This is a genomic window from Pelagibius sp. CAU 1746, assembly GCF_039839785.1.
GTDB lineage: Bacteria > Pseudomonadota > Alphaproteobacteria > Kiloniellales > Kiloniellaceae > Pelagibius.
On sequence record NZ_JBDOQT010000002.1, the window covers coordinates 1 to 453,320 of the forward strand.

A 453,320-nucleotide genomic window follows, 5' to 3' on the forward strand; every position below is an offset into this window, starting at 1 on the left:
CTGCTTGCCGATCTCGTCGTTGGTGCCCTCCAGCGCCGCCAGCGCAGAACCCTTCACAATCGGAATGTCGTCGCCCGGGAAGTCGTAGGACGACAAAAGCTCGCGGATCTCCAGCTCAACCAGCTCCAGAAGCTCCTCGTCGTCGACCTGGTCCACCTTGTTCATGTAGACCACAATCGCCGGAACGCCAACCTGGCGCGCCAGCAGAATGTGCTCGCGCGTCTGCGGCATCGGGCCGTCGGCCGCCGAAACCACCAGGATCGCACCGTCCATCTGCGCCGCGCCCGTGATCATGTTCTTCACGTAGTCGGCGTGACCCGGGCAGTCCACGTGCGCGTAGTGGCGCTTCTCCGTCTCGTACTCAACGTGCGCCGTCGAGATCGTGATCCCCCGCGCCTTCTCTTCAGGCGCCTTGTCGATCTGGTCGTAGGCCGAGAACGTCGCTCCGCCCGACTCCGCCAAGACCTTCGTAATCGCCGCCGTCAGCGTCGTCTTACCGTGGTCGACGTGCCCAATCGTCCCAATGTTGCAGTGCGGCTTCGTCCGCTCAAACTTTTCCTTGGCCATTACCTTATCGTTCCTGTCGTCAGTCTCAGGCGCGCTCTAATCCTGCGTTGCGACCCCAAACGGGCCGGGTTCGGCGCCGGACCCGCTCGCGAATGGAGCGGGTGGCGGGAATCGAACCCGCGTAGCCAGCTTGGAAGGCTGGAGCTCTACCACTGAGCTACACCCGCACGCTCCCATCCCCTCCGCCGATTGGCGATGACCGCGCCCCGGCGAGGGGCGGATGGTGGAGGGGGTTGGATTCGAACCAACGTAGGCATAGCCAACGGGTTTACAGCCCGTCCCCTTTAGCCACTCGGGCACCCCTCCAGCCGACGCAACCGGCGGTGCGATGGAGTTGCGAAATATGTTGATTTAATTCAGCCTGTCAACTTCTAAACATGCCGACGGCGCCCCATTCGACCGAATCACCCCGGCGGCCGAGAGGAACGCAGATGGAACCCTTTCGCTCTGACCCCGCATACTAGGTCCCGATATGACGAAACGCAAGGATAAGTCAGGCCGCCGCCCGGCCAGAGGTGGCGGAAAGCCTGGCTTCCCGCCGTCCGGCGGCGACGGCCGGCCCGGCAAGGGCGCCCGCCGCACACCCCGCGGAACCGGCCGCGCCCCCGCCCGCCCCGGCGGCGCCCAACCGCTTTGGCTGTTCGGCGTCCACGCCGTCCTGGCCGCCCTGGGCAACCCGAATCGGCGTCCGGAGCGCCTGCTCATGACCGCGGAAGCCGCCCAAACCTGGGGCGCGCGGCTGCGCGAGGTGCGCGCCCCCCGGCACGCCGGCCTCGCCAGCGAGACCCTGGCCCGCCGCGAGATCGACGATCTGCTGCCCGAGGGCGCCGTCCACCAGGGCCTCGCCCTGCGCACGGCGCCGCTGGACCAGCCGGCCCTGGAGGACGTGCTGGCCCCGGGCTTCCCGCCTGGGGCCGAAAACGGCGCAAATCCGCCCCCCCGCCGTGTCATCGTGCTGCTGGACCAGGTCACCGACCCCCATAACGTAGGGGCGGTCCTGCGCTCGGCCGCCGCCTTCGGCGCTTTGGCGGTGGTCTCCTTGGACAAGGGCGCACCGGAGGAGAGCGGCACCCTCGCCAAATCCGCCTCCGGGGCACTCGAGGCGGTCCCCTACATAAGCGTGGTCAACCTGGCGCGCAGCCTGGATCTGCTGAAGGCCGCCGGCTTCTGGTGCCTGGGCTTGGCCGGCGAGGCCGGGCAGACCCTCGCCGAAAGCCGTCCCGGCGAGGCCATCGCCCTGGTTCTCGGCGCCGAGGGCCCCGGCCTCCGGCGGTTGACGCGGGAGCGCTGCGACCTGCTGGTCAAGCTGCCGACCCGCCCGCCCATCGACTCCTTGAACGTCTCCAACGCCGCCGCTGTGGCGCTCTACGAGCTGCTGGGGCGCGGCTGAATTCCCCTTTATCCGCGGATTTCACCGCATCACGCCAGCTTGCCAGCCGCTCGCGGACCATGCTAGCGGTTGGCGCTGGATATCTCACCATCTTGCGGATCGCTTGGGTATCGAGCGCAACATGATGAGATATCCGGCCCCGACAATCGGCGCGGCGGGGATGCCGGACCCGGCCCCCGCGCACCCAATCCGCAGGAAAACATGCAATCCATTGAAGACTTTATCAAAGAACGCCGGATCGACGAGGTCGAGTGCCTGGTGCCGGACATGGCAGGCGTGGCCCGCGGCAAGATCCTGCCGGCCCACAAATTCCTCGCCGGTATGCGCAACGAAGGCCTGCGCATTCCCGAAGACGTCTTCATCCAGACGGTCAACGGCGATTACCCCGATGATTCCGCGGGCGTGACCAGCGCCTCGACCCGCGACGTCTACATGGTCCCGGACCCCGAAACCATCCGCATCGTACCCTGGTACGACGAGCCGACGGCGCAGGTCATCTGCGACGCGCACCATTTCAGCGACAGCGGCGAGGTGGAAATCGCCGCACGCCACATTCTGAAGCGCGTCCTGGCGCTCTACGAGGAAGAGGGTTGGAAACCCATCGTCGCGCCGGAGCTGGAGTTCTTCCTGGTCGACGTGAACACCGATCCGGATTACCCCCTGATACCGCCGATCGGCCGTTCGGGCCGCCGCGAGACCAGCCGTCAGGCCTATGGCGTCGACGCGGTCAACGAATTCGACCCGATCTTCGAGGAGGTTTACGACTTCTGCGAGGCCCAGGGCATCGACATCGACACCCTAACCCACGAGGGCGGTGCGGCGCAGATGGAGATGAACTTCAACCACGGCGACCCGCTGCTGCTGGCAGACCAGGCCTTCCTTTTCAAGCGCACGGTGCGCGAGGCGGCCATGCGCCACAAGGTCTACGCCACCTTCATGGCCAAACCCATGCAGGGCCAGCCGGGCAGTTCCATGCACGTGCACCAGAGCATCCTGGACGCCAAGACCGGCCGGAACCTCTTTGCCACCCGCACCGGCAAGGACACCGCCCTGTTCCGCGCCCACATCGCCGGCCTGCAGCGCTACCTGCCGACAGTCATGCCGCTGCTGGCCCCCAACGTGAACAGCTACCGCCGCCTGATGCCGGACTACGACGCTCCCATCAACACCCATTGGGGCTACGACAACCGCACCGTCGGCCTGCGCGTACCCTATTCGGAACCCGCCGCCCGCCGCGTCGAGAACCGTCTGGCCGGCGCCGACGCCAATCCCTACCTGGCCATCGCCGGCTCGCTGGCCTGCGGCTACCTGGGCATGAAGGAGAAGCTGAAGCCGCGCAAACCGATCGAGGGCAGCGCCTACCGCCTGGCCCGCACCCTGCCGCGCACGCTCTACGACGCCTTGGAGCGCTTCAACGGCACCCGCGCCCTGAAGCCGGTCTTCGGATCCATCTTCATCGATGCGGTGACCATGGTGAAAGGCGAGGAGCTGGACGCCTACCAGCAGGTCATCTCGTCTTGGGAGCGCGAGCATCTTCTGCTAAACGTATAGCCGTGATGCTGCGTATTCTTTCAGATACCGCCTTTGCCGCCGCCCGGCGCGGCGACGTGTCGCTGCGTTCGCGCCGCATGGAGCTCATGCTGAACTGCGCTCGGATCGGCTACAATCCCTAGAGCCGGGAAGGAACGTCTTCCCTTTCCGGTTTCCCCAAGACAAGGATTGTCGTCATGAACAGCGCCCCTCTGAAGGATCAGGCCCGCAATTCCACCACCGTGTGGCGCGCCGCCGATACCGCCCACCATCTGCACCCTTTCACCGACTTCCGCGGTCTGGCGGAAGAAGGCGGCAGCCGCATCATCACCAAGGCCGAGGGCGTCTGGCTGGAGGATTCCGAAGGTGAGAAGATCATCGACGGCATGGCCGGCCTGTGGTGCGTCAACGTCGGCTACGGGCGCGAGCGCCTGGCGAAGGCCGCCTACGACCAGATGGTCGAGCTGCCGTACTACAACACCTTCTTCAAGACCGCGACGCCGGCCTCCATCGAGCTGTCCGAAAAGCTGGCGGCGCTGACGCCGGCCGGGCTCGACAAGATCTTCTACGCCTCCTCCGGTTCCGAGGCCAACGACACCATCGCCCGCATCGTGCGACGCTTCTGGCGCCTGCAAGGCCAGCCGGAGCGCACCAACATCATCAGCCGCGTCAACGGCTACCACGGCTCGACCATGGCCTCGGCCAGCCTGGGCGGCATGAAGCCGATGCACCAGCTCGACGGCCTGCCGCTGCCGGGTTTCCACCACGTGCGCCAGCCCTACTACTACGGCGAGGGCGGCAAGATGAGCGAGGAGGAGTTCGGCAAGGTCGCCGCCCTGGCGATCGAGGAGAAGATCCTGGAGCTGGGCCCCGAGACCGTGGCCGCCTTCATCGGCGAACCCGTCCAGGGCGCCGGCGGCGTCATCATTCCGCCGGCCAGCTATTGGCCGGAAGTACAGAAGATCTGCAGGCAGTACGACATCCTGCTGATCGCCGACGAAGTTATCTGCGGCTTTGGGCGCACCGGCCAGTGGTTCGGCAGCGACACTTTCGACATCAAGCCGGATATCATGCCGATGGCCAAGGGGCTGACGTCCGGCTACCTGCCACTCTCCGCCATCGCGCTCGGCGAGCGTGTGGTCGACGTGTTGTGGGAAAAGGGCGGCGAGTTCGCGCACGGCTTCACCTACTCCGGTCACCCCGTGGCCTGCGCGGTGGCGCTGGAGAACATCGCGATCATCGAGGAAGAGAACCTGGTTCAGAAGGTGCGTGAGGATAGCGGTCCCTACCTGCAGCAGCGCCTCGCCACCCTGGCCGACCATCCCTTGGTCGGCGAGGTCCGCGGCATCGGCCTGCTGGGCGCCGTCGAGCTGGCCTCCGACAAGCAGACCCGCGGGCGCTTCTCGCCGGAAGGCCGCGCCGGCACCATCTGCCGCGATCACTGCGTGAAGCAGAACGTGGTCAGCCGCGCGGTGCGCGACACCATGGTGGTCTCACCGCCGCTGATCATCACCCACGCGGAGATCGACGAACTGGTCAGCCGGCTGGGCAAGGCCATCGATCTCGCCGCCAAGGACTTGGGTGTGAATTGAGGGCGCTATCGACCTCGTGGTTCGAGATGCTCGCTACTGCTCGCTCCTCGGCATGAGGTCAATTAGTCTGACTCTCCCCTCACCCTGAGTAGCACCGCAGAGCGGCGCATCTCGAAGGGCGGGGCGAGACGGCACAGAAGAAAGGGCGTTTCGATGCGCGAGGTCACCGTTGCCGCCACGCAAATGGCCTGTAGCTGGGACCGCGAGGCCAACCTCGCCGGGGCCGAGGCCCTGGTGCGGGAAGCCGCCGGCCAGGGCGCGCAGGTGGTGTTGATCCAGGAACTCTTCGAAACGCCCTACTTCTGCCAGGACCAGAAGCGCGAGTACTTCGCCCTCGCCCAACCGGTTGCGGGCAATCCGCTCCTGGCGCGCATGTCGGCCCTGGCCGCGGAGTTGGACGTCGTCTTGCCGGTCAGCTTCTTCGAGCGCGCCAACAGCGCGCACTACAACTCGCTGGCCATGATCGACGCCGACGGCAAGATGCTGGGCGTCTACCGCAAGTCGCACATTCCCGACGGGCCGGGCTATCAGGAGAAGTTCTACTTCAATCCTGGCGACACCGGGTTCCGGGTCTGGAAGACGCGCTACGGCACCCTGGGCAGCGGCATCTGCTGGGACCAGTGGTTTCCCGAGTGTGCGCGCGCTATGGCGCTGATGGGGGCCGAAATCCTGTTCTATCCCACGGCCATCGGCAGCGAGCCGCAGGACGCGACCCTGAATTCCCGCGAACACTGGCAGCGCACCATGCAGGGCCATGCCGCGGCCAACATGGTGCCGCTGGTCGCCTCGAACCGCATCGGGCGCGAGGAGGGCGAACACGCCTCCCTCACCTTCTACGGCAGCTCCTTCATCGCCGGGCCCACGGGCGCCAAGGTGGCCGAGGCCAACCGGACCGACCGCGCGGTGATCACCGCCAGCTTCGATCTCGACGCCGTCGCCGAGCAGCGCGCCTCCTGGGGCCTGTTCCGCGACCGCCGCCCCGACCTCTACGGCCCGCTGCTGACGGCCGACGGCGGCAGGCCCGGGCAATGACGCCGAAAGGGATCCGCCCGGCCGTCCCCGCCGACACGGCGCGCGTCACCGCAATCGTCGACGCCGCCTACCGCCCTTACCTGCAGCGCATGAGCCGCAACCCGGCACCGCTGGACGATGACTACGGCGCCCGCATCGCCGAGGGGCTGACCTATGTGCTGGAAGAGGACGGCGAAATTCTCGGCGTCCTGGTCCTGGAAACTCACGCCGGCCACCTGCTGCTCGACAACATCGCCGTCGACCCGGCCCATCACGGCCGCGGCCTCGGCAAGCGGCTGCTGGCCTTCACCGAGGCGGAGGCGCGCCGGCGCGGCTACGGCACCGTGGAACTCTTCACCAATGAAGTGATGGTCGAGAACATCGCGCTGTACCGGCGCCTCGGCTACCAGGAGACCGGGCGCAGGCACGACCGCGGCTACGACCGCGTCTACTTCCGCAAGGCGCTGTAGCGCCCCGGGCGCAAGGCGCTGTAGCGCCCCGGGCGCAAGGCGCTGTAGCGCCCCGGGACGAGAGTGCCTCAGTCGAAGTCGCGGCCCTCGACGAGGACCAGGCGGCCGCTCGGATCGACGTCGAGGCCCAGGTCGTCGCCGCCGCGCGACAGCAGGTCGTCGACCTTGAGAAAGCGGTCGCGAGAGAGCCCCGAAGAGCCGCTCGGACCCAAGCCGAAAAGCGCGCTGAGTTCGGAAGGTGTCATGCCCATCTGCCCATCACTATCTCAGGCAACCTTTTGCCTATGGTTGAACTATCCTCCCTTGTTCAATCTAGATTAGCGCGAACCTACCTTTGCGCGAAAGTGGTATTGCTGGGGCATCAGCGGGGCAGAAGATGGGCAATCCCTTGTATTTCTTGGGTATTTCTTCCTTCAGCGGCGGCGCCCAGCCCAGAAAGCGAGACGGCGGGGCCTCCTTCGAGACCCCGCCGTCCTCCGGCGTTCAATGAGGTGCGGGTCTAGCTGAGATCGATCCACACGGTCTTCAGTTCGGTGTACTTCTCCATCGCGTGCAGCGACTTGTCGCGGCCGAAGCCGGACTGCTTGAAGCCGCCGAAGGGCGTGGTGATGTCGCCGGCGTCGAAGCAGTTGATCCACACGCTGCCGGCGCGCAACGCCTTGGCCGCCCGGTGCGCCTTTTTGATGTCGCTGGTCCACACCGCCGCGGCCAGGCCGTAGATGGTGTCGTTGCCGATCTTGATGGCCTCCTCGGCGTCGCCGAAGGTGATGGTCGAGAGCACCGGACCGAAGATCTCCTCCTGCGCGATGGTCATGTCGTTCTTCACGCCGTCGAAGACCGTCGGCTCGATGTAGTAGCCGCCGCTGTCCGACAGGATGCGCTTGCCGCCCAGCTTCACCTCGGCGCCTTCCGCCTGGCCCTTCTCGATGTAGCCGAGAACGCGCTCCATTTGAGTGGAGTCGACCATGGCGCCCATCTGCGTTGCCGGGTCCAGGGGATCGCCGACGCGCAGGGTCTTGGCGACCTGCATCACCTTCTCAACGACCTGATCCTTGATCTTGTCCTCGACCAGCAAGCGGGAGCCGGCGTTGCAGACCTCGCCCTGGTTGAAGAAGATGCCCCAGGCGGCGGCGGTGGCCGCAGCGTCCAGGTCCGGCGCGTCGGCCATGATGATGTTCGGGGTCTTGCCGCCGCATTCCAGCGACACCCGCTTCATGTTGGACTCGCCGGCGTACTTCAGGAACAGCTTGCCGACCTCGCCGGAGCCGGTGAAAGCGACGGCGTCGACATCCATATGCCGGCCCAGCGCCTGGCCGGCGGTCTCGCCGAAGCCGGGCACCACGTTGAGGACGCCGTCGGGCAGGCCCGCCTCGCTGGCCAGCTCGGCGGCGCGGATCATCGTCAGCGGCGACTGCTCGGCCGGCTTGACGACCATGGAGTTGCCGGTGGCCAGCGCCGGGCCCAGCTTCCAGGCCGCCATCAGCAGCGGGAAGTTCCAGGGCACCACGGCGCCGATAACGCCCAGCGGCTCACGCACCAGCATGGCCACGGCATCGTCGCCGGTCGGCGCGATCTCGTCATAGACCTTGTCGGCGGCCTCGGCGTACCAGCGGATGCAGTTGATGACCGCGGGGATGTCGATGCGGCTGGAATCGCCGATCGGCTTGCCCATGTCGAGGGTCTCCAGCAGCGCCAGCTCGGTGGCGTGCTGCTCCAGCAGCCCGGCCCAGCGCAGCATTACCTTCTTGCGCCTGGCCGGCGCCAGGCGCGACCAGCGGCCGTCCTCGAAGGCGGCACGCGCCGCCTTGACGGCGCGGTCGACGTCTTCCCGGTCGCCGGCGGCGACCTGGGTCAGCACCTTGCCGTCGATCGGCGAGACGCAGTCGAAGGTCTTGCCGGAGGCCGCGTTGGCGAACCTGCCGTCGATGAAGCACTGGTTGCGGTAGGCCAGGCCCTGAGCCTGGGATTTCACGGATTCGATGGAAAGCGCGGCAGACATGTCGCTGATGCTCCCTGGAACGTCTGAGGTCTTGAGCTGCCGGCCTGTGACCGGCCTTTAGCTTGGACCTTAAGCCCGCCCCTCGTGGCATGGCAAGCATAGCAGGCGGCGCGCATGGCCGCCCCGCGAGCCAAGCATGGAGACGCTGTAGCGACCACAGCGGCGCGCTTGCGGGGGACGGCAAGCCGCCCTATCTTGAGCCCGCTCCTCACGGGCCGGCTTAGCTCAGTTGGTAGAGCACCTGATTTGTAATCAGGGGGTCGCGGGTTCGAATCCTGCAGCCGGCACCATTCCCCACGGCAAATGACCCGCCACCGGACGGCCGCACCCGGGCTGCCCTGGACTGGAGGGAATCCTCTCGGCCGGGGCGGATCGCCGGTTGCGAAGCCTTCCGAAGCGCCGGGGAAAGGCGTGTTTCGACGGCGCGGCCGGTCGGGGCCTGGCGGCGGAAGGGACTCAGGCCAGACTTTGCGACATGAGCGAAAGCGCCGAGAGGGTGCCGATGGCGTCGCCGTAGCTGGCAGCGGTGAACGTCGCCTCCAACGCCGACTTGCGCGAAACGGCTGGCAGGAGGCTGGCGGCGTCGGCGAAGATCTGGCGCGCGAACGTCACCGTCGTCTCGAGCGGCGGCCGGCAGGGAAGCAGCGGGACCTGCTGACCGGCTTCGGCCACCGCCGCCCGCACCTCGCGTTCGATCAGATCGCAGGCGGCGCTCGGCGCCAAAGTCTCGCAGGCATAGGCGTTGATGGCCTTCTTGACCTCGATCCGGCGCGCCTTGGGAAACTGCTCTTCGATCTCGCCCATGAGGCGGTCGTCACCGCTGACCGCCAGAAGCGGCACCCCGATCTCGGCGGCGTAACCCGCATAGAGCGTCGGCTCTCCGATCTGGAGGCCGTTCATTTCAATCCGGCTGAAAGCGAGTGAGCTGATGGTATGCGCCAAGACGCCCCGGTTGCCGGCCGCGGCGTGATAGCCGATCAGCACGACCCCCGCGTGATCTTCCCGCACGCCCTGGATCATCGCGAGCGGCCGTACCCGGCCCGCCACCGACCTTGCCCGGGAATCCAGCTCCGCGGCGATCATGTTGCGCATCGGACCATGCGAGTCGGCCACGGTCACTTCCGTCGCACCGCCGGCGAAGGCTCCCCGGATCGCCGCATTGGCCTCCTCGGTCATCAGCCTCCGCGCGGTCTCGTACTCCGGATTGCCGCGCTGTCCCTGCAAGGACTCGCACACACCGGCGACGCCCTCGATATCCACCGAAATCATGATCTTCATTGCACATCCTCTGGCTCGCAACGCTACCGCCCCGCCGGCCGGCAAGAGTCGGGCCGCGCCGGCGGGCTATCCTTTGACCATCATTTCCCGGCGGCTGACAAGCGCGCAAGTCCTTCGGCGATGTCTTCCTTCAGGTCTTCGGCGTCTTCCAGGCCCGCATGGATCCGCAGCAGCGGCCCCTCTTCATGCCAGGCCGTCGCAGTCCGGTAGTCCTTTGGATAGGCCGGAATCATGAGACTCTCGTATCCGCCCCAGCTGGCGCCGATGCCGAAGAAGCGCATACCTTCCACCATCGCCGCGACGGCGGCGGCGGAGGCCGGTTTCAACAGCACGCCGAAGAGACCGGAAGCCCCCGTGAAGTCGCGCTTCCACAGGGCATGCCCGGGATCCTCCGGCCAGGCCGGATAGAGAAGGCGGTCGACCTCCGGCCGCTCCGAGAGCCACGACACCAGCTCCTTTGCGGTCTTTTCATGCTGGCGCAGGCGCACGCCCATGGTGCGAAGGCCGCGCAAGGCCATGTAGCAGTCGTCGGGACTGACGCAGTTGCCGAACTGGCCAACGGTATCCTTGATTCGACGGAACAGACTCTCGTCCTTCACCGCCAGGTACCCCAGCATGATATCGGAATGGCCGGACACGTACTTGGTGGCAGCCTGAATCGAAACATCCACGCCGTGGTCGAGCGGCTTGAAGAACAGCGGAGAGGCCCAGGTGTTGTCGATGCCCGTGATCACGCCCCGGCGCGCGGCAACCGCCGCGATCGCCGGAACATCCTGGATCTCAAAGGTGTAGGACCCCGGCGACTCCAGGAAAATCAGCCTCGTCTTCGGGCCGATCAGCGCTTCGATTCCGGCCCCGACATGCGGGTCGTAGTAAGTCACGCCGATCCCGAACTCGGCCAGCAGCTGATCGCAGAAGGAGCGTGTCGTCTTGTAGATGCTGTCCGGCACCAGGACATGCTCGCCCGGCCGGACAAAGGTCATGAAGCACAGCGTGATCGCGGCCATGCCCGAGGAAACGACCACGGCGCGGCTTCCGTTCTCGATCTCTGCCAGCGCCTCCTCGAGCGCACGCGTGGTCGGGGTGCCGTAAGTGCCGTAGGAAAAGCCGTCGTAGCGCAGATCCTTGCGCCGGTCGAAGGCCTCCACCCGGTCGAACAACACCGTCGACGCCCGCCAAACCGGCGGATTGACGGCCTTGAAGCCGTCTGCGGACTCGCGCCCCCCTCGGGCAAGCTTGGTATCGTCACGCATATACTGTTGCCTCGTAAATGATATCGCTAGTGTTTGATCTGACTCAGGAATCTCTTGGTGCGCTCGCTGCGGGGCGCCGAGAAGAAGAGGTCCGGAGCGCTTTCTTCGACGATCTCCCCTTCATCCATGAAGATCATCCTGTCGGCCACCGAGCGGGCGAAGCCCATCTCGTGCGTCACGCAGAGCATGGTCATGCCTTCCTCCGCGAGTTCGGTCATCACTTCGAGCACTTCGTTGACCATCTCGGGATCGAGTGCGGAGGTCGGTTCGTCGAACAGCATGACCCGGGGGCTCATGCAGAGACTGCGGGCGATCGCGACCCTTTGCTGCTGACCACCGGAAAGCTGGCCCGGATACTTCTGCGCCTGTTCGGGAATCCGCACCCGCTCCAGGTAGTAGGCCGCGAGCTTCTCGGCATCCGCCCGCGGCATGCCCCGGACCCGCATGGGCGCGATGGTGCAGTTCTCCAGCACCGTCAGATGCGGGAAGAGATTAAACTGCTGAAAGACCATCCCGACTTCACGCCGCACCTGGTCAATGCTCTTGAGGTCCTCGCTGATCTCGATCCCGTCGACGACGATGCGGCCTTCCTGGTGCTTTTCCAATGCGTTGATGCAGCGGATCAGGGTCGACTTGCCGGAGCCCGAGGGCCCGCAGATGACGATCCGCTCTCCGCGATCCACGGACAGATCGATGTTCTTGAGGACGTTGAAGGTCCCAAACCACTTGTTCACGCCGGAAAGCTGGACGATCGGTTCCTCACCGTGCGGCATTCTATTGCTCAAGGTCTCGATTCCGTTTCATTGCCTGCCGCTTTAGCGGCGGAACTCTCTTTCAAGGTACTGGCTGTACTTCGACAGGAAGAAGCAGATGCAGAAGAAGATGAAGCCGCTGAAGAGATAGGCTTCCACGTAGAACGGCCGCCACGGAAGGTCGGTCAGCGCCGCTTTCGCCGCGTGCAGCAGATCGAAGAGGCCGATGATCAGGACCAGGGTCGTGTTCTTCACCTCGCTGATGAAGGTGTTGACCATCGCCGGAATGGTGATCCGCAGCACCTGCGGCAGAATGATGAACAGCGTCGTCTGCCAATACCCCATGCCGAGGCTTCGCGCGGCTTCGTACTGGCCGCGCGGGATGCTCTGCAAGCCGCCGCGAAGGACCTCGGCCATATAGGCGGCCGCGAAGAGGGTCAGCCCGACCTGCGCACGCAGGAGGTTGTCGATGGTCAGGGAGGGCGGCAGGAACAGCGGCAGCATGATCGCCGCCATGAAGAGGATGCTGATCAGCGGCACGCCACGGATAAGCTCGATATAGGCGATACAGAAGGCCTTGACGACCGGCAGCTCCGACCTTCTGCCCAGGGCGAGAAGGATGGACAGGGGAAAAGCGCAGACAATGGCGATGCTCGCCAGAAGCAGCGTGATGGGAAGCCCGCCCCAGAAGGAATTTTCGACGTAGCTGAGCCCCAGGACACCGCCCCACATGAGAACGCCGATGGCGGCCAGAACGGCGGCCCAAAAAGGAACCAGCCACTTGCTCCAGAACCGCCGGAGACAGGACAGGCCGATGGCGCAGCAGAAAAGGAGCACCGCGAGGAACGGGCGCCACTGTTCTTCGAAGGGATAGGTCCCGAAAAGGATGAAGCGGTGCTTCTCGACCACAAAGGCCCAGCACGCGCCCTCGGCCGCGCGGCAATCTTCCGGCCCGCCGACAACGACGCTGGAAAGGACCGCCCAATCGATCAGCGGAACGGCACAGAACACGACCAGCGCCGCGCCGAACACGGTCAGGAGGCTGTTGTACCAAGTGGAGAAGAGATTCGCGCGCGACCACGCGAGCAGGCCGCCGGGCGACAACAGATCGAAGGTTTCGGGCACCGGGAGGCTGCCGCCGGGATCGCTCTGGCTCAGTCCCTGCAGCGCGATCCGCTTGTTGTACCAGTTCATGAGCGCCGAAATGCCGAGGCTGAGGCTCAGATAGACGGACATGATGATGGCGATGCCTTCAATGGCCTGACCGGTCTGGTTGATCGCCGTGTTCGTAACGGACACCAGGTCGGGATAACCGATCGCCACGGCCAGCGAACTGTTCTTGACCGTGTTCAGGTACCAGCTCGTGGTCGGCGGCACGATGACCCGCAAGGCCTGCGGAAGAATGATCTGCGCCAGGATGCCAGGCGGCTTCATGCCGAGACTGGCGGCGGCTTCCCTTTGACCGCGCGGCACCGACTGAATCCCGGATCGGACGATCTCGGCGATATAGCCCGCCGTATAGACCGAGAGACCGAGCAGCAGCGCCAGGAACTCCGGCGTCACCTCCGCGCCGCCACGGTAGTTGAGCCCCTTGAGCACCGGGACCTCCAGGGCGGTCGGTGCGCCGCCGAGCAGCCAGCCGAGGAAGGCGATGAGGGCGAAGACCAGGCACCCCGACCAGAAGGCCGGAAAGCCGCGGCCCGTCCGCTCGCGGTGCGCCTTCAGACGACGGGCGGTGACGATCCCCGCAAGGCCGCCCAGCAGGACGCCCAGCATCACCCCCATATAGCCGGCGCTCCAGACCGGCACGGCGAAAAAAAGGCCGCGGTTGCTGATAAAGACGCCGGAAAGCGGGCTCCAGGCGTCCCTGTTCGTCGGGAGGGCCTCGGTGAGCAGCGCGTACCAAACGAAGAGCTGCAGAAGCAGCGGAACGTTGCGCACGCCTTCCACGTAGATGGAGGCCAGGCGCGCGACGATCCAGTTGCCCGAGAGCCTCGCGATTCCGATGAGGGTGCCCAGCACCGTGGAAATGACGATCGCCAGAACGGCGACCTTGCAGGTGTTCAGCAGACCGACAAGGATCGCCCGGATGTAGGGATCGCTCGCGGCGAACTCTATGACCGCTTCGCCGATGCTGAAGCCGGCCTGGTAGGAAAGAAAATCGAAACCGGTGTTGATGTTGCGGTTGCTGAGGTTGGTCAGCGTGTTGGAAAGCAGGTACCAGGCAACCGCGATGACCCCGGCGATAAGCAGGCTTTGAAAGAAGACCGCGCGGTAGCGTTCGCTGCGCCAGAGGCCGGAAAGACTGAGGTGCTTGGAGTCTTGACGGGGCGCGGCGCGCCTACCCGTCGGTGCCTTGGACAGCATCGTCACTCGCGGGAGTCATTGACATGTGGTTTCGGGAAGGGAGCGTCCGTCCGCCGGACGGCGAACGGACGCTCGGTCTTCGGCAGGCAGGTCAGCGGATCGGGAGGCCGTACATGAGCCCGCCGTCGCTCCAAAGGCGGTTCTGACCGCGCTCCAGGCCGATCGGCGTGAGGTGCCTGTCATACATCTCGCCGTAATTGCCGACGGCCGTAAGGACGCGCACGGCCCAGCCTTCGTCGAGGCCCAAGGCCTTGCCCGACCCGGGAATGGCTCCAAGCAGGCGCTTGACACTCGGGTTCTGGGACTCCTTCGCCATCTTCTCGGCGTTGGCCGCCGTGATGCCCATTTCTTCCGCGTTGATCAGCACGTTCAAGACCCACTTGCTGATGTCGAACCACTGGTCGTCGTCCGCCCGCACGGTCGGCCCCAGGGGCTCCTTGGCGATGCGGTCGGCCAGCACGACATAGTCGTCGGGATTGGGCGCATTGGAGACCCGCACCGAGGTCAGGGCCGAGGCATCGGTGGTGAGCGCATCGCAGCGCCCGGAGAAGAAGGCCGTATTGGCCTCGTCGGAGCCTTCGAAGACCACCGGCTTGAAGCTGAGACCGTTCATGCCGAAGTAGTCCGCGGTGTTCTGTTCCGCCGTCGTGCCGGTTTTCACGCAGATCGTGCCGCCATCCAGGCCCTTGGCAGAGTCGATGCCCAGATCCTTGCGCACCAGGAAGCTCTGGCCGTCGTAAAACATGACCCCGACGAAGTTGAGGCCCAAGGCCGAATCCCGCGACAGGGTCCAGGTGGTCGTGCGCGACAGAAGGTCCACCTCACCCGACTGCAGCACGGCAAAGCGCTGCTGGGAACTGACGGGCACGTACTTCACCTTGTCCGGATCCCCGAGGGTCGCCGCGGCAATCGCGCGGCAATAGTCGACGAAGAGCCCCTTCCATTTGCCCTGACTGTCCGGCACCGACATACCGGTAAGACCGGTGTGCACGGCACAACGGAGCTCGCCGCGCTCGCGGACGATATCCAATGTGGATTTCGCCATTGCGGATGTCATCGACACGGCAATAAAAGTTGTCGTCAGCGCGATTATTTTAAGTTTGCTCATGGGGCGTAGTTTTCCTCTTCTGATGAGACGACACATCGACGGATTTATTGAAACCCGGAGGCTCCATTTATTGTTTTGGCTTGCACTGATTGAGCCAGAGCGAAGTGAAGTCCATCTTAACATATTCTGTCTAATATAATTATCGCCGGAAGTGATCCATAAAAGTTATAACCGGCGGCGAAACCCGAAGCCACGCCGCGGACGAACCGAGAGCGAGCCATGAACCTGCGCCAGATCGATGCCTTCAGAGCCGTCATGATTGCCGGCAGCGTGACCCATGCCGCCGAGCGGCTGAACGTCTCCCAACCGGCGATCAGCCGGCTGATCGCCGAGCTCGAAAGGTCGACGGATCTGACCCTCTTCGTCCGGCGCCGCGGCGGCCGGCTTCAGCCCACGGCCGAGGCGGAAACTTTCTTCAGGGAGGTCGAGCACTCCTTTACCGGTCTCGAGAAGCTCCGGCAGAGTGCGCGCGACATTCGCAACTTCGGCAGCGGCTATATCCGCATTGCCTGCCTTCCGGCGCTGGCCATGGGCTTCATTCCGAAGGTCATCAAGAGATTTCGCGCGGACTACCCGAAAGTCTCCGTGTCGTTGCAGACGCGCAGTTCCTCGACGGTGCGCCATTGGGTCGGCGCGCAGAGGATTGATTTCGGCCTGGCGTCTCCGGGGCCGGAAGCGCCTGGCGCACGCAGCGAACTCTTCGCGCGGGTCCCGGGGGTCTGCGTCATGCCCGAAGGCCATGCCTTGGCGCGCAAGGCGGTCATTCGACCCGAGGACCTGGAGGATCTTCCTTTCATTTCCCTCGCCCTGGAAGACCGGACGCGCGTCCTCATCGACCAGTTGTTCGAAGAGGCCGGCGTAAAACGGCAATCCTTCATCGACACCCAGTACGCGGCCACGATCTGCGGGCTGGTTCTGGAAGGTGCGGGCATTTCGATCATCAGCCGCTTCACGGCCCGCGACTTCGAAGACCGGGGAATCGTCGCCCGGCCGTTCTCGCCCTCGATCCATATCGACTACAATCTCTATGTGCCGCAGCACCGCCCCCTGTCGCAGATCGCGACGAGCTTCATCGAAGTGATGAACCTTTGCCGCGACGATTTCCTCGCCGCCGAACAGACGGTAAAGGCCTAGACCCTTTTCCGCAGAAGCGCCGCGATTGCCTGGCGCGGCGGGGCCATTCGCGGCGGCGCCCCCTAACCGACGCGGATCGCCTCGCGCCGGAACGGCGTTACGTCGGGATCGATGGCCTCGCCGAACTCGCGGGCGTAGCGGTGGCCGGCATAGACGGCGGCGGCAATGGTCGCCGGCGCGTGGCAGTCGCCGATGGTCCGAAGGCTTTCAATCCCCGACTCGCCCCACTGCGCTTCACGGACCTTCAAATCCAGATAGATTTCGTCCCGAGGCCGGCGCGAGGTCACCAGCACCAGCGCCGCGCAGTCGAGGCGCGCCGGCGCGCCGGTATAGGCGCAGGCGAGATCGACGGCGTCGCCGTCACGCGCGGTCAGCAGCGTGCTGAGACGCAGGGTCACGCCGGCCTGCACCAGGCGCTTGTGCACGAAGGGCTGCTCCATCGTCTTATCCGTCCAGGGCGAGACCACGGCCGCCGGCGTCACCAGGGTCACCGCGCGCCCGGTCTTGGCCAACAACTCGGCCAACACCCCGCCCATGACGTAACCCTCGTCGTCGTAGACCACCAGCGGTCCTTCGGGCAGGCGGTCGAGGCCGTCGCCCTCGCCGAGAAAGTCGTCCGGCGTGAAGACGGCCGTACCGTCCAGGCCCGGCAGCGGCCGGAAGCCGTTGCGCCCGATGCCGTCGCGCCGCCAGGCCGCGCCGGTGGCGATGACGACATGGGGAATGCCATAGCCCAGGATGTCCTCGGCGGTCAGTCGGCTGGCCAGATACATCTCCACGTTGGCGAGCTTGTGGAGCTGGCCCAGCCGCCAGTCCTTCACCCGGCCCCAGGAGGAAAGCCCGGGCAGGCGCGATTCATGGAGCGAGCGCCCGCCCCAGGCTCCGGAAGCTTCGGCCAGCACCACCTCCAGGCCGCGCTGGCCGCAGGCGCGCGCCGCCTCCAGCCCGGCCGGACCGCCGCCGACCACGAGCACCCGCTCGCGGTTCCTCGCGGGAGGGATCGCCTCCGGATGCCAGCCACGCCGCCACTCCTCACCCATGGTCGGGTTCTGGGTGCAGCGGATCGGCGCCGAGACCTCGTCGCCGGAGACGCAGATATTGCAGCCGATGCACTCGCGGATGTCCTCGATGCGGCCTTCCTCGATCTTCTTCGGCAGAAAGGGGTCGGCGATGGAGGGCCGCGCCGCGCCGATCATGTCCATAATGCCCTGCTTGACCACCCGCACCATGGCATCCGGCGAGGTGTAGCGCCCGACCCCGACCACCGGCTTGGTGGTCAGCGACTTCACGAAACCGATGTAGCGCTCCTGATAGCCTTCCTCGGCGAAGCGCGCGGTCTGGCTGTCGTTCTGCCAGGTGGAGACGTTGACATCCCAGAGGTCGGGAAGCTCGGCCAGACGCTCCACCACCTCACGCCCCTCGCCCTCGGCGGAGATGCCGTCTTCGCCCAGCAGTTCGTCGACGGCGAAGCGGAAGGCCACGGCGCAGCGGTCGCCGACGGCCTCCTTGGTGTCGATAAGGATTTCCCTGGTCAGGCGCAAACGGTTCTCCAGGCTGCCGCCGTATTCGTCCGTCCGTTCGTTGTGGCGGCGCGAGAGAAAGTGCTGCAGCACCGTCATGTCGTGGCCGGCATAGACATAGACGATGTCGAAGCCGGCCTCCCGCGCGCGCAAGGCCGCCTGGCGGTGCCAGCGCCGCAGGTTCGCGATGTCGGTCTTGTCCATGGCGCGGGCCTGAAGCGGCGCGCCGTTGTCGATCACGCGGTGCGAGGGGGCCAGCGGCACCTCGCGGCTGTAATGGTTGGCGGCATGCTGTCCGTTGTGGACCAGCTCGATGCCTGCCAGGCCCCCCTGGGCATGGACCGCCTCCGTCAGAGCCCGCAGGTGCGGCAGATCCTGATCGTCCCAGATGCGGTTCTCCAGATAGGGCGTCACCTCGGCCGAGTGATGAATCTCCGCTTCCTCGGTGCAGACCACGGCCCAGCCGCCCTCGGCCTTGACCCCACGCATGGCCGCGCTGGAACTGGGGTAGCGGTAGCCCATGCCGCAGCAGTGCGGCACCTGATAGAAGCGGTTGCGAGCGGTAACCGGGCCGATCCGCACCGGCTCGAAGAGAATGTCGTAACGAGGATCGCGCATGGAGGCACCCGGGGACTGAGAAGAATGGCTTCCCTGGTAATAGCCGCCGCAGCAGGCCCGGCGCCACCGCAAAAACGCCGCGGGGCGGCGCGGCGTTGATCCTCGCCTCCAGGAGCGATAGACAGGGGCCACAGACCGCAACGGCCGGAGCAGGACACCATCATGCGCAGCGACCGCAACGCCCCGCGGGGTGTAATTCACATTCTGGAATTGGACTCCGCCCTGTTGCGCGGCAACCTGCTGGGCGACCCGACGGAACGCCAGGTTCCGGTCTACCTGCCGGCCGGTCACGACGGCGCGGGCCTGCCTTTGCTGGTCGATCTGGTGGGCTTCACGTCCGGAGGACCGGCTCACCTCAACTGGAAGAACTTCGGCGAGAACCTGCCCGAGCGCCTGGACCGGCTGATTGCAGCGGGCGAACTGCCGCCGGTGGCCGTCGCCTTCCCCGACTGTTTCACCCGCCTGGGCGGCAACCAGTACGTCAACTCCGCCGCCCTCGGCCCTTGGGAGGACATCCTGATCCGGGAGGTCGTGCCTCTGATCGAAGACCGCTTCGCTTGCGGCGGGCCCGGCCGGCGCGGCCTCTTCGGCAAATCCTCCGGCGGCTACGGCGCGCTGGTCAACGCAATGCGTCACGCCGACTTCTGGGCCGCCGCCGCCTGCCATTCCGGCGACATGGCTTTCGAGCTCTGCTATCTGCCGGACATGCCGGCAACGCTGAGAGCGCTGGCCAAGAAGGACGGCTCCGTCGAGACCTTCATCACCGACTTCGAGGCCGGGCCGAAGTGGTCCGGCGGCGACCTTCACATCCTCATGTCACTGGCCATGTGCGCCAGCTACGACCCGGACCCCGCGGCCTTCTGCGGCGTGCGCCTGCCGGTCGATACGGAGACCTGCGAGGTGATCGCCAAGCGCTGGGCCAACTGGCTGCAGTGGGACCCGGTGATCATGGCCGAGAGCCGGGGGGCGGAGTTGAAGAAGCTGAAGGCGTTGTGGATCGACTGCGGCACCCAGGACCAGTACAACCTGGTCTATGGCGCCCGCCGGCTGCATCGCGGCCTGACCGGCCTAGGGGTGGACCACGTCTACGAAGAGTTCCCCGACAATCACTCCTCCATCGACTATCGCCTCGACCGCAGCCTGCCCTTCCTCGCCAGGGCGCTGGCCTAGCGACGCCCCGCCGGCCTCTCGCCGCGGGGAAAAGGCCGCCGCACAGGGTGCCTCAGGTCTAGGAAGGAACCGCCCTGCCGGCGTCGAAGCCGCTTGCCGAGGATCAGCGGGCGGCAGTCCCGGCATCGGCCCCCGGCGCGGGCCCCATCACCAGGCTTTCCGGAATTTCGCCAGCCTGCAGGGCATCGAACTGCCGCGCCAGAGCGAGCGCCGCTTCCAGGTCGTGGCGCTGCAACTGCTGCCAGACAACGTCCATGTTGGCGCGCACCTGGCGCTCTCCCGCCAGATAGGCGAGCCCATACCAGCGGTAGGCCTCCGCGTAGTCACGCTCCACGGAGACACCCTCGGCGTAGAGGAAACCGAGGATCTCCATGGCCTGCGGATCCCGGCGCCGAATGGCGCGCAGGCGGATGGTCGCGACATCTTCCTGCGACAGGTTCGTGGGCTCGGCGCCTTCCAGAAACGTCAGCCAGCGCGCATCCTCCTCGATCAGCGGCGGCCCCTGCATCGATGGCAGTTCCGCGTTTGCCGGCAACTCCTGCGGCTCGCCGCACCAACTGGGCGGACGGCGGGCATGGTCGCAAAGATAGATGCGCATCATGGTGGTGGCGTTGGCCCACAAGGGGTGCTCCCAGGGCGAAGCGCCCGCATCGCCGTTACCGGCGCCCGAAGCTCCGGAAAGGGCACCGGCAGCCTGCGCGTCCCCGGCCTTGGCCCCGGTGTCGTGTCCCTCGGCCGCCTCGGCCCGCGGCAGGTCGAGCCCGGCCCAAAGCGGGACCGACAGCATGACCGTCAGAACTGTTGCGGAAATCGGGCGTCGCATGATCATTCGGAAATTCCTGCCGCGCGCCGCCCGGGCCGCGCCGCGGTCGTCCCTCAGCAGGCGTTGGCGGCTGCGGGGCGGTGCGCCTCGAGCGCGCCCGGCAGGATCGAGAGGACATCCTCGATCAACCGGCCCTGGGCCAGGGGCTGCCAGGCCGCGTCCAGCGCGTAGTACCAGCCCTGGGACTTGCCGATGGCGCAGATCAGGCATTGATGGTCATAGTCGAGCAGGGCGATAACCAGCTCGCCGGCTTCGGTCTCGACGGGCACGCAGGCACCGGCCAGGCCGCGATCCACCAGTTCGCTTCCGCGGTTCAGCAGGACATGGATGTCCGCCCGCGTAAAATCAGGATAACCAAGGGGCAATACCGACATGGACTACTCCACCGTTGGCGGCTTTGCCCTTTACATTCCTCCCCAAACGTAACGATGTGGTAAATGCGCGGCGGCAATCGCTCGGATTGGCCGGGCTGCTGAATTGTTTTCGTTAACAAGAGGTTACCAGCCAGCTTCCAGCCGCCGTTCCCGGTCCGGAAATCAGCCCGGCGGGCTGGGCCGCCGCTCCCTGCGCGAGGCTCAGTCGCGGAAGTTTTCGTACTGCAGCGGCTGCTCGATCTTCATGTCTTTCACAAAGGCGATGGCCTCCTGCAGGTCGTCGCGCTTCTTGCCCGTGACCCGCAAGGTATCTCCCTGAATGGCGACCTGGACCTTCAGCTTGCTGCCTTTCAGTTCCTTGACGATCTTTTTCGCCAGATCCTGCGCGATCCCTTGCTTGATGGTGACCTCCTGGCGGATGGAATTGCCGGACGCCTTTTCCGGCTTGCCCAGATCGCAGACGCCGGGGTCGATCTTCCGGCGGGTCAGATAGGTGCTCAGCAGGTCGTGCATTTGCCGCAGCTTCAGATCGTCGTCGGCCAGGATCGTCAGTACCGCCTCCTTACGTTCGATCGAACAGTTCGCGCCCTTGAAGTCGTAGCGGGTCCCGATCTCCCGCATCATGCCACTGACGGCATTGTCGACCTCGTTCAGATCGGTTTCCGAGACAATATCGAACGACGGCATTGCAAGTATCCCCCAACTTCTGAATAGGAACTGGCCGGCCCCTGCCGCCCGAACCGTACCGGGCCGAGTCGCCGGGCCGCCAGTTTCGCCCAGATCGCCCTCCGCGAGAAGCACCCAGGCCCGAATTGCCGCGGCCTGCGGTGCCGCCGGCCGCCCCGCGGCAAGACTCCACAAGTATTCGGTCAAGAACACCGTTGGTCAGAAGCGCGGAAGATCTTCACGCAAACTGCAGAGACCTGGGGTTTTCCGCCGCCGGGGGTGACGGATCGGGCCGATGCCGCCGCCGCCCCACCGCATACAAGCAAATTACCACCAAATCGAAGAGCTGCAATTACACGAGAAGTCGTGGATTTTCTGGCCGTGACTTTTTTGTGGTCTTGGCCGATTGAAAAAGAACGAAGACGATTAGTAACTTGTTAACCTATCTCGCCAATGCTCTACCTGGGCCTGAGTAGACCGAGAACGGAGTTCCGATGACTTCGAAGATTGGACCAGAGCACCTGCGAGATTTCGAGCGCCGCCGATCGCTGCGCTTCGTGCTGCCGCATCAGGAGGACGTCGTCCTGACCGCGGCAGGGCGAGAGTATCGCGGTAAGCTCGAGGACGTCTCCGTCGGCGGAGCCAAGCTGCGTCTCACCGGCGGGCCGCCGGCGCCCTCGGACGTCTCCCTGAGCCACGAAAGCGCGGGCGTCATCGACGGCGTCTGCATGTGGCACGACGGCGAAAGCCTGGGCATTTCCTTCGAACTCACCGACCCGGCGCTGCGTCTGATCTCGCTCTGCCTGCGCCAGGGCGTGCCCAACGGCAATATCCACGCCGCCTAGCCCGGTCTTGCCGGGGTCACGGTCCTGAGTTTCCGTTTCACGAGTGAAGTTGGACGAGACCCGCCATCGGGCCGCGGGCGGCGGCGTCAGCTGCCTTCGCGCTTGACGATCTCGGTGATCTCGATGGCGATGCGGTCCTCCACCACAACCACCTCGCCCTTGGCGACGAGTTGATCGTTGATGCGCATTTCGATTTCGTCACCCAGGCTGGTCTCCAGCTCCACGACGGCGCCGCGCCCCATACGCAGCAGCTGGCTGACCGGCATCGAGGCCGTGCCCAGAATTGCGTAAGCTTCCAGCGAAACCTCGTGGATGGCAGGGATCTTTACGAGCGGCACCTCGCCGGCGCCCTCGGCGGAGGTGGGTTCGGGCGCCGCGTCGCCGCCGCCTTCCTCCGCTTCGCCTTCCGCCGCCATGGCTTCCCATTCCGCCATCATGGCGTCCTGGTCGACATCGCCCTCTTCCGCGGACTCTTCGGCCGTGGATTCTTCGGCCGGCGTCTCGGCCTTTTTCTCGTCTTCGTCCGGCATGTCTGACCTGCCCGCTGTTCGGCGTCCCCATCGCCCGCCCCGGAGCGTCCCGCCCCTCCTAAGGGGAGAGCGAATCGGCTGCCAGATAATAGGAGAGCGGCAGCCCCTCCGCAAAGCGATCCTGCGACGCCTTACCTTGCGGCGGCGCTTGTGGCAAGTTCGCCGGATGCTACCACACCGCACCACCGCCGGCGGGCACGCCCTGCGCCTCGCTCTCGCCGTCCTGCTGTCTCTCGGCCTCGTTGCCCCGGTCCCTGCCCAGATGGGCAAGGCGGACATCCGCGGCCAGGCGCCCCAGGCAATCGATTCGGGCCTGCTCGATTTTGGCGGCAAGCCCGTTTATCTCTACGGCCTGCGCGGCGCGCGTCCCGATCAGAGCTGCACCATGCGCAGCGGCCAGACTTGGCCCTGCGGGCGCGAAGCACGCTGGGCGGCCCGCAACCGCATCGCAAACCACTGGGTCGAATGCGTCGAGCGGGCCCGCGGCCCCGGCGGCGAAGTCTTCGCCCTCTGCTATCTCGGTGGAGTCGGCGGGCCTGAGTTGAATGCCTGGCTCGTCGAGCAGGGCTGGGCTCTGGCCGCCCGCGACTATGCCCAGGACTACGCGGCCGCCGAAGACGCCGCCCGGGCGGCAGGCCGGGGCCTGTGGCGCGGTCAACAACCTTAACCAATCCCGATCACACCAGTACCCGCCAGGTCAGAGAGCCGTGAAAGTCTGTGAAAATCTGCGGAAGTTAACTATTAACAGAAAAAATTAAATAAAAATCGAAACGATATCTTGGTTATTTATTACATTATATAGTTAATTATTTGCATTTCGATTGATTTTTGAGAAGCCGCTGGCTACCATAATACTACTGCTATGCCAGTATTAAGCCATACGGTGTCCAAGCGACAACACTGTGTGACCTACCTAAAGCCACGAATATTCCTCTCGGCCCCGGAATTCCCCCTCCGGGGCCTTTTTTCTGAGGCTCTCCGCCGCAAGCCGGAGAAGTGGCGGGGAAAAGGCGCCCTCGGGCTAACGCCCGCAGCCGATGGGCGAACCGGTGACCACCGGAGCGGCCCCCAGGGGCGGCGGGATCAGGAAGCCCCGCGAATTGCCGCTGATGGTGACGGTATCGTCCGGCAGAAAGGGCATCAGGAATTCGAAGTTGTAGCTGACTTCGACGGAGATGGTGCGGGTGTTGTCCGCCGGATTGACGGGACCGGTGACCACGATGGCGTTGATGCGGGACCGCTTGACGCCCAGGAGGCAGTCTTCCGTCAGGTCGCGCACCTCCTCCTCGCTGATGCTGTAGTTCACCACCGCATAGCGCGTCGCCTCCTCCGCGGCGAAGGTCACCACGCCCTGAGTGTAGGCAGCCCGCCCCAGTTCGATCACCCCGAAGAACAGCGTCAGGAAGACCGGCGCCATGAGGGCGAACTCGACGGCCGTGATGCCCGCACAGTCGCTGCACAGGCGGCGCCAAGCGCCCGGGAAGTGCCGGCGCTGGACCTCCGGGTTTTCGATCGGCAAGACCGCTGAAAACTGCATCGGCGTCATCCTCAATTCAGCCGCACCGAGCCCTCGGCGGCCAGATCCACGCTCGTCCCAACGCCGGGATAGGCGAAGAGCAGATCAAAATCCTGGCTGAGCCGCACTCGCACGAAAGCGGAGCGTTCGATGCCGCCGCTGCAGAGCGCCACGCCGCCGGGCGCCGAACACTGGGATGGGGAACCGTCCGGGCATTCGCAATAGAATTCCACATCCAATGCGGTACCCGGCGCGCCCTCGTAGAAGGGCGCCGTCTCCCATACCGCCGTGCGGATCGGATTGACATCGCCCTGCTGGGGACGCCGCACCAGGGCATACTGCGTGCCCGCGCGCACGGCATTCTCCAGCTCGGCATGGCGCTTGTAGGCCAAGCCGAAATCGATGACGCCGATCATCAGGAGCCCCAGGACCGTTGCCACGAAGGCGCCCTCGATGGTCACGACGCCTCTGCGACAGGCACCGAGCTTCCGCCAGTGGCGGACGGCGGCGGTACCCCAGCGTGCCAGATTCTTTCCCAGCATGACCTGCCTCCCCCTATTCAACCAGCTGCACGCGCAACTGGTTCACCTCCTGCAAGCCGAAAGCGGCGCAGGTGGCGGGGTCGTTGGTGATGTTCGCTTCACCGGTAAACTCGACGGTCCTGGCGACAATGTGCAGGCAACTGGCGCCGGACGCCGAAGCACTGCCGCCGTACTCCACCTGGCGCTGAGGGAAATACAGGGCGCCGGTCAGGTTGACCTGGGCTTCACCGTTGAACTTGCTCTCGATGATGCTGCTGGTACCGGAACTGGCCATGGGATCCTGGTAGAACAGAATCCCCGCCATCTCGCCGGTGGTGGTCGGCGTCAGGGTGATCTCGGCGCCGCCGTTGATCTTCACGTTGCCGACGGACCCCGGCGTCGCACCGGTCAGCACGATGGTCACTTCGTCACCGGTCAGCACCGCCTGGGCCCCGACCTCGAAGTCGCCGTCGGCCACGATATAGATGCCCGGCGCAAGGTCGGCGGTTCCATCGATCCGCAGGCCACCGCAATACCGTCCAGGCTGAAGCGGCGGAGAAAGGTAGGTATCGGTGGTCTGCGCCCAGAAATTCGTCTCGCTGCAGGTCGTCGGATCGACCGGCATGATCACGTCGGCGTAAGGGTCGTCGACGCGCTGCGAATAAGGCTGCACCGGACTCTGGGTAATCAGTGTCGCGGTGTTGCCGACATAGATGTCGCCATAGGCCTGGGCCGGATTGGCTTCCAGGATGGCCGACCCGGCAATATAGATCGAGCGGTTGCTGCTGGAGTTCGACGCGATGCCGCAGCCCAGTCTCACATTGGCGTCGCCGGTAAAGGTGATGGCGCGGTCGGCCTCGTGGTCCAGCGCGATGACGCACTGCGGCCCGTTGTCGACGCCGGCGCCGGTGGCGCGGGCGCTGACCTCGACCGGGCCCACGCCGATCGCGCCGAGGAAGTAGAGCGGCACGTTGCGCGTGACGCGGACCTCGGCCGCCCGGTTCAGGCCCGGATAGAGGCCGCCCTGTGGCGGCGCAAAGCTCTGCAGCCCATAGCCGTCGGCCGCGTTCCAGCCGTTGCGGGCGGCGCCTTCGACGGCCGCGCTCTGCACCGACGCCGAATTGCCGCCCGCCATGACCGCATGCGTCGCGGCAATGGCCGCGCCGTCGGCCATGTTCTGCATGGCGCGGCGTTGCGAATACCAGTGAGTCAGATCGACGCTGAGACCGGCAAAGCCGATGATCGTCGGCAAGAGGACCGCGGTCACCGCCAGGGCACCGCCGTCGCGGTCCCGGACCAGCGCGAGGGGTTTTCGAAGCATCACCGCAAAGCGGCGCTTCACCTGTGTAAGCGTCACCGAAGGTACTCCTGTTGCATCGCCTCTGAGGTCAATCTCAACAGCAGCCGGTTAACGCCTGACTAAATCGGGTAATTTAAGTAATTGTTTTTTCTAGATAATTCATCCGATGATTGTATTTCCAAAAGAATCTCGATCAAAGAGGCGTATTTTTATACGGCCAGTTGACCGAGGCTCGGCTTGTACGCCTTTGTCGTTTCATCCGCGGCAAAGGCCGCTTCCAGGGCGAGCCCCAGGCGCAGCAGATCGGCCTCCCCGCCGCGGCGCCCCACGACCTGCAGCCCGAAAGGCAGGCCGTCCTCGTCCTTCCCGCAGGGCAGCACCAGGACCGGGTGCGCGGCCAGGGTCAAAGCATAGGTGATGGCGATCCAGGAAATGTAGGTTTCGAGCGGCTGCCCGTCGATCTCCCGTGGGAAGAGTTGGGTCTTGTCGAAAGGCTGGATCGAGGCCACCGGGCAGATGAGCGCGTCGTAACCCGCCATGAAGTCGATGAAGCGATGATAGAGCCGGGTCTGCGCGGCCATGGCCTCGGCCACGTCTGCCGCACTGAAGGTCAGGCCCAGCTTGACGTTGGCGGCGACGTTGGGCCCGGCTTGTTCCGGCGTGCGCTCGACCAGCTTGCGCAGGCGGCCGAGAAAGCCCACCGCGCGCAGAACCTCGAAGCAGCGGTCGGCGCCGGCCAGCGGCGGTGCGGCTTCCTCGCAGTCCGTCAGCCGGGCAACCCGCTCGACCCTGTCGCGGAACAGCCCGCGCACCTGCCGGCTCACCGGCGCCACCCCCAGGTCTTCGGAAACGGCGATGCGCAGGCCGTCGAGCGAGAGCGGGCGCAACTCCTCGAAGTCCTTGCCGTCGGCGAAGCCGGTCAGCGGGTCGCGGGGATCGCTGCCGGCCATGGCCCGCAGAAAGAGGGCGATGTCGCCGACGTCGCGCGCCATCGGCCCTTCCGTCCAGAGCGGCGACCAGGCCATCTCCTTGCGCACCATGGGCACCACTCCCGGTGTCGGGCGCAGGCCGACGACGCCGCAATAGGCCGCCGGCGTGCGCAGCGAACCGCCGAGATCGGAACCACTGGCCAGCGGCAGCATGCCGGTCGCCAGCGCCACTGCGGACCCTCCGGAGGACCCGGCACAGGTCCGCCGCACATCGAAGGGATTGGCCGTGGTGCCGTAGACCTCGTTGGTGGTGTTGGCGCCGGCGCCGAACTCCGGGGTATTGGTCTTCGCGGCGACGATCCCGCCGGCCGCGCGCAAGCTCGCCACCAAGGGGTCGTCCTTCTGCGGCACGTGCCGGGCATAGCGCGGCGAGCCGAAGGTGGTGGTGAGGCCCTCGGTCTCGTTCAAGTCCTTGATGCCGAGCGGCAGACCGTGCAGGGGGCCGAGTTCGTCTCCGGCCGCCACTGCCGCCTCGGCCGCCCGCGCCGCCGTCAGCGCCGCCTCGCGGTCTTCGGCCACTATGGCGTTCAGCACCGGGTTCACGGCATCGATGCGCCGGTGGCAATCGGTCAGCAGCTCGACCGGCGAGATCTCCCGCCCGCCAATCAGGCGGCGCAGCTCGACGGCGGAAAGATCACAGAGGCTTTCGTCTTGGCTCATAACGTCTCTTGGGTCGCTGGGGGATCAGGCGAGTTCGGGATAGCCGGCCGCCACGGCGGCGGCCTCGAGCTCCAGGATACGGTCATAGTCGCTCAGCGGCTTGATCACCACATCCTTGATCAGCAGGGCCGCGCGTACTTCGGCCAGGGCCGGGTCGGCGACGGCGGCGGCAAGACCGTCGCGCAGGCGCTGCAGCTCCGCCGCGCCGAGGCCGCACCGGGCGATGAAGGGCAAGGCCGGCGCTTGCGCGCTGGGGGCGAGGACGCGCAGGCGGGCGGTCAGGCCTGGATCGGTCGACTTCAGCAGATGATAGGTGACGCAGTCGATGGCGCAGACATCGGCCTCCCCCGCGGCCACCAGGGTCATGGACGCCAGGTGGCTGCCGCTCACTTTCACCTCGCTGAAGAAACGGCCGCCTTCGGCCAGCGGCGCGACGGCATGGCGCAGGGCGCTGTAGCCGCTCTGCGAGTCACGCGCGTTGGCCGCCGCCCGGCGGCCGCGCAGGGCGGCGAGGTCGGGCGCCGCGTCACCGGCGCGCACGAGAATCTCGCTGCGATAGTGCCCTCCTGCACAGCCAGGCACGTCATAGACCGGCGTCGCCACCAGCGTCACCTTGCCGGCAAGGGCGTGGGTCAGAGGATAGCCGCAGGTCTGGCTGAACAGCAGCTCCGGCGCCGTCCACAGCTCCGCGGGATCGGCGCTGCGCGTCAAGCGCTGCGGGACCTCCTCCAGACCCACGGCACGCAGCGCCGCGGCCAGGCTCGCCCACCAGGCATCGGTGGCCGCCTCAAGCCCGGGCAACTCATACATCGGCAGGCTGGCCCGCATCGCTCAGTCACCGTCCTCCGGCCATTGGTCGTCGCCATGGTCCTGCGGGAACGTCTCCAGCCCGTCGCTGAGCTCATAGAAATCGGCCTTGTCCTCGACGTAGATGTGACGCACTTGCCGGAGGCCGGACGGCTGGTCGACGCTGCCCGCGGCGACGGAAATGAAATCGTTGCCGGTGCGGTCCCAGAACAGGGCGCCGCCGCAGCGGCGGCAGAAGCCGCGCCGCACGCCCGGAGAGGACTCGAACCAGGTGACTCCCTCGGCATTCTCGATCTGCAGATCGCCGCGCCGGGCGGCGGAGAAGGCGCTGTAGTTGGTGAGGGTCTTGCGGCACTGGCCGCAGTGGCAAGCGATGACCGGGCGCATGGCCCCCTCGACGCGATAGCGTACCGCGCCGCAGGTACAGCCGCCGGTACGGACTTCCGTCTCTGCGCTCACTGCTCCGACTCCTCAAGCTCCCTCAACAGCCGGTTCAGCACCCGCGGCACCTCCGGAGGCTGCACGATAGCGCCCCGGATCAGATTGTCGAAGTGCTGCGTCAGAGCGCGGATGTGTTCGGTGGAGTTGAAGACGAAGTACATGTTGCCGATGTAGACCGCCGCGCGCGACGGCCCGAAGATGGTGACCGGCGCCGAATAGTGCTCCAGCCCGTCGAAGAGAAACCAGCGAAACGTCGGGTAGAGCTCGTCGACCAGGGCAATCATCCAAGAGAGCTGCTGCTTGCGGCTGGCGGTCGGCAATTGCTCCCATATCCCCTGGCCGCGGGCGAAGCCTTCCAGCGCCTGGATGGAGGAGCAGGCCTCCAGGTCCGTCTCCGGCCTCCGGCTGTAGGCCAGGCGCGCCTCGGCCTGCTCCAGGCGGATGGCGGGCATCGCGCTGCCCTGCTGGGTGTATTCGTAGCGGATGACCTCCTCGCCCTTCAGCAGGTCCGGCAGGGTCGAGGGCACGTAGCGGATCTTGTAGCCCACCGCCTCGGCACGCCAGCGCGCCAGGCGCTCGTCGGAATAGGAGGAAGCACCACGGGCGATCTCCGGCGCCTCGCTGAGGATGTTGGTGCCGATTTTCTCTTCCTGCACCAGCCCCAGCAGCCAGTCGGTGGAGACCTGCTCCTGCTCGGCGATGGCGGCAATGGTCTCGGCGCGCGGCAGGCGGTCGTTGGCGCCGGAGAGGAGCTGCGACAAGGTCGAACGGTCGAGCCCGGCCTTGGCCGCGAAACCGGAGCGGCTGAGGCCGGAACGCTCGATCACCTGGGCGAGGCGCTCACGGAAAGTCTCGACGGTAAGACGGCGGTCCATGGATGATGCGATGATTTAATACAACATTTGATGATTTCTCACACATATTAGAAGAAAAACGCTTCATATGTAAACAATGATGATAAGAAACTGCGAATTGTGCGCAGTCCCGCGTTGCTGCCTCGGCGCCCCTTCTGACACCTTCCTGACACAAGGCCGTTCGGGTCTTTGTTTCAGTTCAGTTCTTGGAAGGTTGTCGTATCAGGTGTTGGAAGAAGGCAGCGTCGCCAGAGAATTCGTCCGAAAACCGGTTTCGTCCCTGAAGGTCTCCAGCGAAAGGCCGCCGGCCACGGCCGCGCGGCACCTGCCGCGGCGGCTCGAGGCGCCGACTCTGCTGGTCGCCCTGGCGATCTATGGCGGCTTCGGCGCCCTCACCTGGTTCCACGCCGCCCTGCCCTGGTGGGTCCTGCTGCCCTTGGGCGCCTACCTGGTCGCCTGGCACGGCTCCCTGCAGCACGAGGTGACCCACGGCCACCCCACGCCCAGCGCCCTGGCCAACGAACTGCTGGTGCTGCCGAGCCTTTGGCTGTGGGTGCCCTTCCGGCGCTATCGCGACAGCCACCTCGCCCACCACGACGACGCGCATCTGACCGACCCGCTTGAAGATCCGGAATCCTATTACCTGGACGCCGCGAACTGGGCGGCCGCCGGGCCGCTGACCCGCACCTTCCTCCGGGTCCACAACACCCTGGCCGGGCGCCTGCTTTTCGGGCCGCTGCGCTGCGTCGTCCTGTTCTGGAAGGGTGAGATCGCCCGTGCCCTCGGCGGTGACTTCGGCCACGCCAAGGCCTGGGCGATCCATGCCGCCGGCGTGGCGCTGGTGCTGGCCTGGGTGGTCGGCGTCTGCGGCCTGCCGCTGTGGCAATACCTGCTGTTCTTCGTCTATCCGGGCATTTCACTGTCGCTGCTGCGCTCCTTCCTGGAGCACCAGGCACGCCCGGAAGTGACCGAACGCTCGGTGATCATCGAAGCGGGGCCGTTGATGAGCCTGCTGTTTCTCAACAACAACCTGCACCTCGTCCATCACGACAAGCCGGGCCTCGCCTGGTACCGCATCCCGGCGCTCTACCGCCAGCGCCGCGCCCTCTTCCTCGCCTCCAACGGCGGCTACTTCTTCAAGGGCTACGGCGAGGTCTTCCGGCGCTACTTCCTGCGCGCCAAGGAACAGCCGCTGCATCCGGCGGCGGCCTGAGGTTCCTCTGTTGGCAAGTTGACCAGGTTGGGCTATCTCACGGGGGGGATCGGCGGCTTTACCGCCGGACTGATTCTCGATCCACTATCGGTCCCTGTCAGACTCGCCCGGAGCACCCCTTTTTATGATCACCGAGAAACCCGGCCTGATGGAGGAAATCCGCGGCCGCTTCGCCCACGTCGATACCTGCCCCGTCACCGGCCCGCGCATCTTCTTCGAGAACGCCGGCGGCGCGCTGACCTTGAAGTCGGTGGTCGAGACCTCCGCCACCTTCGCGGCCATCCCGGACAACCAGGGGCGCGACAACCCGGCCTCCAAGGAGCTGATGCGGGTCATCGACCAGGCCAAGGCCGACATGCGGACCTTCTTCAACGTGGCCGGCGGCCAGCTCTTCGTCGGCGAAAGCGGCACCGAGGTCCTGTTCCGCCTCATCCGCAGCGCGATCAATGCCGCCCCCGAGGGCGGCAAGCTGCTGGGCAGCACGCTGGAGCATCCCGCCACGCGCAGCGCCATGGGCTACTGGGCGGAGAAGACCGGGCGCGAGCACGTTCTCGTCGCCCACGACGACGCCAGCGGCACCGTCACGGTGGAAGCCTACAAGAAGGCACTGTCGCCCGACCTGCGCGTCGCGACCATCCTGCACACCTCCCCCGTCACCGGCATGGCCGTCGACGTCCCGGCCATCGCCGCGGCGATCCGCGCGGCAGCACCGGGCTGCCTTATCATCGTCGACGGCATTCAGCACGCGAGCCACGGCCACATCGACATCGACAGCTACGGCATCGACGGCTACGCCATCTCGCCCTACAAGGTCTTCTCGCGGCACGGCTACGGCATCGGCTGGGCCTCCGACCGGCTGACCGCCCTGCCCAAGGAGCAGCTGCGCGGCGGGCCGGCGGAGAACTGGGAGCTGGGCACCCGCGACACCGGGGCCTACGCCACCTTCTCCGACGTCGTCGACTACTTCGCCTGGCTGGGCGGCCAGTTCACCGACTCCGGCGACAAGCGCGCCCGCATCGAGGCGGCCGCCGAGGCGATCCACGCCCACGAAAAGACCCTCACCGACGCGATGCTCTACGGCACCGGCAACCTGAAGGGCCTGAGTGAGATGGCGGGCGTCGGGATCATCGGCGGCGTCGAGAACCCGGCCCGCGAGGGCCTGGTCTCCCTTACCGTCGAGGGCGTCGACGCTCCGGATGTGGTCGCCGCGCTCAACGACCAGAGCATCCGCACCCACACCCGCAAGGCCGACCACTACTCCGGCAATGTTCTGGAGCCGCTCGGCCTGCCGTCGGCGGTGCGCGTCTCCCTCTGCCACTACAACACCCTGGAAGAGGTCGCGCAGTTCCTCGCGGCCATGGCGGAAATCGCCGGCGAGACGGGCGCGCCGTAACTCTTCGGTCCGGCACGTCGCCTCAGTGCCGGGCGCTGCGCGGCCCGGCGGAAACGCCCTCGGCGGTCTGGACCGCCGAGGCGGCGATGTCATGGGCGGCGGCGCGCTGCATCAGCCGGTGTTCGCGGTAGAAGGTGTACATGCCCATGCCGACCACGATGGCCGCGCCGGTCAGGGTCCAGGCGTCGGGAATCTCGCCAAAGACGACGATACCGAGAACGATGGCCCAGACCATGATGGTGTAACGGAAGGGCGAGACGACGGCCACCTCGCCGATCCGCATGGCCTTGATCGAAAAGAGGTAGCCGAAGAAGAGAAAGCCGGCGGCGGCGCAAAGCAGGCCGAAGCTGTCCAGGTCCACGGGCTGCCAGTCGCGGGTCAGGGCCACGGCGCCGGCGAAGATCGCCGTCCCCAGCGCGGTGATGAAGGCGGCAAAGAGCGAAGGCAGCCCCGGTGAGAAGCGCCGTGTCGAGAGGTCGCGCAACACCATGAAGCCGACCGCCGCCACCGCCCAAAGCGAATAGGCCGAAAAGCCCTCGGCGCCCGGCCGCACGATGATCATCACCCCGGCGAAGCCGACGGCGATGGCGCTGTAGCGCCGCCAGCCGACCTTCTCGCCCAGGATCAGCGCGGCCGCCAGGGTCAGGGCCAGGGGAATGGCCTGGATAATCGCTGTCGCGTTGGCGAGCGGCATGTGATAGATCGCCGAGAGGAAGCAGACCGCGCTGCCGATCTCCCCGATGACCCGCAGCCCCAGGAAGAAGCAATCCTGCCGCGAGGGCCGGTAGAGCAGCTGATTGCGCCGGATCGACAGAACCACGATGAGCGCCGAAAGCAAGAGGCCGCGCAGTCCGATCGCCTGAAACAGCCCCAGGTCGGCGAAGACAAGCTTCATCATCGTGTCGTTCAGACAGAAGCCCGCCATGGCGATCGCCATGAAAAAGGCGCCGCGCAGATTGTCCGAGGATACCAAGAACGTCTTCCCGAGTTGAGCGTCAGGGCATTGCTATAACCCAATCACGCCGCCTCGGCACCTCCTTCCGACGTGCGGCGCGCCACAAAGTCGTCCACCGCCTCGCGGATCGCCGGGTCCAGCGGCGGCTGTGTGTAATCCGCCAGAACCTGCTTGTAGAGCCGGTTGGCGCGCTGCGTCGCGGTCTCGCAACCGGCCTCCTGCCAAGTCTCGAAGTTGCGCCAGTCGGAGAGGATTGGGCTGTAGAAGGCGCTCTCGTAACGTTCCAGCGTGTGCGCCGCGCCGAAGAAATGGCCGCCGGGGCCGACCTCGCGGATGGCCTCCAGACCGATGGCCTCCTCGCTCACCTCCAGCGGCGTCATGACCTCGCCCATCATCTGCAGCATCTCGGCATCCAGAACGAACTTCTCGAAGGACGCACAGAGCCCGCCCTCAAGCCAGCCGGCGCCGTGCATGATGAAGTTGGCCTGGCCCATCAGCGCGCCCCAGATCGACATCTGCGATTCGTAAGCCGCCTGCGCGTCGACGCAGTTGGCAGCGTTGACGTTGGAGGAGCGGTAAGGCATGCCGATGTGGCGCGCGAGCTGCCCGCCGGCGATAGCCGCGCGGGTGTATTCCGGCGTCCCGAACGCGGGCGCGCCGGACTTCATGTCGACGTTGGAGGTGAAACCGCCGTAGATCACCGGCGCACCGGGGTTGACCATCTGCGCGAAAGCGAGCCCGGCCATGGCCTCGGCATGCTGCTGGGCCAGCGCCCCCGCCAAGGTCGCCGGGCTCATGGCGCCGGACAGCGTGAAGGGCGTGATCGCCACCACCTGGTTGCGCCGCGCCATCTCGATCACCCCCTCGATCATCGGTCCGTCGAGGCGCAGCGGCGAGGAGGTGTTGACGATGGTGAAGAGACGCGGCGCTTCGGCCAGTTCGCTCTCCGACAGGCCGAACCCCAGGCGCACGATCTCCAGGGCATCCAGAATACGCGTGCGGCCCAGGGAGTATGCGTGAAAAGCCTTGTCGGTCAGGACGATACAATCCCGGATGGCATCCAGGTGACGGGTCGCCGGATGCAGGTCCACGGGTTCGACGGGATAGCCGGCAATGAAGTGAACGATATTGAAAGCCTGGGTCAGGCGCAGGAAATTCCGGTAGTCGTGCTGGTTTCCGGGACGGCGGCCAGCGTCCAGGTCCGAGGCGTTGGGCGCCGAGGCGACGGAACCAAAGGCAACGTGCCGTCCGCCGATAGCAAGATCGTGTTCGGGGTTGCGGGCATGCAGGGTGAACTGTGCGGGGGCATGGGCGAGGACCTCTTTCACCAGGCCGCGGTCGAAGCGCACCCGCTCGCTGCCGGGCTCCACCTCGGCGCCGGCCTTGGAGAGAATCTCCAGCGCCTCGGGGTGCAGAAAGTCCATGCCGACGTCTTCCAGGATGCGAAAGGCCGCATCGCCGATCATCTCGATCTGCTCGGGAGAAAGCACCTCGAGCGGCTGGTAGGGGTTCTCCAGCGACCGCCAGGGCGGCTGCCGCAACCCAGTCTGGCCGCGCCCCCCGCCTCTGGCTCCTGCCCCTTGCCGCGCCCGCCGGCGTCCCGCTTCCCTCGCCATCCTGTCTCCTTCCACGGCCGTTTTCGGCTGTATTTTCCGGTTCAGGCTGAAGGATAGGAGCAAGAGAGTCTCTTGCATATACGACAGCGTGTGTCGCTGCTGTCTTAGTCGCGCGGCGGCGGAAAGCTAAGCCGCCAGCAGTTCGGCGAGCCGGTCATAACTCTCCGCCGCGCCGTGCTCCATGCCGGAAGCGAGCACCGCGTCACGCGTTTCTCGCGAGGCGTAGCGGATCTTGGCAAAGAAGACCGTCTTGCCGCCCCGCTCGCTCAGCTCGGTCGTGATCACGGACTCCATCGTCGGCCAGTCATCGAAGGATTCGGTGTGGACAAGATGCCGAGGCGCATCGATCTCGCGGTATACGCCGCCCCAGCCCATTTCCCCGCCGTCGGGCGTGCTCATGACGTAGCGGTAGGCACCGCCCACCGTAAGATCGATGTCGCACACTACGAGGCGGCAGCCGCGCGGCCCCATCCAGGCTTTCACCTTGTCCGCCTGTGTGAGGGCAGCGAAGACGGCCTCACGCGGCGCCTCGAAGACGCGCTCGAAGTGGACATCGCGCGCGCCAACAGCGGTCACCTTCAGTGTTCCGGCGTTCTTCATCCGAGACTGCCTTACAGCGTCGCCGCCAGCGCCGCGAGCTGATCGGCGCACTGGCCCCAGCCTTCGTGGAAGCCCATCTTCTCGTGCGCTTCGCAGTCCTCCAGGGTCCAGTGGCGCGCCCGTGCGGTGTAACGTGTCTTGCCGCCATCCTCCTCGAAGGTGACGATCGCGGTGAAAAACGGCTTCTCCGATGGCTCCCAGGCAGACGTATAGGCATCGGTGGTGACGATACGCTCGTTCTCCACGACCTCCAGATAGACGCCGTCCAGCGGTATGTCCTGTCCTTCCGGACTGCGCATGATGAGAAACGTTGAGCCGCCCGGACGCACGTCCAGTTCGGCAGCAGTGATCTTATAGGGCAGCGGCGCGAACCACTGCTTCAGCAGTTCGGGCTCCGTCCAGCAGCGGAACAGCTTCTCGCGCGGCACATCGATGAGCCGGGTCAGCACCAGTTCCCGCTTCGGCGGGAAGTCTGTTTCGGCAACAGAAAGCATCAGGCGGTTCCCCCTTTCATGCCGGCGATGGGCCGACTGCGGCCCGCCCCCTCAACGTATTGACTGTTTGCTTGTTCGCTGCCGGGCATCAGGCCGCGGCGTTCTCCCGGAACGGCTTCATCTGAGCGTCCAGTGCCCGGACAAAGGCCGGTCGTTGCGTACACCTTTCCACATAGGCGGCAAGGGCCGGATAACCCGCCAGCGTGCCGAAGTGAGCAAGCTCGCGCAGCGCGGTGCTCATGATGATGTCAGCAGCGGAGAAATCCTTCTCGAGATAGTCCTGTGCGGCAAGACGCTGCTGCAAGGGGGAGAGCTTGCGGTCCAGAGTCTCCTCCAGCTCCTTGCGATGCTTCTTCGCCCATTCCTCGCCGGCACCTTCGCCATCGAAGAAGATGATGTTCCAGGCGAAGGGCTCGACGGAGTTCAGCGCGGCGATCACCCAGGTCATCACCCGCGCGCGCCCGGCTGCATCGCGCGGGCAGAGGATTTCCGATTTTTCCGCGATGTGCAGCACGATGGCGCCAGACTCGAACATCTCGACCTCGCCATCCCGATAGGCCGGCACCTGTCCGAACGGCTGCCAGGTGCGATACTCCTCCGAATCCTTGTCCTCCATTCCAAGCAATACGGCCTCATAGGGCAGACCAGCCTCCTCCAACGCCCAGCGCACGCGAAGATCCCGGACGAAACCCTGTGCGAACTCGGGCGCCCAGCGAAAGGCGGAAACTTGATTGGTCATGAGATGTCTCCCGATCATGAGCCGGCGCAATGGGCGCGGCGCTCCGCGCCCGCCGGGCCGATTGAAAACCTGGCGGCGGCAACGTTCTCCCTTGGCCTCAATCCGCCGCCGAATGACAACAGGAGGCCCCCGCGTCGTCATAGTTGTCGTGCAGCTTCACCCACTCCATGATGGCGTTGGGTTCGTTGCGGCCCTTGGGCACCATATCCAGAAACCCAAACGCGCCAAGCAACTGCTCGCAGCCGCGGGCATAGGACGAGTAGGTATGGAACACTTCGCCGGCTTCGTTCTTTGCGAAGACGCTGCACCCCGGAAGCTCGTCGATACCCGGATCGATGGTGCGATAGTTGTAGACCGCCTCGCCCTTCTTCAACTCCTCGTCGGTGAAAGAAACGTTGAAATCGTAGTTGAAGCTGTTCCGGTTCGAGGAGACCCATTGAAACCGCCATCCCATGCGATCCTTGAAGGCCTCGATCTCGCCGATGGGTGCGCGCGACACGGCTGCGAAGGAAAGGTCCGCGTGCTCGAAGTGCTGACGCGCGGAGTCGACATGGTCGGCCATGAAGGCGCAGCCGGAGCAGCCCTCGGCCCAACCCGGGCCGAGCATGAAGTGCTGCACCAAGAGCTGACTGCGTCCCTGGAACAGATCGGCCAGCGCGACAGGCCCCTTCGGACCATCGAAAACGTAGTCCGTCTTGACCGCGACCCAAGGCAGGGCACGGCGCTGTTCCATGAGCCTGTCGCGTTGCCGGCTCAATTCCTTCTCGGCCTCGAGGTGCGCCTTGCGCGCGGTCAGCCATTCTTCGCGGGAAACGACTGCGTGTTCCATCTTTCATTCTCCCTCGGTTAAGTATTGCGGGCGCATTCCGGCAGGTAGGCCGCGAGATGTTCGAAGGTCTCGCTCCAGCCCTTCTCCACTCCGATCTCAATGAGAGCGTCGCGGTGCGCCACCGTCTCGCAGAGCGTATGAATAGTCACGGTGGTCTCGGCGCCATCCTCTTCGAAGGTGACGGTCACCCGCGAGATCGTCTCGGGCTGGCCGAGACACCCGAAGAACTGATCGAAAACCAGTCGCGCCGGCGGCGAGACTTCCAGATAAGTGCCCTCTGTCGGGTAGGTCTTCCCGTCGGGTCCCGTCATTTCGATGAGATAGCGGCCGGCCGGTCTGAGATCGATCTCACAGCGCGTCGTGCGAAAACCGTCGGGCCCCCACCAACGCACCACATGACGGGGTTCCGTCCAGGCCTTGAAGACCAGGGCCCGCGGCGCCGTGAAGCGGCGCGTGATGACGACCTCCAGGTCGGAAGGCGTCGTCAGTATCACGGCGCCGCCGTCCCCTCGCGGCACGGTCGGTTCCTCGGCGGATTTGCGGCCTGCGGTCACGCCGAGTCCCTCTCCAACGTGTGGGCGAAACTCCAGGCGTGGCCATAGGGATCGGCCACCACCGCGAAGCGGTCTCCCCAGAAGGCGTCCTCCGGCGGCATGACCACGACCGCGCCGGCGCCGGCCGCGCGCTCCACCGCGGCGTCGCAATCGGCGACCCGCAGGTGCAGCGTCACCGCCGTCCCCCCAAAGGTCTTCGGCGAGCCGTCCTTGCCGCCGGACCCGCAATGCTCCGGAAAGGCGTCGCGGACGAAGACCCGGCTCCCGCCGAGCTTCATCTCCGAATGCAGCAGGCGCTTGCCATCATCGGCGGGAACCCGCATCACCTCTTCGGCGCCCAGGGCCTTCCGGTAGAACTCCAGGGCCGCGGCGGCGTCGTCCACCACGATATGCGGGATCACCGCCTCGATATCCGTGCTCATCTCATGCTCCCTATTGCGAATAGATTGCGTCCACGGTCTCGGCCAGGCGATTCAAGCTCTGGCTCCAACCTTGCTCCATGCCGCTCAGGGCGCCGGAAACAGACGGATCGGCCTTCACCACCCGCGCCTCCAGTTGAACGATGGTGCGGTCGCCGTCGTCCACGAAGCTCACGGTGTTGAGAACCTTCAGGCCGGGAACGCCTTCGGCGTTTTCGAAAGCGGTGGAAAAGAACACCAGGCGCGCAGGCGGATCTACTTCCAGAACCTCGCCGCCCATGGGGTAGACCGCGCCGTCGGGCCCGGTCATGTCGATGTGGATACGCCCGCCCGGCCTGGCTTCGAACTCGCAGACCGGGTTCGTGAATCCGGCGGGGCCCCACCAGCGGGCGAGGTGCAGCGGATCGGTCCAGGCCCGGAAGACCAGCTCACGCGGGGCGTCGAGCTCGCGGTTGAGGGTCAGTGTGTAGCCGACCCCGAGTTGCGTCATTGACAGTGCATCCATGATTCTCTCCTAAAGACCTGCCACGTAGGCGGCGAGGCGCTCCATGCATTCGCTCCAGCCGCCGTTGTGGGCGTCGCGCGCGCTTTCCGATTCAAAGACCGCGTGATGCAACGTGAGCTTCGTCTGGGCGCCATCCGCGCCGGCTTCTTCCAGCAGCACCGTCACCAGCGTCTCGTGACCGGCGTGGCCTTCCTCGTCGACCCAGGCCCAGGTGAAGGAAACCTTCTCCGGTTCCACGATCTCGCGGAAGGCACCGTGCATGCGATGATCGGTTCCTTCCGGTGAACGCATAAGGCAACGGAAAGCGCCGCCGGGGCGCAGCTCGACCGTGCAGTCCGGCAGGGTGAAGCCCTTCGGACCCCACCAGCGCACCAGGTGCTCCGGCTGGGTCCAGACCTTGAACACCAGGGCACGCGGCGCATCCAGCACCCGGGTGATGACCAGGACGCGGTCTTCGGGCTCGCGGGCGAGGTCAGGACTTGCGGCCACGGGGCTTTCCTTTCATCTGCAACTCGTCAAGGTAACTCTCCAGGCGGTCGAGGCTCTGCTCCCAGAACTGGCGATAGCGCTCCAGCCAGCCGCTCGCGTCCTTCAGGGGACCCGCCTCCAGATGACAGGGCCGCCACTGGGCCTCGCGGCCGCGGCTGATCAGCCCGGCGCGCTCCAGCACCTTCAGGTGTTTGGAGACGGCGGGCAGGCTCATGTCGAAGGGCTCGGCCAACTCGCTCACCGTGGCCTCACCGGAACAGAGCCGCGCCAGGATCGCCCGGCGGGTCGGGTCGGCAAGCGCCGCGAAGGTCTGGCTGAGAGGGTCGGTCTGCATTGCTCAATAACCATCTGGTTAAATAACTGATGAGTTAAATATAGGAGCCGCCCGCAGGAGTCAAGTGGATCGCTGACGGCTCAGGCCAGCAGGGTTCTCACGGTTGTCAGATAGGCCGTCTGCACCCGCTCCTCGGCCCGGTGCCTTCCCTCCTGCACCACCCAGCGGCCGCCGACCATGACGTCGCGGACGGGGTTGCAGTTGCCGGCGAAGACCACGGCGTCGAGCAGGCGCTTCCTCGGCATCGAGCCCACCTCCGGATGCTCGGGGTCGAGCACCAGCAGGTCGGCGCGCTTGCCCGCCGCCAGGGCGCCGATGGGCTGGCCCAGCGCCTGGGCGCCGCCGGCCAGGGCCTCGCCGTAGAGACGCTGGCCCAGCGACGCCTTCGCCCCCTCCCCCGCCAGCACGTTGCGGCGGCGCCAGGCGAGGCGCTGGCCGTACTCGAACCAGCGCAGCTCCTCCAGGGGGCTGACGGAGATGTGGCTGTCGGAGCCGATGCCCCAGCGCCCGCCGTGGGCGAGATAGTTCTCCGCCGGAAAAAGGCCGTCGCCGAGGTTGGCCTCGGTCGTCGGGCAGAGGCCGACCACCGCGCCGGAGGCCGCGACCGCCGCCGTCTCCACCGCGTTCATGTGGGTGGCGTGGACCAGGCACCAGCGCTGATCCGGCGGCGCGGTCTCCATCAGGTGCTCGACCGGGCGCTGACCGCACCAGGCCTCGCAATCCTCCACCTCCTTCATTTGCTCGGCGATGTGGAGGTGGACCGGCGCCGTGGGATCCAGGGCGGTCATGCCCTTCACCACCTCATCCAATGTCTCAGGCGTGACCGCGCGCAAAGAGTGCGGCGCGACGCCGACCCGCACCTGCGGGTCTTGCCGAGAGGCCACCGTAAGGGTCTCGACGATGCGCAGCAAGGTATCGGGATCATTGAAGAAGCGCCGCTGCCCCTCCCCCGCCTTCTGAGCCCCGAAACCGCCGTAGCCGTAGAGCACCGGCAACTGGGTGATGCCGATGCCCGCGGTCTCCGCTGCGGCCAGGGTGCGCCGCGACATCTCCGCGATGTCGTCGTAGGGTCGGCCATCTGGCCCGTGGTGCAGGTAGTGGAACTCGCCCACCGCCGTATAACCGGCCTTCAACATCTCGACGTAGAGCTGGGTGGCGATGGCCTCGAGCTGCTCCGGGGTGATCGACGCGACGAAGCGGTACATGACCTCGCGCCAGGTCCAGAAGGAATCTTCTTTCCCGCCACCCGGTCGCACGTGCTCGGCCAGGCCGGCCATGGCGCGTTGGAAGGCATGGCTGTGCAGGTTGGGCATGCCGGGAAGCACCGGACCCTTGGCGATTTCGGCGCCCGCCGGCGCGGCCTCTCCCGGCGTCACGCTCAGGAGGCTGCCAGAATCGTCCAGCTCGAAGAGGACGGACTCGGCCCAGCCCTGCGGAAGGAAAGCCTGCGCGGCAAAAAACTTAGGGTTCGCCATCGAGTCCTGCTATGAAAATGCGGGTTAGCGGTCTTGCCACATGGGATCCTCGAGGGTAAGGCAACAAAGTTGTCTATACAACTCGGGGAGTGAGAGGACCGCATATGACGGTAGGGCAATAGGTATGTGGGACGATCTCTGGACGGGGGCGAACCTGGCCACCATGGCGGCTGCCGGGGCGGAGAACGCCGCCTCAGCCCCGCCCTATGGAGCTATCGCCGAGGCCGCCCTGGCGGTGGACGGCGGGCGCATCGCCTTCGCCGGGCCCGCCGCCGATCTGCCCGGTGCGCCGGCCAGCCTGGCCCGCCGGGTCCACGAGGCCGGCGGCGCCTGGATCACCCCCGGCCTCGTCGACTGCCACACCCACCTGGTCTACGGCGGCGACAGGGCACGCGAGTTCGAGCTGCGCCTCAACGGCGCCTCCTATGAAGAGGTCGCCAAAGCCGGCGGCGGCATCCGCTACACGGTGGAACAGACCCGCGCGGCCAGCGAGGACGAGCTTTACGCCCAGGCCCTGCCGCGTCTCAACGACCTGCTGGCCGAGGGCGTGACCACCCTGGAGATCAAGTCCGGCTACGGCCTGTCGCTGGAGCACGAGCTGAAGATGCTGCGCGTCGCCCGGCGCCTGGGCGAAAGCGCGCCGGTGACGGTCAAGACCACCTTCCTGGGCGCCCACGCCCTGCCGCCGGAGTTCGACCGCCGGCCGGAGGACTACGTCGATGCGGTCATCGCCATGCTGCCGGAGATCGCGGGCTCGGGCCTGGCCGACGCCGTCGACGGCTTCTGCGAGCGGATCGCCTTCTATCCCGAGCAGATCGCCCGCGTCTTCTCCGCCGCCGAGGCAGCCGGGCTGCCGGTGAAGCTGCACGCCGACCAGCTCTCCGACCTGAAGGGCGCGGCGCTGGCGGCCCGCTTCAACGCGCTCTCCGCCGACCACCTGGAATACACCGGCGAAGACGGCGTGCGGGCCATGGCCCTCATGGGCACCGTCGCCGTGCTGCTGCCCGGCGCGTTCTATGTGCTGCACGAGACCAAGATGCCGCCGGTAGAGGCCTTCCGCAGGGCCGGGGTGCCCATCGCACTGGCCACCGACAGCAACCCCGGCTCCTCGCCGGTCACCTCGCTGCTGCTGATCCTGAACATGGGCTGCACCCTCTTCCGCCTGACCCCGGAAGAGGCCTTGGCCGGCGTCACCCGCAACGGCGCCCGGGCACTGGGAATGCAGGAAACCCACGGCACCCTGGAGGCCGGCAAGGCCGCCGACTTCGTGCTCTGGGACATCTCCCACCCGGCCGAGCTGGCCTACCGCATCGGCCACAACCCTTGCCGCCAGGTCGTCAAAGACGGAATGATCGTACGCGGCGGCTGACGGGAGTCCCGTTCGATCGCCTGAATTTGTAAGCGGCTTGAAGCGGCAAGGGTGTCACCCCCACCCTAACCCTCCCCCATCGAAGGGGGAGGGAATGGTTTTCGAGGTGACTAACAACTTCCCCTCCCCCCTTGATGGGGGGAGGTTGGGAGGGGGGTGGAGACCGCAAATCTCTGTCTCAAAAGGCGCCTACCCCTGCTGTTCCATTTCCGCCCAGGCGAGCAGGGTGTGTATGAGGCCCGAAAGCACCGGGCGGACCTTCTCCGCCAGGTCGTCGCGGAAGGCGAAGGGCGGGTCCTCGTCCATGTAGGTGATCTCGGAGAGTTCCAACTGCACCGCGTGAACGCCGTTGTCCGGGTCCCCGTAGCGGCGCGTGATGTAGCCGCCCTTGAAGCGCCCGTTGGCGGCATGCGTATAACCGAGGTGGCCGGCGTCGCGGGCCACGGCGGTCAGGATGTCCAGCAGGCTGGCGGCCGCCGCGCCGCCGTCGCCGGTGCCCAGGTTCAGATCCGGCAGGCGCCCCTCGAAGAAGCGCGGCACCTCGCTGCGGATCGAATGGGCGTCCCACAGCAGGGCCAGGCCGTGCGTCGCCTTGATCGCCGCCAGGGTCTCGGCCAGGCGGTCGTGATAGGGCTGCCAGTAAGCCTCGCGGCGCGCGGCGACTTCGTTCTCGTCCGGGGCTTCGCCGGGCAGATAGATGTCTTCCATGGCGAAGGTCTGCAGGGGACAGAGCTCGGTGTTGCTCGCCCCGGCGTAGAGCGCGCGGTTGTCGGGCGCGCGGTTCAGGTCGATGACGTAGCGCGAGTGGGTCGCCTGGATCACCGAGACGTCCAGCTCCGCCAGGAAGTCATAGAGCTGCGGAATGTGCCAGTCGGTGTCCGGCACCGTCTTCGCCACCCCGGTCATGCGCGCGGCGATCTCCGGCGGCACGTAGGTGCCGGGATGGGGCATGGAAACCAGCAGCGGCAGACTGCCCTCGGTGACGCGGAAGAGCTCCATGAAATAATCCTTCATTGCGCGCCGCCGCTGCGAACTGGTCAGGGGGCCCGCTGTTGTATATACAAGTTGGTATAGATCAACGGGCCGCCGCCGCCAACCTCTCGGGATTTGCGGAGGCCCCTGCCAGAGAGCGCTCGCCTTTCTCCATGAGCCTGACCGCCAGCACCGACACGCCGCTCTATCAGCAGGTCAAGGACTACATCGTCGGGCGCATCGCCGCCGGCGACTGGCCCGAGGAAACGAAGGTGCCTTCGGAAAACGAGCTGACGCGCGAGCTGCGGGTCAGCCGCATGACGGTGCACCGCGCCCTGCGCGAGCTCACCGCCGAGGGTTGGCTGGAACGCATCCAGGGCGCCGGCACCTTCGTCGCCCCGCCCAAGCCGCAGTCGGAAATCCTCGCCGTGCGCAACATCGCCGAGGAGATCCGCGCCCGCGGGCACGAGCACAGCACTGAGATACTCTTCGTGCGGCGCGAGCGCGCCCGCGCCCTGGAAGCCAAGCACCTCGGGCTGGCACGCGGCGAGACGCTGTTCCATTCGCTCATCGTCCACCGCGAGAACGGCCGGCCGGTGCAGTTGGAGGACCGCTACGTCAATCCGAAGATGGCGCCCGATTACCTGGATCAGGACTTCCGCTTGCTCACGCCGCACAAGTACCTCACCCAGGCGGCCCCGATCAGCGAGGCCGAGCACTTGGTCATGGCGGTCATGCCGACGCCCGAGGAGCGTAAGCTGCTGGAGATGAAAGCGGGCGAGCCCTGCCTGCTGCTGCGCCGCCAGACCTGGTCCGGCAAGCGGCCGGTCACCTGGGCCCGCCTGCTGCACCCCGGCGACCGCTACCGCCTCGGCGGGCGCTTCGCCGGGGACGGCGCACCGCGGCCATAGCGCCCGGCCGCGGCCATCGGATCAATCATTTCAGGCGGTTGTCGAAGGCCGCGAAGCCGACGCCCGGGCTATAGACGTAGCGCTCGTTGTAGATCACGTTGCCCCGCTCGTCGCTCATGATCCAGTCATAGCGCAAAGAGTGCGGGACGTCGCGGAAGGTGAAATCCAGGCGGCGGATCTTGATGGTGATGCTGCGGGCCTGCGGGCCGTCTTCGGTGTACTCCACGGCCTCGAAGGTCCGGCTCTCGCCACGCCCCCAGGTGCCCAGCGGAAAGAAGGCATCGTCCACGAAGTAGCGGTCGGCCCGGCCCGGCCGGGAATCGTAAACACGGCCCAGCGCCTGCCCGTCGGGGCGGCGCGTGAAGTACTGGGTCTTCACGCCGTCGGCTTCCGGGTTGCTGCGTTCGTAAACCTGTATCGTCTGGCCGCTCTTGGGATCGGCCCAAACCTTCGGCCCGCTGATGGTGCGGCTACCGTGCGTGACCTGCACCTGCGGCAGGGTCACGCCGGCCGCGGCGGGCTCGCCGGTCCAGAGGTCGAGCCCGATGTCGCGGGTGTCGGGCCCGCGATCCATGGCACAGGCACCCAGAGCCGCAACCAGCGGCACGGCCAGGGCCAAACGCGCCAGGCGACGCGAGCTGAATCTTGAAAACCAACGCATAGAATCTCTCCTCACTACTTCACTTTTCCATGGCAGGCGCAGGCAGCGCCCGCGTCGCCGGGACGGTCCGCTGGCGGCACCGCCGCTATCGCTGAAGCCAATGATTGACGAAGCCGGCCAGACCGCCCACCGCCACGCAGTCGTCGAAGGCATGGCCGCAGCCGGGCAGCATCGCGAACTGCACCCGGGGCGCGACGCCCAGGCGCAACGCGGTCTGCAGAACGGCGCAGCTCCACCGGCCTCCGCGTTCGACCCGGTTGAGTCCTTGCTTGATGTCCACATCGGGAGTCTGGCGCAAGGCGGCGTCGCGCTGACAATCCCGGCTGCCCACCAAAACCAGTGTCGGGATGGCGAGGAATTGCGCCAAGTTCGCCGCGGCGCGGCGTCCGCGTCCGCCGCTGGGCATCACTCCGTAGGGAAAGCGATCGGTCTCGCTCGGAAAGGTGTACCAGCCCGCCGCCACAAGAATGAGGGAGGCGACCCGTTGGGGATGCAGCATGGCATAGCGGTGAGCGAACTGCGCGCCGCCGGAAAAGCCCAGCATGTCGACACGATCCAGCGCGCGCCCTGTAACACGCTCGACGTCCCGCCACAGCGAGTCGACAGCCGCCTCGGTGCCGCGCGCAACGCGCTGAAAGCCGTCGAAGCGCCGTTCGTCGAAATGCGGCGCGATGAGCAGCCGCCGCTGGGCCACGGCGACCTCGGCAAAGGCTTTAACGTGTGCCTCGGCATTTCGGGAGATACCGTGGACGGCCACCAGCGGCGGCCGCGCGAGATCGGCGTCCTCCGGCTGGAAGAGGAAGTAATCGGGCCGCCCGCCCGCTTCCATCTCCCTGCCCTCGGCGGGCCGCATGACCAGGCGGCCCGGCAGGGCCGAGATGGCGCAGGCACTCAGACTGTCCGCCTGCATGGCGGATGGTATCGAAAGCCGGGTCGTCATTGAACCTCTCTCAGGCGGACCAGCGGCCGGTCGGCCGCGGACAGGATCTCGGCCGGCCTGCCGGCGCGGAGCGTAATCACACGATGGGCGAGCCGGGCCCAATCCGGGCGATGGGTGATGAAGACAACCGGGCCGTCGAAGGTTGCGATGATCCGCTCCAGATCCCTCCCGCCCTCGGCGTCGAGATGCGCGTCCATCTCGTCAAGCAGCAGGACCTGCGGTCCGCAAAGCAGCCCTCGCGCCAATGCAATGCGCAGGCGTTCCCCTGCGGAAAAACGGCCCTGCTGTTCCTTGAGCGGAGTATCCAGCCCCTGCGGCAGGCGGGCGACCAGGGCGGAAAGCCCACAACGCTCGATCACTTCCGCCAGAGCCTCGTCGGAAGCCTCGGGCCGGCCGTAGCGCAAGTTGAAGCGCAGGGAGCCGCGCAGCAGCGGCAGGTCGCAGGACACCAGGCCGACCGCCCGGCGCAGTTGGCGGGCGTCGGTGACTGCGAGGTCCTGGCCGTTCAACTCGACCCGCCCGGCGTCCGGGCGCCGCAGGCCGGCCATGACCTGAAGCAGGGAGGACTTGCCGCTACCGTTGTCGCCCAGGATGCAGATTCGCTCGCCGGGCGAGACTTTCAGGTCGAGCGGCGGCAACAGACCTTTCAAGGCAACGCCGTGCAGCGCCACCTCGCCCGCGCCCTCGGCCAGCCGGCGGCCGCCGCCGGCCTTGGCGCCGCCGCGCGGAATGCGCAGGCGCAGCAGGCGCTCCTGCTTTTCCCGGGCAATGGATGCTGCGGTCCAGTACTCGTAGATGCGGCCCAATTCCTGAAGGCGCGGCGCCAACAGGCCGGCCACCAGCATGGCGGCCACCACCGCGCCGGGACTGGCCGCGCCCAGGGAAACCATCTGCGCACCGACCAGCAGCGCACAGAGACCGGCCGCCGCCGCTCCGGCATCGGCAAGGGCGCGCAGCAGGCCGATGGACTTGGCGCGCCCGATGAAGGCCGCCTTGAGGCGGCGGCTCAGGTTCTTGAAGCGCTCGGCCTCGCGCCGTTCCTGCCCGAAGGCCTGGATCAGGTGTAGATGGGCGACGCGGTCGGTCAGCAGCGCCGCCAGATGCCCGCGCCGGCGCCGGACGTCGCGGGTCGTCGCCTGCAGACGGTTGCCCAGACCCAGTCCGAGCAGCCCCGCCATCGCCACGCCGGCGGCCACCGCCAGCGCGATCACCGGCTCGATCGCCGCCAGTGCCGCCAGCGCCAGGACCACCACCACACTGCCCACCAGCAGTCGCGCCAGACCAAGACTGACCCAGCGGCGCAGCGCCGTGAGATCGCCGACGAAGCGCAGTGTCACCGCACCGCGGCTAATCTTTCCGGTGATCCCCGGGCCGACACGCAGAAGGTGGCGGTAGAGCCGCAGCCGCAGCGCATGAACGTAGGACTGGCCGACCCGCTCGGCATCCAGGTGTTCGCGGTAGCGCAGCCCCGCGTTGGCGACGGCAATGCCGATCAGAATGGCGACGACCGACAGTCCCTGCGCCGCTTCGCTATCGCTTCCGGCCAGCAGCCCGTCGAACCCTTGCTGCACCACCAGCGCGGTGGCCACCGCGCCGGCCGCTTGCAGAATGCCGTTGAGCACCAGCAGGGCGAAGTCCGTGCGGCGCGAACCGGCAAAGAGGCTTGGCAGTTTCATCACTGTGACAATCGAACTGTGCGTTGCGAATCAGGCCGCGTCGCGCTTGCCGTCATAGGCGACCCGCTGCGTCCAGGCGCCGGACTCGAATTCTTCGAGCGCGACCACCGGAATATCGCAGGCGGCCTCCGCCTCGCGCACCATCAACGGGCTGGATGTCAACTTGCCGGCCAAGGCCAACAGCGGCAGCTTGCGGCTGGCCAGCCAGTGCGCTCCGTATCCGGCGCTCATGGAATCCCCGGCGGCCAGGATCATGCCGCTGATCAGACGGGTGAAGCTGGAGTTCTCCACCAGTTCGGCGGTCTCGGGGAACAGCAGCCCGTCGGCGAGTTCGACCACGACAACGTCGCAGCCCTCGCGCCCCAATGCGGCGACAGCAGCTTCGAGGATCGACGCGGTCTCCGCCACCGGCACCAGGTAGGTGGAGGCATGACCGAAGTCGGTGAAGTCCAGCACCGCCGCGGCGCCGGCATCGACCATGGCCCAGCGGTCGCAGCCCGCACCCGTGCCGGTGATCTTGGCGGCGCCGACCTTGAGGCCGTTCCTGGCCAGCCCGCGTATCATGGCGGCTACGGTGGTGGTCTTGCCGGCGTTCATCGCGGTCCCAACCACCGCCAGCGCGAAGGGGCGCTGGACGCCGGGCTTGGAGCGCGTCTCGGCGACCCGGCTCAGATTCAGCACCCGGCCTTGCGCGTCGGCGACCAGCCCCAGGGGCTCTATCTCCGTTGGCTTGCGCGCGCCGGAATGCTTGCCGGTGCAGATCGCGGCGATGCCTCCGGCGGCCACCAGATTGCAGCTCTCCAGACTATCGGGCAGCAGCGCTTCGAACTGGTCGCTGGCATAGCGGGCGCCATAGCAAAGCAGAATGAGATCGTCGACGAAGAGGGCCTGGCGGCGCCCCTCCGGGCTCTCCAGCTTGCGGTGATGGCCGATGCGAGCGACACGGGCAAGCATCAGGTCGCCGGCCTTGGGCGTGGCCGCGCCTGTCAAAAGGCAAGCCGCCCGGCCGAGATCGAAGCGTCCGGTCACATAGGAGCGTTTGGCCTGCCGCAATTCGTCACCGGTCAGGGCGCGGCAGCCCGTTTCCTCAGAGGACGGCTGAACCTCTCGGAGCGTCTCCTGAGCGGCGCCGATCATGCCGTGTATCCGCTGCATCTTACCTGTAACTCCTTGTTATATCGTTTGCGGCACCCTAGGGACCGCCACTTAACCGCCAGTTAATACGTCTGACCGCTCGCTCTCGTTCTACGTTTCGGAGGACTGGAGCCGCCGAAACCGGCGTCCCCGGTCAACAGCAGCGGTGCGGAAAGATGTCCGGACCGCGGCGTCTGAGGGTCCGGAGCAGGGTCGCGAAGGGAAAGCACATCCAACCGGCACCTGGTCGTAGATCCTCGTCGTCGTGACTTGTCGTTGCCGGCGGCAAACCCTCACCGATGCCGGACTTCGATTGACAACACGCCGGGATCGCAATCCTTCCCAAAAAAATGACGCCCGGGCCGAATTCGGCCCCGGCGCCCGCGTCCACTGAGGTTCACCCTAGGCGCGCAGACTGACAGAAACCTGAAGCCCCGAATTAGCGTCAAATGCCAGCTATAAGCCGGCCGGCCCCGCTGTCGCCACCAGACTCCCCCATCGACTCTGGCCGTGAAGTTGTATATACAACTTTGGTCAGCTTTTCGGAGGATCGCCGCCATGCCAGATTCCAGCGCCCCGCCGCGGCGGGACAACGCCCGCGTGATCCGCAGCCCGCAAGGGCCCGAGCTCTCGGCCAAGTCCTGGCTGACCGAGGCCCCGCTTCGTATGCTCATGAACAATCTCGACCCGGAGGTCGCTGAGAAGCCGGAAGAACTGGTGGTCTACGGCGGCATCGGCCGCGCCGCGCGCGACTGGAAGTGCTTCGACAAGATCGTTTCCTGCCTGCGCGACCTCGGGGAGGACGAGACTCTGCTGGTGCAGTCCGGCAAGCCGGTCGGCGTGTTCCGCACCCATGCCGACGCGCCGCGCGTGCTGATCGCCAACTCCAACCTGGTGCCGCACTGGGCGACCTGGGAGCACTTCAACAAGCTCGATAAGGCCGGCCTGATGATGTACGGCCAGATGACTGCCGGCTCGTGGATCTACATCGGCAGCCAGGGCATCGTGCAGGGCACCTACGAGACCTTCGTGGAGATGGGCCGCCAGCACTACGGCGGCGACCTGAAAGGGCGCTGGATCCTGACCGGCGGCCTGGGCGGCATGGGCGGCGCGCAGCCGCTGGCCGCGACCATGGCCGGCGCCTCCATGCTGGCCATCGAGTGTCAGCCCTCGCGCATCGACATGCGCCTGCGCACCGGCTACCTCGACAAGAAGAGCGAGTCGCTCGACGAGGCCCTGGCGCTGATCGACGACGCCACCGCGAAGGACGAGGCGATCTCCGTCGGCCTGCTCGGCAACTGTGCCGAGGTGCTGCCGGAACTGGTGAAGCGCGGCGTGAAGCCCGACGCCGTCACCGACCAGACCTCGGCGCACGACCCGCTGCACGGCTACCTGCCCGCCGGCTGGACCCTGGAGCAGTGGGAACGCGAACAGACCGCCAGCCCCGACAAGGTGGTGAAGGCCGCCAGCGAGTCCATGGCCGTCCACGTGCGCGCCATGCTGGACTTCCAGGCCCAAGGCATTCCGACCTTCGATTACGGCAACAACATCCGCCAAGTGGCCGCGGATCAAGGCGTCGACAACGCCTTCGGCTTCCCCGGCTTCGTGCCGGCCTACATCCGTCCCCTCTTCTGCCGCGGCGTCGGCCCCTTCCGCTGGGCCGCCCTCTCCGGCGACCCGGAGGACATCTACAAGACCGACGCCAAGGTGAAGGAGTTGATCCCCGACGACCCGCACCTGCACAACTGGCTCGACATGGCGCGCGAGCGCATCCACTTCCAGGGCCTGCCGGCGCGCATCTGCTGGGTCGGCCTGGGCCAGCGCGACAAACTGGGCCTCGCCTTCAACGAGATGGTCGCCAAGGGCGAGCTGAAAGCGCCGCTCGTCATCGGCCGCGACCACCTGGACTCCGGCTCCGTCGCCAGCCCGAACCGCGAAACCGAAGCCATGCAGGACGGCACCGATGCCGTCTCCGACTGGCCGCTGCTCAACGCCCTCTTGAACACCGCCAGCGGCGCCACTTGGGTGTCGCTGCACCACGGCGGCGGCGTCGGCATGGGCTATTCCCAGCACGCCGGCATGGTAATCTGCTGTGACGGCACCGAAGCCGCGAGGCAGCGCATTGCCCGCGTGCTGTGGAACGATCCGGCGACCGGCGTCATGCGCCATGCCGATGCCGGCTACAAGATCGCCATCGATTGCGCCAGAGAGCAGGGTCTCAACCTGCCGATGGTGGAGTGAGGCAAGCATCCCAAACGATATGGTTTGTTGGGGCATTCAACAGGGAGAGCAAGTGATGAAAAGACGTGAGTTCCTGAAAGCCGGCGGCGGGGCCGCCGCCGGTGCCGTTGCCGCGAGCGGCCTGGCTGCGCCGGCCATCGCCCAGGGCAAGATGCAATGGAAGATGGTCACCGCCTGGCCGAAGAACCTGCCCGGGCCGGGCGTCGCCGCGCAGCTTCTGGCCGACCGCATCACTGCGCTGTCGGGTGGGCGCATCGAGGTCAAGCTCTACGCTGCCGGCGAGCTGGTCCCCGGCCGCGGCGTCTTCGACGCCGTCTCCGAAGGCACCGCGGAGCTGTATCACGCAGTACCGGCCTACTGGGGCTCCAAGTCCAAGGGCATCCTCATGTTCGGCTCGCAGCCCTTCGGCCTGCGCGCCGACGAGCAGGTCGGCTGGCTCGTCCATGGCGGCGGCCAGGCGCTCTACGACGAGATCTATGGCCGCTTCGGCCTCAAGCCCTTCCTCTGCGGCAACTCCGGCCCGCAGTGGCAGGGCTGGTTCCGCAACGAGATCAAGTCGGTGGACGACCTCAAGGGGCTGCGCTTCCGCACCACAGGCCTGGCCTCCGAGATGTGCGCCAAGCTGGGCATGGCCGTGCAGGCCATGGGCGGACGCGACATGTTCCAGGCCCTGCAGTCCGGCGCCCTGGACGCCGGCGAGTTCATCGGCCCCTGGACGGACTCGGCCCTCGGCTTCTACCAGGTCGCCAAGAACTACTACTGGCCGGGCGTCGGCGAACCCTCCTCCGCCGAAGAGTGCGCGGTCAATGCCAAGGCCTATGCGGACCTGCCCGACGACCTGAAGCAGGCCGTCGGCTACGCCTGCTCCTCGCTCTACAACGACGTCTGGACCGAGTACACCACCAAGCACGCCCAGGCGCTGCAGAAGCTGGTGGCCGAGCAGGGCGTCCAGGTGAAGAAGCTGCCCGACGACGTCATGGTCGCCATGGGCAACGCCGCCGGCGAGGTCATCGCCGAGCTGCGCGAGGACAGCGACGAGCTGGTCAAGCGGATCGCCGAGAGCTTCCTCGCCTATCGCAACTCCATCGCCGGCTACATGGTCTATGCCGACAACGGGCAGATGAACGCCCGCGCGCTGGACTACACCTACGGCTAAGGGCTTGGTCTTGACGGCCCACGGTCGACGGCCCACGGGTGACGGCCCACGGGTGACGGCCCACGAGTGACGGCGGTCGAGCCGCCGTCACCGCCCCTCCACCGTCATGCTCGGGCTTGACCCGGGCATCCATGGATCAAACACTCAAGCTGCGGTCCCATGGACCCTCGGGTCAAGCCCGAGGGTGACGGAAGGAGTTGGCGGATGTCATAGTGCCCAGCCGGCATTGCGGAGGAACGAGAGATTGCAGCAGTGGATTGCCCGGCTGGAAACCGTGAACCAAGCGGTTGGCGCGACGGTGCGCTGGCTGGCGCTGTTCATGGTGCTGCTGCAGTTCGCCGTGGTCGTGCTGCGCTATGTCTTCGGCGTCAGCTTCATCTTCCTGAATGAAGGCGTGCTCTATATGCATGCCGCCCTCTTCATGCTGGGGGCCGGCTATACCCTGCTGATCGACGGTCACGTGCGCGTCGACATCTTCTACAGCAAGCTGACGCGGCGCGGCCAGGCCGCCATCGACCTGGCGGGGGCGCTGGGCTTTCTGCTGCCCTCCATGGCCGTCGTCGCCTGGTTCACCTGGCCGTCGGTGCGCAACTCCTGGGCGGTCCTCGAGGGGCCGATCTCGGTGGGCGGCATCCCCGCTTCCTTTCTGCTGAAGTCGTTCATCCCGGCCTTCTGCCTGCTGCTCGCGGTGCAGGGCCTGGCCTGCGGCCTGCGCGACCTGCTGCGCCTCAAGCAAGGCAAGCCCGCCGCATGATCGAATACCTCGACCTCCTGATGTTCGCGGTGCTGATCGGCGCCATCCTGCTCGGCTATCCGGTGTCCTTCACCCTGACCGGAGTGGCGGTGATCTTTGCCGGCCTGGGCTGGGCGCTGGGCATCTTCGACGTGAGCCTGCTGGGCGCATTGGGCCAGCGCATTTTCGGCATCATGACCAACGACGTCCTGATCGCCATCCCGCTCTTCGTCTTTATGGGCGTGGTCCTGCAGCAGAGCAAGATTGCCGAGGAACTGCTGGAGACCATGGGCCGCCTCTTCGGCAGCCTGCGCGGCGGGCTGGGCGTTTCCGTCATCCTGGTCGGCGCCCTGCTGGCCGCCTCCACCGGCATTGTCGGCGCCACCGTGGTCGCCATGGGCATGATCGCCCTGCCCACCATGCTGCGCAACGGCTACAGCCCGACCTTGGCCTCCGGGGTGGTCTGTACCGCCGGCACCCTGGGCCAGATCATCCCGCCCTCGACCCTGCTGATCATCCTCTCCGACGTCATGTCCAACGCCTACCAGCAGGCGCAGTTCCGCCAGGGCCTCTTCACAATCGACACCATCTCCGTGGGCCAGACCTTCGCCGCCGCGCTGGTGCCGGGCCTGACACTGGTCGCCATCTACGTCGTCTACATGCTGGTGAAGGCCTGGACTTCCCCCAAGGCCGCACCGGCCCTGGCGCGGCCGGAGGTACGCCCGGCCACGGGCGACGTGCTGCACGCGCTGGTGCCGCCGCTGCTGCTCATCGTTGCCGTGCTGGGATCGATCCTGGGCGGCGTGGCGACCCCCAGCGAGGCCGCCTCGGTGGGGGCCATCGGGGCGCTGCTGCTGGCGGCGACGCGCAGTGGGGGATCGCCCAGACCGGTCTACATCGGCGGGGCCGCATTGTTGGCGCTGGCGATTCTCGTCCACCTCGCGCCGGTGCGCCTGCAACGCGGCGATACCGGCCCGGCCGAGTGGATCGTCGGCGGGGTGGCCATCGTCCTCTTCGCCGTCGCGGCGGTCGTCATCGCCATCGCTCTCCGGCGCGCCTGGCGGACCGGCCTGCTGAAACCGGTGATGACCTCGACACTGACCATCACCGCGATGATTTTCGCCACCATCCTGACCGCCAGCGTCTTCTCCCTGGTGTTCCGCGGCCTGGGCGGCGACGAGCATGTGGAGGCCATCATCGGCGCCATGCCCGGCGGCCCGGACGGTGCGCTGCTGTTCGTCATGGCGCTGATCTTCGTGCTCGGCTTCTTCCTCGATTTCGTCGAGATCTCCGTGATCCTGCTGCCGCTGGTCGCGCCGGTCCTGATCCTCATGGGCCACGACCCGGTGTGGCTGTCGATCCTCATCGCCATCAACCTGCAGACCAGCTTTCTCACCCCGCCCTTCGGCTTTTCGCTGTTCTACCTGCGCGGGGCGGCGCCCAAGGAAATCTCCACCGGGCAGATCTACGCCGGCGTGATCCCCTTCATCGCCCTGCAGATTCTCGGCATGGCGGTGCTCTGGCTGTGGCAGCCGCTGGCGACCGCAGTGCCGGACTGGCTGTTCTGAGATCCGTCGAGGCCTCGGGCCATGCCATTCCGGGGATCACCGCCCTGCCCTTGCAGTGCGGGGGGAATTTTTCTATGCCGGCACGGTCTAAGAGATGAGTACGGCAGCCGAATCACCTGAAGCCGTAACGTCCGGACAGCAAGAAAGTAGGGCTTATGCTTCGCGCCATTGCCACCGTCTCAGTACTGGGAGTCCTGGCCGCCGTCCTGGCGCTCAGCTTCAGCGATACCGGCAACGGCTTCTTCCAGATCTTCGGCGGCAAGCCGCGGACACTGGTCGATGCGACGACCGGTGAGCCCCTGACCCTCGAATCGGTGCAGCAGGGCGTCGAATGGCGCCGTGAGACGGCGGACAAGCTGCGCAATCTTAAGTAAACGGGACTCTGCCCGGGCGAACGGCCGATGACGCTTGGGGATGGCGGCGCGCGCGGCGCCGTAAAGCATATAACCGATTCAAAAAACTCAAAGTTGCCTGGAAGTTCAGCGCCTAGGTTGTTCGGGCCTTGATTGCAGATCAATCCGACAGCAATACCGATGATTGTGCGCGTTAATCTTTTGTTAAGAAAATCCTTAAGAGTCAAGGTGTTAGGTCACAGAAATGACTCACCGAGCGAACCGCACCACCCCTATTGTGAACTTGACGCTGGCGTTTTTCCGTACTGCGGGATCGTCGCAGCGCGAAAAGACCACCTGCTTAGGGAGACGCCATTTGCGCCCAACCAAAGCGATTGCGACCTGCGCCGTGACCACCATGGCTATGGTCTTTTCCGTACAGCAGGGCGAACACGGCCCTCTCGTCACCTACAAGCTGGAAGTTCCCAGGACCGTCGAAACCGCCGGCCCGACCACATCGCCCACGTCACCGGTGCCGCTTTCCGCGGTAACGCGCGACATGGACGCCGCTGCCCCGTCAGCATATACGCTGCCGGCGGACGTAGCGCCGTTGCAGGCCATCGCCCCGGCCGCACCGAAAATGAGCCCGCTCGAGCCGACCACTCTCGGCACCGTGGTCCTGCCGGTGCAGCGGACGGCGGCCCCGCAGCAAATCCCTGCGGCAAGCGGCGAGGCACAGCGAATCGCCGTCGACTACCAGCGTCTTTTCCGCTCCGTGACCGACCAGCCTTCCGGAGAGGCGCTCACCCACGCCTACCGCGGTGACGCGATCACTCTGGAGCAGGTCAATCACGATCTCTCGTGGCGGCGCGAAACGGCGCAGCGGCTGCGCAACTACCCCTTCGCACCGCGGTTCTGACGCGCCCCCGGCTTCACGCACCACCGTCTTCACGCGCCCTCGGCGCCGACCTCCTCCATGAGGAAGTCGCGGAAGACCCGGATCTTCTGCTCTTCCAGGGCGCCCGGCAGATAGACCAGGTGATAGCCCAGGTCGGTCAGCACCGTGATGTCGAAGGGCTTCACCAGAGTCCCGGCCTCCAGATCCCGCGCCACCATCGACAGGCGGCCCAGAGCGACGCCGTGGCCGTCGACGGCGCTCTGCAGCAGGCTGGTAATGTCGTTCATCACCGGCCCGCGGCGCGGATTGACGTCACTCACTCCGGCGACGGCGAGCCACTGCGTCCAGCCGTCGTAATCGTCTTCGTGCAACAGCGTGTGATGGCGCAGGTCGCCAGGGCAAGTCAGCGGGTTCTCGCCCTCCAAGAGGCGCGGACTGCACACCGGCGTATAGTCCACCCGTAGCATGAATTCGCTTTCGATCCCGGCCCAACGGCCGGCGCCGAAACGCACGGCGACATCGACATCGTCATGGCGCAGGTCGCAGACCTGGATGGTGTGGTGGACCCGCAGGTCGATTTCCGGGTGCTTCTCCCAGAACCTGGGTAGACGGTAGACCAGCCACTTGGCCCCGAAGGACGGAGTCACCGAGACCGTCAGAGTGTTCGAATCCCCGCTGCCGCGCAGATCGTCGGCGGTCTCCGCAATGCGCGTGAAGGCTTCGCTGACCACGGGGAACAGCACCCGCCCCTGCTCGGTCAGCGCAAGCTTGCGGGTCATGCGCTTGAACAGCGGATAGCCTAGATGCTCCTCCAGGGCCTTTACCTGATGGCTGACCGCCGCCGGGGTGACGTGCAGTTCCTCGGCGGCCTTGGTGAAGCTGAGATGGCGGGCGCCGGCCTCGAAGGCCCGCAACGCGTTCAATGGCGGAAGCTTCACCGGCATCTCGTATACCTTAGATAAACTAATTCATAGAATGAGAAAGCATCGTTTGTCCGGTATTCGGATATCCGTATCTTAAGGACAGAAACGGCGCATTCAAGAGCGCCTAGACAGTCCACCCTCAAACGAATGAGAATTATTATGTCATATATTCTCTATAGCTCCATCGCCCGCGCCGGGGGCATCGACCTGCTGCTGGGCACCGAAGCGGTCTCCCACGCCCCCCTGGACCCTGGCCTGCGCCGCCGGCGCGCCAACCGGGTCCGCCGCCTGCGCCGGCGCAGCGGCCAAGCCCTCATCCGCCTGGGCGCCGCGATGACCGGCTTGGGCAAAAGGCTTGCCCCGGCAGGCTGCCCGGTGGCGCCCCCTCCTCTCAAGCTGGTGACGGACTGAGTCCCGTCGCCGCGCGAAGGGTCGGCTTGATCTCCCTGAGGCCGCCCCTTCGCCTCCATTCCTGGTGAGGACTGAAGTCGATGTCGATCTGCGTTCCGGAAACCGCCTCTGCGCTCGGCAGCCCCCATCCCGTGATGGCGCGCTGGCGTGCTGCCGCCGACGCCGCGCTGCACCATACCCTCGGACGGCTTCGGGCCCTGCTGCTCTCCTGGCACCAGCGGCGGCGTGACCGCAGCGACCTGCGCCGCCTGCCCGGCTATCTGTTGCGGGACATCGGCCTCGACCTCGAAGACGCACGGCAGGAGATGTGCAAGCCTTTCTGGCAAGCCTAGGCAGCTTGCAATGCAATCCCGGCCGGGCCGCCGAGACTGATCCGCCCGCTGGTTTACGAAATTCTTAGCTGCGCCCTGAAAGGGCCGGTCGACTCCGCCCCCCGGATGAGACCGGCCCTCTTTTTTTGCCGCCGCCCGGTTCCACTGTCGTCAGGAAAGCCAGCCGGCCAGGAAGCGGCGCAGCCACGCCTCCATGGGCGCGTCGAAGCGCTCGCTGTCGGCGAGCTGGACCTCGCTGGGATGCGCGCCCGGCTCCTCCAGCATATGGCCAGCCTCATGCATCCAGCGCTGCATCACCGGACGCGAGACTTCCGGGTGGAACTGGATCCCATAAGCCTTTTCACCGTAGCGGAAGGCCTGGTTCGGGAACACCGGCCCGGAGGCCAGCAGTTCCGCACAGGCCGGCACGTCGAAGCCTTCGTTGTGCCAGTGATAGACGTGCATGGCCTCGTCCATGAAGTCTTCCGCCACCGGCGTCGGCTCGACCTTGACGTAACCGATCTCGTGCAGGCCGTCCCGATGACGGTTGACCGGCGCGCCCAGCGACCGCGCCAGCATCTGCGCGCCCAGGCAGATGCCCAGAAAAGGGCGGCCGCTCTCCGCCCAGCGGCCGATCCAGTCGATCTCCTCCCGGATATAGGGCTTGCTCTCGGCCTCGTTGACGCTCTCGGCGCCGCCGTAGACCACCACCGCGCCATGGCCGTTATCCACCGGCGGCAGGGTGTCGCCCTTGCCCGGCGAACACCATTCGATACCGTAGCCCATCTCGCGCAGGATCGCCGAGGCGCGGTCGTCGCGCCGGCCGACGGGATGGTCGATCAACAGGATAGACGGCTTCATTGCAACTCCGAAAGGCAAGCAACTCAGTTCAAGGGCGGCGGGCGCTGATGAAGGCCTCCATATGGAAGCGCATCTGAGCGTCGGTATAGCGATAGCTTCGCCCCACCGGGCAGGCTCGCCGCGCTTGGCAGCCGCGGCTCAGACAATCGATTCCGGCCGGCGCGGCGACATGCTCCGCACAAGCCGTAACCTCATAGCCGGCGGCTGTAAAGGCGCCGACCGGACAGGCCGTCAGGCAAGGCCGTTCGGCGCAGCTCTCGCAGGGGCGGGGTCGTTCATCGCGGGCCGGCAGCTCCAACGCCTCGGGCAGCGCCACGGCTCCGCGGTAGGCGTGCCAGAGGCCGTAGTCAGGATGAATCAGCATGCCCAGGGGCGACGGCGCCACCGCCTCGGCACGCTGCGCCCAGCGCAGAAACGGCAGATATGGCGGCCCGCCGAACGGAAACAACGCCTGCCCCCCGGCCTCCCGCGCCAGCGCGCCGATCACTCTTTCGCTCCAGCGGTTCAGCGGGTCCGGCCGGCCGTCCCGCGCCTCCGCCGCCGCCTGGAACTGCGCCCAGAGCCCGCCGCCGTGGTTGCCGAGCAGGACCAAGGTGCGGCTCTCCCGCCCATCCGCCAAAGGCGGCACCTCGTCATCCGCATCGCAATGGAAGGCGCCGCGCAGAATCAAGCCCTGCGGCCCCGCCGCTGCCTCGATCCGCGCCACGGCCCCGGCGGCGATGCTCAAGCGCCCGCCTCGTCCGCCGGCTCTGCGTCGGCCAGGACGTCCTCCTCCAGGGAGGCGGCATCGACACAGGCTTCCTCGGAGGTCGGCCAGTCGACGATGTGATCCTCCAACTCCGCATCGGGCACGGTGTTCTCGCAGACCGCGCGCCCGCGCACCGAGATCCCCGACCAGTGGACGCTCTCCGGATCGCCAGTCACCAGCGGATGCCACCAGGGCAGCCCCCGCCCCTCCGCCAGGCGGCGATAGGCACAGGTCGGCGGCATGAAACCGAGCTCGCCGACATTCTCAGCCGAGAGCTGCACGCAGTCCGGCACCGCCTTGCTGCGGTTGGCATAGTCGCCGCAGCGGCAGGTCTGCCGGTCCAGCAGGTGGCAGGCGACGTCGGTGTGATGGAAGGAGCCGTCGTCCGGATCCTCCAGCTTGATGAGGCAGCAGCGCCCGCAGCCGTCGCAGAGGGACTCCCACTCGGCGGCGGTCATTTCGGACAGGGACTTGGCTTCCCAGAAGGGAAGGGCTTCGGCACGGCGTCGGGTCATGCCCGTGAGTCTAGCGGCCGGGAGGGGTGCTTCCAAGCGCTCTGACGTTAACCTCCCGACAGCGGCCTCAAGCCGCCGGACGCATGGCGTTGCGCGGCAGCAGGATATCGAAGCGGCGGCGGATTTCCGCGTCCAGGTCCTCGGGGATGACCTCCGGCCAGTGCTCGGCCAAGACCTTGCGGGCGCGGTCGCGCGCCGCCTCGCGAATGTCGCGGGCGCCCTTCATCTCCCAGTCGTCGCGGCTGTCCCGGTTCAGCAGGCTGGGATAGAGGTACTCGCTGTTCATGAGGGACAAGGTCTGCGGGTGGCCGAGGAAGTGGCCCGGCCCCTTGCAGACCTCGTCGATCACGTCCAGAGAGAGGGAGTCCTCCGTCACCTCGATGCCTTTCAGCATCCGCATGATCTCGCCGTTAACGTCGTTGTCGATGACATACTGCTCGTAGGCGACGGTCAGCAGGCTTTCCAGGAAGCCGGCGGAGTGATGGATGTAGTTGGAGCCGGCCAGCGCCGCGGCCAGCCCGGTGATGCCCTTCTCCGCCCCGGCCTGGGCATCGGGCACCTTGGAATCGGAGATGCCGGAGGAGTTGTAGACCGGCACCTCCAGGTGCTGCGCGATCTGGGCGCAAGCGGCGTTCAAGAGGGCGAACTCCGCCGAGCCGCCGACGAAGGCGCCGCTGCGCAGATCGGCCTGGGCGGGCACGCAGCCCATGATCAGCGGATGGCCGGGGTTCAACAGGTTCACATAGACGAAGCCGGACAGCTGCTCGGCGGTGATCTGCACCAGGGTGCCGGCCAGGGCCGCCGGTGAAGTGGCGCCGGCCTGGGGCGCCGAGGAAATCACCACCGGGAGGTTGTGTGCGACGATCCGGTCCAGGATCTCCACCGTCTCGGTGGCGTAGCGCAGCGGGCTGACGGTCCAGCAGGCGGAATAGGAGATCAGCGGGCGGGCGTCGAAGGACTCCTTGCCGCCGGCCAGCATCTCGCCCAGCGCGCGCTGCTCGGCCACCTTCTCCGGCAGATAGGCGTTGGCCATGACGTGCTTCTCGGTCGCGGCCAGGCAGGCGTAGAACTGATTGATGTCGATCTGCTCGTTGGCCAGATCCCGGGGCACCACCGGGCGCATGTAGAAATGAATGTGCTCCAGCGTGTCGCAGAGGCGGCCGATGTCGTAGTTGTCGGAGAGCCGCGTCTCGCGGACCTTGCCGTCCAGGTCGAGGATCTTCACGGCCTGGCCGCCGGTTCCCATGTAGACCCGTTGGCCGCCCAGGTGCAGGTCGTGCTGCGGAGCGCGCCCGGCCAGCAGCACCTCGCGTGCCGCCGTCTTCAGCGCCGCTTCCACCAGCTCGTGGGGAATGTGAACGCGGTTGTTGTCGTCGTCGACACGGCAGCCGGCGGCGCGGAAGGTTTCGCGGCAGGGGCTCGCCGCCACCTCGATGCCGGTCCGCTCCAGAACCTCCATCGCAGCCGCGACGATACGCGCCAGGTCGCGCTCCTTGAGCGGTCTGTAGCTGCCTCCGGAAAGGCCGGCCGGAGCCACTGAAGTCCTGGGTCGTTCCGCGCCGCGTCCGCGCCGGTTGCGTGCCATGCTGGCGTGCCCTTCCTCAAGCATCTGGGCGCCCTTCCAAGGGCGCGCTGCAGGGCCAAGGTTGCTCTCCGGACGACATCAGGCTGTTCCGCATCCGACAGAAACTATCCCAGAGCGCAGGCTGCAATCGCCCTGGGGCGCAGGCCACGCCGGCAAAGAGAAAGGGCCCCGCCCCCGGCCGCCACGTCAGCCGGGAACGGGACCCCTCTATGCGATGCTGCGGGAGCGCCGGGGCGCCCGCTGCTGTTACTAAGCCGTGCGGATCTGGGCGATGAACTGGTCGACCTCATTGCGCAGGTTTTCCGACTGCTCGGCGAGGTGCCCCGCAGCGTCCAGAACCTGGCCGGCCGATCCGCCGGTTTCCGCCGCGGTCTTGGAAACCGAGGCCACGTTGCTCGCCACCTTCTGCGTGCCGGCGGAGGCTTCCTGGACGTTGCGCGCGATTTCCTGCGTCGCCGCGCCCTGCTCCTCCACCGCCGCGGAAATGCTACTGGCGATGTCGTTGATCTCCTCGACCGTCTCGCCAATCGACTTGATCGCGGAAGCCGCGTCGGTGGTCGAAGACTGGATCTCGCCGATCTGCTGCGAGATCTCCTCGGTCGCCTTGGCCGTCTGCGTGGCCAGGGACTTCACCTCGTTGGCCACCACCGCGAAGCCCTTGCCGGCCTCGCCGGCCCGCGCCGCCTCGATAGTGGCGTTGAGGGCCAGCAGGTTGGTCTGCTCGGCGATATCTTGGATCAGTTTCACCACGTCGCCGATCTTCTGCGCCGCCTCGACCAGGCCTTCGACCTTGGCGTTGGTCGCGCGGGCGTTCTCCACGGCCGAATTGGCGGTCTGCGCCGAGCGGTTGACCTGACGGCCGATTTCCTCGATGGACGACGACAGCTCCTCGGCCGCGGTGGCGACCGTCTGCACGTTGCCGGAAGCATCTTCCGAGGCCTTGGCAGCGGAGCCTGCCTGCTCTTCCGTCTGGCCCGCGGCTGCGGACATCGACTTGGCCGTCGCCTGCATCTCCGTCGCGGTGTGGGACAGCGATTCGACCACCGACTTCACGCTGGCCTCGAAGTCGTCGGCCACCTTCCGCATGGCCTGGCGCTTCTCCTGCTCGGCGCGCTGGGAGGCGAGCTTGCTCTCCTCCTCCAGCCGCTTCTGCTCGATGGCGTTGTTCTTGAACACTTCGACGGCGCCAGCCATCTCACCGATCTCGTCATGGCGGCCAACACCCGGAATACCGACCTCGAGATCACCCGTGGCCAGGGCGCGCATGGCGCCGCTCATGCCGTTGATCGGCTGGGTGATGCTGCGCGCGATGAAAAAGGAGATGACGCCCATGACCAGCAGCATCGCGGCGATGATGCCGGACTCGAACCTCGCCTGCTGCCAGAAGATCGCGTCGAGGTCGTCGATGTAGACGCCGCTGCCGATGATCCAGCCCCAAGGCGCGAAACCCTTCACGAAGGACTCCTTCGGTACGGGCTGCTCGGCGCCCGGCTTCGGCCAGTAGTATCCGACGTAGCCGGCTTCCTGATCTCTCACGACCTTTACGAACTCGCGGAAGATGTACAGCCCGTTGGGGTCCTGCAATCCGGTGAGATCCTTGCCGTTCAGCGCCGGCTTGATGGGATGCATGATCACGACGGCGTCGTAGTCGTTCACCCAGAAATAGTCCGAGCCGTTGTAGCGCATCGCCTCGATGGCGGCGAGGGTGGCGCTTTGCGCTTCCTCCAGAGACATCTCACCGGCCCCGACGCGCTGCTGGTAGCCGTCGGCAACCGATATCGCACTCTCCACAAGCTGGCGCAGTTCGGTGCGCTTCTGCTCGACCAGACCGACGTCGAGCTGATAGAGCCGAAACCCGGTGAGCGCGATCATGCCCAGCGCCGCCAAGGCGATGAGCAGGAAAACGCGGCGCGAAATTCCAAATGACTTCAAAGAGTTGATCGACATCTCCAGGTCTCTTCTTCTACCGCTAAGATCAGGTTTTCCAAGAAGTTACTTTGAAGCGCTTAAATATCCGTTTCCGGAATACTGAAAATGTGCACTCTTACAATCTAATTGGTTGCATCTATACTTTGCGCTCGCCTTAAGGTCGGATCGCGCCTTTCCTGCCACCACCCGCCCAGGCGATCGCCGCAGTTCCGCGTGCTTGCCCGAAGACCGGCGCCAAGCCCTGCCGCCGCCCTTCCGGCCGGCCCGAAAGGGTGATACACAATAGGCTGAAGTTGTATATACAACTTTGCATTGGAGGTCCGTGTGACAGGGGAAAGCTTCACTTTGCAGCCTGGCCGGCTGACGTTGGCTGAGATTTACCGCTTCTGGCGCCGCCCGGAGAAGATGTCCCTGGACCCGGACGGCTACGCAGCGCTCGACCGCTCGGCGGCGACCGTGGCGGCGGTAGTGGCCGAGGGACGCCGGGTTTACGGCATCACCACTGGCTTCGGCAGCCTGGCCCGGCAGACGATCTCCGCCGACCAGGTCGCCGAGCTGCAGACCCGTCTCGTCCTTTCGCATAGCTGCGGCACCGGCGCGCCGCTGGACGAGCGTGTCGTGCGCCTCGTCCTGCTGCTGAAAATCAATGCCCTCTCCCGCGGCCACTCGGGCATTCGCAGCGCGGTCATCGACCGCCTGATCCGGCTGCTCAACGACGAACTCTATCCCGTGATCCCGTCCCAGGGGTCGGTCGGCGCCTCGGGCGACCTGGCGCCCCTGGCGCACCTTTCCGCGGTGCTGCTGGGGCACGGCGAAATCAGCCACGCGGGCAACCGGCGCCCGGCCGCGGAGGTGCTGGCCGAGCACGGCATCGAGCCCATCGAGCTGGCCGCCAAGGAAGGCCTGGCGCTGCTGAACGGCACTCAGGTTTCCACGGCGCTGGCGCTGCACGGCCTGTTCTGCGCCGGCGACGCCTTCGGCGCGGCGCTGACCGCCGGCGCGCTCTCCACCGACGCGGCACTGGGCAGCGACACCCCCTTCGACCCGCGCATTCACGAACTGCGCGGCCACCCCGGGCAGATCGCGGTGGCCGGCTGGCTGCGCGCTTTGCTGGAGGGTAGCGAGATCCGCCGGTCCCATCTGGACTGCGACCGGGTGCAGGACCCCTACTCCCTGCGCTGCCAGCCGCAAGTCATGGGCGCCGCGCTGGACCTGCTGCGCAACGCCGCCGCCACCTTGCTGCGCGAGGCCAACGCCGTCTCCGACAACCCCCTGGTTTTCCCGGACAGCGGCGATGTTCTTTCCGGTGGCAACTTCCACGCCGAACCGGTGGCTTTCGCCGCCGACACCATCGCCCTGGCGCTGGCCGAGATCGGCGCTCTTTCGGAGCGGCGCATCGCCATGCTGACCGACGCCACCATGAGCGCCCTGCCGCCCTTCCTGGTGGCCGAGCCCGGCCTCAACTCAGGCTTCATGATCGCCCACGTGACGGCCGCCGCCCTGGCCGCCGAGAACAAGCAGCTCAGCCATCCCGCCAGCGTCGACAGCCTGCCCACCTCGGCCAACCAGGAAGATCACGTCTCCATGGCCACCCACGGCGCCCGGCGCCTGACCCAGATGGCGGCGAACAGCGCGCGCATCGTCGCCATCGAACTGCTGGCCGCCGGCCAAGGCATCGACCTGCGGCGCCCTCTGGCCACCTCACCCGGGTTGAGCCGGGCGATGACGGCAATCCGCGGCTGCGCCGCCTTCCTGGACCAGGATCGCGCCCTTTCCGGAGACATCGAGAAGGTTGCTCAGATCATCGAAGATGGCCGGTTTTCGGGAACCTTCCACGACCTAGCGGAAGACTCGGCCTGGCTTACCGCCGACTTGTGAGCGGGTGCAGCATAGCGGCTGGACGCCAGGATTGAGACTGCTGTATATTCGCACACGGCAGAGGACTTGTTGGCCCTCAAAGGCCCCGCGTGAACGACGGGCCGGGGCCTGCTTCCATAGCGACCCAGACCACCGCGAGGGTGACCAACTTGTCCTGCACTCCTGAGAAAACTCCCGCTTTTCCCCTGTCCGCCAGCCTGCCCGAGGCCGCCGAGCCTGAAGTCGGGGACTTCGTCCTCGACGAGCAGGTCGCGCACCTGCTGCGGCGGGCCCACCAGCGGGCCTCCGCCTTGTTCCTGACGGTCCTTGCCGACGCACAACTGACGCCGACCCAGTTCTTCGCCATGGCCCGGCTTCACGAGATGGGCAAGCTGTCTCAGAACCGGCTGGGCCGCCTCGCCGCCATGGACCCGGCTACCATCCAGGGCGTCATCCGCCGCCTGCACGAGCGCGGCTATATCGAGCGTCTGGCCGACCCGACCGACCGCCGGCGGATGGTTCTGAGCCTTTCCCCCTTCGGCCAGGAAACCGTGATGCGCCTGCTCGCCGACGCCAACCGGATCGGCGACGAAATTCTCGCGCCGCTCGCCCCGGATGAGCAGAGGATGTTCGTCCGCCTGCTCAAGCGGCTGGTCTGATCGGGCGGCGGCGCAGGGCCCTTCTGAATCCGGCCCCTTAGAGCAGATTCACATGACTTGACGGAATCACAGAGCGGTTCCGTCAAATCATGATCCGATCTAGGACACAGTCCAGGTGTGCCCCTTGTGCAGCAGCTCGGCCAGACTGGCGGGATGCGACTTCTGCGCCGCCGCCACTTCGTCCGTGACGCTGGTTTCATAGCTGCGCGCCGGATTGCAGTAGAGGACGCCAAGAGCCACCGGCATGTGCGGCGGCTGCAGTGCCGCCAGCATGCCGGCCATCACCTTGTCGGTCTCGTCGTGCACCAGGATGTCGGCCTCGGTCACGCCGTTCTCGCCCAGCGTGACAACCTCCAAAGCCAACTTTCCGGCGACGAGGCGCAGCCCCTTTTCGTTCTGCTTGCCGAAGAGCATGGGCTTGCCGTGCTCAAGCAGCACCTGCATGTCGGCAGCTACCGTGCGCTCGGTGAATCCGTCGAAAGCCCCGTCGTTGTAGACGATGCAGTTCTGGAATATCTCCACCAGGGAGGTGCCCTTGTGCGCCTTGGCGCGCTTCAGGATCTCCGGCAGGTGCTTCTGCTGGGTATCCACCGAGCGCGCGAAGAAGTGCGCGCCGGCACCCAGCGCGAAAGCCCCGGCGGAGACCGGCGTGTCGATGGAGCCGCCCGGCGTCGAGGGCGAGCGGGTGCCGACGCGCGAAGTCGGCGAGTACTGGCCCTTGGTCAGGCCGTAGATCTCGTTGTTGAACAACAGGATCTGCAAGTCGACATTGCGGCGCAAGGCGTGCAGCAGATGATTGCCGCCGATGGACAGCGCGTCGCCGTCGCCGGAGACCACCCAGACGTCGAGTTCCGGATTGGTCAACTTCACGCCGGTCGCGATGGCCGGGGCGCGGCCATGGATCGTGTGGAATCCATAGGTCGACATGTAATAGGGAAAGCGCGCCGCGCAGCCGATACCGGAAATGAAGACCGTCTTCGCGGTATCGGCCTGCTGCTCGGCCAGTGTTTTCTGGACCGCTTTCAGGATGGCGTAGTCGCCACAGCCCGGGCACCAGCGCACTTCCTGGTCGGAGGCGTAGTCCTTGGCTGTCAGAACCGGGGGTGTCGCAACATTCATCTCAGGCCTCCCCTATTCGGCCGCGAGACGGGCGCGAATTGCCGCCTCGATCTCGGAAATCTTGAATGGCTTTCCGGTCACCTTGCTCAGGCTCTCGGCGGGCACCAGATACTCGCCGCGCAGCAAGGTGACCAGCTGACCGTCGTTCATCTCGGGCACCAGGATCTTGTCGAAGCCGCGCAGCAGGGCCTCGAGGTTCTGCGGCAGCGGCCAGATGTAGCGCAAGTGCAGATGGGCGACCGGCAGCCCCTCGCCGCGCAGGTTGTCGACGGCGCGGCTGATCGGCCCGTAGGTCGACCCCCAGCCGACCACCACCAGCTTGTCGTCCGGGCCGCCGGCTTCGAAAGCCTGCGGCGGCACGTCCTTGGCGACCCCCAGCACCTTGTCGCGGCGCAGGTCGGTCATATGCTGATGGTTTGCCGGATCGTAAGAGATGTTGCCGCTGTCACTGGCCTTCTCGATGCCGCCGATGCGGTGTTCCAGGCCCGGGGTGCCGGGCACTGCCCAGGCACGCGCCAGGCTTTCCGGATCGCGCTTGAAGGGATGGAAGCCTTCCGGATCCGTCTCGAAGGCGACCGGGAAGCGCGGCAGGCTTTCGGCTTCGGGCAGCCGCCAGGGCTCGGCGGCATTGGCGATGTAGCCGTCGCTCAGCAGGATCACCGGCGTCATGTACTTGGTGGCGATGCGCACGGCCTCGATGGCCACGTCGAAGCAGTCGGCGGGCGAGCGCGCGGCCAGCACCACCAGCGGCGCGTCGCCGTTGCGCCCGAAGACCGATTGGTAGAGGTCGGACTGCTCGGTCTTGGTCGGCATGCCGGTCGAGGGCCCGGCGCGCTGCGAATTCACGATGACCAGCGGCAGCTCGGCGGAAATGGCCAGCCCGACGGCTTCCATCTTCAGCGCCACGCCGGGACCGGAACTGGAGGTGACGCCGACACCGCCGGCATAGGAGGCGCCGATGGCCGCGCAGACCGCGGCGATCTCGTCTTCGGCCTGGAACGTCACCACGCCGTGGTCCTTGAGGTCGGCCAGGGCGTGCAGCACCGAGGACGCCGGCGTGATCGGATAGGAGCAGAACACCAGCTTCAGCTCCGCCCCCTTGGCGCCGGCAACCAGTCCCCAGGACAACGCCTCCGCGCCGGTGATGTTGCGATATAGTCCCGGCGGAATCTCTGCCGGCGGAACGGAAAAGGCGGCCAGGTTCTCACCCACCTCGGCGGTCTCGCCGAAGGCGTGGCCGGCATTCAGGGCGGCGATGTTGGCATTGGCGATTTCCGTGCGGCGCCGGAATTTCTCGTTCAGCCAGTCGACCGTCGCCTGGCGGTCGCGGCCGAACATCCAATAGACCAGGCCCAGCGCCCACAGGTTCTTGCAGCGCAGCGCCTCTTTCTTAGTCAGGCCGCTGTCCTTCAGGGCATCCTGGGTCAGCTGCGACATGTCGACCTCGAAGACACGGTAATCCTTGAGGCTGCCGTCGCTGCGCGGATCGTTCTCGTAACCCGCCTTGGTGAAATTGCGTTCGTTGAAGGCGCCGGAATCGAGGATCAGCAGACCGTGCGGTTTCACGTCGACGAGATTGACCTTGAGCGCCGCGGGATTCATGGCGACCAGAACGTCCAGCTCGTCGCCGGAGGTCTTGATCACTCGGGCACCGAAGTTGATCTGGAAGGCGGAGACGCCGAAGGTGGTGCCGACGGGGGCGCGGATCTCCGCCGGAAAATCCGGAAAAGTCGCCAGGTCGTTGCCCGCCAGAGCGGTTGAGAGGGTGAACTGGCTGCCGGTGAGCTGCATGCCATCGCCGGAATCGCCGGCGAATCGCACGACAGCGGAATCGAGGACCCGGCGGCCGGAGGAGTCGGCCACAAGCGCCGTCGAACCTTCCATACCTCAAGAACCTTTCGCTGAAATACTGGCCAAACGGCCCTCTGCCCGCCGCGGAAAACCGCGGAAAGCCGACTCAATGGCCGTGAATATGGCCCTCCCGGCGCCGCTTGCCAATGCGCCAGATCAAAAACACCGTATTTCTACGTATAATAAATTACAATCACAATTTTATTATGTGTATTTGACTGTCCGCCATCGATTGCCGCGAGATTAACAAATACGAAGGCCCAGGGGCGCAAGCTGATGGGAACGGTCCCGGCGCGCCCGGCGCTTCGGTCGGAAAACGACCGTTCCGGGCCCGGCGCCGACATCAAGCGGAGGGGCGCAAAGGCTTGAGTTCCCACCCGTTTCGGCTTTGTCGCGTTTCAGACACGATCAGTCGCCGCGGGCGTAGCCGCCGCCCCCCCGCTCAAGAGAAATGTTCGCGGGGACCAACAGCGCCGGGTTTGGTCGCATCGCTGTCCTGGCCCGGACCGTTCTTGCCGTGAGGAATGATGATGGCGGACGACGACGATCTCGATCTCAGCACGCTCGATGACGACGAACTCGTCAAGCAGATGCACGACGATCTTTACGACGGACTCAAGGAAGAGATCGAGGAGGCCGTCCATATCCTGCTAGGGCGCGGCTGGGAACCTTACCGGGTCCTGACCGAGGCGCTGGTCGAGGGCATGCGCATCGTCGGCATCGACTTCCGCGACGGCATCCTCTTCGTGCCCGAGGTGCTGCTCGCGGCCAACGCCATGAAGGGCGGCATGTTCATCCTGCGCCCCCTGCTGGCGGAGACCGGCGCGCCGAAGCTCGGCACCATGGTCATCGGCACGGTGAAGGGCGACATCCACGACATCGGCAAGAACCTCGTCTCCATGATGATGGAAGGCGCCGGCTTCGAGGTCATCGACCTGGGCATCAACAACCCGGTGGAGAACTACCTGGAGGCCCTGGAGGAGCACAAGCCCGACATCCTCGGCATGTCGGCCCTGCTGACCACCACCATGCCCTACATGAAGGTCGTCATCGACACCATGAAGGAAAAGGGCATCCGCGACGACTACGTGGTCCTGGTCGGCGGCGCGCCGCTGAACGAAGCCTTCGCCGACGCCGTGGGCGCCGACGCCTATTGCCGCGACGCCGCCGTGGCGGTGGAAACGGCCAAGGACTTCATGAAGCGCCGGCACAACCGGCAAGGCGCCGCCTAGGGCGCCGCAGCGGGAAGGCAGGAGCAAGAGCGCCATGACGGTCCTCCAACCTTCGCCCGGCAGCGCGGCCACGAGCCCGCAGGAACGCACGCTGCTCATCGCCTGCGGGGCGCTGGCGCGCGAGATCGTCACCCTGATCCGCGTCAACGCCTGGCGCCACTTGACGGTGAGCTGCCTTCCGGCGTCCTGGCACAACACGCCCGGCAAGATTCCCGAGGGCGTGCGCCGGCGCATCCGCGACGCCCGCGGGCGCTACGACCACATCCTGGTGCTCTACGGCGACTGCGGGACCGGCGGAAAGCTGGACGAGGTACTGGCCGAGGAAGGCGTCGAGCGCATCCAGGGGCCGCACTGCTATTCCTTCTACGCCGGCAACGAGACCTTCGATGCGATGCACGAGGAGGAGCCCGCGGCCTTCTACCTGACCGACTACCTGGTCCGCCATTTCGAGCGCCTGATCATCCAGGGCCTGGGCATTGACCGTCACCCGGAACTGCTGGAGCTGTACTTCGGCAACTACAAGAAGCTGGTCTACCTCGCGCAGACCGAGGATGCCGGACTGGTCGCCCAGGCCAAGGCCGCGGCGGAGCGCCTGGGCCTGGACTACGACTACCGCTTCACCGGCTACGGCGGGCTGGGCCGCTTCATCGACCGCCGGCTCGACCTGGAGGAAATCCGCGAGATGGCCGAGGGCGAGGCCCCGGGGGCAGCGGGATGGCTCGGCTGACGGTCCTCTATTGGCGCGACATCCCCGCCCAGGTCGTCGTCAAGGCCGGGCGCAGGAACGCCAAGGTACAACTCAGCGAGCGCTTCGAGAAAGCGATCGACCGCGCGGCCATGCGCGCCAAGCTGCACGGCAGCGATGCCTACTTGGAGCAGTGGCGCCGCGGCGCCGCCCTCGACTGCGGCGACGACCTGGAAGCGGAGGCCGAAGCCGCCGCCCGGCGCCTGGAAACCGACTACGACGACACCCGCCTGGCACAGCTCGTCGCCGCCGGCGGCGAAGACACTCTTCAACAGTCCGCGCCGTGACGCCCGCAGAAGGAAGACTGGAATGTACGCCGTGAGCAAGGCCATGCCGCTGGACCTGAGTGCCGAGCAGACCAAGCAGCAGATCCTGGATCTGATGCAGGGCTTCACCGTGGAGACCACGCCGGGCTCGGCGGCCAAGACCCCGGACTATCGCGACTACCTGCGCCCCGGTACCCGTGTCGCGGTGACCTTCCTGCCCGGCTCCGACTTCGCGGACACGGTCGCCACGGCCCGGCGCCTGCAGGAAGAGGGCTTCCAGCCCATGCCGCACTTCGCCGCGCGCTCCATCCCCAGTCGCCAGGCGCTGGAGGATTATCTGAAGGCGCTCGCCGACGTGACCGAACTGCGCCATGTGGTGATTCTGGCAGGCGCCGTCGACCAGCCGCTGGGCCCCTTCGACAGTTCCATGGCGATCCTGGAGACCGGCCTCTTCGATGCCTACGGCGTCGAGACCATCGGCGTGGCCGGCCATCCCGAAGGCAGCCCCGACATCGCGCCGCCGGCGCTGAACGAGGCCCTGGCCTGGAAGAATGCCTTTGCCGCGCGCAGCGACGCGGATTTCTACATCGCCACCCAGTTCTGCTTCGAGGCAGCGCCGATCATCGCCTGGGACAAGGCCATGCGGGCCGAGGGCAACCGCCTGCCGATCCACATCGGCGTGCCCGGCCTGGCGACCCTCAAGACGCTGATCAACCACGCCAAGGCCTGCGGCGTCGGCCCCTCCATGCGCTTCCTGACGCGCCAGGCGCGCAACGTGGCCAAGTTGATGACGGTGAACGCCCCCGACAAGCTGCTGCTGGATCTGGCCCGCTACAAGGCCCTGGATCCGGACTGCGGCATCGCGCGCCTGCACATCTATCCCCTGGGCGGCCTCAAGCGCTCGGCGGCCTGGAGCTATGCGGTGGCCGACGGCGACTTCGAGATCAAAGCCAAGGGCGACGGCTTCAAGGTGACGCGAGAAATCGACTGACCCGCGCGCGATAGCGCGAATGAGCCACTGCTGGTCGTCCCTGCGCCAGCCCAAGGGCGGGGAAAGAGGACAAATGCCGCTCATCGCACTGGGGCGCTCCGCCGCGGCCGACATGGCCGCGCAGCGGGCCGGAAAGGAGTAAACCAACATGGCACGCACGGTTGTCAGCTCGCACTCCCGGGAATTGGTGATCGGCTTCGATCAACCCTTCTGCATCATCGGCGAGCGCATCAACCCGACGGGGCGCAAGCTGCTGGCCGCCGAGATGGCCGCCGGCGACTTCAGCCGGGTCGAGGCCGACTGCCTGGCCCAGGTCGCCGCCGGCGCCCACATGCTGGACGTGAACGCCGGCATCCCGCTGGCCGACGAACCGGCGATCCTGGCCAAGACGGTGCAGTTGGTGCAGTCGCTGACCGACCTGCCGCTGTCCATCGACTCTTCCATCGTCGATGCCTTGGAGGCCGGCCTCTCCGTCTACCAGGGCAAGGCCCTGGTCAACTCGGTGACCGGCGAGGACGAGCAGATGGAGCGCGTGCTGCCGCTGGTGAAGAAGCACGGCGCCGCCGTGGTCGCCATCTCCAACGACGAAACCGGCATCTCCGAAGACCCCGAGGTGCGCTATGCCGTCGCCAAGAAGATCGTCGAGCGCGCCGCCGACCACGGCATCCCCAAGGAGGACGTGGTGGTCGATCCGCTGGTCATGCCGATCGGCGCCATGGGCACCGCCGGCCGCCAGGCCTTCTCCATCATCCGCAAGCTGCGCGAGGAACTGGGCGTCAACACCACCTGCGGCGCCTCCAACATCTCCTTCGGCCTGCCCAACCGCCACGCCATGAACTCCTTCTTCCTGGCCATGGCCGCGGGCGCCGGCATGACCTCGGCCATCATGAATCCGCTGCACGAGGAGGAGCTGACCGGCATCATGGCCGCCGACGTGTTGCTCAACGCCGACAAGGACTGCCGCGCCTGGATCCGCAAGTTCCGCGAACCCGTTGCCGCCGGTGCCGAGGGTGAAGGCGGACGCCGTGAGCGCCGCCGGCGCCGCGGATAGCCGAAGGGAGATAGCCTGCTCTTGCCTGGCAACGCCCCGAAAGACGCCCTGATCGTCTTCACGCCCTCCGGCAGGCGCGGGCGCTTTCCCGTCGGCACGCCCATCCTGAAGGCGGCGCGCAGCCTGGGTGTCGATATCGATTCCGTCTGCGGCGGCCGCGGGCTCTGCGGGCGCTGCCAGGTCGAGATCGGCAGCGGCGAATTCGCCAAGCATGGCATCACCAGCCGTCCCGGCCACGTCTCCGAGTGGAACCAGATCGAGGCGCGCTATCAGGAAAAGCGCGGCATGGCCGAAGGGCGCCGCCTCTCCTGCCAGGCCCTGCTGGTCAAAGACGTCGTCATCGACGTGCCGGAGGAGAGTCAGGTCCACAAGCAGGTGGTGCGCAAGCGCGCCGAGGCGCGGGACATCGAGCTCGACCCCGCGATCCGGCTGCATTACGTCGTGGTCCAGGAACCCGACATGCATAACCCTACCGGCGACCTGGAACGCCTGCTGGCGGCACTGGAGGACCAGTGGGGGCTGACCGGCCTGGAAACCGACCTGCGAATCCTGCAAAGCCTGCAGAAGACCCTGCGGGACGGCCAATGGCAGGTTACCGTCGCGATCCACCGCGGCCAGGTGATCACCGCCACCTGGCCCGGCTTCCATGACCGCAGCTACGGCCTGGCGGTCGATGTCGGCTCCACCACGATTGCCGCCCACCTCTGCGATTTGGCGAGCGGCGAGGTGATCGCGTCTTCCGGCACCATGAACCCGCAGATCCGCTTCGGCGAGGACCTCATGAGCCGCGTCTCCTACGTCATGATGAACCCCGGGGGCGACGTGGAGATGACCAATGCGGTGCGCCGCGCCATCAACGAGCTGACCCTCGCGGTCTGCGCGGAGGGCGGCATCGACCGCGAGGAGATCCTCAACGCCACCTTCGTCGGCAACCCGGTGATGCATCACCTGCTGCTGGGGATCGACCCGACCGAACTGGGCGGGGCGCCTTTCGCCCTGGCGGCCAATTCCGGCATCACCCTATGGGCCAGCCAGCTCGACCTGCATTTCCATCCCAACGCCCGGGTCTACGTGCTGCCCTGCATCGCCGGCCACGTCGGCGCCGACACGGCGGGGGTCATTCTGTCCGAATCGCCCCACAAGACGGACAAGATCACCCTGGTGGTCGACGTCGGCACCAACGCAGAGATCGTGCTGGGCAACAGCGACCGCCTGCTGGCCTGCTCCTCGCCCACCGGCCCGGCCTTCGAAGGTGCGCAAATCTCCTGCGGCCAGCGCGCCGCCCCCGGCGCCATCGAGCGGGTGCGCATCGACCCGGCGACCTTGGAGCCCCGCTTCAAGGTCATCGGCTGCGAGATCTGGTCGGACGAGGAGGGATTCGCAGAGGAGACCGAGAAGACCGGCGTCACCGGCATCTGCGGCTCCGGCATCATCGAGGTTCTGGCGGAGATGTACCTGGCCGGCATCCTGGCGACCGACGGCACCATCGACGGCGCCCTCGCCGCCCGCAGCCCGCGCATCCGCCCCGACGGACGCACCTTCTCCTACCTGCTGCACGACGGCACGGAGAGGGGCGGGCAGGAGATCAGCATCGTCCAGAACGACGTGCGCGCCATCCAGCTCGGCAAGGCCGCACTCTACGCCGGCATCCGCCTGCTGATGGATCGCCTGGGCGTGGAGCGGCTCGACCAGATCATGCTCGCCGGGGCTTTCGGCAGCCACATCGACACCAAACACGCCATGGTGCTGGGCATGATCCCCGACTGCCCGCTGGAGCACGTCTACTCGGCCGGCAACGCCGCCGGCACCGGCGCGCGCATCGCCCTGCTGAACCAGGGCGCGCGCGACGAAATCGAGGGGGTCATCCGTCAGGTCGAGAAGATCGAGACCGCGGTCGAACCGAAGTTCCAGGCCCACTTCGTCGAGGCCATGGGCATCCCCCACGCCACCGCCGCCTTCCCCAACCTGGCCAAGGCGGTCGCCCTGCCGGCGGCCCGGCCACGGACCGCGGCCAACGACGGCGGCGACAACGGTGGCCGGCGCCGCCGCCGGCGCGACAGGGCCTGACCTTCCGGCCGGGTTGTCACCCCTAAACGGCCTTAGCTCCGACCGTGACCCTCGGGCTTGCCCCGAGGGTCCAGGGCGCCCCTTCCATCGCTCACCCCTGGATCCCGGCTCGCGCTCGCTGACGCTCGCTTGACCGGGATGACCGCCGGAGACGTGGCAGGCTTCGAAGATGGAGTCAGATGCCCTGCCCTTGCGGGAAGCGCTCGATGGTGAGGCCGTCGAGCGGGATCTCCGTCTGGGTGCCGGACAGCAGGTCGGCCAGGAGTTTTCCGGAGCCGGGACCCATGGTCCAGCCGAGGGTGCCGTGCCCGGTGTTGAGGTAGAGATTGGCCAGGCGGGTCGGGCCGATGAGCGGCCCGCCGTCGGGGATCATCGGCCGGAGGCCGGTCCAGAACTTCACGTCGCTCAGATCGCCGCCCTTCGGGAAGAGGTCGCGGACGATGTGGAACAGCATGGCGCAGCGGCCGTGCGAGAGATCCAGGTTGTATCCGGTGAGCTCCGCAGTGCCCGCCGCGCGGATGCGGTCGCCCAGGCGGGTGATAGCGACCTTGGATTTCTCGTCCATCATGGTGGAGACCGGCGCGCCGTCTTCGTCGACGATCGGCACCGTGACCGAGTAGCCCTTCACCGGATAGACCTGGGTGCGGATGCCGTGCGGGCGCAGCAGCAGCGGCGTGTAGCTGCCCAACGCCGCCACGTAGGCGTCGCCCGTCTCCCAGCCCCGGCTGGTCTCGACGTGCGTAACCTTGCCGCCCTCCACGGCAAGCCGCTGGATGGTGGTCTCGGGCTTGAACCTGACGCCCAGCGCGGCGGCGCGCTCGGCCAGGCTTTGGGTGAAGAGGAAGCAGTCGCCGGTCTCGTCCCCGGGCAGCAGCAGGCCGCCGGCGACCTTCTCCGCCACGTGCTTGAGGGCCGGCTCCTGCCCGATGCAGCCGTCGCGGTCGAGCAGGGAGTGCCCGATGCCGAACTCCTTCAGGATTTCGACGTCCTTGGCCGCGTCGTCCAGGCCCTTCTGGTCGCGGAACATCTGCAAGGTGCCGCGACAGCGCTCGTCGTAGGAAATCCCGGTCTCCCGGCGCAGCTCCTCCAGGCAGTCGCGGCTGTAGGCGGCGACCCGCAGCATACGCGCCTTGTTAATCCGGTAGGCCTGCAGATTGCAGTTCCTCAGCATGCGGTAGAGCCAGCGGATCATGTAGATGTCGGGGCGTGGACGGATGACCAGCGGCGAATGCTTGTGCAGCATCCACTTGATCGCCTTGAGCGGCATGCCGGGGCCGGCCCAGGGGGCGGAATAGCCGGGAGAGACCTCGCCGGCATTGGCGAAGCTGGTCTCCATGGCGGCCGCCGGCTGACGGTCGACCACCACCACCTCATGGCCGGCCTTGGCCAGGTAGTAGGCCGTGGAAACGCCGATGATCCCACTGCCAAGCACCACGACTTTCATATCCGGATCCGCCCTCCCCGCGGCCTTGCCCCGGCGAGCGGGCCTAGTGCAACGCCTCGATGTCCTCTTCGCCCGGCTCCGGCTCGCCCTTCAGCGGCAGGCCCCGCTCCTTGCGCGGGGTGCGCCCGAAGAAATCGCGGTAGCACTTGGAGAAGTGCGAGGCGGACACGAAGCCGCAGGCCAGCGCCACGTCGATCACCGACATGTTGGTCTGCAACAGCAGCAGCCGCGCCTTGTTGAGCCGCAGCTCCAGGTAATAGCGCGCGGGCGAGCGGTTCAGGTACTTGCGGAACAGGCGCTCGAGCTGCCGGGTCGAGAGGTCCGCCCCCTTGGCCAACTCGCTGCGGCTCAGCGGCTCCTCCAGGTTCTGCTCCATGGTGCCGATGACGGCCAGCAGCTTGGGGTGCCGCACGCCCAGGCGCGCCGGCAGGGAGATGCGCTGGCGGTCGTGCTGATCGCGGATTCTCTCGTGCATGAACTGATCGGCCACCGCGGCGGCCAGTTCGTGGCCGTGCTGGCGGGCGATGACGTTGAGCATCATGTCGATGGCCGCGGTGCCGCCGGAGCAGGTGAAGCGGTTGCGGTCGATCTCGAAAAGCTCGGTGGTCACCTCGATCTCGGGGAAATCCTCGCAGAAGCCGGCCAGGTTCTCCCAGTGGATGGTGCAGCGATGACCCTCCAGCAATCCGGCCTTGGCCAGGACGTAGCTGCCGGTGCAGATCGCGCCGATGTCCGCGCCCCGCCGGTCCGCCTTGCGCAGCCAGCCGTCCAGCCCCTTGTCCTTGATCAGGTGGACGTCGATACCGCCGCAAATGATGACCGTGCCGCAGGTCTCAGCCACCGAGAGATCCCCGGCCACCACCAACTCCAGCCCGTTGGAGGCGGCCACCGGCTGGCCGTCCGTCGAAACCAGTTTCCAGCGATAGAGTTCCTGGCCGCTCAGCCGGTTGGCCAACCGGAAGGACTCGATCAGGCCGGTGAAGGGCAGAAAGGAAAAGCGCGGCAGCAGAACGAGAGCAATCTGCTGGGGCAGCTCTCTGGGGACGTTTCCGAACATAGGCCGACGGCGGCTCGCAAGCTGACTCAAGAAATACCGGTTCCGCGACTTTGGCATAACTCGCAGTGTCGCGAACAGAGAATTTTCCGCCGGGGAAACGCGAGCCCGGAAGCCCCCGATCGAGTGCCCTGGCGACCTGCGAAAGGCGGCGCGGAACGGCCCCGAACCGGGGCCGTTGCCAAGCCGGAGAGCGGATGCCAGCATGGCTTCGGCAGAGACCGCAGAGGCCCGCCCGGCCCGGATGCCGGCGACCGCCTCAACCAGGGGAACAGGAACGGGCATGACGCCGCGCTATTCAGTCTTCAGCCTTCTGCGCAATGCCCTCAGCTACCACGAGAACTGGCAGCAGGCCTGGCGCAGCCCGGAGCCCAAAAGCCGCTACGACGTGGTCATCGTCGGCGGCGGCGGCCACGGCCTGGCCACCGCCTATTACCTGGCCAAGCTGCACGGCATCAAATCCATCGCCGTGGTTGAGCGGGGCTGGCTGGGCGGCGGCAACACCGGACGCAACACCACCATCGTGCGCTCCAACTACCTCTGGGACCAGTCGGCGGCCCTCTACGAGCACGCCCTGAAGCTCTGGGAAGGCCTGTCCCAGGACCTGAACTACAACGTCATGTTCTCCCAGCGCGGCGTCCTCAACCTGGCCCACAATCAGCACGACCTGCGCGAGACCCTGCGGCGGGTGAACGCCAACCGCCTCAACGGCATCGACTCCGAGTTCCTGAGCGCCCAGCAGGTGAAGGAGATGGTGCCCATCATCGACCTGCGCGAGGGCGGGCGCTATCCGGTGCTCGGCGCCAGCCTGCAGCGCCGCGGCGGCACCGCCCGCCACGACGCCGTCGCCTGGGGCTACGCCCGCGGCGCCGATGCCCTGGGCGTCGACATCATCCAGGAATGCGCGGTCAACGGCTTCCGCATCGAGAACGGCAAGGTCACGGGCGTAGAGACCAGCAAGGGCCTGATCGAGGCCGGCAAGGTCGGCATCGTCACCGCCGGCCACTCCAGCGTCATGGCCAACCTGGCCGGCTTCCGCCTGCCCGTGCAGTCGGTGCCGCTGCAGGCCCTGGTGTCCGAGCCGGTGAAGCCGATCATCGACACCGTGGTCATGTCCGGCGCCGTGCACGCCTACATCAGCCAATCCGACAAGGGGGAGCTGGTCATCGGCGCCGGGGTCGACGGCTATATCGGCTACGGCCAGCGCGGCAGCCTGCAGGTCACCGAGGAGACCCTGGCCGCCATCTGCGAGCTGTTCCCCCTGTTCCGGCGCATGCGCATGCTGCGCCAGTGGGGCGGTATCGTCGACGTCTGCCCCGACGCCAGCCCGATCCTCTCCAAGACGCCGGTGCAGAACCTCTACCTCAACTGCGGCTGGGGCACCGGCGGCTTCAAGGCGACCCCCGGCTCCGGCTGGGCCTTCGCCCACACCATCGCCAAGGACGAGCCGCACGAACTGAATGCGGCCTTCTCCCTCGACCGCTTCCGCAGCGGCTTCCTGATCGACGAACACGGCGCGGCGGCCGTGGCTCACTAGGGGCTCGATAGAAAATGCTGTTGATCACCTGCCCTCACTGCGGCCCGCGCGCGGAAAGCGAGTTCCACAACGGCGGCGAGGCGCACATCGAACGGCCGAAGGACCCGGCGAGCCTCTCCGACGCCGAGTGGGCGGAGTTCGTCTTCCTGCGCGACAATCCCAAGGGCCTGCTGCTGGAGCGCTGGAACCACACCCAGGGCTGCCGGCGCTGGTTCAACGTGGCGCGCGACACCGTGACCTACGAGATCCTGGCGGTCTATCCCATGGGATCGCAGCCGCCCGCGCTCGACCCGCGGCGCTACGTCTGAGGAGAGAACGGACGTGGCTGGACACATGCGTTTGCCCCAGGGAGGTCTCGTCGACCGCAACGCACCCCTGACCTTCACTTTCGACGGCCGGACCTACCTGGGCCTGGCCGGCGACACCCTGGCCTCCGCCCTGCTCGCCAACGGGGTGCACATGGTCGGCCGCGGCTTCAAGTACCACCGCCCACGCGGCATCGTCAGCGCCGGCGCCGAGGAGCCCAATGCCCTGATGCAGGTCGGCGAAGACCCGCGCACCGAACCGAACCTGAAAGCCACCCAGGTGGAGCTGGTCGACGGCCTGACGGCCCGTTCGCAGAACGCTTGGCCGTCGCTGGAGTTCGACGTCGGCGCGGTCAACGGCCTGGCTGCGCGCTTCCTGCCGTCGGGCTTCTACTACAAGACCTTCATGTGGCCGGCCAGCGCCTGGAAGACCTACGAGCATTTCATCCGCCGCGCCGCCGGCCTGGGCCGCTCACCGAGCCAGCGCGACCCGGACCGCTACGACAAGACCTTTGCGCACTGCGACGTGCTGGTGGTCGGCGGCGGCCCCGCCGGACTGGCCGCGGCCCTGGCAGCCGGACGCGCCGGGGCGCGGGTGGTGCTGGCCGAGCAGGATCCCCTGCTGGGCGGCGCGCTGCTCAATCAGCAGGGCGAGACCATCGGCGGCCGGCCGGCCCTCGACTGGGTCGCTGCCGCCGAGGCGGAACTCGCCGGCATGCCGGAAGTGCGTATCCTGAAACGCACCATCGCCTATGCCGCCTTCGACCATAACTTCTTCGGGCTCGTGGAAAGCCTCACCGACCACCTGCCGGCGGCGCCGGAGCACCTGCCGCGCAAACGCCTGTGGAAGCTGCGCGCCAAACAGGCGGTGTTCTGTGGCGGCGCCATCGAGCGCCCGATGGTTTTCGCCGACAACGACCGCCCCGGCATCCTGACCGCCTCGGCGGTGCAGACCTACCTGAACCGCTACGCGGTGAAGCCCGGCCGCCGCGCCGTGGTCTTCACCAACAACGACAGCGGCTACGGCGCGGCCCTGGACATGACCGCCGCGGGCATCGAGGTCGCCGCCGTGGTCGACACCCGCCCGACCCCCGCCGGGCCGCTGACCGAGCGCGCCGAGGCGCAGGGCCTGCGCATCCTCGCCGAGTCCGCCATCGTCGGCGTCGAAGGCAAGAAGCGGGTGAAGGGCGTGCGGGTGGCCGAGCTGGCTGCCGACGGCAAGACCATGGTCGGAGAAGTCGAGGCCATCGCCTGCGATCTCGTCGCCAACTCCGGCGGCTGGAACCCGACGGTGCATCTGTTCTGCCAGGCCAAGGGCAAGCTGCGCTGGGACGACGGCCACGCCTGCTTCGTGCCCGACGAGGCCATGCAGCCGGGCCAGCGCTCGGCCGGAGCCGGCAACGGCGCCTTCGGCCTGCGGAGCTGCCTCACGCAGGGCGCGGAGGCCGGCGCGGCGGCGGCCGCCGACTGCGGCTTCGACGCCGCCACCGGCGATGTGCCGCAGGCGGACGCCCCGGATGCGGACGCTCCGGATGCGGACGCCCCAGATGCGGACGACAGGGACTTCCTGCCGGGACGCTGGCTATGGCTGATCCCCGGCGAACGCCCGCTGGGCCAGAAGGCCAAGCACTTCGTCGACCAGCAGAACGACGTCACCGCCGCCGATCTGAAGCTGGCGCTGCGCGAGGGCTACAGCTCCATCGAGCATGTGAAGCGCTACACCACCACCGGCATGGCCACCGACCAGGGCAAGATGGGCAACGTCAACGCCATCGGCATCGTCGCCGAGACGGTGGAGAAGCACCTGCCCGACGTCGGCGTCACCACCTTCCGCCCGCCCTATACGCCGGTGACCTTTGGCGCCTTCGCCGGGCGCGACGTCGACGACCTGCTGGACCCGGTCCGCCGCACGCCGATGCATGCCTGGCACGAGCGCAACGGCGCCCTCTTCGAGGACGTCGGCCAGTGGCGCCGCGCCTGGTACTACCCGCAGGACGGCGAAGACATCCACGCTGCGGTGAACCGCGAGGTCAAGGCCGTGCGCAGCTCGCTCGGCATCCTCGACGCCACCACGCTCGGCAAGATCGACATCCAGGGGCCCGACGCCGCCGAGTTCCTGAACCGCGTCTACACCAACGCCTGGCTGAAGCTTGCCGTGGGGCGCTGCCGCTACGGCCTGATGCTGAAGGAAGACGGCATGGTGATGGACGACGGCGTCACCACCCGCCTGGGCGAGCAGCACTACCTGATGACCACGACGACCGGCAACGCCGCCGCCGTGCTCGCCCACCTGGAAGACTATCTGCAGACCGAGTGGCCGGACCTGAAGGTCTATCTAACCTCGGTCACCGAACAGTTCGCCACCATGACCATCTCCGGGCCCAACGCGCGCGCGCTGCTGGGCGAGCTGAGCGACGCCGACCTCTCGCCCGAGGCGCTGCCGCACATGGGCTATACACCGGGCAGGGTGGCGGGCGTGCCGGCGCGCATCTTCCGCATCTCCTTCACCGGCGAGTGCTCCTTCGAGATCAACGTGCCGGCCTCCTTCGGCATGGCGGTCTGGCAGACCCTGATGACCGCGGGCGAGCGCTATGGCATCACGCCCTACGGCACGGAAGCCATGCACGTGCTGCGCGCCGAGAAAGGCTACATCATCGTCGGACAGGAAACCGACGGCTCGGTGACGCCGCTGGACCTCGACATGGACTGGATCGTCTCCAAGACCAAGGACTTCGTCGGCAAGCGCTCCCTCACCCGCGAAGACATGGCCAAGCCCGACCGCAAGCAGCTCGTCGGCCTGCTGACCAAGGACCCGCAGGAAGTGCTGCCCGAAGGCGCGCAGCTGGTCGACCAGGTGCTGCCCAACCCACCCATGCCGATGCTGGGCCACGTGACTTCCAGCTACTATTCGCCGAACTGCGGGCGCTCCATCGCTATGGCGCTGGTCAAGGGCGGCCTGGCCCGGAAGGGCGAGACCATCTTCGCGCCCCTGGCCGACGGCAAGGTGGTGCCCTGCGTGATCGCCGAGAACCCCGTGTTCTTCGACCCTGAAGGGGAGCGCCTGAAATGATCGAATCCTATCTGCGGCAGAGCGCCCTCGATCATCTGGCGCTGGCCGGCCGCACCAGCGAGGCGCCGCAAAGTGTGGGCGTGCGCCTGGGTGAGAAGCTGCTGCCCGCCGCGGTGAACCTGCGCGGCGACGCCGCCGATCCGGCTTTCGTCGCGGCGGTCCGCGAGGCCCTGGGCGTCGAGCCGCCGACGGCCCCCAATACCGCCGCCAGCAGCGGCGAACTCGTCCTGCTGTGGCTGGGGCCGGACGAGTGGCTGGCGGTGCGGCACGACGCCACGCCGGAGGGCGAAGCCCTCTTGGCCGCGAAGCTGCGCGAGGCCCTGGGCGACCTCCACGCTGCCGTGGCCGAGGTCGGCGAGCAGTACGCCTGCATCCACCTCGCCGGCCCCAAGGCCCGCGAGGCGATCGAGAAGGGCTGCCCCCTGGACCTGCACCCCCGCGCCTTCGGCGGCGTGGATCACTGCGCCCAGAGCCACCTCTCCAAGGCCTCGATCATCCTGCATCAGGTGGATGAAGGACCGGGTTTCGATCTCTATACCCGGCGTTCTTTCGCCGATTATCTCTGGCGCTGGCTGGAGGACGCCTCGCAAGAGTACGGCATGACTATCGTCGCCCCCTGAAGAGAGGACCCGCCCGCCGTCTTTGCTCGCTTATTCCCGGCTCTCAGGAAAAGGCGTCCGGCATGGACTCCTTGCGTTCCTGGATGAAGGCCTTGAGCTCCTCGTCGACGCCGGGGTCGATGGCCGGCGCCTCGTAGCTGGCCAGCATCTTCTTCCACAGGCCGTTGGCGCGCTGATAGGCGTCGTGGCCGCCTTCCGCCTCCCACTGCTCGAAGGAGTTGTTGTCGGCGATGGAGGAGCGGTAGAAGGCCGTCTCGAAGTTGGCGCGGGTGTGGGCGCAGCCCAGGAAGTGGCTGCCCGGCCCGACCTCGCGCAGGGCGTCCATGGCCTGGCCGTTCTCGCTGAGATCATAGCCGCCGCAGAAGGTCTGCATCATGCCGAGCTGATCGGCGTCGATAACGAACTTCTCATAGGACGAAACCAGCCCGCCTTCCAGCCAGCCGGCCGCGTGGAGCACGAAGTTGACACCGCCCAGCACCGTGGGCAGCAGGGTCTGACTGCTTTCGTGCGCCGCCTGGGCATCCGGCAGCTTGGACCCGCAAAGCGAGCCGCCGGAGCGGAAAGGCACGCCCAGGCGCCGCGCCAGGGCCGCCATGCCGTAGAGCACCAGCGCCGGCTCCGGCGTGCCGAAGGTCGGCGCGCCCGACTGCATGGACATGGACGACGCGAAGCTGCCCAGCACCGCCGGCGCGCCGGGACGCACGAGCTGAGTCAGCGCCAAACCGGCCAGAGCCTCGGCCAGCGTCTGGGTCATCACGCCCACTGCCGTCACCGGCGCCATGGCGCCGGCCAGGATGAAGGGGGTGACGATGCAGGCCTGGTTGTGGCGCGCGTAGACCTTGAGGGCGCCCAGCATGGTGGCGTCGAAGGTCATGGGCGAGTTGGCATTGATCAGGTTGATCATCACCGTATTGTTCTCGACGAAGTCGTCGCCGAAGACCAGCTTGGCCATGGCCACGGAATCCTCGGCCCGCTCCGGCGCGGTCACCGAGCCCATGAAGGGCATATCGGAGTAGCGCAGGTGCGCGTAGACCATGTCGAGATGGCGCTTGTTCACGGCGATATCGACCGGCTCGCAGACCGTGCCGCCGGAGTGGTGCATGGCCGGCGCCATGTAGGCCAGCTTCACGAAGTTCCGGAAGTCTTCGATCGTCGCATAGCGCCGCCCGCCTTCCAGGTCGCGCACGAAGGGCGGACCGTAGACCGGGGCGAAGACCGTGGTGTTGCCGCCGACGACCACCGAGCGTTCGGGGTTGCGGGCGTGCTGGGTAAACTGCGCCGGAATGGTCTCGCAGAGCTTACGGCAGAGGCCGCGCGGGAAGCGCACCCGCTCGCCTTCGACCTCGGCCCCGGCCTGCTTCCACAGCTCCAGCGCCTCGGGGTCCTCACGGAACTCGATGCCGATCTCCTCCAGCACCGTCTCGGCATTGCGCTCGATCAGCGCCAGCCCCTCCTCGGAGAGCAGCTCGTAGGGTGGGACCTGGCGCTCGATGTAGCGGTTCTTCACCGCCGTACCGCCGCTGCGCAGGGCGCGGCGGGCACCCGCGCCGCCGCTGCCGCGCCGCCCGCGACGCGCCTCCGCTCCGCCACCGGCTTCCGCTGTATTGGGCATGTCCTCGTCCCACCATCAAGGCATAGAAAATCGATGGCGAATTATCCGGCTCGGCCCGGCCGCGGCGCTGTCGCAACGGCGACGGCGACCGGTGAATTTGCGGCGCGTCCGCCGGTCCGGCCGCGTCGCCGGCAAGCGAGGATTTGGGGGGCCTGGCCGTGCCGCGCCGAGGGTTCCGCCGAGGCGTCTGCCGGGTGTCGGAGATTCGACAAATGCAGTCGCCGGGGCTGGGAGCGCCGAACGCCGCTTCGGGAAAGAATAGGCGCCTTGCCGGGGCGGCCGAGCCGCCCCGGCTGTAGCTTGTGAGTGGGGAGGCCCTGCCACCCCGAAGGGGCGTGTTCAACCCAGCCGAGCGAGGCCAGCCCCGCGGTCCGCTAGACTTTCGGCAAGGGTCCTTAAACGGAGACGATAGGTATGGCGCAGTTTCACAAAAGCGCGAGCGTCGTGATCATCGGACAGGGCGGCATCGTCGGGGCCTCCGTTGCCCATCACCTGATCGAGCGGGGCTGGGACAACATCATCGGGGTCGACAAGTCGGGCATCCCGACCGACATCGGCTCGACCGGTCATGCCTCGGACTTCTGCTTCAACACGATGCACGACCAGATCACGATCTTCACGACCAAGTACAGCATCGACTTCTTCGAGAAGCGCGGCCGCTACGCGCGCATCGGCGGCATCGAGGTCGCCCGCAAGGGCGACGACGAGCGGATGCGCGAACTGGAACGCCGGGTCAGCTCCGGCCGCGCCTTCGGCAACCGGGTCGAGATGATCACGGCGCAGAAGGTGAAGGAACTGATGCCGCTGGTGGAAGAAGACATGATCCAGGGCGGACTGTGGGATCCGGACGCGGGCCTGGTGATCCCGCGCTCCCAGGTCGTCGCCGGGGAGATGATCCGCGATGCCGAGGAGACCGGCAAGCTGGAGACCATCGCCAACAATCCCTGCACCGGCCTGGATATCGAGAACGGCCGCATCAAGGGTGTCCATACCAAGCGCGGCTACATCGAGACGCCCTGCGTCGTCGTCTGCGCCGGCCTCTGGGGCCGCCTCATCGCCGAAATGGCGGGCGAGGACCTGCCGGTCATGCCGGTCGACCATCCGCTGACCTTCTTCGGGCCCTTCAACGAGTTCGAAGGCACGGGCAAGGAAATCGGCTATCCGCTGCTGCGGGACCAGGGCAACTCCGCCTATCTGCGCGACACCGGCGACCCCAAGTCGACCGAGGGCGGCCAGATCGAATGGGGTTACTACGAAGAGAAGGAGCCCCGCCTCTGCCATCCGCGCGACCTGCTGGAGAAGGAGGAGGCCCGCCTCTCCCCCTCCCAGCGCGATCTCGACATGGAGCAGGTCATCGAGCCGATGGAGCGCGCCATGGAGCTGACCCCGATCCTCGGGGAGCTCGGCTACAACGAGAAGCACTCCTTCAACGGGCTGCTGCAGGTGACCGCCGACGGCGGGCCCTCCATCGGCGAGTCGCCGGACGTGCGCGGCCTTTGGTATGGCGTCTCCGTCTGGATCAAGGACGGCCCGGGCACGGGCAAACTGATCGCCGACTGGATGACCGACGGACGGACCGGGATCGATCACCACGCCATCGACTACGCGCGCTACTATCCGATCCAGAAGTCGGAGAAGTTCATCTACGACCGCTGCTACGAGACGGCGTTCAAGATCTACAACCCGCCGGTCCACAACCGCGAGCCCTACTCCAAGGGCCGGAACCTGCGCTGCGCCCCCTTCTATCTGCGTGAGAAGGAGCTGGGCGGCTATTTCATGGAAATCGCCGGCTGGGAGCGCGCGCACGGCTACGCCGCCAACGAGGAAACCCTGCTGGCCAAGTACGCAGATCGCGTGCCGGAGCGGCTGAACGAGTGGGACAACCGCCACTTCTGGCGCGTCTCCAACGCCGAGCACCTGGAGCTTTCCGAGAACGTCGGCATGGTCAACCTGTCGCACTTCGCGATCTACGACGTCTCGGGCCGCGACGCGGAACGGCTGATGGAATACGTCTCCTCCTCCAAGGTCGCGGGCGACACGCCGCTCGGCAAGGGCGTCTACACCAACTTCCTCGACTCCACCGGCGGCGTGCAGGCGGACCTGACGGTCCTGCGCCTGGCCGAGGACCGCTTCCGCGTCATCGACGGCGGCGACGCCGGCAACCGGGATGCCACTTATCTGCGCCGCATGAGCCAGGACAAGGAGTGGTCGGTCTTCGTCGAGGACCGCACCGATCACTACGGCTGCATCGGCGTCTGGGGCCCGAACGCGCGCACGAACCTGAAGAAGCTGGCCGACGACCCGGCCGCCCTCGACCCGGAGAACTTCCCCTTCGCGGCCAGCAAGGACTTTACCCTGCGCGGCATTCCGGTGAAGGGCTTCCGCATCTCCTATGTCGGCGAGCAGGGCTGGGAGCTTCACTTCCCGCTCAGCTACGGCCTGGCGCTCTACGACATGTTCCTGGAGATCGGCATTCCCCCGGTCGGTGTCGAGACCTACGCCAACAGCCGCCGCCTGGAAAAGAGCCTGCGCCTGCAGAACGCGGACCTGCTGACCGACTACAACCTGCTCGAGGCGGGTCTCGCCCGCCCGAAGGTCAAGGCCGCCGACTTCCACGGCAAGGCCGCCTACCTGGAGCAGCGCGAGCGCCCGCATCAGCCGGCGACACTCTGCACGCTGACCGTGACGGACAATACCGACAAGGACGGCGTGGCGCGCTTTCCAATGGGCAACTGCCCCATCGTCGATCCCAAGACCAACGAGGTGCTGATCGACTCGCTGGGCCGCCGTTCCTTCACCACCAGCCTGGCCTACGGCCCGTCGGTCGGGAAGAACATCGCCCTCGGCTACCTACCGCAGGACTGGTGCGAGGAGGGCCGCAAGCTGGAGATCGAGTACTTCAATCAGAAGTTCCCGGTCGAGGTCGCCGCCGTCGGCATGAAGGCGCTCTACGATCCTGCCAATGAGCGGATGAAGTCGTAACGGCAGTCACCCCCTCCCCATCCCTCCCCCATCAAGGGGGAGGGGGATTTGAAGCGGCTTTCGCCAAGGCTATCCCCTCCCCCCTTGCGGGGGAGGGTTAGGGTGGGGGGGCTTCTTGCCCTCCCCGCGCCCAGGACCTATCGTTCACTCGCACTGAGGACCAATTTCCGCCTATGCCCGACCGCCTGACCGACCTGCTCGAAACCCGCCCCTGGCTGCTGGCCGACGGGGCCACCGGGACCAATTTCTTCGCCATGGGCCTGCAGCACGGCGACGCGCCGGAGCTGTGGAACCTGGAGCGCCCGGACGACGTGGTGAAGCACTACCGCAGCTTCATCGATGCGGGCTCGGACATCGTCCTGACCAACACCTTCGGCGGCACCGCCAACCGGCTGAAACTGCACAAGGCCGAGGACAAGGTCTTCGGGATCAACAAGGCCGCCGCCGAGCTCGCCCACCGCGCCGCGAAGGAAGCCGGGCGCGACGACATCATCGTCGCCGGCTCCATGGGGCCGACCGGCGACCTCTTCGAGCCGCTGGGCCCGCTGACCATCGAGGCCGGCGCCAAGGCCTTCGAAGAGCAGGCCAAGGGCCTGGCCGCCGGTGGCGCCGACGTGGCCTGGATCGAGACCATGTCTTCCGTCGACGAGGTGAAGGCCGCCGTCCAGGGCGCCACCGCCGCCGGGCTGCCCTACGTCGTCACCCTCTCCTTCGACACCAACGGGCGCACCATGATGGGCGTGACGCCGGCGCAGCTCGCCCAGCTCGCCCATGAGCTTGAGCCGCGCCCCCTCGCCTTCGGCGGCAACTGCGGCACCGGCGCCTCGGAGCTCATGGCCGCGCTGCTGAACCTGGAGAGCGCCAAGGAGGAGGGCGACGTGCTGGTCGCCAAGAGTAACTGCGGCATCCCGCAGTACGTCGACGGCGAGATCGAGTACTCCGGCACGCCGGAACTGATGGCCGACTACGCCCGCCTGGCGCTCGACGCCGGGGTACGCATCATCGGCGGCTGCTGCGGCACCTCGCCGACCCACATCAAGGCCATGCGCGCGGCCCTGGAAGCCCACGAGAAGGGCGACGCCCCCACCATGGAGCAGGTCGTCGTCAAGCTGGGCGAGATCTCCAAGGGCGCCGAGCAGCAACAGGCCGGTCCGCTGGGCGACCTGCCCGCCGCGCCCGAAGGCCGGCGTGGAAGGCGCGAAGGCCGCCGCCGTCGGGCGGAAAGCTGAGCCGATGACCGCCTCCCTGCCCGTCATCGACATGGCGCCGCTGTTGCGGCGCGACGATGCGGCGGGGCGGGAAAGCGTCGCGCGGGAAATCGAGAACGCCTGCCGGCGCTTCGGCTTCTTCTACGTCACCGGCCACGGCGTCACAGACGACATCCTGGCGCGGCTCGACGCGGCGGCGCGCAAGTTCTTCGAGCTGCCCGAAGAGGTGAAGCTGCGCATCCCCATGAGCAAAGGCGGGCGCGCCTGGCGTGGCTTCTTCCCCTTGGGCGGCGAGCTGACCTCCGGGCGCCCCGACGGCAAGGAAGGGCTCTACTTCGGCAGCGAGCTGCCGGCCGAGCATCCGCGGGTGAAAACCGGCTGGCCGCTGCACGGCGCCAACCTCTGGCCCGAGGAAGTGCCGGACCTGAAGCCCGCCGTCCTGGACTACATGGCGGCGACGACGCGGGCGGCGCATCACCTGCTGGAGGGCGTGGCGCTGTCGCTCGGCCTCGCGGCCGATTACTTCGCGAAGCACTACACCGCCGATCCCACGGTGTTGTTCCGCATCTTCCACTATCCGCCGACACCCCCCGCAAGCGACGGTGGCGAAAACTGGGGCGTCGGCGAGCACACCGACTACGGCCTGCTGACTCTGCTGGCGCAGGACCGCCACGGCGGCCTGCAGGTGAAGACGCCGGAGGGCTGGATCGCCGCGCCGCCCCTGGCCGGCACCCTGGTCTGCAACATCGGCGACATGCTGGACCGCCTGACCGGCGGCTGGTACCTCTCGACGCCGCACCGGGTGCGCAACGACAGCGGCGAGGAGCGCCTCTCCTTCCCGCTCTTCTTCGATCCCGACTTCGCCGCCGAGATGGTGCCGCTGCCGCCCGAGGCAGCCAAAGGCCAGGGAACGCGGGTGCCGCGCTGGGACGACGCCGACCTGCAGGCCTTCACCGGCACCTACGGCGACTACCTGCTGGGCAAGGTGTCCAAGGTGTTTCCTGAACTGGGTGGGGACGTGCTGTAACCCAGCCACAAACCAAAATCGTCATGCTCGGACTTGATCCGAGCATCCATGTCGATCGCGGGCCAGGTTGCACCATGGACCCTCGGGTCAAGCCCGAGGGTGACAATTGATGCTCTACGCCCGCTTCCTGCCCGCCAATTCGTCCAGCAGCGCTTCCAGCTCCGCGATGCTGTCTAGTACGTGGTGGGCGTGAGGCGCCAGGTCGTCCCGACCACCGGTTCCCGTCAGAACGCCGACCAAGAGCCCGGCGCCGGCTGAGCGGCCCATTTCCATGTCGTGGTGACTGTCGCCGACCACGGCGACGGCGCCGGGGGCCAGACCCGTCGCCTCGCAGAAGCCCGCCACCATGCCCGGGCCCGGCTTGCTGCCATGGCCGCTGTCGAAGCCGGCGACGTAGGTGAAATGCTCGACGACGCCGAAGGGCGCCAGGCTGGCGTAGGCGCTGTCCTCGCTATCGTTGGTGGCGACGCCCAGGGCGAGGCCCCGGCCTTTCAGGGCTGCCAGCGCCGCTTCCATGCCGGGCACGGCGACCGCCGTCTGGGCGCTGCTGGCCTCGAAGACCGCGGTGATGCGTTCGGTCAGATGCGCCGGGTCGGCGCCCAGCATCTCGGCCCAGGAGCCGGCGATGACATCGTTGCTGGCGCTGACCAGCAGCGAGTTGGGGACATGGGAGTCCGTGGCCGGGTCGTAGCCGCCGGCCTGCAGCAGGCGCTCGGCCACCACCGGATCGCCGCCCGCCGCCTCCAGCGCCGCCAGCTTGTTCAGCGGCGCCCAGGTAGCGTCGTAGTCCAGCAGCGTGCCGTCCTTGTCGAAGAGGATGCCTTGAATAGAGGTAGGGGCGATCTTCACAGAACGGTCTCCGGCGCTTTGTCGGCGACACTGCTCTGGCGCAGGATGCCGGCATAGATTTCCTCGTCGCCGCAGACGCCGACCAGCTTGCCGTCCTCCACCAGAGCCACCGGATGGCCGGTGGCCTGGCGCAGTTCGATGGCGACGCGCATGGACATGTCGCAGGGCGCGGTGATGAGCGCCGTGGCGGGCAGCGCGGCGATGTCCATGCCGGACTCGTAGGGCATGAGGCGGCCGAGGTAGCCGTCGAGGGAGACCGACTGCGGGACGCCGCCGCCGTTCAGCTTCACCCGCACACGCCCGGCGCGATCCAGCAGAACCTCGTCGTCCTCCCGCTTCAACTGCTCCAGCGGCGTCATGAGCGAGCCGCCGCGCAGCACGTTCAGCGGGTTCATGTGGGCGACGAACTCGGCCACGTACTCGTTGGCCGGGTTCAGCACGATGGCCTCCGGCTCGCCGTACTGCACGATGCGCCCGCTTTCCATGATGGCGATGTGGTTGCCCAGCTTCAGAGCCTCGTCCAGGTCGTGACTGACGAAGATTATAGTTTTCTTCAGGCGCCGCTGCAGCTCCAGCAGTTCGTCCTGCAGGTGGTCGCGGATCAGCGGGTCGAGCGCCGAGAAGGGCTCGTCCATCAGCAGGATATCGGCGTCGGTGGCGAAGGCGCGCGCCAGGCCGACGCGCTGCTGCATGCCGCCGGAAAGCTCGTGCGCGAACTTGTCCTTCCACTGGGAGAGGCCGACCAGTTCCAGCTTCTCCTCGACGATGGCGGCGCGTTCCTTCTTGTCCATGCCGCGCAGCTCCAGGCCCAAGCCGACATTTTCGGCGACCGTGCGCCAGGGCAGCAGGGCGAACTGCTGGAACACCATGGCGACGCGGTTCATGCGCAGGCGCCGCAGGGTCCTGGCGTCACAGGAGGCGACGTCCACCAGGTTGTCGGTGTCGCGCACCAGGACCTTGCCGCGCGTCACCTTGTTGAGGCCATTGACGGCGCGCAGCAGGGTCGACTTGCCGGAGCCGGAGAGTCCCATGAGGACGCAGATCTCGCCCTCGTCGATGGTGAGGGAGGCGTCGGCCACGCCGATCACGTTGTCGGTCTTCTCCAGGATCTCGTCGCGCTCCGCGCCCTGGTCCAGCAGGGTCAACGCCTTCTGCGGCTCCCTGCCGAAGATGATGTCGACGTTCTGGAAGTCGACCGCCTTCATTCCCTTTCCAGTCATCGATCAGCGCTCCTTCTGCTTCAGGCCGCGCTGCTTGCAGATGCGGTCCAGCAGGATAGCGACGATGACGATGGCCAGGCCCGCCTCGAAGCCGCGGGCGATATTCACCGTGTTGAGGGCGCGCACCACCGGCTTGCCCAAGCCGTCGGCGCCGACCAGGGCGGCGATGACCACCATGGAAAGCGACAGCATGATGCACTGGGTTAGCCCCGCCATGATGGTCGGCAGGGCGTGCGGCAGTTCCACCTTCCACAGCAGTTGTCTCTTGGTGGCACCGAAGGACTCCCCGGCCTCATAGAGGTTCTTGGGCACCGAAGATATGCCGAGGTAGGTCAGGCGGATCGGCGCGGGAATGGCGAAGATCACCGTCGAGATGAGCCCCGGCACCACGCCGAGACCGAAGAGGATCAGCGTCGGGATCAGGTAGACGAAGGTGGGAATGGTCTGCATCAGGTCCAGCACGGGGCGGATGGCGGTGTAGAGCCAGGGCCGGTGCGCCGCGGCGATGCCGACGGGCACGCCGACCAGCATGCAGGTAAAGGTGGCGAAGATCACCAGCGCCAGGGTCTCGATGGTCTCTTCCCAATAGCCGATGTTCACGATCAGCAGCAGTGACAGCACGATGCCGATCACCAGCCAGATCGAGCGGTGCAGCCAATAGGCGAAGGCGGCGATGATGGCGATCAGCAGCAGCCCCGGCACCGCCTGCAGGACATCGATCAGCCCCTCGATCAGGAAGCCCAGGACGTCGGAGATGAAGTTAAAAAACCAGGCGGCATGGTCATTCAGGAAATCGACGAAGTCGCTGATCCAGTTCCCGAGCGGAATCTTATAGTCTTCTATGAAGTCCATGACTGGGCCCCTTGTCCCCTAAGTCCCCCAGAAAGCGGAACGGCCAGGCCGCGTGGCCTGACCGTTCCAAGCTTACACCCTTGCCGGCCAAAGATTACAGGCCGAGATGGGCCTTCACCGCGGCCAGGCCGTCCTTGCCGTCGATGGTCTGGACACCGGCCAGCCAGCCGTCCAGCACGCCCGGATTGGCCTTCAACCAGGCCGTCGCCGCGTCGTTCGGCTCCTGGCCGTCATCCAGGATCGCGCCCATGATGGCGCCTTCCATCGGCAGGCTGAACTTCAGGTTGCTCAGCAGCTTGCCGACATTGGGGCACTCGCTGGTGTAGCCCTTGCGCACGTTGGTGTAGACCGTGGCGCCGCCGTAGTCCGGGCCGAAGTAGTCGTCACCGCCCGAGAGGTAGACCAGGTCGAAGTTGTTGTTCATCGGGTGCGGCGCCCAACCCAGGAAGACGATGTCCTCCTTGCGCTTCGCGGCGCGGGCGACCTGAGCCAGCATGCCCTGCTCGGAGGATTCGACAACCTCGAAGCCCTTCAGGCCGAAGGCATCGCCGTCGATCATGTCGAGGATCAGGCGGTTGCCGTCGTTGCCGGGCTCGATGCCGTAGATCTTGCCGTCCAGATCGTCCTTGAACTTGGCGATGTCGGCGAAGTCCTTGATGCCTTTCTCGGCGGTGTACTTCGGCACCGCCAGGGTGTACTTGGCGCCTTCCAGGTTCACGCCCAGCACCTCGACCGAGCCCTCGTCGCGGTACTTGGCGAGATCGCCTTCCATGGTCGGCATCCAGTTGCCGAGGAAGACGTCGATGTCGCCGTTCTTCAGGCTGGCGTAGGTCACCGGCACGGAGAGCACCTCCGCTTCCGGTTCGTAGCCCAGGCCCTGCAACACCACAGAGGTGGCCGCAGTAGTGGCGGTGATGTCGGTCCAGCCGACGTCGGCGAAATTCACTTCCTTACAGGCTGCCGGGTCGACGGCCTGCGCCGTGCCGACCGCCGCAACGAAACCCAGCGCCGCCACGGCGGTGCCCAGGGCGCCCCGCGCGAAGATGGTCTTGGTCATGTAGTGCCTCCTCTTTCCCCAATGTCCCTGTCTGTTCGACGCCGCCCCGGCTTTGCACCGGGGGAGCCGGCCCGGCCTGCCGGTGGAAACCGGTGCCGGGCTCGATCATTGGCATAGGCAGCATCGGTGGCTGCCATGGAACCGAAGGGGCGAGCGTAGTTTTTTTTGATTGAACGTTCAATCAAAATAAAATACCTCTCATGGGACAGGCTCGGCACCGGCGCGCCCGGAGTCCGTCCCTAAGCCCGTCCCCTATCGCAAACGGAGGCCGCGAAAACGCATGCCCAAGGTCGGAATGGAAGATCTGCGGCGGCGGCAGTTGATCGCGGCAACCATCACCTCGATCCACGAGCAGGGCTTCGCCAACGCCACCATCTCGCGTATCTCCAAGACCGCGGGACTGTCCGGCGGCATCGTCGCTCACTATTTCGACGACAAGGCGGGGCTGCTGGCGGCCACCATGCGCTCGCTGGCGCAGGATCTGCTGGCGGAGAACCTGAAACGCCTGAGGTCCGCTGAGACGCCGGAACAGCGCATCGACGCCATCATCCAGGCCAACTTCGCACCGGAACAGAACGAGCCGGAATCGGTCTCGGCCTGGCTCGCCTTCTGGTCGGAGGCGCGCACCTCCCCCGCCCTGTGGCGTATCCAGAAGATCAACGAGCGGCGCCTGCTGAGCAACCTGCGCCACGCCTTCAAGCAACTGTTGCCGAAGGAGGACGCGCAGATCGCCGCCGCCGGCCTGGCGGCCATGATCGAAGGCCTGTGGCTGCGCTGCGCGCTGTCCAACGGCCCGCTCACCGTCGACCAGGCGCGCCTCATCGCCCGCGACTACGTCGCGCGCATTCTGCACAAGGACTGACGCACCCATCGTGACCCTGCCCGAACAACAGCTCTATATCCATGGGCGTTACCGCGCCGCGATCAGCGCCCAAAGCTTCGAGACCGTGAACCCGGCAACCGGCGAGGTGATCTGCCGCGTGCAGCAGGCCGAGGCCGAAGACGTGGAAGCCGCCGTCGCTTCGGCGCGCGAGGGCTTTGCCGTCTGGTCGGCCATGAGCGGGACGGCGCGCGGGCGTATCCTGCACGAGGCGCAGCGCATCCTGCGCGCGCGCAACCGCGAGCTGGCGGAGCTGGAGGTGCTGGACACCGGCAAGCCGATCCAGGAAGCCGAGGCGGTGGACGTGATCTCCGGAGCCGACTGCATCGAATACTACGCCGGCCTCGCCGCCTCCCTGCACGGCGAGCACACGGACCTGGGCGGCGATTTCTTCTACACGCGCAGGGAACCGCTCGGCATTTGCGCGGGCATCGGCGCCTGGAACTACCCTATCCAGATCGCCTGCTGGAAGTCGGCCCCGGCGCTGGCCTGCGGCAACGCGATGATCTATAAGCCGGCGGAGCTGACGCCGCTGACCGCGCTGAAGCTGGCCGAGATCTACACCGAGGCCGGGCTGCCCGACGGCGTCTTCAACGTGGTGCAGGGTTTCGCCGCCACCGGCCAGGCGCTGACCCGCCATCCCGGCATCGCCAAGGTCTCGCTGACCGGCGAGGTGGGCACCGGCAAGAAGGTCATGGCCGACGCGGCGCAGTCGCTGAAGCATGTCACCCTGGAGCTGGGCGGCAAGTCGCCGCTGCTGGTCTTCGACGACGCCGAGGTGGAGAACGCGGTCAACGGCGCCCTGCTGGCCAACTTCTATACCCAGGGCGAGATCTGCTCCAACGGCACCCGCGTCTTCGTGCAGGAGGGCATCTACGAGGCCTTCCTGAAGCGCCTGGTGGAGAAGACCAAGGCCCTGAAGATCGGCGATCCCATGGACCCGGCGACCCAGGTCGGCGCGCTCATTTCCGCCGAGCACTGCGAGAAGGTGCTGAGCTACATCGACCTCGGCAAGAAGGAAGGCGCCCAGGTTGCCGTCGGCGGCGGCCGTCCCGACGATCCCGTTCTTGCCAAGGGAAACTTCGTCGAGCCGACCGTCTTCACCGCCTGCCACGACGACATGGCGGTGGTGCGCGAGGAGATTTTCGGCCCGGTCATGACCGTACTGGCCTTCAAGGAGGAAGACGAAGCGGTCACAAGGGCCAACGCCACGCCCTACGGCCTCGCCGCCGGCGTCTTCACCAGGGACCTGGCCCGCGGTCACCGCGTCGTCGCGCGTCTGGAGGCCGGCACCTGCTGGATCAATACTTACAACATCACGCCCATCGAGATGCCCTTCGGCGGCGTGAAGCTCTCCGGCATCGGCCGCGAGAACGGCCGCGCCGCCATCGAGCACTATACCCAGGTCAAGAGCGTCTACGTCGCCATGAACGGCGTCGACTCGCCCTACTAGAGTTCCGTCTGCCATGACTGAGACCCAAAGCTTCGACTACGTCATCGTCGGCGCCGGCTCCGCCGGCTGCGTGCTGGCCAGCCGCCTGACCGAGGACGCCGACGTCTCCGTGCTGCTGCTGGAAGCCGGCGGGCGCGACAACTCGATCTTCATCCACATGCCAGCCGCCCTGGCCAAGCCGCTGGCCAACGACAAGTACAACTGGTTCTACAGTTCCGAGCCGGAGCCGCATCTCAACGACCGGCGCATGTACTGCCCGCGCGGGCGCGTCATCGGCGGCTCCTCCTCCATCAACGGCATGGCCTACGTGCGCGGCCACGCCCGCGACTACGACCGCTGGGCGCAGGGCGGCCTTCAGGGCTGGGACTACAGCCACGTGCTGCCCTACTTCCGCAAGGCCGAAACCTACGAGCGCGGGCCCGACGACTACCGCGGCGGCGACGGCCCGCTGAACGTCTCGGCGGGGCCCTGCAGGAACCCCCTGTTCCAGGCCTGGATCGAGGCGGGCCGCCAGGCCGGCTATCCGGTGACCCAGGACATGAACGGCTTCCAGCAGGAAGGCTTCGCCCACATGGACATGACCGTCCACCGGGGCCGGCGCTGGAGCGCCGCCGTCGCCTACCTGAAGCCGGCGATGCACCGCCCCAACCTCACCGTCTGGACCCGGGCTCTCACGACCCGCGTGCTGCTCGAGAACCGCCGCGCCGTCGGCGTGGAGCTGGCCAAGGGCAGCGAGCGCGTGGAGGTGCGCGCCGAGCGCGAAGTGATCCTCTCCGGCGGCGCCATCAACTCGCCGCAGGTGCTGCTGCTCTCCGGCGTCGGCCCCGCCGACGAGCTGAAGGCGCTCGGCATCGATGTGGTCCACGACCTGCCGGGCGTCGGCAAGAACCTGCAGGACCATTTGGAAATCTACGTGCAGCACGCCTGCACCCAGCCGATCACCCTCTACTCGGCCCTGAAGCCCTGGAACCAGGCGAAGATCGGCTTCGACTGGCTGTTCTTCAAGAAGGGCATCGGCGCCTCCAGCCAGTTCGAGGCCGGCGGCTTCATCCGGTCGCGGGCCGGCGTCGAGCACCCGGACCTGCAGTACCACTTCCTGCCCATCGCCATGAACTACGACGGCACCAACCCGGCGGGCACCCACGGCTTCCAGGCCCACGTCGGCCCCATGCGCTCGCAAAGCCGCGGCGAGATCACCCTGAAGTCGACGGACCCGAAGGACGCGCCGCGCATCCTCTTCAACTACATGAGCCAGGAAGCCGACCGTCAGGAGTTCCGCGCCGCCGTGCGCCTGACCCGCGAGGTCTTCGCCCAGAAGGCCTTCGACCCCTTCCGCGGCCCCGAGCTGGCGCCGGGCCCGGACGTTCAGAGCGACGAAGAGATCGACGCCTTCGTGCGCGAACACGTGGAGAGCGCCTACCACCCCTCGTGCAGTTGCAGGATGGGCAACGACGCCATGGCGGTGGTCGACGGCGCCGGCAAGGTGCACGGACTGGAGGCGCTGCGTGTCGTCGACGCCTCCGTCATGCCCTCCATCGTCAGCGGCAACCTGAACGCCCCGACCATCATGCTGGCGGAAAAGCTGGCCGACACCATCCGCGGCCGCGAGCCCCTGCCCGCCTCCGAGGCCCCGGTGTGGATCGCCCCGCATTGGGATACACAGCAGCGGTAGCTCAGGAGCTGATGACATGGGAAGCCATCTGCAGATGTTGAGGGCAGCCGCCGTCACCGAAGTAGTCGAGCTCCATGACTACATCCAGTTGGCCTTTTCGAACGACTACGGGCTCAGCATCTATAACGATTTTGCGATCAAGCCAGAGGGCCGCAGACTTCACGATCTGCAGTCCAAGACAGTCGACCGCATCGTAGAAGCTGAAGATGAAGTAGTTTTGTGCTTCGGGGGTGACCTGGAACTCTCTGTTTGCCTCAGGGACGAATGTTGGCATGGTCCCGAAGCCATGCAACTCAATTCCCCGACTGGACAGGTTGTCATCTGGAATTGACGGTTATTGTCTCTGTCATGCTCGGGCTTGACCCGAGCATCCATGGAAATCCTTGGTTGGGACCGTGCTGCGGAGAAATGGACCCTCGGGTCAAGCCCGAGGGTGACCTCGTTTTACTTTGAGGAGCATCCCCATGGCCTACGGCTTCAATCCCGAGAACGTCTGGTCGCCGGGCGCGCGCGCCTTCTCGCAAGGTGTCATCGCCGGCGAGGGCGTGACGCTCTACATCACCGGGCAGGTCGCCTGGGATGCCGATAGCAAGGTGGTCGGCGAAGGCGACATCGAGGCGCAGACGCACCAGACCTTCCGTAATATCCAGACCATCGTGGAGGCCGCCGGCGGCACCCTGGAGGACCTGGTCGCGCTGACCATCTACTTCCTGGACCGCGCCCACCTGCCGGCGATCCAGGAGGTGCGCCGCCACTACATCGAGACGCCGGGCGCGCCGGCCAGCACCGCGGTCCAGGTTTCCGGCCTGGTGATCCCGGAACTGCTGGTGGAGATCACGCCGGTGGCGCTCATCCCGCACAAGCGCTTCAAGCGGCCGGAGGGGTAAAGCCCCCTCACCCTCCCTCTCCCACGAGGGGAGAGGGCACGGCAAAGCAAACCCTCTCCCCTGGTGGGAGAGGGTTGCGCAGTCTTAGCGAGCTCCAGCGAACTCAGAAGAAGCTGGGTGAGGGGGAAGTCCCGTACATCAGCCGGCGGAACGTCAGTCCACAAAGGCCTTTTCGACCACGAAGTCGCCGGGGCTGGCGTTGGAGCCTTCGGTGAAGCCGAGGTCTTCGACGATTTTCTTGGTGTCCTGCAGCATCGCCATGGAGCCGCAGATCATCACGCGGTCTTCCTCGGGATTCAGCGGCGCGATGCCGAGATCGGCGAAGATGCGGCCGTTCTCGATGAGGTCGGTGATGCGGCCCTTGGTAGGGAAGTCCTCGCGGGTGGTGGTCGCGTAGTAGGTCAGCTTGCCACCGACCAGCTCGCCGACCAGCGGATCCTGCTCGACCGAGTCGACGAGCTGCCTGCCGTAGCCAAGGTCGGCCACCTGGCGGCAGGTGTGGGTCAGGATGATCTGGTCGAACTTCTCGTAGGCCTCCGGCTCGCGGATCAGGCTGGCGAAGGGCGCGATGCCGGTGCCGGTCGACAGCATGTAGAGGCGCTTGCCCGGCTTCAGCGCATCGAGCACCAGGGTGCCCGTCGGCTTCTTGCCGAGCAGGATGGTGTCGCCTTCCTTCAGGTGCTGCAGCCGCGAGGTCAGCGGCCCGTCGGGCACCTTGATGGAGAAGAAGTCGAGGCCGTCGTCCCAGGACGGACTGGCGATGGAATAGGCGCGCAGCAGCGGCTTGCCCTCGCCCATGAGGCCCAGCATGACGAACTCGCCGGAGCGGAAGCGGAAACTGGCCGGGCGGGTCAGGCGGAAGGAAAAGAGCTTGTCCGTCCAATGACGCACGTCCAGCACCGTCTCCGCGGTGACCGTCTTCGGCAGAACGGGAGAATCGCCGTCTGGCACCATCAACCATACTCCTTTCACGCTTTGCTTCCGCCGGTCCAGGCAGCAAAAAGAGCCCTTGCGGGGGCCAGATCTCCTGGACGATCGCAGGTGCTCGTTTTTGCCGCCAAGGCGGCAGATAAGGCTATGTAATCGGTTTTTTCTCAAGGGCAAGTGTATCTTTGTGCACCGCAAAAAATAATTTGCTCCGGGAGGCCTCCCGACCCACCCGCCGGTGGCTCGCCAGGGCTGCCGCGCTCGGTTACCTTGGCCGGGCCGATACCGCCGTTTCATATTCGGAGACAACCGAAGCGTGAATCATAGCTTTGATCTACACGAACGCCTGGCAGCCGACTGCGTCAATCTGGCCGACTGGCCGCTGTGCCGAGTGCTGCTGATGAACGACGCCAGCTATCCCTGGTTGATCCTCGTGCCGCGCCGCCCGGGACTGAGGGAGTTTCACCAAGTCGACTCCCGCGACATGCCGCAGCTCGTCGGTGAGATATGCGATGCCTCGCGGGCCCTGGAGACCCTCTTCCGCCCCGACAAAATCAACGTCGGCGCCTTGGGAAACATGGTGCCGCAGCTACACATCCACCTCATTGCCCGTTTCAAGAGCGACGCGGCCTGGCCCGGCCCCGTCTGGGGGGCGCAACCAGCAGTTCCTTACGAGAAAGAAGGCTTGCGGGCGCGGCTGGACGCCCTGACGGCCGCCTTGGGCGCGGCCTGAGCCGCACTGCGCCTTCCGTAGCGCCGAAGTCTATGGAACAATGATGCAAAAGGCGTGGAACGGACGAGGTTCGTCACAGGAAGGAAGTTCAATGCGAGGGACTTGGAAGGCGGCGGCCGGTGCCGCCGCGCTGTTGCTGATTACCACATCGTCGGCTGTTCAGACCGCGGCCGCCCAGACGGACGGGGAGAAGCTCAAGAGCCTGCTCGAAGAGCTCGACACCCTGATCGGCAAGGGCGAAGCCCAGAACCTGGCCGACCCCTGGTTCCTGCAGGATCTGCGCGCGCTTTCCAACCGCTACGGCCAGACCTGGCCCGTGGTGCTGCTCGACCACCGTTTCGATTCCAAGTCGTCGCTGCCCAAGGCGCCTTGGGAGGTCCGCAAAGGTGAAATGAAGATGGACTGGTCGCGCGGCCTGCGTTCGCGCGTCGAAGCGAAGGCCGGCCAGAACAAGAAGATGAGCGACGAGGAACTGGTCGGAGAAATCGTTGGCGGCCTGCTGGGCAAGGCCCTTGGCGGCAAGGATTCGCGCAACGGCGGGAAGACCGCCGCAGATCCTTCGACACCGGCGCTGGCAATCGCGGAACTGCCGGTCAGCAACGCCTTCGAGATGAAGACAGAGATCACCGCCCGCGCCATGGCCGGCGACACCGAAGGCGCACTGGAGCTGGGCGTCCTGCAGACCGGCAACGCCGGCTACCGGCTGATCTTCACGCCCAAGGCCGACAGAAGCGCCCTGGTCACGCTCTACGCGATCTCCCAGCGCGGAACCGAACGGGTGATCGAGAGCGCCGACTACAAGGGGACCATCCCCGACGACCAGCCGCTGGAGATCACCCTGGCCCGCCGGCCCGGCGGCCAGATGTTCGCGGCCATCGGCGACGAAGAGCTGTTCTCGGCCAGCGACCGCAGCTTCAACGACCCCTTCACCGCCGTCCTGATCGCCAACCGCGGCGGCGACTATGCGGTCCGGCGGATGACCCTGCGCGGCACCAAATAGGCCCAGGCGGCACAGCCCGCGGGAGATAAAGAAAGCCTTCATCGCCGGCGGCTAGTCTCGGGCCGAGTTTCTCCGAGAGATCCGTCGCAATGGACAGCGCCTCGAGGCCCGACGCGGAGGGCCGCCCTTATCGCAATCGCCTGAAGGCGACCTGGGCCCGCTTTTTCCAGCGGCTGGGCTGGCATGTCGACCGCGATCCCGCAGGCCTGAACGGCTGGATTCCCAGTTTCGCCATCCGCGGCGCGGGCGTCACCACCCTGGCCGACGTGCGGCCGATGCGGGACCTCTCCCCCATCGCCGCCGGCAACCTGCTGAGCGCCTCCTTCTGGGAGCCGATCCACCCTCAGGACCCGCTTTCCCCCAAGGCGATCCGCCACAGCCTGCTGCTGCTCGGCGAGTCGCCCCTGGCCCCGCTGGGAGCCGCACCCCGGCTGCACGGCAAGGACCACGCCTCGCTCGGCTGGATCCACGACGGCGCCGACGCCATCGGCGTTTACGAGGGCGGCAGCAGCGACTGGCAGATCGCCTATCTGTTGCGCCTGCCCGAGGTTTCGCCGCGCCTCGGCTTCTCGGGCCTTTCAGGCAACTGGATGGACCGCGTCACCGGCAGGCACTTCAACATGATGACCGACAACGTCGGTTTCGCTGGCCGCGGCGAGGTTGCCGCTCTGTGGCGCGACTGCGAAGCGGAGACGGCGGGCGTCTTCGGTTCTTTCGGCTGACCGCGCAGCCCGCCCGATGGGCGCGTCAGGCGCTGCCGCCGATATAACCCTGGAGCTGCTGGATGGTGAACTTTTGCTCGTCGATGATCGTCTTCACCAGGTCGCCGATGGAGACGATGCCGGCCAGCTTGCCCCCCTGCATGACCGGCAGGTGGCGGAAGCGCTTCTCCGACATGATCGCCATGCACTCGTCCACCGTCTGCTCCGGTTTCACGAAGATGACGTCGGGGACCATGATGTCGCGGATCGGGGTGTTGGAGGAAGACCGCCCCTTCAGAATGACGTTCCGCGCGTAGTCGCGCTCGGTGAAGATGCCGACCGGCGCGTCGTTCTCCGTCACGATCACGGCGCCGACGTTCTTGCTCGCCATCAGCTCGAGGGCCTGCAGCACGGTGTCGTCCGGCCGGACCGTCAGGACATCGTGCCCCTTGCTGTCGAGTATCTGCTTTATCGTCGTCATGGCGCATTTCCCCGCAAGTCGCTGACCTGACTATACCCCCGCCCCCCTGTCGGATGCCCCACCCGGCAGATGAAAACGCTAGCACGAACGGTCGCTGACCGGAAGGACCGCGGTTTAACGCCTCTTCCCCGCAGCCGCCAGGCAATCTACGGGCTGACATGGCCAGAGCGCTAAAAGTTGGACAACCGCCGTGCGTGCTTCGAGACGCCCGCTAACGCAGGCTCCTCAGCATGAGGGACTTTTTTGAGGCCATCCAAGACTCGTCCTTATCCCGCCTCTCGAAGGCAGCACAACACCTGTGCGGCCCCAACGCTTCAGAACCGCCCGTCGTAGCCCTGGCGGCCGATCATCGCGGCGATGACGGTGAAGGTCTCGGCGTTCAGCGCATCGTCCAGGGCCTCTTCCAGCTCGGCGCGGCTGGTGACGGTATGGCCCAGGCCGCCGAAGGCGCGGCCGATGGCGGCGAAGTCGTGGCTGCCGAAGTCGACCCCGGCGTTGGCCATCTGTCGCTGGCGCTGTTTTAGCTCGATGAGCGCCAGGCTGGAATCGACGAAGACCACCACCACGACGCGCGAGGCGAGTTCCGCCGCCGTCGACAGCTCGCCCGCCACCATGAGCAACCCGGCGTCGCCGGTGAAGGCGATCACCGGGCGCTCCGGCTCGGCAAGCTGCGCGCCGATCGCCAGCGGCAGGGCGCAGCCCATGGTGCAGAGGCCCGTCGACTGCAGCAGCGTCTTGGGCTCGTAGGTCTCCCACATCTGCGCCAGCAGGATGCGGTGGGCGCCGGTGTCGCAGGTCGCCACGGTCTCCTTGGGCAGCACCCGGCGGCAGGTGTCGATGACGGCGGCCGGCCCCCAGGCCTCGTCGCGCGGGAAGGCCTCGGCGAGCGCGCCCTTCAGCACCTCGACCTCGCCCAGCTCCCAGGTCGCCTGCGGCGCCGCGCCATGGCCCAGCGCCTCCAGGGCCTTGCCGCAATGGGTGACGAAGTTGATCCCCGCCTGGTGGACGTAGTGGCGGTTCGGCTCGGCGGCGATGTCGATGACGTGCACCGCCTCCGGGTCCCAGGGCTCGCACCAGCCGGCGCGCATCTCGATGGGATCGTAGCCGAGGCAAAGGATGAGGTCGGCTTGGCTCACGAAGGGCAGCAGCAGGGCGTCGGCCTTGGGCGACAGCCCCGCCGCGCCGAGACAGAGCGGATGCTCTTCCGAGACGATGCCCTTGGCCTTGTAGGTGGTGACGAAGGGGATAGAGAAGATTTCGCAGAAGGCGAGGATCTCCTCGCCCGCGTCGTCGGCCAGCGCGTCGAGGCCGACGATCATCACCGGGCGCTTGGCGTCCTCCAACCAGAGCCGCGCCCGGTCCAGCTCGTGGCCCGGCGCCGGGGCGGCGGGCGCGGCGGGCGGGCGGCGGCGCAGGCGCGCCGGCGCCACCGCCTGCTCGGCCACCGCAATGGGCACGTCGATGTGCACCGGCCCGGCGCGGGGGTCGGTGGCGATGGCGAGCGCCTTGTCGGCGATGACGTCCGCCCCCTCAGCGGTCAGGCGGAAGGACGCCTTGGTGACGGGTCGTAGCACCTGCTGATGGTCGAGAACCTGGTGGGTGTAGGTCAGCGCCGCGGTCTCGTCGACGCAGCCGGTCAGCACGATGAACGGCACCCGGTCCTGCTCGGCGTTGGCGACCACGTTCACGCCGTTGACCACCCCCGGCCCCACGGTCGCCACCAGGATGCCCGGCGCCCCCGTGCGCTGCCACACCCCCTCGGCCATGAAGCCGGCGGCGTTCTCGTGCTTGGCCAGGATGAACGTGATCCCCGCCGCCTCCAGCGCGTCCACCAGGGTCAGCACCTCGCCCCCCGGGATGCCGAAGGCATAGCGGCAGCCCGCCTCGTAGAGACGCCGCGCCACCAAGTCGGCGGCGCGGAGTTTGTGGTCCGTCATCGAAAACCCCTTGCACCAAAACTCGGCCCTATTCGTACCAGACTTGGCACCGATCCCGCAGCCTCTCCCATCGTCACCCTCGGGCTTGACCCGAGGGTCCATTCCGCCGCAGCGCGTCGGCTGATCCATGGATGCTCGGGTCAAGCCCCAGCATAACGACCGAGGTGGGGCAAAAGAGAACAAAACGGCATCATCGCCCTTCACCCGCCCCGGCCGCCGGTCTATCTTTGCTGCCGTGAGCCAGCCCGCCCTTCTGCCCGAGACGAACCTGGATGCCCTGCCGCCGATCTTCGCGGCGTGGTTCCGGGCGCGCGGCTGGGCGCCGCACCCGCACCAGCTGGAGATGCTGCGCGCGGCGGAGGCCGGGCAGTCGGCGCTGCTGATCGCGCCGACCGGCGGCGGCAAGACCCTGGCGGGCTTCCTGCCCTCCCTGGTCGACCTGGCCGCTGAGCCCCATGACGGGCTGCACACGCTCTACATCTCGCCCTTGAAGGCCCTGGCGGTGGACATCCACCGCAACCTCACCCAGCCGATCGAGGAGATGGGCCTGGAGATCGCCTGCGAGACCCGCACCGGCGACACCCCGCAGTCCAAGCGCCAGCGTCAGCGCCGCCGCCCGCCGGGCATCCTCATGACCACGCCGGAGTCCCTGGCCCTGCTGCTGTCGTACTACGACGCGCCCCAGGTCTTCGCCGGGCTGAAGTGCGTGGTGATCGACGAGTTGCACGCCTTTGCCGGGACCAAGCGCGGCGACCTGCTGGCGCTCGGCCTCGCCCGCCTGCAGAGCCTCTCCCCCGGCCTGCGCCGGGTCGGCCTCTCGGCCACGGTGCACGACCCGGACTGGCTGGCCGCCTGGCTGGCGCCCGATGCCTCCCCGGCAGGGGTGCGACGGGTCATCGGCCGCGACGGCGCCGAGGCGGAGGTGGAGATCCTGACCACCCGGGAGTACCTGCCCTGGTCCGGCCACATGGCGGTCCACGCCCTGGAAGAGGTCTACCAGCGCATCCGCCAGGCGGGCACCACCCTGGTCTTCGTCAACACCCGCGCCCAGGCGGAGATTGTGTTCCAGGAGCTGTGGCACCTGAACGACGACGGCCTGCCCATCGCACTGCACCACGGCAGTCTGGCCGTCGAGCAGCGCCGCAAGGTGGAAGCCGCCATGGCGGCGGGCAAGCTGCGCGCGGTGGTCGCCACCTCCTCCCTCGACCTCGGCATCGACTGGGCCGCCGTCGACCTGGTGGTGCAGGTCGGCGCGCCCAAGGGCTCGGCCCGGCTGCTGCAGAGGATCGGCCGCGCCAACCACCGGCTCGACCAGCCGAGCCGCGCCCTGCTGGTCCCCGCCAATCGCTTCGAGGTCTTGGAGTGCCGCGCCGCCCTGGAGGCCGTGCGTGCCCGCTCCCTGGACGGCGACCCGCCGCGCCCCGGCGGACTTGATGTGTTGTCTCAACACATCCTCGGCACGGCCTGCGCCGGGCCCTTCGACGCCGATCGGCTTTACCGGGAAATCACTTCAGCTTTTCCATATAAACAATTGAATAAAAATACTTTTACCCGCACACTTGAGTTTGTGGCGACAGGCGGCTACGCACTGAAGAGCTATCAGCGCTACCGCCGCTTAAGCCTTGATAAGGAAGGCTTTTACCGGGTTACCAACAACGACCATGTACGGCGCTACCGCATGAACGTCGGCACCATCGTTGAGACGCCGCTTTTAAAGGTGCGTCTGAGGAACGGGCGCGTACTGGGCGAGGTAGAAGAGCATTTCGTCAACGGCCTGCTGCCGGGCGACAGCTTCATCTTCGCCGGCCAGCTGCTCTGCTTCGAGGGCCTGCGCGAGAACACCGCGGTGGCGAGCCGCGCCACCGGCGGCGAGCCCAAGGTGCCCGCCTACGCCGGCGGCCGCCTGCCGCTTTCCACCCACCTGGCCGAGCGGGTGCGCGGCATCCTGGAAGACCCGGAGGCCGGTCACGACCTGCCCCCTGCCGTCGGCGAGTGGCTGCGCATCCAGCGTTGGCGCTCCCAGCTTCCCCCCGCCGACGGCCTGCTGGTGGAGTGCTTCCCGCGCGCCGACAAGGAGTTCCTCGTCGCCTACTGCTTCGAGGGCAGGAACGCCCACCAGACCCTCGGCATGCTGCTGACCCGGCGCATGGAGCGGGCCGGGCTCTCCCCCCTCGGCTTCGTCGCCACCGACTACGTCATCGCCGTGTGGAGCCTGAAGCCGGCGGACGACATCGACGCCCTCTTCGACGAGGACATGCTGGGCGACGACCTGGAGGAATGGATGGCCGAGTCCTCCATGCTGCGCCGGACCTTCCGCAACGTGGCAGTCATCGCCGGGCTCATCGAGGCGCGCGCGCCCGGCCAGGAGAAGTCGGGCCGCCAGGTGACCTTCAACGCGGACCTCATCTACGACGTTCTCAGGAAGCACGAGCCCGACCACATCCTGCTGCAGGCGACCCGCGCCGACGCCGCGGGGGGCTTGACCGACATCGGCCGCCTGGCCGCCATGCTGAAGCGGGTGAAGGGCCGCATCCGCAGCCGCCGCCTGGACAAGATCTCGCCCCTGGCGGTGCCGGTGCTGCTGGAGATCGGCAAGGAGCAGGTCTACGGCGCGGGACTGGACGAGCTGCTGGACGAGGGCGCCCAGGCCCTCATCGACGAGGCCACCGGCGGCATGGAGACCGGCATCGGCCAGGCGGAGCTTCCGCTATGAGTGAAACCCTTCATAAGGCGGGCCGGCTCGTGGTCAACGGCGTCGAGCTGCAGGCCGATCTCTCCGGCGCGCTGATCTGGCCGGCCCGGCGGCTCGCCGTGGTCGCCGACCTGCACTTCGAGAAGAGCACCGCCTTCGCCGCGCGCGGCCAGTTCCTGCCGCCCTACGACACGGCGGCGACCCTGGACAAGCTGGAGGCGGTCATCGCCCGCCACCGGGTCGAGCGCCTCATCTGCCTGGGCGACTCCTTCCATGACGGCGAGGCCGCCGGGCGTCTCGACCCGACCCAGGGCGAGCGCCTCAAAGGGCTGACCGCCCGCCTGGAATGGACCTGGGTCGCCGGCAACCACGACCCGGCGCCGCCGGCGGACCTGGGCGGCGGCAGCGCCGAGGACATCACCGAAGGCGCCCTCACCTTCCGCCACGAGGCGGCACCGGGCGCCCGCGGCGGAGAAGTCTCCGGCCACTACCACCCCAAGGCGGCCGTCAGGGTGCGCGGCAAGCGGGTTACGGCCCCTTGCTTCGTCACCGACGGCCGGCGCCTCATCCTGCCCGCCTTCGGCGCCTTCACCGGGGGTCTGAACGTCCTCGACCCGGCGATCTCGGGACTGTTCAGGAAGGGCTTCCAAGCGACGCTCCTGGGCCGCAGCGGCCTCTTTGCCTTCCCCAAGCAGGCGCTGGTGTGACCATGCCCGGCCCCAGCCTCGTCTGGTTCCGCCAGGATCTGCGGCTTGCCGACAACCCGGCGCTCGCCGCCGCGGCCGAACGGGGCGCGCCGATCCTGCCGCTCTTTATCCTGGACGAAGAGGCCGCCGGCGCTTGGCCACCGGGCGGGGCCGCACGCTGGTGGCTGCACCACTCCCTCGCGGCGCTTTCGGAGGATCTTAAAAGGCTCGGCGCGCCGCTCTGCCTGCGCCGCGGCAAGGCCGCCGAGGTGCTGCCGAAGCTGGTGAAGGAGACCGGGGCCGGCGCGGTGTTCTGGAACCGCTGCTACGAGCCCTTCGCCGTCGAACGAGACAAGGCCTTGAAGGCCGATCTGGGCGCCGCCGGGGTCGAGGCCAGAAGCTTCAACGGCAACCTGCTGGTGGAACCCTGGGAGCTGAAAACCGGCCAAGGCGAGCCCTACAAGGTCTTCACGCCGTTCTGGAAGGCGCTGCTCGCCGCCGGCGCGCCCGCCGCCGCCCTGCCGCGCCCGAAGACGCTGGAAAGCCTGGCCGATGTCCGGAGCGACGCCCTGAACGACTGGGGCCTGCTGCCGGTGAAGCCGGACTGGGCGGGCGGCCTCAAGGAAACCTGGACGCCCGGCGAGAAAGGTGCCGCCGGACGGCTGAGAGGCTTCCTGGATGACGCCGCCGCCGACTACCCGGCGGGACGCGACCGCCCCGACCTGCCCGGCACCTCCCGTCTCTCCCCGCATCTACACTGGGGCGAGATCTCGCCGTGCCAGGTCTGGCAGGCGACGCGCCACGCGGTCGACGCGGGCAGGCTGAACGACGGCGCCGCCATGGCCTTCCTGCGCCAGCTCGGCTGGCGCGACTTCTCCCATAACCTGCTGTTCCACTGGCCGGATTTCCCGGAGCGGCCCTGGCGTGAGGCCTTCAGCGCCTTCCCCTGGCTGGACGACGACGCGGCGTTCCGGGCGTGGTGCCGAGGGCGCACCGGCTATCCCATCGTCGATGCGGGCCTGCGCGAGCTGTGGGCGACCGGCTGGATGCACAACCGGGTGCGCATGATCGCCGCCTCCTTCCTGATCAAGGACCTGCTGATCCCCTGGCAGCGTGGCGAAGCCTGGTTCTGGGACACCCTGGTGGACGCCGACCTCGCCAACAACGCCGCCGGCTGGCAGTGGGTCGCCGGCTGCGGGGCCGACGCCGCCCCCTACTTCCGCATCTTCAATCCGGTCACCCAGGGAGAGAAGTTCGACCCCAAAGGCACCTATATCCGCCGCTGGGTGCCGGAAATTTCAGGACTGCCCGACAACTTGCTGCACAAGCCCTGGGAAGCCTCGAAGGAAGAATTGAAGAAGGCCGGGATCGCGCTGGGCGAGACCTACCCGCAACCTCTCGTCGACCACAAGGCAGCCCGCGCCCGCGCGCTGGCCGGCTACGAAGAGGTGAAGAAGGCGAACTAGCCTGCGTCCGGTTTGGGCCAGTCGCCCCACAGTTCCGCCTCACTCCAGCCCTGCGTGGCCCCACCCAGCGCCTCTAGGTCGCCGCGCCGCATCCCGGCATCCTGATCCAGGAAGAACTCGTCGAGCTGCGGCGGCGCGACCGAGGTGCCGGACAGCATGGCGTGCGCCTGGCCGCGGTGGTGAATCTGATGCTCGAAGAGGTGCAGCAGCACCCGGTCGCAACGCTCGAAGCGGTCGCCGTCCCGGCGGATCAGGCGCACCGTCGCGCCAAGCGCCGACTCGTTCAGCCCTTCGCAGAGCCTGATCAGCCTCCGGTCCACGGACTCCTGCTCGCGGCACAGGTCGGAGGGGGTCTTGCAGGGCACCTCGTCGATGAAGGCCGCCAACCCCAGGGTGCCGCCCTCCAACGCATCGACGTAGTACCAGTCGACGATGAGGATATGGTTGAGGGTGGCCAGCAGCGACGGGAAGAATCCCGTGCGCGGTGCCTCCAGCTCCGGCTGCGGCAGGCTGGCGCAGGCTCGAAGAAGGCGGCAGTTGGCCCAGGCGTTGTTGCGCGCTTGCGCCAGCAGGTAGCTTTCAGGCTCCATGCCCCGAACGCTAGAGCCGCGGGCCCGGGATGTCGAGAGCGTAGGAGGTGAGCTGATCGGTGATGAAGTCGAAGGCCTCGTCCACCGAGTCGGTACGGAAGAAGAGCTCCAGGTCCTCGGCGTTGATGGTGCCGTAGCGCTCCAGGGCTTCCAGGTTGATGACCTCCGACCAGTACTGGCTGCCGAACAGCACCACCGGCATGTGCTTGCGGATCTTGCCGGTCTGCACCAGTGTCAGCAGCTCGAAGAACTCGTCCAGGGTGCCGAAACCGCCGGGCATCACCACCACGGCCTTTGCGAGATAGGCGAACCAGAACTTCCGCATGAAGAAGTAGTGGAACTCGAAGTTCAGCTCGCGGCTGATGTAGGGGTTGTCGATCTGCTCCATGGGCAGGGAGATGTTGAGGCCGATGTTGAGACCTTTGGCTTCCGAGGCGCCGCGGTTGGCCGCCTCCATGATGCCCGGCCCGCCGCCGGAGCAGACGACGAAGCGGCGGTCGTCCTGCTGCAGGCTCTTCGACCACTCGGTCAGGCGACGCGCCAGCTCGCGCGTATCCTCGTAGTAGCGCGACATCTCCAGGTTCCGCTGCGCCACGGTCAGGTCGTCACCCTTGGAGCGCGCCTCTTCCAAGCGGCGCTCAGCCTCCTCGCGCGGCAGGATGCGCGCCGAACCGAAGAAGATGATGGTGTCGTCGATCTTGTAGTGCTTGAAGCGCGCGTCCGGCTCGACGTACTCGGAGAGGATGCGCAGCGAGCGCGCAGGGGAACTCTCCAGGAAATCTGGGTTGCGGTAGGCCTTTTGCGGGGCCCCTTGCGCAGAGGCTTCCTCGGGCTTGTCTTTGTCGCTTCGCTGCATCGCTCATTACCTTGGGGACTGTGCTTTCAGGAACCGGGCACAAACCGCTTATACCTGAAGTCTTGTTAACAAAGCCAATGTCCCCTGGCCGGCAACGGCGGGGACGGCAGCATGGCCACGGCGGATCCGGCCGGAAAAGGGAACAGGAAATGCCCCCGCCGGGGAGGTCGCGGCGGGGGCTCGTTGAGTTGGTTTATCTGTGCTGATGCGGCCCCCGAAGACGACGCCGGGCACCGCGCATACTTAGTTCGTATACCTATAATCGATTCGATGCAAGAGCCTGGATGGCCCTCGCCGCCGGGCCCCGCTTATTGATCGAGCGACCACTTGCGCACGAAGCTGCGCGCCAGGTCCCGCCAGCCGATGTTGGTGGTGACGCCATGATTGGCGAGGCTGGTGACGAAGAGACCGCTGTCGCTCCACAACAATACCCTGCCGCTGCGATCCGTTTCCGTCTTGCGGTCGAAATAGCGGGTATTCTGGATCGCCCGCGCCTCGATGTAGCTGATGCAGACATCGCCTTCATAGCGCAGGCTCGTCGCCTGGAGCTGGATCCAGACATGTGCCGCCCGCTGCACCGTGATGCCTTTTTCCGCCAAGGGCTGCTGAAAGGAATCGACGATCAGGTTCTCGTCAAATCCGCAGGCGAGGCTTTGCGGACTGAGCGGCGCGACGGACATCTGCACCACGTTGACGTTCGCCAGCGGCCCCCCGATCACCCGGGGCTGCGCCGGCGCATCGGTTCCGCTCTGCGCCCAACCCCCTGTCACCATGGCGGGGGTCAAGACCGCGGACAACAGGAACGCGGCGGCGAGACGGCTGAGCGTCGGCATCATTGGATTACTCCTTCACGGTGTTGGCAAGCGACCGGCGCAGGATAGGCCATGTGACCGCCCCAGTTGAATTCAAAAAGGGGCTGCGGGCCCTTTCCTCCCCCGATCGCTTACCTTGATACTAGGATTCGCAACAGGGAAGCGGCTAGTCTGCTATAGCAGCACGACAGCACCGCCGCATCGGCGGCCGGCGCCTCACGCCCGATGTCATGCTGATGACACAAAGGAGACGCAGATGCCCGGCAGCGATAGGCAGAATCGACTCCACACCGGAGTTACGTCCTTGACCGGACGCGGCGCCGGAAAGTTCGCGCGCGCCGCAGCGCTGCTGCTCCTCCTCCAGGCCTGCGCGGTGCCTCCGCCGGCGCCCCCGCCCGAACCGGAGCCCGGCCGCGTGGTGCCGCCCCCCTCGCCCCCGGCCGCCGGCACCCCGATCGCCCTTGACGGCCGGCTCCAGGTCGATGCGCAGGAGTATCCCTGGAGTGCCATCGGCCGTCTCAACGTTGCCGGGCGCACCTTCTGCAACGGCATCCTCATCGGACGGCAGCAGGTTTTGACGCAGGCGCGCTGCCTCTACGACGCCCGCAACGGCCGCTGGTACCGCCCGCTGGAACTGCACTTCATCGCCGCCTACCAGTCGGACAATTTCCTCGCCAACTCCCCGGTCGCCGGTTTCACCACAGCGCCGGGCTTCAGCCCCACGGGCGGCACCAACCTGATCAACCTGACCAACAACTGGGCGGTGGTGTCTCTCGAACAGCCGATCGGCAACGTCACGGGCTGGCTGGGCATGGAGTGGGACAGCAGCCGCCTCAAGTCCGCCGCCGAAAGCGGCCGCGCCGCCTACCTGCGCGCCGGCTACCGTTCCGACTGGCCCCATGCCGTGTCCACCTACTTCGGCTGCGGCGAGGATTCAGGCGGTCTCGGCAGCGTCTGCGGCGCCACGCCCAGCGAGTTGGCCCTGCCCGCCTTCGTATTGACCGGCGGCGAGTTGCGCGTGCTGGGCAACTACTACCTGCGCTCCACCGCCCAGAGCGCCGCCTTCACCCAGGCCGCCGCCGCGGCGATCGTCGACAACCGGCTGGGCCGCGCCACCCTGCCCTCGGCGGGCGGGCCGGTAGGGCGGCGACCGACCGCCACGGTCGCCCGGCTGCTCGAAGCCCTGGGGTACCCCGCGACCGGCGGCGATCTCGATGCCGCCATCGCCGCCTACCTGAAGGACCGGGGGCAGGCCGCGCGCCGCGGCGCCTCCATCGACCTCCTGACTTCCCTGATCAACAGCGCTCAGCGCCAAGGCGGATCATGAGATCCAAAAAAAGAGGGCGGCCCGAGATGGACCGCCCCATGAGTATACTCTGGAGGAAAATGCAGCTTGGATACAAGAAGAAGCCTTGAACCAAGCGGCGGGGCGGGGCATCGCTGCCTGCCCCATCAGCCGTAGCTGACCTGCGATACCGGCCCTGCGCGAATGCGCCCGAGGCCGGCTGACTTGGGGGCGCCGGGACCCCGAAGGCTCCCGGCGCGACACTTCAAGCCCGGCTTACTGCCAGCGCTTGATGATTTCTTCATAGGCGATGGTCTCGCCCTTCGGCTTCTCGTTGGCGAGCTTGGCCTTGGGCCCGTTGGGCTTGCCCAGCCAGGCCGAGGCGTCCTGCTCGTCGTTGAGACGAGGCCCGCAACCGCCGTAGACGTTGGCCGCCTTGTCGGCCGCTTCCATGCGGGCCATGACCTGGTCCATCTCGCCGGCGAGACGGTCCATGGCCTCCTGCGGGGTGAAGGCGCCGGAGTTCACGTCACCGATCTGCTGCCACCAGAGCTGGGCCAGCTTCGGATAGTCGGGCACGTTCACGCCGGTCGGCGACCACAGCACGCGGTCCGGCGAGCGGTAGAACTCGACGAGGCCGCCGAGGTTCGGCGCCCGCTCGGTGAAGCTCGCATGACGTACGGAAGAGTCGCGGATGAAGGTCAGGCCGACGTGGCTCTTCTTCACGTCCACGGTCTTGGAGACGACGAACTGGGCATAGAGCCAGGCCGCCTTGGCGCGGTCCGTCGGGGTCGACTTCAGGATGGTCCAGGAACCGGCGTCCTGGTAACCGAGCTTCTGGCCCTCTTCCCAGTAGGGGCCGTGCGGGCTCGGCGCCATGCGCCACAGCGGCTTGCCGGCGTCGTCGACCGTGTTGTTGCCTTCCGACTTCGGCGCCACCATGGAGGCGGTGAAGGCGGTGTACCAGAAGATCTGCTGGGCCACGTTGCCCTGGCTCAACGCCGGCAGCGACTGATAGAAGTCGTAGCTGGCCGCACCCGGAGGCGCGTACTGACGCAGCCACTCATCCCACTTGCGGATGGCGTAGACGGCCGCCGGACCGTTGGTGCCGCCGCCGCGAGAGACGGAAGCGCCCTGCGGATTGCAGGAACCTTCCTCCATGCGGATGCCCCACTCGTCGATCGGCACGCCGTTCGGCAGCCCCTTGGAGCCGGCGCCGGCCATGGAGAGCCAGGCGTCGGTCATGCGCCAGCCGAGGTCCGGCGCGCGCTTGCCATAATCCATGTGGCCGTAGACGCGCACACCGTCGATTTCCTTCACGTGGACGCTGAAGAACTCGGCGATGTCCTCATAGGCCGACCAGTTGACCGGCACACCCAGGTCGTAACCGTAAATTTCTTTGAACTTGGCCTGCAGGTCTTCACGATCGAACCAGTCCTTGCGGAACCAGTAGAGGTTCGCGAACTGCTGGTCGGGCAACTGGTAGAGCTTGCCGTCCGGGCCGGTGGTGAAGGACTTCCCCATGAAGTCGTCGATGTCGAGACCCGGGTTGGTGACGTCCTTGCCCTCGCCTTCCATCCAGTCGGAAAGGTTGACCGCGAGCTGGAGGCGCGAGTGCGTGCCGATCAGGTCGGAGTCGTTGATGTAGGCATCGTAGAGATTGCGCTGCGTCTGCATCTGCGTCTGCACCGCCTGCACCACCTCGCCCTCGCCGAGAAGCTGGTGGTTCACCTTGATGCCGGTGATCTCCTCGAAGGCCTTGGTCAGGACCTCGGACTCATAGCTGTGTGTCGGGATGGTCTCCGACAGCACATTGATCTCCATGCCCCGGAAAGGCTCGGCGGCCTTGATGAACCACTCCATCTCGGCCTTTTGCTCTGCCTTGGAGAGCACCGAGGGCTGGAACTCGTTGTCGATCCATTTCTCGGCCGCCGCCATGTCGGCCCTGGCGGCGCCCGCGCTTGCCATCATGGCAAGAACCGTCGCCGTCGTTAGTAGATACCTTCGCATGCGATATCCTCCCTTGTGTTTTGTTGACGACACCTGGATGCGGCGCGCAGCGCCGCACCTACCGAAAATTTCTAAACGTAACGAAAAACCAAAACCGCATAGACCGCGGACAACACCAATGCCCACCACAGCGGCCAGGGAACCAAGGCCAACCAGGCGAGATGGATGTAGGCGCTGCCGAGCAGCGAGATGAACAGCCGGTCGCCCCGCGTCGTGTCGAGGCCCAGCACACCGTGGCGCGGCGCGCCGCCGGGGCGCTTCAGCTCCCAGACTGTCATGCCCGCCAGGAAGAACGCGATGACGCCGAAGAACAGCCCCGTCTGCCAGGTCCAGGCCATCCATGAAAGGCCCATAGTCACACCCTCCCCATCGCGAAGCCCTTCGCGATGTAGTTGCGCACGAAGTAGATAACGATCGCGCCCGGAATGATGGTCAGCACGCCGGCCGCTGCCAGCAGGCCCAGTTCGTAGCCCGAGGTACTGGCCGTGCGGGTCATCACTGCGGCGATGGGCTTGGCCTCCACCGAGGTGAGCGACTTGGCCAGCAGCATCTCGACCCAGGAGAACATGAAGCAGAAGAAAGCGGTGACGCCGATGCCGCTGCCGATCAGTGGCATGAAAATTTTGACGAAGAAGCGCGGGAAGGAATAGCCATCCAGATAAGCAGTCTCGTCGATCTCACGCGGCACGCCGGAGATGAAGCCCTCCAGGATCCACACAGCCAGCGGAATGTTGAAGAGGCAGTGCGCCAGCGCCACGGCGATGTGAGTGTCGAACAGTCCCATGGCCGAGTAGAGCTGCAGGAAGGGCAGCGCGAAGACCGCCGGCGGGGCCATGCGGTTGGTCAACAGCCAGAAAAAGAGGTGCTTGTCGCCCAGAAAGCGGTAGCGCGAAAAGGCATAGGCCGCCGGCAGGGCGAAAGAAACCGAGATGACCGTGTTCAGGACCACGTAGATGATCGAGTTCACATAGCCCATGTACCAGGTCGGATCGGTGAAAATCTTTACATAGCTGTCGACGGTGAACTCGGCCGGGAACCAGGAGAAGCCGCCCAGGATCTCGTTGGTGGTCTTGAACGACATGTTCAGCAGCCAGTAGATCGGCAGCATCAGGAAGAGGATGTAGAGCGTCGGCACGAGCCAGCGGCGGTGCTTCATTTCTTCTCTCCCTGGGTGATGAGCGTATAGAAGAGCCAGCAGACCAGCAGCGTCATCAGGAAGTAAATGATGCTCATCGCGGCAGCGACACCCAGATTGAACTCGCCCAGCGCGGCCTTCACCAAGTCGATGGACAGCACCGTCGTCGTATTGCCGGGACCGCCGCCCGTCAGCACGAAGGGTTCGGTGTAGATCATGAAGCTGTCCATGAAGCGCAGCAATATGGCAATGGTCAGCACATGCTTCATCTTCGGGAGCTGGATGTAGCGGAAGACGGCCCAGCGCGAGGCGCCATCGATCTGCGCCGCGCGGTAGTAATTGTCGTCGATGGAGCGCAGCCCGGCATAGGCCAGCAGCACCACCAGCGAGGTCCAGTGCCAGACATCCATCAGGATGACCGTGAACCAGGCGGAGACCGGTTGCTGGGTGTAGTCGAAGGGAATGCCCAGCCAGTTGAGGCCATAGCCCAGCAGGCCGATGTCGGGCAGCGCATAGATGTTCCACATGGCGCCGACCACGTTCCAGGGGATCAGCAGCGGCAGCGCCATGAGCACCAGGCAGACCGAGGCCCAGAAGCCGCGGCGCGGCATGGTCAGCGCAATGCCGACGCCCAGCGGCACCTCGATCGCCAGGATGGTGAAGGTGAAGAAGAACTGGCGCAGCAGCGAGTCGTGGAAACGCTCCGAGGCCAGCACCTCGCGGAACCAGCGGGTGCCCTCGAAAAAGAAGAGATTGTTGCCGAAGGTGTCTTGAACCGAGTAGTTCACCACCGTCATCAGCGGGACGATGGCGTTCAGCGCCACGATGAACAGCACCGGCAGCACCATGAACCAGGCCTTGTTGTTGAGGGTCTTCTGCATGGCTCAGTTGCCCCCCTGCGCCTGGGCACGCACCAGGTGCGAGTCCTGATAGATGTTGATCCGGGCGGGATCGATGACGGCGCTGGCGCCTTCCGGCACTTCCCTGCCCTCCGGCAGCACGGCGTCGAAGCGCTGCCCGTCCAAAAGGGCGCGCACGATCTTGAAGCGGCCGATATCCTCGACCCGGGTGATGGCGATCGGCAGGCCCTGGCCCGGCGGGGCCATACGCACGAATTCGGGGCGGATACCCGCTTCGGTCTTGCCGGCGAGCTGCGGATAGCTGCAGCCCAGATCAACTTCGCGGCCGCCGAGCTGCAGCTTGCTGCCCGCTACCTGGCAAGGCAGCACATTCATGCCCGGCGAGCCGATGAAGTAGCCGACAAAGGTGTGCGCCGGCTGGTCGAAGAGCTCCTCCGGCGTGCCGATCTGCACCACCTCGCCCTCGTACATCACCACCACCTTGTCGGCAAAGGTCAGCGCTTCGGTCTGGTCGTGGGTCACGTAGATCATGGTGTGACCGAAACGGCGGTGCAGCTCCTTCAGCTTGGTGCGGAGCTGCCATTTCATGTGCGGGTCGATAACGGTCAGTGGCTCGTCGAAGAGGATGGCGTTGACGTCGTAACGCACCAGGCCGCGGCCCAGCGAGATCTTCTGTTTCTCGTCGGCGGTCAGGTTCTGCGCCCTGCGGTGCGCCTTGCCGGTGAGGTCGAGCGTTTCCAGGGCCTCGGCCACGCGCTTTTGGATCTCGTCCTTCGGCACGTGGCGGTTGGCCAACGGAAAGGCCAGGTTCTCGGCCACCGTCATGGTGTCGTAGACCACCGGGAACTGAAACACCTGGGCGATGTTGCGCTGCTCGGGGGCCAGGTGGGTGATATCCTCCCGGTCGAAAAGGATGCTGCCGCGCGAGGGCACCAGCAGGCCGGAGATGATGTTCAGCAGCGTGGTCTTGCCGCAGCCCGAGGGCCCGAGCAGCGCATAGGCCCCGCCATCGTCCCAGACGTGGTCGATTTCCTTTAGGGCGAAGTCGGCTTCGCTCTTGGGGTTGGGCAAATAGGAGTGCGCCAGCTTGTCGAGGGTGATCTGTGCCATGGCTCAAGCCCCCATCGCGTTACGCGGCGGCGCGACATAGCTGCTCGGCGCCGCCACCAGCCGCTCGTCTGCGTCGAAGACCAGGAAGCCGGCTGGATCCAGATAGACGGGGACGTGGTCGCCGATCTCCACCCGGTGGACACCGTGGGTCAACGCCACCCAGCGCGAGCCGTCGTGTTCGACGTGGACAAAGCTCTCCGAGCCGGTGATCTCCGTGGTCGAGACCGAGGCCTCCACCTGGATTGCCTCCCCCGCCGGCGGGTGCAGCAGCAGATGGTGGGGCCGGATCGCGACCTTATAGGCGCCGTCGGGCAAGCCCTCGGTGCCGGCCGGCGCCGCAATCGGCTTGCCGTCGTAACTCAGTTGGCGCCCGCGTTTTTCCATGGGCACCACGTTTAGCGGCGGGTCGGAGAAGGTCTGTGCGGTGATCAGGTCCGCCGGGCGGCTGTAGACATCGATAGTCGCGCCGAACTGGGTCACCCGCCCCTCGGCAAGGGTTGCGGTCTTGCCGCCCAGCAGCAGCGCCTCGTGCGGCTCGGTCGTCGCGTAAACGAAGATGGCGCCGCTCTCCCCGAACAACCGGGGCAGTTCGACCCGCAGTTCCTCGCGCAGCTTGTAATCCAGGTTGGCGAGGGGCTCGTCCAGCAGCACCAGTCCGGCGTCCTTCACCAGGGCGCGGGCGATGGCCGTGCGCTGCTGCTGGCCGCCGGAAAGGTGCAGCGGCACACGGTCCAGGAAGGGGGTCAGCTTCAGCAACTCCGCAGCGGCGCGCACCTTCTTGTCGATGGTTGCGGCGTCGATGCGGGCGACCCGCATCGGCGAGGCGATGTTCTCGTAGACGCTCAAGGTCGGGTAGTTGATGAACTGCTGATAGACCATGGCGACCTTGCGCTTCTGCACCGGCAGGCCGACGACGCTCTCGCCGTCGACCAGAATATCGCCGGCAGTCGGCCGGTCGAGCCCGGCCATGAGGCGCATCAGCGAGGTCTTGCCCGAAAGAGTTGGGCCCAGCAGCACGTTCAGCGAGCCCCTCTCCAGGGTCAGGCAGACATCACGGATGTGCTCTTCCACACCGACGCTCTTGCTGACGTTGCGAAGCTCCAGCGACATCAGGCCGTCTCCTGCCGCGCCGCGGGGCGGGCTTGCCGGTCGAGCCAGGCCGCGAGGTTCCTCTTGGTGTCTTCGGAGACGTGCAGCCCCAGTTTCGAGCGCCGCCACAACAGGTCGTCGGCCGTCTCGACCCATTCGTTGTGCATAAGGTAGGTCAGCTCCGCGACGTAGAGCCCGTCGCCCAGGTGTTCGCCCAGGCCTTCCATCCCGGTGGCGCCATCCAGCAGGCGCTCCGTGCGGGTGCCATAGCTGCGCAGATAGCGGCGCGCCAGGTCCTCCGGCAGCCAGACATGGTTCGCGCGGAAACGTTTACTGTAGGCGTCGAAGTCGGCATCGGGAATATCCCCGCCGGGCAACGGCATCGTGGCGGTCCAGGGTTGACCCAACGGGCCCAGCGCCTCCTCCAACCTGGCCAGGGCGTGCTCGGCCAGCTTGCGGAAGGTGGTGATCTTGCCGCCGAAGACGCTCAGCAGGGGTGCGCGCCCGGTGCCGTAGTCCATCTCCAGCACGTAGTCGCGGGTCGCCGAGGAAGCGCTCTTGGCGTCGTCGTCGTAGAGCGGGCGCACGCCGGAATAGGTCCAGACCACGTCGGAGGGGGCGACCTTGCGCTTGAAGTAGGCGTTCACCGCGTCGCAGAGATAGGCGACCTCGGCCTCCGAGATGCTCACCTGGCCGGGATCGCCCTCGAAGTCCACGTCGGTGGTGCCGATGAGCGTGAAGTCGTCCTCGTAGGGAATGGCGAAGACGATGCGCCCGTCGGGGTTCTGGAAGATGTAGGGGAAGTGGTGGTCGAAGAGCTTCGGCACCACGATGTGCGAGCCCTTCACCAGGCGCAGCGACTGCGCCTTGTTGAGCCCGGCGCGCTGCTCGATGAACTCGGCCGTCCAGGGGCCGGCGGCGTTCACCAGCGCGCGGGCCGTGACCTCACGTTCATGGCCGCTGTGCAGGTCGCGCAGCAGGACGCGCCAGCGCTCGCCTTCCCGGCGCGCCGAGACGCACTCGACGCGGGTCAATACCTCGGCGCCGCGTTCGCGCGCGTCCAGCGCGTTCAGCACCACCAGCCTCGAATCCTGTACCCAGCAGTCGGAGTAGACGAAGGCCTTGCGCAGGCCCGCCTCCAGCGGCGCGCCGGCCGGATGCCGGCCCAGGTCGATGCCTTCGCAGCCCGGCAGCAGTTTGCGCCCGCCCAGGTGATCGTAAAGGAAAAGGCCGAGACGGATCATCCAGGCCGGACGCAGCCCCTTGATGTGGGGCAGCACAAAGCGCAGCGGCCAGATGATGTGGGGAGCGGCGCGCAGCAGCACCTCGCGCTCGATCAGCGCCTCGCGCACCAGGCGGAACTCGTAGTACTCGAGATACCGCAGGCCGCCGTGGATCAGCTTGGTGCTGGCCGAGGACGTGGCGCTGGCCAGATCGTTCTTTTCGCAAAGCAACACCGACAGGCCGCGGCCGGCCGCATCGCGGGCGATGCCGGCACCGTTGATGCCGCCGCCAACCACGACGATGTCGAGAACGTCGCCCATAGAGGAAACCCGCCTCCCCAATCTGCGCCCGGTTTTCGGGTCTTGCCGGCCGCCGTCAGCCCGTTCCGGTCCCTTGGCGGGCCGTTCAGGGGCGGAGACCGGGCGTCTCCTTGCGTGGGAAGCATAGGTCGGCCCTGCGCGTTTCCGCAATCAGAAATTTTCGTTTATGAACATATTTGAACAATACGTTGGAATCTGAAGGCATTTCGGAGCGAGGAATGGCGATTTTCCTGTGGTCGCGATCAGCCACAACGTCAGAAAACGAAAATTTCCGAAGATTTCAACCGCGCCCGGAGAGCGCCATCTCAGGCCTCGGGTGCGACATGCAGGTCGACCTCGGCCGCGGCGAGAATGTCCAGCATGGGCTGGGCTGGCGCGCGGTCGGTGAAGATGGCGTCGATCTGGTCGACATGGCCCAGGCGCACCATGGCGTTGCGGCCGAACTTGGTGTGGTCGGTGGCCAGGAAGACCCGGCGGGAGTTCTTGATGATGGCCTGGGCGGCGCGCACTTCCCGGTAGTCGAAATCCAACAAGGTACCGTCGTCATCGATGCCGGAGATACCGATGATGCCGAAATCCACCTTGAACTGCTGAATGGTGTCGATGCTGGCTTCGCCGACGATGCCCCGGTCGCGGCTGCGCACGACACCGCCGGTGACGATGACCTCGAAGTCCAGCTTCCCGCCCAACATATTGGCGACATTGAGGTTATTGGTAATAATCCGGAGCCCGCGATGGTCGACCAGGGCCTTGGCCACCTCTTCGGTCGTGGTACCGATGTTGATGAAGAGAGAGGCGTTGTCGGGGATCTCCGCGGCCAGGATGCGCGCGATGCGCTCCTTCTCCCCCTGGTGCAGCACCTGGCGGGTCTGATAGGCCAGGTTCTCGACGCTGGAGGGCAGCCCCGCGCCGCCGTGGTAGCGCCGCAGGAAACCTTGCGAGCAGAGCTGGTTGATATCGCGCCGGATGGTCTGCGGGGTGACGTTGAAATGCTCGGCCAGGGCCTCGATGGCCACGAAGCCGCGCTCACGCACCAGGGCGATGATCTGCTCCTGGCGCTGATTGAGTTCGCTGCGCCCCTCGGCGCCGCCGTCCGGGGCCTCGGCGGGCCTGGGAAATGCTGGCATTTCGTCCTCCGCTGGGCGGCGAGTATAGAAAGAACCGAAGATTTTCGGAACCGAAAATGCCGAAAATCTCCGCAGTTTCTGCAAGGGCCTAATTTGGCGGTTGGTTTCAGGGGTGAAAATCACCCGCCCCGGCCCATATTGAAATGGCGCCCTCGGCGCAGCTTTCCCCCAAACCAGCACCGTCCCCGCGCGGGCCGGGCCGATGATAGGATTCGGACATGGCAGAGGTCGTTCCCCTCGCCCCAAAGCAGCCGGAGACCCTGGTCCCGGGCGACTACAGCATGTCCATCGAACCCGCTGGCAAGCGGGTCAAGGTGGTGTTCAACGGCCAAGTCATCGCCGACAGCCGCCGGGCCCTGGTCCTGAAGGAAACCCGCCTGCCGCCGGTCTACTACCTGCCGCGCGACGACGTCTCGATGGATTTCCTGCAGTCCACGGACCACAACACCTACTGCCCTTTCAAAGGCACCGCCAGCTACTGGTCGGTGGCGGTGGGCGACAAGACGGCCGATAACGCCGCCTGGAGCTATGAAGACCCGATCGAGGACGGCCTGGGCGTTCGCGGCTACATCGCCTTCTATTGGAACAAAGTGGATGCCTGGTTCGAGGGCAGCCCGCAGGTCGAGATCGATGCCCCCGAAACCGGGATCGAGACCGCCAACCCGCTGGCCGGCTGGCTGCTGCGGGAAGCCTGGGAAGCGACGTCTTCGGCCGAACTGGTCGACCGCTTCGCGCGCCAACTGGTCGAGGCCGGCTTCGCCATCTCGCGCCTTTCCGTCATCATCCCCACCCTGCACCCGCAACTCGCCAGCAACGCCTTCGTCTGGCGGCACGGGCAGAGCGTCGTGGACGAGCGCGACCTGCCGCACTACGGCCTCAAATCCGAGGCCTACCTGAAGAGCCCCATCATCCGTATCTTCAACGGCGAGGGCGGGATCCGGCGGCGCCTGGAAGGCCCGAGCCCGCCGCGCGACTTCCCGATTCTGGAGGACCTGCTGGAAGAGGGCGCGACGGATTACGTCGCCATGCCGATGCACTTCTCCAACGGCAAGATCAACGTGATGACCCTGACCAGCGACCGGCCGGGAGGCTTCACCACGCGAGAGCTGGGCCACATCTACGAGATTCTGCCGATCCTCAGCCGTCTGCTGGAGGTGCACGCCCTGCACCGGACCTCGCGCTCTCTGCTCGACACCTACCTGGGCGCCCACACCGGCCAGCGGGTGCTGAACGGCCTCATCAAGCGCGGCGACGGAGAGGATATCCCCGCGGTGATCTGGTACTGCGACCTGCGCGGCTCCACCGCCTTGGCCGACAGCCTGCCGCGTACGGAGTACCTGGACCTGCTGAACCGTTACTTCGAGGCGGTGGCCGGCGCGGTGCTGGATCACGGCGGCGAAGTGCTGAAGTTCATCGGCGACGGCCTGCTCGCCATCTTCCCCATGCAGACTTCCGACGGAACCACCGTCCAGGAACCGACGTTCTGCCCGGAAGGAGGCGACAAGCAGCTCTGCTGCAAGAACTCCTGCCACCTGGCGATCAAGGCCGCCCGCGAGGCGCTGAAGCGCATGGCGGCGCTGAACGAAGAACTTTCCGAAGCGGGCAGCGCCCCGCTGGCCTGCGGCATCTCCTTGCACCTGGGCAACGTCACCTACGGCAACATCGGCGCGGCCAGCCGCCTGGACTTCACGGTGATCGGCGCGGCAGCCAACGAAGCGGCCCGCATGGACGGCCTGACCAAGGAACTGGGCCTCGGCGTACTCATCTCGGAAGACTTCGAGCGCTTCGTTCCCGGCAGCCTGGTCTCTGTCGGCCGCCACGCCCTGCGCGGCGTTGCCCAGGAACGCGAGATTTTCACCCTGCCGGAATTGCTGGACACCACCGTCCGCTAAGGCTTCGCCGGACCCCTCCGCAGAACTTCCGGGCCCGGCAAGCTGCGCCGGGCCCTTTCGCAGCGAAGAATATTCAACCGAAAGGTTGACGATCCCCGCTTGGCACTCTATATTCAACCACATGGTTGAGCATAAGACAGATAGCCTGGACGCGATCTTCCATGCCCTCGCCGACCCGACGCGGCGCGCCATGCTGGAAAGCCTGTCCCGGGACGCACGCAGCGTCGGCGAGCTGGCGGCTCCGTTCGACATCTCGCTGGCCGCCGCCTCCAAACACATCAAGGTGCTGGAGCGCGCCGGCCTGGTCGACCGCAGCGTCCAGGGCCGGACCCACCTTTGCCGCCTCAACGCAGGGCCCATGCACGCCGGCATGGAGTGGATGCGGCATTACGAGAAGCTGTGGAGCGCCCGGCTGGACGTGCTGGAGGATCTGCTGAAGGCCGAAGATGCCGCAGCGCGCGCGGCCCGCCGTTCCACCCCCAAGAAACCTTCCCCCAGGAGCTGACCATGGAAGAATTCGGCACCGCGACAGCCGTCGATACCCTGCGCATAGAGCGCCTGCTGCCCGGCCCCATCGAGCGCGTCTGGAGCTACCTGACGGAATCCGAGAAGCGCAAACTCTGGCTGGCGGCCGGCGAAGCCGACCTGCGCAGCGGCGGCAAGATCGTGCACGTCTTCCGCAACTCCGACCTCTGCGAGGACGGCGACCTCCCGCCCGAGAAGTACGCCGGCCTGAACCAGGAGTTCGTGCTGAACTGCACCGTCACCGCTTGCGATCCCCCGCGACTCTTGAGCTACCTTTGGGGTGACGCGGAGGATGCCTCGGAAGTCCGCTTCGAGCTGACCGAGGAGGGGGAGAAAGTCCGGCTGGTGGTGACCCACCGCCGCCTGCGCGACCGCGACATAATGCTCTCCGTTTCGGCGGGCTGGCACGCCCATCTGGGAATTCTCATCGACCTTCTGGAGGGCCGCCGGCCACAGAGCTTCTGGTCCACCCAGAGCCGCCTGGAAAAGGAGTACGATCGCCGGCTGCCGGGCCGCTGAACGGGCCGTCCCGGACGCAGCGGCTGAAGGACGTTCCCGGCCGCGGCTCGATCCGCAGCGAAAGCGTCAAACGAAGAATTTGCCGATGAAGGCGGCAAACTTTACGGCGCCCTCGAGCAACTGCTGCCGGTCGGCCGCCTGGTCCATCTCCGCCTTGATGCGCCGCATCTCGGCAACGTCATCATCGGTCGCCAGAACGCCTTCCTCCAGGAGTTTCAAGCGCGCCCGGCCAAGGGCGTCGACCGCCGCGTCGAGATCCTTCTTTATCGCCGTCGCCGCGTTCAGGTCACGCTTGACCAGCGCCCGCCGGAACTCCTTCTCCAGGAGAAAAAGTGCGTCCTTGGCATCTTCGAGGACGATAATGTCGTTGTCAGCCATTCCCAATGCCCCTCCCGCGGCCCTGGTTCCAGTTGCGGCCTGCCGGGCCGGCCGCGCCCCGGCACGCCGAGGATCAACCCGACCTGGCCGCGCCGATCTTGCCGACCGCCGTGTTCAGGAAACCCTTGAGCTGCTCGTCGCTCTCGATCTCGCCGATCAGCTTCTCGGTCTCCCCTTTCAGGGTCGACAGATCGAGGCCCGGAAGCACGCTGGCCACGTCGAAGGCATGCGCGATGCCGTCCGCCAGATCGTCGATGGAGAGCTTGTCGAAGTTCTCCAGCAAGAGTCTCAACTCCTTACCGAGCCGGGCCGCCTGCAGGCACTGGGCGATGGCCTCTTCGGTGACGCGCTTCTCATCGGCCGCCACGTCCACGAGGCGCAGACGAAGCCGGACGAGTTCCTTGCGCTTCTGCGGCGCGGTCAGGGTGCCGTCATCCCGCACCGTTTCCAACTGCACGGCGATGTCCGCGCGTTCCCGCGCGAACTCCGCCGGGTTTCTGCTGATGGAATCGGCAAAGGCCGCCATCTGGCCGATCAGAGGGTCGATCAGCGGCACCGCCTCGCGCACCGACGGCGCGGCGAAGAGACTGCCCTTGTCCAGAGAGTCGAAGATCGAAGCGAAGGTGCGGTACTGCAATCTGAGGTCGGCAAGCAAAGTCTGCCACGCGGCTTCACTGGTGCCGGCGCCGGGGCCCGGCGCGCCCGGATCCTGCAGGAGGCGCAGCTCCTCACGGCCGATCGAACCGCTGCTTCCCTCGACGAAGCCGACGAAGGTATCCACGGCCTGATCCGGCTGGACCGCCGGAGCCGCCGTCTCCTTGCGGCGCAGTTCGTCGATGCGCTCGATGGCGGCGAGGGACTCGTTTTCGAATTGAGCCGCTCCGGCCTGGATCACCTTCGCCTTGTTCGCGCAGCCGCCTAGCGCCGCCACCACGAAAATACACAGCAGCAGCCGTGCGACCGCGGCGGCTGGTCCGTTGCGTTGCCCCATCTCGGCCTCCTTCACAGCGGCTTTCGGTGCCGCACTGCTTCATCGCACCGCTCGACGAACCTCATGCGGCGATGCGCACGCCGGACAGCGAGGAAAGCCGCAAGGAAGTGGAGATCGAGCATCGCCTGCAAGAAGCGCCGATGCACGCTCCCCTATCGCGCGCCCCGCCCGTCCTGGGCATTACACGCCCCGAGGCCCCGCTCCGCAAGGGACTCCCCGACAATGAGCCCGACGCCTACCCCTCAATTGCCGTTCTTGGGGTCCTTGAGGTCAGCTCCTGTAGCGCTCTTCCTCTTGGTAGTAGGCGTTGAAGCCGACCACGTCGCGCAGGCTGTCCCAATCCAGCAGATCTTTCGGATGCTCGCCGGCCTTGAAAGCGGCCAGCGCGTCCTGCATGGCCTTCATCGCCGCGGCCAGCAGCGTCAGGGGATAGGCCGCCAGGCCGTAGCCGATCTCCTCCAGCACCTTCGGCGGCAGCACCGGCGTCTCGCCCTGCTCCACCATGTTGGCCAGCGTCGGCTTGTCGGTCGCCTGGCAGAAGGCGCGCATTTCCTCCTCCGACTTCGGCGCCTCCAGGAAGAGAATATCGGCGCCGGCCGCAGCGAAGGCCTCCATCCGGCGCAGCCCTTCGTCCAGGCCGTCGGTCCCCCGGGCGTCGCTGCGCGCCAGGATCAGGATGTCGCCGCCGGCGTCGCGCAGTTCGTCGCGGGCATCGGCGGCGGCCTGGATGCGGGCCACCGCCTCTGCGCGCTCCACCACCGCCTTGCCGCGGGTGTGCCCGCAGCGCTTCGGCCAGAGCTGGTCCTCGATCATCACCGAGGCAAAGCCGGCCTGGGCGTAGCCCTTCACCGTGCGCTTCACGTTCACCGCGTTGCCGTAGCCGGTATCGCCGTCGCCGATCACCGGAATGCCGGTCGCCGCGCAGATGTTGCGCCCGGTGTCGACGATCTCGCCATAGGAAATGAGGCCCGTATCGGGCAGGCCGAGGCGCGCGGCGGAGACGGCGAAGCCGCTCATGAAGGTGGCCGGAAAACCCGCCTGCTCGATGAGCTTGGCCGAGAGGGCGTCGAAACAGCAGGGCATTACCGCCATCTCCGGCTTGGCGAGAAGGTCGCGCAGGGCGGCGGCACGGCTGGCGCTCAGGGTCATGGCGGCATCTCCGGTTTCGGCACGGTCTTTACAGGCCGTAGGATATAGGCAATGAAAGCGGCAAAGACCAGCAACGCGCTTTCACACCGCCTTGGCTTTCCCCGGCGCCTTACCTATCGTGGTGGAGAAGTTCATCACTACCGCGAAGCCTATGCTGCTTTCCGCCAAACGCTCCCTTCTACTGCTGCCGCCCGAGGCCCCACCCGGCAAGGCGGGCGAGCACCTGACCCTGCTGAAGGCAGCCGCCGATCGCCTCGGGGTTCCGATGGTAAGCCCGCAGAGCGCCAACTGGCGGGTCGGCCTCGCCATGGGCCGCAACCAGTTGGTCATTGCCGGTCTGCCCGAAGGACCGGTGATGCAGGGCCTGCCGCCCGGCACGGCCGTCTTTCAGGTCGTCGACTGCCTGCCCGAGGCTGAATATCCGCCGGAAAGCGACTGGCCGTCGAGCGCGGCGACACCCGTGGCCGCCGAGATGGTAGTCTTCGAGTGGCTGGAGCGCGGGGCGACGGAAGAGTTCCGCGAGCTTATCAAGCTGATCAAATAGGCCCGCCGACACCCAGGTCTCTTGCCGATGGCGGAGTTCCCCTTGATCCTCCAGGGCGAGACCAAACATAGGGAAGGCCGAACAACAGGAGCGCCATCATGATCGTCGAGCAGATCTGGACCGCCAACGCCTACCGCAACTTCAACTACCTCATCGCCTGCCCGGAGACCGGGGAGGCCCTGGCGATCGACCCGCTCGACCACAAGAAGTGCCTGGCGCTGGCCAAGGAGCGCGGCTGGGAGATCACCCAGATCCTCAATACCCACGAGCACGGCGACCACACCGGGGGCAACAAGGCCATGGTGGCGGCCACCGGGGCCAGGATCCTGGCGCACAAGAACGCGAAGGACCGTATTCCGGGCATGGACCGGGGCCTGAGCGCGGGTGACGTGGTGACTATCGGCAGATCCGTCGACCTGGAGGTGCTGGACACGCCGGGCCACACCATGAGCCACGTCTGCATGTTGTCGCGCACGGACCAGCCGGGCCTGTTCTGCGGCGATACCCTGTTCAACGCGGGAGCCGGCAACTGCCACAACGGCGGCCACCCCAACGAGCTCTACCACACCTTCGCCGAGCAGCTCTCAAAGCTGCCCGATGCGACACAGATCTATCCCGGGCACGACTACATCGCCAACAACCTGCGCTTCACCCTGGACCGCGAGCCCGACAACGCCGAGGCGGAGGCTCTGCTGTCCGAGGTGGACCACCAGGATACCGATCACGCGATGATTACGTCCCTGGCCGAGGAAAAGAAGATCAACACCTTCTTCCGCCTGCACAGCCCGACGGTCATCGCGCGGCTGCGCGAGGCCTTCCCGGACCTGCCGGAGCAGCCGAGCCCGAAGGAGGTCTTCCTGAAGCTGCGCGAGCTGCGCAACAACTGGTAGGGCGGAGCCGGTTAGCCGACCTGCTCCGTGGCATAGGCGCAGATCGCGGCGACCAGCTTGTCGATGTTGGCCCGCAACTCGTCGAAGCCGGCGCTCTTCTCGACCCGTTGTTCATCCATGTAGAGCTTGCGGTTGATTTCCAGCTGCAAGCTGTGGCGGCCGTTTGCCGGATCGGAATAGCGGCGCACCAGCTCCACGCCCTTGTAAGGCTCGTTGATCTTCACGTCATAGCCCATGTCGCGAAGCTGTCCGGCGACGAAAGCGGTGAAACCCGGCTCGCAGGTAGTGCCGTCCCGGTCGCCGAGAACGAACTCGGCGCGGGCCACAGGGCCGTCCTCGCTGGCGGCGTTGCCCATCGCCGGCATGGAGTGGCAGTTCACATGCCAGACCTTGCCGAAACGCCGATGGGTCTCCTCGATCGCCGAGGCCACGGCCTCGTGATAGGGCTTCCAGCAGCGTTCGATGCGCCCGCGCACCTCCTCGACGCTCAACATGCGGTCGTACAAGGCGGTGTCCGGCGGCATGATGCGCCAGATCAAGCCGACACCCAGTTCCGTCTTGCGGCTGGGCACCAGCGGGTCCGGCCAGGCCCCATCCAGCATCGCCGGGTCGAGATCGATGAGATCACGGTTGGGGTCGATGTAGATGCGCGGGAACTCCGCCGCGATCAAGGGGGCTCCATTGTCCGGCGCGGAGCCGAAGATCTCGTCGATGAAGGCGTCCTCCGAACGGCGGATGACCGCCAGCGGAGCGATGGTGCCGAAATCGGCGGGATAGTTGGTACCGCTGTGCGGGCTGTCGAAGACCACGGGAACGGCCGGCGCACGCGGCGCCAAATGTCTCAAAAGACGGTCAGATGCGATGGTGCTCATGGCCCATGGGTGTAAGCCAGTTCCGCGCGGGCGTCCAGCGTCATGATGTCACCCCGGCTGCCCGCGTGGCGCATGGAAGGCCTGCGGGAATGTGGGTGTATCGCCGGACCGCGGCTGTCTAGCATAGAGGCCTGAGTGCGAGCCTCCCCCGTCTCTCCCCGGACATCAACCCGCCGCGAGCCCTTCCCCCATTATGCCGTCGCGCCCCTATACCGTAGAGCCGCAGGCCAACGAGCCGTTGCGGGGCATCCTGCTGATCGTGGCTGCCTTCTCCACCTTCGCCCTGCTGGACACCACGGCCAAGTACCTGGTGCAGATCTACCCCACGACCCAGGTGGTTTGGGCCCGCTATGTCGGCCATGTGGTGCTGGCCGCCGCCCTCCTGCTCCCCATCCACGGGACCGGCCTGCTGCACAGCCGGCGGCCGGGGCTGCAAGTCGTGCGCTCGCTGCTGCTGTTCACCTCCACCTGCACCAACTTCGCCGCCCTGCAGTTCCTGCAACTGGCGCAGACATCGTCAATCCAATTCTCCACGCCGCTGCTGGTGGCGGTGCTCGCCATCCCGCTGCTGGGCGAGCACATCGGGCCCCGGCGCTGGCTGGCCATCTTCATCGGGTTCGTCGGGGTCCTCATCGTCATTCGTCCCGGCCTCGGCCTGGTGCACTGGGCCGCCGGGCTTTCGATGATAACGGCGGTCGCCGGCGCGCTCTATAACATCACCACCCGCAAGCTGGCCGGCGTCGACCGGGCGGTGACCACGCAGTTCTACAGCGCCCTCATCGGCGCCATCGTCATCACGCCGCTGGTGCCCTTCGTCTGGCAGGCTCCCGATCTTACGGGCATTCTGCTGATGCTCCTGCTGGGCGCCCTGGGCGGCCTGGGACACTGGATGCTGATCCTGGCGCACCGCTTGGCGCCGGCGCCCATCCTGGCGCCCTTCCTCTATATCCAGCTCCTGCCGATGATCCTGCTGGGCTATATGGTCTTCGGCGATTTCCCGGACGAATGGACCCTGGTCGGCGCCGGCGTGGTGGTGTTCAGCGGTCTCTACCTGCTCTACCGCGAGCGCCGGGTGAAGGCCGTGCGCCCGCCGGTCCTGCCCCAGGACTGAACCCGGCATCCCCGCTGGCCGCCGCTTTTCGGTAGCGGGGCGCGGCGGCGCCCGCTAAGAAGGTTGGCGGACCCGCCGGGCCACTGCCCGGCCCATTACCGGTACGCCTTTCGATGCCCTACGCCACATTGAAGAAACGCCTCGGCAGCGGCGACATCGTGATCCTGGACGGCGCCACGGGCACCGAACTGCAGCGCCGCGGGGTCGCCATGGATCCCGCCGCCTGGTGCGGCGTGGCCAGCCTCGACAATCAGAAGACCTTGAGCGAAATCCACGCCGACTACATCGCCGTCGGCGCCGAGGTGATAACCGCCAACACCTTCGCCACCTCCCGCGTGGTCCTGGCCCAGGCCGGCTACGGCGACCGGGTGGAGGAGATCAACCGCGCCGCCGTCGAAGCCGCCCTGCGCGCCCGCGAGGTCTCCGGCAGCCCGGAGGTCGTGGTGGCGGCTTCCCTCTCGCACATGGTCTACCTGGCCAGCGACAGGGAACCGGACCCCATGCCGAGCGAGGAAGAAGCCGCCGAGGCGTTCCACGAGCAGGCCGGGATCCTGAAGGCCGCCGGGGCGGAGCTGATCCTGCTGGAAATGATGTACCACCCGGCGCGCGTTCCGGAGGTGCTTGCGGCGGCTCTGGCGACGGGCCTGCCCGTGTGGTTCGGCCTCTCGGCGCGAAGCGGCGCCGGCGGCCGCCTGCTGAGCTACTACGACCAGGCAGAGGTACCGCTGGCGGAGATCATGAAGCTGATCCCCGGATCGGGGATCGACGCCGCCGGCTGCATGCACAGCGGCGCCGAGATCTCCGGCGCGGTCCTTAGCCAGATCCGCAAGCGCTTCAAGGGTCCGCTGCTGGCCTATCCGGACAGCGGCTACTTCGAGATGCCGGAGTGGCACTTCCACGACGTCATTGCCCCGGCCCGACTGGAGGGATTTTACCTCGACTGGCTGGAGAACGGCGCGCAGATCATCGGCGGCTGCTGCGGCCTGACCGTCGAGCACGTGAAAGCCGCGGTGCGCGCCCGCGACCGCCACCAGAACGCGATGTAGATCCCCGGCGACCGGCAATCATAGAACGCGGCGGTCTCCTCCGTCCCTGCCGAACGGTTCCCGCTAGTGAGAATGCCGGGGCAGTTTCCGGGCGACCTGGCGATAATGCGTCGCCAGTTCCAGGCAGCCGCCGCCGGCAAGCTGACCCACGGCGCCGCGATAGATTTCCTGCCAGGGCGTCTGGTTCTCCAGCTCCACCGGCTTCAAGGCTTTGCGCCGCGCGGCCATCTCCTCCTCGCCGATCAGCAGGTCGACGCGCCGCGCGTTGAGGTCGATGCGCACGCTGTCGCCGGTCTGCAGGATGGCGAGGCCCGAGCCCACCGCCGACTCAGGCGAGGCGTTGAGGATCGAGGGGCTGCCCGAGGTCCCGCTCTGGCGGCCGTCACCGATGGTCGGCAGCTCGATCACTCCGGCCTTGATGAGGGAGTCCGGCGGCTGCATGTTCACCACCTCCGCCGAACCGGGATAGCCGACCGGCCCGCAGCCGCGCACGAAGAGCAGGCAGTTCTCGTCAATGTTCAGCGCCGGATCGTTGATGCGGTCGTGGTAGTCCTCAGGTCCCTCGAAGACGATGGCGCGGCCTTCGAAGACGTTCTCCTGGCCCGGCCGGGAAAGGTAACGCTCGCGGAAATGATCGGAGATAACCGACGTTTTCATGATCGCCGAGTCGAAGAGGTTGCCGCTCAGCACCACGAAACCGGCTTCCTCCAACAGCGGGTTGTCGTAAGCACGTATGACATCGCGGTCGCTGGCCACCGTGTCGCCGTGCAGCTCGCCCATGGTCTTGCCGGCCACGGTCATGGCGTCGGTGTTGATCTTGCCGGCGCGGATCAGTTCGCCCATCACCGCCGGCAGGCCGCCGGCACGGTGGTAGCCCTCGGCCAGATACTCGCCGGCGGGCTGGACGTTCACGAGCAGCGGGATGTCGTGCCCGAAGGTCTGCCAGTCCTCGATCGCCAGCTCGACTCCCATGTGGCGGGCGATGGCGTTGACGTGGATCGGACAGTTGGTGGAGCCGCCGATGGCGGAGTTCACCACGATGGCGTTTTCGAAGGCCGCGCGGGTCATGATCTTCGAGGGCGTCAGCTCCTCCCACACCATATCGACGATGCGCCGGCCGGTCTCGTAGGCCATCTGGCCGCGCTCGCGGTAGGGTGCGGGGATTGCCGCGGCGCCCGGCAGCATCATGCCCAGCGCCTCGGCCAGGGCGTTCATGGAAGACGCGGTGCCCATGGTGTTGCAGTGACCGGCGCTGGGCGCCGAGGCCGCCACCATGCCGATGAACTCGTCGTAGTCGATCTCGCCGGCGGCGTGAAGGCGCCGCGCCTCCCATATCACGGTGCCGGAGCCGACCAGCCTGCCGTTCCAGTAACCATCCAGCATGGGGCCGCCGTTCATCGCGATGGCCGGCATGTCGACCGTCGCCGCCGCCATGAGACAGGCCGGCGTGGTCTTATCGCAGCCGGTGGTCAGGATGACGCCGTCGAGAGGATAGCCGTGCAGAATCTCGACAAGGCCGAGGTAGGCAAGATTACGGTCCAGCGCCGCGGTCGGGCGGCGTCCGGTCTCTTGGATCGGATGGACGGGAAACTCGAAGGCGATGCCGCCGGCATCGCGGATGCCGTCGCGCAGACGCGCTGCGAGATCCAGATGAACGCGGTTGCAGGGCGACAGGTCGCTGCCGGTCTGGGCGATACCGATGATCGGCTTGCCGGAGGTCAGCTCATCCTTGGTCAGGCCGTAGTTCAGGTAGCGCTCCAGGTAGAGCGCCGTCATGCCGGGATTGTCCCTGTCGTTGAACCAGCTTTGGCTGCGCAGCCGCCGGTCCATCTTGGCGATCTTCACGGGGATACTTCCTCCAATCTTGGTTTTCTCTGCGACGCAGGCCGGAACGCCCACATGACCCGAAGACCCGCAGGGTCCGGCTGCGGCTTCGGCCTCGGGAGCGGTCCGCCGAATTCGAGTCCCCCACCCGCCGGAGTCACGCCTCGCCTTCCAGATCCCGCGGCCCGATGAAGGTCAGCAACTCGGCGGGCGCCTCGCCCAGAGTTTCCCAGGCCGCAATCCGGAGCCGCGCCAGCGCCGCGGTTGGAAACTTCTCGGCCAATCGCCGCCGCGCCGCGCCATGACCCCGGCCCGCTGCGCCGCGCGCCAGTTCCAGCGCCAGCCTCTGCAGGCCCGGATTGTGGGCAATCAGCAGAATACGGCCGGTCTCCGGCTTCTGGCGGCGAAGCACCGCGATCATCCGGCTCGGCGGCGCCAGGTAGAGCGACTTCAGGTAGCTGATTTCCGGCGCAGATGCCAGCGCTGCCGACACCAGCTCCAGGGTTTCCCGGGCGCGCCGCGCCGACGAACAAAGCACCAGGTTGGGCTCAAGCTTCTCGGCGCGCAGGTATTTTCCCATGAGTGGCGCCGCCCGGCGGCCGCGCTTGGCCAAAGGGCGCTCGAAGTCGTCCTCGGCCGCGGCCTTCCAGTCCGATTTCGCATGGCGCAGCAGCAGCAGTTCCGGCATATCGCTCCTTGAGTCCGCGGGTCCCGAAAGAAATGCGGCGGCCGCAACAAAACTGTCATGTTTCCGGGCTTGCCGCGCACGGGCCGGAGACGCAATGCTAGCCCGACTAGGCTTAACGGTCTCCGCCGGCGGCCATTCTAAGTGCCTCGGCGGGGCGAATACAGGGGCCTGACCGGCGAAGGCCGGCCCCGGGGCAAGGGGCCGCCGGACCGGAAGGCCGCCGGGAAAGGCCCGGCCCCAGGCGAGAGGCGGACGTCAGATGGCCAAGCCGAACCCAGGCGGATCTTCGGCGCCCTTGGAAACCGAGTTGAAGCTGCGGGGCGCCCCGGAGACGCTTCTGCGTCTGTGGCGGGCCTTGCCGCAAGCCGGCAGCGCTGGCGCGCCCAGAATCAAGGACCTGGAGAGCACCTACTACGACACCGCCGACTTGCGCCTGCGCAAGCGGGGGCTCGCCCTTCGCATCCGCCGCGATGGCGCCCGCTTTCTCCAGACGGTGAAGACCGGCGATACCGCCGCTTCCGCCGTGTTGATCCGCGGCGAGTGGGAGGGCGAGGTGCCATCCCCGGAGCCGCGGCCGGAGATCGTCGACGACCCGGCCATCCGCGCCGAACTGGACCTGATCTCCCCCGGCGACTTGCGCCCCGTCTTCACCACCCGCGTTCACCGCGAGGTGATGCAGGTGAACGGCACCGATTCCCTGGGCCGTCCGAGAACCATCGAGGCCGCCTTCGACCGCGGAGAAATCGAAGCCTCCGGCATCCGCGAGCCCCTGGCCGAGATCGAGCTGGAACTGCTGCAAGGGCCGCCGCGCGCGCTCTTCGATCTCGCCCTCACCCTGCAGGACATTGCCCCCACAAGGATCGAGACGCGCAGCAAGTCGGCGCGCGGTTATGCCCTGGCGACCGGGCGCAAGCCGACCTGGCAGCGCGCCGAAGCGCTGAAACTGACGGCCCGGATGCGGGCCGACGACGCCCTGGCGGCGATCCTTGGGGCCTGCCTCAGACACTGGACCGCCAATGAAGCGGCTGTCCTGGAGAGCGGAGATCCGGAAGGCGTTCATCAGCTCCGGATCGGCCTCCGGCGCTTCCGTTCCGCCCTGTCGGTCTTCGGCGATCTGCTGCCGCAGGAGACGCTTCAATGGCTGAAGACGGAAGCGAAGTGGACGCTGAACGCTCTGGGCGCGGCCCGCGACTGGGACGTCTTCCAGGCGGATCTCCTGGCGCCCTTGGAAGCGCATTACCCAGGCGACCCCGGCATGGCGGCGCTGCGCGCGGCGGCGCAGGACCGGCGGGCAGAGGCCTACCGGCAGGCCTGCGAGGCTCTCTCGGCCCCACGCTACACCCGCTTCCTGCTGCGGCTCGGCGCCTGGCTGGAAGATCGCGGCTGGCACTGCGCCGAGCTCGCCCCCGAACAGGCCAAGGCTCTGAAACGGCCGCTTCCGGACCTGGCCGCGGCGCTGCAGACCCGGCGGCACCGCAAGACCTTGAAACTCGGCAAGGGGTTCAAGACCCTGTCCGCCGCCGAGCGCCACCGGCTGCGCATCGCCGTGAAGCAGTTGCGCTATACCACCGAGTTTCTCCGCGGCCTCTACCCGGCCAAACGAGCCCGACGCTATCTGGCGGCGCTGCACGACCTGCAGGACAGCCTGGGGCATCTGAACGACGTGACGATAGCGGAACATCTGCTGGCCGAGCTGACGCGGAACGCCGGCCGGGGCAAGGCCGCCGGCCAGCTGCATCAGGCCGCCGGACGAATGGTCGGCTGGTACGGCCGCGCCCTGCTGGACTTCGAGCCGGACATGCGCCGCACCTGGAAGTCCTTCGCCGCCAGCGACCCGTTCTGGAAGAAGCCGCGGAAACCCGGAAGGAAGCAGAAGGCCTGAAACGACCGCCGCCGCGCCTCAGGCCCCAGCCCGCGCCTTTGCGACCGCGTCGCGGAAGGGCGCGACGCGCGGGGCCACCTCCGCCGGACCGTCGCCGGGCTTGTAGAGGCTGCCGCCCAGGCCGAAACCCCGCACCCCCGCCTGCCAATAGGGCAGGATCTTCTCCGGCGTGATGGAGCCGACCGCGAGGACCGGCAGCACCGGCGGCAGCACCGCCATCATCGCCATGACCACCGCCGGCGGGATTCCCTCGGCCGGAAAGAGCTTCAGGGCGTCGGCCCCGGCGCGGGCGGCGCGCAGCCCTTCGGTCGGCGTGGCGAAGCCCGGCACCACGATCAGCTCGTCGGCCGCGCAGGCGGCGATCACGGCGGGGTCGCTGTTGGGGGCGACCACCAGACGGCCTCCGACCTCGACCACACGGCTGACGTCCGCCGTATCGAGCACGGTGCCGGCGCCGACAAGAACCTCCTCGCCGAAGGCCTGCGCCAAGGCCGCGATACTCTTGAAGGGCTGCGGCGAGTTCAACGGCACCTCGATCATGGTGATCCCGGCCGCGACCAGCGCTTCACCGATGGCCACCACTTCCTCGGGCTTCACGCCACGCAGAATAGCCACCAGCGGCAGGCCTTCGAGCCAGGGTTTCAACCCCTCCATGATCAGCCCTCCGACCTTCTCAGATGCTGTGCCAGGGCGTAGAGGCCGGCCGCCACGGCATCCGTCTCCAGGGTGACGGCCGTTCTGCCGAGCTTGCCCAGCGCCGCCTCGTAGAGCGCGGTCAGAGCCGGCGCGCCGAGCAGGAAAACCTCCGCCTCCTCCTCGCCCAACGCCGAGAACAGCTCGTCGCCGATCAGTAGGCCGGAGAGATAGCTGCGCACCTCCGTTTCGGGCAAGCTGCCGGCCAGCACGCGGCTGCGCGCCGTGAAGAGGCGGTTCAACAGACCGCCTTCCCGCGCCAGCGCCACGCCGTCCAGGAACCAGCGGTCGGCGTTCACGGCACCCTTGGTCATCAGGCGGCCGAGAATGGAATGCCCCTGCAGCAGGTCGTAGACCTCTCCGGTCATGTAGGTGGCGAAGCCCTGGACAACGCCGTCCACCACCCGCACCCATTTGCTGTGCGTGCCGGGCAGGCAGACCACACCTCCGCCCGGCGGCATCTGCGCCAGGGCACCCAGGACCTGGGCCTCCTCGCCGCGCATGACGTCCGGGCGTCCGGGGCGCGATTCGTCCAGCAAGCCGGGCACAATCCAGGCTTCGCCCTCGCCCCAATCGACACGCTCCAGTCCACCGGCAACCTCCGCCGGGCCCGCCGGACAATCCACATAGGGGATTTCGCGCCAGCCCTGGCGGCTGCCTATCATGCCGCTCATGACGACGAGCGAGTCCGGTGCCTGCTTCAGCCAGTCGCCGACCTCGGCCAGCAAGGCGGCGGCGAAATCGCCGCCGCGTACCCTGAGAACGCCGCCCGCCGCCTCACGCCGCTCCAGGATCTCTCCGTCAGGACCCAGAAGATAGGCGCGGAAGGACGAACTGCCCCAATCGACACCAATGATACAATCCTTCACAGCCAGTCCCCGCTGTTGCTCCCAACGAGGCCGCCAGGGTTCGCGTCTTTCCGCAAGACCGGCATCATTTGTTGACCAATGAAGCAGGCTCTTCCGGCAACGACGACCTTCACGGCCGGCCTCCGCAGTTCCTCGGCGCCACCGGTCTGGAAAGTTCTCCGCTTGCGGATCGCTCCACCTGCCAGCTTGGCGCTCGGGCACTTGTTTGCTATTGATGGATAGCGCTATCCGAAGAAACTTCATAGCGCCGAAATCGACAAGCACCCGCGGCCGCTCGGTGGCAACCAAGGCGGCTGGCGTGTGACTTCTGCCCGGGCGCTCAAGCAACTGGAGAACAGCGTGAAGCCGGAACTGGTAATGGTCGGCCCGATGATGCCGCATGTCATGGAGGCACTCGACCGCGACTTCACGGTCCACCGCTTGTGGGAAGCCGAAGACAGGAAGGCGCTGCTCGCCGAGGTTGCCGGCCGGGTGCGCGCCATCGCGACCAGCGGCAATCTGGGCGCCGACGCCGCCACCATCGACGCCCTGCCGAAGCTGGAAATCATCGCCTGCTATGGCGTCGGGGTGGACGCCATCGACCTGGCCCACGCCGCCAAGCGCAAGGTGATCGTCACCAACACGCCCGACGTGCTGAACGACGACGTCGCCAACATGGCCATCGCCCTGCTGCTCGCCACCTCGCGCGAGATCGTCAACGGCGACCGCTACGTGCGCGCCGGCAAGTGGCTGAAGGGCGCCATGCACCTGACCCGTGCCCTCCGCGGGCGCAAGCTCGGCGTCCTGGGCCTGGGACGCATCGGCAAGGACATCGCCCGCAAGGCCGAAGTCTTCGGCTTGGAAATCGCCTACCACGGGCGCCGGCGGCAGGACGGTATCAGCTACCGATACTACGGCGACCTGGTGGAGATGGCGCGCGACTGCGATATCCTGGTCGCCATCTGCCCGGGCGGACCGGCAACCGACAAGATCGTCGACCGTGCGGTGCTCGACGCGCTGGGACCCGAGGGAACCTTCATCAACGTGGCCCGCGGCTCAGTCGTCGACGAACCGGCGCTGGTCGCGGCCCTGCAGGAAGGCACGCTGGGCGCCGCCGGCCTGGACGTCTTCGCCGAGGAGCCGAAGGTGCCCGAAGCCCTCCTCGACATGGACCAAGTCGTGCTGCAACCCCATGCCGCGAGCGCCACCACGGAGACCCGCCGCGCCATGGGCGACCTGGTGGTCGACAATCTGCGCGCGCACTTTACCGGAAAACCGGTGCTGACGCCGGTCTAGGCCGGCCAGCCCCTTCCCCGACCCGCTACCCCCGAGAGGAAAGAGCCATGAAGCTGCTGCGCTATGGAGCCATGGGCCAGGAAAAACCCGGAGCACTCGACCGCAAAGGCACGCTGCGCGACCTGTCCGGCCATATCGACGACCTGACCGGCGCGGCGTTGCTGCCGGAGGCCCTGGAGAAGCTGAAAGCCCTGGACCTGGAGAGCCTGCCCGCCGTCGACGGCTCGCCGCGCCTCGGCCCTTGCGTCGGCGGCGTCGGCAAGTTCGTCGCCATCGGCCTCAACTACGCAGACCACGCCGCCGAGGCCGGCGTCGACGTGCCCAAGGAGCCGGTGATCTTCATGAAGGCGACCAGCTCGATCTGCGGGCCCAACGACAACGTCGTCATTCCGCGCGGCTCCCAGAAGTGCGACTGGGAGGTGGAGTTGGCCTGCGTCATCGGCAAACCGGGCAGGTACATCGACGAGGCCGATGCCCTCGGGCACGTCGCCGGCTACTGCGTGGTCAACGACGTCTCCGAGCGCGCCTTCCAGTTGGAAGGCACCGGACAGTGGGTAAAAGGCAAGAGCGCCGACACCTTCGGCCCGGTCGGTCCCTGGCTGGTCACCCGCGACGAGATTGCCGACCCGCAGAACCTGCGTCTCTGGCTGGAAGTCAACGGCCACCGCTACCAGGACGGCAGCACCCGCACCATGGTCTTCAAGATGGCTCACCTGATCAGCTACGTCAGCAGGTTCATGAGCCTGCAGAGCGGCGACATCATCACCACCGGCACACCGCCGGGGGTCGGCATGGGTCAGACCCCGCCGACCTATCTGAAGCCGGGCGACAGCATCACCCTCAGCGTGGAAGGCCTGGGCGAGCAGCGCCAGCACGTCGTCGCCGCCGACTGAGGGCACGGCGGCGGCGCGGGGTTGTCGGACCGGAAGCTTCGCCGGGGCCGGAAGCTTCGCCGGGGCCGGGAGTTTCGCCGGACTCTGCAAGGCAGTCCGGCGGCGCCCTGCGGACTCAGCCGCCGAACTGCCCGGCCGGCAGGCCCTTCACCCCGGGATCGATCTCGAATAGGGCGCCGGCGAGCGGCTGCTCTTCCAATTCCTTCTCGGACAGCCCGGTCGCAGCCGAGGTCACGAACAGCCGGTCCATCCCTGCGCCGCCGAAGGCGAGGCTGGTCACCTGGGAGACCGGCATCTCGATGACCCTGTCGACCCGGCCCGAAGCTGCGAAGCGGGTGATGCGCCAACCGCCCCAATGAGCGACCCAGAGACATCCCTCGGCATCGCAGGTCATGCCGTCGGGATAGCCGTCGCCTTCGGGGATCGTCACGAAGACTCTCTTGTTCGTCAGCTTGCCGCCCTTGGCCACGTCGAAGGCGTAGATTTTTCCTTCGAAAGTATCGGTGTGGTACAGCGTCGCCCCGTCGGGACTGAATGCCGGACCGTTGGCCACGACGTAGCCCTTGTCGACGCGATGCCAGTCGAGGTCAGGGTCCAGGCGGTAGAGACTGCCGTGGGCTTCGCGCTCGTTCTCGTCCATGGTGCCGGCCCAGATGCGCCCTTGGGCATCGGCCTTGGCGTCGTTGAAGCGGTTATTCGGATAGTCCGGCTCGGGCTGGCCGATGACCTCGGGCATCATGGTGCCCGGTGTCAGAAAAGCGAAACCGCGCTCCTTGAAACCCGCCACCAAGCCCTCGCCGTTGGCGCGCTCGATCACCCAGCCGATCGGCTCCGGCATCATCCAGGAGGTCTTGTCCCCGTCTTCCGGACGATAGCGGTGCAGCGCGGGCGCCTTGATGTCGACCCAATAGAGTGCTGCCTCGCGTGGCGACCACAGCGGCCCTTCTCCCAGGGCCGCCCCCGCCTGCCAAAGGCATTGCGCGTCCGGCATCCGCGTTCTCCCTGCGCCGTTCTTCTTGGAGGCGCAGATTAAGGGTTTTGGCCGGACATCAAAACAACCAAATGCCGGACCGCATAGCGCCAGAAGCCTGCTATCGCCCAGCTATTGCAGGTAGCGCAACTTGTAGTACCGGTCGAAGCGCGCCGCATCGCCGCCGTCGACCTTCAGATACTGCAACACGTCTGCCGCCGCGCGCAGGCCGCTGATGTAGGCGCCGTGAACCGCCAGGGGTTGATACCTCGGGTCATAGGCCGAGGCCACGGCCTCTCCCGCCCAGAACAGCGGCAGCGTCTCGCGCGGGTCCTTCAGGGCCTCGCGGGCCTCCTTGGCCAGCATTCTGCCGGGACGCCGGGGCCTGTGGGCGAGATAGGAATTGCCGCCCTTGGCGAAAGCATCCTTCGACCAATCCTGGCGCAGGAAGTTCGGCCTGAACCTGCCGCCGCGGTCGGTGAAGCCGGCCAGCAGATTTTTCTGGGTCCAGCGCCGCCCGCGTCCGTAGATCTTGCCCAGTTCCGCAAAGACGTGAGCCACGGCCTCGTCATCGCTCATCTCCGCGATCTGGTCGTGATCCTCGTTCATCAACAGCCCCGTCAGCACGTGCGGGCCCAGGTGCTCCTTGGGAAAGGAAGAGAAGAACGTCCGCGCCTTGCCGCGGGGATTGCTCAGCACCGTCATGTGGCCGGCGGACTCGCCGCCGTCGTCGACCCAGACCCGTTCCTTGAATTCCAGGCTGAACTTGGTGATCGCCCCCATGCGCACCAGGCCCAAGGCCTCGCGCTTGCGGTCGGTCAGCAGCGGCCCGAGAATGCTGTCTCCCTCGCCGCTCACGGGATTGAGCATCCCGGCGGAGAAGGTGCAGACGGCGCTGCGCCCGGTATAGGTCTGACCGCCCTGCGTGGTCACCACGATCCGGTCGGCCGCTGGCCGCGCGATCTTCACCACCTTCCTGGCGGTCGAGCCGGCCCGGCTCTTCTCCAGCCGGCCACCCGCCTTCTTGAACTCCTCGGCGATCTTCGCCGGCAGGCTGTCGAAACCGCAGAGGCCGAAGGGCTTCACGGCATCGTGCTCCATGCGCAGTTCCTTGCGCTCCATGAGCTGGTCGACGATGGCGTCTGTCTTCAGCCCGGCGATGGAGATCTCGTTCAAGGGACCCGGCGTGTGGGCCGAAAGCGTGTAGCGCAGCAAGGCCAGGCCGCGCGCCGAGAGATCGTTCTTACCGGCATAGCGCTGGATGAAGGTTTCCGCCGTAATGTCGGCGCTGGCTTCAGCGTCGAACTCCTGGATCTGCTGGAGCGCATCGGGCAAGTCCCAGAACTCCGGCTGGACGATCACCTCCGCCAACATCTTCGTGCGCTTCCAGGGGCTGAAGTACATGCGGTTGCGGGGAATCTTGAGGATTCCCATGCCGCATTTGTGCAGCGGCGAAGCGGAAAAGCCGTGCTTGCGCACTTCGCGCCAGAATTCCAGATAGCGGTCCTGCTCTGCGACATGGATGTACTCCGCCCCGCCTTCCACGGGCACCGGCTTGCCGTTCTTCTTCACGAAGTTCCGGATCGACTTCATGCGTCCGCCGATGCGATCCGAACCTTCCAGCAGCAGCACCTTGAGTCCGGCCTGCTGCAGGTCGCGCGCGGCGGTAACGCCGCTGATTCCCGCACCGAGCACAATGCAATCGAAAAGCGTATCCGGTCCTGGTGTCGGCATCTCGCAGTCCCCTTCCCAGGGGCCCGTGACGCGCCAAGAGGCCGGCCCCCGACAGTCTCGGGTTGGATCGGACCTACCTGAGGACAAAGCCCTGCCCTGACCTGGCGGGGGGAGGAAGCACCGCGACAGCACCCCTGCATGTCGCAGAATGAGCCTAGGCCGGGCACGGACGGATTGCCATGCCCAGGCTGTGACCATTGCGGAACCAGTCATAACAGGCTTTGCCGCCAATGGCCCCGGCAACCCGGCGCTACCTCTAAAGGGGGTGAGCTCTGCAAGACCGTCACGCGCAATGGTCGGTGGCATTCATGGCGGCGAACCTCCTAAGATGAAACGGGAAGAATCGGCCGGCAGGCCGCCGCGGAAAGGGACGAGCCGCGACATGCCCAACGGCATGGAAAACCGCCTGGCGCTGCCGGCGAGGCTTTCGCCGAGTCTCAGCGCTTCATCACACGATTGGATTCTGTCCGGTGACGACGAGAAACGAAAAGGCGACGGCGACGCCCAGCACCGGCCTGGGCCGCCATACAAGCCAGCCCAGCGTTCTGCTCGGCCCCTGGCTGGTCGCGCTCATGGGCTGCGAACTGCTGACGCTTTTCAGCGACAGCCTGGTGGCCGGACGCATCACCGAGATACTGCTGCTGGGCGTGCCGCTGATCGGCTGGCGCCGCCTGCGCCTGCGCGAGGCCTATCTGTTGGGTCTTTGCGGCGTACTGCTGCTGCTCGCCCTGATCTATCATGCGCAGCCCTGGGAGTTGGCCTTGCGCGGCTTGGACCGCGCGGGATTTCTCGCAGCCTTCATCCTGCTCATGGGACTGCTGCGCGAAGGCGGCATCACGTCGCCCGCCGTCCTTCAATGCGGCACCTACGTGACCCAGCAGCCGCCGCAATGGCGCTTCCTCGCCGTCTTCCTCGGCAGCCATTTCTTTTCGGTCCTGATCAATCTGGGTGCGCTCAGCCTCCTGGCGCCGATCATCCAGCGCGGCGTGCGCGGCGACGACAAGCGGCGCGAGGATCTGGACGAGATATCTCTGGTGCGCGAACGCCGTCAGCTCTCGGCCCTGCTGCGCGGCTTCGCCTGGTTCCTGCTGTGGGCCCCGACAGCGGTGACGCAGGCGATCCTGCCGACCCTCATTCCCGGCGTCGATCCAGGCAGGGTCCTGCTTCTCGGCGGGCTGCTTTCCCTTGTCATGCTTGCCGTCAGTTGGGGCGAGGATGCTCTGCGCTGGTATCCACTGCGCCGCCGGCTGCGCGCCAGCGGCAAGCTGCCGCAGCGTCAGGATCTGCCGCTGCCGCGCGGCGCCCTGCTGCGTCTCGGCGCGGTCAGCGCTCTGCTGTTCGGTCTGACGCTGCTGTTCACGCGCTGGGGTGACGTACTTCTGGTCGGCGGCGTCATGCTGGCGGCGCCGGTCGTCCTTCTGGTCTGGGTTTTCCTGCAGCGGGCGGAACGCGGCCTGCGGCTACGCCTCGCCGGAACGCTCCAGCGCCTGGGCGATGTGACCGGTACCGGCCTGCCGTCGTTCCTGCGCGAGGCCGTCTCGCTTGCCTGCGCGGGTTTCATCGGGACGGTGGCCGCGGCGCTGGTCCCCTCGGAACAGGTGGCCGGCGCCCTTTCGGTCCAAGACCTGCCGGGCTGGGTCTTCCTCTCGCTGCTGTCGCTCTTCGTCTGGCTCTGCGGCCAGATCGCCCTCAGCCCGATCACCACCGCCGTGTTCCTGGGCAGCCTGGTGACAGAGCTCGGCGCAGTGCCGGCCGATCCCACCATGATCGTACTGGCCATCGCCGCCGGTTGCGCCATTTGCACCTTGGGCGCCCCCTTCGCGTCGGGAACGCTGATGCTGGCACGTGCTTCCGGCTACAGCGGCGTCGAGCTGTCGTGGAAGTGGAATTCGGCCTATACGCTGGGCTCCATGGCCGTCCTGGCCGTCTTCTACGCCCTCTTCACCTGAGACATTTTCATCTACTGAGAATTTTCATATAGAATGCGGGAGGGGAGCGGCGCGACGCGGCTTCCGGAAGGCGCAATCATCCGTGCCACATCCTTCCTCAAGGGGCGCTATGCAAGGGAACCACATTCCGCTTCGCGTGACGGCAAGGGGCTGCGGCGGCCCCGGCGGGCTTCCCGTGTCGAGGATCCGCCGCCGTGGTTCGAGATACCCGGGCTAGACCGCGTCCATGATGGCCCCGGACCTCATCGCGCCCTTCCAAATGGGCGTTCTCTTCCTGCTGATCGTCGCAGCCCTGACGATCTATGCGACCGAGTCCCTGTCCATCGAACTGACCTCGCTGGCCGTGATCGCGGTGCTGCTGGTCTTCTTCCACTTCTTCCCGGTCATCGGGCCGGGCGGCGAGGACAGGCTGGACTTGCGCCACCTGCTGTCGGGCTTCGCCAATCCGGCCCTGATCGCCGTCCTGGCCCTTCTGGTCCTGGGCGAAGGGCTGACGCGGACCGGCGTCCTGGACGAAGCGGCCAATATCGTCATGCAGTTCACCAAGCAGAACCGCGCGGCCGCCGTCGCCCTGATGCTGGTGGTCGTCATGGTCTTCAGCGCGGTCTTGAACAACATCCCGGTGGTGGTGCTCTTCGTCCCCATCATGCAGGTTCTGACGCGACGCTTCCGGCAGTCGCCCAGCCGCTACATGATGCTGCTCAGCTACGCCTCGGTGCTGGGCGGCATGACCACCCTGATCGGGTCTTCCACCAACCTGCTGGTGTCGCTGGAACTGGACAATCTCGGCGAGCGGCCTTTCGGCTTCTTCGATTTCACCGTCCCGGGGCTGGTGTTGGCCGGCTGCGGCTTAATCTACCTGTTCTTCGTCGCGCCGCGCCTGCTGCCCGACCGGGCGCCGTTGGGGGCCGCGATCGAGGAGCACAGCCGGCACTTCATGGCGCAGATCTCGATCACCCAGGGATCCCGCCTGGTCGGCCTGACGCCGGTCGGCGGCATCTTCCCGGACCTGAAGGACGTGACCGTGCTGATGATCCAGCGCGGCGAACGCGCCATGGTCCCGCCCTTCGAGGATCTGACGTTGGAGGTCGGGGACCTGGTCATCCTGGCCGCGACCCGCCAGGCGCTCAGCGCCCTGGCCAAGGGCGAACCGCAACTGCTGCACCCGGAACTCATGGCCGACGCCTTCCGCGGGCCGGAGGAAAGCCAGGATGACGAAGCGCAGCCGCACCGCCCGCCTTGGACCATCAGCGGTCAGGTCCAGGCCGAAGTCATGGTGCGTCCGGAATCGGAATTGGTCGGCCGGACCCTGGAAGAGGTCGGCTTCCGCTACAAACATCACTGCGTGGTGCTGGGCATCGAACGCCGCAGCCGAATGCTGCGCGACCGCATCACGCGGATTCCCCTGAAGGACGGCGACGTCCTGCTGATTCAGGGCCGGCCCGAAGATGTCGACCATCTGCGCGGAGAACGCAGCGTGGTATTGATGGAATGGTCGCGCCAGCCCCTAGTGACGCCGCAGTACCAGCGGATCGCCGCGGTCATTTTCCTGGCGGTCATCGCCGCCTCGGCAACCGGCGTGGTGCCCATCGCCCTCGCGGCCTTCTGCGGCGCCGCCGCCATGATCGCCTCGGGGATCCTTTCCGTCGACGACGCGATCCGGGTGCTGGACCGCAAGATCGTCCTGACCATCGCCATGGCCCTGGCGCTGGGCTCGGCCATGCAGGAAACCGGAGGAGCGACCTTCCTGGCCGAAATGCTAATAAGCCTGCTGGCCGGCGCTTCGCCCGGCCAAGTGCTCTCCGCCTTTTTCCTCTTGCTGGCGCTGCTGTCGAACGTGCTCAGCACCAAGGCGACGGCGGTGCTCTTCACGCCGATCGCCGTCGACCTGGCCCGGGTGATGGGCTTGCCGGTCGAGCCCTTCGCGGTGGCGGTGATCTTCGCCTCCAACTGCTCCTTCGCCTCACCCATCGGCTACCAGACCAACTTGGTGGTGATGACTCCCGGCAACTACCGCTTCATGGATTTCGTGCGGGTCGGCCTGCCGCTGATCCTGCTGGTGTGGATCGCCTTCAGCCTGTTTGCGCCCTGGTACTACGGCCTGCCGCTGTAGTCACGGCGCCGGTCAGAGCGCCGGCCTATCGGCACGCGGGTTCCGGGACGGCGCAGCGAGGTCAAAGGCGCCGCGCGCAGCGGTATCCTCAGCCCAAGGGCGCCGACGGAGGCGTGCAGTCGCTCCCGCCACGGAACACACAGAGACGATAACGGATCAGCACGGCGTAGGCCTCGAGGTAGCGGTTGACCTCGGCCCAGCTCTTGAAGGAGGTGCCGTCGAAACTCTTCTGACCGAAGTGGCGGTCGACAGTGGCGCCCAGGACCTCGCCGGTCACGGCATCCGTCCATTCGGCCTCGACCAACAGATCGGCGCCGGGCGAGACGGGGCTGGCCAGGGCATCGACGACCACCTGCTTTTCCGGATCGTCACGGGCCACCAGCGCGACGGTGTCCATGGCCACCGGTTCCTGGGTGACGGGCAACACGGCGAACTGCACCCGCACGGCCCCCCGCTGCGGCTCCACCGCCAACAGGAAGTCCTTGCCCAATTCCCGGCCCATGAGGATGTGGAAGTTGTTCGCCAAGGTCTGGCGGTCGCCGGGCGAAACCGAGCGCATCGCCTCAAGCGGCGCGAAGTACATGACCGGGTCGAGCATGATCTTGTCGTATCCGCCATCGCGGGCGCGCTCGCTGACGTAGACCAAGTCCGGTGCGAAGTCGCCCTCGCCGGGCTTCAGTTCGGCCTGGATTTCTGCCGGCAGGATGGCTGAGCTATTGCGCTGAGGTCCGCCTTCCGGCGCGGCGCAGGCAGCCAGCAGACCCATCAGTCCGATCGACAACACGAAGCGCGGCATTCAATCCTCCTCGGTTCAGCAGCACCGCAAGATGCGATGCCGGGCCCGCGCCTGGCAACGAAAAAGCGCCGGGAAGCCCGGCCCGCAGGCCGGTTCCGCCAAGCGCAGGTCAACCCTCTCTAAAGAAAACCTTGGTATCCTGGGCAAGCTGGCCTATTTCGTTAGCCAGCATTCCGGGCCCGCCCCGGACGCCAGAAGTCGATCGAGGCCGCAAGTCAGCATGACCAGCCGCAGCGCCACTGAGGACACCCGCGACATCAACGCCCGCCGTCGCCTCGCCTGGGCGTGGACGGCCGCCGGCTACGCCTTTTTCGGCATCGGTCTGGTGGGAACCCTGCTGCCGGTGCTGCCGACCACGATCTTCTGGATCGCCGCCGCCGGCTGTTTTGCCAAGGGCTGCCCGGCCATGGCCCGCAGGATCTTCGCCTGGCCCGGCATCGGACCCGCCGTCGAGGCTTTTCTCAGCCACGGCGTCATCGCCCGCAAAGCGAAGGTCAGTGCGCTGCTCGGCATGACCGGGGGCAGCGGGATCGTGCTGCTGACGTCGTTGTCGCTGCCCGCCAAGCTGGTGACCATCGCCGTCATCGCCCTGGCGGCGCTCTATGTCGTGAGCCGGCCCGAGCGCCTGCCCGAGGGTGCCGTCTCCGAAGCCGACTGAATCGCTTCAGACCGTGAAGGCGGTGAAGTCGCCCCAGTCGACGGTTTCGTAACCCAGGTCCGACAGCGAGGCGACGGTCACGCTCGACATCTCGTTGGAACCGTCGATGTAGCCGGTCATGATCTCGTTGTCGAAGGTCTCCTCGTCCCAATGCGATTCCACCGTGCCGGGCCCGCCGTCCTGCTCCAAGGGCACGGCAACCGGATCGGACGATGACAGGAGATCGGCGTAGGCAAGCGACGCCTGCGCCCCCGAGAAGGTCGGGCTGTCGCTTCCCGAACCGTCGACCAGCCCGAGAAAGTCCCAGATGGTTCCGAAGCCGATGGTGTGCAGCATTTCGTGCACTACGATGTCGTCCCACAGCCCGGCGTCGTAGTAACTCTGCGCATCGGCGCTGTCGAATTCCATGACGCCGACCGCCGGAAGGTAGCCACTGGTCCGCACCGCCGTCGGCCCCGCCTGACCGAGGATGAAGCCCTCGCCGTCGATGTAGGTCAGCGTGGCGGAGATCAATATGTCGTCGATGATGTCGCCGCGATAGAAGACGTCCGGAATATCGCCGAGGATCGTGTCGCTGATCCAATCAGCCGCCCAAATGAAGGCGCCCTGCAAGTCGGCGGTCCAGGTGCCGTCGAACTCGATCAGGATATTGTAGCCGCCCGGATCGCCGCTGAGATATTGGGAAACGACATCCGGGTCGGGGACGACCGGATCTTCGCCGCCCTTGCCGCCGCCCTTGCCGCCACCGTTGCCACCGCCACCGCCGCCGCCGCCCGGGTTGTCCGGCTTGGCGAGGGACGTGAAATCGAGAAAGGTCAGTTGCCCCGCCGCCGCGCTCTCTCCCGGCGCGGGCTCGCTTCGCGCAAGCAAGGAGAGGAAACCATCGTCGCGAGCCTCTTCCGGCAGTGCGAAAGGCGCCAGTGTTTCGATAGCCCCCAGGGCTTCGCTGCCGCTCAGCAACTCGATCACCGCACCCGGCTCGCTCAGTGGCGGCGGCGCTGCGTGGCTATGCGCCTCGGCCGCGGCATTGGCCGCCACCTCGGGCGCGTCATCCCAGACCCCGATCATCGGAAACGGAGGCTCCGCGATCAGCACCACCGCGTCGTCGAGGGTGAGTTCCGAAGGAAGCTCGCCATCGGGTTCGATCACCACGGCCGTGTCTGCATCGAGGATTCGCTGCAACTGCCCCTCGGCAAGCACGGCAGAGAACAAATGATCTTGCAGAACCACGGACGCAAGGGTGGAAGCGCCCTCTCCGGAAAACTCCGTGCCATCCGCAGCAACGGCGCCTTCCAAAGTTCCGATTGTCGTTTCGTTATCGGGAGTCGGGGTCGGTCGGATCGCCATGGTCGCGCCCTCGGCTGAGCGTTGGAGGGGAGCGGCGCTCCCCCGGTTTCCATTGACCCCAACTGAATAATATCAGCAATTCGTCTTACATTGTAGTTAATGAGTCGCGTCATCAGAAGAGGACGCCAGCAAGACAATAAGAAATCAGAAATAAAGCAACCGCCGGGCGCAACAAGACCATCGGCTCGCCGCATCCTAAGCGCAAAACCCGCGGGCCGCGCCTCGCGGCGCCCGGTCGCCGCACACCGCTATGCCTGCAGCCCAGTGGTATGACGAACGATCCACTCATGCTTTTTGTTGAACACTTTCCCTCTACCTGAGGCTGCGCAAAGCCGCTACGCTCAAGCGATAACGACAAGACAACGGGAGGATAGTTCAGATGCGTATGGTCCTACCTGCTGTATCGCTCGCCGCCCTGGTACTGACGACGCCGGCCCTGGCGCAAAGCAACCTGGAAAAACTCGGCCAGTTCAAGACCACGGGCGTCACCGAGTTCGAAGTCATCGAACAGAGCGGCCCCTATGCCCAGGGCATCCGCGAAACCCTGAAGCGGATCAAGCTGCCCAGCGGCTTCAAGATCGAACTCTACGCCGTGGTGCCCGACGCCCGTCACATGGCGGTCGGCCCGCAAGGTATCGTGACCTTCGTCGGCACCCGCAAGACCCAGGCCTGGGCGGTCACCGACCGCAACAAGGACCGCGTCGCGGACGAGGTGAAGAGCTTCGCGCCCTCGATCGGATTCAAGATTCCGAACGGCCCCTGCTTCTCCGAAGACGGTTTCCTCTACATCGCGGAGCAGAACCGGGTCCTGGTCTACCCGGCGGCGGAATTCTTCTATGAGAGTCCCGACGTCGCGGCTTTCGAAGTGGTGCCGCAAGGCAAGTTGGTCCCGACGGATGAGGAAAGCTACAACCACACCGCACGCGTCTGCGCCATCGGTCCGGACGACAAGCTCTATATCGCGCTGGGTCAGCCCTTCAACGTGCCGCCCCCCGAGAAGCTGGACCTCTACACCCGAACCGGTATCGGCGGGATCATCCGCATGAACCGCGACGGATCCGACCGCGAAGTCTACACCTACGGCGTCCGCAACTCGGTCGGCCTCGACTTCAACCCCGCCAACGGCGAGTTGTGGTTCACCGACAATCAGGTCGACGGCATGGGTGACGACATCCCGCCGGGCGAATTGAACCGCCAGACCGCCAAGGGCCAGCACTTCGGCTTCCCCTGGTACGGCGGCGGCGATACCCGCACCAACGAGTATGCCGATTCCGAGCCGCCGGCCGACACGGTCTTCCCGGCGGTCAATATGGTGGCCCACGCCGCCGACCTGGGCATGCATTTCTACCGGGGCAGCCAGTTCCCGGCGAAATACAGGAACGGCATCTTCTCGGCCCAGCACGGCTCGTGGAACCGCACCACGCCGGTCGGCGCGCGGGTGATGTTCACCGCGGTCAACGAGGACGGCACGGCCGGCGAGACGGAGGTCTTCGCCGATGGCTGGATCGATGAAAACGGCGAGTATCTGGGACGGCCGGTCGACGTCGTCGAACTGCGTGACGGGTCGATCCTGGTCTCCGACGATCTGGCCGGCGCCGTCTATCGTATCTCCTACGGAGAGTAAGCCGGAAACTTGCTTTCGCGGCGGCCGGTCCGGTCCCGGCCGCCGTTCCGGCCTTTACGGGAAGAGTTCCGAACGTATGACTGCGAAGAACACACCCCTGTTGCTGCTCGTAACCGCGGCCCTGGCCGCTGCCCTCTGCGCGCCGGCCCTGGCCGCCGATCCCGCCGCCGGCCGCAAGAAAGCACGGCAGTGCCAGACCTGCCACGGCATCGACGGCGTCGCCCGGATCCCCATCGCCCCGCATATCGCCGGCGAGAGCCAGATTTATCTGGAGAACCAGCTCAAGGCCTTCCGCTCCGGCAAGCGGGAACACGAGATCATGTCGGTGGTGGCCAAGGGCCTGAGCGACGAGGACATCTCCGATCTCGCGGCGTGGTACGCCTCGATCAAATTCACCGTAACCCTGCCGAAGTAAGGACCCAAGCGGCCCGAACCGGAGGCCGGAAAGGAAAACGGCATGCGATGCCGGAGGAACATCGCATGCCGTGGAGCGGCCGAAATCCCGGGGGCGTAGGCCGGCCGCAAGTTACCCTGGAACCAGACGCTTGGGGTGCTACTGGGCGCCCAGGGTGACACCCGCCGGCGGGGAAGCCTCCAGGCGGGAATCGGCGACGTGACGGATCAGCGGCCAGTTGTTCTCGGCGCCCCTCAGGAAGCCGGGAACGTTCTCCTTCCACTTGGCCTGAACGTCCTTGTTGAGGTTCAGGTAGAGCTTGTCGTCGACGACGGCCCAGGCCTGGGGATCGCCGTCGAACTTGCGGCCCATGGCCGTGCCGAAGGCGCAGAAACCGCCGTACTGCGGGGCGTACTTGCCGGGATTGGCGGCGAAGAGGTCACGGTGCTCGGCGCTGGCGAAGCGGTAGGTCGCCCCGTCGTGCTCGGCCGAGTAGCGGCTGTCGCCGGCGACCGGCTTGCCCTCGGTGAAGTAGGCGACCACGTCATAGCCATGGACGGCGTAGCCATCGACGATGTTGATTTCCTCCGCCGCGGACACGACCTGTGTCATGCTCGGCACGGTCGCCCCGGCCATGACCAGCGTCAGCAGGGCGCCACGGAGGGCTTTGTTGATGTTCGGCATAACTGTTCACTCCGAATTGGTTTTTCAGCACTCACTTTCGGGGCCATCGCCCCTTGACCAGAAGCTAGTCATACGGATTTGATCTTTTGTCCGAAGAAACACGCCAATCGTCCGAAGTCCCCACGCCCGAAGCCACCGCGCCCGAAATCACCGCGTCCGGAGCCAGCGAGGCCTTCCCCTGGCTGACCCGGCGCAGTCTCAGCGCCAGCGTCTTCTTTTCCGGTCCGCTGTGCGGCGCCGCCGACTATCCCGACGACGGCCCTCAGGGCCATCTCCACCTGGTCCAGCGCGGGCCGGTAACCCTGCATGCCGCCGGCAGCGCGCCGCAGCGCATCGAGAGTCCGAGCCTCATCCTCTTTGCCCGCCCCTGCCGCCACCGCCTGGAGACCGAAGAACAGGCCGGAGCCGATCTGGTCTGCGCCCGCCTGACCTTCGAGGGCCCGGAGGCCGACCTGCTGCTGCTCGGCTTTCCCGAGCGCCTGGTCATCGCGCTGGACGACCTGGAAGGTTTGGAGCCGGTGCTGAACCGGCTCTTCGACGAGGCCTTCAACCGGACCTTCGGCCAGGAGGCGGCAGTGGATCTACTGATCGAACTGCTTATGGTCATGCTGCTGCGCCACTGCGTCACCCGCGGCCTGACGCAGAGCGGCCTGCTGGCCGGGCTGGCGGACCCCAAGCTGGCGCGCGCACTGGCCGCCATGCATCAGGCGCCGGAAGACGACCTGCCCCTGGAGCGCCTGGCCGCGATCGCCGGCATGTCGCGCTCCACCTTCGCCGCCGCCTTCAAGGCGCGGGTCGGGCTCTCGCCGGGTGACTATCTGACCACCCTGCGGATGACCGTGGCCCGCCAGGAACTGCTCGCCGGCCGCCCACTGAAAGCCGTGGCGGCGGAGGCCGGCTACAGGAGCCCCACTGCCCTGGCACGCGCCTTCCAGCGCCAGTTCGGCTGCGGCCCGCGCGAATGGCTGGCGCAGCAGCGCTGAGACCGGCCGGGACCCGAAAATACGGCTGTTTTCCGCGGTTCCCCGGCTCCCTCGTAAGAGTTTCGATTCCTCATCCCGTGGCGGTAAAATACCGCCCATGTCCTGGTCCTGGCGATATCACCTGACCGCCGCCCTGGGGACGGCGGCCTTTCTGGCCGCCGGCGCCGCCGCGGCACTGGAGCCGCCGGCGCTGGAGGAGTTGGAGACCCTGCTGCGCGACCTCGGCTTCGACCCGGGCGAGGTGGACGGCGTGGTCGACGAAGACACCGTCGCCGCGATCCGCCGCTACCAGGAGTTCGCCCTTCTGCCCGGCGATCCGGAACCCAGCGAAAAACTGCTGAACGAACTGCGCGGCGTCACCGCCGCCTTTGCCGCCCTGAACGCGGGCAAGGAGAAGCCGCCGGCCACCGCCCCGGCGCCCGAGGTCCCCGACCTGGGGGCAGGCGCGCCGAGGAACGGCGGGGCGCAGAACCTGCCCACCCCGGTGGCCGAGAAAGTCATCGTGCCGCCGCCCCCGCCGCCACCCAAGCTGAAGCCCCTCGAAGCAGCCCGGACCGAGGCGAGCGGGGCGGCAACGGAAGAGCAGGAGCAACTGGCCGAATTGCCCCCGGAGGAGATCCGGCAAGCGACGCCGCCGCAGGAGAGCTTGGCGCCGGAAGCCGCCTTGGCGGCACCGGCGGCGGAAGCACCGGCAGCCGAAGCCGCGGCGGAGGAAGCTCTCGATCCCGCCGCCGCGCTGGCCGCCCGCGTCGAGGCCGAGTTGGCGCCCTATCGCGCGGACCTGGCGGCCGGCCGGGTGACCCCTCAAGCCCTCGCCCAGCGCTTCAACGATTTCGGCCGCCAGGCGTTGCAGGCGTCCCAGTACGACGAAGCGATCTTGAAGTTTTCGGTAGCCATCCATCTCTTTCCCGAATTCGCCGGCGCCTATTCCAACCGCGGCACCGCCTACCAGCGCCGCGAGCAGCCCGAGCTCGCGGCAAAAGACTTCGAGAGCGCCGGCCGCCTAGGGTTTGGCGGCGTCCGTCTCAAGAACCAGAAAATGCCTATGAACTAGGTCCCCGCGGGACCAAGGACGCGCACTGGCCGGAAACCACGAAGCGGCACCTTTGGCCCCGCGCGGAGCGCCCTCCATTCACCGGTCTGTCCCACAGCGACGACCGGCCTTCCGGCGGTACGGCGGAGGCAGTGTCAGCGAAAGCGTGGCGAAAAATCGCTGCGGTTGATTTTTCCTGGCTACACGATCAACCATATTGGGATCGCCTTCTCCGGCCCTGGCGGCGGCGCATCAATCACTTTCCCGCGAGAGCGCCAATTCGAGCGAAATTTCAGGCTCGCAGGCCCTCGCATTAACCAAGGCTGAAGCATCTGCCACTAAAAGGGGAAAAAGTCGAACCGATCACAGGCACACGGAATGATCTTCGGCCTTTCCTCTCTGCCTCAAGCCCGGGAACTGCTGAACTGCCGCTTGTGCCGGCGGATCGCCCTGCTCGTCTGCCTGGCCATCCTGGCGGTGGAGCTGGCCTTCCTGCCGCCCACCTATGTGAAGCGCAGGGATGAGCTGCGCAGCCATCAGGAAATGGAAGTGCTTCTAACCTCCAGAGCCTCGCTCGGCTGGTATGAAGAGCATTCACCGGCGGAGATCCTGAAGCTCACCTGGCCTACCTTCGAGTTCATCTCGGTCATAGGCCTCGCCCTCTACGACGAGGAAGGCGCCCTTCTGGGCAGCCGCGGAAGGATGCCGGATCTGCGGCCCGTTGGAGGTGCGCGCGCCGCCGCGCCGGCCCAGGGCGAAGGCCCGGTCTTACGGCGGTTCCCCGACGAAGGCGCGGCCTATGAAGTCCTTTGGACGCCGCAGGCCAGTGGCCTGCCCTTCACCGTGGTGGCGCGCCTCGGCACATCGAGGATCGACGCCGAGCTCGACGGCTACATGTTCCGCGTCGGGGTGCTGATCCTGATCCTGTCCCTGGCCGTCTCCGTCGCCACTGTCGCGGTTCTCGGCCGCAGCGTGCTCACGCCCCTTCTGGCAATTCACAAGAACCTGAGGGCGGCGCACGGCGACCCGATCAATGCCGAGCGATACCGGCTCGACATCAAGGCCGACAACGAGATCGGCGAAACCGTGACCGCGCTGAACGCACTGCTGACCCGCTTGTCCGCCATCCGCCGCAGCCATATCTACGAACGGGAAAAGCGCTTTCAGGACTTCGCCGCCTCCAGTTCCGACTGGTTCTGGGAAATGGACGAGCACTTGCGGTTCAGCTTCTTCTCCGGTCGCTATACCGGCGTCACCGGCGTGCCCGAAACGGTGCTGCTGGGCAAGACCCGCGAGGAAACCGGCATTCCCGGCGTCGATCCGCAATCCTGGCGGCAGCATCTCGACGACCTGAAGAACCGCCGCCCCTTCCGCAACTTCGTGCATCCGCGCCAGCGGCCGAACGGCGATACCGTATGGCTGTCGATCAACGGTACGCCCTGGCACGACGCCGACGGCAACTTCCGCGGCTACCGCGGCACCGGGCGCGACATCACCGAGCAGATTGCGACCCAGGAAGCCCTGCGCACGGCCAAGGAAGAAGCCGAGGCCGCCAACCGCACCAAGTCGGAGTTCCTGGCCAATATCAGCCACGAACTGCGCACACCGCTGAACGCCATCATCGGCTTCTCCGAGATCATGCTGGCCGGCGAACTGCCATCCGGCACTACCCCGCGCCACCGCGGCTATCTGGAGGATATCCACAACTCCGGCCTTCACCTGCTGTCGCTGATCAACGACATCCTGGATCTATCCAAGATCGAGGCGGGGGCCGACGAGCTGGACGAGGAACCGGTCGACGCCGACGGGCTGACGCGCGCGGTGCTGCGCGTGGTGGGCCAGCGCGCGGAAACCTCCGGCGTCGCCATCGAGTGGCGCGGCGCCGCTCACCTGCCGCTGCTCTTCGCCGACGAACGCAAGCTGAAGCAGGCGCTGCTGAACCTCATGACCAACGCCATCAAGTTCACCCCGTCAGGCGGCCGGGTGTGGCTGAGCATCCGCTGCAGTCCCGGAGAGGGGTTCGTCTTCGAGGTCGCCGACAACGGCATCGGCATGGCACCGGAGGACATCCCCACCGCCCTGCGCCAGTTCGGCCAGATCGACGGCGCCTTGAACCGTAGGTACGAAGGCACCGGACTGGGCCTGCCGCTGACCAGCGCGCTGGTCGAACTGCACGGCGGGCGGCTGGAGGTCGAAAGCCGACTCGGCGAGGGCACCAAGGTCTCCATCCACCTTCCGACCAGCCGCATCCTCGAAGGCGACGGCCGGCGCCGGAAAGGCGCGTCCGGCCGATGAATCCCGCCGCGGTTTGAGAGAGGCGGGCTAGGGAAACACGCCGATGAAGCGGCCCCAGAGGTAGTGCAGCGGCGAAACGACCGCCAGCCCCAGCACCGCGAAACACAGCATGACCTTCATAGCCTTGCGCAAGGGCACGCCGAGAAAGGTCAGCCCCACCAGCACCGGCGGCGCCTGATAGGGAAAGGCGAAGATCACGAAGGCGGGAACCTGCGCCAGAATAACCGCGTCCAGCGGCCAGCCCAGGCTCTCAGCCATGGACCCGGCCAGCGGCGTGAAGACCGCCGGAATGGCCGGCAAAGTGGTCACCGTCGCCAGCGCCATGGCGCTCAGTTGCAGGACCGCGTACTTGGCGGCGTCGGGCAGGCCGGCGAAGGGAACAGCCGCGGCGGCCTGACTCCACAGGAGATCGCCCAGCCCACTGTGACTGACCACGCCACCGAGCCCGATCGTGCCGGCGGCAAAGAACCAGGGCCCGAAGTTCAGCTTGCCGATGGCCTGGGGAGGCAACAGGCCGACGCCGGGCAGCAGGCTGGCGACGGCCGCCGCGAGGCCGATCCAGGCCGAGGAGATGCCGTGCAGGCTGTCGGTGGTCCAGAACGCCAAGGTGACGGCCAGCAGGAAAGCGATCTTCACCTGGTCACGGGTCCAGGGCTCCGGCACGGCAGGCGGCAGGGCGATCCGCCGCTCGCCCGGAAAGAGGCGCAGCACCAGCAGCGGGATCAGAATGAAGGCGCCGAGGCCCAGCACCGGAAAATTCACCAGCAGGTACTCGCCGTAGGTCAGCGTGCGCCCGTAGATCGCTTCGGCCGCGCCCATCAGCACCAGGTTGGGCACGTTTGAGGTGAGGATGGTGAAGGCCGGGATCACCGCGCCGAGCACCGCAGCGATGAAGAGACCGTGGCGGCGCGGATCGTCTTCGGCGAGCCCCAGGCGGTCGGTCAGGGCGCGCACCAGCGGCGCAAAGATCAGAACCCGGCCCATGGCCGAAGGGATGAAGAAGGCGAGCAGCAGGCCGGTCGCGGAAATCAACCAGACCAGCGCCGGGTAGGACTTGAGACGCCCCAGCAGGCGATCGAACAGCGCATGGCCCATGTCGTGGCGGCCGATGACCTCGCTCAATACCATGCCGGCGAAGACCAGCCACACCGCCTTGGACTCGAAGCCGGCCAGCGCCACGTGGTCCGGGGCCAGCCCGGTCAACAACAGGGCGGCGAAGAAGATCAGCGCGGTCAGCTCCGCCGGAATTGCGAGGGTCGCCCAGAGGAAGGCCGTCAGCACCGCCAGCGCGCCAAGCGATACCAGCGACGATGCCCCCGCCATCAGGGTGCCGACGAAAACGGCGGCAAGGCCCAACGCAACGATCCTGCTGACTGTCTTCTCCACCGCCGCCCCCGGCCTCTGACCTTTCACGCCAATAACCTCACGCCGCGCGGCACGGGCCCGCCTCCTTCCGGAGGAGACTGTCGTGGACGAAAACTGTCGCGGGATGGCACCACTGACACGCGGCCGGCAGCATAGCCAATCCGCCACAGCGCGCCTAGCCGTGTGAATCCGATCTATTTCCAAGACACAGAGCAGATTCACAGGGACGGAGGATCGCCTTCGGCGATTCCAGCCAGCCCTGATCTGTTCTCGCGGCGAGACGGGCCCGGCAGCGCCTGGATTGCGGCCGCCCGCCGGGCTATGATGGCGCAAAATCCACGTGGCCAAAGCCACCTCAAATCTCCGTGGCCAACGCCACCTCAAATCTCCGTGGCCAACGCCACCTCAAATCTCCGTGGCCAACGCCACCTCAAATCTCCGTGGCCAACGCCACCTCGGAGGCTCAGCTTAAAGATTGAGGGGACGGACATGATCAAGGGACTTCACCACAACGCATACCGTTGTCGGGACTCCGAAGAGACCCGCGCCTTCTACGAGGATTTCCTCGGGCTGCCGCTGGCCAAGACGCTGGAGATCGGCACCACCAAGACCGGACGCGAGACTCAGGCGCTGCACACCTTCTACGGCCTGGACGACGGTTCCTACCTGGCTTTCTTCGAGGTGCCGGGCCAAGCCTTCGAATTCAAGCCGCAGCACGACTACGACCTGCACATCGCGCTGGAGGTGGCGCCCGAGGCGCTGGACGAGATGCTGGCGCGCGGCAAGGCCGCCGGCATCGAGACCCGCGGGCCGGCGGACCACACCTTCATCGACTCCATCTATTTTCGCGACCCCAACGGCTACGTCATCGAACTGACCGCCAAACGCCCCGAGCACGCGGCCATGATGGACCCGACAACCAACGGCGCCCGCGAGAAGCTCGACGCCTGGCAGAAGGCGAAGGCCAAAGCGGCCGAATAGGCCGCGGCGGCGAGGTTAGGCCCTTTCAATACACCAATAGTGCGATTATCATCCTCATAATTGACACTAATGATTGAGGATGTCGTCATGCTGCCTTTCGCACGCCGCAGACAGCCGCTTTCTGTGGTTCCGAGCCTGCTGTCCGCCGCTGCCTTACTCGGACTTTCGGCCTGCGCATCCTCGGATGTGGCCAGTATCAAGGCCGCCAGCAAAGACCAGATTCACGATATCCGGGTCTCGGAGGTCACCGTCTCCGTCGAAACCCCTAAGCCTCATCCCGATCTGCAGGCAGCGCTGAAGAAAGAGCTGGAAGCGGCCATGCCGGTCTGCGCCAAAGGCAATGCCGACCACAGCCTCAACGTGGTCATCACTGATTTCGAGGACCAGGATGTCGGCAAAGCGATTTTCCTGGGCGACGAGATCGAACTGAAGGGGCGCGCCGAGTTCAACTCCGTGGCCAGCGGCGAGCAGACAGGCGCCTACTTCTTGGAAAACAGCTTTGCCTGGGGCGGCTTCCTCGGAGCGGCCATGATGTCCGATGCCGAAATCTCCCTCAGCAAGGGTTTCGCCGAGAACCTCTGCAAGGAAGTCTTCGACGTCGACCTGGCACAGATCCGGAAGAACCAGAACTGAGTGGACCACCAATCCCCCCGCCGTCTTCTGTGCTGGGAGGGATTTGCGCTGTATGTGCGTTTGGCCACGATCCACCCCGGCCTCTCACGCTAGACTGGCGCTTCTCCCGAAACTCAGGCATGGAGGATGGAGCCATGGCGGACGACGGCGGCAAGAGTTACGTTCTGGGACGCCTCATCCTCGACTACATCAAGGCCTTCATGTGGCCGCTGGTGGCGGTCATCGTGGTACTGATCTATCAGGACGACGTGCGCCAAATCCTGTCCGAACGCCAAGTCGACATCTTCGGCCTGCGCATCGGCGAGAAAGTCGAGCAGATCGAATCCCAGGCCATGGCGGAAATCGAGGACATCCGCTTGCTGCTGGAAGCCCAGCAAGCCGCCCAGCAGGCCGGCGCCGAGGCGGCGCCGCAGCTCAACGAGGACATCAACGCCAAGTTGAGGAGCCTGGAGACCAACCTGTCGCGTGAGATTTCCCGGGTCCAGGTGGAACAGCAAAGTCTGCGCAGCGCGCCGCCCGCGGAGCGCCAGGCGACGGTCGAGGCGGACAGCAGCCGTGCCGGTAAGGCCGCCGCCGCCGAGCGGCGCGGCTTCGAGGCTCTGATCGACCGCGACGTCGAGGCCGCCATTGCCGCCTTCGACGAGGCGCGCCGCATCTGGCCGGAGTACCACAACGTAGCGGAGATCGGCCGCGCGCTGCGCCGCCTGGAAGACGCCCTCGCGACCGCGGAAAGCGACGTCTGGCCGCGCCTCTACCGCGAGATCCTCACCCGCTATTCCTGGGGCATTCCCGACGACCTGCGCAAGGAAATCCGCGCCGGTGCGGCGGCCGCCTATTGAGACCGCACGGATGCGGGGCGCTCGTCGATGGAGTCCCCCTTCCGCACCGCCGGCGCAGGCCACGGCGCCGTCCCCACCGGGGCCAAGCCGCAGAATTGTCATTTGCGGCCGTTCCCAATTCAATGTTCACTCACCGGCAGGGGACCTAGCGAACGCAGCTTTGCAAACCATAGGGGGTAGCTGCTCTATACCGTTGTGCCGCGACCGCTATGCCATAGAGGCAGGCGGACCTCCTGACTCGCAACGGCTGGCGTGTTAGTCTTTGACGCTGTACGTGCTGCGCAACTCGGGTTTGGAGGATGTGGTATGGCTGAAGTCAAACATCGTACAACCAATAGCGTCCGCGTATCCATTCCGATGTCCGTTGCATCGGACATCGGGCAGTTCAAGAAATCGCTGGGCAGTATCCTCGAAAGGCTCGGTTGCCCGGCCTGTTGTTCGGCGCATGACATCTATTTCGAGATGCAGCGCGACTTCCGCTTCGACGGAGATCTGGACATCGCTCAAGCGGCCTTCGCACCCAAGCGCTTGGCTGCGGCCTCTGCCCCGGTCGTGTCGGCCAGCCTTTCGCCGAAGCTGTCCGGCAACATCAAGGAAGTCTTCAAAGCGCTCGACCGCATCGTCGATCTCAGCGCGCATCCGGCCTGCACCTCGGGGGACGACCTCTTCTTGAGGATCGAGTCCAACTTTCTGATCAACGCGGCCGGACAACTCGACGAGCAGGCTCTCGTCATTGGCCGGTGAAGCCGGGTTCCGGCCCCCGCGATTGGGGGCCGGAATGGTATACACCCCCGCGCTTCGCTCGTTTTTGCAGGGGCATATCGACCGGTTGGGCGTGCTCGAGATCGAGCCGCAGACGATGTGGCTGGCGGATGACGCGATCGAAGGACCGTTTCGCGAAAACCCCAGCTTCATCGAGGCGATCTCAGCTCTGCCGGTCGCCAAGCTGATCCACAGCGTCGGCATGCCGCTCGGCGGCACGCGGCGGCCGCACCCGGACCAGATCGCCCTCACCCGCGCCACCGCGGAGCGGCTGGACAGTCCCTGGGTGAGCGAGCACCTCAGTGTTGCCGGCACACCGCACCGCTCCGCGGGGTTCCTGCTGCCGCCGCTGCAAACCGCGGAAGGCGTCGAGACGGCGGCGGCCAACATCAGGGCCTTCGCGGCAGGTATCGGTCGTCCCGTCGCGATCGAGACCGGCGTTTCCTATATCGGCCGGAAGCCGTTCGAGATGCCGGATGGCGAATTCGTTGCCGCGGTAGCGGAGGCCGCCGACTGCGGCATCCTGCTGGACCTGCACAACGTCTACTGCAACGAGCGAAACGGCCGCACGACCCTCGATACCTTCATCGCCGCGCTCCCTCTAGAACGGGTCTGGGAAGTTCATCTGGCCGGGGGAGATGAGGCGGACGGGGTCTGGCTCGACGCCCATTGCGGGCGGATGCCGCCGGATCTCGCCGCCCGCGCCCGCGACATCGTCCGGGCTCTGCCCAACCTGGGCGCCATCAACTACGAGATCTACGAGACCTTTCTCGAGAACATGGCGGAGAGCACTCTGGAAGCGATGCTCGACGAACTGGAAGCCCTTTGGAGCGAGGCCGGGCGCGCGAGCCCGACGGCGCCATGCAGCCGCGCCGCTCAGCGCTGCGGGCCGCCCGAGACGGAAGCGCGCCCTTCCCCCCGTGCATGGGAGGACGGCATGACCCGGGCCGTCTGGCAGGCGGCGACCGGCCACCACCCCTTCCCCGACGACAGCGGGGCGATGCGGCTCTACGCACGCTTGGCGCGCAGCTTCCGCGGCTCGATGATGCTGCGGGTGCTTGGCCGCTCCTTGAGGTATCTGATCCTCCGCGAAGCCGATCGCGGCGATAGCATACTGGAGCGCTACTTCAAGGCGGTGCCGCCGCAGCTCTACGCACACCTCGAGGCAAAGGCATTTCGCGGCTGGTCAGTCCAGGCCGGCATCTCCGACCCGCTGCTCGAAGCGCTTATGGACTACGACATCGTGATGGTCGACATGCTGGCGGATCCTCGCCCCCGCGAGGTCACCTTCCCCGGCGACCCCCGCCCGGTCTTCGAAGCGCTTGCGAGGTCCCAACTGCCCGACATGCCCGAGCCGCCCCTATGGGAAATTGAGATCCTGCCCGATCCGGGACAGTCATCCGCCTTCAGGGGGATCGAGGCAGGGAGCTGAGGCAGCCGTGGTGCTGCCCGTCAGTCGTGCAGGCTGCGCCATGGGGGAAAGTCCAAGAGGGCCGTCGTTCCGACGTCGGGCGTGCTTCTCAAAGAGAGTTCGGCGCCATGGAGTGCCGCCAACTTCTGCACCAGCGGCAGGCCCAGCCCAGTGCCGTCATCGGCCTGATTGCCTTCCTTGTGCACCTGGCCGAAGAGCTCCATCGCGGTCTCCAGTTCCTTATCGGTCATGCCGATTCCAGTGTCGGACACCGCGAACCTTATGCCGCCGTCGTCCCGCCTGCTGGCGGCCAACCGAACCTCCCCCCCGGGCGGGGTAAACTTCACCGCGTTGTTCGATAGATTGGTCAGCATCTGGACGACCATCCGGCGGTCGCCGCGGAAGGCCAGCCCCATTGCGGGAATATCGCCGCGCAAGGTAACGCCGCGCCGTTGAGCCAGGCCGGCGACGAAGGATAGAGCCTGGCCGCCAACCACCTCCGCGAGGACCGGGTCGTCGGCGATCTCCCAGTCTTCCGATTCCGCTTTGGAGATATCGAGAACGTCCTCGATAAGGTCGAGCAGGTGTTTTCCCGACCTGCGGATATCCGCGATGTAGCCCCTCTGCCTGTCGCCGAGCGGTCCGATATAGCCGCGCTCCAGCGCTTCGGCGAAGCCGATCACAGCATTGAGCGGCGTCCGGAGCTCATGGCTGACATTGGCGAGGAACCGCGACTTGGCGTGATTGGCACTCTCCGCCTCCTCCTTGGCCTTACGCAGCTCCACCTCGATGCGGCGGCGCGTATGCACCTCTTCCTCAAGATGGCGCCGCTCGATCATGGTTTCCCTGAAGGCCAGGATGGCCTGGGTCATAATGCCGATCTCGTCCCGGTGCGCCGACGCCGGAATCTCGATGTCTCCGTCTCCGGCGGCAAGGCGGTCGAAGGCCAGGGTCACTCTCTCAATCGGGCGGACGACGCGATAGGTAACGAACATCAGACCAGCCGCGCCGAGAAGGGTCGCGGCGATCAGCATTAGGAACTCCATCTGCGCGCCGACAAGCGATTGAGCTGAGAGTCGGCTGGCCTGTTTCTGGCTGACCAGGGAAGCGACGCGCTGGAGTTCGACCGCCTCGGCGATAACCGCCGTCGTGGCGTCGAACCACGGCCTCGCAGCGGCCGGGCGAACGCTTCTATCGACAAGCAGTGACTGGAGTTCCCTTCTCTGCCGTGCCAGTTCGTCGCGATAGGCTTTCTGCACCCGCCGCAAGGCATCCACGAACTCCGGATCGAGGCCCTGTGCCTCACCGATCCTGTCGACAACGAGCAGCACGCTCTCGATCCTGCCGCGGTAGTGCCCGATTTGCTCGAGTTCCTCGGCAGTAGCGGGCCGTCCCGCGGCGATGATGCCGCTGATCAATCCGCGCTCTCGCCCGGCAAATTCGCTCAGGTCCCAAGCGGCCGCGCGGGCTCGCATGGCGCGGACCAGATCGCTGTCTCGGTCGACCTTGTCGCGCAAGGCGAAGCTCAACTGACGCGCAGCCATGATAAGCTCCGTCATCGACGCGAACCAAACCTCGGCCTTCGCCGCCGCCTTGTCGGGGGAACGGTCGATATGCCCTGCGGCCTCGCGGCGCAACTCCTCGACCGCGGCATAGGCCGACAGCATTCGGTCGACAAACCCGGCGGCATCGCTTCGCAGCAGGTCCGAACCTGCGTGCTCGCGAAAATGAGCGATGACCTGGCTTCCCTCGCGCCGCCGTATGCCGATCTGTCTTTCCTCTTCTGAAGTCGGCGCCCGACCGGATTGCAGCGCCGTAAAGACGAGCCCGCGCTCGAAGGCCCAGTTCACCGACGCCTTCATCAGAAGATCGGTACAGTCCGTGATGGTCGCCGCCGTGCTCGCGTCCTTGAACCGGCCCAAGGCGTCGCTGAAGCGCTGAACGGTGGCGATAACCAGCAAGGAGGCAAGCAGACCGATGCCCGCGAAGAGCGCCAGGCGGATGGTGATGCACCTCTTGCTTCCATCGAGCGGTGGCAATGCGATCGTCATCGGCGGACCCCGTCTGAAGAGGGAACAGGCGGCTCATCAAACCCCCGGGAGAGAGCGGGAGATGGAACAGCCCGCCGATAATGTCCCCAGCGGTTGCCCCATCTTTCCTCTCCGGCCCTAGGCCGATGGCCTACCTCCCGTTAGGCCGAACGCACCTCCGTCAGGAAATCGTCGACCTTGCCGCGCAGCGCATCGGCTTGGCTCGACAGGTTCCGCACCGCCGACAGCATCTGCTCCGAGGCCGCACCAGTCTGCTGAGCCCCCTGGCTGACGCCGGAGATGTTCTGCGTGACCTCCTGCGTACCATTGGCCGCTTCCTGGACGTTGCGCGAAATCTCGCTGGTGGCGGCGATCTGCTCCTCAACCGCGGAGGCGATGGATGCCGCGACCTCGTCGATCCTGCGGATCGTCGAGCCGATAATGTCGATGGCGCCGACGGCCTCCTTGGTTTCCGACTGGACCCGGGCGATATGCTCGCCGATCTCGCCCGTCGCCTTGGCGGTCTGATTGGCCAAGGACTTGACTTCCTGGGCGACCACGGCGAAACCCTTCCCGGCCTCACCCGCACGCGCCGCCTCGATCGTGGCATTGAGCGCGAGCAGGTTGGTCTGCTCGGCGATATCCTGGATCAGATCGATTACCGTGCCGATCTTCTCCGCAGCCTCGGCGAGCCCCTGAACCTGCTGGTTGGCGCGCGCCACTTCGTCGACGGCAGAGCGCGCCATCTTGGTGGACTCCGAAACCTGGGAACCGATCTCCTGGCTGGAACTGCTCAGTTCTTCGGTCGCCGAGGAAACGGTCTGGACGTTGGCCGCCGACTGCTGCGCCGCAGACGCGACGGCACCCGACTGCTGACTGGTTTCTTCGGCCACCGCGCTCATGGACTGGGCGGTGCTCTCCAGTTCCGTGCTGGCGGAGGTCACCGCCTCCACCACCGCACCAACATCCGCACTGAACTTGTCGGCCAGTTCGTTCATGGTGCGGCGCTTGTCTTCCTCGGCACGCTTTTCGGCTTCCTGCTGCTCCTCGCGCAGGCGCTCCGTCTCCAAGGCGTTGTCCTTAAAGACCTGCACCGATTGCGCCATCTCGCCGATCTCGTCCTTGCGCGAGGTCCCGGGGATCTCCGCCCTCAGGTCGCCGCCGGCAAGCTGAGTCATAGCCGACGTCATCGCCTGGATCGGCTTTGCCACGCGCCAGACCGCCACCCAGATGGCCGAAGCTCCGATAGCCAGGCAGGCGAGCAGCAGAGCGATGTCGAACAGGAAGGATTGTTGACCGTCACTGGCGGAACGGGCGGCGAAATCCGCAGCGACATCGCTGGCGGTCTTGCCGAGGGCGCTCAACTGGTCGATCGCCGCCGTCGCTTCGGCGATCCAGGCGGCGCCGTCCACGGGGTAGTCGCTGCCGGCGAGCCCGGCTTGATAGACCCCCTGCCGCACGGCCTCGTAGGATTGAAAGAACTTACGGTCGACCTGCGCGGCATCCCCCTTGATGAGGGGCGAAGCATGCTCCGAAGCCAGGTAAGTCTGAACCTGGCTCCAGGCCTGCTCGAGGCGTCCGCGGAAGTTGGCCAGACGCTCCAAGGATTCCAGCGTGATCGTCGAGTTGGAGTCGATGATACCGCCGATCACAGCACGCTCACGCCCGGCGTACTCGCTCATGACCCACAACGCCTGTTTCAGGTCGCGCAGCATCTGGATCTGTGAGGCGATTGTCTGCGGACGGAACTGACTGACCTGGCGCAGGTGCTGCGAGGACATGATCAGGCTCGTGATCGTCGGCACCCAGTTCCCGCTCACTGCTTCGTCGCGCGCCGTCCTCGGCTGGCGCAAGGCCTCATCCACATCCTTGCGGAAGCGGACGACCTGCTGGTAGGCGCTGTTCACCTGACCGATCAAGTCAGCCTTGCCCGGAAAGTCCGGTTCGGCCTGCAGTTCTTCCAGGGCAGCGGTAAAGGCCTGTTCGGCCGCCCGGCGGCGCTGGTCGATGGCGGTGCGGCGCTCGGAGGTGAGCGGCTGCGGCGAAGCCAGGGCGGCGTTGGTGATACCGCGCTCGACGGCCCAATTGCTGGCGCTTTCCAGGAACAGATCCGCGGTGCGGTTGTTCGACTCGACCAGTTGAGACTCGCTCATCTGACGCCAGGCGTCCAAAGCGCTGCCACTCGTCAGAGCGACCACGATGCATACCAGCAACGCACTGACGGCAATCAGGCTGCCGCGAATTGTGAAACGAAACTTGGGCATAACTCACTCTCCATCCCGAAAACCAGAGTGCTGCGGCGTTTCACCGGAACACGTCCATAGGTCGTGGCAATGGAGACGATTAAGCCTTAACAAAAGTTGTAGAAATCTCGAATACTGCATTGTTTGCAATGCCTTAGGTGTTTTCACCTAGTGAGAAAATAGCCGTTCCGATCACGACTGTAGTCAAAGGCGCGCGGAAAGCCTCTGCCGCGCAACACGGCCCCGCTCGCCCGCGGTCATTCCACCAGGCGAAAGGGCCTTGCGCCCTGCCGGGATGCGGCGGAACTAAAGCTGCGTGTGCTCGACGATCGACATGGCCAGAACCTCGGCCAGCAACTTCGTCGTCGTTCCGACCTCCAGCTTCTTCAACAGGTTGGCGCGATGAATGTCCACGGTGCGGTGACTCAAGCCCAGACGAGAGGCGATCTCCTTCACCGAAAAGCCGTCGATGGTCAGTTGCAGAACGTCGTACTCGCGCGGCGACAGCCGGCGCAGATGCTTGCCGAAGCGGCGAGTCGCCGGGGCGCTGAGATCGGTTACCAGCGAAACGGCGACCTGGGCGCCGCCGAGATCTCTCACCGGAGTGACGAGATGCTCACTGGCGAAGCGGGAACCGTCCTTGCGCTGCAGCCAGAAGCGGTGACGAAACACCTTATCGTGCGTAACGAAGGGGCGGGCCCGCTTGCCGAACTCCTCATAGCTCCGCTGGTCGACGTGCAAAATTCGCGTCGAGCGTCCGAGAAGCTCCCCCACTTCATATCCGAAGAGCTGGCAAGCGGTGGGATTGGCCCAAAGGATGGTCCGATGTTGCAGGGTAACGACAAAGGCGGGCCGATCCACCGAGTTGAGGAGCGTGCACAGGAGATCGAAGCTGCAGGGAGGAATACCGCCGCCGGCCCCGGCAGCGGCCCTTCCGCCCACCTCTGGAGCGGCGTGCGAAAGTCCACCGGCCTTGGCCCGCCCTGGGTCGCCGTCTTGGATGATCTTGCGCAGCCATGACGAAACGGTGCCGATCAGCTCCGCGAGGTCATCGTCGCGGCTGCACGGCTTTGCCATCATGAAGACCAGAACCGCTATGGTTCTTCCTGCATGTGTAATCGGCTGGGCGAAGGTCGCCCTCAGCCCGGCCTCTTCGGCCGCAGCGGCGCGCGCGTATTCAGTGAGCGGCATCACGGAAGCATCGCTGAACCAACACGCCGACTGCGTGCTCGCCACTCTTTCGATGAGCGGCGGAGTGCCGGCCTCGGCCGCCGCGAAGGTGCGCGACCTGAAGCCTTGGTAGGCTTGGCGGTTCCCGAACCAGAACGGATGTGGCCGCCAGGCGCGGGAAGGTCCGCCGGGTATCCAGATTTCGGCGTAGTCCCAACCCGAAAACTGACAGATCTCGGCGATAGCCGCCTGAAGCGCCAGTTCCTGGGGGCCGGCCCGCAAGATGGCCTGGATCGCTTGAAGCAGGTTGCCGCCGAACCAACGCGGGTGCTGCTTGCCGGGACAGCCGCAGGCGAAGCGGTCTGCCTTCGACATATGGGTACAACGTCGGCACGCAGCCTCGTCAGGCCCGCAGCCCGCAGCGCCTCTCTCGCCAAGGAGCCGTTCAGGCGATCGACCGGCCGTCGCTTCGCCCCTCGAATAGCTGCCTCTTTCAGGTCGGCTGAGGCGTATGCCCAGCCACGAGCGGTCCTGCCCGTCGAGCCGAAAGAACTCGCTCTGCCAAGAAGTCGCCCCCCCTTTGCCGTCCTCAATTCTGAAGAGAGGAACGGGCAACTCCGGCGACCGCAGGAACTGTTCGATGAAGTCGCGATCCCGCTCTTCGGTATCGATGAAATCCGACAGCTTCATCTGTTGGGCCGCCTGACGGGAGATTCCTGTCAGTTCCACGCCCTCATCGTTGATGGCTTCCAGACGTCCCGATGTGGAAAAGGCAAACACCGGGCCAGGCAGGCGCGCAACGACCTCCTCGATGAAGCCTGCGGTCATCTGACAACCTTCATGGCGACGGATGGCGGAACGGCTGTGACATGATACCGCAATCGGCACGGTATCCCGGTTCATGTGCCAACTTGCATTTCAGCCGCATCGGGAGAACCTGCAAGAGACCTGAATCGATGACGCTACCGCAGGAACAGCCGCCAAGCGGAGCCTGGCGGATCGTTTGGCACTGAACCTCGGCGAAGCGCCGGGGTCCGAACGCAACTCCGCATCAAGTTGTCACAAATCGATCACGGAAATCCACAGCGAATTCACCAGCATGCAATGCGCCGGGGTTTTCCTCTCAATGCGAGCATGCCGTTCGGCGGGGACTGCGCACTGCGGCAGCCGCCGTCAATTCTCTAGACGCCATCATCCCGTCGAGGCGGCAAAACAAAAGGCCCCGGCGCAGCTGCGCCGGGGCCTCGGCCTCGGATATGGAAGGGCTTCAGGCCGGGTTCTGCGGACGCATGTCCTTGGGGTCGATGCCGGCCACGGCGACAGGCTTCTTCATGGCGTCGCGGCGGAAGGGTTCGCCCAGTTCCTGGTTCAAGATCACCTCGATGAAGGTGGTAACGCCGTCGTCCTGGGCCTTGCAGGCCGTCGCCAGGGCTTCGGTCAGCTCCGCCTGGGTCTTCACGGTGACGCCCTTCAGGCCGCAGCCCTCGGCAACGCGCGCGTAGCTGAGGTGCGGATCCAGCTCGGTGCCGACGAAGTTGTCGTCGTACCAAAGCGTCGTGTTGCGCTTCTCCGCGCCCCACTGATAGTTGCGGAACACCACCATGGTGATGGCCGGCCATTCCTCGCGGCCGACGGAAGACATCTCGTTCATGGAGATGCCGAAGGCGCCGTCGCCGGCGAAGCCCACCACCGGCACGTCGGGGCAGCCGATCTTGGCGCCGATGATCGAGGGAAAGCCGTAGCCGCAGGGGCCGAAGAGGCCCGGAGCCAGGTACTTGCGGCCTTCCTCGAAGGTCGGATAGGCGTTGCCGATGGCGCAGTTGTTGCCGATGTCGGAGGAGATGATGGCGTTCTTCGGCAGGCCCGCCTGGATCGCCCGCCAGGCCTGGCGCGGCGACATGCGGTCGGCGTCGCGGCTGCGCGCGCGCTCGTTCCAGGTGGTGCCGGGATCGTCGTCCTCGTGGTCCATGGAGGACAGCGCCTGCAGCCAGGCCGACTTGGTCTGATGGATGAGGGCCTTGCGCTCCTCGCGGCCGGCGTTGCCGGCCTCGGGGGAAAGCTGCTCCAGGATCTGCTCGGCGACCAGCCTGGCGTCGCCCTGAATGCCGACGGAGACCTTCTTGGTCAGGCCGATGCGGTCGGCGTTGATGTCGACCTGGATGATGGCGGCATCCTTGGGCCAGTAGTCGATGCCGTAGCCGGGCAGCGTCGAGAAGGGATTGAGCCGCGTGCCGAGGGCCAGCACCACGTCGGCCTTGGCGATCAATTCCATAGCCGCCTTGGAGCCGTTGTACCCCAGCGGGCCGGCGAAGAGCGGGTGCGAGCCCGGGAAGGCGTCGTTGTGCTGATAGCCGCAGCAGACCGGCGCGTCGAGCCGTTCGGCCAGCGCCTGGGAAGCCGGGATGGCGCCGCCGATGACCACGCCGGCGCCGTTCAGGATGACCGGGAATTTGGCCCCGGAAAGCAGCTTGGCGGCCTCGGCGATGGCGCGCTTGCCGCCGGCCGGGCGCTCGATGCGCACGATCTGCGGCAGCTCGATGTCGATGACCTGGGTCCAGTAGTCGCGCGGCACGTTGATCTGCGCCGGCGCCGAACCGCGCCAGGCCTTCTCGATCACCCGGTTCAGCACCTCGGCGATGCGCGAGGCGTCGCGCACCTCTTCCTGATAGCAGACCATCTCGCGGAACATCGGCATCTGGTCGACTTCCTGGAAGCCGCCCTGGCCGATGGTCTTGTTGGCGGCCTGCGGGGTGACCAGCAGCATCGGCGTGTGGTTCCAGTAGGCGGTCTTGACGGCGGTGACGAAGCCGGTGACGCCGGGCCCGTTCTGGGCGATGGCCATGGCCATCTTGCCGGTCGAGCGGGTGTAGCCGTCGCAGATCAGGCCGCCATTGGTCTCGTGGGCCACGTCCCAGAAGGTGATCCCGGCCTTGGGGAAGAGGTCGGAGATCGGCATGAAGGCGGAGCCGATGATCCCGAAGCCATGTTCGATGCCGTGCATCTGCAGGACCTTCACAAAGGCTTCCTCGGTCGTCATTTTCATTGGTTGAGATTCCTCATTCCTTGGGATTGGGGCGCGCGGGGCCCCGCCAAGCCCCGCGGCAATCGCTGCCCCTGATATAGGGCAAGGGCTGGCCCCATCCCAAGAGCCAGATGGGCCGGCCCTATGGAGCCAAGGCCGCACCGCCAAGAATACCGGGAATGCGGAACGCGCCGCGGGCCGGACCGGGGTTCCGGCGCAGGCCGGCGCTACCAGGAGCGGCAGGCCGCGCGGGTACGGCGGTAGCTCTCGGGCGTGTCCAGCGCCGCGTTGCGCCGGTCCCGCTCCCGCTCGGCCTCGGTGAGGGCCTTCCTGTAGGGCACCTCGAAATACCTCCGGAGCCTGGCCGCGACCAGCTCGCCGTCCTGCCCCGTGTAGGGGAAGAAGCCCTTCTCCAAGGCTTGCTGCAGCGCCGCCCGCAGGCGCCGCCGGTAGTCTTCAAGCGTTTCGCGGAGCACCTCGACGTGCTTCATTTCATGAGCCAGCACCGCTTTGTACTGGCAGCTTCCGGGGCGGTATTCGCGGGCCACGTAGACCTTGATCGGTTCGTCGTAAGCCAGCTCCGCGACCAAGCGCGACGGCCAGACGCAACGCTGTCCGCTCCGGCGCGTCTCGGTCAGGGTATGCACGAAGAGTTGGGACCTGATGCGCCCCGCCGTCAGGCCGAAGACGGACCTGCCTTCAGCGTGCTCATAACCGTATTCCTCGGCGGCGTGCCATTGCAGTTCCTTGCGCGAATAGCCGTGATCGACTTCGACTTGCGGCGCCGTGGCCCCGACCTCCACCGCGGCAGCCTGCGGAGGCTCCGTACAAAAACTCGCGGCCCCCGCCTCCCCGGCGAGGAGAAACGCCAGGAGGGCCGCGGCGGTAGCCTGTCCCACGGCCGCCAGACGGCTTTGCCAAGGCATGACGCGCCCTTTTCCTCACGGGCACCGGGGAGGCGCGAAGTCCTCCGCCCGGCGCCGCCGATCCGACCCCGGTAAGATCGTAAGCACGCCGGAAAGCGAATTCAAACGCCTCTGCGCGCTGCCGGTGTTCGGGAGCGCCGGCGGAAAGAAGCGCCGCGGCAGCCGCCGCGGCGCCCCGTCCTGTCAGTGATGCGCCGAGACTGCCTCGGCCAGCTCGCCGGTCAACTCCCGGCCGGCGGCGTGGCTGAGGTCGCCCAGACTCAGCATCCCGGTCATCCGCTTCTTGTCGTTGATCACCGGCATGCGGCGGATCTGCTTGTTCTCCATAAGGTGGATGGCGTCTTCCAGCGACGCTTCTTCCATGCAGTAGACGATGCCCTCGGTCATCACGTCGCGCGCGGTGAGCGAGTTCGGGTCGCGCCCGTTGGCAAAGCCGCGGCAGACGATGTCGCGGTCCGTCACCATGCCGATGAGACGGTCGTTCTCGCCGATGGGAACGGCGCCGATGTCGTCGTCGCGCATGATCCTGGCGATCTCTGAGAGGGGTGTATCGGGTGCGCACCAGTCCACGCCGGCATGCATGGCTTGCCTGACCTTCATGACCTGTTCCTCCTGTGTCCGAAAAACAGGAGGGGGCGCCGCTGCGGGAGCGCCCGCAGGGCCACCCCCTTCTTGGCGGGGAGTGTAGCACTCCGGCGGCGCCGAGGCGATGCCCGGCTGCGGCGTCCGCCCCGCCGGTTGAGTATCGCTTGGTTCCTGCAGCCTGCTCGGGCAAAATCACCCCAAGCCGGCGCGGCGGCCAGCGCCGCGGGCCACAACGGAGAGCGAAATGGGAACATCATTCAGCGAACGCCCCCTCGGCGGGCTTTGCCTGGTGCTGGCCGGTTGCCTCTGGGCAGTCACCGCACAGGCCCAGGAGATGGCCGGCAAGCCAGCCGCGAACGACGGCACCAATGCCACCTACTGGATGCAGAACTCGGTCGAATACAAGGCCAACACCGAGGCGCTCTACGCCCTGGCCAGGATCCGCCTGAACCAGGCCATCGCCGACCAGAGCTGGACCGCGGCCATGGAGCAGGGTCCGGGCTACGAGAAGAAGCCGGTGGCTGTGATCCTGGATGTCGACGAGACGGTGCTGGACAACTCCCTCTACCAGGCCTGGATCGTGGAGAACGGCCAGCACTACAGCTCCAAGACCTGGGCGCCCTTCGTCCACACCGAAACCTCGCGGGCCATTCCCGGCAGCCTGGACTTCATCAACTACGCCCATGCCCGCGGCGTCGCGGTGTTCTACGTCTCCAACCGCAAGGCGCCGGAAGAGGCGCCGACGCGCAACAACCTGACCAAGCTCGGCTACCCCATCGGCGACCAGGACGACCGGGTGCTGCTGCGCGGGGAGAAGGAGGACTGGGGCTCCGACAAGGGCACGCGCCGCGCCGTGGTGGCCGAGAACTACCGCATCGCGCTTTTGATCGGCGACAACCTCGGCGACTTCCTCGACGGCGTCGACGTCTCCCCGGCCGAGCGCCAGAAGCTGTTCCAGGACAACGCCGCCCACTGGGGCCGCGACTGGATCATGCTGCCCAACCCCAGCTACGGCTCCTGGGAGGGCGCCTCCTTCGGCTTCAACTGGGGCGCCCCGGGCGAAGAAAAGCGCCAGATGAAGTTCGACAAGATGGACGACTGGAAACCGGCGAACTGAGGGCGGGGACGGCTGGATCACGATTTCCTAGGTGCTACACTGACCCGGCCCGGCGGCCTGACCTGCCTGGTGTTGCGGCTGGATCACGATTTCCTAGGTGCTACACTTAAAATCGACAAGATCAATGCCGGCATCAAGTTGCGGCTGGATCACGATTTCCTAGGTGCTACACTATGCGGCCCCGGCTCATGAGGCGATCCTGTGTTGCGGCTGGATCACGATTTCCTAGGTGCTACACTTCTTCGTCATGAGGGGTCCTCCTCGAAGTAGTTGCGGCTGGATCACGATTTCCTAGGTGCTACACTGCTACGCTGTGTTTGCACAACAATTCGGACGTTGCGGCTGGATCACGATTTCCTAGGTGCTACACTGTGGGGCGCAAAACCCCAAGGTTCACCAAAGTTGCGGCTGGATCACGATTTCCTAGGTGCTACACTCCAGCAGGCCGCGCCCCAGCCGCGATAGATGTTGCGGCTGGATCACGATTTCCTAGGTGCTACACTTGTGTGTCGGTCATTTGCTCTTGGCCTTTAGTTGCGGCTGGATCACGATTTCCTAGGTGCTACACTCGGACGGCTGGCCGCCCCTCGTATCGCTGCGTTGCGGCTGGATCACGATTTCCTAGGTGCTACACTCCTTACCGGTGTCTCCAACGTCGTCAACACGTTGCGGCTGGATCACGATTTCCTAGGTGCTACACTCGAGTCGCCGAGCCCCAGTTCCGCCGTCAGTTGCGGCTGGATCACGATTTCCTAGGTGCTACACTAGTGGATCTCAACGCGGGCACGAAGGGGTAGTTGCGGCTGGATCACGATTTCCTAGGTGCTACACTCCGCAACCGCTCAATTCCTTGAAAATAAAGGGAATTGAGCGGTTGCTGTTCATGCCTAAATGCGCCGTGATGACTAGAAAAGAGCAAGTTGGCCAGGATTTTTCCGGTTTTCCGCACGAGCTTTGCCGGTAAATCGAATAATATTCTCGTATTGCTTGTCCGTGAAGGCAAGGATGTGAACCTTGCCGAACTCAGGCAGGTTTTGCTCAATTCGGCGCGAGAATGTTTCCATCTGTTCCCTCCCGCTGCAGAATCGCAGGTATATCGAGAACTGGCTCATCTCGAATCCCTGATCGAGAAGGAACTCCCGGAATTTGGCGGCGGCCTTGCCCCGTTCCTTAGTATCCACCGGCAGGTCGAACATCACCATTGTCCACATGAGTCGGTACCCGCACAAATATCCGCCGTCCAACGTTCTAGCCGTCATTCGCAATGCCTGCGGTCCGGCAGGGCGCCAAGATCGAGCCATCTAGGCGGCAACGGGAGATCCAGCAAGACCTTCCCATTCTCGAAGGACTGCCCGAGTGTGGTCGCAAGGCTCTGGATGCAAACAGCAAGGGGGCTCATCCCTTTTTGCGTTGGAACATCCAACGCGATTAAAGAAACCAACGCCTCCTTGACTTCGGGCGTGACCTCGATGTCCCCCTGCGCCTGCAAGCGCTTCACACAGATGTCTACGAAGGGCCGGAAAGGTTCCATCAGATCGTCGGCCAGGGCCATATCATTGCCTCTGTTGTGATGGTGCAAGCCTATGGTCGGATGCAGACCTGCTGCGATGACCGCGCGAGCCATAACAGCCCGCATGACTGTATAGCCGTAGTTCAACATGGCGTTCGGTGCCGCGCCCGCCCGGTCGCGGCGGAACCCCTCTCCAAAGAGCAACGGCCAATACCGTCTGGCCGCTTGGGCTTCCACGTTCTCCGGGTCGCCGGAACGGACTTTTGCAGCCAAGGCGGCCACACCTCCCGACCGCGCGCCCACGGCATCCAGAATTGCCGCTTGGTTCTCGATCTTCGCTGTCACTATGCGGCGCCAAAGCTGCTTTTGCAGCGGCTTTCCAGCACGCCATTGCGCGCGCATACGGGCACCCTGCCGGTGATGGCCGCTCAAGGCCCAAACGATGGATACTGGCGCATGATTGCGTCCGCACACGACGAGACAGCAGTTTCTCTCCGCAAGAGCCACCAAGAGGTTATTCGAGTAGGTGATGCCATGGGCATGGACCACAACTGCGGCGATGTCGTCCAGTGGGATGCGGCCAACTTCCTGACCGCGTTCCTCCACCTTCAAAAACCCACGATAGGCCGAAAGATGGCGGCCATCGGTAGCGATATCGACAACTCGGTCCATGACCTCCACGCCCGGTGCGTATCAGCTCTGGCGACGCGGACCGGGATCGAATACTCGGCCGGATTCGTCGACGCGCACCTGCCGCGCGCACAACTTCTTCAAGCCTGACGCGGAAGTGTTGATATATTTGAAGTAGTCTTCGGCAAGCGGCTTGGCATCACGCGCCTTGAGCTTTCCGGCCTCGTTGTGCGCCGCCAACTGGATGGAGCCGTTAGCCGAGAACTTGACCACCCGGTGAATTACCCGATTTGCTCCCGTTTCCGTCGCCAGCAGATCGCCTTTGTGCAACCGTAGAACCTTGCGGGCCGTCGGGGACTGTTCTTTCACTTTCGAACGCCAGTCCGGCTGGTGCGCCTCGAACATGGAGACCGCTTCACCCGCCCATCGTCCGCCTGGAAGTTCCCACACGTCGAAGCGATAGTTGGCATCGCCCTTATAGGCCTTGTAGGGCCGGCCGGACTTGTCACGAACAGGGATGACTTTGAGCCGCTCCAACACACGCACCCGGCGCACCCCCTTATAGATGCCGTCGCGCAACGGGAAGGCCGCCAGGGCGGCGGCAAAACCCTTGCCTGACAGACCCTCGGTCGCGTCCAGCAAGGCTTGCCGCAAACGGGCATCGCGAATCCGACCCAAGCCGGCACTGTCCTTGAGGCTATCCAGAGGCACCCGGTGAACGACAAGATGAGCACCGCGCGCGTCCGGCGTACCGGCCAGGCCATAAGCTGTGTCATTATGCAAGCGGCCGGCCGAGCTGCCGCGCGGATTGACGGACCCCGGCCTCGCGGGGGTGCCGCGGTCAGGCCGGTGCGAGACGACCACGCGCTCCAGGATCTCGCGCAAAGAGTCGCGAAAACCCTGGAAAGGAACGGGCATGCCATCGACGAGACGCGTCAGGTCCTGCTCCTCTGCGCGCGCCGCGGCGCGTGAAATCGCGTTCAGCAAGGCTCGGTCGGTCACGCCGACAACGGCCGCATCGATTGCGTGATGCCGATGGTCGAGGCGGTTCTTCTGATCCTGGCGCTCGACGATATTGTGATCGGGCAAGAGGTCGTTGAGGCCCCAGGTACGCCGCAGGAGTTCCGTCAGGCGGCCCGGCGTGACCCAGACCTTCCGGGGATCGCACACCGCCGTCAGGTATTCCCGCGCAATTCTCGAGAGATACTGCGTGTCGGTCAATTGCCGGTCCAGAAAATCGCGTTCCTCTGTCTCAAAACGCTGCATCGCATCCGGCCCGAAACGCCATCGCTTGTTGCGCGGAAGCGCAACGAGTCGTTCCAAGTTCTCATCCCAGCCGGGGCGGTGACCAAAGGCCTCGAATGGGGTCCGGTTGCGTTTTTCCCTATTGGCTCTGCGCAAGCCCACCGTCCTGTTAGCCGCTGAATTGTCCAGCGTGCGGGAGAACGGCAGGATATGGTCGATCTCCACTTCGCTAGAAAACAGCCGCTCCGGCGAGATCGGTTCGCCCGTGTAGGGGCAGCATCGGTCAAGGGGGTCGGCGGGATTGAGCTCCTCCCAAAGACGCAGTCGCATCCGGCTTTCACCCTTGTCGGGCAGATTCAAGTCGGCCAGAATCTGGCGATGACGATCCGCGCGCGCCGTATTGTCCTTGATTGCTTTTTCAGCATCTTCGAGTTGACGTTTATTCAGTTTCAACGCGCGAGCGAGTTCGACGACGATCTCTGCCGGGTGGCCATGTCGCGCGATCACGGCGTTCATCAGACGCCGCAGTTGATTGAGCGCGATGTGAACAGTCGGATTGGCGATGCGACCATAGTGGAGTTCCTCAGGATCGTCCGGGTCTCCCGATCCGAAGGCCACGTAACGTTCCAGCACCCGCCCGTAATAGGGTAAGGCATCGTGGATCACACCGTCGCGAAAGTCCGAGTGGTGGTATCCGGCCAACCTCGCAGCCTCGCTGTAAGCCACGACGCCGCGCTCCAGTTCGGCCAAAATTCCCCTTGTGGCAGTTAAACCGAGGTCGCCATGACCATCGGGCAATGTCGCACGAACCACCATGTCAGCCCGGACAGCCGGCAAGCCGTGCTGAGCCCCCAACCAGGCAAGCAGCAGTTCCTCCTCTTCTTCCTCCAGAAGTTTTTCCACGATGCCGATCTGCGTTTCGAGTGGCAGAGCGTACCACCCGGCGCCGAAACGGTCGTCTTTGCCCAGTGCCGCCGCCGTCTCGTCGCCTTTCAATTCATTACGGGTTTCAGACTCGAGATTGAAACGACTGCTCGGTGGCAGCTTCAACAGGCGGCGGAGTTGGCCGAAAGTCTGCTTCCGCGTCGTCAAAAGGGCCAGCGCGACCTTGTCTCTCTCGTCCTGGGTCAGGCCGCGCGACGTCTGGTCCAGGCCGATGATCGTCAGGGTGTTGGCATCTTGGAAAATCCGGCGGCGTTGAAACAGGGGGTGCGCCCGCGGCAGGCGCTCCTCCTCCGGATTGAAAGTGCATTTGCCGGGGCGCACAGGCTTCAGCCTACGCTGAAAGAAGATGATGTCCCGCAGCTTCTTCCGCGCTTGCTCGGTGAAGATGTCCGGGTGATGCGGCGCCTGTGCGGCCCAAAGCGCCTCGAACTCCTCCAAGACCATCGCCCGGTCGGGATAGAGTTCATAGGCCATCACCGTCTTTCCGCTCTCCGTGGATTCGGGCTTGAGGCGAGCGCGGACACTTGCTCCATCCTGTTGCAGCCGGTGCAGGAATTCGCCCAGCGTGCGCGCGCCTTGCGCCGCCATGGCATCGCGCAGTTTGTTGACGCCCTGCCTGATCTTGCCGCGCTCGTCATCGTCGGCTCTATCGGTCCGACGGTTGGACTTAAAGCCCCGGCGTTGGTTCAGGTGAAACAAAGCGCGGCCCAAATGGTGCGGTGAAACCGCCGCGTCCAGGGCACTGGCGCGTATTTCATAAGGGTTCAGGCCGGCCAGAGCCTTACGACCAGCCGGATCCTCCGGCATCAATCCAAATCCGACAAGCGCACTGAGCAGCTTTTTTTGGCGACGTAGGTAGCGGTCCCTTCGGCGTCGCATAGAACGAGCCGTCCGGCGGGCCACGGCCAGCGAAGTCTTGTCCTTCGGATTGCGGCCGTCGGAAAAAATCCTCACCCCGGCATCCCGGATAGCGACTGGGCACCCGTCCCCACCCAGATCGAGTATGCACCAGCCGATTGAGTTGGTTCCGAGATCAAGGCCGAGACGATATTCCATCTATCTCAATCCCTGCAGTTTCCCCGTAGTTATTCAATCGGATGTTGCAGATCGCCATGATCCGTGTCAACGTTGCGAGGTAGCATCTAGGAAATCGTGGTCCGGTCGTTAACAAGCCTTTCGCTTCGGCGATTGGATCGCACAAAATCGAAGGGCAGGCTCCGGCCTGCCCTTTCATTCTTTGGAATGGTGTAGCGATCCGGCGGGCTCACTACCGGGAGCCTTACGGCTCGGGCCCATACCTTCTCCTGTTAACAAGTATCTTGTTTCCCACGCTTTTGCTCTCGCGACGCGAACCGCGGCAAAGCGCCAGATGAAGTTCGACAAGATGGACGACTGGAAACCGGCGAACTGAGGGCGGTTTAACACCCCCTGTTCGAAAAGGCGGGACCGGCCCCAAACGCAAACAAGGCCCTGGCGCGCTGACGCCAAGGCCTTGTTTTCATTGGTAGCGGGAGAGGGACTTGAACCCCCGACACGCGGATTATGATTCCGCGGAATCAATAACTTACGTGAAAAATCCTCATGCAACATTCTTGCTCTTATCTGCTGAATTGTTGCGATTTGGCTCTGTCGTCAAGAAGGAGTGGATCAGTCTTAGATCAGGGCTTGGTGAACGGCTATCAATGAGATCATACTGACGGCATGACAGGTACAATTGTCCAAACTGAAACAACATACACCGATGGTACCACCGATCTGGCTCGCTACATTGTAGGGGAGTCAGACCACATCTCCGCCTGCAAGATCGTAATGGACCGCCTCGACGCAGGGTCTGATACGTCTGCGACAGCGATAGAGAATGCATCTGGGGAATTGCTGGCAAAGTGGGGCGTAGGGCCGGGTGAAGTCAGGCGACTACCCGATAACGAAGCCTAACCGCCCCTGAAACCTCTGCTCGCGCAGTAAGCCTCGGCGGTCTTCTTACCACCTCGGCTCAGGCTGGTATGCCATTTCCGAGACCACCTTTGTAGCATCACCTCTCCGCTGATACTTCCCGAGCAGATCGCCATCGTCTTCATCCGAGACCGTCTTTACCCGAAAGAGATGCCACATTTTATCTTGCGTAGGTGATAGGCGGTAGGTCCGACCGTTTTTTCGGCAATACCAGTGCTTAGATTTTCTTAGCTGAGTCCATTTGCAGTCCGCGCCCGAGAGTAGTCTTTGCTCTCCTGCAACCTGCTCCTGTTCACGCAATTGTCGAAGATACTCTTCCCGCTCGACCCGAATTCTCTCTTCTTCCCGCTCAATGTGGTCTCGGAGAAGCCCGATGATCGCCGGAAGTTCCGTACCCTGCGTCTTCTCTTGCTCGTAGAGAGCCAGACAGCCAGCCTGTAGTTCTTCGTTTGGAAGCTCAAAAAAGTGATCTTCTTCCTCGAACGCTCTCAGGCGCTGTTCAACATCTGTGGTTGTAAGCTGCGGCCCAGGCAAACGGTTGAGAAAATCTCGCAGGTCCTCGACAGGTATCCAGCATGGAACGGCAGCCTTTGCTACGACTTCACGTTGCCCATCCCACTTTGTCCAGATCGAGTTCCCGCGATCAATTGCCTTGACGATGTCCCTCGCCAATTTGTGGATGGAATGCGGGTCGCGAAGGTGCCGCAACGATGGGCTCTTGACGTACTCGAACAGGAGCCTCTTAACATCCCAAATCCGTTCGTCTTCCGCCATGACACGCTCTTCGCAAAAAACAAGACAGCAACTTCTAGTGCGATGCTCTTCGCCACAGAGCCTCGGGCCAATCCTGTCCGGTTAAGATTTTTTGCGTCTGTTTGCTACTTCTTGGCCGCCTACGCGACCGTACTCACTTTAACAAGTGATCCTTTGGTGGCCGTATCGGGAAGAGGCCTCCCAGTGTTCGGTTAGCCAGTAGAAGCCGATCGGCAGCATTCTTGTAGTCCGATCGGGTGGGGTTTGGATGCCGGCTAATGTCGTCTACTCGAAATGGATGACTATCTGCAAAAATCAGTATCCCCCTTATCCCGAATCTCTCTCCATCAGGAAAGCAAAACTCCAGCCGCCATGCGAAATGTCCTTCGTCATCAACATGTTCTTCTATAACGAGACGATCAAACCAAGCCGGCTCACCTTTTCCTGGGTTTCCAAACACTTCAATGGATTGATCCGTTATGCGCTGAAGAGCTTGCCTTGCCTTACCTTTGATCTCAGTTCTGCACTCCGAAAAACCAATTGGATTCTCCGCGACTTCTTCAAGGAGCAGGCCGCCAAATCGCAACCAGAGACTCCCTGTCTGGAGTATCTCATCTGAAACAGAGTACTTGTCGAAGATTCTGACTAGCTCCTGCCGGAGGTGACCAAGACCGAGCAATTCTGGCACCACCCATGCCATGAGTTGACCCTTCGCAAAGGCAGCATTTATTTGCTCAACAATGCTCAGGACAAATTGGTTGTTCAGCTCATTATGCATGAGCCAATCAGCGTAGAGACGAGCATACATCGGCGCCGGCGTTGGTTTATCTCGCTCAATAACTTTGCGGACCAGGCGCATTATCTGCAAACACTGGTCCCCGTTTAGTTGACCGAAGCCGCCTCGCCTTGAACGGTATTCTTCAATTCGATCCCTTAAAATAGTTCCGGGATGTCTACCAATGGGCATCTTCTTGATCCAACAGTCGAATGATCTGTTTCTGCAACAGTGAGATGTTTCCGATTAACACTGAACTGAAGAAGCTAAGATGAGCCCAGCAAACTCTTTCTGCAAAGAGGAATTACATCTCAAGCAGCCATCAGGTCCTTCTCGACCTTCTCCATAAGCGCCACATCGGCCTCTGCGTCGTGGAAAAGGTGCCCATAAACATCGAAGGTCATGTTGATCGATGAATGCCCAAGGATCGTCTGAATCTTCTTCGGTGACCAACCCTGCTCAATGAAGAGCGAGGCCGCCGCGTGTCTCAAGCCGTGGATGCTGAAGCGAGGCTTCCCCTCGCCGTCCACGATCTCGCACTTGACCATTAGCGGCTTGAAAACTCGGTTGTAGATGTTCGCATGGGTCTCCGGGTTCCCCTTCCCGTTCGGGAAGACCAGGTTCGCCGGCCCCGGGGGACAGACCTTCTTCCACTCGGTCAGCGTTTCTCGGACCATCGACCCGATCGGAATGTCGCGTCGTCCTGCGCGGCTCTTGGGCGGCCCCATTTCATTCCAGCGATCGGCGCGCTGGCGGATGTAGATGACTCCCTTTTTCAGATCAACGTTGTCCCAGGTCAGCCCACGCAGCTCCGAGGAGCGCATCCCTGTCAGGATTGCCGTCACGATGATCGGCTTGTGCTTCTCCGGGGCCTTCGTCAGCAGGAGCTTTATCTCGCCCTTGGTTGGGATGACCTTCTCCTCTTCGTGGCGGCGGCCTCGGGGCAGCTTCACGTCACGGGCGAAGTTATGCTCGATCCAGCCGCGGGACTGTGCATGCGTTAGTATGCTGCGGAGGCTGGCCAGTACCTTCTTGGTCATCGCCTTGGAGCTGGTGTCCAGCATGTCGTCGAGGAAGTCCTCGACATCGGCGCGGACCAGGTCTTTGAGCAGCAGACCCCCTATCTTCGGCTCAATGTGGTGCTTGAAATGCCCCGTATAGGAGCGGAGCGTGGCTCGCTCCAGCCCGTAGGCCTTGCAGCGCTTGAGCCAGAGCTTCGCGGCGTCAGAGATCGTGGCGTCAGAACTTGAGGACATTTTAACTTCCTGAATTAATTGATTTATTTTATTATAGCGCTACGAACTTGGGCCGTCGGGCGCTTTCCCGCAAGGCGCCGAGAAGTGCCAAAAGGTCAAAGGTTCCTCAAAGTAAGTCCAAGTGATTTTGGTTTTTCATAGATGATTGCGGCTCCAACGATGAAAACTCACCATTCTGCAACTCTTCTTGATTATTAATCAGAAATGTTGCACTCCATCATCGCACTATGACCACCGCAGCCAAGCCAGCGATCGCGCTTGTCGTGGTTCGGTCGAGGCGCACGCTCAAACGCGCCGGGGACTGGAAAACTCAGCCTGGTGTGATGGCTCAACTTGCCGTGCTGAAATTTTTCGCCTCTCGCTCGAGTTATGAAATCAAGGAGACGCTCATCGGTCGACGTGCAAGTGCGAAGTCGACACCCCTCTCCGAGCCCGAGCTTTCACGATCTGTTGATAAAGCTCGAAGCATTGGTGGAACGGTCCTCATCGCCGATGTATTCAGCCTAGTCGACGCGATGGCGATTGACTCAGCACTAAGAGCCCTCACAGCTCTCGACGAGATCGACGTGCCGATACTCAGCATCATCCACGGGATGAGGCTGAGTTCAATTCCGATAGCGATGCGTCAGATGAACTTGTTCTATCGTAGAGCAGGGAAAGATGAGAAAGCGCGACGTGTTCAACGCTCTATAGCCACTAGTCGAGACCGGTCTGACCTCAACTATTCCGCCCCTTCTCAAACTGCTCGCTCTCGCGGAAACATTGCGAGGTCAGCAAGGGCAGATCGGTTTGCCTCCCACATAGCACCAATGTTCGATCAAGTTCGCACCTCTCTGCCTGAGGCAAAGAGGAGCAGCTACAGGGCAATTTGCCGCGGCCTAAACGACCTTGGGGTTCCCTCGCCTACAGGTAGGAAATGGAGCGACATGCAAGTACGGCGCACCCTCGAACGCATTGAGCGGCTCAAGCCCGCAGAGTAGTCCCGGTCGCACCCAGAAGCTCGCAGGTGCGTTTCTCGACCCGGCCGCTACCAACCCATACCCTCGTTCGCGGGGCCAGCCTAGCAGCTTCTGGGCGCGTCCTGGCGCGTGTTGAAGCTCCCAGTTCAGACCGCTCCGCCCTTGCTTCGACGATCCCGCCCGTACATCGTTTGGACCTTATACTCCAAGTGAAATTTCTGTCGCCTAGCTGCCGAAAGCACCCGAATTCATCCCCGCGCAATGCTATAATGTACGTGCAGCGAAAGACTCCCATGAGCCGTTCCCTGCTGCGGGCCATGTGACCAACGGCTCTAAGCATAGCGGCAACACATGCAAACGGGACCCTGGGACCAAGACCGGGACTATGAGGCAGCCGCTGCCGAAGCAGACAACCACGTTCACCCTCAATGGAACAGGACGGGGTTGAAAGGAAGAAGGCACTGAGTGGACCTCAACCTTCTCCTCGTGCGGAATTGCCAAGATTGTTTCGCACGGGGGTGCAGTGAAAGCTGCGACCGTGCTTGACCCGAAAGGATCAGGATGTCGGAACCGCAAGTGGGAGAACGGAGCACCGCCCACTAAGGCGCTTGGTCACCGCCTTCAGGTTCTCATCTTTGGCGTCCGTATACCGGAGACATCCCCCGCCAGCCTCAGGGCAGACCCAAGTGGTCTGCTTCTTGGGAGGGCGCGCCTGCCGCGCTCTTTTTCCCTACTGAGTCTGGCGGGGGGATAAGTCCGTTCCCGGAGGTCTATAACAAGAGCGCTACAATCATTCAGCCTGCCGCTCGATGCACAGAGACTAGACTCCAGAGAACGGGCCGTAGACCGTCGTTTACTGTTGGACCAAGGCCGGACTTCACTGAAGAGTTACGCCTCAGAGGAGGTTGTAGCGCTCTCTCAAAGATTGGCGTACTCTGCTATTCTCGGTTGTAGGGCAATTCCCTCGAAGCCAGACTCTCTTGGCTAGGAGCTTCACCGATGGGAAATGAGCTGGAATCACAGCCTCTATCGTATGTGCCAACGCAGTCACCGTTAGTCCAAGGTCGTGCCTTATACGGAGCTACTGCGCTAGAGCAGGACCTTGATCCCACCAACAGCGGGCTTCCGGCGATTGCGCCCCTGCTTCTTGACACGCCCAGCCCCAAGCTTCTCACGCGGCTCTATGAAACCAACCCCGACTATGTTTCCCACATGTTGTGGCAGCTTGCCGCGCAGCTCAAGAACGGCGACGAGGTTCTCCGTGGGTACTTCTCCGAGTCAGACGGCATAATCCTCAACGCAGGCCTCATCGCCCAGTTCTGCCTGCTCTTTCAGGGCTTCATCGCGACTGGCGCAACCGTCACCCAAGAGATCGGGGTGCCGGTGTTTGACATAGAGATACCGGAAAATTGGGTCTTCGACCTAACTTCCAGCAGCACGCGAGGGGACAAAGCCTCTTTCGCGATCAAGATCATGGGCCTCTCGGGCGGCTACGGCGCGAACAAGACTGTTTCTGGCTCCGTCTCAGTGCCGAAGAACAAGCAGAGCTGCCAGGCCCAAGTCTGGGCGACGATCGAGTGGCGCAGGTACGAGCGGCAAACTTCAGGTGAAACCCTCTACGTCGGAAATGTTACCAATGTCGTCGATGGCATGGTGGTACGATACCGCGATGAACCCGAATACAGGACGATCTATGCTGATCGCTATGCCCAGCACCTAAAGAAAATCGGCGCATCCTCCGGCGAGAAGAATGGTAAGTTCGACTACGCCATCGAGAAGAGCGCATCTTCGGACTACAGCTTTGAGATGCCGGTTTCCCTTGGGGAGTTCGGGGTCAGCACTTTCACGGTAACAATGTCTTCAACCTGCCAGTCCAAGATCGCACTCGCCGCAGATTTCCCGATGGCGGTCTATGACATCAAGGGGCCAACGGACAACCCGGTCGTAATTAGCGTTCTAAGGAGCGCGTAGGCCTTCAGCGCTACGGCGCAGTCCGAGTAGACGGGACAAGGTGCTTCGGTGCGCTCGTGTCTTCTTTACGTGGCCGCGGCGATAGGCGCACCAGCGAGCCGCTATCCTCCGTGCGGGAGCTGAGCTTGGCATAGATGGTACGCATAGCGGGCATAGGAACCCGACTGTTTGACACTAAATTTGGCCGCAAATAGGTACTCGCCGACCGCCGTATAAGTCTCCCTGATAGAAAAAGAGCCTCGTCTCCGTCAAAACGTCTGGCGTCATGGACGCAGGCTTATAGCAGCGAACTGACTATTTCGGGGTGCCTACGAGAACACGCGGCGCTCAGAGGCAGGCAGCCGAGGCAGAGCCGCAACTTGATACAGGGTCTGGGCCGGGTCCAGGGAATACACGGCCGCCCGATCATCATCCATCAAGCTCCTTGACCCTTCGCCCGAATCCAGCACGGTCTGCTCCGCCCATGCGCGGCCCAACGAGGTTGGGCCGATTCTAGCGCGCAGGAAGGTTGCGCGGCTCCGGCCGCTAGGGAATAACTGCCCAAGCTGAAATCTCAATGCACGACGAGAAAAACGGCCTGAGCGAGGGCACTCAGATCGCGAGGCGGGTCCAGTCATGGTCTGGTGCGCGATCCCCTGCCCTTTCAGCGCCGGCGGTCAAGCAAGAGCCCATACAAAGGCCGGCCATTCTCCATCTAAGAGTTTGGCACGAGACTATATATAATCTTGCACACTCCGGCCCCGGCCAGCCCGCCCGCCGATCTGGACCCAAGGATCCGTCATCGGGCGTCTCGGCGATCAGCGCGCTGAATGCGTCAGAGCATTGCACGCCTGCCAGGACGCCCCAACGTAACCCCAAAGTAACTCCAACTGATTCGGCGATTTGTTTGGGGCATCTTGCCAGCCAGACCCTGGCCGGTCTTGATCAGCCTATTCATCAGCCCGAGCCGCTCAGAACGTCTGAGAACAGAGGCTCGTCGGCCAAGTAGGGGGTGCAGCCGGCGGAGCCCAAATCGCGATACCGCGCGATCTCAGTGGCTTTGGCGGGCATGTTTTCTTCAGGGGGAGCCATCGAAACCCTTCTAGCCACAATTCTTGCCAGGTCGGGACCAAATCAGGCGATCAGCCTGTAAGACGTGCCGAAGAAGGGGTCAAATTTATGGTTTGGCCGGCCAGTGAGTTCCAGGCCCCACTGTGGCGCTCCCTCCCCCCGACCTCCGCCGCCCACGACCTTACAGATCAGAGTTCGAGCGGGCTGCCCGATTGCTAAGTCAGGTCGCCCCTCCACGAGCACTTTTTCCACTGGCCCTATCTGTGAAGTTGTAGTTGATCGCGGCATCTTTCCGCTCTCGGAAGCTCTCCGCTTCCTCCTCACTCAGCACGCCGAGCAGGGCCTCGCGAGCACAGGGGTAGCCGCAAGAGAAGATTTCAGTGCAGTCGACATTGACACCGTCGCGCAGGTATGACCTTGGCGTTGCATACGCTGCCAGGAGTTCGTGAACCTCGAACTCGATGCGACCAGCATTCCTGCACTGTACTTCGCAAATCTTCGACCAGTCAGAGATGCCACCGTATCCACGCTGATTCAGCAGTGCTTCTCGTTCATCTGGGAACCGTGATGACCCAACCTTTATGAGTTCACTGCTACGGGAAGCGGAGATATAGACGAATCCAGGCTTCGCGTGCCGTCTCTTATACTCGATGGTTGCTGGATTACACTGGACGCAGTTCCCTGAAGGAGTACGCATCGAATGATTGTGGTCCCTGCATGGAGTGACACCGACCGCGATCAGCTTCTCTTCCTCATGCATCGCCTTCTTGTAGTCCTTGGGCCGCATCCCGGTCGCATCAAAAACCTGAGTGAGCGGAATCTTATGGCGCCGAAGAAAGTCTATCTGATCTTTTGTCAACGGGAGCATTTACCCCTCCATAGGAACATTGACGTTTCAGCCACGGCCTGATCCACGGTGCCTTTCGTCAGGCCCTTCAACAATGCTTGAAGGGCGCCCCTTTCAGTTGATTTATAGGTGAAATTAATCACTCATCACGCGATTGAACAAGCGCCAATCTTCATGCTCGTGAACCGCTCCTGAGAACCCTGCAAAGGGACTCAGCCTCACAATTCTTCAATCCGGCTGGTCCTGACCGCGAAGCAGCGCTGCTGGAAACTCAAGCATAGCGACCTGCCTCAGAGCGATTGACTGACTGACGAAGCCTTCCTCATCGTCGGCCAAACTCACGAGTCCTCCCGCTCCGCCCACTTCAAGATCAGCAACGGCACCCGCCATGCTCGCCGGAGACGCTGGAAACCATAGATTGCTCCCGTCCGACATCCAGGCCTTGACTGAGAGCAAGTGCCGGCGGAGGTGCTCATCAGACAAGTCTGCGCTGCGGTCATTTAGGAAGGTCTCCAGGAACTGTTTAAGCCGGCCCGACACGTCGTCGGGCCACTCATCGTTGCGGACGTACTCCGTGAGGGTTTCGTAAGCCACAAGGGGCAGAACCTGGCTCGGATGAGCCTCCAGGTCCGGCTCGCGCCGGCCAGGCGCCACCTCGACATCGGCGCAGGGCTCCGGCCACTCTTCGCCCTCGTCGCAAAGGCTGACACACTTCACAGCCTCCAGACTTACCCATAGCAGTCGGCCGTTGAGTGTCTTGGCCACCATCGAGAGTGGTTCGTCTTCGAGCGCTCTTGCCCCGCTGATCTCAGCGTTGATGGAGTCCGCGGAGCAACCGGTGAGCGGATGCCAACGATAGATGGATGTACCTGGCAGCATAACGCCGAAGTGGCCCCAGAAGCCATCGATGCCATCGCCATCAACGAGATGCCAGGTTCTAACGGGCCGCTCTTTGAGACTTTCCTCTCCGACAAGATCGTCGACGCTGGTGCCGTAAACCATGGCCAGGTCGCGCAGCTCACTCGGCGTCGGAGCGCGCTCGCCGGACTCCCAGCCCTTTATCCGCAAAGCGTCCAGGCCCAACTCAGTCGCCAGACGGCCGTTGGAGTATCCAAAAGCGGTTCTGATTTCACGAAGTCTTTTCATGTGTTGCTCGGTTCTTGGACAATTACCAGGATGGAACGCCTATGGGCGCAGCCCGTTCAGAGAAAGGCTGTGGACGGGCCTACCTCGGCCTAGCGATACCGCTTTGTACGATCTTACCGATGTCAGTGAGACGCTCGGGATCGATCCGCGGGTCTGTGTCTCCCGTCGCTGTCCGCACCACCTCGACCAGTTCGCGCTCGTTCCGAGTGACGACAAAGCCGAGCGCGTCCCGAAGCACCCGCCAGTTCTCTGGGTAGTACTCCCTCATGACGATGCGAAGGAAGTGGGCCGGATCGACCCCAAGCGCCTTGGCGAAGGAAGGCACCTTCTCGATGGGCACCTTGGTCTGGCCCCGCTTCATCATGGTGATGACGTTCGGGCTGGGGTAGCCGATCTCGTCGGCGACCTGCTTCTGCGTCTTACCGCAGGCTCGGAGCTGATTCGCCAGGTACTCGGCAACTGTCAAGGAGGGCATGGTCAGTGGTTCCGTTCGTCACAGCGTCTGTCGAAACACGCTTCATCGTGTGTTTCTTTATGATAGCTGCGACGACTTGGGCTCATTCAGTGGGAGCGCCCAAGTGAGATCGGGTGGACCCGACCGGAAAGTGGAAGTCTTAGAAGGAACCGCGCTCCGCGAGGGGGATGCCTCGGGTCAGCCGGGTTATCGAGGTGCTACCCTTATACTTTGAATGGGAACAGCCCAAAGGAAACGCTCTGCCGGTTAGAATCGCTCTTGCGGAAGCAGTGGTTCGTTCACTGGCGTGAGCAAAAAAAGAATCTCTAATTCTCATGGCTCTTTCCTTTCGGCGTATCCTCAACAATTGGTCGACTTCCCTGCTTGATCAGCCCCCCCGCAACGGGCGGGTAAGGTCAAGCAGTCCTCAACCAGATCGGAAAGGCATTGGCGAGTGTGCATCGATCCCGGTAGTCTCTCCGAGCTGGGATGCGGCTTAGCTGTCAGAGGTAGCCGCCCTGGTTGGACTAGCTTCAGGAAGGGTGCACCCGAATGAAGCTCTCCGGCAATTTTGAACCTTCACTAGCTTTGGCGGCACTAGCGTTGTAGTGAAATGGATGCTCCACTCGCCCAGCAAACCCAGATCAAAACAAGCCCTCGGTTCGTCACTGAGTTCGATGGGGTCCCCGGTTTCTGGAACTTTCTGCTTGCTCTCGATCGCGACGATCTGGTCGCTGAGCTGGTCCAGAATGACCTCGACCAGGATGCGACGCGCACCATCATCTCCTTCGAGCGGGACTGGCTGATTTGCGAAGGCAACGGGCGACCTGTGGAGCCGGACGGTTGGCGGCGGCTCGCCAAGATACAGGGTGCTGGCGACACCGTGCCTGCAAAGCGCGGTAAGATCGGGGTCAAGAATCACGGACTAAAGACCGCGTTCACCATAGGCGACGAGGTGCGAATCCTCTCGGCCGGGCAGACGATCACGCAGACGCTTTACGCTCGCGGTCGGGACAAGCCGCCCTATCCGGGCGCTTCGGCGACGCCAGAGCCCGACTCGCAGGCGCCGGCAACCGGCTGTCGTATTCTGATTCACTATCGCGATCGCGACATCAGGCCGCCGGTAGGCGAAGCGATCGAATACCGCGCCGTCGCTGCTGCGGAGATCGATGCGCTTTTCATTGCAGCCTGCGCCAGCACACCCGAGCAGTTTGCTGGAATAGTCTCCCCAGAGATCGCACCGCGCTACGAGATCATCCTGCGCCACTGGCACCTCGGGGAAGCTTGTTTCAAGTTTTCCTGTACCCGACCCCAGAAGATCGCGCGCCGCATGGAAACCTTCCACCGCCGATGCGTCGTAAGCGGAACAGCTACTTCATTGCCACCCGATTTGCGTGAAGTGACCGTGCGGCGGCTGGTACCGGTCGCAGGGGCTCTAAGAAAGCGTGCGGCCGGTTTTTACCGGCGGGGTAGCCGCGTAATTGTGGAGGTCTCCTGGCCTGTGGATGGGCGAGGCAAGCCTGTGGCGGGCACAGGTCGCTTTCGCTATCCAATCGGCTATCCCGCTGGCTCTCACGTCGCGCGCACTGGACATGGAGCTTACTTCAGTGCGCCGATCACCTCTGATGCCCAGCGCCATGGCCCGTCGCACAACGATGCGGCATACTCCAGTCTGCGTTCCGCCTGCGAGGCTTTGCTTGTCGATGCGTTGTCCTACCACGCGATTCCTCGGTGGGGAGCCGACGCTCTCAATGTGTTGGTGCCAAGCCCTGGCTCGGACAACCAGGATGAAGCAATCCGCCCCTTGTTGGCGGCTATTGCGCGAGGGGGCGCGATGCCAACTTTGTCCTGGCGCGAGCGGGCGAAGCTTCTTCGCAAAGGGAAATCGCGGAAACAAGGTACCCAGCAAAACGACGGTCTACCGAAGCGGACCGCAGAGCCGCGCAAATACCGTTTTATACTGCCTGTATTGACGTGGGAGCGCGCCGCAATCTCCCCACCGTTGGCTCTGGTCTCGCCTCGCGATGAACGTCAGCTTGATCCTCGCATACACCCGGCCGTCATTGAGCTGCTTTCGGATGGCCACACCGAAGGCTTCCAGGATGAGTTCGTCACCTTCGATGAGAACGACGTTCTGGACCGTGTGCAAGGGGAAGGCAACGAGTTCTTTGCTGCGTGTCCTGCCCCCGACCGAGAGTTTGCGCAGCCGGTGCTCGCGCGTGCCTATCTCGACGTCATAGCTGCCGCGATCAACCAGGGTAAGTGCGATTCAGACACCGAGACGGCGCTGCTTCAATCCCTGCTCCTACCGGACATACATGGCAAGGCGATGCCATTCCAAAAGCTGCATTCGAGCGCAGCGCTTCCCGCTGACGTGCCGGGCTTGAGTCTGCCCCCCTTACTGCATCAGGACCTTGCTACTCACCCGCTACTGAGTCGGAGCAAGTGGCGCAGAAAGCGGTATACGATGATGCGATTTCTGGAGAGCGGCAACCTCGACGATGCAGATGAGGCCACCCGCTGGCTGTTCTGGAGGTGGCTGCGGCAGAATCCGCGCGCCGTCGGCCGGCAGGAGCGCGCGAGGCTGGCCGACAGTGCGATCTGGCCTGACAGCGCAGGTGCCCTTTGCACCCTCTCCGAGCTTTGCAAACCGCGCTCCGCGCGCATTGGCGCCGCACTTGGAGAGGCAATTCGCCGACCGCACGAGCAAGTAAGTCACTCGAAGATCACTGCAACCGGCACAAAGGGACGAGCGACGATCCGTCGCGTACCGACACAAGAGGAGATCAGCACCTGGCTGCGCATGCGGATGGAACCTTTCGTTCTGGGTACCGCACCGGACCCCGCCACTAGTGACGCCTTACAGCGCTTTGAAGCCGATCTGGTGACACTCCTGCGAGATGCCTGTATCGCCCGTATGCTCAAGGCCGCGCAGGTTCATCTGCCAGCCCGCGCCCGCAATGGCTTGATCAGGCACCGCGGCGAACTTGTTATGCCCAGCCGCGCGGTCGACCGGCTTGCGCTGCCAGACAGGTTCTTGCTCAGCGACAAGTCCCGCGCCGCTTGGTTGGACAGGCTCTCGCCCGCCCTTTCTGCACCTAGCGCGGCGATGCTTCTTGCAGCATTTGCCGAGGACCCCGGAAACTTCGACGCTCTGCAAGCCCGGCTGCATCACTTTCTCGCTCTGACTGAACCTGGCGATCCCGACCGGCTTGAGCTTGCTGGTATGCCGATTATCCCAGTTCACGGCCAGCCCCGAGCACCTTGTACGCTGGCCTTCGTCGGCCCCCGCGGGGACTACTGGGGTGCGTGGAAAGCTCGTCTCCAGGGCACGGGACTCTCCCAGGACGACCAGAGCCGTTACCGCGCAATCGGAGTCACATCTGCCCTGCCGTCCGGCGAAACCAGCCGAGCCTTCTTCAAATGGCTTGCAACCGCGGACAATCGGGCTCTTGAGCAGCATGTTGGCATTGTGCTGCGCCACATACTGAATCGTCATGCCGGGCCGGAAAGCTGGGCCATAACCTTCACAGACACCCCGTTCATTCCAGTTCGTAACCGAGACGGCCTGCGGCTGGTTTCTTTGAAAACAGCCCGCCGCCGGCCAGTCTTCCTGCCCGACGTGCGTGAGATTACCGATGCTGTGATCGAAAGCGACTCAGGCGTCCTACTGGTAGTCGACCGGGTGCAAGAAGTGACCGAGCCGATTACTGAGCCGCTGCGGCGCCTGGGAATCAGATCACTGCGCGAGGAGCTTGGCGAGCCTGAACAGGTCGCCGGACACGGTGCTTGCGAACAGGCAGGCGAACGGTTTCTTAGAACCTTTGCTGCACTGCGCTCCCGCCAGCTTCGGCGCACGCTTCTAAAGCGGCTAGACGAACTTGGCGTAGAACGAGACCTCGTGCGGCGCGACTGGCACGACCGGCTGTCCCGGATCAGGGGCATTCGTTTCGCTGACGGCGTCGAGGCGCGCTACCGACTTCGCGGAAAGCCGTACTCGATCAGTGCGGCTGCCGGATTCGATGTTACTTCAGGCACGTTCTGGATTAAGAAGGGACGAGAAGCGGGCATCGGGACTTTTTGCGAAGCCATAGCGGCGCAGCTTATCTTCAAGACAACCGCGCGACCGGTACACCTTCTCGCCCTGGAGAAAGCACTGGCCCTCGAAGTCCACGATCCCACCTTCGGCCGTCCCGCCACCGCAGAGGCCTTCGCCCAGGATGATGAGTCGGAGGAGGACCATGATGAAACGGCCGGTGAAGACCAGGAATCGCAGGTGGCTGATGAAAATGATGACGATAGTGCCGATACCGGCGAGGCCGTGTTTGGACATTCGCCCTTTGATCCAGATGCCTCTCGCAACATTCCGAAGCCACGGCCTCTCTCAGCACGATCAGGGCCGCCCAACCAGAACCACGGACAGCGCAAGTATCGCGGCGATGTCGATAAGAATCGCAATGATGCCAAGCCCGTGCCGGAAATCGAGAAAGAACATGTCGAGGCTCTCAAGCGAGATCACTACGCAAGTCATTGTCAGATGTGCCTGTGCGAGCGGCCCCCTGAAGCCCTTGCGCCCGCTGGCAGCTATATTGAATGGGAGGAAGTGCGCCGCCGCGTGATCGAGGCGCACCATGTCGATCTCAAGTCAGCCGGTGGCGCTCGTCATGCAGGGAATCTCATCCTGCTGTGCAAACTGCATCACGATAACTTTGGCCGGCGACTGACCCGCGAGGCCGTGACTACAGCTCTCCAAGGCACAAGGACATCGAAGAGACTCCGCTTCGGGGTCGGCGGCGAGTCGCCTTCGGAGATTGATGGGCAGGTCGTAGAGCTTGTTATCCCCGACACCGGAGAAGTGGTCGAGATTTTCTTCACACAAGAGCACGCGGCATACTGGCTTGCGAATGCTGGGCCGGTACCTGGTTCAGCTGGTGACGAATAAGAGCACGTTCTATATCCGTCAAAAGAAATTGAGGAAGGGCGCTCCCGGACTGGGTAGTAGAATACTCAGAAGAAGTTGCTATCGGAGCGGGGATGGCGAGTACCAGCCCACATCGGGAGCCTTCAATCTTGTAGTCTGGTGCACAGCACTTGCTTTGGCTTCCATACCCGCGCTCCATAGCATCACTTATCAGATGATGATGGTAGGGTATCAAAGCTGCCGGTTGCTTTGAGGCAGGCGGCTGCTCGGGAAGCTCGCTTGGAGAATGGTCGTGACGCTCGTAATTGGGGTGGTCGGACGAGACTCGATCTGGATGGTCGCCGATCGTCGCCTTTCTTATCCGAAGACGGCAAAGCGCCTACCCAAGGAAGATGGGCGAAAGATGATGATTCTCGAAACGACTGACGGAGTAGCGTTCCTCGGTTATGCAGGTCTCGGCTCGACAAGTCTCGGCACTGAGCCAGCGGACTGGATGTGCAAGGTGCTGCTAGGTCGCAATTTCCCCCTCGAATACTCCATCGGTATAATCGCGAGGGCGATGCAGGAACAGCTTCCCCGACATCTGGTGCGGATTGCGGGACAGGGAAGGGCAGCGCATTTTGTGATCATCCCAGCTTTGGTTGGCACAGAACCTCGGTTCTATTCAATTGATCTTGTGTTTGCCCCTGATCGGAAGACCTATAAGTTCCGATACAGGCGGCTCCGACACACCAATGCCCCCATGTCGGCACCACATCCGCCGCGGGTAGGTGTCGGTGGGACGGGAGCTTTCTACCTGCCCACGAATAGGGACTGGGTGCGCGAACTGCTGCGGCTGGTCAAGGCCCACGATCACCGGAAGGTCTCAGCACGCGTAGTAGCAGATCACCTTGCGCGTCTTAGCTACGAGATTCATCAAACGGTCTGCGCGAAGAACGACGAGTCCGTTGGGCCGGACTCGATTGTCGCTTGGCGCTTTTCAAAAGATGGTGTTCACGGGGGAGGTGGTGGGCACCAGTTCTATTCAGGTCCAGAGAGAGCGGCGAGTTCTGGCTTCATGCCTTCGATCACCCGCGGGGCAGACATCAATGCGCTCGTGCAAGCGATGATGCCTTTCACTGAGAAGTCGCTAAAGGCTCTCATGGCCGGAGAGCCAGCACCAGAAGAAAACCCAGACGAAATTAATGCCGCCTTAGCGCGGTTGCCGAGGACTCCCGACGAAAAACTGTCCTGAGACCTCCAATGAACAACTGCCTTCGGTCAGGATAAGCAGGCCGACTTGTTGGTGGGAGGCTAACAGGTTCCAGCGCAGATGCGAGAGTCTTCAAAAGTCGACCTCTCGCTTGACAGTCAAGCCGCCCACCTCGCTGCCAGCTTCTCGGCCTGCTCAAGCACCGTCCGCACCGCCGCATCCTGGAGGTCAGGTGGATAGCCGTAGCGTCGCAGGATGCGCTTCACCAGCACCCGCATGCGGGCGCGGGCCGCTTCCCGATGCTGCCAGTCGACCGAGGCATTGGACTTCAGGTTGGTCAGCAGCTCATGTGCGATGACCCGGAGCCGCTCGTCGCCCATCACCTCGACCGCGCTCTCGTTCTCGGCGAGGGCGTCGTAGAAGGCGATCTCTTCCTCGCTGAGGCCCTGTTCCTCGCCCCTCTGCCGAGCGGCGCGGATGTCTTTGGCCAGCCGAATGAGTTCCTGGAGCACCTCGGCGGTTGTGATGGCGTTGGAGTGGTAGCGGGCGATGGCCTCCTCCAGGCGCTCCGAAAAGGCGCGGCTCTGGGCGACGTTCACCTGGCCGCGGGAGCGAATCTCGCCGTTGAGGAGCTTGCGCAGCGCCTCCAGGGCCAGGTTCTTCTTCTCCATGCCGGCGACCTCGGCCAGAAACTCGTCGGAGAGGATGGAGATGTCCGGGGTCTCAATGCCGGCGGCCTGTAGGATGTCCACGATCTCGGTCGAGATCACCGCCCGGCTGACGATCTGCTGGACGGCCAGGTCCCGCTCGGCCGAGGACTTGCCCCCGCCGGGCACGCTCTTGGCCAGCGCCGCGCGCACGGTCTGAAAGAAGCCGACCTCGTCGCGGATGCCCCGCGCCTCGTCGCTGGCAGCCGCGAGGGCGAAGGCCTTGGAAAGCGCCAGGACGGCGTCGTTGAAGCGGCGGTGGGCCGCCTTCTTGCCTTCCTCGGTCGTCTCCCTGGCTGCGTCGCGCTGCTGCATGTCCAGCACCCACTCCATCGCGCCGGCGAGGGCGGTAAGCCGCTCTTGGGGCGATCCCCTGAGGCCGGCCCGGTAGTCGAAGCCGCCCTTGCTGTTCGGGGCGAACATGTCGCTGACGATCTCATACTTCTCCAGCATGACGGCGACGGCCTCCGCCTCGTCGATGCCGGTCTGCCTCTGGTCGTCGCGGGAATACTGGCCGAGGGCCGACTTCAGGTTCTGGGCGATGCCGATGTAGTCGACGATCAGGCCGGCCGGCTTGTCGCGGAACACCCGGTTCACGCGGGCGATGGCCTGCATCAGCCCGTGGCCGCGCATGGGCTTGTCGACGTACATGGTGTGCAGGCAGGGCACATCGAACCCCGTGAGCCACATGTCGCGCACGATCACCAGCCTCAGCGGGTCCTCCGGGTCCTTGGCGCGCTTGGCCAGCAGGTCCCGGCGCGCCTTGCCGCCGAGGTGGGGCTGCCACTCCGGGGGATCGGAGGCCGCGCCGGTCATGACGATCTTGATAGCCCCGCTCTCGTCGTCGTCGCTGTGCCACGCCGGGCGCAGCTTCACGATCTCATCGTAGAGCGCGACGCAGATACGGCGGCTCATGCAGACGATCATGCCCTTGCCGTCCAGCCCAGCGATGCGGTTCTCGAAATGCTCCACCAGGTCGCGGGCGATCAGCGCCAGGCGCTTCTCGGCCCCGACCACGGCCTCGACGTTTGCCCACTTGCGCTTCAGCCGCTCCTGCTCGGTCTGCGCCTCGTCTTCGGTGAGTTCGGCCACCTCGTCATCGAGCAGGGGCTTAACGTCCTCGTCCAACTCGATCCGGGCGAGACGGCTCTCGTAGTAGATCGGCACGGTCGCGCCGTCCTCCACGGCGCGGCTGATGTCGTAGATGTCAATGTAGTGTCCGAAGACCACGGGCGTGTTCACGTCCTCCTTCTCGATCGGCGTGCCGGTAAAGCCGATGAAGGAGGCGTTGGGCAGGGCGTCGCGCAGGTACTTGGCGAAGCCGTAGGCGATCTCGCCAGTCTTCTGGGCGACGCGGGCCTTGAAGCCGTACTGGCTGCGGTGGGCCTCGTCTGCGATGACCACCACGTTGCGCCGCTCGGACAGCAGGGGGTAGACCGTGCCGCCCTCGGCCGGGGAGAATTTCTGGATCGTCGTGAAGATAACGCCGCCCGCGGCCCGGTTCAGAACCTCTTGGAGGTCGTCCCGGCTCTCTGCCTGGACGGGTGTCTGCCGGATCAGGTCGCGGCACATGGAGAAGGTGCCGAAAAGCTGGTCGTCCAGGTCGTTGCGGTCGGTGATGACCACGATGGTTGGGTTCTCCAGCTCCGGCCGCCGCACGAGCTGGCCGGCATAGAACGCCATCAGCAGGCTCTTGCCCGAGCCCTGGGTGTGCCAGATGACGCCGACCCGCTTGTCGCCGGCCGGATGGTCCCTGGCCGAAGGCAGCCCGTAAGCCACCGGGTCCTCGCGCATGCCCGAGGGGATTCCCCCAGCCCCCCGCGGCATGGCCCGGATCGTCGCCTGGACTGCCTTCCTGACGGCGTGGAACTGGTGGTAGCCGGCCACGATCTTCACCGTCCGGGACTGGCCCTCCTTGTCGGCTGTCTCGCCGAAGACGATGAAGTCGCGGAGCAGCTCCAGGAAGCGCTGTTTCTCGAACACCCCTTCGATGAGGGTGCCCAGCTCGGGCCTGCCCTTGGGGGCGATCTCGCGGCCGTCCGCCGTGCGCCAGGGCATGAAGCGCTCCAGGTCGGCCGTCAGCGATCCTAGCCGCGCTTGCAGGCCGTCCGAGGTGACCAGCACGGCGTTGGTGCGGAAGAGAGACGGAATCTGGCTCTTATAGGTCTGGAGCTGATTGAAGGCGCCTTGCAGCGTGGCGTTCTCGTCGCCGGGGTTCTTCAGCTCGATGACGGCCAACGGCAGGCCGTTGACGAAGATCACCACGTCCGGGCGGCGGTTGCTGCGGTTCTCGATGACCGTGAACTGGTTCACCGCCAGCCAGTCGTTGGCCTCCAGATCGTTGAAGTCGACCAGCCGGGCGACATCGCCAGCGATGCTGCCGTCCTCGCGGGAAACCTCGACAGGCACCCCTTCCAACAGATAGCCATGCAGGCGCCGGTTCTCCTCGACCAGCGAGGGGGTCTCAGCCTGCTGTACCTTGCGCAGCACCTCGTCCAGGGTCTCGGCAGGCAGATGAGGGTTCAAGGCTTCCAGGGCCGCGCGGAGTCGCTCCGTCAGCAGCACCTGGTCGTAGCTGACCCGCTCCGGCGACGGACCCTCCGGCGAGATGTCGGGGCCGTGCAAAACGGCATAACCGAGCCCGGACAGCCATTCGAGAGCGGCATCCTCGACGTGGTTCTCGGAAAAGCCGGTCATACATCGACGCCCTGATCGACGTTGCCATCACCCTTCCGCAGAAGCGAGTCGATCAGGTCTGGGATTTCACTTAGTCCGCCGGTCAACGCCGCCGCACCTAGCTTGATCGATTTCTTGCCTGCTTCCTTGCCGGCAGACTTGACGAATTCGCGCAAGAACGTCTTTAGCAACCCCTCTTTGTCTTTAGCTGCTCCAAGTTCCTTGCGGTGCTTCTTCAACTCTTTCTCAAACTCCTTCTTAGCTTCATCGCCCATGACCTCGGCAACCAGCAGAAGGAATTTGTCGCCTGATAAAGTGACGATGGAACGGTCGAAGGAGGTGTCGACGATGCCGAAATCCGCCTGGACGAGGCTCTTCGCGTACTCCCGAAGGTATCCGTCTTCGATCTGAACTCTGACCCTGTTTCCCTCGATGTCTTTCTCGCCATTTTTCAGCAGATGATGCAGCCGCGCCTTAGCCCGCTCCTCGTCGGCGGCGTTCCTGAAAGAAAGTTCATCAAGCATTGAACGAAGCCGCCCACGCTTTGCCCGAAGCGTGCGAGCCAACTCAAACGCGCTCGGCGGATCATCCCACGACCATCCTTCCGTGTGCTCCACCAACAAGCGCAACACGAGCAGGTCGATTTCGCGCTTGGGCATGTTGGCAAAGCCATCTTCCAGGTACGCTTTCAGAAACTCCCTGGCGAACGGATCGTAGTCCATCTTTCCCAGCTTGCTCATGCAGCTACCTTGGCTATCTTCTCTTGCAGAACCAGCAACTTTCTGACGGTGACACAAACTTTGCGTGCTTCGTCCGGCGAGGGCGCGTAATCATTCGCGTGGGCAACGTTGTTACGTAGTTGTTCTATCCGCCCAAGCTGGCTTTCAAGTGTGCTTTTGCTCAACCCAGCATCGATACCCATTTTGATAATGGTCTTCTTGTCTGCGAACTGTGTGAACAGCAACGGGTCCACGAAGAAGTCGTTTCCCTTGCTTGACGCAATCTCTTCTTGAATTTTGACCCGCCGCTCTTCCTTGAGAAAGGGGAGCCAGTCCTCGTCGCTGGGGTATCGTTGCCTGATGGCTTCTGCCATGGTGATCTCAAGGCCGGTGATAAGAGCGAAGAGGCATGCCCGAACGGGAAGCCGGTGTAGATCGGAAAGGCTGACTAGGCCGCTAATGCCGGCGCCGGAGAGCACCAGACGGCAAGGGTTGCTATCTGCACTGGTTAGGAAGTCGAGAATGCTCGCGTCGGCTCCGATCAGATGTTCTTCTGCCAGAGGCAGAAGGTGATCGCGGACAGAGCCATTAGGAACAGGACCATCAAAGAACCGCGCCGCATGAAAGAGCCCCTTGATACGGTCTCCTTTATGTGCTGCGTCCAGAACAGGTATGAAGTCGTAACGTGCAGTATTCCGTGACATGATACCTGCGACATCGTCATCGGCCCGGCACATCATGAGCTGGTCGCGAGTTGTCATGATGAGTTGAACGGTCAAGCGAGTGTGCATGGCTTCAAAGATGTCGCTTGACCCAATGACATCATAATTGGCCCAGGGGACGGTCACGCGACGGCCTCCACCACCTTCTCGGCTTCTTGAAGCCCGATTTTACCAGACATGAGCTTCGGGAGGAGCAAGTCGCGAGTCGCCGAAAGCGTGCGGCACTCACGTACATTCGCAAGAATTCTATCAAAGAGCGGTTGGACCATTGCTTGGAACCCTGCGTGCGTGTCAGCATCAGGCACGATCATCTCAATCGCTTTGATCGACTGTGAATTTACGGCGGTTGCAATGGACGATGTGCTTCCAAGGGTCTCGTAGTCAAAGTTCTTCATAAAGCAGTAGGTAAAAACATTCGACACTGGCGTATGTTCGTGCGCCACGAGATGAGCAATAGCTTCGTTGGAGTGCATGTCTCTCGCTGCGATCGCAACCCGCCCAACGGTCAGCTTGAAACTCACCAAGACAGTGCCGGCGGGGATCAGGGGAACCCGAAACTGCTTAATCGCTTCAGGCGTCAGGTCTTCTTCCGATGCAACGGCGAACGTCTGAAGGTCGCCCATCGTCTTAATGGACAACCATGTTCTTCCTTCGCCGCCCGGAACGAAGTGCTCTCTCTCTTTTCTTGGAGGGGTGCGGCCAATTGAAACGCTAAAGAGCTTTCCGAGGCTTCTCTTTTCCCAGCCAGCCGGTTTGTCCTGGCCGTCAAGGCCATCTGGGAACAGCTCCCAGATTGCTGGGGCGAGGTAGGGTGCGCGGCCTTCAGCCTTGGCGCGGGTGGGGCCGAAGTCGACGAACCAGTCCTTGAAGATAGCTCGTGCCATCGCTTCGAGTGTCTCGTTCATCCGCCGATTCAACTCAATCTTGTCGTCAAGCGAGCCCAGTAGCTCTACGATGAGGTCTTGCTCTCGCCGATCTGGAAACGGCAAAGGAATCGGATGGATGTAGTTTCGGTTCAAGGAGGGCTGAGCGCTCCCTGAGTTGTAGTGCGCAAGATCAAGAGTGCGTAGAAGATAGTAGGCGAACCGTGGGTTATTGCCGTGAAAATCCTTCACGAACAGGCAGGTGTTCAACGGCCAGTAGTCGCGGTCAATGTAGGATACGACGCCAATTGAAGCCCCGCTTCGACCAACAGTCACGCCAGGGCCGTGCATCGCCGCCTTGTCGTGATAACCCGTAATCCCGAATGAGCCCATGATCGGGACCTTGCCCTCAATCCGCCTGGAAGCCGGCAGGTCTATTCCTCGTTGAAGTGTTACGAGATCGCCGAGGGTTTTAATTGGCCACTCACTCATGCGCACTGACTGCCTCCAGCTTCTTCTGGATCAGGGCGCTCAGCTCTTCGGCCTCGGCGAACTGATCCGCCAGGGTTTCCTTCAACTCTGAGAACCGCTCCTCGAAGGGCACATCGTCCGCCTCTGCCGCCGCCGCGCCGACATAGCGACCCGGCGTCAGGATGTGATTGTGCGCCCTAATTTCCTCAAGCGTTGCCGCCTTGCAGAATCCGGGCACGTCCTCGTAGGCACCGGCATCCGGCTCCCCTCGCCAGGCGTGATAGGTTTCTGGGATCCTGCTGATGTCCTCATCGGAGAGTTCCCTGCGGGTGCGGTCGACCATGTGCCCCAGCTTGCGGGCGTCGATGAACAAGACCTCGCCGCGCCGGTCGCGCCAGCCATGGCCGGGGTTCTTGTTGCGGGCCAGGAACCAGAGGCAGGCGGGAATCTGGGTCGAGTAGAAGAGTTGTCCCGGCAGGGCGATCATGCAGTCCACCACGTCGGCCTCGACCATGGCGCGGCGGATGTCGCCCTCGCCGGACTGCCCGGAGGACATGGAGCCGTTGGCGAGCACCACGCCGGCCGTGCCGTTCGGGGCCAGGTGATGATAGATGTGCTGGAGCCAGGCGTAGTTGGCGTTGCCGGCCGGCGGCACGCCGAACTTCCAGCGCGCGTCTTCGCGCAGGCGCTCGCCGCCCCAGTCCGAGATGTTGAAGGGCGGGTTGGCGAGGATAAAGTCGGCCTTGAGGTCCTTCAGCTCGTCCTTGTGGAAGCTGCCCTCATTGTTCCAGCGGATGTCGGCGTCGATGCCCCTCACCGCGAGGTTCATCTTAGCGAGGCGCCATGTCGTGTAGTTGCTCTCCTGCCCGTAGATGGCGATGTCACCGATGCGCCCGCCGTGCTCCTCCACGAACTTCTCGGACTGGACGAACATGCCGCCGGAGCCGCAGCAGGGGTCGTAGACCCGGCCCTTGTAGGGCTCCAACATCTCGACTAGCAGCCTGACGACGGAGCGTGGCGTATAGAATTCGCCGCCGCGCTTGCCCTCGGCGCCGGCGAAGCCGCTCAGGAAATACTCGTAGACGCGGCCCAGGATGTCGCGTGAGCGGTCGGCCTTCTCGGCCATGCCGATCCCGCTGACGAGGTCGATCAGCTCGCCGAGCATGACCTTGTTGAGGGCCGGGCGGGCATAGTCCTTGGGCAGGACGCCCTTCAGGCTCTCGTTCTTGGCCTCGATCTCCACCATGGCATCGTCGATGTCTTTGCCGATGGTCGGCTGCTTCGCCCTGGCCTGGAGATGGGACCAGCGCGCCTCCTTCGGCACCCAGAAGACGTTCTCGGCCAGGTACTCCTCCGGGTCCTCCGCGTCCGCCAGCTCGTTCTTCAGCAGCTCCGCCCGCTTCGCCTCGAAGGCGTCGGAGATGTACTTCAGGAAGATCAGGCCAAGGGCGACGTGCTTGTAGTCGGACGGCTCCATGTTGCCGCGCAGCTTGTCCGCCGTGGCCCAGAGCCGGGCCTCGAAGCCGAGGTTGGCACCGTTCCCGTTCGGCTGCTTCGTTGAGGGCTTTCTGGCCATAGGTATCTGCTCTGTCCTCCCTGGAAGGTCCTTCGGTGCAGCAACTGCCACAGGAGCTTCGGTTGTTTTTCAGTCACCGCACGCTCACCCAGCGGTTGCTGTCGATTCTTCGACGATTTTCGCATAGGCCGCAACTACTTCGCGAGGCCCGACCGGGATTGGCCATCCGTTTCGGTCAGACGGGCGCGAAAGCTGAAGCAATCCGCAACTGGCCCAGTACCGAGCCCAGACCAAAACAGGGGTCGAAGCAACAAGAGGACCCACGACAGCACTCTTTAGCCTAAAAGGTGTAAATTCCTGGACAGAAGACCACCTTTACGGGAATAATGCCGCTAAAGGGAGGAAGTTGGGGGAGACAGTGCCGGATACTGTTCATCGGACACTTACACTGCGCACGGCCTTGAGTATCGAGAACTTTGGCGCTCGCGATGGCGGCCCTGGCAGCCTCGGCAGTCTCTTGGATCAGCTCCATGCTCAATTTAGGAACATACCTGACCGGCGTGTTCTTTCTGAGGGCCGTGTCATTGAAGGCCGCCACATTCAAACGGACAGGCGGCACCAAATGACATTGCTGCACCTCGTCGCCTATACGCCTGACGACCAGATTTCGGTCGTACCGGATGCCGGCCGCGTCCGAGCGGCTGACCTTGCTCTTGCCGATCCGCCAGAGGGAACGGAGTTTCTCGACGGTGAGTTGATGCTGCTAATTAAGGATAACGACGTTGTCATCTGTCGAAGCGGGCTCGGCGAGAGTGCTCTGGTCGCTTACGTGACTGAACTGACCGCAAGACACGGATTAGATTCTGCCGCGATGGCCTTTCAGTTGATGAAGCGCGCTGACATAGACAAGCTGGCGATGATTCGGCGCGACGGCATCAAGAAGGTGTCTATGAACACGATTGCTCACGCAGCGGCTGTCGACTTTGTCGGGCGGGAAACTGTCCGACGCAAGCTCCTCGGTGATGTTTTGGAAGAGTTGAAAGCCGTTCTCGGAATGGAGGATGAGGTTCCTGATGAACCCGAGAACCTGAAAGTCGAAGTGCTTTTCTCGTTTGATAAGCGGAATGGGACCGAGCTAGACCAGCGACAACTTGCCCTCCTCGCCGAACGGGTGCTTGCAGAAGACGAAGATGAAGGCTTTATGATCGAAACGTTGTCCGGCCGCAAACTGCGCGCGCAGGACATTGTCCTGTCCAAGCCCGTGCGCATCCGTGCCTACGGCAAATCAATACATCATCATGATGCGTGGGGTGAGCTACGGGAGTTCTATGACGAACTGCGTCGTCGACCAGGCTAGAAATGAGCAACAGAGCAAAATGGGCCTACAGAATTTACGGGGCTTTCGCAGTCATTGCGGGCCTCTCGGTGGGGATTTTTGGCCATAGCCTAATCGCCAACAACAGCGATGCCACCAGTGTCATCGTCACAGTCTTCTCTATCCTCGCAGGCTTTCTCATCGCTGTGATGACGTTACTGGGGGACCAGTCGGTGTTGCCAGGGAGTTGGCGTATTGCCGAGACAAAACGCACAAACATCAAGGTGAAGCTGATTCGGCAAAAATGGCTCTTCTATCTCTATCTCCTAACGCTATTGATCATCTTTGTTGCCGCGCTCACTAGGTCGCACTGGCCGGAAACTACTGCTTGGCTTGAGCGCGGATACTTTGCGCTCGCGACCTGTGCGTTCCTGCTCTCTTTCCGGCTGCCATCAACGCTTATGGACGTTCAGATGGACCGAGTCGAAGCAGTAATTGGCGCCCGGCGACAATCCGCGTCTAAGCTCGATCGATCTTAGTCAACTTTGCTTTCCACGCGTTGAAGCCATTTCAGTTTGGTGCTCGGGTGCTAACCAAGGCTTTGCCAGCAATTCTCCCGGAGATACGCCTGATGCAGATTCCAGAAAGCGCAAAGCCGTTCCGCCTTGAGGACGTAGAAGTCGGACACCTTCTCGTTGGCCGCATAAGGCCAGAGGAGAAGAATTTCTTTGCTATCCGAGCTGAACCTCATCCAGCGATTCCTAGTGAAGGCCCATGCTTGGTTCTATTGAACTCATGGATTGCTGATCAAGCTCTACCCCTCTGGTTCACTGGCCAACGTCGGCAAAGCGTGCTTGACCTCGGTAAACACTGGTTCATCGATGTCCCAATCTCCGAAGATGAGCCCACCTTCAGAAGTGCTGGGAATACGCTGCTATTTAAAGTAGGGGCTGACTTCTTTCTAAAGCTTGAGGATGGTAATTATCTCAACCTCTCTCTGGGAACCCTGCAAAGCGAGCCTCCTCACCTCAACGAGGCTTTCGTCGCCTGGGCGGCATTCTCGATAAGGCTTCGAGAACCGGACGGAGACGATAAAGGCGCGGAAATCTTCCGCTGGCCTGCGCCCACTTGATACTCGCCGCAGCCCTAATAGCTTCGCCAGTCACTGTCAGGACAAAAAACCGAAATCGTCAGTGCTCACCACACAATCGCGCCTTCGAACAACAACCAATGGGTGACTCCCATGCCTGAGTATCGGGTGGTTTTCATCAAGTCCGTCGACCCTGGTGATGAGATGAGTGAAGACGTAAGCACGCTGATCGGGTTGAATGCGACCACGCGAGACGCGGCCGAGGCTGAGGCCTTTGCCCTACGACGCCCCGAGGACGCAGCCGGATTCAAGCTGCTGCGCGATAATCACTACGAAGGGCCGAAACTCTGGTTTGACTTGTAACGCTCGTCTCAGATTCAATTCTGCCAAGTCGTTCTGCGTTGCTCGCAGCATCATCTTCCTTCTCAATAGTCATCTTTTGGGTCGCGGCGGCACCTGCTGCTTCAGCTCGGCTATCTTTTTGTGGAGTACGTAGACAGTCTGGACCACACTCTCAGTCACGTCCATGAGCGTATTGAGCTGGTTCCGGTTTGGCTTCCATGCACGGTGCGTTGAGGCGTGCCCGGCTTCGAGCGTTTCAATCAAAAAATCAGCTTGAACAGAAGATAGGTATCCTGCCTCCTTGAACGCTTCTACATTCTTCGCAAAGCTTCCCTGGTCGCCGATCTTTTCGATCATGACATGCTCCAGCAATGATCGTGTTCCAATCGCCGCGAGGCGCCGAGAGCGATTGTGAAGCGCGGTGTAGACTTCCTTGAGCAGCTCTTCGACGGGGTTGTCACCGAAGTGGAAGGGGTCAGTGAGGTTTCCAATCCAGTCGGGCTCGGGACGCGCCATCGCCGGAGGGTAATAAGTCACCGTCGGCTCATCATTTTCGGAAAAGTAGCTGGTGTGCCGCAGTGTAATCGACTCGCACCCTCGGCATCGAAGCATCTCATAGCGATCCGAGCCGTAAATCGACTCGTATTCACTAATCTCCTCGTCCCAGGACGTAGTCTCCTCGTGGAGAACATCGTGGTTCTTGTCGCCCTGACAAGCGTTACAATGGGCTTTGGTCATCTCCGGTCCATTTACCTCACATTACTTCAGTGAGTGCCAACAGCATTGAGGCTGGGGTCTCACCACTCAGTCGGACTACAAACCACCTGTGATACGACCGTCAATGTCCATCCCCTCCTCGCTGAACTTCGCCGTGATGGGCGCCGTCATCCTGGTCGGCGTGCTGGCCGACCAGCAGTTCGCCCGCTACCGCCAGCGCAAGCGCCAGGCCCAGGCCCTGAAACTCGCCACGGCGGAAGGCGAGGACTGAACCCCCAGACGCAAACAAGGCCCTGGCGCGCTGACGCCAAGGCCTTGTTTTCATTGGTAGCTGGGGAGGGACTCGACCCCCCGAAACGCGGACTATGATTCCATAGGATGGTCGTCAGCCGATTCTCGGTCCCGGCAGTCAAGCAGTGCCATGCATCGGCAAAGAACCTCGCGCTGCACGCTTTCCGCAACTGGCTCGCCCCACTCGCCGCGCAAAGGTCTTTGCTGCACATTTACCGACTCCACCGCAGGGATCGCTATCCTGTGCGCTTTCAGCACTTCAATGGCTTTCTGCAGATACTTCCTGGGCTGATCAGTAGACGCGCCATACATGTCGATGAGGCCGATCTCGACGGTATCGTCGACAAGTCGAAAGAAACTGTCTTTCAGTTCTGCGGGAACCGCAGCCGGGACATCTTCAGGCATCGGGTCACCGCGCCCGTTGAGGCGCAGAATTGCGCCGGCCCCCTCCCAGTCAGGCAGATTCGCGGCACCCAAAAGTGATACCTGGTGGGTGACCAGTTCCTCTATCGCGCTGTGCATGATTGCGAAGTGCCCGCAAAACGCTGAGAGGCAGAGGGCGCCAAGCGCCTGCATTTCCCGAGTACTAAGTTCTTCGATGCTCACCGTCCCTCGATGCTCCTATCACAGCGATCCGGCCTCTCCACAGAGGTAGACGGCCCACATCGCTACAATCATGACCAAGAACGAGCCGCCCGTCATAAATGCTGCCGCGGCCATGGTCTTACGCATCCATCTGAGATAGAAGCCCGACTTCTCCGGATGCCGCTTTACGTCCCACATTTTGTATTGGTGCCGGCACCAAGCAGCCAAAACCGCAATGGCCGCCGCAGCCAAGACTCCGGTAAGCGCCACCAAGACAGAAGGCCGGCCCGCGATCTGTGACAATGCCTCGAACTGGCTGACAATGCCCAGCGCCGTAGCCAAAGATACAGCCTGCGTCGTGGCAATCGTGAACTGCTCATTTCCGAACAGCGTTGACCTGTCGGGATGCAGATTGGGATCGTCGTCGCTCATGCCTAATTATACGCGAATCAACCATCGCGCTATAGGGTAAGCAGCCCCAATCTCTCCGCTGCCTACCGTCAGAAGCAGCCATACCCACCAGCCCTGCTCCCCCGCCACCCAAACGCAAACAAGGCCCTGGCGCCGTCGCGCCAAGGCCTTGTTTTCATTGGTAGCGGGGGAGGGACTCGAACCCCCGACACGCGGATTATGATTCCGCTGCTCTAACCAGCTGAGCTACCCCGCCATAGGGTGTGGCGGGTCGTATATGGCCTCGGCCCCGGCCCTGTCAAGCCGAAGCTGGGCGGCGGCGGGCGGCGGGCCGCCTGGAACCCCGAGAAACCAAGGAAATTGGCTGAAACCGGAGGTTCACCCCCTCCCTGACCCTCCCCCATCCAAGGGGAGGCAATTCCGGAGGGGCCGGCCCCGCCTCTAGTGGCCCCGGCTAATCAATCGTGCTAGGGTTGCCGCCACAAACCGCGCGGATTCATCGGTGAAGGGGGGACCAAACCGATGTCAGGTGTTGCCGTTGACGGTGCCGCGACAGGCACCGAGAGCCCCGCAGGTAAGCGCAAATTCCAGGTTACCCTGATCAAGCCGTCGCACTACGACAAGGACGGCTACGTCATCCAGTGGTGGAAGGCCTGGATCCCCTCCAACTCGCTGGCCGCGCTCTACGGCCTGGTGCTGGACGCCGAGGCGCGCCGGGCGCTGGGGCCGGACGTCGAGATCGAGATCGACGCCTACGACGAGATGAACATCCTGCTTCCCTTCAATGACATCATCGCCCGCCACAAGGCGGCCGAGGTGGACGGGGAAGGCTCGGGCGGGCCAGGAAGTGGAGGTTTGGTCTGCCTGGTCGGCGTGCAGTCGAACCAGTACCCCCGCGCCCTGGCCATGGCGCGGCGCTTCCGCGCCGCCGGCCTGCAGGTCGCCATCGGCGGCTTCCACGTCAGCGGCTGCCTCTCCATGCTGCCGGGCGTCCACGAGAGCCTGCAGGAAGCCCTCGACCTGGGCTGCTCGCTCTTCGCCGGCGAGGCCGAGGAACACCTGGACCGGGTGCTGAACGACGCCCTCCACGGCAGGCTGGAGCCGATCTACAACACCATGGCCCAGCTACCGGACCTGCAGGGCGCGGTCACCCCCTTCCTGCCGCAGACGCTGGTGCGCCGCTACGACGGCCTGATCAGCAGCTTCGACGCCGGGCGCGGCTGCCCCTTCCAGTGCTCCTTCTGCACCATCATCAACGTGCAGGGGCGCAAGTCGCGCTACCGCAGCGCCGACGACGTGGAGAAGCTGATCCGCGCCAACCACGCCCAGGGCATCACCCACTACTTCATCACCGACGACAACTTCGCCCGCAACAAGAACTGGGAGGCGATCTTCGACCGCATGGCCGAGTTGCGCGCCGAAGGCATCGACATCCGTTTCCTCATCCAGGTCGACGTGCTGGTGCACAAGATCCCGAACTTCATCGAGAAGGCCAAGAAGGCCGGCTGCACCAGCGTCTTCGTCGGGCTGGAAAGCATCAACCCGGCGAACCTGAAGGAGATGAAGAAGAACCAGAACAAGATCACCGAGTACCGCAAGATGTTCCAGCAGTGGCGGGCGCAGCAGGTGATCACCTACGCCGGCTTCATCATGGGCCTGCCCAACGACACGCCGGAGTCGGTGAAGCGCGACCTGGAGATCATCCAGCGCGAGGTGCCGGTGGACATGATCGAGATCTCCATCCTCACCCCCCTGCCCGGCTCCGAGGATCATCAGACCCTCTACAAGCAGGGCACCTGGATGGACCCGGACCTCAACAAGTACGACCTGGAGTGCGTCACCTTCGAGCACCCGCTGATGTCGCGCGAGGAATTGCAGCAGGCCTACTGGGACGCCTGGGACCACTACTACTCGATGGAGCACGCCGAGACCCTGATGCGCCGCGCCATCGCCGACGGCATCAAGCCGGTGCGCATCTGGCAGCACCTGCTGCAGATCTACGGCGCCATGCGCTACGAGCGGGTCCATCCGCAGCAGTGCGGTTACTTCCGCCGCCGCGTGCGCTCCGAGCGCCGCCCCGAGCTGCCGCGCGAGAACGCGCTGGTCTTCTATCCCAAGAACATCGCGCGTGCACTGAGGAACTACGCCGGCATGGGGATCTACGCCTGGCGCCTGCACCGCCTGCGCCGGCGCCTGGAAGCCGACCCCGCCGCCAAGGACTACACCGACGAGGCGCTGGCCCCGGTCCTCGACCACGGCGAGGACGAAGAGCTGGAGATGTACCACGTCAACCAGGCCGCCAAGGCCGCCGTCGCCAAGGCCAAGGCGGAAGCCGAAGCCCGCGAACGCCACCAGGTCAGGCGCGCCACCAACGCGGCGGAGTGATCGCCGGCAAACGCCGGCCGCACGCTCCACCCCCCACCTAACCTCCCCCCATCAAGGGGGGAGGGACGTATTCTGAGCCGACCCGGCAATGAATCCCCTCCCCCTTGATGGGGGAGGGTTAGGGTGGGGATGCCCCCTTCTCCAATTCAAGACGTAGAGATTGGAACCAAAGAGACCGATTCAGTCGCCCAGCATGGCCGCCAGCTTCATGGCGACGCCTGTGGAGCCGCTGATCTTCAACTTGCCGGTCATGTAGGCCAGGGTCGGGTCCAGCGAGCCGGACAGCAACTGGTCGAAATTCTCCAACGACAGGCTCAGCACGGTGTCCGCCTCCGCCTCGGTGCCATCGGACGGGCCGATCTCGGGCGGCGTGACGGTGCCGTCCCAGACGAGAGAGCCATCCTCCCCGAGGTTGAACTGAACACGGTAGCCGAGCGGCGGATTCACCGCTGCCTGGGATTTGAGCTTTTCGGTGAGGGAGTCGAGGGACATGGTGCGGCTCTTCCGGGGGATGCCCGGCCAATCGCCCCTACCTGGATGCCGGCCGGATCGGTTGCGTCGCCCGCCGCTCAGGCGGCGAGACGGCTTTCGGCCGCGGCAATCCAGCCGCCGCCCAAAACCCGGCTGCCTTCATAGCACACCGCGGCCTGACCCGGCGAGACTCCGAACTGGGCGTCGTCCAAGACCACTTCAGCGCCGCCGTCCGGCAGCGGATAGAGCGTCGCCGCCGCCGGCGCGCTGACCGAACGCAGCTTCACCTCGCAGCGCCGGCCCTCCGCGGTCAGCGGCGCCCCACCCAGCCAGTTCACGTCGCGCAGGATGACGCGGTCGCGCGCCAGCGCCGCTTTCGGGCCGACGACGACGCGGCGCGTCTCCGGTTCCAGGCGCACGACGAACAGCGGTTCACGCTCGCCGCCCACGCCCAGGCCGCGGCGCTGGCCGATGGTGTAGTGGATGATGCCCTCGTGGCGGCCCATGACGCGGCCGTCGACGTGCACGATGTCGCCCGGGTCGGCGGCGCCGGGGCGCAGCTTCTGCACCACCTCGGCATAGGAGCCCTGCGGCACGAAGCAGATGTCCTGGCTGTCGGGCTTGTCGGCGACGACGAGGCCGAAACGCTCGGCCTCTTCACGCACCCTGTTCTTTTCCATGCCGCCGAGCGGAAAACGCAGGAAGTCGAGCTGTTCCTGGGTGGTGGCGAAGAGGAAATAGCTCTGGTCGCGCTTGGGATCGACGGCGCGGTGCAGTTCCGCGCCGTCCGGTCCCATCTTGCGCTGGACGTAGTGGCCGGTGGCCAGGCAGTCGGCGCCCAGGTCGCGGGCCGTGGCCAGCAGGTCGCGGAACTTGACCGTCTGGTTGCAGTTCACGCAGGGGATCGGCGTCTCGCCGCGCAGGTAGCTGTCGGCGAAGTCGTCGATGACCGACTCGCGAAAGCGGCTTTCGTAGTCCAGCACGTAGTGCGGGATGCCCAGGCGCTCGGAGACCTGGCGGGCGTCGTAGATGTCCTGTCCGGCGCAGCAGGCGCCCTTCTTGGCCAGCGCCATGCCGTGGTCGTAGAGCTGCAGGGTGATGCCCACCACGTCGAAGCCCTGGGCGTGCAGCAGCGCTGCGGTGACGGAGGAGTCCACCCCGCCCGACATGGCCACCACCACGCGGGTCCGTCCCGCCGGCTTGTCGATCCCAAGACTGTTCATAGAGCCGGAATATAGGGCCGAACCCGCCGGGTGCAAGGAATGAGGCCGCCGGGGCCTAGCCCGCCCCCAGGATTTCCCGCAGCCGGTCCAGGGGCTGCGGGCGGCGCGAGAGGTCGAAGGCCACGGTGAAGTGCCCCTGGCGGCGCAGGAATAAATTCGCCGGCGGCACGCCCCAGCGCCGCGCCAGGGCCAGGCCTCCGGCAAAGGGCGTCAGGTCGTCGGCTTCGCCCAGCGCCATGACGATCTTCTCCGGCGCCATGGCCGGGGCACCGCGCGGTTCCATCAGCGGCAGGTAGCGGTCGATGTCGGCGACGCTCCAGCCCTTGGCCTGCAGGCGGGCCGGCAGGCCGATGGCCGCGGCCAGGCTGCCCTGGAAAGCGACGTCGTGCAGGCTCTCGCTGCAGGCCACCAGGATCAGGGCGTCGGGGCGCAGCTCGACCGGCCAGTCCCTGGCCGCCACGGCGGCGAGCTGGCTGGTGAGCGCCCCCAGGCTGACCCCGCCCAGCGCCACCGGCCCGCTGTCCTGCCCCTTGTTTTGTTTGCGGGCCCAGTCGACGTAGACCGGCAGTTCGGCGCCCCAGGCGGCGAAGAGTTGCAGGAAGCCCAGCGGGCCGTGCGCCATGGCCGGCTCGCCGCCGAAGGTGCCGGGCCGGCGCCGGCGGCCGTGCCAGGGGCCCTCGGGGCGGATTACCCGGACGCCCTTCAGCGCCAGGGTCGGCACGATGTCGACGCTGTCCATGGCCTCGCTCCAATGCTCGCTCTCCACGCAGATGCCGTGAAGGGAGATGAGCGTCGGCGGGTTCTCGGCCCCCTCAGGCTCGAAGACCTGGGCCCAGGCGCAGTCTCCGGGCAGGCCCGGGGCGGGAAAGCGGATCCAGCACTGCCGCCCGAAGGGGCCGGGCACCCAGTGCGACTGCTCGACCGGCGGCAGACCGTCAATCTTGATGCAAGTGCCGCCGTCGCCCTGGAGCGCCTCGGGGGCCGGCATGTCCTCCGGATGCGGCAGTTCCCACCGCAGCCGGGGCACGCGCTTGCGCAGGCAGAGGAAATAGCGCCGCGCCGCCATGAGGTCGTGTGCGGCCTTGCGGCGCGCGCGCTCGGCCGCCACCAGGGCGGCGGCGGAGGGCGCCTCGGGCGCGAAGAAGAGATCGCGCCAACGGGCGTCGGCTCCCGCGTGGACCTGCTTCAGTTCCCGGGTCTTCGCCAGGGCGCGCCGGAGACGCCAGCCGCAAAAGCCGCCGGGGAAGGCCTGCAACTCCAGGGCGGCGGCGAAGGCCGCTTCGTCTGTGCCGTTTTCCAGGGCCGCCGCCCAGGCGCGCGACAGCGGGAAGTACCAATTGGGCACCAGCTTCACGGCCAGGCGGTCGTACCAGGGCCGCATCATCAGGCCGCCCAGCGCGTCCAACTTCATCGGGGAAGACAGCGGGCCCGGCAGGCGGGCGATTTCCGGTGCGACAGGGGAATCGTTCGACGTCATGGCGCGCGAGCATAGCCCCTGCCCGCGCCGCGTGCAGGTCTTTTGCATGCGGCCCCTAGTTGCCCTTTCTTGCCCCAGGATCACAGGGTCGACTCACGGGGAGTTGAGCCCCGGGAGATGGCGGGGCCTCTAGACTGATGCCCGACCTTTCCACGCAACACGGCCCGACGGAGACAGCCGATGATCCCCCGCCTGACGCTCTTGCCCCTGCTGAGCTTCTTCCTGCTGCTCACCGTCCCGGCCGCACCCGCGCAGGCGGACCTCATGGCGCAGCCCGGCTGGAAGGTCATGAAGACGCAGCACGGCTACACCGATCTGGTGGCGCGCCTGGAGAAAGCCATCGCCGACAACAAGATGGGCCTGGTGGCGCGGGCCAGCGCCACGCTGGGCGCCAAGAAGGTGCTGAAGAAGGATATCCCCGGCAACACGGTGATCGGCGTCTACCGACCGGATTTCGCCGTGCGCATGCTGGAGGCCAGCGTCGCCGCCGGCATCGAGGCGCCGATCCGCTTCTACGTGACCGAGAACGCCGACGGCACCGCCGATCTCAGCTACAAGACGCCGAGCCACGTCTTCGCGCCCTACGCGGACGGCGGCCAAGCGCTGAAGGACCTGGCGGCGGAGCTGGACGTCATCTTCGCCAAGATCGCGGCGGAGGCCGTGGGGAGCTAGTCGATACCGTTCAGTCTTCCGACTCGGCGGCCTGGCGCCGCCGAAGCTGCTGCAACGGCCGCTGTCCGGAGCTGAAGAAGCGGTTGTCGGCCTTCATGCCGAGATAGATCTCGCAGGTGGTGCAGGGAATGTCGTCACGCGCCGGCTTCTCGCCCAGGAGCATTTCGCGGGCATAGAGCATCTTTTCGCTGTTGACCGCCTTCTCCAGCCCGTCGGTGAAGGCGTTCGCGCCGAAGTCACCCCAGAAATTGCGGCAGCAGCCGAGCACCTTGCCGTCCCAATTGATCTGCGGCAGATGCCACAGCTGCTGGCAGATTCCCTGCATGTAGTTGTAGCCGTGCTTTTCCTTGAACTCCGCACGGGAGGCCACGCCGACGCCTGAAAGCCTCGCCACCGCCTCCTTGTCCTTCACGCTCGAAAAGCCGTCGTCCCAGCTCAGCTTGGCGCGGAAGGTCATGCCCAGGCTCTCGGCCAGCCGCTGCGCCGCTTCGATCTCGTGCTCGTTGTGGCCGAAGATGATGAACTGCCATTCGAGACGCGGCAGTTCCGAGCCGTATTGCCGCTTGAAGCCGTTGATCTTCTCGATATTGCCCAGGACCGTCTCCAGCGACCCGCGAACGCGATACTTGGCGTAGGTTTCCTGGGTGGCGCCGTCGATCGAGCAGACCATGCTGTGAAAGCCGTACTTGACCACCCCTTCCAGGACCTCGTCGCGCACGTTGTTAAGATTGACGCCGTTGTTGCCCGTCAAGGTGACACCATGTTCATGGGCGCAGGCCATGATCTCGAGGATCTCGGGATTGAGGAATATCTCGCCGTAGTTCGACAGCTCGATCAGCTTGAGCGAGGGATTTTCCTCGAGCAGCTTGCGGAAATTTTCCGCCTTCAGAAAACCCTTGCCCACCACCGGGTCGATCGCCTTGGTGGTCGTCGGGCAGGACGGGCAGCGCAGCTGGCAGAAAGACGAGCCTTCCAGACGAATGTTGCTTGGTATGATCCATTGAGCCATGGCATTTTCCCCTGCTTGCCCCGCATCGGCGGCGGCGTTCCAGTTTAGCAAAAATGCCGTCCCGGCAGCGGGAAATCGCAGCATGGCTAAGGCGGCGCCGGTCGGAGACCCTTGTGCCTGGAGATTCTCTGGAGGTCCATGATTAATCCCCGCGCCTTCGAAGGGGCCGCAGCGCTGTATGGCTGAGCTCGGCGCCTACGGCGGCCTGTTCCTGATCGCCTTTCTGGCCGCGACCATCTTCCCCGCGCAGTCGGAAGTGGGCCTCGCCGGGCTCCTGCTCTCTGGCGACTATTCGACCGTGCTGTTGATTGCGGTGGCGAGCCTGGGGAACACGCTGGGCGCCGTGGTCAACTGGGCGCTGGGGCGCGGCGTCGACCGCTTCAGCGACCGCCGCTGGTTCCCGGTGAAGCCGGCGCAGCTGGAGCGCGCCGCGCGCTGGTATCATCGCTATGGAAGATGGAGCCTGCTGCTGAGCTGGGCGCCCTTCATCGGCGACCCGCTGACCCTGGCCGCCGGCGTGCTGCGGGAGCCCTTCGGCCCCTTCCTGCTGCTGGTCGCGCTCGCCAAGACCGGCCGCTATCTCGTGGTCGCGGCCTTGGCATTGAGCTGAACCGAACTGACGTCTAGACCGGGCTCTCAGCCCAGCATGGAGTTCACTTCCTTGGGCAGCTCGACGACCAGGCCGTCCAGTTCCTCGGTCATGACGATCTGGCAGCCGAGGCGCGAGGTCGGCTTAAGGCCGAAGGCGAGGTCGAGCATGTCCTCTTCGTCCTCGGAAGGCTCGCCCAGCTTGTCGTACCAGCCCTCGTCGACGATGACGTGGCAGGTGGCGCAGGCCAGCGAGCCTTCGCAGGCCCCTTCGATATCCACGTCGAAACGGTGGGCGATCTCCATCACCGAGAGACCGACGGGGGCATCCACCTCCTTGCGGTTCCCGTCCTTCTCGATGAACGTCAACTTCGGCATTAAGTCCTGCTCCTAACTCGTCGTCTCGTCTGCCCGGCCACAGCTACTCGGCAGCCGCGCTGCCCTCGTCGCGCAGCCGCTTGACCGCCGCCGCCAGGTCCTCCACCGCCCGGTCGATCTCCGCCTCCGTATTGAAGCGGCCGATGCCGATGCGGATCGACCCGCGCGCCCGCTCATCAGGCATCCCCAGGGCCTGCAGCACGTAGGACGGCTCCACCGCCGTCGAGGTGCAGGCCGAGCCGGAGGAAACCGCCAGGCCCGTCAGCGCCTTGATCAGGGCCTCGGCGTCCACCCCCTCGAAGGCGAGGTTGAGATTGCCGGGGATCCGCTGCGTGGCGTGGCCATTCAGAGCCACCCCGGGAAGGCGGCCTGTAATGCCCTCCAGGAGGCGGGTCTTCAAGGCCGAAATGCGCGCCTCTTCCTCGGCCATCTCCCGAGCGGCGACCTCGGCGGCCTGGCCGAGGCCGACGCAGAGCGGCGTCGGTAGGGTACCGGAGCGCAGGCCCCGCTCCTGCCCGCCGCCGTCGAACAACGGCTCCAGGCGTACCCGCGGCCGGCGCCGCACGTAAAGCGCGCCGATGCCCTTGGGGCCGTAGAACTTGTGGCCCGACACGCTCAGCAGGTCGATGCCCAGCGCCGCCACGTCGAGCGGGATCTTGCCCACCGCCTGGGCGGCGTCGCAGTGAAAGTAGGCGCCCTTGGCGTGGCAGATCCCGGCAATCTCGGCCAGCGGCTGGATGACGCCGATCTCGTTGTTCACCGCCATAATGGAGACGACGGAGGTCTCCTCGCTCACCGTCGCGGCCAGCCGGTCCAGGTCGACCAGACCGTCCGGGCGCACCGGCAGGAAGTCGACCCTGTGGCCCTCCCGTTCCAGGTGGCGCACGCTCTCGATCACGCACTTGTGCTCGGTCGGCAGGGTGACCACGTGGGGACGCTTCTCGCGGTGGAAGCGCGCGGCACCCTTGATCGCCAGATTGTTGGCCTCCGTCGCCCCGGAGGTGAAGATCACCTCCCGCGGCGTGGCGCCGATCAGGGTGGCGAGCTGGCCGCGCGCCTTTTCCACCGCCTCCTCCGCGTCCCAGCCGAAGGCATGGTGCGTCGAGTGGGGGTTGCCGAAGCGCTCGGTGAAGAAGGGCAGCATGGCCTCGACCACCCGCGGGTCGGTCGGCGTGGTCGCCTGGTTGTCCAGGTAGATACCCGGCGGCCGCCTGTTCGCCTTCTTGGGGTTCGGCTTGCTCGTCTGCTTCTCGGTCATCCCCGCCCCCCTCACGCCGCCCGGCTGCGCCGGTAGAGCTCGCCCCAGGCGGACAGCAACCGCTCGACGTCCTGGGGAACGCTGGCCCAGCCCAGCGACACGCGGATCGCCGAGCCGGCCTCCTGCGGCGAGGCTCCCATGGCGGTCAGCACGTGGGAAGGCTGGACCTTGCCGGAGGAGCAGGCGGCGCCGGAACTGACCGCCACGCCGGCCAGGTCGAGGGCCATGATCTGGGTCTCGGCGGCCAGGCCGGCAAGAGCCACGCAGGAGGTGTTGGGCAGACGCGGCGCGCCACCGCCGAACACCTTAAGTTCGGACGCTAACATTTTGATTTCACGTTCAAAGTAGTCGCGCAGCTCACCCAATCTCTGAAGTCCGGGCAGATCTTCAAGTGCACTCTCAGCCGCCGCCCCGAAACCGGCGATTCCCGCCAGATTCTCGGTGCCGGCGCGGCGCCGGCGCTCCTGCCCGCCGCCGCGCTGCAAGGCGCGCAGCGGCTGCTCCGGGGAGACCAGCAAAGCGCCCACGCCCGGCGGCCCGCCCAGCTTGTGGGCCGAGAGGGTCAGGAGGTCGACGCCCAGCGCCGTCATGTCGAGGGGAATCTTGCCGGCGGCCTGCACGGCATCGCAGTGGACCCAGGCGCCGGCGGCGCGCGCCAGCGTCACCACCTGTTCGATCGGCTGGATCACCCCGGTCTCGTTGTTGGCCAGCATGACCGAGACCAGCGTGCCTTCCGGCGCATCCTCCAGTGCCGCGTCCAGGGCCTGCAGGTCGACGACGCCGTCGGCGGTCAGTCCCACGACCTGGGGTTCAAGCCCCGGCGCCTCCGGCACCGCCTGCAGTACCGAGTCATGCTCGCCGGCGGAGACGACGATGCGCTGGGCCGGCAGGCCGCGCAGGGCCAGGTTGTTGGCCTCCGTACCCCCGGAGGTGAAGATCACCCAGTTGGGATCGGCGCCCGCCAGCGCGGCGACCTTCGCCCGCCCCTCCTCCACCAGGCGCCGGGCGCGGCGGCCCGGCCCGTGCACCGAGGAGGCGTTGCCGGGCTCGGCCAGCGCCGCCGTCATGGCGTCGAGCGCTTGCGGCCGGATCGGCGCCGTGGCGTTGTAGTCGAGGTAGGCGGTCATGCTGGTTCGCGTGGCGGCTTACGGCCGGCCGCCTAGCCGGCGGCGCGGCAAGGGTTGTTGCCGTCGGTGGGGCCTTCGGCGGCCGAAAGGTCATCACCCGGCGCCTGCACCGCGCCGCGCGGCGCGCAGGGGCCGACACCGCTGGTCCCCAGGATGCGCCGCGAGATCACGTCGTCCACGGTGACCGAGCTGAGATAGAGGTAGATCTGGTTGCCGAGTTCTTCCCAGAGGTCGTGAGTCTGGCAGCGGCTCCGGTTGCCCCGGCAGCCCAGCGGCTGGCCGGGCATACAGCGCGTGGCGCGGATCGGCTCGTCCACGGCCAGGATGATATCGGAGATCCGGGTATCGCCCGGCGCATGAGCCAACAGGTAGCCGCCTCCGGGGCCGCGCACCGATCGCACCAGTCCGCCGCGACGCAGCTTGGCGAAGAGCTGCTCCAGGTAGGAAAGAGAGATCTCCTGCCGCTCGGCGATATCGGCCAGGGCCACGGGGCGGCCCTCGGCATGACTGGCGAGGTCGCAGAGCGCCATCACGGCGTAACGGCCCTTGGTGCTCAACTTCACCCTGCTTCTCCCTTCACTGGGCTCCGCGGCCTCAGCATTTGCCTTGCGGCTGTTTCACTTCGCCGAGATCGCGCTCGTCGCCCTCGACGGGCAAGCCGTTGCCCGAAGACGCCTCGCCGGAGCGGCCCTCGAGTTCGTTGACGCGGGCGCGCAGGCTCTGGACCTCGTCCAACAGGCCATCCAGCGCCCGGGCGACGGGGTCGGGAATGTTACCGGTCGGCGTACCGTAAGCGACGAAGGGGGCGGTTTCGGTGTCCGGGGTCCGGCTGGTCTGAACCGCGCGTCCCGGAATTCCGACGACGGTCGCGCCCTCCGGCACCTCCTTGGTGACCACCGCGTTGGCGCCGATGCGCGCGCAGCGGCCGACGGTGAAGGGCCCCAGAATCTGGGCGCCGGAGCCGACGATCACGTTGTCCCGCAAGGTCGGATGGCGTTTCACGTTGCGCTGGCTGTCGCTGTCGACGCTGGGCGAGGTTCCGCCCAGGGTGACGCCTTGGTAGAGAGTGACGTCGTCGCCGATCTCGGCGGTCTCGCCGATCACCACGCCCATGCCGTGATCGATGAAGAAGCGCTCGCCGATGGTCGCGCCGGGATGGATTTCAATGCCGGTCAGCACGCGCCCCATGGCGGAAATCCAGCGCCCCAGCAGGAACCAGCGCCGCCGCCAGCAGGCATTGGCCAGGCGATAAAGCATGATGGCCTGGAAACCGGGGTAACAAAGCACCACCTCTAGGCGGGAGCGCGCCGCGGGGTCGCGCTGCATGGTGGCATCGATTTCGGCCCGTAGAGACTTGAACATCGCTTCGCTCATCGTGCTATTATCGCCGCCTTTTGTCGCCCAGGGTGGCCTGAAACGCCGATGCTGCACCCCAAAATCACCTGGCGACAGTACCTGGAGATATAGTAAGCCTGAGTAGAATGGTCAAGTTTCCGGCCGGCCAAAAAAGGTCGGAATAATAACAAGATGCGATCATCGGACGAAACGTCCAAGCGAAACGCCTGAGAAATGCGCAAGGACACGCCGCCGCGCCGCCGGTTGCCTTGGATGTCCTTTCGGGGCCACTCACCTTCCGGGAGCCACCGGGGCGCCCGGACCGCCGCTTGATCGCACCGCCGAGAGAAGAATAGGAATAAAGGGTCTATGCCTGACGTGATCTTCAATGGCCCCGAGGGCCGTCTTGAAGGACGCTACCAGCACAGCAAGCGCCCCAACGCGCCCATCGCCCTCATGCTGCACCCCCACCCGCAATACGGGGGCACCATGAACAACAAGGTCGTCTATACGCTGTTCCACGCCTTCGTGCGCCAGGGCTTTTCGGTCCTTCGCTTCAACTTCCGGGGCGTCGGGCGCTCGCAGGGCGTCTTCGACCGCGGCGAGGGCGAGCTGTCGGATGCCGCCTCGGCGCTGGACTGGCTGCAGACCTATAACGAGAACGCCGAGGGCTGCTGGATCGCCGGTTTCTCCTTCGGGGCTTGGATCGGCATGCAACTGCTCATGCGCCGGCCGGAGATCAGCGGTTTCATCTCGGTGGCCCCGCCGGCCAACATGCACGACTTCACCTTCCTGGCGCCCTGCCCCTCCTCGGGCCTGATCCTTCAGGGCGACAAGGACGAGGTCGTGCCCGAGCCTTCGGTGAAGAAGCTGGTCGACAAACTGTCGTCCCAGCGCGGCATCGCCATCGACTACAGGGTGGTGGCCGGGGCCGGGCATTTCTTCCAGGACGAGATGGAAGAGCTCAGCGGCCACGTCGACGACTACCTGGCCAAGGCCCTGGCGGCCGAGAACAGCAAGACCGCCACGGGCTGACGCCCGCCCTGGGGCCGGCGCCCGCCGGCCTAGGCGTGAGCGCCTTCCGGCGCGGGATGCAGCAGGCCGCCGCTGGCCGGCCGGCTGACCCCCGTGGTGGTCGGCAACGTCAGCGGCAGGCCCGCCAGGGAGCGCAGGGCCAGATAGGCGAAGGCTTGGGCCTCCAGGACATCGCCCTGCCATCCCACCGCCTCGACCGGCTCTACCGGGACGCCCAGGCGCTCCGCCAACATGGCCATGAGGGTCGGGTTGTGGCGCCCGCCCCCGGTGATCAGCCAGCGCCGCACCGGCGCCGGGAAGTGCCCGGCCGCCCGCGCAATGGTGGCCGCGGTGAAGGCGGTCAGCGTGGTCGCCCCGTCCTCCAACGACAATCCAGCCGCCGGAAGCGCCGAGAAATCGTCCCGATCCAAGGACTTGGGGGGAACGCGCTCGAAATAGGAGTTGTCCAGAAGCCGCGCCAGCAGCCCCTCGTCCACCCGTCCGGCGGCCGCGAGGGCGCCGTTGCGGTCCAGCGGCTCGCCGCCGTGCTGTTCGACCCAGTCGTTGACCAGGGCATTGCCGGGGCCGGTATCGAAGGCGATGACCTCGTCTTCGCCCGCAAGGTCTCCGGGCCCAATCCAGGCGACGTTGGCGACGCCGCCGATATTGACCACCGCCAAGGGCCGTTCCAGTTCCGCGGCCAGGGCCGCCTGGTAGAGCGGCACCAGGGGGGCGCCCTCGCCGCCCAGGGCGACGTCGTTGCCGCGCAGGTCCGCCACCACGTCGATGCCCGTCTCCGCCGCCAGCAGGGCGCCGTCGCCGATCTGCCAGGTGCGGCCCTCCTGCGGCCGGTGCAGGATGGTGTGGCCGTGGAAGCCGATGACGCGAACCTCCTCCGGCGCCACCGCGGCCTCCGCCAGCAAGCGGCGCACCGCCTCGGCGTGGCGCAGCGTGAGTTGCCGCCCGACCTCCTCGACCGGCCCCCGGCCGCCCAGGACCGAGCGCAGGCGGCGGCGCATCTCCGGCTCGTAGGGCAGACTGAAGCTGGCCCCCATTGTCACCTGGCGCAGGCCGTCGCTGCGGATCAGGGCCGCGTCGATGCCGTCCAGGGAGGTACCGCTCATCAGGCCCAGGGCCCAGGGCCGCTCCCCATCCAACGATCTCACCATGGCTGTTCCGTCCTTCACTTGCTTCCAGGGTCCGCCCGGGAGGTTCTAGCGGGCAGAGATTACGATTCGGTCAAACTAGGTTAACGCCCGCCATGCGCCCAGGGCACGGAAATTTGGACCGTCAAATTGTGATCCCGGCGGGATTGTGTTAAATGCCTGCGCCCGCCGGCGGCGGGCGCCTCTTGCCAGCAGGAAAAGACCAGAACGATGACAGCGCCCCGTTCCGACTTCCTGCGGACCCTTCAGGCCCGCGGGTTCATTCACCAGTGCACCGACCTCGATGCGCTCGACGCGCGCGCGCTGGAGGGGCCCGTCACCGCCTATATCGGCTTCGACGCCACGGCGGACAGCCTGCACATCGGCCATTTGGTCCAGATCATGATGCTGCGCTGGGCGCAGAAGACCGGGCACAGGCCGATCGCCCTGATGGGCGGCGGCACCACCAAGGTCGGCGACCCCTCCGGCAAGGACGAATCCCGCCAGCTCCTGACCTCCGCGCAAATCGACGCCAATGTCGCCGAGATACGCAAGACCTTCGACAACCTTCTGGATTTCACCGCAGGTCCGGACAGCGCCATCATGGCGAACAACGCCGACTGGCTGGACAGCCTGCAGTACATCGATTTCCTGCGCGACGTCGGGCGGCACTTCACCATCAACCGCATGCTGACCTTCGACAGCGTGAAGCTGCGTCTCGACCGCGAGCAGCCGCTGACCTTCCTGGAGTTCAATTACATGATTCTCCAGGCCTACGACTTCTTGGAATTGAGCCGCCGCTTCGACTGCAGCCTGCAGATGGGCGGCTCCGACCAGTGGGGCAACATCGTCAACGGCATCGAGCTGGCGCGGCGCATCGATCAACGCCCGCTCTACGGGCTGACCACGCCGCTGATCACCACGGCTTCCGGCGCCAAGATGGGCAAGACCGCGGCCGGCGCCATCTGGCTCGGCGCGCACCGCCTCAGCCACTACGACTACTGGCAGTTCTGGCGCAACACGGAGGACGGCGACGTCGGCCGCTTCCTGCGCCTCTTCACCGACATGGCGGAAGAGGAGATCGCCAAGCTGGAAACCCTGGCAGGCGCCGAGGTCAACGAAGCGAAGAAGATTCTCGCCTTCGAGGCAACCAAGCTGTGCCGGGGCGAGGCGGCGGCGGCCGAGGCGGCGGAGACCGCGCGCCAGACCTTCGAGGAAGGCAAGAGCGCCGAGGGCCTGCCGACCATCGAGGTGACCCAGGCCGAACTCAACGGCGGCATCATGGTGTTTGAGCTGATGCGCCGCGCCGGTCTGGCCAAGAGCAACGGCGAAGCGCGCCGGCTCATCAAGGGCGGCGGTGCCCGGCTCAACGACGTCACCATCGAGGACGAGATGCGGACCGTGGGCCTGGATGACCTGGGCCCTGACGGCAGCCTCAAGCTCTCCGCGGGCAAGAAGCGCCACGCGCTGGTGAAGCTGGCCGGCTGAGGAATCGTCCTCTCCCAGCGGGGAAAAGGCGAAACGTACTACTTGTCGATGCGCTCGCGCTTTTCGGGAATCGCCTGGCCCTCGGCGCTGCCGGGCTCGGCGGTGAAGATGTTGCGCAGGAACCCCGGCGTCAGCGCCGAGAGCGGATTGACCGAGACCTCCGGGTCGTCGACCTCTCCCTTCACCTTGTAGACCACGGCGAAGAGCCCCTCGCCCTCGCCTCCGGTCAGCAGGGTGCCGAGCAGCGGGATCTTGCTGAGAAAATTGTTGATCGAGTAAGCCGGCACGACGACGCCCGTCAGGTCGATGGCATCGTTGTCGAAATCGATCTCGCCCTTGGCCGTCAGCCCCAGGGAGGCCCCGTAGATGCGCATCAGCTCCGTCGTCGCCACGCCGTCGTCCAGCACGAAGTCCCCGTCCATGCCCTGGAACGGAATGCCCTCGCCGCGCAGCAGGTCGAGAACGCCGGTGAAAGAGGCGACGGTCAGCAGCTTCGCCATGGCCGGTGCGTTCACCATGACGAAGTCGCGCGCCTGCACCTTGGCCTCAATGGGATGGGTGGGGCTCGGACCCGCGCTCTGGCCGGTGATCTGGATGCGCCCGCCGACGACCGTGTCGGCGATATTGGTGGCCCGGAGCAGCGCGCCGAGATCGTCGCTTTGGGCCAGCAGGCGCTGGCCGCTGCCGGCGGCGTCGGGCGCGAAGGAGAACTGCAGGTAGCGGCGGGTCAGTTCGGCCGTCACGTCCGGCTTCACCTCTTCGACCACGACGCTGTCGCCGGCCTGCGTTTCCAGTACTTCCTTCTCCGGCAACTCCGGCTCCGGCGGTGCGGCCTCGGACGGTTCAGGCCTGCTGGGCGACCAGTACTGCTCGGGAATGCTGCCGGAGAGGCGGATGGTCTCCCAGCCGGTCGTGCGGCGGCGCAGCTCCAAATTGACCCGCTCCAGACGGCGCTCGCCGGCGAAGTAAAGCACCTCCAAATCCGGCGCCCTGATGCTCAACGGCTGGTAGCTGCGCGGCGTCCTTGCCGGCCCGGTTTCCGGCGGCGCGGGGGGCTCTTCCTGTCCGGTCTTTTCCGCGTCGTCGCTCAGGAAGGGCTCGGCATCCAGGATGCCGCGGCCGATGGCGACGTCGATGCCGTCCTCGTCCAGCAACAGCGCCACGTCCTGCAGGTTGCTGCGCCCGAAGGTCACCCGCTCCAGGTCGATCGACCCGAGCCCCTGGCGGTCGCGCCCGGGAGAAGCCTTGCCGCGGGCGGTGAGATCGCCCGCCTGCAGCACGATATCGCGGTAGGCCAGCGGTCCGCCGGAATCCATCTCGACCGTCAGTCCCAAGCTTCCGTCGATGCCGGGCTCCTTGCGCCAATGAATCTCCGGCAGGGAGATGCTGGCTTCTTTCAGGTCCGCAGAGATCTGCAGGGTCGAAAGGCCGTCGTCGCGGCTGATCATGGAGACCTTCGCAGCCAGCGGACCGCGCACCGCCTCGCCGATGTCGAGGCCGAAGCGCGCCCGCTCTTCGTCGCTGCTGCGGGGAATCTCCGCTTCGAGCACCGAGCGCACCTTGGCGCTGGCGGCGAAGCTCTCTTTCCAGCTGGCCGAAAGCGGCACGCCGCCCAGATTGAGAGGTCCGGAGAGCTGCATGCCGCTCTGGTCAAGAACGATGGAAAGCTGCGCGTCGGTCATGTCCTGGCCAAGGAAGACGCCCTTCAGTTCGCCGTTGTAGACCGAGGCCTCGGTCTGCAGCGTCACGTCGTCGAAGCTGAGGCTCTTGGCGAGAGGGAACTGAAAGGCGAGCCGCGCCGAGACCGCCCCGCCGCTGCCCGTGGAAGAGAAGCCCAGCCGGGACAGCAGATCGAGGCGCGGGTGTTCGAGGAGCGCCAGAACGTCATGGACCGGCCCCACCGCCGTGGTGTCGATCGTGAGCTTTTCATACAAGCCCCGCTTGGGATCGGCGGCACTGAAACCCGTGATCTGAACCTGCGAATCGCCTAGCGCCAACCCTTCCAGCCGGCCGGTCTCCACCGCGAAGCGCAGCGAATCCAGGTCGAACTTGGCTGTCCCGCCGATTTTTCGGATCGACGGCAGAGGGCGCAGATAGTGGACTTCCAGGTCGCGGTATTGCAGCGTCCCCGTCATGCCGGTCACCTGGGTGACGGAGAAATCGCCCTGCGGCACCTCCGCCGCCAGAGCGGCGGTCGCTTTGTCGACCACACCGTCGGTTACGTTCTCCAGAACCCAGGGCCGCGCATCCGATGCAATCGATTCCGGCCAGTAGGTCGCAAGCTCGGCAAGCCGCATACCTTCCAGCGTGGCGTCGGTATCGATGCGCCAATCGCCGCTGAGGGGGTCGTAATCGAGGGCGCCTGCCAGGCCGAAAACCGGCCCCGGCGCCTCGCCGTCGCCCAGCGCGATCCGCGCCTCTTCAAGGTCGAAACGCCGCTCGTCGCTGTCGTAGCGCCCGCGCATGTTCAGGTCGCGCACAGGAAACGCCGCCATCTCGATGCCGGGAATCTTCAAGGTCCCGGCAAAACCCTGAATATCGAAGCCGGTATGTCCCAGCTTGCCGTCCAGCGTCACCGAGGTCGAGATAGAGCCGCTGATCCGCGATGTCAGGCCGCCGACAGGCGCCAGTTCCGGGATCGCCTCCGCCAGGGCGGCGAGGCTGATATCGGAGAAGCCGGCGGCCAGGTCGACGACTTGAGCGCTTTTGTCGAAGAGAAAAGCCGCATCGAAGGTTGCCGGATCGCGGTGGCCGGCGAAGCTGAGGCTGATGTCCCCCGCCAGCCCGGCGATGTCCCGGCGCAGGGAGATTTCCGCCGAGGGCGCCGCCCAGGAAATACCGAACATCTCGTCGCGCACGAAGAGCTGACCGTCGCGGATACGGACTTCGTCGAGAAAGGACAGCGGGCTGCCCCCGTTCCGCTCGGCCAGCAGTTCCTCGATCATGCTGCCCAGGACCAAGCTCTCGCCGCGCGCGGCGTCCGCCGGCGCCGTGGTCTCCACTTCCAGTTCATCGCCGAAACCGATCCGGCCGTCCTTGCCGCGCACCAGGCGGATGCGCGGGGCGATGATCTCGATCTGGTGGGGGGCGAGGGTGCCCCGCAGCACGGCGCTGGCGCTCAACTCGAAGGCAACTTCCGGCAGCGAGGCGATAAGATTGTTATCCGCGTCGCGCACCACCACCTCGGCGGCATGCAGCACCAGGCCGCGGCTCCCCTCCTCCCAAATCAGGAAAGTGCCGCCGACATCGACGGAATTGCTGCTGGCCCGGTTGATCGCCTCCTGCAGGTGCGGGGTGAGGAAATCAGTGCGAATCGGGCCCTCGGAGAGCCGCCAGGCCGCCACGCCGCCGACCAGAACGGCGGCGGCGAAAACGCCGCCGACAAGCTCGATCCCGAAGCGGATCAGCTTATGGGTCCGCGAACGGCGCGGCTTGTCCCGCCGGACGCGCGCCTTGACGCCATCCTTGCCATCCCTGCCGCCCGGCCTGCCCTCTCCGGCCGCCGCCGAAGTCGCGACGGCGACCGCCGCGCCCTCCGGCGCTTGACCGGAGCGCGCAGCTTCAGCAGTCTGATCCTGAAGCGAGCGGCGTGAGATGTCTAAACTCCCTTACCTACCAGATACTTCTGTTCTTCCTGGCGCCCTGGAACCGGCCCGGGCCCTGCCCTGGCTGGAACGCTGGAACGCGGCTGCTGCCTCCGATCCCGCCGCGAGCGGGCTGGCGCAGGAATTGACGCAGGACCCCGCGGGCCAGCGGCTGCTACAGGCGATTTTCGCCAATTCGCCCTTCCTCAGCCACTGTTTGATTGCGGATATCGGGCTCCTCACAGAGGTTTTAAACCAGGGACCCGATCTGGTTCTAAAAAAAGTCCTGCAGGGATTGGAAAGCACGACTGCCGCGCTGGACAGTCAAGCGGAACTGATGAAGAGCCTGCGGATCGCCCGCCGCCGCGCCGCATTTACCATCGCATTCGCGGATATCTGCGGTTTTTGGGATGTCGCGGGGGTCACCCGCAGACTCTCCGATTTTGCGGACGCGGCCGTCGACGCGGCCCTCGCCGGGGTGCTGCGCCAGGCCGCCGCACGGGGCGAACTGGGCCTGGCGGACGAATCGGCCCCGACCAAGGACTGCGGGATCGTCATCCTGGGCATGGGCAAGCTAGGGGCCCATGAACTGAATTATTCCTCCGACGTCGACCTCATCGTCATTTTCGACCCGGAGAAAGTGGACTACCGCCACGCGCGCGGCATCCAGCAAGGCCTGGTGCGCCTCACCCGCGACCTGATGCGCTGCCTCGACGACCGCACCGGCGACGGCTACGTCTTCCGCACCGACCTGCGCCTGCGCCCGGACCCCGGCGCCATGCCCTTGGCCATCAACATCAACAGCGCCCTCACCTACTATGAAAGCCTGGGCCAGAACTGGGAGCGCGCGGCCATGATCAAGGCGCGTCCCATCGCCGGCGACAAGGGACTCGGAGCCGCCTTCCTGAGCGAGCTGCGTCCCTTTATCTGGCGCAAGCATCTGGACTTCTGGGCCATCCAGGACGTGCATTCGATCAAACGGCAGATCAATGCCCACAAGGGCGGCTCGGTCATCGCCATCAACGGCCACAATGTGAAGCTGGGGCGTGGCGGCATCCGCGAGATCGAATTCTTCTGCCAGACCCAGCAGCTCATCTGGGGCGGGCGCGATCCGGAGTTGCGGACGTCGCAGACCAAGGAAGCCCTGGCGGCGCTGGCCGCGAGCGGCCACATCTCCCCCGAAGTGGCCGCGGAGCTGACCGAGGCCTACTTCTTCCTGCGCCGCGTCGAGCACCGCCTGCAGATGATCGAGGACCAGCAGACCCACACCCTGCCCGAGGACGACGAAGGCGTCGACGCCCTGGCGGTCTTCCTGGGCTATGACGATCCGGCCGCGTTCCGGGAGGAGCTGCTGCGCCGCCTGCGCCGGGTGGAGGACCACTACGCGCATCTCTTCGAGGAATCGCCGACCCTCTCCGAACCGGGCAGCCTGGTCTTCACCGGCGGCGAGCCGGACCCGGAGACCCTGTCCACCCTCGCCGGCCTCGGCTTCCGCGACGGCGAGATGGTCTGGCAGGTGGTCAGCGGCTGGCACCACGGACGCTATCGGGCGCTGCGCTCGACCCGCAGCCGGCAGCTGCTGACGGAACTGGTGCCGGTGTTGCTGAAGGCCTTCGGCGGCACCCGCGACCCGGACCGGGCGCTCCTGAAATTCGATACCTTCGTCGCCGGTCTTCCCGCCGGGGTGCAGCTCTTCTCGATGCTCTACAACAACCCGAACCTGCTGGACCTCATGGCCGAGATCATGGGCAGCGCCCCCATGCTGGCCGACCGCCTGGACCGCAAGCCGCACCTGCTGGAGGCGGTGCTGTCGCCGGATTTCTTCGCACCCATTCCGCCGGCGGAGGAACTGAGCGGAGAACTGGAAGCGGCGCTGACCGACGCCCAGGATCTGCAGGACGTCCTCGATATGACGCGACGCTGGGCCAACGACCGCCGTTTCCAGGTCGGCGTCCATATCCTGCGCCACAAGAGCGATGTCGACGCCAGCGGGCGGGCACTGAGCGACATCGCCGAGGTGGCCCTGCGCGGCCTCTACGAGCCGGTCGTCGAGGATCTGGCCCGCAGCCACGGGCACCTGGAAGGCGCAGGCCTGGCGGTGGTCGCCCTGGGCAAGCTGGGCAGCCGCGAGATGACCGTTTCCTCCGACCTCGACCTGGTATTCCTCTACGACCTGCCGAGCCAGGGGGAGCAAGCGGGGACCCTGCAATCCGACGGGCCCAAGCCACTGGAGCCGCAGCGCTACTACGCGCGTCTGGCGCAGCGCATGATCAACGCGCTCAGCGCCCAGACCGCGGAGGGCACGCTCTACGAGATCGACATGCGTCTGCGGCCTTCCGGCAACGCCGGGCCCATCGCCACCTCCCTCGCCTCTTTCCGGCGCTACTACGAGAAGGATGCCTGGACCTGGGAGCACATGGCCCTGACCCGCGCGCGTACCGTCGCCGGACCGGCCGACATCTGCGCCCGGGTGGAAAAAGAACTTCTGGCCATCCGCAGCGCCCCACGCGACCCCCAGCAGCTTCTGAGCGACGTGGCCTCCATGCGCCGGCGTATCTATAAGGAGCACCCCGCGGCCACCCTCTGGAGCGTCAAGTATGCCGAAGGCGGCCTCATCGACCTGGACTTTCTCGCCCAATACCTGCAGCTGCGCCATGCCGCCGAAGAGCCCGGGGTCCTGGCGGTCTCGACCCAACAGGCCTTCGCCAACCTGGCCGAGGCGGGGATCATCGCGACCGAGCGGGCCGAAAAGCTGGTCGTGGCCACGCGGTTCCTGCGCCAGGTGCAGGAGGCGCTGCGCCTGACGGTCGGCCCGGCCTTCGACGCCGACACCTTGTCACCGCTGCTGCAAACCGCCTTGGCCACCAGCATCGGCATGAGCAGCTTCGCCGAGCTGCGGGCCCGTCTGGAGGAGACTCTCGCCTGGTCGCACGACATCTATCTGGAAGCGGTCGACGACCCCGCGCCTCCAGGCGGCACGGAGCCGGACAAGGGTGTCCTGCCCTTCGCAAAAGGCGCCTGAGCCCCAGGGCCGCTTGACCTCGACCGCAAGCGCCCAATGTCATAGAAACACCCCTTCGATCCAACCTCACCAGACGACACCAGGGAACCATGACCATGGCTGAACTCGGAAAGAAAGCGCCCGCCTTCACGATGCCGACCGACGGCGGCGGCAAGATCTCCCTGAAGGATCTCAAGGGACAAAAGGTGGTGCTCTACTTCTATCCGAAGGACGACACTCCCGGCTGCACGAAGGAAGCCTGCGGCTTCCGCGACGCGCTGCCGGACTTTTCCAAAATCGACGCCGTGATCATCGGCGTCTCCAAGGATACCGTCGCCAAGCACGACAAGTTCAAGGCGAAGTACGACCTGCCCTTTACTCTGGCCTCCGACGAGGACGGCAAGGTCTGCGAGGCCTACGGCACCTGGATCGAGAAATCCATGTACGGGCGCAAGTACATGGGCATCGACCGCGCGACTTTCCTGATCGACGAGAAGGGCGTGCTGCGCGGGGAATGGCGCAAGGTGAAGGTGAAGGGCCACGTCGAGGAGGTCCTCGAAGCGGCCCAGGCCCTGTGAACGCCCGGCTTGTGAAGAGCAGGCCATGAGCACTCTCGCGGAGCGGGCGGTCGCCGTCCTGGAGACCGCCGACCCCCTGGTCAAGGCGGCGCTCGCGCGGGAAACCGCCGCAGCCTGGCGCGACGGGTCGATCGCCGAGGTCGGCAGCGCGCCACCGCCGCCGCGCCCGGCCCGGCCCGCGCGCCCGGAGCTGAAGCGGCCCGGCGAGGTGCCCAAGCGCAAGATCAACCGGGGCAGCGCCGGGCGCGGTGCGTTGCTGCACGCCTTGGCGCATATCGAGCTGAACGCCATCGACCTGGCTGCCGACATCGTCGCGCGCTTCACCCGGGAGGAGCTGCCGCGCCCCTTCTACGACGACTGGATGCGGGTCGCCGACGAGGAGGCCAAGCATTACCTGCTTCTGGTCGAGCGGCTGGCGGCGCTGGACCTGTCCTACGGGGATCTGCCCGCGCACGACGGGCTGTGGCAGGCCGCGGAAGAGACCGCGCACGACCTGTTGGCGCGTTTGGCCGTGGTGCCGCTGGTGTTGGAGGCGCGCGGCCTGGACGTCACCCCGGCCATGATCGTAAAGCTGCAGGCGGCCGAGGATCATGACAGCGCCGCCGCCCTGCAGGTCATCTACGAGGAAGAAATCGGCCACGTCGCCATCGGCAAGCGCTGGTTCGACCATATCTGCGCCCGGCGCGGACGCGACTCGCGGGAAACCTGGCAGAGTCTCGTGCGGCGCCACTTCAAGGGACAGCTAAAGCCCCCCTTCAACGACGGCGCCCGCCATCAGGCCGGCTTTCCCCATCATTACTATGGCGCGCTCGCCGCGGACTGAGGCGCCTCCAGCTTTCGGCATGCCACCCCTGCCGCTTCGGCGTTTGACCGCGGCGGCGGCAGCCGGTAGAGCGTCATTCCATGACCGCAGACGAGAGCCCCAGGGACGCCGCCGCCGCGCAGGAGAAGCGCCGCTTCGGGCTGAGCGAGCGTAAGCTGGCACTGATACTGCTGTTCATCACCCCGGTGCTGTTCTGTTCCAACATGCTCATGGCGCGCCTCGTCCACGACGCCTTTCCACCGGTCGCGCTGGCCTTCTGGCGCTGGACGCTGGCCTTCTGCCTGCTGCTGCCCTTCGCGGCGGCGACGCTCTGGCGGTACCGCTTCGCCGCGCTCAAGGAATGGCGCGACCTCCTTGTCCTCGGCGCCCTCGGCATGGGCGCCTGCGGCGCATTCGTCTACATCGGGGCGGACACCACCTCGGCCACCAACATCGGCCTCATCTACTCCGTCTCCCCCATCCTGATCGTCATCCTGGCGCACGTCTTCTATGACGAGCAGCTATCGCCGCTGCAGGGCCTGGGCGTGCTGCTGTCGCTGCTGGGCGTGGTCGCCATCGTGTGCCGCGGCGACATCGGAGTCCTGACCGGATTGAGTTTTGCGGTGGGAGACTTCTGGATCGTCGGCGCCATGGCGGCCTGGGCGGTCTACTGCATCATGCTGCAACACCGCCCCACCGCCCTGCCGGTGACCGCGCGCTTCGCCGCCATCATCCTCGGGGGTATCGTCGTGCTGCTGCCCTTCACGGTGATGGAAGGCCTCGGCGGCGAGTTGCCGGCGCTGGCGCCGCGCAGCTTCCTGATCGTCGCCTTCGTGGCGATGATTCCCTCCCTGGGCGCCTACCAGGTCTATGCCCTCGTGCAGCGCATCCTCGGCGCCGGTCCGACCAGCCTGCTGATGTATCTTTTCCCGCTCTACAACGGCGTTCTCGCCTACCTGCTGCTGGGCGAGGAACTGCGCAGCTACCATCTGATCGGCGCCGCCCTGGTGCTGCCCGGCATCTACCTGGCGACCCGCAAACCGACCTGAGTCTTTCCGGTGGCGGGCTCAGCCGGCCGTCAGAGCGCCATATCCGACACGAATTCCTCGAACTTGCCGCTATCGCGCTCCGAGAGCCGGTCGTGATAGCTGAAGACGATTTCGAAGGGGTGGCCGAGGTTCTTCACGATCAAGGCGCGCTGCGCGGCCTCTTCGGCTTCGGTCAGTGGCTCCGAGACCACCATCCGCTTTTCGATCGTATCGGCGCTGCGCTGAACGTACTGGAAAGCGCGGACCTTGTCGGTAATCGCGCGGTAGTCGTCGTGGTAGCCGAAGTTCGGAAACACCGAGCGCCCATCGGGCAGCACCATGCGGTTGCGCCTGCGCCCAAGCACCCTGTTGATCGTCGGCAGGCCGCGCCCGCAGGCGCAGGCGGAGCCGGCCTCGGCGTAGTCGCCCAGTTCGTAGCGGATCAGCGGGCTGGCGAAGTTGTGCAGGCAGGTAACCAGCACCCGCCCCGTTTCGCCGGGACTGCAGGGCCGGCCCTCGTCGTCGACGACCTCCAGCACCACGTTCTCCGACTGCACGTGGTAGGTCTCGTGCAGCGGACATTGAACGGCCAGGTATCCGGCCTCCTCGCAGCTATAGGAATCCTTCAGCGGGACGTCCCAGGCGAGGCTCACCTGGCGGCGCAGGTCGTCGGTCACCGTCTCGCCGACCGTCATCACCTGCTTCAGGTTCTCGAAGCCGATCTCCCGGTCGCGGCAGTAACTGGCCAGGGCCATGAAATTGGACGGAAATGAAATGAGATAATCCGGCCGCTCGCGCCGCAGCCATGCGACCTGCTCGTCCAAGCCCGCGACGACATTCAGCATGACCGCCGGCCCGGTCGGATAGATGGTTCCCGACGCCGGCCCCCAGGTTTCGCTGCGCGCGCCCGCCGGAGCTAGGGCAGTGCCGGCCCGCGCCTTGCGGATCGCCCCCAGCTTGCCGCCCAGGTCGCGCCCCTGCCAGAAGTGCTCGCGCATGACACAAGCGCGCCAGAACAGGCCCGTGACCTCGGTGCCGAAAATGCGCACGGCGCGGCCCGTGGAGCCCGACGTTTCGATGGTGTAACGCTTGCCATGCGACTTGGGCAAGGAGGCCGCGTTGACGTCCCCGGCGGCGGCCTGGAGCTCCGCGCGCGTCAGAATCGGCAGGCGTTGCAGGGTTTCCCACGTCACCTTCGCGGTTGCATCGACCCCCGCATCGACGAAGCGCCGGCGATAGAGCGGTACCGTCTGGGCGGCGTGGGCGAAAAGCAACTGCAGCTGGCGCGCCTGCTGGGCGAAGAGCTCTTCGGGCGTCATCCACTGGGTCTGCTCGAACTGGTAGAGGACCGACAGCAGCAGCGAGGCCATGCGGCCCGGAATCGCCGGCGTGACGATTCCCGGCACTGTCGAACGCGGTATCTGCATCCTGCCCCCCTCCTAAACCGCCGCCAGTTGCCGCTCCGCAAAGCGGGGACCTTCGCCGGCGGCCGCAAACGCGGGCCGGCAGGACGTCACGCCTCGGCCCCGGCCTCCCCCGAGCCCCGGTCCAGGCGCGCCGCCAGGGAGGCCTCAAGAAAATCGTCAATGTCGCCGTCCAGCACGCCCTGGGCGTTGCCCTTCTCCACCGCCGTGCGCAGGTCCTTCACCATCTGGTAGGGCTGCAACACGTAGGAGCGGATCTGATGCCCCCAGCCGATGTCGGTCTTAGAGTCCGCCTCCGCCTGTGCCTCGGCCTCGCGCTTCTGCAACTCGTGCTCGTAGAGGCGGGCGCGCAGCATGCTCCAGGCCTGGGCCCGGTTCTTGTGCTGCGAACGGTCGTTCTGGCACTGCACCACGATGCCGGTCGGCAGGTGGGTGATGCGGATCGCCGAATCGGTCTTGTTGACGTGCTGACCGCCAGCGCCCGAGGCGCGGTAGGTGTCGATGCGCACGTCCTTGTCCTGGACCTCGATCTCGATGGCGTCGTCGACCACCGGATAGACCCAGACCGAGGCGAAGGAGGTATGCCGGCGCGCCTGGGAGTCGAAGGGCGAGATGCGCACCAGGCGATGCACGCCGGACTCGGTCTTCAGCCAGCCGTAGGCGTTCTGCCCGATCACCCGCACAGACGCCGACTTGATCCCCGCCTCTTCGCCGGCGCTTTCTTCCAGCCACTCGATCTTGTAGCCATGGGCCTCGGCCCAGCGCACGTACATGCGCAGCAGCATCTGCGCCCAATCCTGGGCCTCGGTGCCGCCGGCGCCGGCGTTGACTTCCAGGTAGCAGTCGTTGGCATCGGCCTCGCCGGAGAGCAGGCTTTCGAGCTGCCGCTTGGCCGCACGCGCCTGCAGGGCCTCGAGCTGGCTCTGGGCCTCCTGGATGCTGTCCTCGTCATCCTCCGCCTCGCCCAGCTCGGCCAGGGTGACGGCGTCCTCCAGCTCGCCTTCGATGGCGTGGAACTCCTTCAGCGACTGCTCCAAGTGGGTGCGCTCGCGCATCACCTTCTGGGCGCTCTCCGGGTCGTTCCAGAGTTCGGGGTTCTCGGCCTCGGCGTTCAGCTCGTCGAGGCGCAGCGTCGCGGCATCGACGTCAAAGATGCCTCCTCAGCAGGGCCAACGACTGACGAACCTCGTCTGCCACCGCTTGGATTTCGGCGCGCATAAGCACTCCTTGGTCATTCTATGATGGGCCGCTGCCCGAATACCTTCCAGGGCCGCGGCTGGATATTTCCCGGGAACTTGTAGCGGATTCCGCCTCCCCCCGTACAGACCCTCTTGCGCGGAGGCCCTAGTAGAGGCCTCCGGTGCCGCTGGCGGCGGTGCTGCCGGTGGAGGGGTTGTAGCCGCCGTCCAGCACCACCTGGCGCCCGGGTGCCGGCTCGGTGCCCGGCTTGAAGGCCTCCAGGAAGACGTGCTTGTCGCCGGGCCGCGCCAACTGGCCGTTTTCGGCGTTGAGGCGCACCAGGCGGATCCCCGGCGGGATACGGAAGGGCACCGTGTCCTCCTTGGTCAGCGCCTCGGCCATAAAGGACTTGAACAGCGGCGCGGCGACGTTGGAGCCGGTGTCGCGCGGGCCCAGGGTGCGCGGCTCGTCGAAACCGACGAAGACGCCAACGGCCAGATCGGGGCTGAACCCGATGAACCAGGTATCGATGTTATCGTTGGTGGTGCCGGTCTTACCGCCCAACGGCATGCCCAGGGAGGCGATGCGCCGGCCGGTGCCGCGCTGGACCACGCCCTGCAGCATACCGACGATCTGGTAGGCGGAGGCGGGATCGGCCACCTGCTCGCGCTCGTCGGGCAGTTCCGGCGGCGCCTGGCCCTGCCAGGCCTCGACACGGCAGACCTCGCACTCGCGCAGGTCGTGGCGGTAGATGGTGCGGCCATGGCGGTCCTGCACCCGGTCGATCAGCGTCGGCGAGATGCGCTTGCCGCCGTTCACCAGCATGGCGTAGCCGGTGGTGATCTGCATCAGGGTGGTTTCGCCGGCGCCCAGCGACATGGAGAGCACGGGCTCCATGTTTTCGATGATGCCGAAGCGGCGCGCGTAGTCCACCACCTTCTCCATGCCGATGGTCTGTGCCAGGCGCACCGTCATCAGGTTGCGCGACTTCTCGATCCCGACGCGCATGGGGGTCGGACCGTAGAATTCCTTGGAGTAGTTGGAGGGCTTCCACTTGCCCAAGCCGGGACCCTGGTCCAGCACGAAGGGCGCGTCCAGGATCATGGTCGCCGGGGTGAAGCCGCTGTCGAGCCCGGCCAGATACACGAAGGGCTTGAAGGCCGAGCCCGGCTGGCGCTTGGCCTGCGTCACGCGGTTGAACTCGCTGCGCTCGTAGGAAAAGCCGCCGGCCATGGCCAGGACCCGGCCGGTGTGCGGGTCCAGCGCCACCAGCCCGCCGTTTACGTCGGGGATCTGGCGCAGACCGAAGGCGCCCGTGTCGTAAGCCTTGCCGTCGCCGTCCTCCGTCACGGCTTCGACCAGGATCACGTCGCCCGCCTTCAGCACGTCGCCCGGCTTTTTCGGCTGATGGCCGATGCGCTGGTCTTCGATCCATTTGCGCGCCCAGGTCAGCTCGGCCATGGGGATGTGCCCCGTGGTGCCGTCGTCCAGGACAATGTCCGCCTGCTTGGCGCCGGTGGCGGTCACCGCCGCCAGCCGCCAGGCCGTATCGATGCCGATGGGGCGCTCGATCTCCTGCAGGCGCCGCACCGCGTCCGCCCCCTCGCCCAGTTCGATCTCCTGCAGCGGTCCGCGCCAGCCGTGGCGGCGGTCATAGTCGACAAGACCTTCGCGCAGCACCCGGTTGGCGATCGACTGCAGGCGCGGGTCAAGGGTCGTGCGTACCGAGAGGCCACCGGTATAGAGGCTCTCGTCACCGTAGAGGCGGGCCAACTCGCGCCGGGTCTCCTCGGCGAAGTACTGGGCCTCGACCACTTCGGTATCGTCACGCTCGCGCACCACCAGCGGCTCGCCCCGGGCCGCCTGGGCCTCCTCCTGGGTGATCCGCCCGTCCTCGGCCATGCGGCCGATCACCCAGTTTCGCCGCTCCACCGCGGCGGCGTGCTTGCGCACCGGGTGATAGTTGTTCGGCGCCTTGGGCAGGGCCGCCAGATAGGCGGCCTCGGCGATGGTCAGTTCGTCGAGCGACTTGTTGAAATAGTTCAGCGCCGCCGCCGCCACGCCGTAGGAACCGAAGCCCAGGTAGATCTCGTTGAGATAGAGCTCCAGGATCGTTTCCTTGGTGAAGGCGTGCTCGATGCGGAAGGCCAGGATGGCCTCCTTGATCTTGCGCTCCAGGGCGACCTCGTTGCTCAGCAGGAAGTTCTTGGCCACCTGCTGGGTGACGGTCGAACCGCCCACCGGGCGCCGGTCGGAGCCCAGATTGGCGATGTTGGTGACCACGGCGCGCAGCACGGAGACGAAGTCGACGCCCGGGTGGTCGTAGAAGTTCTTGTCCTCGGCGGAGAGGAAGGCATTGGTGATGCGGCGCGGAATCGCCGTGATCGGCACGAAGACCCGCTTCTCGGTCGCGTACTCGGCCAGCAGGCGGCCGTCGCCGGCATGCACGCGGGTCACCGTCGGCGGCTCATAGTTGGCCAGTTGGCTGTAATCGGGCAGGCCGCGGCCATAGTGATAAAACACGTAGAACAGGCCGCCGGCCCCGATGACGGCGCAAATCAGGGCCAATCCGAACAGGACGCCGATGATCTTAAAGGCACGTTTCAAGCTCTTTTCTCCGCCGGGCGCCTCCGCCCGCTTCCTGGCCGCCACCGGCCCGGCGCTCCCACTAGAGCATCCTGGCCGAATGCTACGCAGTGAGGCGTTAAGGAACCTCAACCGAGGATGCAAGCGCTTTCATATCAAGGGCTAGCACGAAAATGTGGCAGCCCTGTGATAGCCGGCACCCCGGTTTCCGGGCCGTCCGGGGCAACCCGGCGCCGCCGCCAAGGCAGCCTCAGGACCGGCTTGCCGCTTTCTGCTTTTCGAAATAGTCGTCAATCGCCCGAATAATCGAAGCGACTATCTTATCCCGATGCGCCTTGCTGCGCAAAAGCCGCTCTTCCTGGCGATTGGACATATAGCCGATCTCGAAGAGGATGGAGGGCACCACCGGCGATTTCAGCACCGCGAAGCCCGCGAAACGGTGGGTATTGCGCAACAGCTTGGCCTCCCGGCCGACCTCGCGCACCAGGTCGTTGGCGAACTTCTTGGAGAGGTTCATGGTCTCGCGCTGGGCCAGGTCGATCAGGATATTGCGCACGTCGCCGGTCTGGTCGGTCAGGTCGACGCCGGCCAGCACGTCGGCGGCATTCTCCGCCGCCGCCAGGGCGGCGGCCTCCTTGTCCGAGGCGGTCTCGGACAGCGTATAGATCGAGGCCCCGCGGATCTTGCCGGAGCTGTGCACGTTGGCATGCAGGGAGATGAAAAGCTCGCCCTCGGCCTCCTGAGCCAGGCGGATGCGTTCACGCAGCTTCAGGAAGACGTCGCGCTCGCGGGTCATGACCACGCGATAGCGCCCGGTCGCCTCCAGCGCCGCCTTCAAGGCCTTGCCGTAGTCCAGGGTCAGGTTCTTCTCGTGCGAGCCCGAAACCCCCACGGCGCCAGGATCGACGCCGCCATGGCCCGGGTCGATGACCACCGTCGGGCGGGCGTCGGCGGGCTTGACCGGCGGCAGCGGCGGTACCGCCTCGGCCAAGGGCTTCAAAGGGCGGTCGGAGACCGAGGCCTCACCCGTCTCCTGGCTCTGGGCGGCGAAATAGCGCTCCCGGCTGACCTCCTCGACGTCGATCACCAAGCGATGCGGCTTGCCGTCGCGCGGCGGAATCACGAAAACCTTCTGCAGGTGTACCGGCCGCTTGACGTCCAGCACCACCCGGCTGGTCCCCGGCGCGAAGAGGCCGAAGCGCAGGTCGCTGATTAGGCCGCGCGCCCGTGGCTGCCGGTCACCGGGCAGCGACCAGTCGACCTCCGGCAGATCCAGGACCACGCGGAAGGGATCGGGCAAGGTGAAGACCCGGTAAGGCAGGTCCTCACTCAACTCCAGGACGAAGCGGGTGCGCTCCGGGGTCTCGCCGATGCGCGCAGCGGTCACCTGGGGCTTGGCGAGCGCGGACCCGGGCATGGCCGCGCCCGCGGCACCCGTCAGGACGACCATGGCCAGCAAGAGGAGCCGAATCTTCAAGTTGATTTCCCAAATATTGCGTAAGCTTAACGGCCCACTACCAGATATACGCGAACGCCGGGGAGCAGGCCAAGTCCTTCCGGCCGCCCCCGCACCGGAAATCGGCACATTTTCCAACGAATTTACAGGGCAAAATGGGCGTCAGCGAGGCGCGGCGCAACCTCGGCTTCGGAAAATGCGCGGCCATGGGGCCGGCCCCGCGGCCGCCGGCTCTCCTCTCCGGCTCCCTCTTGCCCAACCCTCTCCCGGCCCCGCCGGGAGAGGAATATTGGCTGGTAGACCATGGTCTTGCCTGATATTATTACGGACGTGATTCCTCTTGCCTCCCCGAGCCTTTCCCGGAAAGTGGCGTGGCAATGTGGCCGCGGCGCCTCGTTGAGGTGGCCGCGCAGTCTGCAAGAAGCAAGCCCGCGCGACAGGGGTGGAATGCCGAATCCGGGCAGGGAATCGCGAGACAACCGAGCCGCGTGGCCGCTCTCGTCAGCATAGCGCTTGCGACAGTGAAAGCGTGGCTCCCCCAAATTCACGGCCTGGCCCCTCTTATTGAGATGGTGTGTCCCGGCCGTCGAGGCGCTGGCGGCGGCTTCCATAGAAAAGCCGCATCGTCCACGACCTCGGAAATGAGAGCATGCTCGTTCCGATGACGGTCAAGACATCGATAATGTCGACCAAACGAGTTCCCAAGACTTTCGCGCCGCGGCCGGGAGACAGAAAGGCTGTCCCCGAGGACCCCGCGTTGCGCGTTCCGGAGTTTTCCCTTTATGGCCAAACGTATGCTTATCGATGCCAGCCACCCGGAAGAAACCAGGGTGGTGGTTCAGTCTGGCAATCGACTTGAGGATTTCGACTACGAAACAAGTTCCAGGAAGCAATTAAAAGGCAATATCTACCTCGCCAAGGTGACGCGGGTAGAGCCCTCCCTTCAGGCGGCCTTCGTCGACTACGGGGGCAATCGCCACGGCTTCCTGCCGTTCAGTGAAATCCATCCCGATTACTACCGCATCCCCATTGCCGACCGCGAGGCGCTGCTGGCCGAAGAGGCCGCGCTGAAGTCGGAGCCGGCCGACGAAGCCCCCGACGGCCCGGAGCTCGACGTCCCCGACCTGGATGAGACCGACGACGCCGGCGGCGAGCCTTTGGAGAACGCCCCCCTGGAAGACGGCGGCGACACGACGCTGGAAGGCGCCGAGGCGGCTGAAGACGAGGATACGGACGCGGGCGACGGCGCCGAGGGCGGGGCGGAAATGCGTGAGGCCGCCGCCGAAGGCGACGCGGAAACCGCGGATGACGAAGACGGCGAGAACGGCGGGACCGCCGCCGATCCCGAGCAGGTGGAGACCGAGGAAAGCGTCGACACCGTCGGCGGCGACGAACTGGAAGACGCCGCGCGCCGCCGGGCCCAGCTGCTGCGCCGCTACAAGATCCAGGAAGTGATCAAGCGCCGCCAGGTCATGCTGGTGCAAGTGACCAAGGAAGAGCGCGGCAACAAGGGCGCGGCCCTGACGACCTATCTGTCGCTGCCCGGCCGCTACTGCGTGCTGATGCCCAACACCAATAAGGGCGGCGGCATCAGCCGCAAGATCAGCAACGCCAGCGACCGCCGCCGGCTGAAGGGCATCCTGGCCGACCTCGAAATTCCCGACGGCATCGCCGTCATCGTGCGCACCGCCGGCAGCCAGCGCACGAAGGTGGAGATCCGCCGCGACTACGAATACCTGCTGCGGCTGTGGGACAACATCCGCCAGTCGACCCTGCAGTCGACGGCCCCGGCCCTCATCTACGAGGAAGCCAACCTGATCAAGCGGGCGATCCGCGACCTCTACAGCCGCGACACGGACGAGGTGCTGGTCGACGGCGACGAGGGCTACAAGGCGGCCAAGGACTTCATGAAGTCGCTGACGCCCAGCCACGCCAAGAAGGTGCAGCAGTACAAGGATATCAACGTCCCGCTGTTCCAGCGCTACCAGGTGGAAAGCCAGCTCGACGCCATGCACTCCAACACCGTGCAGCTGCGCTCCGGCGGCTATCTGGTGTTCAACCAGACCGAGGCGCTGGTCGCCGTCGATGTGAACTCCGGCCGTGCCACGCGCGAAAGGCACATCGAGGAAACCGCCCTCAAGACCAACCTGGAGGCCGCCGAGGAAGTCGGACGGCAACTGCGCCTGCGCGATCTTGCCGGCCTCATCGTCATCGACTTCATCGACATGGAGGAATCGCGGCGCAACCGCGAGGTGGAGCGGCGCCTCAAGGAGGCGCTGCGCCACGACCGCGCGCGCATCCAGCTCGGCCGCATCTCGCCCTTCGGGCTTCTGGAGATGTCGCGCCAGCGCATGCGGCCCAGCCTCTTCGAGAGTTCGACGGAGACCTGTCCGCACTGTAAGGGCGACGGGCGCGTGCGCACGGTGGAATCCCTCGCCCTGCAGGTGCTCCGGCGGCTGGAGGAAGAGGGTATCCGCGAGGCCGGCGGCGAGATGACGGTCACCGTGCCGACCCAGGTCGCCCTCTACCTGCTCAACAGGAAGCGCGATCACCTGGTCGCCATCGAGCAGCGCTACGACTTCAAGGTCTCGGTGGAAACCGACGACCATCTGGCCACCGACGACTTCACGATCGAGCGCGACGGCGCCGTCGTCGAGCGCCGCGCGGCGCCTGCCGAGGAACGCCGCGAATCGCGGCGCGACTCGCGGCGGGACTCGCGCCGCGAGGCGGAGAGCGAGGACGGCGAGCGCAAGCGCGGCCGTCGCCGCCGCTCCCGCCGCCGCAGGGACGAAGAGGAAGAAACCGAGTCCCAGGAGATGAGCGAGAGCTTGGCCGAAGAGGACGAGGCCGCCGAAGATCGCGAGGTCGAGGCCGGCGAGGAGCAGGACGGCGAGCGTCCGCGCAAGCGCAAGCGCCGCGGCAAGCGGGGCGGCCGTCGCCGCGCGCGGCGCCGCGACGACGAGGGCGAAAGCGAGACGCAGGACGCCGTCGAGGCGGCCGACGCCGAGGCCGAAGAGGGCGCCGAGGCCGAGACCGAGGACGCAGCCGAGGACGAGGTCGAGGAAAATGCCAAGCCGCGCGGCCGGCGCCGGCGCAGCACCCGCAAGGCCGAGCCCGAAGAGTCGACCAAAGCCGAGGCGGAAGACGCGGCCGAGGACGGCGGGATCGAGGCCGGTGCTTCCGAAGCCGCCGCAGAAGCCGAGGAGGAAGCCAAGCCGAAGTCACGGCGCCGCGGCACCCGCGGCAGCCGGGGAACGCGCGGCGGCAGAGGCCGCGCAGCCAAGCCGGCGGCGGGAGACTCCGGGGAAGAGGCCCTAGTTGCGGCTGAGGACAGCGCCGAAGCGCCCGCTGGAGACTCTCCCGTTGGAGAATCTCCCGTTGGGGAACCGGAGATCGAAGAACCGGCGGCGGCGGCAGCGGCCACGGAGGACGCCGAGGCCGAAGAAGATGCGGCCGAGGCCCCTGCCCTGGCGGCAGCCGGCACACCGCGGCCGGACATCACTTCGACCGATCCCAAGGTGGTGATCGAGCCGGCGACGCCTGCGAGCTCGGCGGCGGCCGAGCAGGTCGGCGACCAGGAGGTCGAAACTCTGGAGCCGCCGCGCAGCGAGAAGAGCGAGGACGATCAGCCCAAGCGCCGGGGCTGGTGGAACCGCTTCGTCTGACGCTTCACGATAGGCTGAAATGCGAAACGGCCCCTCCTAATCGGAGGGGCCGTCTCTTCTTGATGCCGGACGGCAAGCGTCAACCCTTGATCCAGTCCTTGAGACGGCGCGCAGCCTCGGCCATGACCGCTTCGCGCCCGGCGAAGGAAAAGCGCAGGAAGCGTCGGCCGCGGTCGGGATCGAAGTCGATGCCCGGCGTCGCCGCCACGCCGATCTCCGCCAGCATGCGCTTGCAGAACGCCTCGCTGTCGTTGGTCAGCTCGGCGACATCGGCGTAGATGTAAAAGGCGCCGTCGGCGGGCGCCAGACGGTCGAGCCCGGCCTTGGGCAGTTCCTCCAGCAGCAGGGCCCGGTTGCGGGCGTAGGCGGCAACGTAGCCATCGAGCTGCTCCCCGCAGCCGAAAGCCGCCTCGCCGGCGATCTGCGACAGGCAGGGCGCCGAAATGAAGAGGTTCTGGCCCAGGCATTCCGCCGGCCGCAGCAGGTCCTCGGGCAGTACCATCCACCCCAGCCGCCAGCCGGTCATGGAGAAGTACTTGGAGAAGGAGTTGATGACGATGGCCTCGTCGGTCAGCTCCAGCGCGCTGACGCCCGGCTGATCGAAGCAGATGCCGTGATAGATCTCGTCGGAAACCAGGCGGATGCCGTGCTCGCGGCAGTAATCCACCAGGGCCTGCATATCGGCGCGCCCGACCATGGTGCCCGCGGGGTTGGAGGGCGAGGCGACGATCAGGCCGTCGGGCGGCTCGGGCAGGCGCTGCAGCAGCTCGGGTGTCGGCTGGAAGCGATGCTCGGCCTCGGCCGGCAGCAGCAGCGGCTCGACGCCCAGCGCCGTCAGGATGTTGCGATAGGCCGGATAGCCCGGCGCGGCCAGGGCGACGCGGTCTCCGGCATCGAAGGCGGCCAGGAATGCGACCTGGAAACCCGCCGAGGAGCCGGTCGTCACCATGACGCGCTCGGGATCGACCGCGCAGCCGTACCAGTCCTGATAGTGCCGGGCGATGCGGCGGCGCAGGCTGGGCAGCCCCATGGCGTCGGTATAGCCGATCAGGTGTCCGTCCAGCGCCGCGCGGGCCGCCGCCAGAACGCCGTCGGGCGCCGGGGTGCCCGGCTGGCCGACCTCCAGGTGCAGGACGTCGCCGCCGGCGGCCTCACGCTCGTTGGCGGCGCGCATCACGTCCATGACGATGAAAGGTGGCACGCGCCCGCGCCCGGCGACCTTCAGAACCATGGCGTCCTTTCCCGCCTGCCGCGGCTACTGCACGAAAACGGCCAGGCCGTGCCCGCGCCGGTCGCTCACCGCCTGGCAGCTCGCGGTCTCATTGCGCAGGCCGCCGGGACAGGACAGGGCGTTGGCCAGGCCGACGCCCGGCTCGGCCTGCAGGCTGTGACCGCGCTGGCGCAGGGCGTTGACGATCCCGGCATCCAGGCTGGGCTCGTAGTAAGTGATATCCGGCGCTCCGACATTGACCACCCGCGGCGCCGCGACCGCCGCCTCCAGGTCGCCCTCGCCGCTCAGGCTTTCCAGCATCACCCGCGTCAGCGCCGCGGGCGCCGCCAGGCCACCGCTCGCCGTTCCGGCGAAATAGAGCGTCCCGTTGAAGGGGTTGGCGAAGATGGTGGCGGTCAGGTTGTCGGCACCCAGGACCGGATCCTTGGGCAGCAGGATGCCGGTGCCCGGAATTATCCGGCCGGCGCCGAACAGGCCGTTCATGCTGAAGCTGCAGGCGACCGCGGAACTCCATTGGTCCGCCACCACGAAACCGGCGGTGAAGGGATTGGAAACCGCGGGCAAAGCATTTGCGGCGCTCACCGGCGCCGGGGTGTGCTGGCGAGAGGTGTAGCCGGCCATGAGCCGCTCCAGGGTGTCCTCCCCGACCAAGCCGCGGCCGTCGTTGCCGTTGCCCAGCCAGCCGCTGCGCGCCGCGAAGGCGCGCTGCCCGGAGTCCGCCAGCAGATGGACGCGGTCGGCGGGCGAGGCACTGTCGTAGCTCTCCACTTCCGTCAGCATGCCGACCATCTGGGCGGTGAGCAGGCCGCCGCCGCCCGGCGGCGGCGGGAAATAGGCCACGCTGTCGCCCAGGGGAATCTCCAGAGGGGCGGCCGCCCGGGGCAGCGTGTCACGCAGCTGCTGCATGGTCAGCGGCACGCCGATTCCGTTGGCCGACTCCACCAGCCGGTTGGCGAAGGAGCCCGTGTAAAGATAGCCCGCACCCTGGCGGCGCAGGCCGGAAATCACCCCGGCCAGCTCCGAGGGCATGATCTCGTCGCCTTCACGGGCCAGCGAACCGGCCCGGTTCGCATAGACCGCCCGCAGGTCGGGATTGGCCGATACGAAATCAGCGGCGGCGGCGAGGTCGCTGGCGAAGGCGCGGCTGACGCCGTAGCCGACGCGACCCAGCCGTTCGGCAGGGCCCAGCAGCAGCTCCCAGCGCTGGGCGCCGTGCCGGGCGTGCATCACCGCCATGGCGCGCGCGCCGGCGAACTGCGGGCGCGCGCCGGCGCCGGGGTCCGGCAGGAACTGGAAGACCTGCACGCTCGGCTCGCCCGCCTGGTATCCGAGGCCGCTGTTGTGGGCGATGCAGACCCCGCCCCCGGCCAAGCCGACCCGCGACGGGAGGGTCACGGTCATGGCGAAATACATGGCCACGGCGGCATCGGCGGCGGTGCCGCCGTTGCCGATCACATCCCGACCGATGGTCACGGCCCAGGGCTCGTCGCCGGCGACCAGGCCGGCAAAGCCTTCGACCGGCGCCAGGACCCCCGGCTCCCGCGGGGCCTCGCAGGCGCCCAGGACTGCCATGGTTATGCCCAGAAGACCTGCTATTCTCAGGCCCGCCGCGGATGAGCTGCGTTGAAAAGCGCGCATGGCGTGTTTAGGTATGGAGATGAAAGGCGAGATCAGACCCTTGCGCAAACCGCCCGTTCCTTTGTTCTGCATTCTGTTGCTCGTGCTCGGCCCTCTGCTGCCGCAGCGGGCGGCGGCGGATCAGCTACAGCTGATTCGGGATGCGGAGATCGAAAATACCATCCGCACCTACGCCACGCCACTGTTCCAGGCAGCCGGACTGAGCCCCCAAGGCATCAGGCTCTACCTCGTAAAGGACCGCGCACTCAACGCTTTTGTTGCCGGCGGCCTTAATCTCTTCATCAACACCGGCCTGCTGATAGAGACCGAGGACCCCGGCGAGGTGATCGGCGTGATCGCCCACGAAACCGGCCACATCGCGGGCGGCCACCTGGCCCGCAGCGGCGCCGCCCTGGAACAGACCTATGCCGCGCTGATCGCCACCTACCTGCTGAGCCTGGGCGCAGCCCTGGCCACCGGCGAGGGCGGTTTGGGCGCGGCGGTGCTGAGCGGCGGCCAGGACATCGCCCTGCGGGGCCTGCTGCAATACACGCGCACCCAGGAAAACTCGGCCGACCAGGCGGCGGTCAGCCTGCTGCGGGCGACCCGGCAGTCGCCGCGCGGGCTGATGGAGTTCATGGAGAAGCTGAGCGGCCAGGAAGTGCTGCTGACCAACAACCAGGACCCCTATCTGCGTACCCACCCGCTGACCCAGGACCGCATCGATTTCCTGCGCCAGGCGCTGCGCGAATCGCCCTACGCCGACAGTCCGCCGGACCAGGATCTGGTACGGATGCACGATCGCATGCGCGCCAAGCTGATCGGCTTCCTCAATCCCCTGAACCAGGTGCTGCGGAGCTACCCGACCAGCGATGCCAGCCTGCCGGCGCGCTACGCCCGGGCCATCGCCTACTACCGCGTGCCGGACATCGACAAGTCATTGGCCGAGATCAACGCCCTGCTGCTGCAGCAGCCGAACGACCCCTATTTCCGCGAACTGAAGGGACAGATACTGCTGGAACACGGCCGCGTCGCCGAGGCGGTGCCCGAGTACCAGACCGCGGCGCGGATCCTGCCCGGCTCGGCACAAATCCGCCAGGCGCTGGCCAGGGCCCAGATCGCCCTCGACACCCGCGAAATGGACCAGGCGGCCCTGGAGAACCTGGGCGTCACCTTGGCCGAAGAGCCCGGTAACGCCGCCGCCTGGCGCCTGGCGGCCGTCGCGCACGGCCGCCTGGGCGATCAGGCCATGACCGCGCTGTCGCTGGCGGAGGCGGCCCTGGCGCGGGGCAAATACGCCGAGGCGCGCGACCGCGCCGAGCACGCGGCCGGCGCCCTGCCGGAAAACACCGCTCCCTGGCTGCGCGCCCAGGACGTCAAGAACGAAGCGGAGCGTCGCCTGAAAAAGGACAACTGAGCGCGGACGCCACCGCCGGGCCCCCTTGCATTGACACCCCGTATTGACACCCCTGTGATTGGCCCCCGGTGGCAAATTCCGCTATCACTCCCTGTCGCGGGGCCCGCTCCCCGGCGGCGGCCGCCGCCGGATCATCGAGGATATTGAAATGGCTGGAACTAATTCATTGAAAAACAATATTTTTCTCTGGAGCTGCGCGGCCCTCATGGTGGCTGCCGCGACTCTGCTGGCGCCACGCCCGGGCCAGGCCCAGGAAACTCCGCCGGCACTGAACGCTCAGCAGCAGGAGGCTGTCGAGGCCCTGGTGCGCCAGTATCTGCTGGAGCACCCGGAAGTCATCGTCGAATCCCTGCAGAGCTTCGAGCGGCGCCAGCAGGAAGCCGAGACCCAGCGCCAGCGCGAGGCCCTGATCGCCGAGGCCGAAACGCTGACCAACGACCCTCAGGCGCCGGTCCTCGGCAACCCGGAGGGCGACGTCACCCTGGTCGAGTTCTTCGACTACCGCTGCCCCTACTGCAAACGGATGACCGGAATTCTGGCCGAACTGATGGAATCGGACCCGCAACTGCGCGTGGTCATGAAGGAATTCCCCATCCTCAGCCAGGAATCGGTCATGGCGGCCAAGGCCGCGCTCGCGGCCGAGCGCCAGGGCAAGTACGAAGCCTTTCATTTTGCGCTGATGGAAGACGGCGGTGGCTTCACCGAGGACGAAATCATGGCCGTTGCCGATTCGGTGGGCCTGGACGAGGCCCGGCTGCGCGCCGACATGCAGGACCCGGCCATCGAGGCCGCGTTGCGGCTCAACCACGCGACGGCCGAGAAGATCGGCATCACCGGCACCCCGGCCTTCATCGTCGGCGATACCCTGATGCCCGGCGCGCTGAGCCTGGAACAGCTCCGCAGCGTCATCACCGCGGCCCGCGCCAAGCAAAGCTGAGGCGCGCCTCCCGCCCGTCTCGCCGAAACAGCCGCGTTGCCACATCCGGCCCGCCTATGCTAACGCTTGTCGGTCTTGATCAAGGGGAACGCGCAAGTGGCCAAAGCGCCGAAGGTTCTTATCCTCAACGGCCCCAATCTGAACATGCTCGGAAGCCGCCAGCCCGATGTCTACGGCAGGGAAACCCTATCCGACGTCGAGGAGAGCTGCCGCAGCCATGGCAAGAGCCTGGGCCTGGAAGTCGATTGCCGCCAGTCGAACAGCGAAGGACAGCTGATCGACTGGATTCATGAGGCGCGCGACGGCCACGACGGAATCATCATCAATCCCGGCGCCTATACGCATACCTCGATCGCGATCATGGACGCCCTGCTGACGGCCGAGCTCCCGTTGATCGAGGTCCATCTTTCCAACATCCACCGGCGTGAAGCTTTTCGGCACCAGTCCTATGTGTCGAAAGTGGCGGACGCCGTGCTTGCCGGTCTGGGATCGCAGGGGTACCTCTGCGCACTCGACACCCTGGCGCGGCGCCTGAACACACAGCAAGAGACGTGATGGCCAAGTTCGAAGTCAACGAAGAGCTGGTCCGCAAACTGGCGGACCTGCTTCAGGAAACCGGACTCAACGAGATTGAGTACGAGGTCAACAACCACCGTATCCGGGTCGCCAAGAACGCCGGCGTGACCACGCTGGCCGCACCGGCAGCCGCGCCCGCGCCCTGCGCCCCGGCACCCGCGGCCGCTGCAGGCGGGCCCGAGGCGGTTCCCGCCGGCGCGGTAACCGCGCCGATGGTCGGCACGGTCTACGTCGCCAGCGAACCGAGCGCGCCGCCCTTCGTGAAGGTCGGCGATTCGGTCTCCGAGGGCCAGACACTGCTGATCATCGAAGCCATGAAGGTGATGAACCCGCTGGCCTCGCCACGTGCCGGTACGGTCAAGCAGATCCTGATCAGCGACGGCCAGCCCGTGGAGTACGGCGAGCCGCTGCTGGTGATCGAGTAGCGCCGCGGCCGACGATGTTCGACAAGATCCTCATCGCCAATCGCGGCGAGATCGCTCTGCGGATCCACCGCGCTTGCCGTGAGATGGGTATCCAGACGGTCGCCGTGCACTCGACCGCCGACGCCGACGCCATGCACGTCCGCCTGGCGGACGAATCGGTCTGCATCGGCCCCGCGCCCAGCAAGGACAGCTACCTCAACATTCCAGCCATCCTTTCCGCCGCCAATATCACCGGCGCCGATGCCATCCATCCCGGCGTCGGTTTCCTGTCGGAAAACGCGGATTTCGCCGCCATGGTGGAAGAGCACGGCCTGGTCTTCATCGGCCCCTCGCCCGAGCACATCTCCATGATGGGCGACAAGGTGGTGGCCAAGAAGACCGCCAAGGAGCTTGGAATCCCGGTGGTGCCGGGCTCCGCCGGCGGCCTCACCTCCGCCGAGGCGGCGCGCCAGACGGCCGACGAGATCGGCTATCCGGTGCTGATCAAGGCGGCGGCCGGCGGCGGCGGCCGCGGCATGAAGGTGGCCCGCAGCGCCGCCGAGGTGGAGGATGCCTACCGCCTCGCCCGCTCCGAGGCCAAGGTCGCCTTCGGCAACGACGAGGTCTACATGGAGCGTTACCTCGGCGAGCCGCGCCATATCGAGGTGCAGCTTCTGGCCGACGGACAAGGCGGCGCGATCCACCTGGGCGAGCGCGACTGCTCCCTGCAGCGCCGGCACCAGAAAGTGCTGGAGGAGGCGCTCTCTCCGGCCCTCAACGCCGCCGAACGCGAGGCCATCGGCGAACGCGTCACCGCGGCGATGAAGAAGCTGGGCTACCGCAGCGCCGGGACCATCGAATTTCTCTACGAGAACGGCGAGTTCTTCTTCATCGAGATGAACACCCGCCTGCAGGTGGAGCACCCGATCTCGGAGGCGATCACCGGCATCGACTTGGTGCGCGAGCAGATTCGCGTCGCCGCCGGGCTGCCGCTGGACCTGAAGCAGAAGGATATCAAGTTCTCCGGCCACGCCATCGAGTGCCGCATCAACGCCGAGAACCCGGAGACCTTCATCCCCTCCCCCGGCCTGGTGACCGACTACCACGCGCCCGGCGGCCTTGGCGTGCGGGTCGATTCCGGTCTCTATGCCGGCTACCGCATCCCGCCGACCTACGACAGCTTGATCGCCAAGCTGATCGTCCACGGCCAGACCCGCAACGAGTGCCTGATGCGCCTGCGCCGCGCCCTGGAGGAGTTCGTCATCGTCGGAGTCGATACCTCCATCCCGCTGCACCAAAGGTTGATCGGGGCGCAGGACTTCATCAACGGCGACTACGACATCCACTGGCTGGAAAAATTTGTCGCCGGCAAGGCGTAGCGGAATCTAGCCGAACCGGGTTCTTAGCTTATATGATTCGGCGTCATGCAGTTGACGCCCGACCTCCTGCTCCGCGCCTACGCCATCGGGATCTTCCCCATGGCCGAGAGCCGTGTCGACCCGGAACTCCACTGGATCGATCCGGACATGCGCGGCATCCTGCCGCTCGACGGCCTACACGTGCCGCGCAAGCTGCGCGCCAAAATCCGCCGCGGACTCTTCGAGGTGCGCTGCAACACCGCCTTCGAGGACGTCATCCAGGGCTGCGCCGAACCGGCGGAGAACCGGCCCGACACCTGGATCAACCCGGTGATCGAGACGCTCTACAACGAGCTTTTCGAGATGGGCTTCGCGCATTCCGTGGAGTGTTGGCGGGACGGCCAACTGGTCGGCGGCCTCTACGGCGTCTCCCTGGGCGCCGCCTTCTTCGGCGAATCCATGTTCAGCCGCGCGACCGACGCCAGCAAGGTGGCCCTGGTGCATCTGGTGCTGCGCCTGAAGAAGGGCGGCTTCCAACTGCTGGATACCCAGTTCACCACGCCGCACCTCAGCCGCTTCGGCGCCAAGGAGATTCCGCGCGAGGACTACCGCCGGCTGCTCACCAAGGCGGTCTCGGCCCAGGCGGAGTTCTATTCGGGCGGGGTTTCGGAGGAGGAGCTGGAGGCCTTCTTGCAGTCGACCACCCAGACATCGTAGACCGGGTGCTCGACCGCCGAGATGGCGGGGCTGGAAGCGAACATCCAGCCGGTGAAAAGCTCCACAGCCGGCGAATCCGGGCGGATGTCGACGATCTCCAGAAAAGCCGTGCTCTCCGGCGTCTCCTCCGGAGGCTTCTTGTCGCAAGCCCGCGCGATGATCTGCAGGGAGCCGAAGCGCACCGGCTCGTTCAGGGGCGCCTCGAAGGTGGAGATCCGCGCGGTGATCTTGTCGAGGCCCTGCAGCACGGCGATATCGCCGGCGACGGCACCTGCCGGCGCCGGGGACATCATCAACCAAGGCGCCGTCAGCAGGGAGAGGGCCAAGGCCCGGGGGACAAACCTCAAGGGTAATTTCCTCAATCTTTCTTGGCGCCCTTGCGGTCGCCGTAGGGGTTCTCCAGCGAGTCGACCAGGGCCAGCAGCACCTCGCGCAGCTGGGCCTCGTCGCAGCCCATCAGGATTCCGTCCTCCAGGGCGTCCTGGGCCATCTCGCGAATTTCCTCCAGATTCTCGTTCAGAATCTTGATCTTTTCGCGGCAGGAAAGTGGCGCGCCGTCGGGCTGCAGCCAGACCGGAATCTCGAACTTCTTGGCATTAGGTGCGGACACGCGAAGAACCTCAGCAGAAATTCACTGCCAAAGATTTAAGGGCTCCCCCCGAAGGACGCAACCTCGGCGGATCGGCGGCCGCTTTCCGCCCTACTGCGGGGAGTCGCCGTCCGAACTGCTCTGAGAGGCCGCGTCGGCAGCGCTGAAAATGAAACGGCCCAGCAGGTCGACCACGTTGATCGAGCCCTGGGTGTACTGGATCTGGCCGCCGTCGGCGATGTAGTCCTCGGCGCCGCCCGGCTCCAGGGCGACATAGTTGCCGCCCAGCAATCCGTCGGGAATGATCCGCGCGGAGGTGTCCGTCGGCAGGCGGATGGCGTTGCTGATGCTGATCAACACCTCGGCGAAGTAGGTATCGGGATTGAGGCGCTGATCGACGACGGTGCCGATCTTCACCCCGGCCATACGCACATCGGTGCCGACGTTCAGGCCGGAAGCGTCATCGAAGGACACCAGCACTTCATAGCCGTCGCCGGCGTTGTCGCCGATGGAGGTGCTGCGGAAGGCGAAGACGACGAAGGCGACGGCCACCAGCAGGACCACCGCGCCCATCACCGTCTCGATCATGTTTCTGCGCATCAGTCAGATCCTAAACAGGAAGATCGGGTGAAAGGCCGTGCGGCTCAATTCGGGGTCCAGGGCTCGTAGTCGCCGGTGGCGCGGTCGCGCTTGCCGCCCTTCAGGGCGTGCCCCGGCGGCCGATAGGCCTGGACCGTACCTGTCAGGTTGGGCTGGTGCTCCTTCTGCCACGGCTGCCGCGCGGCGCCGCCTTCCGGCGGAACCTGATCGGTGGTGTGATGCAGCCAGGCATGCCAGTCGGGAGGCACGCGGCTCGCCTCGACCTCGCCGTTGTAGATCACCCAGCGCTGCTCTTTGCGCAACGAATCCTTGTGCGTACGGCCGCCGCCCTTGGCGCGGTAGTAGCGGTTGCCCTGCTGGTCGCTGCCGACCAGTTCGCCGCGCAACCATGTGAAGAGCCTTGTGCCGATGGTGGTCCCCATGCCCGAGACGTACCCCTTGACTGAAACGAATAGCTGAAATGCCGACTCCCGGGAGAGGCCGTTTCTCCCCCCGGCAGCGGCCAGACTATGGCACCCCGGCGGCGATCCGTCCAGCCTTCGGACGGTCCCGGCCGGCCCGCCGCAACACCCCGAAAACCGGCGGATTCCATACCCTTCGGGCGGGGGCCGCAGGCCTCGGCCCAGGCAGTTCGCGGGGAAGCTATCCCTTTTATCGGGAAGGAGACGGCCCCTCGGCCTCAGCCGCTGATCGAGCGGGCCTCCTTGAGGTAGCCGGCGGCTGCGCTCTCGAGGACCGCGACCTGCCGGGTCATATCGTCGGCGGCCCTGGCCATCTCCTCAGCGGCGCCCTGAGTCTGATTCGCAGCCGCGGTCACCCCGGAAATATTTTCCGCGATTTCCGCGGCCCCCGCTGAGGCCTGACCGATGGACCCGGCGATTTCCCGGGTGGCCGCGCTCTGCTGCTCGGCCGCCCCGGCGATGGCTTCAGCGATCTCGCTGATGTTCTCGACCATCTTCGTGACCTGCTCGTTGGCGCTGTGGCTACGCCGGGTCGTCTCCTGAATGCTCTCGACCTGGCGGGCGATCTGCTCCGTCGCGGCGGCAGTCTGATGGGACAGGGCCTTGACCTCGCCGGCCACCACGGCAAAGCCCTTGCCCGCTTCTCCGGCCCGCGCCGCCTCGATGGTGGCGTTGAGCGCCAGCAGGTTGGTCTTCTCGGCGATCTCGGTGATGAGGCTCAGCACCGCGCCGACCTGCCCGGCGGTTTCGACCAGTTCCTGCATCCGCGCGCTCGCCGTTTGGGCGTTACCGCTGGCCTCCCGGGTGATCGCCGCCTGGCGTTCGACCTGCTCGGTGATGTCCTGGATCGCCGCCGAAAGCTGTTCGGCGGCCCCGGCAACGGCCTGCACGTTGGTGGAGGCCTCGGTCGCGGCAGCGGCCATGGTCGTCGCCCGGTGGCTGGAATCCGCGGCGCATTCGTTCAGGGATTTCGACTGCCCGCCCACCGCGGCGACAGTTTGCTCCACGGCCTCGATGGTCGCCGAGATCTCCTTGTCGAAGGTGTTCGTCAGCTCGGAGAAACGTTGGGTCTTGCTGGCCATCTCCGCGACGGCCGCATTGACCCGCTCAGCGCTGGCGCGAAAGTCGCCCGGCAATCCGCGCAGGATGATCCTGCGGAAATATTTCCCTGCGGCGACATGTTGCATGGAGGCTCCCGCCTCGCGGACGAAAGCGTCGGTGACGTCGACCAGGTGATTGATGGCCTGCCGCAACTTTTCCGTCTCCCGCGCCCCTTCGCTGCACGGCACCCTCAAGCTGAAGTCGCCGCTGTGGGCAATCTCCTCCGCCGTCTCGACGATGGTCCTCAGCGCGCCGACGACGCGGTGCAGCGCCAGCGTCGCGAGGCAGGCCGCAACGAAAGCCGCAACCTCCAAGACGCTCTGCGCAACCGGAAGACCTTCGGCGGCCGCTTGCCAGCCGATGACAGCGGCCAGCAGAGCGGCCACGGCACCGGTGAGCAGGCGCGCGCTAGAGAGAGAAAACAAAACGTTCATAAGTCGTCCCCTGCTTCTCCAGGGTTTGCTGCAGGAACTCGATCGCCGCGGCCATGCCGTCCTTGACGCGGCCGCTGTCGTTCTCCAGCTCACGCAGCTTACGGTAAACCGGCTCGATCTTGGCGATCTGCTCCGGGTCCGGCTTGCGCCGGTTCGAATGGTAGCCCGCGATCTTGCCCTCGGCGTCGAAACTGGGCGTCACGTGGGCGAAGACCCAATAGTGGTCGCCGTTCTTCGCCAGGTTCACCACGTAAGCAAAGATCTCCTCGCCACCCTGAATCGTGTCCCACAGCAGCTTGAAGACGCTGTGCGGCATGTCGGGGTGACGGATGATGTTGTGCGGCTGGCCGAGAATCTCCCTCTCGGAAAAACCACTCACCCGCAAGAAGACATCGTTCGCATAGGTGATGCGCCCTTGCAGGTCGGTCTTCGAAACGATGATCTCTTCGGTGTCGAAATGGCCTTCACGGCCGGTCGGAACAATGTTGGGGCGTGACATCGCTGGCTGCTTTCTCGTGTTTGTCGAGTATTCGACGAAAAAGCTTACCGAATGGGAAATATCCGAACGCCCAAGACGTAAAAAATCACCCTTACCTTCAATGAGTTACCGATGCATCCACAGAGTCCGTCGCGCGATGAATACCGTTGGTGTTATTGGTCGCTGACGAGCCTTCATCGCAGGTTGAAATCAGCTCCGCTCGGTTGCGGGGCGCGGCCTCAATCCCTCCGCAGGGTCACCGTGATGGGCGGCGGCCGTTTCAGCGTCTGGTAGACGACGCAATAGCGCTCGGTCAGTTTCAGCAGGGTCGCCTGTTCTTCTTCAGAGAGATCGCCGTCGAAATCGATGTCGAGGCGGATATCGCGGAAACCCACCGGCGCCTCCTTGTCGACGCCCAGCGTGCCCCGGAAGTCCAGGTCGCCCTCGGCGCGGATCCGCGCATCGCGCAGCGCGAGGCCGAGCGCCGTGGCCACGGCGTTAAGGGTAACGCCGGCGCAGGCGACCAGCGCCTCCAGCAGCATGTCGCCCGAACAGGCCTGCAGGCCGGAGCCGCCGGTCGCCGGGTGCAGCCCGGCTTCCACGAGCGCGCGCCCGGTCTCGACCGAGCAGGACAGCCCCTCGCCGATGGCGCCTTCCGCCTTCAGGGTCACCACCGCCGCCTCGGGGTCCTCCCGGTAGCGCGCCTTGATCGGTGCCTGCATCTCCTTCAGCTTATCGGCGTCCATCGTCCATCGTCCTCCCGGCCGTCACCCGGGCGCCCAGGCTCGCGCGCCCTTGGAAGCCGAGCATGGGACCAAGCCCGCGGCCTGACAAGGGTGCCCTGGCCCCGGCGTCATCACAGCTCGGTCAGCACGGCGTGAGACCGCCCATCGCTGGACAGCCGCCCCGCCGCCCCCTATAGAAGCGTCATGCACGATTTCTGGCGGGATTCCGGCTATCACCTTCTGGAGCGGCGGCCCCCTGAACCGGGCACGGCCGGGCACCTGACGGTGACCGACGATTTTCTGCGCGCCTACCTGAACCGGCCGGAGGTGCGCCCGGTCGAGGAGTCCAACGAGGCCGAGCGCGCCCTGCACGCCGCCCTGCTGCGCAACCCGCGCGAGGCGGTGAGCGGCGAGCGCCTGGCCGCGATGGCCGACCCCGACGCCATCGAGAACTACCAGGTGGTGCTGGGCTTCCGCGAGCGCCTCATGGCCGCCGACAGCCTGGAAGACGCCTACCTGAAGCTCTTCCTGGAGCCGGACGGGGTGATGGTGCCGCCGCTGTTCATCGACCAGTTGGCCCACGTCATTGCCCGCGCCATGCTGGAGGGCGAAGAGGACCCTCTGAAACTGCGCGCCGCCGAGCTGCTGTTCCGCGCCCAGCAGGTGACCATCAACGACGGCGCCCTCATGGCCGCCGACGCCGAGACGGTGGAGATGTACGCCGCCTCCGGCGGCTTCGGCAGCCTGGGCCGCCTGGTGGCCGAGGCGCAGACGCCGCTGCGCACGGTGGACTTGGACGTGCTGACCGAAGACAACGCCGAGATCTATTGGACGCGCGACAGCCGCTACGACACTGTTCTGAACCTGAACTTCGCCGGCGCCGGGCTGGATGCGCTGTGCCGCGTGCTGGAGCGCTGGGTGCGGCACTTCTACGCCATCGGCGTCTCCATCCAGCCGGTGCAGAAGATCAGCGACGAAGGCTGGGTCTGGCACATCGGCCTGGACGCCGAGGGCACGGCCATGCTCAACGACCTCTACAACGGCGTGGAGGTGGGCGAGGGCCGCCTGGCGCGCCTGCTCTCCCTCTTCCGCATGGAGTTCGACGACCCCTCGCTGCTGCTGCCCAGCGTCGCCGGGCGGCCGGTCTATCTGGCCATGGCCATGACAGAGCAGAACCGGCTGCGCCTCAAGCCGCAGAACCTGCTGGTCAACCTGCCGCTCGCCGAGCGCGCCTGAGCGAACCCTCGCCTCAGCCGAGATTGCGCAGCCGAACGATGCGGTCTTCCATCGCCGGGTGGGTGGAGAACAACGCCCGCGCCTTGGGCCCGAAGCTCTTCACCGGGTTGGCGATGTAGAGGTGCTGGATGGCGCGGTTGGCGTTCTCGTAGCGCACGTCGCTGCCGCCGATCTTCTGCAGCGCGCCGATGAGGCCCAGGGGGTTGCGCGTCAGCTTCACCGCGGTGGCGTCGGCCATGTACTCGCGCTGGCGCGAAATCGCCATCTGCACCAGCCGTGCGGCCAGCGGCGCCAGGATCGCGAAAACCAGCAGCACGACGAGCGCAATGACGGCGGCGCCGCCCTGCTTGCCCCGGCGGCCGCCGGTGAAGCGCACATGGCGCAAGCTGCGAAGCGCCGCGTCGCAGATCAGCACGATGAGACCGACCAGCACGCCGACCGCCGTGGCGTAGAGGATGTCGTTGTTGGCGATGTGGCCCATCTCGTGGCCGACCACGCCCTGCAGCTCGCTGCGGCTCAGCTTGTCCATCAAACCGCGGGTCACGGCAATGGCCGCCTTCTCCGGCTTCCGGCCGGTGGCGAAGGCGTTGAGCGCCGGGGTCTCGATGACGAAGACGCGAGGCTTGGGCAGGCCGGCGGCCAGCGCCATTTCCTCGGCGACGTTGTGCAGCCGCGGCTCTTCTTCCGGCGTCACCTCGCGCGCGCCGGCGAGGCCCAGCACGATGCGGTCGCCGCGGGTCAGGGCGACGATGACGGCCAGAGCGCTGGCCGCCGCCATGATGGCGGCGCCGCGCAGGCCGCCCGCGCTGACGGCAAGGGGATCGAGGGTGAGGCCGCCCTCCGGCGGCGCCAGAAAGAAGACCTCGAAGACCCAGCCGAAGACGTAGCCCAGGGCCACCCCGACCAGCACCAGAACCAGGCAGAGCCAGAAGGTATTCCAGGCGTTGCGCCGGATGGCGGCATGGAAGTCGGTCCGCGCCAGCCCCGATGGCGCCTGCCCCGAGGGCAGCGGGCCGGACGACTCGGGGCCGGACGACTCGGGGCCGGATGGCGCCGGCCCCCAGGGCGTGCGCCTTGCCATGGCTTTAGCGGAGGTCGACCTTCACGGGCTCGCGCGCCTCCTCCGGCACCTCGAAGTAGACCGACTTGGTAAAACCGAAGCGGCTGGCGATGAGGTTGGAAGGAAAAGTCTCGGTTGCCGTGTTGAGGCTCATCGCCGAGTCGTTGTAGTGCTGGCGGGCGAAGGCGATCTTGTTCTCCGTCGCCGAGAGCTCTTCCTGCAGGCTGGCGGCGTTCTGGTTGGAGCGCAGCTCCGGATAGTTCTCCGACAGGGCAAAGAGGCGCCCCAGGGCTTGGGTCAGCATGCCCTCCGCCGCGATGGTCGCCTCGCGGCCCTGCTCGCGCGCCGCCACCGCCTGGTTGCGCGCCTCGACCACCTTGGTCAGGGTTTCCTGCTCATAGGCCATGTAGTCCTTCACCACCTCCACCAGATTGGGGATCAGGTCGGTGCGGCGGCGCAGCTGCACGTCGATCTGCGACCAGGCCGCCTCGACCTGGTTCTTCAGGGCCACCAGCCTGTTGTACAGCAGCACCCCGATCACACCCGCCAGGACCGGTAGGCCGATGATCACGAGAAGCACGACGGTCACTCCGCTCATCGGGTGATTCCCCCCATAACGTGTTTCACAGGCACTTCAAATCGCGCGCAACTATAGCGGCAGACAACCTCCCTGCCCACGCTTTCGGCCGCCGCCCGGCTCCGCCGTCGGCCACCGCCGGCGCCGTCGCCCTTCCGGCCTCGGGAGCCGAAAAAAATTTCTCGTGCTGGGACACCAGCCGGAAGCGGCGGCATCCGGCGCTTCCGGGATTTGCAAGCCCCCCAGTCATGGCGTTTTAACCAGTTCTTAACTCAAAATGTGGTGACCTGGAGCATATGTTGTGCTTTAATGACATCGCGTCACAAGATGCAGCAAATCGCGAGGATTTGCGGGGGATTCCGGGGCAGCGGACAGGATCAAGCCAGGGTCCAAGAAGGACGATTTAGGGCTTCTGTCCCATCATCTGTGACGCGCTGCAAGGTTAACAGACAGTAGAGAGATTGGAGATTACCGCATGCGGGTTGCGCGTCGCTTTACGGAAGCTGGCACCGACGTCTACGACAAGATCGAATTTCGCCGGACGTCGAGCGAGATTCGCAATCCGGACGGCTCTCTGGTGTTCCGTGCCGAGGACATCGAGGTCCCCAACTCCTGGTCGCAGGTGGCTTGCGACATCCTGGCTCAGAAGTACTTCCGCAAGCGCGGCATTCCGCTGAAGTCCAAGCGCGTGCCCGAGGACAACGTGCCGTCCTGGCTGTGGCGCAGCACGCCCGACCACGAGGCCATGACCGACATCGCCGAGGACGAGCGCTTCATCGGCGAAGCCTCGGCCAAGCAGGTCTTCCACCGCATGGCCGGCACCTGGACCTACTGGGGCTGGAAGGGCGGCTACTTCGACGCCGAGGAGGACGCCCGCGCCTACTACGACGAGATGCGCTACATGCTGGCCAAACAGATGGCCGCGCCGAACTCGCCGCAGTGGTTCAACACGGGCCTGCACTGGGCCTACGGCATCGACGGCCCCAGCCAGGGCCACCACTACGTCGACTTCTCCACCGGCGAACTGACCCGCGCCGCCAGCGCCTATGAGCACCCGCAGCCCCATGCCTGCTTCATTCAGTCGGTCGGCGACGACCTGGTGAACGAGAACGGCATCATGGACCTCTGGGTCCGCGAGGCGCGCCTCTTCAAGTACGGATCGGGCACCGGCACCAACTTCTCCTCCCTGCGCGGAGCGGGCGAGTCGCTGTCCGGCGGCGGCCGCTCCTCCGGCCTCATGTCCTTCCTCAAGATCGGCGACCGCGCCGCCGGCGCCATCAAGTCCGGCGGCACCACGCGCCGCGCCGCCAAGATGGTCACCGTCGACCTCGACCATCCGGACATCGAGGACTACATCAACTGGAAGGTCCACGAGGAGCAGAAGGTCGCGGCCCTGGTCACCGGCTCCAAGACCTGCGACAAGCACCTCAACACCATCATGCGCGCTTGCCACGAGTTCAAAGCCGTCGAGGACAGCGAGCAGACCGACGCTTTCGACCCGAAGAAGAACTTCGCGCTGAAGGCGGCCATGAAGGCGGCCCGCGCCGCCCTGGTGCCGGAGAACTACATCGCCCGCGTGGTGCAGTTCGCCAAGCAGGGCTACACCTCCATCGACTTCAAGACCTACGACACGGACTGGGATTCCGACGCCTACCTGACGGTTTCCGGCCAGAACTCCAATAACTCCGTGCGCGTGCCCAACAGCTTCATCGAAGCGGTGCTGAACGACGAGGACTGGAGCCTGATCCGGCGCACCGACGGCAAGCTGCACAAGAAGGTCGGGGCCCGCGAGCTGTGGGATCAGATCTCCTACGCCGCCTGGGCCTGCGCCGATCCGGGCATGCAGTACGACACCACCATCAACGAGTGGCACACCTGCCCAGCCTCCGGGCGCATCAATGGCTCCAACCCCTGCTCGGAGTACATGTTCCTCGACGACACGGCCTGCAATCTGGCCTCGTTGAACCTCATGGCCTTCCGCCGCGGCGACGATCCCTTCGACGTCGAGGCCTACGAGCACGCGGTGCGGCTGTGGACCCTGACCCTGGAAATCGCGGTGCTGATGGCGCAGTTCCCCTCGGCGGAGATCGCCCAGCGGTCTTACGACTTCCGCACCCTGGGCCTGGGCTACGCCAACCTGGGCGGCCTGCTCATGGCCTCCGGCGTCCCCTACGACTCCGAGGAGGGCCGCACCCTGGCCGCGGCGCTGACCGCGATCATGACCGGCGTCTCCTACGCCACCTCGGCGGAGATGGCCGAGGAGTTGGGTCCCTTCCCCCGCTACCAGGACAACGCGGAGCATATGCTGCGCGTCATCCGCAACCACCGCCACGCCGCCTATGGCCATCGCGCCAACTACGACGACCTCTCCATCACGCCGCTGCCGCTGGAGCCCCGCGGCTGCCCGGACAAGGCCCTGATCAAAGCGGCCAAGAACGCCTGGGACAAGGCGCTGAAGCTGGGCGAGAAGTATGGTTACCGCAACGCCCAAGCAACGGTCATCGCCCCGACCGGCACCATCGGCCTGGTGATGGATTGCGACACCACCGGCATCGAGCCGGACTTCGCCATCGTGAAGTTCAAGAAGCTGGCCGGCGGCGGCTATTTCAAGATCATCAACCGCACGGTGCCCGAGGCGCTGCGCACCCTGGGCTACGGCGAAGGCGAGATCGAAACCATCATCCGTCACGCGGTGGGCCACGGCACCCTGCTGGACGCCCCCGGCATCAACCACGATCGCCTGAAGGCCAAGGGCTTCACCGAAGCCGCCCTGCAGGCCCTGGAAGCGGGCCTGGCCAGCGCCTTCGATGTCAAGTTCGCCTTCAACAAGTGGACCCTGGGCGAGGACTTCTGCACCAAAGCCCTGGGCTTCACCCGGGCCGAGCTGGAGGACGTCTCCTTCGACATGCTGAGCGCCCTGGGCTTCACCAAGGAGGAGGTCGATCAGGCCAACAGCTACTGCTGCGGCGCCATGACTCTGGAGGGAGCGCCCGGTCTGAAGGAGGCGCACCTGCCGGTCTTCGACTGCGCCAATGCCTGCGGGCGCCACGGCAAGCGCTACCTCTCGGTGGAGAGCCACATTCGTATGATGGCGGCGGCCCAGCCCTTCATCTCCGGCGCCATCTCCAAGACCATCAACATGCCCAACGACGCCACAGTCGAGGACTGCAAGGAGGCCTACATGCTGTCCTGGCGCCTGGGCCTCAAGGCCAACGCGCTGTACCGCGACGGCTCCAAGCTCTCGCAGCCGCTGACCTCCAGCATCCTCGACTCCATCGACGACGAGGAGGATGAGACCCTGGCGGAGAAGGTCGCCGCGGCCAGCCAGCCGGAGCGCGCCCAAATCGTCGCCGAGCGCATCATCGAGCGGGTGGTGGAACGCAGCCGCGAGCGGGACCGCCTGCCGCAGCGGCGCAAGGGCTATACCCAAAAGGCCGTGGTCGGCGGTCACAAGGTCTATCTCCGTACCGGCGAATACGAAGACGGCAAGGTCGGCGAAATCTTCATCGACATGCACAAGGAAGGCGCCGCCTTCCGCAGCCTGATGAATAACTTCGCCATCGCCATTTCCATCGGCTTGCAGTACGGCGTGCCGCTGGAAGAGTACGTGGAGGCTTTCACCTTCACGCGTTTCGAACCCTCGGGCATGGTGGACGGCAACGACACCATCAAGATGGCCACCTCCGTGCTCGATTACATTTTCCGGGAGCTTGCGATCTCCTACCTCGGCCGTAACGACCTGGCCCACGTGGAACCGGCGGATATCATGCCGGACAGCCTGGGCACCGGCGACGGCCAGGGAGATTTGCCGCAAGACGCGGTGGAAACCGTCCGCCGCTACGCCTCCAAAGGCTTCGTGCGCAATCAGCTCCTGGTCGTGAACGGCGGCGCTGCCAACGGAACCACGGGTATGTCTGCTGGGGCGACCCAGACGACCACCGTGACCGCCGGCAGCGTCACCCAAGAGCTCGTCGGCTCCGCAGGCACCGCCGAAGCCGTTGCCGTCGAGACCACGGTCGTCCGCGAGGTCGACACGCGTCTGGAGCGCGTCCGCGAAGCCCGCATGAAAGGCTACGAGGGCGACTCCTGCGCGGAGTGCGGTAACTTTACGCTGGTGCGCAATGGCACGTGCCTCAAGTGCGCAACCTGCGGCAGCACCAGCGGCTGCTCATGAGGAGTAGCAGGACAGTAACTCACGTAGAGCCTCCTACCTGTATGACTCACGTCTGAGTTCTCCCTGTGAACTTGAAGGGGTGCCCCGCGGCGGCGGCGCACCCCCTTCTTTTTGCCGGCTCGGCCCCGGTCCCGCTTACGACACCGGCCAGAAAATCGGAATGATCATCGTCGCGACCGCCCAGAGGATGACGTTCAGGGGCAGGCCGACTTTGACGAAATCGGCGAAACGATAGCCGCCCGCGCTGTATACGAAGGTGTTGGTCTGGTAGCCGATCGGCGTGGCGAAGGAAGCACTGGCGGCGAACATGACGGCGACGACGAAGGGACGCGGATCGACACCCAGTTGCACGGCAATGCCCGCCGCGATGGGGGTCAATAGGATCGCAGCCGCATTGTTGCTCATGATCTCGGTCAGGATCGAGGTGATCAGGTAAACTGCCGAAAGGACCGCCAGCGGCCCCAGCATCCCTGCGACGATTGCGAGGCTCTGTACGATCGTCAGGGCGGCGCCTGTCTTCTCCATGGCGAGGCCGATGGCCAACATGCCGAAGATCAGCATCAGAATGTTCCAGCGTACGGAGGCATAGGCTTCCTCGGCATCGAGGCATCGCAGGGCAACGACACCCGTGGCCGCAAGAAGCGCCAGGGCAGCAATGGGAAGAAACTCGAAAGCCGAGAGCCCCATGACCAGCAAGACGGCCAAAATCGCAATGGGCGCTTTATCCCGCCTCAGCGGGCGGCCCGTGGGCTGGGTCAGGTTGACCAGCTCCTTGTAGTCGAAGAGGCGTTTCATGCTGTCTGCCGACCCCTCGAGCAGCAACGTGTCGCCCATGCGCAGCCGCACATTGTCGAAGCTGCCGGGCAGGCCCTCGCCACGCCGGTGGATGGCGAGAATGTAAGCGCCATAGAGGCGCCGCAGATTTAGGTCTGCGACCCGGCGGCCGAGAAAACGCGACTGCGGGCCCACCACGCCTTCCATAATGACGGTCTCCCGCGCACCGATCGGCTCGATGGCGTGCACTTCCTTGCGCCCGAAGGCGACGTCGCCCGCCTCTCGAAGCCCCAGCATGTCCCCGACCTTGCTGCGGACAACCACGCGGTCGCCTGGTTGCAGCAGGGCTTCGGCCATGGCCATTCCGAGAGAGCGCTCGTCGCGAATCAAATCAACGACGCGCAAGCCCCGCGCCTCTGAAAAGCCGGCGTCCTTCAAGTGTTTGCCAACGAGAGGGGAATCGAGCGGCACCAGGACGTCTGCCAGAAAATGCCGGTCCTCGGAACGCGGCAGGATATCGGACAGGATTTCCCGATCGGGTAACAGCCAGCGGCCGACCGACACCAGATAGACAATGCCGACAAAGCCCATGATGAGACCGGCTGCCGTGATTTCAAACATCCCGAAGGGCGCCATGCCATGCTCCTGGGCGACACCGTCGACCAGAAGGTTGGTCGATGTCCCGATAAGCGTTGTAGAGCCACCGAAGATGCTGGCGAAGGACAAGGGGATCAGCAGCTTGGAGGGGCGTATGCCCATTGCTTGCGCGAGGCCGATGACGACCGGCGTCAGGATCACCACTACCGGAGTATTGTTGATGAAGGCAGATAGGAGCATCACGCTGCCGAGGAGCACGACCGTCGACAACAGAGGCGTACGCCCGCCAGCGCGGCCGACGGCGCGGCCGAGGCTATCGATCACGCCGGTCCGCTCCAGCGCGGCGCTGAGGACGAACATCGCGGCAATGGTAAAGGGCGCCGGATTGCTGAACACACTCAGCACATCGGCGGTAGAGAGAATTCCGGTGACTAACAGCACGCCGACCGCGCAGAGCGCAACGATGTCAGGCGGCATCCGCTCGCGCACAAAGCCGAAAAAAACCAAGACGACGAGCAGCAGGACGACAGCAATCTGCAGGGCCGGCCAATCAATGAATTGCATGCGCACTCACCTTCTCAGCGTCCACCCCGCCCGGAAACGGCTGCCCGAACCGTTAGCAGTGTCTGGGCCGATTATCACTTGGCGCCAAGTGACAGTCCATCGCCATAAATGTCACTGCGGGAATGCGGGTTCTTGCGGTACAACCGCAGTAGGCGCCTTGTGGGATGGCCCGGCGGAGAGCTAGCCGGTGCGCGCTTCGGCCTTCGTGGAGCGCTCCCTTCGCACCCGCTCCGGCGGCAGGGTGAAGGTGACCGTGGTCCCTCTGCCGACTTCGCTCTCCAGCTTCAGCCTGCCGCCGTGCAAGTCGACGAGCTGATTGACGATGGAAAGGCCCAGGCCGGTGCCCTCCTGCAGCAACGTCCTGTCACCCGCCACCTGCTCGAAAGGATGCAGGACGCGCTCCAAGTCGCACGCGGGGATGCCCATCCCGGTATCGGCGACGAAGATATCGAGCGCCCCATCGGCTACCGGCCGGGCGCCGACGACGATACGCCCGCCCGCCGGCGTATGCCGCACCGCGTTGGACAGCAGATTGATGAGGATCTGGCGCAGAGCCCGGCCGTCGGCCAGGATGACGTGTCCGGCGGCCTCGCTTTCGACCGCGAGATCCAGCCCGCAGTTGGCGCAGTTCTCGCGGAACATGGCGGCACTCTCGTCCAGCGCGTCGACCACCGGGAACCAGTTTTCGTTGAGCTCCACGGCGCCGGCTTCGATGCGCGAGATATCCAGCAGATCGTTGATGAGCGAAAGCAGGTGACGCGCCGACACGCGAATATCCTGCAGGTATTCCTGATAGCGCGCCGAGCCGATCTTGCCGAAGGTCTCCGCCAGGATCACCTCGGAGAAGCCGAGGATGGCGTTCAATGGCGTGCGCAGCTCATGGCTCATGTTCGCCAGAAAGGCGGATTTTGAGCGGTTGGCCTCCTCTGCACGCAGCCGCGCCTCGTGCTCGTCCCGCTTGGAGCGCTCCATCGCCTCGGCCATGACGTTGAAAGAGGTTTGCAGGTCGCGCACCTCCTCCGGCACCAACGCGCCCTCACTCACCGGCGTGCGCGCCTCGGCATTGCCGGCGGCCATGCGCCGGGCGGCCTGGGAAACCGCACGCAGGGGCCGCGTCATGTAGTAAGCCACCAGCACTCCGATGAGCAATGCGACCCCCACGCCGATGGCGACGACGATCAAGGCCGACCGGCTGACCTGCTCCGCCCGGTCGCGCAATTCATCGATCGGCTGCGTCACCAGAACGCCCCAGCCGATCCCCTCGACCCTCGTGTACGCCGCCACCATCTCCGTATTCATCAGCGGTTCGTCGAAGATCGCGACGCCGGCCTCGCCATGCAGGACGGCCTGCACCGGCGCCACACCGGAAAGGTCGTGCATCTCATCGCGCCACGCGCCGTGAGGATGCGCCAGCACCCGCCCGGTCTGGTCGACGATCACGGCGTGTCCCTGCCGGCCGAAGACGATGCTCTGCGCCAGTCCGACAAAGAGGTCCGTGTAGAGCGCACCCACCACCAGCCTGCCGTCATGCTCCATCGCAAGGTAGATGGTCGGCGATCCGTCGGGACCCATCGTTACCGGGCTCATGGCGGCCCCCTCGGCCGGAACGAGGGAGCGAAAAAACTCGAAGGTCTCGGGGGACAGCCTCTCCGGGCAGCGGTTATCGAAGCTGTCGATGCGCAGTGCAATCCGCCGGTCACCGGGATCGAACGCGCAGATATTGCGAAAATTGAGATCCTGCAGCAGGGGTTCCGCGCCGTCCAGATGACCGTGTGCGCCCAGGTTGCTGGTCACAAGACGGAAGGTGGCCACCGCGTCGCGATGGTAGTTCGCCAGGGAAAGCCCCAGAGTCTGCGCGATCAGCAGGTGGCGGTCACGAACGTCTTCCAGTTCGCTGGACATCGATTGGGCGTGGGGCCAGGCCCAGAACAACACGAGCGGGACCACGGTCACCAGACCGAACAGCATCAACAGAAGGTATCGCAGCTTCATGCCCGCTCCCCCCCCAACGGCCCCGCCGGTCAATGCCTCCGGCGTTACGAACAAGGCCGCGCCATTCTGCGTGGCGCCGGCGCTCTCCCTGTTCTTCGGGCCTGTCCGAAATCCCTGCTCAGGGCGCTTACGTAGCGCACAGTATAGAATGCTTTTTCGGGAACTTCTTCCTTTCCTGTCAGCCGCGGGACGATTCTTGGGGTCTCCTTCGCCTCCCGCGACCATGCCGCAGCGCAATGGAAACTGGGAGCTGTGGTCGGCGCCGATCACCCCTCCCGCCGATCAACCCTTCCCGTGGTCCCGGCGCAGACCGGCGAGAAGAGGTCCTCGGCGGGCTTGTAGCCCCTTGGCGCCGGGAGCTATGCTCCCGGCGCTTTTACAACCAGACCATACATGTTTGATGGAGGATCCGCCCTATGGCAGGAGAAGTGGACGCCCGGCTCGCCGAACTGGGGATCGATGTGCCGGAGGCCGCCGCCCCGGTCGCCAACTACGTCGGCTATGTGCAGACCGGAAACCTGGTTTTCATCTCCGGGCAGGTTCCCATCAAGGACGGCAAGTTCCAGTACCAGGGCAAGCTGGGCGAGAGCATGTCGGTGGAGGACGCCCAGGCGGCAGCGCGCCTTTGCGCCATTAACGTCATCGCCCAGGCCAAGGCCGCCTGCGGCGGCGATCTGGACCGGGTGGCGCGGGTGGTCAAACTGACCGGTTTCGTCAACTCGACCGGTGACTTCAACGACCAGCCGAAGGTGGTTAACGGCGCCTCCGACTTCATGGTGGAGGTCTTTGGCGACAAGGGCCGCCATTCCCGCGCCGCCGTCTCCGCCGCCTCCCTGCCCGCCGGCGTCGCCGTCGAGGTCGAGGCCGTGGTGGAAATCAACTAACAGAAACCGGCCGGCGGCCACGCCCCTTGACGGGGCGAACGGCCGCCGGGCCAAATAGAGATCATGCCAGACACAACCAGCAAGCTGCCCGCCGAGGCGGCACAATTCCTCAGCCGCTATCCCGATACCGGCTCTCTCGACGCCATCCTTCCCGACCTTTCCGGCGTGATCCGCGGCAAACGCTATCCCATCGCAGAGCTCGGCCAGGTGATGCGCTCCGGCTTCGCCATCCCCGGGTCGGTCTTCCTGCTCGACACCATGGGCGAGAGCCACGACCCGGACGGGAAGGGCTTTTCCGATGGCGATCCGGACTATCAGGCGAAGGTCGTTCCCGGCAGCCTGCTGCCGGTGCCCTGGGCGCAGCGCCCCCTGGCGCAGGTCATGGTCACGCTGGTCGACGACGACGGCGAACCCTACTACTACGAGCCCCGCAACGTCCTGCGCCGGACCGTCCAGCGCCTGGACGACCTGGGCCTGAAGCCGGTGGTCGCCTTCGAGCTGGAATTCTACCTGATCGACCGTGAGCGTCTGCCCGGCGGCGAGCCGCAACCACCTCTCTCTCCAGCGACCGGCCGCCGCGACGTCCACACCCAGGTCTACGGCATGAAGACCCTGGATGCCTACGACGCCATGCTGGACGACATCACCAAGGCCTGCGAGATCCAGGAGGTCCCCACCGGCGCCATGACGGCGGAATACGCCGCCGGGCAGTTCGAGATCAACCTGGAGCATGTCGACGACCCGCTGCAGGCGGCCGACGACTGCGTCCTGTTCAAGCGCATTGTGCAGGGCGTGGCGCAGAAGCACGGCTTCCAGGCCACCTTCATGGCCAAGCCCTACCTCGAGCGTGCCGGCAACGGCATGCACATCCACGTCAGCCTGCTGGACAAGAACGGGCGCAACGTTTTCGACGGCGGCGAAGCTGTCGCCAGCGACACCCTGCGCCACGCCATCGGCGGCGTGCTGGAGGTCATGCCGGAGTCCATGGCCTTCCTGGCGCCCAACATCAATTCCTACCGGCGCTACCTGCCGGACATCTTCGTACCGACTCAGCGGAGCTGGGGTTTCGAGAACCGCTCGGTCGCCCTGCGCATCCCGGCCGGCGGCGGCGACGCCCGGCGCATCGAACACCGCATGGCCGGCGCCGACGCCAACCCCTACTTGGTGCTCGCCACCATGCTGGCCGGCATCCACAAAGGGATTACCGGGAAGATCGACCCGGGCGAGCCCTGGGACGGCAATGCGGCGGAGGAATACGACGAGTCGCTGCCCTTCCGGCCGCGCCGCGCGCTCGAAAATCTGACCGAGGGTTGCGGCCTGGCCGACTACATGGGCGCCGATTATCTGCGGGCCTACGCCGCCTGCAAGGAAGCCGAACTCGACAGCTTCGAGTCCCAGATTTCTCCCCTGGAGTACGCCTGGTTCCTGCAGGCCGATTGAGGCATACCCCTTGTCAGGCGCGTGATCGGAGTCATCTCATAGATTAAGGTGGCGAACGAAGACGGGCGGAAGGGACCGGATGCCGGACGGAAGCGACAGCCTGGCGGTCAAGGCGGTGAGCAGGATTGCCGAAGTGCCGGCGCCCGACTGGGACGCCTGCGCCGGCGGCAATCCTTTCGTCAGCCACGCTTTCCTGGACGCGCTGGAGCAAAGCGGCTCGGCCACCGCAGACAGCGGCTGGCTGCCGCAGCACCTGGTGCTGGAAAACCCCTCAGGCAGGCCAGGGAACAGTCTCTTGGGCTGCGTGCCGCTCTACCTCAAGAGCCATTCCTACGGCGAGTACGTCTTCGACTGGAACTGGGCCGACGCCTACGAGCGTGCCGGCGGCCGCTACTATCCGAAGCTGCAGTGCTCGGTGCCCTTCACCCCGGCGACGGGACCGCGCCTGCTGGTCAACCCCGGCGCCAACCGGCAAGAGGTCATGACCGGCCTGGTCGCGGCCATGCTGGAGTTGGCGCGGCGTCACCAGGTCTCCTCCCTGCACATCACCTTTCCCCCCAAGGCGCAGTTCGACGCCCTGGGCGATTTCGGCCTGCTGCAGCGCCTGGGCGTGCAATATCACTGGCGCAACCGCGGCTACGGCACCTTCGACGACTTCCTGGCGGACCTCGCCTCGCGCAAGCGCAAGGCCATCAAGAAGGAACGCCGCAAGGTGGCGGAGAGCGGCATCCGCCTGCGGCCCTTGAGCGGCGCGGAGATCGAGCCGCGCCATTGGGACGCCTTCTTCGAGTTCTACATGGCCACCGCCGACCGCAAGTGGGGCCAGCCCTATCTGACGCGCGAGTTCTTCCACCTGCTGGGCGAGCGCCTGGCCGACCAGGTGGTGCTGGTCATGGCCGACTACGAGGGCGAACTGGTGGCCGGCGCCCTGAACCTGAAGTCCGGCGACACCCTCTACGGGCGCAACTGGGGCTGCCTGGAGCGCTTCAAGTTCCTGCACTTCGAGACCTGCTACTACCAGGCCATCGACTACGCCATCGCCCAGGGCCTGGAGTGGGTCGAGGCCGGCGCCCAGGGCGAACACAAGATCCAGCGCGGCTACCTGCCGAGGCCGACCTACAGCGCCCACTGGATCGCCGACCCCAACTTCAGCCACGCCGTCGAGGAGTTCCTGGCGCGCGAGCGCGACGCCATCCGGCACGAGATCGACTACCTGAGTGAGCACAGCCCCTTCAAGGACGGCCCTACGCCGTGACGCCGCATTCTCTGCCGTTCACCCTTCTTTTTCGGCGCTTGGCAGGGTGAAGGCGGTCAGCAGTAGCGCTCCGGTCCGACCCACTGCGCCTCGTTGTAGCGGTCGCCGTGGGCCCAGCCGACGGGCAGCGTTTCCTCGATGCGGGCCATGTCGGCCTGCGACAGCTCCAGCGCGCCGCCGGCGGCCAGTTCCTTCAGGTGACCGACCGAACGGGTGCCGGGAATGGCGATCACCGCCGGGCTGACATGCAGCAGCCAGGCGATGCTGAGCGCGGCGGCGCTGGTCCCCATCTCCGCCGCCAGGGCGCGGAAAGCAGCGGTGATCTTCAGGTTGACCGAGAAATTGGGCTCCTGGAAGCGTGGGTTGCCCTTCAGGAAGCCGGACTCGGCGACGCTCCCGGCGGTCGGCGGCGCGTCGGTCAGCAGGCCGCGGCCGACGGGCGAAAAGGCGACCAGGCTGGTGCCCAAGGCCTCGCAGGTCTGCACCAGGCCCAGCTCCGGCGAACGGGTGGACAGTGAGTACTCCGACTGCACGGCGGTCACCGGATGCACCATGGCGGCGCGGCGCAGCGAGGAGGGCGCGATCTCGGAAAACCCGATACCGCGCGTCTTGCCCGCCTTGACGAAGCCGGCCAGGGTCTCCGCCACCTCTTCGATGGGGAGACCCGGGTCGCGGCGGTGAACGTAGAAGAGGTCGACACAATCCACGCCCAGCTTCTTCAGGCTGGCGTCCAGCTCCGCCTCCAGATGGGCAGCGGAATTGTCGAAGCCGCGCCGCCCCTCGGCATCCCGCTTGATCGAAGCCTTGGTGGCGATGCGGAACAGCCCTTCCCTGGCCCTGCCCTGCTTGGCCAGGAAGCTGCCGATGACCTTCTCCGACAGGCCCATGCCGTAGACGTTGGCCGTATCGATATGATCTATGCCATGGTCCAGCGCCGCGGTCAGAACTGCGTGGGAGGCTTCTTCGGTTGTCGGCCCGTAGAAATCCGTGAACGACATGGCACCGACCCCGACGGCCGAGACCCGGGGCCCGCCGGGGCCGAGTATCCGCTTCTGCATAATCGCAACCGCCTCCCGCTTATCCTGTCCGCCGACAATTTACCTCAAGGAGAATCGTGCTCAACCTGGAACAATAGTGCCCTCTTCCCTGACGGCAGGCCCTGGGGATGATCCGGGGGCCGTCTTCGTAGAATCCCGCAGAGAACGCGGAGGAGTAGAATGACCCGAAATCGCTGGCTCCAAGGCGCCTTGGCCGCCTTGCTTGTTTTTCATGTCGCAGGCGCGGTGGCGCCCCCCCGGGCCGCTCAAGCGGCGACCCAGCTTGAAACCGCCTATGTGCGGGGCGTCCAGAAGGAGCTGCTGGCCCACGGCTACCATCCGGGGCCGGTCGACGGCATCGCCGGACGGCAGACCCGCGCGGCGGTGCGCGCCTACCAGCGCGACGCCGGCCTGCCGGCCGACGGCGTCGCCGGCAAGCGTCTGCTCGATCACCTGAAATTCGCCCAGCCGAAGACCTATGCCTTCGGTCAGCCGGTCATGGGTCACGTCCTGGACCTGCAGCGCGAGCTGGCCAAGCGCAACTATTACCTCGGCCCGCACGACGGCCTGGCCGGGCCGCAGACCTATGACGCCCTCAGGCGCTTCCAGGCGGATGCGGGGCTGCCCCGCGACGACCGCATCGACGGTATTCTGGTGCAGAAGGTCCGCGACGCCCCGGCGGAGGTCGAGGCAGACCTCGAGGCGCGGCCCTACGATTGGCGGCCGCAGCAATCGATGACGGTCACCCCGCCCGCCGCGCCGAAACCGAAGGCCGCGCCGCGGGCGGAGGACAAGCACCCGGCACCCGACTTTTCCGATACATGAAACTCAGGAAACGGCCTGTCGCTCTCAGCCGTTCGGCATGACCCTGCTGGCCTCGGCCGTCTCGACCGCCGGGCCGCAGTCGCCATGCCGCGGCAGCACGACGGTGGCCGTCGTCCCCTTGCCGACCGCGGAAGCGAGCAACAGGCTGCCGCCGTGGAGACCGACCAGGGACTTGACGATGGACAGTCCCAGGCCGACGCCCTCGTGGCTGCGCGCCAGGCTGTTCTCGATCTGATTGAAGGGCTGCAGGGCCAGCTCGATATCTTCCGAGGCCATGCCCACGCCCTCGTCGATCACCTTGATCACCGTGTTGTCGCCCTCGAGCCGCGCCTGCAGCGTCACGGTCGCCTCGGGGGGCGAGAACTTGACCGCGTTTCCGACCAGATTGATCAGAATCTGTTTCAGTCGCTTGCCGTCCGCGGCCACGAGGGGCAAATCCTCGGGAACGTCGCTCACCAGCCGGATCTTCCCCTTCTCCGCGCGCGGGCCCAGCAGCTTCAGACAAGCCAGGGACAAGGCGCGCAGATCCAGCATCTCCAGGTCGAGGGTCAGCTTGCCGGCGACGATCCGCGTCACATCCAGGATATCGTCGACCATGGCCAGCAGGTGCTCCCCGCTTTCCCGGATGTTGGTCGCATAACCGGCGTAGCGGGCGTCGATCGGACCGATGATCCCGCACTCGATAAGCTGCGCATAACCGTTGATGGCATTGAGCGGCGTGCGCAATTCGTGGCTGAGCCCGGCCAGAAACGCCGACTTCGCCTTGTCCGCCTTCTTCGCTTCCTCCAGGGCCTCGCCCAATTCGACCGAAAGCGCCTGGATCTTGCGTTTGTCCTTCAGCTCCACCGCCCAGCGCCGCGCCACGAACGCGAAGCCGGTGACGCCCATGCTGCAGAGAGCCATGACCACCTCATCCAGCTCCCAATTCTCATGATCGCGGGAATAGGCGTAGAAGCTCTCGAAGGCGTCGAAGGACAGCAAAATCGTCAGTAGAACGACGAAGACCACGGCGAAGATGGCAAGCTCGGCCATGATCCCGCTGCGCCAGCGCTGACGGAAGCTACGGAACCAACCTGCTGCCCCAGCTGCTTTCATTTCTCGCAAAGTCCAGTCTGACACTCGCCGCCTGTGCCGCAATGCGGCGATCAGCGGGACGATGGGCGCGGGCATCTACCTTCATGGACCGACGGCTTGCCCAGGAAGGCGAGCCAAATAGGGCCGTAAACAGCAACTCCCACCTTTCCGGACACTACTCCGGACGCGTTAAGGAGTGCTGAAAAAACCATACCTTATGAGCCGTTTTGCAGTGTTTCCCTTATCTCTGGCTGCCGGAAAGGTTGAACGTCCGGCGGTCAAACTCAACATCGCGGCAGCACCCGGTTATACACGGTTGCAAACCCGCCCCTCCTTCAACCCCCGTCGGCTCTCACCGCCAACTCCCGGCTGCGGCAAAAAAGGGACCTTCCCGCAAATGTCGATGATGCAGCCACTAGCCGGCGGATGGAAACAAGAAAAAGCCCGGCACCAGGTGGTGCCGGGCTCTCGCCAGATCCATGGAGGCAGCCCTCAGTCGGCCAGCGCGGCTTCGCTCTTGCGCTTGCCGCCGCCTTTGGGCCCCTTCTTCGGGCCGCCCTTGCCTTTGCCCTTGGGGGCGGCGCCTTCGGGATAGGTGAAGGTCGGCAGGCCGTCCTCGACGTCGACGCGCACCACGCCGCCCTTGGCCAGCTTGCCGAACAGCAGCTCCTCGGCCAGGGGCTTCTTGATGTTCTCCTGGATCACGCGGGCCAGCGGACGGGCGCCGAACTGCTTGTCGTATCCCTTCTGGGCCAGCCAGTCGCGCGCAGCGTCGGTCAGTTCGATGGTGACCTGACGGTCGGCGAGCTGCGCTTCGAGCTGCATGACGAACTTGTCGACCACGCGGGAGACCACCTCCTCCGAGAGGTGCGTGAAGGGGATGATCGCATCCAGGCGGTTACGGAACTCCGGGGTGAACAGCTTGTTGATCGCCTCGGTGTCGTCGCCGGTGCGCACATCGCGGGCAAAGCCGATGACCGGCTTGGCCATGTCGGCGGCCCCCGCGTTGGTGGTCATGATCAGGATGACGTTGCGGAAGTCGACCGTCTTGCCGTTGTGGTCGGTCATCTTCCCGTAGTCCATGACCTGCAACAGGATGTTGAAGAGGTCCGGGTGGGCCTTTTCGATCTCGTCCAGCAGCAGCACGCAGTGCGGATGCTGGTCGACCGCGTCGGTCAGCAGGCCGCCCTGGTCGAAGCCGACGTAGCCCGGCGGCGCGCCGATGAGGCGCGAGACGGAGTGGCGCTCCATGTACTCGGACATGTCGAAGCGGGTCAGCTCGACGCCCAGGGAGTGCGCCAACTGGCGCGCCACCTCGGTCTTGCCGACGCCGGTGGGGCCGGAGAAAAGGTAGCTGCCGATCGGCTTTTCGGGCTCGCGCAGCCCGGCACGGGCCAGCTTGATCGCGGCCGAGAGCGCGCTCACCGCCTGATCCTGGCCGAAGACCATGGTCTTCAGGTCGCGCTCCAGATTCATCAGCGCGGCACGGTCGTCCTTGGAGACGCTTTTCGGGGGGATGCGGGCCATCTTGGCCACCACCGCCTCGACGTCCTTCACGCCGACCGACTTCTTGCGCTTTGATTCCGGCAGCAGCATCTGCGAGGCGCCGACCTCGTCAATCACGTCGATGGCCTTGTCGGGCAGCTTGCGGTCGCCGATGTAGCGCGCCGAGAGCTCCACCGCCGTGCGGATCGCCTCGTTGGTGAAGCGCACGTGGTGATGATCCTCGTAGTAAGGCTTCAAGCCGCGCAGGATCTTCACCGTATCCTCGATGGAAGGCTCGACGATGTCGATCTTCTGGAAGCGGCGCACCAGCGCGCGGTCCTTCTCGAAGTAGCTGCGGTATTCCTTGTAGGTGGTCGAGCCGATGCAGCGCAGCAGGCCGCTCTGCAGCGCCGGCTTCAGCAGGTTGGAGGCATCCATGGCCCCGCCCGAGGTGGCGCCGGCGCCGATCACCGTGTGAATCTCGTCGATGAAGAGAATGGCGTTTTCCTGGGCCTCGATCTCCGAGACCACGGCCTTCAGGCGCTCCTCGAAATCGCCGCGGTAACGGGTGCCGGCCAGCAGCGCGCCCATGTCGAGCGCGAAGATGGTGGCGTCGTTCAGCACTGCCGGCACGTCGCCGTCGACGATACGCCGGGCCAGGCCCTCGGCGATGGCGGTCTTGCCGACGCCCGGATCTCCCACGTAGAGCGGGTTGTTCTTGGTGCGCCGGCAGAGCACCTGGATGGTGCGGTCGATCTCGTCGGCACGGCCGATCAGCGGGTCGATGCGGCCGTCGCGCGCCTTGCGGTTCAGGTCGACGCAGTAGGCGTCCAGCGCCTCGCGGCCCTTGCGCACCACCTTCTCGGCATCGGCCTCCTCGTCGGCGCCTTCGACGGTACGGCTCTCCTCGTGCCCCTTGGCCTTGGCGATGCCGTGGGAGATGTAGTTCACCGCGTCGAGGCGCGTCATTTCCTGCTCCTGCAGGTAATAGACGGCGTGGCTCTCGCGTTCCGAGAACATGGCGACCAGCACGTTGGCGCCGGTCACTTCCTCGCGGCCCGAGGACTGTACGTGGATGGCGGCGCGCTGCAACACCCGCTGGAAGCCGGCGGTCGGTTTGGCGTCGCCCAACTGGGCGGTGATCAGGCTGGACAGCTCGTTGTCGATGTAGTCCAGGATGTCGGCGCGCAGGCGCTCCAGATCCACCGAGCAGGCCCGCAGCACGGACATGGCGTCGGGGTCGTCGACCAGCGCCAGGAGCAGATGTTCAAGCGTCGCGTATTCGTGGCGCCGTTCGTTGGCACCCGCCAGGGCACGGTGAAGCGTCTGCTCTAAGTTGGCCGATAGCATCCGGGCTCTATTCCTTCTCTAGGGTGCATTGAAGAGGGTGCTGGTGCTGCCGGGCATAGTCAATGACTTGTGTGACCTTGGTCTCGGCAACCTCGTAGGTAAAGACCCCGCAGACGCCCACGCCACGCTGGTGGACGTGCAGCATGATGCGGGTGGCTTCCTCGCGATTCTTGCTGAAGAACTGCTCAAGCACATGAACGACGAACTCCATCGGAGTGTAGTCATCGTTCAACATCAGAACCTTGTACATCGACGGCTTTTTCGTCTTCGGCTTCGTCTTGACGATGATGCCTGTCGATGTGCCGCCGTCGTTCTGCTTGTCGTCACTCATTGTACTGCACTGAACCTGATACATAACCTTTGAACGCTGGCCCCGGCCCGGGCGTCCGGCTGCCGGGGGAACGGGCCACGACGGCCCCTGCTCCTACAATCATATTGGATGATTTCACGACCGTAAAAGACCCCGCAGAAATTGACCGCGAAATGCACTCCCGGCCCGCCGGCACTGGCTGCGTCGCTCTCTTTGCCGGGCCTCGGCGGTACCGAACCGCCGCATCCGGAATCGGATGCGGCCAAGGATATCAACAATATGCCATGAGGACGCGCCGTGCCGAAGAGGCACTTACGACATAGGTACTTGATCCTATTCTCCGCGGAGGCCGTAACGAAAAAAAAGGCCGGCGCGATTGCGCCAGCCCTTTCTCCATCGGATTTTGACGCCAGCGGGGGCTCCCAAGCCGCTCCGCCGGGGCAGCCGGCTCACGCGGCCAGCGGCTTCAACAGCTTTTCGACATTGGCATTCAGGCGCGCCTGGATCGGCTCGAGGGTCTCGTTCGCCAGCGTCATCGACAGCTCGGTCAGCTTGGCGCTTTCGGCCACCAAAGAGTCCAAGCCGCTGCGCGACATATCGGACTGCAGGTCGATCAGCTCGCGCACGGTCTTGGCGCCGAACAAGGCCTGGGCATTGGCCACCCCGATGTCGACGCTGGTCTGGGCAAAGCTCATCAGTTCCTTGCCCATGGCCTCCACGCCCTTGGCGAAGAGGGTGCTGGACTGCATGTAGGCATCGATATTGTCCTTACCCAGGGCGGCGACTTCGTCATAGCCCTGGAACACGCTGCCGGAGGCTTTTTCCACCTGCTCCTGGAACAAGGCGACGGTCTGCTCGTAGCTCTTGCCGGCGGCCTGGGTGCCGGCCTTGACGACGGCTTCCATGGTTTCCACGCCGAGGGGCTCAAGGGTGTCCTGAAGCCGCGGCGTCGCTGCCGCGGCGGGCTTGCCCGCGTTCGATTTGGCCGCAGCCGCTTTGGCTGCGGGGGCTTTGGGCGCGGGGGCTTTGGCTGCAGGGGCCTTCCCGGCTGCCTTGGCGGTCTTGGTAGGGGTCTTCTTGGTGGCCATCGGAGATATCTCCTGGTCTGGTCTCGCTGGTGAACGGGGGAGGTAAAACACCCAAGCTGACGCTTGCCGGGGCGGCGCCGCTTCCGGCGGCCGCCAGCGGAGGCACGACGCGCTGCCTGCTGAGGCCATCCGCTTTTTGTTGCGATGCAACATATAGTCACGATGCATTATTCCCGGCGCCCAAGTCAAGGGATTTTTGTGCACCGCAACATAAGCGAGAGGGCGCGGCAATGCGCCGTTCGCGCGGCCCCGCCGCCCCTCCGGCCGGCGCCTTCGCGGCAGGTGCACGGCGCTCTTGCTGGCCCTCCGGGGCTCTGCCAGTATCGCTGCGCAGTTCGCCCCCCCCCGACCTCGTCAGATTCACCGTGGACACCGCATGACCTATTGCCTGGGTATCAAGATCAACGAAGGACTTGTCTGTCTGGCCGACGGACGCATCACCAGCGGCAATCAGGTCACCAACGCCCAGAAATTGACCATGCTCGGCAGCGGCAACGCCCAGTTCGCGGTCATGACGTCGGGCCTGCGCTCCTTGCGCGACAAGACCCTGGCCTATCTCGAGCGCGACATGCGCAAGAGCCACCCCAGCGGCTTCGCCACCCTGCTGGATGCAGTGACCGCCTACTGCCGCTGCCTGCGCCAGGTGGCCAAGGAAGACCGCGAGCAGTTGGAAGGCTCCGATCTGGCCTTCAACCTGCACACCCTGATGGCGGGGGCGCTGCCCGACGACGGCGAACCCAGCATTTTCCTGGTCTATCCGGAGGGAAATTGGATCGAGGTCGACCATCGCACGCCCTATCTTTCGATCGGCGCCACCGCCTACGGCAAGCCGATCCTGGACCGGGCGCTGACCTACGACACGGCCATGGCCACCGCCTTGAAGCTCGCCTATCTGTCGTTCGATTCCTCGCGCTTCTCCTCCGCCGACGTTGGCTTTCCCATCGACCTGGCCACCTTCAGCGGCACCGAGGCGCGCTGGCGCAAGGCTCACTACGACTATGACGACCTGCGCGACCAGCGCATCTGGTGGAACGAGCACATCAAGAAGCTGGCCGTCGATATGCCGGACGGGCCCTGGGCGAACGAACTGCGGCCCGGCGCCAACACGGCCCACCTGACCGTCGTTTCCGAAGACAAGAGCTGACCTGCGCCGAACCTCGCCGGCAACGCTACGAGCCCTGCTGGCCGACCAAGCCGTTCTCGCCGACCTTCACGTTGAAGAAGCTGCCTGTCTCGTCGGTGCTGTGGCGGACCCGCGGCACGTTGGCCTTGGCCGCCTCGGTGGAGGGCACGGCGACCGGCGCGCGCACCGCCAGGCCGGTCCGGTCAAGGGAGAACAGCAGTTCGTCGAAGGTCACCGCCTCGTAGCGTTCGGAGGGAAAGCGCCAGGCGTTGAAGAAAAACTGCCCGCCACGGCAAAGACTGGATACCCAGTAGGTCTCCTTGGAAAACATTTGCAGCCCGCTGGGCGCGGGCCCGAAGGCCCCGCTTGCCTGCAGCGCCGCGTCCAGGCGCTCGACCTGCTCCCGGCTCAAAGGCGTCACGCTCTTGGTCCAGCGCGCCCAGGCCAGGGGGTCCGAGAGGCGAAACTGGCTGAGGCGCAGGCCGCTCGGCCCTTGCACGCGGGTGATCAGCGACGCTCCCTGGGCGCCCTGGTCGGCCACCTCGTAGCTGCGGATCTGTTCGTTGTAGTCGGAGTTATAGACCAGGCGATAGCGCAGTCCGCTGCCTTCGGCGCAGCTCGCGCGGATATCGTCGCCGTTCAGGTAGCTGAACCAGGTGGCCTTGAGCGTCACCGGGTCGTCGATGCCGCCCTGGTAGGTGCAGGCGGCCGGCAGAACGCCGAGAAATAAGGCCAGAGCGCCGGCGGCGCCACGGACAACTCTGAATTTCACGTCTCTCGCTCTCTTTCGATCGGCCGCCGCCCAGCGATGATCCTCCCGCCAGGCGGCAGGAGGCGCCGCAGCCGATTGCCGCCAATGCGTGGGGCCACCCGGCAATCGTGGTTAGCGGCGGGCTAACGCCTGCCACGATGCCCCCGTAATGCCCTGAATTGAAGATATTTTAACTACATTGTAATCGCTGCCCCATTACACTGGACAGAGAATCACGCAATGCCTTAGAATCGATAAGGTTTTCGGGGGATTGCCAAAATCATTTTAGTGAAATCCGGATAACGTTTCACACCGCGCCGCCGACCGACCAATCGACTGCAAAGCGAGTTCCGATGTTCCGAAAGATCGCGCTGCTGTTCTTCACTCTTTCGACCGTAGCGGGATGGACGACGCTGGCGCCCTCTGAGGCGGCGGCGCGCTACGCGTCGATCGTGGTGGATGCCGACACCGGGCAGGTTCTGCACGCGGTGAACGCGGACACGCGCAACTACCCGGCCTCGCTCACCAAGATGATGACCCTCTACATGGTCTTCGAGGCGCTGGAGAACGGCTCCCTGAAGCTGGATCAGCGGCTCCCGGTGTCCAAGCGGGCCAGCGGCATGCCTCCGTCCAAACTGGGGCTGAAGCGCGGCCAGACCATCAGCGTCGAGGACGCCATTCTGGCGCTGACCACCAAATCGGCCAACGACGTCGCCGTGGTGGTGGCCGAGGCGCTGGCCGGCAAGGAGACCACCTTCGCCAAGAATATGACGGAGAGAGCCCGGAAGATCGGCATGAGCCGCACCACCTTCCGAAACGCCTCCGGACTGCCCAACCGCGGACAGAAGAGCACGGCGCGCGACATGGTGCGCCTGGCCAAGGCCTTGATGGACGACTTCCCGCAGTACTACCACTACTTCTCGACGCGCCACTTTACCTACAACGGCCGCACCTACCGCAATCACAACAAGCTGCTGAAGAACTACTCCGGCACCGACGGCATCAAGACCGGCTACACCCGGGCCTCCGGGTTCAACCTGGTCAGCTCGGTCGAGCGCGACGGGCGCCGGGTCATCGCCGTGGTCTTCGGCGGCAAGACATCGCGCTCGCGCGACCGCCACATGGTCAAGCTGCTCGACCGCGGCTTCACCAAGATGGCTTCCATGGGCGTGAAGACGATCCCCAGGGTGCCGGGGCGCAACCCCTTCCAGAACCCGGCCCCGCCGACGATCGTGGCCGCGGCGGAGCCGCAGCAGGCGACGCCGGAACTGACCCGCAAGCAGCCGGCCAAGCCGGTTGCCGCCAGCTCCCAGATCGCCACCACCGATGCCGGCGACATGCCGGCGGAGGCAGGCGAGCTGGTGACCAGCGACTGGACCGTGCAGGTCGGCGCTTTCAGCCGCTTCCGTTCGGCCCACGACAGCGCCAAGGCAGCCATGGCCGCCGCGCCGAACGCCCTGCAGGATGCCAAGGTGGCGATCGAGCGGATCGACTCGGCCTCCACCGGCACGCTCTACCGCTCACAGTTGACCGGGCTCTACGAGCGGCAGGCCCGCAACGCCTGCCAGGAGCTGATCGCCGCGGAGATGAACTGCGTGGTGATCCAGCCGATGGCGCAGGGGTCGAACTAAAACCTTCGAAGCAGCGTGTTCGTATCGGGCCGGTCGGACCGCAATGGTCGAGCCGACCCTCCTTCCCGAAAGCTTTCTCTGAACGCAGGCCTCAGAACGCCGGCGGCTCCAAGCCCCTGATCCGCAGCTCCTCGGCCAAGCGGTCGGTCAGCGCCTTGAGACGGGGGGCGTCGGGCGCCTCGCAGCGCAGCGTCAGGGCATCCTCGGTATTGGAGGCGCGCAGCAGCCACCATCCGCCGCCCTCGCGGACCCTGACGCCGTCGATGTCGATCACCTCGGCCCCTCTGGCACGGACGCGCGCCTTGACCTCGGCCACCACCGCCTGCTTGCGGGCGTCCGGACAGGGCACGCGCAGCTCCGGCGTGTTGACCAGCGGCGGCAAGGAATCGCGGAACTCCGCCAAGGTCTCCTCCCCCGACTGCAGGATCGACAGCACCCGCACGGCGGCGTAGAGCCCATCGTCGTAGCCGTCGAAGCCGTCGGCGAAGACGAAGTGGGCGGCCATCTCGCCGGCGAAGGGCGCCCCGAGTTCCTTCATCTTGGCCTTGATCACCGAATGGCCGGTCTTCCACATCAGCGGCCGCCCCCCCGCGGCGGCGATGGCCTCAAAGACCGTGTCGCTGCATTTCACGTCGCCGATAATGGTGGCGCCGGGATGGCGCTTCAGGACGTCGCGGGCCAGGAACAGGAGGATCTGGTCGCCCCAGACGACGCGGGCCCGGGAGTCGACCAGGCCCAGGCGGTCGCCGTCGCCGTCGAAGGCGATACCCAGGTCGCAGCCCTCGCGCAGCACCACCTCCTGAAGCTGCTTCAGGTTCTCCGCCACGGTTGGATCGGGGTGATGATTGGGAAAGTCGCCGTCGATGGTCTCGTTCAGCAGGAAGTGCTCGCCCGGCAGGCGCTGCGTCAGCGCGGCCATGGCCTCGCCCATGGCGCCGTTGCCGGCGTCCCAGGCCACCTTCAGGCGCTTGCCGCCGGCGACGTCCTGCAGGATGCGCTCCACGTAAGCATCGAAGACGGAAATCCCGCGGACTTCGCCGTCGCCGCTGTCGTAGTCTGCGGCGGCCGCCAGCCGGCCCAGCTCCTGGATATCCGGGCCGAAGACCGAGGCCTTGTCGAGAACGAACTTGAACCCGTTGAAATCCGGCGGGTTATGGGAGCCGGTGATCATCACGCCGCCGTCGAAGTCCAGGGTGTAGGCGGCAAAGTAGAGCATGGGCGTCGGGCCGCGCCCGATCGTCGCGACTCTCAGCCCGCAGGCCGCCAGTCCGGCGGCCAGCGCCGCGGCCAGATCGGGCGAGGAATGGCGGCCGTCGTAGCCGACCGCCAGCGCCCTGGCCCCGCGCCGCCGGGCGAAAGTTCCGAAGGCGCGGCCCAGGGCATAGGCGTCGGCCGCGGTGATGCTTTCGCCGACGATGCCGCGCACGTCGTACTCGCGCAGCACCGTCGGATCGAAGCGGTGCGGCGCCGCGGGATCGACCGCCCGCGGATCGAACGGCGCGGCCCGCATGGCTAGCTACCCGGGCGGGTCAGCGGCCGGCCGACCGAGCTGTAGCGGAACCCGGCGGCGGTCATGTCGGCCGGATCGTAAACGTTGCGCAGGTCCACCATGACCGGCGCCTTCATGACGTCCTTGATGCGGTCCATGTCCAGGGCACGGAATTCGTTCCACTCCGTCAGGATGGCCACGGCGTCGGCGCCGGCCATGGCCTCGTAGGCGGAACCGCACCAGCGCACGCCGGGCAGCAGCGGCTCGGCCTGTTCCCTGCCCTCGGGGTCGAAGGCCTGCACCTGCGCGCCCGCCGCGATCAGGGCCGGGACGATCTCCAGGCTCGGCGCGTCGCGCATGTCGTCGGTGTTGGGCTTGAAGGTCACGCCCAGGATGGCCACGGTCTTGTCCGCGACCGAGCCGCCGCAGGCCTCGACGATGCGGCCCGCCATGGCCTTCTTGCGCTTGTCGTTGATGTCGGCGACCGTCTCGACGATGCGCACCGGCGCGCCGGCCTTCTGCGCCGTGTGCACCAGGGCCAGGGTGTCCTTGGGAAAGCAGGAGCCGCCGTAGCCCGGCCCGGGGTGCAGGAACTTGCGCCCGATGCGCCCGTCCAGGCCGATGCCGCGGGCCACGTCGTGCACGTTGGCGCCGACCTTCTCGCAGAGGTCGGCGATCTCGTTGATGAAGGTGATCTTGGTGGCCAGAAAGGCGTTGCCCGCGTACTTGGTCAGCTCCGCCGTCTCCAGCGTGGTGAAGAGGATCGGCGTCTCGATGAGATAGAGGACGCGGTAGAGCTCGCGCATGACCTCCTGCGCGCGCTCGGTCTCGGCGCCGATGATCACGCGGTCGGGGCGCATGAAGTCGTTGATCGCCGCACCCTCGCGCAGGAACTCCGGGTTGGAGACAACGTCGAAGTCGGCCTGCGGATTGGTCTCGCGGATGATGCGCTCGACCTCACGGCCGGTGCCCACGGGGACCGTCGACTTGTTTACCACGATGGTATAGCCCTTCAGCGCCGCCGCCACCTCGCGCACCGCATCGTAGACGTAGGAGAGATCGGCTTCGCCGCCGGTGCGCCCGGTCGGCGTGCCCACGGCGATGAACACCGCTTCGGCCTCGGCCACGGCCTTGGCCAGGTCGGTGGTGAAACTCAGGCGGCCGGCCTTGCGGTTGTTGGCCACCAGCACGTCGAGGCCGGGCTCGAAGATAGGGATCTCACCCTTTTCCAGGCGCGCGATCTTGTCGGCGTCCTTGTCGATACAGACGACCTCGGTGCCGAACTCCGAGAAGCAGGCTCCCGAGACAAGCCCGACATAGCCGGTGCCGACCATTGCAATGCGCATAAAGCGTTCTCCAGCAGACCTCTCGCGGCGGCCGCGCGGGCCGCCGCCATCCTCAATCAGATCATGGCGCCGTAGCGCCGGATAATATCGCGGGCCGCCCCGCCCAGATCCTCACGCTCCAGGGCGTAGGCGACATTGGCTTCCAGGAAGCCCGCCCTGCTGCCGCAGTCGAAGCGCCTGCCTTCGAAGCGCAGGCCGTGGAACGGCAGGCGGCCGATGGTCCGCGCCATGGCATCGGTGAGCTGGATCTCGCCGCCGGCGCCCCTGTCCTGGCGGTCCAGTTCGTCGAAAACCTCGGGCTGCAGGATATAGCGCCCGATGATGGAGAGCGTCGAGGGCGCCTCGGCCGGATCCGGCTTCTCGACCAGCCCCCTGGCCTTGGCCAGGCGGCCCCCCCACTCCTGATTGGCATCTTCCACAACGTCCAGAATGCCATAGCGGTTGGTCTGCTCGCGCGGCACGTCCTCGACGGCAACCAGGTTGCCGCCGACCTTGTCGTAGGCCTCGACAAGCTGCGCCAGGCAGCCTTGCGGGTGGAGAACCAGGTCGTCGGGAAGGATCACGGCGAAGGGCTCGCGCCCGACCAGGTTGCGCGCGCACCACACCGCATGGCCCAGGCCCAGGGCCTCGGGCTGGCGGGTATAGCTGATCTTGCCGGCTGCGGGCGTCATGGCGCTGGCCAGCTCCATCTCCGCCGTCTTGCCCCGCGCCTCCAGGGTCTTCATCAGCTCGAAATGGTAGTCGAAGTGGTCCTCAAGGGCCGTCTTGCCGCGGCTGGTGACGAAGATGATCTCCTCGATCCCGGCCTGGCGGGCTTCCTCGACGCCGTACTGGATCAGCGGCTTGTCGACGACAGGAAGCATCTCCTTGGGGATGGACTTGGTCGCGGGCAGGAAGCGCGTGCCAAGGCCGCCGACGGGCAGGACCGCCTTGCGAATGGTGCCGGTCATCAAACTCTATGCCTCATGGTAGCGGAATCAGGGGCGTCGGAACGGCAGGGGGTCCGCGTGTATTGCCATACGGATTCCCGCGGGACAAGTGACACTAAGGGCGCCGCCGGGGAGCGCCTGACCCAGCCTCAAGAGCGAAGCAGAAGGTCCTTGGCCTGATTCAGCTTCGCGGCGAGGTAGTTTGAGCCGCCGTGATCGGGATGCAGCTTCTGCATCAGGCGCCGGTGCGCCTCGCGGATGACCTCCGGCTCCGCCCCCTCCTCCAGGCCCAGGATTTCCAAGGCTTCCTGCCGGGTCATGGTGCCGGTTCCCGCCGGCCCTCGGCCGCCGCCGTCCTGCCCCGCGCCCCTCTGCGACCGCCCCTCGCCGGCGTCATCCCGCCCCGCCGCCTGTGCGGCGTCGCGCCAGTCCGGCCGCAAGCGATCCATGTAGGCCTCGAGCACCGAGGCCGACTGCGAATCGGCGATCTGGTAGTCCTGCAGCAGGTCGAGAAGCTGCTCCAGGGGAAGCTGCGACAGCAGCTGGCCGCTGTAGCGCCCGTCCAGCACCTCGCCATCCATATCGCCGCTGTCGTGGTCCAGGCGCATACGCAGGAAACGGGTGCGCACCTCCGAGGTCTGCCCGGCACTGGGCCCCCGTGCCGCCTTGAAGCGGTCGAACAGGCGTCGCAGCCAGAAAGCGAGCGGCACCAGCAGCAGAATGAGGCCGACACGCCCGCTGAACAGCAGCAGCGCCGCGGTCAGCACGATTGCGCCGAGGCCGACCCATTTCAGGGTCACCGCGACCTTGCGCGGCTCGGCCTCGACGAACCAGCGACCGAGGAACAGGAGCGCCACGAGCAGGGCAATGCCAAGAACGAAGAACTGCATCGCCGGCTATTTGAGCTGATGGGTGATCTGAGGCACCAGACCGCCGGTTCTCTTGCCGTAGTCGGCCAGAGCCGGACGGCCGCCGGCGGCGAAGACGGCGACGGCCGAGAGCAGATCGCGCAGTTGCCGGGCGCTGGCGGAATCGAAGTTGCAGAAAGCCCCGCCGCTCAGCCGCGCCACCTGCTGAAAGGCGTTGCGGGAAACCGGATCGTCACCTTCGTGGAACATGAAACAGGGGACGCCGAGCAGGCCCAGCTCGCCGGCCAGGTGGCCCAGATGGTCGATGTCCTCCTCCATGGCGTCGCCGACGAAGACCAGGGCCGAGACCTTCTTCTCCCGGGTTTCCTTGATGGCGCGCTTCAGCACCTTGCCGATCTGGGTGCGCCCGGCCAGGCAGAAGACACCGGTCATGAAGCGCAGCAGTTCGCCGGAGTTGGCGACCCAGCGGCTGGCCCGGCACTCGCCGAAGCCGCGGTAGTACATAAGCTGAACTTCCAGGCCGCCCAGAGCCTCGGTCTCCTTGAACATCTCCGCTTGCAGATGGGAAGCCCGGTCCCAGGTCGGCTCCCGGCTGGCGGTGGCGTCCATGGCGAAGATCAGCCGCCCGCGCGCGCCCCCCGCCGCGCCCCGGGCCGGGGCGGCGGAGACCTTGCGCAGAAAAGCCTCTACCTCTGAGGCCGAGGCGCTTTGCGGGAGCTTCGGATCCTTCGCCATTCCCCCCTTGCCGTTTCCCTTGAGGCCGGAGTTGTTGAACCTGCTTCTAAAGTAGTGTTCCGCCTCGGTAATTCCAACACCGGGGGCGCTTGGAGCCCCCACGGCGGCGGCGGCATCAGGCGGGTTTCAGCCATACGGCGGTATCGTGGAAGACCGCACCGCCCGCCGGCGGCCCGGGATCGGCACTGATCAGCAGATTGATGCCGCGGCCCTCCTCGAAGGCACTGTTCGGCCAGATGCTTTCCACCACCACGACATCGGGCTGCAAACCGTCGAAAAGCTCGGCATGGATCACGAGGGAACCGCGCCGGTTGCCCAGGCGCACCCGGTCGCCCTCGGCGACGCCCAGACGCGCCGCGGCCTCGGGATGAAGCAGCAGGGTGGGGCGCTGCTCGCGCTTCAGCGAGCCCGGCGTCTCGGTGAAGGTGGTGTTGAGAAAGCTGCGCGCCGGGGCCGCCACCAGGCGGAAGGGCCGCTCGTCGTCCTGCCGGTCGTAGCCGGAATTGTAGCCCGGCAGCGCCGGCATGGCCGCGAAATCGCGACCGTAGGATGCCCAGTCGGGCCTGAAATGGAAGCGCTTGTCGGCATGGCCGAAGCCGTCGAGGAAATGCATCTCCTCGAAGGAGCGCGCGCAGTCGTGCCAATGGGCCCGGTGCACGCTGTCGGCGTCCGGCAGGCCGGAAGCCTTCAGGGTCGCGTCGATGATCTCCCAGGCGGTCATGCCGAAGCCGCGATGCTCGGCGCCCAGGCGCCCCGCCAGGGCGCAGATAACCTCATGGTTGCTGCGTGCGCCCGGCAGCGGATCGATCACCGCCTTGGTCACCTGCAAATAGGTGTGGCCGCCGGCGACATAGATGTCGTCGTGCTCCAGGAACGTGGTGGCCGGCAGCACGATGTCGGCCATGGCTGCGGTTTCGGTCATGAATTGCTCGTGCACGCAGGTGAAGAGATCCGGCCGGGCGAAACCCTCTGCCACCTTGGCGCTTTCCGGACAGACCACCATGGGATTGGTGTTCTGGATGAACAGCGCGGTGACCGGCGGCCCCTCGCCCAGGTCGCGCTTGTCTCCTGTCAGAATCGGCCCCATGCGCGACTGGTCGAGCAGGCGCGTCGACCTGTCGCAGACGTCGAGACCCTGGATCAGCGTCTCGTCCAGGCCGTAGATATCCGCCTGCCCCTGCATGGCGCCGCCGCCGCGGTGCCGCCAGGCACCTGTCACCGTCGGCAGGCAGGCGACCGCGTGCACCGAGGAAGCGCCGTTGCGCGCCCGCGAGAATCCGAAGCCGACGCGGATATAGCTGCGCGGCGTGCTGCCGTACAGCCGGGCAAAGGCAAGGATCTCCGCCTCCGTCAGGCCGGTGATCCCGGCCGCCCAGGCCGGCGTGCAGGCGCCGAAGTGCGCTTCCAGCTCCACGTCCCAATCGCTGTATTCTTCCATATAGGCGCGGTCGGCATAGCCCTCGGACAGCAGCACGTGAATGACCGCCGCCGCCAAGGCGCCGTCGGTGCCCGGCTTCAGCGCCAGGTGCTGGTCGGCCTGGGCCGCCGTGCCGGTGCGGTAAGGATCGACCACCACCAGCTTCGCGCCGCGCACCTTGCGGGCCTTGGCCACGTGGGTCATCACGTTGACCTGGGTCGAGACCGGATTGCCGCCCCAGACGACGACAAGGTCGGCCTCCGCGATCTCTCGCGCATCGGGCCCTCTGCGGACGCCGCAGGCGGCGTTCCAGCCGGTCGACACCAGCTTGGTGCAGATGGTCGAGTACTGGCGCGAGTAGCGCTTGGCATGGCGCAGGCGCTCGATGCCGTCGCGCTGCACCAGCCCCATGGTCCCGGCGTAGAAATAGGGCCAGACGGTCTCGCTGCCGTGGCGCTGCTCGGCCGTCAGCAGGGCTTCCGCAACCTCGTCGAGAGCCTGATCCCAGGTAATTTCCTGGAAAGCCTCACGCCCCTGCCCCCGCGCGCCGACCCGGCGCAGCGGCGCGGTAAGCCGGTCCGGATGGTGCACCCGCTCGGCGTAGCGCGCGACCTTGGCGCAGACCACGCCGTCGGTGTAGTCGTTGCCGCGCGCGCCACGCACCTTGCCGATGCGGGTTTCGGAAAGCTTTTCCACTTCCAGCGCGCAGACGCTGGGGCAATCGTGCGGACAGGTGGAGTGGACGAAAACCGGCTGGCCGGCGAGATCGAGAGGCATCGGAAAGAGGGTCCGTCAAACAGGGAGCGGCTGCCGATCCTAACGCGGCCGCTCCGCTGCTTCAATCGGGCGCTATCTCTGCGCCGGGGCGGCAGCGCAGTCGCCACCGGCGAGCCGCGCCAGGTCGAGGACGCGGTAGGCCCCGCTATCCAGCACCACCGAGCCAGCCGGCGGATTCGCCAGCAGGAAGTCCTCCCGCCGATGGCGGCTCCAGATCTCCGCTATTCTTGCGTCGAAGGGCGCGAAGTAGGTGGGCCGCTCGCCGGCCTCCGGGAAGGAGGTCCGGTCGACCACCAGGTAGTCGACGCCCCAATGACAGCGCAGGTCCCGCAGCGGCGCCGGCTGCGTCGCGAGGAAAGCGTCGATCAGCGCGTTCATCCTGGCGCGCATCGTCAGGACATAGGCGTCGTAGACGGGATAGTGCACCTTGCGGGCCACGAAGACCGGCCGCGCCGCCACGTAGGGAATCAGTTCCAACTCGCTGTCCGACGCGGGCCAGTAGGCGAAAACGCTGTCGGCCGGCTGGGCGGCAGCAAAGGCCATAACCTGCTGTCCCGGCGCGCCCAGGTGGTAGCGGTGCCCGGCTTTCTGGGCATCGAAACTGTCAAAGGTGAACGTCAGCAGCGCCAGCCCGGCGAGGGCCGCCGCCTCGGGCCAGCGCAGGACCCGCTCCAGGCGCCCACAAAGGCGCTGCAGGCCGACCACCGTGAACAGCGGCAGCAGAGTGAAGAGCGGGTAGAACACGAAACGGTAGCTGTGAAAGGACATCATCAGGTAAACCGCGAGGCCCAATGCGCCGCTACACAGGACGAAGCCGGTGAAGACCCGCCGCGCGGCGCTGCCCCTGGGCAGGCCCAGAAACCCGTAGACGGCCAAGCCGCCGCAGAACAGCAGCACCGTCAGGGCCGACATCACTTCCGTGCCGCGGAACTGACCCAGGGCCTTGCCGGCGACATAGAGCAAGGGATTGAAGACACCGTAGAAGTGGCGCCCTTCCGGCCCGTTCTCCGGATAGGTGTCCACTTGCTGCATCGGCGCCAGCGGTGTTCCGAGTTCGTCGGACGCCCCGGGCACGGAACCGAAGACCAGCCACAGCGAAAGCGCGCCGGTCACGGCCAGCAGCACCAATCCCGTCAGTTTCCGCCGCCCGTCCTGGCGCAGGAGACCGCCCATAACGAAGACCTGCCAGGCGAGCAGCAGCCCCACCAGGGGCGTCATCGCCGGATACAGCAGGCCGGAAATGACCGTGACCGCCACGAGCCCCGGCAGCGAGCCGTAGAGCATCGCCACCACCGCCCAGATGAGCAGCGGGAAGCCGAAGGCGTGAGGCACCGCCGAGGTCACCTGGTAGAGATAGAGCGGCTGGGCGGCGACGAAGCCGACGGCCCCCAAAACCGTCAGGCGGTTGCCGAGCCGGCGCGCCGCGAGACCCATGCCCAGCAGCAGCGCCAGCCAGCAGGCCACCGAAAAGACCCGGCCCAAGACCAAGAGGCTGCCGCCCGCCCAAAGCCAAAGGCGCGTCATGCCCTCGTAGAGGTAGGGCTGGGGAAGGGCCGAGAGAAAGGCCGCCAGGTAGTCGCCGTCGAAGAGCGCCGGATCGCTCCAGGGATGGAAACGAAACAGCGGCCGCATTTCCTCATGGAAGTTGGCCGGATCGACCGCGAACCAGAGCTGGGTGCCGACGATCGCGCAGGCGTAGACGGCGAAGGCGATCACGACCGGCCAGCCTCGGCTGACCGAGACCGGCGCGAAGAGCCGCTCCGCGCTCATGCGCCCGGCTCCCGCGCACCCCGCGAGACCGCGGCCTCGTCGTCAAGCAGATAGATTTCGAAACCGCCGGCGGTCTCCAGCAGGCGGTAGTTTTGGCGCAGCTCCGCCATCAGACGGCGCACCGCCGGCGTATTGTAGGTATCTCCCGGCCGATAAAAGACGAGCCGCGGCGGGTCCTCATCCAGCACCGACCCCGCCGCCCGCAGATCCTCCGCGTCCTGCAGGCCGCGCGCCGCGTTGAAGAAGCGCAGCGGGTTGCGCCGCCGGCCCAGGAAGTAGAGCTCCGGATTGACCGGCAAGGCCAGAATCGCCTCCTCGGGCTCACTATGCTTCTCGATGAGACTCAGAAACAGACCGTAAAGCGCGGCCTCCTCGGCCGCCACGATCAGGCTTGCACGCGGCAGGCCGCTCGGCGCCACCACGGTCTTGGTCCTGCCGGCGATGATGCCGTCCCAGCCGCGGGTCAGCGGCTGACCGGCCTGGTAGGTCAAGCCGATCACCGCGAGCGTCAGGCAAAAGACCGCAGGCACCAGGCTGCGGCGCCGTCCGGCACGGGCGCCGAGGTGCAGCAGCGCCAACAGGGTCAGCGCGGCGCTGAAGAAGAGATAGAGCGGCTCCTGGGAGTGCACCGAGACCAGAGCGAAGAAGCAGGCGACGATGGGTAGAGCCGCCTGCCCCGCCGGCTCGCCGCGCCACAGGGCACGCAGCAGCAGGCCGCCGAGGGCCGCCGGCAGCAGCGCGAGGGAAAGCCAGAAGAAGCCGTTCAGCAGGGCCGCGCCGCCGCCGCCCAGCACCTGCTCGGCACTGCGCAGCACCAGGGCGCCGAAGCCCGGCGCCCCGGCCGGCCTGGAAACGGCGATCGAGACGATGGAGGCGAGGGTGTCCCGCCACCAGTTCCCCAGCGAGCCCTCGGCAAAGTGATAGGCCAGCAGCGGCGCGGCCGCGAGCAGACCGCCCAGGGTCAGGCGCAGGAGGATGCGCAGGACGCAGCGGTCATCCAGCCGCGTGGTCATGAAGGTGAAGCCCAGCAGCAGCGCCGGCGCAACACCGAACAGCACGGCGGCGGCGATATCGGTCATGGCGCGGAGATAGAGCACCAGCCCCACCAACATCACCAAGGCCAGGCCGCGCGCCAGCCGTGCCTGGCCCTGGCCGGGGTGGCGTTGCTCCTGCAGCAGCAGAAGCGCGAAGACGCCCATGGCCGCGAAGACACCGCTCAACGGCCTGAACAGGAACAGGACCGCCAGCAGGAAGCCGGCCAGTTCCAAGGTGCCGCGCCGCTCGGCCGGCCGGGCGGCCAGCAGGGCGGCGATGAGGAGGCAGAAGAACAGGGCGTACCACTGCGCCGTCGGATTGAGGAACTGCACGAAAGTCAGGCTGCTCATGGCCGCGGCACCGGCAAAAGCCGGCAAGACGCCGCGCCCGGCGAGCAGCCAGAAGGCCAGGGCGCACTGGATCAGCGTCATCGCCACCAGGGGATAGCGCAGGCTCAGCAGGTCGACGCCGAAGACGTCGAAGGCCAGAGCGTTGGCAAAGCTCACGTAGCCCATATGGATGGCCTGCACGCTGCCGTTCAGCGATTCGCCGGCCAGCAGGCGCTCGGCGACATGCGCGTAGGCACCCTCGTCCGGCGCCGACCAGAAGCGGTCGTGGAAATGCAGCAGTACGGCGAAGGCGACCAGCATGGCCACAACGAAGACCGATCCCCGGACCAGGCGCGCGGCCCCGGTCCCGCCCAGATGCGCCGTGGGGTGGACCAGCGCCGGAGCGGCGTCCAGGCGGCTCATGGTGCCGTCCGCGCCGGCGGCAGGCCGCGCCCTCCCTTGAGCCACAACGCGCAGCCCGGCAGTACCGCGACGAGCATCGACAGACCGAAGAGGACCGAGATCGCCAAGGCATGATCGGCGCCGATCCCGACGGCGCCGAACATGATGACGCTGGCGCCCTCGCGCACGCCCCAGCCGGCGAAGGAGAGCGGAATGAACATGATGAGAATGATGGCGGGGACCGCCGCCAGCGCCTCGGTCAGGCCGAGATCGAGGCCGAAGCCCTGCGCCAGGGCCAGCGCGGCGAGCACGGAACAGAGCTGCGCCAATCCGGAGAGAAGCAGCAGGACAAGCGACAGCGGCTGCGCCAGCAGCACCCGGCGGCCGCCCGCCGCCATAACGTCGAGAAGGCTGAGGACATGGCCCAGCAGCGGCAAGGCCCGCAAGCGGCGGTCAAGTCCGGCGGGCAAGCGGTCGAGCAGGCACAGCAGAGCGAGGCCCACCAGCAGGCCCGGCAGGCACGCCAGCAACAGCCAGCGCAGAGCGGGCGGCCCCAGGCTGTCGCCCAGCCAGGCCACGCCACCGGCGACCATGATCACCAGGGCGAGCAAACCGGTGATGCGCTCCAGCATGACGCTGCCGAAGGCGCGGTTGAAGGGAACGCCGGCCCGCGATGCCTGCCAGATGCGCACCGCGTCGCCGCCGACCGATGTCGGCAGAACCTGGGTGAAGAACGTCCCGACGAACATCAGGGCCACGACCCGGCGCAGCGGCAGCGGCGTGCCGAGCGCCCGCAGAACCAGCCACCACCGCAATGCGGACACCAAGGGGACGCCCGCCAGAGCCGCCGTGGCCGCCAAGCCCGCCCATAGCGGCAGATCGAGCAGCAACGCCCCGACGGCAGGCAGGTCGACCGCCCGCGCCAGCAAAGCCAGCAATCCCAGGGAGACCAGCAGCTTCACCGCCAGCGCCCCATAGCGTCCGGCCCAATGGCCCTGCCCCCGGCGCGCAGCCACAGGGGCCCGGCCCGGCAGCGGCTGGTCGGCCGTCTCCGCCGTCGCTGGCATCTTGCACTCCCACATCAGCATCCTGAGGGGCATGATGCCTTTGAAGGAGTAAAGAAAACCTCAGCTTAAACAAATTGTGAAGAATTGCTCCGACCGGCACCGTGGGGCTGGGGTGGGACGGCCTGCCTAGGCGAGACTTTCCAGGCTGCGGGCGAGATTGTCCCGCGCCGGCTTCTCGAAGCGGGGGCCGAAGCACGCCGAAAAGTACAGCTTTTCCCGGCTCAGGAAGCCTTCGAGCACCTCACGCCGGCCGGCGCGATAGGCCGCTTCTGCGACAAAGGCGTATTCACGGCGGATTGCCGCTTCATAGGCCGCGAAGGCCGGCCAGGGCGCCGCCAGGATCGACAGGTCCATGTCAAGAAAGAGCGCGGCGTCGGCGCGCTGGGATCGGCTCAGATCAGAAGGCACCAGGTGCCTCGCCGTCGCTTCGACGAGCCGGCCGGCGAAGTCCAGGCTGTCCGGCGGAAGCACCCCGGCCCCCTCATGCATCAGCAGCGCCGCGCTTCGCGCCTCGTTGTCGCTCCGCTGCGGATCATAAACCGCATCGTGGTAGTAGAGCGCCGCGCTGACCGCCGCCGGGTCGTCGAGGCGATGACGAACCTCCTCGAAGAGCTCCAGCAGCATCTCGATGTGCCGCCAGGTGTGATAGTGGCGCTGCGACTCGGCATAGCGCCGCCGCAGGGCCGTCATCAAGGACGACGGCAGCGGCGCGTTCATGGGCGGGGTGTCTTGGCCATCGCCTCAGCGCGCCTTCATCGCCGCCCAGTCTTCGGGACTGAGGTTCTCCATGAGGGAGAACTGGCCGGCGCCCTTCAGCCATTCGCCGCCGTCGATGGTCACCACCTCGCCGTTGATGTAGGCCGAGCCCTCGGCCAGCAGGTAGGCGACGAGGTCGGTCAGCTCCCGGTGCTCGCCGACGCGGCCCAGCGGGATCTTATTCATCCAGGCGCGGTTCATCGCCTCGTTGGGCACCAAGCGCGCCCAGGCGCCCTCGGTCGGAAAGGGCCCCGGCGCAATGGCGTTGAGGCGGATGCCGCGCCCGCCCCACTCCACCGCCAGGGAGCGGGTCATAGCCAGGACCCCCGCCTTGGCCATGGCCGAGGGCACCACGAAGGGCGAGCCGGTCTCGGCATAGGTGGCGACGATGGAGAGCACGTTGCCCGGATGCCCCTCGGCCAACCAGCGCTTGCCGCAGGCCAGGGTCACATAGGCGGTGCCGTGCATGACGATGGCCAGCACGGCGTCCAGAGCGCGCGGCGAGAGGCTCTCGGTGCGGGCCAGGAAGTTGCCGGCGGCGTTGTTCACCAAGGCGTCCAGCGAGCCCTCATCCCAAATGCGGTTCACCATGGCCTCGACCTGGGCCGGGTCGCGCAGATCGCAGGGAATGGCGCGGGTGCGGTTGGGAAAGGCCTCGTCGAACTCCTCGCGGGTTTCCTCCAGCACCCCCTGGCGGCGCCCGCAGATCACCAGGCGCGCGCCCAGTTCCAGGACCCGCCGGCCCATGGACTTGCCGAGGCCGGTGCCGCCACCGGTGATGAGGATGCACTTGTCCTGCAGAAGGTCGCTCTGGAACATCGAAAGGGCCCTCCTGCCCGCTGCCCAGCGCGGCGGGTTACTGCTGCGTCTGGGTAATGACCAACGGCCCCTGACGCGTTGCCACCACGGTATGCTCGTACTGCACCGTCGGCGCGCAGGGCCTGCTGAAGAGGGTCCAGCGGTCGGACGCGACATCCGCCCACTCGGCACCCAGCGAGACAAAGGGTTCGATGGTGAAGACCAAGCCGTCGTGCATCCTGCGCCGCTCGCGCCTGTCGGGCCAGGTCGCGATCTCCTTCGGCTCTTCATGCAGAGCGTTTCCAACGCCATGGCTGGCGAGATTGCGCACCAGGCTATAGCCGTTCTTCTTGGCGAACTTCCCGACGGCAAAGCCGATGTCGGCCAGCGGCTTGCCCGCCTTCACTTTGCGCACCCCCGCCCACATGGCTCTCTGCCCATCCCGGCAGAGCCGCTCGATGACCGGCGTGACCGGCGGTACGGCGAAGGAGGCGCCGGTATCCGCGAAGATGCCGTCCTTTTCCGCCGACACGTCGATGTTCACGAGATCGCCGGCCTGAATACGGCGCGGCCCGGGCACGCCGTGGGCGATCTCCTCGTTGACGCTGATGCAGGTGGCGCCGGGAAAGCCGTAGCAAAGCTCCGGCGCCGGACGCGCGCCTTCGCGCTCGAGATGGCGGCGGCCAAGGTCGTCCAGCTCCGCCGTGGTCATCCCCGGCGTCAGCGCGGCCCCCATGGCCTGCAGGACCTCGGCCACGATCCTGCCGATTTCCTTGAGCTTTTCCAGCTCCGCTTCGTTCGAGATGGTCATGGCGAAAATCCCCGGCAGTGTCACATGAAGAATGGCGAACAACTTGGCACGCACCCGGGAGAATGACAACATTGCCGCCCGCCGGCGGCATCGCGGGCGTCAACGCGCCCGGATGCCTCAAGGGCCGACGGTTTGTCACGAGGGAGGAAGCTATGCTGCCGAAGGCCGCAAGCTACGACGAGCTGATCTCGCGGTTTCGCTGGCAGATTCCGGAGCACTTCAACATCGGCGTCGATGCCTGCGACAAGTGGGCCCAGGACGGGAACGGGGCAGGCGACCGCCTGGCCCTGATCCACCTGACCGCCGAGGGCAAGGAAGAACGCTACAGCTTCCGCGATATGAAGCGGCTTTCGAACCGCTGCGCCAACCTGCTCGAAGCGCAGGGCGTGGAGCAAGGCGACCGGGTGGCGATCCTGCTGGCCCAGGGACCGGAGACCGCCATCGCGCATCTGGCGGCCTACAAGCTGGGCGCCATCGCGGTGCCGCTCTTCACTCTCTTCGGCGAGGAAGCGTTGCAGTACCGCCTCGCCAATTCCGGCGCCAAGGCGGTGATCACCGACCAGGCGGGCCTCGCCAAGCTCACGGCCATCCGCGACGGACTGCCGGCCCTGGAGACGATCGTTTCCATCGATGGCCCGGGCGACGGCGGAGACGCGCTGGACTGGCACCGCCTGATGGAGCGGGCCTCCGACGGTTTCCTGCCGGTCGATACCCTGGCCAACGACCCTGCCCTCATCATCTACACCTCCGGCACCACGGGGCCGCCCAAGGGCGCGCTGCACGCCCATCGCGTGCTGCTGGGGCACCTGCCGGGGGTGGAACTGCCGCAGAACTTCCTGCCGCAGCCGGGCGACCTCTTCTGGACCCCGGCGGACTGGGCCTGGATCGGCGGACTCCTGGACGTCCTGCTGCCGGCCTGGCACCACGGCGTGCCGGTGCTCGCCCACCGCTTCGCCAAGTTCGACCCGGAAAAGGCCTTCCAACTGCTGGCCGACTTCGGCGTGCGCAATTCCTTCCTGCCGCCCACGGCGCTGAAGATCATGCGTACGATCGAGAACCCCGCCGGGCGCTGGAACGTGAAGCTGCGCTCCATCGGCAGCGGCGGCGAGACCCTGGGCGCGGAGATGCTCGCGTGGTCGAAAGAAGTTTTCGGCGTCACCGTGAACGAGTTCTACGGCCAGACCGAGTGCAACCTGGTGGTCTCCAACTGCGCGGAGATCATGGCGGTCAAGCCCGGCTCCATGGGCCGTCCCGTCCCCGGCCACCGCGTCGCAATCATCGACGACGAAGGCAACGAAGTTCCCAGCGGCGAGGCCGGCACCATCGCCGTCCGGCGTCCCGACCCGGTGATGTTCCTGGAGTACTGGCGGAACCCGGAGGCCACGGCGGCCAAGTTCCGCGGCGACTGGCTGATGACCGGCGACATGGGCGCCATGGACGAGGACGGCTACCTGCGCTTCGTCGGCCGCGACGACGACGTCATCACCTCCGGCGGCTACCGCATCGGCCCCGGCGAGATCGAGGACTGTCTCCTCAAACATCCGGCCGTCGCCCTGGCCGCGGCCGTCGGCGTGCCCGACCCCCTGCGCACCGAGCGGGTAAAGGCATTCATCGTGCTGAAGGAAGGGCGCAGCGGCAACGAAGCGCTGGTGCGCGAGATCCAGGACTACGTAAAGACGCGGCTTGCGGCCCACGAATACCCGCGCGAAGTCGCCTTCGTCGACAGCCTACCGATGACCGCCACCGGTAAGATCATTCGCAAGGCGCTGCGGGAAGAGTCCGGGCGGGAAACCTCCTCCGGCTAGTCAAGAGGGAGAACATTGCAGCATGCCGGTTTCACCAGCCGCGCCTGAAGAGAAGCACGCGCCGACATCGCCGCTGCCCGCGGCCATGCAGCAGGATTGTCACGCCCTGGAGCCGGCAGCGGCTCTCACGGCCTTGCAAACTACGTCCGGCGGCCTGGCGGAGGACGAGGCCGCCCGGCGCCTGGAGGCCTTCGGACCTAACCGGCTGCCGCAAGGGCGGCCGCGCGGCGCCGTCACGCGTTTCCTGGTGCAGTTCCACAATCTGCTGATCTATGTCCTGATCGCGGCCGGCATGCTGGCGGCGGCGATCGGCCACGGCACCGATGCCCTGGTGATCTTCGCCGTCGTCCTGGTCAACGCCGTGATCGGCTTCGTCCAGGAAGGCCGCGCCGAAAGAGCTTTGGAGGCGATCCGCGCCATGATCGACCCCCATGCCTCGGTCCTGCGCGGCGGCCGCCGGGTGACGGTCGGCGCCGACAGCCTGGTGCCCGGGGACGTCGTGCTGCTGGAGGCGGGCGACCGGGTCCCCGCCGACCTGCGCCTTATCCGGGCGCGCAACCTGCGCATCGACGAAGCGATCCTCACCGGCGAGTCGGTGCCCGTCGACAAGTCGACCGCAGCGGTGGACGCCGAAGCCGCCCTGGGCGACCGCTTCTCCATGGCGTTCTCCGGGACATTCGTCACCGCCGGTCAGGGCCACGGCGTGGCCGTCGCCACCGGGGCAGCCACCGAGCTGGGCCGTATCAGCGGCATGATCGGCGCGGTCGAGCGTCTGACGACGCCGCTGGTGCGCCAGATGGACCACTTCGCCAGACAGATCACCTTCGCGGTCCTCTCGATCTCGGTGGTGGTCTTCGGCTATGCCACCCTGGTACAGGCCTACGCGCTGGACGAGGCCTTCATGGCCGTGGTCGGCCTCGCCGTCGCGGCAATCCCGGAGGGCCTGCCTGCGGTGATGACCATCACCCTGGCCGTCGGCGTGCAGCGCATGGCCAGCCGCAATGCGATCATCCGGCGTCTGCCGGCCGTGGAGACCCTGGGATCGGTCTCGATCATCTGCTCCGACAAGACCGGCACGCTGACCCGCAACGAGATGACGGCGAGCAACGTCGTCACCGCGCTGGCCACCTTCGAGGTCGAGGGCGCGGGCTACCAGCCGGAAGGCGACTTCCAGGTCTCCGGCGGTCGGATCGACCCACCCGCCTATCCGGTGTTGGAGGAACTGAGCCTGGCCGGCCTGCTGTGCAACGACGCCCACCTGCGCCAGCTCGACGGCGCCTGGATCGTCGACGGCGACCCGATGGAAGGGGCCCTGGTGTCGCTGGCATTGAAAGCCAGGCACGATCCCGGCAGCGCCCGCGCGCGTTTCACGCGGCTGGACGAGGTCCCCTTCGACTCGCGCCACCGCTACATGGCGACCTTGCACGCGCGCCAGGGCCGTCCGCCGGTGGCCTACGTCAAGGGCGCGCCGGAGCGCCTGCTGGACATGTGCGCCCAAGAAGCCACGCCCGACGGCGACCGGCCGCTCGATGCCGCGCGCTGGCACGGCGAGATAGAGACCCTGGCGGCGGGCGGCCAGCGGGTCATCGCCCTGGCCCGGCGCAGCCTTGCCGCGGGCAGCGAGGCGATCGCCCCCGGCGACGTCGAAAGCGGCCTCTGTCTGCTCGGCCTTGTCGGGCTGATCGACCCGCCGCGCCCGGAAGCCATCGTCGCCGTGGCGGAATGCCGGGCCGCGGGAATCCGGGTGAAGATGATCACCGGCGACCACGCCGCCACCGCCCGGGCCATCGCCCTGCAGCTAGGTCTGGACGACGACCCCAAGGCGGTGACCGGCCACGACCTGGACCGCGCCGAAGGCGAGGATTTCCACGCCCACGCCCGCGACGCCACGGTCTTCGCCCGCACCAGTCCGGAACACAAGCTGCGCCTGGTCGAATCGCTTCAGGCCGACGGATCGATCATCGCGATGACCGGCGACGGGGTGAACGACGCGCCGGCCTTGAAGCGCGCCGACGTCGGCGTCGCCATGGGCGGCAAGGGCACCGAGGCGGCCAAGGAAGCCAGCGAGATGGTTCTGGCCGACGACAACTTCGCCTCCATCGTCGCGGCGGTGCGTGAGGGGCGCACCGTCTACGATAATCTCACCAAGGTCATCGCCTGGACGCTGCCGACCAACGGCGGCGAAGCCTTCACCATCGTCCTGGCGATCCTCCTGGGCCTCGCCCTGCCCGTCACGCCGGTGCAGATCCTGTGGATCAACATGGTCACCGCCGTCGCCCTCGGCCTCACGCTGGCCTTCGAGCCGACCGAGGCCAACGCCATGCACCGTCCGGCGCGTCCGGCTGGCCAGCGCCTGCTGTCGGGGCGGCTGCTGTGGCGCATTGTCTTCGTCTCGGCGCTGATGGTCGCCGGCACCTTCGGCACCTATTTCTGGGCGACCGAGCGCAACCTGTCGCCGGAGACGGCGCGGACCATGGTCGTGAACGCCCTCGTGGTCATGGAGATCTTCTATCTCTTCAGCGTGCGCTACGTGCACGGCACCTCGCTGACCTGGCGGGGCCTGCTCGGCACGCGTGCCGTGCTGATCGGCGTCGCCACGGTGGCGGCTGCTCAGGCTGCCTTCACCTACCTGCCGCCGATGCAGGCGCTGTTCGGCAGCGAGGCGCTGTCCCTCGGCGAGGGCCTGCCGATTCTCGCCGTCGGGGTGGTGCTCCTGCTCATCGTCGAGCTGGAAAAGCGGCTGGCGGCCTGGCTCCGGCCCGGGCGCGGTGCCTAGACCGGATCACGATTGGACGGAGCCGCAATGCGGTCCCGTCCAATCGTGTGAATCCGATCTATCTCAAAGGTATAGATCGGGTTCACAAGGCCGGTGGATCGCCTTGGGCGAGTCCAGCCGACCCTGATCTGCTCTAGCGGTTGGGGCGCGTGGTGAGGATGGCCTGGGCGTCGGCGCGCGGCGACTTGGAGGTGATCAGCACCACCTCGTAGAGGATGCGCCCCGAATTGGAGCGGTAGAGTTCCTCGCGCTGGTCGATGCTGCGCACGTATTCGCGGCGGTCGCCGATCTTGTCGAGCGGCAGGCCCTTGCGGCGCACGTACTCGGAGAACACCAGCGAGACCTGATCCGCGCTGGCTTGCTGGGCGATCACGCTGCAGGTGTCGTCGGCCAAGAGCACCAGGGCGAAGAGGCCGGCCTGGTTTTCCGCGGACCAGACCTCGCCGCGCTTGCCCTCCAGGAAGGCCTGCGCCTGCTTCTGGGAAAATTGGCGAAGCTGCGGCGTGGCCTCGATCCAGGCACGCAGATCCCGCACGTCCTCGACATGCTTCAGGCAGGATTGTACGAAGAGCCCCACCGCCTCGCGCGCCTGGTCCGCCGCCCGGGCCGATTGCGGCGTCAGGGCCAGCAACAGGCCCAGCACCATTACCGCTCTCGCGATCGTGATCCGCATGATTGGCTGCCGTCTTCTCCAAGGTTTGGCCGGGGCGCGACCCTAGCAGGTCGGGCCGATGGGGGCGAGCCCCCTTGGCCGCTCATTCCCCGGAAGTCTGGACCGGCGGCGCATTACGCGCTAGTCACTGGAACAAGAAAGCGCGGAGCGCATCCGGCAAACCAACGCAGAGGACTTGTGGACCGCCATGAGCAAAGTGATCGACTACTACATGACCTTGATTTCGCCCTGGACCTACCTGGGAAGCCAGCGTCTTGCGGAGATCGCCGCGCGCCACGGCGCCGAGATCCGGGTGACTCCGGTGAACTTCGGCGAGGTCTTCCCGCGCACCGGCGGCCTGCCTCTGGCCAAGCGCGCGCCGGAACGCCAAGCCTATCGCATGATGGAGCTGAAGCGCTGGCGCAAGCACCTGGGAATTCCGATCAAACTGGAACCGAAGAGCTTTCCCACCAACGACCGCCTGGCCTCCTGCATGGTCCTCGCCGCCGGTGAGACCGGCGGCAGGCCCTTGGAACTGGCCCAGGCGTTCGGCAAGGCGGTCTGGGAGCAGGAACGCGACATCGCCGACGAAAACGTCTGCAAGACCGTCGCCGAGGAAACCGGCCACGACGGCGGCGCCTTGCTGGCCAAGGCCAAGGAAGAGGCCACACAGCAGCGTTACGACCGGCAAACCGAGGACGCCATCGCCCGCGGCGTCTTCGGCGCGCCCACTTACGTCTACAAGGACGAGATATTCTGGGGCCAGGACCGCCTGGACTTCCTCGACAGGGCGCTCAGCGAGGGGTGAAACCCTCCTTAGACCGTCATGCTCGGACTTGTTCCGAGCATCCAGGGCAAGCACTCTGGCACCGGCCTCTGGACCCTCGGGACAAGCCCGAGGGTGACAAATGGAAGCAGGCTTCCCAAAAGAAGACGGACCTATAGCCCAAACAAAGCAGGTTGTAGGACTTACCACTAAATCTTGAAGGTCAGGTTCGTTCCGCCAGGAAGATTCTGTGCAAGGAGGAATTCCCCCGCGCGGTAAGGGAGAGTATCCACAGCGGGTGTAGTGTCCTAATATCCCGCGACAGGGGGACCGCGATCGGGCGCGGGAGGGGGCGACAGATGCAGCAGAACCATATCGAGGCGCTGGTCGAGGCAATCTATGACGCGAGCCTCGATCCCGCCGGCTGGCCGCAGGCCATGGCGCTGGTGCGCGAGAGCTTCGAGACTGGCGCGGCTTGCCTCTATTCCCTCGACTACGGCCGCCGGCGCATGCGCCCCGTCGAGGTCGGCGACATCGCACCCCGCTTTCTCACCTCCTTCGAGGCTAACTTCTATACGGATGACAATCCGAGCGCCCGCTCGCCCGCACTGCACCGGCCGGGAATCGTCCGCACCGACCGGCGCCTCGACGACTACTTCCGCGACGATGGCGTCCTCAGGCGCTCGCGCTACTACCACGAATGGCTGCGGCCGCAGGACTTCGCCCACACCATGGGCGTGACGCCCCTGGCCGAGGGCGGCATCGTCTTCAATCTCTCGCTGCTGCGCTCGGCCGACGTCGGCCCTTTCCGCGCCGAAGAGGTCCGGCGTTTCGGGAAGCTCCAGACCCACCTGTGCCGGGCGCTGCGAACCGCCCAGCGCCTGGAAACGCTGACGGCCGAGAGCGGCACCACTGCCGCGGCGCTCGATCGCTTGGACCAGGGCGTGATCTTTGTGAGCGGACGCGGGCGGGTCCTGCATTGCAACGTGGCCGCCGAGATGCTGCTGCGGCGGGGCAGCGGTCTCACCCTGCGCGGCGGCCGCCTGACGGCAGTCGATCCGGCCGCCCGGCAGGGCCTTGCTCGACTGCTGCGCCAGACACAGGAGCCCGCGGGCGGCGCCCCCGGCAGCCTGGTGGTGCCTCGGTCGGACGGGCCACGCCCACTTGTTCTCAACGCCGTCGCGCTCTCCGTCCAGGCCAGCCGCTTCGTCGCAGATCAGGCGAGCGTCATGGTACTCATCTCCAATCTTTCGGCCCCGCGCCGCCCCGACCTCGGCCTGTTGCCGGCGCTCTACGGGCTAACGCCGGCCGAGGCGCGCCTCGCCGGCGCGCTGCTGGCCGGCGGCGGGCTGCGCCAGGCGGCCGCAACGGCGGGCATGACCTACGAGACGGGCCGCTGGTACCTCAAGGTCTTGCTGCAGAAGACCCACACGAGCCGCCAGAGCGAGTTGGTGGCCCGCCTCCTCACCGACCTCGGCGGCTCCCCAAGCTGAGGGTGCTGAAGTCATCCGGTCGCCTGCTCTCCGCCGCTCATGACAATTCCCGCGACTATGATGGCGACGAGAGCGAAACCGACAATGCCCAGACTAATCCGCCCGATTCGGGATTCGCTCGCTCTGGCCCGAGCAGTTCAAGTCGCCGGCGGACGCCAGAGGCTCATGTCAATTCAATCGTCGACAGTCGCTGAGAGCGGTGTCTGCCTGGCCGAGATCCTGTGGCACCAGCACACAAAGCGCGTTGGAACTTCCCTTCGTCAGCAGCAGGGTGAAGGTGCCGGAAGCGCCGGCCGCCTGGTCGAGCTTCCAGCCGTCTGACAGCAGCGTTTCGAGGCTCTGGTTCAACGGCTCGTAGCGGGTGGCGACGCCGTAAGGCACCATCACGGCGGCGATTTCATCCAGCAGGTCGCGGCTCTCGGCCGCGCCCGAATCAGCTTGGCCGCCGGGCGTGGCTTCTGCAATGGCTGCCGCGCGGGACAACGGGATGGTCGGCCCACCGGGAATCGCCAGCGTGGCGTTGTCGGCATCACGGAAAGTGAATCTGGCCGGCGGGTTTCCAACGCCGCCGATGAAGATTTCATAGACCCCGCCGCTGCCTTGGGCAGTGTAGGGAATCTTCGGCTCGTCAGGACCAAACTGCAGGGTCTGCGAGGTGATGAAGATCTGGCCCTTTTCCCCGGTGCTCGGGTCTTCGCCCTCCCAGGTGCCGATGAGAAGGCTGTCTTGTGCCGTTGCCACTCTCGCGCTCCAGGCAAGCAGGCAGAAGGCTCCGACCAAAGCCAAGAATGTTCCGCGCATCGTTCGTTCCCTCCCCCACATGCGGATAGCCCGGGCTTCCCAACCTATCGCGAGTGTCATCATGGGCTCGCGAGGTCCTTTAGTTGGCAAGCACCACCCCGATGACCAACAGGATCGCCAAGACGGCGATTGCGCCGAAGAACAACCACTTCATCAGCGTCGGGATGACCTTCCTGAGCGCCACGACTAGGACCACCGAGAAAACCGCAGCCGACCAGCCGTACCACTCCGGAAGGCCGTTCAGGTCGCCGTCCGAGAGGCCGAGCACAGGCGCCAGGGCGAGCAGCAGGCCGAAGCAGACTATCCAGAAGCCGACGAAACAGAAGAATGGATGCAGGAACAGGGCCGCCACGATTGCCACGAGGGTTTCCCCGAGCTTGCGGCTCTCCTCGGCGACCCGGGCATTGCCGGCCTGCAGGTTCTGGTGCCCCGCTGCGAAGCGCGCCAGATGGCGCTGGCTCGCTTTGTAGTCATCGGCTCCCCTAAGCCCCTCGGCGGTACCGTCGGATATGCCGGTCGTCCTGCTATGGGTGTACGAGTCGCGCGTCATTGACTGTTCCTTCGCGAAATCTGCCGTCGACAGGGGTGTCCGGCGTCGACGTCCTGGACGGGTCACGGGAGTCTGATATGAAGCGGTACGGCGGAAACCTCCCATATGGGAGGTATCGGAGACCTCATCGCCGGCCTCTCCGCCGCCTGACCGGAGGTGGGGCCGGCGCACGCCATCCGCATGCTGGACGCGGGTCAGAGGCGCCTACTACATCTTGTGCTGCGAAGATATCGGTCGGTTTAAAAAAGAAGGCCAACAAACGCATTTAGAATCAATGCGTTATCCCATCAACGCCGTCTGCCGATTAGTTTGGGTTATAGATCCGAAAGAAAAAGGGGCCCCGAAGGGCCCCTTTTTGCGAGCATCCGACCCTCGCGGCCTTTAGGCCACGAGATTGAGGCTTTCCGCCTCCTCCTGAGCCGTAGCATCGTTTTCCAGGGAGGTGATCTTAAGCTGTGCGTCGAGCAGCAGCTTGGTGATCGATTCGCCCTTGTCGTTCTTGTAGGTGCTGACCGAATAGATGATCAGTCGGGTCTGCAGGTCGACCGCGTCCTCGGCGAGCTGCCTGCGCACCTCGGCCAGGGTCTCTTCCAGCTCGCCCGTGGGGACTTCGGTCTCATCGCCTTCCGCCGCAGCGGCCTCGCCGGTCTCGCCATCCTCGACAGGAGCGGCATCGGGCGTCTCGACCGGCTGCGCGGCACCCTCCAGGATTTCCTCAGCCAGTTCCTGCGGCGTGGCAAGGTCGTCGGGATCGATCACCAGCAGCGGCACTTGGCCGCTTTCGACGCCGGTCGCCTGGATCTGTTGCTGAAAGCTGAGCTTGGCAACGGAGACGGAAACCTCGCCGGTATCCTGATTGACCTCGATCTCCAGCGATTGGGCGACCAGCGAGGTGGACTGGCTGACATTACCGCCGGAGATGGTGGTCACCTGACTGAAGGCGGCGAAGGACAGCTCGGCGGTGAAGTTCACCCCATCCTTCAGGGCATCCAACACCGGCTCGACGAAGGCCTTGGTGAAGTTCTCCACAGCGGCACTGTCGAAGCCGAAGGCCTTCAGCGCCTTGCCGAGGTCATGGCGCAGCGTTTCCAGCGCCTTGCGCAGGAAACCGCCGGCCTGGCCCAGCGCGGACTTGCCCTCGGTCTCGGCGACGGCATCGCCGGCGCCTTCCGCGTCGTCGGCGTTTTCCACCGCCTGGGCCTCCGGCGACAGCCGCAGGCTGTCGCGGCCCAGGTCGTTGTGATGGCGATGGCCGTGCCCGACATTGTGGCGCTGGCCGTGCCCGCGCCCGGCCTGCTCGGCCGCCGCGGCGCCTTCGCCACGATTGAAGATCCCGGGGAAGAAACCGGGGAGGTCTTGCAGTGAGGGAAGCATGGTGTCCTCCTCCTGAGGCGGCGCGCCGGAACCTTTTCCCGGGCCGGACCGGAAGGGCCTTCCTGCCCTCCGCTGCGCCGAATTGCGGCAACTGGGTGATCCAATTTGTCTTGGATTTTATGCAATCGAAGGTGAAGGAATCCTTAGCCCCGGACTGGATTCCTGTGACCTGCCTGGGGCATTTCCGGCTACCGCAAAGCCCGGGATTCCGGCATTTCCGGCTGGCTTCACGGCCAAACAACCACAGGCTGCCACGCGCGCCCTCGACTCTCGCGCTACGCCCGATAGCGCGCGAAACTCCGCAATCACGGAAATTGATCGGTCTCTGAGAGAGCCCTAAGATAACCGGCGCCGCGGCCGCCAGCGCCGCGGCCAAGGGGAAAACCCGCCGCCCCGGCAGCTTCGCCGGGGCCGGTTTTTTTTGCGTACAGGGAACGGTGACCGGGGGATCAGCAAGACCATGAGCCAGGAAGAAACGCAGGCCGACGGCAACAGCCTGGGCGCCCTCTATCTGGAGCGGCAGGGCCTGAAACGCTTCGCCGGGGCCAAGGGCGGCCGGCCATAGCCACGCGGCCAAGAAGGCTTTCGGCCTTTCCCGGCGCGGTCGAACACCCCCGGCAGTTTTCGGATTCCGTTAGTCAGGCGGGCAGCCGCCCACACCTCCATCAGTTTTTCGTCAAGACCCGCTGGCCGCCACAAGACCTCTGATCGATAGTCTCCTGGGCATGGACGGCGAGAGAAGCTAACAGGAAGCAAAAGTTGCAGAATTCCTTCAAGACCTATGTGAGCGCCGCCGGCCGCATCGCCGCTGGCCTGGCCGTCGCCTCGGTGAGGCTGCTGCTCAGCAGCCTGCGGTTCATCTTCAAGACCTACGTAACCGTCGTCGAATGCATCAACCGCGGCATCGGCCGCATCACCATGCTGATGATCTTCGCCATGATGGGGGTGCTGCTGTGGTCCTCCATAAACAAGGTCACGACGGGCATGCGGGCGCCGGAATTCTGGCCGGACGGATGGTGGTGGCCGGTGATCCTGCCTTCCTGGTGGACGCTGGAAGTCTCGCAGTTCATGATGGTGGCCTACTTCCTGCTGGGCGGCGCCTACTCCATGCAGCTCGGCGACCATGTGCGCATGGACCTGCTCTACGGCATGTGGTCCGACCGCACCAAAGCGATCTTCGATGCCGTCACCGTGCTGTTCCTGCTGTTCTATCTCGTCATCCTCCTGTACGGCGGCATCGACAGCACGCAGTACGCCCTCAAAAACAACGAGATCAGCCCCTCGCTATGGCGGCCCCAGATGGCCCCGATCAAGATCATCATGTGCGTGGGCATCTTCCTCATGCTGCTGCAGGCGAGCGCCACCCTCATCAAGGACATCGCCCGAATAAGAGGCGAGCAATGGGGCTATCCCGAAACGCCCAGTAGCGACGCCGCGGCGGCCGAGGCCGCCAACGAGGAGCAGCGGGCATGAGCTACGAAGTCATCGCCATCCTGATGTTCTCGTCGATGATGCTGATGCTGCTCACCGGGCAGAGGGTCTTCGGCGCCATCGGCTTCGTCGCCGTGGCGGCCGCCCTCGCCCTCTGGGGCACCGGCAGCTCGGACCTCCCCTTCACCGCCGCCATGAAGCTGATGAAGTGGTATCCGCTGCTGACGCTGCCGCTGTTCATCTACATGGGCTACATGCTCTCGGAGTCCGGTATCGCCGGCGACCTCTACCGGATGTTCCACGTCTGGTTCGGCGGTCTGCGCGGCGGCCTCGCCGTCGGCACCATCGGCCTGATGGTGGCCATCTCCGCCATGAACGGCCTCAGCGTGGCCGGCATGGCCATCGGCGCGTCCATTGCTTTACCCGAGCTGCTGCGCCGCGGTTACGACAAGATCATGGTGACCGGCGTGATCCAGGCCGGCTCCTCGCTGGGCATCCTGGTGCCGCCCAGCGTGGTGCTGGTGCTCTACGGCATGATCGCGCGCCAACCGGTCAGCCAACTCTGGCTGGCGGGCGTTTTCCCGGGCCTCATGATGGCCGGGCTCTTCATTCTCTACATCGTCGTGCGCTGCCGCTTCCAGCCGCACCTCGGCCCGGTGCTGCCGAAGGAGGACCGCGATCTCCCATTGATCGAGAAGTTCGCCCTGCTGCGCGCCGGCCTGCTGCCGCTGTTCATCTTCTTCTCGATGACCGGCCTTTTCCTGCTGGGCTACACCAACCTGACCGAGAGCTCGGCGGTAGGCGCCTTGGCGGCGACCCTGGCCGCGATCTTCAAGAAACGCCTCACCGTGAAGGTGATGGAGGAGACCCTGCGCAAGACGCTGGGCATCACCTGCATGTTCATGTGGATCATCCTGGCTGCGCTCTGCTTCGGCGCCGTCTTCGACGGCCTCGGCGCGGTGAAGGCCATCGAGGGCTTCTTCGTCGACCGCCTGGGCCTGACGCCCTGGGAGATCCTGATCCTCATGCAGCTTTCCTACCTGATCATGGGGACCTTCCTGGACGACACCGCCATGCTGGTCATCGTCGCGCCGCTCTACGTGCCGCTGGTCGGCGTGCTGGGCTTCGACCTCATCTGGTACGGCGTGCTCTACACCATCACCTGCCAGATCGCCTACATGACGCCGCCCTTCGGCTACAACCTCTTCCTCATGCGCGCCATGGCGCCCAAGGAAGTGACGCTGATCGACATCTACCGCTCGATTGTTCCTTTCGTGGCGGTGATGGTCCTGGGCCTCATCATCGTCATGGCCTTCCCGGAGATCGCCCTCTGGTTGCCGCACCACTTCCGGCTGGCCGGCTAGATCGGATCACGATTAGACGGAACCGCAATGCGGTCCCGTCTAATCGTGTGAATCCGATCTATCTCAAAGGTATAGAGCAGATTCACAGGGCCGGTGGATCGCCTTGGGCGATTCCAGCCGACCTGATCTGCTCTAGGCGTTTCACCGTTCGCCGGTCTGCTTGGAAAGGCTGCATTGCCCCCTCCTCCCGGCCTGCCCGTGAGGCAGTGCCGGGAGGAGGGACTTGACCGCTTCAATGCGGCCGGCGCAACCCAGCTATCCGGGCCGGCGGCGCTGAGTCCCATTGACCGGCCCAGTGTTTTTTGCCTCACTGCGGCCTTCGATTTTCCCGACCCGGCCGCCCCGATGGAGGCCGCCTTTCTACCGAGGTTTTCCGCTCATGCCGTCCGATACCGCTCTCGACAATCCCCAGAACCTGAAGGGCAACTGGAACTATCCGACCCAGATGATCTTCGGCCCCGGCCGCATCAAGAACCTGGGCCAGGCCTGCAAGACCCTCGGCATGACGCGGCCCCTGCTGGTCACCGACCCGGGCCTGGCCGGCCTGCCCATGGTGAAGGAGGCCATCGCCGCCAACGAGGCCGAGGGCCTGCCCACCGGCCTGTTCGACGCGGTGAAGCCCAACCCGGTGGGGCACAATGTCGAGGAAGGCGTGAAGGCCTACAAGGACGGCGGCCACGACGGCGTCATCGCCTTCGGCGGCGGCTCCGGCCTGGACTGCGCCAAGGCGGTCGCCCTGATGGTCGGCCAGAGCCGACCGCTGTGGGACTTCGAGGACAAGGGCGACAACTGGAAGCGCGTCGACCCCGAGGGCGTCGCCCCCATCGTCGCCGTGCCGACCACCGCCGGCACCGGCTCCGAGGTCGGCCGCGCCTCGGTCATCGTCGACGAGGCGAGCCACACCAAGAAGATCATCTTCCACCCCAAGATGCTGCCGAGCACAGTGATCTCGGATCCCGAGCTGACCGTCGGCCTGCCGCCCAACATCACCGCGGCCACCGGCATGGACGCCCTGGCCCACTGCATCGAGGCCTACTGCGCGCCGGGCTACCACCCCATGGCCGAGGGCATCGCGGTGGAGGGCATCCGCCTGGTGAAGGACTGGCTGCCGGCGGCGGTGCATGACGGCAAGAACCTGGCCGCCCGAGCCCATATGCTGGCCGCCGCCTCCATGGGTGCCACCGCCTTCCAGAAGGGCCTGGGCGCCATCCACTCCCTCAGCCACCCGGTGGGCGCGATCTACGACACCCACCACGGCCTGACCAACGCCGTCTTCATGCCCTACGTACTGGCCTTCAACCGCCCGGCCATCGAGGACAAGATGGGCCGCCTCGCCGCCTTCCTCGGCCTCAAGAACGCCTCCTTCACCGGCTTCCAGGACTGGGTGCTGGCGCTGCGCGAGGAGCTGAAGATCCCCGAGAAGCTGGACGGTCTGGGCGTCGGCGACGAGCGCATCGACGAGATCGCCGAGGCCGCCGCCGAGGACCCCACGGCGCCGACCAATCCCGTCCCGGCGGGCGCGGCGGAGATGCGCCAGATATTCGAGATGGCCCTGGAGGGGCGCCTCTGAGGCCGCTTGCGGAACCGCCGGTTCCGATTCCGCAGAGCACAAAAAATCTGACGCTTTTGCGCCGGTAATATTCTTACTTCAGACGACGAGAGGGCGCCTGTTCCGATATGGAGCAGGCGCTCTTCGTTTATCGATCCGTCTATTTCATCAGGAGCGTCAGCTTCTTATTGAATACTTAAGCCTAAGCGCCAAGGCTTAGAGGCAACGAAGAACTTGCTGCGACCGCAAAGCACCGGAACAAGCATCGGGGCAAGCATCGGGAACGGGGCACAACATGAAGAGGTTCTCATGTCTGTTTTCGAGCATCACGAGTTCCACGCCCATGAGCAGGTGGTCTTCTGCCACGACCCCGCCAGCGGCCTGAAAGCCATCATCGCCATTCACAACACCAACCGCGGCCCCGCGCTGGGCGGCTGCCGGATGTGGCCCTACGCCAGCGATGAAGAGGCGCTGACCGACGCGCTGCGCCTGTCGCGCGGCATGACCTACAAGTCGGCGCTCGCCGGCCTCGACTATGGCGGCGGCAAATCCGTCATCATCGGCGATCCGCGCCGGGACAAGTCCGAGGCTCTGTTCCGCGCCATGGGCCGCTTCGTCGACACGCTCGGCGGACGCTACAGCATCGCCGAGGACGTCGGCATCTCCGTGCCCGACGTGGAGATCATGGCCAAGCAGACGGCATACGTTGCCGGCGTCGCCGCCGGCGGCGTCGGCGATCCCTCGCCCGCCACGGCCTATGGGGTCTTCATGGGCATCAAGGCCGCGGCCAGGCACCGCCTCGGCGTCGACAGCCTCAGCGGCCTGCGCATCGCCGTGCAGGGCGTCGGCCACGTCGGCTACTACCTCTGCCGCCACCTGGCCGCCGAAGGCGCCGAGCTGGTGGTGGCCGACATCGCCCAGGACTCCCTCGACCGCGTCGTGAAGGAGTTCGATGCCCACGTCGTAGCGCCCGAAGCCATTGCCACGGCGGCGGTCGACATCTACGCCCCCTGCGCCCTGGGGGCGACCATCAACGACGAGACCCTGCCCAAGCTGCAGGCCAAGATCGTCGCCGGCTCGGCCAACAACCAGCTCGCCGAGGCGCGCCACGGCGAAGCGCTGCGCCAGCGCGGCATCCTCTATGCCCCCGACTACGTGATCAACGCCGGCGGCGTCATCGTCATCAGCCACGAAGGCCCCAACTACAACGAAGCCAAGGCCTTCGCCCACGTGGCGCAGATCCACGACACCCTGCTGGAAATCTTCCGCCGCGCCGACACCCAGAAAGCCGCCACTTCCGAAGCCGCCGACCGGCTGGCCGAGGAACGCTTTCGCGGCGGCGCAGAGAAGGCGACCGAAGCGGCCTGAGTCGGCGTGCCCGCACAACTCCACCCTTCCCCGCCTCCGAGGCGGAGGGAGAAAAAAGTCCTCATCTCTAGGGGCCCGGCTCAGAGAAGAACCGGTCCGGAAGGACTCATAAAACAGGGGAAGCGGCGGCGGCCGGTCCCTTTCGCGCCGCTGCTGAGTGCCGCGGGCCGCCCTCTCGGGATAAACCGCTGCAGCGAATTGCCCGGGGCGACAATGCGCGCCAAGCGTGCTACGCTTTAATCACGAAAATCCTGACGAACATACAACCGTAGTGCATTTCGCCGCCATAAGAGGCTGCGTTGAAGCACCTTGGGAAAGGCACGGCACGGCGTCAGGACCGGCCGGAGCCAGAACGAAGCAGGTAGCTCAGAACGCAAGGGGAGATGCGTTATGGGGAGGTTTCATTCAGGGGGATTCTTTCACTTTTTTCATTGGCCGAAATCCACCATCGATCTCAATCAGCCGGGAACCCGTGCCTTGGAGAAGGCATCCTGGCGCTTCTTCGAACCGGGTGATTCGCATTTCGAGGCGGTGGCCGATCTGATCTACGACCCGCCCGGCCACGACCTGCATCCCGAGGCGGCGGACTACATCTATCTCGCGCCCCTTTTCGGGTCGAAAGTCGACGGCTGGAGCGAGGATGGCGGGACACCGGTGAACGGCTTCATCCGGGGCGGCTTCGGCAAGGACACGATCAACGGCGGCGAGGGCGACGACACCCTGCTGGGCGGCGCAGGGCGCGACAAGCTGAACGGCGGCGAAGGCGACGACCTGCTCATCGGCGGACAGGGCAAAGACAAGCTGCGCGGCGGCGACGGCGACGACACCCTGGACGGCGGCCTGGGCAAGGACCTGCTGGACGGCGGCGCGGGCGAAGACACCGCGCTCTACCGGGGCAACTTCGAAGACCACAAGATCGACTGCACCGGAGACGGCTTCGTCGTCTCGACAACCGGCCATCACGCCTTCCTGAAGAACAGCGACCGCCTGGTCGACGTCGAGAAGATCGAATTCCAGGGCGACGGCACGACGGTCTGGCTGGTGGCGGAGGGCCAATCGATCCAGGCCGCCGTCGATGCCGCCGCGGAGGGCGACATCATCTTCATCGGCTGCGGCACCTTCGAGGAGTCCGTGAGCGTCGACAAGGCGCTGCGCTTCGTCGGCGCCGGCCCCGACGAGACCATCATCGCGCCGCCAAGCGGATCAGGCTTCGACCTGGTCGGGGATCTGGGAAGCGACGCGACCGTTTCCTTCGACGGCTTGAGCATCCGCGGCGGCGCCGACTATGGGATCGGCGTCAACGGCACGACCCTCGGCAGCCTCGAGATCCGCGACACTCACTTCGAGGAAAACGGCCGCAACGGCCTGGGCATCGTCAACGGCCTCAACCTCGGCGCCGTAGTGATCGCAGAGTCCAGCTTCGTCGAAAACGGCTTCCCCCATGCCTCCAGCGGCGACGGGGACCTGCTGTTCTATCAGTTCAACGGCGACGCCACCTTGAGCGGCCTGACCATCGACGGCGGCGACCGGCCGATCGGCGGCGGCAGCCACGATGCCGGCCACGCCGCCGAGAACGCCATCCAGTTCCGCAGCGATAGCGGCTCCCTGGGCAACGTCACCATCGAGGACGTCGAGATCGGCGGCACCTACGAGAAAGTCGGCATCGCCTTCTATAATTATGACGACGTCGACGGCCTCTCCATGGAAGACGTCGAAATCGACGTGAATAGCGGCTGGAACCTGTCGCTCAACTTCGACGGCATCGCCGGCGACATCGATATCTCCGGCTTCTCGGACCTGGACTACGACCAGGTCGCCGCGCTGCAGGGCGACCTCAACGAGGCCAACCGCCTCGTCGGCGGCGAGGAGGACGATTTCCTCAACGGCAAGGGCGGCGACGACATCCTGCAGGGGAATGACGGCGACGACACCCTGGACGGCAGCGGCGGAAACGATACGGGCGTCTATTCGGGGGACCTCGCCGACTACGACATCAGCTTTGGCGCCGGCGGCGTGACCGTGGATGGCCCCGACGGCACCGACACCCTCATCGATGTCGAGAAGCTGCAGTTCCTGGGCGACGGCGAATGCCTGTGGTTGGTCCCCGCCGGCAGTTCGATCCAGGACGCCGTCGACGCGGCGGCGCCGGGCGATACCATCCTGGTCGGCCCCGGCACCTTCAACGAGAACGTGACCATCGACAAGGCGGTCACGCTGCTGTCGGCCGAGGGGCGCGGCAGCACCACCATCCAGGGCAGCGAGACCGCCGGCAGCCTGGGCACCGTCATGGTGACCGGCAACACCGACGGCGTCGAGATCGGCGCCGACGGCCACGGCTTCACGCTCATCGGCTACGACACCGCCAACCCGGCCGTGGAGCACGCAGCTCTCTACTTCCGGGGGCCCCATGCCAATGCCAAGATCCTCGGCAACGACATCCGGGCCGAAGGCGAAGCGGGGATGCTGACCGAATACGGCCACGCCATCAGCGGCTTCGAGATTGCCGGCAACATCTTCTCCGGCCAGACCTTCGTCGGATCGGAAGTGGCCAATGCCGGCTTCGCGCAGCAGTTCACGGTGCACAACGTGCCGCGGGCGCTGCTGTACATCAGCGGCAACGGCAAGAGCGATATCGTCTTCCAGGACAACGAAGTCACCGGCACCGCCGGCGCCTTGAAAGAGGTGAGCGGCGATCCCTTCGGAAATATCCTGGTGACCATCGACGCGGAAAACTCCAGCATCACCGGGAACACCTTCTCCGGCTTCACCTACAACGCGGCCCTGCGGGTGCGCGAGAGCGGCACCGATATCGAGAACAACAGCTTCGACAACAGCGGCGGCGGCAACAGCACGGGAGTCTTCATGACCGTCGCCGACGGCAGCTATGAAGAGAACGAGTTCACCGGGGGCGCCGGGCCGGATGTCTTCGTCGGCACCCCCGGCGACGACAGCCTGTCCGGTGGCGACGGCAACGACATCCTGGTCGGGAGGGGCGGAGCCGACACACTGGTCGGCGGCGACGACAGCGACACCTTCGTCTACACCGGCACGGTCGATGCCGGCGACCTGATCGACGGTTTCGATGCGGCCGGCGCGGACTCCATCGATCTGGACCTGCTGCTCGACGAACTGGGCATCGCGACGGCCGACCGCGGCACGCGCGTCGACGTCGATCAAAGCGGCAGCGAGGGCACGGTCGCCGTCGATACCAACGGAGATTCCTCCTTCGACCTGCTGGTCGTCACCCTGGAAGACGTGACCGGAACGTTCGATCAGGGCGACGTGAACCTGGGGAGTCTCTGAATCCCCGCCGGCACGACAGGCATACTGTGAAGACCGGTAACGGCGGGCGCTCTGCGGGGTCACGTCTAATCGCCTTCGTTGGTTTGCCTACACGCTGCGAGCAGATTCTCACGGAGCGACAATGCGGACGGTTGCAAGTCTCCCCCCGCATGCAACACGCTTCGCCGTTTCGCGCCGATTATCGGTCGCCTTGCATGGACAGCCAGTCCAAGCCGCTTTAGTCTTAGCGCCCTACCAGGAGAAGAATCTCACTTCCCGCCGCAGCTTCAGCGGCGGGAAGTGTTTTTCATCATCCTGGTCTCACCGGGCACAACCGCTTGGCAGGGCAATTTTTTGATAAGAAAGGGAGACACATGGCAAGGTGGATGAAATCTCTGGCAGCCGCGGCCGGCATTGCCGCGCTGGCCAGTTCGGTCGCCGTCTCGGGCGCGTCGGCCGACGCGATCGGCGACATCAAGCAGCGGGGCAAGCTGATCGTCGGCGTGAAGGCCGACTACGCACCCTACGGTTTTCTCGACAGCAGCGGCAAGATCGTCGGCATCGAGCCGGAGCTTGCCCAGGACGTCGCCGACGTCCTCGGCGTCGACCTGGAACTGGTGCCGGTGGTTTCCTCCAACCGCATGCAGTTCCTGGAACAAGGCAAGATCGATCTGATGATCGCCACCATGACCGACCGCAACGACCGGCGCGAGGTGGTGCAGATCGTCGACCCGAACTACTATTCCTCGGGCACCAACATCCTTACCAAGGGCAACTTCGCCAAGTGGGAAGACCTGAAGGGCGCGCCGGTCTGCGGCATTCAGGGCGCGTTCTACAACCGCAAGACCTCCGAGGAATTCGGCGCCGAGATCGTTGCCTTCAAGGGCACGGCCGAGGCCTTGACCGCGCTGAAGCAGAACCGCTGCGTCGCCTTCGTCTATGACGACAGCTTCATCGTCTCGCGCCTCGGCGATCCCGACTGGGAGGGGTGGAAGATGCCGCTGCCGACCATCGACGATGCGCCCTGGGGCCTGGCCGTGGGTAAGGGCGAAGATGCCTTCGCCATGCTGATGTCCGGCATGATCGCCAAGTGGCACCTCTCCGGCCGCATCCTGGAGCTTGAAGCCAAATACGGCCTGGAGCAGACCCCCTTCGCCAAGAGGATGCACGAGCTCTTCCTGGGCGTTAACCCGGCGATCGAGCGTTAGAACGGTTCGCCTAAAGCCAGAGTCACCCCCACCCTCTCCTTTCCCCGTCAAGGGGGAGGGAGAGGTTTCGGGGAGCGGCTCCAGCTAGAGTCCCCTCCCCCTCCGTGGGGGAGGGATAGGGGGGCTCCCGCGAGGGAGAACATCTAGGGGGACATCGGTGGAAGCGGTCTACGACTGGGCCCGCGTGCTCTATCAGGACACGGGGATCAATCTCACCTTCATCTACGATTCCTACGACCGGGACAGGCTGATCGACGGCTTCCTGATGACCGTCTGGCTGTCGCTCATCTGCCTGGTGCTTTCGGTGGCGATCGGCATCGCCGGCGCCTGGGCGCAGGGCGCGCGCTCGGCCATCGTTCGCCGCGGCGTCGCCGCCTACATCGAATTCTTCCGCAACACCCCGCCTTTGGTGCAGCTCTACTTCTTCTACTTCGCGCTCGGCTCGATCATGCCGACGACGACGAACCGCTTCGGGCTGGAAGAACCGCTGCTCGACAACTTCGCCTGGGCGGTGATCTCGCTGTCCTTCTTCGCCGGCGCCTTCAACGTGGAGATCTTCCGCTCCGGCATCGAGGCGGTGCCGGAGTCGACCAAGGAGGCGGCGGAGGCGCTGGGCTACACCCGGCTGCAGACCTACATCGAGATCGTACTGCCGCTGGCCTTCCGCGTCTGCCTGCCGGCCTTGAACAACAATCTCGTCAACCTGGTGAAGACCACGACGCTCGCCTACGCCATCGCCGTGCCCGAGATGCTCTACCAGGCCAACCAGATCTGGTCGGACTCGGTGAACGTGCCGGAGATGATGACCTTCCTGCTCATCGCCTACGTCTTCCTGGTCGGCGTCCTGGTGTGGGGCATGCACAGGTGGGAGCGCTCCATGCGCCTGCCCGGCTTCGGATCGTAGGGGGAATCGGATCATGAAGCGCACCCCCCCATTGAACGGCGGCACCGACCTGCCGGTGCTGCTGCCCGCCGCCGGGCGCCTGGCCCGCCGCGCCGAACGCGAACGCGAAGCCGGCGGCCCGCTGCTGCGTCTCAAGGCGCGCCACGGCTTCTGGCTGCTCGCGCTCCTCGTACTCTCCGCCGGCGTCGCGCAGGCGCAAGCGGATCCCCAGGTCAAGGAGAGCGTGATCTCCGCCATCTTCAAGTGGATGCCGGTGCTGCTCGAGGGCTTCGTCTTCAACATCGCGATCTCCTTCCTGGCCATGGTCCTCGGCACCGCCGTGGGCGCGGCCTTGGGCCTGATGCAGATCTCGCTGCTGCCGCCGGTGCGTTTCGGCTCCTGGTTCACCACGCAGTTCTTCCGCAACGCGCCCTGGCTGGTGCTGCTCTTCTTCTGCATGTTCCTGCTGCCCTTCGAATTCGACCTGGGCTTCGTCGCCATCCCCTTTCCCGACTGGGTGAAGGCGACCATCGGCCTCGCCCTGCCGGTCATGGCCAACGTCTCGGAGATCGTGCGCGGCGCCGTGCAGTCGCTGCCCTCGGGCCAGTGGGAGGCCGCCGAGTCCCTCGCCTTCTCGCGCCGCCAGACGCTGTGGGAGATCATCCTGCCGCAGTGCGTGAAACGCATGCTGCCGCCCTGGATGAATCTCTACGCCATCCTCACCATGGCCACCGTGCTGGCCTCCATCGTCGGCGTCTCCGAGATGATGACCCAGACCGGCCGCGCGCTGGCCGCCGAGAACCGGCCGGAGCTGCTGATCCCCTTCTACAGCTTCGTGCTGGTCTGCTTCTTCGCCTACTGCTACCCCATCGCCGTCTGGACCCGCCGCCTGGAGCGGCGCTACCAGGTGAAGCTGTGATGGGGCGGGCTCCATATAGCGTCCTCCCCCCTTGTGGGGGAGGATCGAGGAGGGGGGTGTCGGCGCAGCCGATCGATTCTTTCTGGCGCGGAGGGATCACCCCCACCCCATCCCTCCCCCATCAAGGGGGAGGGGGAGCGTCTTGGCGCTCGACCTCTCCCACTGTCGCCTGTCAATGCACAAGAGAACCGTCATGACCACCGCCGCCACGACCTGGACCGCCGATCAGCCGATCATCCAATGCCGCGACGTGCACAAGTCCTTCGGCCAACTGGAGGTGCTGAAGGGCATCTCCATGGACCTGATGAAGGGCGACGTGGTCTGCGTCATCGGGCCCTCGGGCTCCGGCAAGTCGACCTTCATCCGCTGCATCAACGCGCTGACGCCCATGGACCAAGGCTCCATCAAGGTCGAGGGCCAGGAGGTCAACGACCCCAAGCTCGACAAGCTGGCGCTGCGCCGCAAGGTCGGCATGGTGTTCCAGCAGTACAATCTCTTCCCGCACAAGACGGCGCTGGAGAACGTGATGATGGCGCCGATCAAGGTGCTGAAGGAGGACAGGCGCGAAGTCGAGGCGCGCGCCCGCGCGCTCATCAAGAAGGTGCGCCTGGAAGGCAAAGAGGACTCTTATCCCGGCGAGCTCTCCGGCGGCCAGCAGCAGCGCGTCGCCATCGCCCGCTCGCTGGCCATGCGCCCCGACGTGATGCTGTTCGACGAGGTGACCGCGGCCCTGGACCCCGAGACGGTGAAGGAGGTGCTGGTCACCATCCGCCAACTCGCCGAGGAAGGCATGACCTGTATCCTGGTCACCCACGAGATGGGCTTCGCCCGCGAGGTCGCCGGCCACATCTACTTCACCGACCGCGGGGTCATCGTCGAGCACGGCCCGCCCGCGACCTTCTTCACCGAAGCCAAGGACCCGCGGACGAAGGAGTTTTTGAGCCAGATTTTGTGAAGGGGATCGCGTCTGCCTTTCGATCTCGATATAGCTATCAGCTTTGGTTGAAAGCAGCAGCAGAAGTCCGCACTCGATGCATCATAGTGCGTGAAGGTACTTGGCAGTCAGAATTTTACTTTAGGGATATACCGAGACCGATCCAATATGCGGGATGCACATAGAACTCCATTCCCTGCAACTCATACCCATCTGGAATTTCTGCATCATCAATGAACGACCATTGAACAATAATGTTTGGCATCGGCTTTATTCCCACCACGCCAATTCGATACATGATGGTAAACCAGCAATCTTTGACCTCGTCACCTGCGACCGTGCTACTTATGTACTTCCTACCAAGGACACATAAATCGTCCTCGAACATGTCACCTTGCTGAAGAGACTGCGCTATCGAGTTGAGGATTTCCTCCTCAGAAATGGCGTTATACGAAAAATGTGACGCTTTACCCTTAAGCACCCTGATGTAGTTTCGTAGGCTTGGGTAGTCAGATCCCCACTCCTGTTCGAGGGAAGTGACGCGCTTTTGTGAGTAGGTCACTTCAGCACTGCGGATAATGTCGGCAGTGAATCGAGATCTGCCTTCGGCTTTTTCTATACATTCGTTTATGTACATGATGACTTCGCGCGGTCGACGCGAGGTCCTCTTAAAAATGTACCCGAGAGAATCTGTCTTCTCCATCTGGTTCTTCGGCATGATGTCTCGAAAACAAATACCTCCGCTAGTATATTTCGATTTGAAGATTTCGTTGATTCTGCGATCCAGGACCTGCTCCAGCTCCTGTTCCGTCCATCGCAGTTTCAGGTATAGAGCTTCGTACTTTTCGTCCTGGAATCCAGAAGACATTGTCTTGCGCAAAACCCTCTGAAGAAGATCAGTGCGAATTGCCACAACCACCTTAACGTGGCGAATACTCTGAAAATTTCGAACCGCTTCAATTAACGCCTTGATGAGCTTGTATCGAATTGAATCATCCACCCAATCCTCATCCAATCGATCGATTACTATGTAGTACCGCTGCTGAGGGTCTGTAAAAACTGAATCCGCTAAAAGCGATATAACCGAGTGCAGGTCCTTTATTTGAATCTTTTGGACTACTTCCTGAGCCCTTCTAACAATTTCGCCTTTTTGCTCACTAGTGAGGCTTTTAGCTGCATCAACACCGAAGCTGACTCCAGATAGTTGCCCCCCAACAGCCGCCTTAACATCGTTCTCCAATTTTGTCGTAAATTCTTTCACTCTATATTCTGTCTCGGTCCAAAACTTGTCTCCCCACTCTCTCAAATAGGCGATAGCTTTTTCGCGGGCCATACTCTTCTTCGAGAAATTGGGTAAGATGTTGTCGAAAAAGTTATTCATCGTAGGCTCGCTACGAATGTCGAACTTACGACGGATTAATTCGACAGCCAAAACGTGATCCCAAAGCACTTTATAAAATAAATCTAGATGAACATCTATTTCTTCTAGGAATTTAATAATATTCGAGTTCGATAAATGATTTAACGAAAGTACCTCTGGCTGAAGCTCAATTACATTTTCCTCAGATTTCTGGAGCTGTTTTAGAAGTGCGGTTTTTCCAATACCTGTCCGTCCCACCACTATCCGTCTTGGTTCCTGACAATCTCGCAATTCCTCCAGAGCACCAGTATCAACGAAACAGGTGCTCAGAAAGCGTTCGTCAGACTCAGCGTCGGGTGCGCCAATTTTCCAGGTTCGACGAAATACAATGTTTGGATGCGTTGGCCTCTTTGTCATGCCACCCCTCAATACCACAAAACCTTGGGGCAATTTTGCCAACTTCTACTATCGATAGCAAAGGTCGATTGGATTACCGACTTGCCCCCGCAGGTTGCACAGGAGGCGGTAAAACGCGGCCGCGCGTTCGACTAAGAACTAGGCATGACCGGCGATGGAGCCTTCTCCGATCAATGCCTGTAATCTGCTTCCAAAGACTCAGACACAACAGGAACCACCGCCATCGTTCAGTTCGAGCTGCCCGACGCGATGTCGCGCGAGGATGTCATGGCCGCCTTCACTACCAGCGTGGAGCAGTTGCGCGGCCACCCGGGGCTGATCCGCAAGTACTACCTCTACGACGAGGCGGCCGGCACGGCCGGCGGTGCCTATCTGTGGGAGAGCCGGGCGGCGGCCGAGGCGCTCTACACCGACGTGTGGCGCGAGACGGTCTCCGAACGCTACGGTGGCAGACCCACCATCACCTGGTTCGAGGCGCCTATCGTGCTGGACAACGCGGCCGGCGAAGTCGTCTCCGGCGCCGCCGGCTAGGCAGGTCCAGCCGCACCTCTTCCGTCCGCGGCTTCGCGCTTTTCGCGGTCGGCATGGCACCCTCTTCGCGCTTTCCGTTCTCTTGCACGTTCTTTTGGATAGGTGCCGCTCGGAAGAGTTGTCAAACGACGTCTGCTTGCCTACTCCCAGTACGTAAGCACGCTGGAATCATGCCGGGTTCACCGGGACTTAACGCCTGATATGTCAGGTTCGCAAACGCCGATGGGCGTGACGCCGGACAGCGCCGTGACCCGAAAGACGCCGCAAAACCGGTCCCTGTATCATTTCGTTTGTTGGCAAGAACAAGACCCCGGACCCATGCCCATCAGTTACACCCCCACCGCAACGCCGGGACCCGGCGGCCAGACGACGGCGGCGCGCGAAGGCATCGCAGCCGAAACCGGCGAGCCGCCACGCCCAACTCTGCGCGGCCTGTTGTGGCCGCTGGGCGTTCTCACCGCCGGGCTGGTCGCCATCATCGCTGTGCTGCTGCTCTTCGCCGCCCACGAACAGAACAAGATGGCGCTGGAGTCCTCGCGGCACCTCGCAAAGAACGCCCTGGGCAACGAGGTCAGCGAACTGCAGAGCGCCGCCCGCGACTACGCCACCTGGGACACGGCGGTCGAGAACGTCGTGCGGTCGTTCGACGAGACCTGGGCCGACAACAACATCGGCACCTGGGCGCATGAAGGGCTGCAGATGAGCGGCACCCTGGTGCTGGACGGCGGCGGCAGGGTGATCTACGGCATGATCGAGGGCGAACGCCTGGGCGACGAAATCCTCACCCGCATCACCGACGGCCTGCAACCCCTGGCCGGGGCCGCGCGCGAGGCCGATCCGGGAGAGCTGGGAATCGCGCTGGCCGGCAAGGTGCGCTTCGACGGCAGCCTCGCCATCGCTGCCGCGGCGCCCATCATCTATGAAGACGGCGCCCCGGCGCATGACGCCGGCGGGGCCGCCAGCGTCCTGATCTTCTTCCGCCTCTTCGACCAGGATCTGCTGGCGAACCTGGAGCACGGCTTCCTGCTTCCGGATCTTCACCTGGCCGACGTGGTGCCGGAGGGCTGCGCCAGCCTGCCGCTGACCGGCTATGACGGCGCCCTTCTGAGCTACCTGGTCTGGACCCCGAAGCAGCCCGGCTTCACCATGCTGCGCCCGCTGCTGCTGCCCGGCGCGCTGGCCGGCATGCTCGGCCTGTTCCTGCTGGCGATCGTGGTGCGCCGCATCGCGCGCACGCTCAAGGAACTGGCGGCGAGCCATACCGCCCTGCACCGGCAGGCGATCGAGCTGTCCGCGGCACGCGACCATGCCCTGCAGCAGACCCGCACCGAAATCGAGCTGCGGCGCAATGCGGTGGCGGCGAGCCGGGCCAAGTCGGAGTTTCTCGCCCTGGTGAGTCACGAACTGCGCACGCCGCTGAACGCCATCCTGGGCTTCTCCGAGACCATCGCGACCCAGGCCTTCGGGCGCGAGGCCACCGACCGCTACCGCGAGTACGCCGAGGATATCCACGAGAGCGGCAGCCATCTGCTGTCGATCATCAACGATATCCTCGACCTGACGAAGGTCGAGGCGGGGCGCTACGAGCTGCACGAGGAAGACGTCGACCTCGACGCGCTGCTGGGCCGCTGCGTCGCCCTGCTGCGCGAGCGCGCGGCGACCAAGGGGCTGCAGCTTGCCTATCTGGGCGACGCCATCATTCTGCACGCCGACGCGCGGGCGCTGAAACAGATCGTCATCAACCTCTTGTCCAACGCCATCAAGTTCACCGGCAACGGCGGCCGCATCGAACTGCGGACCGCCGCGGACAGCGCCGGAATAGCCATCAGCGTGGCCGACAACGGGATCGGCATGAGCGAAGAACAATTGGCGCGGGCGCTGCAGGCCTTCGGACAGGTCGATTCGGCGCTGACCCGCGCGGCCGAGGGCACCGGGCTGGGCCTCAACGTAACCAAGGCCCTGACCGAACTTCATGGCGGCCGCCTGGAGATCCACACGGTCCTCGGCGAAGGCACCGAAGTCACCGTGCGGCTGCCGGCCAGGCGCCTGCTTCCCACTCCCGGACAGACCATTTCCGCAAAGTCGGCCTGACGCGGCGGCGCCGCGCGGACCGGCTCTAACCGCCCGCCTCTTTCCCCGCGTCGAGGCTCCCCAGCAGTTTCGTCAGCAGGCGGTTCAAGTCTCTCTGCTCACCCCGGGTCAGGCCGGCGAGCAAGCGGCGCTCGTTCTCCACATGCTCGCCCACCAGCTTCTCGACCAGGGCCAGGCCCTTCTTGGTCAGGCCAACCAGGGTGCCGCGGCGGTCCTCGGGATTGGGGCGACGCTCCACCAGGCCGGCTTTCTCCAGCCGGTCGAGCCGCGCCGTCATGCCGCCCGAGGAGACCATCAGGCTTTCATAGAGCGCCGTCGGCGTCAGGCGATGGGGCTTGCCGGCGCGGCGCAGCGTGGCGATGACGTCGAATTCCCCCATCTGCAGGCCGTGGGCGGCGAAGAAGGGCGCCAGGCGGTCGCGGGAGATCAGCGCCGCCGCGCCGCTCAGGCGGCCAATCACCTCCATGGGCAAGAGATCCAGATCTGGGCGCTCCCGTTCCCACTGCGCCACGATCTTGTCTACCCAGTCCATCTTTTCTCCTATTTATCTTGACATCAAGATACTTGATAGCAAGATAGTTTCCATCGAGCCAACTTCAGCCTGCCGTCCCGCCGCCCCCGGGGCAAGCCCCGCGTGATCCCCTGCCAGGACACGGAGGTTCCGGCAGGCCCGTCATGGAGCCCATTATGACCCTCTCCGCCGCCGCTCTGCCGAAGAGCCGCTTCCTGCCCCTGCTGCTGCTGATCACCGTCGGCGCCATGCTGGGCGTCACCGCCGTGATCGCCAAGGCAGCGGCATTGTCGGGCTGGCCGCCGGTCGCACTGCTGGCCTGGGCGCTGCTGGGCGGCGGGCTGCTGCAGTTCTGCTTCACCCTGGCCGCCGGCGCGCGGCCGCGGACCGGCGCCCCTTACCTGCGCTACTACCTCGGATCCGGCCTGCTGCAAGCCCTGCCCAACGCCCTGGCCTTCGCCGCGGCGCCCCACGTCGGCGCCGGCATCGTGGCGCTCTGCTTCGCCTTTCCGCTGATCTTCACCTACGGCCTCGCCCTCTGCTTCCGCCTGGAGCGGCTGCAGGGCCAGCGCCTGGCCGGCGTGCTGCTGGGCCTGGCCGGCGGCTTGGTCATCGCGGCGGGCAGCGGCGCGGCCGGCTCCACCACCTCTCCCTGGATGCCCTCCCCTTGGATGATGGCGGCCTTGGCCGCTCCGGTCTTCATCGCCGTCGGCAACCTTTACCGCAGCCTTTACTGGCCGCCCGGGGCGACGGCACTGGAATTGTCGCCGGGGATGCTCACCACCGCCGGCGCCAGCCTGCTGCTCGGCCTGCTGACGGCGGGGATGCCCCTGGCGCCGGAGACCTGGAACACCGCCGCCAGCGCTTTCCTGCTGGGTCAGACGGCGATCTTCGCCCTGCTCTTCGTGCTCTATTTCGTGCTGCAGAAGCTCGCCGGTCCGGTCTACCTGAGCCAGATCGGTTCGGTCGGCGCCCTGGTTGGCCTGGGCCTGGCCACGGCGCTGCTGGCCGAGCCGCTGTCGCCCAGGATCGCTGCGGCGGGCGCCCTGGTCGCCGCCGGCATCTTCTTCGTCAATCGCGGCGCCCGCAGGAAAGACTGAAAGCCGCGGCGGGGCCTGCTCCGCGTTACCTCGCCGCAAACTTGATCCCGGAGGCTCCAAAAAGCACCGCGCGCGAACGCGACTGTGCTTTTCGGCGTAAGCGTCCCGTGGCATTCTGGGCTGCGCGGCACGAGAGGAGCCGCCTTCAGTGGTAAATTCGCCGGGCGCCGGGAAATCCCCATCGCGCCCGCAGTTCTCTGACGAGATGCGCCGTTTATGACTTTCGACCTTTCTTCGATTCTGGCCGAGCGCCAGGGTGAGAAGTACGCCCTGAACGAAAAGCATCTGAACACCCAACTGGTGCGCGTACTGAAGACCCTCGGCTACGACGTCAACTTCGCGCGCGGCGAAGGGCCGCACCTCTATGACGTGGCGGGACGGCGTTACCTCGACCTGCTGAGCGGCTTCGGGGTTTTCGCCCTGGGCCGCAATCACCCTTCGGTGGCCGCGGCGCTGCGCCAGGTGCTGGACGCGCAATTGCCCGGCCTGGTGCAGCTCGACGTCTCGCTGCTGGCCGGCATCCTGGCGGAAAAACTGCTGAACCACCTGCCGGGCATGGAACGCATCTTCTTCTGCAACTCCGGCGCCGAGGCGGTGGAGGCGGCCATCAAGTTCGCCCGCATGGCCACCGGCAGGCCGCGTATCCTTTACTGCGACCAAGCCTTCCACGGCCTGACCTACGGCGCCCTGTCGCTGAACGGAACCGAGGTCTTCCGCAAAGGCTTCGGCCCGCTGCTGCCGGAATGCGTGAAGATCCCGTTCAACGACCTGACGGCCCTGGAAGCGGCCCTGAAGGCCGGCGCCAAGGAAGGCGGGGTCGCCGCCTTCATTGTCGAGCCGATCCAGGGCAAGGGCGTCTACATGCCGGACCAGGACTATCTGGCCGAGGCGGCACGGCTCTGCCGCAAGCACGGCGCCCTCTTCGTGGCCGACGAGATCCAGACCGGTCTCGGCCGCACCGGGCGCTTCCTCGCCTGCGAGCACTATGGCGTCGAACCCGACATGGTGCTGCTGGCCAAGGCCCTGTCCGGCGGCTTCGTGCCCGTGGGCGCCGTGGCCATGAAGCACTGGATCTTCGCCAAGCTGTTCGACCGCATGGACCGCGCCCTGGTACACGGCTCCACCTTCGGCAAGAACGACATGGCCATGGCCGCCGGCATCGCCACCCTGGAAGTGCTGGAGGAGGAGAAGCTGATCGACAAGGCGGACAGCCTGGGCAGCGCCCTCATGGCCGACCTGCAGGCCCTGGTCGCCCGGCACGACCTGCTGAAGGAGGTGCGCGGCAAGGGCATGATGATCGGCCTGGAGTTCGGCGCCCCCAAAAGCCTGAAACTGAAGGCGGCCTGGCACCTGCTCGATACCGCCAAGCGCGGCCTCTTCTGCCAGATGGTATTGATCCCGCTGCTGCGCGACCACCAGATCCTCTGCCAGGTTTCCGGCGACGACAGCTACATCATCAAGCTACTGCCCTCGCTGACCATCGACGAAGCCGACCGGCAGTGGATCGTCTCTGCTTTCGATCGGGTGATCGGCGACTGCCACCAGATCGGCGGCGCGGTCTGGGACCTGGGACGCTCGCTGGCCAAGCACGGCCTGAAGGCCAAGGCCGGGTAGCGCGCTTCCCACCTCGCCCTTAGAGACGGGCTTTCAGCCCTCCTCAGGGTGAGGCTCTCCTCCAACCTCATGCTGAGGAGGACCGTAGGTCCGTCTCGAAGCATGAGCGCTCCCTACTCCGGCGTTTCGGAAATGCGGTCGACGACGCCCGCGGCGCGCATCTCCTCGACGCTGGGAAACCACAAGCCGTCATGCGGCGTCACGAAGACCTGCTCACGGAAGCCTTCGGAGATGCCCTGGGCCTCGTAGAAGGCGAGATCCTTCTGCATCTCCGCTTCCTCATCGACCAGATAGACCGGGTAGTCGGCGTCCATCCAGTGCTGATGGAAACCAAGCCGGCCCTCGGGGCCCAGCACGCGAACCTTGCCGGCGATGAAAGCGGTGGTACAGGCCGAACTGCACAGACGGAATACGAAGGTGTCGAGGCCATAGCGCAGGATCAACTTGGCGACGCCGCGGCCTTCGTAGACATGGCCGCCGGGACTGTCGAGGACGATGCCGCGGATATCCGGCCGCGCCTGCAACAGCGCCGTCAATTTCTTGGTCACGCCCAATTCGAAGGTGCCGGTGAAGCGCAGCAGAGTGGGATCCTGCGGATCCGGCGCCAGGTGATAGCGGGCGGCGCGGTCGCGTTCCCAGGCCAGGTACTCCGGCTCGCCTTCCGGTTCCCGGAACAGCAGCAGGAAAGCGCCGACGGTGCTGGTCAGCGTCACCGCCACCGCCCCGGCGATGCCGACATAGGCAATGAGGGTCAGGCCGCTGACGCCGAAGTCGCTCTGATAAGCATCGCAGGCGCGCACCACGCCGACGACCTGCCAGGCAAAGACCGCGACGTGGAAGACCAGGAAGAAGGCGACGGTGACGGCGGCCACCACCGCTTGATCCTCCAGGAAGGGCGGCCGGGTAAAGCGGTCGAGCAGCAGGATCGCCGCGCGCAGCAGCACCAGATTGACCCAGAAGGACCAAGCCAGAGACTGGCGCCCCTGCCAATGGGCGCCGAGATAGCCGGCGAGGAGACCGCGTCGTTTGGCCGGCGGCGGTCCCGTCATGGATCGTCCTGCTTGGCTTTTCCCTGCCGGAGTCTTCTTCCTCGCATCGTTCTCTCCCTAGCGGATTTGCCGCCGACCGGCCTGGACAGCGTTCAGATCGCAAAACTTTCCAACACCACCGGTAACAGCTCCCGCCGAAATACTACCTAGGGTCCAATTATCGCCGGTTCACCAAAGACTCGCCACGGCCGACATGCAAAATTAATCCATAGGCTGCTACAGCGGTGCCGCATGGAAAGATCCGGTTCGTTCACTTTGCCGCCGAACTCCGACCCGAAGATCAGGGAGTTGTTCGACTACTGGCTAGCGATTCACCCCGAAGCAGGGCTTCCGGGGCGGCAGCATCTCGACCCCATGGACATTCCCCGCCTGCTGCCCAACATCTGGATGCTGGACGTCAAGCAGGATCCCCTGTGCTTCCGTTTCCGCCTCGTGGGCACGGAGATCGTGAGATTCACCGGACGCGACGCCACCGGCCTTTGCCTTGCCGAGGTCTACCCCGATTACAAAGCGACGGAAGCTTACCGCGTCCACTGCGCCTGCGCCCGGTCGGGCGAGCCGGCCTACCGCCGGAGCGGCGTACTTTCCAATCCGGGCCGCAGGCACATCGAGGCGGAACGACTCTACCTGCCTCTGGCCGAGAACGGCGAGCGAGTCGACATCCTGCTGATCATGACCCTCTACACGGGCGAGCCGCCGCCGCGGCAATAGCGATAATTCGTCAGTGGAAGTCCCGTGACTTGGGCATGGGGTTCACGTCGCGGGGATGGCGGCGCCCCGGACCTGAATGAGGGCTGGAGCGATGATCGCGGCCCGGGCGCTTCACCTCGTCGGCGCGGGCTTGAGCGCTTTCCAGCGCCGGGCCCGGCTTCAAGTCGCCGAGGCGCTCGGTCATGTCCTCCAGTTCCTCGGCCACCACGTGAATCACCAGCCCTTCGCGCTGCAGCTTGCCGCGCACGGCCAGCAGGCTCGATTTCATGACGGTGGCGCGGTAGCGCTCGAAGACGGCGGGCCAGATGATGGCATTGGCGATGCCGGTCTCGTCCTCCAGGGTGGCGAAGATGACGCCGCTGGCGCTGCCGGGGCGCTGACGCACCAGCACCAGCCCGGCGACCCGCACGGTGCTGCCGGGCTTCAGCTCCGACAGCCGCATGGCCTCGACGACGCCCTCCGCCGCCAGACTGTCGCGCAGAAAGGCCAGAGGGTGCGCCTTCAGCGAGAGGCGCAGCGCCATGTAGTCGTCGACGACGTGTTCGCTGAGCGCCATCCGCGGCAAGGATACTTCCGGCTCGGCGCCGCGGTCCTCGATGCCGGCGGCGGCGAAGAGCGGTAGGGGGGCGCTCTTCTTGCGCTCGCCCGGCAGGCGCTTCACCGCCCAGAGCGCCTCGCGCCGCGCCAGCCCCTGCGAACGGTAGGCGTCGGCCCGTGCAAGGACCTCCAGGGCCAGCGGCCTCAGCCCGGCGCGGCGCCAGATCGACAGCGGGTCGGGATAGCCCGTATCCCGTGCGGCGACCAGGGCGCGGGCATCCTCTTCGGCCAGACCTTTCACCTGGCGCAGGCCGAGGCGCAGTGCATAACCCATCCCGCCCGACTCGGGTTCAAGGGTGCAGTCCCAGTCGCTGGCGTTCACGTCGGGCGCGCGGATCTCGACGCCATGCTCGCGGGCGTCGCGGATGAGTTGTGCCGGAGCGTAGAAGCCCATGGGCTGGCTGTTCAGCAGGGCGGCGGCGAAGACCGCCGGATAGTGGTGCTTCATCCAGGCGGAGACGTAGACCAGCAGCGCGAAGCTGGCGGCATGGCTTTCCGGAAAGCCATAGGTTCCGAAACCCTCGATCTGCTTGAAGCAGCGCTCGGCGAATCCCTCGTCGTAGCCCCGCGCGGCCATGCCCCGGATGAACTTGTCGCGGAAGGCGTGGATGTTGCCGAGACGCTTGAAGGTGGCCATGGCGCGGCGCAGGCGGTCGGCCTCGGCCGGCGTGAAGCCGGCGGCGACGATGGCGATCTGCATGGCCTGCTCCTGAAACAGCGGCACGCCGAGGGTCTTCTGCAGGACCCGGCGCAGGTCTTCCGAGGGATAGTCCACCGGCTCCCTGCCGTCGCGCCGGCGCAGGTAGGGATGCACCATGTCGCCCTGGATCGGCCCCGGACGCACGATGGCCACCTCGATGACCAGGTCGTAGAAGACCTTCGGCTTGAGGCGCGGCAGCATGGACATCTGGGCGCGGCTTTCCACCTGGAAGACGCCGATGGAATCGGCGCGGCTCAGCATTTCATAGACCGCCGGGTCCTCCGCCGGCACCGAGGCCAGGGTGAAGTCCTTGCCGTAGTGGCCGCGCAGCAGCGCGAAGCCCTTGCGCAGGCAGGTCAGCATGCCGAGCGCCAGAATGTCGACCTTCAGAATCCCCAGAGCGTCGAGGTCGTCCTTATCCCACTCGATGACCGTGCGGTCCTCCATGGCCGCGTTCTCGATGGGCACCACCTCGCAAAGCGGGTTCCGGGTCATGACGAAGCCGCCTACGTGCTGGGAGAGGTGGCGCGGAAAGCCGATCAGCATGTGGGTCAGCGCCAGGGCCTGCGCGAGGCGGCGGTCGCCGGGGTCGAGGCCCAGCTCGCGCACCGAGTTCTCCTCCACCCCCTCCTGGCTCCAGCCCCAGATGGCGCCGGCCAGGGCGGCGATGGTGTCGGCGGAGAGCCCCATGACCTTGCCGACCTCGCGCATCGCGCCGCGCGAGCGGTAGCAGATGACGGTGGCGGTCAGCGCCGTGCGCTCGCGCCCGTACTTGGCGTAGATGTACTGCATGACCTCTTCGCGGCGCTCGTGCTCGAAATCCACGTCGATGTCCGGAGGCTCGTTGCGCTCGGCGGAGACGAAGCGCTCGAACAGCAGGTCCATGCGCGCCGGGTCGACCTCGGTGATGCCCAGGCAGAAGCAGACCGCCGAGTTGGCGGCCGAGCCGCGACCCTGGCAGAGGATGTCCTGCGAACGGGCGAAGCGCACCACGTCCTCCACCGTCAGGAAGTAGGGCGCATAGTCGAGCTGGCCGATGAGCGCCAGCTCGTGGCGCACCGCCTGCTTGACGGTCTCCGGCACACCGCCGGGATAACGATCGGGCGGGTAACGCCGCGCCGCGCCCTGCCAGGTGAGATGTTCAAGCTCTTCCTGCGGCGTGCGGCCTTCGGTCGTCAGTTCCTCCGGGTAGTCGTGGCGCAGCTCTTCCAGGGAGAAACTGCAGCGCCGCGCGATCTCCAGCGTGTTGGCCAGGGCCTGCGGGACGCCGCGGAAGAGATGCGCCATGTCCTCCGGCGCCTTCAGATAACACTCGGCGTTGGCCAGCAGGCGGTAGCCCGCCGTGTCGATGGTGCAGTGCTCGCGGATGCAGGTAACGACATCGAGCAGCGGCTTGCGCTCGGCGCTGTGCATCCTCACATCGTTGCAGGCGGCGAGGCCGACCCCGTTTTCCTCTGCCAGCCGCGCCAGGGCCGCAAGGCGCCGGCGGTCGTCGCCCCGGTAGAGCGCGCGGGCACCCAGGAAGATCTCGCCGGAAAAAGCCTGGGACAGACTGCGCAGCGCGCCTTCGAAATTTCCGTCAGGCAGCACCACGAAGACCTGGCCGTCGCCGTGGTCGATCACCTCCTCGAGAGAAAAGATACAGTCCCCCTTTTCTGCGCGGCGCTTGCCCAGGGTGAGCAGGCGGCAGAGCCGCGCGTAGGCGGCGCGATCCTTGGGGAAGCAGAGAATCTCGGGGCCGTCTCCCTTCTCTGCCTGGGGCACCAGGCGTGCGCCGACCAGCAGGGGAATGCCGACCTCCTTCGCCGCCACGTGCGCGCGCACCGCCCCGGCCAGGGAATTGCGGTCGGCGATGGCCACCGCCGGCAACCCCAGCGCCGCCGCCGCCATCACCATCTCCTCCGGATGCGAGCCGGACCGCAGGAAGGAGTAGTTGCTGGCGACCTCCAAGGGGACGTAGAGGGGCGTGGGAGTCATGCTCTCCCCCCAGACAGCTCTCCCCTCCCCCCTTGCGGGGGAGGGTTAGGGTGGGGGGTATGGTGAAGCTTGCGCAGGAACACCGAGAGTCACCCCCTCCCCATCCCTCCCCCATCAAGGGGGAGGGGGCTCTTTTTATGAAGATCTGAAGCGGCTGCCGCGCGGATGACCTCCAACACGCCCTCCAGATTCTCGAAGATCTCATCGTTCCAGAACCTCAGGACTCTGAATCCCCGGTCTTCGAGCCACTGGTTGCGTGCCGCATCCTCCACCTCGGACTCGGTATGCTGGCCACCATCAAGTTCGGCTACGATGCGCGCCTCGTAGCAGGCGAAATCGACGATGAAGCGGCCGAGCGGAACCTGGCGCCGAAAGCGCAGGCCGTCGAGTTGCCGCCGACGCAAGACCGACCAGAGACGCTGTTCCGCCTCCGTCATATTGCCGCGTAGCTGCCGTGCGTTCTTCGATGCCATGGCTCGAACCCGGTTCTGCAAAGTGCGGAGAGTCACCCCCTCCCCAACCCTCCCCCATCAAGGGGGAGGGGGTTTCTCAAGGGATCAGCGAATGACCGAGTCTTTTCCCTCTACACATCCCCTCCCGCTTTTGGTTTCCCCTCCCCCCTTGTGGGGGAGGGCTAGGGTGGGGGGTATGGTTCCGCGTCTCGCTGCCCGTCTCCCCCCTCACCCGAACAGCCCGTGCAGGAACCAGCGGCCGGCGGCGCGGTAGAGCCAGTAGCGGCGGCCGTCTTCGTCCTCGACGCGGAAATAGTCGCGTGGCGGGGCATCGCTTTCTTCCGGCTCGGTCCGCCACCACTCGCCGAGCAGGCGTTCCGGGCCCTCGGCGCGCACCACCTGGTGCAGCACGCGGCGCCAACGGAACTGCGCCGGCGGGTAGTCGGGCAGCAGGGAGACCGCGTCCACCGGCTCCGGGCGCGCCAGCAGGCGCAGGGGACGCAGCTTCGGATGCGGCGTCTTCTGCCAGTCGTCGTTCGCTTTGCCCCCTGCTTTGCCCCCCGCTTTCTTCGGGGGCTTCTCCGGAGTTTTCTCTGGGGCTCGTTCACCGCCCGCCGGGTCCCCTACAGGAGAGGCCAGCGCGAAGGCGCGCTCCGGCAGGTGGCTTTCGCGCAGACGCGGGGCGCGCACGGCCTCCAGCCCCAGGCGGCTGCCCAGGCGGTCGACCAGCTCGGGCAGGGTCTGCGCGCCGTCCGCCGTGTTCGCCGCCCGCTCCTCCACCCGGCGCAGCTCGCCTTGTTGCGCAGCCAGAGTTGCGGTCAGCGTCGCGCCCAGGGTCATGACCTCGATGCCGAAGCCGGGGTCGATCTGCGGCAGCTTCTCGGTGAAGAGACGGCGCAGGTGTTTGGCATCGCGGCTCGGCCGGCTGGCGCCGAGGGAGAGGCGCTGCAGGCTGCCGTCGCTGCGATAGGCGGTCAGCTCGAGCTGCCTCGCGCCGCGCCCGGCCCGCGCCAGTTCGCGGCAGAGATGGTCGAGCAGCAGCCCTACGGCGCGGGCGATATCCTCGGGGTCGCTCAAAGGCTCGGCGAAGATCCGGCGGGTGAGATGAGCCGCCGGCGGCTGGCGCGGCGACAGCGCCTCGGCCTCCGTCCCCACGGCCTGACCCAGACGGCGCACCGCCAGCGTGCCGAAACGCGGTGTCATCACCGACGGCGTGAGGTTATAGAGATCCTCGACGCGGCGCAGCCCGAGGCGGTCCATCAGCTCCACCGTCGCCGGAGGCAGGCGCAGGGCCGCCGGCGGCAGTGGCGCGAGGGCGGCGCGCTGGCGCCCGGGCAGCACCACCACGCAAGGATGCCCGGCCGAGGTGGCGAAGCGCGCCATGGCCCAGGCGCAGCCGATGGTGTCGGCCAGCGCCGCGCGGGCGGTGTAGCCCAAGCCGGCAAGGCGCGCCTGCAGGTTCTCCAGCAGCGCATGCTCGCCACCGAAGAGGTGGCAGCAGCCGGAGACGTCGAGCAGCACGCCGGCGCCGCCGCCCGCACCTCGGCCCTCGTCTTCCCCGGTCGAGTCCGGCCCCGTCAAATCGGGAGCGGCCCAGGGTGTGTAGCGCGCGCACCAGGCGGCGAGCGCGGCGAGGGCGCGGGCGTCGGCCGCCGGGTCGTGGGGGACGGTGATGAGGCCAGGCAGCAGGGCGCGCGCCTCGGCCAGCGGCAGGCCGGGCTCGAGGCCGGCGGCTTCCGCCGGCAGGTTCACCGCGGCGAGGCTGAGGCGCCCAGCATCGTCGCTGACCAGCGCCAGCGGCTGCTGCGCCTCGGCCTCTTCCCTCTCAGGCGGATCTTTTTCAGCCCGCGTGCCGGAGGGTGGCGATCTCCGCGTCCCGCGCGGGCGAACGTCCGGCCGGCTGCTCTGCCGGCTGTTCTGGGCCCTCGCCCGGAACCAGCGGTCGGTCGCGAAGCGCGGAAGCCAGAGCGAAACCACACGCCGCATCGTCCCACTCCACATGCCAGGACCCCGGCGCCGCCCCGCGGCAGCGCAGGAGGTCGAGCCGCCAGCGCGGGCGGCCGATGAATGTTGCCTCTTGTTCGTCCCCCGAGACTGCCCCGGACACTGCCGGCGTGACGCGCCAGCGGCTGAGCGCGGCGCTGGCCGCGCGGCCCTGGCGCAGCGGGCGGAAGCGGCGGTGAAGGGCAAAGGCGGTAACGCCGCCCGTCGCGGTCAGGCTCGCTTCGGCGGCGAGCTGCAGGCGGCGCCCGGCGAGGCGGTCGAGACCTTCGACCTCCCCCACCACGGCGGCGAGGCGGCGGCAGCGCAGCCCCTCCTCCATGGCCCAGAGCACCTCGGCATCGGACTTGGCGTTCACCAGCAGGAAGCGCCCGGGGTCGAGCCCCTGGCCCACCAGCGCCGGCGGATAGAGATCGCCCTGGCGCGACACCCAGAGAATTTTGCCGCTGCCGGGAAAGGCCTTTTCCAGGCGCGCCAGCAGCGCCAGGCAGAAGCCGAGGGTGACGCCGTCGTCCCACTCCGCGCGCTCGCCCTCGATCTCGTGCAGCGCGCCGAGCGGCAGCCCGCCGCCGGGCAGCGCCGCGTCGAGGGCTTCCAGGCCCAGCGGCGCGACGGAGCGCTGGCGTCCGGCGAGCGAGGTTGCATGAGCCCCCTGCTCGATCCGCCGCACCTGATCGCGCAGGGCGGCGAGGCCGAGAACCTTCCCGTCCTGTTCTACGGAGACCCCAGCAGGGGACTCGGAAAAGCCCGCCGCGCCGCCGCGCAGGTCCCCGAGCCCGCCCCCGGCGGCCCCGGAAACCCGGCCTTTTCCTTGCTCTCGCGCGCGCAGAAGCAGCGACATCGCCCGCCCTTCAACCCAGGGATTATCATCGTCTTTGTTCTCTTTTTGTTCTAATAAATCCTAGCCGAAGAGTCAAGGTTGGCGGGACGCGGCGGCCAGGCCCCCGCCGCACAGAGCGCCCGCAATCACCCTTCCTTAACGCCGAAACGACTAGATTGGGCAGAGTCGCCACGAGAGGCAGCTCCCTCAAGCGCCGCGCAACCCGACCCAGGACGCTTCGTGACCACTTCCGAACTCGACCAGCCCTCTTCAGGGGCCGCGGCGGCCGTACGCTTTCTCGAGCGGATCGACGATCCGCGGCTGAGCGCGGTCTATCGCTATTGGAACGGTCTGCGCCGCGGGCGCTTCGCGCCGTCCTACGCCGAGGTCGACCCCATCGACATCCCGAAGCTGCTCCCCATCCTGCTCGTCACCCAGGTGGAAGAGACCGCCGGGGGCCGGCGCTACCGCTACCGCCTCTGCGGACAGGAGGTGCAGGAGAGCTTCGGCAGCCCCATGCGCGGACGCTACATCGATGCCCTGATGCAGGGCCGCTACCTCACCTACATCGAGGACCTCTACAACCGCGTCGTCGACGGCAGGCGCCCGATCTATTCCGTCAGCGCCTACCGCGGCCGCGCACTGCAGACGAAACGCCTCATGCTGCCGCTGAGCAGCGACGCCGGCAAAGTCGACGTCGTGCTCTCGGCGCAGGTCTTCTTCCGGCCAAACGGCCTGCCGCAGACCGTCCTGGCCGTACAGGAAGACTTCGAACCCCGGGGCTAGGGGCGCCGCCGGCACGGCCCAACGCGCCCCTGGCCTTCCCCCTCCCCCGCCCCTAAAATCGTCTGGCCGCGAACCGCCTTTGCGGGTTTGCCGATCAGGGGAAGGGTTCTATGTCTCAGGCGCTGTGTGACGGGCGCCGCCGGGGAAGGACGGCGGTTCGACGGCCTCTTACGCCGCCGCCGCAGGGCAGGCTTCCGGTTCGCTCCAAGCTCACCTAAGGACTTCCCCCCGTGATCTCCCTTTGGATTCCCATCACCGTCTTCGCTGCCTTCATGCAGAACCTGCGCTCTGCCCTGCAGAAGCATCTGAAGGGGCGGCTGTCGACGGGCGGGGCGAGCTATGTGCGCTTCTTCTATGCCTGGCCCTTCGCGCTGGTCTACGCGGCGGGCGTGCAGCAGATCGGCGGCTTCGAGCTGCCGCAAGCGAACGGCCTCTTCCTGCTCTACTGCCTGCTGGGCGGGCTCAGCCAGATCGCCTTCACCTTTCTGCTGGTCTATCTCTTCTCCTTCCGCAACTTCGCGGTGGGCACGACCTATTCCAAGACCGAGGTGATCCAGGTGGCGTTCCTGGGTCTCATTCTGCTGGGCGACACCATCAGCCTGGTCGGCGTCTTCGCCATCGCCGCCGGCATGGTCGGAATCCTCGCCCTGTCGGTGGCCCACCAGGACCTGACCTGGAAGACGCTGGCGACCAGCCTCTTCGAGCGCACGACGATGATCGGCCTGCTGTGCGGCGCCTGCCTGGGCGCCTCGGTGGTGTTCTTCCGCGGCGCCTCGCTCAGCCTGGGTGACGGCGCGGTGGTGATGCGCGCCGCCTTTTCGCTGGCGGTCGCGCTGACCATGCAGACGGTCATCATGGGCGCCTACCTGCTGTGGCGCGAGCCCGGCCAGATGAGCGCGATCTTCCGCCACTGGAAGCCGTCGCTGCTGGTCGGGATCTCCGGCTTCCTCGCCTCGGTCGGCTGGTTCACCGCCTTCACGCTGGAGAACGCCGCCTACGTGCGCGCCGTCGGCCAGATCGAACTGGTCTTCACCTTCATCGCCTCGGTGGTCTTCTTCAAGGAGAAGACCTCGCGCCTGGAGCTGGCCGGCGTCGCCCTCATCCTGGCGGCGATCCTGCTGCTGATCCTCGGCGGTTAGGCGGCGGCCAGGCAGCGGATAGGAGGCGGTCAGGCCCGCTGCGCGGCCTCCTGGGGCTGAACTTCGTAGGTGACGGGGCTCGCCAGTTCGCGGAAGTGGAACAGACGGAAGGCCCGCTCGCCGTTGTAGTCCAGAATGCGCAGGTCGTCCTCCTGGCGCAGGTCGCGCTCGACGGAGACGAAGTGAGCGCCGTAGCGCTCCTGCGCCAGCGGAATGGGAATCTCGTAGGCCAGGAACTTGTCGATTCCCTTGGTCCGCAACTTCTCCAGCAGTTCGTCATCCGTGGCCGAACCATAAGACGTCAGGATGACCAGGGGACCGCTCCCCGTGAAGAGCATAAAGCATTTCATCGCAGGGCCTCCTTCAGTTAACCGAACCATCATACGGTCCGCGCCGCCGCCCCGTCGAGCCTGGCAGGCCATGCGAACTTCCGGCCCATCTTCAACCTCCGCGTTGTGGCGGCGGCCTCAACCAGGACCTTGAAGCCTCCGCAGAGCGGCAGCGCTTAGGGACTCTGATATACATCCCCCAGCGCCAGACCTAGAATTCAGGCATATCTTCTCTTACCCGGACGCGGGACACGCAGGATGGGTGAACCAAGAACGCAGCGGCGCCTCGCGGCGATCCTCGCCGCCGACATCGCCGGCTATTCGCGGCTGATGGGGGCCGATGAAGCCGGAACGCTCGCCGCCATGAGCACCGTCTGGAGCGAGCATTTCAATCCCGCCGTCGCCATCCACCACGGCCGGATCGTCAAGATGATGGGAGACGGCGCGCTGGTCGAGTTCGCCAGCGCGGTCGAAGCGGTGGATTGCGCCCTTGCCGTTCAACAGGCCATGGCGTCCTTCAAGCAGTCGCGCCCCGGCCGAGCCCCGCTGGAATTCCGCATCGGCGTGAACCTCGGTGACATCGTCTTCGAAGGTGACGACATCTTCGGCGACGGCGTCAATGTGGCGGCACGCCTGGAGGGACGGGCGCCGGCCGGCGGCGTGCTGATTTCCGATTCGATTCATGCGCAGGTCAAGGGCAAGGTCGGCGTCAGCTTCGAAGACGCAGGCGCTTTCACTCTCAAGAACATCGAGACGCCGGTCCGGGCTTGGCGTTGGACGGGCGACGGCACCGCCACGGAGGAACAAGCAGCGGCCGGCCCGCACACCCTTCCCTCCATCGCGGTCCTGCCCTTCGCCATCATGTCCGGCGACCCGGAGCAGGAGTACTTCGCCGACGGACTGGTGGAGGACATCATAACGACTCTTTCCAAGCTGGCAGGGCTGCGCGTGATCGCGCGCAATTCGACCTTCGTCTACAAGGGTCAGGCCGTCGACATCCGTACAGTGGCCAAGCAACTCGGCGTGCACTACGTCCTCGAGGGCAGCGTGCGCCGGGCCGGCGGGCGCATCCGCATCACGGCGCAGCTCATCGATGCCGAGGGTTCGCATGTCTGGGCCGAGCGCTATGACAGGGCTATCGACGATATCTTCGCCGTTCAGGACGAAATCACCCTGGTCCTTGCGACCGAGATGCAGGTCAAGCTGACGGAGGGCGAGCAGGCGCGGCTGCGCTACACCACGACCGGCAATGTGGAGGCCTGGAGTTTCTGGGTCCAGGGTCTCCATCACTATCGCCAGTCGGTCACAAAAGAGAGCCTGGGCGCCGCGCTCTCTTGCTGGACCAAGGCGCTGGCGCTCGACGCCACCTCGTCCTCGCTTAATGCGATGATCAGCCTGGTGCACTACGCCGACGCCCGCTTTGGTTGGTGGGAGGACCGGGAAACGGCGCATGAGAAAGCCATGAGCTATGCCGAGCGCGCACTGGACCTCGACCCGGAGAACCCAGACGCCAATGTGACGGCGGGCCTCGCCTTGCTGCAGGCCGGGCGCCACGAAGAGGCCGCGGCAAAAGCACGGCGGGCGGCGCAACTCGCGCCGGGTTCGGCCGACGCGGCGAGCTTCGGCTGCTTCATTCTTGCTTTTGCGGGATTCCCCGATGAAGCGGTCACCCATGGCGAGCGCGCATTGACGCTGAGTCCGAACTATCCCGCCTCCTATCTGGGGCACCTCGGCAACGCCTATCGGCTCGCCGGGAGAACCGAGGAAGCCATCGCCGCCTTCAAGGCCTACCACGCGCGGGTTCCCGGCTTTGGCTTGGTCGACCTCGTGCTCGTCTATCAGCAGTCCGGCCGGCCGGAAGAAGCAGCGCGCAAAGCCGAACAGCTCCTCACCCTTCGCAAAGGCTTCACGATCGCCAACTGGGCGAGCACGCAGTACCGGGCGGACAAGCAAGGACTGCAAGCGGATATCGAGGCCCTGCGCGCCGCCGGGCTTCCGATGAGCTGACGGCTGCTCTGGCCATTCCCCTCCCCCAACCCTAATATCGCGCGGCAATGTGAGGCCATTTCGGGGAGAAAGCACACGTAATGTACGACGGTTTGCGCGACGAGCGGCGCTGGGTGCTGCCGGAGGCTTTGCGGTTCCAGGCCGAGGTTCGGGGAGACAGCCCCTTCCTGACCGCGGTCAGCGACGGCGCGGCTCTGACCTACGCCCAGGCGGCGGACGAGGCCGACAGGGTCGCCGGCTTCTTCGCCGGGCTGGAGGTCAAGCCGGGCGAGCCGGTGGCGCTGCTGCTGCCCAACGGCCTGAACTTCGTGCGGGTCTGGCTGGGGCTCCTGCGCCTGGGCGCCGTTGTCGTCCCCCTCAACAGCGAGCTGAAGGGCGCCTTCCTGGCCCACCAGCTCTCCGACACCGGCTGCCGCGTCGCGGTGCTGGACGCGGAGCGGCTGGCGCGCATCGCGGAGATCGCCGAACGCTTGCCGGCGCTGGAACGGCTGGTCGTCGACGGTGCGGCGGACGAGTCACCCGCGCCCTTTCATGGCATAGCCTTGTCCGACTGGCGCAAGGCGCCGCCCTGGAACGGGCCGCTGCCCGCCGCTTCCGACACCGCCTGCATCATGTATACCTCCGGCACCACCGGGCCGGCCAAGGGCGTGCTGATGCCGCACGCCCACTGCTTCCTCTTCGGGCTGGGCACCATCGACAACTTCGCGCTGACGCCCGAGGACCGCTTCTACATCTGCCTGCCGCTGTTCCACGCCAACGGCCTGTTCATGCAACTGGGCGCGACGCTCATCGCCGGGGCCAGCGCCGCCCTGCGCGAGCGCTTCAGCGCCTCCTCCTGGATCGCCGACATCCGCCGCTTCGAGGCCACCGCCTCCAACCTGCTGGGCGCGGTCACCGCCTTCATCCTGGCCCAGCCGCCGGGGCACGACGACCGCGGCCACCGCCTGCGCGTGGTCGGCGCCGCGCCCGACGCCCCGGCCCATGACGAGGCCCTGCGCGAACGCTTCGGCGTCGCCGACGTGGTGCCGCTCTACGGCATGACCGAGGTCAACATCCCGCTCTACGGCGAGCTGGGCCGCCCGCGCCCGGGCACCTGCGGCAAGGTCTACGACCGCTACTTCGAGGTGGAGGTGCGCGACCCCGAAAGCGACCGGGCGCTGCCGCCGGGCAGCGTCGGCGAGATCATGGTGCGCCCCAAGGCGGCCTTCGGCTTCACCACCGGGTATCACGGCCTGCCCGACAAGACGGTCGAGGCGTGGCGGAACCTGTGGTTCCATACCGGCGACGCAGCGGTGATGGAGGACGACGGCTACATCACCTTCGTCGACCGCATGAAGGACTGCATCCGCCGGCGCGGCGAGAACATCTCCTCCTTCGAGGTGGAAGCCGCCATCGAGCGCCTGCCCGGCGTGACGGAGGCGGCGGCCTACGCCGTGCCCGCCGGCATCGAAGGCGGCGAGGACGAGATCATGCTGGCCGTGGTGCCGGCGCCGGGCGCGAAGGTGACGGCAGCCGAGGTCGCCGCCCAGGCGGAGAAGGAACTGCCGCGCTACGCCCAGCCGCGCTTCATTGAAATGCTGCCGGAGCTTCCCAAGACTCCCACCGGCAAAGTGCAGAAGGCGAAACTGCGCAGCCGCGGCGTGGCGAAAACGACCTGGGATTCCACGCATGAGGGTGTTCCGGCAGATCAAAGCGACTCTGAATAGCTTCCCGATACAACGGAAACGCAAGAAGACCGATCTCGACATCGCTCTGAAACGAGTCGGGTATATGCGTTACACTGTGTCGACAATGCCGGCATTATCGGACGAGGAGCCGTGCCGTGCCTCAAATCACAGACCAAGCGCACCAGGACCGCGAACCCGCCTACCGCTGGGTCATCGCCTTCACGGCGGCGGCGATGCTGGCCGTCGTCATGGGCCAATTGGTGAACGGCCTTTCGGTCTTCTTCATCCCGCTGGAGCGGGCTTTCGGCTGGGCGCGCGGCGATATCGCCTTCATCAACACCGTCGGCCTCATCGGGCTGGCGGTCGGCGGCATCGTCATGGGCCGCATCGCCGACCGGGCCGAAATCCGCAAGGTCTGCCTCTTCAGCGTCGCCGTGACCAGCCTCTGCGTGTTCGCGGCCGCCTGGGCCGAAGCGCTGTGGCAGTTCTACCTGCTGTTCTTCCTGGCCGGGGCCTTCGGCGGCGGCGCGCTCTTTGCGCCCCTGATCGCGCTGGTCGGCAACTGGTTCCACAAGGGAGGGGGTCTCGCCATCGGTATCGCCGCGGCGGGCCAGGGCGTCGGCCAGGGCGGCGTTCCCTTCGGCACCGCCTTCCTCATCGAGGCGCTGGGCTGGCGCGGCGCTTTCATGGCCCAGGGCCTCATCACCCTGGCCCTGCTGCTGCCGCTGGCCCTGCTGATGCGCGCGCCGCCGCAGCGCGGCGCCCATGCCACGGGAGGCCGGGAGGACGCCCCACCCCTGCCGCTCAGCACGGTCATTCCAACGATGAGTTTGGCGGTGCTGATGTGCTGCACCTGCATGGCGGTGCCGCTGATGCATCTGGTGCCGCTGATCCAGGGCTACGGGATCTCGGCAACGGAAGCCAGCAGTGTGCTCTTCGCGATGATGATCGCCGCCATCGTCGGCCGCGTCGCCTTCGGGCAGCTCGCCGACATGATCGGCGCCATCCCCGCCTATATGACTGCCTCATTGTGGCAAACGGTTCTGGTCTTCGTCTTCACGCAGATCACCGACCTGGACATGCTCTATGTCTTCGCGCCGATCTACGGCTTCGGCTACGCCGGGGTGATGACCGGCGTGCTGACCACCACACGCGCCCTGACGCCCGCCACGCGCCGGGCGGGCGCGACCGGCATCATCCTGGCTTTCGGCTGGCTGGGGCACGGCCTGGGCGGCTACCAGGGCGGGCTGTTCTACGACCTGACCGGCGGCTACGACGTGAGCTTCGCGAATGCCGCGCTGGCCGGAGTCCTCAACCTGGTTGTCGTCGGCTCGCTGTACCTCGCGCTCCGGCGCCGGGCCGCGCTCCCGGCCTAGGACAGCGGAAACTTCCGCCGGAAGGCCGCCTCCCCTTTCGCAGAAAAACGGACGATCCGGGTACCGCCGACGCGCTGCGCCCAGCCGAGATCCTCGAAGCGCCCCAGGAGCGCGCGGCCGAGACTGCCCGCCAGATGCGAGCGGCGCTCGCTCCAGTCCAGGCACTCGCGGCACAGCGGGCTGCGCTGGGCGGCGAGGCCCTCCAGATCCAGGCCGAAGCGCTGCATGAAGCCACAGCCGGCGTCGCTCAGGTCGAGCCCCGCCCCGCCCAGCGTCAGGAACCCGCGGGCGACGAGGCTGTCGTAAAGCCGGATGCCGAGATCGCCGGCCAGATGGTTGTAGCAGACCCGCGCCTTGCGCAGCTCCGGGTCCCGCGGACCGGTACGGCTGCGCAGGTGGCCGGCACCGGCGGCAAGCCCCATGAGCGCCTCCAACACCGCGGCCACCTCCGCGCCGGCCAGGGTGAAATACTTGTGCCGCCCCTGTTTGCGTTGCCGCAGCAGGCCGCCCTGGTCCAGCTTGGCCAGGTGGGCACTGGCGGTCTGCTGGGTGACCCCCGCCTCCGCCGCCAGTTCGCTGGCGGTCAGCGCCTTGCCGCTCATCAGCGCGGTCAGCATGTTGGCGCGGGCGGGATCGCCGATCAGTGCGGCGAGGCCTGCGATGTCCGGGCCTTCTTTCATCATTTCCTGCCTTTCATAGTTCGATGCTAAACGAAGCATGCATGCCGGACAAGGCGCTAGGATCGCACCCTTAAAGCTTCCTGACAGACTACTGAAAACAGGTTCGAGGAGCCCCATGCTGACCTGCGTCATCCGCTACCACATCGACCCGGCCAAGAAGGATCGCTTCGCCCAATACGCTCAAAACTGGGGCCAAGCCATTCCGCGCTGCGGGGCCGGGCTCATCGGCTACTTCGCCCCGCACGAGGGCTCCACCACCCTGGCCTACGGCATCTACAACGTTAAGAGCCTGGCCGACTATGAGGCCTACCGCGCGCGTCTCGCGGTCGACCCGCTGGGCCGGGAGAACTACGCCTTCGCACAGCGCGAGAAGTTCCTGCTGCGCGAGGACCGCACCTTCGTGAAGCTGGTTTCGGCGCCCCACGCAGGCGGAGAGGGCGCATGATCGCCGTCATCTTCGAAGTGGCTCCGGCCGAGGGCCGCAAGCAGGATTACCTGGAGCTGGCCGCCGAGCTGCGTCCGCTGCTCGAGACCATCGACGGTTTCGTCTCGGTGGAACGGTTCCAAAGCCTCTCGGATCCGGACAAGGTGCTTTCCCTGTCCTTCTTCCGCGACGAGGCGGCGGTACGGCAGTGGCGCGGCCTGAACGCCCACCGCAACGCCCAGGCGCAGGGCCGGCTGGGCGTCTTCGCGGACTACCGCCTGAGGGTCGCCGAGGTGATCCGCGACTACGGCCTGACGGAACGGGCAGAGGCGCCCGCCGACAGCCGGCGTGCCCACGCCGGCTAAGCCCCCGCACCGTCTCAGCCCGGGAAGTGCCCGCGGGTGCGATTGGCGAAGGCGACCAATGACAGCATGACCGGCACTTCGACCAGCACGCCGACGACGGTGGTCAGCGCCGCGCCGGAATTGAGCCCGAAGAGGCTGATGGCGACGGCGACCGCCAGCTCGAAGAAGTTCGAGGTGCCGATCAGGGCGCAGGGCGCAGCGACGTTGAAGGGCACGCGCCAGAGGTAGGCCGCGCCGTAGGCGACGATGAAGATGCCGTAGGACTGCACCAGCAGCGGCAGGGCGATGAGGACGATGAGCAGCGGCCGCTCCAGGATCACGTGACCCTGGAAGCCGAAGAGCAACACCACCGTGGCCAGCAGCGCCACCACCGAGAAGGGCTTCACTTTCTGGGTGAAGCGCGTGACGGCGGCCTCCCCGTTCCCGCCGTTGCGCGCCGCACGTGAGAGATGGCGGCGGGTCAGGATGCCGGCGATGAGCGGGATCACCACGTAGAGCCCGACGGAGAGCAGCAGCGTCTGCCAGGGCACGTCGATATCGGTGACGCCCAGAAGGAAGGCGACGATAGGCGCGAAGGCGAAGACCATGATGACGTCGTTCAGCGACACCTGGACCAGGGTGTAGGTGGCATCGCCTCTTGTAAGCTGCGACCAGACGAAGACCATGGCCGTGCAGGGCGCCGCGCCGAGCAGGATGAGGCCGGCGATATACTGCTGCGCGTCGGCGGGAGCGATGAGATCGGCAAAAAAGACCTCGAAGAACAGGACGCCCAGCGCCACCATGGTGAAGGGCTTCACCAGCCAGTTCACGACGATGGTAATCACCAGACCCTTCGGCCGCTCGCCGATGCGCCGCAGGCTGGCGAAATCCACGTTCACCATCATGGGGTAGACCATGCCCCAAATGAGGACGGCGACCACCAGGTTCACCGAGGCGTATTCCAGCCCGGCAAGGCCGCGGAACACCCCCGGCAGGGCATTGCCCAGGCCGATGCCTGCGGCGATGCAGAGCGCGACCCAGACCGAGAGCCATTTTTCGAAGAACCCGATCCCACCGGCGGCCGGCTCGACCGCACTAAGTGCTTCACTTTTCACAGAATCTCCGCCTTTCGTCGATGCTCCGGCAGCGCCGCAGGAGCCGCCGCGGGACTATGCCGCAAAACCCCCGGAGACAACAACGGCCCGATGACGCAGCCGGCCGGCCCGCCGGATTTTTCAACCCCGCCGCTAGGCAAAGCTTCCCTCTTTGTGCGATAAGGTTTCCAGCAGGGATTTCCGGGGACGGTGCTCAGGCCGTCCGGCGGAGCCGGTCGGCATCGTCTTGGGAGAGGCGGCTTAGGGCGCCATGGTCAGCTTCGAGCTTGTCGAGAGCAAAGCCCAGCCGCCGGAAAGCGCGGCAGAGTTGCTCGCGGTTTGGCACAGGTTCCATGCCGACGGCAAGGGGCCGACCCGGAAGGACTTCACCCCTTTCGTTCTCAAGCCCTGGCTCGGCAACCTCGACGTTTACGAAGTCGAGGAAGCCGGCGCTGACGGTGGCTTGGACTTTCGAATGCGCCTCAACGGCACGGAGGTCGTGGCCCTGACCGGCGAGGACTGGACCGGCAAGACCGCCCGGGATATCGATCGCCACTTCGACCTCACCTTCCATGAGGAACTGCTGTCGGTCTATCGCGGCAAGCAGCCGGTGGCGCAACGCATCCGCATCTTCCAGAAGGACCATCTCACCGCTTATCGCCTGATGCTGCCGGTCTTCTCGGAGACGCGCGACGGCACCGTGGCGCAGATCTTCCTCGCGATCTTCGAAGAGATCTAGCGTCGAGGGCTTTCTCCCGGCTTGACCTCGATCAAGGCGGATGCAATATGAGAATGATACTCATTATTAAATACTTTCCTGCCCCCGCCCTCCCGCTTGGAGGCGGCGGCAGGTGTCCCGAAACGATGGCTTCGAAACGATGACGCAACCGCCTCTCCTGTCGATCCTCGCCGCTTTCTGCGTGCTGACGGCCGCCGGCTTGCCCGCCCCCGGCAGCCACGCCGAAGAACCTCCGCCGTTCGAATCCATCGAAGCCCTCGGCGCGGCGCTGTTCTCCGACCCCAACCTCTCCAGGAACCGCACCCAGACCTGCGCCACCTGCCACGATCCCGGCGTCGCCTTTACCGATCCGCGCGGAACCAAGGCCGGGCTGGCGGTATCCCTGGGCGACGACGGCGTCTCGCTGGGCGACCGCAACACCCCGACCGCGGCCTACGCAGGCTTCGCGCCGCCCTTTCACCTCACCGAGGAGGGCTTTTATGTCGGCGGCCAATTTCTCGACGGCCGCGAGCCCGATCTCGCCGGCCAGGCCGGCGGCCCGCCGCTCAATCCCATCGAAATGGGCATGACCGGGAAGGATCGCGTCGTGCGGCGGTTGCAGGAGAATTCAGGCTATGTGGCCGCCTTCAAGAAGTTCTACGGCGAGGATATATTCTCCAAGCCGGAGCGGGCCTACGAGGCCATGACCGAGAGCATCGCGGCCTTCGAGATGACGCCGCTCTTCGCACCCTTCGATTCCAAATACGACCGCTTCCTGCGCGGCGAAACGGCGCTGAGCGACCAGGAGGAACTGGGCCGGCTGCTGTTCTTCTCCCAGCAGTTCACCAACTGCAACCTCTGCCACCAGCTCCGCCGCTCGCCGGTCGCGGCGGACGAGACCTTTTCAAACTATCGGTACCACAACATCGGGATTCCGGAGAACGCAGCGGTCCGCGAGCTGAACGGCAGCGCGCCGGACTTCGTCGATCGCGGCCTGCTGGACAACCCCGCCGTCGACAACCCCGCCCAGGGCGGCAAGTTCAAAGTGCCGACCCTGCGCAACGTCGCGGTGACGCCCCCCTATATGCACAACGGCGTCTTCCGGGAGCTGCGCACCGCTGTACTGTTCTACAACAAGTACAACAGCAAGAGCGCCGAGCGGCAGGTCAATCCGGAAACCGGCAAACCCTGGCGCGCCCCGGAAGTGCCGGAGAATCTCGCCCTGGAAGAACTGACCCATGGCCCGGCGCTCGACGACAGGCGCATCGATGCCATCGTCGCCTTTCTGAAGACCTTGACGGACAAGCGCTACGAACACCTGCTGGAAGAGTGAGCCAGACCTTCCGGGCCGGAAGGCGGCATTCCGGCCCGGATCGCGGCGCGCGACTCAGGCGTCTTCTTCCTCCTCGCCGACGGGGCAGCAACGGTATTCCTGCGACTTTTCCAGAAGGTCGATCCGCTTTGCCAGCAGTTTGTTCTCCAGCTCCTTGCGCTCCAGCTCCAGCTTGATTTCCTGTTCGCGCGCCGGCTCGCAGACCGTGCACTCGTCCAGGCATCCCTTGACCAGGATTGCGGGGGTCGGCAAGCAGGACTGAAGCTCGAAGGACAGTTCGGCCGCCAGCTTTGGATTGACCTTGCCGTTTTCCTTGTCGAGAAGCCCGGCGGCCACCAGCTCCTTGTCGACCGCCTGCAAGGCCCGTTGCCGGGCCGCATCGGAGATCGGCTGCGCGTTGACGAAGCGCTGCGCGGCCTGCGTCCGGCTGGCGAACTGCACGCCCTGCACCGAACCCGCGATGTCGCCCCCGCCGGAGGAGACGGCGCCGGCACGGTCGGCGACGAAGCTGGCGCGGGCGACGGACTCCACGTTGACCCGGTTGCCGGCCGTCGCCAGCACGCCCTGCGGGATCACCGAAACCTCGCCCGCAAAACGCGGCGGCAAGGTCGCCACCTTGCTGTCGCCCGCCGGGTCGATGATGCGGCGCGTGATCGACAGGATCTTGAAGCGGACGATCTGCGTCTTGTTGATCTGATAGGCGAAGTAGGTAACGGCATGGCAGCGGTTGGGGTTGGAGATGCTCCGCGTCGCGGCCTCGAAGGTGCTCTCCGATTCACCCTCGGCGTGGTTGCGGGTCTGCACTTCGCCGACGGCGACGGAACTGGCCGCCCGCGTCGCCTCGACCGAACGTTCGTGCGACGATTCCGCGTGGCTTTTCAGCTCCCGCAGGAAGTCGAATGTCGAGCTGGCGTTGTAGCTTCCGCTCACGCTCACCGATGCGCCGGAGAAGAAGGTTTCGATGGCGCCCGAGGTGCTCCCGTCGGTCTTGAAGGAGCCGGAACTGGAGCGGTCGGCCTCGACATCGTCACGGACCGAGAGGTCGGACATGAAGCGATCCACCGAGCTCATGTAGTAGGACTCTTCCGAGGTCTGCTCGTGCCGGTAACTGACTTGAGACTCGCTGTCGAAAGTGAAGCGGTTCTTGCGGCTGGAGCTGTACAGCCGCACCGTCTCGCCGGGCAGCAGCGTGGTGGAGTAGACGAGATCGCCGAGGGACAGCGGCCCCGGACAACGTTCGAAGAGCACGCTGATCTTGATCTCGACGGGAATGTCGCCGACGCGGTTGACCAGCCGGTAGTCAAAGGTCAAGCGGTTGCAGCACGGCTTCTCGGTCAGCTCGGGGCAGCAGGCAACGGCACTGGCCTTGATCGCCTTCTCCTGGATAACAGCCATGATCGAATTCCTCCGTTCCGCCCTCCGACCCGGGCGCCCGCGAAACCGCGGCACGAGACAAGTTCGGAGAGCCCGTGGTCGCTCGGGCGGGCCCCGGGCAGCCGGAGAGCGCGGCGCGGAAACTCGCAATCCACAGCGGACGGACCGCCTCCACCGGCCGCGAACCTTTCCGGGTTCGCCGCCCGCTGCCGGCACCCACTGCACGGCAGCGGCTTGGCGTATCACGCGTCCGGAAGCATCACTGTGACATTGCACACGGCCATCCCTCTGCGCCGCCGGCTACTTCTTTCGAGATACACGGCCTCTTGGCATAGGCGAAGCGGCCGGCGTGGACCTGCGATCGCAGGTGGCAACGACACTCCACTCTTGACCCAAGCAGCACTTCGCTCTAGAGGGCAAAGATGTCCTACCGCCTGCCGCCCTTACATTCCCTGCGCCTCTTCGAGGCCGCCGGGCGTTGCCTGAGTTTCAAGCAGGCGGCGGAGGAACTGCATCTCACGCCCAGCGCCATCAGCCACGGCATTCGGACACTGGAGGATTGGCTGGGGGTGCAGCTCTTCCTGCGCGGCCGCGGCGCCTTGCGCCTCACGCCCGCCGGAGCCGCCTATCTGCCGCGCGTTCAAGCGGCGCTGGCGCAACTGGCCGAGGCGACAGAGGCCGTTCCTGGGCGGCGTCCCAGCGGACGGCTGTCTCTCAGTGTCGCGCCCAGCTTCGGCGTGCGCTGGCTGATTCCCAGGCTGGCGGACTTCGACAGCCAGCATCCGGACATCGAGGTGGCGCTCGACAGCCTGCAACGCCAGATCGACTTCCCGCGCGACGGCGTCGACCTGGCGATCCGCATGGGGCGCGACGACTGGCCCGGCCTCGCGGCGGTCAAGCTGGTCACCGAGCAACTGGTGCCCGTGGCCGCGCCGCACTTGGCCGCAGGGCTCGAAAGCCCGGCCGATCTGGCCGGCCGTGCGCTGCTGCGGGTGACCAGCGTCACCGAGGATTGGGCGGCCTGGGCGGCGAAGGCTGGTGTCGAGGGCCTGGATCTCGACCGCGGCCTGCGCTTCGACAGCATCGACATGGCCCTGGAAGCGGCGGCCGAGGGACTGGGCATCGCCCTGGGGCGCCAGCCGCTGATCGACAACGACCTGGCCGAGGGCCGTCTGGTCACGGTCCTGGGCCCGCCACAGCCGGCCGACACCTCCTATTGGCTGCTGGCCGGCCCCGACTCCCTCGCCCGTCCCGAGGTGCTGGCCTTCCGCGACTGGATCTGCAGCGCGCTGGGCGCCGACCCGGCCCCCGCCTTCGTTCAGCGGCCCGCGTAGACGGCCTCTCGGCGGTCGATCCAGGCATATAACCCCTCCCGCAGATCCTCGCTGGGCACCATGCGGGCGAACTGCTCGCCCTCCATCTGCAGGCCCTCCCCGATGGACATGTTGAGACCGCGCGTCACCGCGTTGATGATACTCGTCACGGCCAAGGGCGAGTGCCGCAGGATACGCTCGGCCAAGCGGCGCGCCGCCGGGAGCAGTTCCGCCGGCGGCACCACCTGATTGACGAGGCCCAGTTCCAGGGCCCGCTGCGGTGAGAAGCTGTCGCCGGTCAGGAGCAGTTCGAGGGCCCGCTTGCGCCCGGCCAGCCGCGGCAGACGCTGCGTCCCGCCGAAGGTCGGCGGCATTCCCAGCTTGATCTCCGGCTTGGCGAAGACCGCGGCCTCGCTCGCCACGGCCAAGTGCACCGCCTCGGTGATCTCGCAGCCGCCGCCGTAGGCGAGGCCGTTGACCGCGGCGATCACCGGCTTACTGAACGCCTCCAGGCGCGCCGTCATCGATTGACCCCTGCGCACGAAGTCGCGCAGCGCCGGAGCGACGCCCTGCTGCACGCTGGCGGAAAACTCGTGGATGTCGCCGCCGGCGGAGAAGGCGCGCTCGCCGGCGCCGGTCAGGATCACGGCGCCCACGTCCGGCTCGCTCTCCAAGCGGTCCAGGCAGGCGAGCAACTCGTCCGCCATGGCATAATTGATGGCGTTCAGCCGCTCCGGACGATTGAGGGTCAGGGTGGCAATTCTCCCGGCGGTTTCGCAGAGAACGAAATTTGGCATGTGCGGCGCTCCGGCATGATTGGGCGGTAGGTCTTGGCCGCTTCACTCTCCGCGCACCGCCCCTCTCTGCGCAAACGAGTAATCTGCGCGCCGGGGTGAAGGAGATTCACCCGCTCCGCCGTTCAACCGTCCAGCACGGCCTTGCGCCGCGCCAGGCTCTCGGGCGGCCAGCAAGCCTCCCGGTCGTAGTAGTCCGGAAAGGCGAGCGCGCTTTGGGGCAGTTGGAACCAGGGCTGCTTCGAGGCGGTATAGATGTGGATGTCCGGCGGCAGGCGGTCCGGATCGTCCAGGGTCCCAACCCGCAGGAAGCGGATCTTGTCGCCGGCGCCTGCGTAGTTGCTCCACAGCGCCACGCTGCACGACGGACAGCGGGCGATCTCCTGGCCCTTACCGCTTTCGCTGGGCGTGAGCGCCACCTGCGGCGTACCATGCAGCAGTTCCACCCGCCCGGCCTCGACCATGGCATTCAGAACGAAGGCCGAGCCGGTTTCCCGCTGGCACCAGCGGCAGTGGCAGCAATGTACGTACAGCGGCGCGGTCGTCAGGCGATAGCGCACCTCGCCGCAAGCGCAGCCGCCCTCCAGGGGATAGCCTTCGGACCCGGTCATTCCGTTCCTCCGCGATTGGCTCAAGCGCCCCAGGATGGCTCCGGCGCCGTCACAAGGCAACCACCGGCGGCTGGCCCGCGAAGGAGGAACCTCAGTTCGGCACCTGCAGGGGAACCAATACCCGCCGGGTGTTGGCTCCGGAGGTCACCTGCAGCGCCTGGATGTAGGTGCCGGCATCCCAATTGCCGGAGACCGGGCGCAGGGCAAAACGATAGACACCGTCGGGAAACTCGGCGAAGCAGGCCGGACAGACGGCAGTCTGCACGAAGACCAGGCTGATGCCCCCCGGGTTCTGAAGTGCCGTAAAGGAGAAATCCCCCTCGGCCAATCCCGTGATCGGCAACCCGTTGGCGGTCCGCACCTGGACGAAAACGACGACGATGGAATCATTGCCGACCGCCGCCGCCCCGCTGGAGCCGGTGCCGCCGCAGAGGACGTGCCCCGCGATGTCGCAAGCATCGACGTCGATCACCACGTCGAGATTCTGGTTGGGCACGATGATGGTCCCCTCGCCGCTCTGGGCATTGGCGATGCTGGTCACCGCCAAGGCGGTGATGAAGAAGAGAAGACTGAAATAGACGACACGAAGGCGTTGCATTGGACTCTCCCATATTGACTGCACCCTGGACCAAGCCTGCCCACGGCCGGCGCCGAGCCCTATGCGGAATCCCACATATCCGGGGCGTCCCTCTTATGCTCCGGACGGACACCTCCTTTGCGCCACCGGTGGACGGCGCCGCCCGCCCTGAGATAAGGTCGGGCGGATGAACCGCTCGCTTCCCGGCCCGGCGCGCGGAATCAGGCCCGCCCCCTTTCCCCGATACCTTGCCCAGGAGTAGTTCTGCGATGTCGCCCGAATGGATCACCCGCTTTCCCGAGTTGGGCAAGCTGACGGCGTCCGAGCAGAAGCTGATTGCCGAGCGCGCGCAGGCCATCTCCCTGCCCGCCCAGACCACGGTCTTCGCCCCCGGTCTGCCGGCCGAGAACTTCCTGCTGGTTCTGGACGGCACCGTCCGGGTGCAGCAGGTCTCCTCCGGCGGGCGCGAGATCGTGCTCTACCGGGTCACCGGCGGGGAGAGCTGTATCATGACCACCGCCTGCCTGCTGTCGCAGGACACCTATAACGCCGAGGGCATCACCGAGACCCCGGTGCAGGCCGTGGCCGTGCCCAAGGCCGCCTTCGACGAACTGATGGCCCGCTCCGCCGAGTTCCGGCGCTTCGTCTTCTCCGACTATTCCAGCCGGATCACCGATCTGCTGCACGTGGTCGAGGAGGTCGCCTTCGAGCGCATCGACAAGCGCCTGGCCCAGAAGCTGCTGGACCGTGCCGACGAGAGCGGGCAGTTGAACGCCACTCACCAGGACTTGGCGGTGGAACTGGGCACGGCCCGCGAGGTCGTCAGCCGCCACCTGAAGGAGTTTCAGCGCCGCGGCTGGCTGGAACTGACCCGCGGCCAGATCGCCCTGGCCGAGCGCGCCGCCCTGGAACGTCTGGCCGGCGGCACCTGAACGACCCCCGAAGGCCCCGAAAACCCGCCGCTTTCAAGCGATTGATCTGGCGCAAGGCCGCTGCGCGCCGTTGCGTGACTAAATCACATATTCGCGGCGGCGGCGTCAATAGTCTGCGGGTCAGGGCATCTGAGTAGCGGCCCTTTCCTGCAGCGAGGAGACCATCCCATGAACCGCAACGTTGGAACTCTCGACCGTATTCTGCGCATCATCGTCGGTGTCGCCCTGATCGCCCTGGTCTTCGTCGGCCCGAAGACCGCCTGGGGCTGGATCGGCGTGATCCCTCTGGTCACGGCGTTCATTGGGTTCTGCCCGGCCTACCGCCTGCTGGGCATCTGCACCAACGCCGGCAAGAGCAAACAAGCCTAAGCCAACAGGCCCCGGCTGAAAGAGTTAGAAAGGAGCGCCATGAACCCCGAAGTGAAGACCTTCTTCGACGAAGCCACCTTTACCGCGACCCATGTGGTCTGGGACCCCGAGACCAAGGCCGCCGCCATCATCGATTCCGTCAAGGACTACGACCCGAAATCGGGCCGGACCCGCACGGACTCCGCCGACGCGGTGATCGATTTCGCGAAGAGCCAGGGTCTGGCCGTGGAATGGATTCTGGAGACCCACGTCCACGCCGACCATCTGACCGCGGCGCCCTACCTGAAGGACAAGCTGGGCGGCAAGACCGGCATCGGCGCGCGCATCGATTCGGTACAGGGCGTCTTCAAGAAGGTCTTCAACGTCGAGGCCGACTTCGCCACCGACGGGCGGCAGTTCGACAAGCTGTTTGAGGACGGCGAGACCTTCGGGATCGGCGGGCTGGAAGCGAAGGTGATGCATACGCCCGGCCATACGCCGGCCTGTTCGACCTACGTTATCGGCGATACCGCCTTCGTCGGCGACACCCTTTTCATGCCCGACTTCGGTACGGCGCGCTGCGATTTCCCGGGCGGCGACCCGCGCCAGCTCTACCGCTCCATCCAGAAGATCCTGGCCCTGCCGGCCGAGACCCGCCTCTTCCTTTGCCACGACTACAAGGCGCCGGGCCGAGACGACTATGTCTGGCAGACCACCGTAGCCGAGGAAAAGGCGAAGAACATCCATGTCCACGAAGGCGTCAGCGAGGATGACTTCGTGCAGATGCGCACCGCAAGGGACAAGACCCTGGACATGCCCGTGCTGATCCTGCCGTCGGTCCAGGTCAACATGCGCGCCGGCGACCTGCCGCCGGCCGAGGACAACGGCGTGCGCTATCTGAAGATCCCGCTCGACGCCCTCTAGAGGCCGCTGGCGGAGGCCGAGAGCCGAAGAACAGAACGACATCCAACGCGGATAGCCGCCCGACAGAGTCTCAGGAGGACTCCATGGAATTGAAGAAAGTCGACAAGGCTTTTGCCGTGTCGCCGCAGATTTCGCCGGCCGACGTGGGCGAGCTGGCCCGACAGGGCTACAAGACCATCATCTGCAACCGGCCGGACGGCGAGGGCAACGACCAGCCGCTGTTCCACGAAATCGAGGAAGCGGCCGCCAAGGCCGGCCTGCAGGTGCTTTACCTGCCGGTGGTCAGCGGCAAGGTGAGCGACGCAGACGCGGAGGCCTTCGCCGAGGCCTTCGAAGCCGCCCCCAAGCCAGTCTTCGCCTACTGCCGCAGCGGCACGCGCTCCATCACCCTATGGGCGTTGAGCCGGGCCGGAAAGATGCCGCTGGCCGACATCCTCGTCGCCGCCAAGAACGCCGGTTACGACATGTCCGGCGTCGTCCGGCGCATCGCCAACCAGGGGAAGACGCCGACGGAGGCCATCGACGGCAAGTACCAGATCGTTGTCGTCGGCGCCGGCTCCGCCGGCATCGCCGTGGCTTCCTCCCTGCTGGCCCGCGCGCCGGACCTGGAAATCGCCGTCATCGACCCCGCCGACATCCACTACTACCAGCCGGGCTGGACCCTGGTGGGCGGCGGCGTCTTCCAGGCCGACGAGACGGTGCGCACCCTCTCCTCGGTGCTGCCCAAGGAAGTGCACTGGATCAAGGCCGCCGTCGCCGCCTTCGAGCCGGAGCGCAACGTGGTGCTGCTGGAGGGCTGCCGCGCCATCCAGTACGACCGCCTGATCGTCTGCCCGGGCCTGAAGCTGGACTGGCACAAGGTCGACGGTCTGGTCGACACCCTGGGCAAGAACGGCGTCACCTCGAACTACCGCTTCGACTTGGCGCCCTATACCTGGGAGCTGGTGAAGAACCTCAAAGCCGGCACGGCCCTCTTCACCCAGCCGCCGATGCCCATCAAGTGCGCCGGCGCGCCGCAGAAGGCTCTCTACCTCTCGGCCGACCACTGGTTCCGCAGCGGCGTGCTCGACCACATCGACATCGCCTTCTACAACGCCGGCGGCGTGCTGTTCGGCGTCAAGGACTACGTCCCCGCGCTGATGGAATACATCGAGAAGTACGAGGCCGAACTGAAGTTCAACCACAACCTCGTGGCGGTGGACGGCCCGGCCAAGATCGCCTGGTTCGACCAGACCGACGCCGACGGAAACGTCACCCGCGTCGAACGCCGTTTCGACATGATGCATGTCTGCCCGCCGCAGTGCGCGCCGGACTTCATCCGCGTCAGCCCGCTGGCCGACCAGGCCGGCTGGGTCGATGTCGACCAGAACACCCTGCGCCATAAGACCTATGACAACGTCTGGAGCCTGGGGGACGTGATGAACGCGCCCAACGCCAAGACCGCCGCGGCGGCGCGCAAGCAGGCGCCGGTTGTGGCCCAGAACCTTCTCAACGACATGGGCCGCAACGTGCCGGTCGGCCACTACGACGGCTACGGCTCCTGCCCGCTGACGGTGGAGCGCGGCAAGATCGTGCTGGCCGAATTCGGCTACGGCGGCAAGCTGCTGCCCAGCTTCCCGACCTGGCTGCTGAACGGCAAGCAGCCGAGCCGCCTGGCTTGGTTGCTGAAGGAGAAGATCCTGCCGCCGGTTTATTGGAAGGCCATGCTGCGCGGCAAGGAGTGGCTCGCCAAGCCGGAAGCCGTGAAGCCCGAAGTCGTCAATTGAGGCAAGCCGAGCCCGGCACGACAGGATCGTGGACATGATCGAACGCTTATTGCCGGGCATCGCGTGGTTGCGGCACTACGACCGCGGCGCCCTGCAGGGGGATGCCCTGGCGGCGCTGATCGTCACCATCATGCTGATCCCGCAGAGCTTGGCGTACGCCCTGCTCGCGGGACTGCCGCCGGAAGTCGGGCTCTACGCCTCCATGCTGCCGCTGGTCGGCTATGCCCTCTTCGGCACATCCTCGGCCCTGGCGGTGGGGCCGGTCGCCGTGGTCTCGCTGATGACCGCCGCGGCGGTGGGCAACTACGCCAGCGTCGGCACGCCGGAATACCTGGGCGCGGCCATCGCGCTGGCGCTGCTCTCCGGCCTTATCCTGGTGCTGATGGGCCTGCTGCGCCTCGGCTTTCTCGCCAGCTTCCTCAGCCACCCGGTGATCTCCGGCTTCATCACCGCTTCGGGTATCCTGATCGCCACCAGCCAGTTGAAACACATCCTGGGCGTCGACGCCGGCGGCCACACCTTGCTGGAGCTGGTCAATTCCCTCGCCGAGCATATCGACGCCGTCAATCTACCCACCCTCGCGATCGGGGCCGGCGCCACCCTCTTCCTGTTCTGGGTGCGCAAATCGTTGAAGCCCTTGCTGATCAGGCTGGGGCTCGGCCCGCGGCTGGCCGACAGCCTGGCCAAGGCCGGGCCGGTGGCGGCGGTCATCGTCACCATCCTGCTGGTCGATTTCCTTTCCCTCGACGAGGCGGGGGTCAGAGTGGTGGGCGAAATCCCGCAGGGCCTGCCACCCGTCACCCTGCCGCCTTTCGACCTGGCGCTGTGGCGCGACCTGCTGCCCTCGGCGGTGCTGATCTCGGTGATCGGCTTCGTCGAGTCCGTCTCGGTGGCGCAGACCCTGGCCGCCAAGCGCCGCGAGCGTATCGACGCCAACCGCGAACTGGTCGGCCTCGGCGCCGCCAACCTGATGGCCAGCATCAGCGGCGGCTTTCCGGTAACCGGCGGCTTCTCCCGCTCGGTGGTGAACTTCGACGCTGGCGCGCGCACGCCCATCGCCGGCGTCATGACGGCGCTGGGCATCGGTCTCACCGCCCTGCTGCTCACTCCCTTGTTCCGGGAGCTGCCGAAAGCGACCCTGGCCGCCACCATCGTGGTCGCCGTGCTCTCGCTGGTCGACCTCGGCGCGCTGAAACGAACCTGGAACTACTCCAAGACCGATTTCGCGGCCATGGCGGCGACCATTGCACTGGTACTGGCCGTCGGCGTGGAGGCCGGCGTGGTCGCAGGAGTGGTGCTTTCGGTGGCGCTTTTCCTGGTGCGCTCCAGCCGCCCCCATATGGCGGTGGTCGGCCAGGTGCCGGGCACCCAGCACTTCCGCAACGTGAAGCGCCACCAGGTGGCGGTCAGCCCGGTGGTTCTCAGCGTGCGCGTCGACGAGAGCCTCTACTTCGCCAACGCCCGCTGGCTGGAGGACAAACTCTACGACATGGCGGTGGCCGACCGCGCCCTGAAGCACGTGGTGCTGATCTGCTCGGCGGTGAACGACGTCGACGCCAGCGCACTGGAAAGCCTGGAGGCGCTGAACGAGCGCCTGAAGGATGCCGGGGTCAGCTTCCACCTCTCCGAGGTCAAGGGCCCGGTGATGGACAAGCTTAAGCGTTCCCATTTCCTCGACGACATGACCGGCAAGGTCTTCCTCAGCCAGTACGACGCCCTAGCCGAGCTGGATCCCGCGGCCACGAGAGAAGCCCTCCACGCCAGCCGCCCGCCGCGCTCCGCCGCGACGGTCTAGGCGCGTCAGGGCCTGCTACCCCAGGCGCGGCGCACAGGCGATGGCGGCACCGTCACGCAGCAGGGCGACGGGGGCATTGTAAGCCGCGGCAAGATTTGCCTCGGTCACCACCGTGTCGACGGGCCCGGCCACAGACCCTTCCGGCTTGCCCAACAGCAACGCCTCGCCCCCGAGCATGAGAGCATGCTCGGGGAAGTGCGACGTCATGAGGATTCCCTGCCCCTCCTCCATCAACTCCCGCAGCAGCGCCAGCACCCGTCCCTGATTGGCGAGGTCCAGGTGCGAGGTCGGCTCGTCGAGCACCATCACCGGCGCCTCCTGAACCAGCGCGCGGGCAATCAGCACCAGTTGGCGCTCGCCGCCGCTCAGCTCGCCGAATGGCCGTTGTGCCAGTCGGGCAACGCCGACACGCTGCATGGCGGCCTGGGCCGCCATGTGATCGTGCCGTCCCGGCTGGCCGAACAGCCCGATATGTGCCGCCCGCCCCAGCAGTACGATGCTCTGGACCGTGTAGGAGAAAGTGCTTTCGTGCATCTGATGGACCACCGCCAGGCGGCGCGCGACCTGCCGCGGCCGCAGGACGCCGAGGTCGGCGCCGCCGCAGACGATCCGCCCGGCGGACGGCCGCCGCGCCCCGACGAGGCAGTTCAGCAAGGTGGTCTTGCCGACACCGTTCGGGCCCAGGATCGAAATCGCCTGACCCGGGCCGAGGTCGAGACCGACATCCCTGAACAGCACCGGATGCTTGCGACTGTAGCGGAACGAAAGTCCTTCGGCCGCCAGCAGGGGTGCGGCCGCGGTCATGTCCACTCGCGGGTGCCGCGGCGCAGCAGGACGGCAAAGAGCGGCGCCCCAACCAGGGCGGTGACGATGCCGAGGGGAATCTCCGCCTGTCCCAGACTGCGCGCGAGGGTATCGACGACCGTCAGAAGGCAACCGCCCAGCGCGAAGGAGACCGGCATCATGTGCCGATGATCGGCGCCGACCAGCAGGCGCGCCATGTGCGGCGCGACCAGGCCGACCCAGCCGACGACACCGCAGACGGAAACCGCCGAGGCGGCCAGCAGGGTGGCGATGGCGAGCATGATCGAACGCAGACGGACAACATCGACGCCCAGTGCACGCGCCTGCTCTTCGCCCATCGACAGCACATTGAGCCGCCACCGCATGAGCAGCAGGGCGGCCGCTCCCGGCCCCACGCAGACGGCGAGCCCCAGCATGTCGCGGAAGCTGACGCCCGACAACGAACCCATAAGCCAGAACTCGATCACCGGCAGCTTGTCGTCGGGATCGGCCGTGTACTTCAACAACGCAAGAAGCGCGCTGAAGACCGAGCCGACGATCACGCCGCTGAGAATGAGGATCAGAGCCGGGGCCCTGCGGTAGAGGCGCGCCAGCAGCATCGAGGTGACGACGGCCACCAGTCCGAAGCCGAAGGCCGATCCTTGGATCACGAGGGCCGAAGCCGACAGTAGAATCGCCAGAGCGGCGCCGAAGCCGGCACCGGAAGACACCCCGAGGATGAAGGGAGAGACCAGCGGGTTGCGGAAGATTCCCTGATAGCAGGCCCCGCTGAGCGCCAGGGCACCGCCGGCAAGCAGCGCCGCCAGCACCCTCGGCAGGCGGATCTGCAGGATGACCGCCTCCGTGATCGGCTCCCAGTCCGCATCGAGCGGCAGGATGGGACTGAGCGCGATGCGGAAAACATCCCAGGGCGCCACGTCAAAGCGCCCGATCAGCCCCGCGGCCAGGCCGGTTCCCAGAACGGCCAGGGTCAGGACGAACGATCCGGCCCGGCCCCGCCGGCCGGAATCGTTCACGGAAAGACTGCTCATCGCCGGACGGCCCGCTGCCTGGAGGCTATTACCTGCCTCCTACATGCCTTTGTAGCCCTGGCGGTAGAACCGCCGATAGAAGGACTCCGCCTTGGCGGCCATGTCGATGTCCTCGAAGAGGGCCGGATGCAGCTTCTTCGCCATCCAAAGCTCGCCCAGTGCGACGCTCTCGGGCAGCGGATGGCCCCAGGGCTTCACGTACTCGGGAGCGACGAAGACGCGGCCGCTCTTCACCGCGTCGATCACCTGCCATTGGCGGTCCTTGCGGATCTCCTCGGCCACCGACGCATAGCGCGCCTGCACCACGATGACCTGCGGGTTCCATTGCAGCACCTGTTCCATGCTGACCTTGCCGTAGCCGTCGATCTCGCGCGCCACGTTGAGGCCGCCGGCCTGGCGCATGGCCACGCCGGTGTACTTGCCGGAGCCGTAGGTCGCGAGTTCGGGATTGGCCATGTACATCGTCGTGCGCTTCGCATCGGCCATCTGCGCCGTGCGCTGGTTCACCAGTTCGCGTTCGGCCAGGGCGTAGTCGACCAACTCGCCGGCTTCCTTGTCCCTGCCGACGACGGCGCCGATCAGCCGCACGGCGTCGACAAGGCCGTCAGTGTAGGCCTTGGTCTCGTCATCCAGACTGGGGTTCAGCTTCGCCTGCTCGCTCTTCGGTCCGGTGAAGAAGGAGATCTTCACCACCGGAATGCCCAGACGTTCGATCTGCTCGACCACGTCGCTCTTCATATAGTGGGTGACGAAAACGACATCGGGGCGCAGCCCGGCGACGCTCTCCGCATTGACCGTGCGCAGGTCGCCGGGCATCGGCAGATCGCGCAGCACCGGCGCGATCTCGGCGATGGTGCTTGGCAGGTATTTGTCCCAGTCGCGCAGAATACCGACCAGCTTGTCCTGGGCATTGAGCTCGATCAGCACGTCGAGGGTCTGGTGCTGCAAGGTCACCACCCGCTCCACCCGGTCCGGCAAGGTCACGACCCGCCCAGCCTGATCGGTGACCTGCCGCTCCGCGAAGGCCGGCCCGGCGGCAACCAGGCCGGTGAGGCACCCAGCGGCCAGGATCATCGAGAGCCATCTGGTCATTATCCAACTCCTTATGCAATACTATGTTTTATTTCCGTAACTATCGTACAATAAAACATATTATGCAGTCGTTAGAAAGCCTCGGTGTATGACGCAGCGTATGATTCGACGCCCCGCCGCCCGTTTCTTCTGCGCCGGCAGCCTGTCGAAAGCTCTGGGCCAGGCCATCGCCGACCACGCGGCTTGCGGCCCGGCGCCGGAAGGATCGGCCATCGAGTTGGTCAGCGGCCCCGCCGGGCTGCTCTGCGGGCGCATCGAGGCAGGCGACGCCGCTGAGATATTTCTTTCCGCCAGCCCCGAGGCGCCGCACAGGCTGGCGGCCGCGGGCGGCTACGCGCCGCCGCACCTGCTGTGCCACAACCGCCTGGCCGTCGTGGCCCGCCCGGGCCTGACATTGGAGGATGACTCGCTCCTGGACCGCCTTCTGGACCCGGATCTCAGGCTCGTCTGCTCGACCCCCGGCTGCGATCCCGGCGGCGACTATGCGATGGCGCTGTTCGAGGCCTTGGAGCGGCTGCGCCCCGGCGCCACGGCGCTGTTGAAGGCGAAGGCCAGCCACCCCTTCGGCGGCCCCGACAACAGCGCGCCGGTCGACGGCATGAGCCCGGCCGTCGTCGCCCTGCGCCGCGGCATCGCCGACCTGATGGTGGTGTACCGAACCACGGCCCGCGCCGCCTGCGCCGCGGTCCCCGGCGCCACCGCCGTCGTGGTGCCGCCGGACTGGCTGCCGCGGACCGAAGCGACGCTGACCTGGCGCCGCGACGCCGGTACTGTCGCGCTGAGCTTTGTCGATTACCTGAAATCGCCGCGGGCGGCACGGCTGCTGGAAGCGGCAGGCCTGGAGCCCGCCGGCCAGCCGTCCTGACGTTCACTCTCCCTTGTAGAGCGGCTCCGGCCGCGCGAAGAAGCCGCCCAGGACGTCATAGACCAGCATGTAGTTCTTCTGTTGGAAGGAGGCATGGGAGATGCCCGCCATGACGGTGAACTGCTTGTCCGGATTGGGCAGTTTCTCGAAGAACTTCGTCAGATCCTCGAAGCCGGCAATGCCGTCGTACTGGCCGCGCATGACGAGGGTCGCAACGGGGATCTTCTCCGGGTCGACCAGCGGCAGCTTGGAGCACATGTCGATGTAGGTGCCGTTGGGCATGGAATCGTCCAGGGCGCAGATTGCCTTGGCGAAGGCGTCCACCACCTTGTCCTCGGCGCAGCCCGGATGGTCGCGGCTGAAGATCGACTGCACGAAGGCAGTGTCGATGGGCCGGCGCTTCGACTCCAGGAACTGCGGCAGCTTCTTGCGCCGGTCCTCCAACGTCGGGCTGCCCTCCCCGGTCCACACGAAGGCGTCGAGGGCCAGCCGCTTCACCCGCTCGGGGTGGCGCTGGGCGAAGAGCGCGGCGCGCAGGGCGCCGGAGGAGATGCCGTAGACCAGCAGCGGGCCGGCGCCGCGCGTCCTTTCGATGTAGTCGGTGGCGGCGGCCAGGTCGTCGGCGCCGTTGGCGATGTCGCAGGTAATCTCGCGCGTCTTGGTAGAACGGCCGTAGCCCTCCATGTCGACGCACCAGGTGTCGTAGCCCTGCACCGCGAAGTAGTTCATGGCGGAGCTGAAGGGCCGCCCTTCCACGTGGAGGTCGAAAGTCGGTGTGGAAGCCATGGAGGAGCCGTGCACGAAAAGCACGGTGCCCTTCTTGTGCTGCGGCTTGCCCCCTGACTCGGGAACGTACTTCTCCCAGAGGAAGAGATCCACGTCGTCACCCTTCCTGGTCCAGTGTTCTTCGCCGACGACGTCCTTTTCCGCGGCCAGTGCGTTCATTGCCATCCCTTCTTCCTGAATTGCCAGCCGGGTCCTATCGACCCCTGGTCTCTATCGGGCCATTTCCAAGATGTCGAAACCGCGGTTGCGGTCGATGAGATAGACGAGCCCGCGCTCGTCCACGTCGACGTCATTGGACTGCGGGCTGGGCTCCCCGCCGCGCGGCTCCGGGATGAAGTGGGCGGCCTCCCGCGGCGCGAAGGGATCGGAGACGTCGACGACGCGCAGGCCGCCGGCGAACCAGGTGGCGTAGACCAGCGGCTCGTCCAGCTTCTCGCGAAACTGGTGCGCCCCGAAACGGCCCGGCGCCCGCGCCCAGGGCGAGTCCAGCTCGCTGACGTCGAAGGCCGAGAGTGCCTGGATGTTGTCGAAGTCGGTGACGTCGAAGACCCAGAGAAAGGCGTGCAGGCGCCCGGGCACATGATCGTGCTCCTCGTCCACCGCCACGGCGATGCGCCGCCCGGCGGCGGTCCCCGTCACCGGCAGGATGGTGTGCGTCGGCTCCGGGAAGGGCGGGTGGTAGTCGTGGCTGGCCACGGTTCTCGGCCTGGTGATGTCGCTCACGTCGAGCACCCGGAAACCGGCGTGCCAGACCGAGGCCCACATCTCGTCGCCGACACGCAGGGCATGGTGCAGCCGGTTCTTGTAGCCCTGCCAGGTCGGCGTCTCGCCGGCGGCGACATGCTGGCCCGGCATGTGCCAGCGCGACACCTCCCGCGGGTCGGCCGCATCCTTCAGGTCGTAGATCACCAGGATGTTGCCGAGGTAGCCCTCCATCTCGGTGGAGATGTAGGCGTAGTTCGCATCCATGTCGAAGCGGTGGGAGCCGAAGCCGAAGGTGCGCCGGTGCACCAGCTCGCGCGGCTTGGCCTTGTCGGAAATATCCCAGACCTTGAAGCCGCCCTCTTCGTAGCCGCGCGCCTGCGCCGTGTCCAGTTCGGCCACCTGTGCCGGCTCGACGCCGAGCCGCGCGGCGACCTCGGCGTCCTCCGGCGGCCGTCCCAGCTCCGCCGTCAGCACCGCGCGCAGCTCCGCCAGGCGCGAGCCCTTGCGCAGGAAGTGGCGGCGGTTCTGCTCCACGTTGGTGACCATGATGTCGCCGGCCACGCGCACCTTGTGGGTGTGGGAGAAGTCATCAGCCAGCATGATCTGCGCGGTGATCCGCGGGTTCTTCGGGTCGCGCACGTCGACGATGCTGGTGCCGAAGGGCGGCTTCATGTGGCCGACGTAGGCGTAGCCGTCCTGCACCACCACCTGGCCGCCGCCCGGCAGGTCCAGACCGCCGATCCGCTTCAAGTTACGGGCCAAGCTGCTGTCCGCCGCCGCCATGTCAGCCCTCCCCTTCCGCGAAGACCTCTTCACGGCGCCGGCGCTTGCGGCGCTGTATGAAGGCGGGCAGCACCAGGGAGGCAAAGAGTGCGACCCAGAGGATGTTGCCCAGCGGCGAGGAAAACAGCGTCAGGAAATCTCCGTCGGACTTCTGCAGTGCGACCAGCATGTACTGCTCCAGCAACGGACCCAGGATGACGCCGATGAGGATGGCGGCCACGTGATAGCCGGTCTTGCGGGCGATGTAGCCGAGGATGCCGAAGGCGAAGGCCAGATACATGTCGAACATGTACTCGCGCGGCACGAAGGAGCCGATCAGCGTGAAACCGATGATGACCGGCGACATGAAGGTCGTGGACACCAGCGTCACCCGTGACATGTAGCGCGACAGCGGCAGGATGGTGAAGGCCATCAGCAGATAGGTGGTGAACATGGCCATGAAGATGCCGTAACCGAGCTCCGGTCGCTCCATGAAGAGGCGCGGGCCGGTATTGACGCCCTGGTACTGCATGACCACCAGCATGATGGCCGCCGTGGCGCCGCCGGGAATGCCGAGCACCAGCAGCGGAATCAGTGTTCCCGCGGTAACCCCGTTGTTGGCCGATTCCGGCGCGATCAGCCCCTCGGGATGCCCGGTGCCGTAGAGTTCCGGCGTCTTCGAGAAGGCGCGCGACTGCTGGTAGGCGACAAAGGCGGCGATGGCCGCGCCGGCGCCAGGCGTGACGCCGATGATGAGTCCGATGAGGCTGGTCCAGGTGACGTGCCACCAGCGCTTCAGGGTGATGCGCACACCCTCGAGAGTCTGGTGCCAGGTGCCGGTCTGCAGGCGGTCGCGGCTGTGCTCGGAAAGGATCGACTCGCCCTCGATGACCAAGAAGGCTTCTGAGATGGCGAAGAGACCGACCAGCGCCGGGATCAGCGGTACGCCGTCGTACAGTTCCAGAAAACCCATGGTGCCGCGCGGCGTGGCATAGACGTGGTCGGCGCCTATCGAACCGATCATCAAGCCGAAGAAACCGGCGATCAGCCCCTTCAAGGTATCCTTGGAGGCGATGGAGGCGATCAGCGAGATGCCGAACAGCATGACGACGACCATTTCCACCGAGTGCATGTAGAAGCCGACGCGCGCCAAGAGCGGCATCGAGAGCAGCGCGATAGCCGTGGTCAGCAGTCCGCCCAGGGTCGAGGAGGTGAAGGAGATGGAAAGCGCCATCTGGCCCTGCCCCTTCTTCACCATGGGATAGCCGTCCAGCGGCGTCGCCGCGGCCCCCGCGGTGCCGGGGATATTCACCAGGATGGCCGGGATCCCCGCGCCCATGCGCGAGGCGCAGTAAAGCGCGACCATGAAGACCAGGCCGACCTCAACATCCATGACCAGGGTGAAGGGCAGCAGAATGATGATGGTGTTGGCGGCGCTGAACCCGGGAATGGCGCCGACGATGAAGCCGAGGAAGATCGAGGGGATGATCACCCACCACAGCGAAAGGCTGTGCAGGAAAAGCTCGGTGAAAAAGGCGAAGCCGGTTTCCATGTCGCCGCCCGCCCCTCAGCTCAAAGCCTGGACCAGGTATTCGACCGGTCCCTTGGGAAAGCGCTTCTGGAAGAGGATCACGAAGACCACAAGGCCTATGGCGGCCATGATCAGCGCCGCGGTCAAATAGGTCAGAGGCCGCCGGGCATTGCCGAGCAGCATCATGGAAGCGGCCATGAAGAGGAAGGTGGTCAGCGTAAAGCCCAGCCACTGCAGCGCAACCACGTAGCCGAGGCTGAGGGCGATAAAGCCCAGGCGCTTGGGCAGGATGTCGTAAGGCTCGATCAGGGTCGACATACCGAGGGATGCCTCGCCGCGCCACAGCGCGCGCGCCGCCGTGGCGAAGAAGATCACCACCAGCAGGATCATGATGCTTCCGACCATGAAAGCGTTCAACTGCGCCGACCAGGGCGAGTCGATGACGGTTGCGATGTAGTAGAGGGTAAATCCCAAAGCCAGCACGGGGATGATCAGTTCACCCCCGAGCTGGCGCTTCTCGTCGCTGTCCTGCGTCGACGCCATGTCCAGACTGTCCCGTTACCTGCCCTTTGCCGGGCCGCCCCCCACCCGCGGCGGGCGAAATCAAACCGAGTGGGCGGGGGCCGGAGGTTCGCGCCTCCCCCCTCCCGCCGGACCGAAGTCCGCAGCTCGCTTCAGCTGCCGGTCAGATACGACTTGTACTTGGCGCCCAGGTCCAGCATCGCCTGCTTGAACTTGCCGCATTCCTCGACGCCGCCGTAGTTCACATACTCCCAATGGCCCTTGGCCTGAAGCACGGAGGCCTTGTATTCGGGATCCGCGAAGACCTTCCGGAAGGTCGACTGCAGCATCTCGAAACGATCAGGGTACTTGTCGGCCGCCGCCTTGTGGATGCCGAAGGCGCGCGAGGAGAGCATCGGCGGCAAGTTGGTGCCGTAGACCTCGTTCATGGTCGGCGCGTTGTCCAGCGCCTCGCCCAGCACGTTCTTGTCGTTGAACACCAGCAGGGTCTTCACGGCGTCGCCGGCCGCGGCGACGGTGCCCGAGGTCAGCACCGAGAAGTCGACCTCGCCGGTGACGGCCCCGGCGACCGTCTTCTTGCCGCCGGAAAGCGGAATCAGCGTGACCTCGATGCCGGTATGCTCGGCCAACGCCAGCATGCCGATGGAGGCCGGGTGCGCGAGGCGGCTGGTGCCGACGTTCAGCTTGCGCTTCTTGCCCTCGGCAATGACGTCGTCGAGGGTCTGAAGTTTGCTCTCGGCGCCGACGAAGAGGCAGCCGGGATCGGTATCCACACGGCCCCAGTAGATGTAGTCGTCGATGTTGAAGCTCGGCTCCTTGACCACCCAGTTCAGCACTTCCGGCCCCATGTTGCCGAAGATGAGGCTGTAGCAGTCGGGCTCGTACTTGCCCATGTAGACCTCGTAGCCGACCCGCCCCGAGGCGCCCGGGAAGAAGCCCGGCTCGAAGTTGGTGTCGAGGTACTTTTTCCAGACCGCGGTGAAGGCGCGCAGGTTGCGGTCGGCGCCGCCGCCTTCGCGAGTCGGAACGATGACGTCGATATTGCGCTCCGGATAACCGGCCGCGAAGGCACGCGAAACCAGTCCGCCGCTGCCACCCAGAACTGCAGCCGCCGCGCCGGCCTTCAGCAGGGAGCGCCGCGAAAGGCTTGAGATAAAAGAGCTCCGTTGTGAGTTGGACATTGTCGCTTGTCTCCTCCCAAGGCGTGTTTTGGCCGGTTCGTGCGGCCGTGTTTAGCGATGACCTCGCCGTTATTGGTTAAAGCTTCGACCATATTGAAAAATAAGTCAAATGTGACGACTCGACAAAAATCTCCAGAGCAATTGGTCAACCGATTCGTATGAATTGGCTATACCAATAATCCGCCTTTGCCCGACCGGCGGCAGATAGCGGAGAGGGGATTATGGAAGCCCGGGCAGGGCTGCGGGGATCAGAAGATCGCGAGCAGGGCGATGCCTTCGTAGAGCAGCCGCAGCGCCAGAATCGAGAGCAGCACCGCGAGAACCCGATGGAAGGTCCGGTCATTCATCTTCACCAGCACGCGCTTGCCGATCACGGTGCCGAGGAACCCGCTGAGCACCATGGCGACGATCAGGCCGGCGTAGGGCGCGTAGTTGAAGCCGAGCAGACCGAAGGCGACGACCTTGATGCCGTGCTGGGCCACCATACAGGTGGAGTGGGTCGCGACGTGCTCCAGCCGGCCGAGCCGCATCGACTTCACCATGGCCGACACGAAGGTGCCCGTGGCGCCGAAGAACATGGTGAGAAAGCTTGAGACGATGCCGGTGATGAGGACCTTGAAACGCCCCTGCGTGGCGACCGCCGGCCCCCAGACCGACCAGAGGATGAAACAGGCGAGCCCGATGTTGAGGATCGCCGGCGGCAGTTGCACGGCGGTCAGCCCGCCGAAGGCCGCGCCGATCAGGCTGCCGAGGCAGAAAGGAGCCAGGATCTTCCACTCGACGCCGCGGATCATGATCGCCGCGCGCCCCGCGTTGGAGCCGATCTGCACCACGCCGTGGATGGGGATCAGCGCATGGGCCGGAACAAGCACGGCCATGACCGCGATCAGCACGATCCCCCCGCCGATCCCCGCCGCCGCGGTGAGAAAAGAGGTCGCCGCGCTGAGCGCGATCAAAGCCGCCGACGCCGTCACACCGACGTCGGCGGGCACCAGCCATTCAATCATCGTCGCCCAGGTTCAAGAAGAAAGGACTGCGGCCCCTTATAGCAGCCGACGGCGTCTTGCCCATAGGCCCGGGGCGACGATCGGGGAAAGCCTCAGGCGGCCCGGCGGATCGCCAGGCGCGTTTCCAGCAGGGCCAGGCAGGCCTTGGCCGCCTCTTCGCCCTTCACCTTGAAATGGTCGTGGAAGAAGCGCCGATGCTCCTCGGACTCATGGAAGTTGTGCGGCGTCAGGACGGCGGAGAGCACCGGCACGTCGCTGTCCATCTGCACCTGCATCAGGGCGCCGACCACGGTGTCGGCGACGAAGTCGTGACGGTAGATGCCGCCGTTCACCACGAAGGCGGCGCCGACGATGGCGGCGTAGCGGCCGCTGCGCGCCAGATCGCGGGCCAGCAGCGGAATCTCGAAGGCGCCGGGCGCCTCGAAGACCTCGACGTTGCAGGCCGCGGTCCCGTCCTCGGCGGCGGCGCGGGCCAACTCCCGCTCCAGGCCGAGCTGGCACTGGTCGACGATGTCGGCGTGCCAGCGCGCCTTCACCAGCGCAATGCGCGGCGAGCGCAGGGTTTCGTCCGAAATCCGGGGGTGGCTCTGATTCATGCTGTGCTCCTTCGATCGCACGAGAGACAAGAACCAGGGCGATGGAAACAACGGCGCATCCGCGCGAGACCGCGCGGAGACACCGCTCTTCCGCTCTCTTCCATCCGGACTGTGACCGTCGGCTTCGGCGTCTCACCGAATCTGCTGACCTCTTCCCAAGAATCAGCCGAGACTTGGGAAAAGCGCTCGCGGGCTCGGGCGCCCCATCAAAGAAAGAGCGACGCCCATACCGCCGGTGGGGACTTCCACCCCGCCCTGAGAACGCGGCCGCGCCGTAGCACGGCCAAGGCCTATCTAGGCCCAGCCCCCCGCAAAAGGCAATGCGGGAAAAGCAACGGATGCATTTCCGGCGCGAGCGACTAGACTGCGCCGCCATGAGCCCGGAAAGCCCCATGCCCGATGCGCCGGAAATCCTGCCGTCCGACGACGCCGCCTTCGCGCGCGCCGCCGCCTTGCTGCGCGCCGGCGAACTGGTGGCCTTCCCGACGGAGACCGTCTACGGCCTGGGCGCCGATGCCACTTCCGACGCCGCCGTGGCCGGCATCTTCGCGGCCAAGGAGCGCCCGCGGTTCAATCCGCTGATCGTCCACTTCACCAGCGCCGAGGCCGCCGGGGCCGAGGTGGTCTTCGACGCCCGCGCCCGCGCGGCGGCCGCCGCCTTCTGGCCCGGGCCGCTGACCCTGGTGCTGCCGCGCCGCCCGGAAAGCCGCCTCTCCCTGCTGTGCAGCGCCGGGCTCGACACCCAGGCGGTGCGCGTGCCGGCCCATCCCCTCGCCCAGCGCCTGCTGGCCGAGTGCGGCCTGCCGCTGGCCGCGCCCAGCGCCAACGCCTCCGGGCGCATCAGCCCCACCGAAGCGGCCCACGTCGCCGCCTCCCTAGGCGCGCGGGTGCCGCTCATCCTCGACGGCGGCCCCTGCGAGGTCGGCCTGGAGTCGACGGTGCTCGACCTCTCCGCTCCGGCCCCGACGATTCTCCGCCCCGGCAGCATCACGGCACAAGACCTGACCCTCGTTGTCGGGGAGCTGCGGGGAATGCTGGAAGCCTCGGAATCCCTGGAATTGAAAGCTCCGGGCATGCTGAGCAGCCACTACGCACCGGGACATCCGGTACGGCTCGACGCGGCCAAAGCGGCCGGCGACGAAGCGCTGCTGGCCTTCGGGCCGGAGGTTCCGCCGGGCGCCGCCGCGACCCTGAACCTCAGCCCCACAGGCGACCTGACCGAGGCCGCCGCGCACCTCTTCGCCTATCTGCACCGCCTGGACGGCGCCGACGTCCGGGCCATCGCCGTCATGCCCATCCCCGAGGAAGGCCCCGGAGGCGGATTGGGCGCGGCCATCAACGACCGCCTGCGCCGGGCGGCGGCGCCGCGCGGCCAGGAGCGGAGCTGACTGCGCGGCGGACTCGCCAGGACGCCCCGCGATCTCTAGATTTTCTCCCATGGACGCCCGCACCCCAAAAACATCCGACCTGGACGCCCTGAAGCAGCGGCTCGTCGACGCCCTGGGCGCGACGGCGGTGATCGACGATGCCGACGGCATGGCGCCCTATCTGGAAGATCAGCGCAGACGCTACCAGGGCGCCGCGCCCTTCGTGGTCCGCCCGGCGACGACCGGGGAGGTCGCCGCCACGGTGACGCTGTGCCGTGACGCAGGCGTGCCGATCGTCCCCCAAGGCGGCAATACCGGCCTGGTGGCCGGCGGCATCCCTCTGGCCGGAGACGGCGCGGTACTGCTGAACCTCGGACGCATGAACCGGATCCGCGACGTCGACGCCACGGACTATTCCATCACCGTCGAGGCCGGCTGCATCCTGAGCCAAGTGCAGGACGCCGCCGAAGAGGCCGGCCGCCTCTTCCCCCTCAGCCTGGGCGCCGAGGGCTCCTGCCAGATCGGCGGCAACCTCTCCACCAACGCCGGCGGGGTCCACGTGCTGCGCTACGGCAACGCCCGCGACCTGGTGCTGGGGCTGGAGGTCGTGCTGCCCGACGGACGCGTCTGGGACGGCCTGCGCGCCCTGCGCAAGGACAACACCGGCTATGCGCTGAAGCACCTCTTCGTCGGCGCGGAAGGCACACTCGGCATCATCACCGCTGCCTGCCTGAAGCTCTTCCCGCGCCCGGCCGAGACCGAGGTGGCCTTCGTCGCCGTCACCGATCCCGCCGCCGCCGTCGAACTGCTGGGCCGCGCCCGCGCGGCCACCGGCGACCGGGTGAACGCCTTCGAGCTGATCCCGCGCATCGGCCTGGACTTCGCCCTGAAGCACGTCGAAGGCATCGAGGACCCGCTGGCCGAAACGAGCGACTGGTACGTGCTGATCGAGCTGGCCTCGGGCCGCGCCGACGGCAGCCTGCGCGACAGCCTGGAAGAGTTCCTCGCCGCCGCCGTGGAGGACGGCCTCGTCGCCGATGCGGCCCTGGCCGCCAACGAGCGCCAGTCGACGGCCTTCTGGGCCATCCGCGAAGCCATCGTCGAGGCGCAGAGGTTCGAAGGCGGCTCCATCAAGCACGACGTCTCGGTGGCGGTCTCCAGGACACCCGAATTCATCGCCCGCGCGACGGCGCTGGTGAAGAACATGGTGCCCGGCATCCGCCCGGTGCCCTTCGGCCATGTCGGCGACGGCAACATCCACTTCAACCTCTCGCAGCCGGAAGACGCCGAGCGTGAGGCCTATCTCGCGCGCTGGGAAGAGGTGAACGAGGCTGTGCACGAGTTGGTGGTCGAACTGGGCGGCTCGATCTCCGCCGAGCATGGCATCGGCTACATGAAGCGGGAGGAAAACGCGCGCTTCAAGTCGGAGGTCGAGCTGGACCTCATGCGCGCCGTCAAGCGGGCCCTCGATCCCGAAGGGCTGATGAACCCCGGCAAGGTGATCAAGCCCTAGCGGCGAACTTTCGCCGTCGTGGCCAGCGCGATACCGGTGACGATGGCGGCAACGCCGACGGCATGAAAACCCTGCAGGCGCTCGCCCAGGAAAACGAAAGCCAGCAGCGCGGCGAAGACCGGGATGAGATGCATGAAGAGCCCGCCCTTGTTCGGACCCAGAACCTCTATGCCGCGGTTGAAGCAGAGAAAAGCCAGCAGCGAAGCGAAGATCGACACGTAGGCCACGGCCAGAAGGGACTCCTGCGTTACCGGCATCACGCGCACGAAGGCGCTTTCCCACAGGTAGGCCGGCAGCAGCATGGCGATCGCCAGGGCCATGGTCGCCGCCAGCAGAGACTGCGGATGCAGCGTGGCGGGCCGGCGCTTCACCAGAACCGTGTACATCGACCAGAAGAACGCGGCGGCCAACATGATGAAGTCGCCCTTGTTGACGCTGAGGCTGCGCAGATGGGCGAGGTCGCCGCGCAGGATCACCACCGTGACGCCGGCCAGGGAGACCGCGATGGCCAGCAGGATGCGCGGCGTGATCGGCTCGCGATAGAGCGCCCAGGACAGCAGCGGCACCAGCACCGGGCAGATGGCCACCAGCAGGGCCGCATTGGTGGCAGTGGTGTAGTTCACCGAGAGATAAAGCGAGGTGTGGAAGGCCGCCATGCCGAAGAAGGCGAGCAGGGCGAGGTTTTTCCAATGATGACGGAGCGCTGGCCAGTCGCGCCGCAGTTTCGGCCAGGCAAAGGGCAGCAGAATCGCCAGCGCCAGCACCCAGCGCCAGAAGCTGAGGCCGACCGGCGGCACCTCGGCATGCACCGCGCGGCCGATGAAGATGTTGCCGCCCCAGCAGGCCGAAGAAACGGCGAGCAGGAAGGCGGCAAGCAGCGGCGAAGCAGCCTTGGCCGTCGAACGGTTCTGCGGTGAGGAAACCTGATCGGAAGACAAAGCGGCAGATCAGTCCCGCTCGAGCTTTTCGGCGTCGAGCTTTTTGCCGCTAAGCTCACGCTCGGCCTTGGCCCGTTCGGCCTCGGCTTTCTTTCGCGTGCCCTTGGTGCGGCCGAACTTCGTGCGGTTGGCCGCCGCCTGCGCCTCTTTCTCAGCGCGGGCACGGCGCTTCTTCGCCTGCCGCAGATTGATGATCTCGCTCATCCCGCGATGTTAGGGCAGGCGGACCCGGCTGTCAGCACCCACGCTACTTGTGCTTAAGCATCGCCTGGCGCTGTTCCGGGCCCGGCATCTCGGGGAAGGCCGGCAGGTCAGGGTCCACCGGATCCCACTTCGGCGCCCGGCTGGCATAGACCGAGGCACCCGGCGTGATCGCGTCCGGGTCGTCGAGGCTCGAGGCGCGCAGAAAAACCAGATCGGCCCCTGACGCCTTGGTCGAATACAGCGCCGAGCCGCAGGTCGGACAGAAATGCCGCCGGATCACGTTGCCGTTGTCGGCCGGCTTGTCAAAGTGCCGCACTTCCCCGGTCACGGAGAAGGCCTCCATCGGCGCCACCGCATGGGTGCAATGCCCGGTCCCGCTCGACTTGCGGCAGTCGAGGCAATAGCAGTGCGCCGAGAACAGGGCCGGCGTCGCGACCGTATAGCGCACGGCGCCGCAAAGGCAGCCGCCACGGAGCCCCGCGGCTCGCTGGTCCGTCATGAGTCGCTCCCTCATCCGATCGAGTTCCCGCTTTGGTAGCCTTATTGACTAGTGACTTGCAAGTGACAATTCATAAGTCAAAGATGGCCGCTGCCGGAGCTGGTGGAATACAATTGCCCATGGCACGATCCAACAAACGGGAGGCCCGCTCCCCCTGCCCCATTGCCGCGACACTGGACATCCTGGGCGACCGCTGGAGCCTGATCGTCGTGCGCGATATGTTCCGCGGCAAGAAGCGCTTCGCCGAGTTCCTCGAGTCGCCCGAGGCCATTACCACCTCGGTGCTGAGCGACCGTCTGGCCGGATTGGAGGTCAACGGTCTCGTCGAGCGCCGGCCCTATCAGAAGCGCCCACCGCGCTACGAGTACGTCTTGACCGAGGACGGCCGGGCCCTGCTGCCGGTGCTGCAGGAGATCTGCCGATGGGGGAACAAGACGCTGCCCGACACCTGGACGGCGCCCGCCAGCTTCATGAGGAAGAAGCCGTAGCCGCGCGCCGCAAGGCTTCGTTCTCGGCGCGGAGCCGTTCCAGCTCCTCGCGCAGCGGCGCCAAGGCCGGCTCCAGTTCCTCCAGAGTATAGCGCTGCGGCAGATGCTGGGGACAGTTCCAGTCCAGGGCCGCGACAGTGATGACGACGGCGCGTTCCGGCTTGGCGCGGTAGCTGCGGTCGTGCAGCCCGGCGACCAGTTCGGGATCCTCCCCGATATCGACGATGCGCGCCTGGCCCCAGACCTTCAGGCGCCGCCGGTTGGGATAGTCGACCAGGATCAGCGAAACCCGGCCGTCGACCTGCAGGTTGCCGACGCTCAAGTACTGGCGGTTGCCGCGGAAATCGGCATAGGCCAGCGTCTTCTCGTCCAGCACTTTCAGGAAACCCTCGGGCCCGCCGCGGAACTGCACGTAGGGCCAGCCGTTCTCGCCCACCGTCGCCTGGAAGAAGCCGTCGCGGCGGGCGATGAAGGCCGCTTCCGCCGGCCCGACGGCGTCCGCGGGCGCCGCCTCGGAGGTGAGGAATTTGGCATAGGTCGCGGCCGTGCCCTGGCGCTGCTGCTCGGCCAGGACGGAGGGCGTGAAGGTGATCTCGGCAAAGGCGCGGGCCATGATGATCTCCTTTCGGGGTCTTGCGGCGGCTCTTCTGCTCCTCAGAAAATGACACTCCGCAGGCCACGAAAGAATAGCAAGTGCAAAGAAGTCACTATTCCGTATAATGGAATAATGGACCGTTTCCGCGAACTCACCACCTTCGTCGCCGTGGCCGAAACCGGCGCCTTCAACGCCGCGGCCCGGCGCCTCAAGATGTCGCCGCCGGCAGTGACACGTCTGGTCACGGCGCTGGAGGCCCGCCTGGGCGTGCAGCTCTTCACCCGCACCACGCGGCAGGTGGCCCTGACCGAGGCCGGGGGGCGGCTGCGCGAGGACGCCGTGAGGATCCTCGCCGAACTGGAGGAAGCGGAGACCGCGGCGCAGGGCACCACCACGGCCCCCAGCGGGCACTTGAGACTGACCGCGCCGGTGCTCTTCGGCCAGCACGTCCTGGCGCCCATTTTGCGCGACTACCTCGAGGTCCACCCCGCTGTCAGCGCCGAGGCGCTGTTCATCGACCGCAACGTCAACCTGCTGGACGAAGGCCTGGACGTGGCGCTGCGGATCGGCGAGCTGCCCGACTCCTCCTTTTCCGCGCGCCGCGTCGGCACCCTGCGCCGCATCGTGGTCGCGGCACCGGCCTACCTGGACCGCCACGGCGCCCCCGAAACGCCGGAGGCCCTGCGCGACCACCGCCTGATCTTCTCCACCAGCGTCAGCGAGGTGCTGAGCTGGACCTTCACCAAGGCAGGCAAACGGCGCAGCCTGCGGGTCGCCCCCCGGCTCAGCGTGAACGGCCTGCAGACGGTCATCGATTCGGCCCTCGCGGGCTGGGGCATCACCCGCGTGCTGTCCTATCAGGTTACCGACGCCTTGGCGGAAGGACGCCTCGTCGAGCTGCTGCCCGACTTCGACGACGAGGAAATCCCGGTCCACCTGCTGCACGCGGAAGGCCGCCGCGCCGCCGCCAAGACCCGCAGCTTCATCGACTTCACCGCCGCACGTCTGCGCGGCGAGGCCGGCCGCCTGCTGGCGCGCGCCTGAACTACCTTCCCAATGGCAGGGTGAAAAGCCGGCCTGCGCCGGGCAGGCTTGCATCATTGCCGGACAGGCGCAGCATGTGCCAGGCCAGCGCCTGATTGCTGGTGATCACCGGCTTGCCGAGGTGCGCCTCGGCCGCTTCGATGATCCCTGCGGCGCGCAGGTTGGTGCAGGCGGCGAAGACGCCGTCGCAATCCCTCGCCTCCCCCACCGTCACGATCGCCTCCAGCACGCTCTTCGGCGTCATGCGTGCGACAATTCCTTCCACCGCCACCTCGAAGGAGCCGAAGGCGACCGTCTCGAAACCGGCCGCCGCCAGGTTGCCGCGCATGGCCGAAGAGACTTCCGCCACATAGGGCGTGACGAAGCCGAGGCGGCGGACGCCGAGCGCCGTCAGCGCCGCCTTCGCGGCGGTGAGCGGATTGCTGACCGCCACGCCGGGCCGCGCCCGCCGGACGATCTCCGCCACTCGTTCCTCGCCGATGATGGTGGCCCCCGAGGTGCAGGCATAGGCGATGACATCGAAGGGCGCTTCGTGGGGCAAGAGCTGCACCGCCGCCGGCAGCGCCGCCTCCATCTCGGCCAGGCTCTCCGAAGTCACCTCGTGGCCACTGGGCACCCGGGTGTAGTGCAGCCGCAACCCACCCGCCGCCAGCGGCGCGGAGAGCAGCCGGGGAAACTCGCCCTCGATGACCTCGTCGGCCTGCAGGATGACGAGGCCGAAGCGGACATCGGCGTCCTCTGCCTCGGTGACGAACGGCAAACGCAAGCGACACTCCTTTCCCCGAGAAGTCAGATCACCGGCAACTCCGGCGGCGCGCGGCGGGTCAGAAGTTCCGCTCCCTCCTCGCGCACGACGATGTTTTCCTCATGCACCATGACCTTGCCCGGGGCGAAGGTCATGCCGGGCTCCAGCGTCAGCACCATGCCGGGCTCCAACAGCGTACGGTCCCAGGGCGTGTGCGACGGCCACTCCGTGAGTTGCATGCCGAGGCCGTGGCCCAGTCGCCCGACCTCGTTTCCCCCTGCTCCTTGGGGGCCGCCGTCTCCCAGCACGCCTTGCATGGCGGCAAAGAGCTCGGCGCAGGTGGCGCCGGGTCTCGCCGCCTCCAGTCCAGCCTCGGTGGCGCGCCACACCACGTCGTAGGCGCGCCGCACGGCGTCGTCGGCCCGGCCGATGGCGAAGTTGCGGTCGAAGTCGCAGAAATAGCCGTCGAAGAGGCAGCCGGTATCGAGGATCAGCACGTCGCCCGCGCGCAGCCTGCGGCCCGAGGGCGGCGAGATGATGTCGCCGTAGCCGCCCTGCCCGGCGCCGCCGACCAGGTAGGAGACGTCGTCGACGCCGCGCTTCAGGCACTCGATCTTGAAGCTGCGGAAGGCCTCGATGTCGCTCTGCCCGGCGGCGAAGAGTTCGGGGGCGGCCCCGAAAGCGCCGGAGACCACATCGCAGACATGGGCGATCTTCTCGATCTCGCGCTCCGACTTCACCATCCGCAGCCCGCGTAGGATCGCCGTCGCATCCTCGAAGGCCAGGCCCGGCAGACTCCAGCCCAGGCTCTCGAAATCGCTCAGAGGCATGCGCAGGTGGGTCTCCTTGCCCTTGGCGAGGCCGATGCGGCCGGTCTTGCCGGCAAGTTCGGCCAGCGCCTGCGACAAGAGAGAAATTCCGTCGTCGTCGGGCTGCGGCGAGGACCAGGTGCGGATGTCGTCGATCCAGGTGCGCGCCATGCAGCCGGCGCCGATGGTGGGGATCACCGCCACCGGCTTGCCCTTGGCGGGCACCACCAGGAACCAGGGCCGCGTCGGGCTCTGCCAGAACTGGGTCAGGAAGCCGGAGAAGTAGCGCAGCTCCGGCTCGGTCGTGAGCAGCAGGGCATCCAGCCCCGCTTCCGCCATGGCCGCCTGCGCCTTTTCCGTGCGCTGGGCGAACTCCGCCTCCGGAAAGCCGCGCGGCGGCGGATTGTCGCGCGGCCTCATGCCGGACCGCCGGACTGCGTTGCTCCCGCTTCCGGCGGCGGCTTCGGTGCGCAGCGAAATCCATAGGCGACGACCCAGCCAACAAGGCCGGCGGCAGCACCGATGCAACCCAAGATCGCCAGTTCTTGTAGGTCTGCATAGGTCACGTCCCGACCCATGGCGAGAGGAGCCTGTCGCCTGCCGATCGTTTGCAGAAGCAGCACCAACGAGGGCAGCATCAGCGCCAGGGCACCGAGCTTGGCTGCCCACCAGGGGCGCATTTGGCCGAAATGCAGAAGCACCAGGCAACCCGGCACAACGACAACGAGTCCCACGACAATTGCAAGGACACTGCCGAACCGAAGCACGGTGCCGAATGCAAAGCCCGTCGCGGCCGCAACGATCAGAATAATGATGCCCGCAGCAACGGCGTAGCCCAGGAAGGCACGCACCAGGTTGTGCACCAGTGCCTTGCGCTTACTCTTCATGCTGCCTCGATGAGGCTGCGGTAGATTTCCGGATCGGTGGCGCCCTCGCTGCCCAGCAGCAGCACGCGGCTGGTCTCGTCCAGGCCGATGCGGGCGCGCAGTTCCGGGTTCTCGCAGACGGCAATCAACGCGACCACGCCGGAGACCGAGCACTCGCCGGCTTCGATCCGGCCGCCGCCGGCCGCGCCCTCGGCCATCATGCGCATGGCCGGGGCCACGGCGGCGTCGGAGATGGAGAGATAGTCAGAGACACCGCGGGCCAACACCTCCCAGGCCAGCAGCGAAACCTCGCCGCAGGAGAGACCGGCCATGAGCGTCTCCTCGGTGATCTGCACCCTGCGGGGACCGCCTGCCCGCGCGCTGGCCAGCAGGCAGGCGGCGTGCTCGGGCTCCACGATGACGAAGCGCGGGCGCCGCGCGCCCAGGGCCATCCACATCTGGGCGCAGACAGCCGCGGCCAAGCCGCCGACGCCGGCCTGCACGAAGACGTGGGTCGGCGGGGCTTCGCCGCAGACATCCAGGATCTCCGCGGCCATGAGGGAATAGCCGGCCATGACCTGCTGCGGCATGTCGCTGTAGCCCTCGTAGGAGGTGTCGGAGACGACGAACCAGCCGTTGGCGGCAGCCTCCTCGGCGCAGAAGTGCACCGAGTGGTCGTAGTCGCCCTCGACGCGCACGACCCTGGCCCCCAGCTCCTCCATGGCCCGCTTGCGGCCCTCGCTGACCTCCTTGTGGATGTAGATGCGGCAGCGGCAGCCGGCCAGGCGCGCGCCCCAGGCGACGGAGCGGCCGTGATTGCCGTCGGTCGCCGTGCAGACGGTCACCGCCTTGGCCTGCGCGGCGTAGCGGCCCTCGCGGATGTCCTCCAGGCTGACCTCCCGGCTCAGTTCCTCGCTCAGCTTGCCAGCCAGCAGGTGCAGCACCGCGTAAGCGCCGCCCAGCGCCTTGAAGCTGCCGAGACCGAAGCGCGCGCTCTCGTCCTTGTAGAGCACGGCGCCCAGGCCGAGGTCCCCGGCCAGGCCGTCGAGGGAGCGCAGCGGCGTCGCCGCATAGTCCGGCCAGTTACGGATCGCCTGCTGGGCCCGCGCCGTCACCTCCGGCGAGAGAACGGCGTTCAGCTCGGAGGGATAAGGCCCGATCTCGGCAGTCCGCGCTGCCTCCGCGCAGATCGCCGGAGCGGTGGTGAAATAGTCCTTCAGCATAACCGGGCCCTCTTTTTCTCTCGGTCCGCCTTGTCGGCCCGCGGGGCCCAGGCGAAGAGGCAGGCATGCTATCGCCTTCGAGGACGTGAGAGAACCTCCACGCCCGCCGGAAGCTGTCCTGGCGGCGACACCCGCATTGCCTTCCGGCCGCGGCTGCTCCATCTTCCTGGAAGGGAGCCTTCTTGCGTGAAAAGCCCGGGAGATAAGACGACATGACCTATGCGGCGCCGATCGACGAGATGCGCTTCGTGCTGGACGCCATTGCGGGCCTGCCGAAGATCGCCGGGCTGCCGGGCTACGAGGAGGCCACACCCGACCTGGTGAGCGCCATCCTGGAGGAGGCCGGCAAGCTGGCCGGCGAGGTCGTCGCGCCACTGAACCACTCCGGCGACCGCCAAGGCTCGGTCTTCGAGAACGGCGTGGTGCGCACCCCCGACGGCTTCCAGGAGGCCTACCGCCAGTTCGTCGAGGGCGGCTGGAACGCCCTGCCCTTCGACCCGGATTTCGGCGGCCAGGGCCTGCCCTGGTGCCTCGCCACCGCGGTGCAGGAGATGTGGCAGGCCGCCAACCTCTCCTTCGGCCTCTGCCCGCTCTTGACCGCCGGTGCAGTGGAACTGCTGCAGGCCCACGGCAGCGACCGGCAGAAGACCGACTACCTGGCCAAGATGATCTCCGGCGAGTGGACCGGGACCATGAACCTGACCGAGCCGCAGGCCGGCTCCGACGTCGGCGCGCTGAAGACCAGGGCGGTGCCCAACGGCGACCACTACCTGATCACCGGCCAGAAGATCTTCATCACCTGGGGCGAGCACGACTGCGCCGGCAACATCGTCCACATGGTCCTGGCCCGCCTGCCCGACGCGCCGGAGGGCACAAGGGGCATCAGCCTCTTCCTGGTGCCCAAATACGTCGTGAACGAGGACGGCACCCTGGGCCCGCGCAACGACCTGCGCTGCGTCTCGCTGGAACACAAGCTGGGGATCAACGCCTCGCCCACCGCCGTCATGTCCTACGGCGATTCCGGCGGCGCCGTCGGCTACCTGGTCGGCGCGGAGAACCAGGGCATGGCCTGCATGTTCACCATGATGAACAACGCCCGCCTGGCCGTCGGCTTGCAGGGCGTGGCGATTGCCGAGCGCGCCTATCAGCAGGCCCGCACCTACGCCTTCGAGCGGGTGCAGAGCAAGGCCATCGACGCAGGCCCGGAAAACAAAGACTCCGTGAAGATCATCCGCCACCCGGACGTGCGCCGCATGCTGGCCACCATGAAGGCGCGGACCGAAGCGGCGCGCGCGCTGGCCTACCTCGCCGCCGCCGCCCTGGACCGCGCCAAGCGCGAACCCAATGACGCCGAGCGCGCGGCGGCGCAGGCGCGCCTCGACCTCTTGATCCCGCTCACCAAGGCCTGGTGCACCGACATGGGCTGCGAGGTCGCCTCCCTGGGCGTGCAGGTGCACGGCGGCATGGGCTTCATCGAGGAGACCGGCGCCGCCCAGCACTTCCGTGACGCCCGCATCCTGCCGATCTACGAAGGCACCAACGGCATCCAGGCGCTCGACCTGCTGGGCCGCAAACTGCTGCGCGACAAGGGCGCGGCCATGACCCAGCTGATCCTGGAACTGCGCGCCGGCCTGCCCGAGGACGAGAGCCTGCGCGCACCCCTGGCAGAGGCCATCGCCACGCTGGACGAAACGACGGCCTGGCTGCTGGACAAGGGCGCGCAAGACATCGCGCGCGGTGCAGCGGCGGCCACGCCTTACCAGAGCCTTGCGGCCTCGGTCCTCGGCGCCTGGCTGCTGGCGCGCAGCGCCGTGGAGGCGGCCAAAGGGGAAGACAAAGCCTTCGCCGCCGCCAAGCTGAAGACGGCGCGCTTCTACGCCGACAATCTTCTGGGTGAAGTGAAGGGCCTGGCCGAGGCCGTCACCCGCGGCGCCGAGGCAGTACTCGCCTTCGAGGACGACGAATTCTGAGTAGAACTGGTGAAAGCCTCGGCCCCTGCCCGGTCTGCGGACGGGAGATGATCGGCGGGTCCAGCGTCGACCGGCACCACTGGGTGCCGAAGAGCCAGGGCGGGCACGCGACCGACTCTATTCACGTCGTCTGCCACCGCATGATCCACCGGGTCTTCGACGAGCGCGAACTGGCAACCGATTATGCCGATCCGGAAGCGGTGCGCGCGCATCCGGAGATCGAGCGCTTCGTCGCCTGGGTGCGGCGCAAGCCCGCCGACTACGTCGACTGGCCGAAGAGTCCACGCGGGCGCAAGAAGCGATAGCAGCCTGGTATCAAGTTCGGTGCAACTTGCCTCGCCCTTCGAGACGGCGCTGACGCGCCTCCTCAGGGTGAGGCAACCCAGCGGGAAGACTTGACCTCATGCTGAGGAGCGAGCGGTAGCGAGCGTCTCGAAGCTCGAGGTCAAGGCCGCATGGGTGCCGGCCCCAGCATCCAGGCAAAAAAATCGCCCGACGCCGGGAATGATCGGCGCCGGGCGGATTTGCAGAGTGACGGTTTTCTATCCGGGAGTGAGACCGGACGAACCCGTCTTGGCCTGACTGGGCAAGGCCAACATCCGCCGCCATGGAGGCCAAAGTGGTGGGGACCACCTCCGTCAGGTTGCGGCGAACGAGGGGATCTTAGGAACGCAGCCCCCACCCCGCCTTGACCCATATCAATTGCCGGAGAAAAATTACGTGCCGCCAGCGGCGCCATCTTCGGGTTGATCTTGCTCGCGCCGCCCAGCATTCTTCGCCGGCGGCCCAAATAGCCGCAGGACTCCAAAGCGGTCGCTCCGATCGCAACTCAGTATTAGAACGAATAAAAGAACAAAGGGGGGAGGGCCGGCATGAGCGCCGAACGCACGATTCTCGCCATCGATCAAGGCACCACCAGCAGCCGCGCCATCCTGTTCTCCGGCGACGGCCGGCGCCTGGGCCAAGCGCAAAAGGAGCTGCCGCAGCACTTCCCCCGGTCCGGCTGGGTCGAGCACGACGCCGAGGACATCTGGCGCGACACGGTGGCGGTCATGGGCGGGGCGCTGGCCGACGCCGGCAGGCGCGTGGAGGACGTGGCGGCCATCGGCATCACCAACCAGCGCGAGACCACGGTGATCTGGGACCGCGCCACCGGCGAGCCCATCCACAAGGCCATCGTCTGGCAGGACCGCCGCACCGCCGAGCTCTGCCAGAACCTGCGGTCCCAGGGCGCCGAGGAGGTCGTGCGCCAGCGCACCGGCCTGCTGCTCGACCCCTACTTCTCGGGCACCAAGATCGCCTGGCTGCTGGACAACGTGCCGGGCGCGCGCGAGCGGGCCGAACGCGGCGAGCTGGCCTTCGGCACCATCGACTGCTTCCTTTTGTGGCGGCTGACCGGCGGCAAGGTCCACGCCACCGACGCCACCAACGCAGCACGCACCCTGATCTTCGACATCAAGAAGCAGGTCTGGGACCCGGAACTTCTGGCGCTGCTGCGCATCCCCGAGAGCCTGCTGCCGGAGGTGAAGGACAGCGACGCCGACTTCGGCGCCACCGATCCGGAGATCCTGGGCCGCCCCATCCCCATCGGCGGCATCGCCGGCGACCAGCAGGCGGCCACCATCGGCCAGGCCTGCTTCGAGGCCGGGATGATGAAGTCGACCTACGGCACCGGCTGCTTCGCCCTCTTCAACACCGGCGACAAGTTGGTGCACTCCGAGCACCGCCTGCTCTCCACCATCGCCTACCGCCTGGGCGGCGAGACGACCTACGCCCTGGAGGGCAGCATCTTCGTCGCCGGCGCCGCCGTGCAATGGCTGCGCGACGGCCTGGGCGTCATCGCCGCGGCGCCGGAAACCGAAGCCCTGGCCAAGCAGGCCGACACCGGCCAGCGCGTCTACCTGGTGCCGGCCTTCACCGGGCTGGGCGCGCCCTACTGGGACGCAGAGGCGCGCGGTGCCGTCTTCGGCCTGACCCGAGCGACCGGCCCGGCGGAGATGGCGCGCGCGGCGCTGGAGGCGGTCTGCTACCAGACCCGCGACCTGCTGGAAGCCATGCGCGCCGACGGCGCCAGCGGGCTGGAGACCCTGCGCGTCGACGGCGGCATGGTGGCCAACGACTGGATGCTGCAGATGCTGGCCGACATCCTGGGCGTGGCTGTGGAGCGCCCGGTGGTGGCAGAGACCACGGCCCTGGGCGCGGCCTATCTGGCGGGCCTCAACCAGGGCCTCTTCGCCGACCTCGACGCCGTCGCCGCCCAGTGGCAGCGCGACGCGCATTTCGACCCGCAGATGGCGGCCTCCGAGCGCGACGAGCGCTATGCGGGCTGGCAGGACGCGGTGAAGCGGGTGCGCACCGGCGGCTAGATCGGATCACGATTAGGCGGAACCACACTGTGCTTCCGCCTAATCGTGTGAATCCGATCTATTTCAAAGGCATAGAGCAGATTCACAGGGCCGGTGGATCGCCTTCGGCGATTCCAGCCGGCCCTGATCTGCTCTCGCGGGCCGCCTACAGCAGCAAGGCTTCGATCAGCACATAGGAGCCGAAGCCGGCGATGGCGGCGGCGGAGATGTGATTTATCGTCGTCAGAAGATTGTCATCCAGGCGGCGGCTGAGCCGCTTCGTGCCGGTGCAGAGCACCAGCCACCACAAGGCGGAGCCAAGGAACACCCCGAGAATCAGCGCGGCGGCCTGCAGCGTCGCCCCGGTCGCCGCGACGACGCGGAAACTGGCGAAGAAACCCAGGAAGGCCATGATGGTGATCGGATTGGTGATCACCAGCAGGAAGGAAGCGGCGACGATACTGTGGCCCCGCAGCCGTGGCGCCGAGGTGCTGCTGTGGTGGAACCAGGTCCACAGGCCGAGCGCGACGAGAAATATGCCGCCGCCAAAGCGCAGTTCCACTTCGATCTCGAGCAGAAAGTCGGTCAGCGGCGAAATACCGGCGGCCGCGACCGCCCCCAGGGCCGCGTCGCCCAGCGCCGCCCCGAGACCAGACAGCAGGCCGGAGCGGATGCCGTGGTTCAGGGTGCGCTGGATACAGAGAATCCCCACCGGCCCCACCGGCATGGCCACGGCAATGCCGATGGCGATGCCTTTCAGCAGGATCAGGAAACTGTCGAGCGCAAGCACCAGCGAGGCGTCCGGAAAGGTTTGGAATCGGGCGGGGACCCGCCCGGATCAGTGCCCTTTTATGGCCCAAGCCCGGCGCCGAAGCCAGCCTCGCGGGCCTGCGTGGGCTGGATTCCATTACCCCCCTGGGCCTAGGATTGGGGGCGCAGCCGCTGCGGCTGCAGTTTTTTGGGAGACGCGGTTGGTAGAGCGCACCATGGAGAGCATCAAGATCCCCCTGGAGGAGATCTACGTGCCGGCGAAACGCAAACGCACCTTGAAGCCCGAGCAGGTCGACGCCCTGGCTCAGAGCATCATGGAGGAAGGCCTGAAAATGCCGATCTCCGTGCGCAAGGGCAATGGGCGCTACGTCCTGCAGGAAGGCCTGCACCGCCTGGAGGCCTGCCGCGCCCTGGGCGAGGAAACCATCGACAGCATCATCGTCCGCGCCCGCCAGCACTAGCTGCCTGCGGTCAGGCCACCCGGTCGGCCGGCTCCTTGCCCGCAAAGATGGCGTCCAGATTGTCCAGGGCGCAAAAGCCCATTCCGTCGCGGGTCTCCAGCGTGGCGCTGCCGATGTGCGGCAGGCCGAAGACGTTGTCGAGCTTGCGGTACTCCGGGTGGATGTCCGTCGGCTCGCCGTTGAAGACGTCGAGGCCGGCGGCGGCGATACGACCGGACTTCAAGGCGGCGATCAGCGCCGCGTCGTCGATGACCGCGCCGCGCGCCGTGTTGACGACGATGGCGCCTTCGGGCAGCAGGGCGATGCGCTCGGCATTCAGCAGACCGGTCGTCTCCGGCGTTGCCGGGCAGTGCAGCGACAGCACGTCGCAATGGGGCAGCAGGTCCTCGATGGTGGCGTGGTAGGTGGCGCCCAGCGCCTTCTCCGTCTCCGCATCCAGGCGGCTGCGCTTGGTGTAGTGCACCGCCATGTCGAAGCCGCGGGCGCGCTTGGCGGCAACCTGCCCCACGCGACCCATGCCGATGACGCCGAAACGCTTGCCCGTGGTCTGGGTGCCGACCATGAAGGCCGGACTCCAGTCCTTCCAGCCGGCCTCGCGCACCAGGGCCACGCCCTCCGTCGCGCGCCGCGCCGCGCCGAGCATACAGAGGATCGCGATCTCGGCGGTGGCGTCGCTCAGCACGTCCGGCGTGTTGGTGACGATGATGCCGCGCGCCTTGGCCGCTTCGGTGTCGACATGGTCATAGCCGACCGAGAAATTGGCGATGGCCTTCACCCGCTGCGGCAGGCGGCCGATGACCTCCGCGGTGAACTTCTCCGTATGGCAGGGCAGGATCGCGTCGGCGCCGGCCGAGATCTCGACCAGTTCATCCGCCGTATAGAGCCTGTCGTCGGGATTGAGGATGGCCTCGTAGTCCCTGACCAGCCGGGCCTCCACGGCCTCCGGCAGCTTGCGGGTCGCAAAGACGACCGGCCTGTCTCCCATGTTTGTCTCCCTAAATGAGGTATCGGTTGGTTCCGCGCATCAAAGCAGGCCGCCCGGCAAATGACAAATCGGCCGAGCGGCTTTGCCGCTGGCAGGAAACTGCCGCTAAAGCAGACCCCATTCTCCGACGGCAATGCCGTAGACGATGGAGCCGCCGACCAGCACAGTGACGGCGCCGACCGCCGCCTGCAGACTGCGGTTGGCCCAGGTGAAAAGCCGCGCGGTAAAGCTGAGCGGTACCGCTATGACGGCCGAGAGGACAGCCATGCCGAGGATCGAACCGAGGCCGAACAGCAGGATGTAAACCAACGCCAGGGGCACCGATTGAGCCGAGCCGAGGGCCAGCAGCACCAGAGCGGCGGAACCCGCCAGGCCATGGACCATGCCGACCGCCAGGCTGCGCAGCGGCAGGCCCTTGGGATGGGCGTGCTCGTGGTGCTGCGGGTCGTGGCCGTTCTCTTCGCGAGCGTGCTTGTGGGCGTGCAGGTGCATGACGCCGTCGGCATGGCGGTGGGCGTGAAAGTGAACGCGCTCCCGCCACAGGCGGCGCAGCAAAGTGGCGCCGAGGACCAGCAGCATGACACCGACCAGGAACTCCAGGCCCTGAGCCCAGCTCTCCGGGACAGCCCCACCCAGATAAACCACCAGGCCGCCCAGCAGCAACAGGGTCAGCGTGTGCCCCACCCCCCAGACGGCGCCGTGGCGTACCGCCGTGCGCAGCTTGCGGCTATCGGCCGAGATGCTGGCCACGGCGGCGACGTGATCGGCCTCGAAAGCATGCTGCAAGCCGATCAGAAACCCCAGAAAGAGTGCGGAAACCATCTATGCCGGTCCTTCAACGAAACGCAACTGGCCTGGCGGTCCGGGCCAGGCACCGCAATCGCACATGTCAAGCTCCGCCTAGGGGGGTAGCGCCCGAAATGTCCGTCGATTCTGTCGCGTGATCGGATCCAGTATTGGTCAAGCCGGTCGGGCTGCCAAGCCCCGATGCGCCGCATCGCCCGGGGAGCTTTAGGGGGCGGTTTCCCCCTGGCGGACCGCCGGCCGCACGCAAACGGAACGGCTTCAATCGGACCATGAAAGGGTCTACTGCCAGGCCGCCGCCAGTCCGGCGAGCTGCCCCGCGGCGAAACCCAGAAGAACCGGCAAGGGCAGCGCGCAGGCCAGACGCCGCAGGGTGGCGGCGCGCCCGGTGATCGGCAGCTCCCAAACCAGGGTGCGGTTCAGATTGTAGAGGCCCCAGGCAGTCACGAAGGCCATGATCTGCGGTGCGCCGCCACCGACCTCCAGCGCCGCGCCGCCCACGGCGAAGGCCAGCAGCGGGCCGCCCGGGGTCACTGCGCCGAGAGCGCTGGCGATCAGCAGGCCCGCGACGCCGGTGTCGCCGCCGACCGCCGCCGCCACCGCCTCGGGCGGCACAAGGGCGGCAATGAAGCCGGCGCCCAGCACCGCGCAGAAGATGCGCGGGGCGACGAGGCGCGCCTGGATCAGAGCCAATTGCAGCGAACGGTGAAAGCTGCCGTCGTGACGCTGCCAGGCGATGCGCCCCAGAACCACGACCGCGCCGTAGAGCAGCAGGCTGGCGATGACGATATTCATTCGCCGGCTCTCCCTTCGCTTCGGGCATTCTCGGCCTCTTCGCCGGCGACGGTCCCGCCGGCGAAGACCAGGCGTGCGGCCAGTCCGAGCAGCAGCGGCACAGCGAGGCTCAGCCCGTAGCGCAGGTAAACGAAGTCGTGGCTGAAGAATGACATCTCCCAAACCAAGGTACGGTTGAGATTGAGCAGCGACCAGCCGGTGAGGAAGGCGGTGGTGGTGCCGATGTCCGCGCCGGCGCCGCGCAGCGCCACGGTGAGGGGGAAGGCCATCATCGGCCCGCCCGGGAGCAGCGCCCCGGCGAGCCCGGCCAAGAACAGTCCGCGCAGGCCCGAGCGCGCGCCCATCCAGCGTGCCACCTTGTCCTGCGGCAGCAGCACGGTCAGCAGCCCGGCCAGCAGCACGCCGCCCACGACCTTGGGCGCGATCGAGAGCAGCAGCGTCAGGTCGCTGCCGAGAACCGAGAAGAAGACCTCGGGGCCCTTGATTACATAGCACGCCACCCCCGCCGCCAGGGCGATCAGGGCAACAATCAGCAGGCCGACGTCGCCCTTCGGGCGACGCACCGAAGCAGGCAGGTCCGGCACGCTTTCACTCCAGCAGACACTCCACGCCGGAGAAGGCGAAGAAGGAAGGAGCGCAGCTTAGCACCGGTCCCTCCGCCGGCACTAGCGACGGCAGCGACAGGCTGCCATGCCGCTGCCGCAGACCAGCGGGAGTCAGTGCGCCTGGGCCAGCAAGGTCATGATGTGATCGTAAAGCCGGCTATCCCGGTCGGCTGCCTTGGTGATGTCGTTGTACTGCTGCAGCGTCAGCCCCAAGGCCTCGATCTCGCCGATCATCTCGTCCGTCGCCTCGCGGGTCAGGCTCGCGGCCTCCTCGTCACTCCCAGCTTGCGCGATCCTGGGCCGCCAGGCGCTGTCCACCGCCCGCACCTTCAAGACCGCGGAGACGTAGGCCTTCAGCGCTTCCTGGCTGAACCCGCCCACCTCGCCCTCCGCGTCCGCCTGGACGAGCTGCGGCAGCCGGCCCGGCAGCGACCAAGCGGCCTGACCCGGCGGGAGCGCGCATGCCAGGGCGAGCGGAACGGCCAAGCTGGCACGGCAGCGGATGAGGAATCGGAAACGTGGCATGACCGAGCCTTTCGTCGAGATCTGAGGAAAAAACGGCCGGCCAAAAAGCCGATGTCCGGCGCTCTAACTCTTCGACTCGAGGCCTTGCCCGCTATTCCCGACGCCCGTCGGCGCACCGGAAATGACACAACCGGAGATGCTCAGAAAGCAGCGGCGCCAACTCCCTTGCGTCGCAATGAGATATGGCCGGGGATTCTTCTCACCGGGTGACGAAGAGATCGCCCGCCGCGCGGCGTTCCTCCCAGCCGCGGCGGGCCAGTTCCGGATCGTCGTGCTCCTCCTCGGGATAACCCAGGCAGAGGTAGGCGACCAGGCGCCAGCTATCCGGCACCTCCAGGTCGCGGCTCAGTGCCTCGGCATCCAGGATCGACACCCAGCCGAGGCCGATGCCGGCGGCGCGCGCCGCCAGCCAGAGGGTGTGCACGGCACAGACCGTCGAATACTGCAGGGTCTCCGGCATGGAGCGGCGGCCCAGGCCGTGGCCCTGCTCGGGCGCGCACTCGCAGAACACGGCGAGCTGCTCCGGGGCGTCATCCAGGCCGGAGAGCTTCAGGCGTGCGTAGAGCGCCGCGCGGGAGCCTGAATAGTCGGCCAGCGCCTCGGCGTTGGCGGCCTCGAAGTTGGACCGCACCAGCGCGCGCCGCTCCGGGCTGGCCACGCGCACGAATCGCCAGGGCTGGCTGAGGCCGACGCTGGGGGCCAGTTCAGCCAGGACCAGCAGGCGCTCCAGCATGCCCGGCGGCAGGGGCTCGCTGCGGAAGCGGCGCACGTCGCGCCGCCACACCAGCAGCGCTTCCAGCTCGGCCTGGAAGGCGGGTCCGAAGACCGGCGCGCCCTCCTGCGGCGGGTTTTCCCCTTTCGGCGATTCGGCGGTCATGGGCGGCACTATCGTTCCGCGGCACCGCCCGCCGCAAGTCCGGGTTTGCCTGCGCAGGGTCCGGGTGAGCAGGAGGTCTGGAAAAACAACCAATTGTGAAGAGACATAGGCCACCCAACGGCTTATCCTCTAAACGAATCGATAAGGTCTCGGCGCCCTTGCGGCCGGCGACCGGTGATGGCGTCGCGCCAAGGAGCGGCCGGGCCACCCATAGGAGCCCAGGGCGAAGGCCCACGAGGGCTCCGACCGGTGACACGTGAGGGATAGCTATGGATACCATTCGCAACCCCATTGAATGGGGCATGGACAAGTTGCGGGAGGCCGGCACCGCCGTGGAGACGGCCGGCGGCTCCATTCATGGAATCAACAGTCAGGCCGCCGTCCATCCCGCCGTGCGCCGCATCGGGCTTGCCGATCTGCGCGACGCCCTGAGGAAAGGCGCCGACGACTTCGCGGCCTACCGCACCGATGTCATCTTCCTCTGCATCATCTACCCGGTGATCAGCGTCGTGCTGATCCAGACGGTCTTCCACCAGGGCATGCTGCCGCTGCTGTTCCCGCTGGCCGCCGGCTTTGCGCTGGTCGGCCCCATCGCCGCCATCGGCCTCTACGAAATGAGCCGGCGGCGCGAGCGCGGCCTCGAGGCCAGTTGGATCAGCGCCTTCGCCATGATCCGCGCACCCTCCTTCGGGCCCGTCCTGGTGCTGTCCGTGATCCTGGTCCTGCTGTTCCTGCTGTGGCTGGGCGCCGCGCAGGTGATCTTCCTGGCGACCTTGGGCCCGGAGCTCCCGGTTTCGCTCAGCGCCTTCGTCTCCGACGTGCTGACCACCGAGGCCGGCTGGTCCATGATCGTCCTCGGCCTGGGCGTCGGCGGCGTCTTCGCCGTTGTGGTGCTGACCATCAGCGTCGTGTCCTTCCCGCTGCTGATCGACCGCCCGGTGGGCGTCGCCATCGCCGTCGGCACCTCGCTGCGCGCCGTCGCCGCCAACCCCGGCCCCATGGCCGCCTGGGGTGTGATCGTGACGACCGGCCTGCTGCTCGGCTCGCTCCCCGCCTTCCTGGGCCTGGTCATCGTGCTGCCCATCCTGGGCCACGCGACCTGGCACATCTACCGCAAGGTCGTGGTGGGGTGAGAGAAAGCCTAGACGGCGAGCTTTGAGTCACGGCCGTTGCGTTTCAGGTAGTCGAGACCCGCTGAAGTAACGCTGACCAGCGGATCGGCCGTGCCGTCCTGCTTGCGTTCGACGAGGCCCCTGTCGACCGCGTCCTCCCAGACCGGCAGGCGCGGACAGGAGGTGCGCCAAGCTTCCATCACCTGCGAATAGGGCCGCGGTTGCACAGCGACCCATTCCACGAGGTCCAGGATCAGGGGTTCGTGTTCTTCAGCCATAGCGGGACTCCCCGAACGAAGCGGCGGCAGAGTCTAGCACCGCGCGCGCCGGCGGGCCACTTAGCCAGCCCCGCGGCTATACCCCGGCCTCTGCAAGGTCGGGCGCGAAGACGGTAAGGAACTCGATGGAGAGTGGGAAGATGATCCAGGAGAAGAAGAGGAAGATCACGAAAGCCGCGCAGGACCTCCATCGCCCGACCTGCGCCAGGGCCCGGAAGGCGCCCCAGACTACGATCATCCAGGTAAGATCCACGAGGATATAGATCAGGAAAGCGCCGAGGATCGACAGGCCCTGCATCATGAAACCGGGATTCTCCATGAAGAACGCATCCTGCGCGGCCAGATCCTGCGGCGGGATCGCTTCCAACTCCTCCAATACGCTCAAGGTCTCGGGCAAGGGATGCAGGATCATGAGGATGGCCGCCACCAGGAAGACCTGCAGCACGGCGCCGATGGAGATGTAGTACAGAAAGGCGAGCAGCACGCGGCGCAAGGAAGGACGCGCACCGACGATCAGCCAGCTCACCTGCAGAGCCGCCAGCGTCAGGCCGAAGAACAGAACAGCGTAGGCGGCCATAAAGGCGATGATGCGTCCCAGACCCTGGTCCCTCGGCAAGATGAGGATACCGACCGCGTTGACCACCGCGGCCACGATCACGAAGAAGGAAAAGGCGCGCGCAAGGTTTTCGGAATTGTAGACGGTGGCGCTGCCGAGGAAGACCTTGGGCCCGCTAAGGAAGTCGATAAAGTCTTCCAGGAACTGGCGCGACCTCGCCATGAGGAAGGCCCTGGCGTCCTTCACAAGCGCGTCCATTCTCCGCCCCCCTCGATGCTTCCCCCGGCCGCCCTTGCGGGCGCCTCCCACCGGCCAGGCCCTGAGATCATTGAGAATAAACAAATCGGGGAGGACAGCAAAACGCACCGAAGGTTGCAGGCTGGAAGCCTTCCCTGGGCGTCGCGGTTCCGTCCTCGGCTATCGGCGAGGTACTCACAACCCGGATAATCGGCGGTTTCCTGCCGCTTCAGGCTAAATTAGGTGCAATGCAACATAACTTTCCTTGACTTCGGTCCTAGAAAGGCGCATCTAGCCGTCAACGATATCCCGCGATCGCGCGAAGGATGGCTCCTGGCGGGCCAATCCCTCATCGCGGGAACCATCTTCCCCAAAGAAATTCCGTTTGCTCCAGGTGCGCGTGGATGACGGCAACGCGCTCCCCGGCGTTTTCGCCTGTCCGAGTGACAGCACGCCCGGCGCAGAAGGACTCTGTTCGTGAATACCGTTACCGATACCAAGACTGATACCCAGACTGCCGATACCAAGGCCGTCGATACCAAGACCGTCAAATTCGCCGAGCTCGGCCTGGCCGAGCCCCTGCTGCGCGCGCTGACCGCGGCGGGCTACACCACCCCGACGCCGATCCAGGCGCAGTCCATCCCGATGCTGCTGAAGGGCCACGACATGCTGGGCCTGGCGCAGACCGGCACCGGCAAGACCGCCGCCTTCGCATTGCCGATCCTGCATCACCTGGCCGCCGAGAAGGTGCATGTGGCGCCGAAATCGGTGCGCGCCCTGATCCTGGCGCCGACCCGCGAGCTGGCCGTGCAGATCGGCGACTCGTTCAAGACCTATGGCCGCGACCTGCGCCTGCGCCACGCCGTCATCCTGGGCGGCGTCTCCCAGGGCCCGCAGGTGCGCTCCCTGTCGCGCGGCGTCGACATCCTGATCGCCACGCCGGGCCGCCTCATGGACCTGCTGAACCAGCGCCATCTGCGCCTGGACAAGGTGAGCCACCTGGTGCTGGACGAGGCCGACCGCATGCTCGACATGGGCTTCATCCGCGACGTGCGCAAGATCGTCGCCGCCCTGCCGAAACAGCGCCAGTCGCTGCTGTTCTCCGCCACCATGCCGGGCGAGGTGGCCAAGCTGGCCGCCGAACTGCTGCACAATCCCGAGCGCGTCGAGGTGACGCCGCAGAAGGTCGCCGTCGAGCGCATCGCCCAGTCGGTGCACCACGTCATGACGCCGGACAAGCGTCCGCTGCTGGAGAACCTGCTGCAGGATCCGGCGCTGGCCCGCGTCATCGTCTTCACCCGCACCAAGCACCGCGCCAACCGCGTGGCCGAGCAGCTTGAGAAAGCCGGTATCTCCGCCGACGCCATTCACGGCAACAAGTCGCAGAACGCACGCCAGAAGGCTCTCGACGCCTTCCGCAAGGGCAAGGCGCGGGTGCTGGTCGCCACCGACATCGCCGCGCGCGGCATCGACGTTTCGGGCGTCACCCACGTCATCAACTACGAGCTGCCTAACGAGCCGGAGAGCTACGTCCACCGCATCGGCCGCACCGCGCGTGCCGGAGCCGAGGGCGCGGCGATCTCCTTCTGCGACTCCAGCGAGCGTGCCTACCTGCGCGACATCGAGCGCCTGATCAAGCAGCGCATGGAGGTCGTCGGCGACGCGCCGGCCAACGACGACTACGCGCGAGAGCGTCCCGCCCGGAAGCAGGGCCCGCGCAAGCAGGGCCGTGGCGGCCGGCCCGGGCGCAAGCCCGCCGCACAGGCGGAAGGCCAGAAGCAGGGCGAGAAGAAGCAAAGCGACAAGAAGCGCAGCTACAAGGGCCTGGCTTCCGGCGGCGGCGCCAAGAAGAACGGCGAAGCCAGGGGCAACGCCAACTCCGATGGCGGCCAGCGCCCCTTCAAGGGCCGCCGGCGGGGCAAGCCGGGCAATGGCAGCGGCCAGGGGCGTTCCCGCGCCGCCTGATCCCGGCTCTCGCCTGAGACTGAAAAAACTTCCGAAGGCCCCTGTTCAAGGGGCCTTCGTCGTTTCCACCCCAGCTTTCCGCGGCAGGCTTAACCATGCTCCGCCAGGGACTGCGCGGACTTGGCGGCAAGGGCGCGCGCCGGCGGTGCGGAGCGTTTGCGCGGGCCCGATTCCCCGCTAAGATCGGCCCTACGACCCGGGCGGCGGCGTTAACCAGCCGGACCAAACCGGGCATGACGGGGACGGTTGTTTTCGGGGTAAGCCAAGGGCCATGTCAGCTTCCCGCCTCTTCGCCGCGGCGATCTTCGGTGCCGTGCTGCTGCCAGCAGCAGCGGCGGCGGCGCCGACAGCCTGCAGCGACGGGGCCCGCGCGCTTTCCCTGAAGCACTACGACAGCGCTATTTCCAGCCTGAACGACTGCCTCGCGCGCGAAGACCTCTCGGCCGAGCAGCGCGTTGCCTTCCTCGCCGACCGGGGCGACGCCTACATCGAGAGCGACACCTACGACGCCGCTGCCGCCGACTACGCCCGCGCGCTGGAGATCGGGGGTGCGGACGTGGAGCTGCGCCTGGCGCTCGGCCGCGCGCTCTTCTTTGGCGGCAAGGCCGAGACCGCCCTGGGCGCCTTCGACCGTGTCATCGCGCTGGACCCGGAGAATCCGGAAGCGCACTACTTCCGCGGCCTGGCCCTGCGCGATACCGGAGACCTGCGCGGCGCCGTGCGGGCCCTGTCGACGTCGATCGCGATGGAAGCGGAGTCCGCCAACGCCTTCTTCTACCGGGCCAGCAGCTTCGCCGAGATGGGCCGCCTGGACGCCGCCGTCGCCGACTACGGCAAGGCTATCGAACTCAACCCCTTCGATGGCTGGGCCTTCGTCGGCCGCGGCGACATCTTCATGGACCAGGGGCTCTACGAGCGCGCCATCACCGACTTCGAACAGATGATCCTGATCGAACCGCAGAGCGCCGTCGGGTTCAGCCGCCGGGCCGGCGCCCTTATCGAACTGCGGCGCTACGACGAGGCCCTCCACGACATCGGCAAAGCCATGGAGCTGGATCCCGGGGGCGCGGACGCCTTCGTCCAGCGCGGCATGGTCTTCATGGACCGGGGCGACTTCGAGAGCGCCGACGCGGACTTCAGGGAGGCCATCCGGCGCGAACCCAAGAACGCCTGGGCCTACAACAACCGCGGCAACAGCCTTTTCCACCAGGGCCGCTACAAGGACGCAGTCCCGGTTTTCGACGTGGCCCTGGCGATCGACCCCGACTACGGCATCGCCTATTACAACCGTGGCCTCGCCCGCGCCCGCCTGGGGGACTACAAGACCGCTCTGGGCGATTTCGACGCCGCGGTCCGCCGCCTGCCGGGCGATGCCCCGGCGCACTACATGCGCGGCCGGGCGTACTATTTCACCGGCGCGCCGGCAAAAGCGGAGGCGGACTTCACCCGCGCCCTCGCCCTGGCGCCGCGCTATGCCGAGGCCCATGTCGCGCGCGGCCTGCTGCGCCACGACCGGCAGGACTTCACGGCCGCCCTCGACGACTACGGGCGGGCCCTGACCCTCCAGCCGGGCATGGCCTGGGCCCTCAACCACAAGGGTCGCGCTCTCATCGACCTGGGCCGCTACCGGGAAGCCGTCGAAGCGCTCGACGCCGCGGTCGCCGTGGAGGCCGACTACGACGCGGCGTTCTATCACCTGGGCAATGCCCACTTCCTGCTGGGCGACTACCGACGGGCCTTGGACAGCTACTCCGCCGCCGCGGCCCTGGACCCACAGGACAAGGACGTCCTGCTGCAGCGCGGGCGCACCCTGGCCGCTCTGTCGCGCTACGAAGCCGCGCTCCGCGATCTCGACGCCGTCATCGATCTCGCCCCGGACGACATCGACGCCTTCGTCTATCGCGGCCAGGTCAACGGCGGCCGTGCGCGCTTCGCCCGGGCGCTGGCCGACTTCGACCATGCGGTGAAGCTGGCCCCCAAGAGCCCCTGGGTGCTGAACAACCGGGGCCTCGCCTATGCCGGCAGCGGCGACTACGCCGCGGCGATCGTCGACTATTCGGCGGCCATCGAGCGCGACAAGGGCTACTACGCCGCTTACCAAAACCGCGGCCTGGCCTATCACGAACTGCGCGCCCTGGCCGCGGCCCTGGACGATTTCAACCAGGCCGCCAAGCTGCGGCCGCAGGATCCGGAAGTCCTCTTCGCGCGCGGCGACGTGCATTACGACCTGGGCGATTACCAAGAGGCCGTCGACGATTACAGCGCCGGCCTCGAACTGCTGCCCGACAGTATTTCGGCGCATTGGTCGCGCGGCCTGTCCCTCGCCCGGCTCAGCCAGGCCGCGGCGGCGCGTCAGGATCTCGACAGGGCCCTGGAACTGAGCGGCGCGGACGAACGCCGCCAACTGCTGCGCGATACCTGCAGCGAGCTGCTGAGCCAGGGCAGCATCGCCCTCTCCCTCAGCTACTGCAGCCAGCAGGCGACGCAGTAGGGCGCGACAGTTCAGACTTCTGCCGCTTCAGGGGCTCGGCGGCCTGCTACTGCGATGCGACGGAGAGCATGACCTGCAGCAGGACGTTGGCCCCGGCGGCGATCTCCATCGGGGCAGTGTATTCCCTGACGTTGTGGCTGATGCCGTCCTTGGAAGGCACGAAGATCATGGCGGTGGGGCAGTTGGGCGCGAACATCTGGGCGTCGTGGCCGGCGCCCGAGGGCATGCGCTTCACCGAGCAGCCGAGGGCGGCGGCGGTCTCGGCCACGAGGCCCACCATATCCGGGTCGAAGTCGACCGGCTGGAAGCGCACCAGCGTCCGTGCAGAGACCTCGACGCCTTCGGCCTCGGCCAATTCGCGCAGCTTTTCGGCCAGTTTGGCCTCCGCCTGCCGCAGCTTCTCCTCGTCGGTGTTGCGCAGATCGACCGTCACCTTGGCGCGCCGCGCGATGACGTTCACCAGATTGGGCTCCAGTTCGATGACGCCCACGGTGGCCACCTGGTCGCCGCCCATCTCGCGGGCGATCTCCCGCGCCGCGGTGGCGATGGCCGCGGCCACATAGCCGGCGTCGTGGCGCAGGCGCAGGGGCGTGGTGCCGGCGTGGTTGGAGGTGCCGGCAATGGTGTATTCGGTCCAGGAGATGCCCTGCACGCCGGTGACGGCGCCGATCTCGACGCCCTCTTCTTCCAATACGGGCCCCTGCTCGACGTGCAGCTCGAAGAAGGCCTTGGCGCGGAAACCGCCGACCGGCGACTCGCCGGCATAGCCGATGCGCGCCAGCTCGCCGCCCAGCGTGGTGCCGTCGATGCCCCGGGCGGCGAGGCAGTCGTCCAGGGCGAGCAGGCCCTGGTGCACGCCGCTGCCCATCATGTCGGGGGCGAAGCGCGCGCCCTCCTCGTTGGTGAAGAAACCGACGGCCAGCGGATGACGGGTCGTCACCCCGGCGGCGTTCAGGGTCTCGACGACCTCCAAGCCGGCGAGGACGCCCAGGTTTCCGTCGTAGAGGCCGCCGGTGGCCACCGTATCGATGTGGGAGCCGGTCATGACCGGCGGACCGTCGGTTTCGCCCCGGCGCAGGCCGACCACGTTGCCGATGCGGTCGACGGTGACTTCCAGGCCGAGCTCGCGCATCCAGCCGGCGACCAGGTCTCGGCCCGCCTTGTCCTCGTCGCTCAGCGCCAAGCGGCAGACGCCGCCGCCCTGCAATGCCCCGACCTGCCCCAGGCGGTCAATGCGGTCCATCAGACGGTCGAGGTCGATGCGCAGGTTGCTCATGTCGTCTCTCGCTGCCTGGTCCCTCGACGGGACCGCCCCTTCGGGAGCCCCTCACCTTCCCGGGGGCCGCCGCCAAGGAACCTTGGGGACGCCCACCGGATGCCGGGCCCGCTAAGAGGCCAGAAAACGTCCGGGCCGATTCTCCGTCATCGTCCCCTTCTCGTAAGTCACCGCACCGTTCACCAGCACCATATCGATGCCGGCAGCGGGCTCTTCCGGATCGTCGTAGGTCGCGCGGTCGATCACGGTGTCGGGGTCGAAGAGTACCAGATCGGCGTGATGGCCGGGCTTGACGAGGCCGCGCTCGGCGAGGCCCAGCACCTTCGCCGTCTGACCGGTCATCTTGGCGACCGCCTGCTCCAGGCTCAGATCGCCGCGCTCGCGCACATAGTGGCCGAGCACCCGCGGGAAGGTGCCCCAAAGCCGCGGATGCGGGCGCTTGTCGTGGGGCAGGCCGTCGGAACCGACGAGGCTGGGCGGGAAGGTCAGGATGCGGACCAGGTCGTTCTCGTCCATCTGGTGGTAGACGGCCCCGCCGGGGCGCAGGCGCTCCAGGGCGGTGATGACGTCGCAGCCCCACTCGGCGGCGATCTCCGCCAGATCGCGCCCCGCCATGTCGGGATGGCTGTCCGACCAGGCAAGCGTCACCTTGCGCGACTCCTTCACGGTGCGCTCCATCAGCACGGTCGAACTTGCCGTGTAGGGGTAGAGGTCGAGATCGATGGACAGCGTCTCGCGGGCTTCGGCGATCATCGCCAGCGTCGTCGCCGAGAGACCGAAGTTGCCCTCGCCGCAGCACTTGTGGTGGGAGATGAGAGTGCGCACCCCGCTTTGCCGCGCGATGGAGATGGTCTCCGCCACCGAAGCCACCACGCCGCCCGCCTCGTCGCGCATGTGGGTGGTGAAGAGCCGCCCGGCGGCAGCCACGTCGCGGGCCAGAGCGACGATTTCCGAGGTCGGCGCGAAGCGCGAGGGCGGATAGGCCAGGCCGGTGGAGAGCCCCAGCGCGCCGGCCTCCAGCGCCTCGGCCAGATCGGCGCGCATGGCCTCGATTTCCGCCGCCGTCGCAGGGCGCTCCATCCGGTCCATGGTCCTTGCGCGCAGCGTCATGTGGCCGACCAGGGCGGCGACGTTCACCGGCCCCGGCGTCTCTTCCACCCAGCGGCGGTAGTCCGCAAAGCGCGGATAGGCGAAATCGGCCGCCTTGCCCAGCAGATTGATGGGGGCGATGACCTCATTCCCGTCACGAAGCGGCGAAGGCGCCAGGCTGACGCCGCAGTTGCCGACCACCACCGTGGTCACGCCCTGGCTCACCTTGGGGAAGCTCGCCGCCGCGTCCAGCGCCGCGCGGTCGTCGTGGGTGTGCACGTCGATGAAGCCCGGCGCCAAGACCCGCCCGGCCCCCTCGACCACTTCAGCGGCCTCTCCCGCGAGACCCCTTTCCACGGCGGCGATGCGGCCCCCGGCCACGGCGACGTCGGCGGCAAACCCCGCCGCGCCGCTGCCGTCGACAACGGTCACGTCTTTGAAGACTCTATCCCAGTACGCGATGGTCCCTCACTCCCTCGATACGTCGGCACCCCGAAAGCCGAATTCGCCCGATGGCGGGCTCGGCCAAATCTCCCACCTGCCCCGGTGTTAACGATTTCCTGCCCTGACTCTGCCATGATCGCTTCCTGAAATAGGAAGCCTGCGGCCCTTTTCTCCGCACCCGACATACCTCTATCCGAGCCTTTTAGAAAGCCCCAGAGCATGGGAAAGATCTTCGCCGTCATCGGCGGCCTGCTGGCGAGCGTGATTATCGCGGGCATCGCCTTCACGATTCACGAGACCGGGGTCCGGGACGCCCGAAAGCATCCCGCGGTCTTCGACTTCGCGGCTGGAGAGGTCGACGCCATCGCCATCGAGGGGCCCGGCGGCCAGCAGATCAGCCTGCGGCGCGGCGGCGGCGGCTGGGTTCTGCCGGACCTGGGCGACTTCCCGGCCGACGCCCGCGAGGTGAACGACATGCTGGCCCGCCTTCTGCAGGTCGAGCGGCACCTGCCCATCGCCTCGGACCCGCAGGCGCTGATCGGCTTCAAACTGGCCGACGACGACTTCGAGCGCCGCCTGACCCTTTCCGGCGGCGGCAAGGCCTTGGCGACGGTCTACATCGGCACGCCGGAGGGCCCGCGCCAGGTAAGTCTGCGCCTGGCCGGCGAGCAGACCGGCTATTCGGTCCACTTCGGCCTCTATGACGCCTCGGTCGCGTTTGACGACTGGTTCGACCGCGGCTTCCTTCAAGTCCCCAAGGAGGACATCGCGGCCATCGAGGTGAACGGCCTGCGCCTGGTGGCCGATGCCGGCGCGGCGGGCGGCTGGCGGCTCGCCGTCCCTTCCGCTGTCGGGCCGGCCGGCGACGGCAAGGCCCCGTCGCTGAACGCAAAAGCCGCCGACCGCCTGGCCGGCCTGCTCGCCGGGCTGCGCGTCGAATCCTTCCGCAGCGACGAGGCCGACCCGGACTATGCCCTCGACTCGCCGCAACTGACCCTGGCCATGACCCGCAGGGACGGCAGGACGGTCACCTACCTACTGGGCCGCGGTGCTCAGCAGAAGGACTTCTCCCTCAAGGTCTCGACCCGGCCGGAGCATTTCCGCCTCTCGGTCTACGCGGTCAACAAGCTCATCCACGCCGCCGAACGCGACGCCCTGCTGCCCCCCGAAAGCGACAAACACGCCACCGCCACGGCGACCAACAAGGCCGCGGCCAGCAGCCACAACTGATCCCCCCTTTCCCCCGTTACGGAAACTGTCGGGGTGTTGTCAGTTGCAATCCCCCGGCGATGGCCCGAGGCTTGCTCGCCCGGCGGTTCCGGGACGGTCATCAGCGCAAGGAGGTCAGCGGTGGCGAAGGGCAGGATCTACACCGGCATCGGCGGCTGGACCTTCGAGCCGTGGCGCGGCGTCTTCTACCCCAAGGGGCTGGTGCAGCGCCGCGAGCTGGAATACGCCAGCCGCGCCCTCACCTCGATCGAGATCAACGGCACCTACTATTCCAGCTTCAAGGAGCCGAGCTGGATGAAGTGGCACGCCGAGACGCCGGAGGGCTTCGTCTTCTCGGTCAAGGCCTCGCGCTACTGCACCAACCGCAAGCAGCTTGCCGCCGCCGCGGAGTCGATCCAGCGCTTCCTGGGCCAAGGCCTGCACCTGCTGGGCGCACGCCTGGGGCCGATCAACTGGCAATTCATGGAAACCAAGAAGTTCGATGCCGAGGACATGGTCGACTTCTTTACGCTGCTGCCCAAGGATATCGAGGGCGTCCCGCTGCGCCACGCCCTGGAGGTACGCCATCCGAGCTTCCAGGACCCCGCCTTCTACGACCTGGCGCGCCGGCACAACGCCGCCATCGTCTATGCCGACCATGAACGTTTCCCGCGCATCGACGAGCCGACGGCGGATTTCACCTATGCCCGCCTCATGCAGTCCCGGGAAGAAGAGGAAACCGGCTACAGCGCCAAGGATCTCGACGCCTGGGTGAAGCAGGCAAAGAAATGGGGCAAGCGCGGCGACGTCTACGCCTATTTCATTTCCGGCGCCAAGGTGAGGAACCCGGCAGCGGCGACGGCCTTCATCGATAAGTTGAAGTAGCGCCGGGGTCTCGTCGTCCAACGGCGATTTCCGAAGGAGACCACCTCTCCACCGTTGGGTCTTTTCGGTTCCTTGAGGCCGCGAATATCATCATTCCGGCTAGGCACGCAGGCACCCCACGCTGAGCGCCCTCCGCGCAGAACACCTCCATCAGCGTGCCAGGGGGCGTTCCAGGACAATCCAGATGCCGGACTGGCTTGACGGCTTCCTGCCGGCGCCACAATCCGAGCATGTCGGATACACATCCGCGGCGCGGGCAGGGCAGCAAACTGCCGGATCGCCTCACAGGCAAGCCGTCCTGCGGTGGTGACGATGCCAATGATGGGCGATTTCACTTCGCGTGCAGATCCAAACGGACTCATGCGCCAAGACGTAGTCTAGAAACCGTCGCAGCCCATGCGCGCGCATTGGGTGTCCGGTAATTCTGGCGTGCAATCCGATGGACATCATCCGCGGAGACACCTTGCCTTCCTCGTAAAGATAGTCGAACGCCTCTCGCAGCATCGTGAAATACTGCTCGCCGGTCACCATGCCACCACCGGAAAAGCGGCTGTCATTGGTGGAAAAGGCATAAGGGACAACCAAGTGTTCCTTACCCAGAACGGTGACCCAGAACGGCACCTCATCATTATAGCTATCCGAGTCATAGAGGAAGCCGCCGTGCTCCACCAGCAATCGCCGCGTGTTCTCGGATGCTCCGTACCTGCAATACCATCCCTCCGGCGCCCGGCCGACCGTCCGTTTCAGCGACTCCACCGATCGAGCAATACGTTCGCGTTCTTCCTCTTCACTAAGGCGGAACGGCTCCTCCCAGCGCCATCCATGGCAAACGACATCGATAGCGTTGTCCCGAATGAACTCCGCGATCATCGGATTGCGCTCCAAGGCGACCGCGCAAGCAAAGGCCGTCCAAGGAACTCCCCGATCCCGGAACAATCGCAGCAGTCTCCATATGCCGACGCGGCTGCCATACTCGTACATCGATTCGAACGCAAGATCACGATGACCTGCGGGCAACCGTCCGCCCGGAACCTCGGCCAGGCCTTTCTCAGCCTGCGGGTCGCCATCGGCCGGCGTGTACTCCGCCCCCTCTTCGATATTCACCACAAACTGCACCGCCAGCCTGGCGTTACCGGGCCATTTCGGATTAGGCGGCGTCGCTCCGTAGCCGACCAGGTCACGCGGAAAAGGCGTATTCATGTTTTGCGCATTGCTTCCTTGGGATGACATCTCAGACAGGACTCCCCTGTGCCCGCCCAAAGATGCGTGATGCGCCGAGGGCAAGAAAAATGATGGCGGCCTGAATGAGCGAGAGAGCGGCTACGTTCGTGAACGAGCTATGCGCCCAGAGATCGAAGACCGCCACGGAAAGCACAACGGTCTTGCTGTTGTACAGAAGCGCCGATGCGGTGAGCTCCTTTGTCACCGAGATAAACAGGATGGTCCAACCGGCCCACAGCCCGGGCGCCAAGAGCGGAAAAGTCACCGTGCGCAAGACCCGGGCCCAAGACGCACCCATGACGCTGGCGCATTCCTCGAGGCTCTTGTCGATCTGGACAAGCGTCGCAGATACAGCACGAATACCATAGGGAAGAAAGATCGTGATGTAGCAGATAGCCAGAATCCACAGCGTTCCGTAGATCGGCACCACTGGCACTTTCGTCCAAGCCCACAGCAAGCCAACCGAGAAGACCACAGCCGGGACGGCGATGGGAATCATCGAAATATACTCAAGCAAGCGGCGTCCGGGCAGATCGGAACGATGCAGCATCCAGGCAATCACGACGCTGGCAAGCAGGATCACGGCGCCTGCCGAGAAGGCCAGCAGCAACGTGTTGACGATCGCGATCATCGTCGGCGCGTGATCGTTAATCACGTAGTCGAAGTTCTGAAGAGTGAACTGAACGTACTCGAAATCGAAAGTGATCCATTCAACGAGCGAGGCGAACAGCAAGACGCCGATTGGCAGGATCACGGCGATGGCGATGTAGAAGAAGGCGATCGCAAACAACGGCAGGCGCCACCCGCGCATATCAATCAGCTTGGGACGGAAGCCGCGCCCGGTGACCGTCGTGAACTTCTTCGTCCCCAGCACCTTGAACTGCAGATAGACGCCGACCGCCGTGAAAGTGAGAAGCGAAAGCCCCATAGCCGACGCCGCGGCATAGTCCGGCTGGAATCCGGTGACGAACTGATAAATCTTCGTGGTCAGGACGTGATAGCCGTTGGGCATTCCGAGGATGGCAGGAACGCCAAACTGCCCCACCGCCAGCACGAAGACCAGAAGGGAGCTGCCCAATATGGCCGGCATGATGAGCGGCAAGGTGATACGCAAACTCGTCCTAACCTGATTGCTCCCGAGAACATGCGAGCTTTCTTCAAGCGAGGGATCCATCGACCGCAGGGCGCCGACCGCAAAGAGGAACGGGAAAGGCGCAAAATAAATTCCCATGACCCAGATGATGCCGAGAGGCGTGTAGATGTCGAAAACCGGCGTGTCGGCGACACCCAGTTTCATCAAGATCGCATTCAGGGCGCCACCCTCGTTGGGAGACGCCAGAAGCGCCCAGCCGACCGCCCCCATGAGGGGCGTGAGATAGAAGGGAATGACGATCAACGCTTCCAGAAGCCCGCGGCAGGGAACGTTGGTTCGCGCGACGATCCAGCCGAGGCCCACTCCAAAGACGACCGCGACGACCGTACTTCCAATGGCGACCACCATGCTGTTGCCCAGCAGAGCTATGTCATCGAAGAGTACGAAGTAGCCGCGAAAGGCCGAGGATAACCCGCCATCCGCGGATATCGGTTCGAAGCTGGCGGTGACCAGCATGAACAAGGGATAGCCCACCAGGAACAGCACGCAGGCGGTTAAGGCGATAAACGTGCTTAATTGCAGCTTGTCGGTCATGAATACGCCTTTTCAGTCTGCTCTAGTTTCGAGCATTCATGCGATAGAAAGGTTGGTGAGAACCGCAACCACACATCGGATCCGGCTCATAAAGGTCCGGCGCATGTCGGCGCAGTTTTCGGGAAAGCTCTAAGCGGCCTTGCTCTTCCGCAGTCAGCGGGGCAGCCAGCGAGTCGGCCAACTCTTTCAGGATGGCGCCTCTATCGATTCGAGTGAATTCCCGGTTCAGCAGGATCGGCTGACCGGCGACGATCACGGTATCGACATCGCGCGACTTGGCTCGCCCAAGCACCGCCTCCAGAATGGGCACGCCCCGGTCCAAATAGGGATATGATATCGCATTCCAATCGACAAGGACGACATCGGCGGCCTTTCCGGGCTCCAGGGTGCCGATCTTCGAGGCGAACGGCGTCGTCTGGGCGCCGTACTCCGTGGCCATTCGGAAGACCTGGGTCGCAGTGGGCACCCGGTCATGGACTCCGGGTTCGCGGTGGAGATTAAGGACCATCCGCATTTCCTGCAGCATGTCCCTGTCGTCGTTTAGCCCCGCTTCATCGATGCCGATGGCAACCTTGACCCCTCGCGCTTCGAACGCATTCAGCGGCGCCACGCCGTCCCGCACCCGGAGATTGGAACTGGCATTGTGACAGATCATGGTGCCGGTATCCGCGGCAAGCTCAATGTCCGCCTCGGTGAACCAAACCCCGTGCCCGACCGTGAGGCGCGGCCCGAGCATCCCCAAGCGATGAAGATGCTGAAGGGCCGTTCCGCCGGAACGTTCTGCCGCGTACTGCTTTTGATAAACCGTCTCCGACAGATGCATATGCATTGGGACGTTGTACTTGGCGGCGCAGTCACGAATGAGCTCGAGCGCAGCGTCGGAGCACCAATGCAGGTTTGAAGGCGCCAGCTGGATCTCGACTCGCGGCGAACTCTCGTGTTGACGATAGAGAGACTCAAACAACGAGATATTGTCTTCGAGCGGAATCGTCTGCCTTGTCAAGGCTTCGGACAAGCTCCGGCCTACGTCCTCCGGCAGGCGCGATACGTAGTCTTCGTCGCTGATATAGGAGATTCTGTTCTGGTCACGCACCGAGTGGGAGTATGAAACCCGCATGCCGATCGCGTCATAGGCTTCAATCACCTGGTTCGCCCGCTCCACCATCTGCTCGACCGTCCCGCCGAGGCGATTGTGGAGATGCTGCACCGTCGTCACGCCCGATTCGATCAACTCGAAGGCGGAGTAGAGCGTATCGAGATACAGATCGACGTTCCGCTTCCCAAGCCGGCTGAGCCACCAGACCTCCAGCGCCTCATCGACGGCGCCCATCTGCAATGGGGTCAGCCCGACATGGTGATGGCTGTTGACGAGGCCCGGCATCGCGACATGCGTCTGGGACCCGATAATCTCGTCGGCGTCGTACTTTTCCTTCAGCTCACTGGATTTTCCCACCTCGACGACGATGCCGTCGCGCTGGTAGATGGCGCCGTCCTCCACGATTTCCACGTTATGGCGGTCGAGCGCGCGCGTGATGACGTACTTGCCGAGAATAAGCGACGAAGCCATGGTCTATCTGCCTTGTAAGGAGCTGCCGCGCGGCGGGATCTCTCGCCCCGCCGCGCGCGATTGCCGAAACGTGGAGATGCTATTTGGCGAGCATCTTCCACTCTTCAATAAACTCTTCCTTACTGTTCAGTAGCCCTTCATAGGAATCCGGAAGCAGCGTCTTGAGTGCCGACAACTTGGGGCTTCCTTGTGGCGGGTCGACGTCATCGCGCGCGGAATAGTCGCCGATCGCCTCGACCATTACACGCTGACCCTCCTGAGACAGGACCCAATCCACGAAGAGCCTTGCCGCATTCGGATGCGGCGCGTCCTTGAGGACGGAAATCGGCTGGACACCGAGAGGAACGCCCTCCACCGGCCAAACGCCCTTGAACGGCGTCTTCTTGCTTTGCGTATATTTCCAGATGAAATAGCTGGTCGTCTCGCCCGCCAGATGGAGTTCGCCACGCAAGACCGCCTCTACGATTGCGACGTTGCCGCCATAGATAACCGGTTCGTTCTGCGCGACCTGCTTCCAGAAATCCTTCCCCATGTGCTGCCGGAGAATGTACCACTGAAGATGCTGCAGGCCGGAGGTCGAATCCTGAAAACCCAACTTTCCGCTGAACCTCGGTTCGGTCAAAGCAGTCCAGGAATCCGGGGCGTCTTCCGCTTTGATGCGCGTGCCGTTGTAGCCCATGTTGAGGGTCGTAATACGCCAACCCGTCCAGATGCCGGGTTCCTTATAGAGATCGCCGTAGTTGTCCTGCTCCGGCGTCACAAAAGGGGCAATATCGCCTTGTGAATGCAGGGTCAGAACCGTGCCCATGTCCCCCGTGTGGAACACGTCGGCGACCTTCCTCCCGGCCTCGATCTCGGCCTGGAGTTTCGACATTACACGCCCGGCAGTGCTCGAATAGTACTCACTGACGTCGATGAACGGGTACTTCTCGTTGAACACCGAGAGCATTCGGCTTGCGAGGCCATCAGGTGCTCCCGTGTACCAGACAAGCTTCCCTTCTTTGCGCGCCCCTTCGATCAGTTGGCTGCGGTCGAACTCTTCGGCGACGGCGGAACCTTCGAACGTCACCAGTGCCGCCAAACTCAACAACGAGACGAATTTGCCGATTCTAGATGCAGACATAGACATTCTCCCTCCAAGTATTCTTCATTCATTTGTTAATCTTCGAATATGATATTCCATATTCCATATTACGGTCAAGCGGCAGAGGCCCTTCTCAGCTCGCGGATTTCGGCGGCAGACTGATCCGAAGGTCCTCCGTCAGGCTGAAAATCTCCTGATCGTCTTCGAGCGAGCGGCAGTACCTCACCGCCAGGTAGGACCCGCGCTGATCCGCCAGGCACAAAGGCGCGTGCCAGACACCCCTTCCAAACCGGATGGCTTGAGTCTCGTCCGCAAAGAAGGCGCCGACCGACTTCAGGTCAGGGCGGCCATCGGCCCCGCTGGGGCAAGCGATCACGAGGTAGCGCGACAGTTTAACGGGAACGAAGAGCTGCGTAGAAAGACCGTGACGTTCGAAGATGGGGATCCGATGCGGAAAGGAACTGGCATCCTTCGTCCCGTAGGCCACATTCAACGGCCTGTCGTGATCCACGAGTTCGGGCGTGACGAAGGTTTCCAAACGCTTGTCCGCCGACCCGCTGATCGTCAGCACTTGACCGAACGGCTGGAAGCTCACTGGATCGACAGGCGCCGCGCTTAGAATCAACCTTCTTCCTCCTCTTTGGGCTAGATCCAGGAAAAACCCAGGATCACGACCAGGATGAACGTCAGTAGAAAGACCGTCTCCATAACCAGGAGGCCGAGCGCGCGCGGGCCTATCGTGACGACAGCGCCGATGGGGGTCTTGATCCCGATCGCGGCGACGGCCATGAGAAGGAACCAGCGCGACACCTCCACGAGAACGTCACGCAGACTTGGATCGAGACCGACCCAGGTGTTCCAACATACCAAGGCTAGAAAGCCCAGAAGGAATGCCGGGACCGGTGCCCGCGACTCGTCACCGCGCCGGGCACCGAACGTCAGGCCGATAATGAAGACCGCCGGCAGCAGCAAAGCCACGCGCAAGAGCTTTGTCAGCGTCGCTTGATCTCCGATCTCGACCGACATGGAGTAGCCGGCGCCAACGACTTGCGCGACATCATGAATGGTCGCGCCCAAAAGCAGGCCATTCTCCGATTCGCTGAACCCAAACGCGATGCCGAGCAATGGATAAAGGAGCATGGCGATCGAACTCAGGACCGTGACGCCGAGTATCGTAACGCTTGTCTCACGCTCCATCTTATCGTGCCGCGGCAGGACCGCCGCCAGCGCCAAAGCAGCCGAAGCGCCACAGATTGCCGTGGCGCCGCCGGTCAAGGCCCCAAAGCTGCCGCGGAAACCCAGCAATCGGGCCCCCAGAATACCCGCCAGGATGGTTGCGACGATCGCCGCCAAAACCGTGACGAGGGAAGAAAGCCCGAGGCCCTGAATTTCGTAGAGAGTGATCCGCGCGCCCAGCAGCACAATCCCGAAACGCAGGATCGCGCTTGCCGTGAAGGCAATCCCGCGCCTTGACTGATCGTGATCGATGACGGAATGCAACGCGATTCCCAGCAGCAATGCCACCAGCATATCGGGGATGCCAAGCTGGTCGTCGACGAACCGCGCCGCAAGAGCGACGACCACCGTCATCGTGACGCCGGCGACAAGCTGGCGCTGCCGGCTGGACGATTCCGGCATTTTCTTGGACGAAGGGCTGGCGGGATAGCTCATGATCGGATTCGTATGGCGCTCATACCTGAGAAGCAGGCGTAATCAGAGGTTCAGGCTGAACGCCTTTCGGCCTCGCCTGGGAATATCGCTTACCTATGCGGTCGACTGGAGCAGGCCGACTTAAAGTCGGCGATGCGGCATCACTCCGCCGAAGCGGCGTTGCGGCGGTCGAAGGCTTCCAGGTTTTCCCGCCGGGTATGGACCACGTGCTCTCGGGCCGCTTCGGCAGCCCCTTCCGCGTCGCCCTCGGCAATCCGCTGGGCGATCGCGACGTGATCTTCGCCATACTTCACGAGGTCGTGTATCGGCGGAAGGTCGCGAAGCCGGAGCAAGGAGCCCAAGTCAAACAGGTCGCGCAGCATGCTCGACATCCTGCTGTTCCTGGCGCAGTCGGCGATAAGGGTATGAAAGATGACATTGGCCTCGTGAAAGCCGCTGATGTCGCCGGACTTAGCCACCTTCAACGAATTCTTAGCTGCCTGTACGATTGCGCGCTTCTCCGCTTCGCTGGCCCTCCGGGCAGCATTGGCCGAAACGAGCACCTCTATCGCCTCCCGCGTTTCCGACACTTCCTGGAATGCCTCGCGCGACGGCGTTATAACCTGCCCTCCACGACGCCCCCAATCCACGATCAGGCCAACTCGCCGCAGCTCCAGGAGCGCCTCGCGTACCGGCGTCTTACTCACCGACAGGCGTTCCGCGAGACTGTTCTCGGTCACCCTCTCACCTGGCTCTATCGTGCCTGCAATGATCGCCTGGCGAATCGCCTCGTAGACCTTTTCGGCCAGTGACTTCGGGCGCCCTCCAAGGGACAGTTCCGACTTTTGATTCGGGCTTGGAATTTTCGGACGGAGCACGACCTCCGCGTCCTCGCTGCGCTTCATTGAAGTCCTCTCACGGAAATTGTCGATCGCAATCTCACTGCGCCCCCAGATCAACACTGGTCAGGTCGATCGCTCCCATCGGATGGGGAACGAAACCACTGACGCCAGGCCGCCAACCCACGAGCACATTGGCCGCGAAGAGAATATAAACCGGCAGATCCTGACGAATGATTCTCTGCGCTTCCGAATACAACTGCTCCTGCTCGGCCGTACCAAGCGAATGCCGTGCCAATTCGATGATCTCGTCCAGCCGGGCATTGCTGTATTTTCCGGCGTTGAAGGCGCCGGTCGTCTTGAACTCTCTGCCGAGAAATGTATCGATATGCGGGCGCGCAGGGCTACCTTGAAATGCGACATTCCATGGGGCCATGGTATAGACGTAAGGCCACCAAGGCGGATCGTCGTAGCCAGTCGTCTCAAGAGTGATACCTATGGCGCTCAAATCTTCCGCCACCATCTTCGCGACCTTCGGCATCGGCGCGACGTTGGTTGATACGCCCTTTATCTTCAGCCCTCCGCCGAAGCCGGCCTCCTGCAGAAGCTTTCTGGACAGCTCCGGATCGTAGGTTATCGGGTCCAGATCGCAGGCCCAGAGTTCCCCTTTGGGGACAATCCCGTCGACGATACGCCCCTGCGTCCCCACCGTCGCATCGACGAGCCGGGCCCGATCGATTGCGTGCACCACGGCTCGGCGCAGCCGCGGATCATCAAACGGCGGCTCCGCGCAATTGAAGACGAGAGCGCTTTTCTGCAACGATGGAACCGCCGCCGTTTCCAGCAGTCCGCGCCGGCCGAGCTCCGCAGCCGCGCCAGCCGGGACGCTTTCGACAATATCCACCAAACCCTTCTCAATCGCCTCAATGCGGGCTTCCGCGCTGGGCGCGAATCTAATATCCACATTGTCGATCGCCAAGTCCTTCCAACGTGAGTCTTCGCGAAAGGTCTCCAAGGCCATATGGCTGTTGCGCTGCCACTCGGTCAGGCGGAAGGGGCCGGTTCCAATCGGCTGGTCCGCCCGATCATCGACGATATAGGTGCGCCATGCGACGTTCCGCAGAAACGAGGCGTTGGGTTTCGAGAACCTAAACTCGACACGGTGTTTCCCGGTCGGCCGCACACTCTCGAGACCCGCGTAGTCCGCGGCCAGCAGGCTGTCGCCGGTTCCGCTGAAGAGCCGCTCGAAGTTCCACGCGACGATTTCCGCATCGCAGCGCCGCCCCGAATGGAACGTCGCCTCCGGGTCCAGCTCGAACTCGAAAACACGCAGATCATCCGAGACGTTCCACGACTTAGCCAAGTCCGGCGCCAGTTCACCATGATGGTCGATCTTCAAGAGTCCCTGACAGATCATCCTCAGCACGACCCCACCCACGCTTGAATCGGAATTGTGGCGGTTTGGATCGAACGAAATGGTTTCGTGCTTCATCAATACTCGGGCTGTTCTCATCACACTACCTCAACTAACGCGGATTCTTTATTGTCAACGCACCTGGATACCACCCTTGCGCGGCCGCCACCCTCCCGGCGCCATCGTCAAGGGGCAACGAGAACGGCGTGCTCCGGTGCCACGCTGCAGTAGACTTTGTCTCCTACGTCGAAGACGCGAGACGACAGAGTTCTCGCCCGCAGTTCGCGGCCCTCCCAGTCGAGGTGATACTCCATCAGGTCGCCAACGAAGGACCGGTGCGTGACCTCCATTCGCCAGACGTTATCCCCAGATTCCGGCGGCTCGGCCTGCGGCTGGAGATGCGACGCCTTGATTGCCACGCCTGCGACCTCCTTGTCCGGCACGGCGCCGGCGCAGATAACCTTGCCGCCGTCCGTGAGATCGGCTTCGACGAGACCTCCGGCAATTTCCCTCGCCGCGCCTGCAATCGGCAGGAAGTTCGATACTCCCATAAAGTCCGCAACGAAGGCGTTCTCGGGCCGGAAATAGGCGGTAAAGGGATCGGTCTGCTGCCGGACGATGCCGTCCTGCAGCACGACCACGTGGTCCGACATCGACAGGGCTTCTTCCTGATCGTGCGTCACATACACCGCGGTGATTCCGAGACGGGTGGTCAGCTCTTTCAGCTCGACCCGCATTTGCGCCCGAAGCTTCGCGTCGAGGTTCGACAGAGGCTCATCGAAGAGCAAAATCTTCGGATCGAAGACGAAGCTGCGGGCAAGCGCGACGCGCTGCTGCTGCCCGCCACTGAGCATCGTCGACTGCCGGTAAGCCTGTTCCTTGAGACCGACCATGGACAGCGCGCGAATGACGCGCTCTTCGATCTCCGCCTTCGGCACACGGCGCAGACGCAGACCATAAGCTACGTTCTCGAAGACGCTCATATGCGGCCAGATCGCATAGCTCTGGAAGACCATCGAGACATCGCGCTTCTCGGTCGCCACCTCGATATTCATCGAGCTGTCATAGACGGGCTTGCCGAACAGGCTGATACGTCCGCTGGACGGCTTTTCCAAACCCGCAATCGACCGCAGTATGGTTGTCTTTCCACACCCGCTCGGCCCGACGAGCGTCAAATGAGTCCCAGCCTTTGCGCTGATCGTGACCCCGCGGACCGCCTCGTGGTCTCCGTAGCAAATGCGGAGGTCAACGATCTCCAATGCAAGATCTGGCGACAGAGGGGCATTTCCGGTGTCGCAGGCGCCGTCAGCGGGATGCATTTGTTCGTTCCAGTGGTCGGGGGGCATTCTTACCGCCTGAAGTGTTGTCAGTTTCATATTCGGAATATCATATTCCAAAATGATGTCAACGGAAAAGGGCATCCGACCGGGAATGCCGAGCGATTGAATTGGGAAAAGCCCGCCTTCTAAGACCTGGCGCGCCGGCCCGACGCCGCCATCGCCTATGCCGACCGCGAGCGCTTTCCGCGCATCGACGAGCCGACGGCAGCCGTCACCTACGCGCGTTTGATGCAGAGCCGCGCCGAGGAAGAGAACGGCTACGGCGCCAAGGTGAGAAACCCGGCAGTGGCGACGGCCTTCATCGCGAAGTTGAAGCAGCGCCGGCGCCTCGTCTTCCAACAGTGAATTCCGAAGAGAACCGCCCCTCCGCCGTTGGGTCTTTTCGGCTCCTCAAGGTCGCGCGTATAATCGTTCCGGCTAGACATTGAGGCGCCCACGCAGAGCGCCCCCGCGCAGAACGCCTCCGCCAGCGTGCCGGGGGCGTTTCAGGACGATCCAAATGCCCGACTGGCTTGACGGCTTCCTATCGGAACCGCAATTCGAGCACTTCTTCGCCCACGTCGGCTTCACATCCGTCGATTTCGATGTGCTCAAGCTGCCGGGCGAAATGTGGCCGAACCTCTTTCTGCTGCATGTCCAAGGCGACGGCAGCCTGCCCATCGCGGTGGCCGGCGACAATCTGACGGCGTCCTTCTCGCGCGACCTGAAAGGGGCGGACCTGACGGCCTTCCTGCACGGCCCCGCCTCCGACGACGTGGTCGACGCCTTTCGCCGCTGTGTCGCGGAGAGAGTCTGCGTCTGCCTGCGCAAGCACGTGCACCTGCACGGCAAGGGCATCACACGGGTCGTGGAAGGCGCGATGGCCCCGATCCTCCACGCCGGCCAGGTGCGCAAGATTGTCGGCTGCCTTTACTTCTATGACCTGGACCAGGAGACCTTCTGCGGCCTGCCCGACCTTGCGAGCGTCAAGCCGCTGCCGGAAAACACGGGGTGACTCAGGACGGCATTTCCCAAGGGGAGAAGCGGACGATATCCATCAAGGAAGAATGGTGCCCAGGGGCGGAATCGAACCACCGACACCATGATTTTCAGTCATGTGCTCTACCAACTGAGCTACCTGGGCACATCGGGCGGGGCTGTTGGTATCCTGCGGCCGGGCGGCCGCTCCGGGAAGGTCCCGGACCCCTTGTCGCGCTGCGTTGAGCAGCGACGCAGGCTTATAGGCCCTGCGCCCGGCTCTGTCCAGCCCCCCGAGGGCATTTCCTGACGGATTTTTCCCGGAAAATCTTAAGTTTTTGGGATTCCCCGGGTTCCGGGCAGGCAGCCCCACCCCCACCCCGGCCCTCCCCCATCAAGGGGGAGGGGGAACGAATTGGTTCAGCGCCAAATACCCTTCCCTCCCCCCTTGGTGGGGGAGGTTAGGAGGGGGGTGAAGCGCCCGCCAGGGCGCCCCTCTACGCCCCCGCTAGGGCGCCAGGACGAGGCCCAGGTCCAGGGTCTGGCCGTCGCGTTTCAGGGCCAGGCGCAGGGTCTCGCCGGGGCGCTTCATCTGGATGGCGGCGATGGCCTCGGGCACCTTGGTGACGCGGCGGCCCTCCACGGCGGTCAACAGGTCACCGGCGCGGATCCCCGCCGCCTCCGCCGCCCCGCCGGGCAGCACGCCGGCCACGCGCAGGCCGACCTCGGTTGCCCGCTCCTCCGGGTCCAGCTCCTCCAGGCCCAGGCCGGCCTTGGCGCGGCGCACCTGGCCGTAGGTCTTGAGATCCACCATGACCCGGCGCACCAGCGCAGCCGAGGCGGCGAAGTTCACGCCGATGTTGGCATCGCTCTCCATGGTGAAGATGGCCGAGAGCAGGCCGACCAGCCGGCCCTCGGCGTCCACCAGGGCGCCGCCGGAGGCGCCGGGGTTCACCACCGCGTCGGTCTGCACGAAGTCCTCGATGGGGTTGAAGCCGGTGCCCGCCCGGTGCAGGGCCGAGACCACGCCGCAGGTAACCGAGAGGTCGAGACCGAACTGGTTGCCGACGGCGCAGACCGGCGCGCCCAGGGACGGCTCCGGCGCGTAGGGCAAGGGCGGCAGGTCGGCCTCGATCCCCAGCAGCGCCAGGTCGCTGGCCGGGTCCCTGCCCAGCACCTCCGCCGGGACCAGGCGGCCGTCGGGCAGGCGCACCGTCACCTCCAGCGCCCGGTCGACCACGTGCAGGGCCGTGGCCAGGTAGCCGCCGGGGGCGATGGCCACCGCCGTGCCCTCCGGCGCCACGCCGGGCGGCAGGTCCGGCTGGCCGCCCCGGGGCTGGCCCGGCCACAAGGGCAGCACCGAGACCACGGAGTCCATAACGCGCGCTTCGAAGGCGCGGGCGGCCGGCGGCACGGCCGTCGCCAGCAGCAGGGCCGTCAGCACCGCAACGGCAAAGCGGCGCATGGCTCAGAAGTCCTCGTCGCTGTCACGGAGCGGGGCCCCGGCATCGGGCCCCGACCCATCCGGTACTTCGTCGGTGGGGATGGCGTAGTTGCCCTTCACCCAGCGGCCGAGATCGATGTCGGCACAGCGCTGCGAGCAGAAGGGGCGATAGCGGTGCACCGCCGGCGCCTTGCAGATGGGGCACTTGCGCCGTCCGCCGTCCTTGCGCGACAGCGGCACCACTTTGTCCAGATCGTCGGTCTTGTCGCTCATAGAAATCAGCCTAGCACGAGCTCGTAAGTGTCGACCAAGGGGTCGGCGGCGATAACGACCGCGCGGCCCAGACGGCGCTCCACCGCGGCCAAGGCCTCCGCCTGCCCCTGCTTCAGCGCCGCGGCCACCGGCGGGGCGGCGCGCAGGGTGATCCCGCTCGCCGCCTGGCCCAGGGCGCCGGCGACGGTGGCGCGCAACGCCTCGTAGGCCAGGGTCTCCGGCGTCTTCTCGCGGCCGGAGCCGGCGAAGCCGCAGGGCCGGCAAAGGGTCTCGTGCAGCGGCAGGCGGCCGCGCCGCCGGGTCATCTCCAAGAGGCCGGAGGGCGAGACGCCGAAGACTTGGCAGGGCTCCGGGTCGCCGGCCACCGCCTGGCGCAACGCCGCCGCCACCGCCTTGCGGTCCAGCGGATTCTTCATGGCCAGGAAGTCGACGACGATGAGTCCCGAGAGCCCGCGCAGGCGCAGTTGCCGCGCGATGAGCGGCACCGCGGCGAGGTTCACCGCCTTGGCCTGGGCCGCGGCCCCGCCGCGCCCGTCGCTGCGCCCCGCGTTCACGTCGATGGCGGTCAGCGTCTGGCCCGGCTCGATGAGCAGGAAGCCGCCACTTGGCAGCTCGGCACGCGGGCTCAACAGGGCCTCGATCTCCGCCTCCAGACCCTCGGCCTCGAACAGCGGAGTTCCGCTGCTGTGCAGGTCGAAGTCGCAGTCCCCCTCAACAAAATCCTTCATCTGCTTCAGCAGGGCCGCGTCGTCGCAGACCACCCGCCGCGGCACCGCCCGCGCGGCCAGAGCCGCCAGCGGTCCGGTCCCGCCGCCCAGACGCGCCGGGGCCGTCAGGTCCTTGGCCGCCGGGGCGTTGACCCCCTTGGCGCTGACGCGCGCGCCTTTGTCCGCGGCCGGCGCGCGCAGCACCTTCACCGCCAGGGCCGTGCCTTCCGGCGGCACACTGCCTCCCGCGCCCTCCGGCATCTCGCGGCGCGGCAGCAAGCCGGGCCGCTCGAGTCCTAAGTCCACGAAAGCGCCGTCCAGGCCCTTGTCGAAACGCTGCACCCGGGCGAGGAAGAGGTCGCCCGCCTGAGGCGGCGTCCCCTTGCCCGGCATGTCGTCGCGCAGGATCAGCAATTCATCGAGGAGGTCGTCCTTCAGGACAGCGGCGCGCAATTCGCCGGGCAGGACCGAGACGATCAGGTCCGCCGCCACCGCGACCTCAGGTCCGGTAGCCCAGCCCGGTCAGGAGATTGCAGGTCTCCACCAGGGGCAGGCCGACCACGTTGGGATAGGAGCCGATGATCTTGGGGATGAAGGCCGCCGCCGCGCCCTGGATGGCGTAGCCGCCGGCCTTGCCGCGCCACTCGCCGCCGGCCAGATAGCGGCGCAGTTCTTCTTCCGAGAGGCGCTTGAAGACGACGGCGGTGGTGACGAGGGTGTCGGCGCGCCGGCCGTCCGGGGCCTGCACGGCGACGCCGCCCAGCACCCGGTGACGCCGGCCGGAGAGCAACGCCAGGCAGGCCCGCGCCTCGGCCTCGTCCTCCGGCTTGGGCAGGATGCGCCGCCCAACGGCCACCACGGTATCGGCGGCCAGCAGGAAGCAGCCCGGATGGCGCGCGGCCACGGCGTCCAGCTTGTCGAGGGCGACGCGGCGCGCGTAGTGGTGCGGCAGCTCGCGGCGGCGCGGCGTCTCGTCGATATCGGCGGGATCGACATCGCTGGGCAGGATGCCGACCTGATGCAGCAGCTGCAGGCGCCGCGGCGAGGCCGAGGCCAGCACGAGCGGCGCCGCCGGCTGCATCTCGGCCAGCGGAGGGTGTCCGGCAGGAACTACGGCCATGACCTGGCCCGTCGGATTACTTGTAGCGGAAGGTGATGCGGCCCTTGGTCAGGTCATAGGGCGTCATCTCGACGTTCACGCGGTCGCCCGCCAGAACGCGAATACGGTGCTTGCGCATCTTGCCGGCGGTGTGAGCCAGCACTTCGTGGTCGTTGTCCAGCTTCACGCGAAACATCGCGTTGGGCAGCAGCTCAACGACGGTACCTTGGAACTCCAGCAAATCTTCCTTGGCCATCTGTCCTTCTTATCTCGGTGGCTCGGCCGCCGTGTCCTGGTGCGCCGGCCCGGTTCATCCCCTTGCCTCCCACCCGTTTTCCCGGATCCGGGAGAGCGCGCGGATCATACATAAAAGCATAGACCAGGACAAACACCCGCGTTAGGGGGCGAAAACCGTGCCATAAACCGCGGAAATCCGCGCTTTTTGCTGCGCTGGGACGCCTCAGTGGGGCGGTTTCAGGTCCAGGGTGAAGCGCTCCTCGATGCGCTTCTTCAACTGGTCGCGCACATCCCGGTAGGCCTGGAGGCGGGTTTCCCGGCTTCCTTCGATCAGGGTGGGGTCGAAAGTGTTCCAGAATTCGACGTCGCAAGCCATGGTCCGCGTCAGGTCCACCGCCTTGTGCTGGGCCTCCGGCGACAGCGAAATGATCAGGTCGAAGGAGGTGTCCTCCAGGTCGTCGAAAGACTTGGCGCGGTGCCTGGAGACGTCGATGCCGATCTCGTCCATCACCTCGATGACGAAGGGGTCGATCTCTCCGGAGCGCACGCCGACCGAGTCGACGTAGACACGATGGCCCAGCAGGTGTTTCAGCAACGCCTCGCCTATGGGCGAACGCACCGAGTTCTGCGTGCAGGCGAAGAGCACCGCTGCGGGGAGATCGTTCATCGAGGTCTATCCGCGGATATGCAGAACGCAGATCAGCGTGAAAAGACGGCGCGCGGTATCGAAGTCTATCTCGACCTTGCCGTCCAAACGCTCGCGCAGCAGATCCGAACCCTCGTTGTGCAGGCCGCGCCGGCCCATGTCGATGGCTTCGATCTTCGCCGGACTGGCGGTCTTGATCGCCTCGTAGTAGCTCTCGCAAACGGCGAAGTAGTCGCGGATGACCCGGCGGAACGGCAGCAGCGGCAGGGTCACGGACCCGAGCCGGTCTTCCTGCTCGCTGCGGATGTCGAGCAGCAGGCGGTTCTCGGCGATGGAAAGCCGCAGATGGTAGGGTCCGTGGTAGTCGCCCACCGGGCGGAAGGTGTTCTCTTCCAGCAGGTCGTAGATCGCCACCGCGCGCTCGTGCTCGACTTCGGGGCTGCGCCGGATGACGGCGCTGTCGTCCAGCGTGACGTTGGCCAGCCGCTCCCTCGGCGGCGTTTCCTTGTGGCTGTCGTCGTTCATGCCCGCGGGACCGCTCCCCCCTCAACAAGGTGGTGCCGGAGTCAGGATGGCTCCGGATTGGCCGCCAGGCGCAGGGCGACCGACTTGGCGTGCGCGTCCAGGCCTTCGGCCTCGGCCAGGCGCACGGCGGCCGGCCCGATTTTAGCCAGTGCCTCGGCGCTGCAGGCGATCAGCGACGAGCGCTTCATGAAATCCAACACCGAAAGCCCGGAGGAAAAGCGTGCCGAGCGCGCCGTCGGCAGCACGTGGTTGGGCCCGGCCACATAGTCGCCGATGGCCTCCGGTGTGTAGCGGCCCAGGAAGATGGCCCCGGCGTTGCGCACCTTCGCTGCCAGGGCGTCGGGGTCGGCCACCGCCAGTTCCAGGTGCTCGGGCGCAATGCGATCGATAAGCGGCAAGGCGGCGTCGAGCTCGGCCACGGTGATGACCGCGCCGTGGGCCTGCCAGCTCTCCTGCGCGATGGCGCTGCGCGGCAGCGCCTCCAACTGCTTGGCCACCTCCGCCTCCACGGCGTCGGCGAAGCCGGCATCGTCGGTGATGAGGATCGACTGGGCGGCGGTGTCGTGCTCGGCCTGGGACAGCAGGTCGGCGGCAATGAAGTCCGGACGGTTGGCGGCGTCGGCCACCACCAGGATTTCCGAAGGGCCGGCGATCATATCGATGCCGACGGTGCCGAAGACCTGGCGCTTGGCCGCGGCCACATAGGCGTTGCCGGGGCCGACGATCTTGTCGACCTTGGCGATGGTTTCGGTGCCGAAGGCTAGGGCCGCCACTGCCTGGGCGCCGCCGACACGGTAGACCTCGGTGACGCCGGCCAGCTTGGCGGCGGCCAGCACCAGGGGTACCACCACGCCGTCGGGCGTCGGCACCACCATGACCAGGCGCTCCACCCCGGCGACCTTGGCCGGCAGGGCGTTCATCAGCACCGAGGAGGGATAGGCCGCGGTGCCGCCGGGGACATAGAGGCCGGCCGCCTCCACCGCCGTCCAGCGGTGGCCCAGGCGCACGCCGGCCGCATCGCGGTAGTCCAGGTCTTCCGGCTTCTGGCGGCGGTGGTAGTCGGCGATGCGTTCGGCCGCCAGCTCCAGCGCCGCGATGGTCTCGGGATCGCAGGCCTCGACCGCCTTGTCGAGCTCGCTCTGCGGAATGCGAAGCCCCTCCGCCGTCAGATCCAGCCGGTCGAAGCGCCGGGTGTAGTCCAACAGCGCCGCATCGCCGCGCTCGCGGACATCGGCGACGATGCCGGCCACCGTGGCGTCGACGTCGGCGGCAGCCTCGCGCTTGCTGTTCAGCAGGGCGGTGAAGTCTGCTTCGAAACCGGCGGCGGCGGCATCCAACCTAAGCGGCATCGGCGGCCTCGCGGAAGCTCTCGACCCAGCCGGTCAGCTCCTCGGAGCGGGTCTTCAGGGCGGCACGGTTGACGATCAGGCGCGAGGTGACCTCGGCGATGGTCTCGACCTCCACCAGGTCGTTGGCCTTCAGCGTCGAGCCCGTGGAGACCAGGTCGACGATGCGCCGGCACAACCCCAGGCCCGGGGCCAGTTCCATCGCGCCGTTCAGCTTGATGCACTCGGCCTGCACGCCGCGCGCGGCGAAGTGGCGCCGGGTGATGCCCGGATACTTCGTGGCCACCCGGATGTGGCTCCAGCGGCTGGGATCGTCGCTCTCGGCCAGGCGCCGCGGCGCGGCCACGGAGAGCCGGCAGCCGCCGATCTTCAGGTCCACCGGGGCATAGAGCTCCGGGTAGTCGAACTCCATCAGCACGTCGTTGCCGGCCACGCCCAGGTGGGCCGCGCCGAAGGCCACGAAGGTGGCCACGTCGAAGCTGCGCACCCGGATGATGTCCAGGCCCGGATGATTGGTGGAAAAGCGGAGCTGACGGGCATTGTCGTCGTTGAAAGCCGCTTCCGGCTCAATGCCGACATGCGCCAAAAGAGGACTTAATTCCTTCAAAATGCGGCCTTTAGGGACCGCCAGAATCAAGGGCTCGTTGGACGTCGCGGGGGAAGTCACCGGCTCGGCTCCACTGCTGCACAAAAAAAACGCGACCGCCCGGTAGCCGGGGCCCCGGGTCAGGTCTGGGTCTCGGGCCTTGGTATGGCGATTTTTCCCCGGAATTGCCACTTACTTTTTGCCGCAAGCGGCCTGGGCTTTTTGCCGCAAGCGGCCTGGGCTTTTTGCCGCAAGCGGCCTGGGCTTTTTGCCGCAAGCGGCCTGGGCTTTTTGCCGCAAGCGGCCCGGGTTCTTTACCGCAAGCGGCCCGGGTTCTTTACCGCAAGCGGCCCGGGTTCTTTACCGCAAGCGGCCCGGGCTTTTTGCCGCAAGCGGCCCGGGCTTTTTGCCGCAGGGCCACGGCCCAGGGGACTTCTAAGGCTGCTCGCCGCTCTCATCGGCGTCGTGGTGCGGGCGCCAGCGGGTCGGCCAGGGCTGGCCCAGATCCTCCAGATGGCAGCGGATCGCCTCCACCTCCAATCGCACGGCGGCCTCGCCGGCGAAGATCAGGGTCACCGAGCGGGCATCCGAGGTGATGGTGAGAAGATTGAGTATATCGTCGTCGCCGCCCGGCTTGAGGCCCCGGTAGCGCACGCGCGCAACTTTATCGAAGCAGAGGCCGCTGTTGACCCGCTCGAAGGGGGGCTGATCGGCGTCGTCAAAGGCCGCGTCCTCGCCTTCCGGCAAAGGCCGGGGCGCGGCGGGGCGTTCGTCCTCGGCCGGATCGCCGTGCCAGAGAAAGCGGTTGGCCACCAGGACGAAGCGCTTCTCCTCCGGCAGGTACTTCATATCGCCCAGCGGCACCAGGGCGTCCTGCAGCAGCGCCGCCAGCACGTCCATGTCCTGCGGATCGCGGGCGCGCAGTTTCAACGGCTTGCCGTCCGATGCCTCTTGCTCGACCATGGCCCTTGTCCTTCGATCCCCTCTTGCCTCGACCGGGATCACTCCGGCGTCCGGCGCCGGGTGATGGCGGCGCCGCAGGCTGCCAGTTTCTGCTCCAGTTGCTCGTAGCCGCGATCCAGGTGATAGACGCGGTTCAGCACCGTTTCGCCCTGGGCGGCGAGCCCCGCCAGCACCAGCGAGACCGAGGCGCGCAGGTCGGTGGCCATGACCTCGGCGCCGGTCAGCTGCGGCTGGCCGCGCACCATGGCGGAAGCGCCGTGGACGTTCACGTTGGCGCCCATGCGCGCCAGTTCCGGCACGTGCATGAAACGGTTCTCGAAGATCGACTCGGTGATCATCGCGGCGCCCTCCGCCGTGGACATTAGCGCCATGGTCTGGGCCTGCAAGTCCGTGGGGAAGCCTGGGTAGGGCTCGGTCATCACGTCGACCCCGCGCACCGGCCCGTTGGCACGCTTGACGTGCAGGCCGCGGTTGGTCTCCTCCACCGAGACCCCGGCCTCCTCCAGCACCGTGATGACGGCGCTCAGGTGCTCGGCGCGCGCGCCGATGAGGTCCAGCTCGCCGTCGGTGATGGCCGCGGCCATGGCATAGGTACCGGTCTCGATGCGGTCGGCCACCACGCGGTGCACCGCCCCTTGCAGTTTGTCGACGCCGCGGATGGTGATCTTGTCGCTTCCCAGGCCCTCGATCTCGGCGCCCATCTTGACGAGACATTCGCCCAGATCGGTCACCTCCGGCTCGCGCGCCGCGTTGATCAGCTGCGTCTCGCCCTTGGCCAGGCAGGCGGCCATCAGCAGGTTCTCCGTCGCCCCGACCGAGACCTTGGGAAAAACCACGGCGGCGCCGGTCAAGCCGCCGGGCGCGGAAGCGTGGATATAGCCCTCCTCCAGCGCGATCTTGGCGCCCAGCAGTTCCAGGCCGTGCAGGTGCAGGTCGACCGGCCGGGTGCCGATGGCGCAGCCGCCGGGCAGCGAGACCTTGGCCTCGCCGACCCGCGCCAGCAGCGGGCCCAGCACCAGGACGGAGGCGCGCATCTTGCGCACCAGATCGTAGGGCGCCACCACCGACGTGATGGCCCCTGCCTTCAGGTCCAGAACGCCGCCCCGGCAGGCCTCTCCTGGATTGCCGTTCTCGGCGTGGCCGTTCATGTGCACCTGGACGCCGTGCTGGGCCAGCAGGCGGGCCATGGTGGCGATGTCGGCCAGATGCGGCACGTTGGAGAGGCGCAGGGTGTCGGCGGTGAGCAGGCTCGCCGCCATGAGCGGCAGGGCCGCGTTCTTGGCGCCGCTGATGCGGATCTCGCCTTTCAGGCGCCGTCCGCCCTGGATAACGATCTGGTCCATTCGGTCTCTTTGCTCGTTGCCCGGCTGTTAGAGCCGCGGCAGGGTGACGCCGCGCTGGCCCATGTACTTGCCGGCGCGGTCCGCGTAGGACACCTCCGGCGCCGAGGCCCCCTTCAGGAAGAGGAACTGGCAGGCGCCCTCGTTGGCGTAGACCTTGGCCGGCAGCGGCGTGGTGTTGGAGAATTCCAGGGTCACATGGCCCTCCCACTCCGGCTCCAGCGGCGTCACGTTGACGATGATGCCGCAGCGCGCGTAGGTCGACTTGCCCAGGCAGATCACCAGAACGTCACGCGGAATGCGGAAGTATTCCACCGTCCGGGCCAGCACGAAGGAATTCGGCGGGATGATGCAGACCTCGGTGTCGCGCTCGACGAAGCTCTGGTCCGAGAAATTCTTGGGGTCGACGATGGCGTTGTCGACGTTGGTGAAGATCTTGAATTCGGTGGCCACCCGCGCATCGTAGCCGTAGGAACTGACGCCATAGGAGATCACCCCCTCGCGGCGCTGAGCCTCGACGAAGGGCTCGATCATGCCCTGCGTTTCGGCCATTTCGCGAATCCAGCTGTCCGGCATGATGGACATGGCCGTCACGCTCCCGTCTGTTTAAGGTCGACTGCGTCCCGATCAGCGCCCGGAGAAGCCCCGGCGGAACGCGCGTTTCTACTGAAAAGCGAGGAAAATCTCAAGGCGGCGGCGCCTCTGCCGCGATCCTTGACTCCGCCTGCGCTCCGGCGGCTCAAGCGCCGTCCCCCTGGCGCCGGCGCTGCTGGGCCTTGCGCTTCTTCAGGTTGTCCCGCAGGGCCCTGGCCAGGCGCTCCTGGCGGGAGTCCTGCCCCTTGGCGCCGGACTCCGGCGCTTTGGCGGGCGACTCGGAGGTGGAATTAGGGCCGGAATTGGGAAGGGATTTGCGGTCGTTCGGCATGGCCCGCGACACTGCCGCCCGATTGCGGCGGGGTCAAGGCTGGAAGGAGGCATTTTGAGGCTCCCCGGAGCCCCCGTCAGCGCCGACAGGCCGGGGGCCGCGGCCATCGTCCAAGCCCGTCTGAAGGCCCCTTCGCGGCCCAGTCGGGGCCCAGTCGAGCTCCGGTTAAGTCCCGGTTAAGGCCGGGGCCTTATGAACATTCCCCGGGGCCGAATTTTGCCGCCGAAAAGCCCGGGATTAGCCTTGCCAAGCCCGGCTGCCGGTGGCATGTTCCGCCCCCATCAGGCCATCGGCCTGCGCGTGCCGCCGTAGCTCAGGGGTAGAGCACACCCTTGGTAAGGGTGGGGTCGGGTGTTCAATTCACCCCGGCGGCACCACCCCAACCTCCCGAAAATCCTCACTTTTTTCGCAGCCGTGGCCGCTTCCGGCACCACGCCGCCATGAGAACTGTTCGGCAACAACCGGCACGATTCAGCACGAACCGGCAGGGTCGGGCGCGCAAAATTCGTACAGTCGCTCTGGCAGTGTTCCGGCGCTACGGCAAGCACGGCTTCCGTCTGAAGTCGATACAGGACGTCCCATGATTGCCGAAACGGGGCGACATACCTGCCAGCGCTCACGACTGACAGAAGCTGCGCCCAAGCGGGAGCTTCGGAACGACATCGAGCGCGGCGGAGGCCTCTCCATCGCGGCACGGGCCCCGGCGCAACGGTCACAAACGGCCGCCACGGCGCCATGGGAGCTTATGGCCGCCCGCTACGGACCGCTCGGTCAGACTCTGCAGATGGTGATCCGCTGCGCCCGCCTCGCTGGACGGCCCGGCCGCGCGCGACGCCTGCGCCTAGATCAGGCGGTTCTCCCAATCTGCGCCCTCGCGGAGCGCCTGCAGGTTCTGGGTGAAGATCCGGCCCCAGCGTGCCGCGTAGCCGGAGCTCGATCCGGCATAGTGCGCGCTGACCACCACCTTCGGCGAAAGCCAAAGGGGAGAGTCCTCAGGCAATGGCTCGGGCGAGGTGACGTCCAGTCCGGCACCGCGCAGCGCGCCCTGCGACAGGGCCGCACGCAGTGCGTCCGCATCGACCAGGCTGCCGCGGCCGACATTGACCAGCCAGCCCGCGCCCAGAAGCTCGAGCTCCTTCGCCCCGATCAGCGCCGAACCGTCCGGCTTGGCGGGCGCGGCCAGCATGAGGACGTCGGCCCAGGCGCAGAGATCCTGGAGCGCATCCTCGCCGCGGACGTCCTGCAGACAGCCGGCGTAGTTACCCGGGTTCCGCTTCATCCCGGCGACCTGCATATCCCAGTTCGCCGCGCGCCGGGCGATTTCCTCGCCAATCCGTCCGAGCCCGATGACCGCCATGCGCTTGCCGGCGAGCTCCTCTCCGACCAGGGGAGTCCAACGGCTTTCGGTCATGTGCCGCACCGCCTCGCCGATCCGGCGGGTCAGCGACAAGAGAAGCGCAAAGGCGTGCTCGGCGACCGTGCCCGAATGAGCCCCGGCAGCCGTCGTAAGCACGACATCGCGCGCGCGCAGCCGCTCCAGGGGGTATTGCTCCGTGCCGGCGCCGGTCCCGGCGACCCAGCGAAGAGACGGCGAGAGAAACTCGTCGCGCCACGTATAGGTGACCAGAGCTTCGGCACCGTCCTGCAGGCAGGCGGCCACGGCGGCGTTGTCGCGCGGCTGTTCGAGCTGAATTTCCGATACGCTGCTCAGGAAATCGGCAACGCCGAAAGGATGGGCGGGATGGAGTACTACTCTTACCTTTGACATCGAATCCTGTCTCGAATTTTGGGTGACGGGAGCCTACATCGTCTCCGGTGTCTTTGCTTTACTGGCGTGGCGCGGGTCAAGCACATCCCGAATTGCGTCGCCGAGAACGTTGAACGCGAGCATCAGGAGGACGAGCGCTGCCGCCGGACCGATGACCAGCCAGGGCGCCACGGTGATGAAATCTCGCGCCTTGGAGAGCATGTTGCCCCAGTCCGCCTGCGGCGGATTGACACCCAACCCCAGAAAGCTGAGCGACGCATAGGCGAGCTGGGCGGTGGACATGCTCAATGCGGCGAGCACAATGACAGGCGGAAGCACGTTCGGCAGCATGTGCCGCGCCAGGATGACCGGCGTGCTCACGCCCGCCAGCCGAGCCGCATCGAAATACTCGTGCTGCTTGACGCTCAATGCGGTGGCCCGCGCCATGCGCGCGAAGCGGGGCGAATAGACGATGGCGATGGCGAGCGACGCATTGAGCAGTCCGGGCCCGAGAACCGCCACCATGATGATCGCCAGCAAAAGCGTCGGAAAGGCGAAGAGCACGTCCTGGCTGCGATTGATCATGGAATCGACGAAGCCGCCGAAATAGCCCGCCACGATCCCCACCACGACGCCGATCGCCATTGCGATGGACACCGAAATGAAGGCGACGCCGATGGCGATCCGCGAGCCGTCGATCACGCGGCTCAGCGTATCGCGGCCGAGCACGTCGGTGCCGAACCAGTGCGAGGCCGAGGGAGGCGCCAGCAAGCTCTTGAAGTCGCCCACATTGGGATCGTGGGGCACGATCCACTGACCGAAGAGCGCGAAGATCGTGAACATGACGATAACGCCAAGACCGAAGGCCCCGCCCTTGTGCCGCAGCAGCGCCCGCAGAAAACGGAACTGAGGAAGGCCCGAACGCTCGGCCTGGGCCGTCCCGTTCTCAATGGTTGCCGGATTGCTCATCGTTGACGCGGGTCCAACAAGGGGTAAAGCAGATCGACGATAACGTTGATCGTGACGAAGGCGAGGGCGAAGACGAGCGCCGTGGCGGTGACCATGGGATAGTCTCGCGTGTTGATGGCGTCCAGCATGCCGCGCCCGAGTCCCGGCAGGCTGAATATCTGCTCGACGACGATCAGGCTGCCGAGGAGGATGCCGAACTGGAAGCCGATGAAGGTGACGATCGGCGGCAGCGCGCAACGCAGGGCATGGAGATACTCGATCCGCCGTTCCCGAACGCCTACGGCGCGGGCCGTGGTGATGTAGGGATCGTGCAGCACCTCCAGCATGGCGCTGCGGACCATCTGCATGGTCATCGCCGTGATCGGGAAGGCGATGGTGAACAGCGGCATCACCATGGAGCGCAGGTGCATCAATGGGTCCTCGGACCAGGCAATATAGGAAACCTGGAACAGGCCCGGCAGCCAGCGGGAGCCGACCAGGAGAATAAGGACGCCGATCACGAAGACCGGCACCGAGAAGGTGAACAGCAGGACGGCGCGAACCGCGACATCGAGGCGCCGGTTGGCGTGCACCGCGGCCAGGATACCCGCCGGCAGGCCGAGCACCGTCGATATGATAAGCGTGAGCGTCGCCAACTCCAGCGACACCGGAATCTGCGTCGCGAGGTCGGAGGCGATGCTGCGCCCGGTAATGGGAGACGTCCCCAGATCGCCGGTCAGCGCATTGCCCAGCCAGTTCACGTAGCGCACCGGCAGCGGCTGATCGAGGCCGAGCCGCTTGCGCACCTCGTCGAACTGCTCTTCGGTCGCTCCTTCCTGGCCGACGATGACGCTTGTCAGGTCGCCCGGGATCAGGGTGCCCATCGCGAAGATCAGCGCCGAGACGGCGAGCAGGACGAAGATCGCCCCCATCAGGCGATTGAGAATCAGTTTCCGCATCGCAGGGACTCCGCAACGTCAGCAGCCGGCGCCCCGCCTAAGGCGGCCGCCGCTTCGGGAAAATGGCAGGAGACGAGATGATTGCCGCCGATGTCGCGCAGCGCAGGCTTTTCGCTGCGGCAACGGTCCGTGGCAAGCGGGCAACGTGTGTGAAAGCGGCAGGCGGCCGGCGGATTGAGAGGACTTGGCACGTCGCCTTGCAGCAGCACGTTCGGACGATTGCGCTCACGCTCGGGATCCGGCAACAGCGTGGCGGAGCGGAGGGACAGCGAATAGGGGTGCCGGGGCTGGCGGGCGAACTCCTCCGCCGTCGTCGCCTCCACGACCTCTCCCAGGTACATGACGGCGATCCGGTGGCTGATGGTCTGGACCGCCGCCAGATCGTGACTGATGAAAAGGTAGGAGGTCCCAAGGTCCCGCTGAAGGTCGAGAAGGAGATTGAGTATCTGCGCCTGCAAAGAAATGTCGAGCGAGGCAATGGACTCGTCGTGCACGACAAGGGTCGGGCTGGCGATCAAGGCCCGCGCGATGGACGCACGCTGCTGCTGGCCACCGGAAAGCTGGTGCGGCCGGCGCACGGCAAGCGCCGGGTTCAATCCAACGCGCGCCATCATTTCGGCAACGGCGGCATCGGTGCGCCGGACGCCCTTGGCCTGCAGCGGCTCAGCAACGCTTGCGCCCACCGTGCGCCGCGGGTTCATCGATCCGGCGGGGTTCTGAAACACCATCTGGAAGTGGGCGCGGCGGGCGCGGCCTTCCTTGCCCGCGGCCCAGATGTCCCCGCCGTGCGCCAGAATGCGGCCTTCGGTGGGTTTCGTCAGGCCGACGATCAGCCGGGCCAGCGTGGACTTGCCGCAGCCCGACTCGCCCACGATGCCGAGGGTCTCACCTCTCGGCAATTCCAGCGACACGCCGTCGACCGCGCGCAGAACGGCCTTCTTGCCGCGCGATTCCACATCGAAGTGCTTCTTCACGCCTTGAACCTGAAGAAGCGGGGCTGCCTCACGCGACATCGCCGGCCTCCTGATTCGATTCCCGGGCCGGCACGAAAGCCTCTCCCGCTTGCGCCGCCCAGCAACGGCTCTTGTGTCCTTCGCGAACCGGCAGAAGGTCGGGGTGGGCGCCGCAGCGCTCGTCGGCGTAGGCGCAGCGCGGACGGAAGCGGCAGCCGGTAAGGGGCCGGCTGATATCCGGCGGCTCGCCTTTCAGGGTCGGCATCTTCTGCCGCGGACGGCTGCCGTCGGGGACGGAGCGCAGCAGGCCGCGGGTATAGGGATGGAGCGAGTTGGAGAAGATCTCGTCGACAGGCGCTTCCTCGACGATCTCGCCGGCATACATCACGGCGACGCGGTCGCACATCTTCGCGATGACGCCCATGTTATGCGTAATCAGAAGAAGCGCCGCGTCCTTTTCCCGGGTGAGCTGCTTCATAAGTTCCAGCACCTGCGCCTGGATCGTGACGTCGAGCGCGGTCGTCGGCTCGTCGGCGATCAGCAGCTGAGGCGCGTTCAACAGACCCATGGCGATGACCACGCGCTGGCGCATGCCGCCGGACATCTGATGGGGAAAGGAGTTGGCCTGGCGGTGGGGATCGGGCATGCCCACGCCGGCGAGGGCGGCCTCGACGGCGGCTGCGCTGTCGCGGCCGCGCCCGTGCGCGCGCAGCGCCTCGCCCATTTGCCAGCCGACTGAGAATACCGGATTGAGAGCGGTCATGGGGTTCTGGAAGACCATGCCGCACTGCGTTCCGCGACGCTCGCGGATCTCCTCTTCGGACAGAGAGAGCAGATCGACGCCATTGAGCTCCAGGCGGCCGCTTTCGATTTGCCCGGGCGAAGGCACGAGCCGCAGGATCGACATCGCCGTCATGCTCTTGCCGGAGCCGGATTCACCCACCAGGCCCAGCGTCTCCCCGCGTCCGACGCTGAAGGAGACATGGTCAACCGCGGTAAGGTTTTGCCGGCCGACGCGGAAGCTGGTGACCAGGTCCGTTACCTGGAGTACGGGTACATCCGACATTCTACCGAATTTTCCTTGTGCAACGACCCGATGGAACAGCCGGCCCGCCGGTCACCCGGCGGGCCGGCATCTTCCTACTTAATCGCGACATCCACGAGGAATGTGCGCGAGAGAATGGCCTCAGGGTTCACCGAACCGGGCTCGATCTTGCCCGAGTAGGCGACCCAGGCGTTGCGCGCGGCAACGGCGATGTCGGGGAACACCAGGTCATCCTGCATGAGCTGCAGTGCGCTCAGGTTGGCGGTGTACTCATCCGCCGGCCCGCTGCGCGCCTTGTCGATCAGCGCCTGCATTTCCGGCGGCGTCGGGCCCTGGCGGCCCGGCCTCGGCATCAGATAGAACAGCGGGTCCGCCTGATAGGCGTACTCGTTGGTCATGATCTCGTAGTTCGCCTTGTTCTGCTTGTCGAGCCAAACGGCCGTCTGGTTTGCCTCGATGGTGACGCGGATGCCGATCTGGGCCAGGTTCGTCTTCACGATCTCGGCGAAACGGTCCAGATAGGTCGCGTAACCGGCGAGGTGGTTGAGGGTGATATCGATACCGTCCGGATAACCGGCCTTGGCGAGCAGTTCCTTGGCCTTGGCGATATCCTGGCGGTGGTACTTCAGCTCCGAAAGGGCCGGTGCCCAGGAGTAGGCCGAAGGGATCTGCATGGCCGGCGATGCCTGGCCCAGGAAAGCACCTGCGACAACCTCTTCGCGGCTCAGCGCCAGCGACATGGCCCGCCTGAAGTCGGGATTGCTGAACGGCTCCACGTTGGTGTTGACGTTGAGGCGCACCGAGTTGGTCGACTCCACCGCCTTGGTGGTGACGTTGTCCATACGCGAAAGCTGCAGCATGCTTTCGGCGCTGGGGAACATCAGGTCGATCTGCCCCGAAAGCAGGCCGGCGATCTGGGCCGACTGTTCCGGCATGTAGCGAACGGTCAGCTCCGCGACCTTGGCCGCCTTGTCCTGATTCCAATAGTGCTCGTTGCGCCGCAGGACCAGTTCCTGGTTAGGGCTGTAGGACACCATCGCGAAGGGACCGGTGCCCATCATTTCCAGCTTGGGATCGTGCTGCTCCAGCCAGGCCTTGCTCATGATGGCCGAGCCGACAACGAAGGGGCTGCCGAGGTTCAGCAGGAAACCGGCATCCGACTGCGACAGCGTGAAACGAACAACGCCCGGAGCGACCGCAACCACCGAGTCCAGCGACTTGAAACGGTCCTGCGCGTAGGGGAGCCCCTCGGCGGCCAGGCGTTCGAAGGACGCAACGACATCTTCGGCGGTGACTGCGCTGCCGTCGGAGAACTTGGCGCCGTCGCGCAGCGTGAAATCGTAGGTCTTGCCGTCGTCGCTGACCGTCCAGGACGTCGCCAGAACCGGCTCGAGCGACCCGTCGAGATTGGCCCGCAGCAACCCTTCGTAGGCGAGCTGCCACATGTACCAGGTACGGATCTGGGAAGACTGGATGGGGTCGAAGGTCTGCGGCGGCACGTCCTCTGCCACAATCAGCCTCGCCGCGTCCTGCGCGACCGACACAGAGGCGGAAGTTATCGCAAGAACACCTGCCAAGGCACATCTTAGGATGCCTCGAAATCGAAACGTCATCGCTTTGGTTCCCTTCTGGAGTTCCGGTTCACATCGTGCACTTCGGCTGCGGCAACCCGCCCGCCGTTTCCGAGATCGGACTGCGAGCAGCCCTGAACGCGGCTCCCAGCCGCCCGCGTTCTCCTTCAGGCCATGGGGAGGGTCGTGTCTCAGGCGCGGAGTCCCTGGGGGCTGTCCGCCTGGTTGACCGGCCCGTGGCCGAAGTTCGTCTTGCGTGGCCTGCTCCGGTGCGCCGCGCGCTCATGGCCGGGCGACCCTTCAAACTTCAGTAGCCGGACACCGGCAGCGTGACCGTCACGATATCGGTCATCGCTTCCAGCGTGTGACGGCCGCCGATCCGGCCAATGCCGCTCTGCGTTCCACTCCCGCCGCCGAAGGGGATGTGGAGTTCCCAGAAATTATTGCGTTCGTTGATATTGATGATTCCGGCGCGGAGCCGGCTGGCCATGGCCATCGCCTCACCGAGATCCTTGGAGAAGATCCCCATGCTGAGCCCGTAGTCGCCGTCCGGCGCCACCTCCATGATCGCCGCGTCGCCGTCGAGGGCGAGGATCGGCACCACCGGCCCGAATGTCTCGTAGCGCGCGACGTCCATCTGCGGCGTAACGCCCACCAGGACCGTCGGCTCGTAGAACAGATCGCTGCCGAGATCGGGGCGCTGCCGCCCCCCGGTCAGGCAGCGCGCGCCCTGGGCCACGGCACTTTCGACGTGCGCGCGCGTTTTCTCCAGGACACCGCTGTTGTTGAGCGGCCCCATGGTCGTGCCCTGCTGCAGGGGATCGCCAAGGATCTGCGCTTCGGCCTTTTCCCGAATGAGCTCGGCCAAGGGCTCCGCGATGCTGGCGTCGGCCAGCACCCGGCCGGTCGCCGCGCAGATCTGCCCGGCGTTGCCGAACGCCCCGGCGGCGGCCGCTTCCGCGGCCTTTTCCAGATCGGCATCGGCACGCACGATCAGCGGCCCGTTGCCGCCAAGTTCCAGCAGCAGCGGCTTTCCCGCGGCCCGCTCGGCGATACGGCGGCCGGTGGCGGTGCTGCCCGTAAATCCCACGCCGTCGGTTCCCGGGTTGGAGACGATCTCGTCGCCGACGACCGGCCCTTCCCCGAGAACCAGGTTGATCAAACCGCGCGGCAAACCAGCCGCCGCGAGCACCGCCATGAACTCGACCGCAATGAGCGAGGTGGACGGCGCCGGCACCCAGACGACGGCATTGCCGGTGGCGATCGCGGGCGCGAGGTATTCGACGGGGATGTTGACCGGGAAGTTCCAAGGCGTGATGACGGCATAAACGCCGCGGGGCCGGCGCGTGTTGATGACCAGCCGGCCGGGCGTCTCGGCGGGGATGGTCTCACCGGTCATGTACTTGACGAGTTCGGCCGCCATCCGGAAGCCGTCGCAGGCCTTGCCGATCTCGCCGGCCGCCTGGGCGAGCGGCTTGCCCTGATCGACCGAAAGAACTCTGGAGAGGTGCGGTTGCGCAGCCTCCACCGCATCCGCCATACGGCGGCACAGCGCGGCGCGTTCCCAGGCGGTGGCGGCGGCCCAGGCGGGCTGCGCGGCCCGGGCGGCGGCGATAGCGCGGACGGCGGTTTCGCGCGATCCCTTCGGCAGACGGGCGAGCATCTCCCCGGTCGCCGGATTACGCGCCTCGCCCCACTCCGGCGCGTCGCATTCCCAGTCGCCGTCGATGAAGCTGCCGGGGGTACGGCTCAATAGATCTGTCATGTATCAGCCTCTCCTGCTCCCTCGGCAACCTTGCCGGTTGCTTCACATGCCGCCGGCCCCCGGCGGCACCGTGCCGGATGGCATCGCCAACTCAACAGGAGGCGGCAAACACCCGAGACAACGTGACGTTCGCTCTATCACGCAGCTCCGGGAGCAGTCAAAATTTTTTTTAGTTTTTCAATCAGAATTGATCAGATTAGATCGCGAATGACTTGCAAATTAAACTTTTGCGAAAGTACCTCGGATCAATCGCACAGAGGACGGGAAGCGTCCTCGTCGACATTGGACACGAACTGCTGCTTCAACCGGCGCAGCTTCTCCATGGCGTGCGGGCGCGAGCGAATGGCGGCCCCGAACGCCAGCAGATCGATGACCGCGAGATAGGAGTAGCGCATCGTCGAAGGGCCCAGCACATCGCCATCGTTGCGCAGCACGGAGATCTCAAGCGCGATGTCGACGTTCTCGGCCAGAGGGCTGCCGCCCTGGGTCAAGGCGATCGTGGTCGCCCCATAGTTGGCCGCGATGCTCGACGCCGTGACCAGGTCCTTGTTCACCCCGCCGAGCGAACAGCACAGCAGGACATCGCCGCGGTTTATCGTCGAGGCCAGCATCGTCTGCATGAGCCCGTCGCGACACGGCATGACCCGCACGCCGAGCCGGAAGAACCTGTTCTGGACCTCCTCCACAAGCCAGCTTGAGACCCCGCCGCTGCCGAAGGCGTAGAGGGTTCCGCCCCCCAGGATCGCGTCGATCGCCTGCTCCAGGCGGACATCCGGCACGCTCACCGCCTCCATGATCGCGTGCTGCGCGCGCATCGACACCTGCTCGCGCACACCTTCCAGGGTGTCGGGCGGCTCCTGCGGCTCCAGGTACCGCGGCCCGACCCGCATCGCACCCATCACCTGGAGCTTGAAGTCGCGCAAGCCCTCGCAGCCGACCGACCGGCAGAAGCGGATGATGGTCGGCGCCGAAACGCCGATCCAGCCGCAGAGCTCCTCCACCGGTTTCTCGACGAACAACCGCGGATAGCTGAGAACCGCCTGGGCTATCTTGGTCTGGGAACGCGACAGGTCCCCTTCGATGTCGCGAATCCTGCCCAGGATGTCCCCCATCGCGCCGTCGCCGGCGCCCCCCCGCGCCGCGTCGCGATCTGCCTTGGCATCAGACGTCATTGGCCCCAGCCTCCTGTTCGAAAATTTTCACTTTTAAATCATTCCTGATAAAAATATTAATGTCCATGTTCCGCCACGTCGAAGGAAACCGTCCGGCAACGGTGGAAAGTCGTGAACCGGTCCGGGCAAGGGCGGGATGGGAAATCCCTCCCATTCTGGTGAGACGGCCTTACAGCCAAGGTGAGTTCCAGTGGAATCGACATGCCTAACGCTGCTTCGATCTTAACCCACATCCCCGCTCCCGCCGAATGCCGCCGCGGCGAAGCGGCGCCTGCGCCCGGCGCAGGCCGGCGCCTTGAGGCTGTTCGCCAAACTCTCGGGCGTGTGCGGCGATGAAGCGGCGCATGTTTCTCTATCCCTGGGATGTGCGCGACGAGGGCGCGGATCGCGTCGGCGCACGCCTGGCCGCCGCCGGCATCTCCTCCGTCGCCGTCGCGACGAGCTACCACGCCGGCAAGTTCCTGCGCCCGCACGCCCCGAACGGCCGGGTGTGGTACCCGGAAGACGGCACGGTCTATTTCCGCCCCGACCCCTCCCTCTACGGCCGCCTTAAGCCGCGGGTGGCGCAGGTCGCCGAAGATTTCGACGCCCTCTCGGCGCTGGCCCGGGCCGCCCCGGCCCTGGCCCGTGCCGGCTGGACGGTCGGCCTGCACAACAGCCGTCTCGGCCGCGCCCATCCGGATCTCGTCTGCCGCACCGCCTTCGGCGACCCGATCAGATCGGCGCTCTGCCCGGCCCAGCCGGAGGTTCGCGACTATCTGGCCGCCCTCTGCCTCGATCAGGCGCGCAACTGTCCGGTGGAAGAGATCTCCATCGAGGCCCCGGGATATCAGGCCTATCGCCACAACGACCACCACGAATTCGAACTGATCGAGCTGACGCCGCGCGCGGCTTCGCTGCTCGGCCTCTGCTTCTGCCCGGCTTGCCTGGCCGGTGCCCGGTCGGCCGGCATCGATGCCGCCGGCCTGGCGGCGCAGGCCCGCAGCCAACTGGAGCAGTTCTTCGCCGACGGCACCGAAGGACCGGACGACCTGGCCGACGACCCAGTCTGGCAGCCCTTCCTCGACTGGCGCGCGCGCGTCGTCGCCGAACTGATGGCAAGGATTCGCGCGGAGTTGCCGGCCGGCGTCTCGCTGTCGGTGATACCGACGGTCAGAAGTCCGTTGAGCCTGTGCTGGCGGGAGGGCAGCGACCTCGCCCGCCTCGCCGCCGCCGCGGACCGGCTGGCCATCCCGCTCTACTGCGCCGGGGCCGAGGCGACCGGGCGCGAGGCCCGCGCCGCCCGCGCCGCGGCGGGTCCCGAGGCCCGCCTCAGCTTTATCCTGAGGCCGTCTTGGCCGACAATACGGAGTGCCGAGGAACTCGCCGCGGTGCTCGAGGCCGTGACCGGCGCGGAAGCGCATTCGATAGAGTACTACAACTACGGGCACATTCGCCTGCAGTCGCTCGACTGGATCGGAAGGCAAGTGCATTGACTGTCGCCGATGCCGGCAAGACCGCCGCAATTCCAGTCGCCAAGGTTCCAAAACAGGACCAGGGCACCGACGCCCCGGCCCCGGAGGAGTAATCGACTTTGTACGACCTGATACTCAAAGGCGGACGCGTCATCGACCCGTCCCAGAACATCGACGAGACACTCGACGTCGCCTTCGCGGACGGCAAGGTGGCCGAGCTCGCGCCCGACATTCCCGCGACGGGGGCCAAGGCCGTGCGCGACGTGAGCGGCCGCATGGTGACGCCGGGCCTGATCGATCTGCACACCCACGTCTATTGGGGCGGCACCTCCCTGGGCGTCGACGCGGAAATGATCTCCAGGCGCAGCGGGACCACGACCTTCGTGGACGCCGGCAGCGCCGGGGCGGGAAACCTGCCGGGCTTCCGCAAGCACGTCATCGAGCCTTCGGTCCCGCGGATCCTCGCCTACATCAACATCTCCTTTCCCGGCATCTTCGGATTCAGCAAGACCGTCATGGTCGGCGAATGCGCCGACATGCGGCTGGTCCATCCGCACGAGTGCCTGCGCGCGGCACGTGAGAACCTGGATATCGTCGTCGGCGTCAAGGCACGGATCGGCGCCAAGGCCGGCGGCAACTCCGGAATGGCGCCTCTGATCCTCGCCATCGAAGTGGCCGACGCGCTCGGGCTGCCGGTAATGGCGCACATCGACACGCCGCCGCCGAGCCAACGTGAAGTGCTGCAGGTGCTGCGCCCGGGCGACGTGCTGACGCATTGCTTCCGCCCCTTCCCCAACGCGCCGATCCGGGCGGACCGCTCGATCCGCGAGGAGGTGCTGGCCGCGCGTGAGAGAGGCGTGTTCTTCGACGTCGGTCACGGCTACGGCGGTTTCTCCTTCGATTCCTGCCGCGTGATGATGGAGCAGGGCATCCTGCCCGACGCGATCAGCAGCGACGTGCATGTCCTTTGCGTCGACGGCCCAGCCCACGACCTTCTCGCCGTGATGTCGAAGTTCCTCGCGCTCGGCATGCCCCTGAACGAAGTCATCCGGGCCACGACGCAGAACGCCGCACGCGCGCTTCGGCGTGAGGAACTGGGCACGCTGCGGGTCGGCACCTACGGCGATGCCACGGTTTTGGAGATGCGCAGCGGCGGCGTCGAACACGTCGACGTGGTCGGCGAAGTTCTGCGCGCCGAACAGCATCTCGCCAGCCCCGGGATGGTGATCGCCGGCGCGTGGTGCCCCACCGACGACGCCCTCTAGGCCCTCCGGATTCCGCCCCGCCGGCCCACGTGGCCGGCGGGGCGGAACCTGCGGGCCTCCGGGACGCGGCGTCTGCGCCGGCCGGCCCGGGCTTAGGGATCTTTTCTTGAAACGCCCCGGGCCCGCGCGGCCAGCGGGCGGCCAGACCGCGCCGGGGGCATAGCGCGTCCGGGCAGGGTGGCAGCGTCCGGCACCGCCGGCCTCCGCCGGTGTCTTCCGCAGATCGCATTTGCATGGCCACAGGCGGCGGATTAGCCTCCTGCGGGCCTTCAACTCGATCATCCGGAAGCAATGCCAATGATCAGAGACCGAGCTTCGATCGGAAGCATTGTTGCATTAACCCTGTTCTGCCTGCTGTTCCCTGCCCCCGCCAAGTCGCAGGGCGCCGGGCCGGCGGCTGCCGGCGGGCTCGAGAGCCAGCTCATCGTCCTGACATCGTTCCCCGAAACGATGTTCTCCGCCTTCCGCGAGGCCTTCGAAGCCGCTCATCCCGGAACCACGCTGCATTTCTTGAACCGCAAGACCTCGGCGGCGATCACCTACATTCAAGAGAGCCCGACACGCCAGGTGGACGTCGTTTGGGCCTCGGCGCCCGACGCTTTCGAGGTCCTGAAGGAATCCGGGCACCTCACGCCCTGGAGCGGCAGCCGCGAAGACTACCCTTCCGAGATCGCCGGCTACCCGCTGGACGATCCGGATGGCTTCTACTACGGCTTCGCGCTCTCGGGTTACGGAATCCTCTGGAACAGCGACTACCTCAACAAGCACGGCCTGCCGACCCCGAAGAGCTGGATCGATCTGCTGGCGCCGATCTATCGGGGGCACATCGGCGTCTCGGCGCCCTCGCGCTCGGGCACGATGCACATCATCGTCGAAACCTTCCTGCAGACCTACGGCTGGCAGCAGGGCTGGGCGCACCTGCTGCAGCTTTCCGGCAACCTCGCGACGGTCACGGCGCGCAGCTTCGGCGTCCGCGACGGCGTGCGCGCCGGGCGCTTCGGCCTCGGCCTGGCCATCGATTTCTTCGGCTTGTCGCTGCGCGCGCAGGGGCATCCCGTCGACTTCGTCTATCCGCCGGGAACCCCCCTCATTCCCGCCAACATCGCCATCGTGACGGGCGCCGAGCACCCGAAGGCCGCGGCGGCCTTCTTGACCTTCGTCCGCTCCGTGGCGGGGCAGGAGCTGCTGTTCCTGCCCCAGATCAGCCGGCTTCCGGCCTCCCCCTCCGCCTATTCGAAAGCCCCGGCCAGCCACCCCCATCCCTTCGACAACGGATTGGCCGACGGCGGCCTGCTGTTCGATTCGGACTTGTCGCGGCAACGCTACCACCTGGTCAATGCGCTCTTCGACCGGCTGATCACCTTCAGGCTCCGCACCCTGACCGAGGCCTGGGAGCGTTTCCATGTCCTGGGCAAGCGCGTCGATACGGCGGAACGCCCCGACCTGCAGGCCCGCCTGGACGAGGCCCGCAGACTGCTGACCGCCCTGCCCGTGACTGAAGCGGAAGCCCTCAACCCGGCGTTTTCCGGACAGTTCGTGCGCCGGCAGCCTGGACTTTCCGTTCCCGAGACGCAGGTCGCCGCGGAAGGCGCCTGGGAAGCCTTCGCCAGAAAGAACCATGCCGACGCCATGGCCCTGCTGGACGAGATCTCCGAGGCGCTGCGGTGAGCCGGAACATTCCCCATGCCGCGGCCGCGACCAGCCGGGCCGGAATTCGCGCCCGGATGTTCGCCGCCTTTGCCTGTATCCTGGTCTTCGTCGGCGCCGCCGGGGGCGTCGCCTGGTGGTCGTATTCCACGCTTGGCGAGTACCTGCGGCAGGTCTCCGAAGACACCATCCCGGCTTTCGCCGACGCAACCCGCTTGGCGGAGCGGGGCAGCGAGGTCTCCGCGGCGGCCACCGCCCTCTCCGTGGCGGCCGACGACAAGGAGCGGCAAGGCGTCTGGCGCCGGCTGGAGCCGGCCCTGTCCGACATGCGGGCGATCCTGGTGCAGTTCCAGTCCCTGGGCGGCAATACCGAGGTCAAGGCCCTCAACGCCTTGGTGGATCGCGTCGAGGCGACCTTGCTGGCGCTGGACCGCAACGTCCAGCACCGCTTCTTCCTGGCGGCGGAGAACCTCGAGCACGTTGAGCGGCTGCGCTGGGTCCACGCCGCCTTCCTGGACGAGATCGAGCCGATCGTCTCGGATGCCCGCTTCAACATGGACCTGGCGATCCGCAGTTCCGGCGACGGACCGGCCGCCGACCGCCAGATTATTCAGCGGGAAGCCCGCCGGCAGGAACTGCTGCTGCGCATCGACGCCGCCGGCAACCTGATGGTCGGACTCGTCGGGCGCGCCTCCTCCGCCCCCGACGTGGCGGCACTGGACGACACCTGGCGCTTCGCCGCCGAGGTCGTCGATCAGATGAAGGCCGACCTGGCCAACCTCGACAGCCCGGCCAGCGCGCTGTCGCTGCGCCAGACCGTCATCGAGTTGCTGACCTACGTCGACGGCGACAACAGCGTCTTCGATCTCAGGCGCAGGCAACTGACGGCCATGGATGACGGCATCAGCCTCGTCACCCGCACTTTCGAGACCATCGAGCAGTTGCAGCGCGAGACCGACATCAATCTCGCCGGGGTGTTCCAGTCGGCCCGCCAGATGACCGAGCGGTCCGAGAGCGCGATCTACCAGGGTCAGGTCATGCTGATTCTTTCGGCCATCGCCGTGACGCTCATCTCCATCCTCGTCATCTGGCTCTATGTCGGGCGCCGCCTGGTGCGCCGCATTCTCGAGCTCAACGAATCGATGAAGGCCATCGCCGGCGGCGACCTCTCGGCGCCCGTTCCATCCGGCGGCGCCGATGAAATCACCACCATGGCCCAGTCGCTGCGGACCTTCAGGGACACGCTGAGCGAAACCCAGGCGGAGCTTATCCAGGCCGGCAAGCTGGCGGCGCTCGGGCAACTCGCCGCCGGCATCGCGCATGAACTCAATCAGCCCCTCTCGGCCATTCAGTCCTACGCGCACAACGCTGGCACCTTCCTGGAGCGCGGCGATACGGCGGAAGCCCAGGCAAACCTGAACCACATACAGCGCCTCAGCCGCAAGGCGAGCGCCACCGTCAACCACTTCAAGACGCTGGCGCGCAAGCCCGCGTCGACCGTCGGCACGGCCTCCGTGCCGACGGTGGTCCGCGAGGCCCTGTCGATACTGGACAACCGGATTTCCGGGGAGGGCGTCGAAGTCAGGCTGCACCTGCCCGACGGCGACTGCCTGGCGCAGGCGGGCCCCATCCGGCTGGAACAGGTGCTCATTAACGTCATCGGCAACGCCTTGGACGCGATGAAGGACTCGCCGCGCAAGATCCTGGAGCTCAGCGTCCAAGAACGCGGGGAACGGGTCGCCATGGCGATCGTCGATACCGGCGTCGGCATGACCAGCGAACAGAGCCAGCACGCCTTCGACCCCTTCTACACGACCAAGCAGGTCGGCGAGGGGCTGGGCCTGGGCCTGACGATCTCCTACAATATTATCAAAGACTTCGGCGGCAGCATGAAAGCCCTGCCCATGGCTGCGGGTGGCACCAGATTCGAGATCTTGCTGAACAAAGCCCGTCAGAAGGGGGCGGCGGCATGACGTCCGCCGAAAAAGCCACGGTCTTCCTCGTCGACGACGAGCCGGATGTGCGCGAAGCCTATTGCCAGACGCTGCGCCTGGAAGGCATCGACTGCCGGGGCTTCGAGACCGGGGGCCAGGCCCTCGAGCGGCTGGGCCCCGGCTTTGCCGGGATCGTGGTTACCGACATCCGCATGCCGGGCCTCGACGGGATGGCCCTGTTCCAGCGGGTGCGAGACATCGATCCCGACCTTCCGGTCGTGATCATCACCGGCCACGGCGACGTCTCGCTAGCGGTGGAGGCCATGCGCGACGGCGCCTACGACTTCCTAGAAAAGCCGGTCGATCCCGAGCGGCTCGTGGAAGTCAGCGCCCGCGCCCTGGACCGCCGGCGCCTCGTCCTCGAGAACCGCTACCTGCGCCACCGCACAAAGCCGGACGATGCCATGTCGGAGCTGATGATCGGCGCGACCCCGGCGATGGAGGAAACGCGCGAACTGATCGCGACGCTGTCCAAAGCCGACGTCGACGTGCTGATCACCGGCGAGACCGGGGCAGGCAAGGAGCTCGCGGCGCGCTGCATGCACGACTTCGGCCCCAGGCGGGCGGGGAACTTCGTGGCTCTGAATTGCGGCGCCCTTCCCGAGACGGTGCTGGAGAGCGAGCTTTTCGGCCATGAACCCGGCGCCTTCACCGACGGCAAGCACCGGCGTATCGGCAAGATCGAACACGCCGACGGCGGCACTCTGTTTCTCGATGAGATCGAGTCGATGCCGCTGCAGGTCCAGGTGCGCTTCCTCCGCGTCCTGCAGGAACGGCGTATCGAGCGGCTCGGCGGTAACCGCGAGATTCCGGTCGACTTCCGCGTCATCGCCGCCGCCAAGGTCGACCTGCACAACCTGGTGGAAGACGGCACCTTCCGGGAAGATCTCTACTACCGTTTGAACGTGGCCACCGTGGCCCTGCCGCCATTGCGTGACAGGCTGGCGGACGTCCCGCTGCTGTTCCAGAACTTCGTCAACCTCTCGGCCCGCCGCCTGGGCCGGGCCGCCGCGGACATCCCCGTCGACGTTCTCCTGGCACTGCAGAACCATGACTGGCCCGGCAACATCCGCGAGCTGCGCAACGTGGCCGAGCGCTACGTCCTGGGATTGCCGCTGTTTCCCGGCCGCCGCTCCCAGGACGCCGCCCGCGCGAACGCCGCCGGCCAGGCCAATTCTCTCGAATCCCAGGTCGACGCCTTTGAACGCGCACTGATCGAGCGCGTCCTCGCGGCGCAGAGCGGCCGCGTCGGCAAGGCCGCCGAAGCGCTCGGCGTGCCCCGCAAGAAGCTCTATCTGAGAATGAAGAAGTACGGGTTGGACCGCAGGCGGTACCAGGATTGAGGCCAGCGCCCCCCTCGCCCCCCAACATTCCTGGGTCGGCGGCCCATATGAGTCATTATTGACCCATCTACTGGTGCCACTGGGTCGCTTATGACCCCCGGTAGCGTAAGGTCCGCGCCACTTCAACCGTCACCCATCTCTTTGACTCGGTGTAGGAAAGGGGCCGGCCTTTCGTTTCGCCGCACCTTTGGCATGACCTTTGCTTGTTCTCCCCCATCAAAACACCAACATTGGGGAGGAAATCAAATGCGTAAGACGCTCACTGGCTTGGCCAGCGTCTCTTTCATTCTCGGGGCGGTCTCGGTCGCCACCGCCGCCGAAGGCACCTTGACCATCGTCACTTCCTATCCGCCGGACACCACCAAGACCTTCGAGGCAGCCTTCGAAGCCGCCTATCCGAGCGTCGACGTGGAGATCCTCAACAAGAAGACCTCCGCCGGCATCAAATACCTGCAGGAAACCGCCGACAACAACGCTTCCGACCTTTTCTGGGCCTCGGCGCCCGACGCCTTCGAGGTGCTCAAGGACAGCAATCTGCTGTCCAAGTACACACCGAAAGTCGAAGGCATTCCCGAGAAGGTCGGCGCCTTCCCGATCAACGATCCGGACGGCTACTACCTGGGTTTCGCGGCCTCGGGCTACGGCATCATGTGGAACACCCGTTACCTCGAGGCCAAGGGCCTGGAGCCGGCGCGGCAGTGGTCGGACCTCAAGGACCCGAAGTATTTCGGCCATGTCGGCATCAGTGCGCCGTCGCGTTCCGGTACCACGCACCTGACGATCGAGACCGTCCTGCAGGGTCTCGGCTGGGAGGAAGGCTGGGCCGAGTGGAAGGCAATCTCGGCCAACATGAAGACGATCACCGAACGTAGCTTCGGCGTTCCGGACGGCGTGAACAGCGGTCAGTTCGGCCTGGGCATCGTCATCGACTTCTTCGGTCTCTCCTCGCAGGCTTCGGGCTTCCCGGTCGAATTCGCCTATCCCGAGGTCACCACCCTGGTGCCGGCAAACATCGCGATCATCAAGAACGCCCCGAACCAGGAAGCCGCGGAAGCTTTCGTCGAGTTCATCCTCTCGCCCGAGGGCCAGGCTCAGCTTCTGGACCCGAAGATCCGCCGCCTGCCGGTGAACCCGGCCACCTACGCCCAGGCCCCCGCCGACTTCCCCAATCCCTTCAAGGACAAGACCATTGGGGCGGCGGTCAAGTTCGACCTGGACCTCTCCAAGAATCGCTACAACGTCATCAACTCCCTCTTCGACGTGATGATCACCTACCGTCATGACGAACTGAAGAGTGCGATGAGCGCGATCTACGAGGCCGAAGCGGCGCTGGCCGGCAAGGACAACGCCGAAGCGGCCGGCCTCATCAAGCAGGCCCGGGCTCTTATCGCCGAAGTTCCGATCACCGCCGAGCAAGCGGCCGATCCGGACTTCGCCGCCGTCTTCACCAAGAAGCGGAAGAAGGCAAGCGATAAGGTGACGGGCCGTCAGGCCGAGATCGAACAGCAGTGGGACGACATGACCCGCGGCAACTACGAAAAGGCCGCGAAGCTCGCCGAGCAGGCCAAGTCGCTTCTGTAACCCTTCCAGGAGACGCGGGAGCGGCAATCGCCGCTCCCGCGTCTACCGCTTGCTCAGATAGGTGAGTCATGCTCTCGGCTTTGCGCGGGCAAAGGACGACAGCCAGCGTCGGCCTCTTCCTTGCTCTTTTTCTGATCGCCTTCCTCTTCGTTCCCGTGTTGAAGGTGATCTACGTCGCTTTTCAGGACCCGGCGACCGGCGAGTTGACCCTGATCAACTTCGTCGACTTCTTCAACACCGCCCTGTTCCAGGAATCCTTCTTCAACTCCTTCTACGTCTCGGCCATGTCGGTCCTCATCGCCACCCTGGTGGCGGTGCCCCTGGCCTACTTCACCACCCGCTTCAACTTCGGCGGCGCGGTCATCATCCAGACCCTGGGAATCGTGCCGCTGATTATGCCGCCTTTCGTCGGCGCGGTGGCGATGCAGCTTCTGCTCGGCGAGAACGGCTCGGTCAACCTGATCCTGAATGACTGGTTCGGCTTTACCATTCCCTTCATGCGGGGATTGAACGGCGTCATCCTGGTCGAGAGCATCCACTACTTTCCCTTCATCCTGATCAACCTTTCCGCGGCCCTGGCGAACATCGACCGCTCGATGGAGGAAGCCGCTCACAACTTGGGGTCCCACGGCCTCAGAATGTTCCGCCGCATCGTGTTTCCCCTTGCCATGCCCGGCTACGTCGCCGGCGCGGCGCTGGTCTTCATCAAGGTCTTCGACGACCTCGGCACGCCGCTGCTGCTGAACGTCAACACCATGCTGGCGCCGCAGGCCTATCTGCGCATTTCCTCCATCGGCATCTCCGATCCGATGGGCTACGTGATCTCCGTCGTCCTCATCGCCTTTTCGGTGCTGTCGCTCTGGGTTTCGCTGCTGGCGCTGAAGGGCAAGGACTACTCGACGACGCAGAAAGGCGGTGGCGGCCTCAGCAAGAGGGACATGCGCCCTTGGGAAAAGACCGCCTGCTACGGCGTGATCATTCTGATCCTGCTGCTGGTGCTGTCGCCGCACATCGGGTTGCTGCTGCTGTCTTTCGGCACCATCTGGTCATTCTCCGTCCTGCCCGACGGTTTCACTCTGGACCACTACCTCACCGTCTTCCAGACGGCGACGCAGTACGTTTCCAACACGCTGCTCTACGCCGGCATCGCGGCACTGGCGGATGTCATCCTCGGCACCGCCATCGCCTACGTGGTGTGGCGCACCGGCCTGCCCGGGCGCAAGTGGCTGGACTACGGCGCCACCATGGCTCTGGCCGTGCCGGGCGTCGTGATCGGCATCGGCTATCTGCGCACCTTCTACGCGCTCGACGTGCCCATCGTGGACAAGCCCCTGGCGTCCTGGTGGGTCATCATCGTCGTCGCGTTGACGGTTCGCCGCCTGCCCTATGCCCTGCGGGCCTGCGTGGCCGCCTTGCAGCAGGTCAGCGTCGCCCTGGAGGAGGCCGGAGAGAACCTCGGCGCCACCAAGGGACGCACCGTCTGGCGCATCCTCGTGCCGTTGATGAGCGGCGGCATCCTCGCCGGCTTCGTGACCAGTTTCGCCACGGCGGCGGTCGAGCTTTCGGCCACCATCATGCTGGTTTCGACGTCGGCAGACGCCCCCCTCGCCTACGGCATCTACGAGTTCATGCAATCGGCTTCGGGCCGCGGTCCGGGCGCGGCTCTGGGCGTGATCGCCGTGGTCATCGTCGGGTTCGGCACCTATCTTTCGCATCGCGTCATTGAAAGCGGGCGCAAATCCCGCGCACCGGCGGCCGCCGCCGTTCAGGAGATATAAGCAATGAAGATCAACAACAAGGAAGCTTCGGGAGTCAGAATCAGGAACCTCAGTCTGTCCTTCGACACCACCGAGGTTCTAAAAGACGTCAACCTGGAGGTCATGCCCGGCGAGTTCTTCTCCTTCCTGGGCCCGTCGGGCTCCGGCAAATCCACCCTGCTGCGGGCCATCGCGGGCTTCGGCCCGACACCCAAGGGCCAGATCCTGATCGGCGGCGAAGACATTGCCAAACTGCCGCCCTGGGAACGCAACGTCGGCATGGTGTTCCAGAGCTATGCCCTCTGGCCGCATATGACGGTGCGGCGCAACGTCGCCTTCGGCCTGGAGGAACGCAAGATCCCCAAGGCGCAACGTGAGGAGCGGGTGGAAGCGGCCCTCGATCTCGTCGGCCTGCTCGACTACGCGGAACGGCGGCCCTCGCAGCTCTCCGGCGGCCAGCAACAGAGAGTGGCCTTGGCCCGCACCGTGGTGATCGAACCGAAAGTGCTGCTGCTGGACGAGCCCCTGTCCAATCTGGATGCGAAGCTGCGTATCCAAATGCGCCAGGACATACGCGCCCTGCAGCGCAAACTCCAGCTCACGACCATCTTCGTCACCCACGACCAGGAAGAGGCCAACTCGACATCCGACCGTATGGCCGTGCTGCAGGACGGCATCATCCAGCAGGTCGGAACGCCCATGGAGCTCTACGACCAGCCGAAGAATCTCTTCGTCGCCAACTTCCTCGGCACCGCCAACGTGTTCGAGGGAGGAGTCGAGAAGACCGGGAACGGTACGGTCTTCCGCACCGACCGGGGCGTCGCCCTGCCGGTCGACGAAAGGCTGGCGGGGGACTGCCGCAACGTCGTGTTCCGTCCGCAGAACGTGGGAATCTCGGAGCACGGCGCCTCCGACCTCCCCAATCACGCGAGGGTGGACGGCAAGGTCGTCCGCGCCGAATTTCTTGGCAGCATCATTCGCTATGCGGTGGAGACCAATGGCGAGGTGGTCCAGGTGGACAGCTCGCACCAGCTCGGATCGGCACCCTTCGCCATCGGCGAGCCGGTCAGCCTTCAGATCCGCCGCGACCAGATCGTCTTCCTGGAGCACTGAGCACCAGTGCTTTCTACCCACCCGGTTCGGGGCGCCCGCTGAAGCGTCCCGAACCGCCGGTCCCTGCGCGGTTTCGGCAAGCCGCCGCGGACAAGCCTCGGAATTCAAGAAATGCCTCTTCTGAACGCCCATCTGACAAGAGTCGACGCCCCTCCCCTGCTGATCCTTCGACACGGCGAAACCGTCTGGAACGTGGAGGGCCGCTATCAGGGTCACAGCGACAGTCCACTGACCGAAACCGGCGAAGCGCAGGTCCGCGCCGTGGTCCGCACTCTCGCCGACCGCTACCCCGATCTGCCCGGCAGGCAGCTTTGGTGCAGCCCGTTACCGCGGGCAGCACGCTCCATGGCGATACTCTGTGAGGAGTTGGGTCTGCAGCCGCAATCGGCTCACTACGACGAGCGTCTAAAGGAGCGGGCTTACGGCCACTGGGAAGGCCTCAGCCGGGACGAGATTTTCCGCTCCTTCCCGGCGGATGTCGCCGAACACGAGCTGGATCCCTGGAGCAGCGTCGCCCCCGGAGGCGAGAGCTTCGCAGCCGTGGCGGAGCGGCTGCGTGACTGGCTGAGCGAATTGGACTTGCAGCAGCCCGCGCTGGTCATGGCACACGGCGGGTCGGGGCGGGTTCTCACGGCGCTCTGCTGCGGCCTCACACGGGCCGCCGTCTTCGCGCTCGACAATCCGCAGGCGTCGGCCATCACCTTGGATGGGAAATCGGCCGCCGTCATTCCGGCGGACCCCGCCCATCTTTCGGCGGTCGGCTGCGCCGACGCGGGACGCAGTGTCACCTTGTGAACCCGCGTCCGAGAGGTGAACCTGCGTCCGGACGGCCCGGCCGCCGCGCCTTCCCCGATCCGGGACGAACGCGGCGGCACAGACCTTCGAAGAGGCTTTGCCTACATCGGATTACGATTTGACGGAACCACAATGTGGTCCTGTCTAATCGTGTGAATCCGATCCAACTCAAAGGTATAGAGCAGGGTCACAGGGCCGGTGGATCGCCTTCGGCGATTCCAGCCGGCCCTGATCTGCTCTAGCGCCGGAACTCGATTTCAACACGGCGGTTGCGCTGCTCCGGGGCCTCGGTCATGACGACCGGATTGGCCTCGCCCAAGCCGCGACCGACGATCCTGGCGGCATCGACCCCTCCGGTAACGAGGAACTCGATGACCGAGTTGGCGCGCCGCTCGGACAGGACCTGGTTATAGGCCTCGGCACCTGACAGATCGGTGTAGCCGGTGATGTCGATCGCGCCGTCACCCGTCTTCTCGGCCGCCTCGACCACGTCGGCCAGCTCAACCTGGGCCTGGGAGGTCAGGGCAGAGCTGTCGAAGTCGAAGTAAACGACGAAGGGACCCGGCAGCGCCATCGGTGCAGGCGCCGGCGGCGGCGGCGGTGCCGGCGCGGCCATCGGCTTCGGCTCCAGCCGTTCCATCGCCGCGATGAAGCGGTTCTGGCAGGCCGCGATGTCGTCGGGCTGGAAGTTCTCTTCCTGCTCCTGCATCCAGCAATCGAAGCTGACCTGAGCCTCCGCCGCGTCGGCGGGCTGCCGGCTCGGCGCGCCGGCGGCCAGTGCCGCGACCAGACGTTCGCGGGCGCCCGTCAAAGTGCCGACTTTGTTACCCGGCAGCTCGCGCGCGGAAATCTCCTCGGGCTGGACGGTATCGCCCCGGGCGGCCGCCATCGCGCGCTCGGCGAAGTGATCCGAGTCGATGTAGTCCGCCTCGTCGAATTCCTTTTCGGAGAGATCCAGATAGCCGCTGTAAAGGGCTTGATCGAAAGCGCTGCCCTGGGGCGAGGCCATCTGCGCTTCTTGCAGGCCGAAGCCGGCGCAGCCCGACAACAGGGCGAGTCCGGCCACGGCCAGGAAGGTACGTATCACACGATTCATTATCGACGCTCCCATTTCTTCTTGTCTATACGGCAATTTTGCCGCGGGGTCAGGCGCCGCGGCCGCGTGACGTCAGTGCGTGACGCCGCGTGGCTGCGGCGGGGTTATTTCACGGCTCCAGCCTGATTTCGACGCGCCGGTTGGCCATTTCCGGTTTCTGCACGTCAACGACGGGGTCGGCCTTGCCAAGCCCGCGGCCAACGATCTTCCCGGCCTCGATGCCGCTGTCGACCAGGAAATTGATGACCGAATTGGCGCGCTGCTCGGAGAGCACCTGATTGTAGGCATCGGCGCCCACGAGGTCGGTATAGCCGCTGATATCGATGGTCTGGTAGTCGTCCTTCTTCGCGGCGTTGACCACGTCGGCCAGCATGGCCCGCGCATCCGGAGTCAAGCCGGAGTCATCGAAGTCGAAGTGCACGGTGAAGGCCTGGGGTTCCGCCATCATCGGCGCGGGCGGCGGTGGCGGCGCCGCGGCGACCTTCGGCCGCTCTTCCAGCTTGGTCATCGCCATCATGAAGTCGTCCCGGCAGGCGGCGATATCGGCCGGCTGGAAATTCTCTTCCTGCTCCTGCATCCAGCAGTCGAAAGCGATCTGGGCGTCGGCAGCCTCCAGGGGCTTGGCCTCCGCCGCCCCGGCGGACATCGCCGTCATCAGGCGCAGCCGAGCGGCAGTCAGCTCTTGAACCTTGTCGGCAGGCAGCTCGCGCGATGCAATCATGTCCGGCTGCACGGCCTTACCGCTGCCCGCGTCCATCGCCTTCATCGCGAAAGCATCGGAGTCCGAGTAGTCGCCCTCCTTATATTCGCCTTCCGAAAGCGCCAAGTAGCCGTCGTAGAGACTGCGGTCGTGGCTCGAGCCCTGCGGCGACATGGATTCCGCCTTCTGCAGCTCCATCCCGCTGCAGCCGGCCAGCAACGCTACCCCGGCCGCGGCCAGGGCCATGCGAAAAGCTCCATTCATTGTCTGATGCTCCCCTTTGCTGTCTCGTTGTCCGGCAGGGCCCGGAGCTGCGCAGCATCCGGCCGGGTGCCCCGCTCATAGCGGGTCAGCACAAAGCCGAAACGCCGATCTCCTCGGCCGCGACTTTTGTCCCGGCGCATTTTCCAAGGCAGCAGGCCCTCAAGATCATCCCGGTCCCCGGAACCATCCCTCTGTCTTTCCGGGGGCGGGAAATCCCAACCAAACCGTCCTACTGAGCCAATAGTCTATTCGACTATTTCCTCATCTGTGCAGGTGAAAAACAGCTACCCGACCTGAACGTTTGTCAGGGATAAAGCTGATCAACTCGTATATCACTAACGCCGCGGAAAGCCGCGGCACAAGGGGCAAAGAATGGCTGGGAAGCCATTGAGAATCAAGAATAGTATCCTACATCGTTGAAGCTGACGCCATCCCGGGCAATTCCGAGGAGGTTCTTCCCGCCAGTCCAGGCCGCCAAGGCGGACCCCGGCGCTTCGGGCCCAACCGGTTCGGGTCCCACCAATTCGGGCCCCACCAATTCGGGCCCAGCCAATTTTGACAGGGACACCGCCGGACCGCCGGCAGCCCTGCGCCACCGGGGGAACAGATGCGAACAATAGGCATCCCTTCCGTTCCCAATTGGTGCTATTGGGGGAAGCTTCGTCCCGGTCCCCGTTGCGGGTCCTCCGAGACTCCGCCCTGTGATTCCGTGAGTATCCTATGGGGACCCTTCTCTCCTTCGCCGCCCTCTTCCTGTCGATCTACCTGGTGCAGCTGGGCTCCGGCTCGCTGGGGCCCCTGGACGCCCTATCCGGTGCCGTCATGGGCTTCAGCACGGAGCAGATCGGCCTGCTGGGTTCGGCGCATTTTTTCGGCTTCTTCCTCGGCTGCTACGTGACGCCGCGCCTGATCGGCAGCATTGGGCACTCGCGCGCCTTCGCGGCGGCGGCCGCCATCGGCGCCATTGGCGCGCTGCTGCACCCGATCCTCCAAGGGCCTTACGTCTGGGCGCTGCTGCGCGTCTTCACCGGTCTGGCCATTGCCGCCGCCTACACGGTGGTGGAGAGCTGGCTGCACGCCAAGACCGGCAACGACAACCGCGGCCGGGTCTACGGCGTCTTCCGCGTGGTCGACCTGGCCGGGGCGCTCTGCGCCCAAGGCCTCATCGCCTTTCTGGAACCTGCGAGCTACACCGCCTACAACCTCATCGCCATGTTCTGCTGCCTCTGCCTGCTGCCGCTGGCCCTGTCGCAGCGCGTGGCCCCGGACACGCCCAAGGCGCCGCGCCTGCGCCCGATAAAGGCGGTGATGCTGTCGCCGGCGGCGGCCCTGGGCATCGTCGTCGCCGGCGTCACCGGCGCCGGCTTCCGCATGGTGGGGCCGATCTACGGCGTCGAGAACGACCTGGACCAGGGGCAGATCGCCATCTTCCTGGCCTCGGCCATCCTGGGCGGCGTGGCCGCGCAGTACCCCGTCGGCTGGGTCGCCGACAAGACGGACAGACGTCACGTCCTGCTCGGCCTCTCGGTCCTGGCCGCCGGCAGCTGCCTGGGCATCGCCACCCTGGTGCCGCCCGGCGAGGCCGCCAGCCTCTACCTCGGGGCCTTCATCTTCGGGATCACCGCCTATCCGGTCTACTCGGTCTCCGCCGCCTACGCCAACGACCTGGCCGAACCGGACTTCATGGTCGAGCTGAACGCCGCCCTGATCTTCCTCTATTCCCTGGGGGCCATCGTCAGTCCGACGATCTCCGCATGGCTCATCGCCCTGGCCGGCCCCGAAGCCATGTTCCTCTTCATGGCCGCGGTCCACGTCATGCTGGTGGCCTTCACGCTCTACCGCATGACGCGGCGCGCCGGCACCGAACCGCGCACCCCCTACCGCTACCTGCCGCGCACCTCCATGCTGCTGGGCCGCATGTTCAAGGGGGTGAACGGCGGCCCAGGAAGCAGGAACGGGGCGAAACAGGACCGGGCCTGACCCGCCGTCAGTTCTCGTAGCGGAAGCCGAGCTTCACGCCGACCTGGTAGTGGCCGACGTCACCCTCGACGATGTGGCCCCGGATCTCCGAAACCTCGAACCACTCCAGGTTCCGAAGGCTCTTGGACGCGGTCCTGATGGCGTTGCGGATGGCGGCGTCGAGGGAGTCGGTCGAAGACCCGTAGACCTCGGTAACGGAATAGACGTGATCGGACATGGTCGGGCTCCGCTTTCTGCTGGTTGAAATCACCACCAGTCTAGCGAAAGCAGCGCCAGCCGTCGCGGGCGCCGAGTCGCTCAGTCAGTTCAGGAGCTGCGGCCCTGTTTCATTAGTCTTGCGTAAAGTTCCGGTTCGTTCAGAAGGGCCATGCCCAGCGCAACAGCCAAGTCATCGGAGTCCGGGTCGGGCGGACAGAGCGCGCGCTGCTCGGCGATTGCGACTGTATCGTCGGGCTCCATGGCACGTGCAAGCTGGGCATCCGGAATCAATCCCTCTCCCCGGCGCAGAGTACTCAGCAATCCTTGCAGCGATCCCCCTGGCAAAGACGTGCAGATCCGAGGTGTCACGCCGCGGCCCTCGATCCCATAGCCCGAAGGCGCGTGAGCGAAAGCCCAAGGAAGATTGACAATGCCCAGATTGTGAAGCGAGACATTCCGCCGAATGGTGCCGGAACCTGCGGTGCCGGCGCCAATGACAAGCGCTCGCCCGGAATCCTGAAGCGCAGCGGCAGCAATCTCTGCACCGCCAACAGTGAAAGAGTCAACAACCACGACCAGGGGCAATTGATCCGACGGATCGATCCCACCGGCTTCGATAACAGTATCGGCTCCCCTCTGTCTGCTGCGCTGCCGGACCACAACCCCATCGCTCATGAACGCAGTAACAAGGGCGCGGGCGGCCTCCGGCGACCCTCCCGGCCCTGCCATGAAACCGGCATCGATGTAGCTACCAAGACTGGACCAGTCGCGCCGCTTCGGCCCGAGAGCGACCGAAGGACTGCGCACCACGTTCGATGGCACCGGTGGCTCACCGCGCAAATCAAGCAAAATGCCCTTTGGCGGCTGGTTCCCGACATCTGTCCTTTTGGTTTCTACTGCCAAGCTCTTCGCAAGTGCACCGGCAGCAAGCTCGTTAAGAACCGGCAGGTCGTAGACCGCAACGCCGCCCGTCCGCCTGAAGGTGAAGCTGCGTGGCTCGACCAACCACCGCTGGCCCACGATCGGGGAAGGTAGCGCCTCGCCATCGCGCAGAACATTGAAGACAATCTTCGTGTCCACCGGGCCACGTAGAAGCGAGTATACCTCGAAACGCGAACGGCCTGCTGTTGCCTTGCTGTCGATATGGGTGATGACATCGTTGGTCTTCAAGCCCGCTGCATCCAGATGGCCGCGACGGTCCAGCGACACCAACCGCAGTCCCTCGGCGACCGGCACATAGGTCAGGTCGACGAGCCCGTCTATGGCAGCATAGAGATAAGCGTAGAACTCCTCTGAGGGGAAGTACCGGGAATTGCCGCCCAGGGCGCTCGCCAGGCCGTTCATGTAGCTGTCGTAGAGCCGCCGGGGTTCGATCCGCTGGAGCCGCCCAGAGCGTCCATGTACGGCAATCAGCGCCGCGCTGACGGCTTCGGCCCATTCATCAGCGCTTTCACCAGCGGGCTTGTCGAACCGATAAATCGGTTCTGTGCCGAGAGACATTGTAACGGTGCCGCCGGATTGCTCGAGAGCGAGACTGGGGTCGACAGTCGCAAGATTGGCGAGACCGGCCAACGCCATTTCAGAGACCGCCACTTCCCCATTGTAGGCTTCACCGACCTCCTCATATGCGTCGGCGAGCACCTCTTCGACTCGACCGGCGTTTTCTGCCTGCAACTCAGGCGGAAATGGCGCGACACATCCCCCTAGGAATGCCATAGCAGTCAACAACGCCAATGTGCGCAGCACAACCATCGTGTAATCTTTCCTCATTCCTATAAAACCTGAAGCTTAACTAAAGATCAGGCGCAAGGCGACTACATTTGGGACAATGCAACCTGCCAATTCAATAATCGGAATTGTGGACGTCAGAACTCCTAGAGCCGTGCCGGGGTGTCGACGAAGATCAGTTGCCGCACTGCTACGTCGGGGGCCCAGTCGAGCATCAGATCCAGCAACTCGCCGTCGCGGTCACGGCCGCCACGCACTTGATGACACGCCTGGCCACGGGGTCCGCGAGATCCCTGCCACCCCCGGCGCTTCGCGCGGAGATCAAGCGGAGATCGAAAAGGCCGGGCGGCTATCCGACAATGCCGCGTGGCGGCGGTTGCCTGCGGCTCGCCGAAGCGCATGAAATTACAGAGTACTTCCTCAGAAACGCCCCGCCCCCCGGAATCGCGCAACAAGATGCTTCGCGAATGTGCGTAGATTCACAACGGCACACGGGCGCCGCGCCCCGGCGGTGACACGGGGCTTCGGCGGTGCAGAACGGCATCGCGAGAAGCGTGAAAGACGCACACTCTGATCATGCGGTCACCGGACACAGGAGGCCCTTCATGCCCGAACAGTTCACCGAACTCGTCGAAGTCCTGAACAACAGCGAACAGGCGACCATCGTCCTGAACGCCAACAACAGCACCATCTCGCTCCTCGACAGCGGCGGCGTCGAAGTCCTGAACATCGATGCCGCCTCGGGACTGATGCGGCTGGGGACCGCGGGACAGCGCGGCGACCTCAGCCTGCGCGACGCGAGCGATCACGAAGTCTTCCGTCTCGACGGCGGCACGGCGACCCTGCGCATCGGGAACAGCGGCAATGCCGGAGAGATCAGCGTGCGCGACGGACAGGACCGGCAGGTCCTAAGCTTCAATTCGTCCAGCGCCGCGCTTTATATCGGCGCCACCGGCAACGAGGGCGATTTGGTGATCCGCGACGCCGAAAACCGCGATACACTGCATTTCAATTCCGCTGCCGCCGCCCTCTACGTGGGCGTCACCGGCAACGAGGGCGACATCTTCCTGCGGGACGGGGAAGGCCGCCAGGTCTTTCACATGAATGGCAGCAACGCGGCGCTCTATATCGGTGCGAACGGCAACGAAGGCGACATCATCGTCTATGACGGCGCGGGCCGCAGCGTGATCCATGCCGACGGCAACAATGCCTGGCTGCGCATCGGCGCCGACGGCAACGAGGGCGACATCTCGGTGGAGGACGGCGACGGCCGTCGCGTCTTCCACATGAACGGCAGCAATGCCGCAGCCTACATCGGCGCCGCCGGCAACGAAGGCGACGTGGTGATCCGGGACAACCGAGGCCGCGACATCATCCACCTGGACGGCGGCAACGCGGTCGGCTACTTCGGCGGCAGCGGCAACGAAGGCGACGTCATCGTGCGCGACAGCGCCGGCCGCGACGTCATTCACCTGAACGGCAGCAACGCCGGGCTCTACGTCGGCACAACGGGCAACGAGGGCGACGTCATCGTCCGCGACTCGTCGAATCGCGAGGTCATCCACGCTGACGGGAACAATGCCTGGCTGCGCGTCGGAATCGACGGCAACGAAGGCGACATTTCGGTCCAGGACGGCGACGGCCGGCAGGTTTTCCATCTCAACGGCAGCAACGCCGCCCTTTATGTCGGCGCCGCGGGCAACGAGGGCGACATCATCGTCCGCGACGACGCCGGCAACGACACCATCCACCTGAACGGCGCGACCGGCGACATCATCCTCAGCAACGCGGATGCCGCCGAGCAATTCGCGGTGGCCGACGAGACCGCGGCCGAACCCGGCGACGTCATGGTCATGAGCGCCGACGGGCGCCTGGAGCCTTGCAGTCGCGGCTACGACCGGCGGGTGGTCGGCGTCGTCGCCGGCGCCGGGGCCTATCGGCCGGGTATCGTGCTGAACCACAGCCCGGACCACCGGCAGATGGCCACCATTTCCATGCTCGGGCGCGCGGCCTGCAAGGTCGACGCGAGCTACGGCCCGATCGAAGTCGGCGATCTGCTGACGGCCTCCCCCACCCCGGGTCATGCGATGGCAGCGCGCGAGTCCGGCCAGGCCTTCGGCGCCGTCATCGGCAAGGCCCTGGAACCTCTCGCCGAAGGCCGTGGCCTGGTGGCCATGGTCATCGCCCTGCAATAGGAGGCGCTCCATGGCTTCTCTGCGCGCCTTGGCTCAATGTATCGGCGTCGATGGAGGCGATATCTCCATCCTCGGCCACTTCCTCGGCTTCGCGCGCTGGCGCATCCCCTCGGACCCCACCGGCGCTCCAGTCCAGATCTCGCTGAAGCGGCAGGCGCAGCGCCTGCAGGGCAAGCACCTGCACCTGAACGTCATCGCCGTCGGCTCCGACAACTTCACCGATGCCGAGTACGAGCGCATCGACTACATGATCTATAAGACGCGCAATATCTATAACCAGCGATCGCTGGGCGTGGGCCGCGTACAGCACTGGATCATCTCGGTTGCCGATGCCGACGGCCTAGACGCCCCCACCAGCAAGGGCCAGCTCGAAGAACTGACAGACCGCTGGGAGGTCGACAACAACGGCATCGACCTTTTCATCCCGCACGACATGAACATTCCCTCGGGCACGGGCATTCTGCTGGGCCGTTCGCCCAATCCGGGTCCCTGCATGAGCGATGGAAAAGACAAGAAGGGCCAGGACTCGCCGGTCAGCGGCCTCTGGGGATCGGACCAACTGGCGCGAACCTCGGCGCACGAAGTCGGTCACTACTTGGATCTCGATCACAAGAACTCCTCGCCCGACAACCTTATGTGCCAGAGTGGCAAGGCCAACAGCATTCGCAATTCCACCGACCTGACCAGCAGCCAGGGCAGCGAGATGCGCGGCCACTGCATGGTATGGAACGGCTGC

Annotated in this window: 393 protein-coding genes, 6 tRNA genes, 2 pseudogenes, 1 CRISPR repeat array and 1 riboswitch (1 of these 403 running past the window's edge); of the genes and pseudogenes, 167 read left to right on the forward strand and 234 right to left on the reverse strand. The window is 66.0% G+C overall.

The features are described 5' to 3' along the window. The 3 genes from AAFN88_RS16920 to AAFN88_RS16930 form a co-directional block, all read right to left on the reverse strand. A partial coding sequence (locus tag AAFN88_RS16920; protein WP_347521698.1) for a GTP-binding protein occupies nucleotides 1–567 on the reverse strand: 567 nt, incomplete at its 3' end. Between the two features lie 93 nt (nucleotides 568–660). Further along, nucleotides 661–734 (reverse strand) — tRNA-Gly (locus AAFN88_RS16925). A 54-nt stretch (nucleotides 735–788) separates the two neighbouring features. Then, nucleotides 789–873 (reverse strand) — tRNA-Tyr (locus AAFN88_RS16930). A 397-nt stretch (nucleotides 874–1,270) separates the two neighbouring features. On the opposite strand from AAFN88_RS16930, the gene AAFN88_RS16935 reads away from it, so the two are divergent. The 5 genes from AAFN88_RS16935 (at nucleotide 1,271) to AAFN88_RS16955 (ending at nucleotide 6,560) form a co-directional block, all read left to right on the forward strand. Further along, a complete protein-coding gene (locus AAFN88_RS16935) occupies nucleotides 1,271–1,957 on the forward strand; it encodes an RNA methyltransferase (protein WP_347521699.1) in 687 nt (228 codons plus the stop codon). A 201-nt stretch (nucleotides 1,958–2,158) separates the two neighbouring features. Continuing rightward, nucleotides 2,159–3,508 (forward strand): glutamine synthetase family protein, encoded by a 1,350-nt coding sequence (locus AAFN88_RS16940; RefSeq protein WP_347521700.1) that lies wholly within the window; start codon nucleotides 2,159–2,161, stop codon nucleotides 3,506–3,508. A 176-nt stretch (nucleotides 3,509–3,684) separates the two neighbouring features. Continuing rightward, the gene (locus AAFN88_RS16945) at nucleotides 3,685–5,079 is read left to right on the forward strand and encodes an aspartate aminotransferase family protein (protein ID WP_347521702.1); all 1,395 of its coding nucleotides are present in this window, start codon (nucleotides 3,685–3,687) and stop codon (nucleotides 5,077–5,079) included. Between the two features lie 153 nt (nucleotides 5,080–5,232). After that, nucleotides 5,233–6,111 (forward strand): N-carbamoylputrescine amidase, encoded by an 879-nt coding sequence (gene aguB / locus AAFN88_RS16950; protein WP_347521703.1) that lies wholly within the window; start codon nucleotides 5,233–5,235, stop codon nucleotides 6,109–6,111. Continuing rightward, complete coding sequence (locus AAFN88_RS16955; RefSeq protein ID WP_347521704.1) at nucleotides 6,108–6,560, forward strand: GNAT family N-acetyltransferase; 453 nt, start codon at nucleotides 6,108–6,110, stop codon at nucleotides 6,558–6,560. The genes aguB and AAFN88_RS16955 overlap by 4 nt, the downstream gene beginning before the upstream one ends. A gap of 68 nt (nucleotides 6,561–6,628) precedes the next feature. Here AAFN88_RS16955 and AAFN88_RS16960 read toward each other — a convergent pair whose 3' ends face one another. After that, the gene (locus AAFN88_RS16960) at nucleotides 6,629–6,805 is read right to left on the reverse strand and encodes a hypothetical protein (RefSeq protein ID WP_347521706.1); all 177 of its coding nucleotides are present in this window, start codon (nucleotides 6,803–6,805) and stop codon (nucleotides 6,629–6,631) included. Nucleotides 6,806–7,059: 254 nt separating this feature from the next. Beyond that, a complete protein-coding gene (locus AAFN88_RS16965; RefSeq protein ID WP_347521707.1) occupies nucleotides 7,060–8,559 on the reverse strand; it encodes an aldehyde dehydrogenase in 1,500 nt (499 codons plus the stop codon). Between the two features lie 214 nt (nucleotides 8,560–8,773). Here AAFN88_RS16965 and AAFN88_RS16970 point away from each other — a divergent pair. Beyond that, nucleotides 8,774–8,849 (forward strand) — tRNA-Thr (locus tag AAFN88_RS16970). A 166-nt stretch (nucleotides 8,850–9,015) separates the two neighbouring features. Here AAFN88_RS16970 and AAFN88_RS16975 read toward each other — a convergent pair. From AAFN88_RS16975 to AAFN88_RS16995, 5 genes are all read right to left on the reverse strand, one after another. Continuing rightward, nucleotides 9,016–9,837 carry a M55 family metallopeptidase gene (locus AAFN88_RS16975; RefSeq protein WP_347521708.1) on the reverse strand — a complete coding sequence of 274 codons (822 nt, stop codon included), beginning with the start codon at nucleotides 9,835–9,837 and terminating at the stop codon, nucleotides 9,016–9,018. Nucleotides 9,838–9,917: 80 nt separating this feature from the next. Then, nucleotides 9,918–11,090: a cystathionine beta-lyase gene (gene metC / locus AAFN88_RS16980; protein ID WP_347521710.1), complete on the reverse strand. Its 1,173-nt coding sequence runs from the start codon at nucleotides 11,088–11,090 to the stop codon at nucleotides 9,918–9,920. Nucleotides 11,091–11,116: 26 nt separating this feature from the next. Continuing rightward, complete coding sequence (locus AAFN88_RS16985; RefSeq protein ID WP_347522765.1) at nucleotides 11,117–11,863, reverse strand: amino acid ABC transporter ATP-binding protein; 747 nt, start codon at nucleotides 11,861–11,863, stop codon at nucleotides 11,117–11,119. 42 nt (nucleotides 11,864–11,905) lie between these two features. After that, on the reverse strand, nucleotides 11,906–14,209 hold the full coding sequence (locus AAFN88_RS16990) for an ABC transporter permease subunit (RefSeq protein ID WP_347521711.1): 2,304 nt from the start codon (nucleotides 14,207–14,209) through the stop codon (nucleotides 11,906–11,908). Nucleotides 14,210–14,300: 91 nt separating this feature from the next. Beyond that, nucleotides 14,301–15,254, reverse strand: coding sequence for an amino acid ABC transporter substrate-binding protein (locus AAFN88_RS16995; RefSeq protein ID WP_347521712.1), 954 nt, complete (start codon nucleotides 15,252–15,254; stop codon nucleotides 14,301–14,303). A gap of 282 nt (nucleotides 15,255–15,536) precedes the next feature. Between AAFN88_RS16995 and AAFN88_RS17000 the strand changes: the two genes are divergently transcribed. After that, a complete protein-coding gene (locus tag AAFN88_RS17000) occupies nucleotides 15,537–16,451 on the forward strand; it encodes a LysR substrate-binding domain-containing protein (RefSeq protein WP_347521713.1) in 915 nt (304 codons plus the stop codon). 62 nt (nucleotides 16,452–16,513) lie between these two features. On the opposite strand, the gene AAFN88_RS17005 is transcribed toward AAFN88_RS17000, so the two are convergent. Then, nucleotides 16,514–18,589, reverse strand: a complete 2,076-nt coding sequence (locus AAFN88_RS17005) for an FAD-dependent oxidoreductase (protein WP_347521714.1) — start codon at nucleotides 18,587–18,589, stop codon at nucleotides 16,514–16,516. Between the two features lie 162 nt (nucleotides 18,590–18,751). On the opposite strand from AAFN88_RS17005, the gene AAFN88_RS17010 reads away from it, so the two are divergent. Further along, complete coding sequence (locus AAFN88_RS17010) at nucleotides 18,752–19,759, forward strand: alpha/beta hydrolase-fold protein (protein WP_347521715.1); 1,008 nt, start codon at nucleotides 18,752–18,754, stop codon at nucleotides 19,757–19,759. A gap of 103 nt (nucleotides 19,760–19,862) precedes the next feature. Here the strand turns inward: AAFN88_RS17010 and AAFN88_RS17015 are convergent, their stop codons facing one another. The 3 genes from AAFN88_RS17015 to AAFN88_RS17025 form a co-directional block, all read right to left on the reverse strand. After that, the gene (locus tag AAFN88_RS17015) at nucleotides 19,863–20,588 is read right to left on the reverse strand and encodes an SEL1-like repeat protein (protein ID WP_347521716.1); all 726 of its coding nucleotides are present in this window, start codon (nucleotides 20,586–20,588) and stop codon (nucleotides 19,863–19,865) included. A 47-nt stretch (nucleotides 20,589–20,635) separates the two neighbouring features. Further along, the gene (locus AAFN88_RS17020) at nucleotides 20,636–20,956 is read right to left on the reverse strand and encodes a hypothetical protein (protein WP_347521717.1); all 321 of its coding nucleotides are present in this window, start codon (nucleotides 20,954–20,956) and stop codon (nucleotides 20,636–20,638) included. Nucleotides 20,957–21,157: 201 nt separating this feature from the next. Continuing rightward, entirely contained in the window at nucleotides 21,158–21,643 is a 486-nt protein-coding gene (locus tag AAFN88_RS17025) for a YajQ family cyclic di-GMP-binding protein (RefSeq protein WP_347521719.1), read from the reverse strand. A 473-nt stretch (nucleotides 21,644–22,116) separates the two neighbouring features. Here AAFN88_RS17025 and AAFN88_RS17030 point away from each other — a divergent pair, with 473 nt between their 5' ends. Continuing rightward, nucleotides 22,117–22,467, forward strand: a complete 351-nt coding sequence (locus AAFN88_RS17030) for a PilZ domain-containing protein (protein ID WP_347521721.1) — start codon at nucleotides 22,117–22,119, stop codon at nucleotides 22,465–22,467. 86 nt (nucleotides 22,468–22,553) lie between these two features. On the opposite strand, the gene AAFN88_RS17035 is transcribed toward AAFN88_RS17030, so the two are convergent. Continuing rightward, the gene (locus AAFN88_RS17035) at nucleotides 22,554–22,997 is read right to left on the reverse strand and encodes a FliM/FliN family flagellar motor switch protein (RefSeq protein ID WP_347521723.1); all 444 of its coding nucleotides are present in this window, start codon (nucleotides 22,995–22,997) and stop codon (nucleotides 22,554–22,556) included. A 166-nt stretch (nucleotides 22,998–23,163) separates the two neighbouring features. Here AAFN88_RS17035 and AAFN88_RS17040 point away from each other — a divergent pair, with 166 nt between their 5' ends. After that, on the forward strand, nucleotides 23,164–23,664 hold the full coding sequence (locus tag AAFN88_RS17040) for a thermonuclease family protein (RefSeq protein WP_347521724.1): 501 nt from the start codon (nucleotides 23,164–23,166) through the stop codon (nucleotides 23,662–23,664). A 354-nt stretch (nucleotides 23,665–24,018) separates the two neighbouring features. Here AAFN88_RS17040 and AAFN88_RS17045 read toward each other — a convergent pair whose 3' ends face one another. The 7 genes from AAFN88_RS17045 to AAFN88_RS17075 all read right to left on the reverse strand — a co-directional run bounded on the left by AAFN88_RS17045 (nucleotide 24,019) and on the right by AAFN88_RS17075 (nucleotide 30,106). After that, the gene (locus AAFN88_RS17045; protein ID WP_347521725.1) at nucleotides 24,019–24,534 is read right to left on the reverse strand and encodes a TadE family protein; all 516 of its coding nucleotides are present in this window, start codon (nucleotides 24,532–24,534) and stop codon (nucleotides 24,019–24,021) included. 11 nt (nucleotides 24,535–24,545) lie between these two features. After that, on the reverse strand, nucleotides 24,546–25,055 hold the full coding sequence (locus tag AAFN88_RS17050) for a TadE family protein (RefSeq protein WP_347521726.1): 510 nt from the start codon (nucleotides 25,053–25,055) through the stop codon (nucleotides 24,546–24,548). Nucleotides 25,056–25,068: 13 nt separating this feature from the next. Then, nucleotides 25,069–26,391: a pilus assembly protein TadG-related protein gene (locus tag AAFN88_RS17055; protein WP_347521727.1), complete on the reverse strand. Its 1,323-nt coding sequence runs from the start codon at nucleotides 26,389–26,391 to the stop codon at nucleotides 25,069–25,071. Nucleotides 26,392–26,543: 152 nt separating this feature from the next. Further along, complete coding sequence (locus AAFN88_RS17060) at nucleotides 26,544–27,983, reverse strand: amidase family protein (RefSeq protein WP_347521728.1); 1,440 nt, start codon at nucleotides 27,981–27,983, stop codon at nucleotides 26,544–26,546. A 24-nt stretch (nucleotides 27,984–28,007) separates the two neighbouring features. Continuing rightward, nucleotides 28,008–28,811, reverse strand: a complete 804-nt coding sequence (locus AAFN88_RS17065) for a PhnD/SsuA/transferrin family substrate-binding protein (RefSeq protein WP_347521729.1) — start codon at nucleotides 28,809–28,811, stop codon at nucleotides 28,008–28,010. A 3-nt stretch (nucleotides 28,812–28,814) separates the two neighbouring features. After that, complete coding sequence (locus tag AAFN88_RS17070; RefSeq protein WP_347521731.1) at nucleotides 28,815–29,249, reverse strand: GFA family protein; 435 nt, start codon at nucleotides 29,247–29,249, stop codon at nucleotides 28,815–28,817. Further along, nucleotides 29,246–30,106, reverse strand: coding sequence for a helix-turn-helix transcriptional regulator (locus AAFN88_RS17075; protein ID WP_347521733.1), 861 nt, complete (start codon nucleotides 30,104–30,106; stop codon nucleotides 29,246–29,248). Before AAFN88_RS17075 ends, AAFN88_RS17070 begins: the two co-directional genes overlap by 4 nt. A gap of 205 nt (nucleotides 30,107–30,311) precedes the next feature. Between AAFN88_RS17075 and AAFN88_RS17080 the strand changes: the two genes are divergently transcribed. Both AAFN88_RS17080 and AAFN88_RS17085 read left to right on the forward strand, forming a co-directional pair. Continuing rightward, nucleotides 30,312–31,298, forward strand: a complete 987-nt coding sequence (locus tag AAFN88_RS17080) for a fatty acid desaturase (protein ID WP_347521734.1) — start codon at nucleotides 30,312–30,314, stop codon at nucleotides 31,296–31,298. Between the two features lie 124 nt (nucleotides 31,299–31,422). Then, the gene (locus tag AAFN88_RS17085) at nucleotides 31,423–32,691 is read left to right on the forward strand and encodes an aminotransferase class V-fold PLP-dependent enzyme (protein WP_347521736.1); all 1,269 of its coding nucleotides are present in this window, start codon (nucleotides 31,423–31,425) and stop codon (nucleotides 32,689–32,691) included. A 22-nt stretch (nucleotides 32,692–32,713) separates the two neighbouring features. On the opposite strand, the gene AAFN88_RS17090 is transcribed toward AAFN88_RS17085, so the two are convergent. From AAFN88_RS17090 to AAFN88_RS17145, 12 genes are all read right to left on the reverse strand, one after another. Beyond that, the gene (locus AAFN88_RS17090; protein ID WP_347521737.1) at nucleotides 32,714–33,664 is read right to left on the reverse strand and encodes a DMT family transporter; all 951 of its coding nucleotides are present in this window, start codon (nucleotides 33,662–33,664) and stop codon (nucleotides 32,714–32,716) included. A 44-nt stretch (nucleotides 33,665–33,708) separates the two neighbouring features. Next, on the reverse strand, nucleotides 33,709–35,340 hold the full coding sequence (locus AAFN88_RS17095) for a trimethylamine methyltransferase family protein (protein WP_347521739.1): 1,632 nt from the start codon (nucleotides 35,338–35,340) through the stop codon (nucleotides 33,709–33,711). Nucleotides 35,341–35,388: 48 nt separating this feature from the next. Continuing rightward, nucleotides 35,389–35,838: an SRPBCC family protein gene (locus tag AAFN88_RS17100; protein WP_347521740.1), complete on the reverse strand. Its 450-nt coding sequence runs from the start codon at nucleotides 35,836–35,838 to the stop codon at nucleotides 35,389–35,391. A 35-nt stretch (nucleotides 35,839–35,873) separates the two neighbouring features. Further along, entirely contained in the window at nucleotides 35,874–36,356 is a 483-nt protein-coding gene (locus AAFN88_RS17105; protein ID WP_347521741.1) for an SRPBCC family protein, read from the reverse strand. 88 nt (nucleotides 36,357–36,444) lie between these two features. Beyond that, nucleotides 36,445–37,095, reverse strand: coding sequence for a glutathione S-transferase family protein (locus AAFN88_RS17110; RefSeq protein ID WP_347521743.1), 651 nt, complete (start codon nucleotides 37,093–37,095; stop codon nucleotides 36,445–36,447). Nucleotides 37,096–37,192: 97 nt separating this feature from the next. Continuing rightward, nucleotides 37,193–37,924 (reverse strand): thioredoxin family protein, encoded by a 732-nt coding sequence (locus tag AAFN88_RS17115; RefSeq protein WP_347521744.1) that lies wholly within the window; start codon nucleotides 37,922–37,924, stop codon nucleotides 37,193–37,195. Nucleotides 37,925–37,941: 17 nt separating this feature from the next. Continuing rightward, nucleotides 37,942–38,478, reverse strand: a complete 537-nt coding sequence (locus AAFN88_RS17120) for an SRPBCC domain-containing protein (RefSeq protein WP_347521745.1) — start codon at nucleotides 38,476–38,478, stop codon at nucleotides 37,942–37,944. Continuing rightward, nucleotides 38,475–38,900: a VOC family protein gene (locus AAFN88_RS17125; RefSeq protein WP_347521746.1), complete on the reverse strand. Its 426-nt coding sequence runs from the start codon at nucleotides 38,898–38,900 to the stop codon at nucleotides 38,475–38,477. Before AAFN88_RS17125 ends, AAFN88_RS17120 begins: the two co-directional genes overlap by 4 nt. Nucleotides 38,901–38,910: 10 nt before the next feature. Beyond that, a complete protein-coding gene (locus tag AAFN88_RS17130; RefSeq protein ID WP_347521747.1) occupies nucleotides 38,911–39,402 on the reverse strand; it encodes an SRPBCC domain-containing protein in 492 nt (163 codons plus the stop codon). A gap of 9 nt (nucleotides 39,403–39,411) precedes the next feature. Continuing rightward, nucleotides 39,412–39,891, reverse strand: a complete 480-nt coding sequence (locus AAFN88_RS17135) for an SRPBCC domain-containing protein (RefSeq protein WP_347521748.1) — start codon at nucleotides 39,889–39,891, stop codon at nucleotides 39,412–39,414. Continuing rightward, nucleotides 39,875–40,225 (reverse strand): metalloregulator ArsR/SmtB family transcription factor, encoded by a 351-nt coding sequence (locus AAFN88_RS17140; protein WP_347521750.1) that lies wholly within the window; start codon nucleotides 40,223–40,225, stop codon nucleotides 39,875–39,877. Before AAFN88_RS17140 ends, AAFN88_RS17135 begins: the two co-directional genes overlap by 17 nt. 80 nt (nucleotides 40,226–40,305) lie before the next feature. Then, nucleotides 40,306–41,700, reverse strand: a complete 1,395-nt coding sequence (locus tag AAFN88_RS17145) for a formimidoylglutamate deiminase (protein ID WP_347521751.1) — start codon at nucleotides 41,698–41,700, stop codon at nucleotides 40,306–40,308. A gap of 124 nt (nucleotides 41,701–41,824) precedes the next feature. Between AAFN88_RS17145 and hutI the strand changes: the two genes are divergently transcribed. Then, a complete protein-coding gene (gene hutI / locus AAFN88_RS17150; protein ID WP_347521752.1) occupies nucleotides 41,825–43,069 on the forward strand; it encodes an imidazolonepropionase in 1,245 nt (414 codons plus the stop codon). 189 nt (nucleotides 43,070–43,258) lie between these two features. Here the strand turns inward: hutI and hutG are convergent, their stop codons facing one another. After that, a complete protein-coding gene (gene hutG, locus AAFN88_RS17155; RefSeq protein ID WP_347521753.1) occupies nucleotides 43,259–44,083 on the reverse strand; it encodes an N-formylglutamate deformylase in 825 nt (274 codons plus the stop codon). 131 nt (nucleotides 44,084–44,214) lie between these two features. On the opposite strand from hutG, the gene hutC reads away from it, so the two are divergent. After that, a complete protein-coding gene (hutC, locus tag AAFN88_RS17160; protein ID WP_347521754.1) occupies nucleotides 44,215–44,952 on the forward strand; it encodes a histidine utilization repressor in 738 nt (245 codons plus the stop codon). Nucleotides 44,953–44,977: 25 nt separating this feature from the next. On the opposite strand, the gene AAFN88_RS17165 is transcribed toward hutC, so the two are convergent. The 4 genes from AAFN88_RS17165 to AAFN88_RS17180 all read right to left on the reverse strand — a co-directional run bounded on the left by AAFN88_RS17165 (nucleotide 44,978) and on the right by AAFN88_RS17180 (nucleotide 49,384). After that, the gene (locus AAFN88_RS17165; RefSeq protein WP_347521755.1) at nucleotides 44,978–45,613 is read right to left on the reverse strand and encodes a hypothetical protein; all 636 of its coding nucleotides are present in this window, start codon (nucleotides 45,611–45,613) and stop codon (nucleotides 44,978–44,980) included. An 85-nt stretch (nucleotides 45,614–45,698) separates the two neighbouring features. Then, a complete protein-coding gene (locus AAFN88_RS17170; protein ID WP_347521756.1) occupies nucleotides 45,699–46,553 on the reverse strand; it encodes an alpha/beta fold hydrolase in 855 nt (284 codons plus the stop codon). After that, nucleotides 46,550–48,229, reverse strand: coding sequence for an ABC transporter ATP-binding protein (locus tag AAFN88_RS17175; protein ID WP_347521757.1), 1,680 nt, complete (start codon nucleotides 48,227–48,229; stop codon nucleotides 46,550–46,552). Before AAFN88_RS17175 ends, AAFN88_RS17170 begins: the two co-directional genes overlap by 4 nt. 30 nt (nucleotides 48,230–48,259) lie before the next feature. After that, the gene (locus AAFN88_RS17180; RefSeq protein ID WP_347521758.1) at nucleotides 48,260–49,384 is read right to left on the reverse strand and encodes a hypothetical protein; all 1,125 of its coding nucleotides are present in this window, start codon (nucleotides 49,382–49,384) and stop codon (nucleotides 48,260–48,262) included. A gap of 537 nt (nucleotides 49,385–49,921) precedes the next feature. Between AAFN88_RS17180 and hutU the strand changes: the two genes are divergently transcribed. From hutU to AAFN88_RS17210, 6 genes are all read left to right on the forward strand, one after another. Next, entirely contained in the window at nucleotides 49,922–51,604 is a 1,683-nt protein-coding gene (gene hutU, locus AAFN88_RS17185; protein WP_347521759.1) for a urocanate hydratase, read from the forward strand. 55 nt (nucleotides 51,605–51,659) lie between these two features. Further along, the gene (locus AAFN88_RS17190; RefSeq protein WP_347521760.1) at nucleotides 51,660–52,760 is read left to right on the forward strand and encodes a TRAP transporter substrate-binding protein; all 1,101 of its coding nucleotides are present in this window, start codon (nucleotides 51,660–51,662) and stop codon (nucleotides 52,758–52,760) included. A gap of 244 nt (nucleotides 52,761–53,004) precedes the next feature. Beyond that, complete coding sequence (locus AAFN88_RS17195; protein WP_347521762.1) at nucleotides 53,005–53,514, forward strand: TRAP transporter small permease subunit; 510 nt, start codon at nucleotides 53,005–53,007, stop codon at nucleotides 53,512–53,514. Continuing rightward, nucleotides 53,511–55,061, forward strand: coding sequence for a TRAP transporter large permease subunit (locus AAFN88_RS17200; protein ID WP_347521763.1), 1,551 nt, complete (start codon nucleotides 53,511–53,513; stop codon nucleotides 55,059–55,061). The genes AAFN88_RS17195 and AAFN88_RS17200 overlap by 4 nt, the downstream gene beginning before the upstream one ends. A 155-nt stretch (nucleotides 55,062–55,216) precedes the next feature. After that, nucleotides 55,217–55,435 (forward strand): hypothetical protein, encoded by a 219-nt coding sequence (locus AAFN88_RS17205; RefSeq protein ID WP_347521765.1) that lies wholly within the window; start codon nucleotides 55,217–55,219, stop codon nucleotides 55,433–55,435. 334 nt (nucleotides 55,436–55,769) lie between these two features. Further along, nucleotides 55,770–56,312 carry a hypothetical protein gene (locus AAFN88_RS17210; protein ID WP_347521767.1) on the forward strand — a complete coding sequence of 181 codons (543 nt, stop codon included), beginning with the start codon at nucleotides 55,770–55,772 and terminating at the stop codon, nucleotides 56,310–56,312. 29 nt (nucleotides 56,313–56,341) lie between these two features. On the opposite strand, the gene AAFN88_RS17215 is transcribed toward AAFN88_RS17210, so the two are convergent. After that, complete coding sequence (locus tag AAFN88_RS17215; RefSeq protein ID WP_347521768.1) at nucleotides 56,342–57,235, reverse strand: transcriptional regulator GcvA; 894 nt, start codon at nucleotides 57,233–57,235, stop codon at nucleotides 56,342–56,344. A 138-nt stretch (nucleotides 57,236–57,373) separates the two neighbouring features. Here AAFN88_RS17215 and AAFN88_RS17220 point away from each other — a divergent pair, with 138 nt between their 5' ends. After that, entirely contained in the window at nucleotides 57,374–57,625 is a 252-nt protein-coding gene (locus AAFN88_RS17220) for a hypothetical protein (protein WP_347521769.1), read from the forward strand. A gap of 80 nt (nucleotides 57,626–57,705) precedes the next feature. Beyond that, the gene (locus tag AAFN88_RS17225; protein ID WP_347521771.1) at nucleotides 57,706–57,957 is read left to right on the forward strand and encodes a DUF1127 domain-containing protein; all 252 of its coding nucleotides are present in this window, start codon (nucleotides 57,706–57,708) and stop codon (nucleotides 57,955–57,957) included. A gap of 150 nt (nucleotides 57,958–58,107) precedes the next feature. On the opposite strand, the gene AAFN88_RS17230 is transcribed toward AAFN88_RS17225, so the two are convergent. The 5 genes and pseudogenes from AAFN88_RS17230 to AAFN88_RS17250 all read right to left on the reverse strand — a co-directional run bounded on the left by AAFN88_RS17230 (nucleotide 58,108) and on the right by AAFN88_RS17250 (nucleotide 63,592). Beyond that, nucleotides 58,108–58,797 (reverse strand): hypothetical protein, encoded by a 690-nt coding sequence (locus tag AAFN88_RS17230; protein ID WP_347521772.1) that lies wholly within the window; start codon nucleotides 58,795–58,797, stop codon nucleotides 58,108–58,110. A gap of 28 nt (nucleotides 58,798–58,825) precedes the next feature. Further along, nucleotides 58,826–59,524 (reverse strand): ferredoxin, encoded by a 699-nt coding sequence (locus AAFN88_RS17235; protein WP_347522790.1) that lies wholly within the window; start codon nucleotides 59,522–59,524, stop codon nucleotides 58,826–58,828. A 48-nt stretch (nucleotides 59,525–59,572) separates the two neighbouring features. Next, nucleotides 59,573–60,060: pseudogene (locus AAFN88_RS17240) on the reverse strand (YcgN family cysteine cluster protein); the annotation flags it as partial. Nucleotides 60,061–60,127: 67 nt separating this feature from the next. Then, on the reverse strand, nucleotides 60,128–61,669 hold the full coding sequence (locus AAFN88_RS17245) for a trimethylamine methyltransferase family protein (RefSeq protein ID WP_347521773.1): 1,542 nt from the start codon (nucleotides 61,667–61,669) through the stop codon (nucleotides 60,128–60,130). Nucleotides 61,670–61,894: 225 nt separating this feature from the next. Then, nucleotides 61,895–63,592, reverse strand: a complete 1,698-nt coding sequence (locus AAFN88_RS17250) for a cache domain-containing protein (RefSeq protein ID WP_347521774.1) — start codon at nucleotides 63,590–63,592, stop codon at nucleotides 61,895–61,897. 327 nt (nucleotides 63,593–63,919) lie between these two features. Between AAFN88_RS17250 and hutH the strand changes: the two genes are divergently transcribed. Further along, nucleotides 63,920–65,452: a histidine ammonia-lyase gene (gene hutH / locus AAFN88_RS17255; RefSeq protein WP_347522766.1), complete on the forward strand. Its 1,533-nt coding sequence runs from the start codon at nucleotides 63,920–63,922 to the stop codon at nucleotides 65,450–65,452. A gap of 149 nt (nucleotides 65,453–65,601) precedes the next feature. Next, on the forward strand, nucleotides 65,602–66,090 hold the full coding sequence (locus AAFN88_RS17260) for a MarR family transcriptional regulator (RefSeq protein ID WP_347521775.1): 489 nt from the start codon (nucleotides 65,602–65,604) through the stop codon (nucleotides 66,088–66,090). 99 nt (nucleotides 66,091–66,189) lie between these two features. Here AAFN88_RS17260 and AAFN88_RS17265 read toward each other — a convergent pair whose 3' ends face one another. Both AAFN88_RS17265 and AAFN88_RS17270 read right to left on the reverse strand, forming a co-directional pair. Then, a complete protein-coding gene (locus tag AAFN88_RS17265; RefSeq protein ID WP_347521776.1) occupies nucleotides 66,190–67,209 on the reverse strand; it encodes a 2-oxoacid:ferredoxin oxidoreductase subunit beta in 1,020 nt (339 codons plus the stop codon). A 12-nt stretch (nucleotides 67,210–67,221) separates the two neighbouring features. Next, the gene (locus AAFN88_RS17270) at nucleotides 67,222–69,093 is read right to left on the reverse strand and encodes a 2-oxoacid:acceptor oxidoreductase subunit alpha (RefSeq protein WP_347521777.1); all 1,872 of its coding nucleotides are present in this window, start codon (nucleotides 69,091–69,093) and stop codon (nucleotides 67,222–67,224) included. Between the two features lie 497 nt (nucleotides 69,094–69,590). Here AAFN88_RS17270 and AAFN88_RS17275 point away from each other — a divergent pair, with 497 nt between their 5' ends. From AAFN88_RS17275 to AAFN88_RS17300, 6 genes are all read left to right on the forward strand, one after another. Beyond that, nucleotides 69,591–70,292: a B12-binding domain-containing protein gene (locus tag AAFN88_RS17275; RefSeq protein WP_347521779.1), complete on the forward strand. Its 702-nt coding sequence runs from the start codon at nucleotides 69,591–69,593 to the stop codon at nucleotides 70,290–70,292. 34 nt (nucleotides 70,293–70,326) lie between these two features. Then, complete coding sequence (locus AAFN88_RS17280; RefSeq protein WP_347521780.1) at nucleotides 70,327–71,019, forward strand: DUF1638 domain-containing protein; 693 nt, start codon at nucleotides 70,327–70,329, stop codon at nucleotides 71,017–71,019. Then, on the forward strand, nucleotides 71,007–71,324 hold the full coding sequence (locus AAFN88_RS17285) for a virulence factor (protein ID WP_347521782.1): 318 nt from the start codon (nucleotides 71,007–71,009) through the stop codon (nucleotides 71,322–71,324). Before AAFN88_RS17280 ends, AAFN88_RS17285 begins: the two co-directional genes overlap by 13 nt. A 22-nt stretch (nucleotides 71,325–71,346) precedes the next feature. Further along, the gene (locus AAFN88_RS17290; RefSeq protein ID WP_347521783.1) at nucleotides 71,347–72,294 is read left to right on the forward strand and encodes a metFprotein; all 948 of its coding nucleotides are present in this window, start codon (nucleotides 71,347–71,349) and stop codon (nucleotides 72,292–72,294) included. 148 nt (nucleotides 72,295–72,442) lie between these two features. Continuing rightward, complete coding sequence (locus AAFN88_RS17295; protein ID WP_347521784.1) at nucleotides 72,443–73,345, forward strand: methyltetrahydrofolate cobalamin methyltransferase; 903 nt, start codon at nucleotides 72,443–72,445, stop codon at nucleotides 73,343–73,345. Between the two features lie 21 nt (nucleotides 73,346–73,366). Next, nucleotides 73,367–75,412 carry an ASKHA domain-containing protein gene (locus tag AAFN88_RS17300; protein ID WP_347521785.1) on the forward strand — a complete coding sequence of 682 codons (2,046 nt, stop codon included), beginning with the start codon at nucleotides 73,367–73,369 and terminating at the stop codon, nucleotides 75,410–75,412. Between the two features lie 175 nt (nucleotides 75,413–75,587). Here AAFN88_RS17300 and AAFN88_RS17305 read toward each other — a convergent pair. After that, nucleotides 75,588–76,868 (reverse strand): annotated as a pseudogene (locus AAFN88_RS17305) (D-amino acid dehydrogenase); the annotation flags it as partial. A gap of 31 nt (nucleotides 76,869–76,899) precedes the next feature. Further along, nucleotides 76,900–77,913 (reverse strand): GlxA family transcriptional regulator, encoded by a 1,014-nt coding sequence (locus AAFN88_RS17310; protein ID WP_347521786.1) that lies wholly within the window; start codon nucleotides 77,911–77,913, stop codon nucleotides 76,900–76,902. A 280-nt stretch (nucleotides 77,914–78,193) separates the two neighbouring features. Here AAFN88_RS17310 and AAFN88_RS17315 point away from each other — a divergent pair, with 280 nt between their 5' ends. The 4 genes from AAFN88_RS17315 to AAFN88_RS17330 are packed head-to-tail and all read left to right on the forward strand — an operon-like array spanning nucleotide 78,194 to nucleotide 83,442. Then, nucleotides 78,194–79,447, forward strand: coding sequence for a sarcosine oxidase subunit beta family protein (locus AAFN88_RS17315; RefSeq protein ID WP_347521787.1), 1,254 nt, complete (start codon nucleotides 78,194–78,196; stop codon nucleotides 79,445–79,447). A gap of 14 nt (nucleotides 79,448–79,461) precedes the next feature. Continuing rightward, entirely contained in the window at nucleotides 79,462–79,755 is a 294-nt protein-coding gene (locus AAFN88_RS17320) for a sarcosine oxidase subunit delta (protein WP_347521788.1), read from the forward strand. Between the two features lie 13 nt (nucleotides 79,756–79,768). Next, nucleotides 79,769–82,822 (forward strand): sarcosine oxidase subunit alpha family protein, encoded by a 3,054-nt coding sequence (locus tag AAFN88_RS17325; RefSeq protein WP_347521789.1) that lies wholly within the window; start codon nucleotides 79,769–79,771, stop codon nucleotides 82,820–82,822. Continuing rightward, a complete protein-coding gene (locus tag AAFN88_RS17330) occupies nucleotides 82,819–83,442 on the forward strand; it encodes a sarcosine oxidase subunit gamma family protein (RefSeq protein WP_347521790.1) in 624 nt (207 codons plus the stop codon). Before AAFN88_RS17325 ends, AAFN88_RS17330 begins: the two co-directional genes overlap by 4 nt. 43 nt (nucleotides 83,443–83,485) lie before the next feature. Here the strand turns inward: AAFN88_RS17330 and AAFN88_RS17335 are convergent, their stop codons facing one another. Continuing rightward, nucleotides 83,486–85,054, reverse strand: coding sequence for a trimethylamine methyltransferase family protein (locus tag AAFN88_RS17335; RefSeq protein WP_347521792.1), 1,569 nt, complete (start codon nucleotides 85,052–85,054; stop codon nucleotides 83,486–83,488). A 414-nt stretch (nucleotides 85,055–85,468) separates the two neighbouring features. On the opposite strand from AAFN88_RS17335, the gene AAFN88_RS17340 reads away from it, so the two are divergent. The 3 genes from AAFN88_RS17340 (at nucleotide 85,469) to AAFN88_RS17350 (ending at nucleotide 90,271) form a co-directional block, all read left to right on the forward strand. After that, nucleotides 85,469–88,036 carry an FAD-dependent oxidoreductase gene (locus tag AAFN88_RS17340; RefSeq protein WP_347521794.1) on the forward strand — a complete coding sequence of 856 codons (2,568 nt, stop codon included), beginning with the start codon at nucleotides 85,469–85,471 and terminating at the stop codon, nucleotides 88,034–88,036. A 173-nt stretch (nucleotides 88,037–88,209) separates the two neighbouring features. Continuing rightward, a complete protein-coding gene (gene bmt, locus AAFN88_RS17345) occupies nucleotides 88,210–89,265 on the forward strand; it encodes a betaine--homocysteine S-methyltransferase (protein ID WP_347521796.1) in 1,056 nt (351 codons plus the stop codon). 4 nt (nucleotides 89,266–89,269) lie between these two features. After that, nucleotides 89,270–90,271: a 2-oxoglutarate and iron-dependent oxygenase domain-containing protein gene (locus AAFN88_RS17350; RefSeq protein WP_347521798.1), complete on the forward strand. Its 1,002-nt coding sequence runs from the start codon at nucleotides 89,270–89,272 to the stop codon at nucleotides 90,269–90,271. Nucleotides 90,272–90,385: 114 nt separating this feature from the next. Here AAFN88_RS17350 and AAFN88_RS17355 read toward each other — a convergent pair whose 3' ends face one another. The 4 genes from AAFN88_RS17355 to AAFN88_RS17370 all read right to left on the reverse strand — a co-directional run bounded on the left by AAFN88_RS17355 (nucleotide 90,386) and on the right by AAFN88_RS17370 (nucleotide 94,249). After that, nucleotides 90,386–91,120, reverse strand: a complete 735-nt coding sequence (locus AAFN88_RS17355; RefSeq protein ID WP_347521799.1) for an HAD family hydrolase — start codon at nucleotides 91,118–91,120, stop codon at nucleotides 90,386–90,388. Next, on the reverse strand, nucleotides 91,117–92,340 hold the full coding sequence (choV, locus tag AAFN88_RS17360; RefSeq protein WP_347521800.1) for a choline ABC transporter ATP-binding protein: 1,224 nt from the start codon (nucleotides 92,338–92,340) through the stop codon (nucleotides 91,117–91,119). The genes AAFN88_RS17355 and choV overlap by 4 nt, the downstream gene beginning before the upstream one ends. 3 nt (nucleotides 92,341–92,343) lie before the next feature. Beyond that, nucleotides 92,344–93,192: a choline ABC transporter permease subunit gene (gene choW, locus AAFN88_RS17365; protein ID WP_347521801.1), complete on the reverse strand. Its 849-nt coding sequence runs from the start codon at nucleotides 93,190–93,192 to the stop codon at nucleotides 92,344–92,346. 94 nt (nucleotides 93,193–93,286) lie between these two features. Next, nucleotides 93,287–94,249, reverse strand: a complete 963-nt coding sequence (locus AAFN88_RS17370; RefSeq protein WP_347521803.1) for a choline ABC transporter substrate-binding protein — start codon at nucleotides 94,247–94,249, stop codon at nucleotides 93,287–93,289. 280 nt (nucleotides 94,250–94,529) lie between these two features. Here AAFN88_RS17370 and betI point away from each other — a divergent pair, with 280 nt between their 5' ends. The 5 genes from betI to AAFN88_RS17395 all read left to right on the forward strand — a co-directional run bounded on the left by betI (nucleotide 94,530) and on the right by AAFN88_RS17395 (nucleotide 99,141). Continuing rightward, nucleotides 94,530–95,111, forward strand: a complete 582-nt coding sequence (gene betI / locus AAFN88_RS17375) for a transcriptional regulator BetI (protein WP_347521804.1) — start codon at nucleotides 94,530–94,532, stop codon at nucleotides 95,109–95,111. A gap of 10 nt (nucleotides 95,112–95,121) precedes the next feature. Continuing rightward, nucleotides 95,122–96,582, forward strand: a complete 1,461-nt coding sequence (betB, locus tag AAFN88_RS17380; protein ID WP_347521805.1) for a betaine-aldehyde dehydrogenase — start codon at nucleotides 95,122–95,124, stop codon at nucleotides 96,580–96,582. A 13-nt stretch (nucleotides 96,583–96,595) separates the two neighbouring features. Then, nucleotides 96,596–98,254 carry a choline dehydrogenase gene (betA, locus tag AAFN88_RS17385; RefSeq protein WP_347521806.1) on the forward strand — a complete coding sequence of 553 codons (1,659 nt, stop codon included), beginning with the start codon at nucleotides 96,596–96,598 and terminating at the stop codon, nucleotides 98,252–98,254. 16 nt (nucleotides 98,255–98,270) lie between these two features. Next, nucleotides 98,271–98,585, forward strand: coding sequence for a hypothetical protein (locus AAFN88_RS17390; RefSeq protein WP_347521807.1), 315 nt, complete (start codon nucleotides 98,271–98,273; stop codon nucleotides 98,583–98,585). Nucleotides 98,586–98,718: 133 nt separating this feature from the next. Then, nucleotides 98,719–99,141, forward strand: coding sequence for a RidA family protein (locus AAFN88_RS17395; protein ID WP_347521809.1), 423 nt, complete (start codon nucleotides 98,719–98,721; stop codon nucleotides 99,139–99,141). Nucleotides 99,142–99,294: 153 nt separating this feature from the next. On the opposite strand, the gene AAFN88_RS17400 is transcribed toward AAFN88_RS17395, so the two are convergent. Beyond that, nucleotides 99,295–100,095: a ferredoxin--NADP reductase gene (locus tag AAFN88_RS17400; protein ID WP_347521811.1), complete on the reverse strand. Its 801-nt coding sequence runs from the start codon at nucleotides 100,093–100,095 to the stop codon at nucleotides 99,295–99,297. A gap of 289 nt (nucleotides 100,096–100,384) precedes the next feature. Between AAFN88_RS17400 and AAFN88_RS17405 the strand changes: the two genes are divergently transcribed. The 3 genes from AAFN88_RS17405 to AAFN88_RS17415 all read left to right on the forward strand — a co-directional run bounded on the left by AAFN88_RS17405 (nucleotide 100,385) and on the right by AAFN88_RS17415 (nucleotide 102,523). Further along, nucleotides 100,385–100,801: an HIT family protein gene (locus AAFN88_RS17405; protein WP_347521812.1), complete on the forward strand. Its 417-nt coding sequence runs from the start codon at nucleotides 100,385–100,387 to the stop codon at nucleotides 100,799–100,801. Between the two features lie 91 nt (nucleotides 100,802–100,892). Continuing rightward, nucleotides 100,893–101,801, forward strand: a complete 909-nt coding sequence (locus AAFN88_RS17410) for a hypothetical protein (RefSeq protein WP_347521813.1) — start codon at nucleotides 100,893–100,895, stop codon at nucleotides 101,799–101,801. A gap of 89 nt (nucleotides 101,802–101,890) precedes the next feature. Further along, nucleotides 101,891–102,523: a hypothetical protein gene (locus tag AAFN88_RS17415; protein ID WP_347521814.1), complete on the forward strand. Its 633-nt coding sequence runs from the start codon at nucleotides 101,891–101,893 to the stop codon at nucleotides 102,521–102,523. Nucleotides 102,524–102,548: 25 nt separating this feature from the next. Here AAFN88_RS17415 and AAFN88_RS17420 read toward each other — a convergent pair whose 3' ends face one another. Further along, entirely contained in the window at nucleotides 102,549–102,983 is a 435-nt protein-coding gene (locus AAFN88_RS17420) for a CBS domain-containing protein (RefSeq protein ID WP_347521815.1), read from the reverse strand. 314 nt (nucleotides 102,984–103,297) lie between these two features. After that, complete coding sequence (locus tag AAFN88_RS17425) at nucleotides 103,298–104,920, reverse strand: thiamine pyrophosphate-binding protein (protein ID WP_347521816.1); 1,623 nt, start codon at nucleotides 104,918–104,920, stop codon at nucleotides 103,298–103,300. A 343-nt stretch (nucleotides 104,921–105,263) separates the two neighbouring features. Here AAFN88_RS17425 and AAFN88_RS17430 point away from each other — a divergent pair, with 343 nt between their 5' ends. Genes AAFN88_RS17430 through AAFN88_RS17440 form a run of 3 tightly spaced genes read left to right on the forward strand, consistent with a single transcriptional unit; the run spans nucleotide 105,264 to nucleotide 109,764 of the window. Continuing rightward, nucleotides 105,264–107,633 (forward strand): ligase-associated DNA damage response DEXH box helicase, encoded by a 2,370-nt coding sequence (locus AAFN88_RS17430; RefSeq protein WP_347522768.1) that lies wholly within the window; start codon nucleotides 105,264–105,266, stop codon nucleotides 107,631–107,633. Next, on the forward strand, nucleotides 107,630–108,319 hold the full coding sequence (gene pdeM / locus AAFN88_RS17435) for a ligase-associated DNA damage response endonuclease PdeM (protein ID WP_347521817.1): 690 nt from the start codon (nucleotides 107,630–107,632) through the stop codon (nucleotides 108,317–108,319). The genes AAFN88_RS17430 and pdeM overlap by 4 nt, the downstream gene beginning before the upstream one ends. Before the next feature lie 2 nt (nucleotides 108,320–108,321). Further along, nucleotides 108,322–109,764, forward strand: a complete 1,443-nt coding sequence (locus tag AAFN88_RS17440) for a deoxyribodipyrimidine photo-lyase (protein ID WP_347522769.1) — start codon at nucleotides 108,322–108,324, stop codon at nucleotides 109,762–109,764. Here AAFN88_RS17440 and AAFN88_RS17445 read toward each other — a convergent pair. The 3 genes from AAFN88_RS17445 to AAFN88_RS17455 form a co-directional block, all read right to left on the reverse strand. After that, nucleotides 109,761–110,354: a DinB family protein gene (locus AAFN88_RS17445; RefSeq protein ID WP_347521818.1), complete on the reverse strand. Its 594-nt coding sequence runs from the start codon at nucleotides 110,352–110,354 to the stop codon at nucleotides 109,761–109,763. The two genes, AAFN88_RS17440 and AAFN88_RS17445, sit on opposite strands and share 4 nt — an antisense overlap. Before the next feature lie 10 nt (nucleotides 110,355–110,364). Further along, entirely contained in the window at nucleotides 110,365–111,210 is an 846-nt protein-coding gene (locus tag AAFN88_RS17450; protein WP_347521819.1) for an LOG family protein, read from the reverse strand. 308 nt (nucleotides 111,211–111,518) lie between these two features. Continuing rightward, the gene (locus AAFN88_RS17455; RefSeq protein ID WP_347521820.1) at nucleotides 111,519–112,046 is read right to left on the reverse strand and encodes a hypothetical protein; all 528 of its coding nucleotides are present in this window, start codon (nucleotides 112,044–112,046) and stop codon (nucleotides 111,519–111,521) included. Between the two features lie 280 nt (nucleotides 112,047–112,326). Here AAFN88_RS17455 and AAFN88_RS17460 point away from each other — a divergent pair, with 280 nt between their 5' ends. Next, on the forward strand, nucleotides 112,327–113,349 hold the full coding sequence (locus AAFN88_RS17460) for a trypsin-like serine protease (RefSeq protein ID WP_347521821.1): 1,023 nt from the start codon (nucleotides 112,327–112,329) through the stop codon (nucleotides 113,347–113,349). 234 nt (nucleotides 113,350–113,583) lie between these two features. On the opposite strand, the gene AAFN88_RS17465 is transcribed toward AAFN88_RS17460, so the two are convergent. From AAFN88_RS17465 to AAFN88_RS17500, 8 genes are all read right to left on the reverse strand, one after another. After that, nucleotides 113,584–115,275: an ABC transporter substrate-binding protein gene (locus tag AAFN88_RS17465; protein WP_347522770.1), complete on the reverse strand. Its 1,692-nt coding sequence runs from the start codon at nucleotides 115,273–115,275 to the stop codon at nucleotides 113,584–113,586. A 113-nt stretch (nucleotides 115,276–115,388) separates the two neighbouring features. Beyond that, nucleotides 115,389–115,670 (reverse strand): DUF2160 domain-containing protein, encoded by a 282-nt coding sequence (locus AAFN88_RS17470; protein ID WP_347521823.1) that lies wholly within the window; start codon nucleotides 115,668–115,670, stop codon nucleotides 115,389–115,391. A 2-nt stretch (nucleotides 115,671–115,672) separates the two neighbouring features. Beyond that, nucleotides 115,673–116,473 carry a carbohydrate ABC transporter permease gene (locus tag AAFN88_RS17475; protein ID WP_347521825.1) on the reverse strand — a complete coding sequence of 267 codons (801 nt, stop codon included), beginning with the start codon at nucleotides 116,471–116,473 and terminating at the stop codon, nucleotides 115,673–115,675. Beyond that, nucleotides 116,470–117,333, reverse strand: coding sequence for a sugar ABC transporter permease (locus AAFN88_RS17480; RefSeq protein ID WP_347521827.1), 864 nt, complete (start codon nucleotides 117,331–117,333; stop codon nucleotides 116,470–116,472). The genes AAFN88_RS17475 and AAFN88_RS17480 overlap by 4 nt, the downstream gene beginning before the upstream one ends. A gap of 3 nt (nucleotides 117,334–117,336) precedes the next feature. Then, nucleotides 117,337–118,422, reverse strand: coding sequence for an ABC transporter ATP-binding protein (locus AAFN88_RS17485; protein ID WP_347521828.1), 1,086 nt, complete (start codon nucleotides 118,420–118,422; stop codon nucleotides 117,337–117,339). 3 nt (nucleotides 118,423–118,425) lie between these two features. Next, on the reverse strand, nucleotides 118,426–119,532 hold the full coding sequence (locus AAFN88_RS17490) for an ABC transporter ATP-binding protein (RefSeq protein ID WP_347521829.1): 1,107 nt from the start codon (nucleotides 119,530–119,532) through the stop codon (nucleotides 118,426–118,428). After that, complete coding sequence (gene glpD / locus AAFN88_RS17495; RefSeq protein ID WP_347521831.1) at nucleotides 119,532–121,055, reverse strand: glycerol-3-phosphate dehydrogenase; 1,524 nt, start codon at nucleotides 121,053–121,055, stop codon at nucleotides 119,532–119,534. The genes AAFN88_RS17490 and glpD overlap by 1 nt, the downstream gene beginning before the upstream one ends. A gap of 305 nt (nucleotides 121,056–121,360) precedes the next feature. Then, nucleotides 121,361–122,182, reverse strand: coding sequence for a DeoR/GlpR family transcriptional regulator (locus AAFN88_RS17500; RefSeq protein WP_347521832.1), 822 nt, complete (start codon nucleotides 122,180–122,182; stop codon nucleotides 121,361–121,363). Between the two features lie 218 nt (nucleotides 122,183–122,400). Between AAFN88_RS17500 and AAFN88_RS17505 the strand changes: the two genes are divergently transcribed. The 3 genes from AAFN88_RS17505 to AAFN88_RS17515 all read left to right on the forward strand — a co-directional run bounded on the left by AAFN88_RS17505 (nucleotide 122,401) and on the right by AAFN88_RS17515 (nucleotide 125,118). Continuing rightward, on the forward strand, nucleotides 122,401–124,074 hold the full coding sequence (locus tag AAFN88_RS17505) for a DUF427 domain-containing protein (protein ID WP_347521833.1): 1,674 nt from the start codon (nucleotides 122,401–122,403) through the stop codon (nucleotides 124,072–124,074). Nucleotides 124,075–124,195: 121 nt separating this feature from the next. Continuing rightward, nucleotides 124,196–124,579, forward strand: coding sequence for a metalloregulator ArsR/SmtB family transcription factor (locus AAFN88_RS17510; protein ID WP_347521834.1), 384 nt, complete (start codon nucleotides 124,196–124,198; stop codon nucleotides 124,577–124,579). Between the two features lie 2 nt (nucleotides 124,580–124,581). Continuing rightward, nucleotides 124,582–125,118: an SRPBCC family protein gene (locus AAFN88_RS17515; protein ID WP_347521837.1), complete on the forward strand. Its 537-nt coding sequence runs from the start codon at nucleotides 124,582–124,584 to the stop codon at nucleotides 125,116–125,118. Between the two features lie 66 nt (nucleotides 125,119–125,184). On the opposite strand, the gene AAFN88_RS17520 is transcribed toward AAFN88_RS17515, so the two are convergent. From AAFN88_RS17520 to AAFN88_RS17530, 3 genes are all read right to left on the reverse strand, one after another. Continuing rightward, a complete protein-coding gene (locus AAFN88_RS17520; RefSeq protein WP_347521838.1) occupies nucleotides 125,185–125,496 on the reverse strand; it encodes a hypothetical protein in 312 nt (103 codons plus the stop codon). Nucleotides 125,497–125,569: 73 nt separating this feature from the next. Next, nucleotides 125,570–126,487, reverse strand: a complete 918-nt coding sequence (locus tag AAFN88_RS17525) for a hypothetical protein (protein ID WP_347521839.1) — start codon at nucleotides 126,485–126,487, stop codon at nucleotides 125,570–125,572. 270 nt (nucleotides 126,488–126,757) lie between these two features. After that, complete coding sequence (locus AAFN88_RS17530; RefSeq protein ID WP_347521840.1) at nucleotides 126,758–127,636, reverse strand: isocitrate lyase/PEP mutase family protein; 879 nt, start codon at nucleotides 127,634–127,636, stop codon at nucleotides 126,758–126,760. 118 nt (nucleotides 127,637–127,754) lie between these two features. Between AAFN88_RS17530 and AAFN88_RS17535 the strand changes: the two genes are divergently transcribed. After that, nucleotides 127,755–128,180 carry a hypothetical protein gene (locus AAFN88_RS17535; RefSeq protein ID WP_347521841.1) on the forward strand — a complete coding sequence of 142 codons (426 nt, stop codon included), beginning with the start codon at nucleotides 127,755–127,757 and terminating at the stop codon, nucleotides 128,178–128,180. A gap of 98 nt (nucleotides 128,181–128,278) precedes the next feature. Beyond that, nucleotides 128,279–129,070: a hydroxyacylglutathione hydrolase gene (locus AAFN88_RS17540; protein ID WP_347521842.1), complete on the forward strand. Its 792-nt coding sequence runs from the start codon at nucleotides 128,279–128,281 to the stop codon at nucleotides 129,068–129,070. A gap of 11 nt (nucleotides 129,071–129,081) precedes the next feature. On the opposite strand, the gene AAFN88_RS17545 is transcribed toward AAFN88_RS17540, so the two are convergent. Next, nucleotides 129,082–129,906 (reverse strand): N-formylglutamate amidohydrolase, encoded by an 825-nt coding sequence (locus AAFN88_RS17545; protein ID WP_347521843.1) that lies wholly within the window; start codon nucleotides 129,904–129,906, stop codon nucleotides 129,082–129,084. 229 nt (nucleotides 129,907–130,135) lie between these two features. On the opposite strand from AAFN88_RS17545, the gene AAFN88_RS17550 reads away from it, so the two are divergent. Together AAFN88_RS17550 and AAFN88_RS17555 are read left to right on the forward strand one after the other, a co-directional pair. After that, nucleotides 130,136–131,053: a DMT family transporter gene (locus AAFN88_RS17550; RefSeq protein ID WP_347521844.1), complete on the forward strand. Its 918-nt coding sequence runs from the start codon at nucleotides 130,136–130,138 to the stop codon at nucleotides 131,051–131,053. A 113-nt stretch (nucleotides 131,054–131,166) separates the two neighbouring features. Next, complete coding sequence (locus AAFN88_RS17555; RefSeq protein ID WP_347521845.1) at nucleotides 131,167–132,099, forward strand: homocysteine S-methyltransferase family protein; 933 nt, start codon at nucleotides 131,167–131,169, stop codon at nucleotides 132,097–132,099. Nucleotides 132,100–132,162: 63 nt separating this feature from the next. Here the strand turns inward: AAFN88_RS17555 and AAFN88_RS17560 are convergent, their stop codons facing one another. Together AAFN88_RS17560 and AAFN88_RS17565 are read right to left on the reverse strand one after the other, a co-directional pair. Beyond that, nucleotides 132,163–133,929, reverse strand: a complete 1,767-nt coding sequence (locus tag AAFN88_RS17560; RefSeq protein ID WP_347522772.1) for an IlvD/Edd family dehydratase — start codon at nucleotides 133,927–133,929, stop codon at nucleotides 132,163–132,165. A 151-nt stretch (nucleotides 133,930–134,080) separates the two neighbouring features. After that, complete coding sequence (locus AAFN88_RS17565) at nucleotides 134,081–134,611, reverse strand: histidine phosphatase family protein (RefSeq protein ID WP_347521846.1); 531 nt, start codon at nucleotides 134,609–134,611, stop codon at nucleotides 134,081–134,083. Between the two features lie 259 nt (nucleotides 134,612–134,870). Here AAFN88_RS17565 and AAFN88_RS17570 point away from each other — a divergent pair, with 259 nt between their 5' ends. Beyond that, nucleotides 134,871–136,493, forward strand: coding sequence for a CHAD domain-containing protein (locus AAFN88_RS17570; protein WP_347521847.1), 1,623 nt, complete (start codon nucleotides 134,871–134,873; stop codon nucleotides 136,491–136,493). Nucleotides 136,494–136,511: 18 nt separating this feature from the next. Here AAFN88_RS17570 and AAFN88_RS17575 read toward each other — a convergent pair whose 3' ends face one another. Then, the gene (locus AAFN88_RS17575) at nucleotides 136,512–137,147 is read right to left on the reverse strand and encodes a 2-dehydro-3-deoxy-6-phosphogalactonate aldolase (protein WP_347521848.1); all 636 of its coding nucleotides are present in this window, start codon (nucleotides 137,145–137,147) and stop codon (nucleotides 136,512–136,514) included. Between the two features lie 2 nt (nucleotides 137,148–137,149). Beyond that, entirely contained in the window at nucleotides 137,150–138,055 is a 906-nt protein-coding gene (locus AAFN88_RS17580) for a 2-dehydro-3-deoxygalactonokinase (RefSeq protein WP_347521849.1), read from the reverse strand. Nucleotides 138,056–138,355: 300 nt separating this feature from the next. On the opposite strand from AAFN88_RS17580, the gene AAFN88_RS17585 reads away from it, so the two are divergent. Both AAFN88_RS17585 and AAFN88_RS17590 read left to right on the forward strand, forming a co-directional pair. After that, the gene (locus AAFN88_RS17585) at nucleotides 138,356–139,330 is read left to right on the forward strand and encodes a 2-hydroxyacid dehydrogenase (protein WP_347521850.1); all 975 of its coding nucleotides are present in this window, start codon (nucleotides 138,356–138,358) and stop codon (nucleotides 139,328–139,330) included. 47 nt (nucleotides 139,331–139,377) lie between these two features. After that, the gene (locus AAFN88_RS17590; protein WP_347521852.1) at nucleotides 139,378–140,223 is read left to right on the forward strand and encodes a fumarylacetoacetate hydrolase family protein; all 846 of its coding nucleotides are present in this window, start codon (nucleotides 139,378–139,380) and stop codon (nucleotides 140,221–140,223) included. A gap of 115 nt (nucleotides 140,224–140,338) precedes the next feature. Here the strand turns inward: AAFN88_RS17590 and AAFN88_RS17595 are convergent, their stop codons facing one another. Together AAFN88_RS17595 and AAFN88_RS17600 are read right to left on the reverse strand one after the other, a co-directional pair. Further along, nucleotides 140,339–141,214 carry an SMP-30/gluconolactonase/LRE family protein gene (locus AAFN88_RS17595; protein WP_347521854.1) on the reverse strand — a complete coding sequence of 292 codons (876 nt, stop codon included), beginning with the start codon at nucleotides 141,212–141,214 and terminating at the stop codon, nucleotides 140,339–140,341. 111 nt (nucleotides 141,215–141,325) lie between these two features. After that, the gene (locus AAFN88_RS17600; RefSeq protein ID WP_347521855.1) at nucleotides 141,326–142,927 is read right to left on the reverse strand and encodes an NAD(P)/FAD-dependent oxidoreductase; all 1,602 of its coding nucleotides are present in this window, start codon (nucleotides 142,925–142,927) and stop codon (nucleotides 141,326–141,328) included. A gap of 470 nt (nucleotides 142,928–143,397) precedes the next feature. Between AAFN88_RS17600 and AAFN88_RS17605 the strand changes: the two genes are divergently transcribed. Further along, entirely contained in the window at nucleotides 143,398–144,876 is a 1,479-nt protein-coding gene (locus AAFN88_RS17605) for a hypothetical protein (protein WP_347521856.1), read from the forward strand. Between the two features lie 226 nt (nucleotides 144,877–145,102). Then, a complete protein-coding gene (locus AAFN88_RS17610; RefSeq protein ID WP_347521857.1) occupies nucleotides 145,103–146,989 on the forward strand; it encodes an SLC13 family permease in 1,887 nt (628 codons plus the stop codon). Between the two features lie 88 nt (nucleotides 146,990–147,077). Here AAFN88_RS17610 and AAFN88_RS17615 read toward each other — a convergent pair whose 3' ends face one another. Beyond that, on the reverse strand, nucleotides 147,078–147,785 hold the full coding sequence (locus tag AAFN88_RS17615; RefSeq protein ID WP_347521859.1) for a DUF3313 family protein: 708 nt from the start codon (nucleotides 147,783–147,785) through the stop codon (nucleotides 147,078–147,080). Nucleotides 147,786–148,005: 220 nt separating this feature from the next. On the opposite strand from AAFN88_RS17615, the gene AAFN88_RS17620 reads away from it, so the two are divergent. Beyond that, nucleotides 148,006–148,443, forward strand: a complete 438-nt coding sequence (locus AAFN88_RS17620; RefSeq protein ID WP_347521860.1) for a YbaN family protein — start codon at nucleotides 148,006–148,008, stop codon at nucleotides 148,441–148,443. Nucleotides 148,444–148,449: 6 nt separating this feature from the next. Here AAFN88_RS17620 and AAFN88_RS17625 read toward each other — a convergent pair whose 3' ends face one another. Next, nucleotides 148,450–149,655, reverse strand: coding sequence for a leishmanolysin-related zinc metalloendopeptidase (locus AAFN88_RS17625; protein WP_347521861.1), 1,206 nt, complete (start codon nucleotides 149,653–149,655; stop codon nucleotides 148,450–148,452). Between the two features lie 520 nt (nucleotides 149,656–150,175). Between AAFN88_RS17625 and AAFN88_RS17630 the strand changes: the two genes are divergently transcribed. Together AAFN88_RS17630 and AAFN88_RS17635 are read left to right on the forward strand one after the other, a co-directional pair. Further along, the gene (locus AAFN88_RS17630; RefSeq protein ID WP_347521862.1) at nucleotides 150,176–151,414 is read left to right on the forward strand and encodes a PQQ-dependent sugar dehydrogenase; all 1,239 of its coding nucleotides are present in this window, start codon (nucleotides 150,176–150,178) and stop codon (nucleotides 151,412–151,414) included. Nucleotides 151,415–151,490: 76 nt separating this feature from the next. Continuing rightward, entirely contained in the window at nucleotides 151,491–151,829 is a 339-nt protein-coding gene (locus AAFN88_RS17635) for a cytochrome c (protein ID WP_347521863.1), read from the forward strand. Between the two features lie 138 nt (nucleotides 151,830–151,967). On the opposite strand, the gene AAFN88_RS17640 is transcribed toward AAFN88_RS17635, so the two are convergent. Continuing rightward, on the reverse strand, nucleotides 151,968–152,492 hold the full coding sequence (locus tag AAFN88_RS17640; protein ID WP_347521864.1) for a YHS domain-containing (seleno)protein: 525 nt from the start codon (nucleotides 152,490–152,492) through the stop codon (nucleotides 151,968–151,970). 86 nt (nucleotides 152,493–152,578) lie between these two features. Here AAFN88_RS17640 and AAFN88_RS17645 point away from each other — a divergent pair, with 86 nt between their 5' ends. The 3 genes from AAFN88_RS17645 to AAFN88_RS17655 all read left to right on the forward strand — a co-directional run bounded on the left by AAFN88_RS17645 (nucleotide 152,579) and on the right by AAFN88_RS17655 (nucleotide 156,803). Continuing rightward, nucleotides 152,579–153,475 carry an AraC family transcriptional regulator gene (locus AAFN88_RS17645; protein ID WP_347521865.1) on the forward strand — a complete coding sequence of 299 codons (897 nt, stop codon included), beginning with the start codon at nucleotides 152,579–152,581 and terminating at the stop codon, nucleotides 153,473–153,475. 97 nt (nucleotides 153,476–153,572) lie between these two features. Then, nucleotides 153,573–154,529, forward strand: coding sequence for a peptidoglycan-binding protein (locus AAFN88_RS17650; protein WP_347521866.1), 957 nt, complete (start codon nucleotides 153,573–153,575; stop codon nucleotides 154,527–154,529). 357 nt (nucleotides 154,530–154,886) lie between these two features. Next, the gene (locus AAFN88_RS17655; protein ID WP_347521867.1) at nucleotides 154,887–156,803 is read left to right on the forward strand and encodes an ATP-binding protein; all 1,917 of its coding nucleotides are present in this window, start codon (nucleotides 154,887–154,889) and stop codon (nucleotides 156,801–156,803) included. Nucleotides 156,804–156,830: 27 nt separating this feature from the next. On the opposite strand, the gene AAFN88_RS17660 is transcribed toward AAFN88_RS17655, so the two are convergent. Continuing rightward, a complete protein-coding gene (locus AAFN88_RS17660; protein WP_347521868.1) occupies nucleotides 156,831–158,216 on the reverse strand; it encodes an SLC13 family permease in 1,386 nt (461 codons plus the stop codon). 441 nt (nucleotides 158,217–158,657) lie between these two features. On the opposite strand from AAFN88_RS17660, the gene AAFN88_RS17665 reads away from it, so the two are divergent. The 5 genes from AAFN88_RS17665 (at nucleotide 158,658) to AAFN88_RS17685 (ending at nucleotide 162,815) form a co-directional block, all read left to right on the forward strand. Further along, nucleotides 158,658–159,149 carry a VOC family protein gene (locus tag AAFN88_RS17665; protein WP_347521870.1) on the forward strand — a complete coding sequence of 164 codons (492 nt, stop codon included), beginning with the start codon at nucleotides 158,658–158,660 and terminating at the stop codon, nucleotides 159,147–159,149. A gap of 186 nt (nucleotides 159,150–159,335) precedes the next feature. Next, the gene (locus AAFN88_RS17670; protein ID WP_347521872.1) at nucleotides 159,336–159,782 is read left to right on the forward strand and encodes a hypothetical protein; all 447 of its coding nucleotides are present in this window, start codon (nucleotides 159,336–159,338) and stop codon (nucleotides 159,780–159,782) included. Nucleotides 159,783–159,916: 134 nt separating this feature from the next. Then, the gene (locus AAFN88_RS17675; RefSeq protein ID WP_347521873.1) at nucleotides 159,917–160,621 is read left to right on the forward strand and encodes a hypothetical protein; all 705 of its coding nucleotides are present in this window, start codon (nucleotides 159,917–159,919) and stop codon (nucleotides 160,619–160,621) included. Nucleotides 160,622–160,927: 306 nt separating this feature from the next. Next, nucleotides 160,928–161,365: a hypothetical protein gene (locus AAFN88_RS17680; protein WP_347521874.1), complete on the forward strand. Its 438-nt coding sequence runs from the start codon at nucleotides 160,928–160,930 to the stop codon at nucleotides 161,363–161,365. 34 nt (nucleotides 161,366–161,399) lie between these two features. Continuing rightward, complete coding sequence (locus tag AAFN88_RS17685; RefSeq protein WP_347521875.1) at nucleotides 161,400–162,815, forward strand: DUF692 family multinuclear iron-containing protein; 1,416 nt, start codon at nucleotides 161,400–161,402, stop codon at nucleotides 162,813–162,815. 20 nt (nucleotides 162,816–162,835) lie between these two features. On the opposite strand, the gene AAFN88_RS17690 is transcribed toward AAFN88_RS17685, so the two are convergent. The 6 genes from AAFN88_RS17690 to AAFN88_RS17715 all read right to left on the reverse strand — a co-directional run bounded on the left by AAFN88_RS17690 (nucleotide 162,836) and on the right by AAFN88_RS17715 (nucleotide 172,785). Continuing rightward, nucleotides 162,836–164,845, reverse strand: coding sequence for a histidine kinase dimerization/phospho-acceptor domain-containing protein (locus tag AAFN88_RS17690; protein WP_347521876.1), 2,010 nt, complete (start codon nucleotides 164,843–164,845; stop codon nucleotides 162,836–162,838). Between the two features lie 140 nt (nucleotides 164,846–164,985). Then, nucleotides 164,986–167,088 (reverse strand): methyl-accepting chemotaxis protein, encoded by a 2,103-nt coding sequence (locus AAFN88_RS17695; RefSeq protein ID WP_347521877.1) that lies wholly within the window; start codon nucleotides 167,086–167,088, stop codon nucleotides 164,986–164,988. A gap of 285 nt (nucleotides 167,089–167,373) precedes the next feature. After that, entirely contained in the window at nucleotides 167,374–169,065 is a 1,692-nt protein-coding gene (locus AAFN88_RS17700) for a PAS domain-containing protein (protein WP_347521878.1), read from the reverse strand. A gap of 439 nt (nucleotides 169,066–169,504) precedes the next feature. Next, nucleotides 169,505–171,280 (reverse strand): sulfoacetaldehyde acetyltransferase, encoded by a 1,776-nt coding sequence (gene xsc, locus AAFN88_RS17705; protein ID WP_347521879.1) that lies wholly within the window; start codon nucleotides 171,278–171,280, stop codon nucleotides 169,505–169,507. Nucleotides 171,281–171,486: 206 nt separating this feature from the next. Further along, nucleotides 171,487–172,185: a hypothetical protein gene (locus tag AAFN88_RS17710; RefSeq protein WP_347521880.1), complete on the reverse strand. Its 699-nt coding sequence runs from the start codon at nucleotides 172,183–172,185 to the stop codon at nucleotides 171,487–171,489. Between the two features lie 183 nt (nucleotides 172,186–172,368). Then, on the reverse strand, nucleotides 172,369–172,785 hold the full coding sequence (locus tag AAFN88_RS17715; RefSeq protein ID WP_347521881.1) for a CBS domain-containing protein: 417 nt from the start codon (nucleotides 172,783–172,785) through the stop codon (nucleotides 172,369–172,371). A 229-nt stretch (nucleotides 172,786–173,014) separates the two neighbouring features. Here AAFN88_RS17715 and AAFN88_RS17720 point away from each other — a divergent pair, with 229 nt between their 5' ends. After that, nucleotides 173,015–173,887 (forward strand): HAD family acid phosphatase, encoded by an 873-nt coding sequence (locus tag AAFN88_RS17720; protein ID WP_347521882.1) that lies wholly within the window; start codon nucleotides 173,015–173,017, stop codon nucleotides 173,885–173,887. A gap of 5 nt (nucleotides 173,888–173,892) precedes the next feature. Then, nucleotides 173,893–174,719: direct repeats of the CRISPR family, unit length 36 nt; unit sequence GTTGCGGCTGGATCACGATTTCCTAGGTGCTACACT. A 73-nt stretch (nucleotides 174,720–174,792) separates the two neighbouring features. Here AAFN88_RS17720 and cas2 read toward each other — a convergent pair. The 6 genes from cas2 to AAFN88_RS17750 all read right to left on the reverse strand — a co-directional run bounded on the left by cas2 (nucleotide 174,793) and on the right by AAFN88_RS17750 (nucleotide 182,954). Further along, the gene (cas2, locus tag AAFN88_RS17725; protein ID WP_347521883.1) at nucleotides 174,793–175,146 is read right to left on the reverse strand and encodes a CRISPR-associated endonuclease Cas2; all 354 of its coding nucleotides are present in this window, start codon (nucleotides 175,144–175,146) and stop codon (nucleotides 174,793–174,795) included. Next, nucleotides 175,143–176,069, reverse strand: a complete 927-nt coding sequence (gene cas1 / locus AAFN88_RS17730; protein ID WP_347521884.1) for a type II CRISPR-associated endonuclease Cas1 — start codon at nucleotides 176,067–176,069, stop codon at nucleotides 175,143–175,145. Before cas1 ends, cas2 begins: the two co-directional genes overlap by 4 nt. A 21-nt stretch (nucleotides 176,070–176,090) precedes the next feature. Beyond that, nucleotides 176,091–179,273 (reverse strand): type II CRISPR RNA-guided endonuclease Cas9, encoded by a 3,183-nt coding sequence (gene cas9 / locus AAFN88_RS17735; RefSeq protein ID WP_347521885.1) that lies wholly within the window; start codon nucleotides 179,271–179,273, stop codon nucleotides 176,091–176,093. A 924-nt stretch (nucleotides 179,274–180,197) separates the two neighbouring features. Continuing rightward, nucleotides 180,198–180,944: a hypothetical protein gene (locus AAFN88_RS17740; protein WP_347521887.1), complete on the reverse strand. Its 747-nt coding sequence runs from the start codon at nucleotides 180,942–180,944 to the stop codon at nucleotides 180,198–180,200. Between the two features lie 133 nt (nucleotides 180,945–181,077). Beyond that, nucleotides 181,078–181,890, reverse strand: coding sequence for a hypothetical protein (locus tag AAFN88_RS17745; protein WP_347521888.1), 813 nt, complete (start codon nucleotides 181,888–181,890; stop codon nucleotides 181,078–181,080). A 119-nt stretch (nucleotides 181,891–182,009) separates the two neighbouring features. Next, nucleotides 182,010–182,954 (reverse strand): tyrosine-type recombinase/integrase, encoded by a 945-nt coding sequence (locus tag AAFN88_RS17750; protein WP_347521889.1) that lies wholly within the window; start codon nucleotides 182,952–182,954, stop codon nucleotides 182,010–182,012. An 809-nt stretch (nucleotides 182,955–183,763) separates the two neighbouring features. Between AAFN88_RS17750 and AAFN88_RS21965 the strand changes: the two genes are divergently transcribed. Both AAFN88_RS21965 and AAFN88_RS17755 read left to right on the forward strand, forming a co-directional pair. After that, a complete protein-coding gene (locus AAFN88_RS21965; protein WP_367576148.1) occupies nucleotides 183,764–183,934 on the forward strand; it encodes a recombinase family protein in 171 nt (56 codons plus the stop codon). Between the two features lie 978 nt (nucleotides 183,935–184,912). Continuing rightward, nucleotides 184,913–185,884, forward strand: a complete 972-nt coding sequence (locus AAFN88_RS17755; RefSeq protein ID WP_347521890.1) for a hypothetical protein — start codon at nucleotides 184,913–184,915, stop codon at nucleotides 185,882–185,884. A gap of 1,270 nt (nucleotides 185,885–187,154) precedes the next feature. Here the strand turns inward: AAFN88_RS17755 and AAFN88_RS17760 are convergent. The 3 genes from AAFN88_RS17760 to AAFN88_RS17770 form a co-directional block, all read right to left on the reverse strand. Beyond that, a complete protein-coding gene (locus AAFN88_RS17760) occupies nucleotides 187,155–187,802 on the reverse strand; it encodes a GIY-YIG nuclease family protein (RefSeq protein ID WP_347521891.1) in 648 nt (215 codons plus the stop codon). Nucleotides 187,803–188,009: 207 nt separating this feature from the next. Continuing rightward, a complete protein-coding gene (locus tag AAFN88_RS17765) occupies nucleotides 188,010–188,927 on the reverse strand; it encodes a helix-turn-helix transcriptional regulator (protein WP_347521892.1) in 918 nt (305 codons plus the stop codon). A 79-nt stretch (nucleotides 188,928–189,006) separates the two neighbouring features. Then, complete coding sequence (locus AAFN88_RS17770; protein ID WP_347521893.1) at nucleotides 189,007–189,402, reverse strand: helix-turn-helix transcriptional regulator; 396 nt, start codon at nucleotides 189,400–189,402, stop codon at nucleotides 189,007–189,009. Nucleotides 189,403–189,994: 592 nt separating this feature from the next. Between AAFN88_RS17770 and AAFN88_RS17775 the strand changes: the two genes are divergently transcribed. Further along, nucleotides 189,995–194,323: an HNH endonuclease signature motif containing protein gene (locus tag AAFN88_RS17775; RefSeq protein ID WP_347521894.1), complete on the forward strand. Its 4,329-nt coding sequence runs from the start codon at nucleotides 189,995–189,997 to the stop codon at nucleotides 194,321–194,323. A 265-nt stretch (nucleotides 194,324–194,588) separates the two neighbouring features. Next, entirely contained in the window at nucleotides 194,589–195,536 is a 948-nt protein-coding gene (locus tag AAFN88_RS17780; protein WP_347521896.1) for a hypothetical protein, read from the forward strand. A gap of 116 nt (nucleotides 195,537–195,652) precedes the next feature. Here the strand turns inward: AAFN88_RS17780 and AAFN88_RS17785 are convergent, their stop codons facing one another. Genes AAFN88_RS17785 through AAFN88_RS17805 form a run of 5 tightly spaced genes read right to left on the reverse strand, consistent with a single transcriptional unit; the run spans nucleotide 195,653 to nucleotide 203,228 of the window. Next, nucleotides 195,653–198,898 carry a type I restriction endonuclease subunit R gene (locus AAFN88_RS17785; protein ID WP_347521898.1) on the reverse strand — a complete coding sequence of 1,082 codons (3,246 nt, stop codon included), beginning with the start codon at nucleotides 198,896–198,898 and terminating at the stop codon, nucleotides 195,653–195,655. Next, nucleotides 198,895–199,617, reverse strand: coding sequence for a hypothetical protein (locus AAFN88_RS17790; RefSeq protein WP_347521900.1), 723 nt, complete (start codon nucleotides 199,615–199,617; stop codon nucleotides 198,895–198,897). Before AAFN88_RS17790 ends, AAFN88_RS17785 begins: the two co-directional genes overlap by 4 nt. Continuing rightward, complete coding sequence (locus tag AAFN88_RS17795; protein WP_347521901.1) at nucleotides 199,614–200,444, reverse strand: hypothetical protein; 831 nt, start codon at nucleotides 200,442–200,444, stop codon at nucleotides 199,614–199,616. Before AAFN88_RS17795 ends, AAFN88_RS17790 begins: the two co-directional genes overlap by 4 nt. After that, nucleotides 200,441–201,673 (reverse strand): restriction endonuclease subunit S, encoded by a 1,233-nt coding sequence (locus AAFN88_RS17800; RefSeq protein WP_347521903.1) that lies wholly within the window; start codon nucleotides 201,671–201,673, stop codon nucleotides 200,441–200,443. The genes AAFN88_RS17795 and AAFN88_RS17800 overlap by 4 nt, the downstream gene beginning before the upstream one ends. Next, the gene (locus AAFN88_RS17805) at nucleotides 201,666–203,228 is read right to left on the reverse strand and encodes a class I SAM-dependent DNA methyltransferase (protein ID WP_347521904.1); all 1,563 of its coding nucleotides are present in this window, start codon (nucleotides 203,226–203,228) and stop codon (nucleotides 201,666–201,668) included. The genes AAFN88_RS17800 and AAFN88_RS17805 overlap by 8 nt, the downstream gene beginning before the upstream one ends. A 562-nt stretch (nucleotides 203,229–203,790) precedes the next feature. Between AAFN88_RS17805 and AAFN88_RS17810 the strand changes: the two genes are divergently transcribed. The 4 genes from AAFN88_RS17810 to AAFN88_RS17825 all read left to right on the forward strand — a co-directional run bounded on the left by AAFN88_RS17810 (nucleotide 203,791) and on the right by AAFN88_RS17825 (nucleotide 205,936). Beyond that, nucleotides 203,791–204,525, forward strand: coding sequence for a hypothetical protein (locus AAFN88_RS17810; protein WP_347521906.1), 735 nt, complete (start codon nucleotides 203,791–203,793; stop codon nucleotides 204,523–204,525). A 2-nt stretch (nucleotides 204,526–204,527) separates the two neighbouring features. Next, nucleotides 204,528–205,022, forward strand: coding sequence for a hypothetical protein (locus AAFN88_RS17815; protein ID WP_347521907.1), 495 nt, complete (start codon nucleotides 204,528–204,530; stop codon nucleotides 205,020–205,022). 92 nt (nucleotides 205,023–205,114) lie between these two features. Beyond that, a complete protein-coding gene (locus AAFN88_RS17820; RefSeq protein ID WP_347521908.1) occupies nucleotides 205,115–205,615 on the forward strand; it encodes a hypothetical protein in 501 nt (166 codons plus the stop codon). A gap of 111 nt (nucleotides 205,616–205,726) precedes the next feature. After that, nucleotides 205,727–205,936, forward strand: coding sequence for a hypothetical protein (locus AAFN88_RS17825; protein ID WP_347521910.1), 210 nt, complete (start codon nucleotides 205,727–205,729; stop codon nucleotides 205,934–205,936). 69 nt (nucleotides 205,937–206,005) lie between these two features. Here the strand turns inward: AAFN88_RS17825 and AAFN88_RS17830 are convergent, their stop codons facing one another. Then, entirely contained in the window at nucleotides 206,006–206,653 is a 648-nt protein-coding gene (locus AAFN88_RS17830) for a DUF4145 domain-containing protein (protein ID WP_347521911.1), read from the reverse strand. A gap of 103 nt (nucleotides 206,654–206,756) precedes the next feature. Between AAFN88_RS17830 and AAFN88_RS17835 the strand changes: the two genes are divergently transcribed. Further along, nucleotides 206,757–206,903: a hypothetical protein gene (locus tag AAFN88_RS17835; protein ID WP_347521912.1), complete on the forward strand. Its 147-nt coding sequence runs from the start codon at nucleotides 206,757–206,759 to the stop codon at nucleotides 206,901–206,903. Nucleotides 206,904–206,995: 92 nt separating this feature from the next. Here the strand turns inward: AAFN88_RS17835 and AAFN88_RS17840 are convergent, their stop codons facing one another. From AAFN88_RS17840 to AAFN88_RS17850, 3 genes are all read right to left on the reverse strand, one after another. Next, entirely contained in the window at nucleotides 206,996–207,529 is a 534-nt protein-coding gene (locus AAFN88_RS17840; protein ID WP_347521913.1) for a hypothetical protein, read from the reverse strand. A gap of 18 nt (nucleotides 207,530–207,547) precedes the next feature. Beyond that, on the reverse strand, nucleotides 207,548–207,940 hold the full coding sequence (locus AAFN88_RS17845; RefSeq protein ID WP_347521915.1) for a hypothetical protein: 393 nt from the start codon (nucleotides 207,938–207,940) through the stop codon (nucleotides 207,548–207,550). 158 nt (nucleotides 207,941–208,098) lie between these two features. After that, nucleotides 208,099–208,175 (reverse strand) — tRNA-Met (locus AAFN88_RS17850). Between the two features lie 266 nt (nucleotides 208,176–208,441). Here AAFN88_RS17850 and AAFN88_RS17855 point away from each other — a divergent pair. Further along, nucleotides 208,442–210,304, forward strand: coding sequence for a radical SAM protein (locus AAFN88_RS17855; RefSeq protein ID WP_347521916.1), 1,863 nt, complete (start codon nucleotides 208,442–208,444; stop codon nucleotides 210,302–210,304). Nucleotides 210,305–210,484: 180 nt separating this feature from the next. Here the strand turns inward: AAFN88_RS17855 and AAFN88_RS17860 are convergent, their stop codons facing one another. The 3 genes from AAFN88_RS17860 to AAFN88_RS17870 all read right to left on the reverse strand — a co-directional run bounded on the left by AAFN88_RS17860 (nucleotide 210,485) and on the right by AAFN88_RS17870 (nucleotide 213,475). Further along, complete coding sequence (locus AAFN88_RS17860; protein ID WP_347521918.1) at nucleotides 210,485–210,796, reverse strand: SCP2 sterol-binding domain-containing protein; 312 nt, start codon at nucleotides 210,794–210,796, stop codon at nucleotides 210,485–210,487. A gap of 77 nt (nucleotides 210,797–210,873) precedes the next feature. Beyond that, nucleotides 210,874–211,998 carry a tRNA 2-thiouridine(34) synthase MnmA gene (gene mnmA / locus AAFN88_RS17865; protein ID WP_347521919.1) on the reverse strand — a complete coding sequence of 375 codons (1,125 nt, stop codon included), beginning with the start codon at nucleotides 211,996–211,998 and terminating at the stop codon, nucleotides 210,874–210,876. 55 nt (nucleotides 211,999–212,053) lie between these two features. Further along, nucleotides 212,054–213,475, reverse strand: a complete 1,422-nt coding sequence (locus tag AAFN88_RS17870; RefSeq protein ID WP_347521920.1) for a hypothetical protein — start codon at nucleotides 213,473–213,475, stop codon at nucleotides 212,054–212,056. A gap of 180 nt (nucleotides 213,476–213,655) precedes the next feature. On the opposite strand from AAFN88_RS17870, the gene AAFN88_RS17875 reads away from it, so the two are divergent. Continuing rightward, entirely contained in the window at nucleotides 213,656–214,147 is a 492-nt protein-coding gene (locus tag AAFN88_RS17875) for a DUF302 domain-containing protein (RefSeq protein ID WP_347521921.1), read from the forward strand. 10 nt (nucleotides 214,148–214,157) lie between these two features. Here AAFN88_RS17875 and AAFN88_RS17880 read toward each other — a convergent pair whose 3' ends face one another. Further along, nucleotides 214,158–215,156: a radical SAM protein gene (locus tag AAFN88_RS17880; RefSeq protein ID WP_347521922.1), complete on the reverse strand. Its 999-nt coding sequence runs from the start codon at nucleotides 215,154–215,156 to the stop codon at nucleotides 214,158–214,160. A 178-nt stretch (nucleotides 215,157–215,334) separates the two neighbouring features. Here AAFN88_RS17880 and AAFN88_RS17885 point away from each other — a divergent pair, with 178 nt between their 5' ends. Beyond that, a complete protein-coding gene (locus tag AAFN88_RS17885) occupies nucleotides 215,335–215,766 on the forward strand; it encodes a YqaA family protein (RefSeq protein WP_347521923.1) in 432 nt (143 codons plus the stop codon). A gap of 26 nt (nucleotides 215,767–215,792) precedes the next feature. Here AAFN88_RS17885 and AAFN88_RS17890 read toward each other — a convergent pair whose 3' ends face one another. Genes AAFN88_RS17890 through cysE form a run of 5 tightly spaced genes read right to left on the reverse strand, consistent with a single transcriptional unit; the run spans nucleotide 215,793 to nucleotide 219,869 of the window. Continuing rightward, nucleotides 215,793–216,122, reverse strand: a complete 330-nt coding sequence (locus tag AAFN88_RS17890; protein WP_347521924.1) for a ferredoxin family 2Fe-2S iron-sulfur cluster binding protein — start codon at nucleotides 216,120–216,122, stop codon at nucleotides 215,793–215,795. 43 nt (nucleotides 216,123–216,165) lie between these two features. Further along, complete coding sequence (locus AAFN88_RS17895; protein ID WP_347521925.1) at nucleotides 216,166–217,380, reverse strand: IscS subfamily cysteine desulfurase; 1,215 nt, start codon at nucleotides 217,378–217,380, stop codon at nucleotides 216,166–216,168. 11 nt (nucleotides 217,381–217,391) lie between these two features. After that, nucleotides 217,392–218,507 carry a cysteine desulfurase family protein gene (locus AAFN88_RS17900; protein WP_347521926.1) on the reverse strand — a complete coding sequence of 372 codons (1,116 nt, stop codon included), beginning with the start codon at nucleotides 218,505–218,507 and terminating at the stop codon, nucleotides 217,392–217,394. Nucleotides 218,508–218,539: 32 nt separating this feature from the next. After that, nucleotides 218,540–219,070, reverse strand: coding sequence for an Rrf2 family transcriptional regulator (locus AAFN88_RS17905; protein ID WP_347521927.1), 531 nt, complete (start codon nucleotides 219,068–219,070; stop codon nucleotides 218,540–218,542). Nucleotides 219,071–219,101: 31 nt separating this feature from the next. Further along, nucleotides 219,102–219,869, reverse strand: coding sequence for a serine O-acetyltransferase (gene cysE, locus AAFN88_RS17910; protein WP_347522774.1), 768 nt, complete (start codon nucleotides 219,867–219,869; stop codon nucleotides 219,102–219,104). A gap of 342 nt (nucleotides 219,870–220,211) precedes the next feature. Between cysE and AAFN88_RS17915 the strand changes: the two genes are divergently transcribed. After that, nucleotides 220,212–220,877, forward strand: coding sequence for an alpha/beta hydrolase (locus AAFN88_RS17915; RefSeq protein ID WP_347521928.1), 666 nt, complete (start codon nucleotides 220,212–220,214; stop codon nucleotides 220,875–220,877). A gap of 29 nt (nucleotides 220,878–220,906) precedes the next feature. On the opposite strand, the gene AAFN88_RS17920 is transcribed toward AAFN88_RS17915, so the two are convergent. Then, nucleotides 220,907–222,025 (reverse strand): anhydro-N-acetylmuramic acid kinase, encoded by a 1,119-nt coding sequence (locus tag AAFN88_RS17920; RefSeq protein WP_347521929.1) that lies wholly within the window; start codon nucleotides 222,023–222,025, stop codon nucleotides 220,907–220,909. 207 nt (nucleotides 222,026–222,232) lie between these two features. Here AAFN88_RS17920 and tyrS point away from each other — a divergent pair, with 207 nt between their 5' ends. Then, nucleotides 222,233–223,489, forward strand: coding sequence for a tyrosine--tRNA ligase (gene tyrS / locus AAFN88_RS17925; protein ID WP_347521930.1), 1,257 nt, complete (start codon nucleotides 222,233–222,235; stop codon nucleotides 223,487–223,489). A 38-nt stretch (nucleotides 223,490–223,527) separates the two neighbouring features. Here the strand turns inward: tyrS and AAFN88_RS17930 are convergent, their stop codons facing one another. Further along, on the reverse strand, nucleotides 223,528–226,833 hold the full coding sequence (locus AAFN88_RS17930; protein ID WP_347521931.1) for an AsmA-like C-terminal domain-containing protein: 3,306 nt from the start codon (nucleotides 226,831–226,833) through the stop codon (nucleotides 223,528–223,530). Nucleotides 226,834–227,083: 250 nt separating this feature from the next. Between AAFN88_RS17930 and AAFN88_RS17935 the strand changes: the two genes are divergently transcribed. From AAFN88_RS17935 to AAFN88_RS17950, 4 genes are all read left to right on the forward strand, one after another. Beyond that, complete coding sequence (locus tag AAFN88_RS17935) at nucleotides 227,084–230,095, forward strand: bifunctional [glutamine synthetase] adenylyltransferase/[glutamine synthetase]-adenylyl-L-tyrosine phosphorylase (protein ID WP_347521932.1); 3,012 nt, start codon at nucleotides 227,084–227,086, stop codon at nucleotides 230,093–230,095. Between the two features lie 89 nt (nucleotides 230,096–230,184). Then, entirely contained in the window at nucleotides 230,185–230,652 is a 468-nt protein-coding gene (bcp, locus tag AAFN88_RS17940; RefSeq protein WP_347521933.1) for a thioredoxin-dependent thiol peroxidase, read from the forward strand. A 25-nt stretch (nucleotides 230,653–230,677) separates the two neighbouring features. After that, nucleotides 230,678–231,475, forward strand: a complete 798-nt coding sequence (locus AAFN88_RS17945; RefSeq protein ID WP_347521935.1) for a ferritin-like domain-containing protein — start codon at nucleotides 230,678–230,680, stop codon at nucleotides 231,473–231,475. A gap of 80 nt (nucleotides 231,476–231,555) precedes the next feature. After that, the gene (locus tag AAFN88_RS17950) at nucleotides 231,556–232,503 is read left to right on the forward strand and encodes a DMT family transporter (RefSeq protein ID WP_347521936.1); all 948 of its coding nucleotides are present in this window, start codon (nucleotides 231,556–231,558) and stop codon (nucleotides 232,501–232,503) included. Between the two features lie 29 nt (nucleotides 232,504–232,532). Here AAFN88_RS17950 and AAFN88_RS17955 read toward each other — a convergent pair whose 3' ends face one another. The 4 genes from AAFN88_RS17955 to AAFN88_RS17970 all read right to left on the reverse strand — a co-directional run bounded on the left by AAFN88_RS17955 (nucleotide 232,533) and on the right by AAFN88_RS17970 (nucleotide 239,148). Continuing rightward, complete coding sequence (locus AAFN88_RS17955; RefSeq protein WP_347521937.1) at nucleotides 232,533–233,909, reverse strand: hypothetical protein; 1,377 nt, start codon at nucleotides 233,907–233,909, stop codon at nucleotides 232,533–232,535. Between the two features lie 86 nt (nucleotides 233,910–233,995). Further along, a protein-coding gene (gene prfB, locus AAFN88_RS17960; protein WP_347521939.1) for a peptide chain release factor 2 occupies nucleotides 233,996–235,124 on the reverse strand; the annotation gives its coding sequence in 2 pieces (ribosomal slippage) (nucleotides 233,996–235,054 and nucleotides 235,056–235,124; 1,128 coding nt in all). Between the two features lie 126 nt (nucleotides 235,125–235,250). Beyond that, the gene (locus AAFN88_RS17965) at nucleotides 235,251–237,692 is read right to left on the reverse strand and encodes a penicillin-binding protein 1A (RefSeq protein ID WP_347521941.1); all 2,442 of its coding nucleotides are present in this window, start codon (nucleotides 237,690–237,692) and stop codon (nucleotides 235,251–235,253) included. A gap of 229 nt (nucleotides 237,693–237,921) precedes the next feature. After that, nucleotides 237,922–239,148, reverse strand: coding sequence for an N-acetylmuramoyl-L-alanine amidase (locus AAFN88_RS17970; RefSeq protein ID WP_347521943.1), 1,227 nt, complete (start codon nucleotides 239,146–239,148; stop codon nucleotides 237,922–237,924). A 761-nt stretch (nucleotides 239,149–239,909) separates the two neighbouring features. Between AAFN88_RS17970 and AAFN88_RS17975 the strand changes: the two genes are divergently transcribed. Beyond that, on the forward strand, nucleotides 239,910–242,792 hold the full coding sequence (locus AAFN88_RS17975; protein WP_347521944.1) for an Rne/Rng family ribonuclease: 2,883 nt from the start codon (nucleotides 239,910–239,912) through the stop codon (nucleotides 242,790–242,792). A 79-nt stretch (nucleotides 242,793–242,871) separates the two neighbouring features. Here the strand turns inward: AAFN88_RS17975 and AAFN88_RS17980 are convergent, their stop codons facing one another. After that, complete coding sequence (locus AAFN88_RS17980) at nucleotides 242,872–244,023, reverse strand: aminotransferase class I/II-fold pyridoxal phosphate-dependent enzyme (protein ID WP_347521945.1); 1,152 nt, start codon at nucleotides 244,021–244,023, stop codon at nucleotides 242,872–242,874. Nucleotides 244,024–244,047: 24 nt separating this feature from the next. Further along, nucleotides 244,048–245,595 carry a gamma-glutamyltransferase gene (locus AAFN88_RS17985; RefSeq protein ID WP_347521946.1) on the reverse strand — a complete coding sequence of 516 codons (1,548 nt, stop codon included), beginning with the start codon at nucleotides 245,593–245,595 and terminating at the stop codon, nucleotides 244,048–244,050. Between the two features lie 106 nt (nucleotides 245,596–245,701). On the opposite strand from AAFN88_RS17985, the gene AAFN88_RS17990 reads away from it, so the two are divergent. The 6 genes from AAFN88_RS17990 to aat all read left to right on the forward strand — a co-directional run bounded on the left by AAFN88_RS17990 (nucleotide 245,702) and on the right by aat (nucleotide 251,049). Continuing rightward, a complete protein-coding gene (locus tag AAFN88_RS17990; protein ID WP_347521947.1) occupies nucleotides 245,702–247,057 on the forward strand; it encodes a M48 family metalloprotease in 1,356 nt (451 codons plus the stop codon). A gap of 166 nt (nucleotides 247,058–247,223) precedes the next feature. Beyond that, the gene (locus AAFN88_RS17995) at nucleotides 247,224–247,994 is read left to right on the forward strand and encodes a DsbA family protein (protein ID WP_347521948.1); all 771 of its coding nucleotides are present in this window, start codon (nucleotides 247,224–247,226) and stop codon (nucleotides 247,992–247,994) included. A 96-nt stretch (nucleotides 247,995–248,090) separates the two neighbouring features. Beyond that, nucleotides 248,091–248,549 (forward strand): type II 3-dehydroquinate dehydratase, encoded by a 459-nt coding sequence (aroQ, locus tag AAFN88_RS18000; RefSeq protein ID WP_347521949.1) that lies wholly within the window; start codon nucleotides 248,091–248,093, stop codon nucleotides 248,547–248,549. Next, nucleotides 248,549–248,995, forward strand: a complete 447-nt coding sequence (gene accB, locus AAFN88_RS18005; protein ID WP_347521950.1) for an acetyl-CoA carboxylase biotin carboxyl carrier protein — start codon at nucleotides 248,549–248,551, stop codon at nucleotides 248,993–248,995. Before aroQ ends, accB begins: the two co-directional genes overlap by 1 nt. A gap of 14 nt (nucleotides 248,996–249,009) precedes the next feature. Beyond that, nucleotides 249,010–250,353 (forward strand): acetyl-CoA carboxylase biotin carboxylase subunit, encoded by a 1,344-nt coding sequence (gene accC, locus AAFN88_RS18010; protein ID WP_347521951.1) that lies wholly within the window; start codon nucleotides 249,010–249,012, stop codon nucleotides 250,351–250,353. A 45-nt stretch (nucleotides 250,354–250,398) separates the two neighbouring features. Continuing rightward, nucleotides 250,399–251,049: a leucyl/phenylalanyl-tRNA--protein transferase gene (aat, locus tag AAFN88_RS18015; RefSeq protein WP_347521952.1), complete on the forward strand. Its 651-nt coding sequence runs from the start codon at nucleotides 250,399–250,401 to the stop codon at nucleotides 251,047–251,049. Here aat and AAFN88_RS18020 read toward each other — a convergent pair. From AAFN88_RS18020 to AAFN88_RS18050, 7 genes are all read right to left on the reverse strand, one after another. Beyond that, the gene (locus AAFN88_RS18020; RefSeq protein WP_347521953.1) at nucleotides 250,983–251,396 is read right to left on the reverse strand and encodes a DUF2155 domain-containing protein; all 414 of its coding nucleotides are present in this window, start codon (nucleotides 251,394–251,396) and stop codon (nucleotides 250,983–250,985) included. The two genes, aat and AAFN88_RS18020, sit on opposite strands and share 67 nt — an antisense overlap. 11 nt (nucleotides 251,397–251,407) lie before the next feature. Continuing rightward, nucleotides 251,408–251,659, reverse strand: coding sequence for a hypothetical protein (locus tag AAFN88_RS18025; protein ID WP_347521956.1), 252 nt, complete (start codon nucleotides 251,657–251,659; stop codon nucleotides 251,408–251,410). Nucleotides 251,660–251,749: 90 nt separating this feature from the next. Continuing rightward, nucleotides 251,750–252,238 carry an outer membrane lipid asymmetry maintenance protein MlaD gene (gene mlaD, locus AAFN88_RS18030; RefSeq protein WP_347521958.1) on the reverse strand — a complete coding sequence of 163 codons (489 nt, stop codon included), beginning with the start codon at nucleotides 252,236–252,238 and terminating at the stop codon, nucleotides 251,750–251,752. Between the two features lie 44 nt (nucleotides 252,239–252,282). Continuing rightward, on the reverse strand, nucleotides 252,283–252,660 hold the full coding sequence (locus tag AAFN88_RS18035) for an NADH:ubiquinone oxidoreductase subunit NDUFA12 (RefSeq protein ID WP_347521959.1): 378 nt from the start codon (nucleotides 252,658–252,660) through the stop codon (nucleotides 252,283–252,285). A gap of 257 nt (nucleotides 252,661–252,917) precedes the next feature. Next, nucleotides 252,918–254,234, reverse strand: a complete 1,317-nt coding sequence (locus tag AAFN88_RS18040) for a methyl-accepting chemotaxis protein (RefSeq protein WP_347521960.1) — start codon at nucleotides 254,232–254,234, stop codon at nucleotides 252,918–252,920. Then, complete coding sequence (locus AAFN88_RS18045) at nucleotides 254,209–254,733, reverse strand: PAS domain-containing protein (protein WP_347521962.1); 525 nt, start codon at nucleotides 254,731–254,733, stop codon at nucleotides 254,209–254,211. Before AAFN88_RS18045 ends, AAFN88_RS18040 begins: the two co-directional genes overlap by 26 nt. Nucleotides 254,734–254,951: 218 nt before the next feature. Continuing rightward, on the reverse strand, nucleotides 254,952–255,458 hold the full coding sequence (locus AAFN88_RS18050; RefSeq protein WP_347521963.1) for an OsmC family protein: 507 nt from the start codon (nucleotides 255,456–255,458) through the stop codon (nucleotides 254,952–254,954). A gap of 183 nt (nucleotides 255,459–255,641) precedes the next feature. Between AAFN88_RS18050 and AAFN88_RS18055 the strand changes: the two genes are divergently transcribed. Continuing rightward, the gene (locus tag AAFN88_RS18055) at nucleotides 255,642–256,673 is read left to right on the forward strand and encodes a DUF6352 family protein (protein ID WP_347521964.1); all 1,032 of its coding nucleotides are present in this window, start codon (nucleotides 255,642–255,644) and stop codon (nucleotides 256,671–256,673) included. 13 nt (nucleotides 256,674–256,686) lie between these two features. Here the strand turns inward: AAFN88_RS18055 and AAFN88_RS18060 are convergent, their stop codons facing one another. After that, nucleotides 256,687–257,754 carry a M48 family metallopeptidase gene (locus AAFN88_RS18060; protein WP_347521965.1) on the reverse strand — a complete coding sequence of 356 codons (1,068 nt, stop codon included), beginning with the start codon at nucleotides 257,752–257,754 and terminating at the stop codon, nucleotides 256,687–256,689. Nucleotides 257,755–257,758: 4 nt separating this feature from the next. Then, on the reverse strand, nucleotides 257,759–258,331 hold the full coding sequence (locus AAFN88_RS18065; protein ID WP_347521967.1) for a LemA family protein: 573 nt from the start codon (nucleotides 258,329–258,331) through the stop codon (nucleotides 257,759–257,761). A gap of 454 nt (nucleotides 258,332–258,785) precedes the next feature. On the opposite strand from AAFN88_RS18065, the gene AAFN88_RS18070 reads away from it, so the two are divergent. Continuing rightward, nucleotides 258,786–262,484, forward strand: coding sequence for a vitamin B12-dependent ribonucleotide reductase (locus tag AAFN88_RS18070; RefSeq protein ID WP_347521968.1), 3,699 nt, complete (start codon nucleotides 258,786–258,788; stop codon nucleotides 262,482–262,484). A 135-nt stretch (nucleotides 262,485–262,619) separates the two neighbouring features. Here AAFN88_RS18070 and AAFN88_RS18075 read toward each other — a convergent pair whose 3' ends face one another. Beyond that, nucleotides 262,620–264,419 (reverse strand): SLC13 family permease, encoded by a 1,800-nt coding sequence (locus tag AAFN88_RS18075; RefSeq protein WP_347521969.1) that lies wholly within the window; start codon nucleotides 264,417–264,419, stop codon nucleotides 262,620–262,622. A gap of 180 nt (nucleotides 264,420–264,599) precedes the next feature. Then, nucleotides 264,600–266,411, reverse strand: a complete 1,812-nt coding sequence (locus AAFN88_RS18080) for a sensor histidine kinase (RefSeq protein ID WP_347521970.1) — start codon at nucleotides 266,409–266,411, stop codon at nucleotides 264,600–264,602. Nucleotides 266,412–266,827: 416 nt separating this feature from the next. Here AAFN88_RS18080 and AAFN88_RS18085 point away from each other — a divergent pair, with 416 nt between their 5' ends. From AAFN88_RS18085 to AAFN88_RS18095, 3 genes are all read left to right on the forward strand, one after another. Continuing rightward, nucleotides 266,828–267,295 (forward strand): RidA family protein, encoded by a 468-nt coding sequence (locus tag AAFN88_RS18085; RefSeq protein WP_347521971.1) that lies wholly within the window; start codon nucleotides 266,828–266,830, stop codon nucleotides 267,293–267,295. A 63-nt stretch (nucleotides 267,296–267,358) separates the two neighbouring features. Then, nucleotides 267,359–268,735, forward strand: coding sequence for a glutamine synthetase family protein (locus AAFN88_RS18090; protein ID WP_347521973.1), 1,377 nt, complete (start codon nucleotides 267,359–267,361; stop codon nucleotides 268,733–268,735). 79 nt (nucleotides 268,736–268,814) lie between these two features. Beyond that, nucleotides 268,815–269,990, forward strand: coding sequence for a GNAT family N-acetyltransferase (locus AAFN88_RS18095; RefSeq protein ID WP_347521975.1), 1,176 nt, complete (start codon nucleotides 268,815–268,817; stop codon nucleotides 269,988–269,990). A 56-nt stretch (nucleotides 269,991–270,046) separates the two neighbouring features. Here the strand turns inward: AAFN88_RS18095 and AAFN88_RS18100 are convergent, their stop codons facing one another. After that, nucleotides 270,047–271,048: an aldo/keto reductase gene (locus AAFN88_RS18100; protein WP_347521976.1), complete on the reverse strand. Its 1,002-nt coding sequence runs from the start codon at nucleotides 271,046–271,048 to the stop codon at nucleotides 270,047–270,049. A gap of 159 nt (nucleotides 271,049–271,207) precedes the next feature. Between AAFN88_RS18100 and AAFN88_RS18105 the strand changes: the two genes are divergently transcribed. Then, nucleotides 271,208–271,852, forward strand: coding sequence for a peptidoglycan-binding domain-containing protein (locus tag AAFN88_RS18105; protein ID WP_347521977.1), 645 nt, complete (start codon nucleotides 271,208–271,210; stop codon nucleotides 271,850–271,852). A gap of 24 nt (nucleotides 271,853–271,876) precedes the next feature. Here AAFN88_RS18105 and AAFN88_RS18110 read toward each other — a convergent pair whose 3' ends face one another. The 4 genes from AAFN88_RS18110 to AAFN88_RS18125 all read right to left on the reverse strand — a co-directional run bounded on the left by AAFN88_RS18110 (nucleotide 271,877) and on the right by AAFN88_RS18125 (nucleotide 277,159). Then, entirely contained in the window at nucleotides 271,877–272,947 is a 1,071-nt protein-coding gene (locus tag AAFN88_RS18110) for a HAMP domain-containing sensor histidine kinase (RefSeq protein WP_347521979.1), read from the reverse strand. Between the two features lie 471 nt (nucleotides 272,948–273,418). Continuing rightward, a complete protein-coding gene (gene clpA, locus AAFN88_RS18115) occupies nucleotides 273,419–275,761 on the reverse strand; it encodes an ATP-dependent Clp protease ATP-binding subunit ClpA (RefSeq protein ID WP_347521981.1) in 2,343 nt (780 codons plus the stop codon). A 7-nt stretch (nucleotides 275,762–275,768) separates the two neighbouring features. After that, on the reverse strand, nucleotides 275,769–276,092 hold the full coding sequence (gene clpS / locus AAFN88_RS18120; protein ID WP_193368384.1) for an ATP-dependent Clp protease adapter ClpS: 324 nt from the start codon (nucleotides 276,090–276,092) through the stop codon (nucleotides 275,769–275,771). 428 nt (nucleotides 276,093–276,520) lie between these two features. After that, complete coding sequence (locus AAFN88_RS18125; protein ID WP_347521982.1) at nucleotides 276,521–277,159, reverse strand: phasin family protein; 639 nt, start codon at nucleotides 277,157–277,159, stop codon at nucleotides 276,521–276,523. Between the two features lie 376 nt (nucleotides 277,160–277,535). Between AAFN88_RS18125 and AAFN88_RS18130 the strand changes: the two genes are divergently transcribed. After that, the gene (locus AAFN88_RS18130) at nucleotides 277,536–278,303 is read left to right on the forward strand and encodes a peptidase (protein ID WP_347521984.1); all 768 of its coding nucleotides are present in this window, start codon (nucleotides 277,536–277,538) and stop codon (nucleotides 278,301–278,303) included. A 25-nt stretch (nucleotides 278,304–278,328) separates the two neighbouring features. Here AAFN88_RS18130 and AAFN88_RS18135 read toward each other — a convergent pair whose 3' ends face one another. Then, on the reverse strand, nucleotides 278,329–279,054 hold the full coding sequence (locus AAFN88_RS18135) for a hypothetical protein (RefSeq protein ID WP_347521985.1): 726 nt from the start codon (nucleotides 279,052–279,054) through the stop codon (nucleotides 278,329–278,331). A 332-nt stretch (nucleotides 279,055–279,386) separates the two neighbouring features. Here AAFN88_RS18135 and AAFN88_RS18140 point away from each other — a divergent pair, with 332 nt between their 5' ends. Then, the gene (locus AAFN88_RS18140) at nucleotides 279,387–280,664 is read left to right on the forward strand and encodes a D-alanyl-D-alanine carboxypeptidase family protein (protein WP_347521986.1); all 1,278 of its coding nucleotides are present in this window, start codon (nucleotides 279,387–279,389) and stop codon (nucleotides 280,662–280,664) included. Between the two features lie 91 nt (nucleotides 280,665–280,755). Here the strand turns inward: AAFN88_RS18140 and pgmG are convergent, their stop codons facing one another. The 12 genes from pgmG to map form a co-directional block, all read right to left on the reverse strand. Then, nucleotides 280,756–282,174 (reverse strand): phosphoglucomutase/phosphomannomutase PgmG, encoded by a 1,419-nt coding sequence (gene pgmG / locus AAFN88_RS18145; protein ID WP_347521987.1) that lies wholly within the window; start codon nucleotides 282,172–282,174, stop codon nucleotides 280,756–280,758. Nucleotides 282,175–282,176: 2 nt separating this feature from the next. Next, nucleotides 282,177–283,499 carry a UDP-glucose/GDP-mannose dehydrogenase family protein gene (locus AAFN88_RS18150; RefSeq protein ID WP_347521988.1) on the reverse strand — a complete coding sequence of 441 codons (1,323 nt, stop codon included), beginning with the start codon at nucleotides 283,497–283,499 and terminating at the stop codon, nucleotides 282,177–282,179. 56 nt (nucleotides 283,500–283,555) lie between these two features. After that, entirely contained in the window at nucleotides 283,556–284,449 is an 894-nt protein-coding gene (gene galU, locus AAFN88_RS18155; RefSeq protein ID WP_347521989.1) for a UTP--glucose-1-phosphate uridylyltransferase GalU, read from the reverse strand. 128 nt (nucleotides 284,450–284,577) lie between these two features. Next, the gene (locus AAFN88_RS18160; RefSeq protein ID WP_347521990.1) at nucleotides 284,578–285,318 is read right to left on the reverse strand and encodes a hypothetical protein; all 741 of its coding nucleotides are present in this window, start codon (nucleotides 285,316–285,318) and stop codon (nucleotides 284,578–284,580) included. Between the two features lie 6 nt (nucleotides 285,319–285,324). After that, a complete protein-coding gene (locus AAFN88_RS18165; protein WP_347521991.1) occupies nucleotides 285,325–286,032 on the reverse strand; it encodes a VWA domain-containing protein in 708 nt (235 codons plus the stop codon). 115 nt (nucleotides 286,033–286,147) lie between these two features. Next, nucleotides 286,148–288,226, reverse strand: a complete 2,079-nt coding sequence (locus AAFN88_RS18170) for a molybdopterin oxidoreductase family protein (protein WP_347521992.1) — start codon at nucleotides 288,224–288,226, stop codon at nucleotides 286,148–286,150. A 72-nt stretch (nucleotides 288,227–288,298) separates the two neighbouring features. Beyond that, nucleotides 288,299–289,996: a hypothetical protein gene (locus tag AAFN88_RS18175; protein WP_347521993.1), complete on the reverse strand. Its 1,698-nt coding sequence runs from the start codon at nucleotides 289,994–289,996 to the stop codon at nucleotides 288,299–288,301. Next, the gene (locus tag AAFN88_RS18180) at nucleotides 289,993–291,783 is read right to left on the reverse strand and encodes a hypothetical protein (RefSeq protein ID WP_347521994.1); all 1,791 of its coding nucleotides are present in this window, start codon (nucleotides 291,781–291,783) and stop codon (nucleotides 289,993–289,995) included. The genes AAFN88_RS18175 and AAFN88_RS18180 overlap by 4 nt, the downstream gene beginning before the upstream one ends. Next, the gene (locus AAFN88_RS18185) at nucleotides 291,780–292,829 is read right to left on the reverse strand and encodes a lysylphosphatidylglycerol synthase transmembrane domain-containing protein (protein ID WP_347521995.1); all 1,050 of its coding nucleotides are present in this window, start codon (nucleotides 292,827–292,829) and stop codon (nucleotides 291,780–291,782) included. The genes AAFN88_RS18180 and AAFN88_RS18185 overlap by 4 nt, the downstream gene beginning before the upstream one ends. A 126-nt stretch (nucleotides 292,830–292,955) precedes the next feature. Next, a complete protein-coding gene (locus AAFN88_RS18190; RefSeq protein ID WP_347521996.1) occupies nucleotides 292,956–293,546 on the reverse strand; it encodes a hypothetical protein in 591 nt (196 codons plus the stop codon). A gap of 24 nt (nucleotides 293,547–293,570) precedes the next feature. After that, nucleotides 293,571–294,404: an SDR family oxidoreductase gene (locus AAFN88_RS18195; RefSeq protein WP_347521997.1), complete on the reverse strand. Its 834-nt coding sequence runs from the start codon at nucleotides 294,402–294,404 to the stop codon at nucleotides 293,571–293,573. Between the two features lie 37 nt (nucleotides 294,405–294,441). Next, nucleotides 294,442–295,194, reverse strand: a complete 753-nt coding sequence (gene map / locus AAFN88_RS18200; protein WP_347521998.1) for a type I methionyl aminopeptidase — start codon at nucleotides 295,192–295,194, stop codon at nucleotides 294,442–294,444. Between the two features lie 152 nt (nucleotides 295,195–295,346). Between map and AAFN88_RS18205 the strand changes: the two genes are divergently transcribed. Both AAFN88_RS18205 and AAFN88_RS18210 read left to right on the forward strand, forming a co-directional pair. Next, nucleotides 295,347–296,999 (forward strand): acyl-CoA synthetase, encoded by a 1,653-nt coding sequence (locus AAFN88_RS18205; RefSeq protein ID WP_347521999.1) that lies wholly within the window; start codon nucleotides 295,347–295,349, stop codon nucleotides 296,997–296,999. 22 nt (nucleotides 297,000–297,021) lie between these two features. Continuing rightward, nucleotides 297,022–299,775 carry a cation-transporting P-type ATPase gene (locus tag AAFN88_RS18210; RefSeq protein ID WP_347522001.1) on the forward strand — a complete coding sequence of 918 codons (2,754 nt, stop codon included), beginning with the start codon at nucleotides 297,022–297,024 and terminating at the stop codon, nucleotides 299,773–299,775. Nucleotides 299,776–299,908: 133 nt separating this feature from the next. Here AAFN88_RS18210 and AAFN88_RS18215 read toward each other — a convergent pair whose 3' ends face one another. Beyond that, nucleotides 299,909–300,448 carry a hypothetical protein gene (locus AAFN88_RS18215; protein ID WP_347522002.1) on the reverse strand — a complete coding sequence of 180 codons (540 nt, stop codon included), beginning with the start codon at nucleotides 300,446–300,448 and terminating at the stop codon, nucleotides 299,909–299,911. Between the two features lie 187 nt (nucleotides 300,449–300,635). Here AAFN88_RS18215 and AAFN88_RS18220 point away from each other — a divergent pair, with 187 nt between their 5' ends. Together AAFN88_RS18220 and AAFN88_RS18225 are read left to right on the forward strand one after the other, a co-directional pair. Beyond that, on the forward strand, nucleotides 300,636–301,235 hold the full coding sequence (locus AAFN88_RS18220; protein WP_347522003.1) for a 2-hydroxychromene-2-carboxylate isomerase: 600 nt from the start codon (nucleotides 300,636–300,638) through the stop codon (nucleotides 301,233–301,235). 317 nt (nucleotides 301,236–301,552) lie between these two features. Beyond that, a complete protein-coding gene (locus tag AAFN88_RS18225) occupies nucleotides 301,553–302,686 on the forward strand; it encodes a hypothetical protein (RefSeq protein ID WP_347522004.1) in 1,134 nt (377 codons plus the stop codon). A gap of 168 nt (nucleotides 302,687–302,854) precedes the next feature. Here the strand turns inward: AAFN88_RS18225 and AAFN88_RS18230 are convergent, their stop codons facing one another. The 3 genes from AAFN88_RS18230 to AAFN88_RS18240 all read right to left on the reverse strand — a co-directional run bounded on the left by AAFN88_RS18230 (nucleotide 302,855) and on the right by AAFN88_RS18240 (nucleotide 305,411). Beyond that, nucleotides 302,855–303,487, reverse strand: coding sequence for a hypothetical protein (locus tag AAFN88_RS18230; protein ID WP_347522005.1), 633 nt, complete (start codon nucleotides 303,485–303,487; stop codon nucleotides 302,855–302,857). Between the two features lie 79 nt (nucleotides 303,488–303,566). Beyond that, entirely contained in the window at nucleotides 303,567–304,037 is a 471-nt protein-coding gene (locus AAFN88_RS18235) for a hypothetical protein (protein ID WP_347522006.1), read from the reverse strand. 381 nt (nucleotides 304,038–304,418) lie between these two features. After that, nucleotides 304,419–305,411: a hypothetical protein gene (locus AAFN88_RS18240; RefSeq protein WP_347522007.1), complete on the reverse strand. Its 993-nt coding sequence runs from the start codon at nucleotides 305,409–305,411 to the stop codon at nucleotides 304,419–304,421. A gap of 759 nt (nucleotides 305,412–306,170) precedes the next feature. On the opposite strand from AAFN88_RS18240, the gene AAFN88_RS18245 reads away from it, so the two are divergent. The 9 genes from AAFN88_RS18245 to AAFN88_RS18285 all read left to right on the forward strand — a co-directional run bounded on the left by AAFN88_RS18245 (nucleotide 306,171) and on the right by AAFN88_RS18285 (nucleotide 318,370). Next, nucleotides 306,171–306,884: a TRAP transporter small permease subunit gene (locus AAFN88_RS18245; RefSeq protein ID WP_347522008.1), complete on the forward strand. Its 714-nt coding sequence runs from the start codon at nucleotides 306,171–306,173 to the stop codon at nucleotides 306,882–306,884. Further along, a complete protein-coding gene (locus tag AAFN88_RS18250) occupies nucleotides 306,881–308,206 on the forward strand; it encodes a TRAP transporter large permease subunit (RefSeq protein WP_347522010.1) in 1,326 nt (441 codons plus the stop codon). The genes AAFN88_RS18245 and AAFN88_RS18250 overlap by 4 nt, the downstream gene beginning before the upstream one ends. Nucleotides 308,207–308,585: 379 nt before the next feature. Next, entirely contained in the window at nucleotides 308,586–309,776 is a 1,191-nt protein-coding gene (locus AAFN88_RS18255; protein ID WP_347522012.1) for an iron-containing alcohol dehydrogenase, read from the forward strand. A gap of 288 nt (nucleotides 309,777–310,064) precedes the next feature. Next, a complete protein-coding gene (locus tag AAFN88_RS18260; protein WP_347522013.1) occupies nucleotides 310,065–311,123 on the forward strand; it encodes a Glu/Leu/Phe/Val dehydrogenase dimerization domain-containing protein in 1,059 nt (352 codons plus the stop codon). A gap of 477 nt (nucleotides 311,124–311,600) precedes the next feature. Continuing rightward, on the forward strand, nucleotides 311,601–314,426 hold the full coding sequence (locus AAFN88_RS18265; RefSeq protein WP_347522014.1) for a hypothetical protein: 2,826 nt from the start codon (nucleotides 311,601–311,603) through the stop codon (nucleotides 314,424–314,426). Between the two features lie 365 nt (nucleotides 314,427–314,791). Further along, nucleotides 314,792–315,613: a transporter substrate-binding domain-containing protein gene (locus tag AAFN88_RS18270; protein ID WP_347522015.1), complete on the forward strand. Its 822-nt coding sequence runs from the start codon at nucleotides 314,792–314,794 to the stop codon at nucleotides 315,611–315,613. Between the two features lie 157 nt (nucleotides 315,614–315,770). Then, on the forward strand, nucleotides 315,771–316,517 hold the full coding sequence (locus AAFN88_RS18275; protein ID WP_347522016.1) for an amino acid ABC transporter permease: 747 nt from the start codon (nucleotides 315,771–315,773) through the stop codon (nucleotides 316,515–316,517). A gap of 13 nt (nucleotides 316,518–316,530) precedes the next feature. Further along, the gene (locus AAFN88_RS18280) at nucleotides 316,531–317,415 is read left to right on the forward strand and encodes an amino acid ABC transporter permease (RefSeq protein WP_347522017.1); all 885 of its coding nucleotides are present in this window, start codon (nucleotides 316,531–316,533) and stop codon (nucleotides 317,413–317,415) included. A gap of 193 nt (nucleotides 317,416–317,608) precedes the next feature. Then, the gene (locus AAFN88_RS18285) at nucleotides 317,609–318,370 is read left to right on the forward strand and encodes an amino acid ABC transporter ATP-binding protein (protein WP_347522018.1); all 762 of its coding nucleotides are present in this window, start codon (nucleotides 317,609–317,611) and stop codon (nucleotides 318,368–318,370) included. A 115-nt stretch (nucleotides 318,371–318,485) separates the two neighbouring features. Here AAFN88_RS18285 and AAFN88_RS18290 read toward each other — a convergent pair whose 3' ends face one another. Then, nucleotides 318,486–320,168 (reverse strand): hypothetical protein, encoded by a 1,683-nt coding sequence (locus AAFN88_RS18290; protein ID WP_347522019.1) that lies wholly within the window; start codon nucleotides 320,166–320,168, stop codon nucleotides 318,486–318,488. Between the two features lie 195 nt (nucleotides 320,169–320,363). On the opposite strand from AAFN88_RS18290, the gene AAFN88_RS18295 reads away from it, so the two are divergent. Continuing rightward, nucleotides 320,364–320,657, forward strand: a complete 294-nt coding sequence (locus tag AAFN88_RS18295; RefSeq protein ID WP_347522775.1) for a YdhR family protein — start codon at nucleotides 320,364–320,366, stop codon at nucleotides 320,655–320,657. Between the two features lie 318 nt (nucleotides 320,658–320,975). Further along, the gene (locus AAFN88_RS18300; RefSeq protein ID WP_347522020.1) at nucleotides 320,976–322,748 is read left to right on the forward strand and encodes an ATP-binding protein; all 1,773 of its coding nucleotides are present in this window, start codon (nucleotides 320,976–320,978) and stop codon (nucleotides 322,746–322,748) included. Nucleotides 322,749–322,773: 25 nt separating this feature from the next. Here the strand turns inward: AAFN88_RS18300 and AAFN88_RS18305 are convergent, their stop codons facing one another. Next, complete coding sequence (locus AAFN88_RS18305) at nucleotides 322,774–323,280, reverse strand: MarR family transcriptional regulator (RefSeq protein WP_347522021.1); 507 nt, start codon at nucleotides 323,278–323,280, stop codon at nucleotides 322,774–322,776. 143 nt (nucleotides 323,281–323,423) lie between these two features. Between AAFN88_RS18305 and AAFN88_RS18310 the strand changes: the two genes are divergently transcribed. Continuing rightward, complete coding sequence (locus AAFN88_RS18310) at nucleotides 323,424–324,359, forward strand: DMT family transporter (protein WP_347522023.1); 936 nt, start codon at nucleotides 323,424–323,426, stop codon at nucleotides 324,357–324,359. 216 nt (nucleotides 324,360–324,575) lie between these two features. Further along, the gene (locus tag AAFN88_RS18315; RefSeq protein ID WP_347522024.1) at nucleotides 324,576–325,973 is read left to right on the forward strand and encodes an aspartate aminotransferase family protein; all 1,398 of its coding nucleotides are present in this window, start codon (nucleotides 324,576–324,578) and stop codon (nucleotides 325,971–325,973) included. A gap of 113 nt (nucleotides 325,974–326,086) precedes the next feature. On the opposite strand, the gene AAFN88_RS18320 is transcribed toward AAFN88_RS18315, so the two are convergent. Next, complete coding sequence (locus tag AAFN88_RS18320) at nucleotides 326,087–327,022, reverse strand: hypothetical protein (protein WP_347522025.1); 936 nt, start codon at nucleotides 327,020–327,022, stop codon at nucleotides 326,087–326,089. A 231-nt stretch (nucleotides 327,023–327,253) separates the two neighbouring features. On the opposite strand from AAFN88_RS18320, the gene AAFN88_RS18325 reads away from it, so the two are divergent. After that, complete coding sequence (locus AAFN88_RS18325; RefSeq protein WP_347522026.1) at nucleotides 327,254–327,733, forward strand: PAS domain-containing protein; 480 nt, start codon at nucleotides 327,254–327,256, stop codon at nucleotides 327,731–327,733. Between the two features lie 10 nt (nucleotides 327,734–327,743). Here AAFN88_RS18325 and AAFN88_RS18330 read toward each other — a convergent pair whose 3' ends face one another. From AAFN88_RS18330 to AAFN88_RS18345, 4 genes are all read right to left on the reverse strand, one after another. After that, nucleotides 327,744–331,007, reverse strand: coding sequence for an error-prone DNA polymerase (locus AAFN88_RS18330; protein WP_347522027.1), 3,264 nt, complete (start codon nucleotides 331,005–331,007; stop codon nucleotides 327,744–327,746). Between the two features lie 89 nt (nucleotides 331,008–331,096). Continuing rightward, entirely contained in the window at nucleotides 331,097–331,480 is a 384-nt protein-coding gene (locus AAFN88_RS18335) for a DUF559 domain-containing protein (protein ID WP_347522028.1), read from the reverse strand. Nucleotides 331,481–331,687: 207 nt separating this feature from the next. Next, nucleotides 331,688–333,256: a DNA polymerase Y family protein gene (locus AAFN88_RS18340; protein ID WP_347522776.1), complete on the reverse strand. Its 1,569-nt coding sequence runs from the start codon at nucleotides 333,254–333,256 to the stop codon at nucleotides 331,688–331,690. A 43-nt stretch (nucleotides 333,257–333,299) separates the two neighbouring features. After that, on the reverse strand, nucleotides 333,300–334,301 hold the full coding sequence (locus AAFN88_RS18345) for a hypothetical protein (RefSeq protein WP_347522029.1): 1,002 nt from the start codon (nucleotides 334,299–334,301) through the stop codon (nucleotides 333,300–333,302). A 219-nt stretch (nucleotides 334,302–334,520) separates the two neighbouring features. Here AAFN88_RS18345 and AAFN88_RS18350 point away from each other — a divergent pair, with 219 nt between their 5' ends. Both AAFN88_RS18350 and AAFN88_RS18355 read left to right on the forward strand, forming a co-directional pair. Next, a complete protein-coding gene (locus AAFN88_RS18350) occupies nucleotides 334,521–335,066 on the forward strand; it encodes a PAS domain-containing protein (protein ID WP_347522030.1) in 546 nt (181 codons plus the stop codon). Between the two features lie 230 nt (nucleotides 335,067–335,296). Continuing rightward, on the forward strand, nucleotides 335,297–336,205 hold the full coding sequence (locus AAFN88_RS18355) for an EamA family transporter (protein ID WP_347522031.1): 909 nt from the start codon (nucleotides 335,297–335,299) through the stop codon (nucleotides 336,203–336,205). 29 nt (nucleotides 336,206–336,234) lie between these two features. Here AAFN88_RS18355 and AAFN88_RS18360 read toward each other — a convergent pair whose 3' ends face one another. Then, the gene (locus AAFN88_RS18360) at nucleotides 336,235–336,555 is read right to left on the reverse strand and encodes a hypothetical protein (protein ID WP_347522032.1); all 321 of its coding nucleotides are present in this window, start codon (nucleotides 336,553–336,555) and stop codon (nucleotides 336,235–336,237) included. Nucleotides 336,556–336,792: 237 nt separating this feature from the next. Between AAFN88_RS18360 and AAFN88_RS18365 the strand changes: the two genes are divergently transcribed. From AAFN88_RS18365 to AAFN88_RS18375, 3 genes are all read left to right on the forward strand, one after another. Continuing rightward, nucleotides 336,793–338,541 carry an adenylate/guanylate cyclase domain-containing protein gene (locus AAFN88_RS18365; RefSeq protein ID WP_347522033.1) on the forward strand — a complete coding sequence of 583 codons (1,749 nt, stop codon included), beginning with the start codon at nucleotides 336,793–336,795 and terminating at the stop codon, nucleotides 338,539–338,541. 80 nt (nucleotides 338,542–338,621) lie between these two features. Continuing rightward, nucleotides 338,622–340,247: an AMP-binding protein gene (locus AAFN88_RS18370; protein ID WP_347522034.1), complete on the forward strand. Its 1,626-nt coding sequence runs from the start codon at nucleotides 338,622–338,624 to the stop codon at nucleotides 340,245–340,247. A gap of 116 nt (nucleotides 340,248–340,363) precedes the next feature. Continuing rightward, entirely contained in the window at nucleotides 340,364–341,584 is a 1,221-nt protein-coding gene (locus tag AAFN88_RS18375) for an MFS transporter (protein ID WP_347522035.1), read from the forward strand. Here AAFN88_RS18375 and AAFN88_RS18380 read toward each other — a convergent pair. Further along, a complete protein-coding gene (locus tag AAFN88_RS18380; RefSeq protein ID WP_347522037.1) occupies nucleotides 341,581–342,267 on the reverse strand; it encodes a winged helix-turn-helix domain-containing protein in 687 nt (228 codons plus the stop codon). The genes AAFN88_RS18375 and AAFN88_RS18380 overlap by 4 nt on opposite strands. Before the next feature lie 112 nt (nucleotides 342,268–342,379). Here AAFN88_RS18380 and AAFN88_RS18385 point away from each other — a divergent pair, with 112 nt between their 5' ends. Together AAFN88_RS18385 and AAFN88_RS18390 are read left to right on the forward strand one after the other, a co-directional pair. Continuing rightward, nucleotides 342,380–342,709, forward strand: a complete 330-nt coding sequence (locus tag AAFN88_RS18385; RefSeq protein WP_347522038.1) for an NIPSNAP family protein — start codon at nucleotides 342,380–342,382, stop codon at nucleotides 342,707–342,709. Continuing rightward, entirely contained in the window at nucleotides 342,706–343,053 is a 348-nt protein-coding gene (locus AAFN88_RS18390; protein ID WP_347522039.1) for an antibiotic biosynthesis monooxygenase, read from the forward strand. The genes AAFN88_RS18385 and AAFN88_RS18390 overlap by 4 nt, the downstream gene beginning before the upstream one ends. A 14-nt stretch (nucleotides 343,054–343,067) precedes the next feature. Here the strand turns inward: AAFN88_RS18390 and arsB are convergent, their stop codons facing one another. Further along, nucleotides 343,068–344,147 carry an ACR3 family arsenite efflux transporter gene (arsB, locus tag AAFN88_RS18395; protein ID WP_347522040.1) on the reverse strand — a complete coding sequence of 360 codons (1,080 nt, stop codon included), beginning with the start codon at nucleotides 344,145–344,147 and terminating at the stop codon, nucleotides 343,068–343,070. 250 nt (nucleotides 344,148–344,397) lie between these two features. Here arsB and AAFN88_RS18400 point away from each other — a divergent pair, with 250 nt between their 5' ends. Then, on the forward strand, nucleotides 344,398–344,865 hold the full coding sequence (locus AAFN88_RS18400) for a PAS domain-containing protein (RefSeq protein ID WP_347522042.1): 468 nt from the start codon (nucleotides 344,398–344,400) through the stop codon (nucleotides 344,863–344,865). Nucleotides 344,866–344,977: 112 nt separating this feature from the next. Further along, a complete protein-coding gene (locus AAFN88_RS18405) occupies nucleotides 344,978–346,177 on the forward strand; it encodes a cytochrome c peroxidase (RefSeq protein ID WP_347522043.1) in 1,200 nt (399 codons plus the stop codon). 54 nt (nucleotides 346,178–346,231) lie between these two features. Here AAFN88_RS18405 and AAFN88_RS18410 read toward each other — a convergent pair whose 3' ends face one another. After that, on the reverse strand, nucleotides 346,232–347,572 hold the full coding sequence (locus AAFN88_RS18410) for a hypothetical protein (protein WP_347522044.1): 1,341 nt from the start codon (nucleotides 347,570–347,572) through the stop codon (nucleotides 346,232–346,234). A 401-nt stretch (nucleotides 347,573–347,973) separates the two neighbouring features. On the opposite strand from AAFN88_RS18410, the gene gcvA reads away from it, so the two are divergent. Next, a complete protein-coding gene (gene gcvA, locus AAFN88_RS18415; protein WP_347522045.1) occupies nucleotides 347,974–348,885 on the forward strand; it encodes a transcriptional regulator GcvA in 912 nt (303 codons plus the stop codon). Here gcvA and AAFN88_RS18420 read toward each other — a convergent pair. The 3 genes from AAFN88_RS18420 to AAFN88_RS18430 all read right to left on the reverse strand — a co-directional run bounded on the left by AAFN88_RS18420 (nucleotide 348,870) and on the right by AAFN88_RS18430 (nucleotide 350,867). Further along, entirely contained in the window at nucleotides 348,870–349,661 is a 792-nt protein-coding gene (locus AAFN88_RS18420) for a crotonase/enoyl-CoA hydratase family protein (RefSeq protein ID WP_347522046.1), read from the reverse strand. The two genes, gcvA and AAFN88_RS18420, sit on opposite strands and share 16 nt — an antisense overlap. A gap of 122 nt (nucleotides 349,662–349,783) precedes the next feature. After that, nucleotides 349,784–350,269, reverse strand: a complete 486-nt coding sequence (locus AAFN88_RS18425; RefSeq protein ID WP_347522047.1) for a GFA family protein — start codon at nucleotides 350,267–350,269, stop codon at nucleotides 349,784–349,786. A 91-nt stretch (nucleotides 350,270–350,360) separates the two neighbouring features. Beyond that, complete coding sequence (locus tag AAFN88_RS18430; RefSeq protein ID WP_347522049.1) at nucleotides 350,361–350,867, reverse strand: hypothetical protein; 507 nt, start codon at nucleotides 350,865–350,867, stop codon at nucleotides 350,361–350,363. Nucleotides 350,868–351,115: 248 nt separating this feature from the next. Between AAFN88_RS18430 and AAFN88_RS18435 the strand changes: the two genes are divergently transcribed. The 5 genes from AAFN88_RS18435 (at nucleotide 351,116) to AAFN88_RS18455 (ending at nucleotide 356,611) form a co-directional block, all read left to right on the forward strand. Further along, the gene (locus AAFN88_RS18435; RefSeq protein ID WP_347522051.1) at nucleotides 351,116–351,778 is read left to right on the forward strand and encodes a Crp/Fnr family transcriptional regulator; all 663 of its coding nucleotides are present in this window, start codon (nucleotides 351,116–351,118) and stop codon (nucleotides 351,776–351,778) included. A 168-nt stretch (nucleotides 351,779–351,946) separates the two neighbouring features. Beyond that, nucleotides 351,947–352,147, forward strand: coding sequence for a DUF2892 domain-containing protein (locus tag AAFN88_RS18440; RefSeq protein ID WP_347522052.1), 201 nt, complete (start codon nucleotides 351,947–351,949; stop codon nucleotides 352,145–352,147). A gap of 39 nt (nucleotides 352,148–352,186) precedes the next feature. Next, nucleotides 352,187–353,050 carry an MBL fold metallo-hydrolase gene (locus AAFN88_RS18445; RefSeq protein WP_347522053.1) on the forward strand — a complete coding sequence of 288 codons (864 nt, stop codon included), beginning with the start codon at nucleotides 352,187–352,189 and terminating at the stop codon, nucleotides 353,048–353,050. A gap of 83 nt (nucleotides 353,051–353,133) precedes the next feature. Further along, on the forward strand, nucleotides 353,134–354,816 hold the full coding sequence (locus AAFN88_RS18450) for a bifunctional protein tyrosine phosphatase family protein/NAD(P)/FAD-dependent oxidoreductase (RefSeq protein WP_347522054.1): 1,683 nt from the start codon (nucleotides 353,134–353,136) through the stop codon (nucleotides 354,814–354,816). A gap of 34 nt (nucleotides 354,817–354,850) precedes the next feature. Then, complete coding sequence (locus AAFN88_RS18455; RefSeq protein ID WP_347522055.1) at nucleotides 354,851–356,611, forward strand: sulfate permease; 1,761 nt, start codon at nucleotides 354,851–354,853, stop codon at nucleotides 356,609–356,611. A 15-nt stretch (nucleotides 356,612–356,626) separates the two neighbouring features. Here the strand turns inward: AAFN88_RS18455 and AAFN88_RS18460 are convergent, their stop codons facing one another. From AAFN88_RS18460 to AAFN88_RS18470, 3 genes are read right to left on the reverse strand one after another with little or no spacing between them, the layout of a single operon-like run. After that, complete coding sequence (locus tag AAFN88_RS18460) at nucleotides 356,627–357,415, reverse strand: ABC transporter ATP-binding protein (RefSeq protein ID WP_347522056.1); 789 nt, start codon at nucleotides 357,413–357,415, stop codon at nucleotides 356,627–356,629. Then, entirely contained in the window at nucleotides 357,412–358,446 is a 1,035-nt protein-coding gene (locus tag AAFN88_RS18465) for an iron ABC transporter permease (protein WP_347522057.1), read from the reverse strand. The genes AAFN88_RS18460 and AAFN88_RS18465 overlap by 4 nt, the downstream gene beginning before the upstream one ends. Nucleotides 358,447–358,485: 39 nt before the next feature. Further along, nucleotides 358,486–359,538, reverse strand: a complete 1,053-nt coding sequence (locus tag AAFN88_RS18470; RefSeq protein ID WP_347522058.1) for an ABC transporter substrate-binding protein — start codon at nucleotides 359,536–359,538, stop codon at nucleotides 358,486–358,488. A gap of 88 nt (nucleotides 359,539–359,626) precedes the next feature. Between AAFN88_RS18470 and AAFN88_RS18475 the strand changes: the two genes are divergently transcribed. Continuing rightward, nucleotides 359,627–360,403 carry a substrate-binding domain-containing protein gene (locus AAFN88_RS18475; protein ID WP_347522059.1) on the forward strand — a complete coding sequence of 259 codons (777 nt, stop codon included), beginning with the start codon at nucleotides 359,627–359,629 and terminating at the stop codon, nucleotides 360,401–360,403. A 3-nt stretch (nucleotides 360,404–360,406) separates the two neighbouring features. Here AAFN88_RS18475 and AAFN88_RS18480 read toward each other — a convergent pair whose 3' ends face one another. The 7 genes from AAFN88_RS18480 to AAFN88_RS18510 form a co-directional block, all read right to left on the reverse strand. Then, the gene (locus AAFN88_RS18480; RefSeq protein WP_347522060.1) at nucleotides 360,407–361,348 is read right to left on the reverse strand and encodes an alpha/beta fold hydrolase; all 942 of its coding nucleotides are present in this window, start codon (nucleotides 361,346–361,348) and stop codon (nucleotides 360,407–360,409) included. Nucleotides 361,349–361,399: 51 nt separating this feature from the next. Beyond that, entirely contained in the window at nucleotides 361,400–362,677 is a 1,278-nt protein-coding gene (locus tag AAFN88_RS18485) for a hypothetical protein (RefSeq protein WP_347522061.1), read from the reverse strand. Between the two features lies 1 nt (nucleotide 362,678). Beyond that, nucleotides 362,679–364,208, reverse strand: a complete 1,530-nt coding sequence (locus tag AAFN88_RS18490; RefSeq protein WP_347522063.1) for a tripartite tricarboxylate transporter permease — start codon at nucleotides 364,206–364,208, stop codon at nucleotides 362,679–362,681. 15 nt (nucleotides 364,209–364,223) lie between these two features. Then, nucleotides 364,224–364,730 (reverse strand): tripartite tricarboxylate transporter TctB family protein, encoded by a 507-nt coding sequence (locus tag AAFN88_RS18495; RefSeq protein ID WP_347522064.1) that lies wholly within the window; start codon nucleotides 364,728–364,730, stop codon nucleotides 364,224–364,226. Between the two features lie 131 nt (nucleotides 364,731–364,861). Next, nucleotides 364,862–365,890, reverse strand: coding sequence for a tripartite tricarboxylate transporter substrate-binding protein (locus AAFN88_RS18500; protein ID WP_347522065.1), 1,029 nt, complete (start codon nucleotides 365,888–365,890; stop codon nucleotides 364,862–364,864). 248 nt (nucleotides 365,891–366,138) lie between these two features. Further along, a complete protein-coding gene (locus AAFN88_RS18505) occupies nucleotides 366,139–366,897 on the reverse strand; it encodes a sulfite exporter TauE/SafE family protein (protein WP_347522066.1) in 759 nt (252 codons plus the stop codon). Between the two features lie 92 nt (nucleotides 366,898–366,989). Further along, nucleotides 366,990–367,493, reverse strand: a complete 504-nt coding sequence (locus AAFN88_RS18510) for a 6,7-dimethyl-8-ribityllumazine synthase (protein WP_347522067.1) — start codon at nucleotides 367,491–367,493, stop codon at nucleotides 366,990–366,992. A gap of 88 nt (nucleotides 367,494–367,581) precedes the next feature. Next, nucleotides 367,582–367,760: riboswitch (FMN riboswitch) on the reverse strand. A gap of 107 nt (nucleotides 367,761–367,867) precedes the next feature. Here AAFN88_RS18510 and AAFN88_RS18515 point away from each other — a divergent pair. Both AAFN88_RS18515 and AAFN88_RS18520 read left to right on the forward strand, forming a co-directional pair. Continuing rightward, on the forward strand, nucleotides 367,868–368,881 hold the full coding sequence (locus tag AAFN88_RS18515) for an L-threonylcarbamoyladenylate synthase (RefSeq protein WP_347522068.1): 1,014 nt from the start codon (nucleotides 367,868–367,870) through the stop codon (nucleotides 368,879–368,881). Nucleotides 368,882–368,930: 49 nt separating this feature from the next. Continuing rightward, nucleotides 368,931–370,373 carry an FAD-binding oxidoreductase gene (locus AAFN88_RS18520; protein ID WP_347522069.1) on the forward strand — a complete coding sequence of 481 codons (1,443 nt, stop codon included), beginning with the start codon at nucleotides 368,931–368,933 and terminating at the stop codon, nucleotides 370,371–370,373. Here the strand turns inward: AAFN88_RS18520 and AAFN88_RS18525 are convergent. Genes AAFN88_RS18525 through AAFN88_RS18535 form a run of 3 tightly spaced genes read right to left on the reverse strand, consistent with a single transcriptional unit; the run spans nucleotide 370,370 to nucleotide 372,014 of the window. Beyond that, nucleotides 370,370–371,311: a DMT family transporter gene (locus AAFN88_RS18525; protein WP_347522070.1), complete on the reverse strand. Its 942-nt coding sequence runs from the start codon at nucleotides 371,309–371,311 to the stop codon at nucleotides 370,370–370,372. The two genes, AAFN88_RS18520 and AAFN88_RS18525, sit on opposite strands and share 4 nt — an antisense overlap. 9 nt (nucleotides 371,312–371,320) lie before the next feature. After that, nucleotides 371,321–371,515 carry a DUF4169 family protein gene (locus tag AAFN88_RS18530; RefSeq protein WP_347522072.1) on the reverse strand — a complete coding sequence of 65 codons (195 nt, stop codon included), beginning with the start codon at nucleotides 371,513–371,515 and terminating at the stop codon, nucleotides 371,321–371,323. Between the two features lie 43 nt (nucleotides 371,516–371,558). After that, entirely contained in the window at nucleotides 371,559–372,014 is a 456-nt protein-coding gene (locus AAFN88_RS18535; protein WP_347522075.1) for a GFA family protein, read from the reverse strand. Between the two features lie 119 nt (nucleotides 372,015–372,133). Here AAFN88_RS18535 and AAFN88_RS18540 point away from each other — a divergent pair, with 119 nt between their 5' ends. Further along, nucleotides 372,134–372,502 (forward strand): helix-turn-helix domain-containing protein, encoded by a 369-nt coding sequence (locus tag AAFN88_RS18540; protein ID WP_347522077.1) that lies wholly within the window; start codon nucleotides 372,134–372,136, stop codon nucleotides 372,500–372,502. Here the strand turns inward: AAFN88_RS18540 and AAFN88_RS18545 are convergent. Beyond that, complete coding sequence (locus AAFN88_RS18545; RefSeq protein ID WP_347522078.1) at nucleotides 372,483–373,115, reverse strand: pyridoxamine 5'-phosphate oxidase family protein; 633 nt, start codon at nucleotides 373,113–373,115, stop codon at nucleotides 372,483–372,485. The two genes, AAFN88_RS18540 and AAFN88_RS18545, sit on opposite strands and share 20 nt — an antisense overlap. Nucleotides 373,116–373,229: 114 nt before the next feature. On the opposite strand from AAFN88_RS18545, the gene AAFN88_RS18550 reads away from it, so the two are divergent. Then, nucleotides 373,230–374,141: a LysR family transcriptional regulator gene (locus AAFN88_RS18550; RefSeq protein WP_347522079.1), complete on the forward strand. Its 912-nt coding sequence runs from the start codon at nucleotides 373,230–373,232 to the stop codon at nucleotides 374,139–374,141. Between the two features lies 1 nt (nucleotide 374,142). Here AAFN88_RS18550 and AAFN88_RS18555 read toward each other — a convergent pair whose 3' ends face one another. The 4 genes from AAFN88_RS18555 to AAFN88_RS18570 are packed head-to-tail and all read right to left on the reverse strand — an operon-like array spanning nucleotide 374,143 to nucleotide 377,784. Then, nucleotides 374,143–374,907, reverse strand: coding sequence for an aspartate/glutamate racemase family protein (locus tag AAFN88_RS18555; protein WP_347522080.1), 765 nt, complete (start codon nucleotides 374,905–374,907; stop codon nucleotides 374,143–374,145). A gap of 23 nt (nucleotides 374,908–374,930) precedes the next feature. After that, nucleotides 374,931–376,115 (reverse strand): Xaa-Pro peptidase family protein, encoded by a 1,185-nt coding sequence (locus AAFN88_RS18560; protein ID WP_347522081.1) that lies wholly within the window; start codon nucleotides 376,113–376,115, stop codon nucleotides 374,931–374,933. Next, nucleotides 376,112–376,582, reverse strand: a complete 471-nt coding sequence (locus AAFN88_RS18565; protein WP_347522083.1) for a hypothetical protein — start codon at nucleotides 376,580–376,582, stop codon at nucleotides 376,112–376,114. Before AAFN88_RS18565 ends, AAFN88_RS18560 begins: the two co-directional genes overlap by 4 nt. Further along, a complete protein-coding gene (locus AAFN88_RS18570; RefSeq protein WP_347522084.1) occupies nucleotides 376,579–377,784 on the reverse strand; it encodes a diaminopropionate ammonia-lyase in 1,206 nt (401 codons plus the stop codon). Before AAFN88_RS18570 ends, AAFN88_RS18565 begins: the two co-directional genes overlap by 4 nt. Before the next feature lie 212 nt (nucleotides 377,785–377,996). On the opposite strand from AAFN88_RS18570, the gene AAFN88_RS18575 reads away from it, so the two are divergent. From AAFN88_RS18575 to glpK, 3 genes are all read left to right on the forward strand, one after another. Further along, complete coding sequence (locus AAFN88_RS18575) at nucleotides 377,997–379,754, forward strand: acyl-CoA dehydrogenase (RefSeq protein WP_347522085.1); 1,758 nt, start codon at nucleotides 377,997–377,999, stop codon at nucleotides 379,752–379,754. Nucleotides 379,755–379,801: 47 nt separating this feature from the next. Further along, entirely contained in the window at nucleotides 379,802–380,059 is a 258-nt protein-coding gene (locus AAFN88_RS18580) for an HNH endonuclease (RefSeq protein ID WP_347522086.1), read from the forward strand. Between the two features lie 567 nt (nucleotides 380,060–380,626). Continuing rightward, nucleotides 380,627–382,120, forward strand: a complete 1,494-nt coding sequence (gene glpK / locus AAFN88_RS18585) for a glycerol kinase GlpK (protein WP_347522087.1) — start codon at nucleotides 380,627–380,629, stop codon at nucleotides 382,118–382,120. A gap of 145 nt (nucleotides 382,121–382,265) precedes the next feature. Here the strand turns inward: glpK and AAFN88_RS18590 are convergent, their stop codons facing one another. Next, on the reverse strand, nucleotides 382,266–382,889 hold the full coding sequence (locus AAFN88_RS18590) for a LysE family transporter (RefSeq protein ID WP_347522088.1): 624 nt from the start codon (nucleotides 382,887–382,889) through the stop codon (nucleotides 382,266–382,268). Between the two features lie 181 nt (nucleotides 382,890–383,070). Between AAFN88_RS18590 and AAFN88_RS18595 the strand changes: the two genes are divergently transcribed. After that, complete coding sequence (locus tag AAFN88_RS18595) at nucleotides 383,071–383,331, forward strand: ParB N-terminal domain-containing protein (protein WP_347522090.1); 261 nt, start codon at nucleotides 383,071–383,073, stop codon at nucleotides 383,329–383,331. A gap of 10 nt (nucleotides 383,332–383,341) precedes the next feature. Here AAFN88_RS18595 and AAFN88_RS18600 read toward each other — a convergent pair whose 3' ends face one another. From AAFN88_RS18600 to bluB, 6 genes are all read right to left on the reverse strand, one after another. Further along, nucleotides 383,342–384,316: a D-glycerate dehydrogenase gene (locus AAFN88_RS18600; RefSeq protein ID WP_347522092.1), complete on the reverse strand. Its 975-nt coding sequence runs from the start codon at nucleotides 384,314–384,316 to the stop codon at nucleotides 383,342–383,344. A gap of 105 nt (nucleotides 384,317–384,421) precedes the next feature. Then, on the reverse strand, nucleotides 384,422–385,138 hold the full coding sequence (locus AAFN88_RS18605; RefSeq protein WP_347522093.1) for a hypothetical protein: 717 nt from the start codon (nucleotides 385,136–385,138) through the stop codon (nucleotides 384,422–384,424). Between the two features lie 264 nt (nucleotides 385,139–385,402). Beyond that, complete coding sequence (locus tag AAFN88_RS18610) at nucleotides 385,403–385,915, reverse strand: hypothetical protein (protein ID WP_347522094.1); 513 nt, start codon at nucleotides 385,913–385,915, stop codon at nucleotides 385,403–385,405. After that, on the reverse strand, nucleotides 385,912–386,499 hold the full coding sequence (locus tag AAFN88_RS18615; protein ID WP_347522095.1) for a permease: 588 nt from the start codon (nucleotides 386,497–386,499) through the stop codon (nucleotides 385,912–385,914). The genes AAFN88_RS18610 and AAFN88_RS18615 overlap by 4 nt, the downstream gene beginning before the upstream one ends. A gap of 132 nt (nucleotides 386,500–386,631) precedes the next feature. Beyond that, nucleotides 386,632–387,045 carry a DUF4168 domain-containing protein gene (locus tag AAFN88_RS18620; RefSeq protein ID WP_347522096.1) on the reverse strand — a complete coding sequence of 138 codons (414 nt, stop codon included), beginning with the start codon at nucleotides 387,043–387,045 and terminating at the stop codon, nucleotides 386,632–386,634. 199 nt (nucleotides 387,046–387,244) lie between these two features. Then, on the reverse strand, nucleotides 387,245–387,922 hold the full coding sequence (gene bluB, locus AAFN88_RS18625) for a 5,6-dimethylbenzimidazole synthase (RefSeq protein WP_347522097.1): 678 nt from the start codon (nucleotides 387,920–387,922) through the stop codon (nucleotides 387,245–387,247). A gap of 269 nt (nucleotides 387,923–388,191) precedes the next feature. Here bluB and AAFN88_RS18630 point away from each other — a divergent pair, with 269 nt between their 5' ends. Then, nucleotides 388,192–389,055 (forward strand): DUF2189 domain-containing protein, encoded by an 864-nt coding sequence (locus AAFN88_RS18630; RefSeq protein ID WP_347522098.1) that lies wholly within the window; start codon nucleotides 388,192–388,194, stop codon nucleotides 389,053–389,055. An 8-nt stretch (nucleotides 389,056–389,063) separates the two neighbouring features. Here AAFN88_RS18630 and AAFN88_RS18635 read toward each other — a convergent pair whose 3' ends face one another. Both AAFN88_RS18635 and AAFN88_RS18640 read right to left on the reverse strand, forming a co-directional pair. After that, nucleotides 389,064–389,312, reverse strand: a complete 249-nt coding sequence (locus tag AAFN88_RS18635) for a hypothetical protein (RefSeq protein ID WP_347522099.1) — start codon at nucleotides 389,310–389,312, stop codon at nucleotides 389,064–389,066. A 76-nt stretch (nucleotides 389,313–389,388) separates the two neighbouring features. Next, complete coding sequence (locus AAFN88_RS18640; RefSeq protein ID WP_347522100.1) at nucleotides 389,389–390,126, reverse strand: hypothetical protein; 738 nt, start codon at nucleotides 390,124–390,126, stop codon at nucleotides 389,389–389,391. Between the two features lie 546 nt (nucleotides 390,127–390,672). Here AAFN88_RS18640 and AAFN88_RS18645 point away from each other — a divergent pair. Then, entirely contained in the window at nucleotides 390,673–392,070 is a 1,398-nt protein-coding gene (locus tag AAFN88_RS18645; protein ID WP_347522777.1) for a DEAD/DEAH box helicase, read from the forward strand. Between the two features lie 271 nt (nucleotides 392,071–392,341). After that, nucleotides 392,342–394,561, forward strand: coding sequence for a tetratricopeptide repeat protein (locus AAFN88_RS18650; protein ID WP_347522101.1), 2,220 nt, complete (start codon nucleotides 392,342–392,344; stop codon nucleotides 394,559–394,561). A 46-nt stretch (nucleotides 394,562–394,607) separates the two neighbouring features. Here AAFN88_RS18650 and AAFN88_RS18655 read toward each other — a convergent pair whose 3' ends face one another. Then, entirely contained in the window at nucleotides 394,608–395,837 is a 1,230-nt protein-coding gene (locus tag AAFN88_RS18655) for a Zn-dependent hydrolase (protein WP_347522102.1), read from the reverse strand. Between the two features lie 111 nt (nucleotides 395,838–395,948). After that, on the reverse strand, nucleotides 395,949–397,358 hold the full coding sequence (locus AAFN88_RS18660) for a D-aminoacylase (RefSeq protein WP_347522103.1): 1,410 nt from the start codon (nucleotides 397,356–397,358) through the stop codon (nucleotides 395,949–395,951). A 231-nt stretch (nucleotides 397,359–397,589) separates the two neighbouring features. On the opposite strand from AAFN88_RS18660, the gene AAFN88_RS18665 reads away from it, so the two are divergent. Continuing rightward, on the forward strand, nucleotides 397,590–398,600 hold the full coding sequence (locus tag AAFN88_RS18665; RefSeq protein WP_347522105.1) for a DUF4340 domain-containing protein: 1,011 nt from the start codon (nucleotides 397,590–397,592) through the stop codon (nucleotides 398,598–398,600). Between the two features lie 120 nt (nucleotides 398,601–398,720). Then, entirely contained in the window at nucleotides 398,721–399,464 is a 744-nt protein-coding gene (locus tag AAFN88_RS18670; protein ID WP_347522107.1) for a DUF72 domain-containing protein, read from the forward strand. 282 nt (nucleotides 399,465–399,746) lie between these two features. On the opposite strand, the gene AAFN88_RS18675 is transcribed toward AAFN88_RS18670, so the two are convergent. The 9 genes from AAFN88_RS18675 to AAFN88_RS18715 all read right to left on the reverse strand — a co-directional run bounded on the left by AAFN88_RS18675 (nucleotide 399,747) and on the right by AAFN88_RS18715 (nucleotide 410,605). Continuing rightward, the gene (locus tag AAFN88_RS18675) at nucleotides 399,747–400,694 is read right to left on the reverse strand and encodes a polysaccharide deacetylase family protein (protein WP_347522108.1); all 948 of its coding nucleotides are present in this window, start codon (nucleotides 400,692–400,694) and stop codon (nucleotides 399,747–399,749) included. 1 nt (nucleotide 400,695) lies between these two features. After that, nucleotides 400,696–402,372: an iron ABC transporter permease gene (locus AAFN88_RS18680; protein WP_347522109.1), complete on the reverse strand. Its 1,677-nt coding sequence runs from the start codon at nucleotides 402,370–402,372 to the stop codon at nucleotides 400,696–400,698. Between the two features lie 22 nt (nucleotides 402,373–402,394). Then, the gene (locus tag AAFN88_RS18685; protein WP_347522111.1) at nucleotides 402,395–403,939 is read right to left on the reverse strand and encodes an amidohydrolase family protein; all 1,545 of its coding nucleotides are present in this window, start codon (nucleotides 403,937–403,939) and stop codon (nucleotides 402,395–402,397) included. 79 nt (nucleotides 403,940–404,018) lie between these two features. After that, nucleotides 404,019–405,062, reverse strand: a complete 1,044-nt coding sequence (locus AAFN88_RS18690; protein WP_347522112.1) for an extracellular solute-binding protein — start codon at nucleotides 405,060–405,062, stop codon at nucleotides 404,019–404,021. Nucleotides 405,063–405,156: 94 nt separating this feature from the next. Further along, complete coding sequence (locus AAFN88_RS18695; protein ID WP_347522113.1) at nucleotides 405,157–405,648, reverse strand: ureidoglycolate lyase; 492 nt, start codon at nucleotides 405,646–405,648, stop codon at nucleotides 405,157–405,159. A gap of 20 nt (nucleotides 405,649–405,668) precedes the next feature. Next, on the reverse strand, nucleotides 405,669–406,694 hold the full coding sequence (locus AAFN88_RS18700) for a putative sulfate exporter family transporter (protein WP_347522114.1): 1,026 nt from the start codon (nucleotides 406,692–406,694) through the stop codon (nucleotides 405,669–405,671). A gap of 140 nt (nucleotides 406,695–406,834) precedes the next feature. After that, nucleotides 406,835–407,578, reverse strand: a complete 744-nt coding sequence (locus tag AAFN88_RS18705) for a GntR family transcriptional regulator (protein ID WP_347522115.1) — start codon at nucleotides 407,576–407,578, stop codon at nucleotides 406,835–406,837. A gap of 34 nt (nucleotides 407,579–407,612) precedes the next feature. Next, complete coding sequence (locus AAFN88_RS18710) at nucleotides 407,613–409,004, reverse strand: ABC transporter substrate-binding protein (RefSeq protein WP_347522116.1); 1,392 nt, start codon at nucleotides 409,002–409,004, stop codon at nucleotides 407,613–407,615. 107 nt (nucleotides 409,005–409,111) lie between these two features. After that, the gene (locus AAFN88_RS18715) at nucleotides 409,112–410,605 is read right to left on the reverse strand and encodes an ABC transporter ATP-binding protein (RefSeq protein WP_347522117.1); all 1,494 of its coding nucleotides are present in this window, start codon (nucleotides 410,603–410,605) and stop codon (nucleotides 409,112–409,114) included. Nucleotides 410,606–410,765: 160 nt separating this feature from the next. Between AAFN88_RS18715 and AAFN88_RS18720 the strand changes: the two genes are divergently transcribed. After that, a complete protein-coding gene (locus tag AAFN88_RS18720) occupies nucleotides 410,766–411,260 on the forward strand; it encodes a PAS domain-containing protein (RefSeq protein ID WP_347522118.1) in 495 nt (164 codons plus the stop codon). A 53-nt stretch (nucleotides 411,261–411,313) separates the two neighbouring features. Here AAFN88_RS18720 and AAFN88_RS18725 read toward each other — a convergent pair. The 14 genes from AAFN88_RS18725 to AAFN88_RS18790 all read right to left on the reverse strand — a co-directional run bounded on the left by AAFN88_RS18725 (nucleotide 411,314) and on the right by AAFN88_RS18790 (nucleotide 421,314). Beyond that, a tRNA-Phe gene (locus AAFN88_RS18725) sits at nucleotides 411,314–411,389 on the reverse strand. A 342-nt stretch (nucleotides 411,390–411,731) separates the two neighbouring features. After that, nucleotides 411,732–412,688, reverse strand: a complete 957-nt coding sequence (locus AAFN88_RS18730; RefSeq protein WP_347522119.1) for a trypsin-like peptidase domain-containing protein — start codon at nucleotides 412,686–412,688, stop codon at nucleotides 411,732–411,734. Between the two features lie 3 nt (nucleotides 412,689–412,691). Beyond that, the gene (locus AAFN88_RS18735) at nucleotides 412,692–412,940 is read right to left on the reverse strand and encodes a DNA gyrase inhibitor YacG (RefSeq protein ID WP_347522120.1); all 249 of its coding nucleotides are present in this window, start codon (nucleotides 412,938–412,940) and stop codon (nucleotides 412,692–412,694) included. A gap of 5 nt (nucleotides 412,941–412,945) precedes the next feature. Continuing rightward, nucleotides 412,946–414,139 carry a ribonuclease E/G gene (locus tag AAFN88_RS18740; protein WP_347522122.1) on the reverse strand — a complete coding sequence of 398 codons (1,194 nt, stop codon included), beginning with the start codon at nucleotides 414,137–414,139 and terminating at the stop codon, nucleotides 412,946–412,948. Between the two features lie 7 nt (nucleotides 414,140–414,146). Further along, nucleotides 414,147–414,767 carry a nucleoside triphosphate pyrophosphatase gene (locus AAFN88_RS18745; RefSeq protein WP_347522123.1) on the reverse strand — a complete coding sequence of 207 codons (621 nt, stop codon included), beginning with the start codon at nucleotides 414,765–414,767 and terminating at the stop codon, nucleotides 414,147–414,149. Between the two features lie 16 nt (nucleotides 414,768–414,783). Continuing rightward, nucleotides 414,784–415,002, reverse strand: coding sequence for a translation initiation factor IF-1 (gene infA, locus AAFN88_RS18750; RefSeq protein ID WP_193370093.1), 219 nt, complete (start codon nucleotides 415,000–415,002; stop codon nucleotides 414,784–414,786). Nucleotides 415,003–415,206: 204 nt separating this feature from the next. After that, nucleotides 415,207–415,650, reverse strand: coding sequence for an arsenate reductase ArsC (locus tag AAFN88_RS18755; RefSeq protein WP_347522125.1), 444 nt, complete (start codon nucleotides 415,648–415,650; stop codon nucleotides 415,207–415,209). Between the two features lie 6 nt (nucleotides 415,651–415,656). Next, complete coding sequence (locus tag AAFN88_RS18760; RefSeq protein ID WP_347522126.1) at nucleotides 415,657–416,154, reverse strand: UPF0262 family protein; 498 nt, start codon at nucleotides 416,152–416,154, stop codon at nucleotides 415,657–415,659. Between the two features lie 41 nt (nucleotides 416,155–416,195). After that, complete coding sequence (gene hisD / locus AAFN88_RS18765; RefSeq protein WP_347522127.1) at nucleotides 416,196–417,503, reverse strand: histidinol dehydrogenase; 1,308 nt, start codon at nucleotides 417,501–417,503, stop codon at nucleotides 416,196–416,198. Further along, on the reverse strand, nucleotides 417,493–418,167 hold the full coding sequence (gene hisG, locus AAFN88_RS18770; RefSeq protein WP_347522128.1) for an ATP phosphoribosyltransferase: 675 nt from the start codon (nucleotides 418,165–418,167) through the stop codon (nucleotides 417,493–417,495). The genes hisD and hisG overlap by 11 nt, the downstream gene beginning before the upstream one ends. Before the next feature lie 354 nt (nucleotides 418,168–418,521). Beyond that, nucleotides 418,522–419,049, reverse strand: coding sequence for a DUF2948 family protein (locus tag AAFN88_RS18775; protein WP_347522129.1), 528 nt, complete (start codon nucleotides 419,047–419,049; stop codon nucleotides 418,522–418,524). Between the two features lie 38 nt (nucleotides 419,050–419,087). Then, nucleotides 419,088–420,392 (reverse strand): UDP-N-acetylglucosamine 1-carboxyvinyltransferase, encoded by a 1,305-nt coding sequence (murA, locus tag AAFN88_RS18780; RefSeq protein WP_347522130.1) that lies wholly within the window; start codon nucleotides 420,390–420,392, stop codon nucleotides 419,088–419,090. Nucleotides 420,393–420,419: 27 nt separating this feature from the next. Beyond that, nucleotides 420,420–420,974, reverse strand: coding sequence for a dCTP deaminase (dcd, locus tag AAFN88_RS18785; protein WP_347522132.1), 555 nt, complete (start codon nucleotides 420,972–420,974; stop codon nucleotides 420,420–420,422). Between the two features lie 154 nt (nucleotides 420,975–421,128). Beyond that, nucleotides 421,129–421,314, reverse strand: coding sequence for a hypothetical protein (locus AAFN88_RS18790; RefSeq protein WP_347522133.1), 186 nt, complete (start codon nucleotides 421,312–421,314; stop codon nucleotides 421,129–421,131). 302 nt (nucleotides 421,315–421,616) lie between these two features. Between AAFN88_RS18790 and AAFN88_RS18795 the strand changes: the two genes are divergently transcribed. Beyond that, nucleotides 421,617–421,691: transfer RNA gene (locus AAFN88_RS18795), tRNA-Thr, on the forward strand. Between the two features lie 464 nt (nucleotides 421,692–422,155). On the opposite strand, the gene AAFN88_RS18800 is transcribed toward AAFN88_RS18795, so the two are convergent. The 8 genes from AAFN88_RS18800 to AAFN88_RS18835 form a co-directional block, all read right to left on the reverse strand. After that, on the reverse strand, nucleotides 422,156–423,082 hold the full coding sequence (locus tag AAFN88_RS18800) for a D-2-hydroxyacid dehydrogenase (RefSeq protein ID WP_347522134.1): 927 nt from the start codon (nucleotides 423,080–423,082) through the stop codon (nucleotides 422,156–422,158). Between the two features lie 33 nt (nucleotides 423,083–423,115). Continuing rightward, nucleotides 423,116–424,030: an ABC transporter permease gene (locus AAFN88_RS18805; RefSeq protein WP_347522135.1), complete on the reverse strand. Its 915-nt coding sequence runs from the start codon at nucleotides 424,028–424,030 to the stop codon at nucleotides 423,116–423,118. Next, nucleotides 424,027–424,968 (reverse strand): ABC transporter permease, encoded by a 942-nt coding sequence (locus AAFN88_RS18810; protein WP_347522136.1) that lies wholly within the window; start codon nucleotides 424,966–424,968, stop codon nucleotides 424,027–424,029. The genes AAFN88_RS18805 and AAFN88_RS18810 overlap by 4 nt, the downstream gene beginning before the upstream one ends. Beyond that, nucleotides 424,956–425,942 carry an oligopeptide/dipeptide ABC transporter ATP-binding protein gene (locus AAFN88_RS18815; protein ID WP_347522137.1) on the reverse strand — a complete coding sequence of 329 codons (987 nt, stop codon included), beginning with the start codon at nucleotides 425,940–425,942 and terminating at the stop codon, nucleotides 424,956–424,958. Before AAFN88_RS18815 ends, AAFN88_RS18810 begins: the two co-directional genes overlap by 13 nt. Before the next feature lie 28 nt (nucleotides 425,943–425,970). Next, complete coding sequence (locus AAFN88_RS18820; RefSeq protein ID WP_347522138.1) at nucleotides 425,971–426,987, reverse strand: ABC transporter ATP-binding protein; 1,017 nt, start codon at nucleotides 426,985–426,987, stop codon at nucleotides 425,971–425,973. A gap of 74 nt (nucleotides 426,988–427,061) precedes the next feature. Continuing rightward, nucleotides 427,062–428,477, reverse strand: coding sequence for an ABC transporter substrate-binding protein (locus tag AAFN88_RS18825; protein ID WP_347522139.1), 1,416 nt, complete (start codon nucleotides 428,475–428,477; stop codon nucleotides 427,062–427,064). A 367-nt stretch (nucleotides 428,478–428,844) separates the two neighbouring features. After that, the gene (locus AAFN88_RS18830; protein WP_347522141.1) at nucleotides 428,845–430,290 is read right to left on the reverse strand and encodes an aldehyde dehydrogenase family protein; all 1,446 of its coding nucleotides are present in this window, start codon (nucleotides 430,288–430,290) and stop codon (nucleotides 428,845–428,847) included. A gap of 257 nt (nucleotides 430,291–430,547) precedes the next feature. After that, complete coding sequence (locus AAFN88_RS18835; protein WP_347522143.1) at nucleotides 430,548–431,474, reverse strand: MurR/RpiR family transcriptional regulator; 927 nt, start codon at nucleotides 431,472–431,474, stop codon at nucleotides 430,548–430,550. A 344-nt stretch (nucleotides 431,475–431,818) separates the two neighbouring features. Here AAFN88_RS18835 and AAFN88_RS18840 point away from each other — a divergent pair, with 344 nt between their 5' ends. From AAFN88_RS18840 to AAFN88_RS18880, 9 genes are all read left to right on the forward strand, one after another. Beyond that, nucleotides 431,819–432,949: a hypothetical protein gene (locus tag AAFN88_RS18840; protein ID WP_347522145.1), complete on the forward strand. Its 1,131-nt coding sequence runs from the start codon at nucleotides 431,819–431,821 to the stop codon at nucleotides 432,947–432,949. A gap of 98 nt (nucleotides 432,950–433,047) precedes the next feature. After that, nucleotides 433,048–434,193 carry an amidohydrolase/deacetylase family metallohydrolase gene (locus AAFN88_RS18845; RefSeq protein ID WP_347522146.1) on the forward strand — a complete coding sequence of 382 codons (1,146 nt, stop codon included), beginning with the start codon at nucleotides 433,048–433,050 and terminating at the stop codon, nucleotides 434,191–434,193. 297 nt (nucleotides 434,194–434,490) lie between these two features. Further along, on the forward strand, nucleotides 434,491–435,861 hold the full coding sequence (locus tag AAFN88_RS18850; RefSeq protein WP_347522148.1) for an extracellular solute-binding protein: 1,371 nt from the start codon (nucleotides 434,491–434,493) through the stop codon (nucleotides 435,859–435,861). A gap of 56 nt (nucleotides 435,862–435,917) precedes the next feature. Continuing rightward, entirely contained in the window at nucleotides 435,918–437,813 is a 1,896-nt protein-coding gene (locus AAFN88_RS18855; protein ID WP_347522149.1) for an ATP-binding protein, read from the forward strand. Next, the gene (locus AAFN88_RS18860; RefSeq protein ID WP_347522150.1) at nucleotides 437,810–439,177 is read left to right on the forward strand and encodes a sigma-54 dependent transcriptional regulator; all 1,368 of its coding nucleotides are present in this window, start codon (nucleotides 437,810–437,812) and stop codon (nucleotides 439,175–439,177) included. The genes AAFN88_RS18855 and AAFN88_RS18860 overlap by 4 nt, the downstream gene beginning before the upstream one ends. A 246-nt stretch (nucleotides 439,178–439,423) precedes the next feature. Then, on the forward strand, nucleotides 439,424–440,758 hold the full coding sequence (locus AAFN88_RS18865) for an extracellular solute-binding protein (RefSeq protein ID WP_347522151.1): 1,335 nt from the start codon (nucleotides 439,424–439,426) through the stop codon (nucleotides 440,756–440,758). A gap of 68 nt (nucleotides 440,759–440,826) precedes the next feature. After that, on the forward strand, nucleotides 440,827–442,536 hold the full coding sequence (locus AAFN88_RS18870) for an iron ABC transporter permease (protein WP_347522153.1): 1,710 nt from the start codon (nucleotides 440,827–440,829) through the stop codon (nucleotides 442,534–442,536). A gap of 3 nt (nucleotides 442,537–442,539) precedes the next feature. After that, complete coding sequence (locus AAFN88_RS18875; protein ID WP_347522154.1) at nucleotides 442,540–443,628, forward strand: ABC transporter ATP-binding protein; 1,089 nt, start codon at nucleotides 442,540–442,542, stop codon at nucleotides 443,626–443,628. Nucleotides 443,629–443,739: 111 nt separating this feature from the next. Further along, the gene (locus AAFN88_RS18880) at nucleotides 443,740–444,423 is read left to right on the forward strand and encodes a histidine phosphatase family protein (protein ID WP_347522155.1); all 684 of its coding nucleotides are present in this window, start codon (nucleotides 443,740–443,742) and stop codon (nucleotides 444,421–444,423) included. 238 nt (nucleotides 444,424–444,661) lie between these two features. On the opposite strand, the gene AAFN88_RS18885 is transcribed toward AAFN88_RS18880, so the two are convergent. After that, on the reverse strand, nucleotides 444,662–445,519 hold the full coding sequence (locus AAFN88_RS18885; RefSeq protein ID WP_347522156.1) for an OmpA family protein: 858 nt from the start codon (nucleotides 445,517–445,519) through the stop codon (nucleotides 444,662–444,664). A 109-nt stretch (nucleotides 445,520–445,628) separates the two neighbouring features. After that, nucleotides 445,629–446,483, reverse strand: a complete 855-nt coding sequence (locus AAFN88_RS18890) for an OmpA family protein (RefSeq protein ID WP_347522159.1) — start codon at nucleotides 446,481–446,483, stop codon at nucleotides 445,629–445,631. Nucleotides 446,484–447,203: 720 nt separating this feature from the next. On the opposite strand from AAFN88_RS18890, the gene AAFN88_RS18895 reads away from it, so the two are divergent. Next, nucleotides 447,204–448,463, forward strand: coding sequence for an MFS transporter (locus AAFN88_RS18895; RefSeq protein WP_347522160.1), 1,260 nt, complete (start codon nucleotides 447,204–447,206; stop codon nucleotides 448,461–448,463). Nucleotides 448,464–448,470: 7 nt separating this feature from the next. On the opposite strand, the gene AAFN88_RS18900 is transcribed toward AAFN88_RS18895, so the two are convergent. Further along, on the reverse strand, nucleotides 448,471–448,680 hold the full coding sequence (locus tag AAFN88_RS18900) for a dodecin (RefSeq protein ID WP_347522162.1): 210 nt from the start codon (nucleotides 448,678–448,680) through the stop codon (nucleotides 448,471–448,473). Nucleotides 448,681–448,769: 89 nt separating this feature from the next. Further along, nucleotides 448,770–450,413 carry a S41 family peptidase gene (locus AAFN88_RS18905; RefSeq protein WP_347522163.1) on the reverse strand — a complete coding sequence of 548 codons (1,644 nt, stop codon included), beginning with the start codon at nucleotides 450,411–450,413 and terminating at the stop codon, nucleotides 448,770–448,772. Nucleotides 450,414–450,994: 581 nt separating this feature from the next. On the opposite strand from AAFN88_RS18905, the gene AAFN88_RS18910 reads away from it, so the two are divergent. Next, complete coding sequence (locus tag AAFN88_RS18910; protein ID WP_347522166.1) at nucleotides 450,995–452,584, forward strand: hypothetical protein; 1,590 nt, start codon at nucleotides 450,995–450,997, stop codon at nucleotides 452,582–452,584. 10 nt (nucleotides 452,585–452,594) lie between these two features. Next, on the forward strand, nucleotides 452,595–453,320 hold the 5' portion of the coding sequence (locus tag AAFN88_RS18915) for a hypothetical protein (RefSeq protein ID WP_347522167.1). Its footprint extends 3 nt past the window's final position; 726 of the gene's 729 nt are visible here — the first part of the coding sequence; it begins with the start codon at nucleotides 452,595–452,597; its stop codon lies off the right edge, out of view.

Excerpts from the sequence above, each read along its gene's own strand:
- AAFN88_RS16935 (WP_347521699.1), top strand. The coding sequence starts at position 1,271 with ATGACCGCGGAAGCCGCCCAAACCTGGGGCGCGCGGCTGCGCGAGGTG.
- AAFN88_RS16940 (WP_347521700.1), top strand. The coding sequence starts at position 2,159 with ATGCAATCCATTGAAGACTTTATCAAAGAACGCCGGATCGACGAGGTC.
- AAFN88_RS16945 (WP_347521702.1), top strand. The coding sequence starts at position 3,685 with ATGAACAGCGCCCCTCTGAAGGATCAGGCCCGCAATTCCACCACCGTG.
- aguB (WP_347521703.1), top strand. The coding sequence starts at position 5,233 with ATGCGCGAGGTCACCGTTGCCGCCACGCAAATGGCCTGTAGCTGGGAC.
- AAFN88_RS16955 (WP_347521704.1), top strand. The coding sequence starts at position 6,108 with ATGACGCCGAAAGGGATCCGCCCGGCCGTCCCCGCCGACACGGCGCGC.
- AAFN88_RS16960 (WP_347521706.1), bottom strand. The coding sequence starts at position 6,805 with ATGACACCTTCCGAACTCAGCGCGCTTTTCGGCTTGGGTCCGAGCGGC.
- AAFN88_RS16965 (WP_347521707.1), bottom strand. The coding sequence starts at position 8,559 with ATGTCTGCCGCGCTTTCCATCGAATCCGTGAAATCCCAGGCTCAGGGC.
- AAFN88_RS16975 (WP_347521708.1), bottom strand. The coding sequence starts at position 9,837 with ATGAAGATCATGATTTCGGTGGATATCGAGGGCGTCGCCGGTGTGTGC.
- metC (WP_347521710.1), bottom strand. The coding sequence starts at position 11,090 with ATGCGTGACGATACCAAGCTTGCCCGAGGGGGGCGCGAGTCCGCAGAC.
- AAFN88_RS16985 (WP_347522765.1), bottom strand. The coding sequence starts at position 11,863 with ATGCCGCACGGTGAGGAACCGATCGTCCAGCTTTCCGGCGTGAACAAG.
- AAFN88_RS16990 (WP_347521711.1), bottom strand. The coding sequence starts at position 14,209 with ATGCTGTCCAAGGCACCGACGGGTAGGCGCGCCGCGCCCCGTCAAGAC.
- AAFN88_RS16995 (WP_347521712.1), bottom strand. The coding sequence starts at position 15,254 with ATGGCGAAATCCACATTGGATATCGTCCGCGAGCGCGGCGAGCTCCGT.
- AAFN88_RS17000 (WP_347521713.1), top strand. The coding sequence starts at position 15,537 with ATGAACCTGCGCCAGATCGATGCCTTCAGAGCCGTCATGATTGCCGGC.
- AAFN88_RS17005 (WP_347521714.1), bottom strand. The coding sequence starts at position 18,589 with ATGCGCGATCCTCGTTACGACATTCTCTTCGAGCCGGTGCGGATCGGC.
- AAFN88_RS17010 (WP_347521715.1), top strand. The coding sequence starts at position 18,752 with ATGCGCAGCGACCGCAACGCCCCGCGGGGTGTAATTCACATTCTGGAA.
- AAFN88_RS17015 (WP_347521716.1), bottom strand. The coding sequence starts at position 20,588 with ATGATCATGCGACGCCCGATTTCCGCAACAGTTCTGACGGTCATGCTG.
- AAFN88_RS17020 (WP_347521717.1), bottom strand. The coding sequence starts at position 20,956 with ATGTCGGTATTGCCCCTTGGTTATCCTGATTTTACGCGGGCGGACATC.
- AAFN88_RS17025 (WP_347521719.1), bottom strand. The coding sequence starts at position 21,643 with ATGCCGTCGTTCGATATTGTCTCGGAAACCGATCTGAACGAGGTCGAC.
- AAFN88_RS17030 (WP_347521721.1), top strand. The coding sequence starts at position 22,117 with ATGACTTCGAAGATTGGACCAGAGCACCTGCGAGATTTCGAGCGCCGC.
- AAFN88_RS17035 (WP_347521723.1), bottom strand. The coding sequence starts at position 22,997 with ATGCCGGACGAAGACGAGAAAAAGGCCGAGACGCCGGCCGAAGAATCC.
- AAFN88_RS17040 (WP_347521724.1), top strand. The coding sequence starts at position 23,164 with ATGCTACCACACCGCACCACCGCCGGCGGGCACGCCCTGCGCCTCGCT.
- AAFN88_RS17045 (WP_347521725.1), bottom strand. The coding sequence starts at position 24,534 with ATGCAGTTTTCAGCGGTCTTGCCGATCGAAAACCCGGAGGTCCAGCGC.
- AAFN88_RS17050 (WP_347521726.1), bottom strand. The coding sequence starts at position 25,055 with ATGCTGGGAAAGAATCTGGCACGCTGGGGTACCGCCGCCGTCCGCCAC.
- AAFN88_RS17060 (WP_347521728.1), bottom strand. The coding sequence starts at position 27,983 with ATGAGCCAAGACGAAAGCCTCTGTGATCTTTCCGCCGTCGAGCTGCGC.
- AAFN88_RS17065 (WP_347521729.1), bottom strand. The coding sequence starts at position 28,811 with ATGCGGGCCAGCCTGCCGATGTATGAGTTGCCCGGGCTTGAGGCGGCC.
- AAFN88_RS17075 (WP_347521733.1), bottom strand. The coding sequence starts at position 30,106 with ATGGACCGCCGTCTTACCGTCGAGACTTTCCGTGAGCGCCTCGCCCAG.
- AAFN88_RS17085 (WP_347521736.1), top strand. The coding sequence starts at position 31,423 with ATGATCACCGAGAAACCCGGCCTGATGGAGGAAATCCGCGGCCGCTTC.
- AAFN88_RS17095 (WP_347521739.1), bottom strand. The coding sequence starts at position 35,340 with ATGCAAGAGACTCTCTTGCTCCTATCCTTCAGCCTGAACCGGAAAATA.
- AAFN88_RS17105 (WP_347521741.1), bottom strand. The coding sequence starts at position 36,356 with ATGCTTTCTGTTGCCGAAACAGACTTCCCGCCGAAGCGGGAACTGGTG.
- AAFN88_RS17110 (WP_347521743.1), bottom strand. The coding sequence starts at position 37,095 with ATGACCAATCAAGTTTCCGCCTTTCGCTGGGCGCCCGAGTTCGCACAG.
- AAFN88_RS17115 (WP_347521744.1), bottom strand. The coding sequence starts at position 37,924 with ATGGAACACGCAGTCGTTTCCCGCGAAGAATGGCTGACCGCGCGCAAG.
- AAFN88_RS17125 (WP_347521746.1), bottom strand. The coding sequence starts at position 38,900 with ATGAGCACGGATATCGAGGCGGTGATCCCGCATATCGTGGTGGACGAC.
- AAFN88_RS17130 (WP_347521747.1), bottom strand. The coding sequence starts at position 39,402 with ATGGATGCACTGTCAATGACGCAACTCGGGGTCGGCTACACACTGACC.
- AAFN88_RS17140 (WP_347521750.1), bottom strand. The coding sequence starts at position 40,225 with ATGCAGACCGACCCTCTCAGCCAGACCTTCGCGGCGCTTGCCGACCCG.
- AAFN88_RS17145 (WP_347521751.1), bottom strand. The coding sequence starts at position 41,700 with ATGGCGAACCCTAAGTTTTTTGCCGCGCAGGCTTTCCTTCCGCAGGGC.
- hutI (WP_347521752.1), top strand. The coding sequence starts at position 41,825 with ATGTGGGACGATCTCTGGACGGGGGCGAACCTGGCCACCATGGCGGCT.
- hutG (WP_347521753.1), bottom strand. The coding sequence starts at position 44,083 with ATGAAGGATTATTTCATGGAGCTCTTCCGCGTCACCGAGGGCAGTCTG.
- hutC (WP_347521754.1), top strand. The coding sequence starts at position 44,215 with ATGAGCCTGACCGCCAGCACCGACACGCCGCTCTATCAGCAGGTCAAG.
- AAFN88_RS17165 (WP_347521755.1), bottom strand. The coding sequence starts at position 45,613 with ATGCGTTGGTTTTCAAGATTCAGCTCGCGTCGCCTGGCGCGTTTGGCC.
- AAFN88_RS17170 (WP_347521756.1), bottom strand. The coding sequence starts at position 46,553 with ATGACGACCCGGCTTTCGATACCATCCGCCATGCAGGCGGACAGTCTG.
- AAFN88_RS17175 (WP_347521757.1), bottom strand. The coding sequence starts at position 48,229 with ATGAAACTGCCAAGCCTCTTTGCCGGTTCGCGCCGCACGGACTTCGCC.
- AAFN88_RS17180 (WP_347521758.1), bottom strand. The coding sequence starts at position 49,384 with ATGCAGCGGATACACGGCATGATCGGCGCCGCTCAGGAGACGCTCCGA.
- hutU (WP_347521759.1), top strand. The coding sequence starts at position 49,922 with ATGCCAGATTCCAGCGCCCCGCCGCGGCGGGACAACGCCCGCGTGATC.
- AAFN88_RS17190 (WP_347521760.1), top strand. The coding sequence starts at position 51,660 with ATGAAAAGACGTGAGTTCCTGAAAGCCGGCGGCGGGGCCGCCGCCGGT.
- AAFN88_RS17200 (WP_347521763.1), top strand. The coding sequence starts at position 53,511 with ATGATCGAATACCTCGACCTCCTGATGTTCGCGGTGCTGATCGGCGCC.
- AAFN88_RS17205 (WP_347521765.1), top strand. The coding sequence starts at position 55,217 with ATGCTTCGCGCCATTGCCACCGTCTCAGTACTGGGAGTCCTGGCCGCC.
- AAFN88_RS17215 (WP_347521768.1), bottom strand. The coding sequence starts at position 57,235 with ATGCCGGTGAAGCTTCCGCCATTGAACGCGTTGCGGGCCTTCGAGGCC.
- AAFN88_RS17220 (WP_347521769.1), top strand. The coding sequence starts at position 57,374 with ATGTCATATATTCTCTATAGCTCCATCGCCCGCGCCGGGGGCATCGAC.
- AAFN88_RS17225 (WP_347521771.1), top strand. The coding sequence starts at position 57,706 with ATGTCGATCTGCGTTCCGGAAACCGCCTCTGCGCTCGGCAGCCCCCAT.
- AAFN88_RS17230 (WP_347521772.1), bottom strand. The coding sequence starts at position 58,797 with ATGAAGCCGTCTATCCTGTTGATCGACCATCCCGTCGGCCGGCGCGAC.
- AAFN88_RS17245 (WP_347521773.1), bottom strand. The coding sequence starts at position 61,669 with ATGCTTGAGGAAGGGCACGCCAGCATGGCACGCAACCGGCGCGGACGC.
- AAFN88_RS17250 (WP_347521774.1), bottom strand. The coding sequence starts at position 63,592 with ATGTCGATCAACTCTTTGAAGTCATTTGGAATTTCGCGCCGCGTTTTC.
- AAFN88_RS17265 (WP_347521776.1), bottom strand. The coding sequence starts at position 67,209 with ATGAATGTTGCGACACCCCCGGTTCTGACAGCCAAGGACTACGCCTCC.
- AAFN88_RS17270 (WP_347521777.1), bottom strand. The coding sequence starts at position 69,093 with ATGGAAGGTTCGACGGCGCTTGTGGCCGACTCCTCCGGCCGCCGGGTC.
- AAFN88_RS17275 (WP_347521779.1), top strand. The coding sequence starts at position 69,591 with ATGGCGGACGACGACGATCTCGATCTCAGCACGCTCGATGACGACGAA.
- AAFN88_RS17280 (WP_347521780.1), top strand. The coding sequence starts at position 70,327 with ATGACGGTCCTCCAACCTTCGCCCGGCAGCGCGGCCACGAGCCCGCAG.
- AAFN88_RS17285 (WP_347521782.1), top strand. The coding sequence starts at position 71,007 with ATGGCTCGGCTGACGGTCCTCTATTGGCGCGACATCCCCGCCCAGGTC.
- AAFN88_RS17290 (WP_347521783.1), top strand. The coding sequence starts at position 71,347 with ATGTACGCCGTGAGCAAGGCCATGCCGCTGGACCTGAGTGCCGAGCAG.
- AAFN88_RS17295 (WP_347521784.1), top strand. The coding sequence starts at position 72,443 with ATGGCACGCACGGTTGTCAGCTCGCACTCCCGGGAATTGGTGATCGGC.
- AAFN88_RS17310 (WP_347521786.1), bottom strand. The coding sequence starts at position 77,913 with ATGTTCGGAAACGTCCCCAGAGAGCTGCCCCAGCAGATTGCTCTCGTT.
- AAFN88_RS17315 (WP_347521787.1), top strand. The coding sequence starts at position 78,194 with ATGACGCCGCGCTATTCAGTCTTCAGCCTTCTGCGCAATGCCCTCAGC.
- AAFN88_RS17320 (WP_347521788.1), top strand. The coding sequence starts at position 79,462 with ATGCTGTTGATCACCTGCCCTCACTGCGGCCCGCGCGCGGAAAGCGAG.
- AAFN88_RS17330 (WP_347521790.1), top strand. The coding sequence starts at position 82,819 with ATGATCGAATCCTATCTGCGGCAGAGCGCCCTCGATCATCTGGCGCTG.
- AAFN88_RS17335 (WP_347521792.1), bottom strand. The coding sequence starts at position 85,054 with ATGCCCAATACAGCGGAAGCCGGTGGCGGAGCGGAGGCGCGTCGCGGG.
- AAFN88_RS17340 (WP_347521794.1), top strand. The coding sequence starts at position 85,469 with ATGGCGCAGTTTCACAAAAGCGCGAGCGTCGTGATCATCGGACAGGGC.
- bmt (WP_347521796.1), top strand. The coding sequence starts at position 88,210 with ATGCCCGACCGCCTGACCGACCTGCTCGAAACCCGCCCCTGGCTGCTG.
- AAFN88_RS17350 (WP_347521798.1), top strand. The coding sequence starts at position 89,270 with ATGACCGCCTCCCTGCCCGTCATCGACATGGCGCCGCTGTTGCGGCGC.
- choV (WP_347521800.1), bottom strand. The coding sequence starts at position 92,340 with ATGACTGGAAAGGGAATGAAGGCGGTCGACTTCCAGAACGTCGACATC.
- choW (WP_347521801.1), bottom strand. The coding sequence starts at position 93,192 with ATGGACTTCATAGAAGACTATAAGATTCCGCTCGGGAACTGGATCAGC.
- AAFN88_RS17370 (WP_347521803.1), bottom strand. The coding sequence starts at position 94,249 with ATGACCAAGACCATCTTCGCGCGGGGCGCCCTGGGCACCGCCGTGGCG.
- betI (WP_347521804.1), top strand. The coding sequence starts at position 94,530 with ATGCCCAAGGTCGGAATGGAAGATCTGCGGCGGCGGCAGTTGATCGCG.
- betA (WP_347521806.1), top strand. The coding sequence starts at position 96,596 with ATGACTGAGACCCAAAGCTTCGACTACGTCATCGTCGGCGCCGGCTCC.
- AAFN88_RS17390 (WP_347521807.1), top strand. The coding sequence starts at position 98,271 with ATGGGAAGCCATCTGCAGATGTTGAGGGCAGCCGCCGTCACCGAAGTA.
- AAFN88_RS17395 (WP_347521809.1), top strand. The coding sequence starts at position 98,719 with ATGGCCTACGGCTTCAATCCCGAGAACGTCTGGTCGCCGGGCGCGCGC.
- AAFN88_RS17400 (WP_347521811.1), bottom strand. The coding sequence starts at position 100,095 with ATGGTGCCAGACGGCGATTCTCCCGTTCTGCCGAAGACGGTCACCGCG.
- AAFN88_RS17410 (WP_347521813.1), top strand. The coding sequence starts at position 100,893 with ATGCGAGGGACTTGGAAGGCGGCGGCCGGTGCCGCCGCGCTGTTGCTG.
- AAFN88_RS17415 (WP_347521814.1), top strand. The coding sequence starts at position 101,891 with ATGGACAGCGCCTCGAGGCCCGACGCGGAGGGCCGCCCTTATCGCAAT.
- AAFN88_RS17420 (WP_347521815.1), bottom strand. The coding sequence starts at position 102,983 with ATGACGACGATAAAGCAGATACTCGACAGCAAGGGGCACGATGTCCTG.
- AAFN88_RS17425 (WP_347521816.1), bottom strand. The coding sequence starts at position 104,920 with ATGACGGACCACAAACTCCGCGCCGCCGACTTGGTGGCGCGGCGTCTC.
- AAFN88_RS17430 (WP_347522768.1), top strand. The coding sequence starts at position 105,264 with ATGCTGCGCGCGGCGGAGGCCGGGCAGTCGGCGCTGCTGATCGCGCCG.
- pdeM (WP_347521817.1), top strand. The coding sequence starts at position 107,630 with ATGAGTGAAACCCTTCATAAGGCGGGCCGGCTCGTGGTCAACGGCGTC.
- AAFN88_RS17440 (WP_347522769.1), top strand. The coding sequence starts at position 108,322 with ATGCCCGGCCCCAGCCTCGTCTGGTTCCGCCAGGATCTGCGGCTTGCC.
- AAFN88_RS17445 (WP_347521818.1), bottom strand. The coding sequence starts at position 110,354 with ATGGAGCCTGAAAGCTACCTGCTGGCGCAAGCGCGCAACAACGCCTGG.
- AAFN88_RS17450 (WP_347521819.1), bottom strand. The coding sequence starts at position 111,210 with ATGCAGCGAAGCGACAAAGACAAGCCCGAGGAAGCCTCTGCGCAAGGG.
- AAFN88_RS17455 (WP_347521820.1), bottom strand. The coding sequence starts at position 112,046 with ATGATGCCGACGCTCAGCCGTCTCGCCGCCGCGTTCCTGTTGTCCGCG.
- AAFN88_RS17465 (WP_347522770.1), bottom strand. The coding sequence starts at position 115,275 with ATGGCAAGCGCGGGCGCCGCCAGGGCCGACATGGCGGCGGCCGAGAAA.
- AAFN88_RS17470 (WP_347521823.1), bottom strand. The coding sequence starts at position 115,670 with ATGGGCCTTTCATGGATGGCCTGGACCTGGCAGACGGGGCTGTTCTTC.
- AAFN88_RS17475 (WP_347521825.1), bottom strand. The coding sequence starts at position 116,473 with ATGAAGCACCGCCGCTGGCTCGTGCCGACGCTCTACATCCTCTTCCTG.
- AAFN88_RS17480 (WP_347521827.1), bottom strand. The coding sequence starts at position 117,333 with ATGCAGAAGACCCTCAACAACAAGGCCTGGTTCATGGTGCTGCCGGTG.
- AAFN88_RS17485 (WP_347521828.1), bottom strand. The coding sequence starts at position 118,422 with ATGGCACAGATCACCCTCGACAAGCTGGCGCACTCCTATTTGCCCAAC.
- AAFN88_RS17490 (WP_347521829.1), bottom strand. The coding sequence starts at position 119,532 with ATGTCGCTGGAGCTTCGCAACGTCAGCAAGAGCGTCGGTGTGGAAGAG.
- glpD (WP_347521831.1), bottom strand. The coding sequence starts at position 121,055 with ATGGGCGACGTTCTCGACATCGTCGTGGTTGGCGGCGGCATCAACGGT.
- AAFN88_RS17500 (WP_347521832.1), bottom strand. The coding sequence starts at position 122,182 with ATGCCAGCATTTCCCAGGCCCGCCGAGGCCCCGGACGGCGGCGCCGAG.
- AAFN88_RS17505 (WP_347521833.1), top strand. The coding sequence starts at position 122,401 with ATGGCAGAGGTCGTTCCCCTCGCCCCAAAGCAGCCGGAGACCCTGGTC.
- AAFN88_RS17510 (WP_347521834.1), top strand. The coding sequence starts at position 124,196 with ATGGTTGAGCATAAGACAGATAGCCTGGACGCGATCTTCCATGCCCTC.
- AAFN88_RS17515 (WP_347521837.1), top strand. The coding sequence starts at position 124,582 with ATGGAAGAATTCGGCACCGCGACAGCCGTCGATACCCTGCGCATAGAG.
- AAFN88_RS17520 (WP_347521838.1), bottom strand. The coding sequence starts at position 125,496 with ATGGCTGACAACGACATTATCGTCCTCGAAGATGCCAAGGACGCACTT.
- AAFN88_RS17525 (WP_347521839.1), bottom strand. The coding sequence starts at position 126,487 with ATGGGGCAACGCAACGGACCAGCCGCCGCGGTCGCACGGCTGCTGCTG.
- AAFN88_RS17530 (WP_347521840.1), bottom strand. The coding sequence starts at position 127,636 with ATGACCCTGAGCGCCAGCCGTGCCGCCGCCCTGCGCGACCTTCTCGCC.
- AAFN88_RS17540 (WP_347521842.1), top strand. The coding sequence starts at position 128,279 with ATGATCGTCGAGCAGATCTGGACCGCCAACGCCTACCGCAACTTCAAC.
- AAFN88_RS17550 (WP_347521844.1), top strand. The coding sequence starts at position 130,136 with ATGCCGTCGCGCCCCTATACCGTAGAGCCGCAGGCCAACGAGCCGTTG.
- AAFN88_RS17555 (WP_347521845.1), top strand. The coding sequence starts at position 131,167 with ATGCCCTACGCCACATTGAAGAAACGCCTCGGCAGCGGCGACATCGTG.
- AAFN88_RS17560 (WP_347522772.1), bottom strand. The coding sequence starts at position 133,929 with ATGGACCGGCGGCTGCGCAGCCAAAGCTGGTTCAACGACAGGGACAAT.
- AAFN88_RS17565 (WP_347521846.1), bottom strand. The coding sequence starts at position 134,611 with ATGCCGGAACTGCTGCTGCTGCGCCATGCGAAATCGGACTGGAAGGCC.
- AAFN88_RS17570 (WP_347521847.1), top strand. The coding sequence starts at position 134,871 with ATGGCCAAGCCGAACCCAGGCGGATCTTCGGCGCCCTTGGAAACCGAG.
- AAFN88_RS17575 (WP_347521848.1), bottom strand. The coding sequence starts at position 137,147 with ATGGAGGGGTTGAAACCCTGGCTCGAAGGCCTGCCGCTGGTGGCTATT.
- AAFN88_RS17590 (WP_347521852.1), top strand. The coding sequence starts at position 139,378 with ATGAAGCTGCTGCGCTATGGAGCCATGGGCCAGGAAAAACCCGGAGCA.
- AAFN88_RS17595 (WP_347521854.1), bottom strand. The coding sequence starts at position 141,214 with ATGCCGGACGCGCAATGCCTTTGGCAGGCGGGGGCGGCCCTGGGAGAA.
- AAFN88_RS17600 (WP_347521855.1), bottom strand. The coding sequence starts at position 142,927 with ATGCCGACACCAGGACCGGATACGCTTTTCGATTGCATTGTGCTCGGT.
- AAFN88_RS17610 (WP_347521857.1), top strand. The coding sequence starts at position 145,103 with ATGATGGCCCCGGACCTCATCGCGCCCTTCCAAATGGGCGTTCTCTTC.
- AAFN88_RS17615 (WP_347521859.1), bottom strand. The coding sequence starts at position 147,785 with ATGCCGCGCTTCGTGTTGTCGATCGGACTGATGGGTCTGCTGGCTGCC.
- AAFN88_RS17620 (WP_347521860.1), top strand. The coding sequence starts at position 148,006 with ATGACCAGCCGCAGCGCCACTGAGGACACCCGCGACATCAACGCCCGC.
- AAFN88_RS17630 (WP_347521862.1), top strand. The coding sequence starts at position 150,176 with ATGGTCCTACCTGCTGTATCGCTCGCCGCCCTGGTACTGACGACGCCG.
- AAFN88_RS17635 (WP_347521863.1), top strand. The coding sequence starts at position 151,491 with ATGACTGCGAAGAACACACCCCTGTTGCTGCTCGTAACCGCGGCCCTG.
- AAFN88_RS17640 (WP_347521864.1), bottom strand. The coding sequence starts at position 152,492 with ATGCCGAACATCAACAAAGCCCTCCGTGGCGCCCTGCTGACGCTGGTC.
- AAFN88_RS17650 (WP_347521866.1), top strand. The coding sequence starts at position 153,573 with ATGTCCTGGTCCTGGCGATATCACCTGACCGCCGCCCTGGGGACGGCG.
- AAFN88_RS17655 (WP_347521867.1), top strand. The coding sequence starts at position 154,887 with ATGATCTTCGGCCTTTCCTCTCTGCCTCAAGCCCGGGAACTGCTGAAC.
- AAFN88_RS17665 (WP_347521870.1), top strand. The coding sequence starts at position 158,658 with ATGATCAAGGGACTTCACCACAACGCATACCGTTGTCGGGACTCCGAA.
- AAFN88_RS17675 (WP_347521873.1), top strand. The coding sequence starts at position 159,917 with ATGGCGGACGACGGCGGCAAGAGTTACGTTCTGGGACGCCTCATCCTC.
- AAFN88_RS17680 (WP_347521874.1), top strand. The coding sequence starts at position 160,928 with ATGGCTGAAGTCAAACATCGTACAACCAATAGCGTCCGCGTATCCATT.
- AAFN88_RS17685 (WP_347521875.1), top strand. The coding sequence starts at position 161,400 with ATGGTATACACCCCCGCGCTTCGCTCGTTTTTGCAGGGGCATATCGAC.
- AAFN88_RS17690 (WP_347521876.1), bottom strand. The coding sequence starts at position 164,845 with ATGACGATCGCATTGCCACCGCTCGATGGAAGCAAGAGGTGCATCACC.
- AAFN88_RS17695 (WP_347521877.1), bottom strand. The coding sequence starts at position 167,088 with ATGCCCAAGTTTCGTTTCACAATTCGCGGCAGCCTGATTGCCGTCAGT.
- AAFN88_RS17700 (WP_347521878.1), bottom strand. The coding sequence starts at position 169,065 with ATGACCGCAGGCTTCATCGAGGAGGTCGTTGCGCGCCTGCCTGGCCCG.
- xsc (WP_347521879.1), bottom strand. The coding sequence starts at position 171,280 with ATGAAAATGACGACCGAGGAAGCCTTTGTGAAGGTCCTGCAGATGCAC.
- AAFN88_RS17710 (WP_347521880.1), bottom strand. The coding sequence starts at position 172,185 with ATGCCTTGGCAAAGCCGTCTGGCGGCCGTGGGACAGGCTACCGCCGCG.
- AAFN88_RS17715 (WP_347521881.1), bottom strand. The coding sequence starts at position 172,785 with ATGAAGGTCAGGCAAGCCATGCATGCCGGCGTGGACTGGTGCGCACCC.
- AAFN88_RS17720 (WP_347521882.1), top strand. The coding sequence starts at position 173,015 with ATGGGAACATCATTCAGCGAACGCCCCCTCGGCGGGCTTTGCCTGGTG.
- cas2 (WP_347521883.1), bottom strand. The coding sequence starts at position 175,146 with ATGACGGCTAGAACGTTGGACGGCGGATATTTGTGCGGGTACCGACTC.
- cas1 (WP_347521884.1), bottom strand. The coding sequence starts at position 176,069 with ATGGACCGAGTTGTCGATATCGCTACCGATGGCCGCCATCTTTCGGCC.
- cas9 (WP_347521885.1), bottom strand. The coding sequence starts at position 179,273 with ATGGAATATCGTCTCGGCCTTGATCTCGGAACCAACTCAATCGGCTGG.
- AAFN88_RS17740 (WP_347521887.1), bottom strand. The coding sequence starts at position 180,944 with ATGGCGGAAGACGAACGGATTTGGGATGTTAAGAGGCTCCTGTTCGAG.
- AAFN88_RS17745 (WP_347521888.1), bottom strand. The coding sequence starts at position 181,890 with ATGCCCATTGGTAGACATCCCGGAACTATTTTAAGGGATCGAATTGAA.
- AAFN88_RS17750 (WP_347521889.1), bottom strand. The coding sequence starts at position 182,954 with ATGTCCTCAAGTTCTGACGCCACGATCTCTGACGCCGCGAAGCTCTGG.
- AAFN88_RS21965 (WP_367576148.1), top strand. The coding sequence starts at position 183,764 with ATGTTCGATCAAGTTCGCACCTCTCTGCCTGAGGCAAAGAGGAGCAGC.
- AAFN88_RS17755 (WP_347521890.1), top strand. The coding sequence starts at position 184,913 with ATGGGAAATGAGCTGGAATCACAGCCTCTATCGTATGTGCCAACGCAG.
- AAFN88_RS17760 (WP_347521891.1), bottom strand. The coding sequence starts at position 187,802 with ATGCTCCCGTTGACAAAAGATCAGATAGACTTTCTTCGGCGCCATAAG.
- AAFN88_RS17765 (WP_347521892.1), bottom strand. The coding sequence starts at position 188,927 with ATGAAAAGACTTCGTGAAATCAGAACCGCTTTTGGATACTCCAACGGC.
- AAFN88_RS17770 (WP_347521893.1), bottom strand. The coding sequence starts at position 189,402 with ATGCCCTCCTTGACAGTTGCCGAGTACCTGGCGAATCAGCTCCGAGCC.
- AAFN88_RS17775 (WP_347521894.1), top strand. The coding sequence starts at position 189,995 with ATGGATGCTCCACTCGCCCAGCAAACCCAGATCAAAACAAGCCCTCGG.
- AAFN88_RS17780 (WP_347521896.1), top strand. The coding sequence starts at position 194,589 with ATGGTCGTGACGCTCGTAATTGGGGTGGTCGGACGAGACTCGATCTGG.
- AAFN88_RS17785 (WP_347521898.1), bottom strand. The coding sequence starts at position 198,898 with ATGACCGGCTTTTCCGAGAACCACGTCGAGGATGCCGCTCTCGAATGG.
- AAFN88_RS17790 (WP_347521900.1), bottom strand. The coding sequence starts at position 199,617 with ATGAGCAAGCTGGGAAAGATGGACTACGATCCGTTCGCCAGGGAGTTT.
- AAFN88_RS17800 (WP_347521903.1), bottom strand. The coding sequence starts at position 201,673 with ATGAGTGAGTGGCCAATTAAAACCCTCGGCGATCTCGTAACACTTCAA.
- AAFN88_RS17805 (WP_347521904.1), bottom strand. The coding sequence starts at position 203,228 with ATGGCCAGAAAGCCCTCAACGAAGCAGCCGAACGGGAACGGTGCCAAC.
- AAFN88_RS17810 (WP_347521906.1), top strand. The coding sequence starts at position 203,791 with ATGACATTGCTGCACCTCGTCGCCTATACGCCTGACGACCAGATTTCG.
- AAFN88_RS17815 (WP_347521907.1), top strand. The coding sequence starts at position 204,528 with ATGAGCAACAGAGCAAAATGGGCCTACAGAATTTACGGGGCTTTCGCA.
- AAFN88_RS17820 (WP_347521908.1), top strand. The coding sequence starts at position 205,115 with ATGCAGATTCCAGAAAGCGCAAAGCCGTTCCGCCTTGAGGACGTAGAA.
- AAFN88_RS17825 (WP_347521910.1), top strand. The coding sequence starts at position 205,727 with ATGCCTGAGTATCGGGTGGTTTTCATCAAGTCCGTCGACCCTGGTGAT.
- AAFN88_RS17830 (WP_347521911.1), bottom strand. The coding sequence starts at position 206,653 with ATGACCAAAGCCCATTGTAACGCTTGTCAGGGCGACAAGAACCACGAT.
- AAFN88_RS17835 (WP_347521912.1), top strand. The coding sequence starts at position 206,757 with ATGTCCATCCCCTCCTCGCTGAACTTCGCCGTGATGGGCGCCGTCATC.
- AAFN88_RS17845 (WP_347521915.1), bottom strand. The coding sequence starts at position 207,940 with ATGAGCGACGACGATCCCAATCTGCATCCCGACAGGTCAACGCTGTTC.
- AAFN88_RS17855 (WP_347521916.1), top strand. The coding sequence starts at position 208,442 with ATGTCAGGTGTTGCCGTTGACGGTGCCGCGACAGGCACCGAGAGCCCC.
- AAFN88_RS17860 (WP_347521918.1), bottom strand. The coding sequence starts at position 210,796 with ATGTCCCTCGACTCCCTCACCGAAAAGCTCAAATCCCAGGCAGCGGTG.
- mnmA (WP_347521919.1), bottom strand. The coding sequence starts at position 211,998 with ATGAACAGTCTTGGGATCGACAAGCCGGCGGGACGGACCCGCGTGGTG.
- AAFN88_RS17870 (WP_347521920.1), bottom strand. The coding sequence starts at position 213,475 with ATGACGTCGAACGATTCCCCTGTCGCACCGGAAATCGCCCGCCTGCCG.
- AAFN88_RS17875 (WP_347521921.1), top strand. The coding sequence starts at position 213,656 with ATGATCCCCCGCCTGACGCTCTTGCCCCTGCTGAGCTTCTTCCTGCTG.
- AAFN88_RS17880 (WP_347521922.1), bottom strand. The coding sequence starts at position 215,156 with ATGGCTCAATGGATCATACCAAGCAACATTCGTCTGGAAGGCTCGTCT.
- AAFN88_RS17885 (WP_347521923.1), top strand. The coding sequence starts at position 215,335 with ATGGCTGAGCTCGGCGCCTACGGCGGCCTGTTCCTGATCGCCTTTCTG.
- AAFN88_RS17890 (WP_347521924.1), bottom strand. The coding sequence starts at position 216,122 with ATGCCGAAGTTGACGTTCATCGAGAAGGACGGGAACCGCAAGGAGGTG.
- AAFN88_RS17895 (WP_347521925.1), bottom strand. The coding sequence starts at position 217,380 with ATGACCGAGAAGCAGACGAGCAAGCCGAACCCCAAGAAGGCGAACAGG.
- AAFN88_RS17900 (WP_347521926.1), bottom strand. The coding sequence starts at position 218,507 with ATGACCGCCTACCTCGACTACAACGCCACGGCGCCGATCCGGCCGCAA.
- cysE (WP_347522774.1), bottom strand. The coding sequence starts at position 219,869 with ATGTTCAAGTCTCTACGGGCCGAAATCGATGCCACCATGCAGCGCGAC.
- AAFN88_RS17915 (WP_347521928.1), top strand. The coding sequence starts at position 220,212 with ATGCCTGACGTGATCTTCAATGGCCCCGAGGGCCGTCTTGAAGGACGC.
- AAFN88_RS17920 (WP_347521929.1), bottom strand. The coding sequence starts at position 222,025 with ATGGTGAGATCGTTGGATGGGGAGCGGCCCTGGGCCCTGGGCCTGATG.
- tyrS (WP_347521930.1), top strand. The coding sequence starts at position 222,233 with ATGACAGCGCCCCGTTCCGACTTCCTGCGGACCCTTCAGGCCCGCGGG.
- AAFN88_RS17935 (WP_347521932.1), top strand. The coding sequence starts at position 227,084 with ATGTCTAAACTCCCTTACCTACCAGATACTTCTGTTCTTCCTGGCGCC.
- bcp (WP_347521933.1), top strand. The coding sequence starts at position 230,185 with ATGACCATGGCTGAACTCGGAAAGAAAGCGCCCGCCTTCACGATGCCG.
- AAFN88_RS17945 (WP_347521935.1), top strand. The coding sequence starts at position 230,678 with ATGAGCACTCTCGCGGAGCGGGCGGTCGCCGTCCTGGAGACCGCCGAC.
- AAFN88_RS17950 (WP_347521936.1), top strand. The coding sequence starts at position 231,556 with ATGACCGCAGACGAGAGCCCCAGGGACGCCGCCGCCGCGCAGGAGAAG.
- AAFN88_RS17955 (WP_347521937.1), bottom strand. The coding sequence starts at position 233,909 with ATGCAGATACCGCGTTCGACAGTGCCGGGAATCGTCACGCCGGCGATT.
- AAFN88_RS17975 (WP_347521944.1), top strand. The coding sequence starts at position 239,910 with ATGGCCAAACGTATGCTTATCGATGCCAGCCACCCGGAAGAAACCAGG.
- AAFN88_RS17980 (WP_347521945.1), bottom strand. The coding sequence starts at position 244,023 with ATGGTTCTGAAGGTCGCCGGGCGCGGGCGCGTGCCACCTTTCATCGTC.
- AAFN88_RS17985 (WP_347521946.1), bottom strand. The coding sequence starts at position 245,595 with ATGGCAGTCCTGGGCGCCTGCGAGGCCCCGCGGGAGCCGGGGGTCCTG.
- accB (WP_347521950.1), top strand. The coding sequence starts at position 248,549 with ATGGCCAAGTTCGAAGTCAACGAAGAGCTGGTCCGCAAACTGGCGGAC.
- accC (WP_347521951.1), top strand. The coding sequence starts at position 249,010 with ATGTTCGACAAGATCCTCATCGCCAATCGCGGCGAGATCGCTCTGCGG.
- aat (WP_347521952.1), top strand. The coding sequence starts at position 250,399 with ATGCAGTTGACGCCCGACCTCCTGCTCCGCGCCTACGCCATCGGGATC.
- mlaD (WP_347521958.1), bottom strand. The coding sequence starts at position 252,238 with ATGCGCAGAAACATGATCGAGACGGTGATGGGCGCGGTGGTCCTGCTG.
- AAFN88_RS18035 (WP_347521959.1), bottom strand. The coding sequence starts at position 252,660 with ATGGGGACCACCATCGGCACAAGGCTCTTCACATGGTTGCGCGGCGAA.
- AAFN88_RS18040 (WP_347521960.1), bottom strand. The coding sequence starts at position 254,234 with ATGAACGTTTTGTTTTCTCTCTCTAGCGCGCGCCTGCTCACCGGTGCC.
- AAFN88_RS18045 (WP_347521962.1), bottom strand. The coding sequence starts at position 254,733 with ATGTCACGCCCCAACATTGTTCCGACCGGCCGTGAAGGCCATTTCGAC.
- AAFN88_RS18050 (WP_347521963.1), bottom strand. The coding sequence starts at position 255,458 with ATGGACGCCGATAAGCTGAAGGAGATGCAGGCACCGATCAAGGCGCGC.
- AAFN88_RS18055 (WP_347521964.1), top strand. The coding sequence starts at position 255,642 with ATGCACGATTTCTGGCGGGATTCCGGCTATCACCTTCTGGAGCGGCGG.
- AAFN88_RS18060 (WP_347521965.1), bottom strand. The coding sequence starts at position 257,754 with ATGGCAAGGCGCACGCCCTGGGGGCCGGCGCCATCCGGCCCCGAGTCG.
- AAFN88_RS18065 (WP_347521967.1), bottom strand. The coding sequence starts at position 258,331 with ATGAGCGGAGTGACCGTCGTGCTTCTCGTGATCATCGGCCTACCGGTC.
- AAFN88_RS18070 (WP_347521968.1), top strand. The coding sequence starts at position 258,786 with ATGCGGGTTGCGCGTCGCTTTACGGAAGCTGGCACCGACGTCTACGAC.
- AAFN88_RS18075 (WP_347521969.1), bottom strand. The coding sequence starts at position 264,419 with ATGCAATTCATTGATTGGCCGGCCCTGCAGATTGCTGTCGTCCTGCTG.
- AAFN88_RS18080 (WP_347521970.1), bottom strand. The coding sequence starts at position 266,411 with ATGAAGCTGCGATACCTTCTGTTGATGCTGTTCGGTCTGGTGACCGTG.
- AAFN88_RS18085 (WP_347521971.1), top strand. The coding sequence starts at position 266,828 with ATGGCAGGAGAAGTGGACGCCCGGCTCGCCGAACTGGGGATCGATGTG.
- AAFN88_RS18090 (WP_347521973.1), top strand. The coding sequence starts at position 267,359 with ATGCCAGACACAACCAGCAAGCTGCCCGCCGAGGCGGCACAATTCCTC.
- AAFN88_RS18095 (WP_347521975.1), top strand. The coding sequence starts at position 268,815 with ATGCCGGACGGAAGCGACAGCCTGGCGGTCAAGGCGGTGAGCAGGATT.
- AAFN88_RS18100 (WP_347521976.1), bottom strand. The coding sequence starts at position 271,048 with ATGCAGAAGCGGATACTCGGCCCCGGCGGGCCCCGGGTCTCGGCCGTC.
- AAFN88_RS18105 (WP_347521977.1), top strand. The coding sequence starts at position 271,208 with ATGACCCGAAATCGCTGGCTCCAAGGCGCCTTGGCCGCCTTGCTTGTT.
- AAFN88_RS18110 (WP_347521979.1), bottom strand. The coding sequence starts at position 272,947 with ATGAAAGCAGCTGGGGCAGCAGGTTGGTTCCGTAGCTTCCGTCAGCGC.
- clpA (WP_347521981.1), bottom strand. The coding sequence starts at position 275,761 with ATGCTATCGGCCAACTTAGAGCAGACGCTTCACCGTGCCCTGGCGGGT.
- clpS (WP_193368384.1), bottom strand. The coding sequence starts at position 276,092 with ATGAGTGACGACAAGCAGAACGACGGCGGCACATCGACAGGCATCATC.
- AAFN88_RS18125 (WP_347521982.1), bottom strand. The coding sequence starts at position 277,159 with ATGGCCACCAAGAAGACCCCTACCAAGACCGCCAAGGCAGCCGGGAAG.
- AAFN88_RS18130 (WP_347521984.1), top strand. The coding sequence starts at position 277,536 with ATGACCTATTGCCTGGGTATCAAGATCAACGAAGGACTTGTCTGTCTG.
- AAFN88_RS18140 (WP_347521986.1), top strand. The coding sequence starts at position 279,387 with ATGTTCCGAAAGATCGCGCTGCTGTTCTTCACTCTTTCGACCGTAGCG.
- pgmG (WP_347521987.1), bottom strand. The coding sequence starts at position 282,174 with ATGCGGGCCGCGCCGTTCGATCCGCGGGCGGTCGATCCCGCGGCGCCG.
- AAFN88_RS18150 (WP_347521988.1), bottom strand. The coding sequence starts at position 283,499 with ATGCGCATTGCAATGGTCGGCACCGGCTATGTCGGGCTTGTCTCGGGA.
- galU (WP_347521989.1), bottom strand. The coding sequence starts at position 284,449 with ATGACCGGCACCATTCGCAAGGCGGTCCTGCCCGTCGGCGGCCTTGGC.
- AAFN88_RS18160 (WP_347521990.1), bottom strand. The coding sequence starts at position 285,318 with ATGCAGTTCTTCGTTCTTGGCATTGCCCTGCTCGTGGCGCTCCTGTTC.
- AAFN88_RS18165 (WP_347521991.1), bottom strand. The coding sequence starts at position 286,032 with ATGGCGAAGGATCCGAAGCTCCCGCAAAGCGCCTCGGCCTCAGAGGTA.
- AAFN88_RS18170 (WP_347521992.1), bottom strand. The coding sequence starts at position 288,226 with ATGCCTCTCGATCTCGCCGGCCAGCCGGTTTTCGTCCACTCCACCTGT.
- AAFN88_RS18175 (WP_347521993.1), bottom strand. The coding sequence starts at position 289,996 with ATGAGCGCGGAGCGGCTCTTCGCGCCGGTCTCGGTCAGCCGAGGCTGG.
- AAFN88_RS18180 (WP_347521994.1), bottom strand. The coding sequence starts at position 291,783 with ATGAGCCGCCTGGACGCCGCTCCGGCGCTGGTCCACCCCACGGCGCAT.
- AAFN88_RS18185 (WP_347521995.1), bottom strand. The coding sequence starts at position 292,829 with ATGCCAGCGACGGCGGAGACGGCCGACCAGCCGCTGCCGGGCCGGGCC.
- AAFN88_RS18190 (WP_347521996.1), bottom strand. The coding sequence starts at position 293,546 with ATGAACGCGCCGCTGCCGTCGTCCTTGATGACGGCCCTGCGGCGGCGC.
- AAFN88_RS18195 (WP_347521997.1), bottom strand. The coding sequence starts at position 294,404 with ATGTTCCAGAGCGACCTTCTGCAGGACAAGTGCATCCTCATCACCGGT.
- map (WP_347521998.1), bottom strand. The coding sequence starts at position 295,194 with ATGACCATCTCGAACGAAGCGGAGCTGGAAAAGCTCAAGGAAATCGGC.
- AAFN88_RS18205 (WP_347521999.1), top strand. The coding sequence starts at position 295,347 with ATGCTGCCGAAGGCCGCAAGCTACGACGAGCTGATCTCGCGGTTTCGC.
- AAFN88_RS18210 (WP_347522001.1), top strand. The coding sequence starts at position 297,022 with ATGCCGGTTTCACCAGCCGCGCCTGAAGAGAAGCACGCGCCGACATCG.
- AAFN88_RS18215 (WP_347522002.1), bottom strand. The coding sequence starts at position 300,448 with ATGCGGATCACGATCGCGAGAGCGGTAATGGTGCTGGGCCTGTTGCTG.
- AAFN88_RS18220 (WP_347522003.1), top strand. The coding sequence starts at position 300,636 with ATGAGCAAAGTGATCGACTACTACATGACCTTGATTTCGCCCTGGACC.
- AAFN88_RS18225 (WP_347522004.1), top strand. The coding sequence starts at position 301,553 with ATGCAGCAGAACCATATCGAGGCGCTGGTCGAGGCAATCTATGACGCG.
- AAFN88_RS18230 (WP_347522005.1), bottom strand. The coding sequence starts at position 303,487 with ATGCGCGGAACATTCTTGGCTTTGGTCGGAGCCTTCTGCCTGCTTGCC.
- AAFN88_RS18235 (WP_347522006.1), bottom strand. The coding sequence starts at position 304,037 with ATGACGCGCGACTCGTACACCCATAGCAGGACGACCGGCATATCCGAC.
- AAFN88_RS18240 (WP_347522007.1), bottom strand. The coding sequence starts at position 305,411 with ATGCTTCCCTCACTGCAAGACCTCCCCGGTTTCTTCCCCGGGATCTTC.
- AAFN88_RS18250 (WP_347522010.1), top strand. The coding sequence starts at position 306,881 with ATGAGCTACGAAGTCATCGCCATCCTGATGTTCTCGTCGATGATGCTG.
- AAFN88_RS18255 (WP_347522012.1), top strand. The coding sequence starts at position 308,586 with ATGCCGTCCGATACCGCTCTCGACAATCCCCAGAACCTGAAGGGCAAC.
- AAFN88_RS18260 (WP_347522013.1), top strand. The coding sequence starts at position 310,065 with ATGTCTGTTTTCGAGCATCACGAGTTCCACGCCCATGAGCAGGTGGTC.
- AAFN88_RS18270 (WP_347522015.1), top strand. The coding sequence starts at position 314,792 with ATGAAATCTCTGGCAGCCGCGGCCGGCATTGCCGCGCTGGCCAGTTCG.
- AAFN88_RS18280 (WP_347522017.1), top strand. The coding sequence starts at position 316,531 with ATGAAGCGCACCCCCCCATTGAACGGCGGCACCGACCTGCCGGTGCTG.
- AAFN88_RS18285 (WP_347522018.1), top strand. The coding sequence starts at position 317,609 with ATGACCACCGCCGCCACGACCTGGACCGCCGATCAGCCGATCATCCAA.
- AAFN88_RS18300 (WP_347522020.1), top strand. The coding sequence starts at position 320,976 with ATGCCCATCAGTTACACCCCCACCGCAACGCCGGGACCCGGCGGCCAG.
- AAFN88_RS18305 (WP_347522021.1), bottom strand. The coding sequence starts at position 323,280 with ATGGACTGGGTAGACAAGATCGTGGCGCAGTGGGAACGGGAGCGCCCA.
- AAFN88_RS18310 (WP_347522023.1), top strand. The coding sequence starts at position 323,424 with ATGGAGCCCATTATGACCCTCTCCGCCGCCGCTCTGCCGAAGAGCCGC.
- AAFN88_RS18315 (WP_347522024.1), top strand. The coding sequence starts at position 324,576 with ATGACTTTCGACCTTTCTTCGATTCTGGCCGAGCGCCAGGGTGAGAAG.
- AAFN88_RS18320 (WP_347522025.1), bottom strand. The coding sequence starts at position 327,022 with ATGACGGGACCGCCGCCGGCCAAACGACGCGGTCTCCTCGCCGGCTAT.
- AAFN88_RS18325 (WP_347522026.1), top strand. The coding sequence starts at position 327,254 with ATGGAAAGATCCGGTTCGTTCACTTTGCCGCCGAACTCCGACCCGAAG.
- AAFN88_RS18330 (WP_347522027.1), bottom strand. The coding sequence starts at position 331,007 with ATGACTCCCACGCCCCTCTACGTCCCCTTGGAGGTCGCCAGCAACTAC.
- AAFN88_RS18335 (WP_347522028.1), bottom strand. The coding sequence starts at position 331,480 with ATGGCATCGAAGAACGCACGGCAGCTACGCGGCAATATGACGGAGGCG.
- AAFN88_RS18345 (WP_347522029.1), bottom strand. The coding sequence starts at position 334,301 with ATGTCGCTGCTTCTGCGCGCGCGAGAGCAAGGAAAAGGCCGGGTTTCC.
- AAFN88_RS18360 (WP_347522032.1), bottom strand. The coding sequence starts at position 336,555 with ATGAAATGCTTTATGCTCTTCACGGGGAGCGGTCCCCTGGTCATCCTG.
- AAFN88_RS18365 (WP_347522033.1), top strand. The coding sequence starts at position 336,793 with ATGGGTGAACCAAGAACGCAGCGGCGCCTCGCGGCGATCCTCGCCGCC.
- AAFN88_RS18370 (WP_347522034.1), top strand. The coding sequence starts at position 338,622 with ATGTACGACGGTTTGCGCGACGAGCGGCGCTGGGTGCTGCCGGAGGCT.
- AAFN88_RS18380 (WP_347522037.1), bottom strand. The coding sequence starts at position 342,267 with ATGATGAAAGAAGGCCCGGACATCGCAGGCCTCGCCGCACTGATCGGC.
- AAFN88_RS18385 (WP_347522038.1), top strand. The coding sequence starts at position 342,380 with ATGCTGACCTGCGTCATCCGCTACCACATCGACCCGGCCAAGAAGGAT.
- AAFN88_RS18390 (WP_347522039.1), top strand. The coding sequence starts at position 342,706 with ATGATCGCCGTCATCTTCGAAGTGGCTCCGGCCGAGGGCCGCAAGCAG.
- AAFN88_RS18400 (WP_347522042.1), top strand. The coding sequence starts at position 344,398 with ATGGTCAGCTTCGAGCTTGTCGAGAGCAAAGCCCAGCCGCCGGAAAGC.
- AAFN88_RS18410 (WP_347522044.1), bottom strand. The coding sequence starts at position 347,572 with ATGGCTGTTATCCAGGAGAAGGCGATCAAGGCCAGTGCCGTTGCCTGC.
- gcvA (WP_347522045.1), top strand. The coding sequence starts at position 347,974 with ATGTCCTACCGCCTGCCGCCCTTACATTCCCTGCGCCTCTTCGAGGCC.
- AAFN88_RS18420 (WP_347522046.1), bottom strand. The coding sequence starts at position 349,661 with ATGCCAAATTTCGTTCTCTGCGAAACCGCCGGGAGAATTGCCACCCTG.
- AAFN88_RS18425 (WP_347522047.1), bottom strand. The coding sequence starts at position 350,269 with ATGACCGGGTCCGAAGGCTATCCCCTGGAGGGCGGCTGCGCTTGCGGC.
- AAFN88_RS18430 (WP_347522049.1), bottom strand. The coding sequence starts at position 350,867 with ATGCAACGCCTTCGTGTCGTCTATTTCAGTCTTCTCTTCTTCATCACC.
- AAFN88_RS18435 (WP_347522051.1), top strand. The coding sequence starts at position 351,116 with ATGTCGCCCGAATGGATCACCCGCTTTCCCGAGTTGGGCAAGCTGACG.
- AAFN88_RS18440 (WP_347522052.1), top strand. The coding sequence starts at position 351,947 with ATGAACCGCAACGTTGGAACTCTCGACCGTATTCTGCGCATCATCGTC.
- AAFN88_RS18445 (WP_347522053.1), top strand. The coding sequence starts at position 352,187 with ATGAACCCCGAAGTGAAGACCTTCTTCGACGAAGCCACCTTTACCGCG.
- AAFN88_RS18450 (WP_347522054.1), top strand. The coding sequence starts at position 353,134 with ATGGAATTGAAGAAAGTCGACAAGGCTTTTGCCGTGTCGCCGCAGATT.
- AAFN88_RS18455 (WP_347522055.1), top strand. The coding sequence starts at position 354,851 with ATGATCGAACGCTTATTGCCGGGCATCGCGTGGTTGCGGCACTACGAC.
- AAFN88_RS18460 (WP_347522056.1), bottom strand. The coding sequence starts at position 357,415 with ATGACCGCGGCCGCACCCCTGCTGGCGGCCGAAGGACTTTCGTTCCGC.
- AAFN88_RS18465 (WP_347522057.1), bottom strand. The coding sequence starts at position 358,446 with ATGAGCAGTCTTTCCGTGAACGATTCCGGCCGGCGGGGCCGGGCCGGA.
- AAFN88_RS18470 (WP_347522058.1), bottom strand. The coding sequence starts at position 359,538 with ATGACCAGATGGCTCTCGATGATCCTGGCCGCTGGGTGCCTCACCGGC.
- AAFN88_RS18475 (WP_347522059.1), top strand. The coding sequence starts at position 359,627 with ATGACGCAGCGTATGATTCGACGCCCCGCCGCCCGTTTCTTCTGCGCC.
- AAFN88_RS18480 (WP_347522060.1), bottom strand. The coding sequence starts at position 361,348 with ATGAACGCACTGGCCGCGGAAAAGGACGTCGTCGGCGAAGAACACTGG.
- AAFN88_RS18485 (WP_347522061.1), bottom strand. The coding sequence starts at position 362,677 with ATGGCGGCGGCGGACAGCAGCTTGGCCCGTAACTTGAAGCGGATCGGC.
- AAFN88_RS18490 (WP_347522063.1), bottom strand. The coding sequence starts at position 364,208 with ATGGAAACCGGCTTCGCCTTTTTCACCGAGCTTTTCCTGCACAGCCTT.
- AAFN88_RS18495 (WP_347522064.1), bottom strand. The coding sequence starts at position 364,730 with ATGGCGTCGACGCAGGACAGCGACGAGAAGCGCCAGCTCGGGGGTGAA.
- AAFN88_RS18500 (WP_347522065.1), bottom strand. The coding sequence starts at position 365,890 with ATGTCCAACTCACAACGGAGCTCTTTTATCTCAAGCCTTTCGCGGCGC.
- AAFN88_RS18505 (WP_347522066.1), bottom strand. The coding sequence starts at position 366,897 with ATGATTGAATGGCTGGTGCCCGCCGACGTCGGTGTGACGGCGTCGGCG.
- AAFN88_RS18510 (WP_347522067.1), bottom strand. The coding sequence starts at position 367,493 with ATGAATCAGAGCCACCCCCGGATTTCGGACGAAACCCTGCGCTCGCCG.
- AAFN88_RS18515 (WP_347522068.1), top strand. The coding sequence starts at position 367,868 with ATGAGCCCGGAAAGCCCCATGCCCGATGCGCCGGAAATCCTGCCGTCC.
- AAFN88_RS18520 (WP_347522069.1), top strand. The coding sequence starts at position 368,931 with ATGGACGCCCGCACCCCAAAAACATCCGACCTGGACGCCCTGAAGCAG.
- AAFN88_RS18530 (WP_347522072.1), bottom strand. The coding sequence starts at position 371,515 with ATGAGCGAGATCATCAATCTGCGGCAGGCGAAGAAGCGCCGTGCCCGC.
- AAFN88_RS18535 (WP_347522075.1), bottom strand. The coding sequence starts at position 372,014 with ATGACGGACCAGCGAGCCGCGGGGCTCCGTGGCGGCTGCCTTTGCGGC.
- AAFN88_RS18540 (WP_347522077.1), top strand. The coding sequence starts at position 372,134 with ATGGCACGATCCAACAAACGGGAGGCCCGCTCCCCCTGCCCCATTGCC.
- AAFN88_RS18545 (WP_347522078.1), bottom strand. The coding sequence starts at position 373,115 with ATGGCCCGCGCCTTTGCCGAGATCACCTTCACGCCCTCCGTCCTGGCC.
- AAFN88_RS18550 (WP_347522079.1), top strand. The coding sequence starts at position 373,230 with ATGGACCGTTTCCGCGAACTCACCACCTTCGTCGCCGTGGCCGAAACC.
- AAFN88_RS18560 (WP_347522081.1), bottom strand. The coding sequence starts at position 376,115 with ATGAGGCCGCGCGACAATCCGCCGCCGCGCGGCTTTCCGGAGGCGGAG.
- AAFN88_RS18565 (WP_347522083.1), bottom strand. The coding sequence starts at position 376,582 with ATGAAGAGTAAGCGCAAGGCACTGGTGCACAACCTGGTGCGTGCCTTC.
- AAFN88_RS18570 (WP_347522084.1), bottom strand. The coding sequence starts at position 377,784 with ATGCTGAAGGACTATTTCACCACCGCTCCGGCGATCTGCGCGGAGGCA.
- AAFN88_RS18575 (WP_347522085.1), top strand. The coding sequence starts at position 377,997 with ATGACCTATGCGGCGCCGATCGACGAGATGCGCTTCGTGCTGGACGCC.
- AAFN88_RS18580 (WP_347522086.1), top strand. The coding sequence starts at position 379,802 with ATGATCGGCGGGTCCAGCGTCGACCGGCACCACTGGGTGCCGAAGAGC.
- glpK (WP_347522087.1), top strand. The coding sequence starts at position 380,627 with ATGAGCGCCGAACGCACGATTCTCGCCATCGATCAAGGCACCACCAGC.
- AAFN88_RS18600 (WP_347522092.1), bottom strand. The coding sequence starts at position 384,316 with ATGGGAGACAGGCCGGTCGTCTTTGCGACCCGCAAGCTGCCGGAGGCC.
- AAFN88_RS18605 (WP_347522093.1), bottom strand. The coding sequence starts at position 385,138 with ATGGTTTCCGCACTCTTTCTGGGGTTTCTGATCGGCTTGCAGCATGCT.
- AAFN88_RS18610 (WP_347522094.1), bottom strand. The coding sequence starts at position 385,915 with ATGAATATCGTCATCGCCAGCCTGCTGCTCTACGGCGCGGTCGTGGTT.
- AAFN88_RS18620 (WP_347522096.1), bottom strand. The coding sequence starts at position 387,045 with ATGCCACGTTTCCGATTCCTCATCCGCTGCCGTGCCAGCTTGGCCGTT.
- bluB (WP_347522097.1), bottom strand. The coding sequence starts at position 387,922 with ATGACCGCCGAATCGCCGAAAGGGGAAAACCCGCCGCAGGAGGGCGCG.
- AAFN88_RS18630 (WP_347522098.1), top strand. The coding sequence starts at position 388,192 with ATGGATACCATTCGCAACCCCATTGAATGGGGCATGGACAAGTTGCGG.
- AAFN88_RS18635 (WP_347522099.1), bottom strand. The coding sequence starts at position 389,312 with ATGGCTGAAGAACACGAACCCCTGATCCTGGACCTCGTGGAATGGGTC.
- AAFN88_RS18640 (WP_347522100.1), bottom strand. The coding sequence starts at position 390,126 with ATGGACGCGCTTGTGAAGGACGCCAGGGCCTTCCTCATGGCGAGGTCG.
- AAFN88_RS18650 (WP_347522101.1), top strand. The coding sequence starts at position 392,342 with ATGTCAGCTTCCCGCCTCTTCGCCGCGGCGATCTTCGGTGCCGTGCTG.
- AAFN88_RS18655 (WP_347522102.1), bottom strand. The coding sequence starts at position 395,837 with ATGAGCAACCTGCGCATCGACCTCGACCGTCTGATGGACCGCATTGAC.
- AAFN88_RS18665 (WP_347522105.1), top strand. The coding sequence starts at position 397,590 with ATGGGAAAGATCTTCGCCGTCATCGGCGGCCTGCTGGCGAGCGTGATT.
- AAFN88_RS18675 (WP_347522108.1), bottom strand. The coding sequence starts at position 400,694 with ATGTCATCCCAAGGAAGCAATGCGCAAAACATGAATACGCCTTTTCCG.
- AAFN88_RS18680 (WP_347522109.1), bottom strand. The coding sequence starts at position 402,372 with ATGACCGACAAGCTGCAATTAAGCACGTTTATCGCCTTAACCGCCTGC.
- AAFN88_RS18685 (WP_347522111.1), bottom strand. The coding sequence starts at position 403,939 with ATGGCTTCGTCGCTTATTCTCGGCAAGTACGTCATCACGCGCGCGCTC.
- AAFN88_RS18690 (WP_347522112.1), bottom strand. The coding sequence starts at position 405,062 with ATGTCTGCATCTAGAATCGGCAAATTCGTCTCGTTGTTGAGTTTGGCG.
- AAFN88_RS18700 (WP_347522114.1), bottom strand. The coding sequence starts at position 406,694 with ATGAGCTATCCCGCCAGCCCTTCGTCCAAGAAAATGCCGGAATCGTCC.
- AAFN88_RS18705 (WP_347522115.1), bottom strand. The coding sequence starts at position 407,578 with ATGAAGCGCAGCGAGGACGCGGAGGTCGTGCTCCGTCCGAAAATTCCA.
- AAFN88_RS18710 (WP_347522116.1), bottom strand. The coding sequence starts at position 409,004 with ATGAAGCACGAAACCATTTCGTTCGATCCAAACCGCCACAATTCCGAT.
- AAFN88_RS18720 (WP_347522118.1), top strand. The coding sequence starts at position 410,766 with ATGCCCGACTGGCTTGACGGCTTCCTATCGGAACCGCAATTCGAGCAC.
- AAFN88_RS18730 (WP_347522119.1), bottom strand. The coding sequence starts at position 412,688 with ATGCGCCGCTTTGCCGTTGCGGTGCTGACGGCCCTGCTGCTGGCGACG.
- AAFN88_RS18735 (WP_347522120.1), bottom strand. The coding sequence starts at position 412,940 with ATGAGCGACAAGACCGACGATCTGGACAAAGTGGTGCCGCTGTCGCGC.
- AAFN88_RS18745 (WP_347522123.1), bottom strand. The coding sequence starts at position 414,767 with ATGGCCGTAGTTCCTGCCGGACACCCTCCGCTGGCCGAGATGCAGCCG.
- infA (WP_193370093.1), bottom strand. The coding sequence starts at position 415,002 with ATGGCCAAGGAAGATTTGCTGGAGTTCCAAGGTACCGTCGTTGAGCTG.
- AAFN88_RS18755 (WP_347522125.1), bottom strand. The coding sequence starts at position 415,650 with ATGAACGATCTCCCCGCAGCGGTGCTCTTCGCCTGCACGCAGAACTCG.
- AAFN88_RS18760 (WP_347522126.1), bottom strand. The coding sequence starts at position 416,154 with ATGAACGACGACAGCCACAAGGAAACGCCGCCGAGGGAGCGGCTGGCC.
- hisD (WP_347522127.1), bottom strand. The coding sequence starts at position 417,503 with ATGCCGCTTAGGTTGGATGCCGCCGCCGCCGGTTTCGAAGCAGACTTC.
- AAFN88_RS18775 (WP_347522129.1), bottom strand. The coding sequence starts at position 419,049 with ATGGTCGAGCAAGAGGCATCGGACGGCAAGCCGTTGAAACTGCGCGCC.
- murA (WP_347522130.1), bottom strand. The coding sequence starts at position 420,392 with ATGGACCAGATCGTTATCCAGGGCGGACGGCGCCTGAAAGGCGAGATC.
- dcd (WP_347522132.1), bottom strand. The coding sequence starts at position 420,974 with ATGTCCATCATGCCGGACAGCTGGATTCGCGAAATGGCCGAAACGCAG.
- AAFN88_RS18790 (WP_347522133.1), bottom strand. The coding sequence starts at position 421,314 with ATGCCGAACGACCGCAAATCCCTTCCCAATTCCGGCCCTAATTCCACC.
- AAFN88_RS18800 (WP_347522134.1), bottom strand. The coding sequence starts at position 423,082 with ATGTCAAAGGTAAGAGTAGTACTCCATCCCGCCCATCCTTTCGGCGTT.
- AAFN88_RS18805 (WP_347522135.1), bottom strand. The coding sequence starts at position 424,030 with ATGAGCAATCCGGCAACCATTGAGAACGGGACGGCCCAGGCCGAGCGT.
- AAFN88_RS18810 (WP_347522136.1), bottom strand. The coding sequence starts at position 424,968 with ATGCGGAAACTGATTCTCAATCGCCTGATGGGGGCGATCTTCGTCCTG.
- AAFN88_RS18820 (WP_347522138.1), bottom strand. The coding sequence starts at position 426,987 with ATGTCGGATGTACCCGTACTCCAGGTAACGGACCTGGTCACCAGCTTC.
- AAFN88_RS18835 (WP_347522143.1), bottom strand. The coding sequence starts at position 431,474 with ATGACGTCTGATGCCAAGGCAGATCGCGACGCGGCGCGGGGGGGCGCC.
- AAFN88_RS18840 (WP_347522145.1), top strand. The coding sequence starts at position 431,819 with ATGTTTCTCTATCCCTGGGATGTGCGCGACGAGGGCGCGGATCGCGTC.
- AAFN88_RS18850 (WP_347522148.1), top strand. The coding sequence starts at position 434,491 with ATGATCAGAGACCGAGCTTCGATCGGAAGCATTGTTGCATTAACCCTG.
- AAFN88_RS18855 (WP_347522149.1), top strand. The coding sequence starts at position 435,918 with ATGTTCGCCGCCTTTGCCTGTATCCTGGTCTTCGTCGGCGCCGCCGGG.
- AAFN88_RS18860 (WP_347522150.1), top strand. The coding sequence starts at position 437,810 with ATGACGTCCGCCGAAAAAGCCACGGTCTTCCTCGTCGACGACGAGCCG.
- AAFN88_RS18865 (WP_347522151.1), top strand. The coding sequence starts at position 439,424 with ATGCGTAAGACGCTCACTGGCTTGGCCAGCGTCTCTTTCATTCTCGGG.
- AAFN88_RS18870 (WP_347522153.1), top strand. The coding sequence starts at position 440,827 with ATGCTCTCGGCTTTGCGCGGGCAAAGGACGACAGCCAGCGTCGGCCTC.
- AAFN88_RS18875 (WP_347522154.1), top strand. The coding sequence starts at position 442,540 with ATGAAGATCAACAACAAGGAAGCTTCGGGAGTCAGAATCAGGAACCTC.
- AAFN88_RS18880 (WP_347522155.1), top strand. The coding sequence starts at position 443,740 with ATGCCTCTTCTGAACGCCCATCTGACAAGAGTCGACGCCCCTCCCCTG.
- AAFN88_RS18885 (WP_347522156.1), bottom strand. The coding sequence starts at position 445,519 with ATGAATCGTGTGATACGTACCTTCCTGGCCGTGGCCGGACTCGCCCTG.
- AAFN88_RS18890 (WP_347522159.1), bottom strand. The coding sequence starts at position 446,483 with ATGAATGGAGCTTTTCGCATGGCCCTGGCCGCGGCCGGGGTAGCGTTG.
- AAFN88_RS18895 (WP_347522160.1), top strand. The coding sequence starts at position 447,204 with ATGGGGACCCTTCTCTCCTTCGCCGCCCTCTTCCTGTCGATCTACCTG.
- AAFN88_RS18900 (WP_347522162.1), bottom strand. The coding sequence starts at position 448,680 with ATGTCCGATCACGTCTATTCCGTTACCGAGGTCTACGGGTCTTCGACC.
- AAFN88_RS18905 (WP_347522163.1), bottom strand. The coding sequence starts at position 450,413 with ATGGTTGTGCTGCGCACATTGGCGTTGTTGACTGCTATGGCATTCCTA.
- AAFN88_RS18910 (WP_347522166.1), top strand. The coding sequence starts at position 450,995 with ATGCCCGAACAGTTCACCGAACTCGTCGAAGTCCTGAACAACAGCGAA.